This is a genomic window from Chitinophaga sp. G7 BAM 1005, from assembly GCF_057126945.1.
The window spans coordinates 7303259-7637320 of sequence record NZ_CP181478.1; the positions used below are offsets into that span (position 1 = coordinate 7303259).

Genomic DNA, 334062 nt, shown 5'->3' on the forward strand with positions numbered 1-334062 from the left:
ACATTCTCAGCTTTACGGCGGTGATTTTCACCAGTCGTAACTCGGTAGACCACTTTTTCCGGATTTGTGAGGAAATGAAGATTAAGGTGTCACAGGACTGCAAATACTTTTGTATTACGGAAGCAGTTGCGTTGTATCTGCAGAAATTCATTCTTTATCGAAAGCGGAAGGTATTTTACGGAGCAGATGGTTCTACCAAAGGAGTGCTGGAGGTAATGAACAAACACCGGGATAATGAGAAATTCCTTTTCCCGAGTTCCGATAGCCAGAAGAAAGATATTGAAGAATGGCTGAAAGCAAACAAGTGCGACTATGCTACCGCTACCCTTTACAAAACCGTTTCTACAGATGTAAAGGAAATATTGGCTGCTACTGCTTATGACATGATCGTGTTTTTCAGTCCCTCCGGCGTAAAATCGCTGTTTGAGAATATGCCTGAATTTGTGCAGAATGGGACGCATATCGGCGCCTTCGGTCCTACTACTTCCGCTGCTGTGGAAGAAGCAGGGTTAAGACTGGATGTAAAGGCACCACTTCCACAGGCGCCTTCTATGGCAGCTGCGCTGGAGCAGTACCTGACTACATTAATACAGAAATAAGCATTTTTTCTGCGATAAAACTGGACAGGGATGGCATTACGCCATCCCTGTTTTTTGGCTGCTATGATTGTGCAGGGGCCGGTTTCAAAATATTTCTTTGTAATCCTGAAAAAATAAATTTCTTTGTAGAAGAAATAGAAGATCAATCATTATTTATCGTGTAGGGGGAATCCATGAATAAGCTTATCAGTGAAACCAGTCCATACCTGCTGCAGCATGCGCATAATCCTGTAAACTGGTATCCGTGGGGAGAAGAGGCCCTGCAACGTGCGTTGCAGGAGGATAAGCCTATATTGGTAAGTATCGGATATGCGGCTTGTCACTGGTGCCATGTAATGGAGCGGGAAAGTTTTGAGCAGGAAGCTACGGCGGCCATCATGAATGAACATTTCATAAATATTAAGATAGACCGGGAGGAAAGACCCGATCTGGATCATATTTACATGGATGCTGTACAGGCTATGACCGGCGCTGGCGGCTGGCCGCTGAACGTTTTTCTTACGCCGGATAAAAAACCTTTTTACGGAGGCACTTATTTTCCACCGGTAAAGGCATACAGCCGCCCTTCCTGGACGGATGTATTGTTGTCGCTCGCCGATGCATTCAGGCATAAGCGGGAAGAGATTGAATCACAGGCAGATAACCTGGTGCAGCATATACAGCAGTCGGCTCAGATTGGGCAGCAGGCTGGTTTGCATCTCAATATTCCCTTTGAAGAATTATTTACAAAAGCGCAGTGTGATACCATCTGCGAAAATATACTGAAGCAGGCCGACACCCGCTGGGGTGGTTTTGGCCGGGCGCCGAAGTTTCCGCAAACCTTTACCATTGCTTACCTGCTGAGGTATCATCATGTGTATCAACATCCCGAAGCGCTGCAACAGGCGTTGTTGTCACTCGATAAAATGTTGCAGGGCGGGCTTTATGATCAGCTCGGAGGTGGTTTTGCCCGGTATTCCACCGATGAAAAATGGCTGGCGCCTCATTTTGAGAAGATGCTGTATGACAATGCCCTGCTCATTGATGTGTTGTGCGATGCTTACCAGCTGACACACAACGGGGTATACGCCCAAACGATCAGGGATACGATGGACTTTATGACCCGTGAAATGACTTCTCCCGAAGGCGGCTTTTATGCAGCCCTGGACGCGGATTCCGAAGGTGTGGAAGGGAAATTTTATACCTGGAGCAAGGCAGAAATCCATCATATCCTGGGGGAACAGGCGAAGCCTTTCTGCGAGTATTATGATGTAACGGATCACGGAAACTGGGAGGAACAGAATATTTTATGGGTACAGCAGCCACTGTTGGCCTTTGCGGCGGAGAAGGGATACGATATGGATATTTTGGGCGCCATGTTAAAGGGTTGCCGGGAAAAGCTGCTGGCAGTAAGGGCTAACCGTATCCGGCCGGGGTTGGACGATAAGATACTGCTGGGGTGGAATGCCATGATGGTACATGCCTGCTGTAGAGCTTATGCGGCATTGGGTGTACCGGCTTACAGGGAGATGGCAGTTCGCAATATGGATTTTTGTCTGGCCAATTTCCGCCAGGCCGCTGCTGGTAGTGCCTTTTATCATACATGGAAACAAGACCAGGCAAAGTATCCGGCGTTCCTGGATGATTATGCGTGTTTGATCCGTGCACTGATAGCGTTGCAGGAAATTACCGGTGACACGCGGTATTTATATGAGGCGCGTGATATTACCGCGTTTGTGATAGCTCATTTCAGTGATGAAGCCGGGCAGTTCTTTTATTACACCATTGAGGGTCAGAACGATGTGATTGTACGGAAGAAGGAGATCTACGACGGGGCGGTGCCCAGTGGCAATGCGGTAATGATGCAGAACCTTTGGTACCTTTCTGTTGTTTTTGATCAGAAGGAATGGGCAAACCGTTGTGTGGAAGCCGTTTCCAGCCTGTCGCAAACGATAGTCAGATACCCTACTTCCTTTGGCGTGTGGGGGAGCCAGTTATTACAGCTGGTAAAGGGTACCCCCGAACTGGCCATTGTTGGAAAAGATTTCAGGGAAAGAATGGACGAAGCGGGAAAATGGTTTATTCCGTACAGGATTCTTGTCGGCGCAGAAAAAAATATTCCGGCGATTCCGCTGTTAACCGAGCGGGAGCGGGGAAATGACACTTTGGTGTATTTATGTAAAGATTATCATTGCATTAAGCCCGTATATTATATACGAGAAATTATTAATTTAATATAATAATTATGTAACTTGCCGCTTGTAAGGGAGGCTGTTGATTCAATAAATGTTATTACGTTTATATAATAAAATGTTAAAAGGCGCGTTTAAACTAGTTACGGAACGGATGTAAGGCGAATTGAAAAAGTTGGATAAAAAGTCACTACGGATTAAAATTAATTATTACATTTGCTATCTTTCATATAAACAAAGCGGGTGAAAAAATGAGAAATGTGTTCCCTTGTATACAGGCAAATCACACCAGGCTGGTTAATAGAAAAAACATATTCTGATGAAAGCTACCCTTATGAAGCTTAACTATGTAAAAGGTCTGTTGGCAGTTTTGCTGGTTTCCCTGCTGGCCAGCTGTGGCGGTAGTAAAACCCCTAAAAATGCACAAGGGCAATTGATCGGCGTAAGTCCGAGACCGAAGTACTCTCCCCCTGTACCGTATGGGATGGTATACGTACCAGCCGGAACTTTTCACATGGGTCCCAGTGATGAGGACGTAAACTATGCATACACTGCGCGTAACAAGTCGATTTCTATTTCCGGTTTCTATATGGATGCTACGGAAATTACGAATAACGAGTACCGTCAGTTTGTGAATTGGGTACAGGACTCTATTGCACACATTTTGCTGGGTCATGTAAAATCTGATGACGGTCATGATGTGATTGACTGGAAGCAGAAGATTGTCTGGAAAGACAAAGCGACCATTGAGAAGCTGGATGCGATGGTGTATACCGAAGCAGACCGGTTATATGGCCGCAAGGATATTGACGTGGGTAAACTGATTTACCACCAGGAAACCTTTAACTGGGATAAGGCAAAGCTGAGAGAGAATTTCGGCAAGCCGCGTTCTACTTTTATTGTAAAGAAAGATGTGCCCATTTATCCGGATACATTGTGCTGGATCAGGGATTTCTCATACGCCTACAACGAGCCGATGACACGTATGTACTTCTGGCACCCGGCGTTTGATAACTATCCGGTAGTAGGTGTAAACTGGCACCAGGCAACTGCTTTCTGCGAGTGGAGAAGTAAGTTCTGGGAAGACTACCGCGCCAGCAAGAAGCTGTTTACGGAAGATAAATTCCAGTTACCTTCTGAAGCACAGTGGGAATATGCTGCCCGTGGCGGAAGAGAACAAACGCCTTATCCGTGGGGCGGTTACTACATCCGTAACAAAAAGGGATGTTTGCTGGCTAACTTCAAACCGGGCCGTGGTAATTACCCGGAAGATGGCGGTTTTTATACGGTTCGCGCAGACGCTTACTGGCCTAATGATTATGGTTTATATAATATGTCCGGTAACGTTGCGGAATGGACAGCAGATATCTTTTACGAAAATGCCTATTCTTTCACATCAGATATGAACCCATATCTGAGAATGGATGTACCGGATGATGCACCATTAAAGATGAAGCGTAAAGCAATCAGAGGTGGTTCATGGAAAGATGTAGGATATTTCCTTCAAACTGGTACCAGAACATATGAGTATCAGGACAGTTCGAAATCCTATGTTGGTTTCAGATGTACCATTGCCCTGAGCAGACGAGTAAAGCACAGATAGGATAATCAAAATCAGTAATAGCCTGTATTTATTAACACCAAAGAAACCTTTGAGTATGTACACTATTATGAGTAAATCAGTGAGAATTAACTATTCCATACAGACTTTAACTAACATTTTAACCAGTAAATTTTAACCTATGGCTATGAATCCTAACAAAGCTAAATGGCTGAACTTTTTCGTATGTATTGCGGCTTCTGTGGTAATCGTAGGAGCATTGTTCAAATTACAGCACTGGCGCGGAGCTGACATCGCTTTGATCCTGGGTCTGAGCGTTGAAGCGCTGATCTTTTTCGTATACGCTTTTGTACCTGATACCGACGCACATACCGACGGCCAGGTGGTAGCAGTAGCAGGAAGCCCAGCTGTAGCCGGTTTGGACAAAATGCTCCAGGAAGCAGACATTACACCTGCTAACCTGCAGCGCTTAAGCGAAAACTTCCAGAAACTGGGTACTACCGTTGACAAGATGAGAGACATCAGCGATGTAGTGGCAGCTACCGGAGACTACACACAGAAAACAAGAGAAGCTGCCAGCGCTATTGGTAATGTAGCAAATGCCTACACTACTGCCGCTGCTGCCGTATCTTCTTTCAACAGTGCATCAGAGTCTACTAAAGATTTCCATGTACAGATGCAGGGCATGACTAAAAATCTGGCTTCCCTCAATGCTATCTATGAACTGGAACTCCAGGACACCAACAACCACCTGAAAGCAATGAATTCATTCTACAGCAACCTGCAGAATGCTTCCAGTGCTATGAGTGGCAGCATTGAAGATGCCAAGAAAACACAGGAACAAATTTCCCTGCTCGCTAAAAACCTCAGCAACCTGAACTCAATTTATGGTAATATGCTGAGCGCTATGCACGGAGGAAGATAAGGTAACGCTAATAGTTTCTGAATTAACACATATCAATTAAATCTGAAAACAAACTATGGCACTACCTAAAGATCCTAGGCAGAAGATGATCAACATCATGTACCTGGTCTTGACGGCCATGCTGGCGTTGAACGTCTCTGCTGAAATATTGAACGCTTTTAGTATCGTAAATAATTCAATCAATACTTCAAATAAATCCTTAGCTGACAAGAATGACTTCATCTACAAACAATTTGATGCACAGATGAAGGATAATGCGGAAAAAACAGCACCTCTCAGAGCAAAAGCCCAGCAGGTGAAACAAATATCCGCCAGCATGTATGAGTACGTGGAGTCCTTAAAGAAAACCATCATCACAGAAAGCGGTGGCCTGGACGAACATGGCGAAATCAAGGATAAAGCCGGCCTGGATGCTCCTACAAGAGTAATGGAGAATATGAAGAAAGGTCCTGAACTGGAAGCTAAATTGAAAGATTTGCGTAACCAATTGCTCTCTTTCGTTGATCCTAAAAAGAAAGATCAGTTCACAAAAACTTTACCACTGAAAATTGAAGTAGGTAAATCAAATGATGAGCATGGCGGCGGTCCTAAATCATGGACTACCTACCACTTCAACATGGTACCTACTATCGCTGCAGTAACCATCCTGGGTAAATTCCAGAATGATATCAAAAACTCTGAGTCTGCCATTATCGATGACCTGTTCCGTCAGATTGATGCGAATACCTTCAAATTCGATAAAGTAAGACCTTTTATCTCCCTGAATTCCAAAAACCTGATGGAAGGACAATCCTTAACTGCCAACATCGCAGTGGGTGCTTACAGCACTACGGTTAATCCGACTATTGTTGTAAATGGTACTACCATTGAAGCACATGAAGGTTTAGGAGTATACACTGTTCCTGTTTCCGGCATTGGTGAAAAAACACTTACCGGGTCAATTACCTTACCTAGCCCAACTGGTGGCGCTCCTGAATCCTATTCCTTTACCGAAACTTATAATGTAGGTGCTTCTGCTACCTCCATCTCCGCAGATAAAATGAACGTGCTGTATATCGGCCTGCAGAATCCTATCTCGATTTCTGCTGCTGGTGTACCTGCCGAACAGGTGTCTGCTTCTATATCAGGTGGTAATATGACCAAACGCGCTTCCGGCGAATACCTCGTAACTGTTAGCCAGCCAGGTAAAGCAGTGATTAACGTAGTTGCTAACATCGATGGCAAAACGAAATCACTCGGCCAGAAGGAATTCCGTGTAAAACGTGTTCCGGATCCGGTGTTGAAAGTGGGAGTTAATAAAGGCGGCAGCATGAAAGCAGCTGACTTTAAAGTACAGGGTGGCTTACGTGCCGACCTTGAAGATTTTGAATTTGAAGGCGTGAAATATGAAGTAATCGGTTACCGTGTAGGTATCTCTGCAAAAGGCAAAGAATACCAGGAAGGCGATGCTACTTCTGCTTATTTCCCAGGAAACGTAGCTGCATCCATCCGTTCACTGCGCCCAGGCGATGAAGTTTTCTTTGAAAACGTAAAAGTGAAAGGCCCGGATAATGTGGTTCGTTCCATGCCGAGTACTATATTTAAATTAAACTAACGGTCCATTAATTACTGAATTATGCGAGCAGTAATATTTAACAGAATTGGTTGGTGCACTCTTTTGCTGGTAATGCTGGCAACAGCTGCTGATGCGCAACGCCGCGGTGGTACAACACGCCGCAGAACTGCTACTACAGCAACACCACAGGATAGCGTAGTAAACCCGGCTACCGGGAATGCTGTAACGCCTCCTCCTCCTTCTTCTGCTCCTCCTGCTTCTCTGCGTACGGATGGGATATCAGCCCCGCTGGTAGACACTCCACGCAAATCACTGCGAGTGGATGGTGTGGTGGAAAGAAACCTTGCCAGAGAACGTACACCAATTGCCTACGACTACATCCGTGAGGATGACCGGTTCTGGGAAAAACGTGTATGGCAGGTAATCGATATCAGGGAAAAGATCAACCTCCCCTTCCAATACAACGTGGAAGATGAGTCTGGTACCAATCAACTGTTCATCAATATTTTGCTCGACGCTATCAAGAATAAAGAGATCGAAGCTTTCAACGCGATCGACGACCGCTTTACCACTGTAATGCCCTACTCCGAAATACAAACTAAACTCGCAGGGGAAGAAAGAACCGTACGCAGTATAGACCCGGTAACCGGCGAAGAAAAAATGGTGACTACCCGCGACGACTTTGATGCACGTACCATTAAACAGTACAAAATAAAAGAAGTCTGGGTATTCGACAAAGAAGCTTCCGCCCTCAAAGTTCGCATACTGGGTATAGCTCCTATGGTATCCCGTATAAATGAAGATGGCAGCGTACGCGCATCCATCCCTTTATTCTGGGTGTATTATCCGGACTGCCGCGCTATCCTGGCCAAACACGATGTGTATAACCAGAATAACGATGCATCCACTATCAGCTGGGAAGACCTTTTTGAAATGCGCTTCTTTGGCAGCTACATAGTAAAGGAAAACAATACCTACAACCGCGAGATCAAAGACTACATTAAAGACGGTACCATGCGCCTCCTGGAAGGACAAGCCATTCACGACCGTATCTTTAATAAGGAGCAGGACCTCTGGCAGTATTAATCAAATAATGATCACCGATCAATACGGGAAGGCAATCAGTTATGCTGATTGCCTTTCTTTTTTTATCTTTCCGTATGTCCCTTCAGCTGCTGCATAAAACCATTTTCCAGATCATGCCCCTCCCGGATGCCGTATGGGAGGCACTGGCAGCCTGCTGGCATCCGGTACAGTTTAAACGCAGGGAAGTGATGACCGCCGCCAGGGAAATAGAAAAGTATCTCTACTTCGTAACTGCCGGCGTACAGCGTGTGTTTTCCCTGGAAGGCGACAAGGAATCCACGCTTGTATTTACCTACACTGGCTCTTTCTCTGGGGTACTGGATTCTTTCCAGCTTCAACAACCGTCGCCGTGGTACCTGGAAACCCTCACGCACAGCGAATTCCTGCGGATGTCATACGCCGACTTTAACCGGCTTACCCTGCAATATCCTGTCATAGAAAGATGGGCCCGCCTCGGAACTGCTGCCGCGTTGGCCGGAGTATTGGAAAGGCATAAAGAATTACTGTCTTTCACCGCAGAACAAAAATTCAGGAAACTGCTTACCCGCAGCCCTCATGTATTACAGCTGATCCCGCATAAATACCTCGCCTCCTACCTGGGGATCGATCCCGCCACCTTCAGCAAATTATTAAGTACCGTGAAATTATAAAATGTTGATCTGCACAAAGATTTTTTACCCCTAACCCGCCTAGTTTTGTATTAAATCATACACACAACATGAATCGTGTAAATAGTGATGAACTGCTGCAGGAACTGCGGAGAAAAAATGTGGTCCTGCAGTACAAAGCAGAAAGCCGTTTCGGCGGACAACCAGATGCCGTTTTACAACATACGCCCGGTCCTGGCCAGTGGAGTGCCGTACAATGCCTGGAGCATCTGAATACTTACAGCCGGTTTTATTTGCCGGCCCTGGACCATGCTATTACCCGTGGGGAACACCATAACAGCCGGCCTGCTCCCCTCTTCCGCAGCAGCTGGATGGGCGCATGGTTTACCCGTCTCATGGAACCTGGAACAGATGGCAGGTTGCGTTCCCGCATGAAATCGCCCAAAGGACACCTGCCATCCGTTCAGCCGGATGTGGCCTCCGTGTTGCGGGAGTTCATTCAGCAACAGGAACGGATGGAAGATTTATTACTGCGTGCGGAAAAAGTAAATATCCAACAGCTGAAAGTACCTACTTCCCTGTCGCGTTTTATAAAGTTATCAGCCGGCGATACATTTTGTTTTTTAACCGCACATATTCGTCGCCATATACTACAGGCGGAACGGGCTATCAGCAGTATACAGCAGGCAGAAAAGGTCGTATAGCCGTTAATGTTAAGCTTCTTCTTTATGGAAGTGAGCCCAGATCAGTTTTGCTTTGGCGGCGCCTACTTCTTTTACCAGGTCTTCCTGTGTGAGCAGTTTGATTTTGGCTACAGAGCGGAACGTTTTCAATAGTTGGGTCGCCGTATTTTCACCGATGCCTTTGATACTTTCCAATTCATTTTTAAAGGTGCCTTTGCTTCTCTTCTGACGGTGGAAGGTAATACCAAAACGGTGTACTTCATCCCGTACTCGGCGGATGAGTTTCAGGCTTTCGCTGTTATAGGGCAGTTTGATACTTTCGGAATCTCCCGGGAAAAATATTTCTTCTTCATTTTTAGCAAGGCCTACTACGGTCATACTGCCTATGAGGTTTAGCTCCCGGATGCTCTCCATTGCGGAGCCCAGCTGGCCTTTACCACCGTCGATGATCACCAGCTGAGGGAGGGGTTGCTGCTCTGCAAGCAGGCGGTTATACCGCCTGAAAACGACTTCCTTCATAGAAGCAAAGTCGTTGATCCCTTCCACCGTTTTAATATTGAAGTGCCGGTAATCTTTATTGGAAGCAACGCCGTTTTTAAACACTACGCAGGCAGCTACCGGGTAACTGCCCTGGAAGTTGGAGTTATCAAAGCATTCGATGTGTTCCGGTAATACCGGCAGTTCCAGGTCGGCCTGCAATTGGTATAGCACCTGTTTCCGCTCTATGTCCGACTTGCCTTCCAGGTGCAGGATCTTCTTACGGTATAATTCTTCTTTGAAATAATTCACATTCTTTTCAGACAATTCCAGCAGCTTCTTTTTATCGCCCCCTTTTGGAACGGTAACGGTAACATTGCTTTCAGGATATACTAACGGAAACGGTACTACGATTTCTGAGTTGATACTTTTAAATACTTCCCGGAGGTAGGCAATAGCGTAAGCCAGTACTTCCTCGTCGCTTTCTTCCAGTTGTTTTTCCAGCGTTACGGTTTTAGTATCCGCAATGGTGCCGTTCATAATGCGCAGATAGTTTACATAGGCATGATTGCCTTCGCTGATAATAGAAAACACATCCACATTACCCATGCGGGTGTTTACGATAGTGGATTTGGCGGAGTAGTCTTCCAGGCTTTCTATTTTTTTCCGCATGATTTCCGCTTTCTCAAATTCCATCTTCGACACATGCTCCAGCATTTGTTCTTTGAACAGATTTACTACCGGGGTAAGATTACCTTTTAACACGTTCTTTACCTGCTGTAGTCCTTCGCGGTAGTCTTCCTGTGTTTGCAGTCCTTCACAGGGGCCTTTGCAGTTACCCAGGTGATATTCCAGGCATACTTTGAATTTCCCCTTCCGGATGTTTTCTTCTGATAGGTTCAGGTTACAGGTACGGAGGGGGATATTGTATTTGATCACATCCAGTATTTCCCTTACCCGCCCCACGGAAGTGAACGGTCCCAGGTAATCGGATCCGTCTTTTACAACGTTGCGGGTGAAAAATACCCGTGGAAAAGACTCATGTTTGATAACAATATAAGGATAGGTTTTATCATCTTTCAGATTGATATTATACCTGGGCTTGAATTGTTTGATGAGGGAATTTTCCAGCAGGAAAGCATCCTGCTCAGAGTCAACGATGGTGAACTCAATATGGTGGATATGTTCAACCAGTTTGCGGGTTTTATAGTTGTCATGATTTTTTACAAAATAGGAACTCACCCTTTTGCGCAAACTTTTGGCTTTCCCTACATACAGAAGGGTGCCTGCTTCATCGTAGTATTTGTAGATACCGGCATCTCCCGGTATGGTATGTGATATTTGCTGAAACTCCGCTCCTGTCATGTTTACATCCCTGTTTTTGATGCGATTGTTACATTTACTTCAAGTTCTTTTGGCGACAGGAAAGCAATTTTCTGATAGGTAGTCATCCGAACCTGCCTGTTTTGCTGGTAGTGCAGATCCTGCCGGAATTCATACACCAAATTACTGGTGTAAGAGTGGATGTTTACCTGTTGTATGTTGCCATGTTTATCCAGTTCGAGGGTTATTTCCGAAGGATTGGTTTGTTTTCCTTTGGATTTATAGATCAGTGATCTTCTTCCGGAAAACGGATCATACAAACCGGAGGTATCATATTCGTCCCTGAGAGATGGTTTATTAAGGTCTGCATCTGTGAAGGGCCTTAACAGATCGTGTACCGTGGCGCTGTCGCTGCCGGGAATACTGATGGTGTCTGTTTTGCCGTTGAGCGTCACGGATTTATGTAGTATAAAGCCGCCTGTGCGTATATGGACATCCTCCTGGCTGAAGTACTCCGGCAGTTTCATGAACTTATCGGGCGTATTGTTTTTTGATGGTTTATTTGCCAGGTTACAGGCCATTAAGCCAATCATGGTAAACAAAGCTGTTGCTTGCCTGTATTTTTTCATGTTGCAAAATTAATACTTAAATACGGGTCATAAAAAATGCGCCGTAAAAACGGCGCATCGATGCATGAGCAAATCTGTCGAGAGCACTAAAAATATGTAAATCAGCGTGTTGAGCTGATATTTTTCGTGGGTAACGCTTGTTAAACGGAGGTGATAAACTAAATGTTACAGGGGTGAATAAATAAACCGGGGAAAATGGGGGGATCGCCTTCGGCGATTTTAAATTGTCTTGGTTCAGGATTACACTGATTATACTGATTCCACTGATTTGATTACGTTTGATTTTAAAAAGATTAAGGGAGATATAAGCGGATATATTCGCTCTTATCTCCCTTAATCTTTTAATCTAAATTCCAGAAAATCAAATCAGTGGAATCAGTATAATCAGTGTAATCCTGAACCAAGACAATTTAAAATCGCCGAAGGCGATCCCTCCGCACTTACACCAGCAGGTTGCCGGTCATTTCTTTCGGAATCTCCAATCCCATGAAATGCAGGATGGTGGGCGCAATGTCACCCAGTTTACCGTCTTTTACCGGGCCTCTGAAATCTTTATTGATAATAAAGAAAGGCACCAGGTTCAGTGAGTGAGCGGTATTGGGAGAACCATCCGGGTTGATCATGAAGTCGGCATTACCATGATCGGCAGTCAGGAAAACGGTATAATCGCTTGCAAGGGCAGCTGTTACTACGCGTTCCACGCAATGGTCTACTGTTTCAACCGCCTTAATTACTGCTTCAAATACGCCGGTATGTCCTACCATGTCAGCGTTGGCGAAGTTGAGCACTACGAAATCAGCGGATTTAGCCTGCAGTTCCGGAACAATGAGGTCTGCCAGTTCATTGGCGCTCATTTCTGGTTTCAGGTCGTAGGTGGCAACTTTTGGAGATGCCGCCATTAGCCTGCGTTCTCCTTCAAATTCTTTTTCCCGTCCGCCGGAGAAGAAGAAGGATACGTGTGGATATTTTTCGGTTTCGGCTATACGGATCTGTGTGCAGTGGTCTTTTGCCAGTACTTCACCCAGGGTCATGTTCAGATTATCGTTTTCGAAGATGACATGTACATTTTTATAGGTACGGTCGTAATCTGTCATGGTGGTGTAGTAGATATCCAGCGGTTTCATACCGAAATCCGGGATGGCTTCCTGTGTAAGCACCTGCGAAATTTCGCGGCAGCGGTCTGTCCGGAAATTGAAGCAAAGCACAGCGTCGCCCTCCTGGATGGTGGCAATGGCTTTATGCTGATCATCGGTTACGATGATAGGTTTAATGAATTCGTCTGTAACGCCTTCTGCATAGGATGCTTTCACGGCGGTGAAAAGATCCTGGGTAGGTGTGCCGATACCGTTTACCAGGGCGTCGTAGGCCAGCTTTACCCTTTCCCAGCGTTTATCGCGGTCCATTGCATAATAGCGTCCGGTAACCGAAGCGATTTTGCCGGTGGTTTTTTCCAGGTGGGCGGAAAGATCTTCCAGGAAGCCTAATCCGCTTTTCGGGTCGGTATCGCGGCCATCGGTGAAGGCGTGGATGTATACTTTTTCAAGTCCGTGTGCCTGGGCGATGGTGGCGAGTGCTTTTACGTGTTCAAGATGAGAGTGAACGCCACCGTCGCTTACGAGGCCAATCAGGTGAAGGGCTTTATTATTGTTTTTAGCATGTGCAAGGGTGTCGAGCAGGATCTGGTTACGGGCCATTTCGCCATCGCGGATGGCTACATTGATCCTTTGCAGTTCCTGGTATACGATTCTGCCGGCGCCGATGTTCAGGTGACCTACTTCAGAGTTGCCCATTTGTCCGTCGGGAAGACCAACTGCTTCCCCGCAGGTGATAAGGTGGCTATGCGGGTATTGCTTGTATAAACTGCTTACAAAAGGGGTTTTTGCATGTGCAATGGCATCGGCTGTAGGAACTTTACCTTCGCCCCATCCGTCCATAATTACGAGAATGGCTCTTTTCTTTTCCATATCCTATCTGGTTATAGTTTTAATATAAATTCACTCGAGAGGGTGAAAGTACTTATAAAGGGTTTAAATATTTTACAAAAATAAAGCTTCCGGGAAAAATAAATGCTACCGGCTTCTCCATATAGATTTCGTATTCTAATTATTCAAAATGAAACACATATTATCTTACTGTTATTGCTTACGGCTTAAGAGCTACCACGATAATGTGATTTTGTTGATTTGCAGGGTGTTTGGCATAGTTTTCGCTTTTAATTTGAGTTGGAGAAAATCACATTTTTAATAAAAAAACTGACAATGAAGAAGCTATTGATGGTGCTGGGGATTATGTTGTTGGGAGGTGCTTTTACAACACTAAAACTATCAGCCAGGTCAATTGAAATCACTGTTGCCGGCCCGTTCGATGATGTGGTGGCAGCACTCAAGAAAGGCGATGTAAGCGGTTTAGCCAGTTACCTCGATAATAACGTAGAGATCAATATAGCCGGAAAATCAAATTCTTACAGTAAGGCACAGGCCGAAATAATTCTGAAAGATTTCTTTTCGAAGAACCAGGTTAAATCATTTGAACTGGTGCATCAGGGCGGGAATAATTCCCGTTTTGGTATTGGCAACATGACTACCGGCAGCGGTAATTACCGGGTTTCTTTTTTCCTGCAGAAGAAAGGAGGAACAATGGTATTGAACGAACTTAGATTTGAGAATAAATAAAGATGCTAACATAAATTAGTTGAAAAACCATAGTGCCCCGCAATTTATTTGCGGGGCACTTTTTATTTTTGAGCTATCTTTCGCGCTTAGAAGCAAAGCACTGATCTTTGCGTGAACACCAGATAATACAATCAATTATGTTAGATGAAGCAGCGCTGAATGCGTTTATCAGAAGCGCACTGGCAGAAGATATCGGAAGCGGAGACCACTCCACGATGGCTTGTATTCCTCCTACCGCCAAAGGGAAAGCGGTGCTGAAAATTAAAGAAGATGGTATCCTGGCCGGAATGGAAGTGGCGGAAGCCATTTTTAAATGGCTGGATATGTTTACTGTTTTTATACCCCATAAAAAAGATGGCGACCCCATGAAGGCCGGCGAAACAGCTTTTGAAGTGGAAGCCGCCGTACATACCCTGTTGATGGGTGAAAGGCTGGTACTGAACTGTATGCAGCGAATGAGCGGCATCGCCACCTTAACGCACCGGTACGTGGAAAAACTGAAAGGATATCATACCCGCATACTCGATACCCGTAAAACTACTCCCAACTTCAGGATGCTGGAAAAAGAAGCCGTTCGCATAGGTGGCGGTGTTAATCACCGGATGGGATTGTATGATATGGTGATGCTGAAAGATAATCATATTGATTTTTCCGGTGGCATTACTGCTGCGGTTACAAATACTGTTGCGTACCTGAAAGAGCGTAACCTGCCCCTCGAAATTGAAGTGGAAACACGTAACCTCAACGACGTGAAAGAAGTGCTGGCCATAGGCCAGGTAGACAGGATTATGCTGGACAACTTTGCTCCCGCAGATATTGTTAAAGCACTTGCGTTGATTAACGGACGTTTTGAAACGGAAGCCTCCGGCGGCATCACAATAGATACCCTTGAGGAATATGCAAAAACAGGAGTAGACTATATTTCTGTAGGCGCTATCATACACCATGCGGTGAGCCTGGATCTGAGCCTGAAAGCGATTATATTATAAAACAGTTTTTTTGAAGAAGATTCTATTTATCATCAACCGCAAAGCGGGCACTGACCGTGAAAAACGACTGGAAAGCGCTATCAGCCGGCATCTGCCTGCCGATCAGTATGAGGTAAGCACTGCCTACCTGGCCTATCTTGGCCACGGTGCCGATCTGGCCAGGGAGGCTGTGAGCAACGGCGTAGATACCGTGGTGGCAGTAGGCGGCGATGGTTCTATCAATGAAATAGCACAGGGACTTGTAGGAAGCAGCACCGCAATGGCCATCCTGCCGTTAGGCAGTGGCAACGGCCTTGCGCGTGCGCTGAAAATTCCGCTGGATGTGAATAAAGCGTTGAGGCTTGTTGTTGCCAATAAACAACGCGCCATCGATGTAGGCTACGCTAATGAACACCTGTTTCTCAGCAATGCCGGCGTAGGATTTGATGCGCTTATTGCAGAACAGTTCCGGCATAATACCAAACGTGGTTTATCCGGTTATGCGAAACTGGTGCTGAAAAGCTTTAACAGCTATGAACCGGCAGAATACAGGATCGATATAGATGGGGAAGTGTTGCAAACAAAAGCATTTCTTTTAACGGTAGCCAATGGCAACCAGTTTGGCTATGAATTTAAACTGGCTCCCAAAGCCAGTGTTTTCGATGGACAACTCGATCTTTGCGTAATGCCGCCGGTAGGCATTCTGAGCCTGTTACCCGTAAGCATTTTTTCCCTGATGGGCAACATTGATCAAACAAGATACCTGAAACATTATACCGGCAAGGATATTACCATCAGCAGCAGCGCATTGCAATATTTGCAGGTAGATGGCGACGCCGTACCACTCACGGAAAACGGTGTGGTACGCATCCGTATTCAAACAGAGGCAATCAATTTAGTGGTAAACGAATAACCTTTAAATATTTTAGAGAGATGTCGAAAAAGAAAAATACACCAGGCAATGGAATTGTGTATTCCACCGATCCAAACTTCTCATTGGAACCGGAGCGGGAAGAAGTAACGGAAACGCTTGCCCCCGCAGAACAGATACTGAGAGTAACATTAGATAAAAAACAACGCGCCGGTAAAGTAGTTACCCTCATCACCGGTTTTGTTGGTAAAGTAGAAGATATTGAGAAGCTGGGTAAAGAACTCAAAACGAAATGCGGCACCGGCGGTAGCGTGAAAGACGGTGAGATCCTGATCCAGGGAGATTATAAGGAGAAAGTAGTGAAATGGCTGCTGGATTGGGGGTATAAGCGTACTAAGTAATGCAGACCGCCGAAGGCGGTCCCCCTACCTGTTCACCAGTTTCATTCCTCCTTCTGTATATCTTGTTCCGGCGATAGCGTTACTGCGTAAAATGCCATCGATGGCTGCCAGGTCATCTGCAGATAAATTCACTTCTGCAGCAGCGGCATTTTCCTGTAAATATTTTCTGCGTTTTGTTCCCGGAATAGGCACTATATCTTCGCCCTGTGCCAGCAGCCATGCGAGTGATAACTGTGCGGCGGTAATCCCTTTTTCTTTGGCAAAAGCTGCCAGTGCATTTACTGTTTGTAAATTCTGCTCAAAATTTTCTCCCTGGAAACGGGGCAGATTTCTGCGGAAGTCGCCATCTTTCAAAGCATCTCGGCTATTGATAGCGCCGGTGGAAAGGCCTCTTCCCAGCGGGCTGTAAGCCACCAGGGTAATGCCCAGTTCACGGGTAGTGGTCAAAATGCCATCTTCCACATCGCGGGTAAACAGGGAGTATTCTGTTTGCAGCGCGGCGATAGGATGTACTGCACAGGCTCTTTTGATAGAGTCCACACTGGCTTCGGATAGTCCGAGATAGCGCACCTTACCTTCTTTTACCAGCTGGGCCATAGCACCTACTGTTTCTTCCACGGGGATAGTTTCATCTATCCGGTGGGTGTAATAAAGGTCAATCACATCTACCTTCAGTCTTTTCAAACTGGCTTCCACTGCCTGTTTCATATATTCCGGAGAACCATCAAAATAGTTGGTACCATCTTCTCTGAATCTGAATCCGAATTTGGTGGCGAGGAAAACCTTATCTCTTTTAGTTGCAAGTATTTTTGACAACAGGATTTCGTTGGCGCCCTGACCATACATATCTGCGGTATCCCAGAAGTTAATGCCCAGCTCGAGTGCCAGCTCCAGGGTGGCGAGTGATTCCGTTTCATTAAAATCCTGTGCGGTGCCGTAGGCATACGACATACCCATGCAACCCAGTCCTATTGCGGAAATTGTTTCACCTGTTTTACCTAGTTTTCTGTACTGCATATTGTTAAAATTTTTATTAGTGATACAAATGTACGTGCAGATACAGGCGCGGAATTGTAAAAAGCAAACTATTAATTGTAAATATCAAAGCATTACTGCGCCCGGTAGAGATGCGGAGAAACGCCGCTGTGATTTTTAAAGAAGTGCGTAAAGTTACCTGGATCTTCAAATCCCAGGCACCAGGCAATTTCAGCAATCTGCCAGTCGGTGTGCATGAGCAGCAGGCGTGCTTCCAGCAGCATTCTTTGCCGGATATGTTCGCTCACGGTGCGGCCGGTGGCCTGTTTCACACTCGCATTCAGATGATTGGGATGTGTATTTAATACCAGGGCAAACTCTTTGGCCGTTTTCAATGACAACTGATTATGGGTAAATTCAATCGGAAACTGTTTTTCGAGTTTGTCGGTAAAGCGGTGTGCGAGCGCCTGTGCAGCTGTTAACTGCCGTTTGGGTTCGTTCACCTGGGTAGATAAGCGTTTCCCTTCCAGCATCAGCAATTTCAGGTAAATAAGGATGGCTTCCTGTTTGAAGGCGGCATTCTCCCTGTATTCTTTTACCAGTTGTCTGAAAATGGATTGCAGATAATCGACCTGTTCATTTGTTAAGGTGAACACGGCCTTCGCTCCCAGCTGCAGCAGCGGGTGTTGCAACAGGTTCTCCTGGTGATTGGGCTGTGATTCAAACAGCAGGTCAGTGAACAGGCAGTTGTAGCCTTCCTGTTCATCCGAGGTGGCGTGCCATGTTTTTAATTCATAAGGATTAATAAAAAGTAAGGTGGGGCTATCTATCTCGTAACGGTTATCGCCGAGGGTGAAGATACCGGAACCTTTGGTGAAGAAACTGATCTTATAATAGTCCCGCCTGCTGGCTCTCACTTCATCCGTGCAGGGGCAATCAGATCTTTCATGTATCGTAAAACTGCCATTTAACGGTGCTTTGGGAGTTACCTCCTTTTGCGTGTATAATAGCAGGTCGTCGCTAAATTCATTGAAAGTTCTGAACGTAATGGAGCTGTTTTTACTTGAAGGCATACACCAAATTTAAACAATTCTATGTTAAAATCTTTCGGCAGTTCTTCTGTGTATGTTAACTTTTATCAGAATGCGATGTGTGTAAATCCTTACTGGCAGGGGCTTGTTTTTATAAATGAAACGGTGTTGCAATTTCATTTTTGATTAATCAGAAAAAATTTCACAATTTGTTAACGCCTTTATCAACCAAAATCTTGTTATCATCAAGCCCTGATGATCGCTATGTAGAGCAGCCTGCCACATATGCCACCGAACAAGAAATTTTAAAATCTATAACGGAAATACATTGCAACATCAGCAGGTATTTCCGTTTTTTTTAATGATTAAAATTTTTTGTTAGTGCATATGATACATCCCGCTGCCGGACAACCAGGCTATCGCCGCACTTCTTTATGGTGGTTATTATCATTTATTATTATAAAGATGGTTTTCCAGTATGCCGTATTAAGCCCGTATTACGAGCTTCACCGGGATGAGTACCTTCACCTGGATATGGCCAATCACCTCGCAGCAGGATACTTATCGGTGCCTCCGCTTACTGCTTTCAATTCTTTACTGATACAATGGCTGGGCAATAATTTCTTTTGGGTAAAATTTTTTCCGGCGTTGTATGGTGCGCTCACAATGGTATTGGTGTGGAAGATGGTGGAAAAGCTGGGTGGCGGCTGGTTTGCGCAGGTATTGGCGGCGCTCGCATTTTTATGTTCAGGCTTGTCCCGCATGAACATCCTGTATCAGCCTAATTCTTTTGATATCCTGGCCTGGACGGCGCTGTTCTGGTACCTTATGCAGTTTCTGCAAACACAAAACAACAAATGGTTATTGTGGATGGGTGTTGTTACCGGCGTGGGGATACTTAACAAGTACAATATTATTTTCCTGGTACTCGGAATGGCGGGAGCCTTGTTGTTGTCGTCACACCGGAAAGTATTTTTTAATAAATACCTGTATGCAGGAATGGCGATAGCCGTAGTGATCATTTCCCCGAATATCACCTGGCAGATGCAGCATGGCATGCCGGTGTTGCATCATATGAAAGAGTTGAGTGAAAGTCAGTTGGTACATGTAAGCCGTATTTCTTTTCTGGGAGATCAGTTGAAGTTTTTTGTGGGCGGTGCTTTCATTGTGGTCGCAGCTGTTATCGGGTTAATTATTTCGCCGTTGTTCCGGACTTACAGGGTTATTATCGGTATTTACGCATTAACGATGCTGTTGTTTACCTACCTGCGTGCAAAAAGTTATTATTCTGTTGGTTTATACCCGGTGTTACTGGCGTTTGGCAGTGTATACTGGGAGCGGATTTTCACCCACGACTGGACACGTTACCTGCGGCTACTTTGGGTGGCCCTGATAGTAGTGCCGTTTGGGTTGCTGGTGAATGTTATTTTCCCGGTGATGAAACCTGTACAGATCCGTGAAAAGGCCGGCAAATTCCGGGCGCTGGGTTTGCTGCGCTGGGAAGACGGGCAGGATCATATCCTTCCCCAGGATTTTGCAGATATGCTGGGCTGGCGTGACCTGGCCGATATGTCGTGGCAAACCTGGCAGCAGGTACCGGAAGCGGAGAAGCCTTATACTTTGTTGATCTGCGACAACTACGGGGAGGCCGGCGCTTTAAATTATTATAACAAGGGAAGAAATATTCCGCTGGCCAATGCGCTGGATGCGGATTATGTTTTCTGGTTCAGGGAGATGGATACCATCCATTACATTGTTAAAATTGGTAAGAAGCCGGAAGGCGCCTACATGAAAATGATAGGCAGGTTGCAGCAAACCGGTGTTATGAAAGATACTTTGTCCAGGGAATACCTGTGGGGCGCGGGCGCCTGGTTGCTGTCGGACCTTTCACCGGAACTGCCGGCAGCGCTGAAGCAGGCTTTGCATGAAGAGCAAAGTGTTTATTCCCGTAAATAACTACTTATCGCGTAATAATAAACTCCACTTCTCCGAAGCCCAGTTGTAATATTTCTCCGTTTTTCTCCAGGCAAAGATGTCCATCCGGCAGTACATCGCGGATGACGCCCTCAAAAATTTCCCCGTCTTTGCGGTATAGCCCGGGTTGTTGCCAGCGGTATAGCCTGGAAGTATATTCAGCAAGCAGGGTTTCGTAATTGGCGGGTTGTAGTTGCCGGATCCTTTTATCGAGGAAAGTACATAATTCTTTGGCCAGGTCTGCCGCCTGGTGGGTTTTGCCGGTAATTTGCCGGAGGGAAACCGCATTGGGTAGCTCAGGGGGGAAAACCGCCTGGTTGATATTAAGCCCGATGCCGATAATGGCATATTGCCATATGTTTCCACGCAATACATTCTCAATCAGGATGCCGCCTGCCTTTCTGTCACGCCAATAAATATCGTTTGGCCATTTGATGATTGTTTCGTCGCCGGCATGGGAAGTGAAGAAATCGGTGGTCCCCAGGGCTACCGCCACGCTGAGCATAAACTGCCTTGAAAGCGGTAACATAGCCGGTTGAAGGGCAATTGTGAGGGCGCTGATGTCTCCGGGTTGAGCGAGCCATTGTTTCCCGCGGGTACCTTTTCCGGCTGTTTGGTTGCTGGTAAACCAGGCTGTGCCTGATGTCACCTGGCCGGAATTTACCTGCTGCATGGCATAGTTATTGGTGCTGTCTATCTCGTCTAATATATAAAACGGGTGTCCTATCACATGAATCTTTTTTAGTCTGTATCCGGCCCGAAAAGTAATTCATTTTATTATTTAATTAACATTTTCAGGCCTCCCGTGGCGGATATTAAACATCTTATATTACTGCTTGTTTAGTAACTTTGACAATTAAAGATTATTTTTAACAAAAACGAGATTTATTGGCACCCTTAACCGTTCTGAGCACGAGAAAGAAGGCGCAGCAACGCCTGACCAGAGAAAGTGAAATTTTTACCACCATCATAAAGGCCATACAGGATAAGAAGGGGGAGAATATCGTGTCCCTGGATCTACGCCAGATTCCTGAAGCCGTGGCCGATTTCTTTATAATATGTGAAGCCAATTCCGGCACCCAGGTGAAAGCCATTGCTGATTATGTGTCAGAGGAGGTGGAGAAGCATACTTCAGAGGAACCGTACAAACACGAAGGATTTGGTTCTCAAAACTGGGTTCTGGTTGATTATGTGAATGTAGTAGTACACATTTTCCAACCCGAAAACCGGAAGTTCTATAATCTGGAAGAAATGTGGAGCGACGCGGACAGGATGGACCACATAGAAGACTGAACAAAACAGTTGTTTTAGAATTTAATTATTCATATTATTCTGATTGCAATAAACATCCGTAAAGGAGCGTAAGATTATGGAAAAAGGAGGCAATAACTTCAACAAGGGTTCAGAGAAATCACCTAAGAAAGGACCGAAGTTCAATATATACTGGGTGTATGCCTTTATTGGCGTGGCCCTGCTCGCAATGAACTTTTTTGATTTGAGATCCCCAACCAAAGAAATCAGTTTCCAGGAATTTCAGATTGATTATCTGAAACCGGGAGATGTTGATAAGCTGGTTGTTGTAAATAAGAAATATGTAGAAGTCTACATAAAACATGACCATCTTAAAGAGGCCAAGTTTAAAGACGTTAACAAAAGTAAATTTGGCGGAGAGAACCCCGGTCCTCACTTCCGTTTTTCTATTGGTAGCGAAGAAAGTTTTAAAAAGGATATAGATAAAGCACAGGAAGGTGTGCCGGTGGAAAACCAGGTAAAGATCTCTTATGATGAGCGTCAGAGCTGGTTTGAACCTATCTTCCAGTTGTTGTTACCCATTATCCTGATCATTGGTTTGTGGATATTGCTGATGCGTAAAATGGGCGGCCCTGCCGGTGGTAGTGGAGGTCCCGGTGGCATCTTCAATATTGGTAAATCCAAAGCTACGCTGTTCGACAAAGGTACCCGTGTGAATATTACTTTCAACGATGTGGCCGGTTTGGACGAAGCGAAAGTAGAGGTAATGGAAATTGTGGATTTCCTGAAGAATCCTAAAAAATATACCGCCCTGGGAGGTAAAATTCCCAAAGGCGCCCTGCTGGTAGGCCCTCCGGGTACCGGTAAAACTCTCCTGGCAAAAGCGATGGCAGGTGAAGCACAGGTGCCTTTCTTCTCTATGTCGGGTTCCGACTTTGTGGAACTGTTTGTAGGGGTGGGCGCCAGCCGTGTACGTGACCTGTTTAAACAGGCCCGCGAAAAAGCACCATGTATCATCTTTATCGATGAAATTGATGCTATCGGTCGTGCAAGAGGCAAGAATGTAATGATGAGTAACGACGAACGTGAAAACACCCTGAACCAGTTACTGGTAGAAATGGATGGTTTCGGAACAGACAGCGGTATCATTATCCTGGCTGCTACCAACCGCCCCGATGTACTGGACAGCGCTTTACTGCGCCCGGGCCGTTTCGATCGTCAGATCTCTATCGATAAGCCGGATCTGGCCGGAAGAGAAACTATTTTTGAAGTGCATTTAAAGCCTATCAAAACTTCTCCCAACCTGGATGTGAAAAAACTGGCTTCCATGACGCCAGGCTTCGCCGGCGCTGATATTGCCAACGTATGTAACGAGGCGGCACTGATTGCTGCGCGTAAAGGCAAAACGCAGGTGGAAATGGACGACTTTAATGACGCGATTGATCGTGTAATTGGTGGGCTGGAAAAGAAAAACAAAATCATCTCTCCGGAAGAAAAAGAAGTCATTGCTTACCATGAAGCTGGTCACGCTATTTGCGGCTGGCACCTGGAACATGCTAACCCGCTGGTGAAAGTAACCATCGTTCCCCGTGGTGTAGCGGCGCTCGGCTATGCTCAATATCTTCCGAAGGAACAATACCTGTACAACACCGAACAGTTGCTCGATGATATCTGCATGACCCTCGGTGGCCGCGCAGTAGAGGAACTGGTTTTTGGTAAAATTTCCACCGGCGCACAAAACGACCTGCAGGTAATTACCCGTATGGCGTATGCAATGGTAACCGTGTACGGTATGAATGATAAAGTTGGTAACGTATCTTTCTACGATCCAAACAGCGATCAGTCATTTACCAAACCTTACTCAGAAGAAACATCCAAGATGATTGATGATGAAGTAAGAAAACTGATTGCCACCGCTTATATCAGAACTAAAAACCTGCTCACATCCAAAATGGATCAGGTGAAGATACTGGCGGAAGAACTGCTGAAAAAAGAAGTTTTATACCAGGCCGACCTGGAAAGATTGATCGGTAAACGTCCTTACGATACCCACAAAGAACACCAGCTGGGTAAAGAAGGCGCTCCTACTGAAGGAGTACATCCGTCAGATATCATCAATCCTTCTCCATCACCAGCTAATGCGTAAATAGTGATATGAAGATTTCTCCTGCTAAGGAAAATATTCTGAAGAGAGTACGGAATGCGTTAAGTCAGTCAGTACAGTTGCCCTTCCCGAATTCGGAGGGCAACTCGTCTGTTTTCAGAACCGAGAACGAGAGCCTGGAATTAAAGTTTGCAGAAGAATTTACCCGGTTGCAGGGAAAGTTTGTTTACTGTACAGGGAAAGGTGAGTTGATGGATAGCCTTCGTGCGCTTTGTGAACACAAAGAATGGCACAATGTGTTTTGTCAGACTCCTGCCCTGCTGAAAACAATTCACCAACAGGAATTACCAGCGCTGAACCAGGGCACTATGCACGAAGCAGATGCCGCCATCACGGATTGTGAATACCTGGTAGCCCGCACCGGAACATTAGTGCTGAGTTCCGCACAACCCAGTGGCAGGGCCTTACCGGTATATGCGCCTGTGCATATTGTGGTAGCCTATACGCACCAGTTAGTGTTTGACCTGAAGGATGCGCTTAATAAGCTGAAAGATAAATACGGTAACGATATCCCATCGGCAATATCCTTTGCAACAGGGCCCAGTCGTACCGCAGATATAGAGAAAACACTGGTAGTAGGGATTCATGGTCCCAAAGAAGTATACGTATTTTTAGTAGACGAATAAATAAATGGCTTTTAGTCTTTAGCTGTTAACTTTCAGTGCCTGGGCGATGTATCGTTTCTTTCACTGAAGGTTAACTGTTAAAAGCTAAAAGCTTCATAATTTTAAGAATGGATATTGCATTACCGGCCAATAAGAAAATATATTTTGCCTCCGATTTTCATCTTGGCGCTCCCAATCCTGCCGCCAGCAGGGAGCGCGAAAAGCTGCTCCTGCAATGGCTGGAGCAGGTGGAACCCGACGCGCAGCATATTTTCCTGGTAGGCGATATCTTTGATTTCTGGTTTGAATACAAACATGTTATTCCCAAAGGATATACCCGCATTTTAGGAAAGCTGGCAGCACTAAGCGACAAAGGGATCGGGATCTCTATTTTCATTGGTAACCATGATATGTGGATGGATGGATATTTTGAAGAAGAGCTCAATATCCCGGTGTACTATGAGCCGCAAACCTATACCATTGGCAATAAACGTTTTTATATCGGCCACGGTGATGGTTTGGGACCCGGCGATCACGGTTATAAGATGCTGAAAAAAGTTTTCAGGAACCCGTTTTGCCGCTGGATGTTTTCTGCTATCCACCCGGCATGGGGCATTGCCCTTGCCAATTATTTCAGCCGTAAAAGCCGTTCTGCCACCGGGCAGGAGCTGGAACACTTCCTGGGAGCGGAAAATGAGTGGCTGGCTATCTACAGTAAGGAAGTGCTGCAAAAAGAACATTTCGATTATTTTATCTACGGGCACCGGCATCTGCCCCTCGATATTCCATTATCCGATGGCAGCAGATATATCAACCTGGGTGATTGGCTGAATTATTTTTCTTATGCTGTGTTTGATGGGAATAAGGTAGACCTGAAGTTTTTTACAGAAGATGGAGCAAAGGCGGCCAGGCTGGGGCAGCAGATCAGGCATCCAGAATCTCATGTAAAATAGGTGGAGAATGCATCTCTGTAAAATCGGGTAAGTGCAGCCGAAAAAATTCCAGGTACGCATACAGCAATTTTCTTCGTCTTTCTTTATTCATCGTAATCGCCGCCAGGTGCTCTACTGCTGTGCATTGAAACAGCTGGTCTGTTAATTCGCTGCTGTGCGTGTCGAGGTGATTGGCATGATGTGGTGGCAAATCAGAGAAGGTACCTTCCTGTAAATCGAGGTAAGGGGTATATTCAGAAAATCTTCCATTAAGCCGGAAACCCAGGTGCTCCCCCATTTTTAGCGTAAAATATAAAGGCAGGTTTGCCACCACCGGCAGACCGGAGATGTCCAGCAGCTGCAGGATATTTTCTGTAAAGAAATAGAGATCGGTTTGTTGCTCCGGTTGTTTCAGGCATTTCTGCAGGAGTTCTATCATGTAAAGGGCTACCGTATTTTTCACCACATTCAGGTGTACGGAGTTATACAGATACCCCAGTTTGTATTCGGAAATACGCTGGAGGTTTTTGATTTCGTTGTGATATACCACCAGTTCCAGGATATTACCAGGTTGCAGCAGGTTTCCTTTGGCAGCTTTGGGTTTGGAAGAACGGGCGCCGTTCACAATATACGACTGCACCCCGAAGAGTTCAGTAAAGATACTCACGATCAGGCTGGTGTCGCCATACTTTACCGTGCGTAATACGATGCCGCGTGTTTTGTGAAGCAATTTTTCCTGGCTTTTGCTGTTAGCATTTAGTGAAAGAAACCGGGATGCAAGTTACACAAACGAAGGGATTGAACGGCTAAAAGCTAAAACCTAACAGCTGGCAGCTAAAAGGAGTCAGCTCATCGCGGTCTGTTAACAGCTAATAGCTATTTTAATTACCTTTACGCCCATTACTAAAAAGGGAATCCTTATGTGGCAACGTTTAGCAGGCTTTGTGCTAAAATATCGATTATTGCTTCTTGTTCTACTGCTTGCCGGTACCGGCGTGATGGGTTATTTTGCCAGTAAGGTACAAATGTCATACGAGTATGTGTCCAGTATACCTCACGATAACCAGAAGTTTCTTGAATTCCAGGAGTTCAAGAAGAAGTTTGGTGGAGATGGAAATGTGCTTATGCTCGCCGTACAAACGGATAAATTTTTCCAGGCAGATTTTTTCAAGGACTATGTTCAGCTGAACAGGGACATGAAGAATGTTTTTGCAGTGGAGAATATTATGAGTGTGCCGATGGCTATCAACCTGGTAAAGAACGACAGCACGCAGAAGCTGGAAGCCAATTTACTTTTCCAGGGTGATTTGACGAACCAGGTGGTAATTGATAGTTTATCCCGTGTTTTCAACACGCTTCTTTTTTACAGGGGGTTGCTATACAACCCGGATACCCATGCTTACCTCATGGCTATTTATGTAAACAAGGATGTGTTTAATTCCCCGAAACGTACGGCAGTAGTGGAAGAAATCACGAAGCTGGCCAATGCTTTCCAGGAGAAACAGCATACAGAAGTACATTTGAGTGGTTTGCCGCTTATTCGTACAGCTATGGCCGTTAAGGTAGCCGATGAGCTGAAGTTGTTCCTGAAAATATCTTTCCTGTTAACCGGTTTGATCCTGTTCCTGTTTTTCCGTTCATTTGGCGCCGTACTGATGTCGATGATCGTGGTGGCTATCGGCGTAATCTGGTCGGTGGGTACTATTGTACTGATGGGATATAAAATTACCTTACTTACCGGGATTATCCCTTCGCTGATAGTAGTAATAGGAATTCCCAACTGTGTATACTTCCTGAGTAAATACCATACGGAGTACGCGAAGGATGCCAATAAAACGCGGGCATTGGTGCATATGATACAGCGGATGGGGATAGTAACCCTGTTTACCAATCTTACGGCTGCCATTGGTTTTGGCGTGTTCTGTTTTACCAATAGTGCCCTTCTGAAAGAGTTTGGTGTAGTAGCAGGGTTGAATATCATGTTCATCTTCCTGATCTCTTTTATTTTCCTGCCCTCTGTTTTAAGTTATTTACCTGCGCCCAAGACCAAGCATACTACTTACCTGGATAACCGTTTCTTTGGGGCTATACTTGATTTTCTGACCACGCTGGTGTTTAAATACCGGCCGTGGGTATATGGGGTGACTGTTGCGTTGGTGATAGCTGCTATTGCAGGAATGGGGCGGTTGCAATCTGTAGGATATATGCTGGATGATATTCCGCATACTGATAAATTGTATACGGATCTGAAGTTCCTGGAAACGAATTTCAAAGGGGTGATGCCGCTGGAAATTGCGGTGGATACGAAAAAGAAGAATGGTGTGATCAACCTGCAAACGTTGAATAAGCTGGATGAGCTGACGCAGCTGATTGCTGCGCAACCTGATTTCGGTCGTCCGTTGTCGGTAGTGGAAGGGATTAAGTTTGCCAAACAGGCATATTATAATGGAGATAGCTCCAACTTTGCAGTGCCTAATCAGTTTGATCTGGGATTCCTGGCGCCTTACCTGCGGATGAAAGGCGGGAATACTGCCGGGCCGGCTTCTACTTTTTCCAAACTGGTTTCTTCCTTTATGGACAGCACCAGGCAGGTGGCCAGGTTGAGTGTGAATATGAAAGATGTTGGTTCGCAGAAACTGCCGGTATTGTTGGATTCGTTACAGCCTAAGGTAACCGCCATTTTTGATACGGCGCATTACAAGGTTACGTTTACCGGTACCAGTGTGATTTTCCAGGAAGGTACCCGGTTCATTATTAACGGGCTGATGGAGAGCGTTATCCTCGCTTTCGTGTTGATTATGATTTGTATGCTGTACCTGTTCCGTTCATGGAGGATGCTCATCATTTCATTGATTCCGAACGTGATTCCACTGGTGGTTACTGCCGGTGTGATGGGTTGGATAGGCGTTCCATTGAAACCATCTACGGTACTGGTATTTAGTGTGGCGCTTGGTATAGCCATTGACGTTACGATCCGTTTCCTGGTTAATTTTAAACAGGAGTTGCCTCGTCATGATTTAGATATCAGTGCTACGGTGAAGCAAACGATTCATGAAACAGGGTTGAGTATTATTTATACATCTGCCATCCTGTTTGCCGGGTTCATGATTTTCAGCTTTTCAGGATTTGGCGGCACGAAAGCATTGGGCTGGCTCACTTCCCTGACACTGGTGGTGGCAATGATTACGAATCTGACCATTTTGCCGGCTTTGCTGTTGTGGATGGAAAAGGCGTTGTTGAAGAAAGCGAAGAAGAAAGAGTTGTGGAAGCCGCTGGATGAGGAAGAAGATATTGACATAAAAGAATTGGGGATCAGCGATCAGGAATAGTTTATAAAGACATTAATATCAGGGCCACCGGGGCGGACAGGGCGTGTTTTTCATGCTTTCTGTTTGCCCCGGTGGCTTTTTAGTGTCAGGAAACCGCAGTGGGTGCTAAATATTTAGCTGGAATGGACAAAAAATGAAGCTGAAATGATCTAGTGGGCAGCATTCACGTACCCTTATAGCCGCTTGTAAAAAAAGGGGGGGTATTATAATGAAAAAGTATGAGGTTTAATACGCCATTCTAACCACATAGTTCATGAAAAATAAGTACTTAAAGGGCGCTCATTTATCCGAGCGCAAATTTAAGGAGATCCTGCGGCTGTTTGCCGATGATCTTACTGCGACCCAGATAGCGAATATCAGCGGTGTAAGCAGGGTAACTATTAACAGCTACCTGAAGAAGCTACGACACCAGATTGCGCGATATTGTGAAACGCAGCATCCTGTGCCCGTTCCCGTGTTAACGTACGAACCCCGGCAAAGTGACCTTACCTCCGACCACGACAGCGACACGCTGGTGGCGGTAAAGCCGGAAGTAGACCGGATTGTTAAGCCGGTAATCTTCGGCATCTGCAGATCCTCAGACAGGTTACACACCGAAATTCTCCCGGACGTAAGCCGGTCAATGATTCATGCGGCTACCCGCGGGCGTTCCGTATTGGAAACGCAGGTGGCTACAGAACGTTTGCGCCGGTTCAACGGGTTGGTAGATCTCGGTCAGTACCGTTTATACCGGCTGGGGCAAACTTCCGACACGCATCAGATGGATGATGTGGATGCTTTCTGGGGCTTAACCAAGCATCGCCTGGCTAAGTTCAAGGGGCTGAACCGGAACACTGCTTATTTACACCTGAAAGAGTGTGAATACCGGTTTAACCATCGCAATGATGATCTTTTTATGGTATTGCTGGAGTTGTTAAAAACATATCCACTTACTCTTTCCTGATAAAAACATTCGCCCTGCATTTATGCGGGGCAACTTTAATCTCGATTTAGATTTTGGTTGATGAGCACAGGCGGTATTCTTGCCGCTTGTTTCATTTTTATATCCTTATATATTATTTATGATAATTATATGTTAATGAGATGTTAAAAAAAGGTTATCTAAATGTTATCGGGAACTTTCCAAGCTTAACTTTTTGTTAAGAATTATTATATTTGAGGCTGGTTGAAAATTTGCTAAGGAAACTGCTTATGAGGAAGAAGTTGATTACTTCTGCTTGTAATTTATTGAATAAATTGCAAGAGAAGGGGTCAATTGTTTAATTTATGGTCAAATATCATTGTACCGTTTACCTGCTCCAGCTTTAAGTATCCAATCACAATTTCACCAACTGCTTATTTAACGGGAACCAATTGAATTAAGGCTTACGGGTCTTGATAATGAGGATTATTTTTTAAGGTTAAGGAAACAAAATCATGCTTATGAGGAAAGTACTATTTCTCCTCTTGTCCGTGCTATTTCTGGGCGGGCAGGTCTATGCGCAAAGCCGCACAGTAACAGGGAGAGTCACTGATGCCGCAGATGGCTCAGTTATTCCTGGCGCCAACATCCAGATTAAAGGCACCACAAAAGGAACCGTAACGAATCCCGAAGGGGCTTACACTATCCAGGTGGATGCCAATGCCACACTGATCGTATCATTTATTGGGTTTGAAGCAAAAGAGGTGCCGGTAGGTACTGCTGCCACTTTGAACGTAAAACTGAAAACAGATTCCAAAAGTCTGGATGAAGTAGTGGTAACAGGTTACACCGTGGAAAAGAAGGTCAACTCCACCATTGCCGCATCCAGCATCAATGGCACAAAGATCAACAACGTTGCATTGCCTGATGTAAACCAGATGCTGCAGGGTAACGCACCTGGTGTTGCGGTATCAACTAACTCCGGTCAGCCTGGTGCAAAAACGGAAGTACGTATCCGTGGTATCGGTTCTATTTCTGCGAGCAACAGCCCGCTGTATGTAGTAGATGGCGTAATAATTTCTTCCGGAGATTTTACCCAGAACACACCTTCCCAGGATGTAATCGCTAACCTGAACCCTGCCGACATTGAAAATGTGACTATCCTGAAAGATGCGTCTGCCACAGCATTGTACGGTTCCCGCGGTTCTAACGGTGTGGTGGTTATTACCACCAAAACCGGTAAAAAAGGCGTGAGCAGAATTAATTTCAATGCCAAATATGGTTTCCAGAACCTGTCGCATGGAATTGATATGATGAATTCTACTGAGCTGCTGGCGTATCAGCGTGAGGCTATGAAAAATGCGACCAAAAAAGACGGTACACCACTTTTCACCGCAGAACAGATCCTGGCTAATCGTCCGAACAGTCTCACAAATATTAACACCGACTGGATGGACGAAGCTTTCCGTACCGGTAAAACACAATCCTACGGGATCAACGCCAGCGGCGGAAATGATAAAACACAGTTCTATGCTTCCGGCGATTATTTCAAACAGCAGGGTATCCTGATTGGCTCTGATTTCAGCCGGTACAGTGGTCGTTTGAACGTGGATCATAAGTTCAACGAAAAATTTGACCTGAGCGTAAAAGTAAACGGCAGCTATACTGATCAGAGAAGTGCTAGTGCAGGTAACACCTACTCTTCACCGCTGATGGGCGCGCTGGCAAACTCTCCGTTTATCCCTTCCCGTGATGAGAACGGAAATCCTTATAACGGATATACTGCCGGTCAGCCAGGTACCACGTCCTGGGCTGGTTTTGCGGATATTCCCTCCTCTTACCGCCCGGTATTACGTGGTGGTAACTTCGTGAGCACTGTAAACAGCAACTATAACAGAAGCAATAATACCCAAACCGTTTTTAATGCTGCATTGGGCTATAACATTATTGACGGGTTACGTTTTGTAGTAAAAGGTAATGCAGAGTTGACCAACATCCGCGAAAAGCAATGGACATCTCCGGATTCCTATGATGGACGCAATTATGGTGGTTATCTGTATAATGTGAATACCAACATGGCGTTGTACACTACCCAGCAATTACTGACTTACAATTTCAATCTTGGTAAAGATCACAGTTTCCGTTTACTGGCAGGTAACGAATATTCCTTCCAGAACCGTGTGTGGAACTATGGCGCAAAGAATGGTTTCCCCAATGGTCAGGCACAGGTGCCGGACGCGGGTTCCCAGTACTTTGACATGGCCGGTGATGAAACATCTTACGCTTTCCAGGGCTTACTGGCGAAAGCAGATTATGACTATAAATCAAAGTACTTCTTAAGTGGTAGTTTCAGAAGAGACGGTTCTTCCCGTTTCCCTAAAGACAACCGCTATGGTAATTTCTACTCTGTTGGTGCTGCATGGCGTATTACAGAAGAAGAATTTACAAAAAACATCTCCTGGCTGAACGATCTGAAACTGCGTTCCAGCTATGGTATTATGGGTAATGCAGAAGGTTTGGGAGATTATCCTTATCAACCCCTGTATAGCCTCGTAGGCGCTTATGATGGCGGATCAGTTGCTTATCTGAAGCAACCAGGCAACATGGCGCTGAGCTGGGAAAAACAAAACCTGTATGATGTGGGATTGGATATCAGTGTACTGAAAAAACGTTTATACGGTAGCGTTGGATATTACGACAAACGCTCTTCCGCATTGCTGATGCAGCTGCCATTATCTATGACCAGCGGTTTTGATGTAATGACGATGAACGTGGGTAAGATGCTGAACCAGGGTTTTGAAGTAACAGTGGGTGGTATCCCGGTGTCTACCAGGAACTTCCAGTGGACTTCAGATTTGAACTTTGCTACCCTGAAAAACAGGATACTGTCTCTGGGTGGTCAGCAGTTTATTCCGGCGGGTTCCCGTCAGCGGATTGAAGTGGGTATGCCATTTGGTTCCTGGTATATGCCGGTTTGGACAGGTGTTGATCCTGCTACCGGTGCTGCTACCTGGGAAGGCGCCGACGGAAAACCAACTTCCGATTACAATTCAGCAGTTAGAAAATATGTTGGCCAGGCGCTGCCTAAAATCACGGGCGGTTTCACCAATAAATTCACCTATAAGGAATTCGACCTGTCTGTATTCATCACCTTCAGCGCAGGAAATAAAGCTTACAACTATAACCGTTCCTTCCTGGAAAGCGATGGTAACAATACCACCGGAAACCAGGCAAAAGATGCCGGCAGCCACTGGGAAAAACCAGGCGATATTGCCGACAGACCTAAAGTTATCTGGGGTAATGGTACCAACTCCAATGCTTCCTCTACCCGTTACCTGGAAGATATCTCCTATGTGCGGCTGAGAAACCTTTCATTGGGTTACAATCTTCCAAAAAGTACTTTGAGCAGATTGAAAATGCAGGGACTGAGAGTGTATGCGCAGGCAGAAAACTTATTCACGCTGACAGGATATAAAGGATGGGATCCGGATATGAGCACCAACCCGACTTCTCCGACCAGCACTGCATCTCCGGCCACTACAAATGCGGGAACTGATTTTTACCGTTATCCTACTTCAAGAGTGATCACGTTTGGTATCAGCGTGGGACTGTAATGAAGTAACATCAAAAATTTAAGTTAATTATGAAATATACAAAACTCTCCATATTAGCATTGGCTACGGCTGGTTTGTTTTCAGCCTGCTCCAAGCTGGATCAGAATCCGCAGTCCTCATTGAATGAAGGGGATGCAGTAAATGAAGGGAACGCACGTATTCTTGCAAACGGAATGTATGAGCGCATGCAGACGCTGGAATACTATGGCCGCGACTTCATGATCGTGTCTGACCTGGGTGCTAATGATATGAAGATTACTTCTCAGAACTCCAACAGGTTTATTACAGAATTCCAGTTGAATTATACACCGTTGCTGGCGCCGCAAACCAATACATTCCTGAATGCATACAGAGTGGTAAACCAGGCGAATGTACTGATTGATAAAATGCCTGAAACTGAAAAAACAAGTGCCATCCGTGGAGAAGCTTATTTTCTGCGTGCGCTGGCCAATTTCGATCTGGCCAGGAGGTACACAAGACCTTATACCAACGTAGCGGCAAAAATCAATGAGCCTAGTACCGGTATTACACTGGTAACAAAAGCAGTGGATGCTCCAGCAGATTATAAACCTGGTCGCAGTACGCTGGCAGAAACCTATGCGGCTATTATCAGCGATCTGAAAGTGGCGCAGCAAACTGCTCCTGCGGGTAAATCTGAAAACAGAAACGCAAATGTGTTTAATGCTACTAAGGATGCGGCAACTGCATTGCTGAGCCGTGCTTACCTATACAAGGGCGACTGGCAGCTGGCTATTGACGAAGCAGATAAACTGATCGGGAAGTACCCTTTATATGAAGCGTCTGAAGTGCCGAAAGCATTCAACCTGGATGCTGCCGGTTCAGAAGAAATCTTTTCCCTGCGTTTTCTGACACCAGATGGCGCCGGCGCCAATAACTTCGGTTATATGTATGTACCTGCTAAATTAGGTGGGTATGGAGACATCAGGCTCACAGATGGTTTTATGGAATTGCTGGACCCAAAGGATGTTCGTAATGAACTGGTTCAGAATCTTGATGGCAGTAACTACCTGATGAAATTTTCAGGCAATGAAGCCACAGGACAGGTGGGGCTTGTAAACGTAAAGATCCTGAGAATTAGTGAAGTGTTGCTGAATCGCGCAGAAGCTTATGCTGAGTTGGGTAACCTGCAGAAAGCAACGGATGATGTGAATATGCTGAGAGCTAAACGCGGGCTGGATCCGTTTACCGAAGTAGCCAATATCAAAGCTGAAATTATTAAGCAGAGAAGGCTGGAGCTGGTGGGTGAAGGTTTGGGTATGTCTGATCTGTTCCGTAAGAATGGACAGCGTAATATCAGAGATGCCAACGCACTGAGCACAAGGGTTACGGAGGCGAATGATTTCCGCGTAGCTTTCCCTATTCCGCAGGCCGAGATGGATGCAAATCCGAATATGGTACAGAACCCGGGTTATACCAATTAATATTGTTTGAAAGGTGCTTCCGTAGGGAGGCACTTTTTTATTTGGGCAAATGGCCACTGGATAAGAAAAAAAAGAACGGAATAATTCTCAAATGATTTATTTCAGGACGGATCAGGCGAAACAGGCTCTGGCTGCGGGAAGCATTGCGATATGTATATGATCAGACAGATAGCGTATATATTACTATACAATAACCGGCCGGTTTCTGGTGGGGCGCTTCTGAAAGAAAAATATAATTGAAAAATAATTAACTATATATTATATTTAAGTTAATTATTAATTTATGAATAAGATTTTCGGGTGAAGATGGCTGTTGGGATATATTCCGGAACATGTATTTAAAAAAAAGCCGGTTTTGCACTAGTATTTTTTAAATTTCCTATATTGCACTAGAATTTAAACAATATTTAACAAATACGTATCAGAATCTAAAACAGAATCTAAAGAACAAAATCTTAATTAATTGGTGCTTGTGTGGATTTAACCGCCATTTCAAATCTATACCGGAAACAGTTTCTGATATAGTTTAGGAAGAAAATAGAGGAGAGAAACTGGAATTTGCTTTGAGAAAAATACGAATAAGGAACGATGGGTTATGAGGAAAAGGATTTACGGAATTAACCTTTGGGATAAATGAGTACAGCACCCCCATTTTTATTAGTTAACTGACAATATCTTTCAAATCTAAATTGCTTATGAAAAGAGGACTACTCTTATGGTTGCTAGTGGCCATCAGTGTTGTGCAAGCCTATGCACAAACAAAATTAATCAGCGGCAAGGTTACGGATGCAAAAGACGGCTCCGGACTCCCTGGTGTATCTGTCGGAATTAAAGGTACAGGTAAAGGTTCCCTAACCTCCAACGATGGCTCTTACAAACTCGAAGCTCCCGCGGGTTCCGTGCTTGTTTTTTCTTTTATTGGTTATGCGTCTAAAGAAGTACCGGTTGGAGCCGAAGGCACTATCAATGTGGCACTTGGCGCCGACAATAAAGATCTTAGTGAGGTAGTAGTTACCGCGCTGGGTATTAAACGCGAAAAACGCACCCTGGGTTATACCACCCAGGAAGTAAAAGGGGATGATATCGTGCAATCCAAGGAAGTAAACTTCCTGAATGGTATGCAGGGTAAAATTGCCGGTGTACAAATTAATAACACTTCCGGTATTCCGGGTGGTGGTACCCGTATCGTTATCCGTGGTGCTGCTTCTTTAACCGGTAATAACCAGCCACTGTTTGTGGTGGATGGTAACCCGATCAACAATGATCAGATCGGAGCCGGTGATTCTGACGATGATCCGGTACTGGCGGGTGGTACTACACCTAACAGGGGTATCGACATTGACCCGAATATTATTGAATCAGTAAATATTCTCCGTGGCGCTTCTGCGACGGCATTGTATGGTTCCAGGGCAGCTGGCGGTGCTATCATTATTACTACTAAGACCGGCGCCGGGTTAAAAGGTAAAGCTTTCAGCCTGTCAGTAGGTTCCAGTGTGAATTTTGATAAAGTGGTGCTGCCTGAATTCCAGACTGGTTGGTCACAAGGTAACAACGGAGTATTCTGGGATGGAAGAACCAATCCTACTTCCCGTTCCTGGGGCGCTAAAATGGATACCTTAAAGGTAGACGGTAAACCTGCTGTTAAGTATGATCCTCGTGATGCGTTCTTTAAAACAGGTACCACCTGGGATAATAACATCAGCCTGAATGGATCTACAGATAAGTCAAATTACCTGATGTCTTTCTCTTCTTTAAGACAGGAAGGTGTGGCTCCCGGCACTGATTTTTATCGTAATTCCTTTTACGCAAATTTCTCTACCCGCCTTACTGATAAATTAACCGCAACTACCGGTATCAGCTATATAGATTCACGTAACGATCGTTTATTGGAAGGTAATGGTAGTGGTGGTACTTCCTACCTGGCTAACCTCTACAACGCGCCGGTAAGTTACAACCTGTTACCATATGAGAACCCGGTAGATAAGTCACAGAATATGTATAAGGTTAGTGCTAATAACCCATTCTGGACAGCCGCAAACACCGGACTTCAACTGAATGTATCCCGCTTCATCCCTAACTTCAGCCTGGTATATACTCCATTAAACTGGCTGACATTAACAGAAAGAATAGGCGCGGATATTTATACAGATGAACGTATATTTCACGAAGCAATTGGTTCATTTGGTACATTCCAGGATGGTCGTATGTACAATGAAATCATTAACAATAAACAGATCAACCATGATTTCTACGCTACCGCCCGGAAAGAATTTAATAAATTCGATCTGACAGTAATGGTTGGTAATAATATCATTTCTGAACACTATACCGACCAGTTTTCAAAAGGTATAGGGTTAGCTGTACCTGGTTTCTATGATATTACCAGTGCGGAGTCTGTAACATCTACCAAAACCTTCTACGACAGAAGAAGGGTGAGTGTTTACGGCCAGGCAATCCTGGAATACAACCGCATGCTATCATTAACTGTAACCGGTAGAAATGATTGGTCATCTTCCATGCCGGTTAAGAATAATTCCTACTTCTACCCTTCTGTTACCGGTGCATTTGTATTCTCTGAACTGGAAGGATTAAAAGACAGCAAAGTATTATCATTTGGTAAAGTAAGGGTGGCCTACACCGCCATTGGTAACGACGCACCTCCTTACAAGGTAGCAACGCCTTTCAAGAAAACCGTAGTGGGTGATGGTCTTCGTGGTTCACTGGAACTTCCTTTCAATGGTGTAAATGGTTTTTCCAAGAGCAACGTGTTGGGTAATCCTGAGCTGAAACCGGAAAAAATCAAAGAATTTGAAGTTGGGCTGGAAACAAAATGGTTAGATAACCGTATTGGGCTGGAAGCAAGTTATTATAACAAGGTTAGTACTGACCTGATATTCCAGACGGCCGTATCTGCTGGTTCTGGTTATACCCAGGCTGTAATCAATGCCGGTAAGATCACCAACAAAGGTTTGGAAGTAACTTTAAATGCTAACCCAATCAGGGGTAAAGATTTCAACTGGAATATTTCTGCTAACTACTCCAGGAACAAAGCCATGATCAACGAGCTGACAGAAGGTGTGACTTCTATCCAGATAGGTGGTTTCACTACTCCGGGTGTGTACCTGGTAGCCGGTCAGCCTTTTGGTACCATCAGAGGATCACGTTACATGAGAAACGACCAGGGTAAACTGCTGATCGATGATGATGGTTATCCTATGCAGGATGATGGAACATCTTTCGATATTGGTAATACCCAGCCAAGATGGATTGGTGGTGTAACCAACAGCGTATCTTATAAAGGTATCAACCTGTCGTTTACTTTCGACGGCCGTTTTGGTGGTCAGGTGATCAACTTTGATGAATACTACATGACCTTTTACGGTACCAGTGGTCTGACCAGCAGCCGCGACGGATCAATGGTGTATGACGGTGTAACCAGCGATGGTAAACAAAACACCAAATCCATTAAAACTGATCAGGCTTACTGGCAGGCATGGGGTGATACTTATGAAAACCTGATCCAGGATGCAACGTTTGTAAAGCTGAGAAATGTTACACTGGCCTATAATTTTAGTCCGAAGTTGTTAAAACGTACTCCATTTAAAGCTGCAGTATTTTCTGTTGCCGGTCGTAACCTGTGGATTTATACCCCACACTTTACCGGTTCAGATCCTGAATTGAGCACTTATGGAGCAGGTAGTAACTCCGGTGGTTTTTACCATTACGTTTCACCAAGCACCAGATCTTACAATGCAACTTTGAAGTTAACTTTCTAAACTGAGTAATGATGAACAAGAAGATAATTATATCCATTATAGCGGGAAGTGTAATGTTAGGGGGTTCAGGATGTAAAAAATTCCTGGATGTAAATAATGACCCGGCTGCAGCCACGAACGTAACTGATGCCTTGTTGGTGGGAGGCGCTGAATTAACCACTGCATTTAATATTGCGGGTGGTTATCCTGCCAGAACTGCCGCTTTCTGGACGCAGCAACTGGGTTATGATCAACCCGCACCAGAATGGGATACTTATAAGGTAACAGCTTCTGATGTAGATAATACCTGGGCTTTTGACTTGTATCCCCAGGTCCTGAATAACCTGAAGATCCTGCAGGACCAGGCTGCCACGGCAAGCCATCCGCATGCCGCTGGTATGGGAAAAGTATTAATGGCTTATAACATAGCTGTTGCTACCGACTTGTGGAATGCAGTACCTTATTCACAGGGCTTTACCGGCTTTGGAAATTTAAAGCCAAAGTATGATACGCAGGAAAGCATTTACACCAGCATTAATACTTTACTGGATGATGCCATCGCACTGCTGGCACAGGAAGATGCTTCCGGATCAGTTGGTGATAAAGATCTGATTTATGGTTCCGATCCTGAAAAATGGACTGCGTTTGCTTATTTACTGAAAGCACGTTTTGCGCTTCGTTTAACATATGCACCTGGTAAAGTAGCTGCCACCCAGGCACAAGCTGCCTTAACAGCATTGACAAAGGCTTTTCCTGATGCCAGTTTTAATCCTGGTGTGACCTTTGGTACCAAGTCCGGATCAGAAGCCCCCTGGAACCAGTTTACTGATAAATGGGGTAGCGTAGCGGTATCATCTACTTTCCTTACGTTATTGCAATCAACAAATGATCCCAGGTTACCAGTAATGGTAGATCCGGTTAAAAAAGGCACTGGTTACAGAGGCAGAATAATAGGCGATGATCAGATTAATATTGATTCACTTTCAGGCGTCGGTAAGTTTTTTGCTGCTGCTGATCAATCCGTATTTTTAGCTACTTACGACGAGCAACTGTTTATTAAAGCAGAAGCTACTTTCCTGACCGCGGGTTTTGCAGCTGCTCAACCTGTTCTGAAAAGTGCAGTGGAAGCGCATATGGAAAGATGCGGATTAAATCCGGCCAGCGCCGCGGTTCAAACTTATATTACTGCTAAATGCACACTCACTGCTGCCAACGCTTACGAGGTGATCATGACACAGAAATATATTTCTAATTACCTGTCTCTTGAATCATACAACGACTGGCGCAGAACTAATTTCCCTAAGCTCACTGTTGTGCAGAATGCATACCAGGGTATCACTACCATCCCACGCAGATGGGTGTATCCAGCTTCAGAGAATGAAACAAACGCACAGCCGGAACAACCAGGCAAACTTACCGATCGCGTTTGGTGGGATACCAAACAATAATCAGTATTTCATTTAACTAATAATAGAAAGCGGTTGTCTCTACAAAGAGACAATCGCTTTTTTTTATGCTGATCATCATCTACCTCTAGAATGTTATTTTTTACTTGAAATGTTTTTCTGTGATTACAGAAAACGGGATAACCCGTTTATGACAATCTGTGTAAAATTATCTGATTATTCAGTGGCGCGCCACTGCTGTACTCTTGTTCACTTGTTTTTATAATATTAGGATTGCTTATGTAGAATTGTACTTTGCAAAATTTGCAGCAAAGGCAATATTGTTATTTCGTTTAGTCTTTACTGTTATATATCAATAGCACTTATGCTAAATGGCCATGTTATGCCTGGACATGTCTGTATTACATTTATTTTTTCAAATCAAAATCGCTTATGAAGAAAGGATTGTTTCTCTGGTTATTTGCGGCTATTACTGCGCTGCGGGCGCTTGGCCAAACCAGGGTCATCACAGGTAAGGTGACAGACTCCAAAGATGGATCTAACCTTGCCTTAACCTATAATAACAAAAAAACTCACCGGTGTAATGCCGGTGAGTTTTTTTTATGTAGATGATTATATTATTTCAGCACTTCCTGCAGCTTCGCTTCCAGCGCAGGTCCTCTCAGGTTGGAGGCAATTACTTTTCCCTGCGGGTCCAGCAGGAAATTGGTTGGAATAGCATTAAGACCATACAAAGGCACTACGGAAGAATCCCAGAATTTGAGATCACTTACATGGCTCCATACCAGTCCGTCTGCTTTAATGGCTTCCTGCCATTTATCTTTTGTTTTATCCAGCGATACGCCGAGGATGGTAAAGTTTTTTCCTTTGTATTGCTGATAAGCTTTCACCACGTTCGGGTTTTCCTGGCGGCATGGACCGCACCAGCTGGCCCAGAAATCCACCAGTACAAATTTACCGCGGAAAGAACTGAGACTGATCATTTTGCCGGATGGATCGGGAAGGGTGAAGTCGGGAGCTACCTGGCCTACTTTTATAGCAGATGGTTCTTCTCCACCGGCTGCATCGCCGCCGGAGCCCTGATTCTTCTCCAGTTCCAGGATCTTATCTGTCATGCTTTTTACCAAAGTGTTTTTGGGAAAACGGGTAGCAAGATTGGTGATCACCTGTTTGTGTGCAACAATCTCTTCTCCGTTCCTCACCTGGCTGATCGCAAATACTGCGGTGGCCGGATTTTTTGTTTTATCTGCCATCAGGAAAAAGCCGTTTTCAAACTCTTTTTCTTTTTTCTGAAAGGCAGCTACTTTGGGTTGGAATGCACTGTCAGGCAACACGGCGTGGAGACTATCCAGGCTACGCATTTCTTCTGTGAGTGCGATAGACTGTTTGCTGATATCGCTCATAAACTGTTGCAGTTCGGCAGTTGGCTCAGAACCGCTGATCTTTACATCTTCCAGTTTATCTATATCTCCATCTATTTTCATATCGCCGGCATCGAGGGCAAGCAATATAAATTTGCCGTTTTCAAAACGTACGCGGTATAGTCCCTGTTCGGCTACCATTCCTTTCAGCGTGAATTTGCCACTGGCATCTTTTACATTGGTAGAATCCACCACTTTCACATTGTCCAGTGTAAGTTCTTCCAGTAATACAGAACCTAATGGTAGGTTGCTCAGGTGTCCTTCTATTTTAAATTCACCTTTTTCCGTTTGTCCGGCGCATCCTGCGAGGAAAGCGGCGGCGGAAATCCATAATAAGTATTTTTTCATGCTACTATTTTTTGAACATTCATCTGACGGATGCCACTCAATATAGGATAAATATTTCCAATGCTGCTTTAGCCTTTCAACTTCTCAGCCAGCAATTCGTTGGTGAGCCGCGGATCAGCCTTGCCTTTGGATAATTTCATTACCTCTCCCACGAACAGCGACATCAGCCCTTTTTTACCACTTTTAAAGGCTGCTACTTTATCCGGATATTTTGCCAGCACTTCATCAATAATGGGAGAAATGTTGTCGGCGTTGTTATCCTGTAATAAATTCAGGCGGGTAGCTATATCCATCGGATGATCTGCGGGCGCCTGGATCATTTCCGGCAGTATACGGGAAGAGGCGATGGAGAAGCTGACTTTTCCCGCATCTGTAAGCGTAATTAACGCTGCCAGTGCCTGTGGCGTTACCGGGAAATGATTGATTTCTGCCGAGTGCTCATTCAGCCAGGATTTAACGGGGCCCAGCATCCAGTTGGCAGCGGCTTTATATTGCGAGGTAACGGCAATTAAACTTTCGTAATAGTCTGCAGTGGATTTATCATCGCAGATAACACGCGCATCATATTCCGGCAGGCCAAAATCGGTGGTGTATTTACGGATGAGTTCTTCCGGCAGTGCAGGCAGTGTGGCCCGTACACTGTTGATGAATTCATCTGTTAGCTTGAATGGGGCCAGGTCTGGTTCCGGGAAGTAGCGGTAATCGTTAGCCTCTTCTTTGGAACGCAGGGAAAACGAGCTGCCGTTGGAAGCATCAAAGCTGCGTGTTTCCTGTACCAGGGCGCCACCGGCTTCTATGAGATCTATTTGTCTTTTTACTTCATTATCGATGGCCCGTTTTACGTTGCGGATAGAGTTCATGTTTTTTACCTCTACCTTCGTACCCAGGGTGGTGCTGCCTTTCAGGCGAACTGAAATATTGGCGTCGCAGCGCATGCTGCCTTCTTCCATATTACCATCGCATACGCCGAGGTAGCGCACCAGGCGCCGCATTTCGGTGAGATAGGCGTATGCTTCCTCACTGTTATGCATGTCTGGTTCGGTTACTATTTCCACGAGGGGAACGCCCGCGCGGTTTAAATCCACGTAGCTGTTGTCCGGATCCTGGTCGTGCAGGAGTTTACCCGCGTCTTCTTCCAGGTGGATGCGGTTCAGCTGTACATTGCGGGTGCCGGCATCTGTAATAATGGTAATATAGCCGCCTTTACAGATGGGAGCCGTATGTTGGGATATCTGGTATCCTTTTGGGAGATCCGGGTAGAAGTAATTCTTACGTGCAAAATAATTGTCCTTTTCAATCTCACAATGACAGGCAAGACCCAGTTTGATAGCATATTCGGCCGCTTTGCGGTTCATGCGGGGTAAAGTACCCGGATGTCCCATCGTAATGGGACTGATATGCGTATTTGGAGCGCCGCCAAAAGCGGCGCTGTCGCTGCAAAATAATTTACTTTCGGTAAGCAGCTGGGCGTGCACTTCCAGCCCGATCACTGTTTCATATTTGCTGTATATATCGCTCATTTTCCGTACTGATTCCCACAAATATATTCAAATAATACCGTGATTTCAGGCTATTTGGTGCCAATAAATCCCTAAATTGAGATACACATCAAAATTTCTTCCCTATGATCAGCAAGGCCCAGGCAAGTCAGCTTTATCAGGCGCAACAGGCTTATTTCGATTCCGGCGCCACACTTTCTTATTCCTTCCGTAAAACGCAGTTAAAGCGTTTGAAGAACGGGATTAAAAAGTTTGAAGATAAAATTACCGCTGCCCTGTATGCTGATCTGCACAAGCATCCGCTGGAGTCTTATGGCAGTGAGATAGGTTTTTTGTATGAAGAAATCAGTTATATCCTCCAAGGGTTGAAGCAGTGGATGGAGCCAGAGTTGGTTACCTCTCCTTTTGTTACCTATCCCAGCAGCAGCCGGGTATATAAGCAGCCGTTGGGGCTTACGCTCATTATTGGCCCCTGGAATTATCCTTTTATGTTGCTGCTCAGTCCTTTGCTGGGAGCTATTGCCGGTGGTAACTGCGCCATTATTAAACCGTCGGAGCTGGCGCCGCATACGGCGGTGGTAACCGCTGCACTGATAAAAGATACTTTTGATCCGGCCTATATTACGGTAGTAGAGGGCGATGGAACGGAAGTGATTCCTACCCTGATGAGCTTCCGGTTCGACCATGTGTTTTTCACAGGGAGTATCCCGGTGGGCAAGAAGATCCTGGAAATGGCGGTGCCGCATCTCACGCCGGTTACGCTGGAATTGGGTGGTAAATCGCCCTGCGTGGTAGACGAAAAAGTGAATGTAACGGTGGCGGCTAAACGAATTGTGTGGGGGAAATTCTGGAATGCGGGTCAAACCTGTGTGGCGCCGGATTACCTGCTGGTACACCATAAAGTGAAAGACGAACTGGTAGCCGCGCTGAAGGCGGCGATAACAGAATTTTTCGGGGAAGATCCCTCCCGTAGTGATGATTATGCCCGTATTATCAATGTCCGGCGATTTGATACGGTGGCCGGCTACCTGGGCGAAGGCCATATATTGCACGGCGGGGAAACAAACCGGGAACAGCTCTATATAGCCCCTACCCTGCTGGAAGATGTGGAATGGACGGACCCGGTGATGCAGGACGAAATATTTGGTCCTGTACTGCCCATACTAACTTACACCAGCCTGCCGCAGGCTATAGAGGCCATTAAGCAGTTGCCTTATCCGCTGGCGTTGTATGTTTTTACAAAGAGTAAGAAAACGGAGAAGGCACTGATAGAACAGGTGCGTTTTGGCGGAGGTTGTGTGAATAATGCGCTGGTACATCTCACCAATCCTGAATTACCCTTTGGTGGCGCGGGGTACAGCGGGATGGGAAAGTATCATGGCAAATACAGCTTTGATACTTTTACCCATCAGAAGGGAATACTGAAAACGGCTACCTGGCTGGATGTTCCAATGAAGTATCCGCCGTTTAAGAATAAACTGAAGATGATGAAGATGGTAATGAAATAGGCTTATATATCCGCCTTATTCAGTTTCACGGGCAACTTAATAATCAGCGTTTTATCGGCGCCATTCCGGCGGATTTTTGCCGGTGCGTCGCCTTTCACTTTGACCTGTGTTTCACGGTATGCTTTAGATAGCTCTGCTGCATTTTTAACCGGTATACCGGCAAGTTCCAGTACAATATCGTCTTTCTGGAAACCTGCTGCTGCAGCTGCAGAAGAAGGAGCCACCTCGATTACCTGTGCGCCTTCATTTTTTTCGGTATCCTGTACGCGGAGGCCTAGTTTTTCGTTGTTATCCCAGTTGTCGCCAAATCCCTGGAAACCGCGCGGCATAGGGAAAGAGAAGGATCTCGGTCCGTTCTTTGGCAGTGCAGATAAAGGCGGATGCATGGTCCAGCCGTTATCCATTTCTTTTCTTTCGTCGAGGGTAACAGCTACCTTGTTTGTTTTAGTATTACGTATGTACGTTACCGTTACTTTGTCTGCTGGTTTATGTTTACCGATTTCTTCAAATAATTCTGCCGGTTCATTGATCTTTTTATCATCTACAGAAGTAATGATATCGCCGGTTTTTATGCCTGCTTTATCAGCGGGAGTGCCTTTTGCCACTGACTTTACGGTTACGCCGCTGGCAGCCACTTTTTCAGTGATTACACCGAGGATAGCTTTGTTCATCACCGGCATTTCTATATCGTCGTCTTCATCGTTGTCATTAAACAAATCAAAGCTGCCTCCCTGTAAACTGTTGCTGTCAAACGTGAGGGCGTTGCCATCGCGCGGCGTGATCTTCCTGCGGAAAACGGTGAGGTCGGAGTTACTGTACCGGTCCAGTTTCTGGCCATTGATCAGCACATCGCCGTTTTTGATTTCCACGGTCACTTTACCGTCTTTGTTGCCTTTGTGTTTGATTACAATTTCATCAAACTCTCCCAGCTGATTTTTGGAAGTGTCTTTCGTTTGCGCAGATACCGCGCTCATGGTGAAGCAGGAAAAACCCGCTATAGTGAGGATTTGCAGTAACCTGGTCATAGTGTTTAGGTATTTTGTTGATTAAATTTAAACTAATGCGGCAAAATTAAAGGGTGGTTCAGGAAAGAAAAAGTTAAAATGTATGGTTTGGAGGCAAAAGAAGTACGCTACAAAGCGTATTTTTTCATTATTTGAAGGGGAAACCGCCCCTACTTCCCGGATGCCTCTCCAGTACTTCGGACTTGCGTATATCATGGATCATCCATGCACTATCTATACTGTTAGCATGCACTCCTCATGCACTCCTCATGCACTCCTCATGCACTATTAATGCACTGTTAATGCACTCCCCATGCACTATGTCCCAATATATGAATGGAATAAACTATATGAATGGAGTAAAAAAGAGAGGGCTGACCTAAAAGCCCAATAGACTTTTTGGTCAGCCCTCATCTTTTTTATGCTGTGAGCATTATTTTATGCGGTGAGTAGTTTCTTTACCGCAGCAATTACCTGATCCAGTTTGTCTGTTTCCTGTCCGCCTGCTGTGGCAAAGGTTTTCTGGCCACCGCCGCCGCCTTTGATCAGTGGAGCAATGTATTCTTTGATGATCTTTGGCGCTTCCCATCCTTTGGATGCCACCAGTTTCTCATCTATACTGAGCGCCACGCTGGCTTTCCCGCCAACATTGGCAACAAACAGCAGTACATGATCCGGGATCTCATTTTTCAGCTGGAAAGAAAGTTGTTTCAGTCCTTCCGCGTTGCCTACATTCACTACCTGGCCCAGGAAGTTAACACCGTTGATGTTTTCCGCCTGGTGGCGTATTACTGCTGCCAGCGCCCGTACCTTTTCCAGCTCCAGTGTTTCCAGTTGTTTTTCCAGGGAAGATTTATCCTGGATCAGTGTTTCTATGGACTTCACCAGTTCTTTCGGATTTTTCAGGGCGGCCTTAATTTCTTTCAGCCGCTGCAATTGCTCGTTAACGAAGGCTTCTGCTTTAGCGCCTGTTACGGCTTCCACGCGGCGTACGCCGGCGGCCACTGCTCCTTCTGAAACAAATTTAAACTGGCCTAATTCGCCGGTTGAGCTGACATGTGTGCCGCCGCAAAGTTCCACACTATATACCGGGTCTATGATCACCACGCGTACAGTGTCGCCGTATTTCTCGCCAAAGAGGGCCATAGCACCCAGTTTCAGGGCTTCTTCCTTTGGAAGTTCACGGATCACCACCGGTATGTTTTCGCGGATCTTTTCGTTTACAATGGCTTCTATCTGCGCCAGTTCCTCGTCGGTTACTTTGGCGAAGTGGGAGAAGTCGAAACGCAGGGCATCTGCATTTACCAATGAACCTTTCTGTGCCACGTGTGTGCCCAATACCTGCCGCAGTGCCGCGTGCAGTAAGTGGGTGGCCGAGTGATGGCGCTCTGTATTATGGCGCTTATCCTTGGCTATGGCGGCTTTTACAGGCGCATCCGGTTGTGCAGGCAGTTTATCTGCAAAATGTATGGTGAGATTATTCTCTTTTTTGGTGTCGGTTACATGAATTACTTCATCGCCGAAGTGCAGGGTACCGGTATCTCCTACCTGTCCGCCGCTTTCAGCGTAGAAAGGCGTTTGGCCCAGTACCAGCTGGAACTGCTCTTTACCTTTTGCTTTCACGGTGCGGTACTTCAGCAGTTTGGTGGTGCTTTCCAGTTGTTCGTAACCTACGAAAACGGAATTGGGTGTTTCATCGAGTATTACCCAATCGCCCATATCCAGTTCTGTGGCGGCGCGCGAGCGGTCTTTCTGTTCCTTCATGGCAGCATCAAAGCCTTTTTCATCTACAGAAAAGCCATTTTCTGAGGCTATCAGGCTGGTGAGGTCATAAGGAAAACCGTAGGTATCATACAGTTCAAAAGCTGTTTTTCCGTCTACTGCTTTGGTGGCAGCGTGTTGGATAAAATCTTCGATCCGGCGGATACCACTTTCCAGGGTGCGCAGGAAGTTGTTTTCTTCTTCAAATACTACTTTCTTCACAAAATCCATCTGCTGTTGCAGTTCAGGGAATACATGCGAAAACTGCGCCGCCAGTACGGGTACCAGGTCGTGCAGCAAGGGTTTTTTCACATCGAGGAAAGAGAAATAGTAACGTACCGCCCTGCGGAGAATACGACGGATCACATAACCGGCGCCGGTATTGGATGGCAGCTGTCCATCGGCGATGGTAAAGGAAATTGCGCGGATGTGATCGGCGATTACGCGGAAGGCTACATCTTTTTTATCATCCGTGCCGGCGTATTTTTTACCGGTAAGTCCTTCTGTGGTGTGAATGGTGCCCATGAAAAGATCCGTATCATAGTTGGAGGTTTTATCCTGCAATACTCTCACCAGGCGTTCCAGTCCCATACCTGTATCTACGTGTTGGGCAGGCAGTGGCTCCAGGGATTTATCTTTCAGGCGGTTGAACTGCATGAATACGTTGTTCCATATTTCTATCACCTGTGGGTGGTCGGCATTCACGAGGGTTTTACCGTCAACCAATTCTTTTTCTGCTGCAGGTCTGCAGTCTACATGGATTTCCGAGCATGGACCGCATGGACCGGTGTCCCCCATCTCCCAGAAATTATCTTTTTTATTACCCAGCAGGATACGGTCTTCTGCGATATGTTCTTTCCAGAAGTCGTATGCTTCCTGGTCTTTTGGCAGGTTTTCTTTTTCATCTCCCTGGAAAACAGTCACGTAGAGCTTGTCTTTAGGGATTTTGTATACTTCTGTGAGTAGTTCCCAGCTCCAGGCGATGGCTTCTTTTTTAAAGTAGTCGCCAAAGCTCCAGTTACCGAGCATTTCAAACATGGTATGGTGGTAAGTATCAATACCTACTTCTTCCAGGTCGTTGTGCTTGCCGCTTACCCGCAGGCACTTTTGCGTATCCACCACCCTTTTGTTGGGAGGCACCCTGTTGCCCAGGAAGTAATCCTTGAACTGGTTCATACCCGCGTTGGTGAACATCAGGGTGGGATCGTTTTTAATAACGATGGGGGCAGATGGGACAATCTGGTGCCCTTTTGACGCAAAAAAGTCCAGGAATTGCTGTCTTATTTCGGATGCTGTCATAAATATTGATACAAATTAATATGTATTTTATATCTTATAAGGCGTAACCGATTGGGGGCTTGTAGTTGTATTTCAAGCCCTTATGAAGTAGTTAGAAAATTGACAATCAAAAGGTTGATGTTTTAATCTAATTACAGTAGGTTTGTGCGCCTTATTTTCCCGCCGTGTTAAAGGGAGTGCAAAAATATCGAAACCTGTATGATTATGCAAAACAGGTTGTGTTTACCCGGCAAAAATAGTTAAGTGGGAAAAGAAATGCCAACGATACCCATCCATAAGTTTGTACCTCGTGAAATAAATCGGCTGTCATAGCGTTCACTGCACTATGGCGCATAAAGTACACCCTGGTGCATGAAGAAGGTTAAATATTTTTATAATACCCAAACATTAAAATACGAGAAGCTCGTGGTTTCTCTGCGGGTAAAAATCCTGAGAATACTGGGGTTTGTGTCTGCAGCTATCGTGACCGGGGCTATTTTTCTTTCTGTGGCATACCGGCTGGTAGACTCTCCAAAAGAGAAATCGCTTCGCCGCGACCTGGAAGGCATGAAAGAAAAATATGATGCGTTGCAGGGCCGGATGCGGGAAGTAAAGGGAAAACTGGCCGAGCTGGAAGACCGTGACAATGAAATTTACCGGGTTATATTTGAAGCCTCTCCTATCCCGGACAGTACCCGTATGGGTAAAGTTAAGCGGGACGAAGAAGCCGCCCAGCTGCAATCCTTTGCCAGCAGCGAGATTATCGCCTCCACCTCCGTACTCCTGAAAGAACTCAATAACCGCGTAAAAGCACAGGAAACATCTTACAACGAAATTGATAAGATGGTGAAGAACAAACAGCAGATGCTGGCCTCCATCCCCGCCATCCAGCCGGTTTCCAATAAAGATCTTAAACATATTGCCTCCGGCTTCGGGTACCGGATCGATCCTATTTATAAAACCATGAAATACCATGCTGGACTCGACTTTGCGGCGCCCAGCGGCACGCCTATCTATGCCACCGGCGACGGTGTTATCGAGGAGGCCAGCCTGAGTGATGTGGGTTACGGCAACCACGTGATAGTACGACATGGATATGGTTATAAAACCCTCTACGGCCACATGCTCCGCATGAAAGTAAAGGCCGGACAGGCAGTGAAACGCGGCGATGTATTGGGTTGGGTAGGCAGCACCGGTAAATCCACCGGACCGCACTGCCATTACGAAGTCATTAAAAACGGGGATAAGGTGGACCCGGTGTATTTCTTCTTTAATGATCTTACCCCGGAACAGTTTGACCGGATGCTCAAAATGGCCAGGTCAGGAAACCAGTCGTTTGACTAAAGTTATTAGCTTTTAGCTAGTTGCGGGCTTTCAGTAAGTTGTCTAAACCCAAAAAATGAGGTCTGAATGTTACAAGCTACAAGCTAAAAGCTTAACTTCATCTTTGTAAAAGATATTTGTCACCTCGTTTTTTACTACGATGCACCAGCTAGACCTTTTTTCGACATCTGGAGTACCGCATCCCACAGAAGCTGCGGTTACAAGACCAGTTAAAGTAAAAGTAAAGGCCAGCAGCAAGAAAGCTGCCGTAGCAACCACCATACCTGGGAAAAAACGGGGGCGTAAATCATTGAAAGAGTTATCGGAGGACCCGGATCTGATTATGGAATTGGATAAATTGGTATTAGATAAACAGTATTATTCGATCAGTGAGGTTGCAGCCATGTTTAAGGTGAATACGTCGCTGATACGTTATTGGGAAAATGAGTTTGATATACTGCAACCCAAAAAGAACCGGAAGGGCGACCGCCTTTTCCGGCAGGAAGATATTCACCACCTTAAATTAATCTACCATTTACTGCGGGAAAGAAAATATACGATAGAAGGCGCCAAGCAAAAACTGAAAGAAGATCATAAGCTGGCGGCCCGTAATTTTGAAATGGTACAGGCTTTGCTAAAGGTACGTGGTTTCTTAACGGAACTGAAAGATCAATTATAAAAACAACATTATGCGATTGAAAACATTACTACTGGGTGGTGGCCTGTTAGTCTCATCCCTGGCATGGGCACAGAACGAAACAGTACTGAAGGGCAAGATAGATATGAAAACACTGATGAATGACACCTCCGCAACGTGGTTCTACAAAGGTGTAAACAGCTACCAGCCTAACGACAATATGCTGAACTATATTAAAACCAACCGCGCCAACTTCAACATGGTAGTGGTAATGGGTACCTGGGACAATACCAGCCGGGAGGTAGTACCAGCGTTATATAAAGTAATGATCACCGGCGGCAGCCCTGACGAACAGATTGTAATGTTTGCCGCAGATAAAAAACTGCAAACAGATGCACCGGTAGATTATAAAGTAAAGAAATTACCTACTATCATCGTATTCAAGGATGGTAAAGAAGAAGGCCGTATCGTAGGCGCACCAAAAGAGTCAATTGAGGCCGATATTTCCCGCATCCTGCTGAGCAGCACAAAGAAGGAGAAGGAATAGATTGATCGCCTTCGGCGATGTTAAATTGTCTTGGAGCAGGATTACGCAGATTAAACTGATTTTTCTGATTTGATCAGGTTTTGATTTAATGATTAATAATAATTAAGGGAGATAAAAGCGAATATGTCCGCTTATATCTCCCTTAATCATTTATAAAAATCAATACATAATTAAATCAGAAAAATCAGTTTAATCTGCGTAATCCTGCTCCAAGACAATTTAACATCGCCGAAGGCGATCCCTCCGCTCTACTCCGCCCGCAGGTCGCTCAGCGTAACGGTTGTAGAGGTAGTAGGCAACTTGAGTCCACGCGCCTCCATCAGCTTAATCACACCAAGATTCACTGTTTCCCTTAATGCGTTATACTGGGCGCCGTCAATAATATACGTGTTAAAAATGATCTGGATCACGTAAGTGTCTTTGGTGAAGTCATTCAGGTTTACCGTAGGGTTTTCCAGTACATTAGAGTTGTTGTTCAGCATTTGCCGTACATCCTGTAAAAACAGCAGTAGGGTGTCTGCCGGTGTATCTGTTCCCAGTTCCAGCTTTAAAGCTACCCGCTGCTGGGTACGCAGGGAAAGATTATCCAGGATACTGTCCACCATTTTTTTGTTGGGAACCGTAACGAAAGTCTTTTCCAGTGTACGGATACGCGTACTGCGCAAACCAATTTTTTCTACAGTACCCTGCCAGGAATCCACCTTAACGCTGTCGCCTACACGGAATGGTTTATCAAAGAAGATAATAAAGGAGCCGATCAGGTTTTCTATACTTTCCTTCGCTGCCAATGCAAGGGCCGCCGCACCTATTCCCAAACCGGCGATGATCTTTTCTACCAGCCCCGGTCCGAAAAGGATGCGGATAAAGGCAATGGCGCCCATGATAAATATAATGGCCTTGAAAAAATCCCGGAAAAAAATAATGAACTGGTTATCGGTTTTATCTTCTGTGAGATCTGCTTTCTTTTCCAGTACCAGGGCGATGAAATCGATCAGCCGCAGCATGATCCAGATAATACTCATACTCAACGCCAGGCTCAGTAAGGTATTGGTAACATTATGCAGCGTCGCCTTGTTATAAACATGGACATTAAGCACCTGCGGAAATGTAAAGCGGTCGATGGTGAGCATGAAGGTGACTAACAGGAAAAAATATTCCAGGGGCCGCAGCAACAGGCTGATAAAATCTTTTTCTTCAATTTGCGGCGACCAGTGTCTTACCAGGCGGAACAGGATAGTGGCCAGTCCTTTTGAAATATACCGTTTGATAATAAATACAAACAATAAAACGCCGATCAATATCAGGTAATCCTGTACGGGGTTGTCTAAAATTACTTTGTTTAAAAACGCGTTCATAAGTTATAGCTAAATAATTCTGCTGCTTTCCTGGTTAATCAATATTACACCTGGCTTACTGCCGGTGTTAAAACTGCCATAGGTGTCCTGTATGCCCAGGGCCATTGCGCCGTTAAATGTAGCCCATTGCAATATTTCTTCCAACGGAATCTCCGGGAAATGTGAGCGGACGGTTTTTATTTCCTCCCAGATGGACAGGTGGTGATTGGAAGCGAGGCTGTCGGTACCCAGCGTGATGTTGCATTGCTGTTGCCGGAATTGTTGAATATCCGGTAAACGGTTTTCGATGTACAGGTTCGCCTGCGGACAAAGGCACCACCAGGTTTCCACTGGTTGCTGTTGTGCAAAACGGATATCAGCTTCGGAGGTAAAGGTGTTATGTACCAGCAGGATTTTATTCCGGGAGAAATAAGGCAGATAAGCTTCCAGGCTGTTGGTACCGGTAGGTTGGAAGCCACTGATATCCATGCCGAAGTGCTGGTAAAAAGAAAGGAACGCCCCTGTTTTTTGTTGATACAATTCATTTTCTGCGGGTGTTTCCTGGTTGTGGATGGATACCGGTGCGTTATCCGGGGTACCGGCCAGCAGTCCGAACAGGGCGTTGCTAACCGAATACGGAGCGTGTGGCACAATAGAACAGGTATGGTGGGAGCCATTGATTTCCCGGAACGACGTCAGTACGTTCATACTATACTGGTAGCGGCTATCGGCGCCTGCGGGCGCCACGCCCATGCATTCCACAAAGGTATGGTAATACATCCTGCCCTGTTGTTTCTTTACGAGGGTGGCGGTGCTGTTGCAGATATCGCCTACAGCGGAGATGCCGCTTTCCCACATTTCCTGTTCGGCCTTGTCCATAATCGCGTTATAGTCGCCGGTGGTTTGATTCCTGGACTGCATCACCTGGGTAAGGAATGCAGGCAGGCCGGTTTTTTCCGGAATTACCCCTTTCATGTGGGATAATTCCAGGTGACAATGGGTATTTACAAATCCCGGGCATAGTATTCCATCCAGTTCCCTGACATCGCCGCCGGCGTCAGATTCGGCTACAATGCCCGTCACTACGCCATCTTCAGTAAGTGTCAATACTTTTCCGGGTCCCAGCAGATGCGTACCGTTAAATATATCTTTTCCCTTTAATTTGATCTGTTTCAATTACCTGCTGTTTAATTAAGTTAATGGTGTTAATTTTGCAACCCGATTGGCAGTATCATTTCCGGTTGGAAAGGGTACTCAAAAGTCAAATATAATTATGATAGACAAACTGGAAGCTATAAAAGGTCGTTTCGAGCAGGTATCGATGGCGCTTACCAACCCGGCGGTTGTTAGTGATAACAAGAAGTTTGGTCAGCTCAGCAAGGAATACCGGCAGTTGGAAAAGATCGTGAAGGCATATGATGCCTACCGTAAATTGCTGGACAATATTGCATTTAACAAAGAAGTGTTGGACAGTGGCGATGATGAAATGCGTGAACTGGCCAAAGCCGAAACGGAAGAATTGCAGGAGCAGAAAACTGCCCTGGAAGCAGAGATCCGCAACCTGCTGATACCAAAAGATCCCCAGGATGAAAAGAATGCCATCCTTGAAATCCGCGCCGGTACCGGTGGCGACGAGGCGAGTCTTTTTGCGGGAGACCTCTTCCGTATGTATCTCCGTTTTTGTGAGCTCAAAGGCTGGACAACCAGTTTGCTGAGTGAAAATGCAGGATCTGCGGGTGGTTATAAGGAAATAGTGATGGAAGTAAACGGTGATGATGTATATGGTACCCTGAAATTTGAATCGGGCGTACACCGGGTACAGCGTGTGCCGGCCACAGAGGCTTCCGGACGTGTGCATACTTCGGCGGCTACCGTAGCGGTGTTGCCGGAAGCGGAAGAAGTGGATGTGGATGTAAGAGAGGCTGATATTAAAATGGATACTTTCCGTTCCTCTGGTGCGGGGGGGCAGCACGTAAATAAAACTGAGTCGGCTGTAAGGTTAACGCATATCCCTACCGGTGTGGTAGTAGAGTGCCAGGAAGGACGCAGTCAGCACTCTAACCGTGAAATTGCGATGAAGATGCTACGTACCCGCATATACGAAGCAGCGGTGCGTAAGCATGAAGATGCCATTGCTTCCCAGCGTAAAAGCCTTGTATCTACCGGCGACAGGTCCGCTAAAATACGTACCTACAACTACCCGCAGGGGCGTGTAACAGACCACCGTATTGGTATGACCGTATACAATATGGACGCTTTTATGAATGGAGATATTAAAGATATGATAGACGCCCTCCAGTTCGCAGAAAACGCGGAGAAGCTGAAGCAGGGCAGTTAATAATTATCGGTTTCAGATTTGTGGAAAGTAACGGCTATCCCCTTGCTGTTATCTTTCCACAAATTTTCAGCAGGTTAATTTCGTAATCACACAAAATATCCTACATTTAGTCAGCGGTCACAAGCCGTAGCGCTAAAGGAAAACCTTTTTCTCCCCCTAAATCATCATCAAATGTTAGAGCAATTAATGGACCTCGTCCGCGAAAATGCCCAGGGTACTGTGGTGAACAACCCTGCTATTCCTAATGAACAGAATGAAGCCGTAATTGGTGCTGCCACTTCTTCCATTGCAACGGGGTTGCAACAGGAACTGGCCAGTGGTAACACAGAAGGAGTGCTGTCTTTACTGGGTGGCGCCGGTAGTGATACCTCTGCCGCTAATCCTGTGGTAGGAAATATCTCCAACAACTTTATCGGAACACTCCTGGAGAAATTCAACCTGGATAAAGGTACAGCCACGCAACTGGCGGCCACCCTGATCCCAACAGTATTAGGCTCCCTGGTAAATAAAACAAAAGACCCTAACAATAGCAGCTTCAGCCTGGATGGTATCCTGAACTCACTTACCGGCGGCTCTGCACAGGGACTTAACCTGAACGGTATATTGGGCGGGCTTTCCGGCGGCCTCGATAAAAACGGCGACGGACAGGTTAACCTGGATGATTTAAAGAGCCTGTTATCAAACGGCGCCCAGCAGCAGCAACAGCAACAACAGGCTGGCGACGCCGGCGGTATCGGCGGATTATTAAAAAATCTGCTTGGGTAATCTTTTTCGCCACTTCGATTGTTGTATAGTCGTACACGTTACCTTTGCATGCGCAATTATTGTTATGTGATTTATGCCTGCAGTTTTTTTATTGCCTGTTTATTTCTACTGATCAATATGTTGTGCACGCTAAATCAAGTTGGCAAACTATTTGCTTACAAGTTTTTCAATTAGTTTTGTCAATGGAATTAATGCAAAAAAACCTTCATGTCTAAATTTATTATGATGAAAAAAATCAATGTTCTGGTAGCTTTGGTCTTGTCAGCAACCATGTTGTTCAGTTGTAAAACCTGGCAGAGCATGGACAATACTAAAAAAGGTGCTGCAATTGGTGTTGGTGGCGGAGCTGCCGCTGGCGCTGTAATTGGTAAAGTAGCCGGTAATACCGCATTAGGAGCTATTATTGGTGCTGCATTGGGTGGCGCCGGTGGTGCTTTGATTGGTAAAAAAATGGATAAACAGGCACAGGAAATAAAAACAGAAGTACCAAATGCGACCGTAGAACGTGTGGGTGAAGGTATCAACGTAACATTTGATGCAGGTGTATTATTTGGTTTTGATAAATCTAATTTGTCTACTGTAGCCCAGGACAATATCAAGCAACTGGCTGTTATCCTGAACAAGTATCCTGACACCTATGTACGTGTGGAAGGTCATACCGACGATAAGGGTACAGATGAGTACAACATGGGTTTATCTGAAAGAAGAACCAAGAGTGTGATGGCTTATCTGGAAGCACAGGGTATTGCCAAGAGCCGTATCCAGGGATTCTGGTATGGTGAATCACAACCTAAAGTGCCAAATGATTCAGACGCTAACCGCGCTACCAATCGCCGTTGTGAGTTCTCTATCTTCGCAAATGATAAGATGAAAAATGATGCGAAGAAAGAAGCTGGTCAACAGTAATAAAAATATTAAGAACACTTATTTCTCATAAGCAGATATACATTCCCCCCTGGTTACAGGGGGGATTTTTATTTATCCACGTTGTTGAAGAACAGGTATCTGACAATTTTAAATACCCATACGCCGGCAATAGCGCCCAGGGTGTCGGCCACCACATCATACATATCAAAGCTGCGGCCAATGGCCCAGTATTCCTGGATAAACTCTATTGCAAGACCATAACCGGCCGCACATACCACCAGCAACGCGAGGGTGCCCGCAGAGATGTGTTTTTTTTGCCGGTAGATGCCGAGGCTCAGAAATAAAACGATGCCTCCAAACAGGCCGAAGTGAACAAACTTATCAAAATGGATGCTGTCAAAAAATGAGTTGGAGGGAATATCTTTCCCGGGCAGGGTACACAAAACAAGGATCAGGATGATCCATAGAATAGCCGGCAGATAATATCTCAGGAGTTTCATGATCCTTTTTTTAAACGGGTTACTTATCTCTAGTAAAAAGGACAACAGGCTCACCGTTCAATAACGTAGCCTGTTGTCCTTTCTTATATAAAAGATTATTTTGGTTGGAGTTATTCACCTACCAGCGCCTGGTAAGCAGCAGCATCCAGCAGCCCTTCTACATCAGCCGGGTTGTTAACGGTTACTTTCACCATCCAGCCTTGACCATAAGGGTCCTGGTTTACCAGCTCCGGAGAACCATCCAGTTCAGGATTCACTTCACTAACGGTACCTGCAACCGGCATAAACAGATCAGATACTGTTTTTACAGCTTCTACTGTACCAAATACTTCTTCGGCGTTTACTGTCTTACTCAATGAGTTGATATCAACGAAAACTATATCGCCTAATTCGCGTTGTGCAAATTCAGTTATGCCGATGGTAGCTACGTTACCTTCTAATAAAATCCATTCGTGATCCTTTGTGTAACGCAGATTTGACGGAAAATTCATATCAAGTTTGATTTTGAGCCGTAAAAATACAGAAACTATTATGATTTTGACAGGAAGCTATCTTAAATTTTGACTTTCCCCGGACATGGTATTTTTTTTATTTAGAAGATCAGCCATTTCTTCATGACATGGATCTTCATGGGGACGTCCTGCAGTGGTCTGTCGTGACTGTCAGTTTTAAGTGCGGCGATTTTATCGATCACGTCCATGCCTTTAATCACCTGGCCAAACACCGTATAGTTCTGATCGAGGTGCGGACTGCCGCCTGTTGTTTTGTATACCTGCCGCTGATCCGTTGGTATTTTGCGGCCTTTAAGTCTTGTTTGCTCCAGTTTATCCAGTTGTTCATCGGTAAACACTTTGCCTTGCACAATGTAGAACTGGCAGCCGGAAGAGGCTTTGTCGGGGCGGTCTTCCCGGGCCGCTCCCAGTGCGCCTTTGCGATGGTATAAGTCCAGCTGGAATTCCGGCGGAATGGTATAGCCCACATCGCCATTGCCCAGCGTATCCCCCGGATGGGCGTGTTTGGAATCCGGATCGCCGCCCTGGATCATAAAGCTCCCGATAACGCGGTGAAACAACGTGCTGTCGTAAAAGTGGCGCCTGGCCAGCCTGATGAAATTATCCCGGTGTTTCGGGGTTTGATCATACAACCGGATGATCATGGTGCCATAAGGGGTAGTTACTTTTACTTTCCGGTCTTTGGCAGTGCCGGGGCCAACAATCAGCAAAAAGAGGGTACAAAGGAGTAGCAGTTTCTTCATAAAGGTGTATTAGGCTTCTTCATGACCGGCAAAGTAAGCAATTACGTGTTCTTTCAGGAAGGTTTCCTGTTCCATCATTTCCATTGGCGGAACAGGTTGTAATTCTTTGAAATGCGGCCATCCGTCTTTATCATAGCCATCCAGCTCAAAGTAGCCGCTCTGGCTCAGCAGCGTGCATACTGCCACGTGCATCAGATCCTGTTTCTGTTCCTTGGTATATTTCTTCTTTAAATTATTTATTTCATTTACGCCGATGAGGAACAGAATAGCTTCCATATTAGGCTTTTTACCAAACCTTTCTGTAAGCATATCTTCTACCGGTTTCCAGCGCTTCTCAAAATCTTCCATATGACTGTTGCTTTTAAATTGTTGGCGTTTTGCCAACGGCTTATTCCCCGCAAAGGTACGTTATAGGGAAAAATATTATATAAATATGCCGGGCTTTATTAATTTAGGCAGCGCCATTGAATGATTATTAGCCGGAAATGAGCCATAGTAGCAAGTTTAACAGCATTTTAACGGCCCATTCACATAGTGATAAGTTTTATTTGACCAGAGAATGTTTATTTTAGCACACCTGAAAAATTATTAGCATGGAAAATACATCGTCCGACATCCGGCAACTGAATGAGAAGATTCACCAGGCAAGCGCCTTCGTGGACCTGCTCACAATGGAGTTAGGTAAAGTAATTGTTGGCCAGCGTTATATGGTGGAGAGACTGCTCATCGGTTTGCTGGCCCAGGGCCACGTACTGCTGGAAGGCGTACCCGGTCTGGCAAAAACATTGTCTATCAAGTCCCTGTCGTCCGCTATCAACGCAAAATTCAGCCGTATCCAGTTTACGCCTGACCTGTTGCCTGCGGATGTGATAGGTACCATGATCTATAACCAGCAGAAGAATGAGTTTGTAGTACGCAGAGGTCCCATCTTCGCCAACTTTATCCTGGCAGATGAGATCAACCGCGCCCCGGCAAAAGTACAGAGCGCCCTGCTGGAAGCCATGCAGGAAAGACAAATCACCATCGGCGATACTACATTCAAACTGGACGAGCCCTTCCTGGTACTGGCTACCCAGAACCCGATTGAACAGGAAGGTACCTATACCCTGCCCGAAGCACAGGTAGACCGTTTCATGCTGAAAGTGGTGATTGGTTATCCTACCAAAGAAGAAGAAAAACAGATTATCCGTCAAAACCTGAACCCGGAACTCTCCGCTCCTATCCGTCCCATTATCCAGCCTTCCGATATCCTCGAAGCGCGTAAACTGGTGAGGGAAGTGTATATGGATGAGAAGATCGAAAAATATATTCTCGATATTGTTTTTGCAACCCGTAACCCGGAAGATTACAAACTCAATAAACTGAAACCGCTGATCGCATACGGTGGTTCGCCAAGAGCCAGCATTAACCTGGCCTGGGCGGCCAAAGCTTACGCTTTCATGAAGCGCCGCGGCTATGTGATTCCGGAAGATGTACGCAATATATGCTTCGATGTTATGCGTCACCGCGTAGGCTTAACCTATGAAGCAGAAGCAGAAAATGTTACCAGCGAAAATATCCTGAGTGAAATCCTGAACGCAGTAGAAGTCCCATAGCAGCTGAACAGCTGCCGGACCGGGCATTTATTCGTAATTCGTAACTCAAAATTTTTCCCATTGGATACGGCTGAAATACTAAAAAAGGTAAGGCAGATAGAGATTAAGACCAAAGGGCTTACCAACCACATATTTGCGGGAGAATACCATAGCGCCTTCAAAGGCCGCGGTATGTCGTTCAGCGAAGTAAGGGATTATCATTTTGGGGATGATGTGAGGTCCATCGACTGGAATGTAACAGCACGATTCAACCATCCTTTCGTAAAGGTTTTTGAAGAAGAAAGAGAACTTACCGTAATGCTGCTGGTGGATATGAGCGAAAGCTCTTCCTTCGGTACCAAAAAGCAGGATAAACGTGACCTGATCACGGAACTGTGCGCTGTACTCGCTTTCGCTGCCATCAAAAATAATGATAAGGTGGGCGTTATCTTTTTCAGTGATGGGATGGAGAAATACATTCCGCCAAAAAAAGGTAAATCACATATTCTTTTCATCATCCGTGAACTACTATCGTTTACGCCTAAACGAAAAGGAACCAATATTAAAGAAACCCTGCGTTTCTTTAACAACGCTACAAAAAAACGCAGCATCGTTTTTATGCTGAGCGATTTCTTATCCGGAAATTACCAGGATGCATTGAACATCGCCGCCAAACGGCACGATGTAGTAGGCGTACAGGTATACGATCAGCGGGATAAAGACCTGCCCCCGGTAGGACTGATCCAGGTGGCAGACGCTGAAACCGGCGCTACACAGTGGGTGGATACCAACGACCGCCGTGTACGCCAGTACTATGAACAGCAATTCCTGCAACATTCACAATATTGCAAAAATGCCTTTATGAAAAGTGGCGCAGAATTAGTGAGCGTACGTACCGACGAGGACTATGTGAAAGCATTACAAACATTTTTCCTGAACAGGGCATAAGATTTAAAGGAGAGCAAATTAAACATGTATAAACAAGAAGTTATAAGGCGTATATTTTTATGTTGCATACTGGGGTTGTTATTTCCTTTCTCCCTGCTGGCACAGCAGGCTGTGGATGTAACCGCCAAAGCAGATACCAACAGTATCAGGATAGGTGAGCAGATAAAACTGCAACTTACCGCTACGCTGACGGCGCAACAGTTTAAGGACGCTAACTTTAAAGTGCTCTTCCCGGTATTACCCGATTCACTCGATCATTTTGAAGTGGTAACCCGCTCCAATCTTGATACACTGGTAAACCAGGATCAGCATATCCTTCATCAGACTTTTACCCTCACCAGTTTCGACTCCGGCCATTGGGAAATTCCTCCCATGCGTTTTGAAGTTTTCAGCGGCGCCAGTGCTGGCTCCGATTCTGCGGTTACACTACCTATTGGTATAGATGTAAACACCGTGGCAGTAGATACTACGAAAGCATTCAAACCTATTAAGGAAATAAAGGGCGTAGCCTGGAGTATCTGGGACTACTGGCTGTATATTGTAATAGGCGCCGCAGCTGTGCTCATCATCGGCGGCCTGATATGGTATCTCCGTAACCGTAAAAAGCCAGCGCCGGTTATAAAAACACCAACCGTTTCCCCGTACGAAATTGCCATCCAGGAGCTGAAAGCATTGAAAGAAGAGAAGGTATGGCAACAGGGAGATATTAAACAATACTATACCCGGTTAACGGATATCCTGCGTACCTACTTTGAGCATCAGTTCAGCATTGCTGCACTGGAGCAAACCAGCGAGGAATTACTGCAGAATATTAAACCGGTAACTAAGCTGAACCAACAAAGAGACAAACTGCGTTCCCTGTTGGCGATTGCGGATCTGGCAAAGTTTGCCAAATTGCAGCCAACCGCTGATGAACACCAGGAATGTATGCAGAAGGCCGAAGAAATCCTGGAATGGACCAAACCGAAAACTGGTCCGGCAGAAGAAACCGGTACTGATGCCACCCTGGAGAAAGCATAAAATCAGCATGGATCTTAATTAAAAAATTGATGGATTTTTCAACCTGGAAAAATATTGAATTTGCCTACCCGGTTTTCCTGTGGCTTTTGCTGCTGGTACCGGTGATGATATACTGGTACTTTGCACGGCGCAGGGGCCGGCAAAGTGTAATGATGGTATCTTCTATTGAAGGTTTGAAAGGACTGCCGGTATCCTGGAAAGTACGTTTCAGACCCTTATTACTGGTACTGCGTATCCTGGCCGTGATTGCGCTGATTGTAGCATTGGCAAGACCACAAACTTCCAATACCTCTGAAAGCATCGACAGCGAAGGTATCGACATTGTAATGGCCATTGATATCTCCGGCAGTATGCTGGCGGAAGACCTGCAGCCAAACCGCATGGAGGCAGCAAAGAGAGTGGCAGCGGATTTTGTGGACAAACGCATCAGTGATCGTATAGGCCTGGTGGTATTTTCCGGCGAAAGCTTTACGCAATGCCCTATCACCACTGATCATGCCGTGCTGAAAAACCAGATCATGCAGGTGAAAAGCGGCATGTTGCAGGACGGTACCGCGATTGGTATGGGGCTCGCTACTTCAGTAGACAGGTTGCGTAACAGTCACGCTAAAAGTAAAGTAATCATCCTCCTCACAGATGGGGTGAATAATACGGGTCTGGTAGATCCGCTCACCGCGCTGGAAATAGCGAAGGCATTCAAGATCCGTGTATACACCATTGGCGTGGGGACCATCGGTAAAGCGCCGTTTCCTATGCCGATGTCTGACGGCAGCGTGCAGATGGTGATGCAGGATGTGCAGATCGACGAACCACTGATGAAAAAGATCTCGAAGGAAACCGGTGGTAAATATTTCCGGGCTACCAACACAAACGATCTGAAGAACATCTACGGTGAAATTGACCAGCTGGAAAAAACAAAGGTGGAAATTACTTCCTATAAACGTTTTGCAGAACATTTCTTCCTCCTGGCGATGATTGCGTTAGGCTGCATCCTGTTGGAAACAGTGCTGCGGTATACGCTTTTCAAGAGCCTGCCATAGTGTCTTCGACGCAGCGGATTTTGTCTTTCTCAGGATTACGCTGATTATACTGATTTAGGGATTTGATCACTTTGGATTTTAAATGATTCGGGGAGATATAAGCGAAAATATCCGTTTATATCTCCCCGAATCATTTAAAATCCTTATAAAATCAAAAAAGTAAAATCAAGGTAATCAGTATAATCAGCGTAATCCTGAGAAAGACAAAATTCGCGTACCTTTGGGGATCTTATAAATATCCAAACGTATTGCAAGCAACAGTATATAAATCAACGGGAAGCTGGTATGTGGTTAAAACGGCCACTGGTGAAATATTTCAGGCGAGGATGAAAGGTATTTTCAAAAAGAATGAAGATATTACTTCTACCAATCCTATCGCTGTAGGCGATGTAGTGGAAATTGTGGAAGATGATAGCGATGCCAACGCCAAAAATGCCATGATAACCGAAATAGGCTCCCGGAAGAATTATATTGTGCGCAGCTCCCCTCACGGTAAAAACAAAAAACATATTGTAGCCGCTAATATGGATCAGGCGATGCTGGTGTGTACCGTAAAGGAACCCCGGACCTCGCAGGGCTTTATCGACCGTTTCCTGGTTACCGCGGCAGCCTATCACATCCCGGTGATACTGGTTTTCAACAAGCAGGATATTTATAAAGAGAAGGAAAACGAAAAGTTTGAAGAACTGGAAGAACTGTACAGCAGCATCGGCTACCAGGTATTGCTGATTTCTGCGGCGAACGGCAATGGTGTAGATACCGTAAGGGCGCTGCTGAAAGATAAGACCACTTTAATGGCCGGCCATTCCGGTGTGGGTAAATCTTCCCTGATCAATGTACTGATGCCCGGCCTCGACCTGCGTACCAAAGCGGTAAGCGGCTGGAGTGGCAAAGGATTGCACACTACTACTTCTGCTGAAATGTACGACCTGCCTTTTGGCGGTTGTTTGATAGATACCCCCGGTGTCAGGGAATTTGGGATCGTGGATATTCCAAAGCCGGAACTCTCCCACTATTTCCTTGAAATGCAACCTTATATCGCCCAATGCCAGTTTAATAACTGTTTGCATATCAATGAGCCCGGCTGTGCGGTGAAAGTAGCCGTAGAGGAAGGGCATATTGATGTAGACAGGTATGTGAGCTATGCTACCATCCTGGAAACCATTGAGGAAGAACAATACTGATCAGCCTTTTCGGGGTTTACCCAATTCGTCCAGCACTTTTTCTGCTCCCCAGTTCCGTTTGGGTTGCGGACAGCCTTTTTTCTGTGTTCTGCAGGCGGTAAAGCCTATGATGATAGCCACCAGGGCCAGTGGGATAACTTTGCGCATAGGATAGGTTTAAAACAGGCGCATTTGTTTGCCTGCCTTACGGTTTTGTTGCTTTATTTCTTTAGTGTAGTAGTTGGAGGCAGGGCATCCTGTTTTCTGCGATGAACAGCTGGCAAACAGGATGCTTCCCAATATCAGCAGGCATACGGGTATTTTCATAGGAGGATATTTGCCTGCAATATAACATTTTTTTGTAAGATGATTGTTAAGGCGCTTTTACTTCTTCTGCGTTCTGGTACCAGGAGGCGTACATGCTGTAGTTTTTGGAAATGCGGTTGATTTCCCCGCTGATGAGGGCCATATCAATGTCTTTTACTTTACGGGCAGGCACACCGGCGTAAATGGTGCCTGGTTCCACATGCGTATCGCTCAGTACAACTGCGCCGGCAGCAATGATGCTGTTGCTGCTTACACGGGCATTGTCCATCACAATGGCGCCCATTCCTACCAGCACATTATCCTCGATAGTACAGCCATGCAGAATGGCGTTATGGCCAATAGACACATTATTGCCCACAATCGTTTTGGTTTTCTGATAAGTACAGTGAATCACCGCACCATCCTGTACGTTCACATTTTCGCCGAGGCGGATGCTGTTTACATCGCCGCGAACAACAGCGTTGAACCATATTGTGCAACCTTTACCCATTACTACATCCCCTACTATAGTAGCATTGGGGGCAACGTAACAGTCTTCAGGAATTTGAGGAGTAACTCCGTTCAGTGGAATAATGTGCGCCATAATTAAATGTTTTAGTGCTTATGTTACAAATATAACAATTACTAATTAGCAGTTGTTTTCTAACTTCGCAAAGAACAGAGCAGTTTAGTGATATGAATAACAGGCAACTTTTTTTGCAGCACGTAGCGCAAACCTCCGACGCCCCTCTGGCACTGGAGATCGTGAAAGCGGAAGGCATGTATATGTGGGATGTAAACGGAAAAAGGTATCTCGACCTTATTGCCGGTATCAGTGTGTGTAACGTAGGACATTGCCATCCTGCCGTTGTAAAGGCAATACAGGAACAGGCGCAGCAATATATGCACCTGCTGGTATATGGCGAATTCGTACAGTCGCCGCAGGTGGCCTTTGCCAGCCTGCTTACCCAATATCTTCCGGAACAGTTAAACTGCGTATATTTTACCAACTCAGGAGCCGAAGCCGTGGAAGGCGCCATGAAGCTGGCCAAACGATACACCGGCCGGCCGGAAATAGCTGCTTTTAACCGTAGTTATCACGGTTCCACACAAGGAGCGCTGAGCATCCTCGGGGACGAATACTGGCGTAATGCCTACCGGCCTTTGTTGCCGGGTATACAGCACCTGGAGTATAATAACTTTGAGTCACTGGAACTGATCACCGGAAAAACCGCCGCCGTGATTGCGGAAAGTGTACAGGCGGAAGGCGGCGTAATTGTTCCACAACGGAAATGGCTACACGCACTAAGAGAAAAATGTTCCGCTACCGGCGCTTTGCTGATACTGGATGAAATTCAGTGTGGCTTTGGAAGAAATGGTACGCTGTGGGCTTTCGAACAATTTGGGATTGTGCCCGATGTATTACTGCTTGGTAAAGCACTTGGCGGAGGCATGCCTTTGGGCGCATTCATCGCCTCCCGTGAAATCATGTGGACGCTGACCAACAGCCCTGTATTAGGCCACATCACTACGTTTGGCGGCCACCCGGTAAATTGCGCCGCAGGCCGTGCAGGCTTCCAGGCGCTGCTGGATCAGGATCTGCTGAAAGGTGTGAATGCAAAGGGGCAGTTGTTCGTGGACCATCTGAAACATCCGGCCATTAAATCGGTGCGTTCATTGGGATTAATGGTGGCAGTAGAGTTTGAAAGCTTCCCGGTAAATAAAAAAGTAATTGATTACTGCATCGATAAAGGAGTACTCACGGATTGGTTCCTCTTCGCCGCAGAATGTATGCGCATTGTGCCCCCGCTTATTATTACCCCCGAAGAAATTAAATGGGCGTGCAGCGTTATCTGCGAAGCAGCCGATCATATTTAATGATGGGTTAATTCAGGAATTAAGCCGGCTTAAAGAAAGGGTAACACGTTTGGCAAACAGCTCTATGGCATCGTTGCCGAGGAAAGATAAATAGTAATAGTATTTGCCTTGTGCGGTGATTTCGTGAAGATTGTTGTTAAACTTGAATTGCCCCCGGTAGAAGCTTGTCAGCGAGGTACTGCCACTACTTTTTTCAGGCAGAATAGTGAAACAGGTAATAGTGGTTTGGTGAAACTCTACTATAATTTTATAGTCATCATTGATAAATCTTAACTGCAATTTTTTCTCTGCTCCATCCAATTGCATTTTGATGCATTGATAGTCATTTTCAAGATCGTAAGAGCTGCCGTCTATTTCTCCCCGCAGGATGCATTCAAACAGCGGGGTATGTGTTACATCTTTCATGAGCAGCAGGTTAAAACTGTAATTTGAAACTACCGAATACGCCAAAACGCTTGTTGGCAGGTTCTCCCGGTGTTACATCCGGTGTTACTCTCCAGATAAAATCTACCCGCAGGAATTTAAAAATGTTTTCTATACCGGTACCCAATTCGAGGTAAGGATTCCCCTGCAGGGTTTTGAATGCAAACCCGTTGTTGAGGTTCAGTTGTTTGTTGGATTCAGACAAAGAACCTATTACCCCTTTGGCAGTCCAGAACTGGCGCCATTTCAGTTTTTTAATTAATGGGATATAACCGAAGATACCATTACCAATGGTATGTTCTACGTTAAAACCTGCGTATTGATCGCTGATGAACTCAAAGCGGTTCATCATGTTAAAAGCATACTTATTGTAGTAATAAATTTCATTACCCGGATGCACTTCAAGCGAAGTATAAGGTACGGTACCAAAAATTTTACCGCCAAAAACATTATAGTAGAAGGAGCCGAAAGGCGGCAGCTTTACATAATCTGATACGCTCAGTGTAAGGCGTTGATATTGTTGCCCGCTGTTGGCTACGCCGGGTATACCGGCCGCAAATTTCAGTTCCGCGATGGGGTATTTGCTACCCAGACTGATCCGGTAATAATTTCCTTCCAGGAATTGTTCATGGAAGGCATAACGGAATTTCAGTTCTACTTCCATGCTGGTCAGCGGATCGCGGCCATTGGGCGCTTTCGGATAAAACGCAGTGGTGGGAAGCGGCTCGTAAGGTCTTACCTGTTTGTGCGTCAGCGATATCTGGTGAGAGAAACCGCTGTAATATTCTTTGAAGTATTCAAAGCGTTTTTCATTCACCATTAGAAATTTTTGCGGCACCCCATTTTTCCGGATGGCGAGGGTAAAGATGTTATCGGTACCTACTTCATCGTAATAGTGCGTGCCATTGTCCAGATCTTTGGTGAAAGACGCATACAGATAGGAGCGCGGATGTCTTTTCAGCAGCCAGAGGGCAGACATTTTTCCTTTGTATACATGATCTGTGAAGCCATAAGCCAGGTAGCCATACAGGTACAGATCTTTATGGAATTGAGGGGTGGTACCGAGGTCTAGTCTTAAACGGAAACCTTCCAGCCTGTTTTGGGAAAACAGGTAATAGTAAGGCCCCCATTCAATAGGGCCAAAAGGTTTATAACCGGTGGCCAGGAACCGGATGGTATTTGAATAGCTCCGGAAGAGCGGCATTTTCTGGAGGGTGTCCACCATTTTATAGATGCCTTCTTCGTTTTTGCTGAGATTTTCCGGCCGGTTGTCCATCCAGAAAGAATCTTTCCGGGCTCTTGCACTATCCAGCACCACCACATTTTCAGGATATTTTTTATTACTGAAGATGTTGGTCGCAGCAGTATCATTCGTCACTACGTCATCATAAGTCGTGGTTTTACGACCTATGAAATCAAACGTTTTCCCGGGCTTGGGGCTTGGCGCCCAGAAATCGGCAATAAATTTATCTTTATACAGGAACCAGGAGCTGTCGGACAGTTGCCGGAATTCCTGTACCATACTGATTTTACGGACGAAGTTAATGTTGGCGTCACGGGGCACCGACAGCGTAGTTTTCTGCACGGCATAGGTGGTATCATGTACCCAGATATCACCGATAAAAGTATTTTCTCCTTTGCGTTTAGGCGTGAAGTTTAGTTTAATAAACCGCTGGCTGTTTACGTATTGGGTATCTGCAATGGAGTAATCATAGTAGAACGCGCCGTTGTGGTGAATGGGGCTTACAAACTGTTTATCAAATACCGGGATGAAGTTGTCGTAAACATTTACATTCTGGTACATCCCACCCAGGAATTTGGTTACGCTTTCATTATCTATGCCGGACGTTCGGGCGGCTTTGATCACTTCTTTTGTTTTGCGGGGGCTCGACTGGAAGTAGTAATCCGACAATGTTTCCGTGAGGAATATAGGTAGAAAAGGTTTGTCTTCGGAGGTACTGTCTATGTTATCAAGGATAAATGCGAAGGGTTTGGTGAAGCGGTTTTTACCAAGTTTCTCTTTGTTGAGATTCTTCATATCCAGCTCCAGTTTATTATATACCTCGTATTTGTAGTTATCGAGGCGATTATAATTGTTCTCCGGTTTATGCTTAACAATCTGTTTAAGTAGAATGAGTGCCCAGTTTACGTTGGCTTTCACCTCGTATGTTTTCAGGGAAACATCTGAGCGGGTTACCTCAAAGTTGATGACCTGTTCTTTCTGTTCTTTGTTAACGGGTAATTTAAGGATGTTATATCCCATTACCCTGACCAGCAATGAATCTGATGGGATAACATTTAGTTCGAACAGGTATTTCCCTTCCGCGTTGCTAACCATACCTGTTTGGGTATGCACAAACTGAAGAGTGGCGAACGGAATGATTTCCTGTGAGTGCGCGTCTCTGACCACTCCACTAACCTTGTACTGCTGCGCCATCAAACCCGAACCCCAGCCGCTTACGCCGATGATTATTGCTAATATTCTTTTCCAGCCAACCATATCTGACAACAATATTATATTATTTATTGCGATTCTGGACAGTCACTATCCTTTAGGTAACGCAGTTATAACAAAAAATTATATTTTGTGATTCAGATTTTTCTATTAGCTTTGTATTGCAAAGTACTTTTTTGTATGACAGACCAACAACATCTGGAGGCAATAACAGACATTAAGCGGATGATGGAACGCAGCAGCCGTTTCATTTCGCTGAGTGGACTAAGCGGTATCTCCGCCGGTATCTGTGGCCTGATCGGGGCATTTATAGCCAATATGTGGCTGAATGAGTATTATTTCAGGTGGAACACCACGGGGACACATAATCATGCAGATTTCATAGTGCTGAAGTACCGGTTAATTGTTTTGGGATTATCTGTATTAGCGGCGGCGTTGGTAGCGGGCACTTTTTTTACCTGGCGCAAGGCGAGAAAAAATAATTTGCCCATCTGGGATTTAACCTCCCGGAAGGTGCTGATCAATATAGCGATTCCTTTGGCAGCAGGTGCTGCTTTTATAGCGGGTTTATTATTTAACCACCTGGAAGGACTGATAGCTCCTACCTGCCTGGTATTTTACGGGTTGGCCATTATCAATGCCAGCAAGTATACTTTGCCGGATGTAAGGTACCTGGGGATCTGTGAAGTTATTCTCGGTATACTTAATCTTTTCTATTTGAACTACGGTCTTTATTTTTGGGCTATAGGTTTCGGTTTACTGCACATCATTTATGGAGCACTGATGTGGTGGAAATATGAACGGAAAGAGACAGTTTAATCAATCGCATGAACCCGATAGGTAACTTAAATAAGATTTTCGAGAGCCGTATACGCCTGGGCGTTATGAGTGTATTGATGGTGAACGAGGAAGTAAATTTCAACGATCTTAAACAGATGTTGGAAGTAACGGATGGTAACCTGGCATCACATCTCAATACACTGGAAGAAAACGGGTATCTCAAAGTGCATAAGGGCTTTATTGGCCGGAAAACCAATACTACCTATGCGATCACTGCGGCTGGCGAAAAAGCTTTCAAAGGCCATATCGCGGCACTTGAGCACATGATCAAATTCACTAAATAAATTTTTTTTGTCTTTTTACTTTGAAATACAAAGTGCTTTCTAAAAATAAAAAATATGGAACCTTCAACAAACGGATCTCCTTCTTTCTTTGACCGCTACGCCTACGCTATTAAAGCGATCATCATTTTTGTATTGATGCTGGTACTGCTGGTGCCGGCCGCCATGATTCAAAACATCATCTGGGAACGCCGCGACCGGCAAAATGAAGCCACCCAGGAAATCAGCAGTCGCTGGGGAGGCGAACAGAATATTACAGGACCTGTGCTGGCCATTCCGTATAAGACAGGAACCAGCGAAGCAACCTATGTGTATCTCCTGCCGGATAGTTTACGGATCAACGGGGAATTATTACCGGAGAAACTGCACCGCGGTATTTTCAATGTAGCTGTATACAACGCCAGGTTGCAGCTGAGTGGCACTTTTAACCGCAATGAGCTGTTGTCGCTCAATATCCCTCCTTCCGCCTTAGATTGGGAACATGCGTCAGTACTTATTGGCATCAGCGATTTACGTGGCATTGGTAACCAGGTGCAAATGATGTGGAATGGCAAATCCTATTTATTTAACCCCGGTTTGGTTAGCAAGGACCTGTTTGACAACGGTATCCAAACGCCGGTATCCGTTACTCCCGGCGACGCCGGCGCCCTGGGCGGTAACTTCTCCCTGGAGCTGGGCATAAAGGGCTCCGGCCGGATCAGCTTCTCTCCTGTTGGTAAAACAACCACGGTGGGCATTAACTCCAGTTGGACCGATCCCGGTTTTGATGAAGCCTTTCCTCCGAAAACCCGCAGGGTGGATGAAAAAGGCTTTGCCGCCACCTGGCAGATCCAGCACCTGAACCGCAACTATCCCCAAAGCTGGGAAGGCAAAAAGTTTAATATCCACTCGGCCGATTTCGGGATTAAGCTGTTTATGCCTGCCGAAAGCTACCAGATGTCTATGCGGGCGGTAAAGTATGCCGTCATGATCATTGGGTTAACTTTTTTTGTCTTTTATTTTATTGAACTGTCACAGCGCCGCGCCCTTCATCCATTGCAATACGCCCTTATCGGGTTAGCCCTTTGTATTTTTTATACCCTGCTCATCTCTATTTCAGAACAAATTAACTTTACGATGGCTTATCTTATTGCCAGTGTACTCACAATAGGTCTGATTATTGCATATACGGCTGCTGCCTTTAAAAGCAGGCGCATTGCAGCCGGCATAGGGGCTACACTTACTGTCCTTTATGGATTCATTTATGTGATTATCAGCGCGGAAGATCAGGCCCTGCTCATGGGAAGCTTAGGACTCTTTATCATCCTCGCCCTGCTCATGTATTTCAGCACCACTATCAAATGGGATAAGTTAGGACAGAAAAACACCAATATCCAGCAATAAAAACAAACATGGGAAACTCTTATATCAGCAAACGGTTAGCCAGCTTCGGATACGCATTTAGTGGTATTGCCGCTTTCCTGCGCAGTGAGCCACACGCGCGTATTCATGCCCTCGCTACCATTGTGGTGGTGGCAGCCGGTTGCTGGTATAAAATAGCAGCATCGGAATGGATTTGGATCATCCTCGCCATTACATTGGTGTGGATTACAGAAATGCTTAATACAGTTATAGAAAAAATAATGGATCATCTTTCGCCGCAGCTGCATCCCAACGTGAAATTCATCAAGGATGTAGCGGCCGGCGCTGTACTGATAGCGGCTATAGCCGCCGTTATTATCGGGGCTGTCATATTTACTCCCTACATTTTAATTTGTCAAAAAGTAACCATATGCAATTGATGAGAACCATCCGTTTATTACAACATCGTATAGGCCGGTCGCGGCACCAATACACCCTGTATACATCTGTACTGTTCAGTATGGCGTTGCTCTTTTTTCGTGTAATGCATACCGGTAGCTACCTGCGGGTATCGCTGATATGGAACCTTTTCCTGGCCTTTATTCCTTTCGCTATCACCGGCTGGATGGAAAAGCACCCGGAACAAATTAAGAACCGGTATAACTGGTACGGCTGCTTTATCGTATGGTTGCTGTTTATTCCCAACGCGCCCTACATCCTCACGGATCTGTTCCACTTGTTTGACGGCGGCGTGCCATTGTGGTTTGATCTGTTTGTGATTTTCTCTTTCGCCTGGAATGGTATGATGTTCGGGTATATGTCTATCCGCAGCATGGAAAAACTGTGGGGCAACCGTCATAGCCGCTGGCCGGCATGGTTATTCACTTTCCCGGTAATGTTCCTTTGCGGTATGGGGGTATATATAGGCAGGTACTTACGTTATAACAGCTGGGATATTGTGAAAGACCCGCTTACCCTGCTGGGTGACATGAGGGATATTTTCCTGCATCCCGTGGAAAACCGGCATGCCTGGGCTTTTACAATATGTATGGGAATATTCCTGAGCTTAATGTACCCGCTGGTGAAAAAGCAACATGCGTAGTATCGCCTTCGGCGATTTTAAATTGTCTTGGAGCAGGATTACGCTGATTATACTGATTTTTTTGATTTGATCATATATTGATTTTTAAAGAAGAAGGGAGATAAAAGCGAATATATCCGCTTATATCTCCCTTCTTCTTTTTTTTAAAATTCCAGAAAATAAAATCAGTAAAATCAGTATAATCAGCGTAATCCTGCTCCAAGACAATTTAAAATCGCCGAAGGCGATCTCTCCGCTTAGAAGTCAACGCCCATACCAAAGTACCAGATCGGGCTGCCTCTGAAAAACGCTACTGCAGGCCAGCCTGCGTCTGCACGGAGGAAGTAGCCGGCAATAGTGGTACGTGCACCAAAACCATAACCACCTACAAACGGCCCGAGGAAACCTTCTTTGATGCGGGTAGTTACACCCTGACCATCGTCGTAAGTGGTGTAATTGGCATCTTTAAAGCTCAGCTTTTTATTCCAGGCGGTACCGATATCAATGAAGGAAGTAACCTGGAAATTGCGCAGGAAGGCAGAGTTGATAGGTTTGTCGATGAAAGTGGCAAACACCGGTAAGCGGAGTTCTGTATTCAACAACATCACATTATTACCATTTCTTGCATTCTGCTTGTAACCACGCAGGTTTTCAGCCAGCGTCTGGAAAGCGTAGTTTTCTGTAAGGTTTACCGGATTCTTTGTATTGATCTGTGGATTCAGCCAGTTGTCCACACCTCCCAGGTAATACAGCAGTTTGCGTGTTCCCCACGACATATCCATTGCAAAGCGCGTAGCCCAGATAAAGTTGCGGTAAATCTTTGTATAGTGGCGGATATCCACGCCCATGTTATAGGTAAACCTGCCCTGTGCTGCGGCGGAAAGACCAGGATTGAATAATTCGTTCAACCCGCCGTTGGTTAGCTGTGCATTGGTTTCTCCATAAATTTTATAACGGGTACCATTCCAGATATTAATAGCCGGGTTGATGGTATTATCGTATACGTATTCCAGGCGCATTAACGCGTAGGTTTCCTTGTAGTCAGGGGCAATCAGCGCTTCTTTGTTCTCCGACTGTATCACCAGTTTATCGGTACGTATGCCAGCTGATAAACGAATACTCCTTACCTGGTCGAAAGGATATCTTATTTCGCCCTGGTAAATGTTCGTGATCATTTTGGTAGAAATAAAAGCGGAGTCCGCACCAGATTGGTCACGGATAACAAATCCACTGCCTTTATCCACTTTACGGTAGTAAGTGAATTTATAGTCAAAACGTTTCTTCAGGTAACTCGCCGTAAAGAAATACTCCGATCCCTGCAGGGAAGAAGGAATACGGAAGCCGCCGTTAAATTTCAGATCTTCAAATAAATCGCTTACCCCAATGCGGATTAACCCGTTCACCGGGTCGGTGAGGCGGATAGGGCCGCTCGGGGGACCGGTAAATGGCTGGTACTTATTTACCAGGATGGAGTTATCCAGTTGCAGGATCAGGTAATCGGAGGCGAATTTGAATTTATACGGGAACAGTTTCGACTTTTTAAGGGTCGATTCCTCGTCTCTCCTTTTTTCAAACAGCGACGGTTCATTTGCTGTAACGGCATTGTTGCTGGTATCAGCCGGTTCATTACCAAACTCGTTCTGGAAGAAATTAGGATGTGTAGAAGTATCTTTTGACGGCGCCAGATAGGTAGGCAAGCCTAAACGTAAACTGTCGGCATGCATCTGCGCTTTCCTGAAATTGGTGTTTTTTGCCGTTATATTCCTTTTCTTCAATACCACGGTATCTACCTTCAGCTTCATCAGGCGTTTGATATCTGCATACTGCACCACTTCCGATACTTCTCCTTTTTCCCCGGTAATCCTTGATTCCTGGATGCCGTAAGGATAGTTGGAAATAGGGAAAGTATAGGTAGAATCTTTGGTGATAGTGATCGCTTCTACTGAATCCGGGGCAGTGGAGCCATAGGCCGCCATCGCTGAATCCAGTTCTTCCTGGTCGGGGTTATGAAGGATTTCAGAGCCTACATAGAAGAGGGAATCCACGCCATCTGCCTGCGACTTGAAGAACCCGGCATAACGGTTACGGATACCATTTGCATCAGACACAAAGGTAAAGTGGGTGGTATTGTACTGCATGGGCAGTTTGGCGTTTCCGTACTGCAGGTCGGTCAGCTGGGTGATCTGCTTTTCAGAGCTCCGGTTCCAGTTATCCACCATAAAGATGTTGAACGGATGGTTCAGCAGGGAGGTATCGCTTCCTCTTCCTTTGGGGCCGGGCCTGTTGGAAGAGTAAAGAATACCGCTTTTGCCGGGGAAGGCGGCAAAAGAAGGGTCCAGGTCATCATACACGTCGTTGGTAATCTGGTCTGTTTTAGAGTTGCTGATGTTATAGGTAAAGATGTCGGTATGCCCGTTTTTCACAGCAGACAGTAACAGGGTGTTTTCCTGTACCGGCATGTATTTAAAGTCGATGATCCGGTCAAACTGGTTCAGTTCCTGGCGTATAGTCGTCCGGGTGATGAGGTCATAGATCATCAGCTTTGTTTTGCCTTCGTGTTCGTATACAACGGCCAGGCGGTTGCCTTTGGTGTTCCATGCCATCTGCGGATAGTTTGGATCTACCTGGTTGGCCAGCTGCATTACGCCGCTATGCAGCAATACTTTGGGCTTATTCCAGCCGAGCTGGATCTGTACGCGGTATACTCCTTTTTTGAACTCAACTACTGCGTAGGAATTATTTTTAGGATTCGGGTTAAAGCGGTAGTAATCGGCTTTGGGCGTAATTTCCTGGGCTACGATAGTACGGCCTTTGGCAGAAGTCTTTCTTCTGCGGTTATCTTCCTGGAATCTTTTCTGATAAAATACGAAGAAGTCTTTGGTGGCTTTCTTGGGTGTTTGGTTAAGAACCTGCTCAAAGCCTTTTTTCAGTCCGCGGTTAATACGGGTGATGTACATGAGGTAAGGCACGGCATCTTTGCCGTACTTGCTTTCCACATAGTACCAGAACGCCTGACCTGCCAGGAAGGTGTGGTCATAAGCGAGGGCGTTGAAGTTGCTGTACTTGCCGGACATGATGATGAGCTTTAGTTCTTCATCCTGTTTGGCGGTCCAGTTTTCGGCGGCATAGCCAATAAAGCCGTCGGTGAACCATTTCGGGAAGTCGATCAGGGCGGCATTACCGGCAAATTCGCCGATATCTTCCCCAAACAGCAGTGTTTCCAGCATGATGCGGGCAATCCCCTGCCGGATCTGGCGGCGGAGGTTTTCATGGTTACCGTCGAAATAAACGATCATTTTGTTGCCCACCAGTTTGGTCACCCCTCCTGTATTCTGCCAATCCACGCCAATACCAATATTGGACTGCTTCATTTCCCCGAAAGAGTTGTAAACCACAATATTAATACGCTGTCTGGGGTTGGATTCCATGAACTGTTCCAGCTGGGGTAATTCCTTTTCGGCTACCTGGGCGGCATACTTACCAAGTTCCAGCCCGTTCTGGGCGAAATAGGTGTTGAAGTGCCGGCTTTGATAGTATCTCCATTTGAAGTTCTTGAACTGCACACGATTTTGTCCGAATTCTACTGTATTGGTCTGGGCCTGGGATACTATCGTTCCAAGTAATAGGGTACCGTGGAATAATAACCTGGTAATAAATCTGTTCATACAGAAAGTATTGATAATATTGTGATCTGTTTTAAAATTAGCCTAAAAAAATCGGGTTACAATGATTGAAATACAACAATTCACTTTTGGTCCACTACAAGAAAACACTTTCCTGCTTATTAACGGAAAAAAGGAATGTATAATTATAGACCCAGGGTGTTATTTTCAGGACGAAAGAAAAGAATTATTACAATATATACAAACGCAGGGGTTAAATGTTATAAGATTATTGAATACGCACTGCCACTTTGATCATATATTTGGTAATAAGCTCGTATCAGATACGTATAAAGTACGCCCGGAGTTTCATGAACTGGAACAGCCGGTACTGGACAATTCCCAGCGGGCAGCAGGGATGTATAACATTCCGTTCGACCCTTCCCCCGAGGCAGGCCGTTACCTGGTAGCAGGGGAAAAGATCCTTTTTGGCGCCGATGAACTAACGGTGTTGTTTACCCCTGGCCATTCTCCGGGAAGTGTAGCCTTCTATTGCCCGGGTCAGCATTTCGTGATCGGCGGCGACGTGCTGTTTTACCAGAGCATTGGCCGTACCGATCTCCCGGGAGGTAATCATGCCACTTTGCTGAAAAGTATCCGTGAACAAATGTTTGTATTGCCGGACGAGGTAAGGGTATTCCCGGGCCACGGACCAGCCACCACTATCGGTTTTGAAAAGAAACACAATCCTTTCCTGGTGGATTAGCTTACACTTTAATAAACTTCCCGATCACCGGTAAACGGGCAAACTCCTTCTTCTCCATACGGAAAATGAACCAGGCATAGGCCGCAAAGAAAGCCGTTGCCACTGCGAGAGGAAGGGGTTTGAGGGCATAAATATCTTTCGGCGACAGCACCGTTGTGTTGAGCCAGCTGAATATATAGTAAATGCCGGTAGCCAGTCCCATGTAGGTAATTAATTTAGGAAGATGGTAAGGGATGGGGTAATACTTCTGCCCCCATACATAGCAGATAACCATCTGTACAAAATAACACACCATAGTGGCCAGTGCCGCGCCATAGTAGCCCATCACGGGTATCCACCAGTAATTGAGCAGGAAGGCCAGCACAGCTGTGATGATGGTGATCACCGCGCCTGTTTTGGTGCGGTCGGTGAGCTTAAACCAGATGGTGAGATTGTAATAAATGCCCAGGAACATGTTGGCCAGCAGCAACACCGGCACAATACGCATCCCCTGGTAGTAGAAAGGCACGCGCAGGAAGGCTTTCCAGATATTCAGGTAAAGACTTACAAACAGGAACATGAAGCAAAGCATGATCACAAACAGCTTCATGATCCGGGCATACATTTTCCTCGGATCACCACTTTCCGCCTGTTTAAAGAAAAAGGGTTCCGCCCCTAACCGGAATGCCTGTATGAACATAGTAATCAGGATGGCCAGTTTATAGTTGGCGCTGTACAGGGCAATTACTTCTTTTTTGGCCTCCATGTTATCACCCGGAAGGAACTGGGGTAAAAACCAGGCCCTGTCGAACGTTTCATTGACCATACCGGCCATTCCCACTACGATCAGCGGAAGGGCGTAGTGCATCATTTGTTTCCATAAACCGGCATCAAACTTCCACTCTATTTTGCGGATCTGGGGGAAAAACAGCACCAGGGTAATGGCGCTGCCCAGCATATTGCTCAGGTAAATATACCCGGTCTGATCGGTGCCGCTTTGGAGGTCCGGCAGCCAGTGATGCCCGGCGGCATATAGTTTCGGGCAAATGACCAGGAAGAAAATATTGAAAAAGATGGTAGTAACTATTCCGGCTATACGAATCGCAGCATATTTCATGGGCCGTCCTTCCAGCCGCAGCTGTGCGAAAGGAATGGCTGTGAGCGCATCAAACGCCATCAGCAGCACTACATAGGTGTAGTAGGTGGGATGGCCATTCAGTCCCGCCAGCTCACCGGCATACGAGTTAATGACCGGCGATCGCAGCAATAGCAGTAAAATGGTAATGCTGACAGTAGAAAGCAGGAGGGAAATAGTGGAAGTGCCCAGTACATGCGCTTTGTTCTCCTTTTTGGCGAAACGGAAAAAGGCCGTTTCCATGCCGTAAGTCAGCACAATATTGGCAAACGGTATATAGGCGTATACGTTGGACATCTCCCCGAATGATGCGCGGGTTAAGATGGTCAGATAAAAAGGAGTAAGGAAATAATTGAGCAGTTTGCTCACTATGTTACTCAATCCGTAAAATACCGTTTGGCCTGCCAGGTTCTTAATACTCAATTCCCAAATATTTTGACACAAATTACGAATTACGGATTACGAATCTCGGATTTGTGAGGATTGGCCGGTGGCTTGCGTTTATTCAAATCCTCCTCTCCGTTGCTGCTTTTTATCGGAATGCCTCTTTTTCGACTGGATGCGTTTTTCCCTGGCAGCTTTGGATGGCCGCGTAGGTACGCGCTTTTTGCGTGGTATCAGCGCTTTGCTGATCAGGTCATTCATTTTGGAAATCACTTCCTGTTTGTTGCCCAGCTGGGTGCGCTCGGTCTGGGACTTTACCTGGAGCAGGCCATCTGCGTTGATGCGGTTCAACAACTTCTCCATCAGCACCGTTTTTTGTTCCTGGGTTAACAGGGCAGAAGCCATGATATCGAAATAGCCTTCCACCATCGTTTCCACCTTATTCACGTTCTGTCCGCCGCTGCCACCGCTGCGGGCCGTGCGGAACGTGATTTCGGGGGTCACATTGATATTCATCTTGATTTAATTTATAATATAAAAAATGCCTTAGGAAGTGCAATTTATTACAAATTACGGCGAATACGTGCTGTTTTTACCGGGGGCAGCGGTTTCCTCCGGTTTAATATTTAGTGCAGCGGCATCGTTTTATAACAGCATTTATAAAGTATGAGGGATCAGGAAAACACCGGCGGAATCCCGGGACACTGCAACAGGATTGTCGTTTAACTGCAAACTGGATAGCTCTGTACCACAGCAGCCAACTGATCTTGACAGGAAAGTCAATTTATCCAGGGTCACCTTAGCCGGCCTGCCCACCCGCAAAGTTTGAGGTCCTCCTATCACATAAAAATATAACACGGCTGTATTACTGGGTGTGTCTATTACCTGTTTAACTTTTAGGGTGGTATCCTGCATCAGAATTTTGATACTATCCACGGGGATGCGGGCATAGGGACCATAAACAAGATCGCGACCAGTTCCTGCTTCTACCAGTTTGAATTTGCAGGCAGGGGCCATATAGTCGCACACGATGCCCTCACAGGGATTTTTCTCTGAAGACGTGGTACAGGCTGCGAATAAAAGTATGCTGATAAACAAGTAACCGATACGGGTCATAGAACATTGATTTTGGTGATCGTTAAACGTAAGTAGTGTGTGATATGTTACAGATACAAACGATTTGCCTTAATTTTCCGGCGTTAAATAAAAATCCATGAGAGCAGTTATACAACGCGTCAGTTCCGCGTCCGTTACAGTAGATGGGGCCGTAACCGGTGAAATCCAAACCGGCCTGCTGGTACTGCTGGGTATTGAAAACATTGATACGGAAGAAGATATCCAGTGGCTGAGTGCTAAAATAGTGAACCTCCGGATCTTTAACGACGATGAAGGAGTAATGAATGTATCCGTGAAAGATGTTCATGGCGATATTTTGCTCGTCAGCCAGTTTACCCTGCACGCCTCCACCAAAAAAGGAAACCGCCCTTCGTATATCCGTGCCGGTAAGCCGGACGTAGCCATCCCGTTGTATGAAAAAATGATCGTGCAACTGGAACAGGACATGGGGACCACCATTCAACGGGGAATTTTCGGTGCTGATATGAAAGTAGCGTTGTTAAATGATGGTCCTGTTACTATCATCATAGATTCGCACAACCGGGAATAAGGTCAATCCATTATCTTTAATAAATAAAAACTAATCCATGACCATTCAGGAAGCCCAGCAAAAAATTGATAACTGGATCAATACCACTGGTGTACGCTATTTCAGTGAGCTTACCAACATGGCTATCCTCACGGAAGAAGTGGGGGAAGTGGCCCGTATCATGGCCCGTAAGTACGGCGATCAGTCGTCGAAGGAAAGCGATAATAAAAAGCTGCTGGCAGATGAACTGGCCGATGTGATGTGGGTACTGCTTTGTATTGCCAATCAAACCGGTATTGATATGACGGTAGCCCTGGAAAAGAATTTTGAGAAGAAGAATATCCGCGACGCACAACGGCATCATAACAACCCTAAATTAAAATCATAATACAGCCTGCATACTTTTTGTTTACTGTTACTAAAATGCTGCTATGAAAAAACCGAGCAAGCTTAAAATCATCTGGCAGGTACTGAAGCAGTCCGGTATTGATTTTATAGATGATAAAGTAATGAAGCTCAGTGCCGCACTGGCCTATTATACCATCTTTTCCGTGGCTCCCATGCTGATCATTATTATTTATTTATGCGACCTGTTCCTGGGGAGAGACGCCATTGAGGGAAATATTTACGGCCAGATCCGGGGATTGGTGGGCAATGATGCGGCAATGCAGATACAGGCCATGATTAAAAATGCTTCCCTCTCCGGCGATATGAGCTGGGCCACTATGGTAGGGTTCATTACGCTGATCATTGGCGCCACCGGGGTGTTCGCGGAAATCCAGGACTCTATTAACTTCATCTGGCGGCTGAAATCAAAGCCTAAAAAAAACGGCCTGTTGCGGATGATATTGAACAGGTTGTTGTCTTTTTCACTGGTGGTAAGCCTCGGGTTCATTTTGCTGGTATCGCTGGCCATCAACGGTTTGGTGGAATTATTCTCCGCCCTTGTAGTGAACCTGCTTCCGGGTAAAATTACATCAGGTATCCTTTTCTCACTGGCCGATTTTGTGGTACCGTTTGTGGTGATCGCCACATTGTTTGCCATCATCTTCAAAGTGCTGCCCGATGCCCGGATCAAGTGGAAAGATGTACGGGTGGGCGCCATTGCTACCGCCATCCTTTTTATGATCGGCAAGTTTGCGATCGGTTACTATCTCGGCGCCAGCAGGGTGAGTTCTACTTATGGCGCCGCCGGATCTATTGTGATTATCCTGTTATGGGTATACTATTCCGCAGCCATCCTGTATTTTGGGGCCGTATTTACCCGCAATTATGTCCAATATTTCGGCGCACAGATTTACCCCAATGATTACGCGGTTTGGATCAAACAAATTGAAATTCCTCACGAGCCGGAGCCAGTTCAGGAGGGGTAATCATCAGTTTATAAATTATTTAATAATCGCATACGTATTTTCAAAATAGCCCTTTATCTTTGCGCCACTATGTCTACAGATCAGAATAAATTCCAGGCGATCATATCGCATTGTAAAGAATATGGTTTTGTTTTTCAGTCCAGCGAAATTTACGATGGGCTCAGCGCCGTATACGATTACGGTCAGTATGGTTCAGAACTGAAGAAAAACATTAAGGATTATTGGTGGAAAAGCATGACCCAGTTGCACGAGGATATCGTGGGGATCGATGCCGCCATCTTTATGCATCCTACTACCTGGAAGGCGTCCGGACACGTGGATAATTTCAGCGATCCGATGATCGATAACAAGGATAGCAATAAACGCTACCGGGTAGATCACCTGATTGAAGGTTATGCAGAAACACTTTCAGAGGAAGCCGGCAATGCCCTTCTGGCACAAATGGATGAATTGCTGAAAGAAAACGATTTCGCAGGCCTTAAAACACTGATAGAAAGCAACAAAATAAAATGCACGGTAAGCGGTACTTCCAACTGGACCGATGTACGTCAGTTTAACCTGATGTTCTCCACCCAGCTTGGTAGCGTAACAGACGAAGCCAGTGAAATATACCTGCGCCCGGAAACGGCCCAGGGTATCTTTGTAAACTTCCTGAACGTACAGAAAACCGGCAGAATGAAAGTGCCGTTTGGTATTGCGCAAATTGGTAAAGCCTTCAGAAATGAAATTGTTGCCCGCCAGTTTATTTTCCGTATGCGTGAATTTGAGCAGATGGAAATGCAGTTCTTTGTACGCCCCGGCACTCAGCAGGAATGGTATGAGAAATGGAAAGAAGAACGTATGCAGTGGCACCTGAGCCTCGGCATCGATCCTGCAAAATATCACTTCAAAGATCACATCAAATTAGCGCACTACGCAGATGCCGCCGTGGATATTGAGTACGAATTCCCATTCGGCTTCAAAGAAGTGGAAGGTATCCACTCCCGTACCGATTTTGATCTGAAACAACACCAGGAATACAGCAAGAAGAAAATTCAGTACTTCGATACAGAAATCAATCAGAACTATGTTCCTTATGTGATAGAAACCTCTATCGGTTTGGATCGTATGTTCCTGCTCACTATCTGTAATGCTTACGCAGAAGAGGATCTGAGCACACCGGAGAAAGCAGATAGCCGCGTGGTACTTCGCCTGCCTGCTAAACTGGCGCCTGTGAAACTGGCCATCTTCCCATTAACGAAAAAAGATGGTTTACCGGAACTGGCAAGAGAACTGATGAATGATTGCAAACAGGCATTCTATTGCTTCTATGAAGAAAAAGATGCGATAGGTAAACGTTACCGCCGCCAGGATGCCATTGGTACGCCTTTCTGCGTAACCATCGATCATCAGACGAAAGAAGATGGTACGGTTACCATCCGTTACCGCGACAGCATGGAGCAGGAACGCATTCCGCTGAGTGAAGTGAAAGCACTGGTATTAAGCAGGATTCTTTAATAACATATCAGGGCTGCAGCCGTTATATTTTGTATAACTGCTGTAGTCCTTTTTATTTGTAGTACCCTGTCCCTGGGATGTAAAAGACAGGATTACCCGTACAACTCCTGGTGAATATCATGCCGGTCGTACCCCATTGCCTGGATCCGTTGCTTTGCCTCGTCGATCATGGCTTTCCAGCCGCAAAGAAAGAAATTGGCAGGGCGCCTTTCCTGTAGCAGTTCTTCATAAACATTGTGCACATAACCTTTTCTGCCGTTCCAGTTTTCGTCACGTGATAAAGTGGGAATATAGTTGAAATTGGGCAGCGTAGTGGCTAATTGTTCCATTTCAGCTGCATAGAGCAGGTCGTGCTGATAACGGACGCCGAAAATAAGATGAATAGGCGCATGCGGCACTCCATGTAACTGAATGTAATGTGCCATAGACCGGAACGGCGCAATCCCTGTGCCGGTACAGATAAGAAACAGCTCCCTGTTCAGCGGTTCCGGCAGTACGAAAACTCCCTGTGGCCCTCTCATCAGGAGTTCACTTCCTACTTTTATTTCATTGAACAGGTAAGTACTCCCTAATCCTCCTTCCAGCAAAACAATTACCAGCTCAATTATATTGGTGCCGTCCGGATGGGAGGCAATGGAATAACTACGCCAGCGTTTGTTTTTTTTCTCGTGGATCGGAAGGTCCAGGGTTACAAACTGACCCGGTTTGAAATCAAACCGTTCCATGTCCGGTACCTCTATCCAAAAACGGCGCGTATTGTGGGTTTCATCCACCAACTTAGTTACGATTCCGGTATGCCATAGGTCCAGCATGGAAGTTGAGTTTGGTCTTATTGAATATAGTGAAAATTTGGCATTCTGCTATTGGGATATTTTCGTATTTATTTTTTTGTTATGGAGAAGCAGCGTTATCTTCTCTAAATATCTTCTCTAATCAAATTTCAAAATCGGTAAATCTTCGTACCTTTGCATTCTTCATGAATTTACAGGCTGTATTACAACTATTTCAACGTGATGCGCGCCTGCAGTTGCTGGTGAAGGGGATACAATCACCCGCCCCACAATACTTTCAGCTCTCCTCCATTAGTGGAAGCGCAATAAACTTTGTGGCAGTCAGCACCTGGGCGCATGCAGATGCAAACCATCTCTTTATCTTAAACGATCGAGAGGAGGCAGCCTATTTCCATAACGACCTGGAGCAACTTAGCCAGGCACTGGATATTTTCTATTTCCCAGACTCTTTTAAGAAAGCAGGTCAGTTTCATGAAATCAACGGCAGCCATAGTATGCTCCGTACTGAGGCACTCATGAAATTATCCGGAGATACGGTGAGGAAGAAGATCCTGGTCACCTACCCGGAAGCACTCTGGGAGAAAGTAGCTGGTAACCAGGCTTTCAGCGCCAACATGGTACAACTGAAAGTAGGCGATGTACTGAAAGTAGATCCGCTGCTGGAACAACTCATCGGCTGGGGTTTTCATGCCACCGATTTTGTGTATGAACCCGGTCAGTATGCCGTAAGGGGCGGTATCCTGGATATCTATTCCTTTGGCAACGAAAAGCCTTACCGTATTGAATTATTTGGAGAAGATATAGATTCTATCCGCCTGTTTGATCCGGAATCACAGCTCAGTGAACGCAAACTCACACAGGTAACACTGATCGCCAACATGGACACCCATGCGGCAGACCACAGCAAAACACCACTCACCGAATTTCTGCCCGCCAATACCGTCGTATGGATGAAGGATCCTTCCTATATAAAAGGCGTGATAGAACAATTGGAACAACGGCTGGATGATTTCCTGCTCACCGGCCAGAAAGTAAAAGTAGATGAAGATGAAGAAATGGTGCTGAAGGAAGAAGATTTTGTGAAAGCCGCTCCACTGCTGGAACAACTGCTGCAAAAGCCGACGATTGTTTTTGGTAACAAAGACTGGCTGACAGACAACGGTTACCAGCCACAGCTCATCGCCTTCGATACACAGGAGCAACCCGTGTTTAACCGGCAGTTTGATCTGCTGATCAAAGATCTCGGTAAACATAACAGCAATAAATACTCCCTCTTTATATTCTCAGACAACCCGCGTCAGCTGGAACGTTTGCGCAGTATATTCGAGGACCTCAAAGCAGATTTTGTATTCTTCCCTATCCCTGTTGCTATCAGCAGCGGTTTTATTGATCATTCGCTGAAACTGGCGTGTTATACCGATCACCAGATCTTCCAGCGCTTCCACAAGTACAAGGTAAAACAAGCCTACAACAAGAATAAGGCAATTACCATGAAAACCTTGCGGGAGCTGCAATCGGGCGATTTTGTAACACACATTGATCATGGTGTGGGAATGTACAGCGGTTTGCAGAAAATTGAAGTAGGTGGTAAAATGCAGGAAGCCATCCGCATTATTTACAAAAACAACGACCTGTTGTATGTAAATATCAACTCCCTGCATAAAATCAGTAAATACACCGGCAAAGAAGGCGTGGAACCTAAAGTGAATAAACTGGGCAGCGACGCCTGGGATAAGCTGAAGGAAAAAGCCAAAACGCAGGTAAAAGATATTGCCAAAGATCTGATCCAGCTGTATGCCGTACGTAAAGCCCAGCAAGGCTTTGCACATACGCCGGATACCTATCTGCAAACGGAACTGGAAGCCTCTTTCATCTATGAAGATACGCCGGATCAGAGCAAGGCCACCGCGGATGTAAAACGTGATATGGAATCGCCGGCGCCAATGGACAGGCTGGTGTGCGGAGATGTTGGCTTCGGTAAAACAGAAGTAGCCATCCGTGCAGCGTTTAAATCTATTGTTGATGGTAAACAGGCCGCCGTACTGGTGCCTACTACCATCCTCGCTTTCCAGCACTATAAAACATTTGCTGACCGCCTGAAAGACTTTCCCTGCACTGTTGATTACCTCAACAGGTTTAAATCTTCCAAAGAAAAAAAGGAAACGCTTAAACGCCTCGAAGAAGGAAAGATCGATATCATTATCGGTACGCATGCCTTACTGGGCAAGGAAGTGAAGTTTAAGGACCTCGGCGTGCTGGTGGTAGATGAAGAACAAAAATTCGGTGTTTCTGCCAAAGAAAAACTGAAACAGATAAAACATAACGTAGATACCCTCACACTAACGGCAACGCCTATACCGCGTACGCTCCAGTTCTCACTGATGGGCGCCCGCGACCTCTCCGTAATCAATACGCCGCCGCCAAACCGCCAGGCCATTGAAACGGAAGTACAGGTGTTTAACCAGGACCTGATCCGCGAAGCCATTTATTATGAAGCCGAAAGAGGCGGACAGGTTTACTTTATCCACAACAGGGTAAAGGGCCTGAAAGAAATGGCCGGCCTCATCCAGGGACTTTGCCCCGACCTGTCCATCGCTACTGCACACGGGCAACTGGAAGGGCATCAGCTGGAAGAAGTGATCCTCGATTTTATTGACCGCAAGTACGATGTGCTGGTGTGTACCAACATCGTGGAAAGTGGCGTGGATATTCCAAACGCCAATACCATCATCATTAATAACGCCCATCATTTCGGGTTGAGTGATCTGCATCAGCTACGTGGTCGTGTGGGTCGCAGTAATAAAAAGGCTTTCTGTTACCTGTTGGCGCCGCCTATGAGCACACTGCCTTCCGATAGCCGGAAACGCCTGCAAACACTGGAACAACACAGTGAACTGGGCAGCGGTTTCCAGATCGCCATGCGCGACCTCGATATCCGTGGCGCCGGTAACCTGCTGGGTGGTGAACAGAGCGGCTTCATGGCCGAAATAGGCTTTGATATGTACCAGAAAATCCTGGACGAAGCCATCCGGGAACTGAAACAAAATGAATTCCGCGACCTGTTTAAAGATCAGCTGGAAGAGAAGAAAGATTTCGTGAGCGACTGTACCATTGATACAGACCTGGAAATACTGATCCCCGATACTTATATTGAAAGCATCCAGGAAAGACTGAACCTTTACCAGGAGTTGGATAATATCACGGAAGAAGGCAAATTACAGGCTTTCGCCAATGATATGATAGACCGCTTCGGCCCCATGCCGGAGCCGGTGAAAGACCTGCTCACAGCTATCCGCTGCCGTTGGATGGCCATACAGCTCGGCTTCGAAAAAATGATGCTGAAAGAAGAAAACCTGCGTTGCTACTTTATCAATAATCCGGATTCTCCTTACTTCGAATCCCCTACGTTCAATCATATATTAACGTATATACAAACCCGTACCAACAACGCCAAACTAAAACAGGTTGGCAAAAACTTTATGCTGGTGGCTTCCCGTATCCGTCATATGAACGACCTGTACGACTTCCTGAAAGCTATGACCGATAGCCGGAAATAATTCTTCCCCTGTAACATAATTCCTTTGTAATCGTTTCATAACTAATATGAAATGTATAATCCTATTTCTGTAACTATTGCATTAACAAAATTTTATAAATCCCCTTTTGTGGAAACACTTTTTAACCCCGCATCATGAGGGTGTAAATAACAACAAACACTAAATTTTTTAACAATAGAAAAACATCGACACATGAAAAAGGTAATGTTATTAGCAGCAGGATTATTTTTTGCACTGAGCACTTTTGCACAGCAAACAGATAAGCAGCCTCCGGTAAAAAAGATTGAAGTAAACGGATCCGCAGAAATGGAAATCACACCGGATGAAATTTATTTCAACATCTCTTTAAGAGAATATCTTAAAGGAAAAAACAAAGTAGAAATCAGCACACTTGAAAAACAACTGCAGAAAGCCGTATCTGATGCAGGAATTCCGAAAGCCGATTTCACCATTGAAAATGTATATGGTAACAACTTTGAGATTTTAAGAAAGAAGAAAGATCCGCAGGAATTTATGGCGCGTAAACAATACCGTCTTAAATTAAGCAAGCTGGATAAAATCAATGAAATCCTCGGCGCAGTAGATGCAGAAGGTATTGAAAATGCCAGGATAGCCTCCTACTCTTCCAGCAAAATGGAAGCTTACCGCAAGGAAGTAAAAATTAAAGCATTACAGGCCGCGAAAGAAAAAGCAGAGTATATGCTTTCCGCTATTGGTAATAAAACAGATGATGTGATCGAAATTCAGGAAATGAATACAGATAATTATTCTGATGTTCGTCCCGTAATGGCTAACTACATGGCTAAATCAGCAGATAGTGCGGAAGCAGCTGCTGATATTGATTTCAAAACCATTAAGATCCGTGCAGAAGTAAAAGCAGTATTTGCTATTAAATAATTACACTGGAGATGTAATACCAAAAAAAGAGGTTGTTCCATACGGAGCAACCTCTTTTACGTTTTATTAAGACAAGCTGAATTAGAAGCTATATCTCAGGCCCAGCTGCATCTGGTGACGGGATGCAAAGAAATCTTTCGAATATGGAGTGCCTGGTGTGCTGAAAGTATAAGTAGGATAATTGTTAACCACTTTACCGGTAGGATTCAAACCAACGCTCGCCATTGAGTTAAAAGTGTTGGGCGTGAAGTACTGAATGCCCCAGTCTTTGTTCAGCAGGTTAGTAACGTTCACGATATCGTAAGTTAACGTGATGGTGTGTACCTTTTTACCGGCTTTAAAGTTGTAGTCCTGCGCGAAGCGGAAATCGGCCTGTGTGTTCCACGGGGTGCGGCCGCCGTTACGTTCAGTGAACTGACCTTTACGGCCACTCAGGTAGCTATTGCTGTTAACATAGCTCATGAAATCATTTGCCTGTTGAGCAGCTGTTGGTCCGCCTGCTTTATCGGTAAAGAAGTTGGTTGCTTCAGCCACATCTTTCGGGATGTAGGTGAGACTCACCTGCTGCGGTGTACCATTGATGGTAGCATTCACTAAACCATAAGAGAACGGTGTGCCGGAAGAGGTATTGAAGAAGGCCGAGAAGTTAGATACCCATTTACCTTTGGTGCCCCAATCCTGTTTGTAAGCAACGGTAGCAACAATACGGTTACGGATGTCGAAGTTAGAGTAAGCCAGGCCCGGGTTGTTAGGATTCAGCGCCTGGTTCAGCTGCCAGTTTGATTCCATTGAGTTGCGGATACCATTGGTGATATCTTTTGCCTGTCCGTAAGTATAAGCCACCATGAAGTTCAGGCCAAATGGGAATGTTTTGGATACCTGGCCGGTGATGCTGTAACGGTAACCTTTATCAGTATTGGATAACAGGTAAGCGTTAGTATATAAAGGATTGATTTTAGAACCGGTGTAGATAGGCTGTTGCTTGTTTACATCGTATGCAAAGTAAGTTGGATTATCCGCCAGGTTTACCTGCTGGAACATCAGATCCTTGATTACTTTGGTATAAATACCTTCAATGGAAAACTTCCACTGGTCCTGGGTGGTATAATCTAATGCGAGGCTGCTTCTCCATACCTGCGGCATCTTGAAGTTATTGTCAATCATATCCACCTGTGTAGCGCCGGCTGCATTGTTAACGTCTACGCCATTCTGAGATGCAAAGTCTGCGATACCGTTAGGTGATGGTTTTGCAGCAGGAAGCGGCGTGTTAACAAATGGTTTGCTGCTTTTCTGATCGTAAGCGCCATAAGTAACACCATTGTTATAGTAAGCATAACCAACCCATGCGAAAGGAATACGACCGGTGAATAAACCGGATCCGCCGCGCAGTACCAGGCTGTTATCGCCTTTGATATCATAGTTGAATCCTAAGCGCGGAGAGATCTGCACATTATTCAGGAAGTCGTTTTTGATATCCTTTGGTTTGGTATAATTGTAAGTGGCGCCGTAGTTAGGATCTTCCGGTGATTTGATGGTTTTATCACTCAAAGGCTGCTTGTTGGGAATACCTGTGTAGTCCAAACGAATACCTGGGGTAATCCTGAAACGATCAGTCAGCTGGATTTCATCCTGTCCGTAAACGCTCAGCAGGTTTGCTTTGAACTGAGCAGGGGGATTAGCCATGATGTAATCACGGGAGTTGTTGGTGTAGTTATAGTTACCACGTACACGGGCAGGGTTGTTAGCCAGGAAGTCTTCAATGCTGTTGTAATCCAGACGGCCATTCCAGGAGTTTACAAAACCATAGGTGATGTTGTAAAACTCATTGTGTGTACCGAGGGTAATGGTGTGATTTCCTTTGAACAGGGTTACGTTATCAGTTATTTCAAATGTTTTTTGTTTCATGTTGAAGATACTGGCTTCACGGTCGGTGCCCAGGAAGATAGTAGAACCTGGTGTTCTTCCTTTAATCTGGATCTGTGGTGTAGCCGGGTCAGACAGTGGATCCCTGTAATCGTGTACGTTGGAGTAACCGAGGATCAGGCTGTTGGAGAAACCGCTGTTAAAGTTACTTTTCAGTTCGGCCACCGTAGAGGTCTGGTTATTTACCTGTTTGAAGTCGATTCCCTTGAAACGGAAGTTTTGCTGATCGCGTTCGAGGTTGGTAGCTTCGGAAGTGATGGTATTGTTACGAACAGACAACTGGTGTTTTCCATTGATGTGCCAGTCGATCCTGTTGAAGAATTTATTGGAGTTGGAATAGATGCTGGTGTTACCTGCGGTACCCGGATCTACGCCGTATGTTTTCATCAATGCAGTGATATCGGCAGCGTCTTTTTCTGTTAAGATGCCACCGCCATCAGCAGAACCTGCACCGAGGATTACTGGGTCCACGCGGCGGGTAATTTCTTCGTTGGTGAAGAAGAATAATTTGTTTTTGATGATAGGGAAGCCGATACGAACACCGGTTTGGTATTCATGAAAATCGCTTGGTAATTTAGAACCGTCGCCGGCGTTGTTTTTACCAACCATAGAAGCGTTGCGGCCAAATCCGTAGATGGAACCGTGTACTTCGTTGGTACCGCTGCGGGTTACTGCGTTTACGCTACCACCGAGGAAGTTACCTACTTTCACATCGAAGGGAGCCAGTAACACCTGTATATCCTGGATGGCATCTACAGATACCGGGTTGGTACGGGTGCTGCTGCCTGGCTGGCCGCTGGTATTGCTCTGTCCACCCAGTGAAGGGCTGAAGCCAATGGCGTCGTTGTTGATAGCGCCATCTACAGTTACGTTGTTGTAACGGTAGTTGGTACCCAGGAAAGAGTTGTTATTGCTTTGCGGCGTTACTTTGGTAAGGTCCTGCAGGCTGCGGCTCAGTGTAGGGAGCGCTTTAATCTGCTCCTGTCCTACCCTGGTACCGGATTTACCTGCACCGGCATTACCTGTTACCACTACTTCACTCAGTGCGGTTGATTCTTCCTGTAATTTAAAGTTGAAACTGGTGGTTCCCAGTCCGAGGTTAACATCTGATTTTACTTCTTTCTTATATCCAATGAATGAAACAGTGATCGTGTAAGGACCGCCTGGATTCAGGTTAGGCAGATTATAACGACCATCAGTGTTTGTTTGTACGCCGGATTTGGCGCCGGTGCTGTTATTTACTATTACTACTGTAACGCCGGGAATGGCCTGGCCACCCGGATCGGATACTTTACCCGATATTACGGAAGTGGTCACCTGTGCGTTCGCGCTGTAACATAGAATTACAATGAAGCTAGCTAATAGCGTAAAGAATGATTTCATAAACTGTTTTGTAAGTATTTCCAGGTGCAAAGGAAACAGTCTGATGCAACCAGAATGTTAACAGATTATTACGGAATTGTTAAGAAGTGCCTAAAATATACTAAGAATGGGCCATTTCAGGCTATTGGGTGTTTAAATACTATCAGAAATGAGGCCCCTGTTTAACTTTAGGGTTAACAGTGCGCTAAAATGAGATAGGAATTAATTGTTAACTCAGGGTAAACAACAAACAAAATAATATAACCTTAACGTACGTACGAATTAAAAAGCCCCGCCTTTAAAGGAGGGGCAGGTGAGAAAGTTCATCAAATGTGTTTAATAAATTTCGACTTTAAAAGTCCCGTCCGTTAAAGGTTTTTCTGTTTCACCACTTATTAATACACCGGAGAATGTTCCCTCCGCGTGTTTACTATTAATGCTCGTTATAATTACTTTGATACCTTTACTCAGGTAACCCGGTTCTTTTTCCTGGATATTCATCAGCGACATTTCCACATCTTCTATATAAGTACCTGCTTTCAGGGAATCCGGAAAGGTGATCATCAACTCCATATGATGGCCGAAGTTATTGGTAACGCCATCTATCACTAAGGTCTTTTTGCCGGCATATACCGTATCGGTGAGGTATGCTTCTGTGGCATTTGACTGGTATCGAACGCCATCCATTTTAAAGTAGAAGCTGCTGACTGGTGTTGTTCCGGTCTTTTTATCACAGGAACAAAGTATCGTTCCTAAAGCAGCAACAACGGCTACCATTAAGAGTTTCATTCTCATAACATTATAGTTTAGGTATGCCGTTTTTAACGAAACCAGTGCCGGCCGCTTTTGTGCAGCCGGCCATTAGTTAATTTGACATAGGATACTGGTTAGGTGCTGTTGGCATAGGGATAATATGGCTGCAATATATATAAATATTTATTAATTAAATAAAATATATATAGATAGAGTGAGGAGCGTATTTTTGATGGGCATGGGGATTTAGGCACAATTAACACTTTTTTTGCGGCCGAATTGCGTATTATTACGGGGTTACTGAATAATTAAACAGAAGCACATTATGTCATCGGAAGTAATAAAGCAATTACAGGAGGCGGTGCAGTTTTCACCGGAGAATGTGCCTTTACGTATGCATCTGGCGCAGGTACTGTTGCAGGATTATGAATACACGGCCGCAGAAGAGCAATACCGAAAAGTACTGGAGCTGTCGTCTTCCAATACTGCGGCGCAGCTTGGCCTGGCGCGCACCTTTTATCATCAGCATAAGTATTCCGCTGCCATTGTGGTACTGGAACAACTGGAAAACCGGGAGCCGGATCATTTTGATGCACTGCTGCTGCATTGCCGCATCCTGGTGAAGGAACAATCAATGCCATCTGCCAAAGAAATATATCAGCATTTACTGCAAATAAATCCGGGCTTCCGTGATGAAGCCCTGGACGGACTTTTCCGGGTAGCGCAACAACCATCTGTTTCTTTTAATGGAGATGATGAGGAAGAAGAAGAAAGCGAAAGCTTATTCATGCTGGAAAAACCTGAAATTAATTTTTCAGATGTAGGAGGTATGGAAAGAGAAAAGCAGGAAATAGATCTGAAGATCATCAAGCCCCTGCAGTTCCCCGATCTTTATAAAGCCTATGGAAAAAAAGCCGGCGGCGGTATTTTGCTGTATGGCCCTCCGGGATGTGGTAAAACATATCTGGCCAAAGCTACTGCAGGACAAATACAGGCGGAGTTTATCAATGTAGGCATTCATGATGTGCTGGACATGTGGGTGGGTACCAGTGAAAAAAATCTGCATAGCTTGTTTGAGCTGGCCCGTCAGAGTAAACCCTGTGTTTTGTTTTTTGATGAGGTAGATGCATTAGGGGCTAACCGCACGGCGCTACGGCAGTCGGGCGCAACGCATATTATTAATCAGTTCCTCGCAGAAATGGATGGTATTGCCGCCAGCAATGAGAACGTTCTCATTATCGGCGCCACCAACGCTCCGTGGAGCCTGGATCCTGCATTCCGCCGCCCGGGCCGTTTCGACCGGATCATTTTTGTAGCCCCACCGGAAACGGAAGGCAGGGAAGAGATCCTGAAGCTACAGCTACGCAATAAACCGGTAAGCGATATTAATTACAACGCCCTGGCAAAGGCCACTCCGGGCTACTCCGGCGCCGACCTTAAAGCGATTGTGGATATTGCGATAGAAGAGAAACTGCTGGAAGCCCTGCAGAAAGGCGTACCACAGCCCATTACACAGAAAGAATTATTAAAAGCCGCCAAAATACATAAACCCACCACAAGGGAATGGTTTAATACTGCCCGTAATTATGCGCTGTATTCAAATGAAACCGGTCTTTATGATGATGTATTGAAATACCTGGATATTAAGAAATAACGTTTATGGCTGTATTAATTCAGCGCGCTCAGATTTTAGTACAACAAGGCCGCTTCCAAGATGCCTTTGCAGCATTACGTCAGCACCTGAGCACAAATGCCCATGATACCGACGGATTGTACCTGCTGGCAATCTGTTACCTGGAAACAGGCAACACCGCAGAAGCATCTCAGATAGCAAGCAATACCCTCAGCTTTGCGCCATACGATGATCGTTTCCTGTACCTGTTGTCCAGGATCGCTTTTGCAAAAAATCAATTTAACGAAGCTATCAGGACCATCAGCAATGCAGTGGCTATAAACCCTTACCGGGTGAATTATTTTGCCATGTGGAGCCAGATTTTGTTGTCGAGGAAAGAATATGAAGCCGCGCTTCACAAGGCGGAAGAGGGACTGGCTATTGACCCGGAAGATGAAGCCTGTCTTAATCTCCGTTCTCATGCGTTGTTCCGGCTGGGCAAAAAGGAAGAGGCATTTTCCAATTTGCATGAGGCATTGGAGCATAATCCCGAAAATGCTTATACCCACGCCAACCTCGGCCAGAAGTGGCTGGAGGCCGGCGATCACCGGAAGTCGCTGGAGCATTTCAGGGAGTCGTTGAAACTGGATCCTAATAATGAATGGGCGCGGCAGGGTATGGTGCAGGCCATGAAAGCCCGGTACTGGCTGTACCGGCAGTTCCTGAACTATGCCTTTTTTATGGCGCGTCAAAAAGTGCGTACACAATGGATCATTATCATTGCCATCTTTATACTCACACAGATCGCCAGCCGGGTATTCTTCCCGGTGTACGTACTGTTGGCGTTCCTGGCGCTTTCTACCTGGTTGATTACGCCGGTAAGTAACCTGTTCCTGCGCCTAAATCCATACGGCAGATACGCCTTGAGTAAAGAACAAACACAGGTGTCTAATGTAGTAGGAATCCTGTTATGCGTATCGTTAGCAGCAGGTGCGGCGTTCCTGTTCACGCATCTGCAGGGATTGCTGGCATTGTGTCTTTGCAGTGGCATTATGTTGCTGCCGGCTGCGGGATTTTATATACCTGAAAGCAAAAAGAACCGCCGGATTATTACCTGGTATACCGCGGGGCTGGCGCTGATGGGCGTGTTGGGTACTGTACTGGCATTCATCATTAATGACGCCTTCAATATTTTTGTTACTGCTATGCTGATAGGTGTGTTCCTGTATCAGGTGCTGGCAAATTATATTCTTACGAGAGAAGGATAAAGAGATTATTTTCAGATGATAAAACAAAAAATCCTGCCGTTTCAGCGGCAGGATTTTTTGTTTATAACGATAACGTATATACGTAATTAAGCATCAATCTTAGCATACTTCGCATGTGATTCGATGAAAGCTCTGCGTGGAGGAACTTCATCACCCATCAGCATACTGAATACGCGGTCAGCTTCTGCGGCGCTTTCAATGGTTACCTGTTTCAGGGTACGGTGTTCAGGATTCATGGTAGTATCCCACAGCTGTTCTGCGTTCATCTCACCCAAACCTTTATAACGCTGAATGGTTACGCTGTCTTCCTTACCGCCGCCAGCGAGCCTTACAGTCGCTTCTTTACGCTGTTCTTCTGTCCAGGCGTAAGTTTGTTCTTTACCTTTTTTCACGAGGTACAGTGGTGGTTGCGCAATGTACACGTAACCCTGTTCAACCATTGCTTTCATATAGCGGAAAACGAAGGTCAGGATCAGTGTGGCAATGTGGCTACCATCCACGTCGGCATCCGTCATGATGATGAGCTTGTGATAGCGCAGTTTGGAAAGGTTCAATGCTTTATCATCTTCTTCTGTGCCAATGGTAACGCCCAGTGCAGTAAAGATGTTTTTGATTTCATTATCCTCGTAGATCTTGTGCTCCATTGCTTTTTCCACGTTGAGGATTTTACCACGGAGCGGCAGGATGGCCTGGTAGTTACGGTTACGTCCCTGTTTAGCGGTACCACCTGCGGAGTCTCCTTCGACCAGGTACAGTTCACATTTGGTAGGATCGTTATCGGAGCAATCGGCCAGCTTACCTGGTAAGCCGCTACCGGTCATTACACTTTTGCGCTGTACCAGCTGACGTGCTTTACGGGCGGCTTCACGGGCCTGCGCAGCCAATACCACCTTATTGATGATCTGTTTTGCTTCGCGCGGATTTTCTTCCAGGAATGCCTCCAGTACTCCAGCAACAGAACTATCTACCACACCCATTACATCGGAGTTACCGAGTTTGGTTTTGGTTTGTCCTTCAAATTGTGGTTCAGGAACTTTTACGCTGATAATAGCGCTCAGCCCTTCACGGAAGTCGTCGCCGGTAACTTCGATCTTCGACTTCTCAAACATTTTATTTTTATCACCATAAGATTTAAATACACGGGTGATAGCGCGGCGGAAACCGGCTACGTGTGTACCTCCTTCAATGGTATTGATATTATTTACGTAGGAGAAAATGTTCTCACTAAATGCGTCGTTGTATACCAGTGCTACCTCTACGGCTACATTTGAAACCGGTTCATGTACTTCTACATAAATAGGATTCAGCAATATCGGGTTACGGCGGCCATTTTTGTCGAGCATCTGGATAAACTCGCGGATACCACCTTCACTATAGAAAGTTTCAGAGAAGAAGTTACCTTCTTCATCTTTTTCACGTTCGTCGGTTAAAGTGATGTTGATTTTACGGTTCAGGTAAGACAGCTCACGCAAACGACCTGCAAGAATTTCGCGGTTGTAGGTGGTTTCTTTAAAAATCTCACCATCGGGTTTAAAGTGAATGGTGGTTCCGGTTACTTCACTGGTACCTATTTCACGTGCAGGATACTGTGGGGCGCCACGGTGAAATTCCTGTTCAAATAATTTGCCTTCGCGTTCTACAGTTACATAAAGCCTGTCGCTCAATGCGTTTACGCAACTCACACCCACACCGTGCAAACCTCCGGACACCTTGTAGGTGTTCTTGTCAAATTTACCACCGGCGTGGAGTACCGTCATTACCACTTCCAGGGCAGAACGGCCTTCCTTCGGGATAATGCCGGTTGGAATACCACGGCCATCATCCTTTACACGGATGGAGTTATCTTCCAGGATGGTAACATCGATGTTTTTGCAGTACCCCGCCAATGCTTCATCGATAGAGTTATCTACTACCTCATAAACAAGGTGGTGGAGACCCTTGACGCCAATATCGCCGATATACATGGCCGGACGCTTCCTAACGGCTTCCAGTCCTTCCAATACCTGTATACTCCCTGCATCATATCCGTTGCTGCTGGGGCTGGGTGCTTGCACTAATTCTTCGCTCATATGTTGGTGTAAAATCTATTAGAAATAAAATCGGTAGACAATCATGCAAAAATACGAAAAATAAGCCTTATTTCCACAAAAGAAGGGCTGTTTTTATGTGGTGAGGATCCATCATTTTTTCCACTGGAGATTTCCTGCACCAGCAATGTCTTTTACGCCTGTAAACAAAGTTTTCCACACCAGGTTAAAAAAGGACTTTTGGATGTCCCGGGTGTAAGTAACATCCGCAGTGCGGACTTTTTCATTTTTTGATGGGTTTTCTGAATTGATTACCAGTGCGTTAGCTACGAGACTAACGAGCCCTTTGCGTTTAAATCCATCGTGATCCTTATTTTGTTTTAAAACGGCGATTTTAAGATTTTGGTACAGCATTTTTACATGCCCCTTCGCCCTTCGTTCATCTCCATTAATATTAAAGGTAAGATCCTGGATATCGCACGACCTGATCTCGATTTTCCCCATTGGCTGGGTGACAACGTTCAGGTCTTTGCCGTTCATATTATTCAACCGGCCGGAAACAACAAACCTGCCGCCTTTGTCGTCCAGCAAAAAATCAAACCGGGCGGTTAGTTTACCGCTTTTCATGAATATTGCATCAAAATCGGCTGTGAGGCGCCTGTTTTTGGCTATCATGCTGTCAATATTGGTGATGTTACGGAACAAACCGTGTACATGGCTGAAATTGATATACCCGGTTTGTTCCGTAACCGGGCTCAATTCTGTATACCGGATATCAATGTTATTGCCGGTAAGCGTATCAATATTCACGGGAACTTTCAGCTTAGCCAGCAGCTGCTGGGGATATTGCCCGAGTTTATTACCGGGAGGCACAGGCATCATGCGGTTCCTGTAGATATCCAGTTTGCCGCTCTGGATATTTACCCGCTCGGCCCAGATCTGCTGCTCCTGCAATAAAAGGCGGGGATTAAGGTTACGGAGGCTGATATCGTTAAGCACCACTTCAAACCGGTCCTGCTGCACGCCGGTCTTTTTCTGGAAGGCAGCTTTATCATAACGGGGTTGCAGTTCAAACTGGCTGATGTGCACAGTGCGCCGGGCCGCATCATACCGGATTCCGCGAACATACATCCAGTAAAGACTATCACGTGTTCTGTTCATATAGTCCTTCATCCCTATTTCGTAATTGCGGGCGTATAAAAAACGGGTGGGATCATCCAGGGCTACCGAGTCTATCAGGAAATCATTGATTTGTACACTCAGATTGTGGAATTGATGGATCACCCGCGACGAGTCTTTCCTGGTAAAAATATATTTAAAGTTGGTGCTGTCCAGTACCAGCTTACCTATAAAAATGGATTTCATTTTGGAAGAGATGTTTTGGTAGGCTGTTTTCGGGGTGCTGGTATCTTTTACGGTGGTGTTTTGATCCATAATGATACTGGGGCTGGTTACCGTGAGGATACCGGCGCTGAGGTCTTTCCCGAAAAAATAGCGCCAGGGCTTAAAGTATTTAAGTTCCAGCCGGTCCACACTGATGGTGTAAATATCGGCCGGCGCCCGCTGTTGCGACAACAAGCGTTGATATACAACGGAATCGGCCGTCATACTGGCTTTGTCGATAGTTACACTGCCGGAAAGCACGTCCAGGTGCAGTTCTTCGAACTTAACTGTATAAAGACTGTCCGACAGTTCGGTTACATAGCCCTGAAGCTCCCGTTTCAGCAGTTTATTCCAGTGCTGATTAAGATACCAGCCGGTACCCAGCACCAACAAGGTAAGTAGGCCGGCTACAATAAGTATAATCTTTACCAGTCTGCGGATATTAGCGCCATTTTTTGCCATCAGGGAAGCATAAACGAAATTTATACCAATAAGTGGGCTGTTTCACCGATGGGGAAAGTAGGAGTGGGTTTGTAACTGTATTGTCAAAACGTATTTGTTTAAAAAACGAATCCCTAAATTTGTGACTTCTATAACAGCACGGCGTTTAAAAACAGATAAAGTGAAAGAAATACAGGAAATATTGTCTTTGGCCATTCCGCAACCCGCGATGAGCGACCAGTTACAGCTGGCGGAGCAGGATAGTGTGTCAGTACCTGACTGTCTTGATTTTACGTTACAACGTTTTACCTACGATAAACCGTTACCTGTTGAAGATGTGGCGATGGTCATTTACCAGCCGGCCAAAAGGGGGCAATCTGCCGCCATTGAGCTGCGGTATTGTGTTGCCGGCAGTAAATATTGTAAAAATCCTTCCTGTACCGATCAGCTTTGCTCGGAAGGAAAGAAGGAAGCCTGCAATGACAGGGTGCCATCGGTAGACCTGATCACGGTTCGCTTCCAGCCCGCATTTATCCAATCACTGCAAAAGGGCACCACTACCTTTTCTTTATTTGAAAACCAGTCCCGCAAACCTTTTGTGAAAACCATCCAGCCCTGTACGAAGTCCAAATCTGTACTGGAAACAATGGTACATCACGATTACGAGGGCATCCTGAAAAATATATTCCTGCAAAGCCGTGCGCTGGACCTGTTATTATACAGTTCCGACCAGTTTATGCAGAATGATACCGACGAGCGCTATGGTTGCCGCTTCCTTACCCACCTGGAAGACCGCGAAAAAATAGAAAACGCCCGGGGTATTCTGCTGGAGCAACTGGACTCCCCTATTACCATCAGGGATCTGGCCCGCCGCGTAGCCATGAACGAGTGTTACCTGAAGAAAGGCTTCAAAGCCATGTATGGTACCACCATATATGATTATTTCCAGAAAGAGAGAATGGAAAAAGCCAAAGGGCTTTTGTATGAAAAAGGGATGTCTGTTTCTGAAGTAGCCATGCTGATGGGATATTCCTGCATTTCCCACTTCTCCACTGCCTTTAAAAAGCACACCGGGCTGAAGCCCTGCGAACTGCTGTTGCGTTAAACACCAGCTATTTCAATATTTTCTGCGTCACTTCTATGCTTTCCCTGTAAGGGAAATATCTCAGCGTTAAAAATAGTGTAACTATATTTATATGATTTTTAAGTCATCTGTTTAGGGCTAAGGCAAATGATAAAACAGTACATATGTTGAATGACATCTATATATATGAAAACAGGGATCTCATCTATTTAAAGTTATATGAAAGAAAAGCGCGGTGTTTGAGCCTGAACCTTACGGTAATTGGTCCTGATAAATTGAAAGGCAACGCCAGGTATGAGCAGTTCCTGTCTCTTTATGAACATTATAGTGTCAATTCATTTGAGTTTGAAGTAAGCTGTTTTGCCCGTTATTTCGTTATTGCGGAAGCACATAAAAATGAGGATACTTTTATTCTTTCTGATTCAGACATTTACCTTGTAAACAACCTGCAGCATATCCGGGAAGATACATCGTTGCAAGGTGTATTTATTGGTAGTGAAGGGTTTTACGGAGAAGGCAGTGAACACCAGATCTCTCCGCATTTTTCGTTCTGGAATAAAGCGCTGATCAATAGTTTCACGGATTACCTGCTGGAAGTTTATGAAAGAAATAAGGAGGATCATTTCCTGGAGAAGCATTATGTAGTGCAGCAGGAAAAGATAGGAAGAACGGCTATTTCAGATATGACGCTGCTCTATATGTGGGTAAAAGAGAAGGGAATTCCCTACTTGAATTCCAATGCCATCGGCAGTTCGCTGGGTATTGACCATAACATTTCGTCCGTTTACAGTGAAAATGGTGTTTACCAATCCTTTTGCAACAGGAAGACGATTAAATTAAAGGGGGAAGCAGTGTATTGTAAGGCCACCGGCGGAAGGGCGCAGGCGATGTCTGTATTGCATTTCCAGGGTGAGTACAAGTGGGTTTTGAAGTACTTCTACCAGGGGCGGTTAGCCAGGTTTTACTGGTTTACCATTTTTCGGGCACTGAAAAGAAGTTTGAAATCGGGCAAATGAGCCGGTATTTTCCCTTTTCGATCATTTGTTTTCCCGATTTGAAAAACGGAAGATAAAATATAGGCGTTTCTTTGTAACACGATAGGCAGATATCCATTTGCGTTTCCTATAAGCTTCCTTATCAGATTTGACCTTGGGAGAAGCTTGGCTGGCAAAAGTAAGTAAAGCCATAAATTATACTTGCATGAATATCAAACACCATTGAAGTGCAATATGCCAGAAAAGTTTCTACCAGATTTTATAAAGTCGTTCGCTTCTGCGGGCGACTTTTTTTGTTTGGGCGGGGCAATCTCCTGAAACGTTTGCTGCATGCGCTAAAGCAAGCCCATCAAATTATAACCCGGATTATATCCGTAGATAAAATGATGATAAGCCATAGATAACCCGTGTCTCTATAGATATGGCTTATATATGACTTATATACGGCTTATCTATGGCTTATCTATGGGTTATCCTGAAATAGGACTGGTAAGGGTGTGTGACCGGCAGTACTAATGATACGGCATTGGCTATACATCCTTTGGGTTAAATGCAGTTTTAGTTTTACAGGATTATAATTTACGGGTTGTGGAATTTGCAGGTTCTACCGTTGGGAAAAATTCACATGTTGGGAAATGAGAGGGATGGGAAAAAAGATGTGAGGAGTCATAACAAATAAAAAACCCCGCCCAAAAGAGCAGGGTCTGTCCTATTTATCCCTATACCTATGAAATACTTGTTTGTGTTATTCAGTGATGGTACCAGCTTCATTCAGCAACACTGCCTTGTCCGTACCATTATCCTGAATATTGATTTTGTAGTATGAAGCTACATCTGATCTCTCAATTTTCCAGCCATCTTTTATGGTTGCTGCCGGATATTTTGTTTTCAGTGTACCAGCCACTGATTCCGGAAGATTTTGAGCATCATAAGCGCTTCTCGTGGCAACCCATTTGCCATCCGCATCATACTCTGCAATTGTGTTTATGTTGTCTTTTTGGAAACTTGCTGTCCAATGTCCTGCACTTGTCTTTGTCCACTTAGCAGCTGCTGTTCCCGCAAAATTCTGATCAAAAGAACTTTTAACTGCCTCAGGTGCTTGCACCGCTTTGGCAACTATCTTTGTTTTTTTAACTGATTTTTTTTGCTGTGCAAAAGTTATGCCGGAAGTGAATAGAACCGCGCAAAATATTAACGTCAACTTTTTCATATTTGATATGGTTTTTTCCGTTGGGTTAAAATTAACTACTAGGTTTTTCTAATTTCTTCCTGGCAAGTTAGCTAAAACAATGCCAAAAACGCAGTTTAGGTACTCTTTATTGCAAATTACAAAAAAAACAATAAAAAATATTCAAAAAGCATAGTTTTTAGCAAAGATGGCTATTTAGGAGCCAGCGTATTTTCTTAACTTCGCACAATTTTAATCAATTATTGTCTAAATAACATCAAAGGGCGGGGAATTGTTTTATGTCCAGCAAATATCAGGAATATAGCCAGTTGAATTTACCTCAGATAGAGAAAGATATACTGCAACACTGGGAGCAGCACCAGACTTTTGAAAAAAGTGTGGAAGTGCGCGAAGGCGCCACTCCCTTTGTTTTTTATGAAGGACCTCCAAGCGCCAATGGTTTACCGGGTATTCACCATGTTATTTCACGTACATTAAAAGACCTGGTATGTCGTTATAAAACAATGCGTGGTTACCAGGTAAAGCGTAAAGGTGGGTGGGATACCCACGGTTTGCCGGTGGAACTGGGTGTTGAAAAAACTTTAGGGATTACCAAGAAAGACATTGGTACCAAGATTTCCGTTGCCGATTATAATGATACCTGTAGAAGGGAAGTATTAAAGTATAAAGACAAGTGGGATGACCTGACCCGTAAGATGGGTTACTGGGTGGATCTGAAAGATCCTTACATCACATTTGAAAATAAGTATATAGAAACTTTATGGTGGGCGATGCAAACGCTCTATAAGAAGGGTCTATTATATAAAAGCGTAAGTATTCAACCTTATTCTCCCGCTGCCGGTACAGGCCTAAGTTCTGCAGAATTAAATCAGCCGGGTACTTATAAGAATGTCAAGGACACTACTATAGTGGCCATGTTTAAAGCATTACAATCAGATAAATCTCAATTCCTGTTTGATGCAGCCAGCGCTGATGAGGTGTTTTTCTTGGCTTGGACTACTACCCCGTGGACTTTGCCATCTAATTTGGGCTTAACCGTTGGTGCTAACATAGAGTATGTATTAGTAAGTACCTTCAATCAATACACACATATCCCCGTGAATGTGGTAATGGCAAAGGTATTACTTGGCAAATATTTTAAAGCGGAAGGGGAAAACAGTGATTTTAGCGCTTATCAGGAAGGGGATAAAATAATTCCGTGGAAGATTCTGACGAGTTTCAAGGGCAGTCAGCTTGAAAATATCCGGTACGAGCAATTATTACCATTTGCCCAGCCAGAAGAGGGCGATCCATTTCGCGTAATTCTCGGGGATTTCGTTACAACAGAAGATGGAACAGGGATAGTGCACACAGCCCCTGCTTTTGGTGCAGACGATAATCGGGTTGGCAAGAAAAATGGTATTGGTATATTGACATTAGTGGATAGAGAAGGTAAGTTTACTGATAACGTTGGTGAGTTTTCGGGCCGGTTTGTAAAGAACTATAAGGATGATCCTGATTATAAAGATGTTGATGTAGACATTGCTGTTAAATTGAAGAAGGAGAACAGGGCATTTAAAGTAGAAAAGTACGAGCATACCTATCCTCATTGCTGGCGTACGGATAAGCCGGTTTTATACTATCCCCTGGATGCCTGGTTCATAAAAACCACGGCAATGAAAGACAGGATGGTGGAATTGAATAAAACTATTAATTGGAAACCTGCTTCCACCGGGACAGGCCGCTTTGGCAACTGGTTGGAAAATATGGTGGACTGGAACCTCAGCCGTAGCCGTTATTGGGGTACACCGTTACCTATTTGGCGTACAGATGATGGCAGTGAAGAAAAATGTATCGGTAGTATTGACGAGCTGAATACAGAAATAAGAAGGGCTAATGAGGTATTGGGCGGAGATGTGAACAAATCACATCTACATGAGGGTATTCTTGATTTACATAAGCCTTATGTAGATGATATAATCCTGGTAAGTGAAAAAGGCGAACCAATGCATCGTGAACCTGATCTGGTGGATGTATGGTTTGACAGTGGTGCGATGCCATACGCTCAATGGCACTATCCTTTTGAGAACAAGGAGTTGATAGACAATGGAGAGTCATTCCCTGCAGATTTTATTGCAGAAGGGGTGGACCAAACTCGTGGCTGGTTCTATACTTTACATGTGTTAGGTGTTTTGCTTTTTGATAAGGTTGCATATAAAACAGTGGTATCCAACGGTTTGGTGTTGGATAGCAATGGTAATAAAATGAGTAAACGCCTCGGCAACGTGGTGAATCCGTTTGAAACCATTGAAAAATTCGGGGCAGATGCCACCCGCTGGTACCTGATCACAAACGCTTCGCCCTGGGATAGTTTAAAGTTTGATGTAAAAGGTATAGGTGAAGCGCAACGTAAATTGTTTGGCACCCTGTACAATACATATAACTTCTTTGCTATGTATGCAAATCTTGATAAGTTTACTTTCAGGGAAGCATATATTCCTTTAGAAGAGCGTCCGGAAATTGACCGTTGGATTATTTCCGTATTGAATACCCTTGTAAAAGATGTGACCAGCAGCTTTGACGATTACGAGCCTACGCAGGCCGGCAGAGCGATAGAGCGTTTTGTGGATGAGCAGCTGAGTAACTGGTACGTGCGTTTGTGCCGCCGACGGTTCTGGAAAGGGGAATATGAGCATGATAAGATCAGCGCCTACCAGACATTATACGAATGTTTGGAAAAAATTGCACAATTGATGGCCCCGGTTTCTCCATTTTTCACCGATTGGTTATTTAACAACCTGAACAGTGTAAGTGGCCGCAGCAAGGCAGCTTCCATCCACCACACTGATTTTCCTGTGATAAATGAGGGTACGGTAGATATTGATCTGGAAGAAAGGATGCAGCTGGCGCAGGATATCTCCTCGCTGGTATTATCCTTGCGTAAAAAGGTGAACATTAAGGTTCGTCAGCCTTTGCAGAAGATTTTAATTCCGGTGGCAAATGGCAGAATGAAAGCGCAAATAGAAATGGTAGCTGACCTGATAAAAAGTGAGGTCAATGTCAAAGGGATTGATTATCTTACGGAAACGGAGGGTTTTATCAAGAAAAAGATTAAGCCTAACTTCAAGTCCCTCGGTGGTAAAATGGGAGCAAAGATGAAATCTGTAGCAGCCGCGATCAGCGCGTTTACAGAGGCAGAAATTACCACCATTGAGCGCGACGGCCATTTCAACCTGGTTGTAGAGGGAGAGCAGTTGCAAATCCAACTCTCAGACGTTGAAATCATTTCCGAAGATATTCCGGGATGGACAGTAGCTAATAAAGGCGCCTTAACGGTAGCGCTCGACATTACTATTACTCCCCAGTTACAGGATGAAGGAAATGCCAGGGAACTGGTAAACCGGATACAGAAAATCCGGAAGGATAATGATTTTGCATTGACTGACAGAATTGACGTAACGATTGAAAGTGTGGATATGCTCAAGTCGGCCATTGTGAACTATAATGATTATATTTGCACGGAAATTTTGGCAGATAGCCTGGAATTAGTGGAGCGATTACAAGATGGTACAGAAATAGAGGTAAACGACCTTAAATTTAATGTATTAGTTAACAAAAAAAGCTAATCCCCCATGGCAACAAAAAAGAAGGTTGCTAGTAAAACGACCCAGAAGGCAGCTCCGGCAAAGAAGACTGTAGCAAAGGCATCACCAGCGAAGAAAGCTGCTAAACCTGCTCCGGTAAAGAAAGCGGCGCCTGCTCCAAAAAAAGCAGCTGCAAAAGCAGCCCCTAAAAAGGCGGCTCCTAAAGCAGCGGCAAAACCAGCAGCCGGAAAAGCCGTGGTAGCTAAAAGCACTGCCAAAAAAGCCGCTCCGGCGCCTAAAAAAGCAGTGAAAAAGGCTTCTGCCTTACCAAACAGTAAAACATCGTCCGTCAAGAAAGTTGCTGTACCTGCGAAATCGACGGTTAAAAAAGAGCCTGCTGTAAAGCAGCAAGTGGTAACGAAAAGTGTTTCCGCTGGAAAAGAGAAACCATTTATTTCTAAGTCAGAAGAAAAAGAACTTAAAACGATGGCAGTAAAGAAAGCAGATACTAAGGTAGAAGTTGCTAAGGAAAAAGAATCCACAAAAAAAGCAGCGGAAAAGCCTGTTGTTAAGGCTGAAAAGTCAGTAAAGGCGGAAAGATCCGAGAAAACCGAAAAAACTGAAAAATCTGAGAAAAAAGGTGGAAAAGCTACCCTGGTAACTTATCAGCCTGAATTCACCAAGTCAGTGCTGGATCAACCAGCGCAACCTACTGGTCCTGTATACAGATACAGTGATTCAGACCTGCAGGAGTTTAGAGAATTGATCCAAAAGAAGCTGGAATCAGCTAAAAAGGAGCTCATCTATCTGCAAGGCCTGATCACCCGTAAAGACGAGGCAGGTACTGACGATACAGAGAACAAATACATGAGTATGGAAGATGGCAGCGGCTCCCAGGAAAGAGAGCAACTGAACCAGATGGCCAGCCGTCAGATCCAGTTCATCGATCACCTGGAAAAAGCAATGATGCGTATTGAAAACAAAACCTATGGTATTTGCCGCGTAACCGGTAAACTCATAGATAAAGCACGCCTCAGAGCAGTTCCTCACGCCACCTTGAGCATTGAAGCCAAACTGGCTAAAAGTAAATAGTCTTAATACTATTAAGACAGAAAAGGCGCAGCGGTTATCCGCTGCGCCTTTTCCTTTTGTAGCTTTATAGCTGAATGAATATTATCAACAGGCGGCCATCTCTTTTTTATTACGCATCTGCCGTACGGCCAGGTAAATTAATCCCGCTCCGGCCAAACCTATCAGGCTGCCCACTCCAATATTACGCGCCTGCTTTTTACTGATAGCCGGCAGCTTGATTCCAAACTTCGCAGGACTGGCCTGCGCAATATCCAGCAAAGGCGCCAATGATAAACCACTGATGATTTTATCGGCAACCTTTTCTACAACATTACCAGGATACTGTGGACAAAAAGCAACGCCGATGCCGGCCTCGGCTAATAATTTACTGTCCCGTTTTCCATCTCCCACATAAATGATATTCTGTGTATTAATATGATACTGCTGCGCGATATAAGGATACATATTGCTACGGGAATATTCGGCTCCTTTCATGAAATAATCTGCAACGGTAAACTTGCCGGTAGCCACGCTGTTCACCAGATGCAGCTTATTGGCAAATACGAAATCCATTCCCAGCTGATTCTTAATATGACGGGCTACGGTACCAAATCCATCGGTAATAAGACCAACGGCATAGCCTCTTTTTTTCAGCTCACGCACTATTTCGCGAATGCCGGGTACCAATGGAATAGCATCGGCTACTTCCAGCAATTCTGCTATATTGCGTCCTTCAAAAAGGGTGGCTTTTAAGTGCAGCGTAGTTGCCGCACTATGTCCGGCAGATTCAATTTCCTGTAGCCCTTCCTCCTGCCCAAAGGCCACTGCAGCCCATTGCATGTAATCTTGTGTAAACACGGCATGATCGAGGTTGAAGATGACCATCTTCTGTAATTTATCAATAGATTCCAGGATAGAGTATTCCATTTGTTCCCGGATCAGGTTAATATTTCCCAGTGTTTCAAGGTTTTCCAGTGGTATATTTTCCGCTTTGCGGAGAATGGTGCGGGATACTTCTCTCGACATTTTGCTCAGCTGCTCCCAGGTTTGCATGGCATTTTCCACCTTCCCGATATTTGCTTCTGTGATGCGCGCGCCGAGGTGATGCATGTCTATCAGCAGACCGATATCCACGCCATAATCATTTTCAAAATGTACACGGGAAAGGAAAGATTTACGCGCTGCAATCATCCCGCTGAGTGGTTGCTGGAAATGAGCAAGCTCGGGGTATAATATACTCAGCAGTGGCTTGGCCACCAATTGGGTGACCCTGCCTGCCTGCCTTTCAAAGTAGGATTTGACGAAGTCGGCTTCGTCTTTTTCGATAGGACCAGTTAATAGGTCTATAATATTGTCGGGGTAAGTCAGGATGTCGCCATCTACGTAGGCAATAATATCATGTTTGGCAGCCATCATGCCTTCACGCATAGATATTCCCTTTCCACGCTGGCTGCTGGTAATCACTCTCACATGTTCTTTCATCGCTTCTTCCACTGTGTTGTCTGTAGAATTATCATCTACCACAATGATCTCAATTTTCCGGGATGTTTTCTTTACGGTTTTAATAACCTGGCGTATGGTAGCACCTTCGTTTAATACAGGAATTACGATAGATATCATAGGAGTTCGCTATGTTAAAGGTTAAAAAATAAGTGCTGCAAAGAGCTGGTGTTGGCATTGTCAGGCCGCTTCAATAACAAAAACCGTACCTATTACGGGTTTTTGGGAAGAAGAAAATGTTACGGAAAGCCACATGGGGATTGATTAAGCAGAGAACGTTCCACTTTTTGAGCGGAACATTCTCTGCTTACGTATATACTTTAACGTTAGGATTCCTTTATTTAAATTCCTGCATTTCCACCAGTTTATGATAGATACCCTGCAGCTTCAGCAATGCGTCGTGGGTGCCGCGTTCTTTGATTTCTCCGTGGTCCATTACAATGATTTCACTGGCATGTTGTATGGTACTCAGCCGGTGGGCTATCACAATGGTGGTGCGGTTTTGCATGAGTTTGTCCAGTGCTGCCTGTACCAGTTTTTCGGACTCGGTATCCAATGCAGAAGTGGCTTCATCCAATATGAGAATAGGCGGATTTTTGAAGATCGCGCGTGCGATGGTAAGGCGTTGACGCTGGCCCCCGCTAAGTTTCAGCCCGCGGTCGCCAATAATGGTGTCATAACCGTTGTCAAGCTGTTCAATAAATTCATGTGCGTTGGCAATTTTTGCGGCGGTTATAATGGCCTCCCTGTCGGCCTTTGGCTGACCAAAGGCAATATTGTTCAGTACTGTATCATTGAAGAGAATGGCTTCCTGCGATACAACGCCGATCATGCTGCGGAGGTCGTGTACTTTCAGGTCGCGTATATCGGTACCGTCTATACGAATGGCGCCCTCATTTACATCATAGAAGCGTGGTAAAATATCGGCCATCGTGGATTTGCCTGCACCACTGCGGCCAACCAGCGCTATCATCTGCCCCTTATTAATAGTAAGCCGGATGTGCTTCAGCACATATTGCTGTTCGTATTTAAAGGAAACATCATCGTATTCCACGCTGGTATTAAACCCGCTCACAGCACGGGCATCAGGCTTTTCGTGGATGGTAACCGGCGCGTCCAGAATTTTGAAGATCCTTTCACTGGCAACCATTCCTTTTTGTATAGTAGTAATAGAAGTAGATACGTTTTTTGCAGGTTGCATGATCTGCGAATAGAAAACCAGGTAAGTCATGAAAGTGGCGCCGGTAAGCAGTTCGCTGCCGGATAATACGAGGCTTCCTCCATAAATCACCAGAATGACGATAACGATTACTCCAAGTATTTCAGAAATGGGAGAAGCGAGTTCGCGCTGGTTGTACATCGACTTACTCACTTTTACAAACCGGGTGTTTACCTCACCGAATTTATTTTTCATGAAACGCTCTGCAGTAAAGGATTGTATGATCCTGATACCGCTGAGTGTTTCTTCCGTTACTGAAAGGATTTTTCCCAGCAGGTCCTGGCTGAATTTACCTTTTAGTTTTAATTTTTTGGATACATAAGATATCAGCAGACCGGAGATAGGAAAGAATACGATTGTGAACAGGGTGAGTTTTACGGAGAGATAGAACAGTGCTGCGAAGTAGCCGATTATGATGAACGGATCGCGCAACAGTGTTTGTATGGCGTTGATCACACTGTTTTCAATTTCCTGTACATCATTGGTCATGGAAGAAAGCAGATCTCCTTTTTGCTGATCGCTGTAAAATGATAATGATTGTTGCGTGAATTTTTCATAGAGGCGTATACGTAGCCTGGACAGAACGGTCATTTTAAGCCGTACCATTACCCTGGCGCTCATGTAGCGGCCAAAGTTGGCGATCACGATACACACACCGATCACCGCACAAACGAAGTAAAGGGCGCTTTGTTTAGAGCCGCTGGCCCTGATAAAATTGTAGAAATAGTAGTTGAACAGGTCTATGAAATAGTTAATAGAGAAGGTGAAATGTGGTTCCGGCAGTGCCTGGGGAATTTCGCCCACCTGGTTAAAAATAACGGTCAGTAGTGGAATCAGCATCGCAAAATTGACCATACCGAATATGATACCTGTAAAAGTATATATCACATATTCGGGCAGATAATGGTGCAAAGGTGTGGCAAATCTTAGTAATCGCTTGAATGTCTTCATTCCTGGTAGTCTGTTTAACTTGCTGGCAAAAATAGGATAATTAAGGTATGAGGGGGTGTAAATGCGGCTATTCTTTGCCGGAAATGGTTAATTTCGCAACTGACGGGCTGTTGGCAGCCGGTTATGGTTTGGCGGGGCGGGGTAATTATGTTATTATCGTACGCAGACTGTTTTACTAACGATTAAAACTGAATGAGATGCAGGAAACTAAAAGGCAGAAACAAATAGGACAACTTGTGCAGCAGGAGCTGAGTGGTATTTTTCAGCGGTTGGGATTTAATGTGGTAGAGGGGGGAATGATATCTGTTGCTGCCGTGAAGATGACCCCAGACCTGCTGGAAGCGAAGGTATACCTGAGTATGTTCCAGATCAAAGCTCCTTCTGAGATGCTGGAGCGGATCAAGGAAAGAATGGGTGAAATCAAGAAGTTACTGGGAATAGGATTAGGTAAACAATTGCGTAGAATCCCTGAATTGAGCTTCTTCTTGGATGATACCCTTGATTATGTGTTTAAGATGGAAGAATTGTTTAAGAAGATCAAGGAAGATGACGCCAATATCAAGGATGGCAAGAAATAGGGGTTACGGATTCTTTATTCTTCATTCGTAATTCTACAAATACATGGTTTGGCAATTTGCTTCCCGTTACTTCCGGGCAAAAAAATCTACCAATGCTATCAATATCATTGCCTGGGTAAGTGTGGCGGCAATTGCAGTTGGGACTGGCGCCCTGATTGTGATACTGAGTGTGTTCAACGGCTTTGAGGGCCTGGTAAAATCCCTTTACTCCTCTTTTTATCCCGCGGTGAAGATTGCGCCGGTTACCGGTAAAACAATTATCCTTACGCCTGCGCAGCTGCAGCAAATAGCAGCGGTGCCGGGTGTGGCCCATTTCTCCCGGGTAATTGAAGAGAAGGCAGTACTGCGCTACGGTGACGAGCCTACGATTGCGGTGTTGAAGGGAGTTGACAGCAGTTACAATTATGTTACGGATGTGAAAAGCAACATTATCCGGGGGCGTTTTGACACCGGCGACAGTGTAGCCTACCGGGCGGTGCTGGGGCTGGAGCTGGAAGGCGCGCTGGGCGTGGATGTAGTGCATAGTATTGCACCTGTTACCGTATATCTTCCCCGCAGGAATGTGAATGCTTTTGTAACCCCTGAGGATGCGCTGAACAATGGCGTTTTGTATCCTGCCGGAACTTTTGCTATTCAGCAGGAGTTTAACAGCAAGTATGTTATTACAAACATTGAATTTTTACGGGGCCTGTTGCAGATGGGCGCCGATGAGATGTCGTCGCTGGAAATAGGGACACGGGCAGGGATAAACGATAAAGAACTGAAAGCACAACTTGAAAAGTTGTTGGGGGGCCATTACAAAGTGCAAACCCGGTATGAGCAGAATCAATCGCTGTATGCCATTATGCAAACGGAGAAGTGGGCGGTATACGTGATACTTAGTTTTATTATGATCATTGCCGCTTTTAATATGATCGGCTCTTTGTATATGCTGGTGATAGAAAAGCAAAAAGATATAACGATTCTGAAGGCTATGGGTGCACGTAAATCATTGATTATGCGCATCTTCCTGGCGGAAGGATTGATTATTGCGGGTATAGGAACCGCGCTGGGATTTGGTTTGGGTATCACCTTTTGTGTGTTGCAACAACATTTTGGTATTATTAAGCTGGAGGGAACCTCTTTCCTGGTGGATTCATACCCGGTGAGTATGCATGCGGCAGATTTCGGGTTGGTGTTTGTTACGATTATAGTGATAGGTGTGGCTGCCAGCTGGTATCCGGCGAGAAGAGCGGCGGTGGAAGCGATTACACTGAAGGCTACCTGATACGGACCTGATTAAAAATATTAAAAAAGGAGGAGCATGAATTCATGCTCCTCCTTTTTTAATATTTTTTAGTAACTACAATTAATAGTCGCCTAATGTTTCAGGTAACTGTGCCAGTGCTTTGGCGAGTTGCTCATCGCTGGGGGCAATACCATGCCATTCGTGGTGGCCTTCCATGAAGTCAACACCCTGACCCATAACAGTTTTCATGATAATAGCAATGGGTTTACCCTGACCGGTAAGGCTTTTGGCTTTTTCCAGTGTGGCAACAACATCGTCCATATCATTACCATTCATATGCAGTACGAGCCATCCGAATACTTCGAATTTAGCGCCTACGTCACCGAGGCCGGCAACATCATCAGTAGTTCCATCAATTTGCTGACCATTCAGATCAACAGTGATGATAAGATTGTCTACTTTATGATGAGGAGCAAACATTACTGATTCCCAGATTTGTCCTTCTTCCAGCTCACCGTCTCCGTGCAGAGAGAATACCAGGTTTTTATCGTTATTGAGTTTTTTAGCAAGCGCTGCGCCTATTGCCACGCTCATGCCCTGGCCCAGGGAGCCGGAAGCGATGCGTATACCCGGTAAGTGTTCGTGGGTAGTGGGGTGGCCCTGCAGGCGGGAGTTCAGCTTACGGAAAGTGCCCAGTTCCTGTACGGGGAAGTAGCCGGAACGGGCAAGTGCGCTATAGAACACCGGTGAAATATGTCCGTTGGACAGGAAGAACAGGTCCTGGTTCTTACCATCCATATCAAAAGGTGCCGGTTTGTGATCCATTACCTTGAAATACAATGCAGTCAGAAAGTCGGCGCAACCTAATGAACCGCCGGGGTGACCGCTTTGAACGCCATGTACCATCCGTACAATATCTCTCCTTACCTGAGTAGCAATATCTTTGAGCTGTGGCATGATAGTTGTTAATTTTTGTGCCGCAAAACTAATAGAATTTCGTAGAATTTGTGGCTGTTGAATGTTTTTTTGCGATCTCAAAGTATTAAAAAAGTTGATTTTTTTAACGTTTCTTTTCACATTTCGTTGAAATTAATATCTTTGCACAATTAAGCCCCACTAATGGAGAATGTATTAATTGCTACCGTCCTAAGTTTTGTTGTTACCTATTTTTCTATTCCAATACTGATCAGAGTGGCGGAATTAAAGCATTTATACGACGAACCGGACGAACGAAAGACGCATAAACAGCGTATACCAACGCTCGGAGGAATCGGTTTTTTCTCCGGATTTATAATTGCCACTGCTATCTGCGTACCCGCGTTAGCCAATTCGCCATTTCAATACATGATGGCGGCGTTCTTCATCATTTTCATGGTAGGTATGAAAGACGATATCGTAGGGTTGTCTCCGTTAAAGAAATTAATCGGGCAGCTGGCGGCATCTTTCGCTATTATCTACCTGGGCAATCTGCAGATTACAAGTATGTATGGCTTCATGGGCATTTATGCCATGCCTCCCAATATCAGCCTGATGCTGACTTATTTCACTTTTATTGTGGTAATCAATGCTTTCAACCTGATAGATGGGGTAGATGGCCATGCCGGCAGTATCGGATTGCTGGTGAGTGCCGTACTGGGGGCTTATTTCCTGCATGTAGGTGAAATCACTTATGCCGTGATTGGTTTTGCACTGGCAGGTGGGCTGGCCAGCTTTCTTATATATAATATTTCCCCCGCCCGCATTTTTATGGGTGATACGGGATCCTTACTGATAGGGCTGGTAAATGCAGTGCTGGTACTGAAATTTATTGATGTGGCAGGCAACCCGGCCGGTAAGATGCCAATCGGAGCTACACCAGCTGTGGCTTTTGCTATCCTGATCGTACCTTTATTTGATACTTTACGTGTATTCGCTGTTCGTATGCTGCAGGGAAGATCTCCCTTCTCTGCCGACAGAAACCATATCCACCACTACCTGCTGGACCTGAAGCTCAATCACAGGCAAACCACGCTGGTTTCCGTGGCCATTAATGCTACCTACATACTTGGTGCATTTGTGCTGCAGGGAATGGGCGCTACCTGGTTATTAATGGTTGTAATAGGTTCTGCTACCTTTTTTACCGGAATATTATACCTGGCACGCCGGAAGAAACTGGCAGTGAAAGCCATACCGGAACCGGTAGTACAGCCAGCAGCAGCAACAGCAAAAGAAGCCACCAAAATATTGCGTGTTACAACAGAGGGTGTATTACAAGATAAATAATCCTTTTGTTGTGGTTATTTGTAAGCAATTCTACTTCCATTATCAGGGCGTTGCTTTGACGATTAAAAGAAAACCTGTAGGTTTGCACGCACTTAACTATTTATGTTATGCAAGATGATCTAACGCTTATCATTGATGAGGCAGCGGACTCGATGAAGAAAGCTATCGGGCACCTGGAAACAGAACTTACAAAAATCAGAGCCGGGAAAGCCAATCCGCAAATACTGGATGGTATCTTTGTTGACTATTATGGCGCACCAACTGCACTAAACCAGGTAGCTAACGTAAGCATTGCAGATGCCCGCACCCTGACCATTCAGCCCTGGGAAAAAAACATGCTGCAGCCTATTGAAAGAGCCATTATTGCATCTAATATTGGTCTCAATCCACAAAACGACGGGGTTATCATCCGTTTATTCCTCCCGCCATTAACCGAAGAACGCAGGAAAGAATTTGTGAAAAAGGTGAATAACGAAGGCGAACAGGCAAAAGTAGCCATCAGGAATATCCGCAGGGATGCTATTGAAGCAGTTAAAAAATTGCAGAAAGACGGTTTAAGTGAAGATACAGCCAAGGACGCAGAAGCCGATATCCAGCAATTAACTGATAAGCACATTACGCTGATCGATAAACACTGCGAAGTAAAAGAGAAAGAAATTATGGCTATTTAGGAGTTTTATAGCCTGAAAATATAACAGCGGAGATATTAACGGATACTGATCCGGTTAATATCTCCGCTGCTTTTTTGCAATGGCTTATTTTACCGGAGCCACCCTGTTAGCCCTGTTTACGAGGTACACACCGAGCAGAATAACGCCCATGCTCCCCACCTGGACCCAGGTAATTGTTTCATGTGCCACTAATCCCCACCCTACTGCTACTAACGGTAACGCATATGCTACCATTGAGGCCAGCATGGACCCTGCCCTTTTGATGAGCAGGAAAAAGAGTACGGCTGCCACCCCGGTTCCCATCACCCCCAGTACCAGGCCCGCTGAAAGCGATCGCCAGGGCGCATCCGGTTGTGAAAACTGTGGAAAGAAATTACTGTACCACAGGATAGGGAAAGTGAACAGGGCACAAAAGAACATGGCAAGAGATCCCAGTTGCAGCGAACTGAAACCCTGCAGCTTATGATGTACCATACTAATATTAACTCCATAGCTTACGGTGGCCAGAATTACCAGCAGCGCATAATACCAGTGGCCATTTGTATTGATACCTTTGGCAGTAAACAATAACACTACCCCTGCCAGCCCTACGAAAATGCCGGTGAGCTGCGCTTTTTTAAATGGACTTTTAAAGATAATAATCCCGGATAGTAAGGCCATCAGTGGTGTTAGTGCATTAAGTATCCCTGCAAGGGAACTGTCGATTTCCGTTTCTGCCAAACAAAACAGGAAAGCCGGGATACCGTTACCCAGGATGCCGGATAATATGATAATGGGAAGTTTATTTACGGGTGTTTGCCTGAATGCCTTTGGTAAAAAGGGGGAAAGCGCTATGCCGGCAGCTACCAGCCTTAAGCTGGCTACCTGGTATGATGTAAATGATTCCAGACCTATTTTCATCAATATAAAGGAACTGCCCCATGTGAGTGATAACAGGATAAACACTCCCCAATGGGCGAAACGCTGATGCATAACTTTTATTTTTTCGAGTACAAAGGTGCAGGTATCCTTCATATTCAGCAAAATATAAATCGTGTTAATGCAACACTTCTGTCCCGATTTTGTTAAATTTATTTATAAGAATGCGCTACATGGGTAAAATCAAGCTGTCAGCTATCAGTACATCGGCTCCAAAAAAGCTGGAAAAAGAAACAATAAAGGCGGTAACCCGGGAAATTCTGGAAGAACTGGATGAACTTCAAAACCTCCTGTATGCACAGCATAAGCATTGTGTATTGCTGGTGGTGCAGGGAATGGACGCCAGTGGGAAAGACGGCGTAATAAAGAATGTTACAGGCACCTTAAATCCGCAGGGTTGTGTTGTACATTCTTTCAAAGCACCTACCACAGAGGAATCAGAACATGATTTTTTATGGAGGGTACATCAGCATGCGCCGGGTAAAGGCATGATCCAGGTATTTAACCGTTCACATTATGAGGATATTCTCATACAACGTGTACATAAGTGGATTGACGATAAAATGGCTTTTAAGCGGATGGAAGCTATTAATGATTTTGAAAAATTGCTGACGGTTCATAATAATACACACATCATTAAATGTTATCTGCATGTATCACAGGACGCACAGCAGCAGCGCCTGATGGAACGAACCGAAGACCCCCGGAAAATGTGGAAGTATAACGAAAATGACCTGGCAGAAGCAAAGCTATGGAATAAATATATGGATGCTTACGAAGACGCCATCAACCGTTGTAATTATGTGCCCTGGCTGATTGTACCGGCCGACCAGAACTGGTATAAAGAATATCTGATTGCGCTAACGTTGAGGGATACACTGAAATCATTAAAGATGAAATACCCCCGGTTGAAGAAATAATAACCTAATAATTAATGTCTTCGGGTATTATACTTTAATTTTGTTCACTTATTTTAACTAATAAAAACCTTGCATTATGTCGTTCATCAAAGAGTTTAAGGAGTTTGCCATGAAAGGCAATGTAATGGATCTTGCTGTGGGTGTGATTATAGGTGGTGCGTTTGGAAAGATTGTTACATCTCTTGTAGATAATATCCTGATGCCCCTCGTTGGGGTATTTACCGGAGGAAGGAATTTTAATGACGTCTTTTTTGTATTGGACAAAAGTAAGGGAGAGGTGGCCACGCTGGCAGATGCGAAAGCCAAGGGCGTAGCGGTATTTGCTTACGGCGCTTTTATACAGAGCGTGATTGATTTTCTTATTATCGCCTTCTGTATTTTCCTGCTGGTAAAATTTATGAATAAGCTTACCAAGAGAAAAGAAGAAGCCCCTGCCCCGGCTGAACTGTCTACCCAGGAAAAACTGCTTATGGAAATTCGTGATGAACTAAAAAAATCCAGATAAAATTTTTTAGAAAGACCCTTACCATCCCATTTTTCTTTGCCGGAAGAAGTGGGATGGTTTATTACGTATACTCATTTAAACACAAATTGATGAAAAAAATTACTTTATCCATTGCCTGCTGTATGCTATTGTTTACGGCCGTGCACGCGCAAAATGACTGGATGAAGAAGTCGAGAGAAGAAGCTTCTGATAAAATCAAGAAAGACGCTAATGACACCATTCCCAAATTATGGAAGAAAGGGATGAATATCAACGTCAATATCAACCAGGGATCATTAAGTAACTGGGCTGCGGGCGGCGATAATTTTGCTTTCTCCCTTGGGTCTAATCTTTTTGCCTGGGCATTTTATAAAAACGGAAGACATTCCTGGGACAACGTGGCCGACCTGGCATATGGTTATATTAACACCACCAGTTTGGGTGGACGCAAGAATGATGACCGTATTGACCTGACCACCAAGTATGGCTATGATATCGGCAAAAACTGGTATTTAAGCGGGTTGGTGAATTTACGTACGCAATTCACCAATGGTTATTTGTATCCTTCGGATACTACGCCACAGCTGTCATCAAAATTCTTTTCTCCTGCTTATGTGCTGGTATCGCCTGGTTTTGACTATAAACCGGACAAATCATTTTCTTTGTTCCTGTCGCCGATTACTTCCCGTTTTGTGTTTGTAATGGATGATGTACTCTCCAAACAGGGTGCTTATGGGGTAGATACGGGCTCGCATTTTAAATATGAAATAGGCGCCTACCTGTCTGCCAATTATATAAAGACTTTTGCAAAAAACATGACTTACAAAGGCCGGCTGGATTTATTTTCTGATTACAGGCATAACCCGGGAAATATAGATGTGTTTTTTACCAACGCGTTGGAACTGAAGGTAAATAAGTGGATTTCCGCCTTGCTGACTGTAGATATGATATATGATGATGATGTAAAAGTATTTGAGAATAAAGAAACTGGCGTGATGGGCCCCCGTCTGCAAATAAAACAGGTGATAGGAGTTGGCTTTGCTGCCAAGTTCTGATTCGCCGGAATTTTGTTATTTTTGATATCGCACAGCGGCACAGAGACAAACAGCCGGTTATATTAACCGGGCATTTTAATGACTCCGTGCAATTGTGCGATATCTTTTTAAAAAAATCTTTAATGAGCGAACAAGCACCTGTCTATAAGATCAAATTACCGCAATTTGAAGGTCCTTTCGACCTGTTGCTGTTCTTCATTGAACGTGATGAGCTGGATATCTACAATATCCCTATTAATACTCTCACGCAGGATTTCCTGGATTATATCCATCATATTGAAACGTTGAATATTGAGCTGGCCAGTGAATTCATTCTCTTTGTATCTACCCTTATGCGTATCAAAGCAAAAATGCTGTTGCCACGTAAGGAGCTGGATGAGCAGGGAAATGAAATTGATCCCCGCATGGAGCTGATAGACAAGATCCTGGAATATAAGCGCTATAAGCTGGCGGCGGCGGAACTGGCAGAAATGGAAGCAGACCGTATGCTGTCTGTAAAGCGTGGAAATATTGCAAAGGAACTGGCAGAGATCGGGGAAGTGACCAGTGAAGGTACCGAAGTACAAACCCTCACCCTTTTCAAGCTGACAAAGACCTTTGAAAAGGTAATACAGCGCATGAAAGAGCGCGATAATAAGCCCCAGCACGTAGTATACAAGTACGACTATACGATGGAGGGCTCCAGGATGTATATGGAAGAGCTGGCGCGGGCGGAACGTACTTTATCTTTTGAAAAAATATTCGATCACTGTAAAGACCGTGTACATGCCATTTTCCTGTTCCTTAGTATGCTGGAACTGGTGCAAATGAAGCATATGGGGATTATGGTGGGAGAAGGCAGGAATAACTTTATTATTGAATATATTGATCCTTCCGAGAGGGAGGAAGAAACTGCAGGAACCTTAATAGATGGCTGAGAAACGTGAAAATATCGGGATTGTTTCCTTACCGGAATACTCGCATGCAGATCCGGGATTTGTGGTGTCTGGCCTTTGTGAATTAGGCAACAGTTTTTTTGATCAGATCGGCGTGCCGCACCGGCACGATTTCTACACCATTTACTGGATTAAGAAAGGTAAGCTGTTGCATACCATTGATGCAGTGACGCATGAAGTAAAGAAGAACACGTTGTTTTTTGTAGCGCCCGGCCAGGTGCATAATCTGCAGGCAACCGATAAAATAGATGGATACATGATTGCGTTTCGTGATGCATTCATGTGTTTAAAAGATCAGACGCAGGTATCCGGTATTAATTCCGGGTTGTTTTTCAATAGCCAGTTCAGCAGTGTTATTCATATTGATGATGAACAGGAGAAAGATATTGACGCTATTGTGCGCCTGATGATGAAAGAATTAACCCTGCGCGAACCTGAATACGAAATGGCGCTGCACGGACTGCTGCGTTATTTCCTGGTACTGGCTTCCCGCATAAAGGGAGAGAATGTAGCCATCACCCCTGAACAGCATGCTGCTCACAATAGTTCCATCTTCCTGAAATTTAAAAACCTGATAGAGGAAAAATACCAGGAATTAAAGACCGTATCTGATTACGCGGGGCTTTTACATATCAAGCCTGTGCTGCTGAATGAAATCAGCAAGCAATTATCCGGTATTACTGCCGGTGAACATATCCGTAACCGGGTGATCCTGGAAGCGCAACGGTATTTATATAATACAGACCTTACCGCCAAAGAAATTGCCTACAAGCTGGGTTTTGATGACCCGCACTATTTCAGCCGCTTTTTTAAGAAGTATACCAACCAGAGTCCTTCTGAATTTAAAGAGGCTTCCCGCACTTCCGTAGGCCCTTCTGTCTGAATTTTCCGGAATTTTCAAAAAAAGTCCATCACTAGGAGTGTTTTATCCATTCTTAATGGATGTTGTAACATGTACTTTTGTGTTGTCTTAAGGAGGCAAATAATATGAAAACACAAAAACATGTAAGCCAGATCGTAATTGCAGCCGCACCACACATGGTAGGTGATGGATTCAGGGTGCAGAGCACCTTACCGGGTGGTACCCGTTCCGAAGGTAACAGGATCAGTCCTTTTATCATGATGGACTATGCAGCTCCCAACTACATCCCACCAAGTGTAAGACCCAAAGGTGTTGGCGAACATCCGCACAAAGGCTTTGAAACCGTTACCATCGTATACCAGGGCGAACTGGAACACCGGGATTCTACCGGTAGTCATGGTTTGTTGTTTCCGGGTGATGTGCAATGGATGACTGCAGCCGGCGGCATCTTACATGAAGAAAAATACAGTGACGCGTTCAGCAAACAAGGGGGGAAAGCAGAGTTTGCCCAGTTATGGGTAAATCTTCCTAAAGCATTTAAAAATAATCCTCCCTCCTATCAGAACCTTACCAAAGCAGCAATACCTGTGATAAAAGTAAGTGAAGAAGGATATGTGAGAGTAATTGCAGGTGAATATGATGGCGTGAAAGGCGCTGCCAGTACCTTTTCCCCGGTGAATGTTTATGATATCCATCTGAAAAAAGATGATAAGATCACTTTAAGCATACCGGAAAATTTTAACACCGCAGCAGTCGTATTTCAGGGAGAAGCAGATGTGAATGGTCAGCCGCTTAAAGGAGTGGAAACTGCACTCTTTGAAAAAGAGGGTACGGAAGTGATCATCACCGCGCTGAAAGACACCGCCATGCTGGTGTTGAGCGGCGAACCGATCGATGAGCCCATTTTTGCTTACGGTCCGTTTGTGATGAATACTGAAGATGAAATCAGAACGGCGATAGATGACTACAACGCCGGTAAAATGGGAGTTTTAAACTAATTAAACATTTAACAATACTAAAAAAACAAAATTATATGACAACCTGGAAAATTGATCCTTCACACAGCGATGTACAATTTAAAATAAAGCACCTGATGATTACGACCGTAACCGGTCAGTTTGCAAAATTTGATGGTACCATGCAGACAACTGATGATGATTTCAGCACTGCCAACATCACATTTGAAGCAGACATCAACAGTATTTCCACACAGAATGCGCAGCGTGATGCTCACCTGCAGGCAGGAGATTTCTTTGAAGCAGAAAAGTATCCCAAACTCACCTTCGTGTCTAAAGAAGTAAAGAAAATAGATGCCGATACATTTAAGCTGGTAGGTGATTTAACCATCCGTGATAATACCCGTCCTGTAGAGCTGAATGTTGAATTTGGCGGCGAAGTGGTAGATCCTTATGGTCAGACTAAAGCAGGATTTGAACTGAGCGGTAAAATTAACCGTAAAGATTTTGGTCTTACTTTCCACGCTACTACTGAAACCGGCGGTTTACTGCTGAGTGATGAAGTAAAGCTGCTGGCAAGTGTGCAAATGGTAAAACAACAATAAGATAGCGTTTACCCGTTGCAGATCATGATCTGCAACGGGTAAAGCTTAATAAAAACTGAAATGGATATTCTGAATAAACTGGAATGGCGTTATGCCGTTAAGAAATTTGACCCGGCTAAGAAACTGAGTGCAGATCAGCTGGAAAAATTACTGGCCGCTACAAGGCTCTCTGCCTCTTCCTACGGCTTACAACCGTATAAGATCCTGGTAGTAGAGAACCCGGCCGTACGTGAGCAACTGAAAGCGGTATCCAACGGACAGTTGCAGGTTACGGATGCCTCGCATCTGATCGTTTTTGCGAGGTATACAGATCTGAACGAAACCCACGTAGATGACTATATGAATAATGTGGCGGAAACGCGTAGCATAGCTCCTGAACAACTGGCAGGTTTTTCAGGAATGGTGAAGGGAACCGTTAACCGGTTAGGTGCAGAAGGCGCAGCTGTATGGAGTGCGAAGCAGGCTTATATTGCTTTGGGCACCCTGCTTACGGCAGCAGCTGTGGAAAACATTGATGCCTGTCCGATGGAAGGCTTTGATGCTGCCGGATACAACAGGATATTAGGACTTACAGATAAAGGCTTGGCTGCTGTAGTAGTTGCTGCGATAGGATTCAGAGCGCCCGATGATGTAATGCAACATGCTAAGAAAGTACGTAAGCCAATTGCAGAATTGGTAGAAATGATATAGGAATCAATTGACAGGAACCATGTACAGCCGCACAGGAAACTGTGCGGCTTTTTATGCGCTTTTATGTTCCAGGAAGCTCCGGCATTTTTTATTCCCGATTAATTTGTAATTTGGGCCTCCGCACTGATTTTTCTAACAAGAAAAAAAATAAAAATTTAACATGAAAAGATTTGCATCTGCCAATTGGCAAGGTACCGGAAAAGAAGGTAAAGGCACTTTAACTTCTCAGTCGACTGTATTAAACAAGACCCAGTACTCTTTCAGCAGCCGTTTTGAAGATGGCATTGGTACTAATCCTGAAGAACTGATTGCCGCAGCTCATGCCGGTTGTTTTACCATGAAGCTGAGCTTTGTGATCACTGGCGCCGGTTTTACTCCCGGTAACATTGATACCAAATGCACGATCACTTTAGATAACGGTGCTATTACTACCAGCCACCTGGAAGTAACCGCCAGCGTAGAGGGTCTGGACGCCGCCAAATTCGCTGAATTTGTAGCGGATGCTGAGGCTAACTGCCCGGTAAGCAAAGTGCTGAATGCTACCATTACTACAGATGCGAAACTGGTGTAAATAGTTACCCCGCATCGTTAGTGCTTTACGGATTTTTCGTATGCATACCGTTTTTTTCAGCGGGTAGTGCATAGAAAGATCCGTATTTTTTTGTCCACGCTTTTCAACATATGATCCATTCTCTACCCCTTTGTTTATAGCGATATTTGTAGTGTTAAAACAAAGGAGATTTAGTTATGAAAAAAGTTATTCATCGTGCAGATACCAGGGGATATGCCAACCACGGTTGGCTGAAGAGCCATCATACTTTCAGCTTTGCTAACTATTATGATCCAAACAGGATTCACTTTGGCGCACTGCGTGTGTTGAATGATGATGCGGTAAAAGGTGGAATGGGTTTTGGCGCTCACCCGCATGATAATATGGAGATTGTATCTATTGTGTTGGATGGTGAATTGGCGCACAGCGATAACACCGGTAATAAAGAAGTGATCCGTAAAAATGATGTACAGATTATGAGTGCCGGAACGGGTGTTGTACACTCGGAGTTTAATGCGTCTAAAACGGAGGAGGTGAGTTTTCTGCAGATATGGGTGATACCCAAAGAAAGAAATGTAACGCCCCGTTATGATCAGCAAACATTTGATCCCGCCGCCCGTGAAAACGCTTTACAGGTGGTGATTTCACCGGATAGAAATGCCAACGGCCTGTGGTTAAACCAGGATGCCTGGTTTACGCTGGGTAAATATGAAGCCGGTAAAACACTGGACATTGCAGCGAAAGCACCCAACATAGGTACTTACCTGTTTCTGCTCAGTGGTGAATTGAAAGTAGATGGAGAAACATTAGCAACACGTGATGCAATCGGGTTATCCGAATATGACAAAGTAAGTATTGAAGTAATCAAACCGGCAGAGTTTTTGCTGATAGATGTGCCAATGCTGAACTAGTCACATCGTTATATACTAACCCGTTATATCTAAAAGAAGATCAGTCGTTACGGCTGGTCTTTTTTTTATATTTTTATCGGTATCCGCATTCATTGAAATCATTAAAGCCACTACAACACATGTTATTAGCCACAGATCTGGACGGTACATTTTTAGGGGGTACAACAGAAGATAAAGAACAACTATACAGTTTGTTGCAGCAGCAAAAAGATATACAGCTGGTGTTTGTAACCGGCCGGGGCATACCGAGTGTATTGTCGTTACTGGAGAATAATGCTTTGCCGCGGCCAGAATATATTATTGGAGATGTAGGCGCTACTGTTACCCACCTGCCTACATTGACGGCGGTGGAGCCGGTACAGTCGCACATTGCGGCCAAATGGCCTGGTGATCATGTGAGAGAGACGTTGAAAACAGTTAGAGGATTACTGCACCAGGACGCGCATCAGCAGTACCGTTGTTCTTATTATTATAATGATAGCACTGATATTGAGGGGGCCCGTGAAATAGCGGCATCGCTGCAATGCGACCTGGTTTTATCAGCCGGGAAATACCTCGACATATTACCTGCCGGTGTGAATAAAGGTTTTACGTTGAAACAATTATTGCAGGTGCTGGCATTGCCGCATCAAAAGGTGCTGGTAGCCGGAGATTCCATGAATGATTATTCCATGTATGCATCCGGATTCAAAGGAGTGGTAGTAGGTGATTCGGAACCCGAATTAATAGCGCGCACTGCAGGAATGTCGCATGTATTGCAGGCGCAGCGGGCGGGCGCAGGCGGCATCCTGGAAGCGATGAGTTTTTTCCCTGAGTTTGGCATTTATCTGTAAAAAGAAGTGTAAAAGTGAGGGGTGGAATAGAAAAAGATTGTACCTTAGAACAGGTCTTTTCTGGTAAATTAATATGGATATTGACAACAGCGTTTGGTATGATGAATAGTTTTTTAATCATCATTTAAATTGATAAATCAATACACCATGGAAATCACAACTCCCACTGAAGAGCTGCACCAGCAGCTGAATTCCTGGAAAGAAGAAGTAAATGAAGTAAGAACTGAAGTAAAAATGATGCGGGAGCGATTGGAACAAATCGCACTCAGCAAAGCTTCCAGGGATGTAATGACACAGGTTGAACATTTTGAAAACCGTTTACTGCGGCAACGTGAAGTAGCTGATGAAATGTATCACGACATCAAGCAGTGCGCTAAAAGAGTCGCCAACACGCCGGTAACAGTAGTACATGATGACCGTCCTATAGATGACTTTCAGACCATACAACATCGTATGGAAATTTTCCGGAAATTATATATGTCATTAAAAGAAGACTTCAATCAATTTATACCTTACGAGGTATAGTCACTGGAGGGCTTTTACCTTATGCTCAATTTTATGAATGATTTCATCCAGCTGGAGGGTGGATTCATGCAGCCATTCCATGAGCTGGGTGTTGAGATGCAGGTCCTGGTTGCTTTTATCGAATAAGCCGGCGATGCTGAGTATGGATACTACCGGCCGGCGTATTTCGTGGGAATTGATCCAGGCAATTTCCTTGAGTGTTTCATTTTGTTCTTCCAGTTGCCTGGCTTGTTTTACGAGCTTGTCGATATCCTGTATCATCCCTATTATGCGATATGGGATATTATTTTCGTACATAATGAAAGCGCGGTCTACTACATATTTATAGTTGCCATCCGCGCATTTAAAACGGTACTCTTCCGACCAGTAGTTCAGGTGTGTACGTTTGCAGCTATCAAGTGAAGAAATGATCCTGGCGTGATCTGCCGGGTGTATATTATCCTGCCACCACTGCACCAGGTCGGTTTCATCATGGCTGTTATAGTGGAAGAGATTATGCAGTCCGTGGTTCCAGGTAACGGCATTTGTTACGAGGTTTTTGTCGTATACAGCATCATTCGTGGCCTGAGCGAGCAGTTCATAGCGAATGCCCAGCTCATGTGCTTCTTTGGCCGCCTTCATTTGTGCATCTACATCTTTGGCCATGATGAAGCGGGCACTTTTTCCGTAGTACACCGCGGGAAGGGAATAGATCTCTACAAAAAAATTGGTACCATCTTTTTTGCGATGCTTCCAGACGCCTCTGTATTCATCACCATTACAACGTTCCGCTGCATTTTCCAACAGCAGTGGTATATCTTCTTCATTACGTATATCCTTTAACGTTAGGTTCAGGAAATCTTTTCTGTTGTAACCATATTTTTCTACGGCAGCATTGTTAACAGATAAAAAGCGCATAGTGGCTTTTTCATAGATCCACATGGGGATCGGATATTCATTAAAAAGATGTTCGAACTGAAGGGGGCGCTTGTCTGATAAGAATGTGGCGACAATCAGCAGGGCAAATACACTGCAAAGCGTTAGTATGCTGAGTGACAGTAGTAATGAAGATGGTTGAAAACCGTTTTTAAGCAGGAGGTAGCTGTTAATAAAGATAACAACAAGCAGAAGCGATAAGCAAGTAATCTTTATTGGGGCATTTCGTATCACCTGTTTTTCCTCATAATTTAGCCAAAATTTTAGCAATTAAAAAAATAATATCAGATCGTTATGATTGATAATATTTTTTACATTATATGGTTTTATAATTCAAGAATCACTTCGTCGCTTGCAGGATATCCAACGCAGGTAAGTACGAGACCTTCAGCCAGTTCTTTATCTGTGAGCACTTCATTTACCGGCATCCATACTTTACCGCTCACACACTGTGCCGTGCAGGAACCACATACCCCGCCTTTGCAGCTGTAGGGCAGCAATACTTCATTGGCCAATGCGTAGTTCAGAATGGTTTGGTTACCGGGAACAGCCAGTTTATATTCTGCATTGCGGTAGCGGATGATTACCTGTTTCAGGTTGTGATCCTGCGGCAATGGTGTTTTGGCGATCCTGGCATCTGTATTCACCACAAAGTTTTCTTTATGGAGTTGTGATTCCCGGAAGCCCATGAAGGTAAGCGTGAGCAGGACAGTACGCATATAATCGGGAGGACCACAAAGAAAGAACTGTGCATCTTCCCGGTGATAACGGATATGGGTATTTACCAGTTGTTCCAGTAAAATATTGTTAAGCCTTCTGTAGGTATGATGACTATCCGGATCATTGCTGAAAAGCCAGATGCATTCCAGTTGCTGCGGGTAAAGCTTTTGCCACTTTAGCAATGCTTCGTGAAAGATGGTCCTTTCAGGTGTGGTATTGCTGTAAATCAGTTTAACGTGGGCATTGGGTTCCGTTGTTAATAGCTGTTTCAGCAGCGAAAATACCGGCGTTATACCGCTTCCTGCCGCCAGGAGGAAAATGTCTTTCTCCGCAGCGCCCGACTTTTCGTATGTGAACCGGCCGGAGGGTTCCAGCGTGGTAACGATATCATTTACTTTCCAGGTATGGATAAGGTGACGTGATATTTCCCCGTTTTCTTTTTCGCGGATGGTTACAGACAAAAAGGAATCCACGCCTGGTGTGGAGCTGAAAGAATAAGAACGTCTGTATTCTTTGTTGTTGAGTGTAATGAGAAAGGTAAGGAATTGTCCGGCGAGATATTCCAGTGGTTCCGGCGATGTATTTTCCAGCTTATAAGTATAAGTACCGGGTGCTTCGCGTATGATCTCCGTTATCCTGAGCTGAAAATACATGGTATAAAAAAGTTTAGCTATTTAAATATTCAATTTTTGTGGAAATCAAATATTCAAATAGCTAAATAACTAAATTCTTTTATTAAATGGTGACGGTAATTTTTTCTTTTAGCATATCTCTGGTAGTGCGTGCAATACCGGCAGCATCGTAACCACATTCGCGGTATAATTCTTCCGGCTTGCCATGTTCCACAATTCTATCGGGGATACCTAACCTTTTAATGGTTGCCTTATAGTTGTTGGTTGCCATGAATTCGATAACGGCGCTACCGAATCCACCAACAATGGTACCATCTTCCACGGTAATTACTTTGTCGAACGACTGGAAGATTTCGTGCAGCATTGTTTCATCTAATGGTTTTACAAAACGCATATCGTAGTGAGCGGGTTGCAATCCGTCTCCTATCAATTCTTTACATGCTTCGGCCACGAAGTTACCGGTATGTCCGAGGGAGAGGATAGCGATATCTTTTCCGTCGCGGATTTTGCGGCCGGTACCTGCTTTAATGGCTTTAAACGGCGTACGCCATTCCGGCATTACGCCTTGTCCGCGTGGATAGCGGATTACATAAGGCATATCATTTTCCGGCAGTTGTGCGCTGTACATCAGGTTGCGCATTTCTTCCTCATTCATTGGCGCGCTGATGATTACATTGGGGATGCTGCGCATATAGGCAATATCGTAGGCGCCGTGATGGGTAGGTCCGTCCTCTCCTACAAGTCCTGCCCTGTCGAGGCAGAATATCACGGGTAGTTTCTGGATGGCCACATCATGTACGGCCTGATCGAAGGCGCGTTGGAAGAAGGAAGAGTAGATGTTACAGAAAACGCGCATACCCTGTGTTGCCATACCGGCAGAGAGGGTAACCGCGTGTTGTTCGCAGATGCCCACGTCGAAGGCCCTGTGCGGCATTTTCTCCATCATAAATTTGAGGGAGGAGCCGGAAGGCATAGCGGGGGTGATACCGATAATTTTATCGTTTTGTTCTGCGAGTTCAATGATGGTATGGCCAAAAACGTCCTGGTATTTAGGAGGTTGCGGGCTGGTGACCGGTTTTTTGAATATTTCGCCGGTAATTTTATCGAACAGACCCGGTGCGTGCCAGGTGGTTTGGTCCTTTTCTGCGAGGGCATAGCCTTTACCTTTGGTGGTAACGATGTGCAGCAATTTCGGGCCGGGAATATCTTTCAGGTCCTGGAGGGTATCCGCCAGTTTGGTGATGTTATGTCCATCGATGGGGCCAAAGTAGCGCATCTTCAGTGCTTCGAAGAGGTTGCTGGATTTTGACACCACGCCTTTGAGGCTGGCTTCCAGTTTGGAGGCCATGTCGCGGGTAAATTTCTTTCCTACGGGTAATTTGCCCAGCAGGTTCCATACATCATCCCTTACTTTGTTATAGGTGGGTGAAGTGGTGATATCTGTGAGGTATTCTTTCAGCGCGCCCACATTAGGATCTATGGACATGCAGTTATCGTTCAGGATAATGAGTACGTTGGCGTTTGCCACACCAGCGTGGTTGAGGGCTTCGAAGGCCATACCTGCGGTCATGGCGCCGTCGCCGATTACTGCAATATGCTGGCGGTCGAATTCTCCTTTGTAGTGGGAAGCCATTGCCATGCCCAGTGCTGCGGAGATGGAAGTGGATGAGTGCCCTACACCGAAGGTGTCGTAGCGGCTTTCATCTCTTTTAGGAAATCCGCTGAGGCCCTTATATTTCCTGTTGGTAGGAAATGTTTCCCGGCGACCGGTCAGGATTTTATGGCCGTATGCCTGATGGCCCACGTCCCATACCAGCTGATCGTAGGGGGTATTATAAACGTAATGCAAAGCGACTGTCAGCTCCACTACACCGAGACTAGCCGCAAAGTGGCCGCCATGCACACTTACCACGTCAATAATGTATTGACGCAACTCCTCGCATACCTGGTGAAGCTGTTCTTTATTCAGTTTTCGCAAATCAGCGGGATATTCTATCTGGCTCAACAGTTGACCTGCCTTTATATTCATAATTGGGCTCAGGGTTTATATGAAGTAACAAAAATACATAAAAATATGTGGTAAATAGTGTAAGTATGACAGGAAAATAGGACAGTGCGGTGATATCTCACCATTCAGATACAGCCATCTGCCATTTACCTTTTTTGATTCACCATTTATAACATTTAGGTTTCTGCAGGGGGCGCTGTAGGGTATTTTTGGAATATAGGTGAAGTTTACTAATTTGATTGAATGTTTAAACAAATAAACAAATATTGGTGGTGCCAGATATTGGGGTGGTCGGCATATTTTCTGATCAATGTTTTCTTCGCCTTTTCTGTTTACAGAAAAACGTCTCCGGACGCGGCTTATTATCTGAATCTGGTAATTTTTGTGTTATTCGGTTTTATAGCCACCCATCTTTTCCGTAACCTGATTCACCGGTTTGCATGGGTGAACTATAATTTTGAGAACCAGATCCTGCTGTTCATCGGGTTAATGACGGGATCGGGGCTGGTATCGTATATTGGATATTACTTTTTTGGGATATACCTGTTGCACTTATCGGATACGCCCATCCAGGTGGGGATTGTGGGTTCTTTCCTGATCACTACTATCTGGTGGTTTCTGTATTTCATATGGCACTATATTGAAAGGAACCGGCGGTCGCAGGTGGATCAGTTAAAGCTGGAGACTACTGTGAAGGAACTGGAGCTGAAAACGATTAAGGCGCAGCTGAATCCGCATTTTATTTTTAACGCGCTGAACAGTATCCGGGCGCTGGTAGATGAAAATCCCCAGCGGGCAAGAACTGCCATCACAGAGCTTTCCAATATTTTGCGGAGCTCTATGCAAACGGAGAAGGCGGAAACGGTGAGCCTGGAAAACGAATTGAATATAGTAAAGGATTACCTTGCATTGGAACATATCCGGTTTGAAGAGCGTTTGAGTGTAAAGTATGAGATTGATCCGGATACGCTGGAGTTACAGGTACCTCCTATGATGTTGCAAACGTTGGTGGAAAATGCCATTAAACATGGAATTTCCCGGATCATCAGGGGCGGATTTGTTTATATTCACTCTTCCCTGAAGGGTATGCAACATGTAATTACGATTGAAAACACCGGTCAGATCGTAGAAAACAATATGAACGGGCATGGCTTTGGATTACAAAGCACGCGGCAGCGGTTGAGCCTTTTGTTTGGAAGCAGGGCTTCTTTTGAAATCAGGAATAAAGATGAGCAAACGGTAGAAGCTACCGTAGTGATGCCTTTGCTCTAAATCACTTGTTATAAACTGCTGTAGCCGGATAAACTGGTTATAGCTATTATTTTTAAATCAATTAAATCATCAACCAAACTTCATATTGCCAATGAAAAAAGCATTGATAATAGATGATGAACGCCTGGCCAGGAGTGAGTTAAAAAAATTGCTGGCAGATCACCCGGAAATAGTGGTGGTAGGAGAAGCTGTGAACGCGAAGGATGGTATAGAAAAGATAGAAACGCTTCATCCCGACTTACTGTTCCTGGATATCCAGATGCCTGATAAAACGGGCTTTGATTTGCTGGCAGAGCTGGAAAAAACACCACAGGTGATTTTCACCACTGCATATGATGAGTATGCGCTGAAAGCATTTGAGTACAATGCGCTGGACTACCTGTTGAAGCCGGTAGAGCCCAAGCGGTTGGCAGATGCGATCCACAAGCTGCATCAGCAGGATGAAAAGGACCGTTTGGCAGCATCCGGTGGTATCCGTAATTTATTGTCTGAGAATGACCAGGTTTTTGTGAAAGATGGCGACAGGTGCTGGTTTGTGAAGCTGCAGGAGATCCGGCTTTTTGAAAGTGTGGGGAACTATGCGCGGGTATATTTTGAAACCAACAAACCTTTGATCCTCAAATCATTGAATGCGCTGGAAGAAAGGCTGGACGAGCGTACTTTTTTCCGTGCAAACCGTAAACATATTGTGAATCTGCGGATGATTGAGAAAATTGATACTTACTTTAATGGCGGCCTGTTGCTGGAAATGCGCGGGGGCGAAAAAATTGAAGTAAGCCGCAGACAGGCAGTGAAGTTTAAAGAAATGATGAGCCTGTAAGTATTGGGCGATCAGCTATCAAAACGAATGACAGCAGATCTCCTGCTGTCATTCGTTTTATATCTTTTGCGTTAAATCTGCTTTATGCCTTCACGGGAACAGAATGCACAGCATCTGCCAGTTCCTTGATGAGAGAGAGGTCTTTCTCAATAGCATTACCTACTACGAGGATATCTGCGCCTGCTTTACAGTTCAGGTAAGCCTTTTCTGCATCCCGGATACCTCCTCCTACAATAATAGGAGCCTGTACCTGGCTGGCCACCCGGCTGATCATACTTTCTGTGATAGGTACACGGGCGCCGCTGCCGGCATCCATATAAATCACTTTCATTCCCAGCATTTCCCCTGCTATTGCGGTACACATGGCAATATCTGCCTTGTCTGCCGGGATGGGCATGGTGTTACTGATATAAGAAACAGTTGTGGGGGCTCCGCCGTCGATTACCATGTAACCGGTGGAAATTACTTCCAGTCCGCTTTTCTTCACGGCAGCTGCAGATACTACATGCTGACCGATCAGTAATTCAGGGTTTCTGCCGGAAATTACAGACAGATAGAGTAAGGCATCAGCATATTTTGATACCTGAGAAGGGCTTCCGGGAAATAATACAACGGGAATGTTGCAGCTGGCTTTCAGCTGTTGTACGCATTCATCAAGGTGATCAGAGATCACCAGACTACCTCCAAGGAAGATATAATCAACTTTGGCAGCAGTGCATTTATCAGCAATCTCTATGATTCCGGCAGGTGTCACCTTATCCGGATCAATTAAAACCGCGAATGCCTTTTCCTTTTTAGCCTTTCTTTCGATGAACGAAGTGTATATATTATTGTACATCAATAGCGCATTGTTCCGGTTGTCGCAAATGTATAATATTTTTATTAATAACACACATTGCTAAATAAATATGCATTCAATTCATTTTCTATTCATGAACTTCATGATACCTAGCTGATTATGTGTGATAGAACTGTAAACGTTTTGTTAATGACAAATTTTAAGCCGGATTTCTTTTGGCTCTATAACAAACGTGTTGGCAAACTGTTTGCGCAATTATCCACAATCTGTGCAAAATAAATGAGTCGCTCCAGGCATTTTAAAATTAATTTTAGAGTACTCCGCTATACTAACTCATTTATATCATCTAAGAAAAATTTACGGGCATGAAAAATCCAGTCAATAGTAAGAATGGGCTTGCGTTTTCCCGCCATTTTACCAAAGAGGGGGTGAGTCCTTACGATCAGTTTGTGTACGAGCTCCGCTCCTCTGTGATCCGTAATCCTGGTGGCGACGTAGTATTTGAAATGAACAATGTGGAAGTACCGGCGGCCTGGTCGCAGATTGCTACCGATATCCTGGCGCAGAAATATTTCCGCAAAGCCGGGGTGCCACAGGCTGATGGCACTTCAGGGAGAGAAACCTCTGTGAAGCAGGTGGTACATCGTATGGCCAACTGCTGGCGTGCCTGGGGCGAAAAATACGGCTATTTCGCTTCTGCAGAAGATGCCGGGATATTTTATGAAGAGCTGACCTACAGTATGCTGAACCAGTCGTGTGTGCCTAATTCCCCTCAGTGGTTCAACACCGGCTTATTTGAGAGCTATGGTATTAAAGGCAAGCCGCAGGGCCATTATTATGTGGAGCAGCATACGGGTACCCTGGAAAAGTCTACCTCTGCTTATGAGCGGCCTCAGCCTCATGCCTGTTTTATATTAAGTGTAAATGATGACCTGGTGAATGAGGGTGGAATAATGGATTTATGGATGCGGGAAGCGCGCATCTTTAAATATGGTTCCGGTGTTGGTACTAATTTTTCGCATATCCGGGGAGATGGGGAAAAGCTTAGTGGTGGCGGAACTTCCAGTGGATTAATGAGCTTTCTGAAGATCGGTGACCGGGCAGCGGGAGCTATTAAGTCGGGCGGCACTACCAGAAGGGCGGCAAAAATGGTGTGCCTGGATCTTGATCACCCGGAGATCATGGAATTTGTGAACTGGAAAGTGGAGGAGGAGAAAAAGGTGGCGGCCTTGATTGCTGCTGGGTATTCTTCTGATTATGAAGGGGATGCGTATAAAACTGTATCTGGTCAGAATTCCAATAACTCCGTGCGGGTGCCGAATTCGTTTTTCCGGGTGCTGGAGGCAGATGGCGAATGGGAGTTAAAGGCCAGGAGCACCGGCAGAACCATGAAAACGGTAAAGGCAAAGGATCTCTGGGACCAGATTACCTATGCGGCCTGGCGTTGTGCAGATCCGGGTACCCAATATGATACTACCATCAATGAGTGGCATACCTGTCCGCAGGGCGGGCGTATTAATGCCTCTAATCCGTGTTCGGAGTACATGTTCCTTGATAATACCGCCTGTAACCTGGCCTCTGTGAACCTCCGGCGCTTTTTCAATGATGAAAAGAACCTGTTTGATGTGCCAGGCTTTGAGTACACAGTAAGATTATGGACGGTGGTGCTGGAGATTTCCGTACTGATGGCGCAGTTTCCTTCCAAAGAGGTGGCACAGCTCAGTTATGAATATCGTACGCTGGGGCTTGGCTATGCTAATCTTGGTTCCATGCTGATGGTGAGCGGTATTGCATACGACAGTGAGGAAGCGCGTGGCATATCGGGAGCCATATCTGCTATCATGACGGGGATTGCCTACAAAACCTCTGCAGAGATGGCTGCCCACCTGGGCGCCTTTCCGCGGTATGAAGAAAACCGGGAAGATATGTTGCGGGTGATGCGGAATCACCGGGCGGCGGCGTATGATGCATCTGATGCATATGATGGGCTGGAAATAAGGCCCAAAGGCATTGACGCGCGGTATTGCGCGGATTATTTGCTGAAATCGGCCACTAAGGCATGGGATGAGGCGGTGAAGCTGGGAGAGCAATATGGTTACCGTAATGCGCAGGCAACCGTGATTGCACCTACCGGCACTATCGGCCTGGTGATGGATTGTGACACTACCGGCGTGGAGCCCGATTTTGCATTGGTGAAATTCAAAAAGCTTTCCGGTGGCGGTTATTTTAAGATTATTAACCAGTCTATCCCTACGGCGTTACAAAATCTGGGCTATTTTTCCCACGAAATAAAGGCGATTGTGGATTACGCAAAAGGCACCGGCAATTTTGCCGGGGCGCCTTATATTAATCATCAGTCGCTGAGTGAGAAAGGGTTTATGGGAGAAGAGCTGAAGAAGCTGGATACTGCTGTTTCTTCTTCTTTTGATATATCATTTGTATTTAATGTTTACACTTTGGGAGAAGAATGCTTACAGCGATTAGGATTTAAGGCGGAGGAATATTACAGTCTTGAGTTTAGCCTGTTGCATGCTTTGGGATTTACAGATGAGCAGATAGAGGCGGCGAATGATTATGTGTGTGGAACAATGACCGTGGAGGGTGCACCTTATCTGAAAGAGGCTCATTTGCCGGTATTTGACTGTGCTAATAAGTGTGGCAAGCATGGGGAGAGATATATACATGCGCATGGTCATATCAGGATGATGGCGGCGGTACAGCCTTTTATTTCCGGGGCTATTTCCAAAACCATTAACCTGCCGAATGAGGCGGCGGTAGAAGACATTGCGGATGCTTATAAGCTAAGCTGGGTACTTGGGCTGAAAGCCTGTGCTTTATACCGGGATGGTAGTAAGTTGAGTCAGCCTTTAAGTAACAAAAGCGATAAAAAGAAAAAGGCGGAGGTTGTGAGCGAGCCGGCGACAGGACAGGATCTGCAGCAGCTAACGATAGATGAATTGCTGGAAGAAGTGAACAAACGAATGCTGGCCAGCCGGGACACAACATTGAAGCGTCAGTTGTCGAGGATTGTAGAGAGGCAAAGTTTGCCATCCAAACGAGGTGGATTTACGCAAAAGGCGAATGTGGGAGGCCAGGTGATTTTTGTGCGCACCGGTGAATATAATGATGGTACGTTGGGAGAGATATTTATTGATCTGGCGAAAGAGGGTTCTACTTTACGGAGTTTGATGAACTGTTTTGCCATTGCGGTTTCTGTGGGATTGCAATACGGGGTTCCGTTGGAGGAGTTTGTGGATAAGTTTGTATTCACGCGGTTTGAGCCGGCCGGGATGGTAGACCATCCCAATATTAAATCGGCCACCTCGCTGATTGATTATATTTTCCGGGTATTGGGATACGAGTACCTGGGGCGCACGGACCTGGTGCATGTGCTTGACGGACCAGGCAATACGGGTGAAGAGGATGCGGATGAGGACGCGACACCACCATTGCCGGGAAGGGTGAGTAACAGTGGGCAGGCAACGCCGCGTGTTCCCAGGATGCAGGCGGCTACTGCGTTTCAGCAGGAAGGCGGTACGCAGGATTACCTGAAAAGTATGCAGAGTGATGCGCCTGCCTGTAATATCTGCGGACATATCACGGTACGTTCGGGAACTTGCTATAAATGTTTGAATTGCGGTACCAGCATGGGTTGTAGCTGATTGATGTTGTAACTTCTTGTTAATGATATGTTATTTAGCCTCTAAAATTTCAAAGAAAAATAACATGCCCTTACCTTTGTATTCAAATAGGGTTTTCATAGGATAGTAACAAATTGAGGGCGCTTTTCTAGGCGCCCTTACTTTTTTTAAGAAATGCCCATTTTTTCCTCTCTTTCTCCGGACGATATTTAAGTCCTTATTCTTTATCACACATTTTTCTGTTTGATTTTTTTCTAAAAAGAATGATTTTATTGCATCTTTTTAAAAAATATCTCGAAATATTTTATTATTTCTAATATTTAATCTTTCACCCGACTCACGATATAATTTTATTATATTTGTTATTGTATTAATTTTTATTATGGTTACTGTCCTATGAAAAACCAAATATTCCTACACCGCATGATTCATCATGCACTGTAAATGACTCTCGAAAGCAATGGTTCGCCCATTGCTTTTGTTTTTTCAGGGTTTTTACGCATATTTTAGAATCTACTAGAAATCTCAAAATATAATTGTATTTTTAAACTCGAAAATTTGACACCTTATGAAGAAGCTGTTGTTAATGCTGTTGGTAGTTTTGGCCGCAGCCGCATCAGCAAATGCCAGCACTGGTTTCAAGAACGGGGATAATAATGGTGATAAAAACGGTGACAACCATGATAACCGTAATAATGCCAAAAACACGAATAATGCAAAACCTGTAAGGGTAGAAGAATTTGTGTTAATGTTTCCGCGGGTAGAGACGACTGAGAAAGTTGATGAAGCAGAGTTGGAGAAAGCTATTGTGGATTTATACAAGTGGTACTTACAAAACGAAACCAAGTTAAATACAAACGACTTCCTCAAAGGAAGTGGTAAGGAGCTGGCTTTTCCTTTCAAGGTAGATCCAAAAACCTTGCAACAATATTTTCTGTTCATCAAGAAGAACTTCCCGGGATTCAGCGAGGACGATCTGTCTAATGTAAAACGCGGCCGGAAGAAGGATGCACCTGTTACTGTGCGTGATGAAATGGATAATCCTATGTCGATTTCAGTTAACAGATAAAATAGTTTTGCCAGGCGATAATGCATTTAGAGTTTAACTACGATAAAGGGGATGTGTTGCATGCATTGCGCTATCATTTTATGCGAAGAGGCGAGATTAAAGTCTTCCGCAACACTCTTATCATCTTATTACTTGCTACTTTAACGGGTTATTTTTTCAGCGTGGTTACCACCGGCGCACTCACTGGTATTGTTATCATGATACTGGTGCTTGGCTGGGTATTCTGGTACCTGTTACCTGTTTCCATTTATAATAAAGCAGCTACTTTTAAAGACAGTATACATCTGAAGTATTCAGACGAGGGGTTATTGATTACAACCCGCGGAAGTGATCATCCGCGGAATATCAGCTGGAGTAATTTTTCCCGGGTAGTGGAAACTGAAAAATTCTTCTTCCTCTATCGTGATAAGAAAACCTTCTTTCTCATTCCTACCAGTGCTTTCCAGACAGAGGAAGCCTACCGCAATTTCGCGGGAATACTCAAATCGAAGTTTAGTAATTACCAGTAATGGCTTGCAGCGTTACAGGTTGATGTTCTGGAGTACGCTGAAATGCAGGATGTGGTTCATGGTTTTAGCGCCCGAAGTAACCTGGATCAGCTGGTTCATGTAGCCTATATCTGCTTTAAGGTTGGCATTGAACTGATATCCAAAGGCCACCAGGAAGCGGTTCTGATCGAACAGGAGGTTGCTGATATCATTTCCCCAGAGATTCAAAAAGATTTCGTCCTGCAAGGCCACATAGAATGGCGTGGCTGCTTTTTTATGGTGGATAGGCAGTTGTGTGCGGTTGAAATAGCGGGCGCGGTTGCCATATTTCCAGTTGCCGATAGCATGTGGATCGCCTGGTGCAGAAGGTTGTGATACCCAGCGTTGCTCCAGCCGGACACGATGCGTCATATCCGGTTTTTTTGCTTTATGGATATATTGTTCAAAGATGCGTTGTTCGGGCAGCCATGTATTACTGGCAGCATTATAGGTTGGCACATAGGCATATCCCAGTAAAATATGATCCTGTTTGTTAATAGAATATTGCAAACCGCCACGCATGAGCAGTTGACCTTTGTTACTGATACCATCCCTGATACGTAACTGCACATCAAATGGAACTGCCCATTTGCTGTTAATTTTCATGGTGCCGAAATAGGTATACCAATTCTGATATGCCTGTGTCATATCCTGTGCTGATACAAAACGGGCAATAGCCATCAGGGCTATTGTTAGCAGTACTTTCCTCATAATCGCTGAATATAGGTGGGGCTAAAGATAAATAAATAGGGATAAAAAAGAAAGCGCCTGCAGATGCAGGCGCCGGTAGATTGTTGTTTAGCTATAGTTGATTGTTGTATCAGAATTTGTTATACCACAGTTTGGTGCCTTTTGTATCGCCACCGATGTCGGAAGCGGCTTTTTCGTAGCTGGCTTTATTCTGTGTTTGTTCGCTCTGCAGATAGGTTAATCTGTAGGGCACCATTGTTACGCTTGGGTCCAGTGAACCGGATACCGGAGCAATGAATAATGGTTGTCCGCCTGGCTTGTTAAAATGCAGTCTGGTTCTTTCAAACCATGCCTGGAAGCCTTGCGGATAAAGTGCCAGCCATTTTTGAGTACCAATCACATTTCTCCAGTCGGCTGCCACGTAAGGTACTTTTGCGATATATGCCTGAATGGTAGCGTCGGTAATATCTGCATTGTTGGTGAGCACACGCCAGTAGTTGATGGAAGCGGTGATACCTTTTGCATAATGTGTAGCAGCATCATCACCTACGCTCATACCCCTGGCCGCGGCTTCAGCGAGAATAAACTCTACTTCCGCGTAGCCCATAAGGATACCTGGCATTGTGGCGCTATAGATCTGTGTGCCGGGAAATGAGTAGTTATCTATTGGAAGCCTGTCTGGATTTGAAGCGGACGAGCCGTAAGGCATACCTTTGATCGTATCACTAATAGTTGAAGGACGGGCGTAAATGCTGAGGCGCGGATCGTTTACACTTTTCATATAATCCACCAGCGTGGCGCTTACAGAAAAGTCGATGATAGCGCGTTCAGATTCGTTATACGGAAATTTATTGGGTGCTGTACTAAGGTATTCGAACTCGGCATTATCCCCGTTATCACTGAGGGCGTTCTGGTAATGCGCTTCGATGATCTGTTTGGCTTTTTGTGGATTGGCATCTGCCATGCGGATAGCCAATCTAAGCATCAGGGAATTTGCCAGTTTTTTCCATTTCATCACATCTCCGTTATATATCACATCCCCGGTTTCAAAGCTTGCCTGTGATGAATCCAATATATTTATTTGTGCCTGCAGGGTATCGAGCAGGGAGTTATAAACGGTTTGGGCATCATCATATTGGGGAGTGATATTAGTACTACCCTGGAAGGTTTTTGTGTATGGAATATTTCCATAGGTATCTGCCAGGATCTGGTAGATCCAGGCGCTGGTAATTTTTGCAATGGCACTCTGGTTAATCACACCGGGCAGCCCTGGGTTAGCATCGTTTTGTTTAACAATCTGATCGAGATTATGCAATGAGATGCGGTATAATGTATTCCAGAGGGCAGCATTATTACCTTCATCGAGACTAAACTGGCTATCGTTTGTTCTGGAGTTTCCAGTCCAGAACTGCGCATAGTTCATAGCGATGAAGCCGTTTTGTAATCCGCTGTAAAGCATGTCCATCGTGCTTTTCTGGGCGCCTGTAAGCAGGTTTGCGGGTGAAGCAGTAGTTGCTTTGGTTGGATCAGTGTTCATATCATCCAACTTTTTACAGCTGGTAACTGCCAGTGAAGCCAACAAGAACAGGATGCTGCTATATTTAAAAATCTTTTTAGTCATCTTCACAAAATTTAGAATGATACATTCAGGTTTAATCCATAAGACCGGAGTGATGGCAGCGCACCACCTTCAATTCCCTGCACATTGGAAGCGGAATTGAGGATATTGGATGGATCTACATTCGGGGCATTGGATTTGATCAGCCAGAGGTTACGGCCATAGAGAGACAGGCGTGCGGCCTGGGCTCCTATTTTCTTATACCATGATTCCGGCAGGTTGTAACCAATTTTGGCTTCTCTCAGGTAGATGTAGCTGGCGTCATACAGGTTAGCCTTGCTGATTACATTTCCACCGTTGTAGTTGAAATGATCCTGTGCGCTGATGTTTGTTGTATTGGCGTGGCCATCTGCTGTAACACCCGGAACAACGATACCATTTTCACGGATGCCGTTTTCTACCGTAGTTTCCAGCAGACCGGATTTATTTCCGTACAGGTTAGTGTAGGAGAAGAAATCGCCGCCGTGTTGAAAATCAACCAATGCCGACAGATAAATACCTTTATAAGAGAAGGTGTTGGTAACACCACCTACATAGTCCGGATAGGCGTTACCGATAGGTTTAATTTCGCTGGGTACATAACGTCCGAGCGCATCCACTACTTTCTGGCCGTTAAGATAAGTATAGTCGGTACCGCGGATGGTTCCCAGCGGTTCACCTACCTGACCTACTACCGATACCTTCTGCGTACGGCGGTCGGTGCCGATAGTCAGGAAGTCCAGTGAGGTGTTGTACTGCGCAACATCCAGGTTGAGTACCTGATTCCGGTTGCGGGCCAGGTTAGCGCTGATATCCCAGCGGAAGCCATTTTTCAGGCGGATGGGGTTCAGGTTCAGTCCTATTTCAATACCTTTATTTTCCACACTACCGCCATTTACATAGGCGCCGGTAAAGCCGGTCGCTGTAGGCAGTGCCAGTGTAATGATCTGATCTTTGGTAACGCGTCTGTAGTAGGTGAAATCAACACCGATGCGGTTGTCCAGGAATTTTAATTCCACGCCTGTTTCCACTTCCGTAGTACGTTCCGGCTTCAGGTCTTCGTTATATAATGTCGGAGAGAACTGGGTAACCGGGTTGCTGCCGAAAGGAGGAATGAAGTCGTAGGTGTTATAGATCCGGTATGGATCGGCATCATTACCTACAGCGGCGAGGCTACCTCTTAATTTACCAAATGACAGCCATTTCCATTCTTTCAGCAGATCTGAGAAAACAAAGGAGAGGGAAGCAGATGGATAGAAGTATTGATTATTGCCTTTTACCAGGGTAGAGGACCAGTCGCTACGACCGGTGAGGTCGAGGAACAGCAGGTTCTTATATCCCAGGTTGGCGGTAGCAAACACAGAGTTGATTTGTTTTTCGTAGTACTGATCAATAGCCTGCGCCGGTTGTGCGGAGTTGAGCAGGTTGTACACATCTTTAGTGATCAATCCGCCTACGGCGCTTCCGCCGGTAACGGTCCATTTACGATGCATCACGTTTCCTCCCACCGTTGCATTCAGCTGGAAGTCTGTACCAAAATCTTTTTTGATATCCGCTGTTAACTGGTAGTTCATTTCGCGGTTAGTTCTTACGCGTTTAATATATCCGCCAATCGAATAGTCTTTTGCTGTTCTTTCTTCTTCAAGGGTGTTATAATCGTCCATGAATACGCGACCGGAGAAGGAGAGCCATTTTGTGGCATCTATATCCAGTCCGGCAGATCCAAAGAGCCTGTTACGGCTATCTGTTTCGTAATCCATATAACGGTTCCAGTATGGTCCATTACTGGAGGAAATGCTTGGATCGTCCCATGCTCTGCGGTTCCAGGTAATTTGAGAGCCATCATCGTATTTATATCTTTTTTCCTTTTCTATATCCAGCTGACGCTGGCCATACATGGTAAACTGCAATGTAGGGTTGGGACCGGTAAAGCCGGTACCCGGACGACCTTTTACATTTAACGAGGTGTAGTTCATGGAGGCTACCGCTCTTACTCCCTTTGTTAATTCATAGCTACCATTGAAAGAGAGATTATTTCTTTTGTTGGTGGCATTGGGGAGTACAAAGGTTTGATCCATATTACCATATGACAAGCGGAAGCTTCCTTTATCGTCGCTGCCTGCCATTGAAATATTGTTGGTGAGTGTAAAACCTGTTTTATAGAAATCTTTTACATTATTTGGATGTGGTGACCAGGTATCGGTTTGACCGAAGTATGGATTTTTTTTATCTTTATCCCACGACCAGTAAGGGCGGACGATCTGTCCGTTCAGTTTGGGTCCCCATGATTCATCCACTGCATATTGTGGCATCAGGTCGTAGCGTCCTTTACCGTTATTATCATCGTAAGTAGCTGCCTGTTCATTGAGGAAGCCTTCCGGGTGTTCGTTGTAATACAGGGTATCAAATTTTCCGGCACTACCGCCGCCGTACATATTCTGGTACTTTGGCAGTACAGCTACCTGGTCTATCTGGGCATTGAGGCTATAGGTGACCCCGATTCCTCTTTCTGTATCCGGGCGTTTTTTGGTAGTTATCTGGAGAACGCCGTTAGCACCGCGGCTTCCGTAGAGGGCAGTTGCGGCCGCACCTTTGAGGACCGAAATATTTTCGATGTCTTCCGGGTTGATATCCTGCATGGGGCTGCCGTAGTCGTAACCGCCACCGCCGTTTTGCTGGCCGGGATCGTTTGTTACATTGTTCATCATGGGTACGCCATCCAGTACAAAGAAGGCGTTGTTATCACCCAGGATGGATTTCACCCCTCGAATGGTGATTTTGCTGGCGCCGCCCATAGAACCTGTGTTTGAGCTGATTTGTACACCGGGAACTTTTCCAGTGAGGGCGTTTACAAAGTTTACTTCTTTTGCTTCCTGTACAGCATTGCCGCTTACTTCCTGTATGGCGTAGCCTACAGAGCGGGGATTCTTTTTAATGCCGAGCGCTGTAACAACTACTTCTCCCAATACTTTTTTGGTAGCATTGGAGGGAACCATTGTAATATCGAGTTCGCCTCTTTTTTCTACCGGGATAGATTGTTCACCGAAAGTGGGAGCTGTGATGAGTATGGTATCGCGTACGGCGGCCTTGATGGTATATTGACCAGTTGGGTCTGCCTGTGCATTTAGTTTGGATGTTTTGTTCCGGATGATAGCGCCGGGGATAGGAGTTCCTTTATCATCTTTCACTGTTCCTGTAAGCTGGAATTTTCCTACTTCACTTTTAGCGGTAGCAGAATCCGGAGGGAGGATGAGTGCGGTATCCTCTTTAGGTTTAGCTACAGCAGTTTTGGCAGTATCGGTTACCGGTTTGGAAGTATCCTGTTTAGGTTTAACAGTGGAATCGGTGGCGGGCTTGATAACTACAGGAACCGTGGTATCCTGTTTAGGTTTAACACTGGTATCAGCAGCAGCGGGTTTAATCACTACCGGAACAGTGGTATCAGCTTGCAGCTGTTTTGCTGTGAGATACCCTTCGGGTTTTGCGTATGCGCTGCTGGAGGTATAGCAGAAAAAGGCATAGCACAGCCCCGACCAGGCTAGTACATGGCTTCTCATCGTATTATGAAAGATTTGGTTACAAAATTTTTTGACAGGATTCCTATGCTGTCTATTGTTATATTGGTTATCCATCAATATAACAATACAATCAAAACGCCTTCTACAATGGGTTGCAGAAGCAAAAAAATAATTAATTCAGGTTTTTCCTCATTTCGTAGTGCGGAATGCCCACCTCTGTAAATTCTTCTCCACAGATTTTATAGCCCAGTTTCTGATAGAATCCAGTGGCTTCTTTCCGGGCGTGCATGGTTAATTCATCAAAGCCGTTGCTACGTGCGTATTGTTCTGCGAATATTACAATTTCTCTGCCGATACCTTTACCCTGCAGACGGGGCGATACCGCCATTTGCCTTAACTGTACCGTGTTTTCGCTGACAGGAGTGAGAATACAACAACCAGCGAGTATTTCATGATCATCCTTTTGTGTAAAGCCAGCAATGAAGATATCATTGATTTCTTTCTGTAATTGTTCGGCTGAAAATGAGAGGCCCAGCGGTTTCCGAAGCACCTCGTCACGAAGGTCTGTCATAGTGTGGTAGTCGCAACTACCGTATTCGATTATACGAAAATCAAGCATAATTATTTATCAGATTGCAGATGGTTTGTTGCCATTTCGATTTGCAGGAATTACCGCTACATGGTTCACAAGTGTCTGGACGACAAATAGCCTGCCAACAGGAAGATCAGGAGTGTTGTGACTGGAAATAATTGACGATCAGCTGATCGACTGATTTTACGAGCAACATATCGTCGTTGATGGTGATGGCATTGGGATGGGTATCGGTGCAGACTACCTTTTTAATGAGTCCGGATTGTTTGATTTTTCCGAAGCCATTTCCTGCAAAGATGCCGTGGGTGGTGATAACGAAGATATTTCCGGCGCCTGCATCACGATAAGATTGTGCGGCGTGAATAAGAGATCCGCCGGTGCGGATCATATCATCGTAGATGATTACTGTCTTGTTTTTTACATCGGCGCTGATAGCGGTAATGGCGGTTTCATCGCCGGAGAGGCGGCGTTTGAAGGCAAAAGCCGCCGGTACATGCAGGTCGTTGGCAAGGGATTCTACCCACTTAGCCCGGCCGGCATCTGTGCTGGCCAGCACAAAAGGTTTTCCGGCTGCGAGTTCCATCGCCGTATTCATTACAAATTCCTTTGCATATAAATGTACCGGGCGAACATCGTTTTCAAAATACCAGGTAATGCCGTCCACATGCAGGTCAATCATCACAATCCTGTTGCCACGGGAGGTATTAGGTAAAGATGAAAAAAGTACTGCGCGTGTTTTAGCCTTTACGATTTCGCCATATTTCACGGCGCGTTCCATCGTAGAATATCCGAAGAAAGGGATGATGATAGTCAGGGAATAAGCTCCCAGCTGGATACAGCCACTGGCCAGGTCATATAATTCCAGTGTTTCTTTATCATCGATGGTGCCACCGAGCAAAATCACTTCTTTGTTGCTGACATTACTCAAAATGCGGTGATAATGTTCTCCGTCGGGAAAATCACGTATGTCTAATTCCCCATTTTCCCAGGTGGAGCCTGTAATTGCCAGGATCCGGTTTTTTAGATACTGATAATGTTGGGTAGCAAAGATGATTTTCTGTGGCATGACTTTTACAAGATAAATGAGTGATAACCGTAAAAATAAGTGATTAGGGGGATATTTATAATGTTGATAATTAATAATTTTGCCATTGAGCACTTACATTTCCCCTGTTTTTTAACTTTTCATTTGCGGGTGGAACATTAAATTTGAAGGATTAGTATATTCATGATTCGTTTTACAGCATATATCGGAGCACTGTTTTTTTTCTTTTTCATTAGCATGCAGGGAACCTTCGCACAGGTGCGTTTGTCCGGTATGGTGGCGGATCAGGATTCGAAAACGGGATTACCTTTTGTTTCTATTGTTAACAAGAGGACCATGACAGGCACATTAAGTAATGAAAGTGGCCGTTTTTATATTGAGGCAATGCCGGGGGATACCCTTGAATTTTCTATGTTGAGCTATACGCCGAAAATGATGCTTGTTCCGGGAATGTCATCTTCCCAGGACGTGTATATGCAGAAGCGGTTGTTTGAACTGCAGGGTGTAAATATACGTGGTAAGAACTACCGCAACGACTCTATGGCGCTGCGGGATGAGTATGGGCGCTACTTTGACTACCGTAAGCCGGGTGCGATGGATGTACTTAAAACCTTACCGGCAAACCCTATCACAGCCTTAAGTTATCTAGTGCCAAGTAAAGTGCGTAAAAGAAAAGAACAGTTTCATGAACAGCTGCTTTACTGGGAGAAAGAGAAGTTCATAGATTATCGCTACTCTCCTGAGCTGGTAGGAAGAATGACCAAGCTACAGAGTCCGGAACTGGATTCATTTATGTATAAATACAGGCCGGGATACCAGTTTTTAAATTCAGCTTCCGATTATGATCTGTTACTTTATATAAAACAATCGTTTGAAGAGTATCAGAAACAAAAGATAGAAAAGAAAGAACCTTAAATGATAGCTACGCCGGGGATAATTCCCCGGCGTAGTAGTTTATAATACCGGGTTATTATCTCTCATAAAACATTATACCGGACGGAACGGAGGCAATGTATTTAATTTAATCGGCCGGTTCCAGTTCCTGCTTTAACGCAGGCAATGAGAAATAGTGATGCTGTTTGAGAAAATCAGCCAGCCCCTTGTCTTCGTTAAGCATATTTTCCAGCACCGTTGAAACCGGCCACATCCCGGGATTTTGAGGGGTAAGCCGGTGATGAAGCGGTTCATAGGTATTGGCTATATAAGCCGCAATTTTTCTTTTTTCATCCAGCGAAAATATTTCAAAGGGATTATTGGCGAAGATGTTGTTGCTGCTGTTGTCATATAAAGAATAGGCGTATTGCGCCAGTGCCTGAAGCAATGTATTATCATTTGCGTGGGTATGATCCGAAACCCATTGTAGCAGTTCCTGCTTTATTTCTAACAGGCCTTCTGCGTTTTTTACAAAGATGATCTCTCCCACTGTTGGCATATGATTGTTATCGAGATCCAGGTAATCGTTCATTGTCAGCGTGTTTATTTTTTCTTCTTTGGTATAGCCAAATGATTTGACCAGCGTTTTGAGGAAGAGTGTATCTTCAGCGAGAAGGTAAGCGAGATCTGATTGGCTGTTGTTGAAGAGGTATTTGTTGCGCGCGATTAATCTTGGATGAAGATCAATTTTGTAATTACCGTTATCCGTAAATGCAATGAAGTCTCCTAAAAGAGGAACCCACGATATAAATTTATATTCTATTGAAACAAAAATATTATCGATTGTATAATCATATTCATCTTCTTTTTCGTATCCTTCTTCGATAATAGTATTGAATTTATCATGAAACCTGACCCTGCTATTTTTTAGGCTAAATATTTTTCCAAATATATTCGTCAGTGTTTTAATAAAGGAACTATCGCTGAGTTGTTTGAACCCTTTATCTTTTAATCCTTGAGAAATAATAGGTAAAGCGATATTCACATCCTGCTCTGTGTAATTATAAGTAGCAGGTATTCCGTCTTCAGTTGATTCTATATGGGATTGCCATTCCATGTGTCGTTTAATAGCATCTATATTCATGGGATACACTTTTCCTTTTTTGATAATTTTATTATTTTTTCCAATAGTTTGCTCTGGTTTCTGCTGCTGAATATTTTGGCAGCTCACATTGCACAGTATAATGGCAATTATAGATGTTAAATTTACTGCTCTCATTTTTTGATATTTTTTTTCCTAAGGCCGAGATGAAAATGGTCTTGATGTACTATTGTAGAAGTACCAAGTGTATTATTAATACCTTTGTTGTAGGCGAAGTTGTTTCTAAATCCCCATTTGGAAGCTATTTTAAGTATGTTCTCCAACACTTTCAAAAACTCTTTTTCACTACCATATGCCTGCTTTGCCTCCGTCCACAACACCGCGCCTTTCCTGTTTGAACTCCCTGGATACCTGATGTCAATATCATTACCATTTATGTGTCCCTTATGGCCTATATTCCTTTTATCCCCGGCAGAGATATCATTAAAATAAAGCTTGTCCTTGTAACCGTTTCCCGGTAATGAATAGAAAAATCCCAATAAAGGTGCGGCAATATCAGGCGCTATGTAATTATCATCGCCTCCGTCCCTGGAGCCGTATCTTCCCCAATTGGGGCCAGTTTCCGGGAATGGTAACAGGCCGCTTCCGTTTTTTTGCAGCAGGAATGTTTTAATAAGTGTACCAGCGTTGTACAGATCGTACTTATATTGATGGGAAGCGATATTTTGTTCTACCAGTGTATAACTGAAAGTATCTATTTTGACAATATACCTGTTCCATTCACCACCGGATATTTTTCCATGCCTGCAGTTGTTTACCTGGAATAAAACAGATGATTTTGCATCAAAGAAATGTTTCTTTTCTGCATGTGAGCTTTTACCGTTTGAAATTGCATCCAGGCCTACCACCTTACTTATTTTGGCGGTTACTTCTGTATTACCGTTGGCAGCAAGATGTAGCCCTTTCCATTTCCAGAAAGCCATTGAAGAGAGTACGGCTATTTTTATATTAGTAGCCACCAGGTCCGGATGGAGAAGGATATCAGCCTTTTCTTTCTGCGTAAAATTGTTTGCATAAGCATAAGCAGCCCGGCCGGTAAGCTGGATAAGCCCTCGTCCGCGGAACTTCCATCCATCTCCTTTTTGCATATTGCCTAAACTTTTTCCCTTTACGGAATCGGGGCCGTATACATAATCGGCAATATGTTGTTGGTTTTCCTCCGTTACGCCGGGATGAGCCGGTTTTCTTGCTGCCCTGCCCCATGCTTTCGCCTTTATTTTACCTGCTGCTGTTCTGAAGGGTGGAAAGTTTCTATCCAGGTCTTCCCAATACCAGTTGAAGCTTTCTCCTTCTTTGATGTTTAAACATCCGCCGCTTTCAATGGCTACCTGTGCAAAAAAGTGTGCCTTGTTCCAACAGGTGTTCATCCCGGTTTGTTCCATAAACCTGTTGTAGGTGTCAGCTACCACCTGTAATGAGGGCATCGCAGCGCGGGTGAATATTCTAGCCAGTTGTTCAATAGTAATCATCTCATCACATGCCGGGCATTGGGTGTTAAGCTCACTTGTTTCCAATTGCTCACCCAATACTACCGGAGCATTTTCCCTGGAGTGCCTGTTGAGCAGCTTATCAAACCAGTTTGATAGTTTTATATGCTGGTAGTAACTGATATTGTCCGGGTTCAGGATATTTTTATCTGCTACTTCATGTGGATAGAAGTACTTGTCCGAAGGTGATTTTAGTACTACATAGAAGCAGCGGAGAAAGCTATCTTCCAGTATGCTTCCGGCTTTCAACCGGTTTGAATCTATCTCTGTGCCTGCTGCTCCATATTCATTTATATAAAGTTTACCGCTGAAGCAGTACTTATCTTTTGCGTGATACCTGTTTTCCCATATCTCAAAAATTAATTCTTCTCCTATGAGATTGGTAGTTTGTACATGCATGCTGAACTTCTCGCCGTACTTATAAACTTTATAAGCAGGATGATGCTGCCGGTCATAAAAGTGTACAGTTACAACACGTCGTTTTGTATTGAGTTCCAGGTATGCTCCTTTTTCCTGCATACGCTTATTGCTTTGCTTTTGCGGTACCCAATATTGAGTTCCATCGCAGGTAATCGTTTTCATATCAGCAAACCTGGTACAGTTGGGGGATAAAGGCATTGCAAACAACAGTCGAAATGTATCCCATTCAAAACCGGTGTTAGTTAACAGTGGCTTCAGGCTGTTTGTGCTGATATCGAGTTGTACCTGCCCATCGGCATTGAAAGTCACTATTCCCAGATCTTTTACATGATGAATGCAATTCGCCTGATTTATCTGTAACAGATGAAGCGCTATCTTTTCGTTTGCCGCTTCCCTACTGCTGATAACTACCCGCACCACCTCCCGCCAACCTGTGTACGATTTATAAATTAATTGTTCATCCGTAAAACACCAACGGGTGATATTTGCGTTTATGGCATTTATCCTGAGCGTTTTCTGAGAATTACCCAGACGGGCGCTGATAATGAATCCGCCCTCCTGTGAAGCAAAGACACCTGATACCGTGTTGGTATGAGCTCCATAAGGATTCCAGAGAATGGGGCCATCCAATGTTTCATCATATTCCATTAGCGTTTGCGCGGAAATGGTATAATACTTTCCAATAATCCAGTTTGTACTCCCTTCCTGTACCAGGATTTTTAATATTTCATTGTTTTTTACTTCAAAGTGCCAATCGGCACGTTGATTACTAATGCCCTCTTTTTCCCCGGCACTTACGCATACTTCTATTGTATATTTTCCGGGAATAGTAAGATGAACATCGCCATTGAGTGTGATGGTTGGTCCTGTACCGATGGGACTACCGTTTAACCGCCATCGGATAGCCGTTGCAGGTACCGACGGTGGTGTAAATAGTATCATTTCTGATACCTGGAAATTCATATCGGTGCGGGGCCTCACTACATGTGTTGCTGCCCGCTTGATCACCGATATGGCGCCATTGTTTTGTGTATGGATTTCTTTGCTGACTACCTGCGAATGTATCTCGGTACGCATGGTGGCTGAAACAATATAAGTGGCAGATGCATTGGTGGGAGTGAACCGGATTTTGTCACTATCAGATATGGCAATTGTGTTTTTGCAATTATCGGTTACCTGCATAGACACCAGCGCTCTTTCTGCTTCAGTTGGAGGAGTTATCTTGTATAGTGCTTCTACACAAACCGGAATCCCACTTTGCAGACGACCGGTCTTATGAGATGCTCCATTAATAATGAATTCCTCTTTAAGTGTGTTGTTATCAACATGTATATCTATGCAGGCGCTGCTATCTGTTTGGTCCTTTCCGCAGGCCAGTACCCGGTAGTTGCCGCTGGCGTCAAATGAAAATGGCAACCGGGTACCGGATGATTCGAATGATGTAATGCTGTGGCTATAATTGTTATGATTGAATATTTTCCATTGTATGGCTGATTCATCCGGAGAGATACAATTATAGTAGCTTTCAACCTCAAATAACAAAGGCTCATTGATTCTGACGGGAATGTTATCCTTCTTCCCGCTATTAAAATTCGCCGGCGGGTTACGTTTCTCAATATGTAAAGTAATTGCACGTACGGCAGGAATTTCCCTGCGATTCAACCGGGTAACGGTTAACGGATTTAGTGCCGCAACAGATTCGCTTTCAAAAGTACTATGATGGGTAACAGATGCTGTTTGCCCGTGATGGATAATACAAACAGAGAGGCTTCCTGACACAGCACAGACAGCGCTACTGTTTTCCGTTAGTATTTTTCCACCATTGGAAAGTGTAATGCCGGGCAATACGTTTCTCCATTGGGTAATGTTGGGAATGCATGGCTTGCGCGTTAGTGTGCATGCACCAAATGTACCGGGTATGAACGGGTTGCCTGTTTCATTGGAACCGGCAACCGGTTTGGAATTCCCGCTTGCATCGTTCATGTATTCGGCATCTGCGGAAACCTGTATTTTAGCGGGAGCACTTCCAAAACTACATTTGCATAAAGCTCCTTGTACTACAAAGTGTTTGTCTGCCATCTTTTTAATACAGTTTTATTTTTCAGGGTTATGATTGACGGCGGTTTTATGGAATTTTATACCTTTCTGTTTGCCATTGATGACTACAGATTTGCCGGAATGAAGGAACAGATCTCCGGAACTATGCCAGCGGATACTTTTCCCGGTTTCTATATATTTTTTGCAGGCGATGAGCATGCATCCTGTGGGGTTATTGCGCATGTGCTGGTGTTTTAGAATAGTTTTGACTTCTCCGTACTTTTTATATTGACAGACTTCCCTGAACTGATCTGCAAATTTTCTTTTGAGCTGTCGATGTTTATTTCTTCTGCATGCTTATCTATTTCCCGCGCCTGCACGTTTATATTTTCCAGAGCTACTTTGGTGATATTAGTTGCTGTCAGATGATAATCATTCACCGTATATTGATAGAGACAGTTGCCGGCTTGTTGAAGAATGTCCATGCCTGCAGAGTGGTTGATATTATTTCCGGCATTTATACTGATATTTTCAGCAGCATTAATGTTGATGTTTTTAGCGGTTATATTTATTTTTTCCGGTGCTGAAAGCGAAATGTTCTGGCCCCGGGTATCCATCATGATTGTATTGCCACCTCTATCGGCGATGATAATATTTTCGCCGCCATCTGTATCGTCGAGGCGAATCATGTGTCCACTACGGGTTTTAATCGCTTTGACATTATTCATCGGATCTCCGAAGCCGGGAGCTGCTTCTCTATTATAGGCGCAGCCGGTAACGTAAGGTGCTTCGGGATTGCCGCCTTCGAAATCCACCCATACCTCTTCATTTATTTCAGGAATAAAATAGAACCCTTTGTTAATTCCACCGTGCGGCTGATAAAGCCTGATCCAGGGTGTACTTCCCTGCTGCCAGCTAAATTTTACCCGGAGGCGCCCAAGCCCTTTGGGGTCATGGTTATCGGTTACTATGGCGCTTTGAGCTTCGCAACGGGGAATGTTCTCCATATTCATAGCGGGTACTGCTATGTCGGCCGGAATGCCTTCGAAAGTATTGTAATAATCACCGTTTCCGTTGCAATGGTGTTCCAGCATCGTGAGTACAAATTCACCATAATCTTCCAGATGTTCCTGTATACTAACTATATCTCCTATACGCAAACCGGTATTCCGGCTGTGACCTTTTATAGAAACCAGATCAGCTAATCGTCCTTTATAAAAATAGCGTGTAAGTGCAGAAAGTTCTGCTGCAGCATTGCTGCCAAATACATATGGAACTTTATAAATGGCTTTATAAGGATACAGTTTTCCGCTCAATGATTGCACATGATGCGAGTGGTGGTTGATGTTGTTGAAGGCCACCTCACAACTGTCTTCTTCCAGGATATTGTGTAACCTGTACTCATACGTTTGAAACGTTTGATGGATAGGTGAAATTTTGTATTCCAGCTGAAAATCGACCAGGTCTTTCTGATGCACCAGATTATCTTTTTGGGGACTGTATTGACCAAAAATAATTTGCTGCCCGTTATAAAAGAAGTGTTCTCCATAGCGTTGGGAAAGCCGGTGAAGAAAATCAAATCCTGTTTCTTTGTACTGTACAATATACTTCAGCGGTTGCGTAAAAGCGGGGTTCACCTGTGGAGGAACGGCAAAGGGGTAGCAATTTTTTATAACTGTGTTTATAATGGATGATAAGGCCAGCTGCTCATAAGATTGTATATGTGGACTACCTGAAAGTAGTATTGTGGGGCTGTTGCCACGAAGGATACAACTACCTGCATTGCCATTATTCTCCTTTCCTGCATGGATGCCGGTAATGATCCCGTTGAATAACAATGTACTAAATGTTCCACCAGCTTCAACAGGCCGGATGCAGATGCTGATTTCCTTTCCCAGCAATGATCTGCCCGCTGCAACAGCATTTGATCCATACTGAGATAGCCACTCGTATCCTATGCCTATCTCAAATTCATGATGTTGCCTCATGTATTGTTTCAGGTGTAAAAATTGAAACTGGCTGAATTGTTGTTCGCCTATTGATATGGTTGTTATGGTATACAGTGCCATGACTAAGTGAATTGAAAGAGTTGAGGATATGTTTTGGTGAGGAGTTAACTTGAAGTTATTAGCTGATAACAAACGTGAAAACTAAATTATGTAATTAATTTTAAATGATGAAAAAATAATTAAGATTCCTACCTAAAAATTATTTTTATCGTCTCGTTTTTAATAGTTAAAATTTTATGTCATTGTGATATAACGCTTATCAATATTGTGTTTAATTGGATTTTTTTATTTAAAAATAAATGAAAATATTTTTTGACGGTGTTTATTTTTATCTGAAAAAGAAATAAATTGTGGACTGATGTTTTCTTTTATGTTGTTAGCTGGTTTGTAATCTGGCAATACTTTCACAACAACAGGTGTTCCATCCGCAGTAAATGTATGTTGCAGGGAGCAGGATTAAACTGATCTATCATTCAGCGTAATCTTGTTCCATGATTTATTGTTCATGTTAATCTATCATGGAAATGATTCACGCAACACGACCCGGATTGGTGCTTGGTTTTCACGGTTGTGAAGAAAAAGTAAGAGACGCATTGGTAACAGGAAGTATTAAAATGAGTCCCAGCAGTAAGCCATACGATTGGCTGGGAAGTGGATGCTATTTCTGGGAGAACAGTTATGAACGCGCATACGACTACGCATGCAATCCTCCGGGAAATAAAGTGATCCGGTCGCCAGCAGCATTGGGAGCAGTGATTGATTCGAAATTCTGTCTTGATCTGCTGGATACAACTTGTTTAAATCTTGTCCACGAGTCTTATCACGCATTGTTTAAAGCTGTTGTGAATGACAAAAGAACACTGCCGGTGAATATACATGCAGGAGGATCACGGGATTTATTGTTAAGGAATCTCGATTGTGCGGTAATTGAGAATCTGCATATCGACAGGCAAATGAAGAATCTATTGCCTTATGATTCTGTCAGAAGTGTTTTTATGGAGGGTGATGAGCTATATCCCAACGCAGGGTTTAAGAATAAAAATCACATACAGATCTGTATCCGTAACCCAAATTGTATTAAGGGATACTTTAATCGAGTGAAGGATGTACACTGGCAGGGACGCATCCCATTAGAGGATAATAACACTGAACAGTTTGATGGAGTTTGATTTTTTAGTTGATAAATTTATAAAATGACTGACAGAGATTATAAAGAGATGCTACAGATCCTTAAAGAACAGCAGGAACTTGTTAGTCGTGATGCTGATGCAGCTCATGAACTTCTGGTAAGACTTAATATTCTCCACCTTTGCATACCCAAAGATGCCTACACCGAGATGGAAGTAGTGTATCCTGTTGATACTTTTTCAGAAGGGATTTATGTGGAAGCCAAATTACGCACTTTCCTATGTAACTGAGATATAGGGCCTCAAATAAAAGGCTTTAAGAACCCGCGTTCTCAAAGCCCTGACTTCTAACTTATCAATCAACAATCTTAGTTTATTTTCAGGTTCTTCCAGTCGCCGCCGGAGTTGTTGCCAACCCAGTAACCTATCATCCCGTTTTTTTGCTTGCTGAGTAATGTAACCGTTAAACATTTGTCGCCATTTAGATAGGCGGTGGCCTCTGTATCAGTTACTACTATCTTTACATGAAACCATTTGTTGGGGTCCGTGGATTGATTTACTTCATGCTCATATTTTCCGGGATATTGTTCTCTTAGGAACGGCCAGTCGTTTGCTGGAAGCGAAATATATTGTACGGAGTGACTTCTCCTGCCGGCTTCCGGAACCTGGAAGTTAAAGGGCCTGAAATAAATGGCATCATAGGTGGAATCATTTACACCGTGAAAGGCAATGCCTACAAAGCTCTGCTGCAAAACATTTTTTCCTTTCACATCAAACTCAATAGTGCCATTGGCAAATTGTTTATTTTTAATCCAGGCTATTCCAGGACCCGGCGCTTCATTCAAATGAATAACAGCATCGCCGCTTACTGTGCGGTTTACTGCCTGTAATTCCTGTGCTGCGCATATATGGGCGAGGCCAATAACACCACTTAAAGTGAGTATAATATAACGTAACATGTGTATCCTGTTTTATTATCCGGCAGAGATGTTTGCAAAACCATGCCGAATGGATTGACTTTGAGGAGTAGTATTTTTTATATTGTCTATTATTAAATATGTTCGTTAATGATACAAATGCCTGTTCATGTCCGCACAGTTGGCGATATGATTAAAAAAAGCGGATAAGCGGGATACATCTCCCTGACTTATCCGCTTCTGATATAGAAGAGTAGATTATTGCAACAACGCGCCATTCAGGCGACCCAGCTCCGTTTCAGCAAGTTTGGTATTATAACGCGCCTGTATAAGCCGGTAATACGAATCTTCCAGGCTTTGTTGCGCTATTTTTACTTCGAGGATGGTGGATACGCCCTGTTTGAAACGCTCTAACGCTACCATCGCATTTTCTCTCGCAAGATCGTTTGTTTCTTCTTCCAGCGATACCTGTTTTTTATAGTATTCGTAATCTTTGAATGCGTTGTTCAGCGAGAGGTCTACCTGGGATCTTACATTATCCAGTGTAATATTCTGGAAATCAAAATCTATCCGCGCATTTTGCACCTGTCTTTTTACATTAAATCCATTGAAGATAGGAATAGCAGCAGTAAAACCATAGTTAAAAACCGCATTCCGGCTGAACCGCGGACTGAAAGCATTGGATGCTGCATTGGACGTATTCCGGTTGTAGTTATATCCTGAATTGAAGGATATTACCGGGAAATAATCTGCTTTACTTTCCTTCACCGTGAGCGCAGAAATATTCACGTTCTGCTGTTGTACTTTAATAGTGGTATTGTTGTTGGCAATATTTTGTTGCAACACCGCAAAAGAAAGACCGCTGTTTAACGGAATAGAATCTACCACGTCGTAACCGGTGGCGCCGGCCGGTACTGCCATTAACTGGTTTAGTAACGACTTACTTTGTTCTATCAGCGTTTGCTGACGGATATATAATGCCTTTTGTGCATTCAGATCTACTTTTGATTGCAGGAGATCTGTTTTAGGTGCAAGCCCTGTACTGAACTTGGCGTCAGATAATTTTACCCGCTCTTCGGAGATAGACATCTGCTCTGCCAGGGCCTTCAACTGTTGCTTTTGTTGTACAATGTTATAGTATCCGCCGATGATAGTGGAGATAGAATTCTGTACCTGGTCTTTTATAGCCAGCTCGCCGAGGTCGCGGATAGACGCTATTTTATTGCGGGTGGCGAACATTTTCAGACCGTCAAACAACGTCCAGCTGAGGGTTACGTTACCAGAGAGGTTGTTGCCCTTAATGCCGCTGGTATCGCGTTTGGTGCCGTTCACAAACTCCTGTTTGGTGGCGGTGGTATTCCAGGTAGTGCCTGCTGTGGCATTCAGGCGCGGTACAAATGCGAAGTTCGCATAGGCGTAGTCGTTAGCCGATAACTCTGCTGTATTCCTGGCCAAACGGATATCGAAGTTGTTTTTCAGCGCCACGTCTATTGCCTGTTCCAGGGTAAGTACCTGTTGCTGTGCTTTTAACGCACCCGCAGCTACCAGTAAGAGCAGTACGAAAAAACACTTCTTTATATTTTTCATCATAAATAGCATAATCGTGATCATTCAAATCTATTATAATCAGGCGTGTGCTGCTGCTACCTGTGCCTCCTCATCGTTTTCCATTTCATCTTCGTCGTCTGTATTATTGTTTCTGCCTCTGCGCGACAGGAAGGTATACATCGCCGGGATTACAAATAGAGTTAACACCAGTGAAAAGATGATTCCACCCACAATAACGATCCCCAACGGAATACGGCTGGTAGCGGCTGCACCGAGCGACATCGCAATAGGTAACGCGCCGAGGGCCATAGCAAGACTCGTCATCAGGATAGGACGCAAACGCATCGACGACGCATGGATTACTGCGTCAGCCTTTTCCATCCCGGTATCACGCTGATGGTTGGCAAATTCCACGATCAGGATACCATTCTTCGTTACCAGCCCTATCAGCATAATTACACCAATCTGTGAGAAGATATTCCAGGTTTGATTAAATAACCATAACGACAATAATGCTCCGGCAAATGCCAGCGGCACCGTTAACATGATGATCAGCGGATCTACCCAGCTTTCAAACTGTGCGGCCAGTACCAGGTAAATGAGTACCAGTGCCAGTCCTAACGCGAACATAGTATTGGAGCCACTTTCCGCATAGTCGCGGGAGGAGCCGGATAAAGCGGTATTAAACGATTCATTCAATACAGTTTCCTTTTGCAGTTTATTATAGATCCGGTACATTTCGTTGATACCATCACCGATAGTTCTGCCCGGCGCAAGCCCGGCGGATACCGTGGCGGATTTGTAACGGTTAAAGTGATAAATGATCGGCGGACTGGTTTCTTCTTCAATACTTACCACGTTATCGAGCTGTATGGCTTCACCGCGGGAGTTGCGTACATAGAGGTTTTGCAGATCCATCGGGTCGTCACGGTCGGCACGGAACACCTGTCCCATTACCTGGTATTGTTTACCATTCCTGATAAAGTAACCATAGCGAAGGTTACTCAATGCCAGCTGTAAGGTGGAAGAAATATCCTGTACAGAAACGCCGAGTTGTGTTGCTTTATCGCGGTTGATATGTATGCGCAGTTCCGGTTTATTGAATTTCAGATCCACATCTGTTCCCTGGAATACGGGGCTGTTGCCTACTTCTTCCATAAATTTGGGCAGCACCTTAGTAAGACTGTCGAAGTTGATATGCTCCAGCACAAAGGATACCGGCAACCCCGCGCGGCGGCCTACCTGGATTGTTTGAGATTCAATGGCAAATACTTTACCCTCCGGAAATTTGTTCATACTCCGGTTCACCATATTTACAATATCCTTCTGCGAGCGGGTACGATCATGCGGCTCCGTGAGCATTACATTGGCAAAGGCGGTGTTTACTGCACCGGAGCCACTGAAGCCGGGAGAAGTTACGCTCAGGATGATCCTCTTTTCAGGAATGGAGTCCATCATGAACTTGGTGAGCTTATCCACGTAATTGTCCATGTAGTCGAACGCGGTTCCTTCCGGCGTGGTAATAGACAGGCGGAAAGTGCTGCGATCTTCCAGGGGCGCCAGTTCCGACTGAAGCGTTTTAAAGAGGAAGTAAATCATCACCAGGCAGCCGGTAATGATTAGCCCGGCTACCCAACGGAAACGCATAAACGATTCCAGCGAGCTTTTGTATCCTTCTTCCATCCAGCGGAAGAAAGGTTCTGTTTTGGTATAGAACCAGGAGTGGCTATGTGTTTTACGTCCGAGTTTAACGTTTAGTACAGGTGTTAACGTGAGTGATACAAAGGCAGAGATGATTACTGCGCCGGCCACCACAATACCAAACTCACGGAACAGTTGTCCCACGAATCCCTGGAGGAAGATGATCGGTAAGAATACAAAGGCCAGTGTGATCGACGTAGCGATTACGGCGAAGAATATTTCTTCAGATCCTTCGCGGGCAGCCCTCATACGGGGTATTCCCTGTTCTATCTTCTTATAAATATTTTCCGTTACCACAATACCATCATCCACCACTAGGCCGGTGGCCAGTACAATAGCCAGCAGGGTGAGAATATTGATGGTAAAGCCGCAGGCGTACATAATAAAGAAGGCGCCGATTAAAGATACCGGGATGTCTATCAGCGGACGGAGTGCCATGAGCCAGTCGCGGAAGAACAGGTATACAATAATAATTACCAGCACGAGCGCTACTATCAGGGTTTCCTCTACTTCATCGATAGATTGTGTGATGAAGCGGGTGTTATCCATTGCAATATTGACGGAGTAATCTTCCGGGATATCTTTTTTGAGTTGTTCGAACCTTTTATAGAACTCTTCTGCAATGGCTACATAATTGGAGCCGGGTTGCGGGATGAGGGCGAGTGCAATCATCGGGCTGCCTGATTCTTTCAGTACGGTTTCTTCGTTTTCGGGTCCCAGTACTGCCTGGCCGATGTCGCGGATACGTATTTCGCTGCCGTTTACATTTTTGATGATCAGGCCGTTGAAATCGTCTTCAGATACCAGCCGTCCGAAAGTACGTACGGTAAAGTCGGTGGCGTTACCGGCAATTTTACCGGAGGGCAGTTCCACGTTTTCGCGTAACAGGGCAGCCTGTACGTCGCCGGGGGTAAGACTGTAGGACGATAACCTGGCGGGGTCCATCCAGATACGCATGGCGTATTTTTTTTCTCCCCATATCTGTATGGCGCTAACGCCGGGAATGGTTTGCAGTTTTTCCAGGAGTACGTTGGAGGCATATTCCGTTACTTCCAGCTGGTTGCGGGTGTTGCTCTGCACCGTCATGGAGATGATGGGGTCGGAGTTGGCGTCCTGCTTGGATACTACGGGAGGGGCATCAATATCGGGCGGCAGCTGGCGCAACGCCTGTGATACTTTATCACGCACATCGTTGGTAGCGCCTTCCAGGTCTTGCCCCAGTTCAAATTCCACGGTGATGTTGCTGCTTCCCTGGCTGCTGCTGGAAGAAATATTTTTGATCCCAGCGATACCATTGATTTGTTTCTCCAATGGTTCAGTGATCTGTGTTTCGATGATATCCGAGTTGGCGCCTGCGTAGGAGGTGCGCACGTTTACGATAGGCGGATCGATCGCCGGGAAATCTCTTACCCCCAGAAAAGTAAAGCCCACCAGGCCGAATATCACAATAATGATATTCATCACGATAGCAAATACCGGGCGTTTGAGAGATAATGAAGGTAAACTCATGATAATTATTTTCAGATTTTCCTGCCGGGAACAGTGCCGTTGGGAAAACTATTATTGTATCTTATTATACTTCAACTGCATGCCTGGTTTCAGCTGGAGAATACCAGTGGTAATAACCGTATCACCTGGTTGAAGGCCACTGGTGATTTGTACGCTGCTTTCGGTTCTGATGCCTGTTTCTACTGTTATAAACTTGGCCTGGCCTTTATCGGCGATAATTACTTTTTTATCACGGGTACCGGGAATAACGGCCTGAGACGGTATCAGCATAGCGTCGGGGAGGTCTTTCAGCAAAATTTTCACTTTGGCGAAAGAGCCGGGGAAAAGGATACCGTTATTATTAGGAACGATAGCACGGAGCTTTACAGTACGGGTGGTAAGATCTATTTTAGGGTCGATGGCATAAATGCTGCCTTTATATTCTTTATTATCACCGGATACCAGAAAGTTGACCTGATCGCCGTTTTTAATGGCATTGCGGTATTTCTCCGCAACGGAGAAGTCCATTTTCAGCGGATCTATCTGTTGGAGGGTAGTAATAATGGTAAGGGAAGACACGATAGCGCCTTCACTTACGTTGCGTAAACCGAGTTTACCGCTGAAGGGGGCTCGTAGTTCTGTTTTCTGCAGCTGGGTTTGGGTATACTCCATATCAGCTCCGTAAGCGCTTACCTGGTTGCGGGTTACATCTACGTCCTGCTGGCTGATGCCATTTATTTTAAGGAGGTTTTCCTGGCGTTCCAGGGTTGTTTTGGCCAATTGTTGCTGTAATTTAAGCTTCTGAAGCTGTGCTCTGAGGTCTTCGTCATACAGTTTAACCAGCAGGTCTCCTTTTCTTACGGTGGTTCCTTCTTTAAAATAAAGGTGTATGATGCGGCCATTAATTTCCGGTTTCACCTCTACTTCTTCATTACTTTGCAAGGTGCCGCTTGCTTCAATAGATTGATCGAGCCGGGAAGTTTTAACGATCCAGGCATCTGTAAGCAGAAGCCGGGAAGCGCCTCCTTTTGCGCCGGATGCGGCAGCAGCCGGCTCTCCGGCTGATTTGTTGCCGGCTATTTTCTTATAAACGAGGAAGATGACGATACCGGCTGCGGCCAATATAACTATTGTGCGAACGGTTTTTTTGGTGATGGCCATATCTTTTTATATGTGTTTTTCTAACTTTTTGCTACTGATTCATAACAGAGAAACAGGCTCCTAAAGGATACTATCTCACAAGCCGGACAAATTTACGCATTGAGGAGGCTGAATGCTCCGGGCAACTGTTAAATAGCGTTAATGCTTTAGATAAGTGGCTAAATAGCCGGTTGAATGGAGATATTTTAAGATTTATATGTTTTGGATTTCAGAGAATGGCGTAATTGTCCCGAAAAAGGCGACTTTTGTGGTAAAATATGCAAATCTGTAATCCAACCAGTATCAAAAATATATAAATTCTTTTATTAACAAAGCTATGAATATGTTTACTGTATTGGGTTTGGTAGGATTGACCCGGTTAGAGCGTCCTTAAAATTCGGGCTATCTGTTGGCAATTCAATAAAAATTATATTTTTGCAGTCAAGTTTTAAACCAAAAACACTTAAAATTATGTCAGACATTGCATCAAGAGTTAAAAAGATCATCATTGACAAATTGGGCGTTGACGAAGCCGAGGTAACTCCTGAAGCCAGCTTCACCAATGACTTAGGCGCTGACTCTTTGGATACGGTAGAACTGATTATGGAATTCGAAAAAGAATTCAACATCTCCATTCCTGACGAACAAGCTGAAACTATTACTACTGTTGGCCAGGCAGTTGCTTACCTGGAAGAACATGTAAAATAATCCTACTAATCAGAATTGTTTTAATGCAACCAAGACGAGTTGTCGTTACAGGTTTAGGCGCTCTTACACCGCTCGGCAATACTGTAGCCGATTTTTGGCACGGATTGACGAACGGTGTATCCGGCGCGGATTATATCAAGCAATTTGATGCTTCCAAGTTCAAAACCCGTTTTGCTTGCGAACTGAAAAATTTTGATCCTGCTAACTACCTGGACAAAAAAGAGGCCCGTAAAATGGACCCCTTTACACAGACGGCTGTAATTGCCGCAGATCAGGCGATACTGGACGCCAATATCAATAAAGACAAGATCAATGCTGATCGTGTTGGGGTGATATGGGGCACTGGTGTTGGAGGTATGATCAATTTCAGTCACGAGCTGAGAGATTTCCATACAGGGGATGGTACGCCCCGCTTCAGTCCTTTTCTAATTCCGAGGCTTATTCTTGATATCGCTGCCGGGTATATTTCTATCCGTCACGGTTTCAGGGGGCCTAATTTTTCCGTTGTATCAGCCTGCGCATCTGCTACCAATGCCATTATTGAGGCAATGTACAGCATCCGTTACGGCAAAACCGATATGGTGATTACCGGCGGATCGGAAAATGTGATCAATGAGCCTTGTGTTGGCGGCTTCAACGCCATGAAGGCCTTGTCAGAAAGGAATGAAGACCCAAAAACTGCTTCCAGACCCTTTGATCTTGACCGCGATGGTTTTGTGATGGGTGAAGGAGCTGGCGCACTGGTACTGGAGTCGTTAGAACACGCACAGGAAAGAGGCGCCAGGATATACGCAGAGTTAGCCGGCGGCGGCGCTACGGCAGACGCATATCATATCACCGCTCCACATCCGGAAGGACTGGGCGCTTTAAATGTAATGCGGAATGCTTTGGCAGATGCTGAAATGCAGGCCAACGAAATCGATTACATCAACGTTCACGGTACTTCCACTCCGTTGGGAGATATTGCCGAAGTAAAAGCCATTCAGCGCGTTTTTGAAGAGCATGCCTATAAAATGAACATCAGCTCTACAAAATCCATGACAGGGCACTTACTCGGGGCTGCCGGCGCCGTTGAATCCATAGCCGTAATTATGTCTATCCTCGATGGCATAGTTCCTCCTACGATCAACCACTTTACTGACGACCCGCAGTTAGACCCGAAACTGAATTTTACTTTTAATATCGCACAAAGGAGAGAAGTAAACGCTGCATTGTCCAACACCTTTGGGTTTGGCGGACATAATGCTTCCGTGATTTTCAAAAAATTTGTTCCTTGATCTTGATTGTGTGAGTTTACTGCCAGGTTTTTTATATCGACTAGTTTCCAAAAAAAGGCACTTATATAAAGAGCTGCATAATCTGCTGGGCTTCCCGCCTGGTAACTTTGCCCTTTATGAAGTGGCCCTGAGCCATCGTTCCAGTAAAGAAAAATTCCTGGAAAGCAACGAACGGCTGGAATACCTCGGTGACGCTATTCTCGGCGCCATTGTGGGTGATTATCTCTTTAAAAAATATCCCTATAAAACGGAAGGATATTTAACAGAGATGCGCTCCAAGATCGTTAACCGGCAACAACTGAACGATATCGCTATCAAGATGGGCTTACGCAAGCTCACCATCTACGACAAATACAACAGCTTTCTCAAAATAAGCCAGATATTCGGCAACACCCTCGAAGCTCTCGTTGGCGCTGTATACCTCGACCGCGGCTATAATAAAACCCAACAGTTTGTGCACAAACGCATTATCATGCCTTATATAGACATGGAACTGCTGGAAACCGTGGAAATGAACCACAAAAATAAATTATACGGCTGGGCCAATAAAAATGGCAAAACACTGGAATTCGAACTCCTCGAAGAACAGATGGACAACGGCCGGCGCATCTTTACCGTAGGCGCTGTGGTAGACGGTGAACTCATCTGCAGCGGTAAAGCCTTCAATAAAAAAGATGCCAGCCAGATCGCCGCACAACAAGCCATTATACAGCTGGGGTTAACCGATTAGCTGTTTTGGGTAAGATGTGCCCTGCCCTTCATCAACTACTTCCTTACCGGGTGTCTTAATATCGTTTTCAGCTTTTCCGGCGCAGTTTTCCGGAAGTCAGACAAATAAATTTCATGATGCCGCCCATTCATGCGCAATTCCTGTTGCTGCATGAAGTCATCCATCTTTTTCAGCGATGCCGGCTCCTCACTGAAAGGACCAATATGCATCAGCTGGATACTCAAGCCCTCTTCTATATGTTTTAAATCCACCTGCCTGATGAAAACAGACTTCTTCTTTTTCTCCGCAGCAAGCACGGCTTCCGAAAATTGCTGACGGGTGATGTATTCCGGCATCCTGATGGCCAGTTCGTAATTCCATTGATCACGGGGCGCCTGCAACGGATCTGCATAGTCGCCGTTTACCCACCAGAAGCCTTCCAGCTTGCTCACAGTAAAGTCGCGGCCCTTTTGCTTGCTGCTGAACTTAATGCCATATGCTACTGCATACAACGCTGCAGTGACCTCAGCGAACATGGGGCCATTGGGATCGCCTTTGCCCGTGATCGTTACAAACAGTCCCTTTTCTATAGTAACCACTTCGGGTACTAAAGCAGCGGTATAGTACTGTTTGAATTCCTTTGTTAAATCCAGTTTACTCATATTTTTCAGTGTTAATTGTATATCAAAAGCAAAGGCGATGAGCAACAGCCATCCCATGATGATATAGGCTTTCATTGTTTAAGAGTTAAAATCCCCCGGTACTTCCGGGGGATGTTTTACACCGGTTAAAGTACTCCAATCTGTATGTTGGTGATATTTTGTGCCGGTTGTTCAAAATTATAGCGCAGGTATTGTTCCCGCGTATAGCCGGTTACGGGCATGCCCAGCATACCAATACCTGTAAACAGCTGTCCGTACGTAGTGATGAGCTGCTCCCAGGGGCCTTTGTGCTGCATGCTTACACAATTGAAGGCTGGTAATGTTTCGCATTGCCACGGTGCTGCAACGGGTTTCACCGTTGTTACCGGGAGGCCGATATCCAGGGTAAACACCGTATCCGGTTTCCCGTCGAAGTTGCGGTAATGCCATTCGGGTGCGCCGCATATTTCCAGCCCGGCATTGATGGCCTCCTGGTACACGTCTTTAATAGCGGTGCGCACGAGGGATAGCATACCGGCATAGTTAGTTTCGTAGCGCTGATAGAAGAAATGGAAAGGCGCTGCGGATAACATCTCCGGAAGAACAGCTGTATGATCAAAGAAGCCAAACCAGAACTTCAGGGGTGCTATCTCCAGTAAATTAAAATGCTGATAGATGGCTTTGGCAAATGCGGTCATTGCGGTGCCGCTGGCAGTGATGATCTGTTTATCAGCTACTGCGGGTTCATCCAGGTATTTACCGGCGCCTTTATACGTGGGCGCCTGTTGCTTTAATACTTCGGGGTGATTGCTGGTATGGGCAATGTTGTCCAGGAAGCCGTGTTGCCCCAGCAGCACCGTGGCGCCGCAGATAGCTGCAATTGTTTTTTGCTGTGCCAGCAGTTGTTTAACAAGTGGAATGACAGCCGCATTGGAGCCATTTTCCATTGCCTCTCCACCGGGCAGAATCAACAGGTCGATATCTGCTTTCAATGCCTCATCGAGACTTGCATGGGGGTGTATCTTCAGTTGTCCACCGGAAGTAACGGGTTCACCGGTAAAGGAAAAGGTAACGATATTGGTATCTGTAAAGCTTCCTATGCCATACATGGTCAGTGCGGGTTCCCAATCGGAGTAGCCGTCGAAGAGGAATACATAGCAATTACTGAGCTTATTCATATTTGTATAGTTTTTGATCACAGTACAAAAGAACAGCCAGGGAGTGACAACCTTATGTCAGCAGCATTCCAAAATTTATAAATAATGTCCGTGGAGTTCTGTTACAAGCTCTCCGATAGCGGTTTTGAGCTCTTCAGGCTGAAGCACTTCCACCTGGTTTCCAAACATAATGAGCCATCTGGCAAAATAGCCCAGGGAGGATTGCAGGAAGGTAAGCTCTGTTTTATCGCCCACCACCTTTTCTTCCATGAGGCCATAGTAGTACTTCTGCTCCCTTACATACCGCATCAGATCATTGTCCAGCGCTATTTTAATGAGATAGGTATTCTCGCTGTGCCTGCTGCGCTGTTGCTCCAGGTAGCCCTGCAAAGAGAGGTGCTTGTTTTTTTTATAAGTGGCCGGCAGCACGGCTAATTTGCGGATACGGTCTACCCGGAAATCCCGGTAGCCCTGCCGGAGCCGGCAGAAAGCGATCAGGTGCCAGTTGGCGCTGCTATGGAAAATGCCTATTGGCTCTACTTCCCTGCGGGTCGCCACTTCTTCCTGGAAAGAAAAGTACTCCATACTGATCACCTGGTTCATGCCCAGGGCTTGTTGAATATCAGTGAGGAACCGGTTGGGGAATTCGGCAGCATCTGTTACCACAGGCCGGTGCCGCAGTACGGCGATGTTTTCATCCAGTGATTCGAGGTAGTCCTTTTCTGTTCCACGGAGTACGGAACGGATCTTTTCCATTGCCAGGCTGAACTGTTTCCGGTTGCTATGGTCACTGAACTGTTCCATCAGTTTTTCCCCGGTGAGGAGTGCCGCCGCCTCTTCTCTGGAGAACATCACGGGGGGCAGGTGATATCCTTCCACGATGTAATAGCCGGTACCCGCCTCCGCACCAATAGGCACGCCGGCTTCCTGCAGGGCTTTTACATCCCTGTATACCGTTCTTAAACTGATGTTAAAGCGGTCGGAAATTTCAGCCGCCCTTACTATTTTTTTACCCTGTAATTGTATGAGAATGGCGGTAAGCCGGTCGATACGGTTCATGGAAGTAATCAATTCTGGGTACTAATTTCGGCTTCCCGGAATTATTTTCGGAAATTTTTTTAAACCGGTTAAACTTTTATCAAAGCAAACGGTCTTAAATACGTACATCTCCTGATAAAAGATAAGATACCGGGAAAACGACAACTGGCGACTTTCGGGAGATCATCAACACAATGCTACAGTACAGAATATAGGTTAAATGGTAAGTCCCTGCAATTTCTTGCGGGGACCTGTTTTTTAAGCCAATAGCTGATAAACTTCCTGATATCTAATAGCTCATTTCGTTTAGCTTCACTTTCCCCCGGAAGGTCCAGAATAAGAAAGTGGTATATCCAATTACCATCGGGGTACCTATGGCTGCAATGAGCAGCATAATTTTCAACGACTTAACAGAAGACGCCGCTGCATAAATGCTGATGCTATAAGCCGGATCAGTGGTGGATATCACAATATTGGGATATAACCCTACGGCAAACAGGATGAGCAGGCAGGCCGTGATAATGGAAGAATAGAGGAAAGCAGTATAATACTTGCGGGCATCTACATTTCTTTTGATATTCAACAGGATCAGCACGGCCAGCATCGGTAACAGGAACAGCTGTGGGTGTGATTTAAACTGCAATGTCATGTGAGGCACATAAATAAGGGTGGCCATTGACGTTAGAATAAAGCAGAGAATGAAGAACTTGCTGCAGTTGTTCACGATCACTGTCAGCCTGGTGTACAGCCTGTTTTCTGTTTTCATTACCAGGTAAATCGAGCCATGCAGCATGAACAGCGATAGCGTGGTAAAAGCAATCAGTATCGCATAAGGATTGAAAAACGTGAGGAGTGTACCGGTAAATTCATGTTCCTTGTTAATCGGAAGACCGTGAATGAGGTTGCCCAGTACCAGTCCCAGCAACAGTGTGATGCCGGTGCTGGACACGGTATAACTGATGTCCCACATTTTGCGCCACCAGCGCCAGGTTTCCTTACTTCTGAATTCTATTGAAATAGCCCGGAAGATGAGGGCTACGAGGAATAACATAAAGGGAATATAGAAGGTAGATAATACTACGCCGTATACCAGCGGGAACCCGGCAAACAATGCGCCACCGGCAATTACCAGCCATACTTCGTTTCCATCCCATACCGGTCCTATCGCATTCAGCACCAGGCGCCGGCTTTCTTCTTTTTTAAAAAAAAGGTGCAAAGCACCGGCACCCAGGTCGAAGCCATCCAGCACACCATAACCGGTGATCAATCCGCCAATCACTAAAAACCACCAGGTGGGAAGGTCCAGTCCGAGAATTGTTTCCATGAGTTATAATTTAGTAGGATGGTAAGTTATATTATCGTGGTAATAGCCGTCGTACTCAATTTCCGCATTCTCTGAAACATCCGGTCCGTGTTGTATTTTGCGGGTTAATAAATAGATGAATAGTGTAAACAGCAACATATATACCAGCGTAAATAATATCAGTGAAAACATTACCTGGTCTGCCGTTACCTTACGCGACAGCGCATCGGAGGTACGCAACAGTTTGTACACCACCCAGGGCTGGCGGCCTACTTCGGCGGCATACCATCCTACCTGGTTGGCTATTTGCGGCAGAAGCACGGCCCATGCGAATATAATCATCAGCCAGCGCTGGTTAAACAGCTTCTTTCTCCATAAAAGGAAAACGGCGAGTAGTGTAAGTCCTATGAGTATCATGCCGATAGTGATCATAATGTGATACATCTGGAACACAAAGTTCACCGCGCCGGGCCTGTCTGCTTTTGGGGTAGCCCTGAGTCCTTCTACCGGTGCGGAAAAGCTGCCATGCGTAAGGAAAGAAAGTCCTCCCGGAATTTTTATACCGGTTGTCTTTTCATTTTTGTTATCTACCCAACCCACAATGTACATCGGCGCTACCGCAGAACTATCGTAATGGCCTTCCATAGCGGCCAGTTTGGCGGGTTGATATTTGCTCACATAATGAGCGGAACGGTGACCGGTGAAAAGCTGCATCAGCGCAGCTATTACGGCTACGCCCAAACCTACTTTAAACATGGCCTGTGCATGTTTGGCAGAGCGGTTTTTCAGGATGTACCAGGCGGCAACGCTCATCACCAGGAAAGAGCCTGCGAGAAAGGAACCGATGATCACATGTGAGAACCGGTCTACCGAAGAAGGGTTAAACACCATTTCCCAGAAATCGGTGACCACCGCGCGCGCCTGCAGATCATGTCCTTCTATACGGTAACCTGTTGGTGTTTGCTGCCAGGAATTGGCAATAACGATCCACAACGCAGAAAAGATAGACCCCAGCGCCACCATGCAGGTAGAAAAGAAGTGAACTCCTTTATGAACACGGTTCCAGCCAAATAATAATACCCCCAGGAATGCAGATTCCATTGCAAAGGCGAAAATACCTTCTGCCGCCAGGGCGCTACCGAAAATGTCGCCTACGTAATGCGAATAGGTAGCCCAGTTGGTGCCAAATTCAAATTCCATTACAATGCCCGTGGCTACACCAATCCCGAAGATCAATGCAAATATTTTGATCCAATATCGCGTAATGTCCTTATAGAGCGACAAACCTGTTTTAAGATACAGGCCCTCCATGATCACAAGACAGAGTCCCAGCCCTATACTCAGCGGAGGATAGATGTAATGAAAGGCAATGGTAAACGCAAACTGTATTCTGGATAGTATTTCTACTGAAGGCATAATGTTCAATTATTGATGCAAAGGTAGCAGGTGAAGATATCCATGAAACTGATGTTTGTCATGTATTGATAAAAATATAACGTTATCGTCACCTTAACAAGTAAATAACCCTGTTTTCAACTTGTTTTTACTATCTTGAAACAATAATTTTAGTGTAATGGTTTACTTGGTATAACGTCCTGCCGATGTGCAGGACGTTTATATGTCAGTAACTTTACTTCGGATGGGGTCGCCAAAGGCGATCTCCCCTGCGCTTACGACATCACTGCCATTGATTCAAATTCCTTCTTCCTGTCGCGGTACTCTTCCATCGTAAAGTTGTATACTACCGAATCACGTTTGTTTTTATTCGCCACAAAGTGACAGGCATGTATATAAGGTTCTGCAATATTCAGTTTATCCAGCGGCGTTACTACCAGCAATTGCAGGTTCAGCTGTCCGCAGTATTCCATAAGGTAGTGACTCTTTTCAGGATCCAGTTTGCTAAAGGCTTCATCCACTGTGATGAAGCGTAAGCTGCGGTGTTGGCGGTTCGCCTCATTGATACCAAACTGGTAAGCAATGGCTGCTCCCAGGATGGTGTAAGTGAACTGCGCTTTTTCGCCACCGGAAAGACTGGCAGTATCCTCATAATATTTGAACGCCTTATTATCGGCCACATAAAATTCTTTTGCGCCGAAGTCGAGCCAGTTGCGTACATCCGTTACTTTACGGCGCCATGCTTCGTTTTGCTGCAATTCAGTAATGAGCAGTTTGATATTTTCAAACAGCTGGTCGCCGTAGGCTTCATCTTTTTCGAGCTGATATTTATAAGAATCCGGTACAGCGTTACTGAGTTTCTCTTTGAAGTTACGGATCTCCACATCACGTACATGGCGGCATTCCAGCTGGAGATAGGTATCCGGGTTTTTATTGAAGGTGATGTTGCGTAAAGGTTCGTTGAGATCTTCCATTACTTCACGGATCACGTCTTCCTGCCCGTATATCCATGCCCGGTAGTTGGTAATGGCATTGAGCATACTGGTGTCCATGTATTTACGGAAGCGTTCTTTATGCTCAATGAGCCGTTGGAATTTAATCCGCTCATAGAGGGAGCTAAATTCGTCGAGGTATTTTACATGTGGCTGGAGATCCGTTACATCACCGAGCCAGTCCGGGAAGGTATCGTGGATGGATTTTGGCGGCATTACAAATGCTGCCAGCTGCCGGGTGATTTCTGCTTCTTTTTCCGCGGTGAGGCGCATGGCATCGTGCAGGGTTGCCTTCATGTTATCATCTGCCCGTTTGCGGTAGGATGCCAGTTCAAGGGTTGTTTCTGCCGGTTCGGTCAGCGACAGGTCAGTGAGGTATTCCAGTATGTATTGGAGGGAAACATCGTCCAGTTTATTGACCTTCAGTTGATTGAAGTGGCGTAGTTTCTCTGCGGCTTTATCGTCCAGCCGGCCCTTTTCCTGGAGTGTTCCTTCTTTCTCTTTTTCCTTGCCTTGTATTTGCCCGGTAATTTCGTCCAGCTGATCACAGATCACCTGGTATTTGTCGCTGGTTTTAAGCAGCATTGCTTTTTCACGTGCGAATGATTCAATGACGCCGGCATGAATCTGCCAGTTGATTTCGCTGTAGTTGCGCAGCGACAGCAATGCGTTCAGCAGCGCATTGATATTGGCGATGGCTTTCCTGCTGTCTTCCAGCTGGGAAATGCTATGCTGCAGTGTTTCGATGTTGTTATTGCATTCATCCTGTTCTTCTTTTAACAGGCGTAATTTGTTTTTATTGTTCCAGCCCAGCACATAATTGTTTTTCTGGGAGCGGTTAGGGCGGTCATCTTTTTCGTGGCGTGTAGCCTGCCGCGTTAGCCCGTTGGAAGTAACAGCTTTCCTGCAGCGGTTAAACACGGTCATGTCGTCGGTACAGGTATAATCAAACTGATCAAGCAACTGGTTTTGCAGCCATTCTTTGAAGATGGTGCCGGGTTTGATATCTATTTTCTGTAACAGGCTTTCTTTTTCGGAAGGCATCCGCAACATGGTATAACTCTCCTCTTCTACCTTGTGGTATACGAGCCGGGTTTGCAGGTTGTTGGAATTGATGTACCGGTTGATGTCCAGTATATATTCTTCCGGCACGAGGAGGCGCAGGCCAAAGTTGTGCAATACTTTTTCGATGGCGTTTTCCCAATGGATCTCTGCATCTTTTACTTTGATCAGTTCGCCGGCAAACGGCAGGTCATCTTCCTGGATATCCAGCATATTTGCCAGCTGCTGGCGGATACGGATCAACTCATAGGGAATATTATTTTTCCGGTGGAGGAAGGAATCTATTTCTTCTTCCAGTTTTGATACCTGTGATCTTTCTGCGGCCAGGCTGCTTTTGTGATGAAAAATTTCCTCCTGTAGTGTTTCCAGCTGTTTATCGTGCGCTGTTTTCATCTGTTCAGCGCCTGTAATATTTTCATGGAACTGTTGCTCATCCGGATTGGGGGCGAGTTCCAGCCGGTCTGTGAGCATATTGTATTCTTCCATCTTATTACGCTTGGCCTCCAGGGCTTTTTGTTCGTAGTGGATGGATTTTTCAATAGAGCGCAGTTGTTCATCCACGCTGTTATTGGCTTTCTGGGCTATCAGTTCATCTTTTCGCAGGTGAAGCGACTGAAGTTGTTCATTGATAGCCGTGAGGCTGCGGGTGGTGGTCTGTTGTGCTTTCTGTAAAGATTCCAGTTCTCTTTCCAGGATATCTTTTTCCTGTTTGTTAAACCACGAGGGCAGGATGTCCTGGAGCATTTGCAATTCCCGGTTTCTGTCCTGTAGTTGTTGCCAGGAGGCGCGGTTTTCGATGATGGGTTCCAGCAGTTTCAGCTGGGTTTCATCTTTCTGAATAGCGCGGTGACTGGTGAGCAAACTATCGTAGTTTTCGCGCAGTTTCAGGAATTCGTTTTCGCTGTCTGTTTCTTCCAGCATCTGTCCGCGGATAAACGTGTTCAGATCGCCGAGCACTTTGATACCAACGGTTTGGTTAAAGAGAGACAGGGCTTTTTCGCTTCGCAGCCCGAAGATGTTGCTGAACAGGGCTGCGTATTCTTTAAAGCTGTCGGTGATTTCTGTTTTGGGAAATTCGAGGCGCAGTCTTTTTTTCCAGTCGCCTTTCACATCAAATTTTCCGTTACCGAAATGGTCGTTGATATTAAGTTTGTGTGGTGAAACGATGTATTGCCGTTTCATTTCCCCGGAGTACCATCTTACCTGGGCCAGTGTGATCTGGTGCATGGTAGCGGCATTATAAAAGTAGGCCAGCAGTACGGAGTAAGGGTTATTTTCCTTATGACGCAGCTGGTCTGTTTTTGACTGCTGGGATTCTTCGGAGAAGGTTTTACCGTAGTAGCCCCAGAAGTAGGATTCTTCGCCTCTGTCGCGGCGTTGTTCTGTACCGGACGACTGGTTATAGAATCTTTTACCGGCGGGTACCAGCAGTGTTAAGAGTGCATCGATCAGGGTAGTTTTACCGCTGCCGTTTGCGCCGGTGAGCAGGGAAGTATTACCGTTGGTGTTAACGCGATATATTTTGTTATGAAAGGTTCCCCAGTTGTATATTTCAAAATATTGCAACCGGAATCCACTTTCTTTTGAATCACTATTGAACAGGGTGGACATGCAGTTTTAATTTTGATTTTATTTCTTCCAGTTTCTCGTTATTCACCAGTGCTTTGATAATCCTTTTTACCTCGTATTGGTGCAGTTCCTTATTGGCAGCGTCCTCCCGGGTAGTTTTCAGCACGCCTACATTTAAGAGGCTGTTGATGGGTTTGTTGAGATCTTTCAGTAGTTTGGATTTGTTGTGTCGTTCTTTGAAGAAGAGTGCGAGTCGTTCTTTGATTTCTTTTTGTGTCATAAATAGACGGGTGCCGTTGCCCTGGATATCAAATTCATCGAGGGCTTCACGGAGTACAATGCACAGCAGGGTGGCTTCGTAGGTAAGCCGTGTTTTGCGCATGAGACGAGGCAGTGGTTTCTCGTTAGTTTCATCTGCTTCCGGTTGTACGATACGTGCAAATCCGTCTGCTTCATTTACCACCAGCTGAAGACCTGTTTGCTGCAGGTATTTGCTGAGTTCTGTTTGCCATCCCAGCAGGTCTTTCCAGTAAGATTTATCTTCTTCGTATACAGGTCCCTGCATGAGTTTTAGAAACACGTGTGCAAAGGGAGATATATTTTTCTCGGCCATGATATTAGTTTTGTGAATTTGTGAACAGCACCATCGGCATATTGATGGTGCGGCTGCCCAGCATCACCGGGTCTGCGGTTTCCAGGATGATATGGTGTGCCGACTGGCTGGCGATGGAAAAATAGGTAATGAGTTCCGTGAGTCCTTTTTCGGCGCCATAAATTTCTACCATTTCTTTCAGGCTTACCTGCTTTTTATTTTGCAGTTGTGTGGAAATGCGATCCTCCAGCAGGGCGCGGTCTATATTAAAATGGTTAAATAATGCGTTAAGGTCATTGTCGTCAAACTCTGTACCACCCATCCCTTCGGGGAATTCTACCTCTACGTTGGGCTTTTTCTCGTCCGCCATATCCCAGCGGTCGAGGAGATCTATTTCAGGATCGCTTTCTATCTCTATAAAAAATTCCTCACCGGGTGGATGCTCGAGCGATTGAAAGGCCAGCTGCCGGATATCATTGATGAGTTCCATCGCTTTCCTGTGATCGGTGAGATTATTTTCACTGAGTACGCGGCTGAGTTTATCGCTCAGTTTTTTATTGGCGTCAATTACTTTTTTGCCGGAGGCATGAAGGAATTGTTTGAGTTTTTTTAAGAAGCGGTCATTTTTATATTCGATGTTCCGGTCTTCCAGCAGGAGGTAAAGTTTTTCGATCAGCTCCCGCATTTCCTCTTGTTTATTTTCATCCATGAGGAACTGCCAGAAGGAGTAGAAACTTTTCCCCTGGTCTTTCTGGCGGAGGGCTTCGAAAGAATCGAGGGTATAAGCCAGCAGCGCGCCTTTGGCGATATCTTTTTCGCTTTGTTTGCGATAAATTTCCTGGGTGATTTGTTCAAAGTTTTGTTCCACTTCTTTGAAATCGCTCAGGAGTTCGCGCGACATGCGGTTGACATCGTAAAATCTTTCCTTTATCTGGGTATCATCAAACACCTGTACTTTACCGGTGATGGTGATGGCTTTTATTTCCTGTTCTATTTCATATTTCTTTTTCTCCAGTTCCTGGATCCTTTGTTCCGGGTCTTTATTGCTCTGGTCAATCAGTTCTTTTAGTTTGGAGAAGATGTCTTTGAAGCGGCTTTCTGTGCCCACAAATTCTCTTTTCTGGAGGGTGGATACCCAGTGCATTACTTTTTCCATGTCGCTGCTCAGCTCATGGATATCCAGTCCGTCGTCGTCGGGATATTTGCGGAGGAAGCCTTTATTGCTCCATTGATCGATATATTTCCTGGCTTTCACATCGTCGTGTTCCAGCAGGCTGGTAGCGTCTATTTCATCATCTGTGGCCTGGTAGCCGGTTACGCCGAGGTAATCGGACAAACGGGTTACCAGTTCCACGTTGGAAATGGTAGTATGGTTTTTTTCCTTGAATGTGTAATGAAAAAATGACAGCATCATTGGCGCGCTACGTGCCCGTAGTATCTTGAGGGTAACTGACTGGGCATATAGATTACATAATTGGTCATACGTCATAGAGTGTAAAAATAAGGAATTACGTATTACAAAGTAAATACGTTTCCCTGTGGGCTTACATTACGTAAAGCCCTTCCTGCCGCGGCTGTACTGGCGCGGGTACCGGTTCATCTCCCAGCAGCTGGATCACGTTGATTTCGATGGTCCGCGCGATGCTGTCGAGCGGAATGGCGAGGGGTTGGAAGTCAAAGGGATCCATGAGGGTGATGCCGTTAAGGTGGGTTACATGGAATACGAAGCCGAACATCCATCCGAAGGGAATGGCCCATGCGCCGATGGATTCCGTCATCATAAGTGTATTCATGATAACATAGAACCAGATAAACATCTGCGTAAAATATACATAGCTGGGAGGGAATACGGTATTCCTGATCCGTTCCGACTGGCCCATAGAGTCGCAGTGTTTTACCAGGATCTGGTTCAGTTCTATAAAAGTGAAGCCGTCGATACTGCCGGAGTTCCGGAGTTGCTGAAGATCGCGGGTCTGGAGGTTCAGGATGGCATTGGGGATATTGCTTTGTTTTTGTACTTCTTCAATTTCTTCGGTGGTGAGGTAGCGGGTGTAGTAGTCGTCGGGCCGTTTGCGGAGAACGGTTTTGAGCGCATAGATAAAGGCGAGGTGCCGGTAAATCATGTGACGGACGAGGGCTTTGGTTTCGGGGGTAGCGTCCGGGGAGGGATAATTGAGCATCGACCGGCTCCAGGTGCGGGAGTCGTTTACCAGTGCGCCCCATATTTTGCGGGCTTCCCACCAGCGGTCGTATGCCTGGTTGTTATTGAAGCCGATAAAGAAGGCAATGGCGGTACCCAGTACGGTAGATACGGCTATGGGAATATTAATATGTGCTGCCAGCCAGCGCGAATCGAGGAAATATACCAGGGTACAACATCCCAGCAGCATGAGGTCTACCTTCCAGGTAAAGGAGAAGATCTGGCCGAGTGATAGTCTGTGTTTTAGCAGCATATGTCGTTATTTATTCTTTTTATGGCTTCCCTGTAAATTATGTCATCCGGGTTTATCCTGGCAAGATTTTCATCTTTTTTTTTAAGATGGGTTGCCGCGGATTTTCCATGACTTAATAACAATAACGGGCACACGCTTTGAATGTTTAGCATAGGTCTTAAATATCCCCTTATTTTCATCCCCCGGAAAAATATTTCCCCGTCAAAGTTATTAGGAACCAATTATTTGGATTTTATATCACTAATAGTCTATAGGAATAGTAGGGTAATTAAAGTATTCTCCCTATATTTGCTCTACGAAAGCAAAAGATATTCACCAAACCTATAACAGCGGCCATTTTATCAGCCATTATAAAAGCCTTTAATATGTCATTATTATACAGATACGCCGATTACTTACCGCAGCCTACACCGGAAAATTTCCCCAGCCCTGTTAAGAACAGGGAAAAGATTAACCCATTAAAAGCAGGTAGTTTTTTTCCTGAATTTTTTATTGAAGAAGAGCGTGTGATCAATAGAGGGCCGTTGCTGAATAATGCCCATTCCGGCGCGTCGTTGCACAGTCTTACTTTGCAGCCGCTGGTAGTGGTTTTTTATTCCTGGCATTGGAACAATTACGCAGATCAGCTGATAGAGCGGCTGAAGGAAAGCCATGCGGCTATTACCGCGGCAGGGGCTCATTTGCTGGTATTATCCAGTGAAGATAAGAAGCAGTTCACTTCAGTATATCCGGAGGCATTGCCATTTGATGTAGCGCACGACGCACAGTACCGCATAGCCAGGAAAGCGGGCATTTACAGGGAATCAGACCCGATATGAGGTTTTGTTTCCGGTGTTAATGCAGACATACCTGTGCCGGCAGTATATCTTATTACGCCTTCACTGGAAATCAGTTACGATTTTGTTGATCTGTATTTACAGGAAGGATTTTCGCCGGAAGCCGTGGTGGCTGCCATTGGCAAAAAGCTGGCCATCAGCGCCTGATCAGCAGGCTGGTTCCATTGTTGTGCATTTACGTACATGCATCAGGGCATAACGGTAAATGCTCCATTGTAAACTGTTACACTCCAATGGTGACAGGCCTTCTATTTTTTCCTGGAGAGAGGTGAAGATTTCTTTATATAAAGCAGCATGTTCCTTTTTTACGGTGGCCAGTAACTGGTCTGCCTGCTGGTAATCCGTTATGGCGCCTAATTGTGCTATGATCTCTAAAGCATGTCCGTCTGTAGTCATTGTATTAATTTTTGTATTACTTAGTCCTATCTTCTGATCCACATTTTTAGCATTAAATCCGTAGAAGCATCCACCATCTGGTAACAGGGAGGTACTTCATCTTCAAGACTGTGGTATGTTACGAGTCTTGTACCGCTTGCACTGCTTTCCAGTTTTTTAAATAAAAAGCGGCTGTAATAATTATATAAACTTGTTGAATATTCTACCTTGTTATCTATCTGATCCTGATCTACCAGGTTTTCAAAGAAAGAATTATAGAAGTAAAAGCCATCGTACGCGGAAAGATCTTCCTGTGTAAAATTGCCGTGAATAAAGCTCACATTCCTGGTTTGTGTGGCAGCCTTTGCTTCGAGGGCATATTGATAGAGTTCTTCCCGTTGTTCGATGCCGTAAAAGTTGGTTTCCGGGTAAAAACGGGCGCCTACCAGGCAAAATTTCCCGACACCGCTGCCAATGTCCAGAATTTTCTTCCCGGGTTCATTTGCGAGAAAACGGGCCGCTGCTTTAGCGATACTGAGTGGCGTCCAGTGCCGTCTTGAGAGTTGCTGTATTTTTTCAGGATACAGCCAGTCAAACCCGGCATCATTTACGTAACAATTCGGCTTTAATAAAGTAGAAGTCTGCATGAAGGCGCAAAGGTACGCATTTACCGGCATTTTTGGAGATTTTAACCCTTATATATATGCAAAACAGGGCATATAAATCGGTTTAGTAGCCGGTAACAGCATATTCCGGATGGCCTAATATTACATTTTACCTGCTAACAGCGCTACACGAAAGTTCTTGTTCCGGAAGAAGTATAGGCCAGCCTGAATTCCTTAGGTGTACAGTCTTTTTTCTTTTTAAAGATGCGGTTGAAGTTGGAGATATTATTAAAACCGCACTTAGAAGCGATCTCATTCACGGTGTGCGTGGTTTCTATCAGCAGCCGGGAGGCGTGTCCCAGCCTGATTTCTATGAGGGTATCCACAAAGGTTTTGCCGATCTTGGCTTTAAAGAAGCGGCTGAAAGCCACTTCCGTCATGGCTGCAAGCCCGGCGGCCTCTCCCAGTGAAATGTTTTTATCAAAGTTGGCATTCAGGTAGGTCATGATCTTTTCTACGCGGCGGCTGCTGTAGGAGAAGGTTTCCGTGTTGCCAAAAGTAGAATCAGACAGGATGCGCATATTCCGGCTGATAGACAGGTCGTGCAAAATAGACATCAGCTCCAGCACCGAATCGAAACCCTGTTGCTGCGGCAGCCGGATCAGGCGGGGCATGATCTGCTGGGTGGTTTCGGTAGAGAAGAGGATTCCCCGCAGGGAGCGTTCAAACATGTTTTTGATAAAGTTCATCTGGTTGCGCTGCAGGAACTTCTCATCAAACAGATCCCGGTGAAACTGGATGGTTATTTCTTTAACGCTGCCGCCTTCATGGTTGTTGGCAAACCAGCCGTGCTGCAGGTTGGGGCCAACCAGTACCAGTTCAAGGTCGCCGATCTCTTCAATATGATCCCCGATGATCCGTTTAGCGCCACTGGCATACTGGATAAAGTTTAACTCAAATTCGTCGTGGTAATGCAACGGGAAATCGAATACTTTTTTCTCCCTGGCAAACAACGTAAAGCAGTCGCTTTGCGTAAGAGGAGTGATTTCCCTTAATAATTTACTCTTCATAATGAGCATAGTTTTATAACATACCGGAATCCTGATGTGGAATATAACGTATTAACTGTTGATTTATATGACCTGGTTGCTAAAAAAGCATTATAAAAGTAAAGTTATCAGTCGTAAAATACAATTTTTACTTTTTTCTAATAGTATTAACTACCGGGCAATCCGGTTGTATAGGTGTTATTATTACACTTATTTTATTACGAATTTGACTATCAAAGTATAATTAATAGATAAAAAAGTATTAAGTATATGTTTGAATAAGAGGCATATTTGTATGGCACAAACCTTTTGTGATGAAAGTATCTGTAAGGGATACTGTTTTATATTATTTCCAGGGGTTGCAGCCGGTGTGATATTGTAATGAGGGAGATGAATATTACCGGAAGGAGCTGGCTGTTGGAATCAACGATCCGGATGCGCGGATAGTTGATTTTACGGTGGTTCCGGAAGGGAACATAGCCGGCCGTAACACCTGGATTTTTCATGCTGTGTATCTTCACAGACGGACCATTTACATTTTTTATTCCACTTCACGTTTTATTACCCGGTTACCAATAGTGATTTGTTGCCTGCCGCAGTGAGCAACCAATCACCATTGGATGTTCATAACGGGTATGGGCCTACGGTGTATTTAAGATTTGGGGGTGAGTTTTTTTTCGAGTGTATTACCGTCTATTAAAGCCCAATGTTCAATGATCCGGTTATCCTGCAATCGAAAGCAACGATAGCCGGGAATACAGACTGTTAAGCCGGTGGGGCTTATTCCCCGCCATAGCCCGATGTGTTTCATGCACATGGTTACTTTTATCATACACTTACCGGGTTCGGCTACCTGTTCTTCTATAATCGTTTCGGGTTGAAAGGATTCATGTGTTAATGTAATCCATTGTTTCAGCCCGGTGGCGTTGGCGGGTAGTGCGGGTGGTAATGAATGATCCACGTAGGCCGGGTGCAGGAATTGCTCCAAACTACTGGTATCACCGCGGTTCCAGGTAGTGTCAATGTAGTGTGCTATGAAATCTTTCTGTTCTTGTATAGTCATGACCGTTAGTTTTACCGGGTAAAAGTAGCTGCCCTGCTATAAAGCGATTGTGTCAAACGTCACATAATAGTTCAGGTTAAGCGGCGGCGGATGCGGCTGAGGGTTTCGCGGGAAATGCCCAGGTAAGAGCTGAGTTGCGTAAGAGATACACGTTGCAGGAGTTGGGGTTGGGTGGTTAGTATTGACTGGTACCTTTCTTCCGGGCTGTTTCTTTTAAGCCAGTGATTGTGTTTTTCCTGTTCAATGAACAGGTGTTCCAGCCACTGGCGGCCAAAGGCGGTGATTTCGGGGGATTGCTGATAGAGTGAAAACAGATCGTCTTTATGCCATTGCCATAAGGTGCCGGCTTCTATCGTTTGTATATTGTAATCGGCCGGAACGTTGTTTCGCAGGCTGTTCAGGTTAGTGAGGAATGTATTTTCAAAGTAGAAACCGGTGTTGATCTCCTTTTCGATATGATGCTGAAAGGCTCTGCAGGCGCCGCTTTCAATGAACCATATGTGTTGGCAGCGCTGCCCTTCCCGCAACAGGTAGTCACCCTTTTTTACCATTTGTAAAGTGGTATGCGCGGCAAATAATTCCATTGCTTCATGGCTAAGGGGAGCAATGTACGAGAGGCTTTGAAGGAAATGTTCCGGGCTGGATTTCATGACAGGAAGGTCATTTATTTTTTCAAAAATACTCACATGTAGGTATTTGTTTCCCTTTAGCTTTAACATATCTTTGTGAAAATAATCTGATTTCACCTTACTATATATAAAATCATCCACCTGATTTAGTCAATCACCGTATTTTCTATCCCCAAAAAAGGGTCTCTTCTTTGTGATGGGACCCTTTCTTATTTTTACTACATTTGTTACCAGAAAGAGCGCTAAAGTAAGTAGTCAACCAACATCACAGAGGATTCCTATACACGATTTTATATCACGTACATGATTGAGCACGCTGCATTTAATAATGACGGATCAGGGTTGGAAGAGAAGCTGAACGCTTTAAAGGCCATTGATCAGGAGCTTCCCGTAGTGGTAATAGTAATGAATGTGGTAAAGAGCTACGTGGAGTATATGTCGCCGCGGGGCTGCCGGGAACTGGATATTACGCTGGAGGCCTTGCAGGAAATGGGTGCAAGGTATTACGACGCCTTCTTTAACCCACACGATGTAGCAGATTACCTTCCAAAGATCATCAATATGCTGGATGCGCCGGCGGCAGCCAATATAACGGTTACCTTTTTCCAGCAGGTACGCACTACTGCCTCGCGGGACTGGACCTGGCATCTGGGTTCTACACGGGTATTTATGCGGGATGCCGGAGGGGTTCCCACGCATGTAATTACCTGTGTAATTCCCATTGATCCGCTGCACCACGTTACCAGTAAGGTAAACCGCCTGCTGGAAGAGAATAACTTCCTGCGCCGCAACCAGCATATTTTTGCTTCCCTTACTAAAAGAGAAAAGGAAATCCTGCGGCTGCTGGCCCTGGGCCTCAGCGCCATTGAAATTGCCGGGGAGGCAGGGATCTCCGAAAAGACCGCCGTTACGCACCGGCGAAATATCAAAGCAAAGATCGGGGCACAGTCCAGCTACGATCTGACCAGTTTTGCCCAGGCATTTGATCTTATATAGTTATTAAACAGTATATCACTGGCTGGCTGAAAGTCCCGACCCTGCAAGATCCGGCGGCTTTCCTCAAAAATAACCCTCAATTTTTCGGCATGTAAACAGAAATGTGTATTTTCATTCTGTATACCATATTTTTGTGCCTGTCTGTTGTGCCTTGCAACGGACCTGTTAACCAGATTAATTATGTCTTTTAAAGCTGTTCTCAACATCGACGGGGAAGAAATGAACATCCTGGAATGCAGGTTTTCATTTACCCAAAATACAGATCATAACGGGAAACCTGCCGCCCGCCCCAAAGGAGGCACTATTAACCTGCTGATTGAGTCTGCCGGCGAAACCAGTTTATTTGACTGGATGATTTCCAACACCCAGACGAAAAACGGCAGTATTACCTTTTTCCGGCGGGATTCTATGTCGAGGCTCAAAGAGCTGAAGTTTACAGACGCCTATTGTGTAGAATATGAAGAGACGTTTAATTCCGCCAATGAGCAACCCCTGCAAATACAGCTGACCTTGTCATCGAGGGAGGTGAAGTTAAATAATTCCACTTACCAGAATCCGTGGCCTGCATAGCATTACACCGTTATACATCTTTTTAAAAAATAACAACCCGCATGAACACCCGTTGCATGCGGGTTATAGCTGTTCACCGGATGGCCGTTTCATCCCGTGTTTCCTTCACCGTTTGTAAACTGCTTCATTTTTGGATGCTGTAAGCGAATCAAAGCGCTTCATCATTGTTAGTGTAAGGGCGTAATTTTTAGATTTTAGTGAGAGCTGACAACTGAATAATGATTAATTTTAAGTGTATGCCAGCACTTAATTTTACACCTTTTCCGACGCTTGTTTCCCAGCGATTTATCCTGAGGGCTCCTGCATTGTATGATGACGAAGCCATTGCCATTCTGCGGTCGGATCCGCGCGTGAACCAGTTCCTGAACCGGTCTGCTACCACCACAATTGCAGAAGCCCGGCAGTTTATTGAAAAGATCCAGGCCAACATTGCCGCCAACCAATCGCTGTATTGGATAATTACTGCCAAAGAAAATGATCATCTCGTTGGCACTATCTGTTACTGGAATATGGAACCTGAGCTGGATCAGGCTGAAATAGGATATGAACTTCAGTCGGCTTTCTTTGGAAAAGGCATTATGCAGGAAGTGATACCGGTAGTAATAAAGTTTGGATTTGAACAATTGCATCTTCAAAAAATTACGGCCTTCCCCGCTGATAGGAATGTAAAATCCATCAAACTCCTGGAACGCAATCACTTTGAAACAGATCATGCATTGAGAGAAAAATTGGAAAAAGAAGATGACCTGACGGGGCTTTTGTGTTACTCACTCATCCGTCCGGCATAATATCACATAAAAGGAAATTGATCATACCAGTGAGAAAGGGAATAACGGTATATGGTCCGGATTCATTTACCGCCAGGTTTATGCAACCCAGGAAGGAGCTTGATAGCATATTAAGACCGGATTTTGATAAGTTTTTTATTGTGAAAGTGGAAGATATGTACCGCCTGGTAACGCAGTCTGTACCGGCTTCCCGGTCAACCAATCATAGTTGTTTATTTATTACCAGTGGAGAAGCCAGTTTCATACCGATATCCTTACCGGGAAATACAATACACAGGAGCCACTGAAAGCATTTGAATTTTTACGGATATGAGTATCATTTGGACAGGGTTATTTTGTCGCGGATGATGGCGTGACGTTTAAATTCAAATAGACATCAGCGGAGAAATAACAGGTATATCGCCAGGGCAGTTACGCAGCATGTATTTTTCTGTTTTCTGTAAGTAATGTAAAGATAGTATCGTCGTTATTATTGGCAGGAGATGGCATTGGTACTTGAAGGTTATCAACATAGTCTTTGGCTTCTTTCAGCCCGCATCGGGCCGTATCATAAACGAGTTTCACTGCTTCCAGTTTCCGGTGCTGTTGCACCAGCAGGCGTACTTTGTTTTCCGTGTCTTTGGATATGTTCATAGTTGAAGTTAAGAAGAAATAGGCGGGGTAGTGATGATGTTTTTTTATGAGACGGGTATGAAGCGAAGAGCATTATCGGGCTGAAACAAAAAAGCCCTGATAACTTGCGTTACCAGAGCTTTAAAGCTTGCGGAGAAGAAGGGATTCGAACCCTTGATAGGCTTTCACCTATACACACTTTCCAGGCGTGCCAGTTCAACCACTCCTGCACTTCTCCGTGATTATCTTTTCCTGAACAAGCGGAAGGGTTGATTTTCCAATTCAGGGTTGCAAAGATAATCCTTTAGTTTATATTTCAAAAAAAAGTTTAATTCTTATCGTACAGCTTCCATATTCCTCCGCCCAGAAGCCCGCCTACAATGGGTCCTACAATAAATACCCACAAATGGGAAATGGCGGCGCCGCCAACAAACAGAGCTGGTCCGATGCTTCTTGCAGGGTTTACGGATACTCCTGTAACCGGGATGCCTACAATATGGATCATGGTCAGGCAGAGGCCTATCGCCAATCCGGCAAATGCGCTGTTGCCGTTATTTTTACTGGTGCTGCCATGAACTACCACGAGGAAAATGGCGGTAAGGACGATTTCAGCAACTAATCCACTGATCAGTGAATAGTGGTCTGGTGAGCCTTCTTCCACACCATTGGCGCCGAGACCGTTGGCAGCAAGACTGTAATCAGCTTTTCCCTGCGCAATAAAATACAGGAGTGCAGCAGCTACAATGCCTCCTATGATCTGTGCTACAATATATCCGCCTGCATCTTTACCGGATATTTTACCTGTAGACCACAGGGAAATAGTAATAGCCGGATTTAAATGACATCCGGAAATGTGACCTACGGCGTAAGCCATTGTTACGACTGACAGGCCAAATGCAAACGCGATACCCAGAAACCCTACGTGCGCGCCGGCTAACACGGCGCTGCCACAACCCATAAATACCAGGACAAAAGTGCCAAAGAATTCAGCAATGCATTTCTGTGATAAGGAAACTCCCATAGAATAATGAATTTTGTGGTGAATAGAAATTGGGGAAGAGCATTTGATGATATTTAAATTTACCTTAAATATTCAAAATAAAAAAAAAACGGAAGTACAATTGAATGTATCTCCCGTTTGTATAAATTTCCGGAAAAAATATTTAGTATACTTCGATTGGCGTTAATTCGCCTCGTAGCGAGGTTTCCAGCATTACCTTTGCATCGGCCACAGACAGGCCCTGACCCAATACAAACATCAGCTTCGTTACGGCTGCTTCAAAGGTCATATCATGCCCGCTCACTACACCAATTTCCATTAAGTGCTGACTGGTTTCATATTTGCCCAGCTCCACAGATCCGCCATCACATTGGGTGATATCTACCACGATGGCGCCATGATCGATCACCTTTTTAATGCTTTCAATAAACCAGGGCTGTGTATTGGTGTTACCACTACCAAAGGTTTCCATGATCACACCTTTCAAACCGGATACGCCCAGCGTGGCTTCTACTGCTCTCCTGGTAATGCCCGGAAATAATTTCAGTACGGTGATATTTGTTTCCAGTTCCTTATGCACCTTCAGTGGTAGTGTAGGTGGCGGTAAAATAAACTGGTGCTTGAATTTAATATCGATGCCGGCTTCCGCGAGCTGAGGATAGTTCATCGTATAGAATGCCTCAAACTTTTCCGCGTTATATTTTTTGGAACGGTTACCTCTGAACAGGGAAAAATCAAAGTAGATACATACTTCCGGTACCATAGAGATAGTAGTGCCATTATGCCGGCTGCAGGCTATTTCCATCGCCGTAATAATATTCTCTTTGGCATCTGTGCGTATTTTGCCGATGGGAAGCTGGGAGCCGGTTAAGATAACAGGCTTCGACAGGTTTTCCAGCATAAAGCTCAGGGCAGACGCGGTGAAGGCCATCGTATCGGATCCATGCAGGATTACAAAGCCATCGTACCGGTCGTACCGGTCTTCAATAATACTGGCCAGTTCCACCCATATCTCCGGCTGCATGTCTGATGAATCTATCGGCGGATTAAATGCATATACATAAAAATCGATGCCCATCCGGTATAGTTCCGGTAAATTATTCCTTATTTCATTGAAGCCGATCGGGCGCAGTGCCTTGGTTTTATCGTCGTAGATCATACCTACAGTACCGCCCGTGTAAATAATCAGAATTTTACTCATTGTGCTAGTAGCCATTGCCTGCAAAGGTATTCACTAAACAGTTAGAGCATTTTGAATAATTTCCGGGCATTGCTGCTTGTTATATCTGCAACCTCTGCAATTTTTAGATTTTTTATATCTGCCACCTTTTCACCTGCCAGCGGGAGGTAAGCACTTTCGTTGCGTTTACCGCGATAAGGAACCGGCGCCAGATAGGGTGCGTCTGTTTCCATTACGATGTGTGCCAGGTCTATTTCCTCCAGCAATTTATCCAACCCGGATTTCTTGAAGGTAACTACCCCGCCTATGCCCAGGTAAAAGCCCAGGTCAATGATTTCCTTTGCTTCCTCCAGGGTACCCGAAAAGCAGTGGAAAACCCCGCTTAAACGGCCATCCTGTAAAGCTTTTACTTCGTTGATACATTCCCGTGTGGCCTCCCGGCTGTGGATGGACACCGGCAGCCCATACTCCCGCGCCAGCATCAGCTGCTCCTGGAAAGCCTTGTATTGCTGGATAAGCAGGGATTTATCCCAGTAAAAATCCAGTCCTATTTCCCCGATGGCCTTGAAAGAACGCTGCTGCAGCCAGGCTTTTACCAGGTCCAGCTGCTCATCTACGGCTTCTTTCACATAACAGGGATGTATCCCCATCATCGCATAAATATGATCCGGGTGCTTCGCTTCCAGCGCCAGCATCCCTTCGATAGAACTCTCATCTATATTCGGCAAAAACAGTTTGTCTACCCCTGCTGCTATGGCACGCGCTACCATTTCTTCCCGGTCTGCCTCAAATTCTTCAGAATAAAGGTGCGTGTGGGTATCTATCCAAAGCATAATAATTATTTTATTAAATTTGTAATTTCTTTAATATTTAAGCAGTATCTTTATTACTACAAAGGTAAAGACCGAAAAACCTAATTGCTAATAAAACCTAAACTATGAAAAGCTATTTCAGTACAAATCGTGTGCTGGCGTGGACCTTCACCAGCGTGGCGGTAGTCACCATTTTCTTTGCCTGTAAGAAAGAAGTCACCACAGATACGGCGCCGAATAACCAATCAGATAATAATACCATTGCTGCCGCGCAACACGAAGCGGCTGCCAGTACCATGTACAGCGGGCTTTTTGAAACCGTGGCGGAAGTAGCCATTACACAGGGCTTGTTTACTGCCCGCAAAGCGGACAATGTAAACAATGCGCTGGCCGTTACAACCTCGCCCTCCTGTCCGGCAGCTGAACTGCTGGATGCCACCAATCCTGACCAATGGCCCAAAAAAGTAAAGATCGATTTTGGAGAATCGTGCCTCGACAGGTTTGGCGTATATCGTAGCGGTGTGCTGAATGTTACTTTCAGCGGTCCGTTATTCAATCCTGCTTCTATCATCGTAATAGAGCCACTTGGCTATAAACTCAATGGCAAATCCGTAGAAGGCCAATTTACCATCGGTGGTGTCAGTTATAGCCAAACAACCGGTATCCAGTATACCACTGAATTAACCGGAGGAAAAGTAACGCTCAGCGATACTGTTGTGATCAACTACGCCAGTAAGAAAACCATTAAGCAAACGGCAGGATTTGACCCGGTAACACCCCTGTTAAATCCGTCTGATGACGTGTTTACTGTAGAAGGAAATGCCAGCATTTCTTATGAAAAAGGACCTGTAACCGGTGTTACGGCTACTTTTACAACACAGGAAGCACTGGTAAAAATATTTGATTGCCAGCATTTCGTTAAAGGGAAACTGAAGGTTGAATTTGATAAAGTAACCGGGGTAATTGATTATGGGAATGGTAAATGTACCGATCCTGTTACGATTACAGTGGGAGATAAAACCAAAGAGATCAAGTTATAAAACCTGCTCAACTGTTGCTGATAAATGAGTTTATCAGCAACAGTTATTATAATTACAAGATTGCTGCTACTTCAAATTTTTGCTTCCTGCAATACTCCAGTACCCGCGGCAGCGCATACTCCAGCCGGTCCCAGGCTTTGGTGCTGTCGTGAAAAACCACAATAGATCCCGGCTGCAATTTAAATACTACGTTCTGCACACAGGCTTCCCCGTTGATCTGCGTATCGAAATCACCACTGAGGATATCCCACATAATAATTTTAGCGCCCGGAATTTTATTCCTGATCTGCCGGATCTGGAAGGGAGTGATCCTGCCATAGGGAGGTCTGAATAAGGGGGAGGCAATATATTTTGCTGCTTCCAGCACGTTTTCAATATATTTTTCGGTGTTGGTTTTCCACCCGTTCAGATGGTTATGGGTATGATTGCCGGTGGTATGCCCTGCCTCCAGGATCTGCTGATAGATAGCGGGATATTCCACTACGTTTTTCCCGATACAGAAAAAAGTAGCTTTGGCATTGAATTTTGCCAGTTGCTCCAGCACAAAGGGTGTTGCCTGCGGATGCGGGCCATCATCAAAAGTAAGATATACCTTATTACCTGCCGGAGACAGATTCCAGACACAGCTTTTATATAAGGCTTTCAGGATGCCGGGAGTTTTAGTAAGATAGAACATATAGCCTTTGGCTTTTTAGCGATGAGCTTTAGTACCGCAATATACTTAATGTCTGTGTAGCAGGACTTCGTATTAAAAAATTTTAATCTCCCAATATCTCCGGGTACAATAACTCCCACCTAAAAGCTAAATCCTTATCTTTGCGGCCTATGGATCACAAAAAAGTAAGAGTGCGTTTTGCGCCCAGTCCTACTGGTGGCCTACATCTTGGAGGTGTACGCACTGTATTGTTCAACTATTTATTTGCGAAGCAGCATAAAGGCGATTTTGTGCTGCGTATAGAAGATACAGACCAAACCCGTTACGTTCCCGGAGCGGAAGAGTATATCAATGAATGTTTGCGTTGGTGCGGCCTTACTCCTGACGAAAGTCCGGAAGCAGGCGGACCGTTTGCTCCTTACCGTCAGAGTGAGCGTAAGCATTTATACCGTCAATATGCGGAACAGCTGGTAAAAGCCGGTCATGCCTACTACGCTTTCGATACCCCGGAAGAACTGGAAAGTATGCGTGAGCGCCTGAAAACGCCGGAGAATCCTTCTCCCCAATACAACCATATTGTACGGGCAAAAATGCGCAATTCCCTTACGCTCTCCGATGCAGAAGTACAGGAGCTGCTGGTGAAGAATACGCCGCATGTTATCCGTATAAATATGCCTGCCAATGAAGAAGTTACTTTTACCGACCTGGTTCGTGGAGAAGTGACCTTTCATACTTCGCAGGTAGATGATAAAGTTTTGCTGAAAGCAGATGGTATGCCTACCTATCACCTTGCTGTGGTAGTAGACGATTATCTCATGAAAATAACCCACGCTTTCCGTGGAGAAGAATGGCTGCCGTCGGCGCCGGTACATCTCCTGCTGTGGAAGTTCCTGGGCTGGGAAGCGGATATGCCGCAATGGGCGCATCTTCCACTGATCCTGAAACCGGATGGCAATGGTAAACTGAGCAAACGCGACGGCGATCGTTTAGGCTTCCCCGTATACGCCATGAACTGGACAGACCCTGTGAGCAAAGAAGTAACGAAAGGTTTCCGTGAACGCGGTTTCCTGCCGGAAGCATTTATTAATATGCTGGCTATGCTGGGCTGGAACGATGGTACTGAACAGGAAATTTTCTCCCTGGATGAACTGATCCAGAAGTTCTCCCTGGAACGTGTGCATAAGGCCGGCGCTAAATTCGATTTTGAAAAAGCCAAATGGTTTAACCATCAGTATATTCATCACAAAGACAATGAAAGCCTGGCAGCCTTATTCCAGCCGGTGCTGGACGAAAAAGGAGTTACCGCCGATCGGGCTTATGTAGCTACCGTAGCAGGGTTGGTAAAAGAACGCTGCTATTTTGTGAATGAAATATGGGATCACGGATTTTTCTTCTTCCAAAGTCCGGACAGCTATGATGAAGCTGCGGTGAAACCAAAATGGAATGCCGATAAAGAAGCATTTTTCCATGCATGGTCTGAACAGCTGGAGGCATTGTCTGCCGCTCCTGCAGCCGATCTGGAGGCTGCCTTCAAAGCGTTGGCTGCTGAAAAGAATCTTAAAATGGGAGATGTGCAACTGCCGTTCCGCATTATGCTGACCGGTGGTAAATTCGGCCCTCCCGTATTTGATATTGTGGCTACGCTCGGTGTAGCGGAAACCCGTAACAGGATCGCAAAGGGACTGGAGGCGTTTAAGTAGAATTGTTATTAGTTTCAAATAGATTAAGGCTAAGCGATGAAGAGTCGCTTAGCCTTAATTATTTCTCCACGTTTTTAATCCTGAATATGTGCTGATCAGCTCAAAGTCGCTGTCGTTGTGCACCACTTCCAGATCAAAGCTCAGTGCATAAAAAGCGATTACACAATCGTTGCTTTTGCGAATGGTAACACCTTTTTTGCGGAGTGAGCGGAATAATGCAGAGGCGCCCATAGCGACAGCCATATGGGCTATTTCCAACTTGGTGTGCCAGGATAGAATATCCTTCATTTTTTTGTGTTGCGCATCATCTCTGATTCCTTGTAAAAATTCCTGCGCAACAACAGGAACAAGTGGTGTTTCAAACTTATTTTTCAGATAATAGCTTAAAAGAAGGGTTTGCGGAGTTTCTTTTCTTTTTGCATAGTCAATCCAAACGGATGTGTCAAAAATGAGTGGGTTATTCATAACTACTTATACTTTTCATTTAAGTTATCATCCCAATAAATTTTACCTTTCATATCAAGGAGTTCCCGGTTCTTAACGCCTAAGATATACTCCCTCAGCGCTTCGTTTACCACTTCCTCTTTGGTTTTACCCTTGTTAAGCTTCATCGCTTCTTTGATCAGCTTATCATCTAAATCTATATTGGTTTTAGCCATATAAAGTGATTTACTATAAATAAAAATACATATAATAATACACATAAAAAGGCCGGACAGTAACTGCCCGGCCTCCACTATCTTTAAAAAAAATATTTATTTTCCTTTGGCGCTTTCTTTTGCCCAGGCATCTTTCAGGGTTACGGTCCTGTTGAACACTACTTTTTCAGAAGTGCTGTCTTTATCCACTACAAAGTAACCCTTGCGCAGGAACTGGAAACGTTCACCGGGAGTAGCCTGCAGCAAACCTGGTTCTACATACGCCTGTTTGATGACGTGCAGTGAATCCGGGTTGATGAGCGTTTTGAAGTCGGCTTCTTCTGCCTGTGGATTTTCCACCGTAAAGAGGCGGTCGTAAATCCTTACTTCGGCGGTGGCAGCATGTGCTGCACTTACCCAGTGAATGGTGCCTTTAACGGTTAAGCCGCTCTGGTCGCCACCACTTTTGCTTTCGGGCAGATAGGTGGCGTAAATGGTAGTGATGTTGCCATCGGCATCTTTTTCAAAGCTTTCGCCTTTGATGATATAGGCATTTTTCAGACGTACCATCAGGCCGGGACCGAGGCGGAAGAACTTTTTAGGAGGCGCCTCCATGAAGTCTTCCCGCTCAATATACAGGGTATTACTGAAGGGCAGGGTACGGGAGCCTGCGTTTTCATCTTCAGGGTTATTGTCGGCGGCCATTTCTTCTACCTGTTCTTCGGGGTAGTTGGTGATCACCAGTTTTACCGGGTCCAGTACAGCCATTACGCGGTTGGCGGTTCTGTTCAGCTCCTCGCGGATACAGAATTCCAGCAGGCCGAGTTCAATCATGTTATCACGTTTCTGTACGCCTACACGTTCGCAGAGCTGGCGGATGCTGGCGGGAGTATAACCGCGGCGGCGCAGGCCACTGATAGTAGGCATGCGGGGATCGTCCCATCCGTTCACATGACCTTCTTCCACCAGTTGTTTCAGTTTTCGTTTACTCATCACCGTATAAGTGAGGTTTAAACGCGCAAACTCGTACTGGTGGCTGGGGAAGATGTCCAGTTCTTTTATGAACCAGTCGTACAGCGGGCGATGCGGGATGAACTCCAGTGTGCAGATGGAATGGGTAATATGTTCGATGCTATCGCTTTGTCCGTGCGCAAAATCATACATCGGGTAGATGCACCATTTGTCGCCGGTACGGTGGTGATGGGCATGTTTAATACGATACATGAGCGGGTCGCGCATGTGCATGTTAGGCGAAGCCAGGTCTGCTTTGGCGCGGAGTGTTTTTTCGCCGTCTTTGAATTCGCCTTTGCGCATCCGCTCAAACAGGTCCAGGTTTTCCGCTACAGAGCGGCTCCTGGCTGGAGTGGGCGTGCCGGGTACGGTGGGGGTACCTTTGGCGGCGGCAATTTCGTCGGCACTGGCATCTTCTACATAGGCCAGTCCTTTTTCTATCATTTTTACGGCAAATGCGTAGAGTTGTTCAAAATAGTCGGAGGCATACAATTCCTTCTCCCACTCGAATCCCAGCCAGCGGATATCCTCTTTGATAGAATCCACGTATTCAGTATCTTCTGTTACCGGGTTGGTATCATCGAAGCGGAGATTGGTTTTCCCATTGTATTTCTGGGCCAGTCCAAAGTTCAGCACGATGGATTTGGCATGACCTATATGCAGGTAGCCATTGGGTTCCGGCGGAAAACGGGTCAGTACCCTTCCGTCGTTAACGCCGTTCGCTATGTCTTCTTCAACAATTTGTTCTATAAAGTTGAGAGATCTTTCTTCGCTCATAATGATTTTATCTTGGACGGCAAATGTACAAAAAAGCGGAGAGCTTAAGCTTTCTGCTTTTTCGTACATTTACTTCCTTAATATGATAATGGTATGGTCAACCCGTTAAATCGTCCTGTTCGTGTATTGGTAGCTAAAGTGGGCCTGGATGGCCACGACAGGGGCGCAAAAGTAATTGCGGCAGCACTGCGGGATGCCGGAATGGAGGTAATATATACCGGCTTACGCCAAACCCCGGAAATGGTAGTGAATGCCGCCCTGCAGGAAGATGTGGACGCTATTGGCATCAGTATCCTCTCCGGCGCCCATATGACCGTATTCCCCAAGATCATTGCCCGGATGAAGGAAAAGGGTATGAACGACGTACTGCTGACCGGTGGCGGTATTATCCCCGATGCCGATATGGAAACGCTGCAGGAAATGGGGGTAGGGAAACTGTTCCCTCCCGGTACCAATACTAAAGATATTTCCGAGTATATCACCGGCTGGGTGGCCAGTCACAGGAATTTTTAAAAATATTTCCCCATTGCCGTAACATTTTCTGAACCGGGTCGTCTTTAATGGAAATAGTCCACCAAATATCTAAAAAACCATAACACCCGTATTATGAAATGTAAGTTATGCCCGTTATTCCTGCTACTGTTGACATTGTGTTGTAGTGTATTTGCCCAGGATAAAAAAGATTCAGCCAATGCTGCTGCCCCCGCCGATACTACTGGCGCAAAAACCGTTTTTTCCATCATTTTCGGAAAATATCCCAAACACCGGGAAGGGGTATACGTAACCCACGGTGGCGATGGCCCCCTGCTGTCCTTTGCTTCTATGAAAGAAAACGGGGAGCACATACGCAATATCCCACGGTTTACCCTCTTTCTTAATGTGGGCTCTAACTTTAATAAAGACTTCTCCAAAAACTTTGGTGTATTTACAGGCATCAACATCAAAAATATTGGCCTGATCTCCAAACCTACCGACTCCCTGAAGCTGAAGCAGCGTGTGTATACGCTCGGTATCCCGGTGGGTATAAAGATCGGGGATGTTACTTCCGGCAGTTTCTTCTTTTTTGCCGGTGGAGAAATAGACATGGCTGTTAATTATAAAGAGAAACAATTTGTAGATGGCGATAAGGTCCATAAATTCAATGAATGGTTCAGCGACCGTACGCCACTGCTGATGCCTTCCCTGTTTGCCGGGTTCCGCATTAACCCCGGCTTCGGACTGAAAGTGCAATACTACCCGCAGAATTTCTTTAACCAGGACTTTAAAACAAAAGATAAAGCTGGTAACCCCGTTTATCCTTATAAGAACTTAGAGGCAAATATGATGTTCGTTACGCTCAATTATAACTTTAGCGGTATCGATTACTTTAAAGTAAAGAGAAAAAGACACTATATGAAGATGAAAAACGGCAAAGCAGAGTTTGAAGTAAATTATTAAGAAATATATCCGCTATTTTTGGCAAACCGGAACTAATTGTAAAATTAGTTCCGGTTTTTTTTGTCGACAGCAGTTATCACCAAAATGAGAACCATATGAAACGGAAACTATGCTTATTCGTCGCGCTATTCCTATGCGCGTATGGCACCCATGCGCAATTTGAAGTCGGGATTTCAGGAGGCTACAACCGGAATTACCTGCATACCAGCACCGGGTACAGGGCCTTTACAAAGTATGATGATCTGGGTGGTTTTGTAGTAGGGATTCCTATTCAATACCATTTCAACGACTGGCTGGCTATCGAAGCCGATCCTTCTTACATTCAGAAAAATTATGAGCAAAGCAGGGATCACTTCTTTGAAGGTATTTATCAAAAAAATACCAACAATTATATCCAGCTGCCATTGATGGCGCACTTCTCTTTCGGAGGCAGTAAACTGAGAGGGTTTTTTAACGCCGGTGGTTATGCCGCGTATTGGATGAGCAGCCGCATTAAAGGCGCAATGGCCAATGTTTTTGACGGCGGATCGGAGATCCCGGACAATGAACAGGTGTACGACTATCTGCAGTTTAACCAGGCTTACAAATACGACGAAAAGTACACCTTCGACAGCCGCCGTGATCGTCGTATTGAACTCGGGCTGCTGGCAGGCGCCGGCATAGAATACTGGCTACAACAGAAATACCGTTTCTTTGTAGAAGCCCGCTATTATTATGGCCTGTCGGATCAGCAGAAAAATTACATGATCAATCAGATCCCCCGATACAACGATACTTATGTGATCCAGGCCGGATGCATGTTTAACATCAGAAACATCGTCCACGGTTCTTCCGCTGAATAAAATTTGTTAACAGTTAATCTTACTGAGATGAAACATCTTAATGTATATATTATTGCCCTGATCGCGGTATGCGTATCAGCTTCCTGCCGCAAAGACTTACCCGAAATAAATGATCCTGCCAACACTATCTCCGGAAATTTCAGCGAAGTATTTGACTCTTACTGGAACGGAATGAATAACAACTATGTGTTCTGGGATATAGATACCACCGATTGGGACCGGGTATACAAACAGTATAAACCGCTGTTTGCAAAATTAAATCTCAATGATTCAACGGATGTCAGGAAAGGATATACTTATTTTAAGGAGATGACCGCCGGCCTGGTGGATTCCCACTACGATCTTACATTCAAAGATTCCTGGTTAGCGGATTCTTTCAGTATCAACCCGGCATACCAGCGTAAAGTGGCCAGCCCGGATTATCATGATCCTATCAGCATCTTCCATTTTTACAACGATGTTCCCCGTGGGTATCTTGATGCCGGCGCTGTGAGAGGCTTTACCAACGTGGGTACAACCGCGCAGTATGTGGCGGTTTCCGGTACTATCAACCAGGACATCCTGTATTTCTTTTTCAGCGGATTTAACCTGAAAACACTGTATAACACAGATACGGCCAATGGTGTGAAAACAGTAGAGCAGTATTTCTTTGATAAGCTGAAAAATACAGCCAACATTAAAGGCGTGATCATCGATGTACGTGGCAATGGTGGCGGAGATCTGGCAGATCTTAATTTTTTATTGGGAAGAATGATCGACAAGCAGCTGGATTTTGGCTATACCCGCTCCAAGCAGGGCAATGGCCGGTTGGACTATTCGCCGTGGGCGCCGGCTTTTGTAACGCCACAGGCGGGTGCACGGAATATTACAGCGCCTATTGTGATGCTGGCAGATGCCTGGTCCGTAAGTATGGCGGAAATGACCACTATGGCAGTGAAATCGCTGCCCAACGGCCATTTTGTAGGAGAACGTACCTGGGGAGCCAATGGTCCGCTGACCAGCAACGTATATTATAACGGCGGGCAATTCTCCACTGATTATATCAACCTGGTGTATACATCGTCGCTGATGCTGAAATACCGCGATGGGGAGATTTATGAAGGTGTTGGATTTCCACCGGATGTAGAAGTGAAATATGATGCTGCTGCCCTGGAAACCGGGCGGGATAAGCAACTGGAGGCGGCTATCGGGCTGATTCGTTAGGTTATTGAATATTGCTTAATATTGATAAACTAAAATACGGCACATGTATCAGACGTTAAGCACACAATTGGAAAACAATATCCTCACAATCACCATCAACCGCCCGGAAAAATTGAATGCCCTCAACCAGCAGGTACTGGCTGATCTGGCGCTGGCTGTGGATGAAATATACAGTAACCGGCAAATCAAGGGCGCCATTATTACCGGCGCTGGTGAAAAGGCTTTTGTGGCAGGTGCAGATATCAGCGAGTTCCTTACTTTATCAGATAAACAGGGAGAAGAGCTGGCCAAGAAAGGCCATGTGATTTTCCAGCGTATAGAAAACAGCCCCAAGCCCATCATAGCCGCCGTAAACGGATTTGCATTGGGCGGGGGCTGCGAACTGGCGATGGCCTGTCACTTCCGGATTGCCAGTGAAAATGCAAAATTTGGCCAGCCGGAAGTAAACCTCGGGCTCATTCCCGGCTATGGCGGTACCCAGCGTCTTACGCTGCTGATAGGAAAAGGAAAAGCCCTGGAACTGATGCTCACCGGGGATATGATCAATGCTACGGAAGCACAGGCATGGGGACTGGTAAACCATGTTTTAAAGCCCGAAGAATTGCTGCCCAAAGCCGTTTCCATCTTACAAAAAATACAAACAAAAGCGCCACTGGCGGTAACCCGCGTGATTAAATGCGCTAACGCCGCACTGGATAAGGACCAGGATGGCTTTGAGCTGGAACTGAAAGAATTCGGGGCCTGCTTCGCTACAAAAGATCTGCAGGAAGGCGCCGCCGCCTTTATTCAGAAAAGACAGGCGAATTTTACAGGGGAATAGCTTGCTGCCCAATCCGTAAAGCCGTACTTTTGTAGCCTTAAAAGTTTAAGTCATGGAATTCAGAATAGAGAAAGACACAATGGGCGAGGTTAAAGTGCCTGTAAATGCCTATTATGGCGCTCAAACACAGCGCTCCATTGAAAATTTCAAGATCGCACAGGATATCAACAAAATGCCGAAGGAAATTATCAAGGCATTCGCTTACCTGAAGAAAGCGGCAGCTATCACCAACCTCGAAGCAGGTGTACTGCCTAAGGAAAAAAGTGATCTGATTGGTCAGGTTTGCGATGAAATCCTGGAAGGTAAACTGGACGATCAGTTTCCGCTGGTAGTATGGCAAACAGGCTCCGGTACACAATCTAACATGAACGTAAACGAAGTGGTGGCTTACCGCGCTCACGTAATTCATGGCGGTCAGCTTACTGATAAGGATAAATTTGTTCACCCGAATGATGATGTGAACAAGTCGCAGTCTTCCAACGACACCTTCCCTACCGCGATGCACATCGCCGCTTACAAAATGCTGCAGGAAGTAACCATTCCCGGTATTACAAAGCTCCGCGATACGCTGGCAAAAAAGGCAGCAGCGTTTAAGAACGTAGTGAAAATTGGCCGTACCCACTTTATGGATGCTACGCCGCTTACACTGGGACAGGAAATCAGCGGCTATGTGGCCCAGCTGAATCATGGCCTGAAGGCAATCAACAATTCACTGGCTCACCTGAGTGAGCTGGCATTGGGTGGTACCGCGGTAGGTACCGGTATCAATACGCCTAAAGGGTATTCTGAAAATGTGGCAAAAAATATTGCCCTGTTAACCGGGTTGCCTTTTATTACTGCTGAGAATAAATTTGAGGCTCTGGCAGCACACGATGCGATCGTTGAAGCACATGGTGCGCTGAAAACAGTTGCTGTAAGTTTAATGAAGATAGCCAACGACATACGCATGCTGAGCTCCGGCCCACGCGCGGGTATCGGCGAAATTCATATTCCCGACAATGAACCGGGGTCGTCTATCATGCCGGGTAAAGTGAACCCAACCCAGTGTGAAGCCCTCACCATGATTGCTGCACAAGTAATGGGTAACGATGTTACCATCAGTATCGGCGGTTCCAACGGTCATTTTGAACTGAATGTATTTAAGCCGGTAATGATCTTCAACTTCCTGCACTCTGCACGCCTCATCGGCGATGGCTGCATAAGCTTCAACGATAAGTGCGCAGAAGGCATTGAGCCTATTGAAGCCAATATCAAAAAACATGTGGAAAACTCCCTGATGCTGGTAACTGCCCTGAATACAAAAATTGGCTACTACAAAGCAGCCGAAATTGCGCAGAAAGCTCACAAGGAAGGAACTACCCTCAAAGAAATGGCTGTGAAACTGGGTTATGTAACCCCGGCTGAATTTGATGAGTGGGTAGTGCCCGCAAACATGGTAGGAGAAATCAAGTAATACAGATCATATTTATGGAAGAAAAGAGTCCCGCTAATAACGGGGCTCTTTTTTTATTACCTTCAATACAAATAAGCCCAACGATCATGGACATACTTTTTTTCAGCGCACAGCCATACGATATTCATTACTTCAACCAGAGCAATCAGCAGGGAGCGCACCATTTCCGGTTCCTCGAGGTGCAGTTAAATGAAGATAATTCTGCCCTGATAAAAGATGAAGCCGTGATCTGTGTATTTGTGAATGATAAAGTGAATGCGGCCGTTATCAATGTGCTTCAGCAAAAGGGAGTACGTCTTATTGCATTACGTTGCGCCGGCTTTAATAATGTAGATCTGAAAGCCGCCGCAGCAGCAGGAATTAAGGTAGTACGGGTGCCGGCCTATTCGCCCCATGCGGTGGCAGAACATGCGGTGACTTTACTCCTCGCCCTGAACCGGAAAATATATAAATCGTATAACCGTGTACGTGACGGCAATTTTACACTGAGCGGACTGGAAGGTTTTGATCTCTTTGGTAAAACGATCGGTGTGGTGGGTACGGGTAATATCGGCGCCGTGTTTTGCAGGATCATGCTGGGCTTTGGATGTAAGGTGTATGCACATGATATTTATGAGAACGAAGAACTGATGGAACTTGGTGTAAAGTATGTATCGCTGGATGCTATTTTTGCACAGTCGGATGTGATATCACTGCATTGCCCGCTGATGGAGAGTACGCGGCATATGGTTAATGCAAACTCCATTGCATCCATGAAGATGGGTGTAGTGTTGATCAATACCAGTCGTGGTGGATTGATAGATACTGCCTCGGTGGTAGAAGCGCTTAAAGACAGCCATATCAGCGCGCTTGGAATAGATGTGTATGAGCAGGAAGAACACCTGTTTTTTCAGAACTTCTCCGGAAGTATTATCCAGGACGATGTATTATCAAGATTAACTACTTTTCCTAATGTGCTGGTAACTGCCCACCAGGGCTTTTTTACAAAAGAAGCGCTTACGCAGATATCAGAGGTAACGTTGAGTAATATACGTAGTTTTGAAAAAAACGAAGTGTTGTTAAACGAAGTGAAGTAGGGTAGCAATCATTGTACGAAGACTCAATATTATAATGAGGATACCTACTATAATCATCAGTGGTTTGCGTTTTATTCTCCGCACCAGGATGGCTGCAAAAGGAGAAGCGATCACCCGCCGATTACCAGGCCCACAATTACCTGCCAGCTGGAGATACCGGTGAAGATCAGGAAGGTGTAGCACTGGAAGCCATGCCCAACGCACCGTCTGCCAGTTGTGCGCATAATCTGCCACCATTTGAAGGAGGGCTGCGGCTTTTCGGTGACGGCGCCAGCAACGGCTGTTGTACGTGTAGTCATGCCAGTTATATTTAAGTAGTTTTTAAAACAGGGGATGCAGTAATATAACTGCATCCCTGTATCTCAGCAACTATTATTTCCTCTGAAAAACATTGTCGTATGTTAACGCCAGGTAGTACAATCCGCCAATGGTTGGACCGCCTACATACTGGAAGTATTTAGCGTTCAGGATATTGGATGCTCCCAGTTTAAAGGATGTTTTGATCTTCGGTACGCGGTAGGTAATCTGTGCGTCTACAGTGTTGTAGGACGGCACATCGCCGTTACCAAAGAGGTTCTGCCAGTAGAAAGTATTCTGCCAGTGCCATACCACGTTGAAGCCAATGTTTTTATACACGTTGCGGTTACCTAAGCTCACGTTGGTAAACCAGTCGGGCGTATTAAAGCCGGGGATCAGCGCATCATCTTTTGTTTTGTCCTGCGCCAGTTTGTTGTAGTTGGCGTTACCGCTGATGGTGTAGTTTTTATACAGATCGTAGGTAACGGCTACCGCGAAGCCGTAGTTGTTTACGGTGGATTTACTGTTGGTCCATACGCGGTAGCGATCCTGTAGAGACTTATCCAGCATCTGGTTCAGCACTGTTTGATCGGGATTGTTAACGTTACCTGTTTTGGGTACTACGGCTTCAATCTGACCGATGAAGTGTTTGTAGGCGCTATAGTAGCCATCTACGTCGACAAACAATTTGTTATCGAGCAGTACTGCTTTATAGCCGGCTTCAAACGAAGTGATCTGTTCCGGAACAATGGGATCGAGGTTAGCCACTTTTAGTATACCTGCATTTTTTGCAGCGGCCGCATCTTTGGAGATGTGTTCCGCGTTGATGGTTTTATTTACTGCTACGCCAAATGCATCTACTGAGCTGGTGAGGAAAGAGTTCTTAAAGTAACCGAGTCCTTCTTCAATGAAAGCGAGTCCGCCTACACGTCTTACCTGGCCGTTGTTTACGAAGGAGTAGGCTTCAAATAGTGATGGGAAGCGGAACCCGTTTTGCCAGGAGAGGCGGAAGTTATGTTTGTCTTTGATGCTGTAAACTGCCGCAATGCGTGGGTTTACTTTACCTTCAAATTGTTCGTTTTTATCGTAGCGCAGGGAGCCGGTAAGCTTTAATGCGTCGTTGAAGAACGTTTTGCTGATTTGTGCGAAGCCGCCGTATTTGCCGTACCAGATGTGTTTACCGCCTGGTTCATTGCGTTTGTCGGCAGGGCGGGAGAAATCCACGAAGTTGTTGCCATCGGGGATGATTTCGTAGGTGCGGTAATCGGCGCCTACCAGTACATCAGCGAAGTGGATGTATTTACGCAGGTTCCAGGTGCCTTCCGTGTGGTAGAAGCGGCTCTTTTGGAGGAGAGCGGCGCCGCCACTGGTGTTTTCAGGGTTTTTGGAAGTAGGGTAAATATCCCAGTCGTTGATACTTTTTATTTTGGCTACCTGTGCATCAAATGCGGGGGTGCCGGGCGTCCATCTGCCGGCGTCTGCAAAGGCGCGGGCAGCGGCGTGTGCAGCCACCAGGTCGGAACCTGCGGTGAGCGCGTTGTTCAGCCCGGAGGTATAATCAGCCAGCCATTTTTTATCTGTTTTGAATGATTTTTCGAGGTTATCGGCGAGGGGATTCATGTTATAGGAATCGCCGGTATTTTCAATGGAGATGTAGGACCTCACGGTAAAGTCGGGGTGTACGAGTTCCAGCTTGCCGTTTTGTACGGTTACGCCTCTGAGGCCGATACGGTTACCGCGTTGGAAGAAGCCATCCATTTCGCCGTAGCGGTAGGAAGCAGACAGTTCCAGTTTGTGGGGTAAGCGGAAGTTGAAGGAAACGTCGGCTTTTTTATTCTTAACGGTAAAGTCGCCTACGATATCTTTTTCCCAGTAGCCGGTGCGGTGTACGTTGTAGGCGCGTCCGTCTTTATCAATTACCTGTAGGTTGGAGTTATCGCCATATTTATTCCAGGCGTCGTTGGCGATGTTGCTGGCGCCGCTGAGTTGTGGAAAGTCGGGGTTGGCTTTGGATTGCGGGGAAAAGTCGCTGTGGTTATCAGCGTACCAGTCGGTACCCTGCATGTAGCTCAGGTTAATTTTCCATGCAAACCAGGAAGAGTATTGCTGTGCATAGCGTACAGCCGTTTCCGTGAGTAACTTGGCGCCGCCGTCGTCGCCAACGTGGTTTACGGCTACTTTCTGGTATACGCTTACGCCCTGGTATTGAAAGGGGTTTTTAGTGATGAGGTTGGACATTCCGTTGATGGCGTTCATGCCATACAGGGCGGAAGATGCGCCGGGGGTAACTTCTACGCTGGAAATATCCAGCTCCGTAGGTCCGATGGCGTTACCCAGCGGTACGCCGAGGGTAGCAGCCTGGTTATCCACACCATCTACCAGCTGCATGAAGCGGAAGTTGTTGGGAACGTTGAAACCGCGGGTATTGAATACTTTGAAGGTAAGGCCTGCAGTGGTCATCTGTACGCCTTTCAGATTGCCGAGAGCGTCGTAGAAAGTAGAAGAAGGGGTTTCTTTCAGCGCCCTGATGTCCAGCTTTTCGATGGCTACCGGCGACCGGAGCATTTTTTCCTGCTGACGGGAAGCGGACACTACTACTTCATTTACCAGCAGTGATTGTGTATATAACTGGATGGCCAGTTTGCTGCTGCTGCTTTTTACTTCAAACTCCTGGGGTTGATAGCCTATGAGCCTGATCACCAGCTTCAGCGGAAATTTAGAGTTGGTGGTTACTTCAAAGCTGCCGGTGGTATCTGTTTGAGCGCCGAATGAAGTACCTTTGATTTGTACGGAGGCGCCGGGAAGCGCTACCCCATGATCGTCTGTAATTTTACCCTGAATTACATAAGACCCGTTAAGTTGAGCGTGTACCAGTACCGGACTGAATACCAATATTAAGAACAGGTATTTTGCCAGCATTAAAAACTTTTGCATGTGCTGTAAACATTATTGATTCTGGAATGATAAAAAATGATAAGGGGGATCTTTTACGATGCCATGCCGCAACATCGTGCTGAAAATGAATGATTTGTAAAACATATTATCATATAGTCTATAGAATTAGTAGACAAATATAATCCGGGTATTTTTCATTTCAAAGCAAATGAGGGTATTATTTGGAAAAAGCCAGGGCGGGAACTGCGGCCAGGAGTGCAGGTAGTTTTATAACCCCTTCAGCTTGAAGACCTTGCAGGCTGCTTTTTTTTTGAAGAAGAATTTGTTTCAAAATTGAATTAATATACCCAGGTTACTTCTCGCATACTTCTCCGATACTTCTCGGATACTTAGGAGTCGTCTATGTGTCGTCTATGTGTCGTATTCCCTATACAGTCCCTATACAGTCCCTATACAGTCCCCATACAGTCCCCATACAGTTCCCATACACTCACCATACACTCATAATACACTTCCAATACACTCCCCATACACTCCCCATACACTGCATACACAGGTAAATCCTTTTTTTGGGCATTTTCCGGAAAAAATCTAACAATCGGTAAAGAGAAAGACGAATATTTTGTTTGTCATCTCCCTAAGCCCATAAAAATACCAGTAAGGTCCGGCATAAAAAAAGCGTTCACCACCGGCGAACGCTTTTGCATATAAGTAAGATAATAATTTAAACTACGTGATCTTTTGCTACGGGATGTTCAACGGCTTTAGGCTGCATATGTTTTCCAAAGAACCGTTTCTGGAACACCAGGATAGTGATTACGCCGATAGAAATAGCGGCATCGGCTACGTTGAATACCGGGCGGAAAAACACGAAGTAGTCGCCGCCTTTAAACGGCACCCATTTAGGCAGGTAACCTTCATAGATGGGGAAGTATAACATATCCACCACGCGGCCGTGTAAAAAGCTACCATAACCTCCGCCGGCAGGCATAAACTTCGATACTTCATATCCTATGCTATCGTTGAAGATAAGACCATAAAACATACTGTCTATCAGGTTGCCGGCTGCTCCAGCCAGGATCAGGGATCCACAGATCAGGAGGCCCGTGCTGTATTTTTCTTTGATAAGCTTTTTCATGTACACAAAACCCACCACTACAGCCACCAGGCGGAACAGGGTGAGAAGAATCTTCCCGAAGTCGCCTCCGAATTTAAGACCATAGGCCATTCCTTCATTTTCAATAAAATGGATCCGGAACCAATTGGGGAAAATCACAAACTCCTGTTGCATAAACATATGCGTTTTAATCCAGAATTTCAGTGTCTGGTCAATAACCAGGATCAGGATAACGATAAATACTACGTGACGATATTTCAACTGATATTAAAATTTTATCAAAAATAATAGTTTATTTCAAAGTCGAAGCCTGCAATATCATTATTCCTGGAAATATACCCTTTTTACGCGCTGTGAAATTCCTGTTAATATTTCATAGGGAATGGTTTCAGCCCAGGCGGAGAGGTCCTGTACAGACAGATCCTGGCCAAAAACAATGACTTCATCTCCTTCCTCTACATCCGGGATATGTGTTACATCGAGCATGAGCATATCCATAGCCACTACACCGGCCACGGGCGCCAGTTTGCCCCGTACCAGCATTTTACCAACGCCCATACCCAACCTGCGCGGATAGCCATCGGCATAGCCAATACGTACGGTAGCGGTCACTGCGGGGCCTTTGGCTTCCCATTTGGCGCCATAACCCACAGTATCGCCGGCTTCCAGGTGTTTCAGCTGGGCTACGGTAGTTTTCAGGGTGCTTACATTGCGAAGCTGGTCCTGGATCCCGTTGCTGCTGTCTATTCCATACATGCCAATGCCGAGTCGTACCATATCCAGTTGCAGATCAGGATGGCGGCTGATAGCGGCGCTGTTGGCAATGTGGCGGATCACCGTATAGCCCAGCGCCTTTTGCAACTCATGGCTCATATCATAAAACAGCCTGCCCTGCTGCTGTGTGAAGGCATCCTTTGCGGGATCTTCACTGGCGGCCAGGTGGCTGAATATGGATTGTACTTTCATCAGTGGGGTGGCGGTGAGCATTTGCGCCAGTTCGGCAATGTCACTTTTCACAAAGCCCAGGCGGTGCATACCGGTGTCGAGCTTTATATGAACAGGGAACTCCGTTTTGCCCGCTGTGGTGATTTCTTCCATAAACTGCAGGAAAATCTGCATGGAATATATTTCCGGTTCCAGGTTCCAGTGGAGGATGGCATCGAAGCTGGCGGGTTCGGGGTTCATGACCATAATAGGCATGGTAATACCGGCCCTTCTCAGCTCCACCCCTTCATCTGCATAGGCTACCGCGAGGTAGTCCACTCCGTGGAACTGGAGGAGGTTGGCTATTTCAAAACTACCGCTGCCATAAGAGAACGCTTTTACCATCGCCATTAATTTGGTGTTTGGTTTTAGCAGCGACTGGTACAGCTTTACGTTATGTGAAATAGCAGTGAGATTAATTTCCAGGATGGTTTGATGCGCTTTTTGTTCCAGCAGTTTGCCGATGCGTTCAAACTGGAAGATGCGGGAGCCTTTTACCAGGATGGTTTCATTCTGGAAGTCATCTGCATTGAATTGTTGTATGTATTCGTCGGTAGTGGTGAGGAACTGTGTTTTCAGTCCTTCTATCTGCTGGAAGCTTTTTTTCTCCCGGCCTATATTTTTACCGATGGCAATTAATTTATTGATGCCTTTCTTTTGCAGGAGGTCTGCTACTTCTTCATACAGGGTAGCATCGCTTTTACCGCTTTGCAGGATATCGCTGAGGATAACGGTGCGGGTAGCGTGCTGCTGTTGTTGCTGGAGGAAGTCGAGCGCAATGGTTAAGGAGCCGAGGTCCAGGCTGTAGCTGTCGTTAATCACGGAGCAGTTATTGATCCCCTGTTTCAGTTCCAGGCGCATAGCAATATTGCTGAGCTGATCCATCCGTTGCTGGATGACGGATTGTTCCTTGCCCATGTACAGCATGAGTGCCAGGCAGTGAATGGCATTTTCGATAGAGCCTTCATCCACGAAAGGGATCTGGAAGTGCAGTGGTTCCTGTTTGTAGAGGGCATCTATGCGGGTATGGTTATCCAGTTTATCCACATTGGTTACCCGGAGGTCGGCATCTGTTTTCCGTGACCAGGAAAATAATTCCGGTCCGCCTTCCTGGTTTTCCTTTTTGCCTACCTGGTTGTGAAAAGCCAGCACACACTCATTGAGGGCAAGATAGTCTTTGCAGTAAATGAGAATATCGCTTTTGGCGAACAGTACCAGCTTTTCATTTATTTTCTGGCGGATATTTAAGAACCCTTCACTGTGGGCTTCCCCTATGTTGGTGAAGATGCCTATTGTGGGGCGGATAATCTTTTCGAGATTCACCATTTCACCGGGTTGTGAAATGCCGGCTTCAAAGATGGCCAGCTGGTGTTCCGGTTTCATTTGCCATACGGAAAGCGGCACTCCTATCTGGGAGTTATAGCTTTTGGGACTGCGAACAATATTATAATCCTTTTCCAGCAGCTGGTACAGCCATTCTTTTACAATGGTTTTGCCGTTGCTGCCGGTGATGCCAATAACAGGTATATGGAACTGCTGCCGGTGAAAGGCCACCAGTGCGTGCAGCGCCTGCAGGGTGTCTTTTACGAGAATGAAGGTAGCTTTAGGATACTTTTCCAGTGGCACTGGTTCGCTCACCACAAAATTACTTACCCCTTTGCGGTACAGTTCTTCAATGTATTGATGCGCGTTGCGCCGCGGACTAACCAATGGAATAAACAGAGATGTTTCGGGGAAGCTGAGCTTCCTGCTGTCCAATAAAAGATGGTCAATTTCAGAAAATCCGGTCTCTTGCAACAATTCCCCTTTCAAAGTCTTGTTGATGCTTGCTGCGTTATACACGTTTATCAGGTTTGAATAATCATTTAGCTGCTGCAAAACTAATGTCTGCGCTGCTTTTTACTTCACTTCTCCTTCCGGTACTTCTTTTTTCTGGTGATAGAGAGAATAGAGGATTGAGCCTCCCAGGCATAGCACTATCACTATCAATGATACGTATACGGGTAAATGAATATCGTGCTTCTGCAAAAAATACTCTGCCAGCATTTTCAGTCCTATAAAAACCAGTACGATGGCAATACCCTGGGGCAGATAATCAAATTTATCTACCGCTCCCCTCAGTAAAAAGAACAGGGACCTGAGTCCCAAAACCGCAAATATATTAGAGGTATATACTACCATCGGATCCCGTGATATGGCAAATACAGCTGGAATAGAATCTACCGCAAATAAGATATCCGTTACTGCCAGCATCACTACAACCAATGATAACGTGGTAAGATATGCCTTATTATGTTTACGGATCACAAACCTGCCTTTCGGCTCTTCCGTGGTTACCCGCATGTATTTGTTCATAAAATGGTAGATCGCATTTTCTTCCGGGTTAAATTCATCATCACCTTTTGTGACAAACATTTTAATACCGGTGTAAATGAGAAAAGCACCGAAAATGTATAATATCCATTCAAACTTTTGTATGAGCGCAATCCCCAGCCAGATAAATATAGCCCTGAAAATAATGGCCATTAGTATCCCTATCAGTAATACCCGGGCGTAGTACTCTTCTTTTATCTTAAAAAAGGCAAAGATGAGTACAAATACAAAGATATTATCTATCGATAGGGATTTCTCCATCAGGTATGCGCTCAAAAAACTGATGGCAGGTTCTGCGCCGTCTTCCAGCCACATGAACCCAAAAAAGAGCATAGATAAAACTACCCAGAAAATGCTTTGCCAGAGCGCTGTTTTGAGACTTGTCTTCGTATTTTTCTTACTAAAAAAACCAAGGTCAAATACTAACGCCAGGATGATCACAATAAAAAATACCAGATATGTTACTTCTGTTCTTCCCATGTGATTGCATTTTATGAGCAGCAAAGATAGGAAAACGGCAGCTAGGTTTCCGGTTTAAGGTTGCCATTTTCATCAGGCGCTTATCGTTATATGTCCTGAAATCCAGTGGCTTACAGGACTTCAGGCTATTCAGTAAATTTACGCTGACGTATAAACTGGAATACCATTGCAAATAATAAAACCAGTCCAACGGGTACCAGGAAACAGATCACCTGCCACTTGGTTTTTTCCTGCCGGATTTTTTCTCCATCCAGCAAACGCAGTGTCAGCTCCTTGTTCCGGGCTTCCATGATACCGCTGTTACCGCTGAGATATTCCAGGCAGTTGAGAAAAAATTCTTTATTGGCAAAGGCAAAGCCCGGGTTAAATTCGTTGATGCCCATTTGCAGCGGGCCTTCTTTGCGGGATACTGCATTGGCAATTACATCGCCATCGCTTACCACAATCATTTTGTTGATAGTGTCGGCAGATTCCCGGAAGGGCTGTCCGGATGCGTGGAACAGCTGATTTACGGCATCAGGGTTTTCCCGGTTGCGGAAGAGGGAGGTGAATTTCCCTTCCAGCAAAACGGCTGTAGGCAGGTATTTTTGGCGGTATTCCCGTGGATTGGGTTGCGTTTTTACGATGTCCCAGCTTACCTGCGCCGGCAGCCGCGTAGTACGGCTGTTCCTGGAGGTGGTGAGCAGTATGGTTTTGCGGACGGCGTCATTTTTTATGGTGTCGATGGAACTTACAAAGCGGCTCAGCACCATATCCAGATTTTTTACAATGGGATGCGCTTTGGTTGGCATCAGCATCGGGAAATAAGGAAACGGCATGGGCTGTATCTGCGGCCGGTTGCCCACATTGCCCACTACCAGCGGTACTACATCGCTTTGCAGGTCTAGTACCAGGTCCTGGTTAATACGCACGCCATAGCGGAAGAGGAGGTCTTCCAGGTTCAGCCCGCGATCCATTGCAAAAAATTCCGGATGCTCATGCAAACTATCCATACTGGCGTTGGATTCATCGAGGAACCACAGCACCTTGCCCCCGTTCATTACATACTGATCTATTTTGAACTTATCTGCATCCGAGAAGGCGCCTGCAGGTTTGGCAAAGAGGATTACATTAAAATCGCGGGGTATGTAGGATGCTGCCTGCAGGGTGAGGGTATCCAGCCCATAGCTGGTTTGCAGGGTGCTCAGTGCGTCGTATACTTCGGCGCCGAGCGATTCCCCGTGCCCCAGCATATACCCCACAAGTGGTTTTTCCTTTTCCTGCAATTTATGGATCGCATAGGCAAACTGGTATTCCAGCAGGGCTTCCGAGCTGTTCATGGTTTGCAGGGGATCTTGCCCGCCCTGGTTTTTCAGGAGATTCACCCCTATTGTTTTGCCTTTGTAATGTACCAGCGCGCCAGGGAAGATCAGTTTTTCGGCGAAGCCGTCGTTGGCTTCCTGCTGCACTTTCATATTAAAAGGCATGATACCCTGTGCGGTGAGTTCACCGAGGAACTTCATGCGTGCGGAGTCTGTGAGGCCCTGCCCGGGATTGATAAATGTAAACCGCAGGTTTTGTTTACCGTATTCGCGGAACTCTTCCAGCAGTTCTGAAGTAGACTGTGCCAGCTGACGGAAGCTGGCGGGATAGTCGCCTTTGAGGAACACCTCAATTTCCACCGGGCTGTCCAGTTTGCGGAGCATTTGCCGGGTGCTGGCGGTGAGGGTGTATCTTTTTTCTGCTGTCAGATCCCATCTGCCATGAAAGTAAGCTGCCGCTATATTGATGCCCGTGAGTACCAGTATTACTGCTATTGCACGTTGTATGTATTTTTTTCGTGTAGCCATGTTGTTTAGTAAGGACGGTTATTAACCGTTTTGCCAGAGTTTTCTTTGCAGGGATAATTTAGTAAGATAGAGCATCAGGCCTATGATGCTGATAAAATAAACAATATCGCGGCTATCTATTACACCGCGGCTGATGGAGGCATAATGAAATTTGATCCCAGCCATTTGCAGGTAGTAGTCGGCTCCGCCGCTGAAGGCTGGTATTTTGCTAACAGCATCGAAGCCGTTGTAAAGTATAAAGCAGGTAAACAGCGCGATGAGAAAGGCAATCATGGCATTATTGGTTAAGGAGGAAGACCAGATGCCGGTGGCGGTAAACGTTGCTCCCAGCAATAACAGGCCGATATAGGAACCGATGATACCGCCGGTATCGAGCTGTTGGTTATCTACACTTAATTGTTTTATGGCAAAATAATAAACGATAGTAGGAAGTAGGGAGATGGCCACAATGAGCAGGCTACCCCAGAATTTGCCCATTACAATCTGCCAGCCGGTGAGTGGTTTGGTACTCAGTAATTCCATTGTACCGGTTTTGAATTCATCTGCAAAGCAGCGCATGGTAATGGCTGGTATGAGGAGCAGGTAAATGAGCGGCGCCAGGTTGAACAGCGGGTCCAGGTTGGCATACCCGGTATCGAGTAAACTGGTTTCCGGAAATACGAACAACATTAATCCATTCGCCAGCAAAAACAGTATGATGGCAACATAGCCCGTAACACTGCTGAAAAACTGGTTGATCTCTTTCTTAAAGATGGCTAGCATGAACAGTTTGTAAGGATTAGGATATTAGTAAAGATACAAATATAGGGTAAACGCTATTACCTTTCCGGCTATTGTATGGGAGGTTTTTAAGGGGCTTTATACCCGAAGTATCCACGAGGTATCTACGAAGCATCTACGACGTTGACCCGGAGTAAAGGTGGACTTAAAGATCCACGCCATCTTTATACATTTCCCATATGGGGCTGATGGTTCTCAGCTGGGTTACGGCGTCGGTAATGGTTTGGATGGTAAAATCTATTTGTTCATCTGTGGTAAACCGTCCCAGGCCGAAGCGGAGGGAGGCGTGCGCCAGGTCGTCGCTGAGGCCCATTGCTTTCAGCACATAACTGGGCTCCAGGGAGGCGGAGGTACAGGCTGATCCGGAGGAAAGAGCGATCTTTTTATTAAAGCCCATCATGAGGGTTTCGCTTTCCACGTATTTAAACGACAGGTTACAGGTATGTGGCAGGCGCTGGCCGGGGGCTCCGTTTAAATACGTTTGCTCTAGTTCCAGCAAGGCCTTTTCCAGCTTGTTTCTCATGGGGAGGATACGTTGCGTGTCAGTGGTCATTTCTTCCATGCACAGCTCGCATGCCTTTCCCAGTCCTACGATGCCGGGCACATTCAGGGTACCGGAGCGCATCCCTCTTTCGTGGCCGCCTCCGTCGATCTGCGCGGTGAGCTTTACGCGGGGGGATCGTCTGCGGACATACAGGGCGCCCGTTCCTTTGGGGCCGTACATTTTATGGGCGCTGAGGGTGAGCAGGTCTATGCCGTCGTTGCTTACATCTACCGGAATTTTTCCTGCTGCCTGGGTGGCGTCTGTCATAAACAATATTCCATGTTTCCGGGCAATATCGCTGATGGCGCGTACAGGGTTGATCACGCCGGTTTCATTGTTGGCGTACATCAGGCTGATCAGGATAGTTTGGGGAGTAATGGCAGCTTCCAGTTCGCTGAGGTCAATCAATCCTTCGTGGTTTACCGGAAGCCAGGTTACCTGCGCGCCCTGTTTTTCGAGGTGTTTGCAGGTATCTATCACCGCCTTGTGTTCGGTGACGGCGGTAATAATATGATTGCCTTTGCCCGTATAGGTTTCATATACTCCTTTGATGGCGAGGTTAACGGCTTCTGTGGCGCCGGAAGTAAAGACAATTTCTTTGGGTACTGCGCCAATCAGTTTGGCTACCTGTTCACGGGCATTGTCTACTGCTTCCTCTGCGGCCCATCCCAGCGGATGGCTACGGCTTGCTGCGTTACCAAATATTTCGGTGAAATAGGGTAACATAGCAGCTACTACCCTGGGATCGCAGGGCGTGGTAGCGTTGTTGTCGAGGTAAACGGGCAACTGTAGCATATTGTCTTTCTGTTTAGATTAAAATCCGGGCCTAACAAATTTACAACATAAGTTCTATTTTTACCGGGTTAAGCATATTCCGAAAAAGCCGCACGGATGCCGATTCCGTGCAGCTATTAAACAGCTGTAAACATGCTCAGGGTAGAACATATAGGCATTGCCGTTAATAAATTATCTGTGTCCATTCCGCTTTTTGAAAAGCTGCTGAACACTCCTTGTTATAAGCAGGAGGAGGTTGATAGTGAACAGGTGCAGACGGCTTTTTTCCGGCAGGGCGAAACCAAAATAGAGTTGCTGGAGGCTACCGGACCGGACAGCGCTATTGCAAAGTTCCTGGATAAAAAAGGAGAAGGGATGCATCACATCGCTTTTGAGGTAACTGATATTTATGCGGAAATGAAACGGTTACAGGAAGAAGGATTTGTTTTATTACAGGAAACGCCTAAAAAGGGAGCGGATAACAAACTGATCTGTTTCCTGCATCCTAAGCACAGCAACGGGGTTTTGATAGAAATTTGTCAGGATATCAAGTAAGCATTTACTTATATATTTAAAATATAAATAATAATATTTTTTTTAATTTTTTTTCCATTTTAGCAATCCAAAGGAATTTATCGTCCGTAAGTAATAGAGAGACACCCCGGAAAGAAGGGCCCAAAATGTTAAGACCAATTTTTTTTTGGGATTTTTTGAACAAATACATTTTCCATTACGTTATCTCTTTGTATACAAAATAGAAAAAACATCAATACTCAAAATATTACAAGACTTAGGCTTTATAGATTATTAACAGTTTAAGTTTTAACGATTACTCTAAAGTTGGCATAGGTTATGAACACCTGCGGGTTTTTTAGCTTGCAGGTCTTTTTTTTAAGCCACTTCTACATAAATAGAGGGATCAATTTCAAAAATATCAGGGAAATTACTTCAGGGAGGATAGTACAGATGCTTCTTTCTGTATTAACGCTCAATTAATTCAATAAATTGTTTTGCGCGCGGAATTTTGCGGAGGATCGCCGCGGATTTTGTCTTTCTCAGGATTACGCTGATTATACTGATTAGTTTGATTTTGACTTTTTTAATTTTTTCTGATTAATAATAATTAAGGGAGATAAAAGCGAATAGATACGCTTATATCTCCCTTAATCCTTTATAAAATCAAAAAAGTCAAAATCAAACTAATCAGTATAATCAGCGTAATCCTGCTCCAAGACAATTTCCGCTCGCCAAAGGCGAGCTGTGCTAATTAAACATATACCTGATACCAAGCTGGCCCTGCCACCTGGAAATGGTGCCCGTATTGTCTCTCCATGAACTGGTGAGCGGAATCTGGTTCGCTGCATCCAGGTAAGGGAAAGAGTAGGCCGCCGCTGCAGTGGCATTGCCTGAAGCGTCTTTGTATTGTCCTTCATACTTCAGGAAAGAGGGCAGGTTCGGGATCTTGGAAATGCCCCAGCGTTTATTCAGGAAGTTACCAAAGTTGATGATATCAAAACTGATCCGCAGGGTGTGTTTTGTTTTCTCTTTGCCGCTGAATACAAAGATGTCTTGTGTAATATTCAGGTCCATGCGTTTGGCGAATGGTAATACCACGGCATTACGTTCTGCATATTGTCCGCGGTGACCGCTCAGGTAGTTGTCCTGTTTGATAAAATTATCGAGCTGGTTCCAGATGATATCTGCAGTGCGTTTATCTGCATTGGTAGCTGGGTTATAGGTTTTATCGCCATAGCCAACCGGCACCAGTTTAATATCGTTCCTGGTTTTGGGAATGTAGATCAGGTCGTTGTTACCACCGGAAGCATCGTTGTTCACGTCGCCGTTGTAAGTATAGGAAGTGTTGCTGTAAAGTCCGTTTATACTCGGAGCAGCTTCATATACCACGCCTACAGACGTAGCGAAATGTTTGGCCCAGGTAAAGCGGTAGGTAGCGGCTGCGATTACGCGATGCGGCATGTAGTAATTGGAGTAGCCCAGTGCATTGGCATTGGGATCGCCGGCAACGGGGCGGTCGCGCCAGTTGCTTTGTGCAATGCTACCGCCATCATTTACGCTGCGTGACTTGCTGTAAGTATAGGCCGCACTCAGGTACAGATTAGGCAGGTTTTTCTGTAACTGGATAGTGGCAAAATAGGAATAACCTTTATTGGTATTGCGCATCAGGATGGCATCGCTGATATTCGGATTGCTCAGGCTGTTGCCTGCGTATATTTTGGAAGAATTATAGCGGGTGCGGTGATCGGGGGTGCTATCCAGCTGAAACCCTGCAGTGGGAAGGTTTACATTCTGGAAATACACGGCGTTGATATCTTTGGAATAGTTGAATTCCAGTGTACCGATTACGCCCCAGGGTAACTGACGGTCAACCGCCAGCGTTGCTTTTAACACCTGCGGATATTTGAAGTTCCTATCGGTAACGGCTATATTATATTGATAAGATAGCTGTCCTTCAGTGCCTGCTTTGTAAGTATTGGGATCAGAACTGAAGGGGTAAGGAATGGTAGGTGCGGTAGCACTTGTTTGCGCTACAAATGATCCGAACTGTACGCCATTGTTACCCGCCTGGTTGCTCAGCCAAACAGCGGGCGGCGGACCGGCAAATAAACCCGCACCACCACGGAGCTGTGTTTTGCCATCATGCGTAATGTCCCAGTTAAATCCAATCCTCGGCGAAAGGAGCGGCGTTGTTTTTGGCGCCTGTCCCACATCTATCTTCACCCCATCTCTGAAAGTCAAAGCAGCGAGAGAGTCATTTTTAGAGAAAGTGCTTCCTATAACTGGGACGTCTATACGTAATCCGTAGGTAAAGGTAAAGAAGTTGGTAACACTCCACTTATCCTGGATAAACGCGCCCAGTTCCAGCATGTTGATTTTTGCATATGGAAAGGAGCCGTCTTTGGTGGTTGCATAAGACACTGCATAGCGTGAAGCTGTTGCCAGGTTACTGTTGGCGCTGGCATAAAAATCGGTGAGTGTATTAAAGCGGTAGTTACCATTGTAGTTTGGAGCGAAGCCATTCAGGAACGTTTTGTAATAGTTTTGCGTTCCAATCGTGATTTCATGTTTTCCTTTGTACATAGTGAAGATATCGGACAGCTGGTATACATTGGTATTGAGCTTGTTATTGTAGGTAAACGGCTCATAGCCGAAGGCGGTATAGCTGGCGCCCTGGCCGTTCATAATATCCACCAGGGGGAAATTGCTTTGTGACAATGCATTTCTGAAATCGCGCATGGCGGAGTAGCCGATCTGCAGTTTATTGGAGGCGCGGTTACCGATGCGGGTATTCAGTTCAGCGATAAAGATGTTGAAATTGTTGTTGATAGTATAACCGCTTCCGCTGAAAGGAAGACCGGTAGCGCTGGGCTGGCGGCCGCTTCCAACAGCACCGCCACCGGGAGCGCCGCTGTTGCTGGCGGGAATATCTTTAAATGATTTCAGGTAACTGTATTTAAAGGTAAACGTGTTATGCTCATTCACGTTCCAGTCGACCTTAAAAGTTACTTTATCACTTTGTGTACGGTAGGTATAATTCTCGTAATCGCCGGGATCATATCCGTATTTGCTTATCAGGAATTGTTTCAGTGCATCCAGTGTATCTGCTACAGCCTGGGATACGTTGCCGCCGGCCACTCCGCCGGGTTTGTTGGCTACGAGGCTGGTAGCGGGAGCTTTAATTCTTTCCTGTTCAGCACTTACGAAGAAGAACAGTTTGTTGGGGATGATGGCGCCGCCTACATTGAAGCCACGCAGGTTATAGTTGAAGTCTGGTTTTGGAACAGTGGCATTGCCTACTTTCAGCCCTTGTAATCCGGGTGTTTGAATGTAGGTGTAAACGGCTCCTTTGAAAGTGTTGGTACCGCTTTTGGTAACGCTGTTGATACCGGCGCCGGAGAAGCCACCCTGTCTTACATCGTAGGGAGATACGTTTACCTGGATCTGCTCCAGCGCTTCGAGGCTGATGGGCTGGGATGATGTTTGGGAGCCGAGTGTGGCCTGCAAACCAAATGAGTTGTTGAAGTTGGCGCCATCAACGGTGATGTTGTTCAGCTGGTTGCTTCTGCCTCCGATATTCAGTCCGTTGGCGGAGGGCGTGAGTTTCGTGAAGTCCTGCATAGACCTGCTGATAGTTGGCAGGCGGTCCATCTGGGAGCGGGTAATCACCTCCTGGCTACCGGTGCGGGCCCTGTTAATCACTTTGTTCTGGCTTACAGAAGTAACCACTATTTCTGTGAGGGTGCTGGTACTGGATTGCAGGTTGATGTCTGATTTGAAATCCTGTCCCAGTGATAGAAAAATGTTGTCGCGTTTTTCGTCTTTGAAGCCAACGTAGGAAACAGACAAGGTGTAGGGGCCACCAACGCGGAGGTTAGGTAAATTATAACGGCCGTCTTTACGTGAAACGGTGTTATATTTTGTGCCGGTGGGCACATGAATAGCTGTAATGCTGGCGCCGGGAACCGGACCTTCTTTACTTACAATAGTACCGGCTATGTCGGCGGTTGTTTCCTGGGCAAACAGGGCAGCAGGGATTAATAGCACGCAGCAAAGCATACTAATAAGGGAATGCCAGATTTTTTTGTGCATTGCGATTCAGATTTTGGTAAAGTTCAATTGACAGATTGAAGTATTAAAAATAATACAATTATGAAATCGTTAACAAATATTTTGAACGGTTCCTGTCAACTCACTGAATCGCTTTATTTATCCCGCCAGCACTTTTTCCATACCGGTGCTCCTGGAGCCTTTAATAAGTATATGTGCATCCTGGTATTGTTGCTGCAGCAGCCATTTTCCGGCTTCGGTAGCATTTTCCAGGAAGATATAGGGGTGCGTTACTTTTTTGAAGTCGCCGCCAACTAATACTACTGCTTCCCAGTGCGTGCATTCCAGTAAGTTTACGAGTTCCTGGTGTTCTTTAACGCTATCTGTTCCCAGTTCCATCATGGCGCCGAGCAGCAGTATTTTCTTACTGGCCTGGATGCCGGCAAAATTTTCAATAGCGGCTCTCATGCTGGAGGGGTTGGCATTATAGGCATCCATGATAATGGTATTGCTGCCCTGCTTTATTACCTGTGAGCGGTTGTTGGAAGGTGTATAATGTGCAATGGCCGGTGCAATTGCTGATTCCGGCACGTTAAAGTGGCTGGCTACCGCTACTGCCGCCATTACATTGGGGAAGTTATAAGCGCCCACCAGTTGTGTTTGTATAAATCCTACCTGGCTGCTGCCCCGCACTTCCACGGCCAGGAATGCGCTATCGGTGATGGCTTCGCCTACGTAATCGGCCTCGCTGCTACCATAGGTAATGATTTCCGGGATGCCGTGCGCCATTTTGAGGAGGTAGCCATAATCATTGCATACGAATACAGTTCCGTTGTTGGCGCGTAAAAAATCATACAGTTCCCCTTTAGCTTTTTTAACGCCTTCTTCGCTGCCAAAGCCTTCCAGGTGAGCTTTCCCGATGTTGGTAATGATACCGTGGGTAGGCAATGCAATTTCACAATAACCGGCTATTTCTTTCTGGTGGTTTGCGCCCATTTCCACCACGGCAATTTCCACACCGGGGAGGATACTTAAAATAGTAAGGGGTACGCCGATATGGTTGTTGAGGTTGCCAATGGTAGCATATGTTTTTAACCCGGCAGACAATGCCGCGTTGATCAGTTCTTTCGTAGTGGTTTTACCGTTAGTACCGGTGATGGCCAGGAACGGGATATTTAATTGTTTGCGGTGGTGTAAAGCCAACTGCTGTAAAGCGATGAGGGCATCATCTACCAGCATCATCCTGTCCGGCACGGTGAAATAAGCAGCTTCATCTACTACCGCAAAGGCGGCGCCCATTTCCAGTGCCCGGGCCGCAAATTCGTTACCGTTGAAGTTGCCTCCTTTCAGCGCAAAGAAAATATCGTTGGCCTTTAGTTTACGGGTATCTGTTTGTACGGAGCGATGCTGCTCATAGATGCTGTATAGTTGTTCAATATTCACGGTCGGATCTTATTTGATACAAAAATAAGTGGTTAATCATGTAATATAGCAGAATTTTATCTGCCTGTGAAAGCAACCAATTTTATCCTTATCCCGTACTATCTATCAGCAATCAAATTTGAAAGACCTATGACAAGGAACAAGCTTCTTTTAATGGCATGCCTGCTGCTGGCTGCCTGTAAGAATGAACAGGCCCCTGCGCCGGTAAGTGGCGGAGTAGACTGTGACGCAGCCCATATCACAACAGCCACCGTTTTTGCAATCATACAGGCTAACTGTACCAGCCGTGGCTGTCATCCGGGTGGATTTTCCCCCGCGGTGGCAGATTTTTCCACTGAGGCTAAGCTGAAAGCGTATATCAACACCAACCGTAGTGTTTTTGAATTGCGTGTAACCGGCCCACAGGCAGATATGCCGCAATCAATGTCTTTCCCTGCACTCAGCCAGGGCGTGAAAGACTCTATCGCCTGCTGGATCTCAAAAGGGCTTCCGGATCAATAACCTGAAAAAGATAAACATGAAATACTTATTGCTTTTTGCAGTTGCCGTAATATCGGCCGTTACTGCATCTGCACAGGATGTTTACTCCTGTAAAAACACCCGTTTATCCTTTTTTTCATCTTCTCCGCTGGAAGATATAGAAGCAAAAACAGATAAGGGCGCTTCTGCACTCAATACAAAAACGAAGGAAGTTTTTTTTAAAGTGCCCATCAGCTCCTTCCAGTTTAAGAAGAAGCTGATGCAGGAGCATTTTAACGAAAATTACCTGGAAAGTGATAAATACCCGTTTGCGGAGTTCAAAGGGAAGATCAATGAATCACCGGAATTCAGTAAAGACGGCACTTACCCGGTAACGGTTACGGGCACACTGAATATTCACGGGATAGAAAAAAGCTACACTGCCAAAGGCACTATTACCACACAGGGTACAACGCTTACCGTTGCATCCACCTTTGATGTACGTGTAGCCGATCACGGTATAAAAATACCTTCGCTGGTAGTACAGAATGTAGCGGAAGTGGTAGCCGTTACGGTTAATGCAGTTTATACACCTCACAGTAAATAATAACATCCATCCATGAAGTATATATCAACCATCTTATTATGCTGTGTGCTCTCTATATCAGCACATGCACAGGGCCTCGACAAACTTTTTGATTCTACGGCCACCGGTCATACCAAAGTGAGGGATACGTATAAAAGTACCCGCATTGTGCAGGGGCAGTCGACCGAAATGCTGCGCAGGCATGAACTGGATTTCCGTGTTACACACCGCTTTGGCGATGCCGGTGGTGAGTTTGGCGGTACCAAAACATTTTTCGGTACGGATAATTCTACCGACATCCGCATTGCTTTTGAATATGGCGTGAGCGACAACCTGATGGTGGGTATCAGCCGGACTAAAGGCAGCGGGGATTTGCAGCAGTTGTACGAAGGACTGGTGAAGTACCGCTTTTTACAGCAAACAACCGACAATCATGTACCATTATCACTGGCGGTATTTGGCAATGCCGTAATCAGCGGGATGCCTTCTGCCACGGATAAAACGTCGGCGGCTTATTTTGAAGACGGCGCCGACCGGCTCATGTACGTAGCCCAGGCGATTGTATCAAGGAAATTTGGCGATAAGTTATCGCTTACCCTGTCGCCTACTTATGTACACCGTAACCATGTGGCATACATGGACATGAATAATATGTTTGCCCTGGGAGCCGCCGGCAGATTGAAGCTCAGCAAAAGGATGGGACTCCTGGCAGAATACTATTATCCGTTCCGTTCCCAGGAAAGCAAGGACTATTTCAAATCTGTCAAGGGCATCTCTTTTTACAACCCGCTGGCCCTCGGACTGGAAATAGAAACCGGTGGTCACGTATTCAGCATTACTTTTACCAATTCCACTGCCATACAGGAAAATCAGTTTATTCCTGAAACCACTACTTCCTGGTTACAGGGTCAATTCCGGTGGGGTTTCAATATTTCCCGTAGATTTACGTTATTCGGGAAGAAAGATTGGAAAAAGTAAAATGCCGCATACGTGAAAATTCATGGTTAGCCAAAATGGCCGCCCGCTTCATGCGGGTGCAGTCTGTAGCCGTGGTCCTGGGACGCACCATCCATTTGCATGGAGCGTCCCGGGAGCGCTTTTTAGCGGATATAGCCTGGATGCGGCATGAAGCTTGTCATATCAAACAATACCAGCATCTGGGCTTTTTTGGCTTTTTAGGGAGATATTTTTCTGAATACCTGCGGAGAGGTTACTATAACAGTGCTTTAGAGGTGGCTGCCAGGGCCTCAGAGGAAGATCCCGCTATACTGGATGATATCGAAATAGTCTAAAGAATCGTTAAAGTCAGAAATTTTCCAGCCAACGGTTTTATTTTTCTTATTTTTACGTTAAAGGTTGATTTTATGGTTAAGAAGGTAACAGAGGGCATCACCATCAGCGTGGAAACATTCTACCAGCCGGATTATTCAAATCCCATTGGAAGCGAATTCATGTTTGCTTACCGTATTACCATTGAGAACAACAACATTTTCCCGATCAAGCTGCTTCGCCGTCACTGGTACATTATTGATTCCAATGGCACACACCGTGAAGTAGAAGGAGAAGGTGTTGTGGGTGTTCAACCACTGCTGGCGCCGGGTGAAACTTATCAGTACGTCTCGGGATCCAATCTGCGGACTGAGATCGGTAAGATGTACGGTACTTATCAAATGGAAAACCAGCTGGACAAGAAAATACTGGAAGTAAAAATTCCTGAGTTCCAGATGGTCGTTCCTTTTAAACTGAATTAATTCCCGTTTTCGTTTAGCCTGTAATTCTCTTGTCAGGGCCTGTACTTCGAGGCTTTGAAGATCTCCGTCACTTCTTTTGACTCCAATAATTGCTGCAAGGTAACTTCCTTGTGTTCACTCATATACTTTTTTATGATCTGCCAGCCTACAAAATTGGCAATTTTACCAGGCGCTCCCTCGGGCATACCCTGTGTAGACGGACCATCGCCAATAAAATGATTGATCTGCTGCCAGTCGCTGGAATACACCAGGTTATTCTGTACAAAAAACTGCCAGATCATCCGCTCGTTTTCCCGGCACCAGTCCAGCTGGCTTTTCGTATATCCCAGCTTGATAGTATCCGGTGTTTCCGGCAATACCTTGTCCAGGAAATACTGTTGCTTGCCGGCTTCCATCATCTGTTCCAGCAGGTTACCGTTTTTACGTGCAGGGGGATACAGCTGTTGCTGGATTACCTGCATACAATTGGTGGTAATGTATTGAGGCGCAAAGCGGTGAACCATATAATCCGGGTAATCAGGGATCTGGGCATAGGGCGGAAAGTCTTCTCCCATATACATATCCAAACCAATCCCCAGGATGGAATCCACGGTGATAGCGCCATAGTTGGCGATACCGGAAATAAAAGTGACCACTTTCGGCGGACGGAAAGATGGGATATAATGTTTGATATACCGGAAGCTTTGTTCCAGTTCTGATTGCAGCGTTGAATTACTGCCGTATTTGGCGGATACTGCTTTTTCCAGCTGCCGGAAATCGGGCGTGGTTAAAAACAGGTGCAGTTGTTGCAGTACTGCTGCGTTGCTGTCGGAATACGCGCCCAGGTTAAGGATATCCGTAATGTACAGGGGCAGAAATACCGGGTATGCTTCATGCAGCTTTGCCAGTCCGGGTTGTATATTGTTGGTATCAATAGTGAACAGGGCGGAATCGAAACGCGACAAACTAACGTTCATGGCTATATGACTAACATCCGGTGCTTTATTACCGGAATTACAGGCTGCGGCGCCCAGCAGGGCCACCATGCAACTTATCAGCAGGGTATATTTATTAATGTAACTTTGCATCACTCTTAAAACTCATCTAAGGTAAAATTATTATTTACCTTGTATTATAAAAAATTAAGAATTAGCATCATCTATGAAGAAGATCATCTTTTTACTGGCGATAATAGCAGTAGCGAAAGCAGGAATGGCTCAATATGGCGGTAATTCTTTCAGGGATAAAGTGAAGCTTGGGTTTACGGTGAGCCCGATGGTTTCCATCCTGAAGCCACAGGAACCGGGGGTAAACAGGAATAGCGCCAAAGCCGGGCTGAACTTCGGTCTGATGGCCGATTTTAAGCTGAATGAACAAGGCACTTACGCATTTTCGTCGGGATTCCAGGTATTACTGGCAGGAAGTAAGCTGAAATATGATGCTGGTAAGGGTTTGAGCGATTATAAAGCCAATCCTGCTGAATATAATATGAAGCTTACCTATATAGAAATACCGCTGGCCTTGAAACTGAAAACCTCGCCGGATGAAGGTGGTATCGGTTTCTGGGGGCAGTTTGGTACCTACCTCGATTTCCCGATCACCGGCCGCGCAGATGTAGTGTCTATGGGGCAAACCTATGATAAGGTGAATATTTTACCGGAAATGAACCGCATCAACATCGGGATGTTATTGGGAGCAGGGATAGAATACCCGCTGGGCGCCAATCTTACGGGAATGGCCGGTATTACTTACCAGAACGGTTTTGTGGATGTAACCCGTAATGGCAAATGGGACGACGGAAGGGTAAATATGAATAGCTTTGCACTCCGGCTGGGTGTATTCTTTTAGTTCCCCGCTTTTTTAATTGAATATTTTTACCATGAATATTATACTGGCACAGCAGAATTATCATATTGGCAATTTTGAAAAGAATATAGCAAAGATCATTGATGGAATTAATGCGGCAAAGGCCCAGGGCGCAGACCTGGTGGTGTTTCCTGAATTATGCGTATGTGGTTATCCTCCACGCGACTTCCTCGAATTTGAAGATTTTATTAGACAATGCTATCACGCGATAGATGTTATAAAAACGCATACCAAAGATATCGCGGTACTGGTGGGCGGCCCTGCCCGTAATCCGCAAAGGGAAGGGAAAGACCTGTTTAATGCCGCCTGGTTTTTATATGAAGGCGAAGTAAAGCAGGTAGTACATAAAACCCTGCTGCCTACCTACGATGTGTTTGATGAGTACCGTTACTTTGAGCCGGCTTACGAATGGAATATCATTCCGTTTAAAGGAAAGAAGCTGGCAGTGACCATCTGTGAAGATATCTGGAACCTGGGAGATAATCCACTGTACCGCATCTGCCCGATGGATCAGCTGATTGCACAGGAACCGGATGTGATGATTAATCTCTCTGCATCTCCATTTGATTATGATCATGATGAAGACCGGAAAGAAATCATTCTCGCCAATGTATTGAAATACAAGATCCCGATGTATTACTGCAATGCCGTGGGTTCCCAGACGGAAATTGTGTTTGACGGCGGTTCCCTCATTTATGATGCGCAGGGTAACATTGCAAAGGAGCTTCCTTACTTTGAAGAGGCGATAGATGGTATAGAGCTGGAAAAGCTGATTGGCAGCCACTTGCCCCCGGTGAAACCTGCTGATTTTACGCCGCTCACCGAGCTGGTGTTTGACCATAATATTGATCGCATCTATGATGCCCTGGTGTTGGGTATCCGGGATTATTTTGGCAAGATGGGCTTTACAAAAGCCATCCTGGGATCTTCAGGCGGAATCGACAGCGCCGTTACACTGGCTATTGCCTGCGATGCGTTGGGTAAAGAAAATGTACGGGCTATCCTGATGCCTTCTCCCTACTCTACCAGTCACTCTGTAGATGATGCTGTGGCGCTGTCCAAAAACCTGGGTAACCCGCATGATATTATCCGCATCAACGACATTTACGAAACGTTCTTAGCCACGCTGGAGCCTTATTTCAAAGGATTACCATTTAATGTGGCGGAAGAAAATACGCAGTCCCGCATACGGGGTAACCTGCTGATGGGCTTATCCAACAAGTTTGGTTATATCCTGCTGAATACGTCTAACAAGAGTGAACTGTCTACCGGCTACGGTACTTTATATGGAGATATGGCAGGCGGATTGAGTGTTTTGGGAGATGTGTATAAGATGCAGGTATATTCACTGGCAAGATATATCAACCGGGAGAAAGAAATTATACCGGCGAATATTATTGATAAAGCGCCTTCTGCAGAGCTGCGGCCGGACCAGAAGGACAGCGACAGTTTGCCGGATTATGCCATTCTTGACAGGATACTTTATCAGTATATAGAGCGCCGTCAGGGACCGCGCGAAATAGTTGCTCAGGGCTTTGATGCCGCGTTGGTTTCGCGGGCCTTAAAGATGGTAAATACCAATGAATACAAGAGAAATCAATTCTGCCCTATTATACGGGTATCCTCCAAAGCCTTTGGTGTAGGCCGCAGAGTACCGATTGTAGGGAAGTACCTGAGTTAAGCTATTTTAATATATTTGCTAAAATTTGATCATACAACATGTTACAAGTACCGTTTATACGTCAAAATAAAGAGTTGGTATTGGAGCGCCTGGCATTTAAGAACTTCAAGGAGCTGGAAGTAGTGGAAGAAGTGCTGGCACTGGACGACAAGCGTAAGAAGTTAACCCTCGAATACGATGAAACACAGGCCCAGGTTAATAGTTTATCCAAAGAAATCGGTAAACTGATGGCCCAGGGGAAAAAGGAAGAAGGGGAAGCGCAACGTGCTGCCGTAGCGGCTTTGAAAGACCGCCTCGGCCCCGTAAATGAAGAACTGAATGCTACCGAAAAGGCACTGCAGGATGCCCTGGTAAAACTCCCGAACCTGCCCGCTGCAATGGTTCCTGCCGGCAAAACACCGGAAGAAAACGTGGAAATCCGCAAGGGTGGTAAAATTCCTGACCTGTATGCCGGCGCCGTTCCACACTGGGATCTTGCCAAACAGTACGACCTGATCGACTTTGAGCTGGGTAACAAAATTACCGGCAGCGGCTTTCCTGTTTTCAAAAACAGGGGCGCCCGCTTACAACGCGCCCTGATCCAGTATTTCCTGGATTACAATACCACCAACGGCTACACTGAATATGCGCCGCCTTACCTGGTAAATGAAGCATCTGCCTACGGTACCGGCCAGCTGCCGGATAAAGAAGGCCAGATGTATCATGCCACCGCGGATAACTACTATCTCATCCCTACTGCAGAAGTACCGGTGACCAATATTTACCGCGACGAGATCATAAAAGATACAGACCTGCCGGTGAAAATGACCGCGTATACGCCTTGCTTCCGCCGCGAAGCCGGTTCTTACGGTAAAGATGTACGTGGTTTGAACCGTGTTCACCAGTTTGATAAAGTAGAGATCGTACAGTTGGTACATCCCGATAAATCTTATGAAGCGCTGGATGAAATGGTAGCACACGTAGAAGCATTGCTGAACCAGCTGGAGCTGCCTTACCGCATTCTTCGTTTATGCGCCGGGGATATGGGCTTTACCTCCGCTATCACTTACGATTTTGAAGTGTACAGCGCTGCCCAGCAGAAATGGCTGGAAGTAAGCTCTGTGAGCAACTTTGAAGCTTACCAAACCAACCGCATGAAAATACGGTTCAAGGAAAACAACGGTAAGCCGCAGCTGCTGCACTCCCTGAACGGAAGCTCCCTGGCATTGCCGCGTATCCTGGCCTGCCTCCTGGAAAACAACCAGACCGTGGAAGGTATACAGATACCAACCGTGCTGCAGAGCTATTTCGGCAGCCACAAGATATAAGCACTATTACGGATAATCTTTAACGGATGACGGATTCGCAGGGAGATTGTAAACGGAATAATATCCGCTGACAGCTGCCTGAAATCCGTCATTCGTCGTTTGGAATTCGTAATTTCCACCCGGTATTCTATTATGAAACATTTCCTGCCCACGGGCGACGAACTCATCATTCGCCCTCCCGAACACAATGATGCAGCAGCCTTGCTGGCCAGCTTTCAGCGCCTGACCCGGGAAACGGATTACCTGCTCTTTACCCGCAGCGAATCAATGGAGCTGGATATTGCATCTGAAGAGGATTATATCCAGTCCTATACCGATAATCCCAATCAGCTCCTGCTGGTAGCTGTTGTAAGGGACCAGATCATTGGCTCTATCAACGTAAACCATACCGGTTTGCATAAAAAGGCGCATACCGCTGAAATAGGTATTGCCGTGGAAAAGCAATGGAATAATATGGGTATCGGCCGGCGCCTGCTCACCGCTATGTTGCGCTGGACAGAATCACGCGCTGCATTACGCATGATTTACCTGCATGTTTTTTCCACCAACGAAAAAGCCATGCAGTTATACCGCAATTTCGGTTTTATGGAATGTGGCCGCCTGCCCAATGGTATTATGCAGAAAAACGGCAATTATGTAGACCTGGTAACTATGTACCTGGATCTGAAACGCTGATACAACCCGCTACACCGCAGCTGCTGTACGGAATCCTTCTCCCCGAAAAAACACCCGTAAAAATTCTCCCGAATACGATTAATTTTAAGGTCTAAATGAAGCAGTATGGACAGATATGACAGGCAAACACGACTGGAAGGATTTGGCTCCGCAAAACAGGCATTACTGCAACAGGCGAAAGTGCTGGTAATTGGCGCCGGCGGCCTCGGCGTACCGGTGTTGCAATACCTCACTGCGATGGGGATCGGGAAAATAGGCATCGTGGAACATGATGTTGTTTCCATCACCAACCTGCAACGACAGGTACTGTATACCACTGCCGACCAGGGAAAATCTAAAGTAGAGCAGGCCGCAAAACGCCTGCAGCAGCTGAACCCGGAGGTAACCCACATTATACACGATACCTGGCTCACGACAGATAATGCACTGGCGCTTTTTTCTGAATACGATATAATTGTGGATGGCTCGGATAATTTCGGTACCCGCTACCTGGTGAATGATGCCTGTGTAATTACCGGCAAACCACTGGTATACGGCGCTATCTATAAATACGAGGGGCAACTGAGCGTATTTAATTACCAGGAAGGCGCTACCTACCGCTGTATTTTCCCGGAGGCGCCGGAAAGCGGTGAAATGCTGAACTGCAACGATATTGGCGTGCTGGGTGTTTTACCGGGTATTATCGGCTGTTATATGGCCAATGAAACGGTGAAAGTAATTACCGGTATCGGCACACCCTTGCGCAACCAGCTGATGACCATCGATACCCTGAACAATACCCATCTTACCTTTAATATCACCCCGGTAGCGGCTAACCGGCAAATCACTTCTTTGCAAACAAACTATCAGCAAACGGTTTGCGAACTGGAAGGGGTGCAATCTTTATCCGTACAGCAATTAAACGACTGGTTGCAGCGTGATACCCGTTTTATGCTGCTGGATGTGCGGGAAGATGATGAATGGGACATCTGCCATATTCCGCAATCTGTGCACATCCCGATGGGGCGTGTATTACAGCAGGTATCCGCTATTCCGGATGATGTGCCGGTAGCGGTGCTTTGTCATCATGGGATGCGAAGCCGCGCTGTGGCGCAGCGTTTAACGGAACTGGGCTTTAACAGGGTATACAATGTGGAAGGCGGTATTCATGCCTGGGCCAGTGCTATTGACAACCAGATGCAAACTTACTAACCGTGATCCCTGAACTTTGTATCCTCTTTTTTATTGTGGCGCTGGCCTACTCTGCTGCGGGTTTTGGCGGCGGCTCCAGCTACCTGGCTATTTTATCGTTGCCCTTTTGGGCAGTAGATTTTCAGCTGATGAAATCCACTGCTTTGTTGTGTAACGTAGCAGTGGTAACCGGCGGCGTTTATCATTTTTACAAGAGCGGCCATCTGCCGTTGAAAAAGGCGTGGCAGTTGTCGCTGGTGAGCGTGCCACTGGCTTTTGCGGGCAGTTATTTACCCATGAAGCAGGCTACTTTTTTCCTGTTGCTGGGATTGGCGCTTACGCTGGCGGCGGTGCTGATGTGTTACCGTTTGTTTTTTGAGAAGGAAGAGCCTATTATCCCTGCCAATAAAGGGAATGGTGTGGTATATGGGATTATTGGCGGCGGCATTGGGTTGCTTTCCGGTATGACGGGAATTGGCGGCGGCATCTATCTTTCGCCGGTGCTGCGTTTGGGCAAATATGATACCGCCAAGAACATTGCCGGGTTGAGTAGTTTTTTTATCCTGGTAAATTCTATTGCAGGTTTATGCGGTCAGGCGGCCAAGCATGCCATTGTGTTTGATGTGAAGTTTGCAGGACCTTTGCTGCTGGCGGTTATTGCCGGCGGGCAAATTGGTGCGCGGCTGAGTGCGAGGGTACTGAATCCCAGGTGGGTGGCGGGCGCTACGGCCTTGTTGATTTTGTATGCGGGTGTACAGATGTTGCTGAAGTGAGTTGTTAACCGCCTATCACCGACATACTTTCCATATTTTTTTCAGTATGATGCTGTTCTGCTTCGAAGCCGTTGGCAAAACGCGCGTGAATGGCTGATTGTATGGCTGGTAGCAGCAGATGTTGCTGCAACTCATCTCTCATCATCTCTTTTACATTTAAAACATCATTACCATACAAACATGTTTTCATACTACCGGTAGCGGATATACGAAGGCGGTTACAGGTGCCGCAAAAAGTACGGCTATAAGCGGGAATTACGCCTATATTGCCTTTGTGGCCGGGGATGTGATAGTTGAGAGAGGTGGAATGAGGCGCATCCGCTATTTTTTGCAGCGTATAGTTTTCTCCGATGGTGGACAGGATTTTATGATAGTTCCATACGATACCCGAAAACGTATGTCCCTGCCCGTTAAAGGGCATTTCTTCTATAAACCTTACGGACAGTGCGTTATCGCGTGTGAGTGCGGTGAACGCATTGAGCTCGTCGGTATTCACATTTTCCATTACTACTGCATTGATCTTCACCTGCATGTTGTGTTGCAGCAGGCTTTGCAGGGTATCCATAACAGCGGTGAACCGGTTGCGCCGGGTGATTTGCAGGAAGCGGCCGGCCTGCAGGGTATCCAGGCTCAGGTTAATATGCGTGATGCCCAGTTGTTGCAGTGCAGGGACATATGCCTGTGTTAGTACGCCGTTGGTAGTAATCGCTATTTCACGGATACCGGGAATGGCTTTTATTTTTTCCAGGAGGGTCATCAGGCCCGGCCGGAGGAAGGGTTCGCCACCGGTGATCCTTATTTTGGAAATGCCCGCTGCTGCGAGTATTTGCAGCAGCCGTAAAATTTCGTCGTCGGTAAGTAATGCTTTGCGCTGCACAAAATGCATATTTTCCGGCATGCAGTAGGTGCAGCGAAGATTGCACCGGTCTGTTACCGACAAGCGTACGTAGTCTATGATACGATGATGTGCATCAGTGAGCATTTTATCAGCAGTTTTTTCCCGCCATCGGATTATCGAATGCCTGGCTTTCGTCTTCATTTCTGTCTGTAAGACATTTAAAATCTTTTTCCACCAGGATAGTCACTTCAGAACCATCGGCGTTGGGCAGGATCAGTTCAAAACCTACCTGGTCGGGTGCGTACCAGGAGGCAAGACGGGGAAGGGGGAGCAGCAGGTGTACGCCATCGTGTTCCATCTTTATGATGGGATCGGAAATATCTTTTCCCCGGAGGCAGAAATGGAGGGTACCGGCGCCTATATGCGTAATTGATTCCACTTTCCCGGTTGTTTCCAGGAGTTCTATATCTGCTTTGTCCAGCCGATATCTTATACTGTTGCCTCTTAACCGTATTTTCATAAAATTGATTTTCTGCCGTATTAAAATTACTACTTTATCGGGGCTATATTGTAGTTTTAACCAACAATTTACAACGTATGGGCATATTATTGTTCGGAGCAGCGAAAGATATTGCTGGTGTGCCGGTACTGGACAAGCCGGAACATATTACAGATGTGGCCACCCTGAAAGCCTGGCTGTACGAGGTATATCCGTCGTTGCAGCAGCTCCGGTCCGTAATGATAGCGGTAAACCGGACCTATGCGGCTGATACACAGGAGATAAGCGGTGAGGACGAAATTGCAGTGATTCCGCCTGTGAGTGGAGGTTGAGTATAGTTTTTAGTTTTAGTATTTAAGAGATGGAAATATTAATAGATATTAAAGATACCATTACCGTGGAAGAAGCGCTGGCTTTCATCCAGGCGCCGGAATGTGGCGGGGAGGTGATTTTTGCCGGTACCGTGCGTAATCACACCAAACAGCGGCCGGTATTAAAATTATTTTACGAATGTTATGAGGCGATGGCTATTTCTGAAATGCAGAAAATAGCGGCGCAGGTAGCGGCAAAATGGGATGTACAGCGCCTGGCAATGCTACATGCCGTTGGGGATAAGTATCCCGGCGATCTTGCCGTGGTGATAGCAGTGGCCTCTGCTCACAGGGGTGTGGCCTTTGATGCCTGTGAATTTGCGATAGATACGCTCAAAGAAACAGTGCCTATCTGGAAAAAGGAATTTTTTGCAGATGGTGAAATTGTGTGATCCTGCAATGATTAAGTTTTAACCCCGGTACTTATTTCTCCAGGTCTTTCAATGCTTCTGCCTTTTCTTCGGGCGTGTTGGCATTAAATTGTTCTGCTGCATATGGATTTTTGAAAAGGGCAATGTCGTTGTTCAGCATGGTTTTCCGTGGACAGTTCTTCCCTGCGGTCACATTTTCCAGTAGTGCCTGTAAGCCGGTTGGTTCCCAGATGGCGATGAGCGGTTCCGGCAAATCATTCACGGGACTTACAAAAGTGGTGGCCGTTTTGGTGGCGTCACGTTGAGCAATCAGCAGCTCCAGGCTTTGTTTGCTGAGCAGGGGCAGGTCACAGGCGAGTACCAGCCAGGCCGTTTCCGGTTGCAGCGCGTGTGCGCTCAGCAGCCCGGCAGATGGCCCGCCAAAAGGCACCGAATCGGGTACCAGCCTGGGGTAGCCGGCAAAACGTTCCTGCTGATCTTCGCGGCAGGAAATATATACTTCCGGCAGCAGCGATTGCAGTAAAGTAACGAGGTATTGCCATTGGGGCATACCGTGATAGCTGATAATGCTTTTATCTTCCTGCATGCGGGTGCTGAAGCCGCCGCAGAGCACCAGTCCTTTTAGTGGCGCCTTATTACCGGTTATAGTCATGTTTGCCACCTGTTTTGCTGATGAGTTTTGTTTCCCGGATAATCATATCCTGGGTGAGCGCTTTACACATATCATAAATGGTAAGTGCCGCTACGCTGGCGCCGGTGAGGGCTTCCATTTCCACGCCTGTTTTACCGTTGGTTTTCACTGTGCAACGGATGATGGCTTCTTCTCCTTCCAGGTGAATTTGTACATCGCAACCGTCCAGCAGTAAGGTATGACAAAGCGGGATGAGTTCCGGTGTTTTTTTCGCGGCCATAATACCGGCGACGACAGCGGTTTGAAATACGCCACCTTTGCGGGTTTGGATATCCTGTCCGTGGAACTGGTCGCGTACCACCTGCGGGAGGTAAACACGGCTCTCGGCAACGGCTATACGATAAGTATCCAGTTTGCCACTGATATCCACCATTGCGGGCTGGCCGCTTTCGTTCAGATGTGAAAAAGCATTACTTGATTCATTGGACATAAAAGCATAAATTTAAACAAGTTCACTTTATACAAAAGTAATTCAAAATGATGTTGACTGTTGCTGCTGCATTTAAGGCTGTGATGCAAACTGTGCGGGATCTGGGTACTGAAACGGTACCATTTGAATCCGCTGCCGGCCGTATTTTGCGGGAGCCCATACTGGCCGACAGGCCCTTTCCGCCATTTGACCGTGTAACAATGGACGGTATCGCTGTTAATTACGACAGCTTTGCCCGGGGCCAGCATATTTTTGGCGTGGAAGACGTACAGGCTGCGGGTACGCCACAGCTGCAGCTTTCCAATACTGCCAACTGTATTGAAGTAATGACCGGCGCCATTTTGCCGGACATGACGGACACAGTTATTCAATATGAGCACCTCACTCCTTCGGAACATGAAGGGTTTCGCCGCTTTACTGTTCATGGCGCTGTAAAGAAGGGCCAAAATATTCATAGAAAAGGCTCGGATGTGGATACGGGGTCCGTATTGATAAAGCCCGGTACCCGCATAGGTGCGGCTGAAGCCGGTGTGCTGGCCACCGTGGGCCAAACCACGGTGGAGGTAAGCAAATTACCCCGCGTGGTGGTGATTGCTACCGGCGATGAACTGGTAGCGGTACATGAAACACCGGAACCCCACCAGGTGCGTATCTCCAACGTATACAGCCTGTTGGCATCACTGCGGGACCTGGGTATTCCTGCCCGTTATGTGCACCTGCCGGACGATGAAGCAGCCATGAAAGACCAGCTCCTGCCATTACTGGCCGAAACCGATATATGGATCAGCTCCGGCGCGGTAAGTGCCGGCATGTTCGATTACCTGCCTGCTGTACTGCAGCAGCTGGGCATGCAGCAGGTATTCCATAAAGTACAGCAGCGGCCCGGAAAGCCTTTCCTGTTCGGCACTTTCAAAGATGGCCCTATTGTGTTTGCCTTACCCGGCAACCCGGTATCGGGCTTTATGTGTTTTTACAGGTACATACAGGCCTGGATACAATCCGCTATGGGCGCAGCTTTGCCGGAGCCTTGCTATGCACAGCTATCGGAGAAAGTTATTTTTGATGCGGCGTTGGAATATTATTTGCCGGTAAAACTGCAATCACAACCTAATGGTATACTGGTGGCCATACCGCAGCCTTACCAGGGCTCCGGCGATCTGGCCAGTTTGCTTAAGGCGGATGCCTTTCTCACCCTGCCACTGGAAGAAAGTGTTTTTGAAAAAGGAAGCAGTTACCAGGTGTGGAAGTTCCGTTAACAACCGTTCCCGGTGATTATTTCTGTGATATGCCGGTGGTTGGTTAAACCCGTTCTGCATTTGACAGTCTCACTATAAATCAATGCTTATGGCTGAAGTTGCCCGTAAAATTCAGATGCAACATCTCGCCTGGCGCGCTGGCTTTGGAGAAACCCTCCCGGTGATCTCTCACTGGGAAAGCAAAAAGCGGGAGAAAATTGTGAATAAGATACTTATCGGCCCTGCAAGAGCGTCAGTTACTTCTGTAGATGTAGTAGCAGCAGATGATCTTCCGGATTACCGGAAGCAGAAAACAATGACACCGGAGGAAAAGAAAAGTGTGCGGCAGATGAATGACCAGGGCATTAAAGACCTGAATGTATCGTGGGTAAATGCGATGGTACAGAGTGAGCATCCCCTCCGCGAAAAAATGAGTCTTTTCTGGCATGGTCATTTTGCCTGCCGTACGCAAAACGTGTTATTTAATCAGCAGCTGCTATCGGTAGTGCGTGAAAATGCACTCGGCAATTTCGGAGATCTGCTCAGTGCAGTATCTAAAAGCCCGGCTATGCTGCAATTCCTTAATAATCAGCAGAACCGTAAACAACATCCCAATGAAAATTTTGCCCGCGAAGTGATGGAGCTTTTCACGATGGGAAGAGGCAACTATTCCGAACATGATGTGAAGGAAGCGGCAAGAGCCTTTACCGGATGGGGTTTTGATGAAACGGGCACTTTTGTTTTCCGGCAAAAACAACATGACGATGGTGTGAAAAATTTCCTCGGCAAACAGGGGAGTTTTAATGGAGATGATGTACTGAAAATACTTTTGGAGCAACGGCACACCGCCAGGTTCATTACCGCAAAAATATACCAGTACTTTGTGTCTGAAACCCCTGATGAAACGCGTATTACCGCGTTGTCGGAAAAGTTTTACCAATCGGGTTACAACATCAAATCACTGATGCGGGAAATATTTATGGCCGACTGGTTTTACAGTCCGGATATCATCGGCAACCGGATAAAATCGCCCGTGGAGTTGCTTGCGGGTATCCGCAGAACTATTCCTATGACTTTTGAAAAGGAAGAAGTGATGTTGTTGTTTCAGCGGGTATTGGGTCAGTTGCTTTTTTATCCGCCCAATGTAGCCGGCTGGCCCGGCGGGCGGAACTGGATCGACAGCTCCAGCCTGATGTTCCGGTTGCGCGTGCCACAGGTGATATTATATTCCCAGGCGTTTAATGTAAAGCCTAAAGAGCTAACGCCTGAAATGGGCGAAGGAGCTAACTATAAAATGACGCTGCAGATCAATGATTTTCTGAAGCGGCAATTCGCAAAAAAAGTAAATGCAAATGTGAACTGGGATCCTTACGTGGCCGGCTTCGAAAAGATACCGAGAGAGAAACTGGCAGATGAAATTGCCGGCGTTTTATTGCAGCAGCCGGGCAATATAAGCCGCCAGCTGCTGGAAAAATATGCTGATAGCAGCAGCCGGGAAAACTATATAAAAACGGTAACGATTGATGTGATGAGTACACCGGAATATCAATTGTGTTAACCACTAACCGCTAAAAGTTATGCTATGCTGATTCTCAACAGGCGTCGTTTTTTACAGGTAGGTTCACTGGCTTCTGCAGCGGTGATGATGCCAAAGTTCCTGAAAGCACTGGAAAGAGGGCATCTCGCGCCTCCAGGCAACAAAGTGCTGGTGATCATCCAGTTATCCGGTGGTAATGATGGATTGAATACTATTATTCCTTATCGTAACGACATTTACTACAAGGCGCGCCCGGCGCTGGGTATAAAAAGAGAAGCGGCCCTTTCCCTGAATGATGACCTGGGGATACACCCGGCGCTGAAAGGATTAAAGGCCCTGTATGATAACGGTGCGCTGGGCATCCTGAATAATGTAGGTTATCCTAACCCGGATCGCTCGCACTTCCGCTCTATGGATATCTGGCACTCTGCGAGCCAGTCGAACGAGTACTGGTCTGATGGCTGGATAGGCCGTTACCTCGATGCGCAATGCAAGGGTTGTGATAAACCCACACAGGCGCTGGAAATAGATGATACCCTAAGCCTGGCCCTGAAAGGCGACAGCGATAAAGGGCTTGCAATGACAGACCCGGCAAGGCTTTACGGTACCAGTAATGATAAATATTTTGCGGAACTTTTAAAGCAGCATACCGGCGGTAACGAACATCACAATAATGCGGATTACCTGTATAAAACGATGGGTGAAACCATTTCTTCCGCAGCCTATATCCAGCAACAGTTTAAAACATATAAATCTTCCGCCCCCTATCCCAATACAGAACTGGGAAGGAACCTGCGAACCATTGCCAACCTGGTAATGTCGGATATCAATACCAAAGTATATTATGTGTCGCATGGCAGCTTTGATACCCATGTAAACCAGCAGGACCAACAGGCCCGCCTGTTTGGTCAGCTAAGTGATGCGTTAACGGTATTTACAGATGATCTGAAGGCAAATCATCGCTTTGAGGATGTGGTAGTGATGACTTTCTCTGAATTTGGAAGAAGGGTGAGCCAGAATGCCAGTGGAGGTACCGATCATGGTACCGCGAATAATATGTTCCTGGTAGGTGGGGGATTAAAGCAACAAGGGCTTATCAACGATGGTCCGGACCTGCTTAACCTGAAAGATGGGGACCTGCAATACCAGGTTGACTTTAAAAGCGTGTATGCTACCCTGTTAGCTAACTGGCTGGGTGCTGATGACAAGGCGGTGCTGAAGGCGGGGTACCCGCATTTGTCTTTTGTGTAGCGCAGGGAGCGCCTTCGGCGCTTTTAAATTGTCTTGGAGCAGGATTACGCTGATTAACCGTGATTACGCTGATTTGATAGTGTTTTGATTATAACTGATTAAGGGAGATATAAGCGGATATATTCGCTTTTATCTCCCTTAATCAGTTATAAAAATCCTAAATATTAAATCAAAAAAATCATTAAAATCAAAGCATAATCAAAATCAGCGTAATCACGGTTAATCAGCGTAATCCTGCTCCAAGACAATTTAAAATCGCCGAAGGCGATCCCTCCGCTCTACTGGCCCTGCTGGCTGATGAGCGCTCTGAAAGCCCCGTCTTTAGTAACGCGCGACCCGCCAGCACCGGAGGCATCTTTCAATGTTCCGGAAAAAGTTCCTTCTACTGTGAGGTTATCTATACTGGTAATAGTAATTTTAAAATCAGTGCTTCCTGCTGAAGTAAGGTTGGTGTAGTAAGTGCTGTTCAAAGCGATCAGTAAGCCGTTTCCTTTCTGGGTAGCGGGATACACGCCTGGTTTAAAGGGCATGGATGCTGTGGCTAAGTTAAAGGTGATCACATCTCCGTTACGGCTCTGGCCGGTGATTTCCATAGTGGGATAATCATTATCCGGGTTTTCGTCCGTAAGATTTGGCAGCGTGATAGTGCCTTTGGGGTTTTCCGAAAGATAAACGCTGTCGTCCAGCTTCAATGAAATAAATCTGCGTTGGCGGCTATCGTCTTTATCCTTGCCGCAGGATGTGCCCAGTAAAACAATGGCGCTGAGCATTGCGGTAACTAATATGCGCATAGGTTATATTATAATCAGTTTTAATTAATCAGCGACTAAATTAAACATTTAAAAATAAAAACGGATGCCGGTAATGGATTGTTACACCCCGTTACCGGCATCGGTAATCATCTTGAAAAGTTGAATCTAGGCTTTGCGGGCGGTGCGGTACAGGTACCAGCCCATAAACGCAAAAAAGGCGCATCCTATTATATAGTATCCACCCTGCCCGAGGATATTTGTAAGCAGCTGTTGATTATTGAGTTTGGCAAGAATGACAGCCGACCAGTCGAAACCCGCGAGGATAGCGATAATTACGCCGGCTACCGCACCACCGGCCACGAGACCTGTGGCAAACAGGTTGCCTTTACCGAGTTCCTCTTCTTCCGGAGATATTTTTTTATTGGTTTTCTTTTGTTGGTGATCAACCACACCACGGATAGCGCCACCAACGAAGATGGGCAATGTAGTGGATAATGGAAGATAGGCGCCTACTGCGAAAGAGAGCGAGTTAACGCCGCACAGTTCCATTGTTACAGAGAGGAATACTCCTACCAGTACAAATTGCCAGTCGAGGTTAAAGGAAAGAATTCCCTTTGCCAGTGTAGCCATGAGGGTACCCTGCGGGGCAGGATAGTATGCGCTGCCGATTGCATGTTCAGTAACACCGTGCGCAATCATATCTGCCGTAGGCTTATCCAGGAACTTCACTGTTAAACCTATTACCACAGAGGAAACAATGGCGCCAATGAATAATGCTATTTGCTGGTACATAGGCGTGGCGCCTACGATGTAACCCGATTTGAGATCCTGTGAAGTGCCGCCGGCATTGGCTGCTGCGATACAGATCATACCGCCTACTACCAGGGCCATTGGCTCATATAGTTTGCCGGTCCAGCCTACGGCGATAAACACCAAGCAGGTGCCCATAAGTGTGGCGATGGTCATACCGGAAATAGGATTGTTGGAAGAGCCGATGAGACCCACAATGCGGCTGGATACTGTAACGAAGAATGCGCCGAAAACTACTACAAGCAAACCTACCAGTAATTTTTTACCGATAGAATCGCCCGGAAGCTGTGGTAAGAAAGCCATCAGCAGGATGAGGGCAATACTGCCGAACAGCACTACTTTCAGGCTAAGATCTCTTTCTGTTCTTGGTACATTTCCTTTTGCGTCTGTATTGCCGGAGCCATCTTTAATGGCGCCTATACTTCCTTTGAAAGAAGAGATGATAGTGGGAATGGTTTTCAGCAGGGTGATGAAACCGCCTGCTGCTACGGCGCCTGCGCCGATTTGCCTTACATACGCATAATAAACGGCGGAAGAATAATCGGAGAAAGTATGCGTGAGCGGATCCCAGTTTCCCTGCCCGCCCGGTGTTTGCAGGTTAGCGAGGTAGCCTATTTTCACCAGTTGCGTGGCAATCACATCTGCAGGCAGCAATGATGCGAGCAGCGGGATAAGTGCCAGCCACGACAGCACGCCGCCGGCCACCAGCACACCTGCAATGCGTGGACCAATGATATAACCCACACCCATATACTCCGGGGTAATATCGGCGCTGATTTTGGCGGAAGGGAAAAATTTGCTGGCCTGTTTGGTCATGTATTCCGGTGTTTCGGCGATAACATGCAGGATCTTTTGAAAGATGGCATAAGCAAAAGCAAAGCCCAGTCCGTAGAAGGCGGTTTTGGCAAAGTCGCCGCCTTTCTCCCCTGCTATCAGTACATCGCCGCAGGCGGTGCCTTCAGGATAAGGCAGGGTTTTATGTTCTTTGACGATCAGTGATTTTCTTAGCGGGATCATCATCAGGGTACCGAGGATACCGCCGAAGATGGCCAGTATGAGGATGGTGAAGTAGTTAAAGAACTGTGTACCGCCGCCATCGCTGAGGAACAGGAATCCCGGCAGCGTGAATACCACACCTGCAGCAATGGATTCGCCGGCAGACCCGGTAGTTTGGATAATGTTGTTTTCCAGGATGGTGGTTTTGAAGAATTTTCTTCCTAAGGTAATAGCGATAACGGCAATAGGAATAGATGCAGAAACGGTAAGACCTGCTTTCAATGCGAGATATACGGTAGCCGCGCCGAAGATGATGCCAAATACACAGCCCAGTAAAATGGATTTCAGCGTAAACTCTTTCATTTGTACGCCGGGTAAAACAAAGGGTTTGAAGTTGTTGTCAGACATAAGACGGTTTATGGATTACAGGTAGAGATGTTATAAGGAATGAATTTACTTTTAAAAAAGGAAAGGAGGAAAGTTATCAGCTTTCCTCCTTTCCTTTTTATAATAAGGGCGACTTACCTAACACCGTGCATCCATTTTTTCAGGAAGCTGGTAGACAGGAACAGCAATACGGCTGCGGCGCCTGGCAGGATTACAAACACCATGAAAAACTCATAGAGGTTGTGGATGGTGAAGCCTGCGAAAGTTGGGTAATGTGTAGCCAGTTTAAGTTCCTGTAATTTATCCATTTGCTGTGCGGTAGCGGTGATGGTGCCATCGAGGATTGCTTTCAGGTCGATACCGTTATCAGTAGCGAGTTTATATTTATCCAGCGTTGGTGGCAGCAGGGCGCCGAGGGTACCGGCAAGTGCGTAACCGGCAGCATTGGCGAGGAACCATACGCCCATGAGCAGGGACGAGAAACGGTGAGGCGCCAGTTTGGATACCAGCGACAAACCTATCGGAGATAAGCACAGTTCGCCGAGGGTATGGAAGAGGTACATCAGGATCAACCAGCTTACGCCCAGTTTCTCGTTAGGTCCGAGATTTTTCATCTGTATAGCGATGATAAAGAATCCGAGCGCCAGCAATGCCAGTCCGAGTGATTGTTTCATCGGGGAGATGGGCTCCAGGTTGCGTTGCTGTAATTTGAGCCATAACCAGCTGAAAGGCAATGCGAATACGATGATGAAGATAGAGTTGGCGTTTTGAACGAAGGAAGGAGGCATATCCCAGCCGAAGAGGCGGCGATCTGTCTGGTAGTCAGCTACAAAGGTAAGGGAGGAACCGGCTTGTTCAAAGCAGGCCCAGAAGAAGATAACGAAGAAGGCCACGAAATAGATAACGGTGATCTGTTGTCTTTCTATTTTGGTAATAGATTTATCGGTTAGGATCAGTACAGCGAGGCTGATACCGGCGGCATATATAAAAGGATACACCCATGATTTGATCGGGTTGGGATCGAGCGACAGGTAGTGGATACTAAAAAAGAGGGCTACCATTAATACCAGTACGCCAACGATAGCGCCGGTAGTAAATTTGGCTTTATCGGCTTCACCGGTTATGGAGGAAGGTTTGGAGAAATCCGGTTTACCGCCAATGGCTTCACCGTTTGGTTTTACCACGTATTTATCTTTCAGGAAGAAGAACAGGATCGTTCCTGTGAACATGGCTATGCTGGCGGCGAGGAAACCCCATTTAAAGGCGCTGACCATTCTCACACCGTCTACTTTTACGTCACCGAGAATCGGGCAGATGAGCATACCGAGAAAGGCGCCCATATTGATACCCATATAAAAGATGGTGAAGGCAGAATCGAGTCGGCCGTCGTTTTTCGGATACAGCTGGCCCACCATAGAGGAGATGTTGGGTTTAAAGAAGCCGTTACCGAAGATGATGATGAAGAGGGCGAGCCAAACGATGGTTTTGGCCGTTTCCACGTTGGAGGCATAGAGGGTGGCGCTGAGGACCATGAGGAGCTGGCCAACGCCCATTATAAAACCGCCTAATATGATACAGTTCCTGTTACCGAGGTATCTGTCGGAGATGTATCCTCCCAGCATGGGGGTGAGGTAACATAAGCCGAGAAAGCCGCCGTAAATGATAGAGGAGTCTGCTTCGGAGAAAGCCAGTGCATTTACCAGGAAGAGCGTGAGTAACGCCCGCATGCCATAAAAGTTAAACCGTTCCCACATTTCCGTGGCAAATAATACTGAGAGCCCTTTAGGGTGGCCCTTCTCAGAGGCAATAGGGAACTCCTGTGCAACAGTAGTTTGCATCATAAATTGGTTAGTTTTAGCAATAGTTGTTTTAGATTTCGTGAACCTTTAAATGTGGCAAGTTAAATAAAATCGTTAATCTGCGTAAAAAAATGGTATAAATGCTCATTTTTTGCGGTTTTTTGATCTTTCTTTGCACTTTCTTTCGCATCTGCATTTATTAGGCAATTCATATGAACATACTATTACTTGGAAGTGGTGGCCGGGAACACGCACTGGCCCTTAAAATGTCACAAAGCACCCTTTGCGGTCAACTGTTTATAGCACCGGGTAATGCCGGTACCGCTCAATGCGGAACGAACGTTAACATGGGTGTCAGTGAATTTGATAAGATAAAGACCTTTTGCCTGGATAACGCGATCGACCTGGTATTGCCCGGATCTGAAGAGGCCCTGGTAAACGGGATCTATGATTTTTTTCAGAAAGATGCATTGTTACAGCATATCCCGGTACTGGGACCCTCGCAGGAGGGCGCCCAGCTGGAGGGCAGTAAGGCTTATGCCAAGCTGTTTATGCAGCGGAACAACATTCCTACTGCTGCTTACCGGGAATTCAGTGAAGAGAATTATGAAGAAGGGCTGGCTTATCTTCAGCAGCACTCCTTACCAATTGTGTTAAAGGCCGATGGATTGGCGGCAGGTAAAGGCGTGGTGATAGCGGCTTCTTATGAAGAGGCGGCAGCGGAATTTGAGCAGATGATCAAATCGGCCAAGTTTGGCGATGCCGGCAAAACGGTGGTAGTGGAGCAGTTCCTGACAGGTATTGAGTTGTCTGTATTTGCAATCACGGATGGTCATACCTATAAAATATTACCGGAAGCAAAGGATTATAAAAGGATCGGAGAAGGCGACCTGGGGCTGAATACCGGCGGTATGGGAGCGGTGTCGCCGGTGCCGTTTGCCGATGCTGCTTTTATGAAAAAAGTAGAGGATGAAGTGATCCGGCCCACGATAGCAGGGCTTTCCAAAGAAGGTATTGTATATCATGGTTTTGTGTTTTTTGGCCTGATTAATGTAGAAGGTTCGCCTTTTGTAATTGAATATAACTGCCGTATGGGCGATCCGGAAACGGAAGTTGTGATGCCACGTTTGAAGAATGATGCGTTGGAACTGTTTACTGCAGTAATGACCGGCAAACTGAGCGAGCAAACCATTTACGCTGATGAGCGTGCAGCTGCTACGGTGATGCTGGTATCAAAAGGATATCCTGAAGCATACGAAAAGAATAAGGTGATCAAGGGAATTCCGGCGCCTACCCGCGACCAGGTTGTATTTCATGCCGGTACCCGGCAGGAAGGCAACGAGGTGCTGACCAACGGCGGCCGGGTATTGAGCATTACTTCACTGGCGTCTGACCTGTCGATGGCACTGGCTCATTCCGTACAAACAGCAGAGAAGATTGCGTTTGACGGTAAGGTATACCGTAGAGATATCGGGTACGAATTTGTTTAGACGTTAGCCGGGGTTAATTTACAGTAGGGAGGACTGGTACAGGACAATTGAAAAGCGGGACTTGTAAAGGCACAATTTTAGGCAGCAGGAACAATTAAAACGGGGTTATCCCGTTCATCTGGTCAGAGCATAAAGAGAGCAGTTACTATGCCGTTTGTACAACAAACAACTTTTTTTAATATTTAGCTGTATTATTGCAAGAATATCCATTTTTTGCATCGTATATTCGTTGGAATTATTCATTTTTGCATTCTAATTTTTGACCGTATCAACAATGGGATTTTTTAATTTTTTAACGCAGGAAATCGCGATTGATCTTGGTACAGCGAACACGCTGATAATTCATAATGACCAGGTGGTAGTGGACGAGCCTTCCATTGTAGCGATAGAACGGGCTAGTGGCAAAATTGTGGCAGTTGGAAAGAAGGCCATGATGATGCACGAAAAAACACACGAATATCTTCGTACTATACGTCCCCTGAAAGATGGCGTGATAGCGGATTTTAATGCCGCTGAAGGAATGCTCAGGGAACTCATAAAAATGGTTTACCCCAAAAAGCCCTTGTTTGCACCAAGCTGGCGAATGGTGATCTGCATTCCTTCCAGCATTACGGAAGTGGAAAAGAGAGCTGTACGCGACTCTGCAGAACAGGCCGGCGCGAAGGAAGTATACCTGTTGCACGAGCCAATGGCAGCTGCCCTGGGTATCGGCATTGATGTAGAGGAGCCGGTAGGTAATATGATCATTGACATAGGCGGTGGTACTACCGGTATTTCGGTAATTGCACTGGCTGGTATTGTTTGCGACCAGAGTATCCGTATTGCCGGCGACGAGTTCACTGCGGATATCATGGAAGCCCTGCGCCGGTATCATAGTCTCCTGATCGGTGAAAGAACTGCCGAACAGATTAAGATCCATATCGGATCGGCCCTGAAAGAACTGGATAACCCGCCGGATGATATTCCTGTTAACGGACGGGATCTGGTAACCGGTATCCCCAAGCAAATCATGGTATCTTACCAGGAAATTGCGGAAGCCCTTGATAAATCTATCTTTAAAATCGAAGAAGCCATCCTCAAAGCGCTGGAAACAACGCCTCCTGAGCTGGCCTCAGATATTTACCGCAGGGGTTTATACCTGACCGGTGGCGGTGCATTGCTGCGCGGACTGGATAAACGTCTTACCCAAAAAATTAAACTGCCAGTGCATGTAGCAGACGATCCGTTACGCGCAGTGGTAAGAGGTACAGGTATTGCCTTAAAGCATGTAGGTAAGTATCCGTTCCTGATGCAATAAAACTATTTGTGATCCGGATATTTTGTTATTCACCTATTGGAAGGAACGGCAGGGTATCCGGATAACCAAATCCTAAAATAGTGCGCGCTTGTGCGAAATCTAATCATTTTCTTTAGGCGATATTTTAACTTCTTCTTATTTCTGCTGCTGGAAGTGATTTGTATGGTATTGGTATTCCAGCATAACAACTTTCAGCGAGCCGCCTACCTTAGTTCCGCAAATGACATCAGCGGTAAATTATATGACAAGTATAATAATGTACAGTATTACTTTCACCTGAAGTCGACCAACGACAGCCTGGTGAATGAAAACATGCGCCTGCACAATATGCTCCGTATCAGCTTCGACAGCATGGTAACCACCAACGGGATCAAAATTGATACCGTCCGCCAGTACAGCGATGATACGGCACACCGGATCATTGGCACACAGATCCGCCGGTACGAGTACTTCTCCGCCAAAGTGATCAACAACTCCATCAATAAACCCGTTAACTATATTACTATTCACCGCGGCAGCCTGCAGGGTATCCGTCCTAATATGGGCGTTATCAGCAGCAGCGGCGTGGTAGGCGTGGTGAGAAGCGTGAGCGACAACTACTCCGTAGTACTGTCCATGCTTTCTAAATCCAATTCCGTATCCATCAGCGCCCGCCTGGGCCAGGGAAAGGAAATGGGCTCCGTACACTGGGACGGTGAAGACGCCGGTTATGCCCTGCTGAAAGACGTGCCCAAAAGTGCCAAGATACATAAAGGTGATACCGTGGTGACCAGCGGCTTTTCTGCCCTGTTCCCTGAAAATATTCCGATCGGCTACGTAGAAAGCATTGCCGTAGGAGACAAAGCCAGCACCTCGTTTACTATCCGGTTGAAATTGGCTACCAATTTCTTTAACCTGCAATATGTGTATGTGATAGAAAACCTGTTGAAAGAAGAACAACAACGATTGGAAGATTCAACGTATAAGTTGATTAAATGAGTATACTGTTAAGAAATATAATCCGCTTCGTGCTCCTGCTGTTGATTCAGGTGTTTGTGCTCAATGAAATATTGTTGCACCAGCTGGTGAGCCCCTATCTTTATATGCTGTTTATCCTCGCGCTGCCTTTTAATCTGCCACGCCCGGGGCTGATGCTCCTGGGACTGCTGATGGGGCTTTCACTGGATATGTTTATGAATACCCCGGGTATGCATGCAGCTGCCTGTGTATTCATTGCTTATCTGCGTCCGTTTATAATCAATATCCTATCGCCCCAGGGAGGTTTTGAAACTACCCAGAAAACGCCTTCGATGACCAGTATGGGCGTGTCTCAGTTTCTCATCTATGCCGCTATCCTGGTATTCCTGCACCATGCACTTTTCTTTACACTGGAAGTATTTGGTATGGGCAACCCGTTGTACCTGGTGATGAAGATCGTTTTTTCAACACTGGCCAGTCTTTTCCTGATTGTGCTGTATGAATTGCTGTTCTTCTCGAAAAAATAGTTTCTGCTTTTTAACGTAGGTTTGTAACTTAAAATAATTCCGTCCTTAATAGCATGTCAGTATTCAATCAGCCCAGGAAGAGAGTAATACAGATGATTATACTTGGGATGGTAATACTGATCATCACCAGGTTATTCTTTCTGCAGGTAGTGGAAAAGAAGTACGCCAAGCTGGCGGATGCCAATGCCGTGCTTCGTAAAGTTATTTATCCAAGCCGGGGTATCATCTACGACCGGCAGAACCGCAGCATCCTCGGCAACGACGTATTATACGACCTCGTGGTAACTCCTGCCAGCGTAAAAAGTATCGATACCGGCTATCTCTGTAATATTCTAAAAATAGATAAGGAAGAATTCAGGAAACGGATCGTTACCGCCATTATCAAAAACGGCCGGGTAAGACAATCAGTTTTTGCCCCCCTGCTGGCGCCGGAAGTATTCGGGCAGCTACAGGAAAGCATGTACCTTTTCCAGCCGGGCTTTGAACTGGTTCCCCGGCAAATCCGCTCCTACCCTTATTCGGCTGCAGCTAATATCCTCGGGTATATTGCGGAAATATCCCCCGCCATGTTAAAGGACACAGGTAATTATGCCTCCTATAACTCCGGCGACTATCTGGGATTCACCGGTCTGGAAAAGACCTATGAAACCGTATTGATGGGACAACGCGGCATACAATACCTGATTAAAGATAACCTGAACAGGCCACAGGGAGCTTACGAAAACGGGGAGTTTGACAGTGCGGCAGTAGCAGGCCGGAACCTGCGGCTTTCCCTGGATATTGAATTACAGGTACTCGGCGAGAAATTAATGAAAGGCAAATCAGGCAGCATTGTGGCCATCGATCCGCAAACAGGCGGCATCCTGGCAATGGTAAGCGGTCCGAGCTTCGATCCCAACCTGCTTACAGGCCCGTACCGGAGCGCCAACTTCAGTAAACTTTATACGGATACTACCAAACCACTGTTTAACCGTGCCATCCAGGCAACTTATCCGCCGGGCTCCACGTTTAAACCGATGATTGCACTGGTAGGACTGGATGAAGGCGTAATTACGCCCAGCTTCGGATACCCCTGTAGCGGCGCTTACTACGGCTGTTCAAGACCTATCAAATGCGAACACCACGACGCCGGTCACGCGGCTAACCTCCGCCTGGCTTTATCGCATTCCTGTAACTCCTATTTTTCGCATGTATACCGTTTGAGTGTGGATGCGGCTAAATTTGGCGGTATCAAGGTAGGCGGTATGCAGAAGTGGGCCGACTATATGAACAACTTCGGCTTTGGGCATAAGATAGGGGTAGATATTCCCAGTGAAGGACGTGGACTGGTACCCGATAAAAAATACTATGATGCCCGGTACAAAGGCAGTTGGAACTCCTGTACTTCGGTGTTCCTGGGAATTGGTCAGGGTGAGTTGCTGTTAACACCGCTGCAAATGGCCAATGCTATGTGTATTGTGGCCAACCGCGGCTCCTACTATATTCCGCACTTTGTAGCGAGCATTGATAACGATAACACGCATCTCCTCGATAAATACAAACAAAAACACGAGGTAGCGCATATCTCTGATACCGCCTACAGCGCTGTTATTCATGGTATGACAGATGTGGTGGAAAGTGGTACCGGGCGTATTGCGCAGATTGAAGGTATCAGCGTTGGTGGTAAAACCGGTACAGCAGAAAACTATGGTATTGTAAACGGCGTAAGAACCAAACTGAAGAACCACGCGGTATTTGTGGCCTTTGCCCCTGCTGAAAAAGCACGTATAGCCATTGCCGTGATTGTGGAAAACTCCGGTTTTGGTGCGAAGTATGCAGCGCCTATTGCCAGTTTGATGATGGAGAAATACCTGAAAGACAGTATCTCCACCAAACGTCAGCCGCTGTTGAAAACAGTGATGGAAACAGTAACAATAGATCAGGCCATGCTGGTTAAATCGCATTTGGATTCATTGAATCAGAATGCGGTTATTAAGAAGAACAAGCCTTAACCAATCATCGAATAAACCGATTAATCAATAATGAACCGCTCGCAAGCCAAACTGACACAAGGGATTGACTGGCCAATAGTTGGCCTGTACCTGGCATTGGTGATCATAGGCATCATGTCCATTTTTGCTGCGGAATACCGGGGTGATGATAACGTGTGGCAGGATATCCTTCATCCAAATAAAAACTATTCGAGACAGCTGATCTGGTTTGGCGTATCCATTGTACTGGCTGCAGTGATATGGCTTACAGACAGTAAGTTTTTTACCGCCACGGCCAACCTGATGTATGCAGGCGGACTGCTGCTTTTATTGCTGGTACTGGGGATCGGTAAAGATGTGAAGGGGTCGCATTCCTGGCTGGTGATCGGTGGATTCCAGTTTCAGCCGGCGGAGCTGACCAAGCTCTGTACCAACCTGGCCCTCGCCAAATACCTGTCGTCGCAGGAAACTGACTTCACGAAACTACGGTCAAGACTAATTGCTGCTGCATTGGCCCTGATACCTGCCAGTATCATCATTTTGCAGGACGAAACAGGATTGGCCCTGGTATATTTTTCCTTTTTCCTGGTGATGTTCCGCGAAGGATTACCCGGCGTACTACTGGTAATAGCCTTTTCAGGTATTGTGCTGGTACTGTCGGCCCTGCTGGTTGACCGAACGATACTCTTTATTATTTTTACGGTCATCACCGCGCTGGTCATATACTTTATGCGGCGCGAAATAAAACGAAAGCGATCGAAGCTCGCACTGATACTGGGGGTATATGCCTTCTGCGGATTGTTTGTGATGTTCATCGTTCCTTTTGTATTTACCAAAGTACTGAAGGATTACCAGGTACGCCGTATTGAAGTAATGCTGGGTAAGGAAAATGATCCGAAGGCGACCTACAATACCAGGCAGAGTATGATTGCCATCGGTTCCGGCGGCTTCTGGGGAAAGGGTTACCTGAAAGGTACCCAAACCCGTTACGATTTTGTTCCTGAACAAAGTACCGACTTTATCTTTTGTACTGTGGGAGAAGATTTTGGCTTCTTCGGGAGCGTGATTTTCCTGGGTATTTATGTAGCTCTGCTTTTCCGGATCATTTTTGTGGCGGAGCGACAGCGATCGACCTTTACGCGGGTGTATGCCTATGGGGTAGCCAGTATCATCTTTTTCCACCTGGCTATTAATATTGCGATGACGATCGGTCTTGCGCCGGTGATCGGGATTCCGCTGCCATTGGTGAGCTATGGCGGATCTTCCCTGATGACTTTTACCATGTTGATATTTATACTGCTGCGGCTGGATGCCGACCGGCAGATGGTGTTAAGATAGTATCTTTGCAAAATGGCACGTATTATTCCATTATCAGAAGGGTCATTTACCGTAGACGGGACCAAGAAGTTTTTTCCTTTTAAGCTGGGGACAGATAGCATGCAGGACCGCCCGCATGGTTCGTTGCTGGTAGAAATACAGCCGTTCCTTGTCATCACGGACCACGACTATATTTTATTTGATACCGGGTTGGGTTTCCGTAACCCCGATGGCGTACTGCAAATCCATCAGCACCTGATAGATAATGGCATCAATCCTATGGAGATCACCAAAGTATTAATGAGCCATTTACATAAAGATCATTCCGGTGGCGTTTCTTCTGAAGATCCTATCACCAGGGAGCGTACGCTCAATTTTCCAGAGGCTACCTATTATGTGAACAACGAGGAAATGCTTTACGCGATAGAGCACTCCGGCAAATCCTATCTCTCCGAAGATATTATGTTATTACAACAGCGGGATAACGTGGTGTTTACTACCGGCAATGGTACTATCGACGGATATATTCATTACGAAGTGACCGGTGGTCACTGTCCTTATCACCAGGTGTTTTTGGTAGATGATGGAACAGATAAAATATTTTTCGGGGGAGATGTGGCGCCACAGATATCCCAGATGAGGAGCAGGTTTGCAGCCAAGTATGATTACGACGGCAAGCGCAGTATGGAACTTCGCCAGGAGTTCCTGGAGCGTGGCAAACAAGACGGTTGGACATTCCTTTTTTATCATGATACCAAAGAACCTTTTGCTAAGTTTTAAGCGGAGGTTGTCTTACTCGGGATTACACTGATTACCGGAATTTTTTTGGCTTTTATGAGATGTTAAGATGTATACGCCGTTTGACAGCTTGTTGCTTGCAGGACAGCATACTATTAAAACGTGGGAACAACAGGGCCACAGTTGGGCATCGTATAGTGTTTACCGTGATCAGGCCACCCACGAACTGTATATTCCGCAAACAGTGCTCAACCTGGTAATTCAGGGGGAGAAAAGAATGTACGACGGCAGGCAGGTACATTACCTGCATACCGGAGATGCAATGGTAATTCCGGCCGGAAGCCTGCTTTGCTCCGAAATATTGCGGCCACAGCGGCAATACGGGAGCATTAACCTGGTGATCCCGGATGAGATGATCCTGGCGTTACTCAAAAAGCCGGGGAATAAAACCCATACAGCCAGCCGGGCATTAACCACACTGCCGGTAAACAGCCGGTGGCACGGCTTCACCCAATCGCTGTTGCGCCACTTTGCAGACGATAATCTTACCATACCTGATTATTACAACATTATTTCACGCGCGCTTCACCTTATTTCCGGAGAAGAAGCTATAAGTGTTATGCTCACCAAAGCCGCTATGTATCCACTTCCGGAGGTGATGGAGAAACTGAGTACGGGGATAGCGGAAGTAAGGCTGCTGGAAGAGATGGCCGCTATGGGGCATATGAGCACTGCCACATTGAAACGCCGCTTCCGGGATATTTATCACAGTTCTCCTATGCACTGGGTGCTGGAGAAGCGGTTGCAGATGGCGGGATTCCTGTTGCGCACCACGGAACAACCGATCGCGGAAATAGCTTACAGCACGGGGTTTGAAGATGTAACCCATTTTTACCGGCAGTTTCGCCGTTGTTTTAAGGTAACACCATTGCAATGGCGTAAAATGGAAAGTGATCTTTTCAGCAAATAGTTATGCCGGCCGATGGCTTACATTGTGAAAAAACAGCAATGGAAAGTCTTACCCACATCGGTGAAGCCTGGCTGCAGGCCTGGAACTCCCACAATCTGGACGAAATAATGTTGCATTATGACGATGATATTATCTTCTATTCCCCATTAATTAAAAGAATCAACAATGACCCTACTGGTTGTATCCGGGGGAAAGAGAACTTAAAAGCGTACTTCAACAGGGGGCTGGAAGCCTATCCTGACCTGCATTTCGAGCTGTATCACATCCTGGAAGGAGTGAATTCTATTGTGCTTTATTATAAGAGTATCAATGATAAATTAAGTACGGAGATGATGGTGATTAATGAGAAAGGGCTGGTGAGTGAGGTAAGGGCACATTATAAATAACGGAAGGGAATTGCGGGGAGCTTCCCCGTAATTTCTTTAGGGTCTTCTTCTCGGGCCTCCACTCATTCTGTTCACACGTTGGGTATTGAGGTGGTTAACCATGATGGTCCGGAATTCTCTTTCGCTTTTAAACACCATGCCTGCTTTTCTGCCGGGGAGTACGCGCTGGAATTCTGTACTGTAGCGTGATTTAATGTCCAGCATTCGTTTTTCGTACTTCAGTTCCTTATCCATATTTTTCCGGGCGGCATCATCGGCGTTGTCGGTGGCTATTTTTTCCTGGTCTCTTTTCTGGTGGCGTTCTGCGATCAGTTGTTCCACTTCATGGGTATAATTATTATAAACCGGCCAGAACTTCTGGGCTTCTTCCGGTGTGAGGTTTAATTTCTGGGAAAGGTATTGGATCTGTATGGCTTTTATTTTTTCTGCGGCGCTTTCAGACGGGGTTTGCTGGGCGTTACTCACGCCGGCATGGGTGAGGAGCACAAACATTGTAATCCATATAAAGTAAAAATGTTTCATCATTTATTTTCAGGTAACACTTCCTTTGATAAATCGGTCCTTTGCAGGTATTTTTCGATGGCTTCCAGTGGAACTGCTTCATTCAGCTGACTTTGCACCGGGCTTGTTTCCGCGGAACTGGCAAAGAAAGCTTCATTATCAAAGGGATCTGTGTGGGTTTGCAGGTAATTAACGATATCCTGGTCATTCAGGTCTTCCAGTTGTCTTTCTATAGTATTATGATGGTTGTTATTGTTGATAACGAACAGGATGGCGCTGCTGCCGATGAAAGCGGTAAGACAGGCGGCCACGGTCCATTTCAACCATGCAGCGGTCCGGTTCCGGTGCGCTACCCGCAGTGGAATTATGGGGCTGGAATTGGCCCGGAGGGACTCAAAATAGCCGGTAGGTACTGTAAATGGCGTCTGTTTGGAGATGGCCGCCAGGAAGGGGGAAATAGCTTCCAGTTCCGTATGTACGGAGGTGAGGGAGCTGGTTGCTTCTTCCGTTTGGATCCGTTGCAGGATGGCCTGTGGTAATCCTGCGAAATAGCCGGCAGGAATAGTTTGCGGCTGATTTGGAACGGCGGATGTTCCGGAACGCAGATCTTCCAGCTGAATTTGCAGCAGGATAGCGGCGGGCAGGTGATCAAAATAGCCTGCCGGTACCGTAAATGGTACTTCTGCGGGCCAGTTGGTGCCTGGAGCTATTTGCATTAATTCATTTGTTATGTAGGTCTGCCTGTTCATATTTGCTGTTTTTTAGACAGTAAACGGTATTAATAGTTTAATGTGATTTTAATCTTTTGGTAAAATTCTTTAAAAATTACTTAAAATAAATATTTGTAAAATTTATGGTCAGCCATTGCGGATGAACTCCTCGATTTTCTTAACAGCATGATGATAAGAGGCTTTCAGAGCGCCTTCCGAGGTGTCCAGCACTTTGCTCATTTCCTCGTATGGCATTTCATCGTAGTAGCGCAGGTTAAATACGATCCGTTGTTTATCGGGTAAACTGAGGATGGCGCGCTGCAGTTTCCATTCCAGTTTATTGGGATCGAACTGCGGATCTGCCCTGAGTTTGTTGCTCAGGCCATTTTCTATATCCGACAGTGAAACAGACGTTTTACGTTTTTGCTGCTCCAGGAAAGTCAAACTTTCGTTGGTGGCTATTTTATAGAGCCAGGTATACAGCTGTGCATCTTCCCGGAAATTTTCCAGGTTTTTCCACACTTTAATGAAAACGTTTTGCAGCACATCGTTGGCATCGTCGTGATCCATTACCATCCTGCGGATATGCCAGTAGAGCCTTTCCTGGTACTTTTGGATAATGAGGGTAAACCCTTTTTCCTTAGTATCAGGTATACGGTATAATGCCAAGAGTGATTTATCGTCCTGTGAAACGGCCATAGGTTAAATGGTTCTTAACAGGTTTTAGTTCATTGAATATAAATAAAAACCTGTTCATAAGACGCGGAGATTGTGGCGAAGTTTAATGCAGCGGATTTTGTATTGGCTCAGGATTACGCTGATTATACTGATTAGCTTGATTTTTACTTTTTGATTTTCTTGATAATATATTCTTAATAACATAATTAAGGGAGACAAAAGCGAATATATCCGCTTTTATCTCCCTTGATCCTTTATAAAATCAAAAAGTAAAAATCAAGCTAATCAGTATAATCAGCGTAATCCTGCTCCAAGACAATTTAAAATCGCCGGAGGCGATGCTTACGCTTGTTTCTTACGCTGTATTGCTTTTTCTGCTGCGGCAACGATATGATCTGAATCGAGGCCATATTTTTTCAGCAGGTCCAGTGGTTTACCGCTTTCTCCGAATGTATCGTTGGTGCCCACATATTCAATGGGAACAGGCGTATGACGGGCAGCTACCTGTGCGATGCTATCGCCCAGACCACCGAGTACGTTGTGTTCTTCGGCAGTAACGGCGCAACCGGTTTTCTTCAGGGAAGCAATAACTGCTGCTTCGTCCAGCGGTTTAATGGTGTGGATGTTGATGATTTCCACGCTGTAGCCTTTTTCTTCCAGTACTTTGCCGGCTTCGATGGCAATCCAAACCAGGTGACCGCAGGCAAATAAGGTGATATCTGTTCCTTCATGAAGGATCTGTGCTTTACCTACTTCAAACTTCTGGTCTTCAGCGGTAAAGTTGGGCCATTTCGGACGGCCGAAACGCAGATATACCGGTCCTTCGTAATCTGCAATAGCGATGGTAGCTGCTTTAGTTTGGTTGAAATCGCAGGGTACGATTACAGTCATTCCGGGCAGCATTTTCATCATGCCGATATCTTCCAGGATCTGGTGGGTAGCGCCATCTTCACCCAGGGTAAGTCCTGCGTGGGAGGCACATATTTTTACGTTCTTGTTGGAGTAGGCAACAGACTGACGGATCTGGTCGTATACCCTTCCTGTGGAGAAGTTAGCGAAAGTAGTGGTGTATGGTATTTTACCGCCGATGGTTAAGCCGGCAGCGATACCAATCATATTGGCTTCTGCTATACCTACCTGCACAAAGCGATCAGGAAATTCTTTAATAAAAGCGTTCAGTTTCATAGAACCGAGCAAATCTGCTGTCAGCGCAACTACATTGGGGTTTTTACGACCTGCTTCGAGTATGCCCTCACCAAACCCACCGCGGGTTTCTTTTTCATTTAGTGGTTGAATATCTTTTACCATTGTGGCCTTTTTAAAATTGAAGCGTAAATGTAATCATTAAAAAATGATGATCCTAGTTACTCAGTACTTTATTACGCAGACTCACTTCCCATTGCCATGCGGTGCGCATACTGTCTTCGATACCAATTTTTGGTTCCCAGTCCAGCTTTTCTTTTGCCTTACTGTTATTGGCGTAAATAGAGATTACATCTCCTTCCCTGCGCGGGCCGGTGGTGTAGTTTAATTTGATGCCGGAAATTTTTTCGAATGCCTTAATGGCTTCCAGAACGGTTACTCCGTTGCCGGTGCCGAGGTTAAACACTTCGCAGTTGCTGGTATTCCGGTGTTCTATGAGGTATTGGAGCGCTTTAGTGTGGGCGGCGGCGATATCCATTACATGGATATAGTCACGAACGCAGGAGCCGTCGCGGGTATCGTAATCGGTGCCGAATACGGTCATTTTAGGAATTTTACCGATAGCCGTTTGCGTGATTACGGGAACCAGGTTGTCTGGTTTTCCCAGTGGCAGTTCGCCGATAAGTGCGGATGGGTGTGCGCCTACCGGGTTGAAATAACGAAGCAGGATAGAGTTGGTTTCATTTACCCGGCTATAGTCTTCGATGATTTGTTCACCCATTTGCTTGGTGCGTGCGTATGGCGATTGTGCTTCGCCGAGCGGCGTTTCTTCCACTACCGGCAGGGCTTTGGTATTGCCGTAAACGGAGCAGGAAGAGGAGAATACGAGGTTGGGTACATTGTATTCTTTCACGCATTTCAGCACGTTGATGAGTGAAGTGAGGTTATTCTGAAAGTACATCAGGGGCTCGTTTACAGATTCTCCCACTGCTTTCAGGGCTGCAAAATGGATAACGCCAACGATATCCCGGTTTTCATGAAATACCGCATTGGTGTCTTCCAGGTTACAAAGATCTACTTTGTAATTGCGTACCTTTTTTCCGGTAATTTTCTCTATACCATCTAATAATTGGGTGCTGCTCCTGATATTACTGTCTACAGATACTACATCAAATCCATTATTGATCAGATCTACAATAGTATGCGCGCCTATATAGCCACAACCACCCGTAACAAGAACCTTCATGATATTTCAGATTTACGTTTATTTGATATTTCAGAAAACTTTTTGATTGAGCACCGTTTCGAGGTAAGCTCCGTAGCCGCTTTTCAGCAAAGGTTTTGCCAGTTCTTTAAGTTGGCTGGCGTTAATAAATCCTTTGCGGTAGGCGATTTCTTCGATACAGGCTACTTTAATTCCTTGTCTTTGTTCTATTACCTGTACAAATTGGGATGCCTGCATCAGCGAGTCGAATGTGCCGGTATCCAGCCATGCCGTTCCGCGTGGTAATATAGAAACTTTTAATTTTCCACGCTGTAAATATTCTTTATTTACATCTGTAATTTCATATTCGCCGCGTGGACTTGGCTGCAGATTTTTAGCGATTTCCACTACTTCGTTATCGTAGAAATAAAGTCCCGGTACGGCGAAGTTGGATTTGGGTTGTGTGGGTTTTTCCTCGATGGACAGTACTTTCATATCTGCACCGAATTCCACTACTCCATATCTTTCGGGGTCGGATACCTGGTAGGCATATACGATTCCACCGTCGGGGTTGGTGTTATGTGCCAGTTGCGTGCCGAGTCCGGCGCCGTAAAAGATGTTATCTCCCAGTACCAGGGCCACTGTATCCTGACCAATAAATTCCTCTCCGATCACAAAAGCCTGGGCCAAACCATTTGGATTGGGTTGTTCCGCGTAGGTTAAATTCAGTCCAAGTTGTTGTCCGTTGCCGAAAAGCCGTTGAAAAGCCGGCAGGTCGTGCGGGGTAGAAATGATCAGAATATCCTTGATGCCCGCCAGCATCAGGGTAGAAAGCGGGTAATAGATCATTGGTTTATCATACACAGGCATTATCTGTTTGCTGATAGCATACGTAATGGGGTGTAGGCGGGTGCCGGAGCCGCCGGCCAGGATAATTCCTTTCATTTGCAAGATCAATTTTTGATGGTCACTAACTTAGCTTTCCGATTAGGAAAACCGTACAAAAATAGCGGCTCTCTTTCAATTGGACATCTTTTTTTTATAAAAAAAGCTCTCCGGAAGTTACGGAGAGCTTTTTCAAAGTATGTGCCGGTTCACTTTTTTAAATGAACAGATTTACGATGAAATAGGTGAATGCAGCCAGTAGTCCACTGATGGGGATGGTTAAAACCCAAGCCCACAGCAGGGATACGGTAACGCCCCAACGAACGGCGGATAACCTTTTGGTGGCGCCTACCCCCATAATAGCACCCGTAATAACGTGGGTGGTACTGGCAGGAATACCCAGGTGTTCCGTCAGGAAGAGGGTAATGGCGCCGGAGGTTTCAGCAGCCACGCCTTCCAGCGGGGTTACTTTGGTGATACGGGTTCCCATTGTTTTTACGATTTTCCAGCCACCACTCATGGTTCCGAGCGCAATACAGGTAAAGCAGGCAAGCGGCACCCAGTCCGGCATTTCCTTGAGACTGCCGATATAACCGGCAGACACCATCGCGGCGGAGATGATACCCATTACTTTCTGGGCATCGTTACTACCGTGACCGAGGCTCAATGCCGCGGAAGAGGCCAGCTGCAGGCGTTTGAACCAGCTTTCTGCCCGGTATGGATTTGCCTTACGGCAGATATTTACAATGATGAGTGTTATAATAAAGGCCACCACCATACCTATGAGGGGAGCCAGTACAATAAAATACACGGTGGGTAATACTTTGTGGAAATTGATTACATCAATATTGCCACCGGAGGCCGTTACAGCCGCACCAATGAAACCGCCTATCAGGGTATGCGAGGAGCTGGAAGGAATCCCCAGCCACCAGGTGAAGAGGTTCCAGGCAATAGCTGCTACCAGGCCGCAAAGGATTACTTTCAGCGTGATAAACTGTTCAAATACCGAGCTGGCAACGGAATTCGCTACTTTAAATTCACCGATGTAGTATTTGGCAACAAAAAAGGCCACAAAGTTGAATACTGCGGCCCAGAGTACTGCCTGGAAAGGGGTAAGTACCTTGGTCGACACAATAGTGGCGATAGAGTTGGCGGCATCATGGAAACCATTGATATAGTCGAAAATGAATGCCAGTATGATGATAATTACTAGTAAAGTCATGACATCAGGAGAATTATGCGTTCAGAACTGTATTCCCCTTTATCAGGAGTACTTGATAATAATGGTTTCTATTACGTTGGCGCAGTCCTCGCATTTATCGGTAGCGATTTCCAGGGCCTGGTAGATTTCACGCATTTTAATCAGTTCTGCCGCGTTCTGCTCTGTGTCAAACAGGTCGGCGATAGCCATGTCGTAGATGTCATCAGCGTGGTTTTCCAGGCTGTTGATCTTTACGCAGGCATCCGTAATGATGCGCATATTCTGCATATTACGCAGTTCGGGGATTGCTTTGGCAAGTTCCAGTACACCCAGGTGGATCAGTTCCGCCAGTTTGCGGATGCTATCGTTGATGTAGTGTACTTTGTAGAGATCCATTCTTTTGGCAGAACCGTGGATATAATCTGCCACATCATCCAGTGTTGCCGCCAGGTAGTGAATGTCTTCACGGTCAAACGGGGTGATAAAGTTCTGTCCGAGCTCTACAAATATGCGGTGTGTGTAATCGTCGTTTTTGTGTTCCAGGCGTTCTATCAGGTGTACCTTATCCTTTCTCACGGCCAGATCTGTGGTGGCTACCAGCTCGTTGAGCACAGTCGCCATTTCTACCAGATTGGAAGCTACATCTTCAAACAAAGAATAAAATACCCGGTCTTTCGGCATGAATAGTTTAACAAAAGAATTGAAGCCTCCCATACGTTTGAGTTTATAAAATTTGCCGCAAAAATAGCTTTCAGAATCTATCCCAGCCAGTAAAAAACGTGAATTAATAATTCCTTAACACTGGATTAATATAAAAGTAATATAGCGATTTTTCCTTTGCATAGAAAATTATACTCATAAACAGGCTGCCTACAACCTGTACATACAAACCTATAATGTCGGATAAACGCCCATTAGATATAGCTGTAATTTCAGATGTTCATCTGGGAATTTACGGTTGTCACGCCAAAGAACTGATTCAGTACCTGGATAGTATCGACCCACGGATATTGGTGCTGAATGGAGATATTATCGATATCTGGCAATTCAGCAAACGCTATTTCCCAAAAGCCCATACCAAAGTGATCCGGAAAATCCTGAAGATGATCGGCAAAGGCACCGAGGTGTATTATCTGACAGGCAATCACGACGAGGCCCTCCGTAAATACGCAGGGTTTGAACTGAGTAACTTTACAATCGATAATAAACTGGTGCTGGAGGTAGATGGCAAAAGACACTGGTTCTTTCATGGCGACGTGTACGATGTGACCATGAAAAACTCCAAATGGCTGGCCAAACTGGGCGGCAAGGGATACGATTTGCTGATTATTCTCAACCGGCTGGTGAATCATGTGCTGGAAAGTATGGGGAGAGAAAAGATGTCTTTCTCCAAAAAAGTAAAACAAGGGGTGAAGTCGGCTGTGAAGTTTATTTCCGATTTTGAACAAACCGTTGCTGAAATAGCGGCAGACAAGGAGTTTGATGTAGTGTGCTGCGGTCATATCCACCAGCCACTGATCAAAGAAATGAAGGTAGGCGATAAAACGATCACTTACCTGAATTCCGGCGATTGGGTAGAGAGTCTCACCTCTCTTGAATATACTAACCAGCAATGGGCCCTGTACCAACACCCCGTTACCCGTAAAGGCGCTGTATTGGCAGAAGATGATGATGATGGGCTTGACTGGGACGCCACCCGTATTATTACCTTCCCCGGCTCCTGATTTTTCTTTCTGTTTATTACATTTAAATATTTTAAATATATTTATATTTAAATACTATTTTCACAAAATCATAACAAGCGCTTAATATTAAATTAAAAGTAGACTACTAAGTTTGCCAGAGAAATAATTAAGTGTGACGATATTGGCACATTTAGATAAGCAAGAAAAACAGCTAGATGAAAGTATTGAAGTTACATCCTTTAATGACTATCTCCCTATTGCAGATGCAGATCCAGCGTTTGCTCTTTTGTAATGTGGCGGTGTATGTGCGTAACTCACTGGCCAATACATTTGATACATTAAAGGACGCGGGTTTTGAAGAAGATGTTTTGATTGAATTTCCTATCGACGAAACATTGAGTTTGCGGGAGTTTGAGGAAGAAGTGGAAGAACGGTTCAACTTCTCACTGGAGTTGTGCAATAAGGACAACAAGCCCTTCATGAATAAAAGCCAGCACTTATTCCAGATTGCCTGTCCCGTAGCCGATAGAAAAACTGACCGTAACTACCAGCTGGATATTTCCCTGGATATGTTGACGAATAATAACCGCCAGTCGCCACAGCAAAATATGTGGTAATTAATTTGTTTCCCCCCTGATCAATGCTCTTTTAGCAGCTCCGGCTATCTTCTTTTATATCCCCCCGAAAAGCCTTTTATCAATTAACATTCTGGTAATGCCCCGTTAACACTTCGGTAATGTAGTGCCAATACTTTTGCCATCAAATATTAAAACGGATTTAAAGCCGTATTAGAATCTGATTAAAAAAATATTGTGAAACGAATCTCTTCTGTACTTATCTGGGCACTGTTAGTGTGCTGTTCCTTTGCCAATGCCTCCTTTGCAGTTGATCCTGCCAAAATCACCGGTAAGGTGACTGATAAGAAAAGTGGGGAAGCGTTGATTGGTGTAACCATTGTAGTGCAGGGTACAGGTAAGGGCGCGGTTACAGATGTGGAAGGCCGTTATACAATTACAGTAGACGCTGGTAATTATACCCTGGATTTCAAGTATATGGGCTATCAGACAAAATCAGTTTCTGATGTTAAAGCAGCTCCTGGAAAGTCCGTAAATCTGGATATTATAATGGATGAGCCAAAATCGAAAGAATTGAGCGAAGTGGTGATCAGGGGTTCATTCAAACAAGAAACTATCAATGCTTTATATGCAGCACAAAAGAATAGCGCTGTGGTATCAGATGGGATTTCCGCAGATCTGATCAAGAAATCACCGGATAAGAATACGGGCGAAGTGTTGAAAAGAGTAAGTGGTACCAGCATCCAGGATAATAAATTTGTTGTAGTACGGGGATTGGGAGAAAGATACAATACCACCCTGATGAATAATGCTGTAATGCCCAGTACGGAACCTGATAAAAGAGCATTTTCCTTCGACATTATTCCTGCTAACCTGATAGATAATATTACCATCTACAAAACGGCTTCTCCTGATTTGCCCGGCGATTTTTCCGGAGGCGCCATTAAAGTGAGTACAAAAGATTTCCCAGATCAGAAATTTTTGGAATTACAGCTTGGAACCGGTTATAATACACAAACTACTGGCAGGGATTTTTACTCCGGCCCTCCTAAAGGCAATCTGGATTTTCTTGGTTTTGACGACGGGTCCCGTAAGTTACCATCTTCCTATACAAAAGTAAAGGATAGTTACACCAACCTGGAAACCAGTCAGAAGATTGCTATTTCAAAAGATTTTCCGAATACCTTTGGAGAATCAAAAGAAGGGAAAGCCTTACCTCCATTGAGTATCCAGGTAGCTTCCGGCAATTCCTGGTCCTTAAAAAACAACCGCAGATTTGGCTATATTTTCGCGGTTAACTATGGTACTAATCAAACACTCCGGTTTAAAGACCGGGATGCTTACCTGAATACTAAAGAACATACCTATTCTTACCACGATGAAATATATGGTAAGAACCGTAACCTGGGAAGCGTATTGAATCTGGCATATACTTATGGTAGAAGCAAAATATCCTGGAAGAATTTCTATAACAATGATTTCAGCATCAATTTTACCCGCAGGAACGGATATCAGTTTGACGGTACCAATAATACTACCAAGGTATATAGCCTGAATAATGAAACAACGCAAAACGGGTTGTTTAATACTGCCCTGGAGGGTCAGCATAAACTGAAATCTGATAAACTAACGATCGACTGGAATGCTGCCTACGGGCGCTCTTACAGGAATCAGCCGGATCAGCGTATCCTCGCATTTTTTCAGCGTGATCCGTCAAAACCCTTCTCGCTGCATTTGTCTAATGAAAACAGCCCTGCTGTGAACAGTGCGGGCCGCGTGTTTTCCAATCTGAAAGAGAATATTTACAGTGCCAATCTGAATGTGACCATGCCATTTAAGATGCTGGGGGCTTCGCAGAAATTTAAATTTGGCGCTGGTAAGGTATATCGTGACAGGGACTTTTCTGTTGTGGCACTGGGATATGCCAGTAACGCAAACAGCGGTAGTGGTATTGACCTGGAGTTGACTAAAGATGTTACACCGGCTAATATCCTCAGCAATGAAAGTCTGGAAGCAAACAGGATATTCCTGGCCAGGATAGACATGAATACAAAAGATTACCAGGGTATTGGCGATCTCACAACCGGATACCTGATGCTGGATAATCAGATACTGAAAAATGTACGGCTTGTATGGGGCGCCAGGATAGAGAACTATCATCAGCAATTAAAGGCGGTGAACCAGGATACGCAGGATTATAACAATACCGATGTATTACCTTCTGCAAACCTTACCGTTGCGTTGAATGAAAAGATGAACATGCGCGCCTCTTATTCCCGTTCGGTAAACAGGCCGGAATTCAGAGAACTGGCGTTTTTCAGGTACTACGACTACGAGAATGAGTTTTTCATTTCCGGCAATCCAAACCTGCAGCGTAGCCTGAACTCCAATGCAGATCTCCGGTTTGAATTTTTCCCGGGTGCAGGAGAAGTATTATCAGCTTCTGTGTTTTATAAGCACTTCAAAGATCCTATAGAGCAGATTAACCAGGGAAATGATGTATTGTCATTTAGTAATGCAATAGCTGCTACCGACTTTGGCGGAGAGCTGGAGCTGAGGAAAAACCTCGGATTTATAGCTGATAACAAAATTATCAAGGGATTGACCTTTTATGTGAATGCAGCCGTAATTCATTCGGAAGTAGAACTCCAGGGAGTAACTAAGAAAACACCGTTACAGGGACAGTCCCCTTACCTGATCAATAGCGGTCTTACCTACATCTCGTCTAACAATGGTTTTTCTGTTAACCTCCTGTATAACAGGATCGGGCAGCGTTTGCGTTTCAGAGGTGAGAATGAAGGACTGGATACTTACGAAAAACCGCGTGATGTAGTTGATTTCCAGATAGGGAAAAGATTATTGGGTGATGCTGCAGAGCTGAAGCTTAGTATCGCCGATATTTTCGCACAACCTATTGCCCTGTATTATAAATATCCCGGAACAGATAAAACGGCGTTTAACCGGGCCAATGATAAAGTGATCAACTCAATAAAGCCAGGAACCACTTTCTCTGTGGCATTCAGATATAATTTTCTGAGTCACCGCAACAGGAAATAGACAGATCAGATTAACCAGTTAATAGAGAAAATCAATTTTTGTAATCTAATTAAAGTAGCGATGACAAACAAGCACCTGTTTTTATTATTTGCAACTGCGTCCTTATTTGCTGCCTGCAGCAAGGATAATGACAACAACACGCCAACCCCTCCGCCAACAACTGGTAGCGATACAATTAACGTAAGGGGTACTATCAGCGCCAGCACCACCTGGTCAAAGAATAAAGTGTATCGTTTGCGTGGTTATGTTTACGTAGATGCCCCCGCTACGTTAACGATCGAAGCAGGTACAAATATTATCAGCAATAAAGATTCTGCCGGCGTACTTGTAATTTACAGAGGAGCTAAAATTATGGCAGAAGGTACAAAGGATGCTCCTATTGTATTTACTTCTGCGCAAACAGAGAAACAACCAGGTGATCTGGGTGGAGTTGTACTGGTAGGTAAAGCAACCTGGAACGGCAACCATGCTGAACTGGAAGGAAACGTAGATGCCAACCATAAGACATTTGGCGGCACTGATGACCATGATAATTCCGGTACTTTGAAATATGTTCGTATTGAGTATGCAGGTAAAGCAACTGGTCCTAATGATGAAATTAACGGTCTTACTTTATACGCTGTAGGCGACGGAACCGTGTTAGACTATATTCAGGTAGTGCGCGGGCTGGATGACGCCTTCGAATTTTTCGGTGGAACAGCTAATGCCAAACACCTGATCGCTTACAAATGTGCGGATGATGATTTTGATTTTGATGATGGATATCGTGGTAAAATCCAGTATGCTATTTCTATCAAAGATCCTGCTTTTACAGATGATAAAACCAAAGGTGATATTTCCAACAATATGGAAGTAGATAATACCAATGGCACTTCCAAGCCATATACCGCTACGCCGATCACGCATCCGGTTATTTCAAACTTTACACTGGTAGGTCCTAACGGTGCAGCCAATACTAAAAACACTTATGGCTATAACATGCGTTGGAGAAAAGGCGCTCAGTTTGAAATGGCTAACTCAATTGCAATTGGCGGTCAACTGGCAGGACTGGACCTGGATGATGATTTGACAGTTACTTACTACAAAACTGGTATCAGCAAATTTGAGAACAGTTTCTTACAGGCAGTGACTGAACCTTATAAAATTGATAAACTGGTAGGTGTTCCTGCTGTATGGACTGCTGCCGACCTGAAAGCGGTAGTGGAAGGAACAAATATGAGCAAGTTGTTTACCAATGCGGGTGATATCAAGCTTACAGATCCATTTAACCTGGCAGCTCCTAATGTGAAGCCACAGGCAACTTCCGTAGCGTTAACCACAACCGGAAAATATACTGGTGGTCTTGACAATGCTTTCTTTGATAAAACAGCTTTCATTGGAGCAATGGACGCAACAACCGACTGGACAGCTACCTGGACCAGATTTGGCAACTAATTTTCAACATTCTATTTTAAATAAAATAGATTTCATAAACTGTAATCTTAGGCCGCCCGGGTTTTTACCCAGGCGGCTATTTTCTTATATACTATTTGCCAATTTTGGCCATATATTTTTCCGGCGCTTTTTCAAAAACTCCTTTGCAGGTAGCCGAGCAGAAATGAAGGGTATCTGTCTTGTACACAGTCCATTCTTTATAACTGGTATCGTAAGGCATTTCGCAAACGGGGTCCGGGAGCTTATTGCCAGCCACCACTGCCGGAGTTTCAGCGGGAGGTGCAGGAGTACCGGCATTTTCGGCCGGCGCCTTCTTTTGTGCACAGGCAAACAGGAATAAGGCGCTACAGGCAATGAATATGTATTTCATACGTATTTTTTTAACGAAGGTATAGATAAAAAAGAATTACGGATTTGCGGGGAGATGGTGAGCTTGTCACGCTTCTTCCAACAAATCCGTAATGCTATATAATAGTTGCCGGGTAATTATTACCAGATCACTACACGTTCTGCTTCCGGTAAAACCATTTTACTTCCCGGAGCGCAGCCCCATGCGGCCTGGAATTCAGCCAGGTGAGGCAGCGGCCCGTTGATACGGAATTTTGCCGGTGAGTGAGGATCTGTCTGGATCTGGTTGCGGAGGGCGGCATCTGTGATGTTGCCATGCCACACCTGTGCCCAGCCCAGGAAGAAACGTTGCTGCCAGGTAAATCCGTCGATAGGTTTGGGTTCGCCTTTACCTTCAAAAGATTTTATCAATGCGTGATAGGCCAGTGTTAAACCACCCAGGTCGGCTACGTTTTCACCAATGGTTAAGGCGCCATTGATTTTGAAACCAGGTAGTGCTTCGAGGCCGCTGAAGTAGTCGATATAACGTTTGGTCAGTTTATCGAAGTTCTTACGGTCGGCTTCAGTCCACCAGTTTTTCAGGTTACCGTCTGCATCGAACTGTGAACCCTGGTCGTCGAAGCCGTGGGTAAATTCGTGGCCGATAACGGCAATGATGCCACCGTAGTTGATGGCGTCGTCTGCATTAGGGTTATAGAAAGGCGGCTGGAGGATACCTGCGGGAAATACTACTTCGTTGTTTAACGGGTTGTAATATGCGTTTACAGTTTGAGGTGTCATACCCCATTCGCTTTTATCTACCGGTTTACCTATTTTATCAACACTCTCTTTGTGTACGTATAAGCTTGCGGCAATTACATTTTCCACCAGTTTCCCTTTTTCTATGTTGATGGAAGAATAGTCTTTCCATTTATCGGGGTAACCGATTTTATAGGTAAAGGAAGCGAGTTTTTTGTGTGCCATTTGTTTGGTGGAATCGCCCATCCAGGTGAGTTTGTCGATTCTTTCGCCATATACTTTACGCACATTTTCGATCATCTCGGATACTTTCTGTTTGCTGCTTTCCGGGAAATATTTTTTGGCAAACAGTTTACCCAGCGGCATGCCCATTTTCCCGTCGGTAGAGCGGATAGCGCGTTCTGCGCGGGTTTTCTGCGATTTTTTACCTGTCATTACCGTACCGTAGAAATGAAAGTTTTCATTATCAAAGGTAGATGGTAAATAACCGGCGAACTGGCCCAGCAGCTGCCATTTGGAATATGTTTTCAGTGTTTCCAGCGGAGTAGCTTTCAGCAGTGCGTTGGCTTTGGTGAGATAGGCTTTGTTCTGGAGTACGAGGGTATCGGTTTTGATGTCCTGTTTAGCGGCAAAGTTTTCCCAATCGAAATCAGGCGCCAGTGTTTTCAGTTCTGAGAATGCGGCCCTGTTATAGGTTTTAACGGGATCGCGCAGTTCTACATTGCTCAGCTGAATAGCGGCGAGTTTGGTTTCAAAATCGAGGATTGTTTTGCCGGCGCTGGCTTCAGGGAAACCTGCCAGTTTAAACATTTTATCAACGTGACTAACAAATTCACTGCGTACATTTTTGGTAGCGGAATCCTGTCTTTCATAGTAGCTTTTTTCACCGAGGCTCAGGCCGTCCTGTCCCTGGTAAAGGATATTCATTTTGCTGTTTTTGGCATCTGCTTCTGCGCCAAAACCGGTAAAGGTAGATACCCCGATTTTCTGGAGTTCACCGGTTACGCTGGCCCAGTCGGCGAGTGTTTTAACGCCGGCAATCTTATCCAGGTAGGGTTGCAGCGGGGTGATGCCGCGTTGTTCGATGGTAGCGGTATCCAGGAAGGAAGAGTAGTAGTCGGCGATCTGTTGTTCTTCTGTACCTTTTTTCAGGTCTGTTTTGCTGCTGATTTCAGCAATGATTCCTTTAAGGCGGACTTCTTTGTTTTCTTTATCGAGAACGTTAAACGCTCCCCAGCGGCTTTCTGTAGAAGGGATGGGGTTGTTTTTTTTCCAGTTACCATTCACATAATTGTCAAAATCATCACAGGCTTTGTAGGAAGAGTCGATATCAGCCAGGTTAAAAGCGGGCACTTTTGTGGTGTCGGCCGTTTCCGCCTGCTGCGAGGAACTGTTTGAATTGCAGGCTGCGAGTGTAACGATGGCAGCCAGCAACGGTAGTTTTACCGCATTGGTTTTGTTCATATTTAAAACAGGTTTAGTATTCTAAGTTATGGAAAACGGGTCAGGTTGCATGAAGGGTTTTTTATGAACGGCAATCCCCGCCATGATGGCTGTTACCGATCAAATCCCGGAATCTCTGAATAATTAGGTAGGTTTGTGTTACGTAAACTAACATATAAATGGATTTCAGGTTTAAATTGTACAGGGTTACCACGGTTATAGTATTGATGATATCCGGCATTTTCACGTTCATGCTCTTGTCCAGCGTCCTTTTTCTGGGTACGAACTTTGGGTCAATTGTGTCCCTGCTTTCGATGGGCGCCTGTTTTATCCATAGCGTTTTATCATTATATCTTCAGCGGAGCCTGTTATTACCGGAAATTCCCCTGAAGGAGAGCACGCCGGGAGGTATGAGGTTTATGGGTACGGTAGGGCTGATATTTTCTATCCTGCTCATTTTGTCGGGGTTAACTATTTTGCTGGTTACACCGGAGCAGATGAAGGCGGAGATTGATAATTTACCAGCAGATCAGCAGGCAGCGGTTAAGCAAACCCTGGTAGCGCCAATAGGTGTTTTCCTGCTGGTGATGGGGAGTTTGTTTACATTGAATATTGTACTGTCGTTCCGCTACCTCCGCCAGTGGCTGCAGTTGCAGGGTGGCAGGAACGAAGAAAATGAAGAATAAAAAACGGAATTATGGAAAAGCGGGAGATAGCCAACAGAGATGATATCATATTACTGGTAGATAGTTTTTATGATAAAGTAAAGGCAGATGATCTGATCGGCTTTATTTTTAATGATGTGGCGAAGGTCGACTGGCCGCATCACCTGCCCATCATGTATAATTTTTGGGAAGGAGTGTTGCTGGACGGTGGCAATTACAAAGGGAATGTGATGGATCCTCATTTCAGGCTGAACAAGCTGATTCCGTTGGAGCCTGCCTATTTTGACCGCTGGCTGCAACTGTTTGAGGCCACTGTAGCCGAAAATTTTACGGGAGAGAAAGCCACACTGGCGGTTACCCGCGCCCGGTCTGTAAAAGGGATCATGTCGTTTAAAATGAACCAGGTTAACCGTCCTGATTCAGACAAACAAATTCCGCTCGTTAACCCGGGCAATAAACAATAAACCATAAGTGTAGTATGCAACCATTAGCGGAGCGGTTAAGACCGGTAACGTTGGATGAACTGGTGGGGCAGGAACATCTTACCGGCAAGGACAGTATTTTAAGAAAAGCGATAGAGCAGGGAATGATCCCTTCCATGATTTTGTGGGGGCCTCCCGGTGTAGGAAAAACAACTATTGCCAACATCATTGCACATACATTACAGGTTCCCTTTTATACACTCAGCGCTATATCGGCTGGTGTAAAGGAAGTGAGGGAAGTGATAGAGATGGCGAGGCGGCAACAACACGCGGTGTTGTTCATTGATGAGATCCACCGGTTTAATAAATCGCAGCAGGATGCCCTGCTGGGCGCTGTAGAAAAGGGGATCATCACCCTTATAGGCGCCACTACCGAGAATCCGTCTTTTGAAGTAAATGCGGCGGTATTATCCCGCAGCCAGGTGTATGTGCTGAAACCTCTCGGCAACGATCAGCTGATGCAGTTACTGCAGCAGGCAATGGAACGGGATGAGTGGCTGCGCAGCAAACATATTGAGATCAAAGAAACCAGTGCGCTTTTTAATATTTCCGGCGGAGATGCGCGCAAACTGCTCAATCTTTTTGAGCTGGTGGTAACCACTTTACGGGAGGATCCGATTGTGATTACAGACAAAAAAGTAATGGATATCGCCCAACAACGGGTAGCCATATACGATAAAAAAGGGGAGCAGCATTACGACATTATTTCCGCGTTTATTAAATCCATTCGCGGGAGTGATCCCAATGCGGCATTATACTATCTCGCCAGGATGATTGACGGTGGCGAAGACGTGAAATTTATTGCCCGCAGATTGGTGATCCTGGCTTCGGAAGATATCGGCAATGCCAATCCCAATGCGCAGTTGCTGGCCACCAGCTGCTTCCAGGCGGTAAACCTGATAGGCTTTCCTGAATCGAGGATTATCCTGTCGCAATGCGTTACCTACCTGGCAGCTTCGGCCAAAAGCAATGCAGCCGTTGCAGCTATCAGCGCGGCGCAGTCGGTAGTAGCCAAAACCGGTGATCTGCCGGTACCTTTGCATATCAGGAACGCCCCTACGAAATTGATGAAAGAAATGGACTATGGCAAAGGGTATGCATATGCACATAGTTATGAAAATAATTTTGTGATACAGGAGTTTCTGCCAGACGCTATTAAAGGAACGAAGTTTTATGATCCGGGGAATAACCCGCGTGAAAATGAGCTGAGGAATTACCTGAAGAGTTTGTGGAAGGAGAAATATAATTATTAAAGATCACAATACACTTCCCATACACTTAGGGGTCATTTAAAGTGCAAAACGCCTTCTTCGAAATAGTAACTGACCTCTGCCGTTAAGGTGAGGTTGTCAAGGAAGTCCTGGAGTTTCTTTTGTTTGTTAATGATTCCTGTAAAGCATTTTTTCCCTACTGTGGGATTATCTATTACCACCTTCACATCATACCAGCGCTGAAGCGTCAGCGCAATTTCCTGTACGGGGGTATTGGAAAATATGTATTGTCCTTTCATCCACGACAGCACCTGCCGCTGATCAAAAGCATCTACCTGTATTGGTGCATCGGCAGTAACGCGGGCCAGGAAGCCTGGTTTCAAGCCTACGGTTTGTGCGGGTGTTCGCATATTTATGCTTCCTTCCACCAGTGCAACTTTTACTGCTGCCGGGTCATAGGAGTTGATGTTAAAAGCGGTGCCAAGTACCTCTATGGCTGCGCCGCCGGGCAAATGCACGATGAAAGGCCGCGAAGCGTCTTTGGCCACCTGCAGGTAAGCTTCTCCCCTGATCTCTATTTCACGGATATTGCCGGTAAAGTTTACAGGGAAGTGGGCGGTGGTAGCTGCATTCAGCCAGAGTACAGAGCTGTCGGATAATTTTACCTGGTAATCCATTCCGGTTGGAACGCTGATTGTACTCCATTGGTTGCTGGCGCCCCCCTGCAGGGTTAATACTTTACCGTTGTTATGAAGACGTGCGTCTCCGGCTACAATGGCCTGGTTGCCACCACCGGTAAGATCAATTTCTTTGCTGTCGCCGATTTTCAGGAGAATGGATTTGGCCGGTGCTGTTGCAGCAATGGTTTTTTTGTGGGAAGCCTGCGGCAATTTCAGGTACAGCAAAGCGGCCATTGCAGCTGCGGCAATGCCGGCTGCGATCCCGATGTACCTGGTGATCTTTTTTCTTCGTGCTTTTTTTAACTCATTGTTCAGGTTGGCCCATTCTTCACGGGTATCCAGTTTCTCCATCATAACCTTACCTTCACCAACAGAGAACAGCTGCTGCATTTCCTCCCACATTACCTGTACATTTTCCTGTTCCGAAATCAGGCGCTGTAGCAACAGCTCATCTTCCGGATCAATATGATTGTCCAGTTTATCTATCATCAGGCTTTTTATTTCTTCTGCAGTATGGTCCATATATTTTGAGATCAAAGCATTTTCTTTCGTAAAAATTGCAGGGCGCGCGACAATACAGTTTTAACAGTATTTATGCTTACGCCTAATTCTGCCGCCACATCGTTACGGCTTTTCTTTTCTATATAATACAACTGGAAGATCCTGGCGGTTTTAGGCGGCAGTTCTCCCATCACCTGTAATAAATGATCGGCCCTCTGCTGGTATTGCATGGCCGGGTCTTCATCACCCTGTATTTTTGTTACAACGGTATCTGCCTGTACCGCGTATTGATATCCTAATTCTTTCTGTTCCCGTGACTTCTCTGATTTTTTTAAATTGAGACACCTGTTGCGGACGCTTTGGGTCAGGTATGCTTTTACAGAAATAATATCTTCCAGGTTTTGTTTATGCCACAAATCAATAAATATTTCCTGTACCACATCTTTAGCCTGCTGCTCATCTCTCAGCAGGTAAAATGCCTCCATTACCATTCTTCTGTAATGAATAGAGAATATTTCACCGAACGCTTTCTGGTTTTGTTCTGACATCTTATAGCAGCAATCTAACGAGGAACAGGTTGGAATTTATCTTACAAACCTAAACAAAAAAAATATTCAAAACAGCATAAAAAATTTGTCACCCGTTACGGGGAAAAGTTGTCTATAGTACAAATTTCACGTACTTGAAAAACTGAACGTATGCCACATTATGTACGAGGTGCTCTTATTTTTCTATTGTCATGTTTTTTCTTTATCCCGGCCAGTGGCCAATTACCATCAGACAAAATCTCATTGAATGTCAGGAATGTATCGTTAAAAGAAATTTTTAATCAGATTACCGCCAAAACGGGCTACGACTTATTTTACAGCAATCAGCAGATCAATGACCAGCAAAAGATTTCGCTGAACCTGAAGGATGCCGCTCTCCAGGAAGTACTGAAAGCCGCACTGGGAAACGGTTTTACCTGGCAGTACCGGGACAAGGTCATTTACATTAAAAAAAAGGAAGGTCTGCTCCCGGATTCCACGCGCAACGCACCTGCATTAGCAGATACTGTTATGCGTATTTCAGGGAAGATAACCGACCAGAAAGGGATGCTGTTACCAGGCGCCTCCGTGAAGCTGAAAGGCACTGACAAAGGAGGAGTGACCAATGAAAAAGGGGAATTTGATATCCCGGATGTTACGCATGGCGCCGGGATACTGGTGGTGTCTTACATCGGGTTTCAAAGCCGGGAAGTAGCCGTGAAAAACCGTTCGCAGATCAATGTAAGCCTGATGGGTGAAGGATCTACCCTGAACGACGTGCTGGTAATTGGCTACGGCACTGTGAAGAAGAAAGATGTAACAGCATCAGTGTCTTCTATTTCAAAGGAAGCGATGTCCGAAAGAACTTTGTTTTCCCTGGCAGATGCCATGAAAGGCAAAGCAGCAGGTGTGCAGATCACGCAGAACGATGGCACACCCGGTTCTGAAAGCACCATCCGCATCCGCGGGGCCAGCTCTATCAGTGGAGGAAGCACACCCTTGTACGTAATAGATGGTGTGATGCAGGAAAATGCCAACGATATCAATCCCGGGGATATTGAATCTATTGAAATTTTGAAAGATGCCTCCGGCACAGCTATCTACGGCGCCAGGGGCGCCAACGGCGTGATCATGATCACTACCAAAACCGGCAGGGCAGGGAAAACAGTAGTGGAACTATACACCAACACCGGTTTTCAGACACCCGGCCACCTGGTAGGCGTAATGGACGCTTCGGAGTATGCACATGCCCGCTTCCTGGCCTCCGCCTATACCTATACGCCGGCAGATGCAACAGATCAGGATACGCCGGCCACGGAACTCACGGGCTACACCTATTACCGGGATGCCCCATTGGGCAGCCCCGCCGGTTTCTGGGGAGTAGCTACCGATGAAACGTATCACGACTGGTACAACTATAATAATCCGGATTCCACGAATACCAACTGGCAAAAAGCCATGTTTCAGAACAGCGCCATACAGGAATACCGTATCAGCGCTTCCGGGGGCTCTAAAGACACGAAGTTTTCTTTTATGGGCGGTTACCTCAACCAGGGCGGTTTGATCGTTTTTAGCGGCTATGAACGCTTTAACGGGCGGTTTAATTTTCAACAGAAACTATCCCCCTCAGTAACCCTGACCAGTAACATTTCCGGCAGCCGCACTACTATCAATGGTTTTATTTCCGGTTCGCAGAATGGCGGAATCACCTCCAACAGCGTTATCACCAGCATGTTCAGCCAACAGCCGGTAAAGCCGCTTACCTTTTCTGATATTGAAGATAATGAAGGCGTGGAAGGCTATATCAGCACCAATCCCTATTCGCTGGCCAAGAATGTGACCAATAAAAGATCTAACGCGGAATGGGTGACACGCCTGGCGCTGGACTGGACCATCGATAAACATTTCACCTTCCGTACAACGGCCAACTATTCTACCGTAAATACAAACACCGATGCCTATTATCCAAAGAATACTTCTTCCGGCGCCAAGTACGGCGGGCGTGCCGTGCTGGCAAGAGGGGCGACCGATAAACTGATGAACGAAAACCTGCTGTATTATAAAGGGAATATAGGTAAGGATCACAGCATTAACATCATGGGGGGCGCCATCTTTGAGCAAAACAAAACGAGCCTTGTTACTGCTGAAAACCAACATTACGACATAGAGCTGCTGGGACCCTATGGCCTTGGAAACGGCACTGTACCTGTTATCCCCACCTATAACATCACCAAATGGACAATGGCGTCCTTTTTAGGACGGGCCGAATATAATTACCGTCAAAAGTATATGGCCACACTTACCATGAGGGCCGACGGATCTTCCCGTTTCAGTAAAGATAATAAGTGGGGATACTTTCCTTCCGCCGCGGTAGCCTGGAGAGCCAGCGAAGAAAAATTCCTGAAAGCCGTACACGCCATCAGTAACTTAAAGTTCCGCGCAAGTTTCGGGCAAAGCGGTAATACCGCAATCCCGTCTTACCTGACACTATCTACGATTACTACCTACTTTTCCCCGATGGATGGTAACACCCCCGATTTTGGGGTAGTGGTGGAACGACCGGAAAACGCCTCCCTCAAATGGGAAACCACCACACAGGCAGATGCCGGTATGGACCTCGGATTATGGAACGATAAAGTAAATATTACGGCCGACTGGTACCTGAAACGTACCAAAGACCTGCTGATACAACAAATCACACCTGGGTACAGCGGCTACAGAAGTTCATGGACCAACCTCGGCTCCATCCAGAACAGCGGGGTGGAATTCAATATCAGCTCTCCACTTATCACCCGGGCACAATTTGGCTGGAACCTGGATGCCAACATCGGCGTTAACCGTTCAAAGGCGCTGGAAATTGGTCCGGATTTGGGCCTCGATCCCGGGGTGGTTTCCGGGATCGGCACTACCGCCATTATCAGGAACGGGCAGCCGATCGGGCAATGGTTTGGATACCAAACGAACGGAATTTTTCAGTCGCAGGCAGACATAGACGCATCAGGGCTTACGGTGATCAACGGACAGGCCATCAGCAAAATACGACCGGGAACGAGGAAGTTTATTGACCAGAACGGCGACGGTATCATCAATGCAGCCGACCGCGTGGTACTGGGGCAGGGGCAACCCTCCTTTACCGGTGGCCTCACCAACTCATTCCGTTATAAGGCATTTAACCTCAATGTGGTGGTACAGTATAGTTATGGCAATAAGCTGTACAATGCCAACAGGGTGGCAATGGAGGCCGGAAGAAGCACAAATAATATGTCGAAAGGATCCGTCAACGCCTGGCGTCCGTCTTTATATGATATGACATCAGGGGAACTGGTTGAAAAAGGAAATCCAAACAACAGCTACCGCATGCCCGGTAGCCCGGAAGAATTGTTGATGCTGTCCGACTGGATAGAGGACGGTAGCTTTATTCGCCTGAGCGACGTAACGCTGTCGTATCATTTTACTACACCTAAAATAGGGAATATCACGCTTTTTGTAAGCGGGAAAAATCTCTGGATCAGCACAAAATACACTGGTTATGATCCGGAGGTAAATACCCGCCAGGGAGGTTTTGGAGACCTGATGCCATCGTTGGATTATGCTTCGTATCCACGATCCAGGGTATACTCATTCGGTTTAAAAGCTCAATTCTAAATGGTTATGAAATCAGCTATTATACTTGCATGTACAATTGTACTGTTTTCTTCCTGTAAAAAATTCCTGGAAGAAAAACCGCAAACCCAATATACAACCGACAATTTTTTTGTAGATAAAGCCACATTGGATGCGGGTATTGTAGGAATGTATTCTTCTGCAAAAGACCTGTTCGGTGTATATACCAATACCCCGCTGTTTATGACGGAAGTCGGTACAGATGAAGCCATGTTCAAAGGGACTTCGGGGGTACGTTTCAATTTCGACCGCTATACTTTTTCTGTGAGTGAAGGATCTATTTATGAATACTGGATCAGGCATTATGAAATTGCAGCAAGGGCCAACATCGTCATCGATGCTGCCGCTAAAATTACTGCTCTCTCTGACGCCGATAGAAAGGTAATCACAGGAGAAGCACGTTTTATCCGCGCCTTCGTGTACTTCAGGCTGGTGCAGGCTTTTGGGGATATTCCCATTATAGAAAAGCCTATCAGCGGGAAATTTGATTACGGTCTACCGAGAAGGCCCCTCAACGAGGTATACGACTTCATTCTCAGCGATCTCACCTTTGCTTCGCAGAACGGTGTACTTACGCAACAAAAAACAAATGACGGACATGCCAATCAGTGGGCCGCCAAAACATTGCTGGGTAAGGTATATCTCACGATGGCATCCGCGAAGGAAACCGCGCTTACCAAACAAACAGGTAAAGTGGATGGGTATAAAGATATTGCGATGGATGTAAAGGCGTTGTATACAAAGGCATGGGAGGTGCTGAAAGAGGTGAAGGATAACAGCGGCGCAGATCTGCTACCCACATACGGTGATGTATTCAAAATTGAGAATAAGAATGTGAACAAGGAATCATTGTTTGAATTGCAGTTCAGCCCGATCGTTCCTTACGGTACACAATGGACCAAAGAATATGGTATGGCTTATACCGGCGGCCTGGTGAATGGTAACCCGCTGTATTATACCAATTCTATGGCCGGCGTGAATAACCTGGTGTATGTGCCGAAATTTTATACCTACTACAAGAGAACCCCGAAAGATGTGGACTACGATAAAAGAAGGGTGTGGAACCTTTCCGATTCCATGATCAATGTGGCGAACAACGCACCATCTAAATTAACGTATATCTGGACTTCTCCCTACTCGCCGGATACTTACAACCAAACCATCCTGGGCCGCTGCGGCGTTACAAAATACCGCTGGGGGGCTTCCTGGCAAACCACTTCACAATACCTGTATTCCAATTGCCCCAACAATGTGATTGTGCTGCGTTTTGCAGATGTATTGCTGATGTTTACGGAAGCAGACTATAAGATGAACGGAACCATTTCGGCAGAGGGTTTGGCGGCGATCAACAAAGTGAGGCAACGCGCCCGCGGACTGGATGCCAGCGGTGTTCCCATTACGGCAGCACAAACGCCGGGCTTTAACGATTATACTGCCGCAGATATTACGACCGATGAAATATTGATGGAGCGCGCCCGTGAACTTTGTTTTGAGTTTCAGCGCTGGTATGATCTTGCGCGTACAGGCCGGTTTGAAGCGTTCCTGAAAAAGAACCGGGATCCCGGCAATACAAAAATTGTAAATACGGCCACCAGTTTTGATCCGGCAAAGCACTACCTCTTTCCTATTCCACAATCTGAAATAGACTTGTCTACCAACAAAGAAAACTTTAAACAAAACCCGAATTATTAAGATGAAAGTAAGAAGCGTATTAATCAAATGGGTCATTGGAATGATCTTGCCATTTTCCGTTATGGCGGGCAGAATGGCGCCACCCGAATATGATGTGGTAGTATACGGCGGCACCGCGTCGGGAGTAATGGCGGCTATTACAGCAGCCCGTGAAGGGCTGAAGGTAGCGATACTCGAGCCCAAAAAACACCTCGGCGGTATGGTAACCGGCGGTCTTTCTGCTACTGATCTGGGCCGCAAAGATGTGATCGGCGGATATGCGAAAGAGCTGTATCAGCGTTGCGGTAAGTATTACGGCCTCACAGATACGGTTGCCTGGTTTCCCGAACCGCATGTGGCAGAAAAAATATTAAATGATATGGTGAAAGAAGCCAACATTACCGTATTTTTTAATCACCGCCTGAAAGAAAAGAACGGTGTTAAAAAGAAGGATGGCAAAATAACGGCGATCACAATGGAAAACGGCGTCTCTTTTTCTGCAAAAGTATTTATTGATGCTACCTATGAAGGCGACCTGATGGCATTTTCCGGTGTATCATATATCGTAGGCAGGGAGCCACAGATCCAGTACGATGAATACTCTGCCGGTATCAGGGAAGGCACCGGCGCCAGGAGCGCTTATGAAAACGGGAAATTATTGCCCGGTATCCAGGCAACGCCTCCAGGCCCAATAGGCGCGGGCGATAAAAAAACGCAGTCTTATAATTTCAGGCTTTCCCTTACCAACAATAAAGCGAACCAGGCGCCTTATCCTAAGCCGGCAAAATATGATCCGGCCAGGTATATTGAGCTTTATTATTCCACTATGGATGCTATTGAAAAACTGGGCGCTGCAGAAGCTGCTGCAAAGTTATTTCCTGGCATGGGAAAAATTCCCAACAATAAAGTAGATCTTAACATGGCGGATTATGTGGGCGGTAACTGGGACTATCCTGATGGGTCGTATAAACGCAAGGCAGAGATATGGCAGGACCATATTGATTATGTAGCCGGGTATGTTTATTTCCTGGCGAATGATCCGCGCCTGCCTGCAGACTTCAGGAATGTGTTTAATCAATGGGGATTATCAAAAGATGAATTTGCAGATAATAATAACTGGCCCTATGAATTGTACGTACGTGAAGCCCGTCGCATGACCGGCGATTGGGTGATGACACAGAAAGATGTGATTTCAGAAATGCAGAAACCCGATCCGGTTGGCCTGGGCTCCTACGGCCTGGATGTGCATCGTGTACAGGGATATGCCGATAGTAAAGGTCGCCTCAAATATGAAGGCGGACTACAACGTACCGAACAGGAACGGATGAAGCATATTCCTTACCAGATACCTTACCGTGTGTTGCTACCAAAGAAAAATGAAGCCAGTAATTTACTGGTAACGGTGTGCATATCGGTAAGTCATGTGGTATATGCCACCATCCGGATGGAGCCGCAGTATATGATTATGGGGCAGGCAGCAGGCGCAGCTGCAGTATTAGCGGTTAAGGAAAACAAAGCTGTGCAGGATGTAGACACCAAAGTATTGGGCAACAAATTAATGGCACAGGGAGCTAAGCTGGAGTCGAAGATAAAACAGCTCAGCGATTTACCGGCGCCGGCGTCAATAGACTAAAAATGAGATCATTTGTTTTTTTATTATTGTTCTGGCTGCCGGCTCACGCTGGCTGGTGGCCGGAGCAAAAAGCCCCCCGATCGGTTGTAATTGCCGGCATAAAGCACACTTCGGATATACGCGAAATGAACCTGGCACAATCTATTGCCGGGCTGGCTGCGCAGGCGTTGAATGAAGGTACTACCCATGAAGGTGTGTGGATTGAAACATCCAACCCTGATTACAAGGTTTATTTTCATTCACTGGTAGCGAGATTAAAAGCCAAAACACCTGGTACGTATACTCCCTGGCAGCTGGTGGAAAGATACAGGGCGAAAGGAATCATCAAAGGATATATCCTGTATGATTTCAACAGAAAAGATAATTCCATCAACCTGGCTACTATATACGCAGCGCTGGAGAAAGGAGTGTTGATAGATATTACGCAGGAAGCCACTGCCAGGAGTAAGGGACTGAAAAAGTTATACGATGCCACCCAGGCTGATTTTAATGAAGCTACTCTTAAAACCTTACTGCCAAAGCTAAATCCTCATGCGCTGGTGATTGCCAATCCGGCCTGGTCCAATAACAGGGATTACGCCATCGCACAGAAAAGCATGGTATATTATGGTGTTGATACTGTTTTTCAATCTATCATCAGTTGGGTAAAACCGCTTTCCCCCGTTATAGGATGGAATAAAGGAGAAGAGTTTAAACACATAGAACCCTGCACCCGATGGGGTTTGATCAATACTGCTTCGGATTGGTGTATGAACCTGGCTTTGTTATCGATACCGCCGGTAAATAAACTCCCGCAAATCCATGCCCTCAATCCCAGGAAAATTAACTGGCAGGAGCAGGCAAACTATCATGCCTTTGTAATGAGCGATGGTGATAATATGCAGTGGACATTTGGCAATTTCCTTAACAATAAAGACTATTGGAGCAACCCTTATAATAAAGATATTCCCATGTCGTTTACTACCTGTGTGCTTAACCTGTCGCAGGCTGGCAGCGATGTATATAAATACCTGGCGAAAACCCAACCCAGGCACAGCTCCGTAGTGGAGTATGGCGGCGGCTATTACTATCCCGACCTTTTTGCAAGGTCAAGACCGGAACCGGGTAAGCTGCTTCGTGAATATGCCGGCATGATCAACACGCAAATGAAAATAACCGGTGCAAAGGTTTTCGGATTCATCTGCAAAGATGTTTCCGGTGAGCAGGCGCAGGAAGCCTACAGGATTTATGCAGAAGAGATAGAAGATCTCACCGGCATGATAGCCGTGCAGTATTCGCCTTATAATGGTGGTTATGGAAAAATCTTCTGGGTAAAAAATAAAAAGGGAATAGAGATACCGGTAGTTACCTGTAAATACCAGCTGTGGGCCAGCCTCCCTAAGAATGGCTCCGGCGATCCGGTGGAGCTGGCAGGTTGGATAAATAACGACAATGCGTCATCATCTTCCGGTAGCAAACAATTGAACTGGACCATTGTACACGCCTGGTCGCATTTCAGCGACAGCGCCACACATCATTCCATTGTTACTAAAGATAAAAATAATACCACTGCCGAACGCGGCGTAACGCCGGTAAAATGGACAACAGACCTCCTCGATAAAGGAACAAAGGTTGTTTCCATTGAAGAACTCTTATGGCGGATCAGGATGCAACATAATCCTGCTGAAACCCGTAAAGCGGCCGGCATTAACCAATAATCAAAGAAACATTATGCAAAAAAGTACAAAGGCAAGTCAGCTGCTTTCCATTCCGGTGATTGTAGCGGCATTGGGTTATTTTGTTGACATCTACGACCTGCTGCTGTTCAGCATTGTGCGTATGCCGAGCTTAAGAGCCCTGCACGTGGGAGAAAATGAACTGATGGAAAAAGGGATTTACCTGATCAACATGCAGATGGCAGGAATGCTGCTGGGCGGCATTTTCTGGGGTGTATTGGGAGATAAAAAAGGACGACTGTCTGTGTTGTTTGGCTCCATCCTGTTATACTCAGTAGCTAATATTCTGAATGGTTTTGTGACCACAGTAGATCAGTATGCCCTTTTGCGTTTTATAGCAGGGATAGGGCTTGCCGGCGAACTTGGCGCAGGTATTACTTTGGTAGCGGAAATATTGCCAAAGGAAATACGGGGATACGGTACCGCTATTGTGGCTTCAGTAGGCGTGCTGGGAGCGGTGCTGGCGTATTTTATCGCCGACCTTTTCGACTGGAAGATCGCTTATTTTATCGGCGGCGGATTAGGATTGGCGTTGCTTGTATTGCGGTTTAATGTATTTGAATCTGGTATTTTTAAAGAAGTAAAAAAAGAAAAAAAATCACGTGGTAATTTCTTCTCTTTATTTTCTTCCGGGAAAATATTTTTTAAATACCTGAGATGTATTATGATCGGGCTGCCTATCTGGTTCGTGATCGGGATCCTGATTACTTTTTCGCCGGAGTTCGGAAAGGCGATTGGTCTTGCTACACCCGTGGAAGCGGGCAAAGCGGTGATGTTCTGTTATATCGGGCTTTCGCTGGGAGATATGAGCAGTGGTTTGTTAAGCCAGTATTTTAAAAGCAGGAGAAAAACAGTGCTTGTTTTTGTGATGCTCACCTGTGCAGCGATCGTTGTTTATTTAAGTCAGCGATCCCAGAGTATCGTTGTCTTTTATGGTTTGTGCGGCTTGCTGGGATATGCCATTGGTTACTGGGCGTTGTTTGTAACTATTGCGGCAGAACAATTCGGTACTAATATGAGGGCAACGGTGGCTACTACTGTGCCTAATTTCGTACGTGGCAGCGTGAATATTTTCACGCCTGCTTTCCTGTTGCTGAGAAATCATTCAGGCGTTACCGTTGCTGCGGGGATGGTAGGCATTGTTACCATTCTCCTTGCGCTGCTGGCGGTATGGAAGATGGAAGAAACTTTCTCCAAAGATCTTCACTACACGGAATAAAATTATTCTCTCTTCAAAAGATATATAATGATGAAGAAAAACTTTCTTTTACTGGCGGGTCTTATTTTTTCAATGGCTGCAAAGTCGCAGGAGACGTATGACATATGTGTGTATGGCGGCACCTCCGGTGGCGTAATAGCGGCTTATACCGCGAAAAAAATGGGGAAGTCGGTATTGCTGATTGAGCCGGGAAAACACCTGGGAGGCATGTCATCCGGCGGACTGGGATACACCGATATTGGCAACAAATATGCTGTTACCGGTTTGGGTATTGATTTCTATCGCAGGGTGGGCAAGCGTTACGGGCAGTTTGAATCATGGATATTTGAGCCGCATGTGGCAGAGGATGTATTTATGCAGTACATCCGGGAAGCCAAAGTGCCGGTACTTTACCAGTCGAGGATCGTGGCTGCGGTAAAGGAAAATGGTTTCATAAAAGAAATTTCGCTGGAGAACACCGCGGCTCCGTCGAAGCAACAAAAGCATATCCGTGCAACCGTGTTTATTGATTGTTCCTATGAAGGTGACCTGATGGCAAGGGCTGGTGTGTCTTATACGGTAGGAAGGGAGTCTTCAGGTGTTTACAACGAATCGTACAATGGTGTGCAGGTGCAACCTCCCGCTACGCCGCAGCATGGCAACCAGGTGCCCGATGGCGTAGACCCCTATAAGATACCCGGCAATCCATCCAGTGGCTTGTTGTGGGGCATCAGCAATGCTACGCTGGCGCCCATAGGAAGCGGCGATAATCATGTGCAGGCTTATAATTTCCGCATCTGTTTAACCGACGATCCAGCCAATCGCATACCTATCACCCGCCCGGAAGATTATGATTCCAGCCGGTATGAGATACTGCCCCGCTATATAGCAAAGCTCACTACACCCAATGATATCAGGGAGATCCTGAAATTTGACCTGATGCCTAATCATAAAACAGACATCAACAATGGTGGTGGGTTTTCCACCGACATGATAGGCAGGAACTGGGAATACCCGGATGCAGATTATGCCACCAGGGAGAAAATCCAGAAGGAACACGAACTGTATAATAAAGGGCTGCTATATTTTATCGGGCATGATCCCCGTATCCCCGACAGTGTGCGCCGGTTTATGCTGAACTGGGGATATCCTAAAGATGAATATGCCGATAATCATAACTGGAGTCCGCAAATGTATATCAGGGAAGCCCGTAGAATGCGCGGTGTATATGTTATGACACAAGCTAATTGCGAACGGAAGGAGATAGTAACAGATGGCATCGGAATGGCTGCTTATGGTATGGATTCTCACAATACCCAACGCCTTGTTATTAACGGGATGGTAAAGAATGAAGGAGATGTGGAGAAAGGTGGCGCCGGTCCCTATCCCATTGCTTACCGCGCGTTAACACCCAAAGAAAATGAATGCAAAAACTTACTGGTTCCTGTTTGTTTATCCGCCAGTCATATCGGTTACGGATCTATAAGAATGGAGCCTGTATTCATGGTATTGGGGCAATCCGCTGCCGTAGCTGCCGCATTTGCAGTTGACGGTCATACCACTGTGCAACAGGTAGATGTAAAAAAGATACAGGCACTTTTGACTGCAAACCCATTAATGGATGGCAGTACACCAGAGATACTGGTGGATAACGACGATGCTGCTCATGTGGAAATTACCGGTAAATGGTTGCTTAAAAAAGGAGGTACTTATGGTCCTTCTGCTTTTTATTCTTCCGAAAATGACCAGCCTAAATCCGTGAAATTTATGCCGGCAATTAAGCAGGGCGGGAAATATGACATCTACACCTATGTGTTGCCAGGAATAAATAATGTATCTCCCGCTACTAAAGTAATTGTATCTGATGGTAAGCAATCCAGGGAGATAACGATTATTAAAGAGAAGGTGATTGTAAACGGTCAAACCAGTGGAGAATGGGTGCATTTGGGGAAATTCAATCTGCCGGCAGGCAAAAAAACGGGCATCACTATTTCCAATAAAGACGCAGGCGGCGTGATTGTGGCGGATGCTGTATTGCTGGTTCCGGGAAGATAGTATTCGATTATTGTAAGTTTATGGATAAGCTGCATTTCTGTTTAACGCAGCTTATCCATAAGCTACTCTCTTTCTTTGTCTAAAATCTCAAATGATTGTTCTATCCGCTCGCCGTTTTCATCAACCAGTGTAATGGTATGCTTACCGGCTGCCGGATGTAGTGCCATCTGATGAAATTCAGTGGTAGCGCCTATAAAGTTATTATCCAGATGCCAGAATATTTTAGTGGCATTGTTACGGTGAGTGGCGGTAAAGATTGTTTGCCCGGGCTTTCCGTCGATTTCAACGGGAACGAATATACGTGCGCCTGGTCTTGGATAGATCAGTTCCATAGGTGCTTTATCCTGCCCCAGTGACGCCAGGCAATCCGGCTTGTAAGGTGGCAGCTGCTGATAGTAGTTTTTGCTGCGGTAGTAGTATTCCTGTGAAGGCGGTAAAACAAACCAGGGTTTATGTTGCATGAGCGAAGGTGATTCGCAGGCCTCTGTTACGCGCCACTGGCCGGTTCTGTCGAGATGTACCAACTGATGGTACGGACACACGCCCGCCCTGATCCCGGCTGCGGGTACGTAAACAGAATCCTTCTCATCACATAGTTCGCCGGCGCGGTATCCGCTTTTGCGGCATACTTCAATTTTTTTCAGTTGTTGATAGGGCGTGTTAAACCAGCCGCTGGTATGTAATAAACGGAATACATCAAACAGGATGGGGGCGGCAGTAGATACGCCTATCAGGCCAGGGCGGCCTTCTCCGTCTGCGTTTCCTACCCATACTCCTACTACATACTGTGGTGTTACGCCAATGGCCCATCCATCCCGGAAGCCAAAGCTGGTGCCTGTTTTCCAGGCGATGCGCTGTGAAGAAGAGAATTGCTGCCACAGCAATTCCTCGCCGGGGCGCATTACTTCGGTCATTGCCTGAAAGGCGTACCAGATAGAGCCTGCATCCAACAGTCCGTCTTTACTCAACCCATATTTCGACGGGTGTTGGATATTGAGCCGGTAATTAGGAGGATGAATGTCATCCATATCGTATTTGCCTTTGTACTGATCCATGTGTATCAGTGTGCGGGCCATGCTGGCGTACATGCCGCACATTTCCCAGAGAGTTGTTTCACCTCCGCCAAGGATCAGTGATAAACCGTAGTGATCGGCTGGTTTATTCAGCGTGGTGATTCCCATTTTCTGTAGCAGCGAGTGAAACCGTTCATATCGGTATTGCTGCAGCATGCGCACGGCCGGGATATTGAGAGATCTGGCCAGCGCACGGGAGGCTGGTACTGCGCCATCATAACCCAGGTCAAAGTTTTGCGGCGAATAACCGGCTATCTGTGTGGGAATATCAGGAATCAGCGTATTGGGCAATATCAGGCCATCATTGAGCATGGCTGCATAGAGTATGGGCTTCAATGTACTGCCCGGACTTCTTCTCGCCTGCACAATATCTACATGACTTTCCAGTTCCGGGTCTGAAGGGTGATAAATGTTTCCTATGTAGGCAAGAGTATTACCGGTTTCTACGTCCAGTACCAGTACTGCAGCGTTGTTGATGCCATTGGCCTTATACGCATTGTGATAACGTTCGGTGATGGCGGTGGCATTATGCTGCAGGTCGGCCTGCAGGGTTGTTTTGATGCGGGTAGGTTCGTCTGTTTTTTGTTGCTGATAGTCGCGGCGGAAAAGATCCAGCAGGTGTGGCGCTTCCTGCGGCAATGGCAACGGTTGATCCGGCAGGGGTTCCATTTTTGCCAGCTGGCAGGTAATACTATCGATGGTATGCTGCCGGTACAATTTATTCAGCAGCTGGTTTCGTTTATTCAGTAACGTTACCCTGTTACGGCCCGGGTGCACCAGCGCCGGACTATTAGGTAATACGGCCAGTGCTGCCATTTCGCCCCACGACAACAAATCTGCTTTCCTGCCATAGTATCGCCAGGCGGCAGCTTCCAGTCCAACTACGTTACCCCCGAAAGGGGCATTGGCAGCATATAAAGCGATAATCTCCTTTTTAGAGGCCGCAAATTCCAGCCTGGTAGCCAACACTGCCTCCATCATTTTCTGCCAGATATTACGGGGCTGATTGCGTGACAGGCGTATTACCTGCATCGTGAGGGTGCTGCCACCGCTCACTACTTTTCTGCCACGGGCGTTTTGGTTAATGGCGCGGCCAATAGCGATGGGATCTATGCCCCAGTGATAATAGAAACGTTTGTCTTCATAGGCGACAATACACTTTTCAAATTTTTCCGGCACATGCGCATTGTACGGAAACCTCCACTGTCCATCCGGTGCGATGCTGGCATTCAGCAGATCGCCGTTGCTGTCTTCCAGCACATAGGAAGTTGGATTGGTAAAGAGTTGTTTGGGTAAGCAAAAATAATAGGCAATGAGCGCAACAGCGGCGGCGGCGAGCCACCACTTTTTTTTGATGCACCATTGTTTAAGAGTATCGAACTTCATTACTTTTTTTATGCGCGTTCAAAGATAGGTTTAACTTATTGTTTTGAGCTGTTCAGTCTGATTAATTTAAAGTATGTCCGATCACATTGTTTTCCTGTTTAGCTATATTATCTGCCTGTTTATCACCGCACCAACAATTTTTTAAAAGATATTTTGTACCAATTGGTAAAATATATACCTTTATGCCAGCAAATAACTTCTATATGACATACTTCACGCAATAACCGCAAGCAACCACCCACTATAAGCGATATTTTTTTATCTAATAATGTACTAAATGGTACAAAAATATATTCATATGCAAATACTCACTACTGCCCCCGTTCTTCACAAAACAATTACTGTTAACAACCTCAATATCTTTTACCGCGAAGCCGGCCCGGCAGATGCGCCGGTAATATTGCTGCTCCACGGCTTCCCATCTACTTCACATATGTACCGCGATCTGATCCGTGACCTGGCAGACAGGTATCATGTGATTGCCCCGGATTACCCGGGATTCGGCCAAAGCAGTATCCCCTCGCTAACTGCATTCGACTATACCTTCGATAACCTGGCGCTGGTAATAGAACAGTTTGTCGACAAGCTGGGATTAACAAAATTCAGTTGGTATTTGCAGGACTACGGCGGCCCCGTTGCATTCCGGATCATTAGTAAAAGACCAGAACTGGTAGAAGCGCTGATCATACAAAATGCCAATGTATATAACGAAGGATTAGGTCCCGATGTACAGGAAATTGGCGCATTACAAAAAGCCGGAGATGAGAAAGCATTGCTGGCGGCTATTGTGCATAAGCTAAGCCTTGAAAAAATTAAAGAAGAACATCTGCTGGGAGCAGCCAACCCGGAAAGTGTGAGCCCCGACAGTTATGAACTGGCACACGCCTATATGTTGAGGCCCGGTGTAGAAGCCGTACAGGTGGCCCTGTTCCGGAATTATGGCACCAACTTTCCAAAGTACCCGGAATGGCAGCAATACCTGCGTACACATCAACCGCGGCTCCTCGTAGTATGGGGGAAACACGACCGCATCTTTACCTGGCCCGGTGCAGAAGCCTATAAAAATGATGTACCAGATGCAGAAGTACACTTGTTGGAAGGCAGCCACTTCGCACTGGAAGAATATCATGAGGAAATAGCAGCCCTGATACACGATTTCTTAAAAAGATAATTACTAAAAGATATTTTTTATGTCGCACACAAAAATTACCTCAACGGATTTGGAAGAATTGGAAGATTGTTTTTCCGTGAGATGTACCACCAGCCCGGTATTGAAATTGTAGCTATCAATGATTTAACCAGTCCGGCTGTATTAGCGCACCTGTTGAAGTATGATAAGGCAGGGCCGGTTTGATGCAGCAATAACAGCTACCGAAAATGCCATCTCCGTAACCTGCTACGGGCGATCTGAAAACCATCGTGTATAATGTTAATCATAGCACCTTACCGTAGCATATTTCGCCCGGTTACAACAGTAGTTATCTGCTCATAAAAAAGGCGTTCCGGAATTCCCGGAACGCCTTTTTTAGTTATTATATTTTTTTACTTCACTACCTCTACCCACTTGCCTGGTGTGAAAGCGTGTATGGTATTGTCATACATCGCTTCGCAGGAAGTTGCCGGCAGATAATATCTGCCCAGATAGGCGGCATTCAGTAATACATTATAAGTACGTTTTTTACTCTCTTCTATATTGAAATAAGTATATACCCGGTCGTCACGTATATCCATATACGTAGATGGGGACGAATGGAACGCGCTATCATTTTCCATCAAGCGGGTATTTATTATTTCCCAACCTGAAGGGAAGATCTGTGACAGGGCCATTTGTTCATAATAGCCTCTTTTACCCGGATTGGTGACGGTAACGGTGGCCATAAAGTCGCTTCCCTGGCGCAGTGTAGCCGGATCCAGCGGTTTGCCGTCGCGGGTACTGAAGTTTACCTGCATGCCTAATATATCCGGGTTATTGGAGGCTACCGGTTCCTGGCCGGCATCCGGTTGTCCCTGGAGAATAAGCCGCACGTACAATACGTTTTGCCCGTTATTCTGTACGCTGATATTGCCTGCGCTGCTGTTGATCGTAACGGGTATCTGTGTAACAAAAGATTGCCCGTTTACATTGCCTTTGGCGCCATTGATAGTGTAGGCAAAATTCATTTTGCTGCCACCTTTGTTGTTGCCGCAGTACTTTGCCACGGCAATCAGCGAATAGGCAGTTGTTTGTGTGCTGTACCACTGGTCGTTTTGCGATAGCTGTGCGGCAATCTGTTTCACCAGCTCATTGGCGCGGTTACGCTGCCCCATGATGGTGAGCGTTTCCAGGATCATTGCCTTGTCGCGCAGATCAGAACCAAAAGTACCGCCCAGTTGCGTATACGCTTTGACTTCAGTGGCGAGTCCCTGTACAAGGGAGTTAGCAACCTCCGGCTGACCGGACAGCTTATAAGCCGCAGCAAGCCTCCATTTGGCGGGAACGGACAGATACTTGAATTCCTTTAACCGGTTCATTGCACCCAGTTCCGGCGATTTAGCCAACGCCAGCAGGTACAGGCGATACGACTGTGTAAGATCGCCACCATAAAAATTAAGGGTGCTGGGCGCCCAGGTGCCGGCTTTATTGCGCTGGTATTTCTTCCATTGATCCAACAGCCCGGCTGGTAGGGTATAACCCTGTGCCTGCGCCTCTATGAGGAAATGACCACCATAGTTGGTCCCCCACTCATCAGCGTTTCCTTCACCAGGCCAGTAGCTGAAACCGCCGTCTGAAGTCTGGAAGCTTTTTAGCCTGTTGATACCCGCTTTTACATTACGGTCTACTTCTGCCCGCTGACTCTCTTTCAGATCCATCAACTGATTCAGCACCAGCTGTGGAAATACGCCCGAAGTAGTTTGCTCAATACAGCCATGCGGATATTCTATCAGGAACCGCAGGCGTTTGCCCAGGTTGAGAGATGGAATGGTAGACACTTCCAGCACGCCGGAATTGGTGCCTGTCATACCCACCGGGCTGAAAGCAGATTGCCAGCTCTTATTTCCTTCCAGTGTATTTTCAATAATATTAGTGATCACCGGGTTAGGATTACGAACATTCAGTTCAATGTTTTCTTCTGCCTTTTCCGCGCCACTGCTGGCTGTTACTTTTATTTTAGCCACGCCTGTTTGCGGGCGTACTTTTACATCAAAATAAACAATTTGTTCTCCGGGTTGTGAGAAGGTCACTGTTTTGGTTTGCTCGCCTACAATTTCCAGTAAAGAACTGGTACTTAAACTAACATTCACGTTGCGGATATTGGGTTCCAGGCCAAATACCGTTACCGGCACCTGGATGGTTTCTGACGGGCCAAGTACACGGGGCGCTGTGGTGAGCAACATCAACGGTTTCTTTACCGCTACTGCTTTTTCTGCAAAGCCATAGGCGCCGTCCTGACCGGCTACTACCATTGCTTTCACAGACCCTATGTATGGTGGCAGCTTAAATTTATGTGTTTGTTTTTGTCCTGTTTTGAGGTAGAAGGGACCCATATATTTTACCACGGGCTTAAAGCGGTTGGCTTTGGCGCCACCGGCATTTTTATCCAGTCCTTCATCACCGCCGATACTCAGGATACGGTCCATGTCCGCTCCCCAGGCGCCTATCACGTAGTCGAACAGATCCCAGGTTTTTACGCCGAGAGCTTCTCTTGCATAGAATGCATGATGAGGGTCCGGTGTTTTGAAACGGGTAAGATCGAGCAGCCCCTCATCTACAATGGCGATGGTGTAAGTCATCGGTTTACCATTGCCTTCACTCACGGTGATGGTGGCTTCTGTTTCAGGTTTCAGTTTATCAGCCATTGTGATCACCGGTTTGAGGATGGTGCCGGGGTCTTCAATGGAAATGGGAATGGTACCATACATACGGATCGGCAGATCGTTGAGGGTTTGCGCATGTGGTTGCAGCAAACTAACGTTCACGTATATATTAGGCGTCATATTCTTTTCCGCCTTGAACTTAAAGGTGGTTTGTCCCTGTTTGGTAGTGATCCAGTATGTTTTAAGCACTTTACTGCCGGATTCAATACTTACCAGCCCGCGGCCGCCTTCGCTGCTGGGGATGGTGAGGTTAATATCATCGCCGGTTTTATAGGTTTGTTTATCGGAGGTAAACACCAGCATAGATGCTTCAGCAGGATTATCCTTCTGCATCCTTTCAGCCCATCCGGGCCAGTCGATATACACGGCTTTACCTGCGGTATGACCGCTTTGCAGGTCTTTCACTCTGATCAGGTACCTGCCCCAATCCGGTGAATTTACGCGCAGGTTCCATTTACCTTTACCATTCTGCAGGGTAACGGTTTCTTTGCTCAGCAGCTGATTGTAGCTGTCTTGTGTGAAGTTGGAGTAGTCGTCCTGCTCTCCTTCATCCCACCACCATCTCCACTTAATTTTATATAATTCTACCTGTACTTCGCGGCTGCCGGTAGTGAGATTGCCATTGCCATCTACATCCACCAGGTCGATAGAATGCGGCCGGTCTGTGAGCAACATGCCGGTGGTGCGGTCGCCTGCGGGGATACGCAAGCCTGCGTAGGAGGTGAATGGATTATAAGGCATGGAGAAGTGATCGATGCTGAAATCGCCTCCGGGTTCAAATACTTTTACTTCAAAGTTTGCTTTCAGCTGGCCCGGCGCTACTTTGCCCAGTTGTATGTCTGCATTCACGGGGGCGCTGCCGCTTTCACTCAGCGGACCTTCAAAGATGGTTTTATTTTCTGCATCGAAATGGGTTACCGGATCATCGAAAGCGTAGTCCCCGAATTTGGGGAAACTGGTGCTTTGTTGTACCAGCGATACATCTACCTTAGCTTTCAGATGCTGTGCGGTGGCGCCAAACAGCCACATGGCCGATAAGTTACCGGTAGCGCTGCCTTTCGACAATGAAGTGGTACTGCCGAAATCCATTTTTATTTTGAGGCGGTTAGGCTTCACCGTTTCAATGCGTACATTCTTCTGGAAGGTGGCGCCGCCTACTTTTACTTTTGCCACCCAGTTGCCGGTTGGATCATCTGGTGCAGTAGCAGTAGCGAAGCTGTAGAAGCCGTTTAGTCCTTCGTGTTGATTAATCCGTTTGTATAGTTGTCCTTTGGGATTGTATAGTTCCAGCGAAACAGGGTGATCTGCCGGTAATTTCTCTCCTTTATCTTCCAAAATAAAAGTAAGATAAACGGAATCACCGGGCCGCCATACGCCGCGTTCACCATAGAGGAAGCCTTTGATACCGTTTTGTACTTCTTCTCCTTTTACATCAAACCGGCTTAATGGAAGGGAGCTGCCATCATCGAGTTTAAGGTAGCCCCGTTCATTTTCTTTTTTGGCGATAAGCAGGTAGGGTTTGCGTTTGAGATCGAAAGAAGCGAGTCCTTCCCCGTCACTTTTGGTTTTGAAGATGACCTGGTTTTGATAGTCGAGTAATTCCAGTTCCACTCCTATGAGGGGTTTGGTATCACGTATATCCGTTACTGCTACCAGCATGCTGTTATCGTTCCCTCTTTTAGCGATAAGGCCAATGTTGGAAGAAATCACATTGCGGGAGGCCCATTTGTCTTTGCTGTAGTAGGAGTTGGAGCAGGCATCGTTACGGCGGTCCCAGTTATAGCCATATGGATAGTAGCTATCATACCGCTGCCAGAAGGAATCGTCATCATCAATTTTTTCACCGCCATAATAATATTCTTCTTCTCCTTCTTCGTCAGAGGCGGCGTTGTCGCCATCTTTGGTGGTATCTGCGGAGCAGGCAGTCATAGCGTATGATTTCCGGAAGCCGATGGTGATGCGGTAAATGGCGCCGGGTTCGGTGCGCAGCATTTTATCGAGGTCGAGGAAGAAGCGGTTTTTCTTATGCAGGTTTACCGATTTATCTCCATCGAGACGGATGGTTTTTTCTACTACGGGCTTGCCTACACGCCGTAGCTCCTGGCTGCCGTCGAGGTCGTTACGCTGGAGATATTGAGGTACATTGTTTTCGTAGATTTTTATAATGGAAACGTCTACGGCGTTGAGGTTCACTGCTTCAAACGGCATCACCAGCTTATTGCTTTCCGGGAGGATCACGCCTTTGCCGGGAATGCTCACGCTTGGTAAAGTATTTTCAAAGTTAACGTTGGCGCTGAAAGTTTTGCCTAAGCGTTTATCCGTGATGTTTATAACGCCTTCATTTACTATTACGTTATAGTTTCCTTCCAGTCGCACCGGTGCATATACGCTTACTTCGCTGCCATCAATGGTATAACGCAGGTCGCTTTGGCCGCTGATGCCGATAAGCCCTTCCAGTGTCTGGGCCATGCTTACGGGATCAGAAAATTGTACCAGGAGATGTTGTTCCGGATCTGAGAGGGCTTTTACATTCAGCACTTTAAAGTCGCCGATAGCGGGAACTTCGATGGTGTTCTTTCCGTTATTGTCCACTTTCAGGGGCGACCCGTTCCAGCTCAGTTCCATGTTACGGGCAATATTAGCCCGTGCGATGTTGGCAATTGTAAAGCGGGAGGTACGTTCTGCAGCGTTGTGTTGCCAGGTAATGGGTAAGCCTTTACCGGCATATTGTGCGGTGAGTATTTTTTCAATCGCCTGGGGATCTTCCACATCTGCCGTATAAATGGCGCCTGTGCAGGTCATGCGGTCGAGGGTATTATTGGTACTGGCTTTCAGCCCGAAATTTTCTATCGAGAAAGAGGGTTTGATGATCTTGAATTCAAAATCAAATGATTTGAGCTCCTTGGGCACTTCCAGTATTTTACCAAGTTTAAAGTTGGCTTCATACGTTTTGCCGGGTTGCAGATTTTCATCTGGTCTGAATTCGATGGTGGTGGCATCAATCCAGTAGGACTTCCCTTTGATGGAAGGAGAAAATTCGAATACTTCCTTTTCCAGTGGTTCGTTCTGGGTATGGGTTACATTCGTTTGTGCGGTGAGGTGAACACGGATGGCGCTTTGTTTGGAAATGATACCCGCGGTGTATGCCTCAATGTACCGGGCAAATTCGGGGTTCATTTCTTTTTTCGCCGTACGGCAACCACTGATCACAAACAGGGCGGCCAGGAATGAAAATAATGCTGCTGCAGCGGTAAGCCTTTTTGTTGGGTGCATCAGGAACGCAGATTAGGTGATTAACTAGTTGCGAATGTCGGGAATTTTCTTTAAACGCGGAGGGATCGCCTTCGGCGATGTTAAATTGTCTTGGAGCAGGATTACGCTGATTATACTGATTTTCTTGATTTTACTTTTTGATTTTATAAAGGATTAGGGGAGATAGAAGCGGATATATTCGCTCTTATCTCCCTTTATCATTATTAATCTAAAAAATCAAATCAAGAAAATCAGTATAATCAGCGTAATCCTGCTCCAAGACAATTTAACATCGCCGAAGGCGATCTCCTACACCATTTCGCCCTTATTCAGCCGGATAAACTTATCTACACAGGAGGGCAGTTCATCTTCGTAGTGGGTAACAAAGATGAGTGTTACCGGCATGTGTTCACACAGCTGTTCTATCACCTTTTTGAAATGTAGTTTTTGTTGGGTGTCCAGTCCCTGGCAGGGCTCATCAAAGATCAGCAGGGGAGGATTTTTAACAAGGGCGCGGGCCAGCAGGGTTAGGCGCTGCGCGCTTTCAGGTACCTGTTTGAACGGCGATTTTTCGTGTTCTGCTATATTCAGAACGCTCATCCAGTCGCGGGCCACCTGTTGTTGTCCGGGAGTAGCCGGCCTGGTGCTGCCAATTACATCGGAGAAACCGGAGCATACCACCTGGAGGCAGTTGTCGCGGGAGGTAAAATACTGGTGCAGTTCCGGCGATACGAAGCCGATTTTTTTCTTGATATCCCAGATGCTTTCCCCGCTGCCCCGTTTCCGGTCGAACAGCCAGAGCTTATTGGCATATGCCTGTGGATTATCGCCGTTCACAAGACTCAGCAGGGTAGATTTGCCTGCGCCGTTGGGGCCCAGCAAAGCCCATTTTTCGTTGGGCTTAACCGTCCAGCTGATGTTGTTGAGGATGGTATTTTCGCCGTATTTAATATGGATGTCCTCCATCCGCACGATAGTGTCAAATTGTTGTTGCTGGCTCTTTTGCACTAATATTGCTATTTTATCAGCCTCCATTTCCGGCAATGTTATTTCTGTTGCCGCGGGTAATGGCAGCTGTGTAAATTCGCTGCGTGTATACTTACCAGTTATATTGCCGTTTTCCAGGGTAAGCACATGCGTAATATGTTCGGGAATTTCATGGGGAGCGGTGGCCAGCAATACGGTGGCGCCGCTGGTAATGAGTTCATTGATCATATGGCTGAAATCTTTCCTGGTCTGTACATCCAGCCCGATGTAGGGGTTATCCAGCATGAGCAGTTGCGGCTGTTGGATGAGGGCGCGTGCAATCATTACCCGGCGGGTTTCGCCATTGGATAATTTGATGAGCCGTTTTTCCATCAGCGGGGCAATACGTAGTGGCTGGAGTAATGCCGGTATTTCGGTGAGTTTCAGGTATTCCATTACGGTGGGGGAATTATCTGCATCCATGCTGTTGAAGCGTTGCTGATAATAAAAGTCCGTGGTGGTGTTGGAGAGGTTGCGGAAAGTATGATGATGTCCTACCAGGGCTACCAGGTTGCGGTAGTTAAACCAGGGATCCGTGATGGTATGTTGCCGGCGCCACTCATCGTAAAAGTGGTAATGGATACTACCATTGATGATATTAAATTTACCAAGAATGGTATTCAGCAGGGCGGTTTTACCGGAACCGCTGGGCCCTGTGATAGCCCATTGTTCTCCTTTGTTGATCTGCCAGGTGAGGGTATTGAATAGTGTTTTATCGAGATACCTCACTGTAATATGTTCCAGTGAGAGGAAGGGTGTTTGCTGTGCTGTCATGGTTTGAACGATTGGACTCAGTATTCTTCTGTCGGATATAAAATTAACCCGATTATTGAAAGCTTCCAGTAAATTTATGGCAAAGTTTGAGGGTATGATCTGGAACACAAAATCATTTGAGGAGTTAACCACTGCAGAACTCTATGCTATCCTGCATTTGCGCAGTGCAGTATTTGTGGTGGAGCAAAACTGCGCTTACCAGGATCTGGATTATTCCGACCAGAAGGGACTGCATTTAATGGGAACAGATGAGGACGGTCGGTTGCTGGCGTATACCCGTATTTTTCCACCGGGAATCAAGTTTAAGGAGGCTTCTATCGGCAGGGTGATTACTTCTCCGCTGGCCCGTGGTAAAGGCGCGGGAAGGGAACTGATGGAGCGTTCTATTGCAGCGCTGCAGGAACATTATGGTGTGATTCCTATCAGGATCGGGGCGCAGCAATATTTACAACGGTTTTATACTTCACTGGGGTTTGAGCAAACCAGTGATACTTATATGGAAGATGGAATTCCTCACATTGAGATGTTGCGACCTTGATGGGCAGAGCGAAGTGATCGCCTTCGGCGATTTTAAATTGTCTTGGAGCAGGATTACGCTGATTAATCGTGATTCAGATGATTTTCCCACCTTTTGTTCAAAATATTGAGGGGAGATATAAGCGAATATCCGCTTTTATCTCCCCTCAATATTTTTTTAAAATTCCAGAAAATAAAATCAAAGAAATCAGTATAATCAGCGTAATCCTGCTCCAAGACAATTTAAAATCGCCGAAGGCGATCACTCCGCCCTACCGCTTCGGTATTTTTTTCTTCTTCACTTCTTTATTGGGCGCGTGTTCTTTGACCCGGTAGAAAGGAATGACATATGAAACGGTGTATTGCACGTCGAAAGCGGATCTTTTGGAGCCACTACCAAAACCGGGAATGACCAGCGGCGTCATGTTATCGGTTTTTACACTGTTAACCAGGATGCGTTCCCGGATGTTCCAGCCCATGAAGAGGTTCTTCAGTACTTCTACCTTTAATCCTACCAGTAGCTCTACCCAATGGGCATTTACCGCGGTTTTGGGCACGCTGCCACTGAGGTTATCACCCCAGTAGGTGTTTTTGATGGAATAAGTGGGAACGGAATAATTAAAATGAGAGAATCCGTAACGGAAGCCTGCGTAGAACATATTCTTTTCGGAAACATATTGTCTTTTCAGAAAATTATAATCAACCCCCAGGGTTACAAACATACCATTTCCCTTGTAGGTGTAATTGGTATCGCTGTAGGGAGTGTTGGCGTAGCCGCCTTCAAAGGCAATGTAAAGATTGCTATTGATACGGGCATCGGCTACTACTGTTACTTCTTTTCTATAGGGATAATAGATAGCAGAAACGATACGGCTGAGATCCACTCCTATCCGCACGCCGCCCGGAATAAACCAGGAGCTGTCTTTATGCGCCAACACCGTCGCTTTTGCCGTATCGGCAAGTGCTTTATGGGTGGTATCTGCTTTAACAGTTTTGGGCAGCGTATCCGTTTTAGCGGCGGCCGGCTTGTTTTGTGCCGTGGCAGCAACGCTGAGCAGGATACTAGTCAAAAAAGAAATACAAAGTAAGATGCGTGTCATTACTGCTAGTTACGGACTTATTATTAATTACGACAGAATCGATGGTATGCATGGTGGTGATGACGGTATCTATATTAAAATAGGTGCCAAAACCACATCCGGGGGAAATAAAATGCTGTTGCCGTGTATACCTGATCTTTAAGGTATCAGGTACGAAGCTGGAATCCACTTTCAGGTAAAAGAGGCTGCTGTCTGCTATCGGCGATAGCTGGAAGAACAGGTCGCCCAGTGCCTGGCTTCTGTAAATGGTATCTCTGCCAAATGCATATGCGGTTACTTTGGGCATAACGGTATCCGATAATTTGTCGTCGAGTTTGCGCATAAGATGCGTATGGTAATCGTTCCGCAAAGTTTGATCGCATACTTTCGTTTCATTTTCACAGGCGACGATGCCCGCGAAAATGAAACACGTGAGTAATATCTGGTAGATGCTTTTCATTGCTTGTTTACAGTTGGCAAGATATTAAATTCCCAGCTCCTTTTTGAGGAATCTGGCGGTATGACTTTCTTTGCAGGTACTTACGTGTTCGGGAGTGCCGGTACATAAAATGGTACCGCCGCCGCCGCCGCCTTCCGGCCCCAGGTCTACAATGTAGTCAGCCATTTTAATAACGTCCAGGTTATGTTCAATGACCAGTACGGTGTTGCCTCTGTCTACCAGTTTGTACAGCACTTTTAACAACAGCTGTATATCCTGGAAATGGAGTCCCGTTGTTGGTTCATCGAGGATATAGATGGTTTTGCCGGTATCTTTCTTGGAAAGTTCGGTGGCCAGCTTTACCCGCTGGGCCTCGCCTCCGGAGAGGGTTACGGCAGATTGTCCGAGGGTAATGTATCCCAGTCCTACATCCTGCAGTGTTTTTATTTTGCGGTAGATCCACGGTACCGGCTGGAAAAACTCCACGGCTTCATCTACCGTCATGTCCAGCACATCGGAAATGGATTTGCCTTTGTAGCGTATTTCCAGCGTTTCGCGGTTATACCGGCGACCGTTACATTTTTCGCAATGCACGTATACATCCGGCAGGAAGTTCATTTCGATCACGCGCATGCCGCCGCCTTCACAAACGTCGCAGCGACCGGTTTTTACATTAAATGAAAAACGGCCGGCATTGTATCCCCTGATCTTGGCCTCCGGCACGGAAGCAAAGAGGGTTCTGATGTCGGTAAAAAATCCGCAGTACGTAGCGGGATTGCTGCGCGGGGTGCGGCCTATGGGCGATTGATCAATTTCAATTACTTTATCAATAAACTCCAGTCCCTTGATGCTTTTGTAGGGCATGGGAACCATCTTGGAGTCGTATGCGTGTTTGGAAAGAATGGGATACAGGGTTTCATTGATCAGGGTGGATTTACCGCTGCCGGAAACACCGGTAACACAAATGAAAGTGCCCAGGGGCAGTTTCAGGTTTACATTCTTCAGGTTGTTGCCGGAGGCGCCTTTCAGTTCCAGGAAATTACCATTGCCTTTGCGGCGTTGTTCGGGTATTTCCGGGGAGGTATTGCCATTCAGGTATCCGGCGGTGGGTGTATTGAGTTTAAGGATTTGTTTGGGCGTGCCCTGTGCAATGATCTGTCCGCCGTGCACACCTGCGCCGGGGCCGATGTCTACCAGGTGATCGGCGTGGAGCATGATGTCTTTGTCGTGTTCCACTACAATGACGGTATTGCCCATGTCTTTCAGGTTGCGGAGGGCATCTATCAGCTGCATGTTATCGCGCTGATGTAAACCAATACTGGGTTCATCCAGGATATAGGTGATGCCCATGAGCTGGGATCCTATCTGCGTGGCGAGGCGGATACGCTGTGATTCGCCGCCGCTGAGGCTCCTGGTGGGGCGGTTCAGGGTGAGGTAGTTTAATCCTACATTCAGCAGGAACCCAAGTCTTTCGCGGATTTCTTTCAGGATATCTTTGGCGATGGCATTTTGTTTTTTCCCGAGACGGGTTTCGATATTTCCAAACCAGGCCAGGAGCTTATCCAGGTCCATGTTACCGAGTTCGGAGATATTTTTTTCATCGATCTTGAAAAACAGGCTTTCTTTTTTGAGGCGGGCGCCGTTACACTCGGGGCAAGTGCTCAGTTTCATGAAGCCTTCCGCCCAGCTGCGTACGTGATCGGAGGAGGTGTCGTTGAAATAACGGCGAACCATATTTACTACTCCTTCGTATTCAGTGGCGTATTCGGTGCTGCCGTTGCTTTCTCCAAATTCCAGGTCTACCTCCAGTTTGCCGTTTTCATCGCCAAACAGCAATACATTGAGGGCTTTTTGCGGAATGCCGGAAATAGGGGCTGTTAAGGAAAATTTATACTTTTTGGCGAGTTGTTGTACCTGTTTAAAGGTAAAGGTATCACGTGCTTCGCCTAATGGTTTTAATCCGCCGTCGGTGATGGAGATATTATAATCAGGGATTACTTCGTCCATATCTATCTGGTAGATGGTGCCAAGACCTTTACAGCGCGGACAGGCGCCGTAGGGGGAATTAAAGGAGAAGGTGTTCGGGCTGGGCTCTTCGTAGGAAAGGCCGGTTTCCTCGCACATCAGTTGCTTACTGTACTGGCTCACTTTATTGGTATCGTGGTCCATGATAAACAGTAGTCCTTTTCCCATTGTGAGGGCTTTTTGTACGCTCTGGCTGATCCGGGTGCGGGCATCTTCCTGCACCTGGATACGGTCTATTACGAGTTCGATGTCGTGGATCTTGTAGCGGTCCACCTGCATTCTTTCTTTCAGGTCTTCTATTTCCCCGTCTATCCGCACTTTGAGGTAGCCTTGTTTGCGTACCTGTTCAAACAGTTCCCGGTAGTGTCCTTTTCGTCCGCGTACGAGCGGGGCAAGGATAGCCAGTTTTTTATTCTTATAATGTTTGAAAAGATGGGCCAGTATTTCCTCTTCCGAGAAGCGGGTCATGGGTTTGTTGGTATTGTAGGAGTAGGCGGTTCCGGCGCGTGCATAGAGCAGGCGGAGGAAGTCGTATATCTCCGTGATGGTACCAACGGTAGACCGCGGATTTTTATTGGTCGTTTTCTGTTCTATAGAAATAACGGGAGAAAGTCCGGTGATTTTATCCACATCGGGCCTTTCCATATCGCCGATAAACTGGCGGGCATAAGCGGAAAAGCTTTCCATGTAACGGCGTTGTCCTTCTGCATAGATGGTATCAAATGCCAGTGATGATTTACCACTGCCGCTGATGCCGGTGATCACTACCAGTTTATTTTTGGGCAACTGCAGATCCAGGTTTTTCAGGTTATGCTCCCGGGCGCCAAAAATGGCTATTTGTTCATCTGCCGGGGCTTGCGCCACGGAAATATCGGGTACATTCTCTTTTTTCTTTGCCATAATATTAAACTACTAAGCTACGGCATAATTGCGAATTTTCGGTTTTGTATTGCTAAGAATTTTAGCGAAGTGAGGGGAAATGGCGCCTTCGGCGCTGGTAAATTGTCTTGGAGCAGGATTTTGGGATTAATCGTGATTGCACTGATTTTATCATAGGGATTGTTAACAGATTCGGGGAGATAGAAGCGAATTTATCCGCTTTTATCTCCCCGAAATATTTATAACAAATAGTGGGAAAATCAGTGCAATCACGATTAATCCCAAAATCCTGCTCCAAGACAATTTACCAGCGCCGAAGGCGCTGCCTGCCTAAGCTTTATATTTCTTAAATATTACAATCGCATTGTGACCGCCAAAACCGAAGGTGTTGCTCATCGCTACATTTACGGTACGCTGTTGTGCCTTGCCGAGGGTGAGGTTCAGGTTGGTAGGGATTCCTTCACCCAACACGGAAGTGTTGATGGTGGGAGGAATGATATCTTCCTGTGTAGCTTTGATACAAGCGATGGCTTCAATAGCGCCGGCAGCTCCGAGCAGGTGACCTGTCATGGATTTGGTAGCGCTGATATTGAGTTTTTGCACATGGTCACCAAAAGCGGCAACAATGGCTTTTAATTCGCTGAGGTCTCCTACTGGTGTGGAAGTGGTGTGTGAGTTGATATAATCCACATCGGTAGTGGCGATGTCGGCATCTTCCAGGGCCTGTTCCATACCTAAGCGTGCGCCCATACCTTCAGGGTGGGTAGCAGTGAGGTGGTAGGCATCGCAGGTCATGGCGCCGCCAATCATTTCTCCATAGATGGTAGCACCTCTGGCAATAGCGTGTTCATATTCTTCCAGGATGATAGCGCCTGCGCCTTCACCCATTACAAATCCGTCGCGTTCTATATCAAACGGGCGGGAAGCATGTGCTGCATCTTCATTGCGGGTGGATAATGCTTTGAGGGCATTGAATCCTGCAATACCTGCGCGGGTTACAGGGGCTTCAGAACCACCTGCTACAATTGCGTTGGCTTTGCCGAGGCGGATGTAGTTGAAAGCATCTACCAGGGCGCTGGTGGAGGAAGCGCATGCAGAAACTGTACAGAAATTGATGCCCATGAAACCATATTTCATGGCTATCTGGCCTGCTGCAATATCACATATCAATTTAGGAATAAAGAAAGGGTTGAATTTAGGGACAAAGTTGGCTTGTGTAAATTCAACGATCTGTTCTTCGAACGTAAGCATCCCGCCATTGCCGGATGCCCAGATCACACCAATTTTAGTTTTGTCGATGTTGGCATTATCGAGGCCGGCATCCTGTACTGCTTCCTGTGCAGCCGCCATAGCGTACTGGGTGAAGCAATCCATTTTACGGGCTTCCTTCTTTTCCATATATTTTTCCACCTCAAAACCTTTCACTTCACAGGCGAATTTTGTTTTAAACTCTGTGGTGTCAAATTTAGTGATGGGGCCGGCGCCACTAACGCCTGCCTTCATATTGTTCCAAAAAGTATTTACATCATTCCCGATAGGTGTTAATGCTCCCAAGCCGGTAACCACAACCCTTTTCAGTGTAACAGTACGCATATTTTTTACTTTAATAAAAAAAGTTAGAGCGCAAATTTAGTTACTTATTGTTATGATTAAGCATATTCATTAAGATAATATAATATAACTTTTTGGAATTTAAGATGAAAGCCTGTGTGGATGCGGTTTTATACGTATGAGCGTGCAGGATCTGACAGTCTCCTTACTTTTTTCCGGACATTTTTATCTTAAAAAATGTGGGAATGCAAGGAAATTGTAACCTCATAAAAGGAAACTCTCCGCAAGTAAACGGTAATATATTATCAGGCAGCAGCTACTACTGCCGGTACCGGTAGAGTGGTAATTTTCCGGGTACGCTGCTTCAGGAAGCAGATGATTTCAGCATCTGTCTGGAAGCGGTCGCCGATATTTACAAAGTGTTTGGCCAGCAGGTCGTAACGTTTGCCCATCAGGAAGGCCCATACGTGCAGGAAGTGGATGCCATCAAATACAATGGCGTCATTGCTGATATATTCGCCCAGTGTTTTGGTGAAATATACGGGATGCTCCGTCCAGTGCATGCTGGGTTTTACGTGGTGACTAATATGATAGCCATCGTTCCAGCACTTGTGATTATATTTTGTATTGATGCAGGTGATGCTGTTTTTGTAAGAATTTTCCGGCTCTTCCGGGTCAATAAATGCATGCTGGGCCCAGTTGCCAACCATCATAATTACGCGGGAAATGAGGAAGGGTAATATAAATACCACGAAGGTGGCAGGAAAGTTAATGAAGGATAATCCTATGCAGGCGGCAATGAAAAGTACTTCACCCCTTACGAGTTTTACCATTAACTTATTTCTTTTTTTACGGAGATGATAGCGGGCGGTGTCATATACTCCCAGCGTAACAAAGTTTCCGAGGTATGCAAGGAATCCGCGGAAGGAATCGCGCTGGTATATCATGGTGCAGCTGTCGTCATCCGGCATATTGTTCTCCGGATGATGCATGCCGATATGATGGGAGTAGTATGATTCCGGTGTTTGTCCGAATAAAGGACCGATCGCCCAGGGCAGATAGTTATTCCAGAACTGGTATTTCTTTTCAAAAAATACGCGGTGGCTGGTACAGTGGAGCATCAGGCCAAAAGGCCCTTTGAAGGTAACGTTATTCAGGAACTGATAAGCAATAGCAGCGCCCCACCAAACCCAGTTGTTTAACCCGGGGATATACATGAGGATAGCCAGCGGCCAGAGAGTGAAAGTAATTTTCAATGTCAGGTACACAAAGGGAAGGTCACGCTCATCCCTGATCCAGCTTTTAAAAAGACGGTCAAGTGCAGTTTCATGTGTTGGCTTTACGTAAACTGGGTCAGTAAGTTGAGAAAGTTGCTTCATACGCTCAATGTATTTTACTACAGTTGTAATAATGTTGGCCTGGAGCCGGTGAATTATTATAACGCTCCCCCGGAAGATATATTATGCCGTATAGGGTAGCTGAAGATAACCATTTTTTTCTTCTCTGGTAGTAATTACAGGTATTTTTGTAATTTCCGTTTCAATGTGTATCTGTCTGAGGGCAACATACCCTTGTAATATGTAATAAATATGTGGATGTGTGGGAATGTTCAGGTAATTCCATTTTCATATATGCCAAAACCAATCACTATACATGAAGCGATTAACCCTTAAGGATGTTGCAAAAATGGCTGGAGTAGCGCCTTCCACGGTCTCTTTCGTTTTAAACGGAAAGGGAAAGCAAATGCGTATCCGCGACGAAGTGGCCACCAGGATTATGCAGGTGGCAGAAAAATCGGGATACGAGCCTCACCGTATGGCGGTAAACCTCCGTACCGGGCAATCCAAAACCCTGGGCCTGATTGTGGAAAGTATTTCCGGAAGTTTTTTTGCCAGTCTTGCGAAAACAATTGAAACGGAAGCGGAGCGCAAAGGATATAATGTAGTGTATTGCAGCACTGAAAACAATGCCCAGAAAGGCGGGGAGTTAATCCGTATGCTTGGCCGGCAAATGGTAGACGGCTACCTGATTACACCTGCGCCGGGTATGGAGAAGGAAATCCAGCAACTGGTACAGCAACATAAGCCGGTAGTGCTGATGGACAGCTATTTCCCGTCTATCAAAACACCCTATGTGTTAATCAATAACTTCGACGGTGTGCAGCAGGGGATGAAGCACCTGATCAGCAAGGGTTTCACCAAAATAGGTTTTGTGATGGTAGATGTGAAGCTGATACAGATAGAAGAACGCCTGCGGGGCTATACCACCGCACTGAAGGAACATAAGATCCCTGTAAAGAAAAAATATATCCTGCAGCTGCAGTACCACCGGCAGCGGGAAGACTCCCTGAATGAGCTGCAAGCATTCATAGAAGCCAATCCTGAACTGGAAGCCATCTTTTTCTCTACCAACTACCTGGGTATCCTGGGGCTGGAGGTGATTGCCAGGATGGGATTGAAGATGCCCGACGATATCGCCGTACTGTGTTTCGATGATCATGACATCTTCCGTTTATATCCTCCCGGTATATCCGTGATAGAGCAGCCGATAGAAGGTATTGCCAAAACGGCCATAGACCTGCTTATGCATCAGCTGGACAAAAACAGTGGCCCCATGAAAAAAACGGCAGTGGAATTACCCGGGAAGTTTATCCTGAGGGGATCGGCTTAAACCGCCGGTACCACTTGTAAAAAAAGCGTTAAATACTTGCAAATGCTGGAAAAATATTTATACTTTTAGAATCGGCTATTGTAGTTTAAGAGGAAAGGATTCGCTGAATCTTTTTTTTCTATGCCTGTGCTAAATCGATTTTGTAAAAATTTCACGGTATCTTCACACCACGGAGTGTGATATTGGCCAAAAGGATCATTTTTGTTGTATATAATATCTAATTCATGAAAAAAGTTGGACTGTTAGCAGCCGCTTTATTATGCCTGCATGGTGCACACAGCCAAACGGTAAATAAAGTTGCTGAGCCGGCGGAATGGGTAAATACCCTGATGGGCACTGATTCCAAAGTGAGCTTATCAAACGGGAATACCTATCCGGCCATTGCCCTGCCCTGGGGTATGAACTTCTGGATGCCACAAACCAATACTATGGGGAATGGCTGGGCGTATCAATACACCGCTGATAAGATCAGGGGATTCAAGCAAACGCACCAACCTTCACCGTGGATCAACGACTATGGCCAGTTTGCCATTATGCCCGTTACCGGTACCGTGAAGTTTGACCAGAACAAACGCGCCAGCTGGTTTTCTCATAAATCAGAAGTAGCCAAACCATATTATTATAGTGTATACCTCGCCGATCCGGATGTTACCACTGAAATTACGCCTACAGAAAGAGCCGCCCAGCTGCGGTTTACCTACCCGGCCACCGACAGCGCTTTTATAGTGGTAGATGCGTTCGATAAAGGCTCCTATATTAAAATATTACCGGACGAAAAGAAGATCATCGGGTATACCACCAAAAACAGCGGCGGCGTACCTTCCAACTTCAAAAACTATTTTGTTATCAAATTTGATAAACCATTTACCGTCGCCGATATCTGGCATGATTCGGTACTGGTAAAAGGTCAGCTGGAACTGCAGGCAGATCATACCGGCGCCGTGGTTGGTTTTAAAACAAAGAAAGGCGAAAAGGTGGGCATCAAAACCGCATCATCTTTTATCAGCTTTGAACAGGCAGAATTAAACCTGCAACGCGAAATTGGCCAGGACAACTTTGACGCTACCTGTAAGAAAGCGAAAGATAGCTGGAATAAAGAACTCGGCAGACTCGCCATAGAAGGCGGTACCAGCGACCAGGTAAGTACTTTCTACTCTTCCCTGTACCGCACCATGCTCTTCCCGCGCAAGTTCTATGAAATCAATGCAAAGAATGAAATAGTACACTACAGCCCGTTCAATGGCCAGGTGTTACCAGGCTATATGTTCACCGACAACGGATTCTGGGATACCTTCCGCGCAGTACATCCTTTCTTCACCCTGATGTATCCTACCCTCAGCTCACATATCATGGAAGGATTATCCAACGCTTACAATGAAAGCGGCTGGCTACCTGAGTGGGCAAGCCCCGGTCACCGCGACTGTATGGTGGGGTCCAACTCCGCATCACTGATCGCCGACGCCTATTTAAAAGGTATCCGCGGATATGATATCAATAACCTTTACAAAGCTATTCTGAAGAATACGGAAAACGAAGGTCCGCTCAGCTCTGTAGGCCGCCTGGGTGTTAAGTATTACAACACCCTCGGCTATGTGCCTTACGATGTGGAAGTAAACGAGAACGCCGCACGTACCCTGGAATATGCATACGACGACTTCACCATTTACCAGCTGGCAAAAGCGCTGAACCGTCCGAAGAGCGAAATCGATCTTTTTGAAAAACGTTCCCAGAACTACCGAAATCTCTTTGATCCGGAAACAAAACTGATGCGTGGAAAAAATAAAGATGGTAAATTCCAGACACCGTTCAACCCATTCAAATGGGGCGACGCCTTTACAGAAGGAAACAGCTGGCACTATACCTGGTCTGTATTCCACGATGTACAAGGGTTAGCCAAACTGATGGGCGGCCGCGAAATGTTTGCCAAAATGCTGGACTCCGTTTTCAATATGCCACCGGTATTTGATGAAAGCTACTATGGCACCGTTATCCACGAAATACGCGAAATGCAGATCATGAACATGGGACAGTATGCACACGGCAACCAACCCATTCAGCACATGATATATCTGTATAATTATGCAGGCCAGCCCTGGAAAACACAATACTGGATCCGCCAGGTAATGAGTCGTTTGTACAAAGCCACCCCGGATGGATACTGTGGCGATGAAGACAACGGCCAAACCAGCGCCTGGTACGTGTTCTCTGCAATGGGCTTCTATCCTGTCTGTCCGGGTACCCAACAATATGTACTGGGTACGCCGCTCTTCTCCAAACTTACCATGACTTTCGAAGATGGTAAGAAAATGGTGATCAACGCCCCAGGCAACAGCGACACGAACCTGTATGTGCAAAAGGCATCCCTAAACGGACAGCCTTATACCAGGAACTGGATCAGCCACCAGGACCTGCAGAAAGGCGGTACCCTGGAATTCAAAATGGGCGCTACTCCTGAGAAATCAAGAGGAACCGAGCCTGCGGCTTATCCATATTCCTTTTCAGCAACAGCGAATAAATAACACATACTACCCATAAACGATTTTCATTGTTCACTGAAATATTTCATCCCGACTCTTCGGGATGTATCAAATTTCTTACGCGGAGGTTGTCTTATTCAGGATTAAACTGATTTTGCTGATTTCACAGATGTTTTTCTTTTTGATTTTTAAGATTTCAAGAAATTCTTTCAACATTTAAAAAAATATCTGTGAAATCAGCAAAATCAGTTTAATCCTGAATAAGACAACCTCCGCTAAAATCAACTGCCATGAGAAAAGCACTTTTACCCGTATTCTTTTTTTTATCCGTGTGCGCATTTGCACAGGAAAACGTAATACAATATGTGAAGCCGATTACCGGCACACAACGGATGGGGCACACCTATCCTGGCGCTACCGTGCCTTTTGGTATGGTGCAGCTCAGTCCTGAAACCGATACCATTCCTTATGAAATGAACGGGAAGTATAACCCTGATGTATATAAGTATTGTGCAGGTTATCAGTATGAAGATAAAACGATCGTTGGCTTCAGTCATACCCACTTCAGCGGTACCGGCCACTCCGATCTGGGCGATTTTTTAATCATGCCTACCGTAGGTGCGCTGCAATTAAATCCCGGTACGGCCGATCATCCTGAAAGTGGCTACAGATCCACATTTTCCCATAGTACAGAAGTAGCGGAACCCGCTTATTATAAAGTGAAACTGGAAGATGATAACATCCTCGCAGAACTCACCGCCAGCAACCGTGTGGGATTTCACCAGTATACTTTTCCCGGTACAGACCAGGCGCACATCATTCTTGATATGATGTCCGGTATTTACAACTACGACAACAAAAACGTGTGGACCTTTATCCGGGTAGAAAATGATACCCTGATCACCGGGTTTCGCCAAACTAACGGTTGGGCACGTACGAGAATAGAATATTTTGCAATGACCTTTTCCAAACCATTTGTACAATACGGGCATCAGAACTATGCCAGAGACGTATACAAAGGCTTCTGGAGAAAGTTTGATCAGTCGAAGAACTTCCCCGAAATGGCAGGCAAACAGATCCGCGCTTATTTCGACTTTAAAACAGCACCCGGCGAAAAGATCAAAATTAAATTTGCCTTATCACCAGTGAGCACCGAAGGCGCCCTGAAAAACCTGCGTGCAGAAATTCCGGGTTGGGACTTTGACCAGGTAAAACGCGACGGACAGGCACTGTGGACTAAAGAGCTGAACAAAATTCACATTGAATCAAAAAGCCGCGAAGAGAAGGAAAATTTCTACACCGCCATGTACCACGCCTTCATCAATCCAACTACCTACATGGATGTGGACGGCGCCTACCGCGGACTGGATATGAACATTCATACCGCCAGGGGATATACGAACTATACCACTTTCTCCCTCTGGGATACTTACCGCGCATTGCACCCGCTGTTTAATGTGATTCAGCCGAAACGCAATGCTGATATGATCCAGTCGATGCTGAACCACTACGAACAAAGCGCACAACATATGCTGCCGATCTGGTCGCATTATGCCAATGAAAACTGGTGCATGATCGGGTATCACAGCGTATCCGTTATTGCCGATGCTATCATGAAAGGCAATACGCCCTTTGATGTGAACAAAGCACTGGATGCGTGTGTAACCACTGCCCGGCATCGTACTTACGATGGATTGGAATACTACATCGACAGGGGATATATACCGGAAGATAAAAATGGCTCCTCGGTTTCGAAAACGCTTGAGTATGCATACGACGACTGGTGTATTGCACAGGTAGCGAAAAAGTTAGGCAGAACAGATCTCTATGAAGAGTTTATTAAACGTTCGCTGAACTATAAGAATGTATACGATTCCAATACCGGTTTCATGCGTCCAAAACTGAATGACGGTAGCTTCAAAGCTAATTTTGATGCGCTGCAAACGCATGACCAGGGCTTTATTGAAGGGAACGCCTGGAACTATAGTTTATATGTGCCTCACTATCCCGATGAAATGATTGCCATGATGGGCGGTAAGAAACAATTTACCACTCACCTCGATTCCCTGTTTACAATGGAATTGCCCGATAAATTTTTTGCTGAAACAGAAGATATCACCCGCGATGGTATTATCGGTAACTACGTTCATGGTAACGAGCCTTCGCATCATGTAGCCTACCTGTATAACTGGACCGGCTATCCGTGGAAAACACAGGAACGTGTACGCATGATCCTGAAAAAGATGTACCATCCAGGTCCTGATGGTCTTGGCGGTAACGACGACTGCGGGCAAATGAGTGCCTGGTACATTTTCACCACGCTGGGTTTTTACCCGGTTTGCCCTGGTTCCGACCAGTATTCGCTGGGCAGCCCGGCCATTGATAAGGCAACGCTGCAGCTGGAAAACGGTAAAACCTTTGTGGTGGATGTAAAAAATCAAAGCGATAAAAATGTGTATGTGCAAAAGGTACTGCTCAATGGTGCGCCATTGAACCGGTTGTATATCACACATGCAGATATCATGAATGGCGGCACCATCACTTTTTATATGAGTGCCAAACCAAAGAAATAACAAGAGTGCCCAATCAGACAAGTGGCTGTTTCCGATTACGGAAGCAGCCTTTTTTGTGCCGGACATGGGATTTGAAGAAACAGTTTACCATCAGGAATTATGCCGTACATAAGTGAATTTGTTTTATACAAAGAAAGGGGAACTCTTTTTACAGAGCTCCCCTTTCTTTGTATAAAAAATTAATTATTATGGATGCAGGGTAAATGACACGATACCCAACTGTACTTTTTGCGCCGCATCAATTGCTTTGTAGCGGAAATACAGGTTGTGTTTCTTGCCGTCTGCTACCGGGGTAAAGTTGAAGTTTATCTTGTTCGGAGCTTTTGGCTGTGCGCCCGGGCCAATGGTTACTTCACCTAGGCGGGGGCCGTTGGCATCATCCAGGAATGCTTCCACTATATAGCCGGATTGTGGTGTTTCCTGTACCATATAAGTGAGTTCTATGCCGCTTACGCCGGTCAGATCCAGGTTGTTGTAAGTAGCCCATCCTGCTGTGTTGGAAGGGATGAGGAACTTCGTACCATTTACAGCGAATACTGCCATGCCATCAGCTTTGTTGAAATCTGCTGCTGCCAGTTTAGGGCTGAGCAGTTCTGCAGAGGCAGTTCCGGTGATAGGCTTAATACCAGGACCGCCTTTATCGGTATAGCTGGCCAACAGGTACAACACACCGTTGTCTTTTGCTTCACCACCCAGTGTTGGGTTGATGCTGCCGCTTACAGGCAGGGACGGTACTTTAGGTGCATTGCCACCGATAGAATAAATATATTCCACCAGTTGTTTTGCTTCGCCTGTAGAGATGCCCGGATGCGCCGACATAGCGGTTTCGCCCCATACGCCACCACCACCGCCGATGATCTTTTTAGCGAGCATTTCAGGCGCAGCAGGATCGTCCTTGTACTTCTCTGTTATTTGTTTGAAGGAAGGCCCGATAGATTTTTCATCCGGCTTGTGGCAGGTTTTACAATCGGATACTTCCATGATATTTTTACCTGCAATAGCGCCGGTAATGATCTGGTGGCCCTGTGGTTGCGCTGCCTTGTCACGTCCTTCCACATAATCCGCCTTTACAAAAATGTTATTGGCATCCAGTTTACCATCTGCAGAGCTGCCATCTTCCTTATCGGAGATATTAACTGTATACTGCACGGGTTTGCCGGGGAAATAGAACATCTGGTTGCCGGTGATATTGATTTTTACATCAGGCGTTTCATTACCTGCGTACAAATCAATGGATTTACTCTTTGTTTTGGCGCCTTTGTCATCTGCCACCTCCACAAATACAGGGTATTCGCCGGCTGTGCTGTAGGTATATTCTACCGTAGGTTCCGTAGTTTCTTTCTTCGTGCCATTGCCAAAATTCCAGAGGTAAGTGAGTTTATCGCCATCGGGATCTTTAGATCCTTCTGCGGTTAATTTCACTTTAAATGGTAGGCCGCCGGTAGTGCGCGCAGCATGGATATTGGCTACAGGCGCGCGGTTGCCGCCATTGAAATCAATGCGGGAAAGACCTGCATCTGCATTTTTGCTAAACCATCCGTTACCATATTCGAGGATATACAAGCGCCCGTCCGGACCCATTTCCATATCGATAGGAGCGTTCAGTTTGGTGCCGGGTATAAACTTTTCCATTTTGGAGAAGTTGCCGTTCTTGTCCATTGTTACGGCCATTACCCATCCGCGGATCCAGTCGTAGATAAACAGTTTATCGTTATAGTAATCCGGGAAACGGGTTTCTTTCGGATAAAATTCGCTGTGGTAAATTGGACCTGCTTCTGCGTTACGGCCACCGCTGCCTACAATCGGGAACTCATCTGATTTTGCATACGGATACCAGATGAAGGCGGGAGTAGCCGGTGGCAATTCTTTCAAGCCGGTATTGTTGCGGGAATCATTGATCGGTTTCAGCGGATCGAAATAAGGACCGCTTTCACCTGTTTCATAATTGTATTGACGGTAGGGTTTATTGTTGGCAATAAACATCGGGTAGCCGAAGAACCCGGGCTTTTTCGCCTGGTTTATTTCATCGTATCCTCTCGGTCCCCGCAGGGAGTCGTCGTTGTTGGCATCCGGCCCTACTTCTCCCCAGTATACATATCCTGTTTTCTGGTCTACCGACATCCGGTAAGGGTTACGTGTACCCATTGCATAGATTTCCGGACGTGTACCTTTGGTACCTTTCGGGAACAGGTTACCATCCGGAATGGTGTAGGAGCCATCGGCTTCTACTTTGATGCGGATGATCTTTCCGCGCAGATCGTTGGTGTTGGCGGATCCGCGGCGGTCATCATACTGCAGGTGACCGGGACGGTCATCAATAGGGCCATAACCTTTGCTCACATATTTTTGTCCTGGTTCATCAAAAGGAGTGGTGTTGTCGCCGGTGGATAAGTACAATAATCCGCCTGGCCCGAATGCAATGGAACCGCCGGTATGGCAACAGATATCGCGTTGGGAGTAGAATTGCAGGATTACTTTTTCGGAAGACATATCCAGTTTGTTGTTTTCAAATTTGAAACGTGACAAACGGTTTACGGAGGTATCTACCGGGGAGTACATCGCGTAGATGTAGTGATTGTTTTTAAAGTCGGGATCTGCGGCGAGGCCGAGGAACCCTTCTTCTGCATTTACCTTTGGAACATCGGTATGGTGATATACTTTGAGGAAACCTACCTGTGAGAGTTTCTTTTCTGCTGCATTGTAAAGCATCAGCTCTCCGCGGCGTTGCGCCACCAGGATGTCCAGGTTCGGGAGTATAGCCATTTCCGTTGGTTCAAAGAACTCACCGGATACGAGCACATTTTTAGTGAATCGGTCTTCTTCCGGCACCCGCAGGGTTTTAGCTGCGCTGTAGTCGAGTACCTGGTTTTTACCGATGGCATATTTGATACCGCCGGCAAGGTGTTTCAGGAAAAGACTGTCGGTATAAGATTCTTCTGTATGACCAAGACCGGTATAGAAAGCGCGGCCGCCATCGTAATCGTGATACCAGCTGATGGGATGATTGCCTTTCATAGTACCGCCCTGGTACGACTTCTCGTCCAGTTTCAGCAGTACAGTAGTGGTGGTATCCACATCTTTATAATTATACCACTCATCGGTATGTTCCCATTTTTCGGGAAGTCCTTCTGTAGCGGGGAAAGATTTTTCTACTACATCAATTATAGCTTTGTGAACGCCCGGAGGATGGCTCTGGAACCATGCACCGGCGAGGTGGTTATACCAGCCCCATTCGTATTCGGTGTCGGCTGCGGCGTGTACGCCTACGTAACCGCCACCTGCCTGGATATATCTTTCGAAATCGGCTTCCTGGTAGTTATTGAGCACATCACCGGTAGTGCTGAGGAAGATAACAGCGGCATATTGCGCCAGGGTATCTTCATTAAATTTAGCGGCGTTTTCTGTAGTGTCTACATCAAATCCGTTTTCCAGTCCCAGTTTCTGAATGGCTTTAATACCAACAGGGATGGAGCTGTGACGGAAGCCGCTGGTTTTGGTAAATACCAGCACCCTGGGTTTACCGGGGCGTGATTTTTTACAGGCTGCGAGACCAACAACAACGAGTGCCAGCAGCAGAAAAATTCTGAGAGTATGTTTCATTATTACGGATTATTTTTTGGGTTTCCAGTTGCCGATGGCGTATTCAATGCCACCCAGCAAATGTTTCAGATATACGGGGTCCTGGTAAGCTTCTTTCACGTGTCCCATTTCGGTATAAAAGGAGCGGCCTCCTTCAAAGCTGTGATACCAGCACATTGGATGGTTATCACCATTTTTGCCACCGGTATAGCTGGATTCATCAATTTTGATGAGTACATGTACATCGGGATTGAGGTCTTTGAAATTGTACCATTCGTCTTTGCGGATCCATTCGTCCGGTAAATCTTTGGTAGCGGGATGATTGTGGTCCACTACTTTGAGGGTTGCTGTTTGCTGATTCGGATGGCTCAGGAACCAGGCGCCGGCCAATTTGTTATACCACGGCCAGCCATACTCCGTATCTGTAGCTGCATGGATACCCATCCATGCTCCGCCTTTGTGGATATAGTTCTGAAAAGCCACCTGTTGGGCGCTGTCGAGCACATCGCCGGTAGTGCAGCTGAAAATCACGGCTGCATATTTTTTCAGGTTGGAAGGTGTAAAGGCGCTGGCATCTTCTGTAGTGTCTACTTCAAAGCCATTTTCCTTTCCGAGTTGCATGATCGCTATTTTGGAAGCGGGAATGCAATCGTGGCGGAAGCCTTTTGTTTTTGAGAACACAAGTACCCTTTTGGCCTTGTGTTTATGCTTTGCCTGCACAGTAATAGTGCCGGCGAGGAGCAAGAGTGTAATAAACGCGGTTAATGCTTTCATCTTATTTTACGTGGGAATGGAAATTAAAAATTCGGAAAAGTAAAAAGCAAAAAGCTACTGAAGTATTGAGATAAGCGAGTGCCCATCTCCGCTTCAGTAGCTTTTTGCTTAATGCTTTTACGCTATCCGGAAATTAAAGAACTCTTATTTTGATACTACGGTACCATACATCATCTCCGTGATCCTGCAGGGCGATATGACCTTTTGCATGTTTGCCGAACTCTTTCCAGTCGTGGAATTTGCTTTTTGCTACCAGTGCATCCCATTCAGGCGTGCCCATAGTAGTTTCTGCAGTTTTTACGCCATTGAGCCAGAGGGTCAGGTGACCATCTTTCTTCGTTAATTTGGCGGAATTCCACTCACCAACTGGCTTAGCTGGTCTGGTAGAAGCTTTGATGAGATCGTATAATTCACCCGCATTGTGTTTTGGGTTTTTACCATCGGGGTGGCCCGCATCATCAATCACCTGCATTTCTGGACCGGAGAGGTAGGTTTGGCTTAAAGACGGATCTTCATGAACGCTGAAGATAAGACCGCTGTTGCCGCCCGGAGAAATTTTCCATTCGTAACTAAGCTCATAGTTTTCGTATTCTGCATCAGTAACGAGATCTCCGCCGGGTGCGCCATTCTTTTTAGCTTCCTGGTTCAGGCCGATCGCTCCATCTGTTACGCCCCATGCAGGGCTGGCAGTGGATTTCAGGTAAGTATGCCAGCCTTTGGTAGAAGTACCATCGAACAGGAGTACCCATCCTTGTTTCTTTTCCTTCGCTGACAGGGTATTTAATTTCTGGGCTTTTACTGCGGTGGTACCTAGAACGGCAGCTACCATCAGTGCACCCATGATTAGTTTTTTCATTCCGGATGATTGAGTTTATGATAAATCAATTATTTGCCAATAGATAAGATATAGGTTACCATTTCTTTGGCATCTTCTTTTGAAATCTGTGGATGGGGTAACATGGCTACTTCGCCCCAGTTACCAGAACCGCCTTTGATTATTTTATCGGCCAGTTTATCCACATTCTCCGGTGTGTTAGGATATTTGCCAGCAATGTCTTTCAGGGCAGGTCCTACCACTTTCATTTCTTCTTTATGACATGTTTTACAATCGCTTTCAGCCATCAGCGTTTCGCCTTTGCTTGTTGGTTTATTGGCACTGGGCGAAACCATTGAATTATCTGCTGCTGGGCTTTCATGAGTGCTAACGCTGTCGGCGTTTTCTGCTTTTTTCTCACCACCTCCGCAAGCTGCAAAGAATAATACACTTAATACGAGCGGCGCCAGATATCTCTTTCTCATTTGTTGATTTTTTTTATTTGGTTATTGTTTACTAACGATCGGTGGATTGGTTGGCTATTATAAGCCTAATATTCTTTTATTGAAAGCATCATCGGTACCGCCTCCTGCAAAGTCATCAAATGCTTTTTCAGTGACACGGATAATATGATCCTTGATGAAGGGGGCGCCTTCTTTGGCGCCATCTTCCGGATGTTTGATACAACATTCCCATTCCATAACGGCCCAGCCGGCAAAATCGTATTGCGCCATTTTGCTGAAGATAGATTTAAAGTCGACCTGGCCATCGCCCAGAGAGCGGAAACGGCCCGGGCGGTCGATCCATGCCTGGTATCCGCCGTAAACGCCGGAGCGGCCGGTGGCATTGAATTCGGCATCTTTTACGTGAAAGGCTTTAATCCTTTCGTGGTAAATGTCGATATATTCGAGATAATCGAGGCATTGCAGCAACAGGTGGCTCGGATCGTACAGGAGGTTGGCGCGGGTATGGTTACCGGTGGCTTCCAGGAAGCGTTCAAAGGTAATACCATCGTGCAGATCTTCTCCCGGATGAATTTCATAGCAAACGTCTACGCCGTTGGCATCAAATTCATTGAGGATCGGGAGCCAGCGTTTTGCCAGTTCAGCAAAACCTGTTTCCACCAGTCCGGCCGGACGCTGTGGCCACGGATACATAGCCGGGGCCCATAACAGGGCGCCGCTGAAAGTAGCGTGGGCAGTGAGGCCCAGGTTACGGCTGGCTTTCGCAGCATATTTCAGCTGGTTTACCGCCCACTCTGTGCGTGCCTGGATATTATTGTGATATTGTGCAGGTGCGAAGCCGTCGAACATCTCTGTAAAAGCCGGATTAACTGCTACCAACTGTCCCTGCAGGTGTGTGCTGAGTTCAGTGATTTCCAGTCCGGCTGCATTTACGATGCCTTTGATTTCATCTGCGTAGGTTTTGCTTTCGGCAGCCTTTTGCAGGTCTATCAGGCGTGTTTCCCAGGTGGGGATCTGTACTCCTTTAAAGCCAATGGAGGCCGCCCATTCGCAGATGGATTTCAGATTATTGAAAGGCGCTTCATCTCCCATGAACTGCGCCAGAAAAATACCAGGTCCTTTTATCGTTTTCATATGCTCAAACTGGTGATGAATACTATATCTCGAAGTTAGTCCATTTAGTATCGCTTTGTGAAGAGCGTACTACGTTATCGATGAACGCCATACCACGTACGCCTTCTTCTGTACCCGGGAAATCCAGTGATTCCGGAGATGGCTGAACGCCATCGATTTTAGCAGATAAAGTTTGTGCGAAGTTGCGGTACAGGTTACCGAATGCTTCCAGGTATCCTTCCGGATGGCCGCCCGGGGTGCGGGTATTGTGGGTCATATAAGACGATTGGAAGTTGTATCCGCCACCTGCGCGGTAAATTTCGGTGGGTTTATCCAGCCATTTTACCAGGAGGGTATTGGGTTCGTGCTGTGCCCATTCGAGGCCGCCTTTTTCGCCGTATACACGGATCTTCAGGGCGTTTTCTTCGCCGGCTGCCACCTGCGATGCCATTAATACGCCGGCAGCGCCATTGTCGAAGCGGAGCAGTACTGCGCCGTCGTCGTCCAGTGCGCGGCCTGGCACCATGATGTTGAGATCAGCGCATAATTTTTCAATTTTGGCGCCGCTGATATATTCTGCCAGGTTAGCTGCGTGGGTACCGATGTCGCCCATACAGCCGCTTTTGCCTGATTTTTTAGGATCTGTTCTCCAGGCTGCCTGTGCATTGCCTTCTCTTTCACTCAGTTTGCTGAGCCATCCCTGCGGGTATTCTACCCAAACTTTACGGATTTTACCCAGTGCGCCGTCTTTCACCATCTGCCTGGCTTGTTTTACCATAGGGTAGCCGGTGTAGGTATGTGTGAGCAAAAGTGTTAAACCGGTGGCTTCTACTTTTGCTTTTAATTGTTTGGCTTCGTCGAGGGAAAACGTGATCGGTTTTTCGATCACTACGTTGAAACCCAGGTCCAGCGCCATCATGGCAGGCTCAAAATGGGCGAAGTTTGGCGTAACGATGGTTACGAAGTCCAGCCGTTTATCTGCCGGCATTTTTGCTTCATTTTCCAGCATGGTTTTAAAATCGAGGTAAGTACGTTCGGGGTCGAGGAACAGTATTTTACCTGATTCTACCGCGATGTCGTTATTGATACTGAGGGCGCCGGCAGTCAGCTCAATCAGTCCGTCCATATTGGCGGCAATACGGTGAATTGCACCAATGAAGGCATCCTTACCGCCTCCTATCATTCCCATTCTAAGTTTCCGTGTCATATTTACAATTATCGTTTTATAATTTATACTATACTACTTGAACGTGTGGGTTTTCTACTTTTTTGCGGCTGCGCATGTAAAAGAAAAGCCCTGCGAAAGCCACGATCAGGATAACGGGTATTACCAGGGTGGCGTTAATGATTTCCGGACCGGCTACAGCGGTGGCCTGGCTGAAAGCGGTAGCTTCAGCAGAGCCGGGTGCAGCGGAGCGGTACGCATCCAGGGATGCACCGGCAGGCAGTTGTTTTACGATGATACTGTCGTAGAAACCACCCATAAAATACATGTATACAGATACGGCGAACATACCGGCGCCACCCATCAGGTTCATACCCAGTGCACCTGATTCGGGGATGTTTTCTGATACAAAGCCCAGCATGGTTGGCCAGAAATAAGTAACGCCCATACCAAAGATGAAGGCCGCCACAAATACCATGTTGCCTGATACATGGGAAAGTAAATATAAGCCCAAAGCGGATAAAATCGCAGAAATAAGTAAAACGCCGGTAGGAGAAATTTTATGTACCACGGGGCCGGCAATACCTCTTCCCAGTACCTGTACGCCAGCTGTCAATGCCAGTATGAGGATGGAGTTTTCAGTTACATTTTTCAGCAATACTTCAATCCACTGTCCGGTGAAAAGCTCTGTGATGGCGGTGCCAAACATCAGGATAAACATCACAATAAACAGGGGGCTTAATACAGATTTGTACATCTGTGCAGAAGAAACGCCGGCAGCCACCCTTTCTGTAACGGGGAAGTCGAGTTTCATAAAAAGATAACCATAGATCAGGGTAGGGATCACCATAGTGGCTACCTGCAACTGCCAGCTGAGGCCAATTTTGGTAAGTAAAAACACCAGCAGGGTACCTACTACGATACCGCCGGGGAACCACAGGTGAAAGTGATTCAGCTTGGTAGTTTTGTTGGCCGGGAAAATAGTGGCCACGAGTGGATTACACGCCGCTTCCACGGTACCGTTAGCCATACCGATAAACAGGGTGGAAATGAACAGCGACCAGAAGCCGTTCGCAAATACCGTCAGCACAATACCCAGCAGGTGCAGGATAAAAGCTGCCAGCAGCAACCGTTTCATGCCTATGGCATCTACAATGAATCCTCCTATAATCACTGCCAGCGGGAATCCCCAGAAAGCAGTTCCCGCAATGATGCTCAGTTGTTTGGTATCCAGATGGAACTCAACGCCTAAGCGGCTTAATATTCCGGCACGGATGCCAAAAGATAATGATGTTACCAGTAGCGCCATACAGCTTGCTACGAACAATTTTTGCGGCTGAATTGCATTTGCCATAAACGTGGATATTTGTGTAAATAAGTTAAAACGGCTATTAAACCTTTAAATTTATAAAAAGTATTTTCATATTTCCATCTTTTTATATGGACGACGGGCATTTTTTTTGAAAATTTTCTTTTCAGGCGCCAGTGAGCAATCCCGGCGGGAAGCCGGGCTTTGATCTGGTCATATTTTATGATAAGCGGTTTGCCCGGGTAAGAAGTGCCGGAACGCTTTCGGGGTGGAGGTTCCAGCCCTTTAATGTGTTACTTATAAAAGTAAGGGCTGCCTGTTTGCAAAATACCCCCGCTATTTCAGTACCGTCAATGCCTCCCTGTTCTCCCGGAATACCCTTCTCTTCTACGTTTTAATATTTTATCTTATGCTGATGTTTTATTCATCAACCGTAATTTTATACTTTATTCAGGTACGACAATAACACCAACAGCAATAACTACGTACAGGCGTTGGCGAAAGACAGACGGGTGAACGACTCCTGTTGTTTTTTCTTACAATACCATCTCAGCTTTTTTATGCAGGATCATTCACGCGCCATGACTGGTACTGGTATTTTGGCAGATGGAAACCGGAACCCTTACAGCAGCGGTACTGCCAATTTGGGCGATGCCTCATAAACAAATAACCCACCGGGTGGCGGGTTGCCTGCTTTCAGGCGGCAGTGCCTTGCCGGGTGGCGCCCACTTTCCAGGTTGTCATTATCCACTGCTGTTTGCTGTAAAATTTCCGGGAATTGACTTAGCATGATATTTACAGCTATCTGAAAAAGACCAGGACAGGGTAGTAAAAACGGATCCGGGTTTTCTGGCCGGAGTGGCTACACCATTAACTTTCAACGCAAATATCAAGGATATGTTAATTGATTGCGGTAAAATGGAAAATCCCTTCAAAATCCCCCTTGAATCACCGAATTTATTCCTACTTTTACAGGCCTTGCCGGGGAGGGCTGCAAAACTGACACCTTGACAGTTCGTCTTTAACAAGCACAATATTTGAGTAATCTGGATGCCGTCTATTCAACTGACGAAGCCCGCAGCCTTTGTGCCACAGGCTGGTGAAGCGGGAATCTATCAACTGATACACGCTGCCTGGATGGGATCAGGTTACAATAAATAGAAATCGTAATTCGTAATTAAACATTTAACATGTTAGGTTTTTTATCAAAGCTATTTGGAGGGAATAAATCAGAAAGGGATATTAAATCCATCTCTCCGGTGGTGCAGCAGATTAATGAGGAGTACGAAAAACTGCAATCCCTGCCTATCGATGATCTGCGCCACAAAACGCAGGAATTCCGCGCACGCATCGCTGAGCATCTCGCCACTATTGATAAAGAAATAGCGGAAAAACAGGCCGGCGCAGATGAAGAAGAAGATGTAACCGCAAAAGACACGATATACCAGGAAATAGATATTCTTAAAAAAGACCGCGACAAGCAACTGGAAGTAGTGCTGAAAGAATTACTGCCAGCCGCTTTTGCAGTAGTAAAGGAAACAGCCCGCCGTTTTACCAATAATACCACGCTGACTGCTACTGCTACCAACCTGGATCGTCAGCTCGCTGTGAGAAAAGATTACGTGACCATTGAAGGCGATAAGGCCATCTGGAAGAACAGCTGGAGCGCCGCCGGCAGCATGGTTACCTGGAACATGGTACACTATGATGTACAGCTGATCGGTGGTACAGTACTGCACCAGGGTAAAATTGCCGAAATGGCTACGGGTGAAGGTAAAACCCTGGTATCTACCCTTCCCGCTTATCTCAATGCACTGGCAGGACAAGGCGTACACATCGTAACGGTGAATGATTACCTGGCTCGTCGTGACTCTGAATGGAACGGACCTCTTTTTGAATTCCTCGATATTACAGTAGACTGTATCGATAAACATCAACCCAATACACCAGACCGCCGTAACGCTTACCTGGCGGACATTACTTACGGTACCAACAATGAATTCGGTTTTGACTACCTCCGTGATAACATGGTACACAACCCGGATGAAATGGTACAGCGTAAACACCATTACGCAATGGTGGATGAGGTGGATAGTGTACTGGTGGATGATGCCCGTACCCCGTTGATCATTTCCGGCCCTATCCCCCGCGGTGAAGAGCAGGAATTTCACGCATTAAAGCCACGTATCGAATACCTGGTGGAAATGCAGAAGAAAGCAACCAACCAATACCTGCAGGAAGCAAAGAAACTGATTGCAGAAGGTAAAGATGATCCAAAAACCGGTGGACTGGCCCTGATGCGCGCCTGGAGAGGCTTGCCAAAGAGCAGTGCACTGATCAAATATCTCAGCGAACCTGGTAACAGGGTGTTATTACAGAAAGCTGAAAACTACTACCTGGCAGATCAGCAACGCGAAATGCCAAAAGTAGATGAAGGTCTGTTCTTCGCTATTGAAGAAAAACAAAACAGTGTGGATCTCACCGATAAAGGTATTCACCTGATCACCCAGGGCGGAGAAGATGCGAACTTCTTTATCCTCCCGGATGTGGGAACTGAACTGGCCGAAATTGAAAAGCTGTCGTTGGCGCCCGAAGAAAAACTGCAGCGTAAAGACGTATTACTGCAGGACTTTGCCGCTAAGTCAGACCGTATCCACTCCGTGCAGCAGTTGCTGAAAGCGTACACCTTATTCGATAAAGATGTAGAGTACGTGGTAATGGATGGTAAAGTGAAGATTGTGGATGAGCAAACCGGTCGTATCCTTGATGGCCGCCGTTACTCAGATGGATTGCACCAGGCAATTGAAGCAAAGGAAAATGTAAAAGTGGAAGCTGCTACCCAAACATTTGCTACCATCACCCTGCAGAACTTCTTCCGTATGTATCATAAGCTGGCCGGTATGACCGGTACAGCCTCTACAGAAGCCGGTGAGCTTTGGGAAATTTACAAACTGGACGTAGTAACCATTCCTACCAACGTTCCTATTTCCCGTGTAGATGCGGAAGATCTTGTATACAAAACAAAGAGAGACAAATACAAAGCAGTTATCGAAGAAATCAAGCAGTTGCAGGCAAAAGGACGCCCCGTGCTGGTAGGTACTACCTCCGTGGAAGTGTCTGAATTGCTTAGCAAAATGCTCACCTTCGAAAAAGTGCCGCATAATGTATTGAATGCGAAACAGCACGCCCGTGAAGCACAAATCGTTGCGGAAGCAGGTTTGCCCGGAGCTGTGACCATCGCTACCAACATGGCGGGTCGTGGTACGGATATCAAACTCGGACCTGGTGTGAAAGAAGCCGGCGGGTTGGCTATCATCGGTACGGAAAGACATGAAAGCCGTCGTGTTGACCGCCAGCTGCGTGGTCGTGCCGGTCGTCAGGGCGATCCGGGAACTTCACAGTTCTTCGTTTCCCTGGAAGATGACCTGATGCGCATGTTCGGTTCAGAACGTATTGCCGGCCTTATGGACCGTATGGGTTATAAGGAAGGAGAAGTGATCCAGCACAGCATGATTACCCGTTCCATTGAAAGAGCGCAAAAGAAAGTGGAAGAAAATAACTTCGGTATCCGTAAGCGTTTGCTGGAGTATGATGATGTGATGAATAAACAGCGTACCGTGATCTACGCAAAACGTAATCACGCCCTGTTTGGCGAACGCCTGGCAATAGACATCGACAACGCTTTCTATGATGTAGCGGAAAATATGGTGTCTACCCATAAAGCCAGCGGAGATTATGAGGCTTTCAAGATGGATGCTATCATGAACTTCTCCATCGATACAAAAATTACCAGTGAAGAACTGGCCAAGACAGATATTCCTAACCTGGCCAACAAGCTATATTTCGAAGGAAAAGATAACTATACACGTAAGGTAAATGATCTTATCAGCAACACTTTACCGGTAATAGAACGTATCTACCAGGAACAGGGTCACCAGATCGAAAATATCTCTATACCATTTACCGATGGTAAAAAAGGTATCAATGTACTGGCTAACCTGCAAAAGGTGGTGGAAACAAAGGGTCATGAAACCATGAATGCCCTGGAACGCAGCATCACCCTGGCTTTGATCGATGAGTCGTGGAAAGAGCACCTGCGTGCAATGGATGATCTGAAACAATCTGTACAGAGTGCTGTATACGAACAGAAAGATCCGTTGCTGATCTACAAATTTGAGGCATTCAACCTGTTCAAGGCAATGGACGGTGAAACCAGCCGCGATATTGTTTCTTTCCTGACCAAATGCGGTATCCCCGTAGGCAACCAGGAGCAGGAAGCTGCTCCGGAAATCCGCGAAGGTCGTGAAGAAAAAACCGATATGAGCCGCATGCGTGCTTCTCATGAGGAACTGGCGGAAAACGGCAGTCACCAGAGCGTTGGCCCGGAAATTCAAACAGCTGAAGAAGTAAAAGCGGAGCCAATCCGCCACCAGGGACCACAAATAGGTCGTAATGATCTTTGCCCCTGTGGAAGCGGTAAAAAATACAAACAATGCCACGGTAAGAACGCTTAAGCGAACCAACCTGGAAATGATATCAGAACGGATTACGGCAACGTAATCCGTTTTGCATTAATTTCGCCTTGTAATCAAGTAAATGAATGATGGAGATTAACCGCTATATAGATCATACCGTATTGAAGCCCACCACCACGCTGGAAGACGTTAAGCAGTTGTGCATGCAGTGTGTGGAATACGATTTTGCAGCGGCCTGTGTGCCCCCGTTATATGTGAAACTGGCCAAACAATTCCTGGGCGCCACCAATACAAAAATAGCCACCGTTATCGGCTTTCCTTTCGGCTATTCCGCTATTGAAGCCAAAGTAGCGGAAACGGTGCTGGCTATTGTAGACGGCGCCGATGAACTGGATGTGGTGATCAATATTTCCGCTATCAAAAACAAAGACTGGGAATATCTTGAAAAAGAGATTGCCAATATCATGTACCTGGTGCGGGAGAAGAAGAAGGTGATTAAGATTATCATTGAAAGTGGCATATTATTGGAGGAAGAAATTGTGCAGTGTTGCCAGCTGTATGCGAAGTATGGCGTGGATTTCATGAAAACATCCACGGGATATGCAGAAAGAGGCGCTACCGTGGAAGCAGTAAAGCTGATGCGTGCTAATTTGCCGGCCAACATACAAATAAAAGCTTCCGGAGGTATTCGTACCTTTGCTTTTGCGAAAGAGCTGATAGATGCCGGCGCTACCCGGATCGGGGCCAGTGCCAGCGTGAACATTGTAAAGGAAAGCAAGGAAGCTCAGTAACGATTATTCATAGTTAATTATACCGTATTCATGCAAAAGTTATTCATCCTGGTATGCTGTCTGTTGGGGAGTGCTGTGGCCGTGGCGCAGGACAATGCAATCGCCGGCAACGGAAATGTGAGAGTGGTGAAAGATAGTCGTTTGGACGTGCTGATTAAAAAACAGATCTACATTAATACCCTGGCCATCCGTAACCAGTCCGGTTTCCGGGTACAGGTAATTTCTACTAACAAACGCGGTGATGCCAATGAAGCCAAAGCAAAAGTGATGCAGCTTTTTGGCGACTACCGCACTTATCTCGATTACCAGGCCCCCTATTTTAAAGTGCGCGTAGGCGATTTTAAAACCCGTGAGGAAGCATCTGAATTACGGGACAAATTATCCGACCTGTTTGCAGGTGGTGTATTTGTAGTACCCGCCATTATTAACGTGTCACTGGATAAAGAACTATCGAATGAAGAACCGTATTAAAGAGCTGGCAAAGGCATATGCTCCCGAGTTTACTGCCATCAGGAGGCATCTGCATTCCCACCCGGAACTATCCTTCCAGGAATTTGAAACCACTGCTTATATCCAACAGCAGTTAACCTCCTTCGGCGTTCCCTTCAAAGCAGGTATTGCCGGCACCGGCATCATTGCGCTGATAGAAGGAAAGAACCCGGCCTCCAAAACCATCGCGCTGCGTGCAGATATGGATGCACTGCCAATCACTGAAGCCAACGACGTGCCCTATAAATCTACGAACGTGGGCGTAATGCATGCCTGCGGACATGATGTACATACTTCGGTGGTACTGGGCGCTACTAAAATATTAAATGAATTAAAAGATCAGTTTGAAGGCACTATCAAAGTGCTGTTCCAGCCAGGTGAAGAGAAACATCCCGGCGGGGCCAGCATCATGATTGAAGAAGGCGCCCTTGAAAATCCGCGCCCGGACGCCATCCTGGGGTTGCATGTGCATCCCTCTATGGAAGCCGGCAAGCTGGGGTTTCATGCCGGTAAGTATATGGCCAGTGCCGATGAAATTTATATCACCATCAAAGGAAAAGGCGGTCATGCCGCGCAGCCACATCTTACAGTAGATACTATCCTGGTAGCATCTCAACTGGTGGTAAGCTTACAGCAGATCATCTCCCGGAATAACAATCCTTTTTCTCCCTCCGTATTATCTATCTGTGCTTTCAATGGCGGATTCACTACCAACGTAATCCCCAGCGAAGTGAAGCTGATGGGTACTTTCAGGGCAATGGATGAAATCTGGCGGTTTAAAGCGCATGAGCTGATTCGCAAACAGGCAATAGGTATTGCCGAAGCGATGGGCGCCGGCATTGACATTGAAATATTAGTGGGGTATCCTACTTTATATAATAATGAAGAAGTGACCGCCAAAGCCCGCGGCTTTGCTACAGATTACCTGGGTGCGGAAGCAGTGGGTGATACAGAAATCAGGATGGGCGCAGAAGATTTTGCTTTTTATTCCCAGGTAGTACCTGCCTGTTTCTTCCGGCTGGGTACCGGCAATGTGGCCCGTGGAATTACTTCCGGTGTACATACCCCTACTTTTGATGTTGATGAACATGCGATAGAGATAGGCATTGGAACGATGGCCTACCTGGCTACGCAGTTTTAAAATGATATAACAGCAACGTCCCGATGAAAATCGGGACGTTCATTTTTAACACAAAAACTTGTTATGTAATTTAAAACCGGTTAGAAAACAGGTTTATGCATTGATAGAATTTATTGCTAAATCTTTAGTTAATTCGTTTTAAACTTTGTAATGACTTGCCGGTTATATTCAGGTTGTCTAAACTATCTACCCTGAATTCTCCCGACTGATACGGCGCATAAAAGTAGAGTGAACCACGTTTATCCATCGTTACCTTCACAGAGTCCAGTATATTATCTTCATTTACTTCAAGCGTATTGTTTTTTCCACCCGTATAGGCAAAAGAATTAATTTTTGTACTGATTATAAAGGTCCGTACATCGTTGCCTGCGTTGATTTCCAGGCTGGGGGATTTAATATCCGAGAGGGTGATGCCGTAATCACTTTTATTGTCGATATAGCTGATAGCCGGAGCGTATAGCGTGATATCACGCGCTTTGCTGATCTCCACTACAAGGGTGTCGCCCGACATATTATAAGTAGCATTCTTATAGAATTCGAGGTTGTATTCCGGCGATTCACGGACATAGATAGTAGCCTCGTGCTTTTCGTTATTTGCAGCAGTGTTTTTCAGCACCAGTGCTTTGAAGGCCGGCAGGGCAACTTTTGCATAGTCCGGGTCCTGCTGCGGTCGATGGTTTTTTGTATTGGTGATGCCTTTATTGTAATTGGCTTTTAGTATAATGGCAGAAAACAGCATGAGTAACACCAGTACACCTGAAAAACCTAATAGTAATTTATTGCTGGTTGTCATGTTAGTTGAAGTTTGATTTTTTGAATTTCTCAAAATGAGGTTTCAGTTCATCGAGGTCCATATCCAGCAGGTACATGCTGCGGAAGAAACTTGGCAATTCGTTGCGGATAAAAGTATCTTTTTTGAATTGTTTTATTTTCCTGACTGCATCTCCGCTGATAAAGTAGCCGATCCCTCTTTTATTCTGAATAATTTCCTGTTGCTGCAGGAGCTCGCAGGTGCGCATTACTGTGTTGGGATTTACTTCCAGCGAAACCGCCAGTTCCCTTACAGAAGGAATACGTTCTTCCGGCTGCCATTTGGTAAGCAATATCTGTTCGCAGATATAGTCTGCGATCTGTATATATATTGCCTGTGTATCTTTGAATTCCATTTCGCTAAGTTTTTAAATTTCTTGATCCTTCAACCGGAAATAGGCAATGGTCCAGAGTACAGGTGCTATCACAAATTTTATCGTAAAGAGATAAGTGTTTTGCAGCCATTCCGGGATCAGGTATACCGTAGTATGCCAGGAAACAGGCCCGCCTTCCTGTTTGGCGATCAGCAGGAACGGCACCGATCTTTTCCAGAACTCCTGTCCGAACCCGAAGATCAGGGTAACAATAACACAGTTAACGAGCCATAACGTAAACCCCAGTACGAAAATGGATAACACCGTTTTGATAAAACTGTATTTGTGGAAATACGTGGCGCCAAGCAGGAATGCCGCGTGCAGGATGATATAGCCGTAATAGATGTATACCTTTTCTTTCGGGTTGTCCAGGAACGCATAGTTTTTATCTATTCCCCTGCCAAATGCTGCCAGCTGTGCACTTTCCATAATCTTAAAGCTGAGATAGCAGCTGATATGATAAAACAACAGGTAGCCTATACCGGTGACCAGGAATAAGGTGATGAACTTTTCAAACTGTGAGGCCGGCAACATTAAAAAGTCCACGCCCTTTTCCTTACTGCCCAATTCATTGAAAGCCCTGCTGGTGAACAACAACCCGCAAAAGAACAGGCCGGCATAATAAAACCCTACAATATCACTTATCTGGCGGAAGGGTTCGCGGGCTACCAGCACGGTTAAAAGCGCGATGCCGGTCATCAGCCCGAATATGACAAGCATGCCCATTCCGTAGAAGCGGTAATGATCGGTAAAGTGTTTTTGCAGGTATAGCTGCATACGGCGAACATCGAATACATTATTTGGTTGCATGTGTTAATCAGTTGAATATTTCCTGGATGGGTTTATGATTGGTGAGGATCGCATTAAACAGCAGCTCCATATCTATTTTGCTTTGTTCCTGGCCTGCGTTGCGGGTAATGATGGTGTGCCCGCGCAGGTTGCTGTCGGCGAAGAGTACCCCGGTAGTTTCCTCTATCCTGCTCACGGTTTTAAAACTCAGTTTATCCGTCACCGTTTGTACATCTTCCCGGAAAATAATTTTGTGGTCATCGATGATCACGATACTGTCGATGAGGTTATCGAGGTCGCGTACCTGGTGTGTGGAAATTACAATACATTTCTCGTCACTCACCGCGGCTGCAATCACTTTACGGAACTGGCTTTTGGAGGGGATGTCCAGGCCGTTGGTAGGTTCATCCATAATCAGCGCTTTGGTGTTGGTGGCCAGGGCAAAACTGATCAGTACTTTTTTCTTTTGTCCGTACGACATTTCCGTTAACTGCTGATCTTTTGGAATTTCAAATTCTTTGAGATAGTTGTAAAACGCAGCTTCGTCGAAGTTGGGATAAAAAGGGGCGTAGGTGTTTACATATCTTTTCACACTTACTTTCGGGAGATAGAATTCTTCCGGTACCAGGAATATCTCCCGGAGGAAGGCGGGTTGCCTTTTGGCAGACGGGTAGCCCAGCACTTCACAGGCGCCGCTGTCGGGGAATAGTAAGCCGGCCATTTGTTTCAGGAGCGTGGATTTGCCCGCACCGTTTTTTCCAAGCAAACCATAAATATGTCCTGCTTCCAGCCGTAGCTGTAAGTTTTCAAACAGGGGCTTGTTTTTCCGGTAGCTGAATGTCAGGGATTGGATGTTAATCATATCTTGTGGTTTAGTGTACTACTTAACTAGTACACTATAAAGATAAGGGTATATTCCGGAAATCAAAATAAATGCGATAAATTTTTTTTAGCAGGGGATCGATCGCCGAAGGCGATACGGAAATTGTCTTGGAGCAGGATTACGCTGATTATACTGATTTTTTTGATTTTTATTGGAATAGTAAATAATAGTTAAGGGAGATAGAAGCGGATATATTCGCTTTTATCTCCCTTAATCCTTTATAAAATCCAGAAAGTAAAAATCAAAAAAATCAGTATAATCAGCGTAATCCTGCTCGAAGACAATTTCCCCGGCACCGAAGGGCGCTCCTACAGCTCAGGATACAGCGGGAACTGCTGCATAAACGTATTCACTTCGCCTCTTACTTTGAGGATCAGTCCTTCGTTATCAGCATCCAGCAGCAAAGCATCGATCCAGTCAACGATCTGGCCCATGTGGCCTTCGTTCATACCACGGGTAGTGATAGCCGGAACGCCGATACGGATACCGGAAGTAACAAAGGCAGATTTATCGTCGAAAGGCACCATGTTTTTATTTACGGTGATATCGGCTTTTACCAGTGTTTGTTCCGCTTTTTTACCGGAGATATTTTTATTACGGAGGTCAATCAGCATCAGGTGATTGTCGGTACCACCGGAAATGATTTCATATCCTTTGCCTACAAAGCTTTTAGCCATTGACTGTGCATTTTTCAGGATCTGGTTGGCGTATATGGTGTAATCGTCAGAGAGGATCTCGAAGAAGGAAACAGCTTTAGCGGCAATAACGTGTTCCAGCGGACCGCCCTGGATACCCGGGAATACGGCAGTGTCAATGAGAGAGCTCATCAGGCGGGTTTCGCCTTTTGGTGTTTTCAGACCGAATGGATTTTCGAAATCTGCGCCCATCATAATCATACCGCCGCGGGGACCACGGAGGGTTTTATGGGTGGTGGTAGTTACGAAATGGCAATGGGCAAACGGAGAGTTCAGTAAGCCTTTGGCAATCAAACCTGCCGGGTGTGCAATATCAGCCAGTACAAAAGCGCCTACCTGGTCGGCTATTTCGCGGATACGTTTGTAATCCCAGTCGCGGCTATAAGCAGAAGCCCCGCAAACAATCAGTTTTGGTTTTTCGCGGTTGGCAATTTCTTCCATTTTATCATATTCTACCAGTCCTGTTTCTTTGTTAACACCGTAGAAATGAGGTTGGTAGAGCTTTCCGGAGTAGTTTACGGAAGAACCGTGGGTAAGATGGCCTCCCATGCTCAGGTCCAGTCCGAGGATTTTATCGCCCGGTTGCAGAATCGCCAGCATAACAGCGGCATTGGCCTGCGCACCGGAGTGGGGTTGTACGTTCACATAAGCGGCGCCAAATATTTGTTTTGCCCTGTCGATAGCCAGTTGTTCGCTCTGGTCCACAATTTCACAGCCTGCATAATATCTTCTGCCAGGATAGCCTTCGGCATATTTATTCGTCATCACATGTCCCATTGCCTGCATTACCTGTAAGCTGGTAAAGTTTTCAGATGCGATCAACTCAATGCCGTGGCGCTGACGCTCCAACTCCTGGCCGATTAAATCAAATATTTGCTGGTCTCTTTGCATGTTGCCTTAAATTTGGTGCAAAAATAAATTAAAGCCGGATCAATTGCAAGCGTAAAGGCTTCTGCTTTATGCTTTCCGCTTTTTATGTTAATTTCGCCGCATTCGAGCAGCAATAGCTAATCCTAACTACAACACTAAATGAAGGCAATAATACCAGTGGCAGGGGCAGGCACCAAGCTTCGTCCACATACATATACACAGCCCAAAGCATTAATACCTTTAGCCGGCAGAACCATTCTCAGTATCATTATTGATCAGTTGGTGGATGCGGGTATCACAGAATTTGTTTTTGTGGTAGGTTATCTTGGTGAAAAGATCCAGCATTACGTAGAAAAGAAGTATCCGCAGCTTACCTGCCACTTTGTGCAGCAAAACAGCCGCGAAGGTACTGGTCATGCTTTATCCCTTACCCGCGATGTGGTAGGTAATGATGAAATATTGATTGTACTGGGCGATACCATCTGCGAGTGTGATTTCAAAGAAGTGATCGCCTCTCCCTATTCTATACTGGGCCTGAAGAAAGTAGACGACCCGCGTAACTTCGGCGTAGCCGAACTGGATGAACAGGGCAAAATTACCCGCGTAGTGGAGAAACCACAGATCCCTAAGTCGAACCTCGCACTGGTAGGACTTTACAAGATCAAGGAAACGCAGCAGCTGTACGACTGCCTCCAGAGTAATATCGACAACAGGATAAAATCGCATGATGAGTTCCAGCTTACGGATGCATTGGAATGTATGATTGAGCATGGGGTGCAGTTTAATGGCTTCAAAGTATCCAACTGGTTCGATTGCGGCCGGAAAGACACCCTGCTGGAAACAAACGCCATCCTCCTGAAGAAGTATAAGCTGGCCAGTAATCCCGTATTACCATATGAAAATACGATCATCATCCCCCCGGTAAGCATAGGGGAAGGCTGTAATATTAAAAACGCCATTATTGGCCCTAATGTGGCCATTGGTGATAATACGGTGATCAACTACTCTATTGTAAAGGATTCTATTATCGGTTCTTTCAGCAACCTGTATGAAGTAGTATTGAAATCTTCCCTGATAGGCAGCGACGCCAATATCCGCGGATTGAGCCAGAGCCTGAACATAGGCGACAATACAGAAATAGACCTGGGATAACACCGGCAGCATCAAGCTATAGTATATTCGCTTATGAACAACCGTATCACTTCCTTATTCAATATTCAATATCCTGTTATCCAGGCTGGTATGATCTGGGCGAGCGGATGGCGTTTAGCCAGTGCAGTTAGTAATGCCGGCGGCCTGGGCCTCATTGGTGCGGGCAGCATGTATCCTGCCGTATTGCGGGAACATATTCAGAAGTGCAAACAGGCTACCGATAAGCCTTTTGGCGTGAATGTGCCGCTGTTATACCCGGATATTGACCAGCTGATAAATATTATCCTGGAAGAAAGGGTACAAATTGTGTTCACTTCTGCCGGGAATCCTAAAACATGGACACCGGTACTGAAAGCGGCAGGTATTAAAGTAGTGCATGTGGTATCCAGTGCAGCCTTTGCATTAAAAAGCGAAGCGGCCGGCGTGGATGCGGTGGTAGCAGAAGGATTTGAAGCCGGCGGGCATAACGGCCGCGAAGAAACCACCACAATGGTACTGATCCCGGCAGTATGCGAACAGGTGAAAATACCGGTTATTGCAGCCGGAGGCATAGGCTCCGGGAAAGCGATGGCAGCAGCTTTTGCTTTAGGAGCATCCGGAGTACAGGTAGGCAGCCGTTTTGTAGCCACCCCCGAAGCATCTTCCCATATAAATTTTAAACAGGCTGTGGTAAATGCCAAAGAAGGCGATACCATGTTAAGTTTAAAGAAGCTGGCGCCGGTGCGTCTTATCAAAAATAATTTTTACCAGGCGGTACAGCAGGCAGAAGATAGCGGCGCCGATGTGAATGCGCTGAAAACCTTGCTGGGACGCGCCCGCGCCAAATCAGGCATGTTTGAAGGGAACCTCGAAGAAGGGGAACTGGAAATAGGCCAGGTAAGTGCGCTGATACACGATATAAAGCCCGCAGCAGTTGTATTGGCTGAAATATGGACGGAGTTCCGGGAAACCATCCGTCATTTAAATAGCTTCGATATATGATTGGTTACCGGAACAACCGTCCCGGTAACCATCTCACAAAATTTTTATGGTTTTCTTACTACCCACTTCATCGCTTCTTTCAGTGTAATTTTCTTTCCATACATCAGGATACCGGTGCGGTATATTCTGCCGGCTAACCAGGTAGTGCCTAAAAAGCCACCAATAAGACAAGCAAACGACAATCCCAGCTGCCAGTAAGGCACGGTACCGGGAACCCCATAGGGTAGCCGCGCCATCATCACCATCGGCGATGTGAACGGGATAATACTGCCCCATACAGCAAGCGGACTACCAGGGTCCTGTACCGCCTTCATCATGATCATGATACCAATGATGATGGGCACTGTTACAGGAATGGTGAGCTGTTGTACGTCGGAAGCATCTTCATTAACCAGACTGCCAATAGCGGCATACAAGGCGGAGTAGAAGAGATAACCACCCAGGAAATATAGCACAAAGCAGGGCACCAGCAACCCCCAGTTGATGCTGCCGATCACTTCTCTCATCCGGTGAACCATTTCGGCTGTTTGAGCCGGGTTGCCCTGTGCGGCAGCTGCCTGCATGCTTTCGGGAGAAAAGAACAGCGGTATCAGGGAATAAATGGCCGTAATGAATATACCCCATATAAAAAACTGCAGCAGGCCCACGGCAGCTATACCTACAATTTTGCCCATCATCAGCTGGAAAGGTTTCACGCTGGAGATCATTACTTCTGCAATGCGGCTTACTTTTTCTTCCATCACGCCTCTCATCACGGAGGTACCAAACAGTAACAGTACAAAGTAGATGATGAACCCGCTGGCGTAGCCTACACCATACGACACCCAGGAGCTGCCTTTCTTTTCATCCTTCCCGTTTTTAAAGGTTACTTCCACATCAGACCTGATTTCATCCATTTTAGAGGGTTCAATGCCCTGCAGCTCCATGCGTTTCTTTTCGATGATGCTGTTGATATCCTTGTTGATACTGTTTTCTATGGTGATGCTTGCCTGGCCGCTGCTATAAAATTCAAAGCCGGAGGGTCTGTTGATATCAAAATCGGGGATATACAGGACTCCTTCGTATCCGAGGTCACTATAATGCAGCTTGAGGCTGTCGATAGGCTGGTTTTGCACGTATTTGAAATATACCCCTTTGGAATCGGGGAACTTATTTTCAAACAACCCGCTTTTATCTACTACCGCAATGAGTTTATGTTCGCTGGAAGAAGTAGATAAGAGGATAGGCACAATGATCATGGCGGCGAAGGCCAGTGGCACCAGCAGCGTGGTGATGAGGAATGATTTTTTACGTACGCGGGTAAAGAATTCCCTTTTTATAATGAGCCAGATTTTCTCCATAAATAGCAGGTTAATCAGGCCAGCGGTAAAGCAGCTACGGGGGCGTTGCTGTTTTCGGTTTGCTGCACCTGGGTGATAAATACCTCGTTGATAGAAGGAAGGATTTCTTCAAAATATGTAACAGGAATGTCCTGGCGGATGAAATGCAGCAGAATATCGTTGGTGCTGCTGTCTTCATTCATTTTTACGGTAAACGCCTTATCATGTGTTTGCACAATGTTAAAGTGATAAGTAGCCATTTGTGCAGGATTGGGCATTATGCCCAGGCCCACTTTAAAGAGGCCCTGTTTAAAGTCCTGCTGGATCTGTTTTACGCTGCCGTCCAGTATTTTATGACCTTTGTTGATCAGCATGATATGGTCGCATATTTCTTCTACCTGTTCCATGCGGTGGGTAGAAAAGATGATGGTGGTACCTTGCTGACTGAGGTTGAATATTTCCTGTTTGATGAGGTTGGAGTTGATAGGATCCAGGCCGGAGAAGGGCTCATCGAGGATCAGCAGTCGGGGCTGATGCAGCACGGTGGAAATGAACTGTACTTTCTGCTGCATGCCTTTACTGAGTTCATCGACGCGTTTGTTGTACCAGGAGTTGATGTCAAATTTATCAAACCAGTATTTGATCTTCTGTACGGCGTCTTTCCGGGAGAGTCCTTTGAGCTGGGCAAGATAAAGGGTTTGTTCACCTACTTTCATCTTTTTATAGAGACCTCTTTCTTCCGGCATATAGCCGATGTACTGCACATCGTTTTCGGGGTCAAATTTTTGCCCGTTGAAAAAGATCTGGCCTTCATCCGGGTAGAAGATGCCGGTAATCATGCGGAGCAGGGTTGTTTTACCGGCGCCGTTTGGACCCAGTAAGCCGAAGATGCTGCCCTGCTGTATATCAAAGCTCACATCATCCACCGCCTTGTGGGTATCATAATGCTTTTTCAGGTGTTTAACTTCGAGTAGGTTCATGGTGAAAAATTAGTGATTAATCCCCAATAAATAATCATAATATCTCTATGATAACTTTGCAGCGATGATGGCGGCCACGCGTTCCCCGTCCATTGCTGCGGATACAATTCCTCCGGCATATCCCGCGCCTTCTGCGCAGGGATAGAGACCAGCTACCTGCGGGTGTTCCAGTGTATCATTGTTGCGTGGAATGCGTACCGGTGAAGAGGTGCGTGATTCCGTGGCAACCAGCACTGCGTTTTCAGTGTAGTATCCTTTCATTTTGCGGCCAAAGGCTTTAAAGGCGCCGGCGAGGCGCTGGTGTACTATTTTGGGTAATACGCTGCGCAGATCGGTGCTGTTGAGGCCTGGCACATAGGAGCATTCAGGCAGGGAGGCAGAAACTTTTTTGTTGACAAAGTCGGTCATGCGTTGTGCGGGCGCCACGAAGTTGCCGCCACCGGCATGATAGGCTTGTTTCTCAACAGCCTGTTGAAAGTACATGGCTGCGAGCGGGCCATGATGGGCAAATGGAGTGAAGTCGGATTCATCTACCGTAACCACCATGCCTGAATTAGCGAAGGGGTTGTTGCGTTTGGAAGGCGACCAGCCATTTACCACCAGTTCGCCAGGATCAGTAGCTGCGGGGGCGATAATGCCACCGGGGCACATGCAGAAGGAGAATACGCCGCGGCCTTCTACCTGTTCTACAAGGCTGTAGCTGGCGGGCGGGAGATATTCGCCACGCACCTGGCAATGATACTGTGCATGGTCGATCAGTTCCTGCGGGTGTTCCACGCGGACACCGAGAGCAAAGGGTTTGGCTTCCAGCAAAATGTTTTGCTGGTGGAGCATGATGAATATATCGCGGGCGGAATGGCCTGTAGCGAGAATGAGTTGTTTGCCTTCAAAGATCTGGCCGGTGGCGGTTTGCACGCCGGTAACCGCGCCGTTGCTGATTTGTATGGCGCTTACTTTTTGTTCGAAGTGTACTTCTCCGCCGCTGTTGATAATTTGTTCGCGCATAGCGGTGATGATATGCGGGAGTTTGTTGGTGCCGATGTGCGGGTGCGCATCGATCATGATTTTATCTTCTGCGCCGAAGTGAACGAATATGTTGAGGATGCGGTTAATATCGCCGCGTTTATTGGAGCGGGTGTATAGTTTGCCATCGGAGTAGGTACCGGCGCCGCCTTCGCCGAAGCAGTAGTTGGAGTCGGGGTTTACGATACCTGTTTTATTGAGGGTGGCGAGATCGCGTCGTCGTGCGCGTACATCTTTACCGCGTTCCAGTATAACTGGTTTTACGCCTGCTTCTATGAGTCGCAGTGCGGCGAAGAGGCCGGCGGGTCCTGCGCCTGCGATGAGTACCCGTGGTGCATTGGCTGGCAGGGAAGGATATACCGGATGGGTGTGTTGTTTTTCTTCGAAGGGTTCATTGATGAACACCTGTATGGTGAGGACAAAGAACACCTGTTTGGAACGTGCGTCTATAGAGCGTTTGAGCAGATTGAACCCGGTAATGTTGGCAGGCTTTACACTTAGTGAGGCAGCGGCGTGCTGTATGATATGTGTATGAGAGGCGGCATCGGCCGGCAGTAATTTGAGAGATATTTGTTGTATCATATTAGCGGTTAGGTGTTTATCCTAAAACTGTGGCAAAGATAGTGAATACGGGGTAATGTATAAAACGAGTAAAGCGAAGATACAAGGGGATATTATCCGCTTGTATCTTCGCTTTAATAGCTTTTGTTTTATACTTTCAGCTTAGAAAGGCAGGTCGTCGCCGCCATCTCCGCCGCCTGCAGGCATCTGAGGAGTATTGTAGTTAGGCTGTGGATCTGTGCCCGGAGCAGGTGCTGCCATAACAGATTCCATACGCCATGCATCCAGGTTGGTGATGTAATTTACTTTACCATCTTTTTCCCATCTGGTGCCTTTGATATTGAAATAAACTTTAACGTTTTCACCTTCATTGAACCGGTCAACAATACCAGTGCGGTCTTGCACCGACTGAAACTTTATATAGTTGTTGATAACACGGCCATTGATGTCATCGGACTTCTCAATAACGAACTCTCTTGTCTTAAAAGTTTCGCTACGTTGTACCGTGTTGTACTTCACAATCAGCTTTCCGGTAATTTCAAAACTCATAGAAAAATTATTTTAAATTCAGAAGCGTCAAAGATAAGGTATTCGGCTTAGTGCGGACAAATATTTTTTATTAATCCGGTGCGCGCGGATATAAATAAATACTTTCATAATTACTATCCCCTAATACATTTTTTTAAATGGAGATACTAACATAGTTTTGCACCCTCTCCCGAAAAAGTGTGAATATCTCATGACTTATCAGTGAACGTTTTTTTTTGAGAGAAAGGATACAATATTATTTTATCAATTATATATCCATATTTATGATAAAAAGGAGAATGGAGAAGATAAAGGTACTGTTAATCAATGGGGTTTATAGTAGTGAAAACCTTGTCACGTCTGGGCTGTAAAGCCACAGCAGTAGTGGAAAAAGGAGTTTGGGTACTCTGTAATCAGGAGAATATAAACAAGGGTAGATAAATTTTT

277 protein-coding genes and 1 tRNA gene (1 of these 278 running past the window's edge) are annotated in these 334062 nt (G+C 45.7%); 146 read left to right on the forward strand and 132 right to left on the reverse strand.

The window, feature by feature from the left end:
• The 8 genes from ACMXI2_RS29600 to ACMXI2_RS29635 all read left to right on the forward strand — a co-directional run.
• Nucleotides 1-599 carry the 3' portion of a uroporphyrinogen-III synthase gene (locus ACMXI2_RS29600; RefSeq protein WP_483779464.1) on the forward strand. It extends 193 nt beyond the left edge of the window, so the window shows 599 of its 792 coding nt (coding positions 194-792); its start codon lies off the left edge, out of view; its stop codon occupies nt 597-599.
• Between the two features lie 173 nt (nt 600-772).
• The gene (locus ACMXI2_RS29605; RefSeq protein ID WP_483779465.1) at nt 773-2818 is read left to right on the forward strand and encodes a thioredoxin domain-containing protein; all 2046 of its coding nucleotides are present in this window, start codon (nt 773-775) and stop codon (nt 2816-2818) included.
• A gap of 271 nt (nt 2819-3089) precedes the next feature.
• Nucleotides 3090-4373, forward strand: a complete 1284-nt coding sequence (gene porK / locus ACMXI2_RS29610) for a T9SS ring complex lipoprotein PorK/GldK (RefSeq protein WP_227024431.1) — start codon at nt 3090-3092, stop codon at nt 4371-4373.
• A 139-nt stretch (nt 4374-4512) separates the two neighbouring features.
• Nucleotides 4513-5256 (forward strand): type IX secretion system motor protein PorL/GldL, encoded by a 744-nt coding sequence (porL, locus tag ACMXI2_RS29615; protein WP_483779466.1) that lies wholly within the window; start codon nt 4513-4515, stop codon nt 5254-5256.
• A gap of 55 nt (nt 5257-5311) precedes the next feature.
• Nucleotides 5312-6850, forward strand: a complete 1539-nt coding sequence (porM, locus tag ACMXI2_RS29620; RefSeq protein ID WP_483779467.1) for a type IX secretion system motor protein PorM/GldM — start codon at nt 5312-5314, stop codon at nt 6848-6850.
• A gap of 21 nt (nt 6851-6871) precedes the next feature.
• Nucleotides 6872-7897 carry a type IX secretion system ring subunit PorN/GldN gene (gene porN / locus ACMXI2_RS29625; RefSeq protein ID WP_483779468.1) on the forward strand — a complete coding sequence of 342 codons (1026 nt, stop codon included), beginning with the start codon at nt 6872-6874 and terminating at the stop codon, nt 7895-7897.
• Between the two features lie 74 nt (nt 7898-7971).
• On the forward strand, nt 7972-8547 hold the full coding sequence (locus ACMXI2_RS29630) for a Crp/Fnr family transcriptional regulator (protein ID WP_483779469.1): 576 nt from the start codon (nt 7972-7974) through the stop codon (nt 8545-8547).
• 68 nt (nt 8548-8615) lie between these two features.
• Nucleotides 8616-9209 (forward strand): DinB family protein, encoded by a 594-nt coding sequence (locus tag ACMXI2_RS29635; protein ID WP_483779470.1) that lies wholly within the window; start codon nt 8616-8618, stop codon nt 9207-9209.
• Nucleotides 9210-9218: 9 nt separating this feature from the next.
• Here ACMXI2_RS29635 and uvrC read toward each other — a convergent pair whose 3' ends face one another.
• The 3 genes from uvrC to gpmI form a co-directional block, all read right to left on the reverse strand.
• Complete coding sequence (gene uvrC, locus ACMXI2_RS29640; RefSeq protein WP_483779471.1) at nt 9219-11030, reverse strand: excinuclease ABC subunit UvrC; 1812 nt, start codon at nt 11028-11030, stop codon at nt 9219-9221.
• Nucleotides 11031-11032: 2 nt separating this feature from the next.
• Nucleotides 11033-11617 (reverse strand): hypothetical protein, encoded by a 585-nt coding sequence (locus ACMXI2_RS29645; RefSeq protein ID WP_483779472.1) that lies wholly within the window; start codon nt 11615-11617, stop codon nt 11033-11035.
• A gap of 440 nt (nt 11618-12057) precedes the next feature.
• Nucleotides 12058-13581, reverse strand: a complete 1524-nt coding sequence (gene gpmI / locus ACMXI2_RS29650) for a 2,3-bisphosphoglycerate-independent phosphoglycerate mutase (RefSeq protein WP_483779473.1) — start codon at nt 13579-13581, stop codon at nt 12058-12060.
• A gap of 294 nt (nt 13582-13875) precedes the next feature.
• On the opposite strand from gpmI, the gene ACMXI2_RS29655 reads away from it, so the two are divergent.
• The 4 genes from ACMXI2_RS29655 to ACMXI2_RS29670 all read left to right on the forward strand — a co-directional run bounded on the left by ACMXI2_RS29655 (nt 13876) and on the right by ACMXI2_RS29670 (nt 16529).
• Complete coding sequence (locus tag ACMXI2_RS29655; protein ID WP_483779474.1) at nt 13876-14289, forward strand: DUF4783 domain-containing protein; 414 nt, start codon at nt 13876-13878, stop codon at nt 14287-14289.
• Between the two features lie 137 nt (nt 14290-14426).
• Entirely contained in the window at nt 14427-15278 is an 852-nt protein-coding gene (gene nadC, locus ACMXI2_RS29660) for a carboxylating nicotinate-nucleotide diphosphorylase (protein WP_483779475.1), read from the forward strand.
• A 10-nt stretch (nt 15279-15288) separates the two neighbouring features.
• Complete coding sequence (locus ACMXI2_RS29665) at nt 15289-16170, forward strand: diacylglycerol/lipid kinase family protein (protein WP_483779476.1); 882 nt, start codon at nt 15289-15291, stop codon at nt 16168-16170.
• Between the two features lie 20 nt (nt 16171-16190).
• The gene (locus ACMXI2_RS29670) at nt 16191-16529 is read left to right on the forward strand and encodes a translation initiation factor (RefSeq protein ID WP_483779477.1); all 339 of its coding nucleotides are present in this window, start codon (nt 16191-16193) and stop codon (nt 16527-16529) included.
• A 24-nt stretch (nt 16530-16553) separates the two neighbouring features.
• Here ACMXI2_RS29670 and ACMXI2_RS29675 read toward each other — a convergent pair whose 3' ends face one another.
• Together ACMXI2_RS29675 and ACMXI2_RS29680 are read right to left on the reverse strand one after the other, a co-directional pair.
• On the reverse strand, nt 16554-17546 hold the full coding sequence (locus ACMXI2_RS29675) for an aldo/keto reductase (protein ID WP_483779478.1): 993 nt from the start codon (nt 17544-17546) through the stop codon (nt 16554-16556).
• 92 nt (nt 17547-17638) lie between these two features.
• On the reverse strand, nt 17639-18577 hold the full coding sequence (locus ACMXI2_RS29680) for an AraC family transcriptional regulator (RefSeq protein WP_483779479.1): 939 nt from the start codon (nt 18575-18577) through the stop codon (nt 17639-17641).
• Nucleotides 18578-18922: 345 nt separating this feature from the next.
• Here ACMXI2_RS29680 and ACMXI2_RS29685 point away from each other — a divergent pair, with 345 nt between their 5' ends.
• On the forward strand, nt 18923-20491 hold the full coding sequence (locus ACMXI2_RS29685) for a glycosyltransferase family 39 protein (protein ID WP_483779480.1): 1569 nt from the start codon (nt 18923-18925) through the stop codon (nt 20489-20491).
• A gap of 4 nt (nt 20492-20495) precedes the next feature.
• Here the strand turns inward: ACMXI2_RS29685 and ACMXI2_RS29690 are convergent, their stop codons facing one another.
• Nucleotides 20496-21239 (reverse strand): biotin--[acetyl-CoA-carboxylase] ligase, encoded by a 744-nt coding sequence (locus ACMXI2_RS29690; protein WP_483779481.1) that lies wholly within the window; start codon nt 21237-21239, stop codon nt 20496-20498.
• Between the two features lie 158 nt (nt 21240-21397).
• Here ACMXI2_RS29690 and rsfS point away from each other — a divergent pair, with 158 nt between their 5' ends.
• The 4 genes from rsfS (at nt 21398) to ACMXI2_RS29710 (ending at nt 25482) form a co-directional block, all read left to right on the forward strand.
• Nucleotides 21398-21802, forward strand: coding sequence for a ribosome silencing factor (gene rsfS / locus ACMXI2_RS29695; protein ID WP_483779482.1), 405 nt, complete (start codon nt 21398-21400; stop codon nt 21800-21802).
• A 76-nt stretch (nt 21803-21878) separates the two neighbouring features.
• Nucleotides 21879-23906 (forward strand): ATP-dependent zinc metalloprotease FtsH, encoded by a 2028-nt coding sequence (ftsH, locus tag ACMXI2_RS29700; RefSeq protein WP_483779483.1) that lies wholly within the window; start codon nt 21879-21881, stop codon nt 23904-23906.
• An 8-nt stretch (nt 23907-23914) separates the two neighbouring features.
• Complete coding sequence (locus tag ACMXI2_RS29705) at nt 23915-24550, forward strand: LutC/YkgG family protein (RefSeq protein ID WP_483779484.1); 636 nt, start codon at nt 23915-23917, stop codon at nt 24548-24550.
• 107 nt (nt 24551-24657) lie between these two features.
• Complete coding sequence (locus ACMXI2_RS29710; RefSeq protein WP_483779485.1) at nt 24658-25482, forward strand: UDP-2,3-diacylglucosamine diphosphatase; 825 nt, start codon at nt 24658-24660, stop codon at nt 25480-25482.
• Here ACMXI2_RS29710 and recO read toward each other — a convergent pair.
• Nucleotides 25454-26191, reverse strand: coding sequence for a DNA repair protein RecO (gene recO, locus ACMXI2_RS29715; protein WP_483779486.1), 738 nt, complete (start codon nt 26189-26191; stop codon nt 25454-25456). The genes ACMXI2_RS29710 and recO overlap by 29 nt on opposite strands.
• Before the next feature lie 190 nt (nt 26192-26381).
• On the opposite strand from recO, the gene ACMXI2_RS29720 reads away from it, so the two are divergent.
• The 6 genes from ACMXI2_RS29720 (at nt 26382) to ACMXI2_RS29745 (ending at nt 39950) form a co-directional block, all read left to right on the forward strand.
• Nucleotides 26382-28790 (forward strand): efflux RND transporter permease subunit, encoded by a 2409-nt coding sequence (locus tag ACMXI2_RS29720; RefSeq protein ID WP_483779487.1) that lies wholly within the window; start codon nt 26382-26384, stop codon nt 28788-28790.
• A gap of 253 nt (nt 28791-29043) precedes the next feature.
• Nucleotides 29044-29733, forward strand: coding sequence for a hypothetical protein (locus ACMXI2_RS29725; RefSeq protein ID WP_079469883.1), 690 nt, complete (start codon nt 29044-29046; stop codon nt 29731-29733).
• Between the two features lie 479 nt (nt 29734-30212).
• Complete coding sequence (locus ACMXI2_RS29730) at nt 30213-33305, forward strand: SusC/RagA family TonB-linked outer membrane protein (RefSeq protein ID WP_483779488.1); 3093 nt, start codon at nt 30213-30215, stop codon at nt 33303-33305.
• 29 nt (nt 33306-33334) lie between these two features.
• Nucleotides 33335-34747 (forward strand): RagB/SusD family nutrient uptake outer membrane protein, encoded by a 1413-nt coding sequence (locus ACMXI2_RS29735; protein WP_483779489.1) that lies wholly within the window; start codon nt 33335-33337, stop codon nt 34745-34747.
• A gap of 695 nt (nt 34748-35442) precedes the next feature.
• Complete coding sequence (locus ACMXI2_RS29740) at nt 35443-38523, forward strand: SusC/RagA family TonB-linked outer membrane protein (RefSeq protein ID WP_483779490.1); 3081 nt, start codon at nt 35443-35445, stop codon at nt 38521-38523.
• An 11-nt stretch (nt 38524-38534) separates the two neighbouring features.
• A complete protein-coding gene (locus tag ACMXI2_RS29745; protein WP_483779491.1) occupies nt 38535-39950 on the forward strand; it encodes a SusD/RagB family nutrient-binding outer membrane lipoprotein in 1416 nt (471 codons plus the stop codon).
• A gap of 575 nt (nt 39951-40525) precedes the next feature.
• Here the strand turns inward: ACMXI2_RS29745 and ACMXI2_RS29750 are convergent.
• A complete protein-coding gene (locus tag ACMXI2_RS29750) occupies nt 40526-41677 on the reverse strand; it encodes a redoxin domain-containing protein (protein ID WP_483779492.1) in 1152 nt (383 codons plus the stop codon).
• A 68-nt stretch (nt 41678-41745) separates the two neighbouring features.
• Nucleotides 41746-43197, reverse strand: coding sequence for an Asp-tRNA(Asn)/Glu-tRNA(Gln) amidotransferase subunit GatB (gene gatB / locus ACMXI2_RS29755; RefSeq protein WP_483779493.1), 1452 nt, complete (start codon nt 43195-43197; stop codon nt 41746-41748).
• A gap of 104 nt (nt 43198-43301) precedes the next feature.
• On the opposite strand from gatB, the gene ACMXI2_RS29760 reads away from it, so the two are divergent.
• Nucleotides 43302-44684: an aldehyde dehydrogenase gene (locus ACMXI2_RS29760; RefSeq protein WP_483779494.1), complete on the forward strand. Its 1383-nt coding sequence runs from the start codon at nt 43302-43304 to the stop codon at nt 44682-44684.
• 2 nt (nt 44685-44686) lie between these two features.
• Here the strand turns inward: ACMXI2_RS29760 and ACMXI2_RS29765 are convergent, their stop codons facing one another.
• Nucleotides 44687-45709 (reverse strand): PDZ domain-containing protein, encoded by a 1023-nt coding sequence (locus ACMXI2_RS29765; protein ID WP_483779495.1) that lies wholly within the window; start codon nt 45707-45709, stop codon nt 44687-44689.
• Between the two features lie 417 nt (nt 45710-46126).
• Nucleotides 46127-48748 carry an alanine--tRNA ligase gene (gene alaS, locus ACMXI2_RS29770; RefSeq protein WP_483779496.1) on the reverse strand — a complete coding sequence of 874 codons (2622 nt, stop codon included), beginning with the start codon at nt 48746-48748 and terminating at the stop codon, nt 46127-46129.
• Nucleotides 48749-49099: 351 nt separating this feature from the next.
• Between alaS and ACMXI2_RS29775 the strand changes: the two genes are divergently transcribed.
• From ACMXI2_RS29775 to ACMXI2_RS29785, 3 genes are all read left to right on the forward strand, one after another.
• Nucleotides 49100-50071, forward strand: a complete 972-nt coding sequence (locus tag ACMXI2_RS29775) for a M23 family metallopeptidase (RefSeq protein WP_483779497.1) — start codon at nt 49100-49102, stop codon at nt 50069-50071.
• A 139-nt stretch (nt 50072-50210) separates the two neighbouring features.
• On the forward strand, nt 50211-50729 hold the full coding sequence (locus ACMXI2_RS29780) for a MerR family transcriptional regulator (RefSeq protein WP_483779498.1): 519 nt from the start codon (nt 50211-50213) through the stop codon (nt 50727-50729).
• 10 nt (nt 50730-50739) lie between these two features.
• Nucleotides 50740-51234 carry a thioredoxin domain-containing protein gene (locus ACMXI2_RS29785; RefSeq protein WP_483779499.1) on the forward strand — a complete coding sequence of 165 codons (495 nt, stop codon included), beginning with the start codon at nt 50740-50742 and terminating at the stop codon, nt 51232-51234.
• 248 nt (nt 51235-51482) lie between these two features.
• On the opposite strand, the gene ACMXI2_RS29790 is transcribed toward ACMXI2_RS29785, so the two are convergent.
• Entirely contained in the window at nt 51483-52589 is a 1107-nt protein-coding gene (locus ACMXI2_RS29790) for a mechanosensitive ion channel family protein (RefSeq protein WP_483779500.1), read from the reverse strand.
• Nucleotides 52590-52598: 9 nt separating this feature from the next.
• The gene (locus tag ACMXI2_RS29795; protein WP_483779501.1) at nt 52599-53744 is read right to left on the reverse strand and encodes an amidohydrolase family protein; all 1146 of its coding nucleotides are present in this window, start codon (nt 53742-53744) and stop codon (nt 52599-52601) included.
• Nucleotides 53745-53841: 97 nt separating this feature from the next.
• Here ACMXI2_RS29795 and prfA point away from each other — a divergent pair, with 97 nt between their 5' ends.
• The 3 genes from prfA to ACMXI2_RS29810 all read left to right on the forward strand — a co-directional run bounded on the left by prfA (nt 53842) and on the right by ACMXI2_RS29810 (nt 56577).
• Nucleotides 53842-54906, forward strand: a complete 1065-nt coding sequence (prfA, locus tag ACMXI2_RS29800) for a peptide chain release factor 1 (protein WP_079469866.1) — start codon at nt 53842-53844, stop codon at nt 54904-54906.
• 171 nt (nt 54907-55077) lie between these two features.
• Complete coding sequence (locus tag ACMXI2_RS29805; RefSeq protein ID WP_483779502.1) at nt 55078-55671, forward strand: hypothetical protein; 594 nt, start codon at nt 55078-55080, stop codon at nt 55669-55671.
• A gap of 225 nt (nt 55672-55896) precedes the next feature.
• Nucleotides 55897-56577 (forward strand): YiaD family glycine zipper/OmpA-like lipoprotein, encoded by a 681-nt coding sequence (locus tag ACMXI2_RS29810; RefSeq protein WP_483782423.1) that lies wholly within the window; start codon nt 55897-55899, stop codon nt 56575-56577.
• Between the two features lie 68 nt (nt 56578-56645).
• Here the strand turns inward: ACMXI2_RS29810 and ACMXI2_RS29815 are convergent, their stop codons facing one another.
• The 4 genes from ACMXI2_RS29815 to ACMXI2_RS29830 form a co-directional block, all read right to left on the reverse strand.
• Nucleotides 56646-57038 carry a VanZ family protein gene (locus ACMXI2_RS29815; RefSeq protein ID WP_483779503.1) on the reverse strand — a complete coding sequence of 131 codons (393 nt, stop codon included), beginning with the start codon at nt 57036-57038 and terminating at the stop codon, nt 56646-56648.
• 110 nt (nt 57039-57148) lie between these two features.
• On the reverse strand, nt 57149-57529 hold the full coding sequence (gene gcvH / locus ACMXI2_RS29820) for a glycine cleavage system protein GcvH (RefSeq protein ID WP_483779504.1): 381 nt from the start codon (nt 57527-57529) through the stop codon (nt 57149-57151).
• Between the two features lie 101 nt (nt 57530-57630).
• The gene (locus ACMXI2_RS29825) at nt 57631-58293 is read right to left on the reverse strand and encodes a peptidylprolyl isomerase (RefSeq protein WP_483779505.1); all 663 of its coding nucleotides are present in this window, start codon (nt 58291-58293) and stop codon (nt 57631-57633) included.
• 9 nt (nt 58294-58302) lie between these two features.
• The gene (locus ACMXI2_RS29830) at nt 58303-58641 is read right to left on the reverse strand and encodes a hypothetical protein (protein ID WP_483779506.1); all 339 of its coding nucleotides are present in this window, start codon (nt 58639-58641) and stop codon (nt 58303-58305) included.
• A gap of 245 nt (nt 58642-58886) precedes the next feature.
• Between ACMXI2_RS29830 and ACMXI2_RS29835 the strand changes: the two genes are divergently transcribed.
• The 5 genes from ACMXI2_RS29835 (at nt 58887) to rsgA (ending at nt 64059) form a co-directional block, all read left to right on the forward strand.
• Nucleotides 58887-59888, forward strand: a complete 1002-nt coding sequence (locus ACMXI2_RS29835) for an AAA family ATPase (protein ID WP_483779507.1) — start codon at nt 58887-58889, stop codon at nt 59886-59888.
• A gap of 60 nt (nt 59889-59948) precedes the next feature.
• The gene (locus ACMXI2_RS29840) at nt 59949-60815 is read left to right on the forward strand and encodes a DUF58 domain-containing protein (protein WP_483779508.1); all 867 of its coding nucleotides are present in this window, start codon (nt 59949-59951) and stop codon (nt 60813-60815) included.
• Between the two features lie 24 nt (nt 60816-60839).
• Nucleotides 60840-61835, forward strand: coding sequence for a hypothetical protein (locus ACMXI2_RS29845; RefSeq protein ID WP_483779509.1), 996 nt, complete (start codon nt 60840-60842; stop codon nt 61833-61835).
• Nucleotides 61836-61864: 29 nt separating this feature from the next.
• The gene (locus tag ACMXI2_RS29850; protein WP_483779510.1) at nt 61865-62875 is read left to right on the forward strand and encodes a vWA domain-containing protein; all 1011 of its coding nucleotides are present in this window, start codon (nt 61865-61867) and stop codon (nt 62873-62875) included.
• Nucleotides 62876-63123: 248 nt separating this feature from the next.
• Entirely contained in the window at nt 63124-64059 is a 936-nt protein-coding gene (gene rsgA / locus ACMXI2_RS29855) for a ribosome small subunit-dependent GTPase A (RefSeq protein WP_483779511.1), read from the forward strand.
• Here the strand turns inward: rsgA and ACMXI2_RS29860 are convergent, their stop codons facing one another.
• Genes ACMXI2_RS29860 through ACMXI2_RS29870 form a run of 3 tightly spaced genes read right to left on the reverse strand, consistent with a single transcriptional unit; the run spans nt 64060 to nt 64948 of the window.
• Nucleotides 64060-64206 (reverse strand): hypothetical protein, encoded by a 147-nt coding sequence (locus ACMXI2_RS29860; protein ID WP_483779512.1) that lies wholly within the window; start codon nt 64204-64206, stop codon nt 64060-64062. It lies immediately after the preceding gene.
• Between the two features lie 9 nt (nt 64207-64215).
• Nucleotides 64216-64365 carry a hypothetical protein gene (locus ACMXI2_RS29865; protein ID WP_159454294.1) on the reverse strand — a complete coding sequence of 50 codons (150 nt, stop codon included), beginning with the start codon at nt 64363-64365 and terminating at the stop codon, nt 64216-64218.
• 46 nt (nt 64366-64411) lie between these two features.
• A complete protein-coding gene (locus ACMXI2_RS29870; protein WP_079469855.1) occupies nt 64412-64948 on the reverse strand; it encodes a gamma carbonic anhydrase family protein in 537 nt (178 codons plus the stop codon).
• 92 nt (nt 64949-65040) lie between these two features.
• On the opposite strand from ACMXI2_RS29870, the gene ACMXI2_RS29875 reads away from it, so the two are divergent.
• A complete protein-coding gene (locus ACMXI2_RS29875) occupies nt 65041-66222 on the forward strand; it encodes an aspartate aminotransferase family protein (RefSeq protein WP_483779513.1) in 1182 nt (393 codons plus the stop codon).
• A 12-nt stretch (nt 66223-66234) separates the two neighbouring features.
• Here the strand turns inward: ACMXI2_RS29875 and ACMXI2_RS29880 are convergent, their stop codons facing one another.
• Entirely contained in the window at nt 66235-66627 is a 393-nt protein-coding gene (locus ACMXI2_RS29880) for a hypothetical protein (protein ID WP_483779514.1), read from the reverse strand.
• A gap of 10 nt (nt 66628-66637) precedes the next feature.
• The gene (locus ACMXI2_RS29885; protein WP_483779515.1) at nt 66638-69145 is read right to left on the reverse strand and encodes a DUF5686 family protein; all 2508 of its coding nucleotides are present in this window, start codon (nt 69143-69145) and stop codon (nt 66638-66640) included.
• A 135-nt stretch (nt 69146-69280) separates the two neighbouring features.
• Here ACMXI2_RS29885 and ACMXI2_RS29890 point away from each other — a divergent pair, with 135 nt between their 5' ends.
• The 5 genes from ACMXI2_RS29890 to ACMXI2_RS29910 are packed head-to-tail and all read left to right on the forward strand — an operon-like array spanning nt 69281 to nt 72664.
• On the forward strand, nt 69281-69919 hold the full coding sequence (locus tag ACMXI2_RS29890; RefSeq protein ID WP_483779516.1) for a hypothetical protein: 639 nt from the start codon (nt 69281-69283) through the stop codon (nt 69917-69919).
• Between the two features lie 8 nt (nt 69920-69927).
• Nucleotides 69928-70224: a winged helix-turn-helix domain-containing protein gene (locus tag ACMXI2_RS29895; protein ID WP_079469850.1), complete on the forward strand. Its 297-nt coding sequence runs from the start codon at nt 69928-69930 to the stop codon at nt 70222-70224.
• A 54-nt stretch (nt 70225-70278) separates the two neighbouring features.
• On the forward strand, nt 70279-71604 hold the full coding sequence (creD, locus tag ACMXI2_RS29900; protein WP_483779517.1) for a cell envelope integrity protein CreD: 1326 nt from the start codon (nt 70279-70281) through the stop codon (nt 71602-71604).
• A gap of 8 nt (nt 71605-71612) precedes the next feature.
• Nucleotides 71613-72002 (forward strand): diacylglycerol kinase family protein, encoded by a 390-nt coding sequence (locus ACMXI2_RS29905; protein WP_483779518.1) that lies wholly within the window; start codon nt 71613-71615, stop codon nt 72000-72002.
• Complete coding sequence (locus ACMXI2_RS29910) at nt 71993-72664, forward strand: DUF1361 domain-containing protein (protein WP_079469847.1); 672 nt, start codon at nt 71993-71995, stop codon at nt 72662-72664. Before ACMXI2_RS29905 ends, ACMXI2_RS29910 begins: the two co-directional genes overlap by 10 nt.
• A 236-nt stretch (nt 72665-72900) precedes the next feature.
• Here the strand turns inward: ACMXI2_RS29910 and ACMXI2_RS29915 are convergent, their stop codons facing one another.
• Entirely contained in the window at nt 72901-76308 is a 3408-nt protein-coding gene (locus ACMXI2_RS29915; protein WP_483779519.1) for a TolB family protein, read from the reverse strand.
• Between the two features lie 61 nt (nt 76309-76369).
• Here ACMXI2_RS29915 and ACMXI2_RS29920 point away from each other — a divergent pair, with 61 nt between their 5' ends.
• A complete protein-coding gene (locus ACMXI2_RS29920) occupies nt 76370-77011 on the forward strand; it encodes an MBL fold metallo-hydrolase (protein ID WP_483779520.1) in 642 nt (213 codons plus the stop codon).
• Nucleotide 77012: 1 nt separating this feature from the next.
• On the opposite strand, the gene ACMXI2_RS29925 is transcribed toward ACMXI2_RS29920, so the two are convergent.
• From ACMXI2_RS29925 to ACMXI2_RS29935, 3 genes are all read right to left on the reverse strand, one after another.
• Entirely contained in the window at nt 77013-78548 is a 1536-nt protein-coding gene (locus tag ACMXI2_RS29925) for a lipopolysaccharide biosynthesis protein (RefSeq protein WP_483779521.1), read from the reverse strand.
• Nucleotides 78549-78626: 78 nt separating this feature from the next.
• Nucleotides 78627-79025, reverse strand: coding sequence for an alternative ribosome rescue aminoacyl-tRNA hydrolase ArfB (arfB, locus tag ACMXI2_RS29930; protein WP_483779522.1), 399 nt, complete (start codon nt 79023-79025; stop codon nt 78627-78629).
• Nucleotides 79026-79166: 141 nt separating this feature from the next.
• Complete coding sequence (locus ACMXI2_RS29935; RefSeq protein ID WP_483779523.1) at nt 79167-79625, reverse strand: hypothetical protein; 459 nt, start codon at nt 79623-79625, stop codon at nt 79167-79169.
• A 97-nt stretch (nt 79626-79722) separates the two neighbouring features.
• On the opposite strand from ACMXI2_RS29935, the gene dtd reads away from it, so the two are divergent.
• From dtd to ACMXI2_RS29955, 4 genes are all read left to right on the forward strand, one after another.
• Nucleotides 79723-80175, forward strand: a complete 453-nt coding sequence (dtd, locus tag ACMXI2_RS29940) for a D-aminoacyl-tRNA deacylase (protein ID WP_483779524.1) — start codon at nt 79723-79725, stop codon at nt 80173-80175.
• Nucleotides 80176-80212: 37 nt separating this feature from the next.
• Entirely contained in the window at nt 80213-80542 is a 330-nt protein-coding gene (locus ACMXI2_RS29945; protein WP_079469839.1) for a nucleotide pyrophosphohydrolase, read from the forward strand.
• Nucleotides 80543-80585: 43 nt separating this feature from the next.
• Nucleotides 80586-81527 carry a YihY/virulence factor BrkB family protein gene (locus tag ACMXI2_RS29950; RefSeq protein WP_483779525.1) on the forward strand — a complete coding sequence of 314 codons (942 nt, stop codon included), beginning with the start codon at nt 80586-80588 and terminating at the stop codon, nt 81525-81527.
• A 69-nt stretch (nt 81528-81596) separates the two neighbouring features.
• Nucleotides 81597-83024, forward strand: a complete 1428-nt coding sequence (locus ACMXI2_RS29955) for a glycine--tRNA ligase (protein ID WP_483779526.1) — start codon at nt 81597-81599, stop codon at nt 83022-83024.
• Between the two features lie 92 nt (nt 83025-83116).
• Here ACMXI2_RS29955 and ACMXI2_RS29960 read toward each other — a convergent pair whose 3' ends face one another.
• Nucleotides 83117-83836, reverse strand: coding sequence for a ferredoxin--NADP reductase (locus ACMXI2_RS29960; RefSeq protein ID WP_483779527.1), 720 nt, complete (start codon nt 83834-83836; stop codon nt 83117-83119).
• Between the two features lie 164 nt (nt 83837-84000).
• Here ACMXI2_RS29960 and mfd point away from each other — a divergent pair, with 164 nt between their 5' ends.
• Together mfd and ACMXI2_RS29970 are read left to right on the forward strand one after the other, a co-directional pair.
• Entirely contained in the window at nt 84001-87372 is a 3372-nt protein-coding gene (gene mfd / locus ACMXI2_RS29965) for a transcription-repair coupling factor (RefSeq protein ID WP_483779528.1), read from the forward strand.
• Nucleotides 87373-87564: 192 nt separating this feature from the next.
• Nucleotides 87565-88269, forward strand: coding sequence for an SIMPL domain-containing protein (locus tag ACMXI2_RS29970; RefSeq protein ID WP_483779529.1), 705 nt, complete (start codon nt 87565-87567; stop codon nt 88267-88269).
• Nucleotides 88270-88350: 81 nt separating this feature from the next.
• On the opposite strand, the gene ACMXI2_RS29975 is transcribed toward ACMXI2_RS29970, so the two are convergent.
• The gene (locus tag ACMXI2_RS29975; protein ID WP_483779530.1) at nt 88351-91575 is read right to left on the reverse strand and encodes a TonB-dependent receptor; all 3225 of its coding nucleotides are present in this window, start codon (nt 91573-91575) and stop codon (nt 88351-88353) included.
• A 315-nt stretch (nt 91576-91890) separates the two neighbouring features.
• A complete protein-coding gene (locus ACMXI2_RS29980; protein WP_483779531.1) occupies nt 91891-92349 on the reverse strand; it encodes a hypothetical protein in 459 nt (152 codons plus the stop codon).
• Between the two features lie 283 nt (nt 92350-92632).
• On the opposite strand from ACMXI2_RS29980, the gene ACMXI2_RS29985 reads away from it, so the two are divergent.
• Nucleotides 92633-93961: an AAA family ATPase gene (locus ACMXI2_RS29985; protein ID WP_483779532.1), complete on the forward strand. Its 1329-nt coding sequence runs from the start codon at nt 92633-92635 to the stop codon at nt 93959-93961.
• Between the two features lie 5 nt (nt 93962-93966).
• Complete coding sequence (locus ACMXI2_RS29990; RefSeq protein WP_483779533.1) at nt 93967-95187, forward strand: tetratricopeptide repeat protein; 1221 nt, start codon at nt 93967-93969, stop codon at nt 95185-95187.
• An 86-nt stretch (nt 95188-95273) separates the two neighbouring features.
• Here ACMXI2_RS29990 and gyrB read toward each other — a convergent pair whose 3' ends face one another.
• On the reverse strand, nt 95274-97256 hold the full coding sequence (gene gyrB, locus ACMXI2_RS29995; protein ID WP_483779534.1) for a DNA topoisomerase (ATP-hydrolyzing) subunit B: 1983 nt from the start codon (nt 97254-97256) through the stop codon (nt 95274-95276).
• Between the two features lie 111 nt (nt 97257-97367).
• On the reverse strand, nt 97368-99059 hold the full coding sequence (locus tag ACMXI2_RS30000; RefSeq protein ID WP_483779535.1) for a hypothetical protein: 1692 nt from the start codon (nt 99057-99059) through the stop codon (nt 97368-97370).
• A 121-nt stretch (nt 99060-99180) separates the two neighbouring features.
• Here ACMXI2_RS30000 and ACMXI2_RS30005 point away from each other — a divergent pair, with 121 nt between their 5' ends.
• Both ACMXI2_RS30005 and ACMXI2_RS30010 read left to right on the forward strand, forming a co-directional pair.
• The gene (locus ACMXI2_RS30005) at nt 99181-100143 is read left to right on the forward strand and encodes a helix-turn-helix domain-containing protein (RefSeq protein ID WP_079469827.1); all 963 of its coding nucleotides are present in this window, start codon (nt 99181-99183) and stop codon (nt 100141-100143) included.
• 143 nt (nt 100144-100286) lie between these two features.
• Nucleotides 100287-101138 carry a hypothetical protein gene (locus ACMXI2_RS30010; protein ID WP_483779536.1) on the forward strand — a complete coding sequence of 284 codons (852 nt, stop codon included), beginning with the start codon at nt 100287-100289 and terminating at the stop codon, nt 101136-101138.
• Nucleotides 101139-101862: 724 nt separating this feature from the next.
• Here ACMXI2_RS30010 and ACMXI2_RS30015 read toward each other — a convergent pair.
• On the reverse strand, nt 101863-102327 hold the full coding sequence (locus ACMXI2_RS30015; protein WP_079469825.1) for a PepSY-like domain-containing protein: 465 nt from the start codon (nt 102325-102327) through the stop codon (nt 101863-101865).
• Between the two features lie 257 nt (nt 102328-102584).
• On the opposite strand from ACMXI2_RS30015, the gene ileS reads away from it, so the two are divergent.
• Both ileS and ACMXI2_RS30025 read left to right on the forward strand, forming a co-directional pair.
• Complete coding sequence (gene ileS, locus ACMXI2_RS30020; RefSeq protein ID WP_483779537.1) at nt 102585-105911, forward strand: isoleucine--tRNA ligase; 3327 nt, start codon at nt 102585-102587, stop codon at nt 105909-105911.
• A gap of 6 nt (nt 105912-105917) precedes the next feature.
• Nucleotides 105918-106961: a TraR/DksA family transcriptional regulator gene (locus tag ACMXI2_RS30025; protein WP_483779538.1), complete on the forward strand. Its 1044-nt coding sequence runs from the start codon at nt 105918-105920 to the stop codon at nt 106959-106961.
• An 84-nt stretch (nt 106962-107045) separates the two neighbouring features.
• Here the strand turns inward: ACMXI2_RS30025 and ACMXI2_RS30030 are convergent, their stop codons facing one another.
• Nucleotides 107046-108560 (reverse strand): glycosyltransferase, encoded by a 1515-nt coding sequence (locus tag ACMXI2_RS30030; RefSeq protein ID WP_483779539.1) that lies wholly within the window; start codon nt 108558-108560, stop codon nt 107046-107048.
• Nucleotides 108561-108777: 217 nt separating this feature from the next.
• Nucleotides 108778-110610, reverse strand: a complete 1833-nt coding sequence (locus tag ACMXI2_RS30035; protein WP_483779540.1) for an ABC transporter ATP-binding protein — start codon at nt 110608-110610, stop codon at nt 108778-108780.
• Between the two features lie 197 nt (nt 110611-110807).
• Here ACMXI2_RS30035 and rbfA point away from each other — a divergent pair, with 197 nt between their 5' ends.
• Entirely contained in the window at nt 110808-111188 is a 381-nt protein-coding gene (rbfA, locus tag ACMXI2_RS30040; protein ID WP_370909242.1) for a 30S ribosome-binding factor RbfA, read from the forward strand.
• A 43-nt stretch (nt 111189-111231) separates the two neighbouring features.
• A complete protein-coding gene (locus ACMXI2_RS30045; RefSeq protein WP_483779541.1) occupies nt 111232-112455 on the forward strand; it encodes an FtsX-like permease family protein in 1224 nt (407 codons plus the stop codon).
• Between the two features lie 81 nt (nt 112456-112536).
• Here the strand turns inward: ACMXI2_RS30045 and ACMXI2_RS30050 are convergent, their stop codons facing one another.
• Nucleotides 112537-113373: a transketolase gene (locus ACMXI2_RS30050; protein WP_483779542.1), complete on the reverse strand. Its 837-nt coding sequence runs from the start codon at nt 113371-113373 to the stop codon at nt 112537-112539.
• Between the two features lie 162 nt (nt 113374-113535).
• Between ACMXI2_RS30050 and ACMXI2_RS30055 the strand changes: the two genes are divergently transcribed.
• On the forward strand, nt 113536-114678 hold the full coding sequence (locus tag ACMXI2_RS30055) for a glycosyltransferase family 4 protein (RefSeq protein WP_420987298.1): 1143 nt from the start codon (nt 113536-113538) through the stop codon (nt 114676-114678).
• A gap of 107 nt (nt 114679-114785) precedes the next feature.
• Nucleotides 114786-115349, forward strand: a complete 564-nt coding sequence (gene frr, locus ACMXI2_RS30060) for a ribosome recycling factor (RefSeq protein ID WP_483779543.1) — start codon at nt 114786-114788, stop codon at nt 115347-115349.
• 84 nt (nt 115350-115433) lie between these two features.
• Here the strand turns inward: frr and ACMXI2_RS30065 are convergent, their stop codons facing one another.
• Complete coding sequence (locus tag ACMXI2_RS30065; protein ID WP_483779544.1) at nt 115434-116321, reverse strand: DMT family transporter; 888 nt, start codon at nt 116319-116321, stop codon at nt 115434-115436.
• Nucleotides 116322-116440: 119 nt separating this feature from the next.
• On the opposite strand from ACMXI2_RS30065, the gene ACMXI2_RS30070 reads away from it, so the two are divergent.
• From ACMXI2_RS30070 to ACMXI2_RS30125, 12 genes are all read left to right on the forward strand, one after another.
• Complete coding sequence (locus ACMXI2_RS30070; RefSeq protein WP_483779545.1) at nt 116441-117187, forward strand: PPK2 family polyphosphate kinase; 747 nt, start codon at nt 116441-116443, stop codon at nt 117185-117187.
• Nucleotides 117188-117263: 76 nt separating this feature from the next.
• Entirely contained in the window at nt 117264-117692 is a 429-nt protein-coding gene (mscL, locus tag ACMXI2_RS30075) for a large conductance mechanosensitive channel protein MscL (RefSeq protein ID WP_483779546.1), read from the forward strand.
• 89 nt (nt 117693-117781) lie between these two features.
• The gene (locus tag ACMXI2_RS30080) at nt 117782-118726 is read left to right on the forward strand and encodes a DUF3078 domain-containing protein (RefSeq protein ID WP_079469814.1); all 945 of its coding nucleotides are present in this window, start codon (nt 117782-117784) and stop codon (nt 118724-118726) included.
• A 122-nt stretch (nt 118727-118848) separates the two neighbouring features.
• Nucleotides 118849-119643, forward strand: a complete 795-nt coding sequence (locus ACMXI2_RS30085) for a segregation and condensation protein A (protein WP_079469813.1) — start codon at nt 118849-118851, stop codon at nt 119641-119643.
• Nucleotides 119636-120544: a helix-turn-helix domain-containing protein gene (locus ACMXI2_RS30090; protein WP_111577029.1), complete on the forward strand. Its 909-nt coding sequence runs from the start codon at nt 119636-119638 to the stop codon at nt 120542-120544. The genes ACMXI2_RS30085 and ACMXI2_RS30090 overlap by 8 nt, the downstream gene beginning before the upstream one ends.
• Before the next feature lie 104 nt (nt 120545-120648).
• Complete coding sequence (locus ACMXI2_RS30095) at nt 120649-121521, forward strand: pirin family protein (RefSeq protein WP_483779547.1); 873 nt, start codon at nt 120649-120651, stop codon at nt 121519-121521.
• Between the two features lie 35 nt (nt 121522-121556).
• The gene (locus tag ACMXI2_RS30100; protein WP_483779548.1) at nt 121557-122084 is read left to right on the forward strand and encodes a YceI family protein; all 528 of its coding nucleotides are present in this window, start codon (nt 121557-121559) and stop codon (nt 122082-122084) included.
• Nucleotides 122085-122144: 60 nt separating this feature from the next.
• Entirely contained in the window at nt 122145-122774 is a 630-nt protein-coding gene (locus ACMXI2_RS30105; protein ID WP_483779549.1) for an NAD(P)H-dependent oxidoreductase, read from the forward strand.
• Nucleotides 122775-122934: 160 nt separating this feature from the next.
• Nucleotides 122935-123345 (forward strand): OsmC family protein, encoded by a 411-nt coding sequence (locus ACMXI2_RS30110; protein WP_079469807.1) that lies wholly within the window; start codon nt 122935-122937, stop codon nt 123343-123345.
• 176 nt (nt 123346-123521) lie between these two features.
• On the forward strand, nt 123522-124235 hold the full coding sequence (locus ACMXI2_RS30115) for a pirin family protein (protein ID WP_483779550.1): 714 nt from the start codon (nt 123522-123524) through the stop codon (nt 124233-124235).
• 119 nt (nt 124236-124354) lie between these two features.
• Entirely contained in the window at nt 124355-125068 is a 714-nt protein-coding gene (locus tag ACMXI2_RS30120) for an HAD-IIB family hydrolase (RefSeq protein ID WP_483779551.1), read from the forward strand.
• A gap of 147 nt (nt 125069-125215) precedes the next feature.
• Entirely contained in the window at nt 125216-125593 is a 378-nt protein-coding gene (locus ACMXI2_RS30125) for a hypothetical protein (RefSeq protein ID WP_483779552.1), read from the forward strand.
• Here the strand turns inward: ACMXI2_RS30125 and ACMXI2_RS30130 are convergent, their stop codons facing one another.
• From ACMXI2_RS30130 to dxs, 3 genes are all read right to left on the reverse strand, one after another.
• Nucleotides 125594-126742, reverse strand: coding sequence for a PAS domain-containing protein (locus ACMXI2_RS30130; RefSeq protein WP_483779553.1), 1149 nt, complete (start codon nt 126740-126742; stop codon nt 125594-125596).
• A gap of 92 nt (nt 126743-126834) precedes the next feature.
• A complete protein-coding gene (locus ACMXI2_RS30135; protein ID WP_483779554.1) occupies nt 126835-127881 on the reverse strand; it encodes a flavin reductase family protein in 1047 nt (348 codons plus the stop codon).
• An 82-nt stretch (nt 127882-127963) separates the two neighbouring features.
• Entirely contained in the window at nt 127964-129889 is a 1926-nt protein-coding gene (gene dxs / locus ACMXI2_RS30140) for a 1-deoxy-D-xylulose-5-phosphate synthase (protein WP_483779555.1), read from the reverse strand.
• A 222-nt stretch (nt 129890-130111) separates the two neighbouring features.
• Here dxs and ACMXI2_RS30145 point away from each other — a divergent pair, with 222 nt between their 5' ends.
• Nucleotides 130112-131140: a sensor histidine kinase gene (locus ACMXI2_RS30145; protein WP_483779556.1), complete on the forward strand. Its 1029-nt coding sequence runs from the start codon at nt 130112-130114 to the stop codon at nt 131138-131140.
• A 91-nt stretch (nt 131141-131231) separates the two neighbouring features.
• Nucleotides 131232-131960: a LytR/AlgR family response regulator transcription factor gene (locus tag ACMXI2_RS30150; protein WP_079469799.1), complete on the forward strand. Its 729-nt coding sequence runs from the start codon at nt 131232-131234 to the stop codon at nt 131958-131960.
• Nucleotides 131961-132042: 82 nt separating this feature from the next.
• On the opposite strand, the gene ACMXI2_RS30155 is transcribed toward ACMXI2_RS30150, so the two are convergent.
• On the reverse strand, nt 132043-132798 hold the full coding sequence (locus ACMXI2_RS30155) for a phosphoglycerol geranylgeranyltransferase (RefSeq protein ID WP_079469798.1): 756 nt from the start codon (nt 132796-132798) through the stop codon (nt 132043-132045).
• A 326-nt stretch (nt 132799-133124) separates the two neighbouring features.
• Here ACMXI2_RS30155 and ACMXI2_RS30160 point away from each other — a divergent pair, with 326 nt between their 5' ends.
• The 3 genes from ACMXI2_RS30160 to ACMXI2_RS30170 all read left to right on the forward strand — a co-directional run bounded on the left by ACMXI2_RS30160 (nt 133125) and on the right by ACMXI2_RS30170 (nt 137978).
• A complete protein-coding gene (locus ACMXI2_RS30160) occupies nt 133125-136421 on the forward strand; it encodes a vitamin B12-dependent ribonucleotide reductase (RefSeq protein WP_483779557.1) in 3297 nt (1098 codons plus the stop codon).
• 547 nt (nt 136422-136968) lie between these two features.
• Nucleotides 136969-137469, forward strand: a complete 501-nt coding sequence (locus tag ACMXI2_RS30165; RefSeq protein ID WP_483779558.1) for a hypothetical protein — start codon at nt 136969-136971, stop codon at nt 137467-137469.
• A gap of 20 nt (nt 137470-137489) precedes the next feature.
• Nucleotides 137490-137978 (forward strand): YcxB family protein, encoded by a 489-nt coding sequence (locus ACMXI2_RS30170; protein ID WP_079469795.1) that lies wholly within the window; start codon nt 137490-137492, stop codon nt 137976-137978.
• A gap of 12 nt (nt 137979-137990) precedes the next feature.
• Here ACMXI2_RS30170 and ACMXI2_RS30175 read toward each other — a convergent pair whose 3' ends face one another.
• The 5 genes from ACMXI2_RS30175 to prs form a co-directional block, all read right to left on the reverse strand.
• Complete coding sequence (locus ACMXI2_RS30175) at nt 137991-138707, reverse strand: DUF2490 domain-containing protein (RefSeq protein WP_483779559.1); 717 nt, start codon at nt 138705-138707, stop codon at nt 137991-137993.
• A 109-nt stretch (nt 138708-138816) separates the two neighbouring features.
• On the reverse strand, nt 138817-140307 hold the full coding sequence (locus ACMXI2_RS30180; RefSeq protein WP_483779560.1) for a SusD/RagB family nutrient-binding outer membrane lipoprotein: 1491 nt from the start codon (nt 140305-140307) through the stop codon (nt 138817-138819).
• Between the two features lie 11 nt (nt 140308-140318).
• Nucleotides 140319-143840 (reverse strand): SusC/RagA family TonB-linked outer membrane protein, encoded by a 3522-nt coding sequence (locus tag ACMXI2_RS30185; protein ID WP_483779561.1) that lies wholly within the window; start codon nt 143838-143840, stop codon nt 140319-140321.
• Between the two features lie 133 nt (nt 143841-143973).
• Nucleotides 143974-144420 carry a GNAT family N-acetyltransferase gene (locus ACMXI2_RS30190; RefSeq protein WP_483779562.1) on the reverse strand — a complete coding sequence of 149 codons (447 nt, stop codon included), beginning with the start codon at nt 144418-144420 and terminating at the stop codon, nt 143974-143976.
• Between the two features lie 106 nt (nt 144421-144526).
• Nucleotides 144527-145459 carry a ribose-phosphate diphosphokinase gene (gene prs / locus ACMXI2_RS30195; protein WP_483779563.1) on the reverse strand — a complete coding sequence of 311 codons (933 nt, stop codon included), beginning with the start codon at nt 145457-145459 and terminating at the stop codon, nt 144527-144529.
• A gap of 252 nt (nt 145460-145711) precedes the next feature.
• On the opposite strand from prs, the gene ACMXI2_RS30200 reads away from it, so the two are divergent.
• Nucleotides 145712-146353, forward strand: coding sequence for a carboxypeptidase-like regulatory domain-containing protein (locus ACMXI2_RS30200; protein ID WP_420987808.1), 642 nt, complete (start codon nt 145712-145714; stop codon nt 146351-146353).
• Nucleotides 146354-146459: 106 nt separating this feature from the next.
• Here ACMXI2_RS30200 and ACMXI2_RS30205 read toward each other — a convergent pair whose 3' ends face one another.
• Genes ACMXI2_RS30205 through ACMXI2_RS30220 form a run of 4 tightly spaced genes read right to left on the reverse strand, consistent with a single transcriptional unit; the run spans nt 146460 to nt 153486 of the window.
• Nucleotides 146460-147590, reverse strand: a complete 1131-nt coding sequence (locus tag ACMXI2_RS30205; protein WP_483779564.1) for a hypothetical protein — start codon at nt 147588-147590, stop codon at nt 146460-146462.
• Complete coding sequence (locus tag ACMXI2_RS30210; protein WP_483779565.1) at nt 147587-151459, reverse strand: PAAR-like protein; 3873 nt, start codon at nt 151457-151459, stop codon at nt 147587-147589. Before ACMXI2_RS30210 ends, ACMXI2_RS30205 begins: the two co-directional genes overlap by 4 nt.
• A gap of 15 nt (nt 151460-151474) precedes the next feature.
• Nucleotides 151475-151660, reverse strand: a complete 186-nt coding sequence (locus ACMXI2_RS30215) for a hypothetical protein (protein ID WP_483779566.1) — start codon at nt 151658-151660, stop codon at nt 151475-151477.
• Between the two features lie 11 nt (nt 151661-151671).
• Nucleotides 151672-153486, reverse strand: a complete 1815-nt coding sequence (locus ACMXI2_RS30220) for a type VI secretion system Vgr family protein (RefSeq protein ID WP_483779567.1) — start codon at nt 153484-153486, stop codon at nt 151672-151674.
• Between the two features lie 464 nt (nt 153487-153950).
• On the opposite strand from ACMXI2_RS30220, the gene ACMXI2_RS30225 reads away from it, so the two are divergent.
• The gene (locus ACMXI2_RS30225) at nt 153951-154595 is read left to right on the forward strand and encodes a hypothetical protein (protein ID WP_483779568.1); all 645 of its coding nucleotides are present in this window, start codon (nt 153951-153953) and stop codon (nt 154593-154595) included.
• Between the two features lie 24 nt (nt 154596-154619).
• Nucleotides 154620-154844 (forward strand): hypothetical protein, encoded by a 225-nt coding sequence (locus ACMXI2_RS30230; RefSeq protein ID WP_483779569.1) that lies wholly within the window; start codon nt 154620-154622, stop codon nt 154842-154844.
• 77 nt (nt 154845-154921) lie between these two features.
• On the opposite strand, the gene ACMXI2_RS30235 is transcribed toward ACMXI2_RS30230, so the two are convergent.
• From ACMXI2_RS30235 to ACMXI2_RS30250, 4 genes are all read right to left on the reverse strand, one after another.
• A complete protein-coding gene (locus tag ACMXI2_RS30235) occupies nt 154922-155512 on the reverse strand; it encodes a 3-keto-alpha-glucoside-1,2-lyase-like domain-containing protein (RefSeq protein WP_483779570.1) in 591 nt (196 codons plus the stop codon).
• 216 nt (nt 155513-155728) lie between these two features.
• On the reverse strand, nt 155729-157060 hold the full coding sequence (locus ACMXI2_RS30240; RefSeq protein ID WP_483779571.1) for a TolC family protein: 1332 nt from the start codon (nt 157058-157060) through the stop codon (nt 155729-155731).
• A gap of 36 nt (nt 157061-157096) precedes the next feature.
• On the reverse strand, nt 157097-160228 hold the full coding sequence (locus tag ACMXI2_RS30245) for an efflux RND transporter permease subunit (RefSeq protein ID WP_483779572.1): 3132 nt from the start codon (nt 160226-160228) through the stop codon (nt 157097-157099).
• Nucleotides 160229-160279: 51 nt separating this feature from the next.
• Nucleotides 160280-161368 (reverse strand): efflux RND transporter periplasmic adaptor subunit, encoded by a 1089-nt coding sequence (locus ACMXI2_RS30250; protein WP_483779573.1) that lies wholly within the window; start codon nt 161366-161368, stop codon nt 160280-160282.
• A gap of 450 nt (nt 161369-161818) precedes the next feature.
• On the opposite strand from ACMXI2_RS30250, the gene ACMXI2_RS30255 reads away from it, so the two are divergent.
• From ACMXI2_RS30255 to rnc, 3 genes are read left to right on the forward strand one after another with little or no spacing between them, the layout of a single operon-like run.
• Complete coding sequence (locus tag ACMXI2_RS30255; RefSeq protein WP_012788038.1) at nt 161819-162055, forward strand: acyl carrier protein; 237 nt, start codon at nt 161819-161821, stop codon at nt 162053-162055.
• A gap of 23 nt (nt 162056-162078) precedes the next feature.
• A complete protein-coding gene (fabF, locus tag ACMXI2_RS30260) occupies nt 162079-163332 on the forward strand; it encodes a beta-ketoacyl-ACP synthase II (protein WP_079469779.1) in 1254 nt (417 codons plus the stop codon).
• A 10-nt stretch (nt 163333-163342) separates the two neighbouring features.
• Entirely contained in the window at nt 163343-164062 is a 720-nt protein-coding gene (gene rnc, locus ACMXI2_RS30265) for a ribonuclease III (protein ID WP_079469778.1), read from the forward strand.
• A 35-nt stretch (nt 164063-164097) separates the two neighbouring features.
• Here the strand turns inward: rnc and ACMXI2_RS30270 are convergent, their stop codons facing one another.
• The 9 genes from ACMXI2_RS30270 to ACMXI2_RS30310 form a co-directional block, all read right to left on the reverse strand.
• On the reverse strand, nt 164098-164778 hold the full coding sequence (locus tag ACMXI2_RS30270; RefSeq protein ID WP_483779574.1) for a GyrI-like domain-containing protein: 681 nt from the start codon (nt 164776-164778) through the stop codon (nt 164098-164100).
• 50 nt (nt 164779-164828) lie between these two features.
• Nucleotides 164829-165860, reverse strand: coding sequence for a DJ-1/PfpI family protein (locus tag ACMXI2_RS30275; protein ID WP_483779575.1), 1032 nt, complete (start codon nt 165858-165860; stop codon nt 164829-164831).
• A 75-nt stretch (nt 165861-165935) separates the two neighbouring features.
• Nucleotides 165936-166898, reverse strand: a complete 963-nt coding sequence (locus tag ACMXI2_RS30280) for a helix-turn-helix transcriptional regulator (RefSeq protein ID WP_483779576.1) — start codon at nt 166896-166898, stop codon at nt 165936-165938.
• Between the two features lie 268 nt (nt 166899-167166).
• A complete protein-coding gene (gene cydB / locus ACMXI2_RS30285) occupies nt 167167-168201 on the reverse strand; it encodes a cytochrome d ubiquinol oxidase subunit II (RefSeq protein WP_483779577.1) in 1035 nt (344 codons plus the stop codon).
• A gap of 3 nt (nt 168202-168204) precedes the next feature.
• Nucleotides 168205-169596, reverse strand: coding sequence for a cytochrome ubiquinol oxidase subunit I (locus ACMXI2_RS30290; RefSeq protein ID WP_483779578.1), 1392 nt, complete (start codon nt 169594-169596; stop codon nt 168205-168207).
• Between the two features lie 254 nt (nt 169597-169850).
• Complete coding sequence (locus ACMXI2_RS30295; protein ID WP_483779579.1) at nt 169851-173240, reverse strand: ATP-binding protein; 3390 nt, start codon at nt 173238-173240, stop codon at nt 169851-169853.
• The gene (locus ACMXI2_RS30300; RefSeq protein WP_079469770.1) at nt 173221-173811 is read right to left on the reverse strand and encodes a DUF4194 domain-containing protein; all 591 of its coding nucleotides are present in this window, start codon (nt 173809-173811) and stop codon (nt 173221-173223) included. Before ACMXI2_RS30300 ends, ACMXI2_RS30295 begins: the two co-directional genes overlap by 20 nt.
• Nucleotides 173812-173815: 4 nt before the next feature.
• A complete protein-coding gene (locus ACMXI2_RS30305) occupies nt 173816-175279 on the reverse strand; it encodes a DUF3375 domain-containing protein (protein ID WP_483779580.1) in 1464 nt (487 codons plus the stop codon).
• A gap of 55 nt (nt 175280-175334) precedes the next feature.
• A complete protein-coding gene (locus tag ACMXI2_RS30310; protein WP_483779581.1) occupies nt 175335-176243 on the reverse strand; it encodes a bestrophin family protein in 909 nt (302 codons plus the stop codon).
• A 365-nt stretch (nt 176244-176608) separates the two neighbouring features.
• On the opposite strand from ACMXI2_RS30310, the gene ACMXI2_RS30315 reads away from it, so the two are divergent.
• Together ACMXI2_RS30315 and ACMXI2_RS30320 are read left to right on the forward strand one after the other, a co-directional pair.
• Nucleotides 176609-177061: a redoxin domain-containing protein gene (locus tag ACMXI2_RS30315; protein ID WP_483779582.1), complete on the forward strand. Its 453-nt coding sequence runs from the start codon at nt 176609-176611 to the stop codon at nt 177059-177061.
• Between the two features lie 33 nt (nt 177062-177094).
• Complete coding sequence (locus tag ACMXI2_RS30320; RefSeq protein ID WP_483779583.1) at nt 177095-177226, forward strand: hypothetical protein; 132 nt, start codon at nt 177095-177097, stop codon at nt 177224-177226.
• Here ACMXI2_RS30320 and ACMXI2_RS30325 read toward each other — a convergent pair whose 3' ends face one another.
• From ACMXI2_RS30325 to ACMXI2_RS30350, 6 genes are all read right to left on the reverse strand, one after another.
• Nucleotides 177227-177475: a hypothetical protein gene (locus ACMXI2_RS30325; RefSeq protein ID WP_483779584.1), complete on the reverse strand. Its 249-nt coding sequence runs from the start codon at nt 177473-177475 to the stop codon at nt 177227-177229.
• Between the two features lie 26 nt (nt 177476-177501).
• Nucleotides 177502-178131: a class I SAM-dependent methyltransferase gene (locus tag ACMXI2_RS30330; RefSeq protein ID WP_227024424.1), complete on the reverse strand. Its 630-nt coding sequence runs from the start codon at nt 178129-178131 to the stop codon at nt 177502-177504.
• A 113-nt stretch (nt 178132-178244) separates the two neighbouring features.
• Nucleotides 178245-179129 (reverse strand): AraC family transcriptional regulator, encoded by an 885-nt coding sequence (locus ACMXI2_RS30335; RefSeq protein ID WP_483779585.1) that lies wholly within the window; start codon nt 179127-179129, stop codon nt 178245-178247.
• A 320-nt stretch (nt 179130-179449) separates the two neighbouring features.
• Entirely contained in the window at nt 179450-179629 is a 180-nt protein-coding gene (locus tag ACMXI2_RS30340) for a hypothetical protein (RefSeq protein WP_483779586.1), read from the reverse strand.
• 131 nt (nt 179630-179760) lie between these two features.
• Nucleotides 179761-180171: an ester cyclase gene (locus ACMXI2_RS30345; RefSeq protein WP_483779587.1), complete on the reverse strand. Its 411-nt coding sequence runs from the start codon at nt 180169-180171 to the stop codon at nt 179761-179763.
• 71 nt (nt 180172-180242) lie between these two features.
• The gene (locus ACMXI2_RS30350) at nt 180243-180821 is read right to left on the reverse strand and encodes a Crp/Fnr family transcriptional regulator (RefSeq protein ID WP_483779588.1); all 579 of its coding nucleotides are present in this window, start codon (nt 180819-180821) and stop codon (nt 180243-180245) included.
• A 282-nt stretch (nt 180822-181103) separates the two neighbouring features.
• Here ACMXI2_RS30350 and ACMXI2_RS30355 point away from each other — a divergent pair, with 282 nt between their 5' ends.
• The 3 genes from ACMXI2_RS30355 (at nt 181104) to ACMXI2_RS30365 (ending at nt 183154) form a co-directional block, all read left to right on the forward strand.
• Nucleotides 181104-181796 (forward strand): helix-turn-helix transcriptional regulator, encoded by a 693-nt coding sequence (locus tag ACMXI2_RS30355; RefSeq protein WP_483779589.1) that lies wholly within the window; start codon nt 181104-181106, stop codon nt 181794-181796.
• Between the two features lie 180 nt (nt 181797-181976).
• Nucleotides 181977-182366: a type VI secretion system tube protein TssD gene (tssD, locus tag ACMXI2_RS30360; RefSeq protein WP_079469761.1), complete on the forward strand. Its 390-nt coding sequence runs from the start codon at nt 181977-181979 to the stop codon at nt 182364-182366.
• 236 nt (nt 182367-182602) lie between these two features.
• Entirely contained in the window at nt 182603-183154 is a 552-nt protein-coding gene (locus ACMXI2_RS30365) for a GNAT family N-acetyltransferase (protein ID WP_483779590.1), read from the forward strand.
• A 411-nt stretch (nt 183155-183565) separates the two neighbouring features.
• Here ACMXI2_RS30365 and ACMXI2_RS30370 read toward each other — a convergent pair whose 3' ends face one another.
• From ACMXI2_RS30370 to ACMXI2_RS30390, 5 genes are all read right to left on the reverse strand, one after another.
• On the reverse strand, nt 183566-183787 hold the full coding sequence (locus ACMXI2_RS30370) for a hypothetical protein (protein ID WP_483779591.1): 222 nt from the start codon (nt 183785-183787) through the stop codon (nt 183566-183568).
• A 130-nt stretch (nt 183788-183917) separates the two neighbouring features.
• A tRNA-Ser gene (locus ACMXI2_RS30375) sits at nt 183918-184004 on the reverse strand.
• A gap of 90 nt (nt 184005-184094) precedes the next feature.
• A complete protein-coding gene (aqpZ, locus tag ACMXI2_RS30380; RefSeq protein ID WP_483779592.1) occupies nt 184095-184787 on the reverse strand; it encodes an aquaporin Z in 693 nt (230 codons plus the stop codon).
• Nucleotides 184788-184929: 142 nt separating this feature from the next.
• Nucleotides 184930-185967, reverse strand: a complete 1038-nt coding sequence (locus ACMXI2_RS30385; protein ID WP_079470075.1) for an asparaginase — start codon at nt 185965-185967, stop codon at nt 184930-184932.
• Between the two features lie 41 nt (nt 185968-186008).
• On the reverse strand, nt 186009-186779 hold the full coding sequence (locus ACMXI2_RS30390; protein ID WP_483779593.1) for a TatD family hydrolase: 771 nt from the start codon (nt 186777-186779) through the stop codon (nt 186009-186011).
• A 104-nt stretch (nt 186780-186883) separates the two neighbouring features.
• On the opposite strand from ACMXI2_RS30390, the gene ACMXI2_RS30395 reads away from it, so the two are divergent.
• A complete protein-coding gene (locus ACMXI2_RS30395) occupies nt 186884-187798 on the forward strand; it encodes a hypothetical protein (RefSeq protein WP_483779594.1) in 915 nt (304 codons plus the stop codon).
• A 52-nt stretch (nt 187799-187850) separates the two neighbouring features.
• Here ACMXI2_RS30395 and ACMXI2_RS30400 read toward each other — a convergent pair whose 3' ends face one another.
• Nucleotides 187851-188474 (reverse strand): polysaccharide deacetylase family protein, encoded by a 624-nt coding sequence (locus ACMXI2_RS30400; RefSeq protein ID WP_483779595.1) that lies wholly within the window; start codon nt 188472-188474, stop codon nt 187851-187853.
• Between the two features lie 149 nt (nt 188475-188623).
• On the opposite strand from ACMXI2_RS30400, the gene gltX reads away from it, so the two are divergent.
• Complete coding sequence (gltX, locus tag ACMXI2_RS30405) at nt 188624-190153, forward strand: glutamate--tRNA ligase (RefSeq protein WP_483779596.1); 1530 nt, start codon at nt 188624-188626, stop codon at nt 190151-190153.
• 54 nt (nt 190154-190207) lie between these two features.
• Here the strand turns inward: gltX and vapC are convergent, their stop codons facing one another.
• The 3 genes from vapC to ACMXI2_RS30420 all read right to left on the reverse strand — a co-directional run bounded on the left by vapC (nt 190208) and on the right by ACMXI2_RS30420 (nt 192579).
• Nucleotides 190208-190618, reverse strand: a complete 411-nt coding sequence (gene vapC, locus ACMXI2_RS30410; RefSeq protein ID WP_079469750.1) for a type II toxin-antitoxin system VapC family toxin — start codon at nt 190616-190618, stop codon at nt 190208-190210.
• A 2-nt stretch (nt 190619-190620) separates the two neighbouring features.
• A complete protein-coding gene (locus ACMXI2_RS30415; protein WP_079470074.1) occupies nt 190621-190812 on the reverse strand; it encodes a type II toxin-antitoxin system VapB family antitoxin in 192 nt (63 codons plus the stop codon).
• 96 nt (nt 190813-190908) lie between these two features.
• Nucleotides 190909-192579: a glutamine--tRNA ligase/YqeY domain fusion protein gene (locus ACMXI2_RS30420; protein ID WP_483779597.1), complete on the reverse strand. Its 1671-nt coding sequence runs from the start codon at nt 192577-192579 to the stop codon at nt 190909-190911.
• A gap of 93 nt (nt 192580-192672) precedes the next feature.
• Between ACMXI2_RS30420 and ACMXI2_RS30425 the strand changes: the two genes are divergently transcribed.
• The 7 genes from ACMXI2_RS30425 to ACMXI2_RS30455 all read left to right on the forward strand — a co-directional run bounded on the left by ACMXI2_RS30425 (nt 192673) and on the right by ACMXI2_RS30455 (nt 199410).
• Nucleotides 192673-193092: a cobalamin B12-binding domain-containing protein gene (locus tag ACMXI2_RS30425; RefSeq protein ID WP_483779598.1), complete on the forward strand. Its 420-nt coding sequence runs from the start codon at nt 192673-192675 to the stop codon at nt 193090-193092.
• Between the two features lie 93 nt (nt 193093-193185).
• On the forward strand, nt 193186-194016 hold the full coding sequence (locus ACMXI2_RS30430; RefSeq protein WP_483779599.1) for a hypothetical protein: 831 nt from the start codon (nt 193186-193188) through the stop codon (nt 194014-194016).
• 95 nt (nt 194017-194111) lie between these two features.
• Nucleotides 194112-194858 (forward strand): porin family protein, encoded by a 747-nt coding sequence (locus tag ACMXI2_RS30435; protein WP_483779600.1) that lies wholly within the window; start codon nt 194112-194114, stop codon nt 194856-194858.
• A 27-nt stretch (nt 194859-194885) separates the two neighbouring features.
• Complete coding sequence (locus ACMXI2_RS30440) at nt 194886-196061, forward strand: S41 family peptidase (RefSeq protein ID WP_483779601.1); 1176 nt, start codon at nt 194886-194888, stop codon at nt 196059-196061.
• Nucleotides 196062-196104: 43 nt separating this feature from the next.
• A complete protein-coding gene (locus tag ACMXI2_RS30445) occupies nt 196105-196881 on the forward strand; it encodes an enoyl-CoA hydratase/isomerase family protein (protein WP_483779602.1) in 777 nt (258 codons plus the stop codon).
• Nucleotides 196882-196933: 52 nt separating this feature from the next.
• A complete protein-coding gene (fumC, locus tag ACMXI2_RS30450; protein WP_483779603.1) occupies nt 196934-198334 on the forward strand; it encodes a class II fumarate hydratase in 1401 nt (466 codons plus the stop codon).
• Nucleotides 198335-198420: 86 nt separating this feature from the next.
• Nucleotides 198421-199410 carry a 2-hydroxyacid dehydrogenase gene (locus ACMXI2_RS30455; protein WP_483779604.1) on the forward strand — a complete coding sequence of 330 codons (990 nt, stop codon included), beginning with the start codon at nt 198421-198423 and terminating at the stop codon, nt 199408-199410.
• A gap of 110 nt (nt 199411-199520) precedes the next feature.
• Here the strand turns inward: ACMXI2_RS30455 and ACMXI2_RS30460 are convergent, their stop codons facing one another.
• The 8 genes from ACMXI2_RS30460 to ACMXI2_RS30495 form a co-directional block, all read right to left on the reverse strand.
• Complete coding sequence (locus ACMXI2_RS30460) at nt 199521-199709, reverse strand: hypothetical protein (RefSeq protein ID WP_483779605.1); 189 nt, start codon at nt 199707-199709, stop codon at nt 199521-199523.
• A 73-nt stretch (nt 199710-199782) separates the two neighbouring features.
• Nucleotides 199783-202641 carry a TonB-dependent receptor gene (locus tag ACMXI2_RS30465; protein ID WP_483779606.1) on the reverse strand — a complete coding sequence of 953 codons (2859 nt, stop codon included), beginning with the start codon at nt 202639-202641 and terminating at the stop codon, nt 199783-199785.
• A gap of 685 nt (nt 202642-203326) precedes the next feature.
• The gene (locus ACMXI2_RS30470) at nt 203327-203980 is read right to left on the reverse strand and encodes a lipoprotein signal peptidase (RefSeq protein ID WP_483779607.1); all 654 of its coding nucleotides are present in this window, start codon (nt 203978-203980) and stop codon (nt 203327-203329) included.
• Nucleotides 203981-204040: 60 nt separating this feature from the next.
• Nucleotides 204041-206545: a bifunctional UDP-N-acetylmuramoyl-tripeptide:D-alanyl-D-alanine ligase/alanine racemase gene (locus ACMXI2_RS30475; RefSeq protein WP_483779608.1), complete on the reverse strand. Its 2505-nt coding sequence runs from the start codon at nt 206543-206545 to the stop codon at nt 204041-204043.
• Between the two features lie 57 nt (nt 206546-206602).
• Nucleotides 206603-207556 carry a TerC/Alx family metal homeostasis membrane protein gene (locus ACMXI2_RS30480; protein ID WP_483779609.1) on the reverse strand — a complete coding sequence of 318 codons (954 nt, stop codon included), beginning with the start codon at nt 207554-207556 and terminating at the stop codon, nt 206603-206605.
• Between the two features lie 125 nt (nt 207557-207681).
• Nucleotides 207682-209385: a gliding motility-associated ABC transporter substrate-binding protein GldG gene (gene gldG / locus ACMXI2_RS30485; protein ID WP_483779610.1), complete on the reverse strand. Its 1704-nt coding sequence runs from the start codon at nt 209383-209385 to the stop codon at nt 207682-207684.
• Between the two features lie 21 nt (nt 209386-209406).
• Complete coding sequence (gldF, locus tag ACMXI2_RS30490; protein WP_483779611.1) at nt 209407-210147, reverse strand: gliding motility-associated ABC transporter permease subunit GldF; 741 nt, start codon at nt 210145-210147, stop codon at nt 209407-209409.
• 163 nt (nt 210148-210310) lie between these two features.
• Entirely contained in the window at nt 210311-211504 is a 1194-nt protein-coding gene (locus ACMXI2_RS30495) for an IscS subfamily cysteine desulfurase (protein ID WP_483779612.1), read from the reverse strand.
• Between the two features lie 132 nt (nt 211505-211636).
• Here ACMXI2_RS30495 and mce point away from each other — a divergent pair, with 132 nt between their 5' ends.
• Nucleotides 211637-212038 (forward strand): methylmalonyl-CoA epimerase, encoded by a 402-nt coding sequence (mce, locus tag ACMXI2_RS30500; RefSeq protein WP_079469734.1) that lies wholly within the window; start codon nt 211637-211639, stop codon nt 212036-212038.
• A 708-nt stretch (nt 212039-212746) separates the two neighbouring features.
• On the opposite strand, the gene ACMXI2_RS30505 is transcribed toward mce, so the two are convergent.
• Together ACMXI2_RS30505 and ACMXI2_RS30510 are read right to left on the reverse strand one after the other, a co-directional pair.
• Nucleotides 212747-216091 carry a TonB-dependent receptor gene (locus ACMXI2_RS30505; protein WP_483779613.1) on the reverse strand — a complete coding sequence of 1115 codons (3345 nt, stop codon included), beginning with the start codon at nt 216089-216091 and terminating at the stop codon, nt 212747-212749.
• A gap of 117 nt (nt 216092-216208) precedes the next feature.
• Nucleotides 216209-217492 carry a UDP-N-acetylmuramoyl-tripeptide--D-alanyl-D-alanine ligase gene (locus ACMXI2_RS30510; protein ID WP_483779614.1) on the reverse strand — a complete coding sequence of 428 codons (1284 nt, stop codon included), beginning with the start codon at nt 217490-217492 and terminating at the stop codon, nt 216209-216211.
• 129 nt (nt 217493-217621) lie between these two features.
• Here ACMXI2_RS30510 and ACMXI2_RS30515 point away from each other — a divergent pair, with 129 nt between their 5' ends.
• From ACMXI2_RS30515 to apaG, 5 genes are all read left to right on the forward strand, one after another.
• Complete coding sequence (locus ACMXI2_RS30515) at nt 217622-217993, forward strand: hypothetical protein (RefSeq protein WP_483779615.1); 372 nt, start codon at nt 217622-217624, stop codon at nt 217991-217993.
• Nucleotides 217994-218009: 16 nt separating this feature from the next.
• Nucleotides 218010-218558 (forward strand): YceI family protein, encoded by a 549-nt coding sequence (locus tag ACMXI2_RS30520; RefSeq protein ID WP_483779616.1) that lies wholly within the window; start codon nt 218010-218012, stop codon nt 218556-218558.
• 12 nt (nt 218559-218570) lie between these two features.
• The gene (locus ACMXI2_RS30525; protein WP_483779617.1) at nt 218571-219515 is read left to right on the forward strand and encodes a DUF5777 family beta-barrel protein; all 945 of its coding nucleotides are present in this window, start codon (nt 218571-218573) and stop codon (nt 219513-219515) included.
• Between the two features lie 35 nt (nt 219516-219550).
• Nucleotides 219551-219829: a DUF4157 domain-containing protein gene (locus tag ACMXI2_RS30530; protein WP_483779618.1), complete on the forward strand. Its 279-nt coding sequence runs from the start codon at nt 219551-219553 to the stop codon at nt 219827-219829.
• A 72-nt stretch (nt 219830-219901) separates the two neighbouring features.
• A complete protein-coding gene (gene apaG, locus ACMXI2_RS30535; RefSeq protein ID WP_079469727.1) occupies nt 219902-220288 on the forward strand; it encodes a Co2+/Mg2+ efflux protein ApaG in 387 nt (128 codons plus the stop codon).
• Nucleotides 220289-220320: 32 nt separating this feature from the next.
• Here the strand turns inward: apaG and gldB are convergent, their stop codons facing one another.
• A complete protein-coding gene (gldB, locus tag ACMXI2_RS30540; RefSeq protein ID WP_483779619.1) occupies nt 220321-221355 on the reverse strand; it encodes a gliding motility lipoprotein GldB in 1035 nt (344 codons plus the stop codon).
• A 73-nt stretch (nt 221356-221428) separates the two neighbouring features.
• On the opposite strand from gldB, the gene ACMXI2_RS30545 reads away from it, so the two are divergent.
• The 6 genes from ACMXI2_RS30545 to ACMXI2_RS30570 all read left to right on the forward strand — a co-directional run bounded on the left by ACMXI2_RS30545 (nt 221429) and on the right by ACMXI2_RS30570 (nt 227739).
• Nucleotides 221429-222115 carry a porin family protein gene (locus ACMXI2_RS30545; RefSeq protein ID WP_483779620.1) on the forward strand — a complete coding sequence of 229 codons (687 nt, stop codon included), beginning with the start codon at nt 221429-221431 and terminating at the stop codon, nt 222113-222115.
• A gap of 31 nt (nt 222116-222146) precedes the next feature.
• Nucleotides 222147-223814: an NAD+ synthase gene (locus ACMXI2_RS30550; RefSeq protein ID WP_483779621.1), complete on the forward strand. Its 1668-nt coding sequence runs from the start codon at nt 222147-222149 to the stop codon at nt 223812-223814.
• A gap of 38 nt (nt 223815-223852) precedes the next feature.
• Nucleotides 223853-225121: a serine--tRNA ligase gene (gene serS, locus ACMXI2_RS30555; RefSeq protein WP_111576975.1), complete on the forward strand. Its 1269-nt coding sequence runs from the start codon at nt 223853-223855 to the stop codon at nt 225119-225121.
• 99 nt (nt 225122-225220) lie between these two features.
• Nucleotides 225221-225796, forward strand: coding sequence for an N-acetyltransferase family protein (locus tag ACMXI2_RS30560; protein ID WP_483779622.1), 576 nt, complete (start codon nt 225221-225223; stop codon nt 225794-225796).
• Between the two features lie 105 nt (nt 225797-225901).
• Nucleotides 225902-226987: a ThiF family adenylyltransferase gene (locus ACMXI2_RS30565; RefSeq protein ID WP_483779623.1), complete on the forward strand. Its 1086-nt coding sequence runs from the start codon at nt 225902-225904 to the stop codon at nt 226985-226987.
• Nucleotides 226988-226989: 2 nt separating this feature from the next.
• Nucleotides 226990-227739 (forward strand): sulfite exporter TauE/SafE family protein, encoded by a 750-nt coding sequence (locus tag ACMXI2_RS30570; RefSeq protein WP_483779624.1) that lies wholly within the window; start codon nt 226990-226992, stop codon nt 227737-227739.
• A 4-nt stretch (nt 227740-227743) separates the two neighbouring features.
• Here ACMXI2_RS30570 and moaA read toward each other — a convergent pair whose 3' ends face one another.
• Entirely contained in the window at nt 227744-228721 is a 978-nt protein-coding gene (gene moaA / locus ACMXI2_RS30575; RefSeq protein WP_483779625.1) for a GTP 3',8-cyclase MoaA, read from the reverse strand.
• Nucleotides 228722-228725: 4 nt separating this feature from the next.
• Nucleotides 228726-229097 carry a DUF7009 family protein gene (locus ACMXI2_RS30580; protein ID WP_483779626.1) on the reverse strand — a complete coding sequence of 124 codons (372 nt, stop codon included), beginning with the start codon at nt 229095-229097 and terminating at the stop codon, nt 228726-228728.
• 77 nt (nt 229098-229174) lie between these two features.
• On the opposite strand from ACMXI2_RS30580, the gene ACMXI2_RS30585 reads away from it, so the two are divergent.
• Complete coding sequence (locus ACMXI2_RS30585; RefSeq protein ID WP_483779627.1) at nt 229175-229408, forward strand: MoaD/ThiS family protein; 234 nt, start codon at nt 229175-229177, stop codon at nt 229406-229408.
• 29 nt (nt 229409-229437) lie between these two features.
• Nucleotides 229438-229839: a molybdenum cofactor biosynthesis protein MoaE gene (locus tag ACMXI2_RS30590; RefSeq protein ID WP_483779628.1), complete on the forward strand. Its 402-nt coding sequence runs from the start codon at nt 229438-229440 to the stop codon at nt 229837-229839.
• A gap of 31 nt (nt 229840-229870) precedes the next feature.
• On the opposite strand, the gene ACMXI2_RS30595 is transcribed toward ACMXI2_RS30590, so the two are convergent.
• Together ACMXI2_RS30595 and moaC are read right to left on the reverse strand one after the other, a co-directional pair.
• Nucleotides 229871-230470 carry an NTP transferase domain-containing protein gene (locus ACMXI2_RS30595; protein ID WP_483779629.1) on the reverse strand — a complete coding sequence of 200 codons (600 nt, stop codon included), beginning with the start codon at nt 230468-230470 and terminating at the stop codon, nt 229871-229873.
• Nucleotides 230454-230939 (reverse strand): cyclic pyranopterin monophosphate synthase MoaC, encoded by a 486-nt coding sequence (moaC, locus tag ACMXI2_RS30600; protein ID WP_483779630.1) that lies wholly within the window; start codon nt 230937-230939, stop codon nt 230454-230456. Before moaC ends, ACMXI2_RS30595 begins: the two co-directional genes overlap by 17 nt.
• 47 nt (nt 230940-230986) lie before the next feature.
• Here moaC and ACMXI2_RS30605 point away from each other — a divergent pair, with 47 nt between their 5' ends.
• From ACMXI2_RS30605 to ACMXI2_RS30615, 3 genes are all read left to right on the forward strand, one after another.
• On the forward strand, nt 230987-232195 hold the full coding sequence (locus ACMXI2_RS30605; protein WP_483779631.1) for a molybdopterin molybdotransferase MoeA: 1209 nt from the start codon (nt 230987-230989) through the stop codon (nt 232193-232195).
• Nucleotides 232196-232283: 88 nt separating this feature from the next.
• Nucleotides 232284-233732 carry a DUF1800 domain-containing protein gene (locus tag ACMXI2_RS30610; RefSeq protein WP_483779632.1) on the forward strand — a complete coding sequence of 483 codons (1449 nt, stop codon included), beginning with the start codon at nt 232284-232286 and terminating at the stop codon, nt 233730-233732.
• Nucleotides 233733-233756: 24 nt separating this feature from the next.
• Nucleotides 233757-234962: a DUF1501 domain-containing protein gene (locus ACMXI2_RS30615; RefSeq protein ID WP_483779633.1), complete on the forward strand. Its 1206-nt coding sequence runs from the start codon at nt 233757-233759 to the stop codon at nt 234960-234962.
• A gap of 278 nt (nt 234963-235240) precedes the next feature.
• On the opposite strand, the gene ACMXI2_RS30620 is transcribed toward ACMXI2_RS30615, so the two are convergent.
• The 3 genes from ACMXI2_RS30620 to ACMXI2_RS30630 form a co-directional block, all read right to left on the reverse strand.
• A complete protein-coding gene (locus tag ACMXI2_RS30620) occupies nt 235241-235753 on the reverse strand; it encodes a hypothetical protein (protein ID WP_483779634.1) in 513 nt (170 codons plus the stop codon).
• A gap of 126 nt (nt 235754-235879) precedes the next feature.
• Entirely contained in the window at nt 235880-237928 is a 2049-nt protein-coding gene (locus ACMXI2_RS30625) for an OPT family oligopeptide transporter (RefSeq protein ID WP_483779635.1), read from the reverse strand.
• A 113-nt stretch (nt 237929-238041) separates the two neighbouring features.
• The gene (locus ACMXI2_RS30630; protein WP_483779636.1) at nt 238042-239748 is read right to left on the reverse strand and encodes a peptide MFS transporter; all 1707 of its coding nucleotides are present in this window, start codon (nt 239746-239748) and stop codon (nt 238042-238044) included.
• Nucleotides 239749-239918: 170 nt separating this feature from the next.
• Between ACMXI2_RS30630 and purD the strand changes: the two genes are divergently transcribed.
• The 9 genes from purD to ACMXI2_RS30675 all read left to right on the forward strand — a co-directional run bounded on the left by purD (nt 239919) and on the right by ACMXI2_RS30675 (nt 249358).
• Entirely contained in the window at nt 239919-241196 is a 1278-nt protein-coding gene (purD, locus tag ACMXI2_RS30635; RefSeq protein WP_483779637.1) for a phosphoribosylamine--glycine ligase, read from the forward strand.
• A gap of 274 nt (nt 241197-241470) precedes the next feature.
• Nucleotides 241471-242493: a rod shape-determining protein gene (locus ACMXI2_RS30640; RefSeq protein ID WP_079469708.1), complete on the forward strand. Its 1023-nt coding sequence runs from the start codon at nt 241471-241473 to the stop codon at nt 242491-242493.
• Nucleotides 242494-242583: 90 nt separating this feature from the next.
• Complete coding sequence (mreC, locus tag ACMXI2_RS30645) at nt 242584-243471, forward strand: rod shape-determining protein MreC (protein ID WP_483779638.1); 888 nt, start codon at nt 242584-242586, stop codon at nt 243469-243471.
• Nucleotides 243468-243977 carry a rod shape-determining protein MreD gene (locus ACMXI2_RS30650; protein WP_111576969.1) on the forward strand — a complete coding sequence of 170 codons (510 nt, stop codon included), beginning with the start codon at nt 243468-243470 and terminating at the stop codon, nt 243975-243977. Before mreC ends, ACMXI2_RS30650 begins: the two co-directional genes overlap by 4 nt.
• A gap of 53 nt (nt 243978-244030) precedes the next feature.
• The gene (gene mrdA / locus ACMXI2_RS30655) at nt 244031-245968 is read left to right on the forward strand and encodes a penicillin-binding protein 2 (protein ID WP_483779639.1); all 1938 of its coding nucleotides are present in this window, start codon (nt 244031-244033) and stop codon (nt 245966-245968) included.
• A 30-nt stretch (nt 245969-245998) separates the two neighbouring features.
• Nucleotides 245999-247285 (forward strand): rod shape-determining protein RodA, encoded by a 1287-nt coding sequence (rodA, locus tag ACMXI2_RS30660; protein WP_483779640.1) that lies wholly within the window; start codon nt 245999-246001, stop codon nt 247283-247285.
• Nucleotides 247286-247297: 12 nt separating this feature from the next.
• Nucleotides 247298-248044, forward strand: a complete 747-nt coding sequence (locus ACMXI2_RS30665) for an MBL fold metallo-hydrolase (protein ID WP_483779641.1) — start codon at nt 247298-247300, stop codon at nt 248042-248044.
• A 67-nt stretch (nt 248045-248111) separates the two neighbouring features.
• On the forward strand, nt 248112-248972 hold the full coding sequence (locus tag ACMXI2_RS30670) for a helix-turn-helix domain-containing protein (protein WP_483779642.1): 861 nt from the start codon (nt 248112-248114) through the stop codon (nt 248970-248972).
• 38 nt (nt 248973-249010) lie between these two features.
• On the forward strand, nt 249011-249358 hold the full coding sequence (locus tag ACMXI2_RS30675; protein WP_483779643.1) for a nuclear transport factor 2 family protein: 348 nt from the start codon (nt 249011-249013) through the stop codon (nt 249356-249358).
• A 36-nt stretch (nt 249359-249394) separates the two neighbouring features.
• On the opposite strand, the gene ACMXI2_RS30680 is transcribed toward ACMXI2_RS30675, so the two are convergent.
• From ACMXI2_RS30680 to ACMXI2_RS30715, 8 genes are all read right to left on the reverse strand, one after another.
• Nucleotides 249395-249850, reverse strand: a complete 456-nt coding sequence (locus ACMXI2_RS30680; protein ID WP_483779644.1) for a hypothetical protein — start codon at nt 249848-249850, stop codon at nt 249395-249397.
• A 29-nt stretch (nt 249851-249879) separates the two neighbouring features.
• A complete protein-coding gene (locus tag ACMXI2_RS30685) occupies nt 249880-250575 on the reverse strand; it encodes a hypothetical protein (protein ID WP_483779645.1) in 696 nt (231 codons plus the stop codon).
• A 141-nt stretch (nt 250576-250716) separates the two neighbouring features.
• A complete protein-coding gene (locus ACMXI2_RS30690; protein WP_483779646.1) occupies nt 250717-251268 on the reverse strand; it encodes an RNA polymerase sigma factor in 552 nt (183 codons plus the stop codon).
• Between the two features lie 321 nt (nt 251269-251589).
• The gene (locus ACMXI2_RS30695) at nt 251590-252555 is read right to left on the reverse strand and encodes a transketolase family protein (protein WP_483779647.1); all 966 of its coding nucleotides are present in this window, start codon (nt 252553-252555) and stop codon (nt 251590-251592) included.
• 52 nt (nt 252556-252607) lie between these two features.
• Nucleotides 252608-253636 (reverse strand): UDP-glucose 4-epimerase GalE, encoded by a 1029-nt coding sequence (galE, locus tag ACMXI2_RS30700; protein ID WP_483779648.1) that lies wholly within the window; start codon nt 253634-253636, stop codon nt 252608-252610.
• A 30-nt stretch (nt 253637-253666) separates the two neighbouring features.
• The gene (rfbA, locus tag ACMXI2_RS30705) at nt 253667-254539 is read right to left on the reverse strand and encodes a glucose-1-phosphate thymidylyltransferase RfbA (RefSeq protein WP_483779649.1); all 873 of its coding nucleotides are present in this window, start codon (nt 254537-254539) and stop codon (nt 253667-253669) included.
• A 157-nt stretch (nt 254540-254696) separates the two neighbouring features.
• A complete protein-coding gene (locus ACMXI2_RS30710) occupies nt 254697-255701 on the reverse strand; it encodes an anion permease (RefSeq protein WP_483779650.1) in 1005 nt (334 codons plus the stop codon).
• A 42-nt stretch (nt 255702-255743) separates the two neighbouring features.
• Nucleotides 255744-256394 (reverse strand): DUF47 domain-containing protein, encoded by a 651-nt coding sequence (locus ACMXI2_RS30715; protein WP_079469694.1) that lies wholly within the window; start codon nt 256392-256394, stop codon nt 255744-255746.
• A 182-nt stretch (nt 256395-256576) separates the two neighbouring features.
• Here ACMXI2_RS30715 and ACMXI2_RS30720 point away from each other — a divergent pair, with 182 nt between their 5' ends.
• The 4 genes from ACMXI2_RS30720 to ACMXI2_RS30735 all read left to right on the forward strand — a co-directional run bounded on the left by ACMXI2_RS30720 (nt 256577) and on the right by ACMXI2_RS30735 (nt 262431).
• The gene (locus ACMXI2_RS30720; RefSeq protein ID WP_483779651.1) at nt 256577-257404 is read left to right on the forward strand and encodes a UDP-2,3-diacylglucosamine diphosphatase; all 828 of its coding nucleotides are present in this window, start codon (nt 256577-256579) and stop codon (nt 257402-257404) included.
• Nucleotides 257405-257580: 176 nt separating this feature from the next.
• Nucleotides 257581-257982 carry a hypothetical protein gene (locus ACMXI2_RS30725; RefSeq protein WP_079469692.1) on the forward strand — a complete coding sequence of 134 codons (402 nt, stop codon included), beginning with the start codon at nt 257581-257583 and terminating at the stop codon, nt 257980-257982.
• 195 nt (nt 257983-258177) lie between these two features.
• On the forward strand, nt 258178-260997 hold the full coding sequence (locus tag ACMXI2_RS30730; protein WP_483779652.1) for a TonB-dependent receptor: 2820 nt from the start codon (nt 258178-258180) through the stop codon (nt 260995-260997).
• Nucleotides 260998-261057: 60 nt separating this feature from the next.
• Complete coding sequence (locus ACMXI2_RS30735; protein ID WP_483779653.1) at nt 261058-262431, forward strand: hypothetical protein; 1374 nt, start codon at nt 261058-261060, stop codon at nt 262429-262431.
• 91 nt (nt 262432-262522) lie between these two features.
• On the opposite strand, the gene ACMXI2_RS30740 is transcribed toward ACMXI2_RS30735, so the two are convergent.
• Together ACMXI2_RS30740 and ACMXI2_RS30745 are read right to left on the reverse strand one after the other, a co-directional pair.
• On the reverse strand, nt 262523-262801 hold the full coding sequence (locus ACMXI2_RS30740; RefSeq protein ID WP_483779654.1) for a YHS domain-containing protein: 279 nt from the start codon (nt 262799-262801) through the stop codon (nt 262523-262525).
• Between the two features lie 119 nt (nt 262802-262920).
• Nucleotides 262921-264981, reverse strand: coding sequence for a M13 family metallopeptidase (locus tag ACMXI2_RS30745; RefSeq protein WP_483779655.1), 2061 nt, complete (start codon nt 264979-264981; stop codon nt 262921-262923).
• A 158-nt stretch (nt 264982-265139) separates the two neighbouring features.
• Between ACMXI2_RS30745 and ACMXI2_RS30750 the strand changes: the two genes are divergently transcribed.
• The 3 genes from ACMXI2_RS30750 to ACMXI2_RS30760 are packed head-to-tail and all read left to right on the forward strand — an operon-like array spanning nt 265140 to nt 267360.
• The gene (locus tag ACMXI2_RS30750) at nt 265140-265646 is read left to right on the forward strand and encodes a hypothetical protein (RefSeq protein WP_483779656.1); all 507 of its coding nucleotides are present in this window, start codon (nt 265140-265142) and stop codon (nt 265644-265646) included.
• 11 nt (nt 265647-265657) lie between these two features.
• On the forward strand, nt 265658-266089 hold the full coding sequence (locus ACMXI2_RS30755) for a group III truncated hemoglobin (RefSeq protein ID WP_483779657.1): 432 nt from the start codon (nt 265658-265660) through the stop codon (nt 266087-266089).
• Between the two features lie 14 nt (nt 266090-266103).
• Nucleotides 266104-267360 carry a replication-associated recombination protein A gene (locus ACMXI2_RS30760; protein WP_079469685.1) on the forward strand — a complete coding sequence of 419 codons (1257 nt, stop codon included), beginning with the start codon at nt 266104-266106 and terminating at the stop codon, nt 267358-267360.
• A 32-nt stretch (nt 267361-267392) separates the two neighbouring features.
• Here the strand turns inward: ACMXI2_RS30760 and ACMXI2_RS30765 are convergent, their stop codons facing one another.
• Together ACMXI2_RS30765 and ACMXI2_RS30770 are read right to left on the reverse strand one after the other, a co-directional pair.
• Nucleotides 267393-268520: a FecR family protein gene (locus ACMXI2_RS30765; RefSeq protein WP_483779658.1), complete on the reverse strand. Its 1128-nt coding sequence runs from the start codon at nt 268518-268520 to the stop codon at nt 267393-267395.
• A gap of 11 nt (nt 268521-268531) precedes the next feature.
• Nucleotides 268532-269047, reverse strand: a complete 516-nt coding sequence (locus ACMXI2_RS30770) for an RNA polymerase sigma factor (RefSeq protein ID WP_483779659.1) — start codon at nt 269045-269047, stop codon at nt 268532-268534.
• Nucleotides 269048-269290: 243 nt separating this feature from the next.
• Here ACMXI2_RS30770 and ACMXI2_RS30775 point away from each other — a divergent pair, with 243 nt between their 5' ends.
• Genes ACMXI2_RS30775 through ACMXI2_RS30800 form a run of 6 tightly spaced genes read left to right on the forward strand, consistent with a single transcriptional unit; the run spans nt 269291 to nt 280961 of the window.
• Nucleotides 269291-272671, forward strand: coding sequence for a TonB-dependent receptor (locus ACMXI2_RS30775; RefSeq protein WP_483779660.1), 3381 nt, complete (start codon nt 269291-269293; stop codon nt 272669-272671).
• 6 nt (nt 272672-272677) lie between these two features.
• The gene (locus tag ACMXI2_RS30780) at nt 272678-274381 is read left to right on the forward strand and encodes a RagB/SusD family nutrient uptake outer membrane protein (protein WP_483779661.1); all 1704 of its coding nucleotides are present in this window, start codon (nt 272678-272680) and stop codon (nt 274379-274381) included.
• A gap of 1 nt (nt 274382) precedes the next feature.
• Nucleotides 274383-275993, forward strand: coding sequence for an FAD-dependent oxidoreductase (locus ACMXI2_RS30785; RefSeq protein ID WP_483779662.1), 1611 nt, complete (start codon nt 274383-274385; stop codon nt 275991-275993).
• Nucleotides 275994-275995: 2 nt separating this feature from the next.
• Entirely contained in the window at nt 275996-277690 is a 1695-nt protein-coding gene (locus ACMXI2_RS30790; protein WP_483779663.1) for a hypothetical protein, read from the forward strand.
• A 13-nt stretch (nt 277691-277703) separates the two neighbouring features.
• On the forward strand, nt 277704-278927 hold the full coding sequence (locus ACMXI2_RS30795; RefSeq protein ID WP_483779664.1) for an MFS transporter: 1224 nt from the start codon (nt 277704-277706) through the stop codon (nt 278925-278927).
• Between the two features lie 27 nt (nt 278928-278954).
• Entirely contained in the window at nt 278955-280961 is a 2007-nt protein-coding gene (locus tag ACMXI2_RS30800) for an FAD-dependent oxidoreductase (RefSeq protein ID WP_483779665.1), read from the forward strand.
• A 62-nt stretch (nt 280962-281023) separates the two neighbouring features.
• Here the strand turns inward: ACMXI2_RS30800 and pbpC are convergent, their stop codons facing one another.
• On the reverse strand, nt 281024-283420 hold the full coding sequence (gene pbpC, locus ACMXI2_RS30805; protein WP_483779666.1) for a penicillin-binding protein 1C: 2397 nt from the start codon (nt 283418-283420) through the stop codon (nt 281024-281026).
• Between the two features lie 298 nt (nt 283421-283718).
• On the opposite strand from pbpC, the gene ACMXI2_RS30810 reads away from it, so the two are divergent.
• Both ACMXI2_RS30810 and ACMXI2_RS30815 read left to right on the forward strand, forming a co-directional pair.
• Nucleotides 283719-284591, forward strand: a complete 873-nt coding sequence (locus tag ACMXI2_RS30810; RefSeq protein WP_483779667.1) for an alpha/beta fold hydrolase — start codon at nt 283719-283721, stop codon at nt 284589-284591.
• A gap of 81 nt (nt 284592-284672) precedes the next feature.
• Nucleotides 284673-284774, forward strand: a complete 102-nt coding sequence (locus tag ACMXI2_RS30815) for a hypothetical protein (RefSeq protein ID WP_483779668.1) — start codon at nt 284673-284675, stop codon at nt 284772-284774.
• Nucleotides 284775-284962: 188 nt separating this feature from the next.
• On the opposite strand, the gene ACMXI2_RS30820 is transcribed toward ACMXI2_RS30815, so the two are convergent.
• Both ACMXI2_RS30820 and ACMXI2_RS30825 read right to left on the reverse strand, forming a co-directional pair.
• On the reverse strand, nt 284963-290548 hold the full coding sequence (locus ACMXI2_RS30820; RefSeq protein ID WP_483779669.1) for an alpha-2-macroglobulin family protein: 5586 nt from the start codon (nt 290546-290548) through the stop codon (nt 284963-284965).
• A 288-nt stretch (nt 290549-290836) separates the two neighbouring features.
• A complete protein-coding gene (locus ACMXI2_RS30825) occupies nt 290837-292327 on the reverse strand; it encodes an ATP-binding cassette domain-containing protein (protein ID WP_483779670.1) in 1491 nt (496 codons plus the stop codon).
• Nucleotides 292328-292403: 76 nt separating this feature from the next.
• On the opposite strand from ACMXI2_RS30825, the gene ACMXI2_RS30830 reads away from it, so the two are divergent.
• Nucleotides 292404-292865 carry a GNAT family N-acetyltransferase gene (locus ACMXI2_RS30830; RefSeq protein WP_483779671.1) on the forward strand — a complete coding sequence of 154 codons (462 nt, stop codon included), beginning with the start codon at nt 292404-292406 and terminating at the stop codon, nt 292863-292865.
• Nucleotides 292866-293115: 250 nt separating this feature from the next.
• Here the strand turns inward: ACMXI2_RS30830 and ACMXI2_RS30835 are convergent, their stop codons facing one another.
• The 5 genes from ACMXI2_RS30835 to ACMXI2_RS30855 all read right to left on the reverse strand — a co-directional run bounded on the left by ACMXI2_RS30835 (nt 293116) and on the right by ACMXI2_RS30855 (nt 300195).
• Nucleotides 293116-293913 (reverse strand): DUF6048 family protein, encoded by a 798-nt coding sequence (locus ACMXI2_RS30835; RefSeq protein ID WP_483779672.1) that lies wholly within the window; start codon nt 293911-293913, stop codon nt 293116-293118.
• On the reverse strand, nt 293906-294382 hold the full coding sequence (locus tag ACMXI2_RS30840; RefSeq protein WP_483779673.1) for a DUF6452 family protein: 477 nt from the start codon (nt 294380-294382) through the stop codon (nt 293906-293908). Before ACMXI2_RS30840 ends, ACMXI2_RS30835 begins: the two co-directional genes overlap by 8 nt.
• A gap of 24 nt (nt 294383-294406) precedes the next feature.
• Entirely contained in the window at nt 294407-297286 is a 2880-nt protein-coding gene (uvrA, locus tag ACMXI2_RS30845; RefSeq protein WP_483779674.1) for an excinuclease ABC subunit UvrA, read from the reverse strand.
• Between the two features lie 309 nt (nt 297287-297595).
• Nucleotides 297596-298858: a beta-ketoacyl-ACP synthase II gene (gene fabF, locus ACMXI2_RS30850; RefSeq protein ID WP_483779675.1), complete on the reverse strand. Its 1263-nt coding sequence runs from the start codon at nt 298856-298858 to the stop codon at nt 297596-297598.
• Nucleotides 298859-299121: 263 nt separating this feature from the next.
• Complete coding sequence (locus ACMXI2_RS30855; protein ID WP_483779676.1) at nt 299122-300195, reverse strand: fatty acid desaturase family protein; 1074 nt, start codon at nt 300193-300195, stop codon at nt 299122-299124.
• A 274-nt stretch (nt 300196-300469) separates the two neighbouring features.
• Here ACMXI2_RS30855 and ACMXI2_RS30860 point away from each other — a divergent pair, with 274 nt between their 5' ends.
• The 3 genes from ACMXI2_RS30860 to ACMXI2_RS30870 all read left to right on the forward strand — a co-directional run bounded on the left by ACMXI2_RS30860 (nt 300470) and on the right by ACMXI2_RS30870 (nt 306536).
• Nucleotides 300470-301486, forward strand: a complete 1017-nt coding sequence (locus tag ACMXI2_RS30860) for a LacI family DNA-binding transcriptional regulator (RefSeq protein WP_483779677.1) — start codon at nt 300470-300472, stop codon at nt 301484-301486.
• A 224-nt stretch (nt 301487-301710) separates the two neighbouring features.
• Entirely contained in the window at nt 301711-304005 is a 2295-nt protein-coding gene (locus ACMXI2_RS30865) for a GH92 family glycosyl hydrolase (RefSeq protein WP_483779678.1), read from the forward strand.
• Between the two features lie 248 nt (nt 304006-304253).
• Entirely contained in the window at nt 304254-306536 is a 2283-nt protein-coding gene (locus tag ACMXI2_RS30870) for a GH92 family glycosyl hydrolase (protein ID WP_483779679.1), read from the forward strand.
• 186 nt (nt 306537-306722) lie between these two features.
• Here ACMXI2_RS30870 and ACMXI2_RS30875 read toward each other — a convergent pair whose 3' ends face one another.
• From ACMXI2_RS30875 to ACMXI2_RS30910, 8 genes are all read right to left on the reverse strand, one after another.
• Nucleotides 306723-310136: a ThuA domain-containing protein gene (locus ACMXI2_RS30875; RefSeq protein ID WP_483779680.1), complete on the reverse strand. Its 3414-nt coding sequence runs from the start codon at nt 310134-310136 to the stop codon at nt 306723-306725.
• A gap of 9 nt (nt 310137-310145) precedes the next feature.
• Complete coding sequence (locus tag ACMXI2_RS30880; protein WP_483779681.1) at nt 310146-310889, reverse strand: ThuA domain-containing protein; 744 nt, start codon at nt 310887-310889, stop codon at nt 310146-310148.
• Between the two features lie 133 nt (nt 310890-311022).
• A complete protein-coding gene (locus ACMXI2_RS30885; protein ID WP_483779682.1) occupies nt 311023-311745 on the reverse strand; it encodes a 3-keto-disaccharide hydrolase in 723 nt (240 codons plus the stop codon).
• Nucleotides 311746-311774: 29 nt separating this feature from the next.
• Nucleotides 311775-312188 (reverse strand): c-type cytochrome, encoded by a 414-nt coding sequence (locus tag ACMXI2_RS30890; RefSeq protein WP_483779683.1) that lies wholly within the window; start codon nt 312186-312188, stop codon nt 311775-311777.
• 57 nt (nt 312189-312245) lie between these two features.
• Nucleotides 312246-313301, reverse strand: a complete 1056-nt coding sequence (locus ACMXI2_RS30895) for a sugar phosphate isomerase/epimerase family protein (RefSeq protein ID WP_079469666.1) — start codon at nt 313299-313301, stop codon at nt 312246-312248.
• A gap of 22 nt (nt 313302-313323) precedes the next feature.
• Nucleotides 313324-314487, reverse strand: coding sequence for a Gfo/Idh/MocA family protein (locus ACMXI2_RS30900; RefSeq protein ID WP_483779684.1), 1164 nt, complete (start codon nt 314485-314487; stop codon nt 313324-313326).
• A 28-nt stretch (nt 314488-314515) separates the two neighbouring features.
• Nucleotides 314516-315799 (reverse strand): MFS transporter, encoded by a 1284-nt coding sequence (locus ACMXI2_RS30905; protein ID WP_483779685.1) that lies wholly within the window; start codon nt 315797-315799, stop codon nt 314516-314518.
• Between the two features lie 577 nt (nt 315800-316376).
• A complete protein-coding gene (locus ACMXI2_RS30910) occupies nt 316377-316544 on the reverse strand; it encodes a hypothetical protein (protein ID WP_483779686.1) in 168 nt (55 codons plus the stop codon).
• A gap of 400 nt (nt 316545-316944) precedes the next feature.
• On the opposite strand from ACMXI2_RS30910, the gene secA reads away from it, so the two are divergent.
• The 4 genes from secA to ACMXI2_RS30930 all read left to right on the forward strand — a co-directional run bounded on the left by secA (nt 316945) and on the right by ACMXI2_RS30930 (nt 322650).
• A complete protein-coding gene (secA, locus tag ACMXI2_RS30915; RefSeq protein ID WP_483779687.1) occupies nt 316945-320268 on the forward strand; it encodes a preprotein translocase subunit SecA in 3324 nt (1107 codons plus the stop codon).
• Nucleotides 320269-320354: 86 nt separating this feature from the next.
• The gene (deoC, locus tag ACMXI2_RS30920; RefSeq protein WP_227024418.1) at nt 320355-321020 is read left to right on the forward strand and encodes a deoxyribose-phosphate aldolase; all 666 of its coding nucleotides are present in this window, start codon (nt 320355-320357) and stop codon (nt 321018-321020) included.
• 30 nt (nt 321021-321050) lie between these two features.
• Nucleotides 321051-321491, forward strand: a complete 441-nt coding sequence (locus ACMXI2_RS30925) for an SPOR domain-containing protein (RefSeq protein ID WP_483779688.1) — start codon at nt 321051-321053, stop codon at nt 321489-321491.
• Nucleotides 321475-322650, forward strand: a complete 1176-nt coding sequence (locus ACMXI2_RS30930) for a M20 metallopeptidase family protein (RefSeq protein WP_483779689.1) — start codon at nt 321475-321477, stop codon at nt 322648-322650. The genes ACMXI2_RS30925 and ACMXI2_RS30930 overlap by 17 nt, the downstream gene beginning before the upstream one ends.
• Before the next feature lie 124 nt (nt 322651-322774).
• Here the strand turns inward: ACMXI2_RS30930 and ACMXI2_RS30935 are convergent, their stop codons facing one another.
• The 5 genes from ACMXI2_RS30935 to ACMXI2_RS30955 all read right to left on the reverse strand — a co-directional run bounded on the left by ACMXI2_RS30935 (nt 322775) and on the right by ACMXI2_RS30955 (nt 327092).
• A complete protein-coding gene (locus tag ACMXI2_RS30935) occupies nt 322775-323443 on the reverse strand; it encodes a hypothetical protein (protein ID WP_483779690.1) in 669 nt (222 codons plus the stop codon).
• Nucleotide 323444: 1 nt separating this feature from the next.
• Nucleotides 323445-323816, reverse strand: coding sequence for a GntR family transcriptional regulator (locus tag ACMXI2_RS30940; protein WP_483779691.1), 372 nt, complete (start codon nt 323814-323816; stop codon nt 323445-323447).
• Between the two features lie 12 nt (nt 323817-323828).
• Nucleotides 323829-324644, reverse strand: coding sequence for a hypothetical protein (locus tag ACMXI2_RS30945; RefSeq protein ID WP_483779692.1), 816 nt, complete (start codon nt 324642-324644; stop codon nt 323829-323831).
• Nucleotides 324645-324651: 7 nt separating this feature from the next.
• The gene (locus ACMXI2_RS30950) at nt 324652-325485 is read right to left on the reverse strand and encodes an ABC transporter ATP-binding protein (protein ID WP_483779693.1); all 834 of its coding nucleotides are present in this window, start codon (nt 325483-325485) and stop codon (nt 324652-324654) included.
• A gap of 329 nt (nt 325486-325814) precedes the next feature.
• Nucleotides 325815-327092 carry a serine hydroxymethyltransferase gene (locus tag ACMXI2_RS30955; RefSeq protein WP_483779694.1) on the reverse strand — a complete coding sequence of 426 codons (1278 nt, stop codon included), beginning with the start codon at nt 327090-327092 and terminating at the stop codon, nt 325815-325817.
• 138 nt (nt 327093-327230) lie between these two features.
• On the opposite strand from ACMXI2_RS30955, the gene ACMXI2_RS30960 reads away from it, so the two are divergent.
• Together ACMXI2_RS30960 and ACMXI2_RS30965 are read left to right on the forward strand one after the other, a co-directional pair.
• The gene (locus ACMXI2_RS30960) at nt 327231-328223 is read left to right on the forward strand and encodes a sugar phosphate nucleotidyltransferase (RefSeq protein WP_483779695.1); all 993 of its coding nucleotides are present in this window, start codon (nt 327231-327233) and stop codon (nt 328221-328223) included.
• A gap of 33 nt (nt 328224-328256) precedes the next feature.
• Nucleotides 328257-329204, forward strand: a complete 948-nt coding sequence (locus ACMXI2_RS30965) for an NAD(P)H-dependent flavin oxidoreductase (RefSeq protein WP_483779696.1) — start codon at nt 328257-328259, stop codon at nt 329202-329204.
• A gap of 44 nt (nt 329205-329248) precedes the next feature.
• Here ACMXI2_RS30965 and ACMXI2_RS30970 read toward each other — a convergent pair whose 3' ends face one another.
• The 4 genes from ACMXI2_RS30970 to ACMXI2_RS30985 form a co-directional block, all read right to left on the reverse strand.
• Nucleotides 329249-330544: an ABC transporter permease gene (locus ACMXI2_RS30970; RefSeq protein ID WP_483779697.1), complete on the reverse strand. Its 1296-nt coding sequence runs from the start codon at nt 330542-330544 to the stop codon at nt 329249-329251.
• A 14-nt stretch (nt 330545-330558) separates the two neighbouring features.
• Entirely contained in the window at nt 330559-331503 is a 945-nt protein-coding gene (locus ACMXI2_RS30975) for an ABC transporter ATP-binding protein (RefSeq protein WP_111576938.1), read from the reverse strand.
• A 45-nt stretch (nt 331504-331548) separates the two neighbouring features.
• Nucleotides 331549-333108 (reverse strand): NAD(P)/FAD-dependent oxidoreductase, encoded by a 1560-nt coding sequence (locus tag ACMXI2_RS30980; protein ID WP_483779698.1) that lies wholly within the window; start codon nt 333106-333108, stop codon nt 331549-331551.
• A 141-nt stretch (nt 333109-333249) separates the two neighbouring features.
• The gene (locus ACMXI2_RS30985; RefSeq protein ID WP_079469647.1) at nt 333250-333636 is read right to left on the reverse strand and encodes a DUF3127 domain-containing protein; all 387 of its coding nucleotides are present in this window, start codon (nt 333634-333636) and stop codon (nt 333250-333252) included.
• Nucleotides 333637-334062 lie beyond the last annotated feature (426 nt).

Excerpts from the sequence above, each read along its gene's own strand:
- ACMXI2_RS30310 (WP_483779581.1), bottom strand. The coding sequence starts at position 176,243 with ATGCTGCTAAAACACAGACTATCACTCGGCCAGATCTTCTCCTTTACC.
- serS (WP_111576975.1), top strand. The coding sequence starts at position 223,853 with ATGTTACAAGTACCGTTTATACGTCAAAATAAAGAGTTGGTATTGGAG.
- ACMXI2_RS30255 (WP_012788038.1), top strand. The coding sequence starts at position 161,819 with ATGTCAGACATTGCATCAAGAGTTAAAAAGATCATCATTGACAAATTG.
- ACMXI2_RS30335 (WP_483779585.1), bottom strand. The coding sequence starts at position 179,129 with ATGAAGAGTAAATTATTAAGGGAAATCACTCCTCTTACGCAAAGCGAC.
- ACMXI2_RS30000 (WP_483779535.1), bottom strand. The coding sequence starts at position 99,059 with ATGGCAAAAAATGGCGCTAATATCCGCAGACTGGTAAAGATTATACTT.
- ACMXI2_RS29935 (WP_483779523.1), bottom strand. The coding sequence starts at position 79,625 with ATGACCCGTATCGGTTACTTGTTTATCAGCATACTTTTATTCGCAGCC.
- ACMXI2_RS29890 (WP_483779516.1), top strand. The coding sequence starts at position 69,281 with ATGACAGACCAACAACATCTGGAGGCAATAACAGACATTAAGCGGATG.
- ACMXI2_RS29685 (WP_483779480.1), top strand. The coding sequence starts at position 18,923 with ATGATACATCCCGCTGCCGGACAACCAGGCTATCGCCGCACTTCTTTA.
- ACMXI2_RS30160 (WP_483779557.1), top strand. The coding sequence starts at position 133,125 with ATGAAAAATCCAGTCAATAGTAAGAATGGGCTTGCGTTTTCCCGCCAT.
- ACMXI2_RS30925 (WP_483779688.1), top strand. The coding sequence starts at position 321,051 with ATGCAAAAGTTATTCATCCTGGTATGCTGTCTGTTGGGGAGTGCTGTG.
- ACMXI2_RS30625 (WP_483779635.1), bottom strand. The coding sequence starts at position 237,928 with ATGTCTGACAACAACTTCAAACCCTTTGTTTTACCCGGCGTACAAATG.
- ACMXI2_RS29765 (WP_483779495.1), bottom strand. The coding sequence starts at position 45,709 with ATGACCAGGTTACTGCAAATCCTCACTATAGCGGGTTTTTCCTGCTTC.
- mce (WP_079469734.1), top strand. The coding sequence starts at position 211,637 with ATGCTCAGGGTAGAACATATAGGCATTGCCGTTAATAAATTATCTGTG.
- ACMXI2_RS30085 (WP_079469813.1), top strand. The coding sequence starts at position 118,849 with ATGAGCGAACAAGCACCTGTCTATAAGATCAAATTACCGCAATTTGAA.
- ACMXI2_RS30455 (WP_483779604.1), top strand. The coding sequence starts at position 198,421 with ATGGACATACTTTTTTTCAGCGCACAGCCATACGATATTCATTACTTC.
- ACMXI2_RS30250 (WP_483779573.1), bottom strand. The coding sequence starts at position 161,368 with ATGGCCATCACCAAAAAAACCGTTCGCACAATAGTTATATTGGCCGCA.
- porN (WP_483779468.1), top strand. The coding sequence starts at position 6,872 with ATGCGAGCAGTAATATTTAACAGAATTGGTTGGTGCACTCTTTTGCTG.
- ACMXI2_RS30640 (WP_079469708.1), top strand. The coding sequence starts at position 241,471 with ATGGGATTTTTTAATTTTTTAACGCAGGAAATCGCGATTGATCTTGGT.
- ACMXI2_RS30595 (WP_483779629.1), bottom strand. The coding sequence starts at position 230,470 with ATGACTATAACCGGTAATAAGGCGCCACTAAAAGGACTGGTGCTCTGC.
- ACMXI2_RS29835 (WP_483779507.1), top strand. The coding sequence starts at position 58,887 with ATGGAAAATACATCGTCCGACATCCGGCAACTGAATGAGAAGATTCAC.
- ACMXI2_RS30710 (WP_483779650.1), bottom strand. The coding sequence starts at position 255,701 with ATGACTTTACTAGTAATTATCATCATACTGGCATTCATTTTCGACTAT.
- rbfA (WP_370909242.1), top strand. The coding sequence starts at position 110,808 with ATGCAGGAAACTAAAAGGCAGAAACAAATAGGACAACTTGTGCAGCAG.
- ACMXI2_RS30090 (WP_111577029.1), top strand. The coding sequence starts at position 119,636 with ATGGCTGAGAAACGTGAAAATATCGGGATTGTTTCCTTACCGGAATAC.
- gyrB (WP_483779534.1), bottom strand. The coding sequence starts at position 97,256 with ATGAGCGAAGAATTAGTGCAAGCACCCAGCCCCAGCAGCAACGGATAT.
- gpmI (WP_483779473.1), bottom strand. The coding sequence starts at position 13,581 with ATGGAAAAGAAAAGAGCCATTCTCGTAATTATGGACGGATGGGGCGAA.
- ACMXI2_RS30025 (WP_483779538.1), top strand. The coding sequence starts at position 105,918 with ATGGCAACAAAAAAGAAGGTTGCTAGTAAAACGACCCAGAAGGCAGCT.
- ACMXI2_RS29740 (WP_483779490.1), top strand. The coding sequence starts at position 35,443 with ATGAAAAGAGGACTACTCTTATGGTTGCTAGTGGCCATCAGTGTTGTG.
- tssD (WP_079469761.1), top strand. The coding sequence starts at position 181,977 with ATGTCTTTTAAAGCTGTTCTCAACATCGACGGGGAAGAAATGAACATC.
- ACMXI2_RS30965 (WP_483779696.1), top strand. The coding sequence starts at position 328,257 with ATGAACAACCGTATCACTTCCTTATTCAATATTCAATATCCTGTTATC.
- mscL (WP_483779546.1), top strand. The coding sequence starts at position 117,264 with ATGTCGTTCATCAAAGAGTTTAAGGAGTTTGCCATGAAAGGCAATGTA.
- ACMXI2_RS30760 (WP_079469685.1), top strand. The coding sequence starts at position 266,104 with ATGCAACCATTAGCGGAGCGGTTAAGACCGGTAACGTTGGATGAACTG.
- alaS (WP_483779496.1), bottom strand. The coding sequence starts at position 48,748 with ATGACAGCATCCGAAATAAGACAGCAATTCCTGGACTTTTTTGCGTCA.
- frr (WP_483779543.1), top strand. The coding sequence starts at position 114,786 with ATGCAAGATGATCTAACGCTTATCATTGATGAGGCAGCGGACTCGATG.
- ACMXI2_RS30770 (WP_483779659.1), bottom strand. The coding sequence starts at position 269,047 with ATGTCAGAACAAAACCAGAAAGCGTTCGGTGAAATATTCTCTATTCAT.
- ACMXI2_RS30355 (WP_483779589.1), top strand. The coding sequence starts at position 181,104 with ATGATTGAGCACGCTGCATTTAATAATGACGGATCAGGGTTGGAAGAG.
- ACMXI2_RS29670 (WP_483779477.1), top strand. The coding sequence starts at position 16,191 with ATGTCGAAAAAGAAAAATACACCAGGCAATGGAATTGTGTATTCCACC.
- ACMXI2_RS30050 (WP_483779542.1), bottom strand. The coding sequence starts at position 113,373 with ATGCCACAGCTCAAAGATATTGCTACTCAGGTAAGGAGAGATATTGTA.
- ACMXI2_RS30070 (WP_483779545.1), top strand. The coding sequence starts at position 116,441 with ATGGGTAAAATCAAGCTGTCAGCTATCAGTACATCGGCTCCAAAAAAG.
- ACMXI2_RS30810 (WP_483779667.1), top strand. The coding sequence starts at position 283,719 with ATGCAAATACTCACTACTGCCCCCGTTCTTCACAAAACAATTACTGTT.
- ileS (WP_483779537.1), top strand. The coding sequence starts at position 102,585 with ATGTCCAGCAAATATCAGGAATATAGCCAGTTGAATTTACCTCAGATA.
- ACMXI2_RS30505 (WP_483779613.1), bottom strand. The coding sequence starts at position 216,091 with ATGCACAAAAAAATCTGGCATTCCCTTATTAGTATGCTTTGCTGCGTG.
- rodA (WP_483779640.1), top strand. The coding sequence starts at position 245,999 with ATGAACCGCTCGCAAGCCAAACTGACACAAGGGATTGACTGGCCAATA.
- ACMXI2_RS30665 (WP_483779641.1), top strand. The coding sequence starts at position 247,298 with ATGGCACGTATTATTCCATTATCAGAAGGGTCATTTACCGTAGACGGG.
- ACMXI2_RS29865 (WP_159454294.1), bottom strand. The coding sequence starts at position 64,365 with ATGAAAATACCCGTATGCCTGCTGATATTGGGAAGCATCCTGTTTGCC.
- ACMXI2_RS29675 (WP_483779478.1), bottom strand. The coding sequence starts at position 17,546 with ATGCAGTACAGAAAACTAGGTAAAACAGGTGAAACAATTTCCGCAATA.
- uvrA (WP_483779674.1), bottom strand. The coding sequence starts at position 297,286 with ATGGCAAAGAAAAAAGAGAATGTACCCGATATTTCCGTGGCGCAAGCC.
- ACMXI2_RS30180 (WP_483779560.1), bottom strand. The coding sequence starts at position 140,307 with ATGACTAAAAAGATTTTTAAATATAGCAGCATCCTGTTCTTGTTGGCT.
- aqpZ (WP_483779592.1), bottom strand. The coding sequence starts at position 184,787 with ATGGGAGTTTCCTTATCACAGAAATGCATTGCTGAATTCTTTGGCACT.
- ACMXI2_RS30530 (WP_483779618.1), top strand. The coding sequence starts at position 219,551 with ATGGCCGCCCGCTTCATGCGGGTGCAGTCTGTAGCCGTGGTCCTGGGA.
- ACMXI2_RS30145 (WP_483779556.1), top strand. The coding sequence starts at position 130,112 with ATGTTTAAACAAATAAACAAATATTGGTGGTGCCAGATATTGGGGTGG.
- ACMXI2_RS29870 (WP_079469855.1), bottom strand. The coding sequence starts at position 64,948 with ATGGCGCACATTATTCCACTGAACGGAGTTACTCCTCAAATTCCTGAA.
- ACMXI2_RS30200 (WP_420987808.1), top strand. The coding sequence starts at position 145,712 with ATGGTGGCGGATCAGGATTCGAAAACGGGATTACCTTTTGTTTCTATT.
- ACMXI2_RS29955 (WP_483779526.1), top strand. The coding sequence starts at position 81,597 with ATGTCTACAGATCAGAATAAATTCCAGGCGATCATATCGCATTGTAAA.
- ACMXI2_RS30015 (WP_079469825.1), bottom strand. The coding sequence starts at position 102,327 with ATGAAAAAGTTGACGTTAATATTTTGCGCGGTTCTATTCACTTCCGGC.
- ACMXI2_RS30585 (WP_483779627.1), top strand. The coding sequence starts at position 229,175 with ATGGGCATATTATTGTTCGGAGCAGCGAAAGATATTGCTGGTGTGCCG.
- ACMXI2_RS29950 (WP_483779525.1), top strand. The coding sequence starts at position 80,586 with ATGAAAAAACCGAGCAAGCTTAAAATCATCTGGCAGGTACTGAAGCAG.
- ACMXI2_RS30750 (WP_483779656.1), top strand. The coding sequence starts at position 265,140 with ATGGATTTCAGGTTTAAATTGTACAGGGTTACCACGGTTATAGTATTG.
- ACMXI2_RS29810 (WP_483782423.1), top strand. The coding sequence starts at position 55,897 with ATGAAAAAAATCAATGTTCTGGTAGCTTTGGTCTTGTCAGCAACCATG.
- ACMXI2_RS30690 (WP_483779646.1), bottom strand. The coding sequence starts at position 251,268 with ATGGCCGTTTCACAGGACGATAAATCACTCTTGGCATTATACCGTATA.
- ACMXI2_RS29970 (WP_483779529.1), top strand. The coding sequence starts at position 87,565 with ATGAAAAAGGTAATGTTATTAGCAGCAGGATTATTTTTTGCACTGAGC.
- ACMXI2_RS29880 (WP_483779514.1), bottom strand. The coding sequence starts at position 66,627 with ATGAAAGATGTAACACATACCCCGCTGTTTGAATGCATCCTGCGGGGA.
- ACMXI2_RS30975 (WP_111576938.1), bottom strand. The coding sequence starts at position 331,503 with ATGAACCTACTCGAAGTTAAACACCTGAAAAAGCATTATGATACCCAC.
- ACMXI2_RS29605 (WP_483779465.1), top strand. The coding sequence starts at position 773 with ATGAATAAGCTTATCAGTGAAACCAGTCCATACCTGCTGCAGCATGCG.
- ACMXI2_RS29830 (WP_483779506.1), bottom strand. The coding sequence starts at position 58,641 with ATGGAAGATTTTGAGAAGCGCTGGAAACCGGTAGAAGATATGCTTACA.
- ACMXI2_RS30460 (WP_483779605.1), bottom strand. The coding sequence starts at position 199,709 with ATGACTACACGTACAACAGCCGTTGCTGGCGCCGTCACCGAAAAGCCG.
- ACMXI2_RS30955 (WP_483779694.1), bottom strand. The coding sequence starts at position 327,092 with ATGCAAAGAGACCAGCAAATATTTGATTTAATCGGCCAGGAGTTGGAG.
- mrdA (WP_483779639.1), top strand. The coding sequence starts at position 244,031 with ATGTCAGTATTCAATCAGCCCAGGAAGAGAGTAATACAGATGATTATA.
- ACMXI2_RS29905 (WP_483779518.1), top strand. The coding sequence starts at position 71,613 with ATGGGAAACTCTTATATCAGCAAACGGTTAGCCAGCTTCGGATACGCA.
- ACMXI2_RS30960 (WP_483779695.1), top strand. The coding sequence starts at position 327,231 with ATGAAGGCAATAATACCAGTGGCAGGGGCAGGCACCAAGCTTCGTCCA.
- gldB (WP_483779619.1), bottom strand. The coding sequence starts at position 221,355 with ATGCAAAGTTACATTAATAAATATACCCTGCTGATAAGTTGCATGGTG.
- ACMXI2_RS30590 (WP_483779628.1), top strand. The coding sequence starts at position 229,438 with ATGGAAATATTAATAGATATTAAAGATACCATTACCGTGGAAGAAGCG.
- ACMXI2_RS29760 (WP_483779494.1), top strand. The coding sequence starts at position 43,302 with ATGATCAGCAAGGCCCAGGCAAGTCAGCTTTATCAGGCGCAACAGGCT.
- uvrC (WP_483779471.1), bottom strand. The coding sequence starts at position 11,030 with ATGACAGGAGCGGAGTTTCAGCAAATATCACATACCATACCGGGAGAT.
- ACMXI2_RS30800 (WP_483779665.1), top strand. The coding sequence starts at position 278,955 with ATGATGAAGAAAAACTTTCTTTTACTGGCGGGTCTTATTTTTTCAATG.
- ACMXI2_RS30745 (WP_483779655.1), bottom strand. The coding sequence starts at position 264,981 with ATGAACAAAACCAATGCGGTAAAACTACCGTTGCTGGCTGCCATCGTT.
- ACMXI2_RS30280 (WP_483779576.1), bottom strand. The coding sequence starts at position 166,898 with ATGAACCGTATCGACCGGCTTACCGCCATTCTCATACAATTACAGGGT.
- ACMXI2_RS30855 (WP_483779676.1), bottom strand. The coding sequence starts at position 300,195 with ATGAAGCAACTTTCTCAACTTACTGACCCAGTTTACGTAAAGCCAACA.
- ACMXI2_RS29980 (WP_483779531.1), bottom strand. The coding sequence starts at position 92,349 with ATGAGAATGAAACTCTTAATGGTAGCCGTTGTTGCTGCTTTAGGAACG.
- fabF (WP_079469779.1), top strand. The coding sequence starts at position 162,079 with ATGCAACCAAGACGAGTTGTCGTTACAGGTTTAGGCGCTCTTACACCG.
- ACMXI2_RS30055 (WP_420987298.1), top strand. The coding sequence starts at position 113,536 with ATGGAGAATGTATTAATTGCTACCGTCCTAAGTTTTGTTGTTACCTAT.
- ACMXI2_RS30725 (WP_079469692.1), top strand. The coding sequence starts at position 257,581 with ATGAAAGTATTGAAGTTACATCCTTTAATGACTATCTCCCTATTGCAG.
- ACMXI2_RS30970 (WP_483779697.1), bottom strand. The coding sequence starts at position 330,544 with ATGGAGAAAATCTGGCTCATTATAAAAAGGGAATTCTTTACCCGCGTA.
- ACMXI2_RS30220 (WP_483779567.1), bottom strand. The coding sequence starts at position 153,486 with ATGGCACTGTATACCATAACAACCATATCAATAGGCGAACAACAATTC.
- ACMXI2_RS30860 (WP_483779677.1), top strand. The coding sequence starts at position 300,470 with ATGAAGCGATTAACCCTTAAGGATGTTGCAAAAATGGCTGGAGTAGCG.
- porK (WP_227024431.1), top strand. The coding sequence starts at position 3,090 with ATGAAAGCTACCCTTATGAAGCTTAACTATGTAAAAGGTCTGTTGGCA.
- ACMXI2_RS30670 (WP_483779642.1), top strand. The coding sequence starts at position 248,112 with ATGTATACGCCGTTTGACAGCTTGTTGCTTGCAGGACAGCATACTATT.
- ACMXI2_RS30565 (WP_483779623.1), top strand. The coding sequence starts at position 225,902 with ATGGACAGATATGACAGGCAAACACGACTGGAAGGATTTGGCTCCGCA.
- apaG (WP_079469727.1), top strand. The coding sequence starts at position 219,902 with ATGGTTAAGAAGGTAACAGAGGGCATCACCATCAGCGTGGAAACATTC.
- ACMXI2_RS30315 (WP_483779582.1), top strand. The coding sequence starts at position 176,609 with ATGTCATTATTATACAGATACGCCGATTACTTACCGCAGCCTACACCG.
- ACMXI2_RS30390 (WP_483779593.1), bottom strand. The coding sequence starts at position 186,779 with ATGCTTTGGATAGATACCCACACGCACCTTTATTCTGAAGAATTTGAG.
- ACMXI2_RS30830 (WP_483779671.1), top strand. The coding sequence starts at position 292,404 with ATGGCAAAGTTTGAGGGTATGATCTGGAACACAAAATCATTTGAGGAG.
- ACMXI2_RS30030 (WP_483779539.1), bottom strand. The coding sequence starts at position 108,560 with ATGATATCTATCGTAATTCCTGTATTAAACGAAGGTGCTACCATACGC.
- ACMXI2_RS29985 (WP_483779532.1), top strand. The coding sequence starts at position 92,633 with ATGTCATCGGAAGTAATAAAGCAATTACAGGAGGCGGTGCAGTTTTCA.
- ACMXI2_RS30935 (WP_483779690.1), bottom strand. The coding sequence starts at position 323,443 with ATGACAACCAGCAATAAATTACTATTAGGTTTTTCAGGTGTACTGGTG.
- fabF (WP_483779675.1), bottom strand. The coding sequence starts at position 298,858 with ATGCGTACTGTTACACTGAAAAGGGTTGTGGTTACCGGCTTGGGAGCA.
- rfbA (WP_483779649.1), bottom strand. The coding sequence starts at position 254,539 with ATGAAAGGAATTATCCTGGCCGGCGGCTCCGGCACCCGCCTACACCCC.
- ACMXI2_RS30765 (WP_483779658.1), bottom strand. The coding sequence starts at position 268,520 with ATGGACCATACTGCAGAAGAAATAAAAAGCCTGATGATAGATAAACTG.
- ACMXI2_RS30825 (WP_483779670.1), bottom strand. The coding sequence starts at position 292,327 with ATGACAGCACAGCAAACACCCTTCCTCTCACTGGAACATATTACAGTG.
- ACMXI2_RS29720 (WP_483779487.1), top strand. The coding sequence starts at position 26,382 with ATGTGGCAACGTTTAGCAGGCTTTGTGCTAAAATATCGATTATTGCTT.
- ACMXI2_RS29875 (WP_483779513.1), top strand. The coding sequence starts at position 65,041 with ATGAATAACAGGCAACTTTTTTTGCAGCACGTAGCGCAAACCTCCGAC.
- ACMXI2_RS30045 (WP_483779541.1), top strand. The coding sequence starts at position 111,232 with ATGGTTTGGCAATTTGCTTCCCGTTACTTCCGGGCAAAAAAATCTACC.
- nadC (WP_483779475.1), top strand. The coding sequence starts at position 14,427 with ATGTTAGATGAAGCAGCGCTGAATGCGTTTATCAGAAGCGCACTGGCA.
- ACMXI2_RS30980 (WP_483779698.1), bottom strand. The coding sequence starts at position 333,108 with ATGATACAACAAATATCTCTCAAATTACTGCCGGCCGATGCCGCCTCT.
- ACMXI2_RS30900 (WP_483779684.1), bottom strand. The coding sequence starts at position 314,487 with ATGACACGGAAACTTAGAATGGGAATGATAGGAGGCGGTAAGGATGCC.
- ACMXI2_RS30880 (WP_483779681.1), bottom strand. The coding sequence starts at position 310,889 with ATGAAAGCATTAACCGCGTTTATTACACTCTTGCTCCTCGCCGGCACT.
- ACMXI2_RS29990 (WP_483779533.1), top strand. The coding sequence starts at position 93,967 with ATGGCTGTATTAATTCAGCGCGCTCAGATTTTAGTACAACAAGGCCGC.
- gatB (WP_483779493.1), bottom strand. The coding sequence starts at position 43,197 with ATGAGCGATATATACAGCAAATATGAAACAGTGATCGGGCTGGAAGTG.
- ACMXI2_RS30580 (WP_483779626.1), bottom strand. The coding sequence starts at position 229,097 with ATGAAAATACGGTTAAGAGGCAACAGTATAAGATATCGGCTGGACAAA.
- dxs (WP_483779555.1), bottom strand. The coding sequence starts at position 129,889 with ATGAATATAAAGGCAGGTCAACTGTTGAGCCAGATAGAATATCCCGCT.
- ACMXI2_RS29710 (WP_483779485.1), top strand. The coding sequence starts at position 24,658 with ATGGATATTGCATTACCGGCCAATAAGAAAATATATTTTGCCTCCGAT.
- ACMXI2_RS29750 (WP_483779492.1), bottom strand. The coding sequence starts at position 41,677 with ATGAAAAAATACTTATTATGGATTTCCGCCGCCGCTTTCCTCGCAGGA.
- ACMXI2_RS29745 (WP_483779491.1), top strand. The coding sequence starts at position 38,535 with ATGAACAAGAAGATAATTATATCCATTATAGCGGGAAGTGTAATGTTA.
- ACMXI2_RS30425 (WP_483779598.1), top strand. The coding sequence starts at position 192,673 with ATGGTCAACCCGTTAAATCGTCCTGTTCGTGTATTGGTAGCTAAAGTG.
- ACMXI2_RS30545 (WP_483779620.1), top strand. The coding sequence starts at position 221,429 with ATGAAGAAGATCATCTTTTTACTGGCGATAATAGCAGTAGCGAAAGCA.
- ACMXI2_RS29705 (WP_483779484.1), top strand. The coding sequence starts at position 23,915 with ATGAAGATTTCTCCTGCTAAGGAAAATATTCTGAAGAGAGTACGGAAT.
- ACMXI2_RS29630 (WP_483779469.1), top strand. The coding sequence starts at position 7,972 with ATGTCCCTTCAGCTGCTGCATAAAACCATTTTCCAGATCATGCCCCTC.
- ACMXI2_RS30150 (WP_079469799.1), top strand. The coding sequence starts at position 131,232 with ATGAAAAAAGCATTGATAATAGATGATGAACGCCTGGCCAGGAGTGAG.
- ACMXI2_RS30610 (WP_483779632.1), top strand. The coding sequence starts at position 232,284 with ATGGCTGAAGTTGCCCGTAAAATTCAGATGCAACATCTCGCCTGGCGC.
- fumC (WP_483779603.1), top strand. The coding sequence starts at position 196,934 with ATGGAATTCAGAATAGAGAAAGACACAATGGGCGAGGTTAAAGTGCCT.
- ACMXI2_RS30945 (WP_483779692.1), bottom strand. The coding sequence starts at position 324,644 with ATGCAACCAAATAATGTATTCGATGTTCGCCGTATGCAGCTATACCTG.
- ACMXI2_RS29655 (WP_483779474.1), top strand. The coding sequence starts at position 13,876 with ATGAAGAAGCTATTGATGGTGCTGGGGATTATGTTGTTGGGAGGTGCT.
- ACMXI2_RS30345 (WP_483779587.1), bottom strand. The coding sequence starts at position 180,171 with ATGACTATACAAGAACAGAAAGATTTCATAGCACACTACATTGACACT.
- cydB (WP_483779577.1), bottom strand. The coding sequence starts at position 168,201 with ATGGAAACAATTCTCGGACTGGACCTTCCCACCTGGTGGTTTTTAGTG.
- ACMXI2_RS30370 (WP_483779591.1), bottom strand. The coding sequence starts at position 183,787 with ATGAACATATCCAAAGACACGGAAAACAAAGTACGCCTGCTGGTGCAA.
- ACMXI2_RS30065 (WP_483779544.1), bottom strand. The coding sequence starts at position 116,321 with ATGCATCAGCGTTTCGCCCATTGGGGAGTGTTTATCCTGTTATCACTC.
- ACMXI2_RS30305 (WP_483779580.1), bottom strand. The coding sequence starts at position 175,279 with ATGACGTATGACCAATTATGTAATCTATATGCCCAGTCAGTTACCCTC.
- galE (WP_483779648.1), bottom strand. The coding sequence starts at position 253,636 with ATGAAGGTTCTTGTTACGGGTGGTTGTGGCTATATAGGCGCGCATACT.
- ACMXI2_RS30520 (WP_483779616.1), top strand. The coding sequence starts at position 218,010 with ATGAAATACTTATTGCTTTTTGCAGTTGCCGTAATATCGGCCGTTACT.
- ACMXI2_RS30620 (WP_483779634.1), bottom strand. The coding sequence starts at position 235,753 with ATGCGCATATTAGTTACCGCAATGCTCAGCGCCATTGTTTTACTGGGC.
- ACMXI2_RS29805 (WP_483779502.1), top strand. The coding sequence starts at position 55,078 with ATGTTAGAGCAATTAATGGACCTCGTCCGCGAAAATGCCCAGGGTACT.
- ACMXI2_RS30210 (WP_483779565.1), bottom strand. The coding sequence starts at position 151,459 with ATGGCAGACAAACACTTTGTAGTACAAGGAGCTTTATGCAAATGTAGT.
- moaA (WP_483779625.1), bottom strand. The coding sequence starts at position 228,721 with ATGCTCACTGATGCACATCATCGTATCATAGACTACGTACGCTTGTCG.
- ACMXI2_RS29735 (WP_483779489.1), top strand. The coding sequence starts at position 33,335 with ATGAAATATACAAAACTCTCCATATTAGCATTGGCTACGGCTGGTTTG.
- gldF (WP_483779611.1), bottom strand. The coding sequence starts at position 210,147 with ATGCTAGCCATCTTTAAGAAAGAGATCAACCAGTTTTTCAGCAGTGTT.
- ACMXI2_RS29635 (WP_483779470.1), top strand. The coding sequence starts at position 8,616 with ATGAATCGTGTAAATAGTGATGAACTGCTGCAGGAACTGCGGAGAAAA.
- ACMXI2_RS30905 (WP_483779685.1), bottom strand. The coding sequence starts at position 315,799 with ATGGCAAATGCAATTCAGCCGCAAAAATTGTTCGTAGCAAGCTGTATG.
- ACMXI2_RS30190 (WP_483779562.1), bottom strand. The coding sequence starts at position 144,420 with ATGCTTGATTTTCGTATAATCGAATACGGTAGTTGCGACTACCACACT.
- ACMXI2_RS30325 (WP_483779584.1), bottom strand. The coding sequence starts at position 177,475 with ATGACTACAGACGGACATGCTTTAGAGATCATAGCACAATTAGGCGCC.
- ACMXI2_RS30170 (WP_079469795.1), top strand. The coding sequence starts at position 137,490 with ATGCATTTAGAGTTTAACTACGATAAAGGGGATGTGTTGCATGCATTG.
- ACMXI2_RS30795 (WP_483779664.1), top strand. The coding sequence starts at position 277,704 with ATGCAAAAAAGTACAAAGGCAAGTCAGCTGCTTTCCATTCCGGTGATT.
- ACMXI2_RS30225 (WP_483779568.1), top strand. The coding sequence starts at position 153,951 with ATGATTCACGCAACACGACCCGGATTGGTGCTTGGTTTTCACGGTTGT.
- moaC (WP_483779630.1), bottom strand. The coding sequence starts at position 230,939 with ATGTCCAATGAATCAAGTAATGCTTTTTCACATCTGAACGAAAGCGGC.
- ACMXI2_RS30435 (WP_483779600.1), top strand. The coding sequence starts at position 194,112 with ATGAAACGGAAACTATGCTTATTCGTCGCGCTATTCCTATGCGCGTAT.
- ACMXI2_RS29895 (WP_079469850.1), top strand. The coding sequence starts at position 69,928 with ATGAACCCGATAGGTAACTTAAATAAGATTTTCGAGAGCCGTATACGC.
- ACMXI2_RS30385 (WP_079470075.1), bottom strand. The coding sequence starts at position 185,967 with ATGAGTAAAATTCTGATTATTTACACGGGCGGTACTGTAGGTATGATC.
- ACMXI2_RS30495 (WP_483779612.1), bottom strand. The coding sequence starts at position 211,504 with ATGCTACAGTTGCCCGTTTACCTCGACAACAACGCTACCACGCCCTGC.
- ACMXI2_RS30290 (WP_483779578.1), bottom strand. The coding sequence starts at position 169,596 with ATGCCTTCAGTAGAAATACTATCCAGAATACAGTTTGCGTTTACCATT.
- ACMXI2_RS30950 (WP_483779693.1), bottom strand. The coding sequence starts at position 325,485 with ATGATTAACATCCAATCCCTGACATTCAGCTACCGGAAAAACAAGCCC.
- ACMXI2_RS30480 (WP_483779609.1), bottom strand. The coding sequence starts at position 207,556 with ATGGGAAGAACAGAAGTAACATATCTGGTATTTTTTATTGTGATCATC.
- ACMXI2_RS30650 (WP_111576969.1), top strand. The coding sequence starts at position 243,468 with ATGAGTATACTGTTAAGAAATATAATCCGCTTCGTGCTCCTGCTGTTG.
- ACMXI2_RS30615 (WP_483779633.1), top strand. The coding sequence starts at position 233,757 with ATGCTGATTCTCAACAGGCGTCGTTTTTTACAGGTAGGTTCACTGGCT.
- ACMXI2_RS30465 (WP_483779606.1), bottom strand. The coding sequence starts at position 202,641 with ATGCAAAAGTTTTTAATGCTGGCAAAATACCTGTTCTTAATATTGGTA.
- ACMXI2_RS30175 (WP_483779559.1), bottom strand. The coding sequence starts at position 138,707 with ATGAGGAAAGTACTGCTAACAATAGCCCTGATGGCTATTGCCCGTTTT.
- ACMXI2_RS29975 (WP_483779530.1), bottom strand. The coding sequence starts at position 91,575 with ATGAAATCATTCTTTACGCTATTAGCTAGCTTCATTGTAATTCTATGT.
- ACMXI2_RS30885 (WP_483779682.1), bottom strand. The coding sequence starts at position 311,745 with ATGAAAAAACTAATCATGGGTGCACTGATGGTAGCTGCCGTTCTAGGT.
- purD (WP_483779637.1), top strand. The coding sequence starts at position 239,919 with ATGAACATACTATTACTTGGAAGTGGTGGCCGGGAACACGCACTGGCC.
- ACMXI2_RS30605 (WP_483779631.1), top strand. The coding sequence starts at position 230,987 with ATGATGTTGACTGTTGCTGCTGCATTTAAGGCTGTGATGCAAACTGTG.
- ACMXI2_RS30115 (WP_483779550.1), top strand. The coding sequence starts at position 123,522 with ATGAAAAAAGTTATTCATCGTGCAGATACCAGGGGATATGCCAACCAC.
- ftsH (WP_483779483.1), top strand. The coding sequence starts at position 21,879 with ATGGAAAAAGGAGGCAATAACTTCAACAAGGGTTCAGAGAAATCACCT.
- ACMXI2_RS29945 (WP_079469839.1), top strand. The coding sequence starts at position 80,213 with ATGACCATTCAGGAAGCCCAGCAAAAAATTGATAACTGGATCAATACC.
- ACMXI2_RS30105 (WP_483779549.1), top strand. The coding sequence starts at position 122,145 with ATGGATATTCTGAATAAACTGGAATGGCGTTATGCCGTTAAGAAATTT.
- ACMXI2_RS30365 (WP_483779590.1), top strand. The coding sequence starts at position 182,603 with ATGCCAGCACTTAATTTTACACCTTTTCCGACGCTTGTTTCCCAGCGA.
- ACMXI2_RS30295 (WP_483779579.1), bottom strand. The coding sequence starts at position 173,240 with ATGTCCACCCTGTTCAATAGTGATTCAAAAGAAAGTGGATTCCGGTTG.
- ACMXI2_RS30930 (WP_483779689.1), top strand. The coding sequence starts at position 321,475 with ATGAAGAACCGTATTAAAGAGCTGGCAAAGGCATATGCTCCCGAGTTT.
- ACMXI2_RS29960 (WP_483779527.1), bottom strand. The coding sequence starts at position 83,836 with ATGCTGGACCTATGGCATACCGGAATCGTAACTAAGTTGGTGGATGAA.
- ACMXI2_RS30330 (WP_227024424.1), bottom strand. The coding sequence starts at position 178,131 with ATGCCGGTAAATGCGTACCTTTGCGCCTTCATGCAGACTTCTACTTTA.
- ACMXI2_RS30875 (WP_483779680.1), bottom strand. The coding sequence starts at position 310,136 with ATGAAACATACTCTCAGAATTTTTCTGCTGCTGGCACTCGTTGTTGTT.
- ACMXI2_RS30010 (WP_483779536.1), top strand. The coding sequence starts at position 100,287 with ATGTTGAATGACATCTATATATATGAAAACAGGGATCTCATCTATTTA.
- ACMXI2_RS29825 (WP_483779505.1), bottom strand. The coding sequence starts at position 58,293 with ATGAAGAAACTGCTACTCCTTTGTACCCTCTTTTTGCTGATTGTTGGC.
- ACMXI2_RS30785 (WP_483779662.1), top strand. The coding sequence starts at position 274,383 with ATGAAAGTAAGAAGCGTATTAATCAAATGGGTCATTGGAATGATCTTG.
- ACMXI2_RS29910 (WP_079469847.1), top strand. The coding sequence starts at position 71,993 with ATGCAATTGATGAGAACCATCCGTTTATTACAACATCGTATAGGCCGG.
- ACMXI2_RS30840 (WP_483779673.1), bottom strand. The coding sequence starts at position 294,382 with ATGAAAAGCATCTACCAGATATTACTCACGTGTTTCATTTTCGCGGGC.
- ACMXI2_RS29915 (WP_483779519.1), bottom strand. The coding sequence starts at position 76,308 with ATGAACAGATTTATTACCAGGTTATTATTCCACGGTACCCTATTACTT.
- mfd (WP_483779528.1), top strand. The coding sequence starts at position 84,001 with ATGAATTTACAGGCTGTATTACAACTATTTCAACGTGATGCGCGCCTG.
- gltX (WP_483779596.1), top strand. The coding sequence starts at position 188,624 with ATGGATCACAAAAAAGTAAGAGTGCGTTTTGCGCCCAGTCCTACTGGT.
- ACMXI2_RS30300 (WP_079469770.1), bottom strand. The coding sequence starts at position 173,811 with ATGGCCGAGAAAAATATATCTCCCTTTGCACACGTGTTTCTAAAACTC.
- secA (WP_483779687.1), top strand. The coding sequence starts at position 316,945 with ATGTTAGGTTTTTTATCAAAGCTATTTGGAGGGAATAAATCAGAAAGG.
- ACMXI2_RS30515 (WP_483779615.1), top strand. The coding sequence starts at position 217,622 with ATGACAAGGAACAAGCTTCTTTTAATGGCATGCCTGCTGCTGGCTGCC.
- ACMXI2_RS30080 (WP_079469814.1), top strand. The coding sequence starts at position 117,782 with ATGAAAAAAATTACTTTATCCATTGCCTGCTGTATGCTATTGTTTACG.
- ACMXI2_RS30890 (WP_483779683.1), bottom strand. The coding sequence starts at position 312,188 with ATGAGAAAGAGATATCTGGCGCCGCTCGTATTAAGTGTATTATTCTTT.
- gcvH (WP_483779504.1), bottom strand. The coding sequence starts at position 57,529 with ATGAATTTTCCGTCAAATCTGCGTTACACAAAGGATCACGAATGGATT.
- ACMXI2_RS30790 (WP_483779663.1), top strand. The coding sequence starts at position 275,996 with ATGAGATCATTTGTTTTTTTATTATTGTTCTGGCTGCCGGCTCACGCT.
- ACMXI2_RS30630 (WP_483779636.1), bottom strand. The coding sequence starts at position 239,748 with ATGATGCAAACTACTGTTGCACAGGAGTTCCCTATTGCCTCTGAGAAG.
- ACMXI2_RS30110 (WP_079469807.1), top strand. The coding sequence starts at position 122,935 with ATGAAAAGATTTGCATCTGCCAATTGGCAAGGTACCGGAAAAGAAGGT.
- ACMXI2_RS30135 (WP_483779554.1), bottom strand. The coding sequence starts at position 127,881 with ATGTATTTTCAGCTCAGGATAACGGAGATCATACGCGAAGCACCCGGT.
- ACMXI2_RS30240 (WP_483779571.1), bottom strand. The coding sequence starts at position 157,060 with ATGATGAAAAATATAAAGAAGTGTTTTTTCGTACTGCTCTTACTGGTA.
- ACMXI2_RS30270 (WP_483779574.1), bottom strand. The coding sequence starts at position 164,778 with ATGAAAGCCTATATCATCATGGGATGGCTGTTGCTCATCGCCTTTGCT.
- porM (WP_483779467.1), top strand. The coding sequence starts at position 5,312 with ATGGCACTACCTAAAGATCCTAGGCAGAAGATGATCAACATCATGTAC.
- ACMXI2_RS30245 (WP_483779572.1), bottom strand. The coding sequence starts at position 160,228 with ATGAGTTTACCTTCATTATCTCTCAAACGCCCGGTATTTGCTATCGTG.
- ACMXI2_RS30120 (WP_483779551.1), top strand. The coding sequence starts at position 124,355 with ATGTTATTAGCCACAGATCTGGACGGTACATTTTTAGGGGGTACAACA.
- arfB (WP_483779522.1), bottom strand. The coding sequence starts at position 79,025 with ATGAATATCAATGTGACCCCCGAAATCACGTTCCGCACGGCCCGCAGC.
- ACMXI2_RS29860 (WP_483779512.1), bottom strand. The coding sequence starts at position 64,206 with ATGCGCAAAGTTATCCCACTGGCCCTGGTGGCTATCATCATAGGCTTT.
- ACMXI2_RS30865 (WP_483779678.1), top strand. The coding sequence starts at position 301,711 with ATGAAAAAAGTTGGACTGTTAGCAGCCGCTTTATTATGCCTGCATGGT.
- ACMXI2_RS30095 (WP_483779547.1), top strand. The coding sequence starts at position 120,649 with ATGAAAACACAAAAACATGTAAGCCAGATCGTAATTGCAGCCGCACCA.
- ACMXI2_RS30165 (WP_483779558.1), top strand. The coding sequence starts at position 136,969 with ATGAAGAAGCTGTTGTTAATGCTGTTGGTAGTTTTGGCCGCAGCCGCA.
- ACMXI2_RS30940 (WP_483779691.1), bottom strand. The coding sequence starts at position 323,816 with ATGGAATTCAAAGATACACAGGCAATATATATACAGATCGCAGACTAT.
- ACMXI2_RS30870 (WP_483779679.1), top strand. The coding sequence starts at position 304,254 with ATGAGAAAAGCACTTTTACCCGTATTCTTTTTTTTATCCGTGTGCGCA.
- ACMXI2_RS29845 (WP_483779509.1), top strand. The coding sequence starts at position 60,840 with ATGTATAAACAAGAAGTTATAAGGCGTATATTTTTATGTTGCATACTG.
- ACMXI2_RS30420 (WP_483779597.1), bottom strand. The coding sequence starts at position 192,579 with ATGAGCGAAGAAAGATCTCTCAACTTTATAGAACAAATTGTTGAAGAA.
- ACMXI2_RS30815 (WP_483779668.1), top strand. The coding sequence starts at position 284,673 with ATGTACCACCAGCCCGGTATTGAAATTGTAGCTATCAATGATTTAACC.
- ACMXI2_RS30395 (WP_483779594.1), top strand. The coding sequence starts at position 186,884 with ATGAAAAGCTATTTCAGTACAAATCGTGTGCTGGCGTGGACCTTCACC.
- ACMXI2_RS30440 (WP_483779601.1), top strand. The coding sequence starts at position 194,886 with ATGAAACATCTTAATGTATATATTATTGCCCTGATCGCGGTATGCGTA.
- ACMXI2_RS30215 (WP_483779566.1), bottom strand. The coding sequence starts at position 151,660 with ATGCGCAATAACCCCACAGGATGCATGCTCATCGCCTGCAAAAAATAT.
- creD (WP_483779517.1), top strand. The coding sequence starts at position 70,279 with ATGGAACCTTCAACAAACGGATCTCCTTCTTTCTTTGACCGCTACGCC.
- ACMXI2_RS30100 (WP_483779548.1), top strand. The coding sequence starts at position 121,557 with ATGACAACCTGGAAAATTGATCCTTCACACAGCGATGTACAATTTAAA.
- ACMXI2_RS29780 (WP_483779498.1), top strand. The coding sequence starts at position 50,211 with ATGCACCAGCTAGACCTTTTTTCGACATCTGGAGTACCGCATCCCACA.
- gldG (WP_483779610.1), bottom strand. The coding sequence starts at position 209,385 with ATGGCTACACGAAAAAAATACATACAACGTGCAATAGCAGTAATACTG.
- ACMXI2_RS30415 (WP_079470074.1), bottom strand. The coding sequence starts at position 190,812 with ATGGCTAAAACCAATATAGATTTAGATGATAAGCTGATCAAAGAAGCG.
- porL (WP_483779466.1), top strand. The coding sequence starts at position 4,513 with ATGGCTATGAATCCTAACAAAGCTAAATGGCTGAACTTTTTCGTATGT.
- vapC (WP_079469750.1), bottom strand. The coding sequence starts at position 190,618 with ATGAATAACCCACTCATTTTTGACACATCCGTTTGGATTGACTATGCA.
- ACMXI2_RS29885 (WP_483779515.1), bottom strand. The coding sequence starts at position 69,145 with ATGGTTGGCTGGAAAAGAATATTAGCAATAATCATCGGCGTAAGCGGC.
- ACMXI2_RS29785 (WP_483779499.1), top strand. The coding sequence starts at position 50,740 with ATGCGATTGAAAACATTACTACTGGGTGGTGGCCTGTTAGTCTCATCC.
- ACMXI2_RS29815 (WP_483779503.1), bottom strand. The coding sequence starts at position 57,038 with ATGAAACTCCTGAGATATTATCTGCCGGCTATTCTATGGATCATCCTG.
- ACMXI2_RS30205 (WP_483779564.1), bottom strand. The coding sequence starts at position 147,590 with ATGAGAGCAGTAAATTTAACATCTATAATTGCCATTATACTGTGCAAT.
- ACMXI2_RS30185 (WP_483779561.1), bottom strand. The coding sequence starts at position 143,840 with ATGAGAAGCCATGTACTAGCCTGGTCGGGGCTGTGCTATGCCTTTTTC.
- ACMXI2_RS30685 (WP_483779645.1), bottom strand. The coding sequence starts at position 250,575 with ATGCAAATAGCTCCAGGCACCAACTGGCCCGCAGAAGTACCATTTACG.
- ACMXI2_RS29730 (WP_483779488.1), top strand. The coding sequence starts at position 30,213 with ATGAGGAAAGTACTATTTCTCCTCTTGTCCGTGCTATTTCTGGGCGGG.
- ACMXI2_RS30680 (WP_483779644.1), bottom strand. The coding sequence starts at position 249,850 with ATGTTTGTGCTCCTCACCCATGCCGGCGTGAGTAACGCCCAGCAAACC.
- dtd (WP_483779524.1), top strand. The coding sequence starts at position 79,723 with ATGAGAGCAGTTATACAACGCGTCAGTTCCGCGTCCGTTACAGTAGAT.
- ACMXI2_RS30720 (WP_483779651.1), top strand. The coding sequence starts at position 256,577 with ATGTCGGATAAACGCCCATTAGATATAGCTGTAATTTCAGATGTTCAT.
- ACMXI2_RS29920 (WP_483779520.1), top strand. The coding sequence starts at position 76,370 with ATGATTGAAATACAACAATTCACTTTTGGTCCACTACAAGAAAACACT.
- pbpC (WP_483779666.1), bottom strand. The coding sequence starts at position 283,420 with ATGAAGTTCGATACTCTTAAACAATGGTGCATCAAAAAAAAGTGGTGG.
- ACMXI2_RS30895 (WP_079469666.1), bottom strand. The coding sequence starts at position 313,301 with ATGAAAACGATAAAAGGACCTGGTATTTTTCTGGCGCAGTTCATGGGA.
- ACMXI2_RS30695 (WP_483779647.1), bottom strand. The coding sequence starts at position 252,555 with ATGGTAAAAGATATTCAACCACTAAATGAAAAAGAAACCCGCGGTGGG.
- ACMXI2_RS29790 (WP_483779500.1), bottom strand. The coding sequence starts at position 52,589 with ATGAACGCGTTTTTAAACAAAGTAATTTTAGACAACCCCGTACAGGAT.
- ACMXI2_RS30675 (WP_483779643.1), top strand. The coding sequence starts at position 249,011 with ATGGAAAGTCTTACCCACATCGGTGAAGCCTGGCTGCAGGCCTGGAAC.
- ACMXI2_RS30550 (WP_483779621.1), top strand. The coding sequence starts at position 222,147 with ATGAATATTATACTGGCACAGCAGAATTATCATATTGGCAATTTTGAA.
- ACMXI2_RS30910 (WP_483779686.1), bottom strand. The coding sequence starts at position 316,544 with ATGCTAAGTCAATTCCCGGAAATTTTACAGCAAACAGCAGTGGATAAT.
- prfA (WP_079469866.1), top strand. The coding sequence starts at position 53,842 with ATGATAGACAAACTGGAAGCTATAAAAGGTCGTTTCGAGCAGGTATCG.
- ACMXI2_RS29680 (WP_483779479.1), bottom strand. The coding sequence starts at position 18,577 with ATGCCTTCAAGTAAAAACAGCTCCATTACGTTCAGAACTTTCAATGAA.
- deoC (WP_227024418.1), top strand. The coding sequence starts at position 320,355 with ATGATGGAGATTAACCGCTATATAGATCATACCGTATTGAAGCCCACC.
- ACMXI2_RS30715 (WP_079469694.1), bottom strand. The coding sequence starts at position 256,394 with ATGGGAGGCTTCAATTCTTTTGTTAAACTATTCATGCCGAAAGACCGG.
- prs (WP_483779563.1), bottom strand. The coding sequence starts at position 145,459 with ATGCCACAGAAAATCATCTTTGCTACCCAACATTATCAGTATCTAAAA.
- ACMXI2_RS30525 (WP_483779617.1), top strand. The coding sequence starts at position 218,571 with ATGAAGTATATATCAACCATCTTATTATGCTGTGTGCTCTCTATATCA.
- ACMXI2_RS30230 (WP_483779569.1), top strand. The coding sequence starts at position 154,620 with ATGACTGACAGAGATTATAAAGAGATGCTACAGATCCTTAAAGAACAG.
- ACMXI2_RS30125 (WP_483779552.1), top strand. The coding sequence starts at position 125,216 with ATGGAAATCACAACTCCCACTGAAGAGCTGCACCAGCAGCTGAATTCC.
- ACMXI2_RS30350 (WP_483779588.1), bottom strand. The coding sequence starts at position 180,821 with ATGAAATCCAGCCCGGAACATTTCCTTCAAAGCCTCTCGTACATTGCT.
- ACMXI2_RS30155 (WP_079469798.1), bottom strand. The coding sequence starts at position 132,798 with ATGTACAATAATATATACACTTCGTTCATCGAAAGAAAGGCTAAAAAG.
- ACMXI2_RS29645 (WP_483779472.1), bottom strand. The coding sequence starts at position 11,617 with ATGAAAAAATACAGGCAAGCAACAGCTTTGTTTACCATGATTGGCTTA.
- ACMXI2_RS30740 (WP_483779654.1), bottom strand. The coding sequence starts at position 262,801 with ATGAAATACATATTCATTGCCTGTAGCGCCTTATTCCTGTTTGCCTGT.
- ACMXI2_RS29725 (WP_079469883.1), top strand. The coding sequence starts at position 29,044 with ATGAAAAATAAGTACTTAAAGGGCGCTCATTTATCCGAGCGCAAATTT.
- ACMXI2_RS29775 (WP_483779497.1), top strand. The coding sequence starts at position 49,100 with ATGAAGAAGGTTAAATATTTTTATAATACCCAAACATTAAAATACGAG.
- ACMXI2_RS30035 (WP_483779540.1), bottom strand. The coding sequence starts at position 110,610 with ATGAAGACATTCAAGCGATTACTAAGATTTGCCACACCTTTGCACCAT.
- ACMXI2_RS30755 (WP_483779657.1), top strand. The coding sequence starts at position 265,658 with ATGGAAAAGCGGGAGATAGCCAACAGAGATGATATCATATTACTGGTA.
- ACMXI2_RS30780 (WP_483779661.1), top strand. The coding sequence starts at position 272,678 with ATGAAATCAGCTATTATACTTGCATGTACAATTGTACTGTTTTCTTCC.
- ACMXI2_RS30985 (WP_079469647.1), bottom strand. The coding sequence starts at position 333,636 with ATGAGTTTTGAAATTACCGGAAAGCTGATTGTGAAGTACAACACGGTA.
- ACMXI2_RS30235 (WP_483779570.1), bottom strand. The coding sequence starts at position 155,512 with ATGTTACGTTATATTATACTCACTTTAAGTGGTGTTATTGGCCTCGCC.
- ACMXI2_RS30400 (WP_483779595.1), bottom strand. The coding sequence starts at position 188,474 with ATGTTCTATCTTACTAAAACTCCCGGCATCCTGAAAGCCTTATATAAA.
- ACMXI2_RS30275 (WP_483779575.1), bottom strand. The coding sequence starts at position 165,860 with ATGAATAAGCTCAGTAATTGCTATGTATTCCTCTTCGACGGCTACTCC.
- ACMXI2_RS29850 (WP_483779510.1), top strand. The coding sequence starts at position 61,865 with ATGGATTTTTCAACCTGGAAAAATATTGAATTTGCCTACCCGGTTTTC.
- ACMXI2_RS30445 (WP_483779602.1), top strand. The coding sequence starts at position 196,105 with ATGTATCAGACGTTAAGCACACAATTGGAAAACAATATCCTCACAATC.
- ACMXI2_RS30820 (WP_483779669.1), bottom strand. The coding sequence starts at position 290,548 with ATGCACCCAACAAAAAGGCTTACCGCTGCAGCAGCATTATTTTCATTC.
- ACMXI2_RS30430 (WP_483779599.1), top strand. The coding sequence starts at position 193,186 with ATGAAATGTAAGTTATGCCCGTTATTCCTGCTACTGTTGACATTGTGT.
- ACMXI2_RS30735 (WP_483779653.1), top strand. The coding sequence starts at position 261,058 with ATGACAAACAAGCACCTGTTTTTATTATTTGCAACTGCGTCCTTATTT.